The 455,397-nt window shown below is 62.1% G+C and carries 409 protein-coding genes and 17 pseudogenes (1 of these 426 cut by a window edge); 202 read left to right on the top strand and 224 right to left on the bottom strand.

What is annotated here, in order from left to right; genetic code table 11:
• The 6 genes from ACNJX8_RS14330 to ACNJX8_RS14305 form a co-directional block, all read right to left on the bottom strand.
• Window positions 1-1,443, bottom strand: partial view of a tripartite tricarboxylate transporter permease gene (locus ACNJX8_RS14330; protein WP_439361152.1) — the 5' portion only. 75 nt of this gene lie to the left of the window's left edge; 1,443 of the gene's 1,518 nt are visible here — the first part of the coding sequence; its start codon is at window positions 1,441-1,443; its stop codon lies off the left edge, out of view.
• Between the two features lie 11 nt (window positions 1,444-1,454).
• Window positions 1,455-1,997 carry a tripartite tricarboxylate transporter TctB family protein gene (locus ACNJX8_RS14325; protein WP_439361151.1) on the bottom strand — a complete coding sequence of 181 codons (543 nt, stop codon included), beginning with the start codon at window positions 1,995-1,997 and terminating at the stop codon, window positions 1,455-1,457.
• 180 nt (window positions 1,998-2,177) lie between these two features.
• Window positions 2,178-3,173, bottom strand: coding sequence for a Bug family tripartite tricarboxylate transporter substrate binding protein (locus ACNJX8_RS14320; RefSeq protein WP_128938881.1), 996 nt, complete (start codon window positions 3,171-3,173; stop codon window positions 2,178-2,180).
• A gap of 135 nt (window positions 3,174-3,308) precedes the next feature.
• Complete coding sequence (locus tag ACNJX8_RS14315; RefSeq protein ID WP_128945008.1) at window positions 3,309-4,103, bottom strand: enoyl-CoA hydratase/isomerase family protein; 795 nt, start codon at window positions 4,101-4,103, stop codon at window positions 3,309-3,311.
• Window positions 4,104-4,131: 28 nt separating this feature from the next.
• Window positions 4,132-5,331, bottom strand: a complete 1,200-nt coding sequence (locus ACNJX8_RS14310) for a pyridoxal-phosphate-dependent aminotransferase family protein (protein ID WP_439361150.1) — start codon at window positions 5,329-5,331, stop codon at window positions 4,132-4,134.
• 143 nt (window positions 5,332-5,474) lie between these two features.
• Window positions 5,475-6,677, bottom strand: a complete 1,203-nt coding sequence (locus ACNJX8_RS14305; RefSeq protein WP_439361149.1) for a pyridoxal-phosphate-dependent aminotransferase family protein — start codon at window positions 6,675-6,677, stop codon at window positions 5,475-5,477.
• A gap of 134 nt (window positions 6,678-6,811) precedes the next feature.
• Here ACNJX8_RS14305 and ACNJX8_RS14300 point away from each other — a divergent pair, with 134 nt between their 5' ends.
• The 6 genes from ACNJX8_RS14300 to ACNJX8_RS14275 all read left to right on the top strand — a co-directional run bounded on the left by ACNJX8_RS14300 (window position 6,812) and on the right by ACNJX8_RS14275 (window position 13,817).
• The gene (locus ACNJX8_RS14300; RefSeq protein ID WP_439361148.1) at window positions 6,812-7,549 is read left to right on the top strand and encodes a GntR family transcriptional regulator; all 738 of its coding nucleotides are present in this window, start codon (window positions 6,812-6,814) and stop codon (window positions 7,547-7,549) included.
• Between the two features lie 106 nt (window positions 7,550-7,655).
• Complete coding sequence (locus ACNJX8_RS14295) at window positions 7,656-10,631, top strand: FAD-binding and (Fe-S)-binding domain-containing protein (RefSeq protein WP_439361147.1); 2,976 nt, start codon at window positions 7,656-7,658, stop codon at window positions 10,629-10,631.
• Window positions 10,624-11,052: a GlcG/HbpS family heme-binding protein gene (locus ACNJX8_RS14290; RefSeq protein ID WP_439361146.1), complete on the top strand. Its 429-nt coding sequence runs from the start codon at window positions 10,624-10,626 to the stop codon at window positions 11,050-11,052. The genes ACNJX8_RS14295 and ACNJX8_RS14290 overlap by 8 nt, the downstream gene beginning before the upstream one ends.
• A gap of 519 nt (window positions 11,053-11,571) precedes the next feature.
• Window positions 11,572-12,426: a hypothetical protein gene (locus tag ACNJX8_RS14285; RefSeq protein ID WP_439361145.1), complete on the top strand. Its 855-nt coding sequence runs from the start codon at window positions 11,572-11,574 to the stop codon at window positions 12,424-12,426.
• A 366-nt stretch (window positions 12,427-12,792) separates the two neighbouring features.
• Complete coding sequence (locus ACNJX8_RS14280) at window positions 12,793-13,059, top strand: hypothetical protein (RefSeq protein ID WP_439361144.1); 267 nt, start codon at window positions 12,793-12,795, stop codon at window positions 13,057-13,059.
• Window positions 13,060-13,526: 467 nt separating this feature from the next.
• Complete coding sequence (locus tag ACNJX8_RS14275; RefSeq protein WP_439361143.1) at window positions 13,527-13,817, top strand: hypothetical protein; 291 nt, start codon at window positions 13,527-13,529, stop codon at window positions 13,815-13,817.
• Window positions 13,818-14,275: 458 nt separating this feature from the next.
• Here the strand turns inward: ACNJX8_RS14275 and ACNJX8_RS14270 are convergent, their stop codons facing one another.
• Complete coding sequence (locus ACNJX8_RS14270) at window positions 14,276-14,419, bottom strand: hypothetical protein (protein WP_176946188.1); 144 nt, start codon at window positions 14,417-14,419, stop codon at window positions 14,276-14,278.
• 1,540 nt (window positions 14,420-15,959) lie between these two features.
• Here ACNJX8_RS14270 and ACNJX8_RS14265 point away from each other — a divergent pair.
• Window positions 15,960-16,247, top strand: coding sequence for a hypothetical protein (locus ACNJX8_RS14265; RefSeq protein ID WP_439361142.1), 288 nt, complete (start codon window positions 15,960-15,962; stop codon window positions 16,245-16,247).
• 148 nt (window positions 16,248-16,395) lie between these two features.
• Here ACNJX8_RS14265 and ACNJX8_RS14260 read toward each other — a convergent pair whose 3' ends face one another.
• Entirely contained in the window at window positions 16,396-16,698 is a 303-nt protein-coding gene (locus ACNJX8_RS14260; protein WP_439361141.1) for a hypothetical protein, read from the bottom strand.
• 599 nt (window positions 16,699-17,297) lie between these two features.
• Between ACNJX8_RS14260 and ACNJX8_RS14255 the strand changes: the two genes are divergently transcribed.
• Complete coding sequence (locus ACNJX8_RS14255) at window positions 17,298-17,639, top strand: hypothetical protein (protein WP_439361140.1); 342 nt, start codon at window positions 17,298-17,300, stop codon at window positions 17,637-17,639.
• 192 nt (window positions 17,640-17,831) lie between these two features.
• Entirely contained in the window at window positions 17,832-18,026 is a 195-nt protein-coding gene (locus tag ACNJX8_RS14250; protein WP_439361139.1) for a hypothetical protein, read from the top strand.
• Window positions 18,027-19,246: 1,220 nt separating this feature from the next.
• Here ACNJX8_RS14250 and istB read toward each other — a convergent pair.
• A pseudogene (gene istB, locus ACNJX8_RS14245) lies at window positions 19,247-20,106 on the bottom strand (IS21-like element helper ATPase IstB).
• Complete coding sequence (gene istA, locus ACNJX8_RS14240) at window positions 20,106-21,413, bottom strand: IS21 family transposase (protein WP_439361138.1); 1,308 nt, start codon at window positions 21,411-21,413, stop codon at window positions 20,106-20,108. The pseudogene istB and the gene istA overlap by 1 nt, the downstream one beginning before the upstream one ends.
• 1,092 nt (window positions 21,414-22,505) lie before the next feature.
• Here istA and ACNJX8_RS14235 point away from each other — a divergent pair.
• Window positions 22,506-22,886 carry a VanZ family protein gene (locus tag ACNJX8_RS14235; RefSeq protein WP_439361137.1) on the top strand — a complete coding sequence of 127 codons (381 nt, stop codon included), beginning with the start codon at window positions 22,506-22,508 and terminating at the stop codon, window positions 22,884-22,886.
• 289 nt (window positions 22,887-23,175) lie between these two features.
• Here the strand turns inward: ACNJX8_RS14235 and ACNJX8_RS14230 are convergent.
• The 3 genes and pseudogenes from ACNJX8_RS14230 to ACNJX8_RS14220 all read right to left on the bottom strand — a co-directional run bounded on the left by ACNJX8_RS14230 (window position 23,176) and on the right by ACNJX8_RS14220 (window position 25,280).
• Window positions 23,176-23,414: pseudogene (locus ACNJX8_RS14230) on the bottom strand (hypothetical protein).
• A pseudogene (locus ACNJX8_RS14225) lies at window positions 23,411-23,536 on the bottom strand (transposase domain-containing protein); the annotation flags it as partial. The pseudogenes ACNJX8_RS14225 and ACNJX8_RS14230, both read right to left, overlap by 4 nt.
• 205 nt (window positions 23,537-23,741) lie before the next feature.
• The gene (locus ACNJX8_RS14220) at window positions 23,742-25,280 is read right to left on the bottom strand and encodes a porin (RefSeq protein WP_439361136.1); all 1,539 of its coding nucleotides are present in this window, start codon (window positions 25,278-25,280) and stop codon (window positions 23,742-23,744) included.
• Between the two features lie 473 nt (window positions 25,281-25,753).
• Here ACNJX8_RS14220 and ACNJX8_RS14215 point away from each other — a divergent pair, with 473 nt between their 5' ends.
• The 4 genes from ACNJX8_RS14215 (at window position 25,754) to ACNJX8_RS14200 (ending at window position 28,169) form a co-directional block, all read left to right on the top strand.
• Window positions 25,754-26,629, top strand: a complete 876-nt coding sequence (locus tag ACNJX8_RS14215) for a recombinase family protein (RefSeq protein ID WP_439361135.1) — start codon at window positions 25,754-25,756, stop codon at window positions 26,627-26,629.
• 341 nt (window positions 26,630-26,970) lie between these two features.
• On the top strand, window positions 26,971-27,141 hold the full coding sequence (locus ACNJX8_RS14210) for a hypothetical protein (protein WP_439361134.1): 171 nt from the start codon (window positions 26,971-26,973) through the stop codon (window positions 27,139-27,141).
• 221 nt (window positions 27,142-27,362) lie between these two features.
• Entirely contained in the window at window positions 27,363-27,626 is a 264-nt protein-coding gene (locus tag ACNJX8_RS14205; protein ID WP_439361133.1) for a hypothetical protein, read from the top strand.
• 315 nt (window positions 27,627-27,941) lie between these two features.
• Window positions 27,942-28,169, top strand: coding sequence for a hypothetical protein (locus ACNJX8_RS14200; RefSeq protein WP_439361132.1), 228 nt, complete (start codon window positions 27,942-27,944; stop codon window positions 28,167-28,169).
• Window positions 28,170-28,944: 775 nt separating this feature from the next.
• Here the strand turns inward: ACNJX8_RS14200 and ACNJX8_RS14195 are convergent.
• Together ACNJX8_RS14195 and nagA are read right to left on the bottom strand one after the other, a co-directional pair.
• Entirely contained in the window at window positions 28,945-30,147 is a 1,203-nt protein-coding gene (locus ACNJX8_RS14195; RefSeq protein WP_439361131.1) for an aspartate kinase, read from the bottom strand.
• 18 nt (window positions 30,148-30,165) lie between these two features.
• Window positions 30,166-31,323, bottom strand: coding sequence for an N-acetylglucosamine-6-phosphate deacetylase (nagA, locus tag ACNJX8_RS14190; protein ID WP_439361130.1), 1,158 nt, complete (start codon window positions 31,321-31,323; stop codon window positions 30,166-30,168).
• 117 nt (window positions 31,324-31,440) lie between these two features.
• Between nagA and ACNJX8_RS14185 the strand changes: the two genes are divergently transcribed.
• From ACNJX8_RS14185 to ACNJX8_RS14170, 4 genes are all read left to right on the top strand, one after another.
• Window positions 31,441-32,364 carry a BadF/BadG/BcrA/BcrD ATPase family protein gene (locus ACNJX8_RS14185; protein WP_439361129.1) on the top strand — a complete coding sequence of 308 codons (924 nt, stop codon included), beginning with the start codon at window positions 31,441-31,443 and terminating at the stop codon, window positions 32,362-32,364.
• Window positions 32,365-32,383: 19 nt separating this feature from the next.
• Window positions 32,384-33,325 carry an N-acetylmuramic acid 6-phosphate etherase gene (locus ACNJX8_RS14180; protein WP_439361128.1) on the top strand — a complete coding sequence of 314 codons (942 nt, stop codon included), beginning with the start codon at window positions 32,384-32,386 and terminating at the stop codon, window positions 33,323-33,325.
• 11 nt (window positions 33,326-33,336) lie between these two features.
• The gene (locus ACNJX8_RS14175) at window positions 33,337-34,335 is read left to right on the top strand and encodes an SIS domain-containing protein (protein WP_439361127.1); all 999 of its coding nucleotides are present in this window, start codon (window positions 33,337-33,339) and stop codon (window positions 34,333-34,335) included.
• A 94-nt stretch (window positions 34,336-34,429) separates the two neighbouring features.
• Window positions 34,430-34,711, top strand: coding sequence for a phasin family protein (locus ACNJX8_RS14170; protein ID WP_439361126.1), 282 nt, complete (start codon window positions 34,430-34,432; stop codon window positions 34,709-34,711).
• A gap of 1,882 nt (window positions 34,712-36,593) precedes the next feature.
• Here the strand turns inward: ACNJX8_RS14170 and ACNJX8_RS14165 are convergent.
• The 6 genes from ACNJX8_RS14165 to ACNJX8_RS14140 all read right to left on the bottom strand — a co-directional run bounded on the left by ACNJX8_RS14165 (window position 36,594) and on the right by ACNJX8_RS14140 (window position 41,557).
• Window positions 36,594-37,052: a DUF433 domain-containing protein gene (locus ACNJX8_RS14165; protein ID WP_439361125.1), complete on the bottom strand. Its 459-nt coding sequence runs from the start codon at window positions 37,050-37,052 to the stop codon at window positions 36,594-36,596.
• A 170-nt stretch (window positions 37,053-37,222) separates the two neighbouring features.
• Window positions 37,223-38,800 carry an AAA family ATPase gene (locus tag ACNJX8_RS14160; RefSeq protein WP_439361124.1) on the bottom strand — a complete coding sequence of 526 codons (1,578 nt, stop codon included), beginning with the start codon at window positions 38,798-38,800 and terminating at the stop codon, window positions 37,223-37,225.
• Window positions 38,797-39,402: a hypothetical protein gene (locus ACNJX8_RS14155; protein ID WP_439361123.1), complete on the bottom strand. Its 606-nt coding sequence runs from the start codon at window positions 39,400-39,402 to the stop codon at window positions 38,797-38,799. The genes ACNJX8_RS14160 and ACNJX8_RS14155 overlap by 4 nt, the downstream gene beginning before the upstream one ends.
• Before the next feature lie 96 nt (window positions 39,403-39,498).
• Entirely contained in the window at window positions 39,499-40,323 is an 825-nt protein-coding gene (locus ACNJX8_RS14150; protein ID WP_439361121.1) for a metallophosphoesterase, read from the bottom strand.
• Between the two features lies 1 nt (window position 40,324).
• On the bottom strand, window positions 40,325-40,516 hold the full coding sequence (locus ACNJX8_RS14145) for a hypothetical protein (RefSeq protein ID WP_439361119.1): 192 nt from the start codon (window positions 40,514-40,516) through the stop codon (window positions 40,325-40,327).
• A gap of 150 nt (window positions 40,517-40,666) precedes the next feature.
• Window positions 40,667-41,557: a hypothetical protein gene (locus ACNJX8_RS14140; protein WP_439361118.1), complete on the bottom strand. Its 891-nt coding sequence runs from the start codon at window positions 41,555-41,557 to the stop codon at window positions 40,667-40,669.
• A 208-nt stretch (window positions 41,558-41,765) separates the two neighbouring features.
• Between ACNJX8_RS14140 and ACNJX8_RS14135 the strand changes: the two genes are divergently transcribed.
• Window positions 41,766-41,966: a ribbon-helix-helix protein, CopG family gene (locus ACNJX8_RS14135; protein WP_028173141.1), complete on the top strand. Its 201-nt coding sequence runs from the start codon at window positions 41,766-41,768 to the stop codon at window positions 41,964-41,966.
• A gap of 180 nt (window positions 41,967-42,146) precedes the next feature.
• Here the strand turns inward: ACNJX8_RS14135 and ACNJX8_RS14130 are convergent, their stop codons facing one another.
• The 6 genes from ACNJX8_RS14130 to ACNJX8_RS14105 all read right to left on the bottom strand — a co-directional run bounded on the left by ACNJX8_RS14130 (window position 42,147) and on the right by ACNJX8_RS14105 (window position 50,436).
• The gene (locus tag ACNJX8_RS14130) at window positions 42,147-42,566 is read right to left on the bottom strand and encodes a hypothetical protein (protein WP_439361116.1); all 420 of its coding nucleotides are present in this window, start codon (window positions 42,564-42,566) and stop codon (window positions 42,147-42,149) included.
• Window positions 42,567-42,796: 230 nt separating this feature from the next.
• Window positions 42,797-43,729, bottom strand: coding sequence for a hypothetical protein (locus ACNJX8_RS14125; protein ID WP_439361114.1), 933 nt, complete (start codon window positions 43,727-43,729; stop codon window positions 42,797-42,799).
• Window positions 43,730-43,975: 246 nt separating this feature from the next.
• The gene (locus ACNJX8_RS14120) at window positions 43,976-44,137 is read right to left on the bottom strand and encodes a hypothetical protein (RefSeq protein WP_439361113.1); all 162 of its coding nucleotides are present in this window, start codon (window positions 44,135-44,137) and stop codon (window positions 43,976-43,978) included.
• Window positions 44,138-44,376: 239 nt separating this feature from the next.
• Complete coding sequence (locus tag ACNJX8_RS14115) at window positions 44,377-46,368, bottom strand: MobA/MobL family protein (RefSeq protein WP_439361111.1); 1,992 nt, start codon at window positions 46,366-46,368, stop codon at window positions 44,377-44,379.
• Window positions 46,369-47,433: 1,065 nt separating this feature from the next.
• Window positions 47,434-48,216 carry an enoyl-CoA hydratase/isomerase family protein gene (locus tag ACNJX8_RS14110; protein WP_439361109.1) on the bottom strand — a complete coding sequence of 261 codons (783 nt, stop codon included), beginning with the start codon at window positions 48,214-48,216 and terminating at the stop codon, window positions 47,434-47,436.
• 129 nt (window positions 48,217-48,345) lie between these two features.
• Window positions 48,346-50,436: a molybdopterin oxidoreductase family protein gene (locus ACNJX8_RS14105; RefSeq protein WP_439361107.1), complete on the bottom strand. Its 2,091-nt coding sequence runs from the start codon at window positions 50,434-50,436 to the stop codon at window positions 48,346-48,348.
• Window positions 50,437-50,670: 234 nt separating this feature from the next.
• Between ACNJX8_RS14105 and ACNJX8_RS14100 the strand changes: the two genes are divergently transcribed.
• From ACNJX8_RS14100 to ACNJX8_RS14085, 4 genes are read left to right on the top strand one after another with little or no spacing between them, the layout of a single operon-like run.
• Window positions 50,671-51,645 (top strand): Bug family tripartite tricarboxylate transporter substrate binding protein, encoded by a 975-nt coding sequence (locus ACNJX8_RS14100; RefSeq protein WP_249756816.1) that lies wholly within the window; start codon window positions 50,671-50,673, stop codon window positions 51,643-51,645.
• 15 nt (window positions 51,646-51,660) lie between these two features.
• Entirely contained in the window at window positions 51,661-52,131 is a 471-nt protein-coding gene (locus tag ACNJX8_RS14095; RefSeq protein WP_439361105.1) for a (2Fe-2S)-binding protein, read from the top strand.
• Entirely contained in the window at window positions 52,128-54,257 is a 2,130-nt protein-coding gene (locus ACNJX8_RS14090) for a molybdopterin cofactor-binding domain-containing protein (protein WP_439361103.1), read from the top strand. The genes ACNJX8_RS14095 and ACNJX8_RS14090 overlap by 4 nt, the downstream gene beginning before the upstream one ends.
• Window positions 54,254-54,952: a molybdate ABC transporter substrate-binding protein gene (locus tag ACNJX8_RS14085; protein WP_249756819.1), complete on the top strand. Its 699-nt coding sequence runs from the start codon at window positions 54,254-54,256 to the stop codon at window positions 54,950-54,952. Before ACNJX8_RS14090 ends, ACNJX8_RS14085 begins: the two co-directional genes overlap by 4 nt.
• A gap of 273 nt (window positions 54,953-55,225) precedes the next feature.
• Here the strand turns inward: ACNJX8_RS14085 and ACNJX8_RS14080 are convergent, their stop codons facing one another.
• The 4 genes from ACNJX8_RS14080 to ACNJX8_RS14065 all read right to left on the bottom strand — a co-directional run bounded on the left by ACNJX8_RS14080 (window position 55,226) and on the right by ACNJX8_RS14065 (window position 58,926).
• Window positions 55,226-56,032 (bottom strand): SDR family NAD(P)-dependent oxidoreductase, encoded by an 807-nt coding sequence (locus ACNJX8_RS14080; protein WP_439361101.1) that lies wholly within the window; start codon window positions 56,030-56,032, stop codon window positions 55,226-55,228.
• A gap of 22 nt (window positions 56,033-56,054) precedes the next feature.
• The gene (locus ACNJX8_RS14075; RefSeq protein ID WP_128932590.1) at window positions 56,055-57,347 is read right to left on the bottom strand and encodes a TRAP transporter large permease; all 1,293 of its coding nucleotides are present in this window, start codon (window positions 57,345-57,347) and stop codon (window positions 56,055-56,057) included.
• The gene (locus tag ACNJX8_RS14070; protein WP_128932589.1) at window positions 57,338-57,889 is read right to left on the bottom strand and encodes a TRAP transporter small permease; all 552 of its coding nucleotides are present in this window, start codon (window positions 57,887-57,889) and stop codon (window positions 57,338-57,340) included. The genes ACNJX8_RS14075 and ACNJX8_RS14070 overlap by 10 nt, the downstream gene beginning before the upstream one ends.
• Window positions 57,890-57,954: 65 nt before the next feature.
• Window positions 57,955-58,926, bottom strand: a complete 972-nt coding sequence (locus tag ACNJX8_RS14065) for a TRAP transporter substrate-binding protein (RefSeq protein ID WP_130215081.1) — start codon at window positions 58,924-58,926, stop codon at window positions 57,955-57,957.
• A 304-nt stretch (window positions 58,927-59,230) separates the two neighbouring features.
• Between ACNJX8_RS14065 and ACNJX8_RS14060 the strand changes: the two genes are divergently transcribed.
• Window positions 59,231-60,007 (top strand): cyclase family protein, encoded by a 777-nt coding sequence (locus tag ACNJX8_RS14060; RefSeq protein WP_439361099.1) that lies wholly within the window; start codon window positions 59,231-59,233, stop codon window positions 60,005-60,007.
• A 25-nt stretch (window positions 60,008-60,032) separates the two neighbouring features.
• Here ACNJX8_RS14060 and ACNJX8_RS14055 read toward each other — a convergent pair whose 3' ends face one another.
• From ACNJX8_RS14055 to ACNJX8_RS14045, 3 genes are all read right to left on the bottom strand, one after another.
• Window positions 60,033-60,761 carry a Crp/Fnr family transcriptional regulator gene (locus ACNJX8_RS14055; RefSeq protein WP_128932588.1) on the bottom strand — a complete coding sequence of 243 codons (729 nt, stop codon included), beginning with the start codon at window positions 60,759-60,761 and terminating at the stop codon, window positions 60,033-60,035.
• Window positions 60,762-61,038: 277 nt separating this feature from the next.
• Window positions 61,039-61,164: a hypothetical protein gene (locus ACNJX8_RS14050; RefSeq protein ID WP_439410338.1), complete on the bottom strand. Its 126-nt coding sequence runs from the start codon at window positions 61,162-61,164 to the stop codon at window positions 61,039-61,041.
• A 95-nt stretch (window positions 61,165-61,259) separates the two neighbouring features.
• Entirely contained in the window at window positions 61,260-61,973 is a 714-nt protein-coding gene (locus tag ACNJX8_RS14045; RefSeq protein WP_128945021.1) for a helix-turn-helix domain-containing protein, read from the bottom strand.
• 156 nt (window positions 61,974-62,129) lie between these two features.
• Between ACNJX8_RS14045 and ACNJX8_RS14040 the strand changes: the two genes are divergently transcribed.
• Window positions 62,130-62,447, top strand: coding sequence for a c-type cytochrome (locus ACNJX8_RS14040; RefSeq protein ID WP_128932586.1), 318 nt, complete (start codon window positions 62,130-62,132; stop codon window positions 62,445-62,447).
• Between the two features lie 6 nt (window positions 62,448-62,453).
• Here ACNJX8_RS14040 and ACNJX8_RS14035 read toward each other — a convergent pair whose 3' ends face one another.
• Genes ACNJX8_RS14035 through ACNJX8_RS14025 form a run of 3 tightly spaced genes read right to left on the bottom strand, consistent with a single transcriptional unit; the run spans window position 62,454 to window position 65,515 of the window.
• Window positions 62,454-63,605, bottom strand: a complete 1,152-nt coding sequence (locus ACNJX8_RS14035; protein ID WP_439361095.1) for an ABC-type transport auxiliary lipoprotein family protein — start codon at window positions 63,603-63,605, stop codon at window positions 62,454-62,456.
• A gap of 3 nt (window positions 63,606-63,608) precedes the next feature.
• Window positions 63,609-64,376: an ABC transporter ATP-binding protein gene (locus ACNJX8_RS14030; protein WP_439361093.1), complete on the bottom strand. Its 768-nt coding sequence runs from the start codon at window positions 64,374-64,376 to the stop codon at window positions 63,609-63,611.
• Window positions 64,377-64,378: 2 nt separating this feature from the next.
• Complete coding sequence (locus tag ACNJX8_RS14025) at window positions 64,379-65,515, bottom strand: ABC transporter permease (protein WP_439361091.1); 1,137 nt, start codon at window positions 65,513-65,515, stop codon at window positions 64,379-64,381.
• Window positions 65,516-65,691: 176 nt separating this feature from the next.
• Between ACNJX8_RS14025 and ACNJX8_RS14020 the strand changes: the two genes are divergently transcribed.
• Both ACNJX8_RS14020 and ACNJX8_RS14015 read left to right on the top strand, forming a co-directional pair.
• On the top strand, window positions 65,692-65,967 hold the full coding sequence (locus tag ACNJX8_RS14020) for a hypothetical protein (RefSeq protein ID WP_128932582.1): 276 nt from the start codon (window positions 65,692-65,694) through the stop codon (window positions 65,965-65,967).
• Window positions 65,968-66,453, top strand: a complete 486-nt coding sequence (locus tag ACNJX8_RS14015) for a phage holin family protein (protein WP_249756824.1) — start codon at window positions 65,968-65,970, stop codon at window positions 66,451-66,453.
• A gap of 9 nt (window positions 66,454-66,462) precedes the next feature.
• Here the strand turns inward: ACNJX8_RS14015 and ACNJX8_RS14010 are convergent, their stop codons facing one another.
• Both ACNJX8_RS14010 and ACNJX8_RS14005 read right to left on the bottom strand, forming a co-directional pair.
• The gene (locus ACNJX8_RS14010; protein ID WP_439361089.1) at window positions 66,463-69,156 is read right to left on the bottom strand and encodes a bifunctional acetate--CoA ligase family protein/GNAT family N-acetyltransferase; all 2,694 of its coding nucleotides are present in this window, start codon (window positions 69,154-69,156) and stop codon (window positions 66,463-66,465) included.
• A 63-nt stretch (window positions 69,157-69,219) separates the two neighbouring features.
• Window positions 69,220-70,059, bottom strand: coding sequence for a universal stress protein (locus ACNJX8_RS14005; protein ID WP_439361087.1), 840 nt, complete (start codon window positions 70,057-70,059; stop codon window positions 69,220-69,222).
• A 175-nt stretch (window positions 70,060-70,234) separates the two neighbouring features.
• Between ACNJX8_RS14005 and ACNJX8_RS14000 the strand changes: the two genes are divergently transcribed.
• The 3 genes from ACNJX8_RS14000 to ACNJX8_RS13990 are packed head-to-tail and all read left to right on the top strand — an operon-like array spanning window position 70,235 to window position 73,762.
• The gene (locus ACNJX8_RS14000; protein ID WP_439361086.1) at window positions 70,235-71,218 is read left to right on the top strand and encodes a zinc-dependent alcohol dehydrogenase family protein; all 984 of its coding nucleotides are present in this window, start codon (window positions 70,235-70,237) and stop codon (window positions 71,216-71,218) included.
• An 11-nt stretch (window positions 71,219-71,229) separates the two neighbouring features.
• The gene (locus ACNJX8_RS13995; RefSeq protein ID WP_439361084.1) at window positions 71,230-72,765 is read left to right on the top strand and encodes an AAA family ATPase; all 1,536 of its coding nucleotides are present in this window, start codon (window positions 71,230-71,232) and stop codon (window positions 72,763-72,765) included.
• Between the two features lie 25 nt (window positions 72,766-72,790).
• Window positions 72,791-73,762, top strand: coding sequence for a CHAD domain-containing protein (locus ACNJX8_RS13990; protein ID WP_439361082.1), 972 nt, complete (start codon window positions 72,791-72,793; stop codon window positions 73,760-73,762).
• On the opposite strand, the gene ACNJX8_RS13985 is transcribed toward ACNJX8_RS13990, so the two are convergent.
• On the bottom strand, window positions 73,759-75,606 hold the full coding sequence (locus tag ACNJX8_RS13985) for a PHA/PHB synthase family protein (protein WP_439361080.1): 1,848 nt from the start codon (window positions 75,604-75,606) through the stop codon (window positions 73,759-73,761). The genes ACNJX8_RS13990 and ACNJX8_RS13985 overlap by 4 nt on opposite strands.
• 205 nt (window positions 75,607-75,811) lie before the next feature.
• Between ACNJX8_RS13985 and ACNJX8_RS13980 the strand changes: the two genes are divergently transcribed.
• Window positions 75,812-76,540: a CBS domain-containing protein gene (locus ACNJX8_RS13980; protein WP_439361078.1), complete on the top strand. Its 729-nt coding sequence runs from the start codon at window positions 75,812-75,814 to the stop codon at window positions 76,538-76,540.
• A 26-nt stretch (window positions 76,541-76,566) separates the two neighbouring features.
• On the opposite strand, the gene ACNJX8_RS13975 is transcribed toward ACNJX8_RS13980, so the two are convergent.
• From ACNJX8_RS13975 to ACNJX8_RS13965, 3 genes are all read right to left on the bottom strand, one after another.
• The gene (locus tag ACNJX8_RS13975) at window positions 76,567-77,025 is read right to left on the bottom strand and encodes a RidA family protein (RefSeq protein ID WP_439361910.1); all 459 of its coding nucleotides are present in this window, start codon (window positions 77,023-77,025) and stop codon (window positions 76,567-76,569) included.
• Window positions 77,022-78,737: a benzoate-CoA ligase family protein gene (locus ACNJX8_RS13970; protein WP_439361076.1), complete on the bottom strand. Its 1,716-nt coding sequence runs from the start codon at window positions 78,735-78,737 to the stop codon at window positions 77,022-77,024. Before ACNJX8_RS13970 ends, ACNJX8_RS13975 begins: the two co-directional genes overlap by 4 nt.
• Window positions 78,738-78,885: 148 nt before the next feature.
• On the bottom strand, window positions 78,886-79,404 hold the full coding sequence (locus ACNJX8_RS13965) for a MarR family winged helix-turn-helix transcriptional regulator (protein ID WP_164934521.1): 519 nt from the start codon (window positions 79,402-79,404) through the stop codon (window positions 78,886-78,888).
• 250 nt (window positions 79,405-79,654) lie between these two features.
• On the opposite strand from ACNJX8_RS13965, the gene ACNJX8_RS13960 reads away from it, so the two are divergent.
• Both ACNJX8_RS13960 and ACNJX8_RS13955 read left to right on the top strand, forming a co-directional pair.
• Window positions 79,655-80,830, top strand: coding sequence for an ABC transporter substrate-binding protein (locus ACNJX8_RS13960; RefSeq protein ID WP_439361074.1), 1,176 nt, complete (start codon window positions 79,655-79,657; stop codon window positions 80,828-80,830).
• 30 nt (window positions 80,831-80,860) lie between these two features.
• The gene (locus ACNJX8_RS13955; RefSeq protein WP_128932572.1) at window positions 80,861-81,316 is read left to right on the top strand and encodes a cupin domain-containing protein; all 456 of its coding nucleotides are present in this window, start codon (window positions 80,861-80,863) and stop codon (window positions 81,314-81,316) included.
• A gap of 102 nt (window positions 81,317-81,418) precedes the next feature.
• Here ACNJX8_RS13955 and ACNJX8_RS13950 read toward each other — a convergent pair whose 3' ends face one another.
• The 4 genes from ACNJX8_RS13950 to ACNJX8_RS13935 all read right to left on the bottom strand — a co-directional run bounded on the left by ACNJX8_RS13950 (window position 81,419) and on the right by ACNJX8_RS13935 (window position 86,836).
• Window positions 81,419-82,690: a flavin-dependent oxidoreductase gene (locus ACNJX8_RS13950; protein ID WP_439361071.1), complete on the bottom strand. Its 1,272-nt coding sequence runs from the start codon at window positions 82,688-82,690 to the stop codon at window positions 81,419-81,421.
• A 51-nt stretch (window positions 82,691-82,741) separates the two neighbouring features.
• Entirely contained in the window at window positions 82,742-85,093 is a 2,352-nt protein-coding gene (locus ACNJX8_RS13945) for a bifunctional salicylyl-CoA 5-hydroxylase/oxidoreductase (protein ID WP_439361070.1), read from the bottom strand.
• Window positions 85,094-85,192: 99 nt separating this feature from the next.
• Window positions 85,193-86,029 (bottom strand): enoyl-CoA hydratase family protein, encoded by an 837-nt coding sequence (locus ACNJX8_RS13940; protein ID WP_128932569.1) that lies wholly within the window; start codon window positions 86,027-86,029, stop codon window positions 85,193-85,195.
• Window positions 86,030-86,074: 45 nt separating this feature from the next.
• Window positions 86,075-86,836, bottom strand: a complete 762-nt coding sequence (locus ACNJX8_RS13935; protein ID WP_128938915.1) for an SDR family NAD(P)-dependent oxidoreductase — start codon at window positions 86,834-86,836, stop codon at window positions 86,075-86,077.
• A 192-nt stretch (window positions 86,837-87,028) separates the two neighbouring features.
• On the opposite strand from ACNJX8_RS13935, the gene ACNJX8_RS13930 reads away from it, so the two are divergent.
• From ACNJX8_RS13930 to ACNJX8_RS13910, 5 genes are read left to right on the top strand one after another with little or no spacing between them, the layout of a single operon-like run.
• A complete protein-coding gene (locus ACNJX8_RS13930) occupies window positions 87,029-87,844 on the top strand; it encodes an alpha/beta fold hydrolase (RefSeq protein ID WP_439361067.1) in 816 nt (271 codons plus the stop codon).
• Between the two features lie 12 nt (window positions 87,845-87,856).
• Window positions 87,857-89,146 carry an acyl-CoA dehydrogenase family protein gene (locus tag ACNJX8_RS13925; protein WP_439361065.1) on the top strand — a complete coding sequence of 430 codons (1,290 nt, stop codon included), beginning with the start codon at window positions 87,857-87,859 and terminating at the stop codon, window positions 89,144-89,146.
• 2 nt (window positions 89,147-89,148) lie between these two features.
• Window positions 89,149-90,684, top strand: coding sequence for a class I adenylate-forming enzyme family protein (locus tag ACNJX8_RS13920; RefSeq protein WP_439361063.1), 1,536 nt, complete (start codon window positions 89,149-89,151; stop codon window positions 90,682-90,684).
• A complete protein-coding gene (locus tag ACNJX8_RS13915; protein WP_128938919.1) occupies window positions 90,681-91,769 on the top strand; it encodes an NAD/NADP-dependent octopine/nopaline dehydrogenase family protein in 1,089 nt (362 codons plus the stop codon). The genes ACNJX8_RS13920 and ACNJX8_RS13915 overlap by 4 nt, the downstream gene beginning before the upstream one ends.
• 3 nt (window positions 91,770-91,772) lie before the next feature.
• On the top strand, window positions 91,773-92,765 hold the full coding sequence (locus ACNJX8_RS13910) for a 3-hydroxybutyryl-CoA dehydrogenase (RefSeq protein ID WP_439361061.1): 993 nt from the start codon (window positions 91,773-91,775) through the stop codon (window positions 92,763-92,765).
• Here ACNJX8_RS13910 and ACNJX8_RS13905 read toward each other — a convergent pair.
• The 6 genes from ACNJX8_RS13905 to ACNJX8_RS13880 all read right to left on the bottom strand — a co-directional run bounded on the left by ACNJX8_RS13905 (window position 92,762) and on the right by ACNJX8_RS13880 (window position 99,111).
• A complete protein-coding gene (locus tag ACNJX8_RS13905; RefSeq protein WP_439361059.1) occupies window positions 92,762-93,808 on the bottom strand; it encodes a peptidase M29 in 1,047 nt (348 codons plus the stop codon). The genes ACNJX8_RS13910 and ACNJX8_RS13905 overlap by 4 nt on opposite strands.
• Window positions 93,809-93,844: 36 nt before the next feature.
• The gene (locus ACNJX8_RS13900; protein ID WP_439361057.1) at window positions 93,845-94,612 is read right to left on the bottom strand and encodes an ABC transporter permease; all 768 of its coding nucleotides are present in this window, start codon (window positions 94,610-94,612) and stop codon (window positions 93,845-93,847) included.
• The gene (locus ACNJX8_RS13895; protein ID WP_439361055.1) at window positions 94,609-95,394 is read right to left on the bottom strand and encodes an ABC transporter permease; all 786 of its coding nucleotides are present in this window, start codon (window positions 95,392-95,394) and stop codon (window positions 94,609-94,611) included. The genes ACNJX8_RS13900 and ACNJX8_RS13895 overlap by 4 nt, the downstream gene beginning before the upstream one ends.
• Window positions 95,391-96,236, bottom strand: coding sequence for an ABC transporter ATP-binding protein (locus tag ACNJX8_RS13890; protein WP_439361053.1), 846 nt, complete (start codon window positions 96,234-96,236; stop codon window positions 95,391-95,393). Before ACNJX8_RS13890 ends, ACNJX8_RS13895 begins: the two co-directional genes overlap by 4 nt.
• 123 nt (window positions 96,237-96,359) lie before the next feature.
• Window positions 96,360-98,054 carry a dihydroxy-acid dehydratase gene (ilvD, locus tag ACNJX8_RS13885; RefSeq protein WP_439361051.1) on the bottom strand — a complete coding sequence of 565 codons (1,695 nt, stop codon included), beginning with the start codon at window positions 98,052-98,054 and terminating at the stop codon, window positions 96,360-96,362.
• A gap of 73 nt (window positions 98,055-98,127) precedes the next feature.
• The gene (locus tag ACNJX8_RS13880; protein ID WP_128938925.1) at window positions 98,128-99,111 is read right to left on the bottom strand and encodes an ABC transporter substrate-binding protein; all 984 of its coding nucleotides are present in this window, start codon (window positions 99,109-99,111) and stop codon (window positions 98,128-98,130) included.
• 178 nt (window positions 99,112-99,289) lie between these two features.
• Between ACNJX8_RS13880 and ACNJX8_RS13875 the strand changes: the two genes are divergently transcribed.
• Window positions 99,290-100,207: an NAD(P)-dependent oxidoreductase gene (locus ACNJX8_RS13875; RefSeq protein WP_128932557.1), complete on the top strand. Its 918-nt coding sequence runs from the start codon at window positions 99,290-99,292 to the stop codon at window positions 100,205-100,207.
• Window positions 100,208-100,219: 12 nt separating this feature from the next.
• Here ACNJX8_RS13875 and ACNJX8_RS13870 read toward each other — a convergent pair whose 3' ends face one another.
• From ACNJX8_RS13870 to ACNJX8_RS13855, 4 genes are all read right to left on the bottom strand, one after another.
• Window positions 100,220-100,783, bottom strand: coding sequence for a flavin reductase family protein (locus ACNJX8_RS13870; RefSeq protein WP_128932556.1), 564 nt, complete (start codon window positions 100,781-100,783; stop codon window positions 100,220-100,222).
• A 9-nt stretch (window positions 100,784-100,792) separates the two neighbouring features.
• Window positions 100,793-102,022: an acyl-CoA dehydrogenase family protein gene (locus ACNJX8_RS13865; RefSeq protein ID WP_128932555.1), complete on the bottom strand. Its 1,230-nt coding sequence runs from the start codon at window positions 102,020-102,022 to the stop codon at window positions 100,793-100,795.
• 179 nt (window positions 102,023-102,201) lie between these two features.
• Window positions 102,202-103,473 carry a CaiB/BaiF CoA transferase family protein gene (locus ACNJX8_RS13860; RefSeq protein ID WP_439361048.1) on the bottom strand — a complete coding sequence of 424 codons (1,272 nt, stop codon included), beginning with the start codon at window positions 103,471-103,473 and terminating at the stop codon, window positions 102,202-102,204.
• 343 nt (window positions 103,474-103,816) lie between these two features.
• Window positions 103,817-104,116: a hypothetical protein gene (locus ACNJX8_RS13855; RefSeq protein ID WP_439361909.1), complete on the bottom strand. Its 300-nt coding sequence runs from the start codon at window positions 104,114-104,116 to the stop codon at window positions 103,817-103,819.
• 510 nt (window positions 104,117-104,626) lie between these two features.
• Here ACNJX8_RS13855 and ACNJX8_RS13850 point away from each other — a divergent pair.
• The 6 genes and pseudogenes from ACNJX8_RS13850 to ACNJX8_RS13825 all read left to right on the top strand — a co-directional run bounded on the left by ACNJX8_RS13850 (window position 104,627) and on the right by ACNJX8_RS13825 (window position 107,771).
• Window positions 104,627-104,827 (top strand): hypothetical protein, encoded by a 201-nt coding sequence (locus ACNJX8_RS13850; RefSeq protein WP_091889918.1) that lies wholly within the window; start codon window positions 104,627-104,629, stop codon window positions 104,825-104,827.
• Window positions 104,828-104,973: 146 nt separating this feature from the next.
• On the top strand, window positions 104,974-105,318 hold the full coding sequence (locus ACNJX8_RS13845; protein ID WP_091889916.1) for a response regulator: 345 nt from the start codon (window positions 104,974-104,976) through the stop codon (window positions 105,316-105,318).
• 230 nt (window positions 105,319-105,548) lie between these two features.
• Window positions 105,549-105,808, top strand: a pseudogene (locus tag ACNJX8_RS13840) (FAD-dependent monooxygenase); the annotation flags it as partial.
• Entirely contained in the window at window positions 105,693-106,541 is an 849-nt protein-coding gene (locus tag ACNJX8_RS13835) for an MFS transporter (protein ID WP_439361045.1), read from the top strand. The pseudogene ACNJX8_RS13840 and the gene ACNJX8_RS13835, both read left to right, overlap by 116 nt.
• 817 nt (window positions 106,542-107,358) lie before the next feature.
• The gene (locus ACNJX8_RS13830; RefSeq protein WP_128932551.1) at window positions 107,359-107,559 is read left to right on the top strand and encodes a hypothetical protein; all 201 of its coding nucleotides are present in this window, start codon (window positions 107,359-107,361) and stop codon (window positions 107,557-107,559) included.
• Window positions 107,556-107,771: a hypothetical protein gene (locus ACNJX8_RS13825; protein ID WP_128932550.1), complete on the top strand. Its 216-nt coding sequence runs from the start codon at window positions 107,556-107,558 to the stop codon at window positions 107,769-107,771. Before ACNJX8_RS13830 ends, ACNJX8_RS13825 begins: the two co-directional genes overlap by 4 nt.
• On the opposite strand, the gene ACNJX8_RS13820 is transcribed toward ACNJX8_RS13825, so the two are convergent.
• Window positions 107,765-108,034: a DUF6894 family protein gene (locus ACNJX8_RS13820; RefSeq protein WP_128938931.1), complete on the bottom strand. Its 270-nt coding sequence runs from the start codon at window positions 108,032-108,034 to the stop codon at window positions 107,765-107,767. The two genes, ACNJX8_RS13825 and ACNJX8_RS13820, sit on opposite strands and share 7 nt — an antisense overlap.
• Before the next feature lie 103 nt (window positions 108,035-108,137).
• Window positions 108,138-108,404: a hypothetical protein gene (locus ACNJX8_RS13815; protein WP_128945053.1), complete on the bottom strand. Its 267-nt coding sequence runs from the start codon at window positions 108,402-108,404 to the stop codon at window positions 108,138-108,140.
• Window positions 108,405-108,765: 361 nt separating this feature from the next.
• On the opposite strand from ACNJX8_RS13815, the pseudogene ACNJX8_RS13810 reads away from it, so the two are divergent.
• Both ACNJX8_RS13810 and ACNJX8_RS13805 read left to right on the top strand, forming a co-directional pair.
• Window positions 108,766-109,075, top strand: a pseudogene (locus ACNJX8_RS13810) (hypothetical protein).
• A 12-nt stretch (window positions 109,076-109,087) separates the two neighbouring features.
• Window positions 109,088-109,508, top strand: a pseudogene (locus ACNJX8_RS13805) (hypothetical protein); the annotation flags it as partial.
• A 79-nt stretch (window positions 109,509-109,587) separates the two neighbouring features.
• Here the strand turns inward: ACNJX8_RS13805 and ACNJX8_RS13800 are convergent.
• Entirely contained in the window at window positions 109,588-110,526 is a 939-nt protein-coding gene (locus ACNJX8_RS13800; RefSeq protein ID WP_439361042.1) for a metallophosphoesterase, read from the bottom strand.
• 102 nt (window positions 110,527-110,628) lie between these two features.
• On the opposite strand from ACNJX8_RS13800, the gene ACNJX8_RS13795 reads away from it, so the two are divergent.
• Entirely contained in the window at window positions 110,629-111,117 is a 489-nt protein-coding gene (locus ACNJX8_RS13795; protein ID WP_128945055.1) for a CDP-archaeol synthase, read from the top strand.
• A 7-nt stretch (window positions 111,118-111,124) separates the two neighbouring features.
• Here ACNJX8_RS13795 and ACNJX8_RS13790 read toward each other — a convergent pair whose 3' ends face one another.
• Complete coding sequence (locus tag ACNJX8_RS13790; protein WP_091897196.1) at window positions 111,125-112,063, bottom strand: metallophosphoesterase; 939 nt, start codon at window positions 112,061-112,063, stop codon at window positions 111,125-111,127.
• A 644-nt stretch (window positions 112,064-112,707) separates the two neighbouring features.
• On the opposite strand from ACNJX8_RS13790, the gene ACNJX8_RS13785 reads away from it, so the two are divergent.
• Together ACNJX8_RS13785 and ACNJX8_RS13780 are read left to right on the top strand one after the other, a co-directional pair.
• A complete protein-coding gene (locus tag ACNJX8_RS13785) occupies window positions 112,708-112,893 on the top strand; it encodes a hypothetical protein (protein WP_091897192.1) in 186 nt (61 codons plus the stop codon).
• 319 nt (window positions 112,894-113,212) lie between these two features.
• A complete protein-coding gene (locus ACNJX8_RS13780; protein WP_439361908.1) occupies window positions 113,213-114,466 on the top strand; it encodes an NRAMP family divalent metal transporter in 1,254 nt (417 codons plus the stop codon).
• A 50-nt stretch (window positions 114,467-114,516) separates the two neighbouring features.
• Here ACNJX8_RS13780 and ACNJX8_RS13775 read toward each other — a convergent pair whose 3' ends face one another.
• Together ACNJX8_RS13775 and rocF are read right to left on the bottom strand one after the other, a co-directional pair.
• On the bottom strand, window positions 114,517-114,801 hold the full coding sequence (locus ACNJX8_RS13775) for a hypothetical protein (protein WP_370989784.1): 285 nt from the start codon (window positions 114,799-114,801) through the stop codon (window positions 114,517-114,519).
• 128 nt (window positions 114,802-114,929) lie between these two features.
• Window positions 114,930-115,907 (bottom strand): arginase, encoded by a 978-nt coding sequence (rocF, locus tag ACNJX8_RS13770; RefSeq protein WP_439361039.1) that lies wholly within the window; start codon window positions 115,905-115,907, stop codon window positions 114,930-114,932.
• A 266-nt stretch (window positions 115,908-116,173) separates the two neighbouring features.
• On the opposite strand from rocF, the gene ACNJX8_RS13765 reads away from it, so the two are divergent.
• Window positions 116,174-116,434, top strand: a complete 261-nt coding sequence (locus ACNJX8_RS13765; RefSeq protein WP_128932542.1) for a hypothetical protein — start codon at window positions 116,174-116,176, stop codon at window positions 116,432-116,434.
• Between the two features lie 25 nt (window positions 116,435-116,459).
• On the opposite strand, the gene ACNJX8_RS13760 is transcribed toward ACNJX8_RS13765, so the two are convergent.
• Both ACNJX8_RS13760 and ACNJX8_RS13755 read right to left on the bottom strand, forming a co-directional pair.
• Window positions 116,460-119,201, bottom strand: a complete 2,742-nt coding sequence (locus ACNJX8_RS13760) for an EAL domain-containing protein (RefSeq protein WP_439361037.1) — start codon at window positions 119,199-119,201, stop codon at window positions 116,460-116,462.
• Window positions 119,202-119,260: 59 nt separating this feature from the next.
• On the bottom strand, window positions 119,261-120,445 hold the full coding sequence (locus ACNJX8_RS13755) for a FecR family protein (RefSeq protein ID WP_439361036.1): 1,185 nt from the start codon (window positions 120,443-120,445) through the stop codon (window positions 119,261-119,263).
• Window positions 120,446-120,575: 130 nt separating this feature from the next.
• Between ACNJX8_RS13755 and ACNJX8_RS13750 the strand changes: the two genes are divergently transcribed.
• From ACNJX8_RS13750 to ACNJX8_RS13740, 3 genes are all read left to right on the top strand, one after another.
• A complete protein-coding gene (locus ACNJX8_RS13750; RefSeq protein WP_439361034.1) occupies window positions 120,576-122,372 on the top strand; it encodes a ShlB/FhaC/HecB family hemolysin secretion/activation protein in 1,797 nt (598 codons plus the stop codon).
• A gap of 150 nt (window positions 122,373-122,522) precedes the next feature.
• Window positions 122,523-123,353, top strand: a complete 831-nt coding sequence (locus ACNJX8_RS13745) for an alpha/beta fold hydrolase (RefSeq protein ID WP_439361033.1) — start codon at window positions 122,523-122,525, stop codon at window positions 123,351-123,353.
• A gap of 292 nt (window positions 123,354-123,645) precedes the next feature.
• Window positions 123,646-123,969 (top strand): c-type cytochrome, encoded by a 324-nt coding sequence (locus ACNJX8_RS13740; RefSeq protein ID WP_128956909.1) that lies wholly within the window; start codon window positions 123,646-123,648, stop codon window positions 123,967-123,969.
• A 193-nt stretch (window positions 123,970-124,162) separates the two neighbouring features.
• Here ACNJX8_RS13740 and ACNJX8_RS13735 read toward each other — a convergent pair whose 3' ends face one another.
• Together ACNJX8_RS13735 and ACNJX8_RS13730 are read right to left on the bottom strand one after the other, a co-directional pair.
• The gene (locus tag ACNJX8_RS13735) at window positions 124,163-124,504 is read right to left on the bottom strand and encodes a phasin (protein ID WP_091897174.1); all 342 of its coding nucleotides are present in this window, start codon (window positions 124,502-124,504) and stop codon (window positions 124,163-124,165) included.
• Window positions 124,505-124,643: 139 nt separating this feature from the next.
• A complete protein-coding gene (locus tag ACNJX8_RS13730; protein WP_130216251.1) occupies window positions 124,644-124,829 on the bottom strand; it encodes a hypothetical protein in 186 nt (61 codons plus the stop codon).
• Window positions 124,830-125,550: 721 nt separating this feature from the next.
• On the opposite strand from ACNJX8_RS13730, the gene ACNJX8_RS13725 reads away from it, so the two are divergent.
• Window positions 125,551-125,907 carry a hypothetical protein gene (locus ACNJX8_RS13725; protein WP_439361030.1) on the top strand — a complete coding sequence of 119 codons (357 nt, stop codon included), beginning with the start codon at window positions 125,551-125,553 and terminating at the stop codon, window positions 125,905-125,907.
• 33 nt (window positions 125,908-125,940) lie between these two features.
• On the opposite strand, the gene ACNJX8_RS13720 is transcribed toward ACNJX8_RS13725, so the two are convergent.
• Window positions 125,941-126,516, bottom strand: a complete 576-nt coding sequence (locus ACNJX8_RS13720) for a hypothetical protein (RefSeq protein ID WP_439361907.1) — start codon at window positions 126,514-126,516, stop codon at window positions 125,941-125,943.
• A gap of 63 nt (window positions 126,517-126,579) precedes the next feature.
• Window positions 126,580-127,113 carry a GcrA family cell cycle regulator gene (locus ACNJX8_RS13715; protein WP_439361028.1) on the bottom strand — a complete coding sequence of 178 codons (534 nt, stop codon included), beginning with the start codon at window positions 127,111-127,113 and terminating at the stop codon, window positions 126,580-126,582.
• A 165-nt stretch (window positions 127,114-127,278) separates the two neighbouring features.
• Here ACNJX8_RS13715 and ACNJX8_RS13710 point away from each other — a divergent pair, with 165 nt between their 5' ends.
• Entirely contained in the window at window positions 127,279-127,887 is a 609-nt protein-coding gene (locus tag ACNJX8_RS13710; protein ID WP_128932533.1) for a S24 family peptidase, read from the top strand.
• 100 nt (window positions 127,888-127,987) lie between these two features.
• Window positions 127,988-128,263: a hypothetical protein gene (locus tag ACNJX8_RS13705; RefSeq protein WP_439361026.1), complete on the top strand. Its 276-nt coding sequence runs from the start codon at window positions 127,988-127,990 to the stop codon at window positions 128,261-128,263.
• 40 nt (window positions 128,264-128,303) lie between these two features.
• Here the strand turns inward: ACNJX8_RS13705 and ACNJX8_RS13700 are convergent, their stop codons facing one another.
• Window positions 128,304-129,278 carry a quinone oxidoreductase family protein gene (locus tag ACNJX8_RS13700; RefSeq protein WP_128956904.1) on the bottom strand — a complete coding sequence of 325 codons (975 nt, stop codon included), beginning with the start codon at window positions 129,276-129,278 and terminating at the stop codon, window positions 128,304-128,306.
• A 224-nt stretch (window positions 129,279-129,502) separates the two neighbouring features.
• Here ACNJX8_RS13700 and ACNJX8_RS13695 point away from each other — a divergent pair, with 224 nt between their 5' ends.
• The 3 genes from ACNJX8_RS13695 to ACNJX8_RS13685 all read left to right on the top strand — a co-directional run bounded on the left by ACNJX8_RS13695 (window position 129,503) and on the right by ACNJX8_RS13685 (window position 132,180).
• Complete coding sequence (locus tag ACNJX8_RS13695; protein WP_091897156.1) at window positions 129,503-129,703, top strand: hypothetical protein; 201 nt, start codon at window positions 129,503-129,505, stop codon at window positions 129,701-129,703.
• A gap of 147 nt (window positions 129,704-129,850) precedes the next feature.
• On the top strand, window positions 129,851-130,798 hold the full coding sequence (locus tag ACNJX8_RS13690; protein ID WP_439361024.1) for an AAA family ATPase: 948 nt from the start codon (window positions 129,851-129,853) through the stop codon (window positions 130,796-130,798).
• Between the two features lie 5 nt (window positions 130,799-130,803).
• On the top strand, window positions 130,804-132,180 hold the full coding sequence (locus tag ACNJX8_RS13685; protein ID WP_439361022.1) for a vWA domain-containing protein: 1,377 nt from the start codon (window positions 130,804-130,806) through the stop codon (window positions 132,178-132,180).
• 25 nt (window positions 132,181-132,205) lie between these two features.
• Here the strand turns inward: ACNJX8_RS13685 and ACNJX8_RS13680 are convergent, their stop codons facing one another.
• Window positions 132,206-132,388: a hypothetical protein gene (locus ACNJX8_RS13680; RefSeq protein WP_128932528.1), complete on the bottom strand. Its 183-nt coding sequence runs from the start codon at window positions 132,386-132,388 to the stop codon at window positions 132,206-132,208.
• A gap of 359 nt (window positions 132,389-132,747) precedes the next feature.
• Here ACNJX8_RS13680 and ACNJX8_RS13675 point away from each other — a divergent pair, with 359 nt between their 5' ends.
• Window positions 132,748-132,966 carry a hypothetical protein gene (locus tag ACNJX8_RS13675; protein ID WP_128938950.1) on the top strand — a complete coding sequence of 73 codons (219 nt, stop codon included), beginning with the start codon at window positions 132,748-132,750 and terminating at the stop codon, window positions 132,964-132,966.
• 117 nt (window positions 132,967-133,083) lie between these two features.
• Here ACNJX8_RS13675 and ACNJX8_RS13670 read toward each other — a convergent pair whose 3' ends face one another.
• Window positions 133,084-134,457: a hypothetical protein gene (locus tag ACNJX8_RS13670; protein WP_439361020.1), complete on the bottom strand. Its 1,374-nt coding sequence runs from the start codon at window positions 134,455-134,457 to the stop codon at window positions 133,084-133,086.
• A 73-nt stretch (window positions 134,458-134,530) separates the two neighbouring features.
• Complete coding sequence (locus ACNJX8_RS13665) at window positions 134,531-135,814, bottom strand: allantoate amidohydrolase (RefSeq protein ID WP_439361018.1); 1,284 nt, start codon at window positions 135,812-135,814, stop codon at window positions 134,531-134,533.
• Between the two features lie 407 nt (window positions 135,815-136,221).
• Between ACNJX8_RS13665 and ACNJX8_RS13660 the strand changes: the two genes are divergently transcribed.
• Genes ACNJX8_RS13660 through ACNJX8_RS13635 form a run of 6 tightly spaced genes read left to right on the top strand, consistent with a single transcriptional unit; the run spans window position 136,222 to window position 142,101 of the window.
• The gene (locus tag ACNJX8_RS13660) at window positions 136,222-137,343 is read left to right on the top strand and encodes a BMP family ABC transporter substrate-binding protein (RefSeq protein WP_439361017.1); all 1,122 of its coding nucleotides are present in this window, start codon (window positions 136,222-136,224) and stop codon (window positions 137,341-137,343) included.
• On the top strand, window positions 137,340-138,452 hold the full coding sequence (locus ACNJX8_RS13655; protein ID WP_439361015.1) for an ABC transporter permease: 1,113 nt from the start codon (window positions 137,340-137,342) through the stop codon (window positions 138,450-138,452). Before ACNJX8_RS13660 ends, ACNJX8_RS13655 begins: the two co-directional genes overlap by 4 nt.
• Window positions 138,452-139,378, top strand: coding sequence for an ABC transporter permease (locus tag ACNJX8_RS13650; RefSeq protein ID WP_439361013.1), 927 nt, complete (start codon window positions 138,452-138,454; stop codon window positions 139,376-139,378). The genes ACNJX8_RS13655 and ACNJX8_RS13650 overlap by 1 nt, the downstream gene beginning before the upstream one ends.
• Before the next feature lie 11 nt (window positions 139,379-139,389).
• Window positions 139,390-140,073 carry a biuret amidohydrolase gene (gene biuH, locus ACNJX8_RS13645; RefSeq protein ID WP_249756855.1) on the top strand — a complete coding sequence of 228 codons (684 nt, stop codon included), beginning with the start codon at window positions 139,390-139,392 and terminating at the stop codon, window positions 140,071-140,073.
• Window positions 140,070-141,602 (top strand): ABC transporter ATP-binding protein, encoded by a 1,533-nt coding sequence (locus ACNJX8_RS13640; RefSeq protein WP_439361011.1) that lies wholly within the window; start codon window positions 140,070-140,072, stop codon window positions 141,600-141,602. Before biuH ends, ACNJX8_RS13640 begins: the two co-directional genes overlap by 4 nt.
• A gap of 13 nt (window positions 141,603-141,615) precedes the next feature.
• Entirely contained in the window at window positions 141,616-142,101 is a 486-nt protein-coding gene (locus ACNJX8_RS13635; protein ID WP_439361009.1) for a nucleoside deaminase, read from the top strand.
• Between the two features lie 75 nt (window positions 142,102-142,176).
• Here the strand turns inward: ACNJX8_RS13635 and ACNJX8_RS13630 are convergent, their stop codons facing one another.
• The gene (locus ACNJX8_RS13630; protein ID WP_128930866.1) at window positions 142,177-143,130 is read right to left on the bottom strand and encodes an IS110 family transposase; all 954 of its coding nucleotides are present in this window, start codon (window positions 143,128-143,130) and stop codon (window positions 142,177-142,179) included.
• A 308-nt stretch (window positions 143,131-143,438) separates the two neighbouring features.
• Window positions 143,439-144,542, bottom strand: a complete 1,104-nt coding sequence (locus ACNJX8_RS13625; protein WP_128944312.1) for a hypothetical protein — start codon at window positions 144,540-144,542, stop codon at window positions 143,439-143,441.
• A gap of 559 nt (window positions 144,543-145,101) precedes the next feature.
• On the opposite strand from ACNJX8_RS13625, the gene ACNJX8_RS13620 reads away from it, so the two are divergent.
• From ACNJX8_RS13620 to ACNJX8_RS13605, 4 genes are all read left to right on the top strand, one after another.
• Window positions 145,102-146,670: an ABC transporter ATP-binding protein gene (locus tag ACNJX8_RS13620; protein WP_439361007.1), complete on the top strand. Its 1,569-nt coding sequence runs from the start codon at window positions 145,102-145,104 to the stop codon at window positions 146,668-146,670.
• Complete coding sequence (locus tag ACNJX8_RS13615) at window positions 146,654-147,745, top strand: ABC transporter permease (protein WP_439361005.1); 1,092 nt, start codon at window positions 146,654-146,656, stop codon at window positions 147,743-147,745. The genes ACNJX8_RS13620 and ACNJX8_RS13615 overlap by 17 nt, the downstream gene beginning before the upstream one ends.
• Window positions 147,732-148,649 carry an ABC transporter permease gene (locus tag ACNJX8_RS13610; protein ID WP_439361003.1) on the top strand — a complete coding sequence of 306 codons (918 nt, stop codon included), beginning with the start codon at window positions 147,732-147,734 and terminating at the stop codon, window positions 148,647-148,649. Before ACNJX8_RS13615 ends, ACNJX8_RS13610 begins: the two co-directional genes overlap by 14 nt.
• A gap of 77 nt (window positions 148,650-148,726) precedes the next feature.
• Window positions 148,727-149,803, top strand: coding sequence for a BMP family ABC transporter substrate-binding protein (locus ACNJX8_RS13605; RefSeq protein WP_164934525.1), 1,077 nt, complete (start codon window positions 148,727-148,729; stop codon window positions 149,801-149,803).
• A 94-nt stretch (window positions 149,804-149,897) separates the two neighbouring features.
• On the opposite strand, the gene ACNJX8_RS13600 is transcribed toward ACNJX8_RS13605, so the two are convergent.
• Window positions 149,898-151,247 (bottom strand): 8-oxoguanine deaminase, encoded by a 1,350-nt coding sequence (locus ACNJX8_RS13600; RefSeq protein WP_439361001.1) that lies wholly within the window; start codon window positions 151,245-151,247, stop codon window positions 149,898-149,900.
• Between the two features lie 153 nt (window positions 151,248-151,400).
• Between ACNJX8_RS13600 and ACNJX8_RS13595 the strand changes: the two genes are divergently transcribed.
• Both ACNJX8_RS13595 and ACNJX8_RS13590 read left to right on the top strand, forming a co-directional pair.
• The gene (locus ACNJX8_RS13595) at window positions 151,401-152,228 is read left to right on the top strand and encodes an FAD binding domain-containing protein (RefSeq protein WP_439360999.1); all 828 of its coding nucleotides are present in this window, start codon (window positions 151,401-151,403) and stop codon (window positions 152,226-152,228) included.
• Window positions 152,225-154,951, top strand: coding sequence for a molybdopterin-dependent oxidoreductase (locus ACNJX8_RS13590; protein ID WP_439360997.1), 2,727 nt, complete (start codon window positions 152,225-152,227; stop codon window positions 154,949-154,951). The genes ACNJX8_RS13595 and ACNJX8_RS13590 overlap by 4 nt, the downstream gene beginning before the upstream one ends.
• Here the strand turns inward: ACNJX8_RS13590 and uraD are convergent.
• The 5 genes from uraD to ACNJX8_RS13565 all read right to left on the bottom strand — a co-directional run bounded on the left by uraD (window position 154,948) and on the right by ACNJX8_RS13565 (window position 158,462).
• Complete coding sequence (gene uraD / locus ACNJX8_RS13585; protein ID WP_439360995.1) at window positions 154,948-155,835, bottom strand: 2-oxo-4-hydroxy-4-carboxy-5-ureidoimidazoline decarboxylase; 888 nt, start codon at window positions 155,833-155,835, stop codon at window positions 154,948-154,950. The two genes, ACNJX8_RS13590 and uraD, sit on opposite strands and share 4 nt — an antisense overlap.
• Before the next feature lie 7 nt (window positions 155,836-155,842).
• Complete coding sequence (gene puuE, locus ACNJX8_RS13580) at window positions 155,843-156,778, bottom strand: allantoinase PuuE (protein ID WP_439360993.1); 936 nt, start codon at window positions 156,776-156,778, stop codon at window positions 155,843-155,845.
• Window positions 156,779-157,192 carry a DUF3830 family protein gene (locus ACNJX8_RS13575; RefSeq protein ID WP_439360991.1) on the bottom strand — a complete coding sequence of 138 codons (414 nt, stop codon included), beginning with the start codon at window positions 157,190-157,192 and terminating at the stop codon, window positions 156,779-156,781.
• Between the two features lie 89 nt (window positions 157,193-157,281).
• Complete coding sequence (locus tag ACNJX8_RS13570; protein WP_439360989.1) at window positions 157,282-157,560, bottom strand: hypothetical protein; 279 nt, start codon at window positions 157,558-157,560, stop codon at window positions 157,282-157,284.
• 701 nt (window positions 157,561-158,261) lie between these two features.
• Complete coding sequence (locus ACNJX8_RS13565) at window positions 158,262-158,462, bottom strand: hypothetical protein (RefSeq protein WP_439360987.1); 201 nt, start codon at window positions 158,460-158,462, stop codon at window positions 158,262-158,264.
• Between the two features lie 436 nt (window positions 158,463-158,898).
• Here ACNJX8_RS13565 and ACNJX8_RS13560 point away from each other — a divergent pair, with 436 nt between their 5' ends.
• The 3 genes from ACNJX8_RS13560 (at window position 158,899) to ACNJX8_RS13550 (ending at window position 160,183) form a co-directional block, all read left to right on the top strand.
• On the top strand, window positions 158,899-159,102 hold the full coding sequence (locus tag ACNJX8_RS13560) for a hypothetical protein (RefSeq protein ID WP_439360985.1): 204 nt from the start codon (window positions 158,899-158,901) through the stop codon (window positions 159,100-159,102).
• 576 nt (window positions 159,103-159,678) lie between these two features.
• The gene (locus tag ACNJX8_RS13555) at window positions 159,679-159,852 is read left to right on the top strand and encodes a hypothetical protein (RefSeq protein WP_439360984.1); all 174 of its coding nucleotides are present in this window, start codon (window positions 159,679-159,681) and stop codon (window positions 159,850-159,852) included.
• 172 nt (window positions 159,853-160,024) lie between these two features.
• Complete coding sequence (locus tag ACNJX8_RS13550; protein ID WP_439360983.1) at window positions 160,025-160,183, top strand: hypothetical protein; 159 nt, start codon at window positions 160,025-160,027, stop codon at window positions 160,181-160,183.
• A 952-nt stretch (window positions 160,184-161,135) separates the two neighbouring features.
• Here the strand turns inward: ACNJX8_RS13550 and ACNJX8_RS13545 are convergent.
• Both ACNJX8_RS13545 and ACNJX8_RS13540 read right to left on the bottom strand, forming a co-directional pair.
• Window positions 161,136-163,061, bottom strand: coding sequence for a potassium transporter Kup (locus ACNJX8_RS13545; RefSeq protein WP_439360982.1), 1,926 nt, complete (start codon window positions 163,059-163,061; stop codon window positions 161,136-161,138).
• A gap of 69 nt (window positions 163,062-163,130) precedes the next feature.
• Window positions 163,131-163,613, bottom strand: a complete 483-nt coding sequence (locus tag ACNJX8_RS13540) for a hypothetical protein (protein WP_439360981.1) — start codon at window positions 163,611-163,613, stop codon at window positions 163,131-163,133.
• A 285-nt stretch (window positions 163,614-163,898) separates the two neighbouring features.
• Between ACNJX8_RS13540 and ACNJX8_RS13535 the strand changes: the two genes are divergently transcribed.
• The 4 genes from ACNJX8_RS13535 (at window position 163,899) to ACNJX8_RS13520 (ending at window position 166,717) form a co-directional block, all read left to right on the top strand.
• Window positions 163,899-164,588 carry a response regulator gene (locus tag ACNJX8_RS13535; protein ID WP_439360980.1) on the top strand — a complete coding sequence of 230 codons (690 nt, stop codon included), beginning with the start codon at window positions 163,899-163,901 and terminating at the stop codon, window positions 164,586-164,588.
• Between the two features lie 218 nt (window positions 164,589-164,806).
• Window positions 164,807-166,147, top strand: coding sequence for a Na+/H+ antiporter NhaA (gene nhaA / locus ACNJX8_RS13530; protein WP_439360979.1), 1,341 nt, complete (start codon window positions 164,807-164,809; stop codon window positions 166,145-166,147).
• An 83-nt stretch (window positions 166,148-166,230) separates the two neighbouring features.
• Entirely contained in the window at window positions 166,231-166,392 is a 162-nt protein-coding gene (locus tag ACNJX8_RS13525) for a hypothetical protein (protein ID WP_439360978.1), read from the top strand.
• A gap of 130 nt (window positions 166,393-166,522) precedes the next feature.
• Window positions 166,523-166,717: a hypothetical protein gene (locus tag ACNJX8_RS13520; protein WP_439360977.1), complete on the top strand. Its 195-nt coding sequence runs from the start codon at window positions 166,523-166,525 to the stop codon at window positions 166,715-166,717.
• A gap of 382 nt (window positions 166,718-167,099) precedes the next feature.
• Here ACNJX8_RS13520 and ACNJX8_RS13515 read toward each other — a convergent pair whose 3' ends face one another.
• From ACNJX8_RS13515 to ACNJX8_RS13475, 9 genes are all read right to left on the bottom strand, one after another.
• Window positions 167,100-167,543 (bottom strand): hypothetical protein, encoded by a 444-nt coding sequence (locus ACNJX8_RS13515; protein ID WP_439360976.1) that lies wholly within the window; start codon window positions 167,541-167,543, stop codon window positions 167,100-167,102.
• A 30-nt stretch (window positions 167,544-167,573) separates the two neighbouring features.
• Window positions 167,574-167,798 (bottom strand): hypothetical protein, encoded by a 225-nt coding sequence (locus tag ACNJX8_RS13510; RefSeq protein WP_439360975.1) that lies wholly within the window; start codon window positions 167,796-167,798, stop codon window positions 167,574-167,576.
• A 155-nt stretch (window positions 167,799-167,953) separates the two neighbouring features.
• Window positions 167,954-169,747 (bottom strand): ABC transporter ATP-binding protein, encoded by a 1,794-nt coding sequence (locus ACNJX8_RS13505; RefSeq protein WP_439360974.1) that lies wholly within the window; start codon window positions 169,745-169,747, stop codon window positions 167,954-167,956.
• 50 nt (window positions 169,748-169,797) lie between these two features.
• Window positions 169,798-170,793, bottom strand: a complete 996-nt coding sequence (locus ACNJX8_RS13500) for a glycosyltransferase family 2 protein (RefSeq protein ID WP_439360973.1) — start codon at window positions 170,791-170,793, stop codon at window positions 169,798-169,800.
• Window positions 170,790-173,720 carry a glycosyltransferase gene (locus tag ACNJX8_RS13495; protein WP_439360972.1) on the bottom strand — a complete coding sequence of 977 codons (2,931 nt, stop codon included), beginning with the start codon at window positions 173,718-173,720 and terminating at the stop codon, window positions 170,790-170,792. The genes ACNJX8_RS13500 and ACNJX8_RS13495 overlap by 4 nt, the downstream gene beginning before the upstream one ends.
• The gene (locus ACNJX8_RS13490; protein ID WP_439360971.1) at window positions 173,717-174,787 is read right to left on the bottom strand and encodes a glycosyltransferase family 2 protein; all 1,071 of its coding nucleotides are present in this window, start codon (window positions 174,785-174,787) and stop codon (window positions 173,717-173,719) included. The genes ACNJX8_RS13495 and ACNJX8_RS13490 overlap by 4 nt, the downstream gene beginning before the upstream one ends.
• An 86-nt stretch (window positions 174,788-174,873) precedes the next feature.
• Entirely contained in the window at window positions 174,874-175,872 is a 999-nt protein-coding gene (gene galE, locus ACNJX8_RS13485) for a UDP-glucose 4-epimerase GalE (protein WP_439360970.1), read from the bottom strand.
• Entirely contained in the window at window positions 175,869-176,936 is a 1,068-nt protein-coding gene (locus ACNJX8_RS13480; protein ID WP_439360969.1) for a UDP-glucuronic acid decarboxylase family protein, read from the bottom strand. The genes galE and ACNJX8_RS13480 overlap by 4 nt, the downstream gene beginning before the upstream one ends.
• A gap of 363 nt (window positions 176,937-177,299) precedes the next feature.
• A complete protein-coding gene (locus tag ACNJX8_RS13475) occupies window positions 177,300-177,446 on the bottom strand; it encodes a hypothetical protein (RefSeq protein WP_439362076.1) in 147 nt (48 codons plus the stop codon).
• 634 nt (window positions 177,447-178,080) lie between these two features.
• Here ACNJX8_RS13475 and ACNJX8_RS13470 point away from each other — a divergent pair.
• A pseudogene (locus ACNJX8_RS13470) lies at window positions 178,081-178,387 on the top strand (NYN domain-containing protein); the annotation flags it as partial.
• Between the two features lie 2,288 nt (window positions 178,388-180,675).
• Here the strand turns inward: ACNJX8_RS13470 and ACNJX8_RS13465 are convergent.
• On the bottom strand, window positions 180,676-181,083 hold the full coding sequence (locus ACNJX8_RS13465; RefSeq protein ID WP_439360968.1) for a hypothetical protein: 408 nt from the start codon (window positions 181,081-181,083) through the stop codon (window positions 180,676-180,678).
• 302 nt (window positions 181,084-181,385) lie between these two features.
• On the opposite strand from ACNJX8_RS13465, the pseudogene ACNJX8_RS13460 reads away from it, so the two are divergent.
• Window positions 181,386-181,635 (top strand): annotated as a pseudogene (locus ACNJX8_RS13460) (DUF2798 domain-containing protein).
• Between the two features lie 11 nt (window positions 181,636-181,646).
• Here the strand turns inward: ACNJX8_RS13460 and ACNJX8_RS13455 are convergent.
• The 3 genes and pseudogenes from ACNJX8_RS13455 to ACNJX8_RS13445 form a co-directional block, all read right to left on the bottom strand.
• On the bottom strand, window positions 181,647-183,434 hold the full coding sequence (locus ACNJX8_RS13455; RefSeq protein ID WP_128945340.1) for a chloride channel protein: 1,788 nt from the start codon (window positions 183,432-183,434) through the stop codon (window positions 181,647-181,649).
• A gap of 42 nt (window positions 183,435-183,476) precedes the next feature.
• Window positions 183,477-183,587: pseudogene (locus tag ACNJX8_RS13450) on the bottom strand (class II aldolase); the annotation flags it as partial.
• Between the two features lie 164 nt (window positions 183,588-183,751).
• Complete coding sequence (locus ACNJX8_RS13445) at window positions 183,752-184,381, bottom strand: MarC family protein (protein ID WP_439360967.1); 630 nt, start codon at window positions 184,379-184,381, stop codon at window positions 183,752-183,754.
• A gap of 86 nt (window positions 184,382-184,467) precedes the next feature.
• On the opposite strand from ACNJX8_RS13445, the gene ACNJX8_RS13440 reads away from it, so the two are divergent.
• The 4 genes from ACNJX8_RS13440 to lon all read left to right on the top strand — a co-directional run bounded on the left by ACNJX8_RS13440 (window position 184,468) and on the right by lon (window position 188,291).
• Window positions 184,468-184,674, top strand: a complete 207-nt coding sequence (locus ACNJX8_RS13440; RefSeq protein WP_439360966.1) for a hypothetical protein — start codon at window positions 184,468-184,470, stop codon at window positions 184,672-184,674.
• Window positions 184,675-184,786: 112 nt separating this feature from the next.
• Window positions 184,787-185,353: a YciE/YciF ferroxidase family protein gene (locus ACNJX8_RS13435; RefSeq protein WP_128932484.1), complete on the top strand. Its 567-nt coding sequence runs from the start codon at window positions 184,787-184,789 to the stop codon at window positions 185,351-185,353.
• A gap of 152 nt (window positions 185,354-185,505) precedes the next feature.
• Window positions 185,506-185,889, top strand: a complete 384-nt coding sequence (locus ACNJX8_RS13430; RefSeq protein WP_011088914.1) for an Hsp20/alpha crystallin family protein — start codon at window positions 185,506-185,508, stop codon at window positions 185,887-185,889.
• A gap of 8 nt (window positions 185,890-185,897) precedes the next feature.
• Entirely contained in the window at window positions 185,898-188,291 is a 2,394-nt protein-coding gene (gene lon / locus ACNJX8_RS13425; RefSeq protein ID WP_439360965.1) for an endopeptidase La, read from the top strand.
• 233 nt (window positions 188,292-188,524) lie between these two features.
• Here lon and ACNJX8_RS13420 read toward each other — a convergent pair whose 3' ends face one another.
• From ACNJX8_RS13420 to ACNJX8_RS13410, 3 genes and pseudogenes are all read right to left on the bottom strand, one after another.
• A complete protein-coding gene (locus tag ACNJX8_RS13420; protein WP_084805933.1) occupies window positions 188,525-188,827 on the bottom strand; it encodes an HU family DNA-binding protein in 303 nt (100 codons plus the stop codon).
• Between the two features lie 475 nt (window positions 188,828-189,302).
• Window positions 189,303-190,536: pseudogene (locus tag ACNJX8_RS13415) on the bottom strand (acetyl-CoA C-acetyltransferase).
• A 253-nt stretch (window positions 190,537-190,789) separates the two neighbouring features.
• Window positions 190,790-192,253 (bottom strand): GH1 family beta-glucosidase, encoded by a 1,464-nt coding sequence (locus ACNJX8_RS13410; RefSeq protein WP_439360964.1) that lies wholly within the window; start codon window positions 192,251-192,253, stop codon window positions 190,790-190,792.
• A 218-nt stretch (window positions 192,254-192,471) separates the two neighbouring features.
• Here ACNJX8_RS13410 and ACNJX8_RS13405 point away from each other — a divergent pair, with 218 nt between their 5' ends.
• Entirely contained in the window at window positions 192,472-193,941 is a 1,470-nt protein-coding gene (locus tag ACNJX8_RS13405) for a sulfatase-like hydrolase/transferase (protein WP_439360963.1), read from the top strand.
• 138 nt (window positions 193,942-194,079) lie between these two features.
• Here ACNJX8_RS13405 and ACNJX8_RS13400 read toward each other — a convergent pair whose 3' ends face one another.
• The 4 genes from ACNJX8_RS13400 to ACNJX8_RS13385 form a co-directional block, all read right to left on the bottom strand.
• Entirely contained in the window at window positions 194,080-194,487 is a 408-nt protein-coding gene (locus ACNJX8_RS13400; protein WP_439360962.1) for a hypothetical protein, read from the bottom strand.
• 62 nt (window positions 194,488-194,549) lie between these two features.
• On the bottom strand, window positions 194,550-194,717 hold the full coding sequence (locus tag ACNJX8_RS13395; protein ID WP_164939438.1) for a hypothetical protein: 168 nt from the start codon (window positions 194,715-194,717) through the stop codon (window positions 194,550-194,552).
• Window positions 194,718-194,885: 168 nt separating this feature from the next.
• Window positions 194,886-197,357, bottom strand: coding sequence for a TonB-dependent receptor (locus ACNJX8_RS13390; RefSeq protein ID WP_439360961.1), 2,472 nt, complete (start codon window positions 197,355-197,357; stop codon window positions 194,886-194,888).
• Between the two features lie 163 nt (window positions 197,358-197,520).
• Complete coding sequence (locus ACNJX8_RS13385; protein WP_439360960.1) at window positions 197,521-198,879, bottom strand: histidine kinase; 1,359 nt, start codon at window positions 198,877-198,879, stop codon at window positions 197,521-197,523.
• Window positions 198,880-199,073: 194 nt separating this feature from the next.
• On the opposite strand from ACNJX8_RS13385, the gene ACNJX8_RS13380 reads away from it, so the two are divergent.
• Window positions 199,074-199,694 carry a response regulator gene (locus ACNJX8_RS13380; RefSeq protein ID WP_128939281.1) on the top strand — a complete coding sequence of 207 codons (621 nt, stop codon included), beginning with the start codon at window positions 199,074-199,076 and terminating at the stop codon, window positions 199,692-199,694.
• Window positions 199,695-199,764: 70 nt separating this feature from the next.
• Window positions 199,765-200,610, top strand: coding sequence for an S-formylglutathione hydrolase (gene fghA, locus ACNJX8_RS13375; RefSeq protein WP_439360959.1), 846 nt, complete (start codon window positions 199,765-199,767; stop codon window positions 200,608-200,610).
• Between the two features lie 147 nt (window positions 200,611-200,757).
• On the opposite strand, the gene ACNJX8_RS13370 is transcribed toward fghA, so the two are convergent.
• Window positions 200,758-201,327, bottom strand: coding sequence for a DUF3280 domain-containing protein (locus tag ACNJX8_RS13370; protein WP_439360958.1), 570 nt, complete (start codon window positions 201,325-201,327; stop codon window positions 200,758-200,760).
• A 59-nt stretch (window positions 201,328-201,386) separates the two neighbouring features.
• Between ACNJX8_RS13370 and ACNJX8_RS13365 the strand changes: the two genes are divergently transcribed.
• From ACNJX8_RS13365 to ACNJX8_RS13340, 6 genes are all read left to right on the top strand, one after another.
• Window positions 201,387-202,568, top strand: a complete 1,182-nt coding sequence (locus tag ACNJX8_RS13365; protein WP_439360957.1) for an ABC transporter substrate-binding protein — start codon at window positions 201,387-201,389, stop codon at window positions 202,566-202,568.
• An 8-nt stretch (window positions 202,569-202,576) separates the two neighbouring features.
• Window positions 202,577-203,545, top strand: a complete 969-nt coding sequence (locus ACNJX8_RS13360; RefSeq protein ID WP_439360956.1) for a YVTN family beta-propeller repeat protein — start codon at window positions 202,577-202,579, stop codon at window positions 203,543-203,545.
• Complete coding sequence (locus tag ACNJX8_RS13355) at window positions 203,542-204,348, top strand: ABC transporter ATP-binding protein (protein WP_439360955.1); 807 nt, start codon at window positions 203,542-203,544, stop codon at window positions 204,346-204,348. Before ACNJX8_RS13360 ends, ACNJX8_RS13355 begins: the two co-directional genes overlap by 4 nt.
• Window positions 204,345-205,193: an ABC transporter permease gene (locus tag ACNJX8_RS13350; RefSeq protein ID WP_130211771.1), complete on the top strand. Its 849-nt coding sequence runs from the start codon at window positions 204,345-204,347 to the stop codon at window positions 205,191-205,193. The genes ACNJX8_RS13355 and ACNJX8_RS13350 overlap by 4 nt, the downstream gene beginning before the upstream one ends.
• Window positions 205,190-205,798, top strand: coding sequence for a hypothetical protein (locus tag ACNJX8_RS13345; protein ID WP_091898410.1), 609 nt, complete (start codon window positions 205,190-205,192; stop codon window positions 205,796-205,798). Before ACNJX8_RS13350 ends, ACNJX8_RS13345 begins: the two co-directional genes overlap by 4 nt.
• Window positions 205,799-205,947: 149 nt before the next feature.
• On the top strand, window positions 205,948-206,253 hold the full coding sequence (locus ACNJX8_RS13340) for a copper-binding protein (RefSeq protein ID WP_128939287.1): 306 nt from the start codon (window positions 205,948-205,950) through the stop codon (window positions 206,251-206,253).
• Between the two features lie 238 nt (window positions 206,254-206,491).
• Here the strand turns inward: ACNJX8_RS13340 and ACNJX8_RS13335 are convergent, their stop codons facing one another.
• Window positions 206,492-207,049: a PQQ-dependent catabolism-associated CXXCW motif protein gene (locus tag ACNJX8_RS13335; RefSeq protein ID WP_439360954.1), complete on the bottom strand. Its 558-nt coding sequence runs from the start codon at window positions 207,047-207,049 to the stop codon at window positions 206,492-206,494.
• A complete protein-coding gene (locus ACNJX8_RS13330) occupies window positions 207,046-207,930 on the bottom strand; it encodes a substrate-binding domain-containing protein (RefSeq protein ID WP_128932468.1) in 885 nt (294 codons plus the stop codon). Before ACNJX8_RS13330 ends, ACNJX8_RS13335 begins: the two co-directional genes overlap by 4 nt.
• 145 nt (window positions 207,931-208,075) lie before the next feature.
• Here ACNJX8_RS13330 and ACNJX8_RS13325 point away from each other — a divergent pair, with 145 nt between their 5' ends.
• Entirely contained in the window at window positions 208,076-208,984 is a 909-nt protein-coding gene (locus tag ACNJX8_RS13325) for a quinoprotein relay system zinc metallohydrolase 2 (protein WP_439360953.1), read from the top strand.
• 42 nt (window positions 208,985-209,026) lie between these two features.
• Complete coding sequence (locus tag ACNJX8_RS13320; protein ID WP_439360952.1) at window positions 209,027-209,845, top strand: quinoprotein dehydrogenase-associated SoxYZ-like carrier; 819 nt, start codon at window positions 209,027-209,029, stop codon at window positions 209,843-209,845.
• 180 nt (window positions 209,846-210,025) lie between these two features.
• Here ACNJX8_RS13320 and ACNJX8_RS13315 read toward each other — a convergent pair whose 3' ends face one another.
• Entirely contained in the window at window positions 210,026-210,385 is a 360-nt protein-coding gene (locus tag ACNJX8_RS13315; RefSeq protein WP_128932465.1) for a hypothetical protein, read from the bottom strand.
• A gap of 87 nt (window positions 210,386-210,472) precedes the next feature.
• Between ACNJX8_RS13315 and ACNJX8_RS13310 the strand changes: the two genes are divergently transcribed.
• The 5 genes from ACNJX8_RS13310 to ACNJX8_RS13290 are packed head-to-tail and all read left to right on the top strand — an operon-like array spanning window position 210,473 to window position 214,153.
• Window positions 210,473-211,471 (top strand): ABC transporter substrate-binding protein, encoded by a 999-nt coding sequence (locus ACNJX8_RS13310; protein ID WP_439360951.1) that lies wholly within the window; start codon window positions 210,473-210,475, stop codon window positions 211,469-211,471.
• 1 nt (window position 211,472) lies between these two features.
• Window positions 211,473-212,210, top strand: coding sequence for an ABC transporter permease (locus ACNJX8_RS13305; protein WP_439360950.1), 738 nt, complete (start codon window positions 211,473-211,475; stop codon window positions 212,208-212,210).
• Window positions 212,200-212,928 carry an ABC transporter ATP-binding protein gene (locus tag ACNJX8_RS13300; protein WP_091896425.1) on the top strand — a complete coding sequence of 243 codons (729 nt, stop codon included), beginning with the start codon at window positions 212,200-212,202 and terminating at the stop codon, window positions 212,926-212,928. The genes ACNJX8_RS13305 and ACNJX8_RS13300 overlap by 11 nt, the downstream gene beginning before the upstream one ends.
• A 47-nt stretch (window positions 212,929-212,975) precedes the next feature.
• Entirely contained in the window at window positions 212,976-213,779 is an 804-nt protein-coding gene (locus ACNJX8_RS13295; RefSeq protein WP_439360949.1) for a pentapeptide repeat-containing protein, read from the top strand.
• Window positions 213,780-213,805: 26 nt separating this feature from the next.
• On the top strand, window positions 213,806-214,153 hold the full coding sequence (locus ACNJX8_RS13290) for a hypothetical protein (RefSeq protein ID WP_128937283.1): 348 nt from the start codon (window positions 213,806-213,808) through the stop codon (window positions 214,151-214,153).
• A 9-nt stretch (window positions 214,154-214,162) separates the two neighbouring features.
• Here the strand turns inward: ACNJX8_RS13290 and ACNJX8_RS13285 are convergent, their stop codons facing one another.
• The 5 genes from ACNJX8_RS13285 to ACNJX8_RS13265 all read right to left on the bottom strand — a co-directional run bounded on the left by ACNJX8_RS13285 (window position 214,163) and on the right by ACNJX8_RS13265 (window position 216,784).
• Entirely contained in the window at window positions 214,163-214,372 is a 210-nt protein-coding gene (locus tag ACNJX8_RS13285; RefSeq protein ID WP_091896419.1) for a hypothetical protein, read from the bottom strand.
• Between the two features lie 119 nt (window positions 214,373-214,491).
• Window positions 214,492-215,331, bottom strand: coding sequence for a hypothetical protein (locus ACNJX8_RS13280; RefSeq protein ID WP_439360948.1), 840 nt, complete (start codon window positions 215,329-215,331; stop codon window positions 214,492-214,494).
• 277 nt (window positions 215,332-215,608) lie between these two features.
• Window positions 215,609-215,689: a pyrroloquinoline quinone precursor peptide PqqA gene (gene pqqA / locus ACNJX8_RS13275; RefSeq protein WP_008562446.1), complete on the bottom strand. Its 81-nt coding sequence runs from the start codon at window positions 215,687-215,689 to the stop codon at window positions 215,609-215,611.
• 228 nt (window positions 215,690-215,917) lie between these two features.
• The gene (locus ACNJX8_RS13270) at window positions 215,918-216,253 is read right to left on the bottom strand and encodes a hypothetical protein (protein WP_439360947.1); all 336 of its coding nucleotides are present in this window, start codon (window positions 216,251-216,253) and stop codon (window positions 215,918-215,920) included.
• 138 nt (window positions 216,254-216,391) lie between these two features.
• Window positions 216,392-216,784, bottom strand: a complete 393-nt coding sequence (locus tag ACNJX8_RS13265) for a calcium-binding protein (protein WP_439360946.1) — start codon at window positions 216,782-216,784, stop codon at window positions 216,392-216,394.
• Window positions 216,785-217,114: 330 nt separating this feature from the next.
• On the opposite strand from ACNJX8_RS13265, the gene ACNJX8_RS13260 reads away from it, so the two are divergent.
• From ACNJX8_RS13260 to ACNJX8_RS13250, 3 genes are read left to right on the top strand one after another with little or no spacing between them, the layout of a single operon-like run.
• Window positions 217,115-218,779 carry a methanol/ethanol family PQQ-dependent dehydrogenase gene (locus tag ACNJX8_RS13260; RefSeq protein WP_439360945.1) on the top strand — a complete coding sequence of 555 codons (1,665 nt, stop codon included), beginning with the start codon at window positions 217,115-217,117 and terminating at the stop codon, window positions 218,777-218,779.
• A gap of 11 nt (window positions 218,780-218,790) precedes the next feature.
• Window positions 218,791-219,147, top strand: a complete 357-nt coding sequence (locus tag ACNJX8_RS13255) for a c-type cytochrome (RefSeq protein ID WP_249761848.1) — start codon at window positions 218,791-218,793, stop codon at window positions 219,145-219,147.
• Window positions 219,144-220,073: an ABC transporter substrate-binding protein gene (locus tag ACNJX8_RS13250; RefSeq protein ID WP_439360944.1), complete on the top strand. Its 930-nt coding sequence runs from the start codon at window positions 219,144-219,146 to the stop codon at window positions 220,071-220,073. Before ACNJX8_RS13255 ends, ACNJX8_RS13250 begins: the two co-directional genes overlap by 4 nt.
• Before the next feature lie 261 nt (window positions 220,074-220,334).
• On the opposite strand, the gene ACNJX8_RS13245 is transcribed toward ACNJX8_RS13250, so the two are convergent.
• The gene (locus ACNJX8_RS13245) at window positions 220,335-221,303 is read right to left on the bottom strand and encodes a helix-turn-helix domain-containing protein (protein ID WP_091896399.1); all 969 of its coding nucleotides are present in this window, start codon (window positions 221,301-221,303) and stop codon (window positions 220,335-220,337) included.
• A gap of 514 nt (window positions 221,304-221,817) precedes the next feature.
• Between ACNJX8_RS13245 and xoxF5 the strand changes: the two genes are divergently transcribed.
• The 7 genes from xoxF5 to ACNJX8_RS13210 all read left to right on the top strand — a co-directional run bounded on the left by xoxF5 (window position 221,818) and on the right by ACNJX8_RS13210 (window position 229,702).
• A complete protein-coding gene (gene xoxF5 / locus ACNJX8_RS13240; RefSeq protein WP_128932457.1) occupies window positions 221,818-223,623 on the top strand; it encodes a lanthanide-dependent methanol dehydrogenase XoxF5 in 1,806 nt (601 codons plus the stop codon).
• Window positions 223,624-223,734: 111 nt separating this feature from the next.
• Complete coding sequence (locus ACNJX8_RS13235; protein ID WP_439361906.1) at window positions 223,735-224,226, top strand: c-type cytochrome, methanol metabolism-related; 492 nt, start codon at window positions 223,735-223,737, stop codon at window positions 224,224-224,226.
• 60 nt (window positions 224,227-224,286) lie between these two features.
• A complete protein-coding gene (locus ACNJX8_RS13230; protein ID WP_128945313.1) occupies window positions 224,287-225,396 on the top strand; it encodes an S-(hydroxymethyl)glutathione dehydrogenase/class III alcohol dehydrogenase in 1,110 nt (369 codons plus the stop codon).
• A gap of 32 nt (window positions 225,397-225,428) precedes the next feature.
• Window positions 225,429-225,992 (top strand): S-(hydroxymethyl)glutathione synthase, encoded by a 564-nt coding sequence (gene gfa, locus ACNJX8_RS13225; RefSeq protein ID WP_128939299.1) that lies wholly within the window; start codon window positions 225,429-225,431, stop codon window positions 225,990-225,992.
• Window positions 225,993-226,623: 631 nt separating this feature from the next.
• Window positions 226,624-227,076 carry a (2Fe-2S)-binding protein gene (locus ACNJX8_RS13220; protein WP_091896387.1) on the top strand — a complete coding sequence of 151 codons (453 nt, stop codon included), beginning with the start codon at window positions 226,624-226,626 and terminating at the stop codon, window positions 227,074-227,076.
• Between the two features lies 1 nt (window position 227,077).
• Window positions 227,078-229,390 (top strand): molybdopterin cofactor-binding domain-containing protein, encoded by a 2,313-nt coding sequence (locus ACNJX8_RS13215; protein ID WP_439360943.1) that lies wholly within the window; start codon window positions 227,078-227,080, stop codon window positions 229,388-229,390.
• A 54-nt stretch (window positions 229,391-229,444) separates the two neighbouring features.
• On the top strand, window positions 229,445-229,702 hold the full coding sequence (locus ACNJX8_RS13210; protein ID WP_439360942.1) for a hypothetical protein: 258 nt from the start codon (window positions 229,445-229,447) through the stop codon (window positions 229,700-229,702).
• Between the two features lie 227 nt (window positions 229,703-229,929).
• On the opposite strand, the gene ACNJX8_RS13205 is transcribed toward ACNJX8_RS13210, so the two are convergent.
• The 4 genes from ACNJX8_RS13205 to ACNJX8_RS13190 all read right to left on the bottom strand — a co-directional run bounded on the left by ACNJX8_RS13205 (window position 229,930) and on the right by ACNJX8_RS13190 (window position 234,141).
• The gene (locus ACNJX8_RS13205) at window positions 229,930-231,657 is read right to left on the bottom strand and encodes a methanol/ethanol family PQQ-dependent dehydrogenase (RefSeq protein WP_128939301.1); all 1,728 of its coding nucleotides are present in this window, start codon (window positions 231,655-231,657) and stop codon (window positions 229,930-229,932) included.
• 113 nt (window positions 231,658-231,770) lie between these two features.
• A complete protein-coding gene (locus ACNJX8_RS13200) occupies window positions 231,771-232,424 on the bottom strand; it encodes a ubiquinol-cytochrome c reductase iron-sulfur subunit (RefSeq protein WP_439360941.1) in 654 nt (217 codons plus the stop codon).
• Window positions 232,425-232,686: 262 nt separating this feature from the next.
• On the bottom strand, window positions 232,687-233,151 hold the full coding sequence (locus tag ACNJX8_RS13195; RefSeq protein WP_439360940.1) for a group III truncated hemoglobin: 465 nt from the start codon (window positions 233,149-233,151) through the stop codon (window positions 232,687-232,689).
• A 138-nt stretch (window positions 233,152-233,289) separates the two neighbouring features.
• Entirely contained in the window at window positions 233,290-234,141 is an 852-nt protein-coding gene (locus ACNJX8_RS13190) for a 3-hydroxybutyryl-CoA dehydrogenase (protein ID WP_439360939.1), read from the bottom strand.
• A 236-nt stretch (window positions 234,142-234,377) separates the two neighbouring features.
• On the opposite strand from ACNJX8_RS13190, the gene ACNJX8_RS13185 reads away from it, so the two are divergent.
• From ACNJX8_RS13185 to ACNJX8_RS13165, 5 genes are all read left to right on the top strand, one after another.
• Window positions 234,378-234,722 (top strand): ArsR/SmtB family transcription factor, encoded by a 345-nt coding sequence (locus ACNJX8_RS13185; RefSeq protein WP_439360938.1) that lies wholly within the window; start codon window positions 234,378-234,380, stop codon window positions 234,720-234,722.
• Between the two features lie 11 nt (window positions 234,723-234,733).
• The gene (locus tag ACNJX8_RS13180) at window positions 234,734-235,213 is read left to right on the top strand and encodes an ArsI/CadI family heavy metal resistance metalloenzyme (RefSeq protein WP_128932446.1); all 480 of its coding nucleotides are present in this window, start codon (window positions 234,734-234,736) and stop codon (window positions 235,211-235,213) included.
• 16 nt (window positions 235,214-235,229) lie between these two features.
• Entirely contained in the window at window positions 235,230-235,640 is a 411-nt protein-coding gene (gene arsC / locus ACNJX8_RS13175) for an arsenate reductase (glutaredoxin) (RefSeq protein ID WP_439360937.1), read from the top strand.
• Window positions 235,640-236,344, top strand: coding sequence for an aquaporin (locus ACNJX8_RS13170; protein ID WP_439360936.1), 705 nt, complete (start codon window positions 235,640-235,642; stop codon window positions 236,342-236,344). The genes arsC and ACNJX8_RS13170 overlap by 1 nt, the downstream gene beginning before the upstream one ends.
• 161 nt (window positions 236,345-236,505) lie before the next feature.
• Window positions 236,506-237,204 (top strand): ABC transporter permease, encoded by a 699-nt coding sequence (locus tag ACNJX8_RS13165; protein WP_439360935.1) that lies wholly within the window; start codon window positions 236,506-236,508, stop codon window positions 237,202-237,204.
• On the opposite strand, the gene ACNJX8_RS13160 is transcribed toward ACNJX8_RS13165, so the two are convergent.
• Window positions 237,178-237,987, bottom strand: a complete 810-nt coding sequence (locus ACNJX8_RS13160) for an extracellular solute-binding protein (RefSeq protein ID WP_439360934.1) — start codon at window positions 237,985-237,987, stop codon at window positions 237,178-237,180. The genes ACNJX8_RS13165 and ACNJX8_RS13160 overlap by 27 nt on opposite strands.
• A gap of 9 nt (window positions 237,988-237,996) precedes the next feature.
• Window positions 237,997-238,161, bottom strand: coding sequence for a hypothetical protein (locus ACNJX8_RS13155; protein WP_439360933.1), 165 nt, complete (start codon window positions 238,159-238,161; stop codon window positions 237,997-237,999).
• Between ACNJX8_RS13155 and ACNJX8_RS13150 the strand changes: the two genes are divergently transcribed.
• The 4 genes and pseudogenes from ACNJX8_RS13150 to ACNJX8_RS13135 all read left to right on the top strand — a co-directional run.
• Entirely contained in the window at window positions 238,148-238,441 is a 294-nt protein-coding gene (locus tag ACNJX8_RS13150; RefSeq protein WP_128932441.1) for a hypothetical protein, read from the top strand. The genes ACNJX8_RS13155 and ACNJX8_RS13150 overlap by 14 nt on opposite strands.
• 322 nt (window positions 238,442-238,763) lie before the next feature.
• Window positions 238,764-240,008, top strand: a complete 1,245-nt coding sequence (locus ACNJX8_RS13145) for a hypothetical protein (protein ID WP_439360932.1) — start codon at window positions 238,764-238,766, stop codon at window positions 240,006-240,008.
• A 63-nt stretch (window positions 240,009-240,071) separates the two neighbouring features.
• Window positions 240,072-240,287, top strand: a complete 216-nt coding sequence (locus ACNJX8_RS13140; RefSeq protein ID WP_439360931.1) for a TonB-dependent receptor plug domain-containing protein — start codon at window positions 240,072-240,074, stop codon at window positions 240,285-240,287.
• 156 nt (window positions 240,288-240,443) lie between these two features.
• A pseudogene (locus ACNJX8_RS13135) lies at window positions 240,444-240,821 on the top strand (EAL domain-containing protein); the annotation flags it as partial.
• 7 nt (window positions 240,822-240,828) lie between these two features.
• Here the strand turns inward: ACNJX8_RS13135 and hutU are convergent.
• The 3 genes from hutU to hutI are packed head-to-tail and all read right to left on the bottom strand — an operon-like array spanning window position 240,829 to window position 245,279.
• Window positions 240,829-242,499, bottom strand: a complete 1,671-nt coding sequence (gene hutU, locus ACNJX8_RS13130) for a urocanate hydratase (protein WP_439360930.1) — start codon at window positions 242,497-242,499, stop codon at window positions 240,829-240,831.
• A gap of 9 nt (window positions 242,500-242,508) precedes the next feature.
• Entirely contained in the window at window positions 242,509-244,068 is a 1,560-nt protein-coding gene (gene hutH / locus ACNJX8_RS13125) for a histidine ammonia-lyase (RefSeq protein WP_439360929.1), read from the bottom strand.
• Complete coding sequence (hutI, locus tag ACNJX8_RS13120) at window positions 244,065-245,279, bottom strand: imidazolonepropionase (RefSeq protein WP_439360928.1); 1,215 nt, start codon at window positions 245,277-245,279, stop codon at window positions 244,065-244,067. The genes hutH and hutI overlap by 4 nt, the downstream gene beginning before the upstream one ends.
• An 82-nt stretch (window positions 245,280-245,361) precedes the next feature.
• Here hutI and ACNJX8_RS13115 point away from each other — a divergent pair, with 82 nt between their 5' ends.
• The 7 genes from ACNJX8_RS13115 to ACNJX8_RS13085 all read left to right on the top strand — a co-directional run bounded on the left by ACNJX8_RS13115 (window position 245,362) and on the right by ACNJX8_RS13085 (window position 252,407).
• A complete protein-coding gene (locus tag ACNJX8_RS13115) occupies window positions 245,362-246,720 on the top strand; it encodes a formimidoylglutamate deiminase (protein WP_439360927.1) in 1,359 nt (452 codons plus the stop codon).
• Window positions 246,717-247,445 carry a histidine utilization repressor gene (gene hutC / locus ACNJX8_RS13110; protein ID WP_128932434.1) on the top strand — a complete coding sequence of 243 codons (729 nt, stop codon included), beginning with the start codon at window positions 246,717-246,719 and terminating at the stop codon, window positions 247,443-247,445. The genes ACNJX8_RS13115 and hutC overlap by 4 nt, the downstream gene beginning before the upstream one ends.
• A gap of 106 nt (window positions 247,446-247,551) precedes the next feature.
• A complete protein-coding gene (locus tag ACNJX8_RS13105; protein ID WP_439360926.1) occupies window positions 247,552-248,496 on the top strand; it encodes an ABC transporter substrate-binding protein in 945 nt (314 codons plus the stop codon).
• A 70-nt stretch (window positions 248,497-248,566) separates the two neighbouring features.
• Window positions 248,567-249,340 carry an ABC transporter permease gene (locus ACNJX8_RS13100; protein ID WP_439361905.1) on the top strand — a complete coding sequence of 258 codons (774 nt, stop codon included), beginning with the start codon at window positions 248,567-248,569 and terminating at the stop codon, window positions 249,338-249,340.
• A complete protein-coding gene (locus ACNJX8_RS13095) occupies window positions 249,337-250,122 on the top strand; it encodes an ABC transporter ATP-binding protein (RefSeq protein WP_164939435.1) in 786 nt (261 codons plus the stop codon). The genes ACNJX8_RS13100 and ACNJX8_RS13095 overlap by 4 nt, the downstream gene beginning before the upstream one ends.
• Complete coding sequence (locus tag ACNJX8_RS13090) at window positions 250,115-251,347, top strand: Zn-dependent hydrolase (RefSeq protein ID WP_439360925.1); 1,233 nt, start codon at window positions 250,115-250,117, stop codon at window positions 251,345-251,347. Before ACNJX8_RS13095 ends, ACNJX8_RS13090 begins: the two co-directional genes overlap by 8 nt.
• A gap of 133 nt (window positions 251,348-251,480) precedes the next feature.
• Window positions 251,481-252,407, top strand: a complete 927-nt coding sequence (locus tag ACNJX8_RS13085) for a catalase family peroxidase (protein WP_439360924.1) — start codon at window positions 251,481-251,483, stop codon at window positions 252,405-252,407.
• A gap of 27 nt (window positions 252,408-252,434) precedes the next feature.
• On the opposite strand, the gene ACNJX8_RS13080 is transcribed toward ACNJX8_RS13085, so the two are convergent.
• The gene (locus ACNJX8_RS13080; RefSeq protein WP_439360923.1) at window positions 252,435-253,367 is read right to left on the bottom strand and encodes a helix-turn-helix domain-containing protein; all 933 of its coding nucleotides are present in this window, start codon (window positions 253,365-253,367) and stop codon (window positions 252,435-252,437) included.
• Between the two features lie 190 nt (window positions 253,368-253,557).
• The gene (gene bamA, locus ACNJX8_RS13075) at window positions 253,558-256,071 is read right to left on the bottom strand and encodes an outer membrane protein assembly factor BamA (RefSeq protein ID WP_439360922.1); all 2,514 of its coding nucleotides are present in this window, start codon (window positions 256,069-256,071) and stop codon (window positions 253,558-253,560) included.
• Window positions 256,072-256,368: 297 nt separating this feature from the next.
• Here bamA and ACNJX8_RS13070 point away from each other — a divergent pair, with 297 nt between their 5' ends.
• Complete coding sequence (locus tag ACNJX8_RS13070) at window positions 256,369-256,737, top strand: hypothetical protein (protein WP_439360921.1); 369 nt, start codon at window positions 256,369-256,371, stop codon at window positions 256,735-256,737.
• 482 nt (window positions 256,738-257,219) lie between these two features.
• Here the strand turns inward: ACNJX8_RS13070 and ACNJX8_RS13065 are convergent, their stop codons facing one another.
• Window positions 257,220-258,389 carry an IS481 family transposase gene (locus tag ACNJX8_RS13065; protein ID WP_128936665.1) on the bottom strand — a complete coding sequence of 390 codons (1,170 nt, stop codon included), beginning with the start codon at window positions 258,387-258,389 and terminating at the stop codon, window positions 257,220-257,222.
• A gap of 1,060 nt (window positions 258,390-259,449) precedes the next feature.
• Here ACNJX8_RS13065 and ACNJX8_RS13060 point away from each other — a divergent pair.
• Window positions 259,450-260,610, top strand: coding sequence for an MFS transporter (locus tag ACNJX8_RS13060; RefSeq protein ID WP_439360920.1), 1,161 nt, complete (start codon window positions 259,450-259,452; stop codon window positions 260,608-260,610).
• Between the two features lie 6 nt (window positions 260,611-260,616).
• On the opposite strand, the gene ACNJX8_RS13055 is transcribed toward ACNJX8_RS13060, so the two are convergent.
• Window positions 260,617-261,606, bottom strand: coding sequence for a Bug family tripartite tricarboxylate transporter substrate binding protein (locus ACNJX8_RS13055; protein WP_439360919.1), 990 nt, complete (start codon window positions 261,604-261,606; stop codon window positions 260,617-260,619).
• Between the two features lie 292 nt (window positions 261,607-261,898).
• On the opposite strand from ACNJX8_RS13055, the gene ACNJX8_RS13050 reads away from it, so the two are divergent.
• Window positions 261,899-264,742: an ATP-binding protein gene (locus ACNJX8_RS13050; RefSeq protein ID WP_439360918.1), complete on the top strand. Its 2,844-nt coding sequence runs from the start codon at window positions 261,899-261,901 to the stop codon at window positions 264,740-264,742.
• 127 nt (window positions 264,743-264,869) lie between these two features.
• Here the strand turns inward: ACNJX8_RS13050 and msrA are convergent, their stop codons facing one another.
• From msrA to ACNJX8_RS13035, 3 genes are all read right to left on the bottom strand, one after another.
• Complete coding sequence (msrA, locus tag ACNJX8_RS13045; protein WP_091878174.1) at window positions 264,870-265,385, bottom strand: peptide-methionine (S)-S-oxide reductase MsrA; 516 nt, start codon at window positions 265,383-265,385, stop codon at window positions 264,870-264,872.
• A 181-nt stretch (window positions 265,386-265,566) separates the two neighbouring features.
• A complete protein-coding gene (locus ACNJX8_RS13040) occupies window positions 265,567-265,989 on the bottom strand; it encodes an OsmC family protein (RefSeq protein ID WP_128932423.1) in 423 nt (140 codons plus the stop codon).
• 168 nt (window positions 265,990-266,157) lie between these two features.
• Complete coding sequence (locus ACNJX8_RS13035) at window positions 266,158-266,847, bottom strand: VOC family protein (RefSeq protein ID WP_439360917.1); 690 nt, start codon at window positions 266,845-266,847, stop codon at window positions 266,158-266,160.
• 327 nt (window positions 266,848-267,174) lie between these two features.
• On the opposite strand from ACNJX8_RS13035, the gene ACNJX8_RS13030 reads away from it, so the two are divergent.
• The 3 genes from ACNJX8_RS13030 to ACNJX8_RS13020 all read left to right on the top strand — a co-directional run bounded on the left by ACNJX8_RS13030 (window position 267,175) and on the right by ACNJX8_RS13020 (window position 272,065).
• The gene (locus ACNJX8_RS13030; RefSeq protein WP_439360916.1) at window positions 267,175-270,015 is read left to right on the top strand and encodes an ATP-binding protein; all 2,841 of its coding nucleotides are present in this window, start codon (window positions 267,175-267,177) and stop codon (window positions 270,013-270,015) included.
• A gap of 118 nt (window positions 270,016-270,133) precedes the next feature.
• Window positions 270,134-270,841: a hypothetical protein gene (locus ACNJX8_RS13025; RefSeq protein ID WP_439360915.1), complete on the top strand. Its 708-nt coding sequence runs from the start codon at window positions 270,134-270,136 to the stop codon at window positions 270,839-270,841.
• A gap of 240 nt (window positions 270,842-271,081) precedes the next feature.
• Window positions 271,082-272,065, top strand: a complete 984-nt coding sequence (locus ACNJX8_RS13020) for a helix-turn-helix domain-containing protein (protein ID WP_439360914.1) — start codon at window positions 271,082-271,084, stop codon at window positions 272,063-272,065.
• A gap of 136 nt (window positions 272,066-272,201) precedes the next feature.
• On the opposite strand, the gene ACNJX8_RS13015 is transcribed toward ACNJX8_RS13020, so the two are convergent.
• Window positions 272,202-274,523, bottom strand: a complete 2,322-nt coding sequence (locus ACNJX8_RS13015; RefSeq protein WP_439360913.1) for a molybdopterin guanine dinucleotide-containing S/N-oxide reductase — start codon at window positions 274,521-274,523, stop codon at window positions 272,202-272,204.
• A gap of 241 nt (window positions 274,524-274,764) precedes the next feature.
• Between ACNJX8_RS13015 and ACNJX8_RS13010 the strand changes: the two genes are divergently transcribed.
• Window positions 274,765-275,115 (top strand): RidA family protein, encoded by a 351-nt coding sequence (locus tag ACNJX8_RS13010; protein WP_439360912.1) that lies wholly within the window; start codon window positions 274,765-274,767, stop codon window positions 275,113-275,115.
• A 346-nt stretch (window positions 275,116-275,461) separates the two neighbouring features.
• On the opposite strand, the gene acdA is transcribed toward ACNJX8_RS13010, so the two are convergent.
• From acdA to ACNJX8_RS12980, 6 genes are all read right to left on the bottom strand, one after another.
• Window positions 275,462-276,640: a 3-sulfinopropanoyl-CoA desulfinase gene (gene acdA, locus ACNJX8_RS13005; protein WP_439360911.1), complete on the bottom strand. Its 1,179-nt coding sequence runs from the start codon at window positions 276,638-276,640 to the stop codon at window positions 275,462-275,464.
• Window positions 276,641-276,656: 16 nt separating this feature from the next.
• Window positions 276,657-277,229 (bottom strand): peroxidase-related enzyme, encoded by a 573-nt coding sequence (locus ACNJX8_RS13000; protein ID WP_128939329.1) that lies wholly within the window; start codon window positions 277,227-277,229, stop codon window positions 276,657-276,659.
• A gap of 34 nt (window positions 277,230-277,263) precedes the next feature.
• Window positions 277,264-277,908: an acrylate utilization transcriptional regulator AcuR gene (gene acuR / locus ACNJX8_RS12995; RefSeq protein ID WP_439360910.1), complete on the bottom strand. Its 645-nt coding sequence runs from the start codon at window positions 277,906-277,908 to the stop codon at window positions 277,264-277,266.
• 115 nt (window positions 277,909-278,023) lie between these two features.
• Window positions 278,024-278,701 (bottom strand): cupin domain-containing protein, encoded by a 678-nt coding sequence (locus tag ACNJX8_RS12990; protein WP_439360909.1) that lies wholly within the window; start codon window positions 278,699-278,701, stop codon window positions 278,024-278,026.
• A gap of 89 nt (window positions 278,702-278,790) precedes the next feature.
• Window positions 278,791-280,017, bottom strand: coding sequence for an MFS transporter (locus ACNJX8_RS12985; protein WP_439360908.1), 1,227 nt, complete (start codon window positions 280,015-280,017; stop codon window positions 278,791-278,793).
• Window positions 280,018-281,337, bottom strand: coding sequence for a tetratricopeptide repeat protein (locus ACNJX8_RS12980; protein WP_439360907.1), 1,320 nt, complete (start codon window positions 281,335-281,337; stop codon window positions 280,018-280,020).
• A gap of 185 nt (window positions 281,338-281,522) precedes the next feature.
• Between ACNJX8_RS12980 and ACNJX8_RS12975 the strand changes: the two genes are divergently transcribed.
• A complete protein-coding gene (locus tag ACNJX8_RS12975; RefSeq protein ID WP_439360906.1) occupies window positions 281,523-282,293 on the top strand; it encodes an AraC family transcriptional regulator in 771 nt (256 codons plus the stop codon).
• 155 nt (window positions 282,294-282,448) lie between these two features.
• Window positions 282,449-283,450, top strand: a complete 1,002-nt coding sequence (locus ACNJX8_RS12970) for an alpha/beta fold hydrolase (RefSeq protein ID WP_439360905.1) — start codon at window positions 282,449-282,451, stop codon at window positions 283,448-283,450.
• A 115-nt stretch (window positions 283,451-283,565) separates the two neighbouring features.
• On the opposite strand, the gene ACNJX8_RS12965 is transcribed toward ACNJX8_RS12970, so the two are convergent.
• Window positions 283,566-284,252 (bottom strand): GntR family transcriptional regulator, encoded by a 687-nt coding sequence (locus ACNJX8_RS12965; RefSeq protein ID WP_128932409.1) that lies wholly within the window; start codon window positions 284,250-284,252, stop codon window positions 283,566-283,568.
• A 123-nt stretch (window positions 284,253-284,375) separates the two neighbouring features.
• Here ACNJX8_RS12965 and dctP point away from each other — a divergent pair, with 123 nt between their 5' ends.
• Genes dctP through ACNJX8_RS12940 form a run of 5 tightly spaced genes read left to right on the top strand, consistent with a single transcriptional unit; the run spans window position 284,376 to window position 290,257 of the window.
• Complete coding sequence (gene dctP / locus ACNJX8_RS12960; protein WP_439360904.1) at window positions 284,376-285,395, top strand: TRAP transporter substrate-binding protein DctP; 1,020 nt, start codon at window positions 284,376-284,378, stop codon at window positions 285,393-285,395.
• On the top strand, window positions 285,392-285,949 hold the full coding sequence (locus ACNJX8_RS12955) for a TRAP transporter small permease (RefSeq protein ID WP_439360903.1): 558 nt from the start codon (window positions 285,392-285,394) through the stop codon (window positions 285,947-285,949). Before dctP ends, ACNJX8_RS12955 begins: the two co-directional genes overlap by 4 nt.
• Window positions 285,946-287,301 carry a TRAP transporter large permease gene (locus ACNJX8_RS12950; RefSeq protein ID WP_249756934.1) on the top strand — a complete coding sequence of 452 codons (1,356 nt, stop codon included), beginning with the start codon at window positions 285,946-285,948 and terminating at the stop codon, window positions 287,299-287,301. Before ACNJX8_RS12955 ends, ACNJX8_RS12950 begins: the two co-directional genes overlap by 4 nt.
• A gap of 17 nt (window positions 287,302-287,318) precedes the next feature.
• Window positions 287,319-288,728 (top strand): malonyl-CoA decarboxylase, encoded by a 1,410-nt coding sequence (locus tag ACNJX8_RS12945; protein WP_439360902.1) that lies wholly within the window; start codon window positions 287,319-287,321, stop codon window positions 288,726-288,728.
• Window positions 288,725-290,257: a malonate--CoA ligase gene (locus tag ACNJX8_RS12940; protein WP_439360901.1), complete on the top strand. Its 1,533-nt coding sequence runs from the start codon at window positions 288,725-288,727 to the stop codon at window positions 290,255-290,257. The genes ACNJX8_RS12945 and ACNJX8_RS12940 overlap by 4 nt, the downstream gene beginning before the upstream one ends.
• Window positions 290,258-290,318: 61 nt before the next feature.
• Here ACNJX8_RS12940 and ACNJX8_RS12935 read toward each other — a convergent pair whose 3' ends face one another.
• Both ACNJX8_RS12935 and ACNJX8_RS12930 read right to left on the bottom strand, forming a co-directional pair.
• Complete coding sequence (locus ACNJX8_RS12935) at window positions 290,319-291,284, bottom strand: cation diffusion facilitator family transporter (protein ID WP_439361904.1); 966 nt, start codon at window positions 291,282-291,284, stop codon at window positions 290,319-290,321.
• Window positions 291,285-291,397: 113 nt separating this feature from the next.
• Window positions 291,398-292,180 carry an SDR family NAD(P)-dependent oxidoreductase gene (locus ACNJX8_RS12930; protein ID WP_128932403.1) on the bottom strand — a complete coding sequence of 261 codons (783 nt, stop codon included), beginning with the start codon at window positions 292,178-292,180 and terminating at the stop codon, window positions 291,398-291,400.
• 334 nt (window positions 292,181-292,514) lie between these two features.
• Here ACNJX8_RS12930 and ACNJX8_RS12925 point away from each other — a divergent pair, with 334 nt between their 5' ends.
• Entirely contained in the window at window positions 292,515-294,113 is a 1,599-nt protein-coding gene (locus tag ACNJX8_RS12925) for an alpha-amylase family glycosyl hydrolase (protein ID WP_439360900.1), read from the top strand.
• Between the two features lie 148 nt (window positions 294,114-294,261).
• Window positions 294,262-294,441 carry a CsbD family protein gene (locus ACNJX8_RS12920; protein ID WP_128932401.1) on the top strand — a complete coding sequence of 60 codons (180 nt, stop codon included), beginning with the start codon at window positions 294,262-294,264 and terminating at the stop codon, window positions 294,439-294,441.
• A gap of 136 nt (window positions 294,442-294,577) precedes the next feature.
• Here ACNJX8_RS12920 and ACNJX8_RS12915 read toward each other — a convergent pair whose 3' ends face one another.
• The 5 genes from ACNJX8_RS12915 to ACNJX8_RS12895 are packed head-to-tail and all read right to left on the bottom strand — an operon-like array spanning window position 294,578 to window position 299,895.
• Window positions 294,578-295,582 (bottom strand): NAD(P)H-dependent flavin oxidoreductase, encoded by a 1,005-nt coding sequence (locus ACNJX8_RS12915; protein ID WP_128932400.1) that lies wholly within the window; start codon window positions 295,580-295,582, stop codon window positions 294,578-294,580.
• A 22-nt stretch (window positions 295,583-295,604) separates the two neighbouring features.
• Complete coding sequence (locus tag ACNJX8_RS12910) at window positions 295,605-296,792, bottom strand: acetyl-CoA C-acyltransferase (protein WP_439360899.1); 1,188 nt, start codon at window positions 296,790-296,792, stop codon at window positions 295,605-295,607.
• A 15-nt stretch (window positions 296,793-296,807) separates the two neighbouring features.
• Entirely contained in the window at window positions 296,808-297,938 is a 1,131-nt protein-coding gene (locus tag ACNJX8_RS12905; RefSeq protein WP_439360898.1) for an acyl-CoA dehydrogenase family protein, read from the bottom strand.
• Window positions 297,939-297,961: 23 nt separating this feature from the next.
• Entirely contained in the window at window positions 297,962-299,143 is a 1,182-nt protein-coding gene (locus ACNJX8_RS12900; RefSeq protein ID WP_439360897.1) for an acyl-CoA dehydrogenase family protein, read from the bottom strand.
• A 14-nt stretch (window positions 299,144-299,157) separates the two neighbouring features.
• Window positions 299,158-299,895 carry an SDR family oxidoreductase gene (locus ACNJX8_RS12895; RefSeq protein ID WP_128932397.1) on the bottom strand — a complete coding sequence of 246 codons (738 nt, stop codon included), beginning with the start codon at window positions 299,893-299,895 and terminating at the stop codon, window positions 299,158-299,160.
• 357 nt (window positions 299,896-300,252) lie between these two features.
• On the opposite strand from ACNJX8_RS12895, the gene ACNJX8_RS12890 reads away from it, so the two are divergent.
• Window positions 300,253-300,996 carry an SDR family NAD(P)-dependent oxidoreductase gene (locus ACNJX8_RS12890; protein WP_439360896.1) on the top strand — a complete coding sequence of 248 codons (744 nt, stop codon included), beginning with the start codon at window positions 300,253-300,255 and terminating at the stop codon, window positions 300,994-300,996.
• The gene (locus tag ACNJX8_RS12885; protein ID WP_439361903.1) at window positions 300,996-301,673 is read left to right on the top strand and encodes a glutathione S-transferase family protein; all 678 of its coding nucleotides are present in this window, start codon (window positions 300,996-300,998) and stop codon (window positions 301,671-301,673) included. The genes ACNJX8_RS12890 and ACNJX8_RS12885 overlap by 1 nt, the downstream gene beginning before the upstream one ends.
• Window positions 301,674-301,703: 30 nt before the next feature.
• Here the strand turns inward: ACNJX8_RS12885 and ACNJX8_RS12880 are convergent, their stop codons facing one another.
• Complete coding sequence (locus ACNJX8_RS12880) at window positions 301,704-302,903, bottom strand: CaiB/BaiF CoA transferase family protein (protein ID WP_439360895.1); 1,200 nt, start codon at window positions 302,901-302,903, stop codon at window positions 301,704-301,706.
• Window positions 302,904-302,978: 75 nt separating this feature from the next.
• Window positions 302,979-303,611 carry a 2-hydroxychromene-2-carboxylate isomerase gene (locus tag ACNJX8_RS12875; RefSeq protein ID WP_249756945.1) on the bottom strand — a complete coding sequence of 211 codons (633 nt, stop codon included), beginning with the start codon at window positions 303,609-303,611 and terminating at the stop codon, window positions 302,979-302,981.
• A gap of 230 nt (window positions 303,612-303,841) precedes the next feature.
• Here ACNJX8_RS12875 and ACNJX8_RS12870 point away from each other — a divergent pair, with 230 nt between their 5' ends.
• Window positions 303,842-304,354: a winged helix-turn-helix transcriptional regulator gene (locus ACNJX8_RS12870; RefSeq protein ID WP_128939348.1), complete on the top strand. Its 513-nt coding sequence runs from the start codon at window positions 303,842-303,844 to the stop codon at window positions 304,352-304,354.
• Between the two features lie 107 nt (window positions 304,355-304,461).
• Here the strand turns inward: ACNJX8_RS12870 and ACNJX8_RS12865 are convergent, their stop codons facing one another.
• From ACNJX8_RS12865 to ACNJX8_RS12855, 3 genes and pseudogenes are all read right to left on the bottom strand, one after another.
• Entirely contained in the window at window positions 304,462-306,264 is a 1,803-nt protein-coding gene (locus ACNJX8_RS12865; protein ID WP_439360894.1) for an AMP-binding protein, read from the bottom strand.
• Window positions 306,265-306,391: 127 nt separating this feature from the next.
• Window positions 306,392-307,591, bottom strand: a complete 1,200-nt coding sequence (locus ACNJX8_RS12860) for an ABC transporter substrate-binding protein (RefSeq protein WP_439360893.1) — start codon at window positions 307,589-307,591, stop codon at window positions 306,392-306,394.
• A 502-nt stretch (window positions 307,592-308,093) separates the two neighbouring features.
• Window positions 308,094-308,436 (bottom strand): annotated as a pseudogene (locus ACNJX8_RS12855) (hypothetical protein).
• A gap of 291 nt (window positions 308,437-308,727) precedes the next feature.
• Between ACNJX8_RS12855 and ACNJX8_RS12850 the strand changes: the two are divergent.
• A complete protein-coding gene (locus tag ACNJX8_RS12850) occupies window positions 308,728-309,195 on the top strand; it encodes a MarR family winged helix-turn-helix transcriptional regulator (RefSeq protein ID WP_439360892.1) in 468 nt (155 codons plus the stop codon).
• A gap of 437 nt (window positions 309,196-309,632) precedes the next feature.
• Complete coding sequence (locus ACNJX8_RS12845; RefSeq protein WP_439360891.1) at window positions 309,633-310,418, top strand: Crp/Fnr family transcriptional regulator; 786 nt, start codon at window positions 309,633-309,635, stop codon at window positions 310,416-310,418.
• 290 nt (window positions 310,419-310,708) lie between these two features.
• Here ACNJX8_RS12845 and ACNJX8_RS12840 read toward each other — a convergent pair whose 3' ends face one another.
• Together ACNJX8_RS12840 and ACNJX8_RS12835 are read right to left on the bottom strand one after the other, a co-directional pair.
• Window positions 310,709-311,200, bottom strand: a complete 492-nt coding sequence (locus tag ACNJX8_RS12840) for a phasin family protein (RefSeq protein ID WP_439360890.1) — start codon at window positions 311,198-311,200, stop codon at window positions 310,709-310,711.
• Window positions 311,201-311,896: 696 nt separating this feature from the next.
• Window positions 311,897-312,220: pseudogene (locus ACNJX8_RS12835) on the bottom strand (hypothetical protein); the annotation flags it as partial.
• 255 nt (window positions 312,221-312,475) lie between these two features.
• On the opposite strand from ACNJX8_RS12835, the gene ACNJX8_RS12830 reads away from it, so the two are divergent.
• On the top strand, window positions 312,476-312,847 hold the full coding sequence (locus ACNJX8_RS12830) for a hypothetical protein (protein WP_439360889.1): 372 nt from the start codon (window positions 312,476-312,478) through the stop codon (window positions 312,845-312,847).
• 192 nt (window positions 312,848-313,039) lie between these two features.
• Here the strand turns inward: ACNJX8_RS12830 and ACNJX8_RS12825 are convergent, their stop codons facing one another.
• Window positions 313,040-313,738 carry a response regulator transcription factor gene (locus ACNJX8_RS12825; RefSeq protein WP_249756951.1) on the bottom strand — a complete coding sequence of 233 codons (699 nt, stop codon included), beginning with the start codon at window positions 313,736-313,738 and terminating at the stop codon, window positions 313,040-313,042.
• A 1,069-nt stretch (window positions 313,739-314,807) separates the two neighbouring features.
• On the opposite strand from ACNJX8_RS12825, the gene ACNJX8_RS12820 reads away from it, so the two are divergent.
• Window positions 314,808-315,149 (top strand): H-NS histone family protein, encoded by a 342-nt coding sequence (locus ACNJX8_RS12820; protein WP_439360887.1) that lies wholly within the window; start codon window positions 314,808-314,810, stop codon window positions 315,147-315,149.
• 274 nt (window positions 315,150-315,423) lie between these two features.
• Here the strand turns inward: ACNJX8_RS12820 and ACNJX8_RS12815 are convergent, their stop codons facing one another.
• From ACNJX8_RS12815 to ACNJX8_RS12805, 3 genes are all read right to left on the bottom strand, one after another.
• Complete coding sequence (locus ACNJX8_RS12815; RefSeq protein ID WP_439360886.1) at window positions 315,424-315,951, bottom strand: transglutaminase-like cysteine peptidase; 528 nt, start codon at window positions 315,949-315,951, stop codon at window positions 315,424-315,426.
• A gap of 731 nt (window positions 315,952-316,682) precedes the next feature.
• Window positions 316,683-317,054: a hypothetical protein gene (locus ACNJX8_RS12810; protein WP_439360885.1), complete on the bottom strand. Its 372-nt coding sequence runs from the start codon at window positions 317,052-317,054 to the stop codon at window positions 316,683-316,685.
• Window positions 317,055-317,205: 151 nt separating this feature from the next.
• Window positions 317,206-318,093, bottom strand: coding sequence for an efflux RND transporter periplasmic adaptor subunit (locus ACNJX8_RS12805; RefSeq protein WP_439360884.1), 888 nt, complete (start codon window positions 318,091-318,093; stop codon window positions 317,206-317,208).
• A gap of 315 nt (window positions 318,094-318,408) precedes the next feature.
• Here ACNJX8_RS12805 and ACNJX8_RS12800 point away from each other — a divergent pair, with 315 nt between their 5' ends.
• The 6 genes from ACNJX8_RS12800 (at window position 318,409) to ACNJX8_RS12775 (ending at window position 333,683) form a co-directional block, all read left to right on the top strand.
• Window positions 318,409-320,232, top strand: coding sequence for an efflux RND transporter periplasmic adaptor subunit (locus ACNJX8_RS12800; RefSeq protein ID WP_439360883.1), 1,824 nt, complete (start codon window positions 318,409-318,411; stop codon window positions 320,230-320,232).
• A 10-nt stretch (window positions 320,233-320,242) separates the two neighbouring features.
• Complete coding sequence (locus ACNJX8_RS12795) at window positions 320,243-322,396, top strand: peptidase M50 (RefSeq protein WP_439360882.1); 2,154 nt, start codon at window positions 320,243-320,245, stop codon at window positions 322,394-322,396.
• A gap of 10 nt (window positions 322,397-322,406) precedes the next feature.
• The gene (locus ACNJX8_RS12790; protein WP_439360881.1) at window positions 322,407-324,425 is read left to right on the top strand and encodes a DEAD/DEAH box helicase; all 2,019 of its coding nucleotides are present in this window, start codon (window positions 322,407-322,409) and stop codon (window positions 324,423-324,425) included.
• Window positions 324,426-324,576: 151 nt separating this feature from the next.
• Window positions 324,577-330,270 (top strand): LamG-like jellyroll fold domain-containing protein, encoded by a 5,694-nt coding sequence (locus ACNJX8_RS12785; RefSeq protein WP_439360880.1) that lies wholly within the window; start codon window positions 324,577-324,579, stop codon window positions 330,268-330,270.
• A gap of 305 nt (window positions 330,271-330,575) precedes the next feature.
• Window positions 330,576-331,430, top strand: coding sequence for a hypothetical protein (locus ACNJX8_RS12780; protein WP_439360879.1), 855 nt, complete (start codon window positions 330,576-330,578; stop codon window positions 331,428-331,430).
• Between the two features lie 1,173 nt (window positions 331,431-332,603).
• Window positions 332,604-333,683, top strand: a complete 1,080-nt coding sequence (locus ACNJX8_RS12775) for a nucleotidyltransferase family protein (protein WP_439360878.1) — start codon at window positions 332,604-332,606, stop codon at window positions 333,681-333,683.
• Between the two features lie 150 nt (window positions 333,684-333,833).
• On the opposite strand, the gene ACNJX8_RS12770 is transcribed toward ACNJX8_RS12775, so the two are convergent.
• The 3 genes from ACNJX8_RS12770 to ACNJX8_RS12760 form a co-directional block, all read right to left on the bottom strand.
• Window positions 333,834-335,147: an HlyD family type I secretion periplasmic adaptor subunit gene (locus ACNJX8_RS12770; protein ID WP_439360877.1), complete on the bottom strand. Its 1,314-nt coding sequence runs from the start codon at window positions 335,145-335,147 to the stop codon at window positions 333,834-333,836.
• Window positions 335,144-337,078: a type I secretion system permease/ATPase gene (locus tag ACNJX8_RS12765; RefSeq protein ID WP_439360876.1), complete on the bottom strand. Its 1,935-nt coding sequence runs from the start codon at window positions 337,076-337,078 to the stop codon at window positions 335,144-335,146. Before ACNJX8_RS12765 ends, ACNJX8_RS12770 begins: the two co-directional genes overlap by 4 nt.
• An 880-nt stretch (window positions 337,079-337,958) precedes the next feature.
• Window positions 337,959-340,895 (bottom strand): Ig-like domain-containing protein, encoded by a 2,937-nt coding sequence (locus tag ACNJX8_RS12760; protein ID WP_439360875.1) that lies wholly within the window; start codon window positions 340,893-340,895, stop codon window positions 337,959-337,961.
• A gap of 214 nt (window positions 340,896-341,109) precedes the next feature.
• On the opposite strand from ACNJX8_RS12760, the gene ACNJX8_RS12755 reads away from it, so the two are divergent.
• A complete protein-coding gene (locus ACNJX8_RS12755) occupies window positions 341,110-341,424 on the top strand; it encodes a hypothetical protein (RefSeq protein WP_439360874.1) in 315 nt (104 codons plus the stop codon).
• A 497-nt stretch (window positions 341,425-341,921) separates the two neighbouring features.
• Here ACNJX8_RS12755 and ACNJX8_RS12750 read toward each other — a convergent pair whose 3' ends face one another.
• Entirely contained in the window at window positions 341,922-343,412 is a 1,491-nt protein-coding gene (locus tag ACNJX8_RS12750; RefSeq protein WP_439360873.1) for a right-handed parallel beta-helix repeat-containing protein, read from the bottom strand.
• A 339-nt stretch (window positions 343,413-343,751) separates the two neighbouring features.
• Here ACNJX8_RS12750 and ACNJX8_RS12745 point away from each other — a divergent pair, with 339 nt between their 5' ends.
• The gene (locus ACNJX8_RS12745; RefSeq protein ID WP_439360872.1) at window positions 343,752-344,696 is read left to right on the top strand and encodes a glycosyltransferase; all 945 of its coding nucleotides are present in this window, start codon (window positions 343,752-343,754) and stop codon (window positions 344,694-344,696) included.
• A 95-nt stretch (window positions 344,697-344,791) separates the two neighbouring features.
• Complete coding sequence (locus ACNJX8_RS12740; protein WP_439360871.1) at window positions 344,792-345,949, top strand: glycosyltransferase family 4 protein; 1,158 nt, start codon at window positions 344,792-344,794, stop codon at window positions 345,947-345,949.
• A 90-nt stretch (window positions 345,950-346,039) separates the two neighbouring features.
• On the opposite strand, the gene ACNJX8_RS12735 is transcribed toward ACNJX8_RS12740, so the two are convergent.
• The 3 genes from ACNJX8_RS12735 to ACNJX8_RS12725 all read right to left on the bottom strand — a co-directional run bounded on the left by ACNJX8_RS12735 (window position 346,040) and on the right by ACNJX8_RS12725 (window position 348,396).
• Window positions 346,040-347,359 (bottom strand): O-antigen ligase family protein, encoded by a 1,320-nt coding sequence (locus ACNJX8_RS12735; protein WP_439360870.1) that lies wholly within the window; start codon window positions 347,357-347,359, stop codon window positions 346,040-346,042.
• 78 nt (window positions 347,360-347,437) lie between these two features.
• Window positions 347,438-347,929, bottom strand: coding sequence for a glycosyltransferase (locus ACNJX8_RS12730; protein ID WP_130212118.1), 492 nt, complete (start codon window positions 347,927-347,929; stop codon window positions 347,438-347,440).
• Entirely contained in the window at window positions 347,926-348,396 is a 471-nt protein-coding gene (locus tag ACNJX8_RS12725) for a UDP-N-acetylglucosamine--LPS N-acetylglucosamine transferase (protein ID WP_439361902.1), read from the bottom strand. Before ACNJX8_RS12725 ends, ACNJX8_RS12730 begins: the two co-directional genes overlap by 4 nt.
• A gap of 358 nt (window positions 348,397-348,754) precedes the next feature.
• Between ACNJX8_RS12725 and ACNJX8_RS12720 the strand changes: the two genes are divergently transcribed.
• Genes ACNJX8_RS12720 through asnB form a run of 3 tightly spaced genes read left to right on the top strand, consistent with a single transcriptional unit; the run spans window position 348,755 to window position 351,914 of the window.
• Window positions 348,755-349,276, top strand: a complete 522-nt coding sequence (locus tag ACNJX8_RS12720; protein ID WP_439360869.1) for an acyltransferase — start codon at window positions 348,755-348,757, stop codon at window positions 349,274-349,276.
• A gap of 24 nt (window positions 349,277-349,300) precedes the next feature.
• Window positions 349,301-349,954 (top strand): SGNH/GDSL hydrolase family protein, encoded by a 654-nt coding sequence (locus tag ACNJX8_RS12715; RefSeq protein ID WP_439360868.1) that lies wholly within the window; start codon window positions 349,301-349,303, stop codon window positions 349,952-349,954.
• A gap of 55 nt (window positions 349,955-350,009) precedes the next feature.
• Complete coding sequence (asnB, locus tag ACNJX8_RS12710) at window positions 350,010-351,914, top strand: asparagine synthase (glutamine-hydrolyzing) (protein ID WP_439360867.1); 1,905 nt, start codon at window positions 350,010-350,012, stop codon at window positions 351,912-351,914.
• A 56-nt stretch (window positions 351,915-351,970) separates the two neighbouring features.
• Here asnB and ACNJX8_RS12705 read toward each other — a convergent pair whose 3' ends face one another.
• From ACNJX8_RS12705 to ACNJX8_RS12675, 7 genes are all read right to left on the bottom strand, one after another.
• A complete protein-coding gene (locus ACNJX8_RS12705) occupies window positions 351,971-352,960 on the bottom strand; it encodes a glycosyltransferase family 2 protein (RefSeq protein ID WP_439360866.1) in 990 nt (329 codons plus the stop codon).
• A 36-nt stretch (window positions 352,961-352,996) separates the two neighbouring features.
• Window positions 352,997-354,205: a glycosyltransferase family 4 protein gene (locus ACNJX8_RS12700; RefSeq protein ID WP_439360865.1), complete on the bottom strand. Its 1,209-nt coding sequence runs from the start codon at window positions 354,203-354,205 to the stop codon at window positions 352,997-352,999.
• Window positions 354,206-354,595: 390 nt separating this feature from the next.
• Entirely contained in the window at window positions 354,596-355,609 is a 1,014-nt protein-coding gene (locus tag ACNJX8_RS12695) for a glycosyltransferase family 2 protein (protein ID WP_439360864.1), read from the bottom strand.
• Complete coding sequence (locus ACNJX8_RS12690) at window positions 355,572-356,732, bottom strand: hypothetical protein (protein ID WP_439360863.1); 1,161 nt, start codon at window positions 356,730-356,732, stop codon at window positions 355,572-355,574. Before ACNJX8_RS12690 ends, ACNJX8_RS12695 begins: the two co-directional genes overlap by 38 nt.
• A gap of 67 nt (window positions 356,733-356,799) precedes the next feature.
• The gene (locus tag ACNJX8_RS12685; RefSeq protein ID WP_439360862.1) at window positions 356,800-358,266 is read right to left on the bottom strand and encodes a lipopolysaccharide biosynthesis protein; all 1,467 of its coding nucleotides are present in this window, start codon (window positions 358,264-358,266) and stop codon (window positions 356,800-356,802) included.
• A 129-nt stretch (window positions 358,267-358,395) separates the two neighbouring features.
• A complete protein-coding gene (locus tag ACNJX8_RS12680) occupies window positions 358,396-359,052 on the bottom strand; it encodes a PIG-L deacetylase family protein (protein ID WP_439360861.1) in 657 nt (218 codons plus the stop codon).
• The gene (locus tag ACNJX8_RS12675) at window positions 359,049-359,846 is read right to left on the bottom strand and encodes a sugar phosphate nucleotidyltransferase (protein ID WP_439360860.1); all 798 of its coding nucleotides are present in this window, start codon (window positions 359,844-359,846) and stop codon (window positions 359,049-359,051) included. The genes ACNJX8_RS12680 and ACNJX8_RS12675 overlap by 4 nt, the downstream gene beginning before the upstream one ends.
• A gap of 232 nt (window positions 359,847-360,078) precedes the next feature.
• Between ACNJX8_RS12675 and rfbC (ACNJX8_RS12670) the strand changes: the two genes are divergently transcribed.
• Together rfbC (ACNJX8_RS12670) and ACNJX8_RS12665 are read left to right on the top strand one after the other, a co-directional pair.
• Window positions 360,079-360,657 carry a dTDP-4-dehydrorhamnose 3,5-epimerase gene (gene rfbC, locus ACNJX8_RS12670; protein WP_439360859.1) on the top strand — a complete coding sequence of 193 codons (579 nt, stop codon included), beginning with the start codon at window positions 360,079-360,081 and terminating at the stop codon, window positions 360,655-360,657.
• A 59-nt stretch (window positions 360,658-360,716) separates the two neighbouring features.
• Window positions 360,717-362,060 carry an NAD(P)H-dependent oxidoreductase gene (locus tag ACNJX8_RS12665; RefSeq protein WP_439360858.1) on the top strand — a complete coding sequence of 448 codons (1,344 nt, stop codon included), beginning with the start codon at window positions 360,717-360,719 and terminating at the stop codon, window positions 362,058-362,060.
• 118 nt (window positions 362,061-362,178) lie between these two features.
• On the opposite strand, the gene ACNJX8_RS12660 is transcribed toward ACNJX8_RS12665, so the two are convergent.
• The 8 genes from ACNJX8_RS12660 to rfbC (ACNJX8_RS12625) all read right to left on the bottom strand — a co-directional run bounded on the left by ACNJX8_RS12660 (window position 362,179) and on the right by rfbC (ACNJX8_RS12625) (window position 370,837).
• Window positions 362,179-363,279: an acyltransferase family protein gene (locus tag ACNJX8_RS12660; protein WP_439361901.1), complete on the bottom strand. Its 1,101-nt coding sequence runs from the start codon at window positions 363,277-363,279 to the stop codon at window positions 362,179-362,181.
• Window positions 363,280-363,757: 478 nt separating this feature from the next.
• Window positions 363,758-364,810 (bottom strand): NAD-dependent epimerase/dehydratase family protein, encoded by a 1,053-nt coding sequence (locus ACNJX8_RS12655; protein WP_439360857.1) that lies wholly within the window; start codon window positions 364,808-364,810, stop codon window positions 363,758-363,760.
• 181 nt (window positions 364,811-364,991) lie between these two features.
• Entirely contained in the window at window positions 364,992-365,990 is a 999-nt protein-coding gene (locus ACNJX8_RS12650) for an NAD-dependent epimerase/dehydratase family protein (protein ID WP_439360856.1), read from the bottom strand.
• A gap of 19 nt (window positions 365,991-366,009) precedes the next feature.
• On the bottom strand, window positions 366,010-367,173 hold the full coding sequence (locus ACNJX8_RS12645; RefSeq protein WP_439361900.1) for a DegT/DnrJ/EryC1/StrS family aminotransferase: 1,164 nt from the start codon (window positions 367,171-367,173) through the stop codon (window positions 366,010-366,012).
• Window positions 367,174-367,427: 254 nt separating this feature from the next.
• The gene (gene rfbA / locus ACNJX8_RS12640; protein WP_439360855.1) at window positions 367,428-368,303 is read right to left on the bottom strand and encodes a glucose-1-phosphate thymidylyltransferase RfbA; all 876 of its coding nucleotides are present in this window, start codon (window positions 368,301-368,303) and stop codon (window positions 367,428-367,430) included.
• Window positions 368,212-369,198, bottom strand: a complete 987-nt coding sequence (rfbD, locus tag ACNJX8_RS12635) for a dTDP-4-dehydrorhamnose reductase (RefSeq protein WP_439360854.1) — start codon at window positions 369,196-369,198, stop codon at window positions 368,212-368,214. Before rfbD ends, rfbA begins: the two co-directional genes overlap by 92 nt.
• Before the next feature lie 8 nt (window positions 369,199-369,206).
• A complete protein-coding gene (gene rfbB / locus ACNJX8_RS12630) occupies window positions 369,207-370,265 on the bottom strand; it encodes a dTDP-glucose 4,6-dehydratase (protein WP_439360853.1) in 1,059 nt (352 codons plus the stop codon).
• A gap of 14 nt (window positions 370,266-370,279) precedes the next feature.
• A complete protein-coding gene (gene rfbC / locus ACNJX8_RS12625; protein WP_439360852.1) occupies window positions 370,280-370,837 on the bottom strand; it encodes a dTDP-4-dehydrorhamnose 3,5-epimerase in 558 nt (185 codons plus the stop codon).
• Window positions 370,838-371,244: 407 nt separating this feature from the next.
• On the opposite strand from rfbC (ACNJX8_RS12625), the gene ACNJX8_RS12620 reads away from it, so the two are divergent.
• The 3 genes from ACNJX8_RS12620 (at window position 371,245) to ACNJX8_RS12610 (ending at window position 377,308) form a co-directional block, all read left to right on the top strand.
• Window positions 371,245-373,569, top strand: coding sequence for a polysaccharide biosynthesis tyrosine autokinase (locus tag ACNJX8_RS12620; protein ID WP_439360851.1), 2,325 nt, complete (start codon window positions 371,245-371,247; stop codon window positions 373,567-373,569).
• A gap of 117 nt (window positions 373,570-373,686) precedes the next feature.
• Window positions 373,687-375,669, top strand: a complete 1,983-nt coding sequence (locus ACNJX8_RS12615) for a hypothetical protein (RefSeq protein ID WP_439360850.1) — start codon at window positions 373,687-373,689, stop codon at window positions 375,667-375,669.
• 172 nt (window positions 375,670-375,841) lie between these two features.
• Window positions 375,842-377,308 carry an exopolysaccharide biosynthesis polyprenyl glycosylphosphotransferase gene (locus ACNJX8_RS12610; RefSeq protein ID WP_439360849.1) on the top strand — a complete coding sequence of 489 codons (1,467 nt, stop codon included), beginning with the start codon at window positions 375,842-375,844 and terminating at the stop codon, window positions 377,306-377,308.
• A 75-nt stretch (window positions 377,309-377,383) separates the two neighbouring features.
• On the opposite strand, the gene ACNJX8_RS12605 is transcribed toward ACNJX8_RS12610, so the two are convergent.
• The gene (locus ACNJX8_RS12605; RefSeq protein WP_091878358.1) at window positions 377,384-377,755 is read right to left on the bottom strand and encodes an H-NS histone family protein; all 372 of its coding nucleotides are present in this window, start codon (window positions 377,753-377,755) and stop codon (window positions 377,384-377,386) included.
• A 726-nt stretch (window positions 377,756-378,481) separates the two neighbouring features.
• Between ACNJX8_RS12605 and ACNJX8_RS12600 the strand changes: the two genes are divergently transcribed.
• Window positions 378,482-378,871 carry an H-NS histone family protein gene (locus ACNJX8_RS12600; RefSeq protein ID WP_439360848.1) on the top strand — a complete coding sequence of 130 codons (390 nt, stop codon included), beginning with the start codon at window positions 378,482-378,484 and terminating at the stop codon, window positions 378,869-378,871.
• A gap of 701 nt (window positions 378,872-379,572) precedes the next feature.
• On the opposite strand, the gene ACNJX8_RS12595 is transcribed toward ACNJX8_RS12600, so the two are convergent.
• The 3 genes from ACNJX8_RS12595 to ACNJX8_RS12585 form a co-directional block, all read right to left on the bottom strand.
• Window positions 379,573-380,004 (bottom strand): nucleotidyltransferase family protein, encoded by a 432-nt coding sequence (locus ACNJX8_RS12595; protein ID WP_439360847.1) that lies wholly within the window; start codon window positions 380,002-380,004, stop codon window positions 379,573-379,575.
• 91 nt (window positions 380,005-380,095) lie between these two features.
• Complete coding sequence (locus ACNJX8_RS12590; RefSeq protein ID WP_439360846.1) at window positions 380,096-381,211, bottom strand: serine/threonine protein kinase; 1,116 nt, start codon at window positions 381,209-381,211, stop codon at window positions 380,096-380,098.
• A gap of 203 nt (window positions 381,212-381,414) precedes the next feature.
• A complete protein-coding gene (locus ACNJX8_RS12585) occupies window positions 381,415-381,657 on the bottom strand; it encodes a hypothetical protein (RefSeq protein WP_091878366.1) in 243 nt (80 codons plus the stop codon).
• A gap of 711 nt (window positions 381,658-382,368) precedes the next feature.
• Here ACNJX8_RS12585 and ACNJX8_RS12580 point away from each other — a divergent pair.
• Both ACNJX8_RS12580 and ACNJX8_RS12575 read left to right on the top strand, forming a co-directional pair.
• Entirely contained in the window at window positions 382,369-382,590 is a 222-nt protein-coding gene (locus tag ACNJX8_RS12580; RefSeq protein WP_439360845.1) for a hypothetical protein, read from the top strand.
• An 886-nt stretch (window positions 382,591-383,476) separates the two neighbouring features.
• Complete coding sequence (locus ACNJX8_RS12575) at window positions 383,477-383,710, top strand: hypothetical protein (RefSeq protein ID WP_439360844.1); 234 nt, start codon at window positions 383,477-383,479, stop codon at window positions 383,708-383,710.
• A 1,927-nt stretch (window positions 383,711-385,637) separates the two neighbouring features.
• Here the strand turns inward: ACNJX8_RS12575 and ACNJX8_RS12570 are convergent.
• On the bottom strand, window positions 385,638-385,808 hold the full coding sequence (locus ACNJX8_RS12570; RefSeq protein WP_439360843.1) for a hypothetical protein: 171 nt from the start codon (window positions 385,806-385,808) through the stop codon (window positions 385,638-385,640).
• A 342-nt stretch (window positions 385,809-386,150) separates the two neighbouring features.
• Entirely contained in the window at window positions 386,151-387,488 is a 1,338-nt protein-coding gene (locus ACNJX8_RS12565) for an erythromycin esterase family protein (protein WP_439360842.1), read from the bottom strand.
• A 228-nt stretch (window positions 387,489-387,716) separates the two neighbouring features.
• On the opposite strand from ACNJX8_RS12565, the gene ACNJX8_RS12560 reads away from it, so the two are divergent.
• From ACNJX8_RS12560 to ACNJX8_RS12530, 7 genes and pseudogenes are all read left to right on the top strand, one after another.
• Window positions 387,717-389,114: a S1C family serine protease gene (locus ACNJX8_RS12560; protein ID WP_439360841.1), complete on the top strand. Its 1,398-nt coding sequence runs from the start codon at window positions 387,717-387,719 to the stop codon at window positions 389,112-389,114.
• A gap of 463 nt (window positions 389,115-389,577) precedes the next feature.
• Complete coding sequence (locus tag ACNJX8_RS12555; protein ID WP_439361898.1) at window positions 389,578-390,246, top strand: acetylxylan esterase; 669 nt, start codon at window positions 389,578-389,580, stop codon at window positions 390,244-390,246.
• A gap of 47 nt (window positions 390,247-390,293) precedes the next feature.
• A complete protein-coding gene (locus ACNJX8_RS12550; protein ID WP_439360840.1) occupies window positions 390,294-390,737 on the top strand; it encodes a CBS domain-containing protein in 444 nt (147 codons plus the stop codon).
• A 17-nt stretch (window positions 390,738-390,754) separates the two neighbouring features.
• Window positions 390,755-391,234 (top strand): YbhB/YbcL family Raf kinase inhibitor-like protein, encoded by a 480-nt coding sequence (locus ACNJX8_RS12545; RefSeq protein WP_439360839.1) that lies wholly within the window; start codon window positions 390,755-390,757, stop codon window positions 391,232-391,234.
• Window positions 391,235-391,702: 468 nt separating this feature from the next.
• Window positions 391,703-392,164, top strand: a pseudogene (locus ACNJX8_RS12540) (NuoB/complex I 20 kDa subunit family protein); the annotation flags it as partial.
• Window positions 392,165-392,872: 708 nt separating this feature from the next.
• Window positions 392,873-393,316 carry a DUF2267 domain-containing protein gene (locus ACNJX8_RS12535; RefSeq protein WP_128932338.1) on the top strand — a complete coding sequence of 148 codons (444 nt, stop codon included), beginning with the start codon at window positions 392,873-392,875 and terminating at the stop codon, window positions 393,314-393,316.
• 555 nt (window positions 393,317-393,871) lie between these two features.
• A complete protein-coding gene (locus tag ACNJX8_RS12530; protein ID WP_439360838.1) occupies window positions 393,872-394,033 on the top strand; it encodes a hypothetical protein in 162 nt (53 codons plus the stop codon).
• Window positions 394,034-394,202: 169 nt separating this feature from the next.
• Here the strand turns inward: ACNJX8_RS12530 and ACNJX8_RS12525 are convergent, their stop codons facing one another.
• Entirely contained in the window at window positions 394,203-395,381 is a 1,179-nt protein-coding gene (locus tag ACNJX8_RS12525; protein ID WP_439360837.1) for an MFS transporter, read from the bottom strand.
• 345 nt (window positions 395,382-395,726) lie between these two features.
• Window positions 395,727-396,161, bottom strand: coding sequence for a TetR/AcrR family transcriptional regulator (locus ACNJX8_RS12520; RefSeq protein WP_439360836.1), 435 nt, complete (start codon window positions 396,159-396,161; stop codon window positions 395,727-395,729).
• 310 nt (window positions 396,162-396,471) lie between these two features.
• Between ACNJX8_RS12520 and ACNJX8_RS12515 the strand changes: the two genes are divergently transcribed.
• From ACNJX8_RS12515 to ACNJX8_RS12505, 3 genes are read left to right on the top strand one after another with little or no spacing between them, the layout of a single operon-like run.
• Window positions 396,472-397,119, top strand: coding sequence for a CoA transferase subunit A (locus ACNJX8_RS12515; RefSeq protein WP_439360835.1), 648 nt, complete (start codon window positions 396,472-396,474; stop codon window positions 397,117-397,119).
• A 4-nt stretch (window positions 397,120-397,123) separates the two neighbouring features.
• Entirely contained in the window at window positions 397,124-397,774 is a 651-nt protein-coding gene (locus ACNJX8_RS12510; protein ID WP_439361897.1) for a 3-oxoacid CoA-transferase subunit B, read from the top strand.
• 12 nt (window positions 397,775-397,786) lie between these two features.
• A complete protein-coding gene (locus ACNJX8_RS12505) occupies window positions 397,787-398,245 on the top strand; it encodes a MaoC family dehydratase (protein WP_128932333.1) in 459 nt (152 codons plus the stop codon).
• A gap of 167 nt (window positions 398,246-398,412) precedes the next feature.
• Here the strand turns inward: ACNJX8_RS12505 and fabI are convergent, their stop codons facing one another.
• The 4 genes from fabI to ACNJX8_RS12485 are packed head-to-tail and all read right to left on the bottom strand — an operon-like array spanning window position 398,413 to window position 403,637.
• Window positions 398,413-399,201, bottom strand: a complete 789-nt coding sequence (gene fabI, locus ACNJX8_RS12500) for an enoyl-ACP reductase FabI (RefSeq protein ID WP_128932332.1) — start codon at window positions 399,199-399,201, stop codon at window positions 398,413-398,415.
• Window positions 399,198-400,412: an acetate/propionate family kinase gene (locus ACNJX8_RS12495; RefSeq protein ID WP_439361896.1), complete on the bottom strand. Its 1,215-nt coding sequence runs from the start codon at window positions 400,410-400,412 to the stop codon at window positions 399,198-399,200. The genes fabI and ACNJX8_RS12495 overlap by 4 nt, the downstream gene beginning before the upstream one ends.
• 5 nt (window positions 400,413-400,417) lie before the next feature.
• Window positions 400,418-401,380, bottom strand: a complete 963-nt coding sequence (locus tag ACNJX8_RS12490; protein ID WP_128945206.1) for a phosphate acetyltransferase — start codon at window positions 401,378-401,380, stop codon at window positions 400,418-400,420.
• Between the two features lie 28 nt (window positions 401,381-401,408).
• Window positions 401,409-403,637, bottom strand: coding sequence for a DUF3141 domain-containing protein (locus tag ACNJX8_RS12485; protein ID WP_439360834.1), 2,229 nt, complete (start codon window positions 403,635-403,637; stop codon window positions 401,409-401,411).
• A 161-nt stretch (window positions 403,638-403,798) separates the two neighbouring features.
• Here ACNJX8_RS12485 and ACNJX8_RS12480 point away from each other — a divergent pair, with 161 nt between their 5' ends.
• On the top strand, window positions 403,799-404,335 hold the full coding sequence (locus ACNJX8_RS12480; protein ID WP_128945204.1) for a GNAT family N-acetyltransferase: 537 nt from the start codon (window positions 403,799-403,801) through the stop codon (window positions 404,333-404,335).
• 3 nt (window positions 404,336-404,338) lie between these two features.
• On the opposite strand, the gene ACNJX8_RS12475 is transcribed toward ACNJX8_RS12480, so the two are convergent.
• From ACNJX8_RS12475 to ACNJX8_RS12435, 9 genes are all read right to left on the bottom strand, one after another.
• Window positions 404,339-404,797, bottom strand: coding sequence for a hypothetical protein (locus ACNJX8_RS12475; protein WP_128945203.1), 459 nt, complete (start codon window positions 404,795-404,797; stop codon window positions 404,339-404,341).
• Window positions 404,781-405,698: a DUF2950 domain-containing protein gene (locus tag ACNJX8_RS12470; RefSeq protein WP_439360833.1), complete on the bottom strand. Its 918-nt coding sequence runs from the start codon at window positions 405,696-405,698 to the stop codon at window positions 404,781-404,783. Before ACNJX8_RS12470 ends, ACNJX8_RS12475 begins: the two co-directional genes overlap by 17 nt.
• Window positions 405,695-407,368 carry a DUF3300 domain-containing protein gene (locus tag ACNJX8_RS12465; RefSeq protein ID WP_439360832.1) on the bottom strand — a complete coding sequence of 558 codons (1,674 nt, stop codon included), beginning with the start codon at window positions 407,366-407,368 and terminating at the stop codon, window positions 405,695-405,697. The genes ACNJX8_RS12470 and ACNJX8_RS12465 overlap by 4 nt, the downstream gene beginning before the upstream one ends.
• 188 nt (window positions 407,369-407,556) lie before the next feature.
• On the bottom strand, window positions 407,557-409,449 hold the full coding sequence (locus ACNJX8_RS12460; RefSeq protein ID WP_439360831.1) for an ATP-binding protein: 1,893 nt from the start codon (window positions 409,447-409,449) through the stop codon (window positions 407,557-407,559).
• Window positions 409,450-409,532: 83 nt separating this feature from the next.
• Window positions 409,533-409,811 (bottom strand): hypothetical protein, encoded by a 279-nt coding sequence (locus ACNJX8_RS12455; protein WP_439410337.1) that lies wholly within the window; start codon window positions 409,809-409,811, stop codon window positions 409,533-409,535.
• 2 nt (window positions 409,812-409,813) lie between these two features.
• Window positions 409,814-410,599, bottom strand: coding sequence for a DUF2092 domain-containing protein (locus tag ACNJX8_RS12450; RefSeq protein WP_439360830.1), 786 nt, complete (start codon window positions 410,597-410,599; stop codon window positions 409,814-409,816).
• Window positions 410,600-410,683: 84 nt separating this feature from the next.
• Window positions 410,684-411,082 carry a hypothetical protein gene (locus ACNJX8_RS12445; RefSeq protein ID WP_245473499.1) on the bottom strand — a complete coding sequence of 133 codons (399 nt, stop codon included), beginning with the start codon at window positions 411,080-411,082 and terminating at the stop codon, window positions 410,684-410,686.
• Between the two features lie 38 nt (window positions 411,083-411,120).
• Window positions 411,121-412,353, bottom strand: a complete 1,233-nt coding sequence (locus ACNJX8_RS12440; RefSeq protein ID WP_128956320.1) for an HlyD family secretion protein — start codon at window positions 412,351-412,353, stop codon at window positions 411,121-411,123.
• Window positions 412,346-412,792 (bottom strand): hypothetical protein, encoded by a 447-nt coding sequence (locus tag ACNJX8_RS12435; protein ID WP_245473500.1) that lies wholly within the window; start codon window positions 412,790-412,792, stop codon window positions 412,346-412,348. Before ACNJX8_RS12435 ends, ACNJX8_RS12440 begins: the two co-directional genes overlap by 8 nt.
• Before the next feature lie 141 nt (window positions 412,793-412,933).
• Here ACNJX8_RS12435 and ACNJX8_RS12430 point away from each other — a divergent pair, with 141 nt between their 5' ends.
• Both ACNJX8_RS12430 and ppk2 read left to right on the top strand, forming a co-directional pair.
• Complete coding sequence (locus ACNJX8_RS12430) at window positions 412,934-413,386, top strand: hypothetical protein (RefSeq protein WP_128956321.1); 453 nt, start codon at window positions 412,934-412,936, stop codon at window positions 413,384-413,386.
• A gap of 21 nt (window positions 413,387-413,407) precedes the next feature.
• The gene (gene ppk2, locus ACNJX8_RS12425; RefSeq protein ID WP_128932321.1) at window positions 413,408-414,208 is read left to right on the top strand and encodes a polyphosphate kinase 2; all 801 of its coding nucleotides are present in this window, start codon (window positions 413,408-413,410) and stop codon (window positions 414,206-414,208) included.
• A gap of 43 nt (window positions 414,209-414,251) precedes the next feature.
• On the opposite strand, the gene ACNJX8_RS12420 is transcribed toward ppk2, so the two are convergent.
• From ACNJX8_RS12420 to ACNJX8_RS12400, 5 genes are all read right to left on the bottom strand, one after another.
• The gene (locus ACNJX8_RS12420; protein ID WP_128932320.1) at window positions 414,252-414,686 is read right to left on the bottom strand and encodes a hypothetical protein; all 435 of its coding nucleotides are present in this window, start codon (window positions 414,684-414,686) and stop codon (window positions 414,252-414,254) included.
• Between the two features lie 23 nt (window positions 414,687-414,709).
• On the bottom strand, window positions 414,710-416,410 hold the full coding sequence (locus ACNJX8_RS12415; RefSeq protein ID WP_439360829.1) for an aspartate:alanine exchanger family transporter: 1,701 nt from the start codon (window positions 416,408-416,410) through the stop codon (window positions 414,710-414,712).
• A 17-nt stretch (window positions 416,411-416,427) separates the two neighbouring features.
• Window positions 416,428-419,181, bottom strand: coding sequence for a decarboxylase (locus tag ACNJX8_RS12410; protein WP_439360828.1), 2,754 nt, complete (start codon window positions 419,179-419,181; stop codon window positions 416,428-416,430).
• Between the two features lie 136 nt (window positions 419,182-419,317).
• Complete coding sequence (locus ACNJX8_RS12405) at window positions 419,318-421,021, bottom strand: SulP family inorganic anion transporter (RefSeq protein ID WP_439360827.1); 1,704 nt, start codon at window positions 421,019-421,021, stop codon at window positions 419,318-419,320.
• On the bottom strand, window positions 421,018-421,698 hold the full coding sequence (locus tag ACNJX8_RS12400) for a YoaK family protein (RefSeq protein ID WP_439360826.1): 681 nt from the start codon (window positions 421,696-421,698) through the stop codon (window positions 421,018-421,020). The genes ACNJX8_RS12405 and ACNJX8_RS12400 overlap by 4 nt, the downstream gene beginning before the upstream one ends.
• Before the next feature lie 136 nt (window positions 421,699-421,834).
• On the opposite strand from ACNJX8_RS12400, the gene ACNJX8_RS12395 reads away from it, so the two are divergent.
• Genes ACNJX8_RS12395 through ACNJX8_RS12385 form a run of 3 tightly spaced genes read left to right on the top strand, consistent with a single transcriptional unit; the run spans window position 421,835 to window position 425,027 of the window.
• Entirely contained in the window at window positions 421,835-423,523 is a 1,689-nt protein-coding gene (locus ACNJX8_RS12395; protein WP_439360825.1) for an aspartate:alanine exchanger family transporter, read from the top strand.
• Between the two features lie 20 nt (window positions 423,524-423,543).
• A complete protein-coding gene (locus ACNJX8_RS12390) occupies window positions 423,544-424,419 on the top strand; it encodes an alpha/beta hydrolase family protein (protein WP_439361895.1) in 876 nt (291 codons plus the stop codon).
• A 23-nt stretch (window positions 424,420-424,442) separates the two neighbouring features.
• Window positions 424,443-425,027 (top strand): invasion associated locus B family protein, encoded by a 585-nt coding sequence (locus tag ACNJX8_RS12385; protein WP_439360824.1) that lies wholly within the window; start codon window positions 424,443-424,445, stop codon window positions 425,025-425,027.
• A gap of 11 nt (window positions 425,028-425,038) precedes the next feature.
• On the opposite strand, the gene ACNJX8_RS12380 is transcribed toward ACNJX8_RS12385, so the two are convergent.
• Complete coding sequence (locus tag ACNJX8_RS12380) at window positions 425,039-425,476, bottom strand: response regulator transcription factor (protein WP_439360823.1); 438 nt, start codon at window positions 425,474-425,476, stop codon at window positions 425,039-425,041.
• A 99-nt stretch (window positions 425,477-425,575) separates the two neighbouring features.
• A complete protein-coding gene (locus tag ACNJX8_RS12375) occupies window positions 425,576-426,199 on the bottom strand; it encodes a response regulator transcription factor (protein WP_439360822.1) in 624 nt (207 codons plus the stop codon).
• A gap of 307 nt (window positions 426,200-426,506) precedes the next feature.
• Here ACNJX8_RS12375 and ACNJX8_RS12370 point away from each other — a divergent pair, with 307 nt between their 5' ends.
• The gene (locus ACNJX8_RS12370; RefSeq protein WP_091880224.1) at window positions 426,507-427,190 is read left to right on the top strand and encodes a helix-turn-helix domain-containing protein; all 684 of its coding nucleotides are present in this window, start codon (window positions 426,507-426,509) and stop codon (window positions 427,188-427,190) included.
• Between the two features lie 33 nt (window positions 427,191-427,223).
• On the opposite strand, the gene ACNJX8_RS12365 is transcribed toward ACNJX8_RS12370, so the two are convergent.
• From ACNJX8_RS12365 to ACNJX8_RS12305, 13 genes are all read right to left on the bottom strand, one after another.
• Window positions 427,224-427,703, bottom strand: coding sequence for a potassium channel family protein (locus ACNJX8_RS12365; protein WP_439360821.1), 480 nt, complete (start codon window positions 427,701-427,703; stop codon window positions 427,224-427,226).
• Window positions 427,704-427,811: 108 nt separating this feature from the next.
• A complete protein-coding gene (locus ACNJX8_RS12360; protein ID WP_439361894.1) occupies window positions 427,812-428,888 on the bottom strand; it encodes an AI-2E family transporter in 1,077 nt (358 codons plus the stop codon).
• A 232-nt stretch (window positions 428,889-429,120) separates the two neighbouring features.
• Complete coding sequence (aroQ, locus tag ACNJX8_RS12355) at window positions 429,121-429,570, bottom strand: type II 3-dehydroquinate dehydratase (protein ID WP_439360820.1); 450 nt, start codon at window positions 429,568-429,570, stop codon at window positions 429,121-429,123.
• Between the two features lie 13 nt (window positions 429,571-429,583).
• Window positions 429,584-430,330, bottom strand: coding sequence for an amino acid ABC transporter ATP-binding protein (locus tag ACNJX8_RS12350; RefSeq protein ID WP_439360819.1), 747 nt, complete (start codon window positions 430,328-430,330; stop codon window positions 429,584-429,586).
• 62 nt (window positions 430,331-430,392) lie between these two features.
• Window positions 430,393-431,220, bottom strand: coding sequence for a transporter substrate-binding domain-containing protein (locus ACNJX8_RS12345; RefSeq protein ID WP_439360818.1), 828 nt, complete (start codon window positions 431,218-431,220; stop codon window positions 430,393-430,395).
• A 52-nt stretch (window positions 431,221-431,272) separates the two neighbouring features.
• Window positions 431,273-431,929, bottom strand: coding sequence for an amino acid ABC transporter permease (locus ACNJX8_RS12340; protein WP_128932306.1), 657 nt, complete (start codon window positions 431,927-431,929; stop codon window positions 431,273-431,275).
• 10 nt (window positions 431,930-431,939) lie between these two features.
• Complete coding sequence (locus ACNJX8_RS12335) at window positions 431,940-432,608, bottom strand: amino acid ABC transporter permease (RefSeq protein WP_439360817.1); 669 nt, start codon at window positions 432,606-432,608, stop codon at window positions 431,940-431,942.
• A 51-nt stretch (window positions 432,609-432,659) separates the two neighbouring features.
• The gene (locus tag ACNJX8_RS12330; protein ID WP_439360816.1) at window positions 432,660-433,514 is read right to left on the bottom strand and encodes a shikimate dehydrogenase; all 855 of its coding nucleotides are present in this window, start codon (window positions 433,512-433,514) and stop codon (window positions 432,660-432,662) included.
• Between the two features lie 15 nt (window positions 433,515-433,529).
• Window positions 433,530-434,357, bottom strand: a complete 828-nt coding sequence (gene aroE / locus ACNJX8_RS12325) for a shikimate dehydrogenase (protein WP_439360815.1) — start codon at window positions 434,355-434,357, stop codon at window positions 433,530-433,532.
• 3 nt (window positions 434,358-434,360) lie between these two features.
• Window positions 434,361-435,587: a CaiB/BaiF CoA transferase family protein gene (locus ACNJX8_RS12320; protein ID WP_439360814.1), complete on the bottom strand. Its 1,227-nt coding sequence runs from the start codon at window positions 435,585-435,587 to the stop codon at window positions 434,361-434,363.
• Entirely contained in the window at window positions 435,584-436,054 is a 471-nt protein-coding gene (locus ACNJX8_RS12315; protein WP_439360813.1) for a MaoC family dehydratase, read from the bottom strand. Before ACNJX8_RS12315 ends, ACNJX8_RS12320 begins: the two co-directional genes overlap by 4 nt.
• Before the next feature lie 19 nt (window positions 436,055-436,073).
• Window positions 436,074-436,460 (bottom strand): VOC family protein, encoded by a 387-nt coding sequence (locus tag ACNJX8_RS12310; protein ID WP_128945180.1) that lies wholly within the window; start codon window positions 436,458-436,460, stop codon window positions 436,074-436,076.
• Window positions 436,461-436,464: 4 nt separating this feature from the next.
• Complete coding sequence (locus tag ACNJX8_RS12305) at window positions 436,465-437,409, bottom strand: ketopantoate reductase family protein (RefSeq protein ID WP_128945179.1); 945 nt, start codon at window positions 437,407-437,409, stop codon at window positions 436,465-436,467.
• 102 nt (window positions 437,410-437,511) lie between these two features.
• On the opposite strand from ACNJX8_RS12305, the gene ACNJX8_RS12300 reads away from it, so the two are divergent.
• The 7 genes from ACNJX8_RS12300 to ACNJX8_RS12270 all read left to right on the top strand — a co-directional run bounded on the left by ACNJX8_RS12300 (window position 437,512) and on the right by ACNJX8_RS12270 (window position 446,090).
• Window positions 437,512-438,492 carry a LysR family transcriptional regulator gene (locus ACNJX8_RS12300; protein WP_439360812.1) on the top strand — a complete coding sequence of 327 codons (981 nt, stop codon included), beginning with the start codon at window positions 437,512-437,514 and terminating at the stop codon, window positions 438,490-438,492.
• A 428-nt stretch (window positions 438,493-438,920) separates the two neighbouring features.
• A complete protein-coding gene (locus ACNJX8_RS12295) occupies window positions 438,921-440,891 on the top strand; it encodes an AMP-binding protein (RefSeq protein WP_439360811.1) in 1,971 nt (656 codons plus the stop codon).
• Window positions 440,888-441,673 carry an ABC transporter ATP-binding protein gene (locus ACNJX8_RS12290; protein ID WP_439360810.1) on the top strand — a complete coding sequence of 262 codons (786 nt, stop codon included), beginning with the start codon at window positions 440,888-440,890 and terminating at the stop codon, window positions 441,671-441,673. The genes ACNJX8_RS12295 and ACNJX8_RS12290 overlap by 4 nt, the downstream gene beginning before the upstream one ends.
• 9 nt (window positions 441,674-441,682) lie before the next feature.
• Window positions 441,683-442,612 carry a branched-chain amino acid ABC transporter permease gene (locus ACNJX8_RS12285; protein ID WP_091878473.1) on the top strand — a complete coding sequence of 310 codons (930 nt, stop codon included), beginning with the start codon at window positions 441,683-441,685 and terminating at the stop codon, window positions 442,610-442,612.
• A 14-nt stretch (window positions 442,613-442,626) separates the two neighbouring features.
• On the top strand, window positions 442,627-443,754 hold the full coding sequence (locus ACNJX8_RS12280) for a branched-chain amino acid ABC transporter permease (protein WP_439360809.1): 1,128 nt from the start codon (window positions 442,627-442,629) through the stop codon (window positions 443,752-443,754).
• A gap of 101 nt (window positions 443,755-443,855) precedes the next feature.
• Complete coding sequence (locus ACNJX8_RS12275) at window positions 443,856-445,175, top strand: ABC transporter substrate-binding protein (protein WP_439360808.1); 1,320 nt, start codon at window positions 443,856-443,858, stop codon at window positions 445,173-445,175.
• Between the two features lie 75 nt (window positions 445,176-445,250).
• The gene (locus ACNJX8_RS12270) at window positions 445,251-446,090 is read left to right on the top strand and encodes an ABC transporter ATP-binding protein (RefSeq protein ID WP_439360807.1); all 840 of its coding nucleotides are present in this window, start codon (window positions 445,251-445,253) and stop codon (window positions 446,088-446,090) included.
• Window positions 446,091-446,173: 83 nt separating this feature from the next.
• On the opposite strand, the gene modD is transcribed toward ACNJX8_RS12270, so the two are convergent.
• Complete coding sequence (gene modD, locus ACNJX8_RS12265; protein WP_439360806.1) at window positions 446,174-447,088, bottom strand: ModD protein; 915 nt, start codon at window positions 447,086-447,088, stop codon at window positions 446,174-446,176.
• Between the two features lie 231 nt (window positions 447,089-447,319).
• Between modD and modA the strand changes: the two genes are divergently transcribed.
• The 4 genes and pseudogenes from modA to ACNJX8_RS12245 all read left to right on the top strand — a co-directional run bounded on the left by modA (window position 447,320) and on the right by ACNJX8_RS12245 (window position 450,113).
• On the top strand, window positions 447,320-448,057 hold the full coding sequence (modA, locus tag ACNJX8_RS12260; RefSeq protein ID WP_439360805.1) for a molybdate ABC transporter substrate-binding protein: 738 nt from the start codon (window positions 447,320-447,322) through the stop codon (window positions 448,055-448,057).
• A gap of 5 nt (window positions 448,058-448,062) precedes the next feature.
• On the top strand, window positions 448,063-448,749 hold the full coding sequence (modB, locus tag ACNJX8_RS12255; protein ID WP_439360804.1) for a molybdate ABC transporter permease subunit: 687 nt from the start codon (window positions 448,063-448,065) through the stop codon (window positions 448,747-448,749).
• Window positions 448,746-449,444: pseudogene (gene modC / locus ACNJX8_RS12250) on the top strand (molybdenum ABC transporter ATP-binding protein); the annotation flags it as partial. The gene modB and the pseudogene modC, both read left to right, overlap by 4 nt.
• A gap of 51 nt (window positions 449,445-449,495) precedes the next feature.
• Window positions 449,496-450,113 (top strand): DUF2478 domain-containing protein, encoded by a 618-nt coding sequence (locus tag ACNJX8_RS12245; RefSeq protein WP_439361893.1) that lies wholly within the window; start codon window positions 449,496-449,498, stop codon window positions 450,111-450,113.
• Here ACNJX8_RS12245 and ACNJX8_RS12240 read toward each other — a convergent pair.
• The 3 genes and pseudogenes from ACNJX8_RS12240 to ACNJX8_RS12230 form a co-directional block, all read right to left on the bottom strand.
• Window positions 450,087-450,293 carry a TOBE domain-containing protein gene (locus ACNJX8_RS12240; protein ID WP_080136000.1) on the bottom strand — a complete coding sequence of 69 codons (207 nt, stop codon included), beginning with the start codon at window positions 450,291-450,293 and terminating at the stop codon, window positions 450,087-450,089. The genes ACNJX8_RS12245 and ACNJX8_RS12240 overlap by 27 nt on opposite strands.
• A gap of 3 nt (window positions 450,294-450,296) precedes the next feature.
• A complete protein-coding gene (locus ACNJX8_RS12235; protein ID WP_131870862.1) occupies window positions 450,297-450,593 on the bottom strand; it encodes a ferredoxin family protein in 297 nt (98 codons plus the stop codon).
• A gap of 38 nt (window positions 450,594-450,631) precedes the next feature.
• Window positions 450,632-451,234 (bottom strand): annotated as a pseudogene (locus tag ACNJX8_RS12230) (FAD-dependent oxidoreductase); the annotation flags it as partial.
• A gap of 67 nt (window positions 451,235-451,301) precedes the next feature.
• Here ACNJX8_RS12230 and ACNJX8_RS12225 point away from each other — a divergent pair.
• Window positions 451,302-452,283: pseudogene (locus tag ACNJX8_RS12225) on the top strand (trypsin-like peptidase domain-containing protein); the annotation flags it as partial.
• A 335-nt stretch (window positions 452,284-452,618) separates the two neighbouring features.
• The gene (locus tag ACNJX8_RS12220) at window positions 452,619-452,843 is read left to right on the top strand and encodes a response regulator (protein WP_439360803.1); all 225 of its coding nucleotides are present in this window, start codon (window positions 452,619-452,621) and stop codon (window positions 452,841-452,843) included.
• 324 nt (window positions 452,844-453,167) lie between these two features.
• On the opposite strand, the gene rpoH is transcribed toward ACNJX8_RS12220, so the two are convergent.
• Together rpoH and ACNJX8_RS12210 are read right to left on the bottom strand one after the other, a co-directional pair.
• Window positions 453,168-454,118, bottom strand: coding sequence for an RNA polymerase sigma factor RpoH (gene rpoH, locus ACNJX8_RS12215; RefSeq protein ID WP_439360802.1), 951 nt, complete (start codon window positions 454,116-454,118; stop codon window positions 453,168-453,170).
• 39 nt (window positions 454,119-454,157) lie between these two features.
• Complete coding sequence (locus tag ACNJX8_RS12210) at window positions 454,158-454,433, bottom strand: hypothetical protein (protein ID WP_439410336.1); 276 nt, start codon at window positions 454,431-454,433, stop codon at window positions 454,158-454,160.
• A 497-nt stretch (window positions 454,434-454,930) separates the two neighbouring features.
• Here ACNJX8_RS12210 and ACNJX8_RS12205 point away from each other — a divergent pair, with 497 nt between their 5' ends.
• On the top strand, window positions 454,931-455,383 hold the full coding sequence (locus tag ACNJX8_RS12205; protein ID WP_439360800.1) for an Hsp20 family protein: 453 nt from the start codon (window positions 454,931-454,933) through the stop codon (window positions 455,381-455,383).
• Window positions 455,384-455,397 lie beyond the last annotated feature (14 nt).

Below are 455,397 nucleotides of genomic sequence, written 5' to 3'. Positions count from 1 at the left end.
CAGCACGATCGCCAGCGTCGTGATCGAGCCGACCAGGCCGTTCGACCAGAACACCTTGAGGTCGCCAGCGGAGCCGATCATGGACAGGCGGAAGGCATCCTCGGCGCGGTTGCCGAGCACGAGCGCCAGCGTGAACGGCGCCAGGGGAATGCCGATCTTCTTGAAGACGTAGCCGACGATTCCGAAGCCGAGCATCAGCCAGATGTCGAACATCGCGTTCTGGATCGCATAGGCACCGATCGCGCAGGACACCACGATCATCGGCGCCACCGCCGCAAACGGCACGCGCAGGATCGAGGCGAAGATCGGCACCGTCGTCAGCACCAGCGCGAGACCGACGACGTTGCCGAGATACATCGAGGCGATCAGGCCCCAGACGAAATCCTTGTGCTCGACGAACAGCAGCGGCCCCGGATTGAGCCCCCATACCATCAGGCCGCCGAGAAGGATCGCCGCGGTGCCGGAGCCGGGAATGCCGAGCGCCAGCATCGGCAGCAGCGCCGAGGTGCCGGACGCATGCGCCGCCGTCTCGGGCGCGAACACGCCCTCGATGCGGCCCTTGCCGAAGCTCTCGGGCTCCTTGGCAAAGCGCTTGGCCAGATTGTAGCCCATGAAGGATGCCGCGATCGCGCCGCCCGGGGTGATGCCGAGCCAGCAGCCGATGAAGGACGAGCGTAGCAGCGTCACCCAATATTTCGGCAGGTCCTTCCAGACGCTGAGCACGACGCGCAGCGAGATGCTCGCCGCATGTCCGCGCAGCGCCAGGCGCTCCTCCATCGTCAGCAATATCTCGCTGATGCCGAACAGGCCGATCACCGCGACCAGGAAGTTGATACCGCGCAAAAGCTCGGCCGAGCCGAAGGTCATGCGCAACTGGCCTGACACCGTGTCCATGCCGATGCCGGCGAGCAGGAGCCCCAGCGACATCGAGATGACGGTCTTGTGCTTGGCCTCGCGGCCGAGGCCGACAAAGGAGCAGAAGGTCAATAGATACACCGCGAAGAACTCGGGCGGGCCGAATTTCAGGGCAAAGGACGAGATCATCGGCGCGAGGAAGGTGATCAGCATCACCGCGACCAGCGAGCCGATGAAGGAGGACGTGAACGCCGCGGTCAGCGCCTCCGCCGCCTTGCCTTGCTGCGCCATCGGATAGCCGTCGAACGTGGTCGCGACCGACCAGGCCTCGCCGGGTATGTTGAACAGGATCGAGGTGATCGCACCGCCGAACAGCGCGCCCCAATAGATGCAGGACAGCATCACGATCGCCGAGGTCGGGTCCATCGTGAAGGTGAGCGGCAACAGGATCGCAACGCCGTTGGGGCCGCCGAGCCCCGGCAGCACGCCGACGAAGATGCCGAGCACCAGCCCGACCATCATCAGCACGAGCGTCTTCCACGTCAGCAGGACCGCGAAGCCGTGAAGCAGGAGACCAAACGCTTCCATCGCGATCCGTCCTAGCGCCCGAGGGCCGCTTCGAGCGGCCCTTTCGGCATGATGACGTCAAAGGCGATGTCGAAGGTGACGAACATGATCGCCGTGAACACGAAAGCGGTGAGCAGCGACCTCCACAGCGCGATCTTGCCGACGAGGCGCATGAAGCCCGAGATCAGGAGGAAGCTTGCGACATAGAGGCCGAGGAACTGGGTCACCAGGCAGAACAGCAGCGTCGGCACGAACACCGCCATCACGCGGCGCGCTTGCGCCCGCGTGACGAAGGTCTCGCGCGCCGCGCGGTGCGCGAGGAGCGCCACGATCAGGCCGTAGAGGCTGCCGCCGCCGAGAATGACGCAGAGATAGAACGGGAAATAGCCGGGCTCTGGCCCCGTCGCATCCCAGGACGCACCGGTGCGCCAATTGTCGTAGCCGAACGTGACGGCAAGGGCCAGCAGCAGGAGGCAGACGACGATCTCGATCATGCCGGAAGACACGACGGAGGGAGAGTCGTCCTCGGGCGCGGTCGGATCGTCGACGACGATTTCAAGATCGGTTTGGGACATTACCTGTCAGGGACGGAGTGCGTTCAATTCCCCCTCTCCCCGCTTGCGGGGAGAGGGTCGGGGTGAGGGGAGTCTCCGCGAGGCCGGTGAGAGTTGGACTCCCGGAGAGTCCCTCTCACCCGGATCGCATCTTCGATGCAATCCGACCTCTCTCCGCAAGCGGGACGAGGTGACGAGCAGCTACTTCGCGACGAATCCGGCTTCCGTCATCAGCGACTTGTTGATGGCGTCGTCCTCCTCGAGGAATTGCACCATGTCCTTGCCGGTGAGGAAGATCGGCTTCAACGCCTGCTTCTCCATGTAGTCCTTGTACTCGGCGGTCTGTGTCACCTTCTGGAAGAGATCGACGTAGAACGCCTGCTGCTCCGGCGTGACTTTGCCGGGCAGGAACATCGCGCGCAGCATCAGGTACTGGACGTCGACGCCCTCCTCCTTGCAGGTCGGGATGTCGGCCCAGGACTGCGTCTCCGTCACCTTGCTGGTGTAGGCGATGCGTTCCTTGTCGAACACGCAGAGCGGACGGACCTGGCCCGCGCGCCAGACTTCGAGATTTTCGGATGGGTTGTTGACGTTGGCTTCGGTGTGGTTGCCGACCAGCTGGGTCGCGGCCTCGCCGCCGGACTTGTACGGCAGATAGGAGAATTTCGCGCCGGTCTTCTGCTCCAGGAAAACGGTCAGCACGTGATCCTCTCGTTTGGAGCCGGTGCCACCCATCTTGAACGGCGAGCTCGCCGCCTTCGCCGCCGCGACGAACTCCTTCACCGTCTTGGGCCCTGCGCTGTTGTCCCACAGCACGAACTGGTCGAGCGCGATCACCGAGACCGGGGTCAGCTCGCGCCAGTTGAACGGGATCTTCGCCGACAGCGGCAGCATGTAGATCAGCGAATAGGCGATCAGCACCTTGTTCGGATCGCCCTCGCTGGACTTCATGTACATCAGCGCTTCCGCACCCGATGCGCCGCCCTTGAGCGAGACGACCATCGGCTGCTTCATCAGATTGTTCTTCTGGATCGCGGCCTGCATCATCCGCGCCATCTGGTCGGAGGCGCCACCTGCGCCCGCCGCCACCACGATCTCGACGGGCTTTGCCGGTTCCCAGCCGGCGAAGGCCGGCGTGCTCAACAACAGCGCCGTCGCAGCGCCGACGGCTTTTACTGGAATTCGCACGAGTTTCATCCCCTGATGTTTTTTTGAGTTGTAGTGCGGAAAATTCTATCCGCGCATTGTGCGGACTAATACTGACGAGTTCAAGCAGACGGGCAATTCAGCGCATATGACTTTCGACTGACGAAGCCGAGAGCTCATGAGACTTTACCTGCCCTTCCAGTTCGGCGTGCGCTTGTTGAGGAAGGCGTCCATGCCCTCGCGGAAATCCTCGCTCATATAGGCCTTCAGGATCAGGTCCTCGCCCTCTTCGCGCGACAGCGTGCGGCGGATACGGCGCACCGCTTCCTTGGTCGCCTCCAGCGTCAGCGGCGCGTGGCTGGCGACGAGCTTTGCGGTCTCGTCGGCGCGGCGCTGCAACGTCTCGACGTCGGGTACGACCTCGTTGAGCAGGCCGAGCGCGAGCGCTTCCGGCGCCTCGACCAGGCGCGCCCTGAAGATCAGATCCTTGGTGCGGGCGGGACCAACCAGCGCGACGACCCGGCTGATATTCGACATCGACAGGCAGTTGCCGAGCGTGCGCGCGATCGGAAAGCCCATCCGCGTCGTCTCGGTGCCGATGCGGAGGTCGCAGCAAGCCGCGATGCCGGCGCCCCCGCCGGTGCAGGCGCCGGCGATGGCCGCGATCACCGGCACGCGGCACTGCTCGAGCGTGCCGAGCACGCGGTCGATGCGGGCTTCGTAGTCGAGCGCGTCCTGCGCGGACTTGAAGGCGCGGAACTGCGAGATGTCGGTGCCGGAGGCGAACGCCTTGTCGCCGGCGCCGGTCAGGATCAGCGCCTTGATCGAGCGATCGGCGTTGATCTCCTGGCAGATCTCCGCCATGCGGTCATACATGGCGAAGGTCATTGCGTTGCGCGCTTGCGGGCGATTGAAGGTGATCCGCGCGATGCCGTCCTGGACGGAGTACAGCAGGTCTTCGTTGGCAGTCGGTGCGTTCATCGCGCGCTCACTTCTTCTTAGAGTTAGTTCAAGCCACCTGGGCCTTCGCCATCGGCATCACATCGCGTCCCTTCAGGACGTCCATGGCCGCCAACACGCCGCCACTCCGGTGCGGGATCTTTGCAAGATCGAGGCCCATCTCGACGCCGGCGAGCGTGCCCATCAGCATCAGATCGTTGAAATGGCCGATATGGCCGATGCGGAACACCTTGCCCTTGACCTTGTTCAGGCCGGTGCCGAGCGACATGTCGAAGTTGTCCAGCACCACCTTGCGGAAGGCGTCGGCGTCGTGTCCATCAGGCACGCGCACGCCGGTCAGCGCCGGCGAATGCGCGGCCGGATCGGTGCACTGCGTCTCCAGGCCCCAGACCTTGACCGCGGCACGTGTCGCCGCGCTGTGGCGCTTGTGTCGGGACCAGACGTTCTCCAGCCCCTCCTCTTCCAGCATCTTGACCGCTTCGCGCAGGCCGTAGAGCAGGTTGGTCGCGGGCGTATAAGGGAAGGTGCCGAGCTTGTTGAAGCTGATGACTTCCTGCCAGTCCCAGTAGGAGCGCATGCCGGCATTGGCCTTGGCAACGCTGAGCGCCTTCTCCGAGACGGCGTTGAAGCCGAGACCCGGCGGCAGCATCAAGCCCTTCTGCGAGCCGGCGACCGAGACGTCGATGCCCCAGGCATCGTGCTCGTATTCCATCGAGCCGAGGCCGGAGATGGTGTCGACCATCAGCAGCGCCGGATGCTTGACGCGGTCGAGCAGCTTGCGCACGTCGAGCGGCGGCGTCACGCAGCCGGTCGAGGTCTCGTTGTGGACGACGCAGACCGCCTTGATCGCGTGCTGCTTGTCGGCGGCAAGGCGCTTCTCGATCTTGGCGAGGTCGGCGCCATGGCGCCAGTCGCTCGGGATGAAGTCGACGTCGAGCTTGAACTTGTCGGCGATGCCGCGCCAGAGCACGGCGAACTGGCCGGTCTCGCACATCAAAACCTTGTCGCCGGGTGCGAACACGTTGACCATCGCCGCTTCCCAGGCGCCGGTGCCGGACGAGGGGAAGATGATCACGGGCTGCTTGGTGCGGAACACCCGCTGCATCGAGGCGAGGACGGCAAAACCGAGCTCGGCGAACTCCGGACCGCGATGGTCCAGCGTCGGCATGTCCATCGCCCGCAGCACCCGGTCGGGCACATTGGTCGGTCCTGGAATCTGTAAGAAATGCCTTCCAGTATGCACGGTCATCGGCGTCCTTCCCGGTCTAGCCTTGGTTTGGTGGGCGCCGAATAGCACCATTTGACCGCCTTGTCCCCTCCTCCAAGAGGGCCCGTCCGTGCATAACGGGCCGGCCTGCCCTCGGCTGCCGTCCCCTTCCATCGCGCCCAACCTTACGTGCCGACGACCTTCAGATGCGGCGATGCATTGCCCGGCAGGCGCTGCTCCAACAGCTTCATCGCGACATCGACGCCGCCGGCGCGATGCGGTACGCCCGCGACCGACAGGCCCATCTCGACGCCGGTGAGCGCGCCGAGCAGCGTCAGCGCGTTGCATTCGCCGAGATGGCCGATGCGGAAGACCTTTCCGGCGACCTTCGACAGGCCCGAGCCGAGCGACATGTTGTAATTGTCGAGCACCACTTTCCGGAACTGGTCGGCGTCATGCCCCGGCGGCATCAGCACCGCCGTGAGCACCGGCGAGAACTCGGCCGGCTCCTGGCAGAGAATCTCGAGGCCCCAATGGTTGACCGCAGCGCGCGTCGCGGCAGCGAGCCGCTGATGCCTTGCAAAGACGTTGTCGAGGCCCTCTTCCAGCAGCATCGCGATCGCCTCGCGCAGGCCGTAGAGCAGATTGGTCGCCGGCGTATAGGGGAAGAAGCCTTTTGCGTTGGGCTTGAGCATCTCCTCCCAGTCGAAATAGGAGCGCGGCATCCGGTTGGTCTTCGATGCGGCGCGGGCCTTGTCCGAGATTGCGTTGAAGCCGAGTCCGGGCGGCAGCATGAACCCCTTCTGCGAGCAGCTGACGCTGACGTCGACCTTCCATTCGTCGTGGCGGTAATCGACCGAGCCGAGCGAGGAGATGGTATCGACCATCAAGAGCGCCGGATGCGAGGCGCGATCGATCGCGGCGCGGATCTCGGCGATGCGGCTGGTCGCACCGGTCGAGGTCTCGTTGTGCACGACCATGACGGCCTTGATCGCGTGCGCGGTGTCATCAGTGAGCCCGGCCCCGATCACGGCCGGATCGGCGCCGCGGCGCCAGTCGCCCGGAACGAAATCGACCTCGATGCCGAAGCGCCCGGCCATCTGCCGCCACAGCGTGGCGAAATGGCCGGTCTCGACCATCAGCACCTTGTCGCCCGGCGACAGCGTGTTGACGATCGCGGCCTCCCAGGCGCCGGTCCCCGACGAGGGGAAGATCGCGACGGGAGCTTTGGTCTGGAAAATCTTCTGGCTGCCTTCCAGCACGGTCCGGCCGAGATCGGCGAATTCCGCGCTGCGGTGGTCGATGACCGGCATGTCCATGGCGCGCAGAACGCGCTCGGGGACCGGGCTCGGGCCCGGAATCTGGAGGAAATGGCGTCCCTGATGCATAAAAACCTCCCTCTCGGTGGGATTCTGGCCGGCTCTTTCGGCTATTTTGCATTCATTTTTTGTCCTTTCAATCGAAATTTGGTATTCGATTGCGGCCGTCGACGCGATCGAATGAGCAAATTACTGTGCTGCAAATGAAATCCACGATTCCCGCCACCGGGGTTCCGATTGCCCCGCCCGCCACAAATGGCGGCGACCGGCAGGAGGTCTCGCTTCATGGCGAGATCCTGCTGCGGCTGCGCGACTACGTGGTCGAAGGTAACATTCCGGAAGGTGGGCGCGTTCCCGAACGGCAGCTCTGCGAAATGCTCGGCATTTCGCGAACGCCCCTGCGCGAAGCCTTGAAGGTGCTCGCCGCCGAGGGGCTGATCGAACTTCTGCCCAACCGCGGCGCGCGGGTGCGCCAGCTCAGCCAGCGCGACCTCGAGGAGCTGTTCGACGTGATGGCGGGACTGGAGAGTTTGGCCGGGCGCCTCGCCTGCGAAGCCATTACCGACGCGGAAATCACCGCGATCGAGCAGCTGCATTACGAGATGTACGGCCACTACCTGCATCGCGACATGCATGGTTATTTCCAGGCCAACCAGCGCATCCATGAAAGCATCGTCGCGGCCGCGCGCAACGAGACGCTGAAGACGGCTTACGCCAACTTCGCCGGCCGGATCCGCCGCGTCCGCTACTCCGCCAATTTCGCCCGCAAGCGGCAGCGCTGGGCGGAGGCCATGCGCGAGCACGAGGCCATTCTCGATGCGCTGCGCCGCCGGGCCGCGAGCGAACTCAGCGACATCTTGTTCCAGCACCTGCGCAACAAGCGGGCGGCTGCGATTGAGCACCTGACCGAGCCCCAAGAGGACGCGCCGGTCTCGTCCTGAGGGCGGAAGGCTTGCTCATTTTGAATTCACAATATAATCGAACGCGAAACATAGTGAATAACTCAGTAAGGCTGGACCACCTCGCTGGATCGGTCCGGGATCAGGGATGACAAACGCCTCTTCGCTCGAACGGCGGTTGCGCGCGGAAATGACCGGGGACGTCCTGTTCGACGGTTTTAGCCGCGGTCGCTACGCCACCGACGCCTCGTTCTATCAGATCGTGCCGGCCGGCGTGGTCGTGCCCAAGAGCATGAACGAGGCCTTGCTGTCGCTCGCCATCGCCCGCGACGAGGGGCTGAAGGTCACCCCGCGCGGCGGCGGCACCTCGCAATGCGGCCAGACCGTCAATGACGGGCTCGTGGTCGATCTCTCAAAACACCTGAACCGGATCCTGTCGCTCGACGTCTATGGCCGGACGTGCGTGGTCGAGCCCGGCATCGTGCTGGACGACCTCAACCGCCAGCTCAGGAAGCACGGCCTGTGGTTTCCGGTCGACGTCTCCACGGCCTCGCGCGCCACCATCGGCGGCATGGCCGGCAACAATTCCTGCGGCGGCCGTAGCTTGCGCTACGGCACCATGCGCGACAACACGCTGTCGATGGAGGCATCGCTCGCCGACGGCACGCTGAGCCGCTTCGGCGAGGTCTCCCGCGATCTCTCCGATGTTGAGGCCGGCGACAGCACCCGCGCCCTCTTCCGCGACATGCTCGATCTCGGCACGCGCGAGGCCGACGAGATCGCCGCGCGCTTTCCAAAAGTGCAGCGCCGCGTCGGCGGCTACAATCTCGATGCGCTGGTGCCGCGCAATGCGCCCAACAACATGGCGCATCTCCTGGTCGGCTCGGAAGGCACGCTCGCCTTCACCACCAAGGTCGAGCTGAAGCTGTGGCCAGTGATCCGCAACAAGGCGCTCGGCGTCTGCCATTTCGGCAGCTTCTATGAGGCGATGGACGCGGCGCAGCATCTGGTCAAGCTCAAGCCGATTGCCGTCGAGCTGGTCGACCGCACCATGATCGCGCTCGGCCGCGACATCGCGATGTTTCGCCCGATCATCTCCGCCGCGATCAAGGGCGATCCAGACGCCGTGCTGGTGGTCGAGTTCGCCGAAGAAGACCAGACCGACAATCTGGCGCGTCTGAAGCAGCTCAGCCAGCTCATGGGCGATCTCGGCTTCGGCTGGACCAACGACAAGCGCAAATGGGGCGGCGTGGTCGAGATCACTGAGCCGGCGCTTCAGAGCGGCATCGCCGATTTCCGCGCCGCCGGCCTCAACGTCATGATGTCGATGAAGCAGGAGGGCAAGCCCGTCTCCTTCGTCGAGGACTGCGCCGTGCCGCTGCCGCACCTCGCCAACTACACCGCGCGGCTAAATGAGGTGTTTGCCAAGCACGGCACCAGCGGCACCATGTATGCGCATGCATCCGAAGGCTGCCTGCACGTGCGGCCGGTGTTGAACCTCAAGCTGGAGAAGGACGTGAAGGCGATGCGCGCCATCGCCGAAGAGGCGTTTGCGCTGGTGCGCGAGTACAAGGGCTCGCACTCCGGCGAGCATGGCGACGGCCTGGTGCGCTCCGAATTCCACGAAACCATGTTCGGTGAACGCCTCGTCGCCGACTTCAAGGAAGTGAAGCAGCGCTTCGATCCCGACGGCGTTCTCAATCCCGGCAAGATCGTCGATCCGCCCAGGATGGACGACCGTTCGCTGTTCCGTTACCGGCCCGGCTATCGCGTCACCGAGCTGAAGACCAGGCTCGACTGGTCCGCTTATCCCGGCGCCGGCGGCGGCTTCCAGGGCGCAGTCGAGATGTGCAACAACAACGGCGCTTGCCGCAAGCTCGAGGGCGGCGTGATGTGCCCGTCCTACCGCGCGACGCGCAACGAGAAGGATGTCACGCGCGGCCGTGCCAACACGCTGCGGCTCGCGATCTCCGGCCAGCTCGGTCCTGACGCGCTCTCCTCCGACGAGATGATGGAGACGCTGAAACTCTGCGTCTCCTGCAAGGCATGCCGCCACGAGTGCCCGACCGGCGTCGACATGGCCAAGATGAAGATCGAAGTGCTGGCCGCGCGCGCAGAGTCCCATGGCCTCACCTTGTGCGACCGCCTGGTCGGCTATCTCCCGCGCTACGCCGGCCTTGCCTCGCGCTTCGCGCCGCTGGCGAATTTGCGCAACCGCAGCCCGCTGTTGCGAAAGCTGTTCGAGCGCATTGCCGGCATCAGCGCGCGCCGTGCCCTGCCCGCGTTCCGCAACGATGTCTTCGTGCCGCCGGCCGCAAGCGTGGGACCGGAGAGTGGCCGCGAGGTCGTTCTCTTCGCTGACACTTTCAACCGCATCTATGAGCGCGAAAATCTCGACGCCGCGCTGCGCGTGCTCGCGGCCGGCGGCTATCGCGTCCATCTGCCGAAGCCGTCGAGCGGCAGCCGCCCGCCCTGCTGCGGCCGCACCTTTCTCTCGGCCGGCCTCGTCGACGAGGCCAGGGCCGAGCTCGATCGTCTCGTGGCCACCTTCGCACCCTTCGCCGCGCGCGGCGTGCCGATCATAGGTCTCGAGCCGAGCTGCCTCTTGACGCTGCGCGACGAGCTCGCCTCGCTGCGCAAGGACAACGATGCCAAGGCGGTCGGTGCCCACGCGCTGACGTTCGAGGAATTCCTGGTGCGCGAGGCCGAGGCCGGCCGGCTGCAATTGTCGCTCGCTACCGTCGCCGGCAAAGCCATTGTGCACGGCCATTGCCATCAAAAATCCTTCGGCGCGTTCAAGCCGGTCGAGCAGGTGCTGCGCCTCGTCCCTGGCCTTGAGGTCGAGACCATCGAGTCGAGCTGCTGCGGCATGGCCGGCGCCTTCGGCTATGGCGCCGACACCTACGATGCCTCAATCGAGATGGCCGAGCTGTCGCTGCTGCCCGCCGTGCGGCGCGCGGACCAGACGACACTGGTCGTTGCCGATGGCACCTCCTGCCGGCACCAGATCCACGACGGCACCGAACGCGAGGCCCTTCACGTCGCGCGCGTGCTGGCGATGAGTCTCGATCGCGCCGAAACCAATTCCGCTTCTCCAGCTGCAAAGGAAACCAGCCATGGCTGACCTCACGCTCGATACCGCTCGCAAGATCCTCGACGCCGCCTTCGCGAAGGCCGGCGAGCTCAAGCTGAAGCCGCTGGTCGTCACCATCCTGGACACGCGCGGCGTGCTCAAGCTCGCAGCCGCGCAGGACGGCACCAGCCTGATGCGCGCCGAGATCGCGCACGGCAAGGCCTATGGCGCACTTGCGATGGGCATGGGCTCGCGCGCTCTATTCCAGCGCGCGCAGGAGCAGGCCTTTTTCATCGACGCCGTGAACACCATCGCCAAGGGCGCGCTGGTGCCGGTCCCCGGCGGCGTGCTGATCATGGATGGCACGACGCTGCTCGGCGCCGTCGGCGTCTCCGGTGACACCTCCGACAATGACGAGGCCTGCGCGGTCGGGGGCATCCAGGCTGCGGGATTAAAGGCCAATGCGGGGTAGGATTCGTCCGAGTTCGGAGGGAAGCGCCATGAGTTTCCGGACGATTTCACGCGCGGAAATCCAGCGCGCGTTGAGGTCAATGCCTCGCGTATCAGGCGTGGACGGACCAATTCAAGTGCAAGGGCCCGATGGCGCGATCGTCGAATTTCCGGCCGGCACCTCGCACGAGGAGATGACAACGGCGCTTCGAAAGCATTACGGAGTGCCTGCGCAATCACCATTGCCGCCGCTTCCGCCCGGCTACAAACTGGATCCGCCCGCTGCGGTCCCGCGACTACCGACGGCCTTCAAGTTGGACGTCCGGTGGCCGCGCCAGAATTGCCGCAGGCAGCCGCCGCGCCGGCGCAGCCGAAGCTCGTGCCGGTGGATCACGACCCGTTTGCACCGCCCGTCGCGCCGGCCATCCCCAGCTTGGGCGCGCAGAACGCCGCACGGGAAGGGCGTCTTTACGTCACCCCTGAAGCGCCGAAACCGATCGAGCGCCCTGTTTAGGTCCTGCCGAGCAGCGTCGGCGGCGCGGTGCGCGACTTCCAGGTCGGTGCCCAAGGCGTCGGCAAGGGGCTCACTGACATCGTCACCGGCCCGTTCGACCTTGTGGCCGGCGCCCAGAACGCCGCCGTCGGCGGCATCAACAAGCTGCTCGGCACGAACATCCCGATGGCCACGCCGGCGTCCAAGCTGGTTGAGAAGGCGGTCGACGCCACGGGCATCCCGGTCATCGACCCCGCCACGATGTCGCGCAGCGAGAAGCTCGCCTACGACGTCAACCGGTTCGGCACGCACGCCATCGGCACCGGCGCCATGCTGGCGCAGCGCGCGCCAAGCGTCGCAGCCGCGGCAAGCCGGTCTGAGACGGTCCCAGAGCGAGTCTTGGACCACATGGCGCGGCCATACACCGAAGCCCCCGCCCGTACTCTCGTTGGCGATACGATCGGTGGAGCGGGCGCCGGCGTCGCAGTCAATGCGTCGGACAACTACGTTCCTGACGACGCAAGCGTCTTCGGCCGGTACGTCGGACATGGCCTAAAGGACGCCGCGAATCTAATCGCTCCACTGGTCGGTGCTTCCGGCGCCAACACATTGCAGGCCGGCGTCGAAGGCCTCGCTGGCATGATCCGTAACCTCGCATCCAAGACATTTGCATCTGCGCCGGCGCCGATCCCGCTCAATCCGACCACTAAGGCACCATACAGCAACGCCGACGTAGACCGAGCCGCGGCGAGGTTTCAGTCAACTGCGACAGGCTCTCCACAAGCTTTGGCCCAAGACATCCGCGAAAACGCAGAGGCTCTCGCGGTCCCAGGCGAGGGCGGATCGGCGCTTCAGGCATCTGCGATGCCGACGTCCGGATTGCTCTCGCGCGATTCGGCCTAATTGCTGCCGAGCAGGGCGCTCGTCTCAAATCATCGCCGGCCTTCGTGAAGCGGGATCAGAACGTGATGGGACAAACGACCCGAATTTTGAAGCGGGCATACGCCCTGCACGATCTCGTGAAAATGATTCAAGAGCTCGAGGATCTGCGAGAGAAGGTCCGGCTCGCCGAGGCCGCCAGAGTGCTGCATTAACCGAAACGGTTTACCAGAGGGCCTACTTTGTGCTCGCCCTCCGCTTAGCTCAGTTGCAGCGTCGAACCGAATCTACTTTGATGAACGCGAACTCTGGAGGAGGCATGATGCGTGTTCGGCTGAGTGTTTATGCGACCGCCATCTTGATCTTAAGCAGTGCGGCCTCAGTTCTCCAGTGTTTGCATTGAGCGGCGTGCCAAAGGGGACGACAACCCTGCAATTTCACATGATTGATCTTCAGGTCCCCAGCTACAATCACGGTGGGGGAACGGTACCTTACAAAGGGCAGTCTACGATAGCTTGTGGCGCATTGAACAATTATTCGCCCCCAAGCCCGCCGAGCGGCAGCCATTCTTATCAAATTACTGCCACGGCATTTGGCGCCGCCAATTCGAATCTCGGCTCAGCGACCTTCACACGCGAATTTCCAGAGAAGAAGTGACTTGAACGCGAGGCCTGAGTTTGCAGCTGCTTCCTTGCGTCCCCCTCGGGTCGCGGAATGTCCCGAAATCGGTTTGGGGCCGTGCAGGAAGATGACGAGCACCCGAGCGACGCACCACTAGCCGGTTAATTATTCGGGCCGCATGGAACGCATCCTTCGTAAGAGGCGCCTGGCATCAGCGCATCCTTCAGCGGCAAGCCCCTGCGCAGATGCCTCATGACAAGATTGGGTTTCTCAAGACCTCGCCGCTCTGTCGCCTTGCGGCCTTTCCAAGCAACGCCCATTGCACCCTCCTCGAAGCGCAGAATTGCGCAACCGAAGGGTGCGCCTGAGTCGCGGCGGGTCAAAGACCCTAGGGTGGCAATCCACCGCTTGTTGCAGCGCTTTCCCTTGCGCGCCCTCCGGTTGCGTAATAAAAGCTCAAACTGGGGAACGCAAAAAGGTTCCGCGTAGCAGCTTTTCTGATCTTGCCGTCCTTCGCTCTGAACATCGCGACTGTCGTTTTGGTCGGCGGCTCTCTCATTGAGGCTCAAAAACAAACCGAGCAGCAGAGCGAATTTCTTAGTGGGGCAACTGCATTCACGATGTCTGCGGCAGAAGCGATGCGGCAGGAACAGACTGCGCTCATGACCTCTACCGCACGAGCAATGCGGCAGGAGCAGGCAGATGCAAACGCCGAGATAAGACAGAAAATAAGCGAGTATCTCAGCAAACTTGCAAATAGAACCGAGGCCGTGGCACTACCGCCGAATCGCTAGAACGGCCCGCATAGATCGGCCGTGCGAGCCTGCTTGACCCGTGTTGCGGCATGACGTGTGGAACCAGTTCACCGCTACGATCGTTTTCTAGCGTGATTGCTGCAGGAGGAACGGCCGTGAAGCGATGTTTCTTGGTGTTCGCCGCTGTGGTGGCCCTGAGCGCGGGCGAGATAACCACTGCGAACGCCCTCGACTTTGATATCGGTCCAGGCGGCGTTTACGTCGGACCACACCGGCATCGGGGCTACTACTACGACCGCGACCGCTATTACGGCTCCTATAACCGATACGGCGGCGACAGTTGCGAGATGTGGCAGCACGAATGTGCCCGTTCTTACGGGGGCGGGTACATGTATGAACGCTGCATGTCCCGGCCAGCAGCGGTCATGGCTTGCGGACGCTAGTATCAGGCGCTGGTCTGCAACGTCGCAGCACACTGCCGAGGCACTCCCGAATCGCTAGAACGGCGATCCGCTCGCGTGCATGGCGTTGTAGACGAGCGTCGCCAACGTCGCCTGTCCCGTGTCGCTGAAATGCGTGTTTTCCACCAGCCGGCCGGTCGCTCCAATGGAGTCCGCGTTGACACCGGCGAAGATGTGCATGTTGTCGACGACCGCCGCCTGCGCAATAGCTCGCCCATTCGTCCATCATGCGCCGGCGCTTCTTCCGCATGTCGCCGCGGCGATAGGCTGCCTCAACCTTGTCGGACACCGTGTGCGCCAGGGCCATTTCGGACATCTCGTTCGGGCAGCCGGTCTGCTCGGTGGACCAGTCCTTGAAGGTCGACCGGAAGCCGTGCAGCACGGCGTCTCTGTGGAGCTTGGAATCCGAGCGCGGCCGCCCCTGCTCGCCAACGGGCCCCGAAAGCGTCTCCAAACCCGCCTCGATGGCTGCGATGTCCTGGTCGACTGGGCGATCGACGAGCGGTCGTCGAAGCCCGTCCTTGAGTTCGAGCCTACCGCCAAGCCCCGTGCCGACCGCCCCTCCGGCCTCCGCCTTGCTGCGGCGCACCGAAAGCCTGCGCCGCGCTGGACACGTAGGTGCCTAGCGGTACCCAGCGGCCGACTTAGACCTTTTGACTGAGGACCGCGGATCTCCCGCGCGGAAACGGCGCTTGTCCTCGCGCGTGGGTTGCGCTTGCATAGCCCCTTTCGACGGGGGCATTTCAACATGCGCGTTTTGGTGATTGTGGCGGCCTGCGCCACGGTGGCTGGCTGCATGACAGCCGGCGAGACTGTTTCGTTCAAGGCGTCTAATCCGCAGCAACAAGCTCTCATGCGGGATGGGCAGCCTGCCCTTGTCTCTCGACAGAAAAGCTCTTTGTGCTCGTTCGACCGGCATCCCCGTCAGCTATCCGCGCCCCCGTCGCCATCATCTGCGAAAAGCTCCAGAGGACCGAAGACGAGCTTCGAAGGCGGCTCGGCCTCCCCATGAAGTGGTTTAAGACAAGCACCGCGTAGGAAGCTATACGGGCTAGTAGCGCCTACGCTCAGACCGTAGGTCGAGATATTTTATCACCGCGAACGTGGCGCACACCGCCAAGACGCAGATACAGCCCGTAATCAATAACCCCGCGCATACCTGATCAGTATTCTTACGGCATCAGGGAGGCAATTCACAATGATAACAGCGGAACGCTGAGTTGATCGAGGCTCAAGGAAGCCGAAAACGGCCACCTTCAACAGGTGGGCCAAGGGAGTAGAGACTGTGTGGCTATCCCTTTTCGCCAGCTTGAAGTTGCCGCACTGGCTGATGATCGCAGGGGCCCTCCTAGTAGCGATCGGCTGCATTGGCGTCCTCGTCAACGGAAGGAAGATAGAGGAAGTTGATCCCTCTCCCGACGAACGGATCAATCCTCCACACCAGCAGATGCCGCCTTTGCCGAGGCTTCTCAACTCCGAAAGAAAACGCCGTCAGCGCGACGATAGCGGGACGGTATAAAAGCCAAGCCCACCAGAGTGTCACCATTCTCGGGGGCGGCACTGCCGAGACGGTGAAGGCACATAGGCCGGGAGTTCTGTAAATCGAGGCCGAAGCGCAACACCAAGCTGGCGTCTTGCCGATCTGTCCCGGTTCCTATTGCGCTCGCCTTGCGGTTGCTTGAAGACTCAAGCACCTTAGCGGGGTGGGGAGGTCAAGACCTTGATTGAAAAGCACTGGTTTCGACTCACTGTCCTTCTGATGATCCCATCATTCGGGATGAACGCAGCTACGCTGGTTATAGTCGGAGGCTTCCTCGTCGATCTCAAGAAACGAGACGATCTGGATCCGCGCCGCTTTGATACTCAGATTTCCGACCTCATGATTTCGATAGCCAGGAAGATGCGGCAGGAACAGGCAGATTCAAATGCCGAGTTGAGACGTACGATAAGTGAATATCTCGAGAGACTTCCAAAGAAAATCGAGGCCGAGGCCCGGCCCATTCGTTAACCGCAGGTGTGCATGAGCGAGCGCGGAGAGGCCCGCCAGAGCGAACCCGGTGGGCGAGGATCCGAGTCGTGATTCGTTCGCCGTGATTTTGGACTAAAAAAGAGTCAGATCAGCGCGTTAGACCGCGATTCCACCGGCACTCGCCAGATCAGGCGTACCCATCGAGTTGCCAGCTCTGCGATCTCACCTGCTCAAGCAGCCCCTCCATGTCGCCGATGCCTGATTCGGCGGGATCATTTTCAAGGTCTCGCGCGCTGCCGGCGGCCCAATTGGATTGGTCGCCCGACCAATTGCGGCCATCTACGCCATAGCAGCTAGGGTGCCGCTCGACGCTACCAAGCGACGGCTCATAATCGCTGGTATCCGCTCCCTCGTCCTCGCAGTCTTCCTCGCCGCCGCCGCCCTCGCACTGGGCGCCTTCGTCCTCGCACGCATCCTCAAGTTCGGTCATCACCTAGGGGTCGGACGCGTCCAGGAAGGCGATAAGCCGCTCGATTTCGGCCGATGCCTCTTTCCTGAGTCTGGCGAAGCGCTAGAGCGACGTTTGCCGCTCCCGCTGTTGGATAGCCAGCCCGCTCAAAATCGCACGGGTGGAGTCCCTATTAAGTTCTCTGACGTTTTCCATGGTGGTGCTCACTGGTTTCCGGCTTTCGACAGCCGCGCCCCGTGTCGGACGGGGCAGCCGGGGGGTCGAAACCAGCCAGTGAGACTGGTCGGACGCTTTTAGGCTTTCGCCCTGGACAGCACAGTCCGCCCCCGGCCACTTGCCCTCGGAATCCGAATAGGCAATAAGGTTCAGGTCGGAGCCGCACCGCCAAGTGCGTCCGTTCCGATATCGGAATACCGATATCGAATTCAGCCGTCACCGCTCGACGCCAATCGAGTGGACATGCATGACCAAGCATGAAGCGGCTTATCACTGGTCCGGGTTTCGACACCCACGGACATGCTGAACCGATTTGCGTTAAAAATCCATCCCCCTTTTGGGAAGACTCCGACTCTCGCCCTGAGGTAGAAGGCCGTGGCTGGAGCCTAGAGGAGTGCAAAATCATGTCGAATATCGAAAGCAAATCAATTTCGAACCGGACGATCCTGATCGCTCTCCTGATATTCAATATGGTTGGAATTGGTCTCTCGGAGATCCAGCGTAGGCAGCTCGGCAATCAGAGCACGGAGGCTGTGCTCGAGCTGCAGGCAATCGAGCGTAAAAGGATCGCAGACGCGGCGGCGGATTGGGAACGAACCTACAAGCTTCTTGCTCAGATCAATCAGCGAGTGAACAACGTCGAAATCGCGCTCCAGTCTGGTCCACTCGCCGGTGAAGTCAGGGATATCTATGAGCGGCTCAAGGCTGTCCAAACCAAGGTGGAGGCGACGACAGTCGCAAAATAAGACCCTGCAATCCAATCGAATCATAAATCCGATCGAGATTTTCAAACCCATCACCGCCCGTGCGCGAAATTGCGCTGCGGAAGGGCGCGCCCGAGTCGAGGCGGGTCAAAGGATGAATGGTGTCAATCCACCGCTAGTCTCGCTTGCGCTCATCCTGCGGTTGCGGAGCCGTATTTGCCACAAGGAGGGCGCATGATGGCATTTGCAGCGTTTGGCGGCGAAAACGGGCGGCCGCTCCACATTAACCCCGCATTGGTGACGCATGTCATTGAGCTCAATGACCGGTTATGCACCGTCTTTTTAGGCGGGCAGCACGCGGTGAATATTCCTCTGCCGGTCCACGTGGTTGTCGCGGATCTGGAGAAGGCGGCTGAGGTTAGCCGCTAGCGAGTTTATGCATTTATAGCGAATTTCTACTATAATCGGCTAACTTTCCTATGGATCCCGTTAGAAACCCGTACGCTCCAGGCGCGGGGACCCCGCCACCTGAGCTTGCCGGCCGCTCCGAGCTTATCGATGAAGCGACGGTAGCCCTTCGACGCACGCAGGTGGGCCTTGTGAGTGCGAGCCGAAGATAGGTCTAACGGGAAGCTCTCTCGCGCGCAGCATTCAGGTCTGCTTTTATGCCTGAGATTGCTGCATCAACCGGCTGTCGACTTGGGGGCGGTTCATTGAGGTCTCGCGCCCACGGTGCCCCTGATCGAACTGTCGAACCGGAAGTGACCCGATCAGAGCTCACGCAAGCAGAGACAAGTAGGCCAGGAAGGCCGACCAATACCGCCCGCGTTATCGCCTGGATGCCCATACTCGCCTAACCGAGATGCCTCCGAATCGATCCTCCAGATCATCGCCATGAAACGATTTTCCCTGCGCCGCGAAGTCGGGCTGAAACAAAGGAGGCACAGCCTCCTCTCTTCCAGCGGATGTCCCAGAAGGGGAACTACCTTTATGATCAGCCCAACGTGGACTCGCAAAGCACGTAAGCTCGTTATTGTAAATTTGCTGATCGGCGCGGCCGCTCTATTTGGATTGGCGGCTCACGAGCCAGTCTCAAGTGCTGCCCTCGGTAGTGAATGGCGATGCAGCAGAGCAGCATTTGTCCTAACAACGTGTCATCACGTAGCTGACGAAGTTGCGACGCAAAAAATGGCCGCTCTCGATTTGCCGGCAAGCCATCTGCTCGTTGTCCAAGCCTAAATCCGAGACTGAGCGAACGCGGGACCGAAGCCCTGCGACCTCGGTTCATCCGGTCGAAACGCGACGAGGCGATAGAGGCCGCAGTCTGGGCTCCAGCGGGGCTCACTCCTCACCGCCTCAGCCGGCGGGCGTGCGCCGCCAGCCGCTACCGGTTGCGGGGCCGCTCGATAGACGCCTCCGGGGCCGACAAGTCCGAGGCATTATCCTGTCAGCGGAGGATCGTACTGACGGCGGGTCTCAGGTCGACTAGGACAACTTTATGCCAGTGTACTCACGTCCCTTCTCAGAGACAAAATTCCGAATAGCTCTGCGGCATGATGGAGTGCTGCGACGCTTCATTTCCTATCGGTGTCAAACGCCATCCGGAACTGCCCCCTTTGCGTCATGAAGAACTGCCCCCACCCTCGGGTTCATGATGTCGGTTGAAGGTTGGCTCCGCCGCTGACGGGACGGAGGGAGGCGGAGCCGACCGGAGGGCCGTCAGCGGCGGGCGGCTTGATGAGGCCGCTCTTTCGCTTGGCGCGGAGCCGGTAGCTGTCGCCGCGGATGGTCAGCACGTGGCTGTGGTGCAGTAGACGGTCGAGGATCGCGGTTGCGACCACCGGATCGGCGAACACGGTGCCCCATTCGGCAACGCTGCGGTTCGACGTGATCAGCATATAGCGCCGGTTTCGTAGCGGCGGCTGACCAGCTGGAAGAACAGATGCGCCGCGTCGGGCTCCAGCGGCAGGTAGCCGAGTTCGTCGACGATCAGCAGCTTTGGCTTCGCCAGCGCGAGCAGTTTTTCGTCCAGGCGCCGCTCGCCATGCGCCTTGGCGAGGCCGGCGACCAGTGTCGTCGCCGTGATGAACTGCACCGTGTAACCGGCCAGGATCGCCTCTCGCCCGAGCGCGATCGACAAGTGCGTCTTCCCGACGCCCGGCGGGCCGAGCAGCAGCACGTTCTCGCCGTTGGCAATCCAGCGTGACGCGGCCAGGTCGCGGATCTGCTTCGGATCGATCGACGGCTGCGCCTCGAAGTCGAAGCCCGCAAGCTCCTTCACGGCCGGGAAGTGTGCGAGTTTCAGCGCCATCTCGATGCGGCGATGATCCTTGCGCTCGATCTCGCGCTCGCACAGCAGGATCAGCGTCTCACGCGCCGACAGGTTGGCGCGCGCCGCTTCGTCGAGCAGGTTGTCGAGCTGGTCGCGGATGCCGGAGAGCTGCAATCGCGCCAGCATGGCCTCGAGCCGATCGATTGGTGCCTCGGTAGCCTTCTTTGTGCGCGCCATCAGAAGCTCCCTCCGATCGCTGCTTCGTATTCGGCAAGAGGACGCAATAGCGAGGGCGGTGGAGACGACCCCGGCACCGTTGCTGCCGCAATCTCCGATCGGCAGACCGCGCCATTGCGACCGGCAAAACCGTCGAGGTGGGTGGAATCGACGATCCGCAGCCGGCGACCTTGCGATTGCTTGTGGACCGCAACCTCGCGCATGCCGTGGCGGATGCGCACCTCGCCGGCCGCAACTGTCACCGCCACGCGCTCGCCAATCAGCCGCCACGGCACCGAGTAGCTGTTCGTGTCGATCTCGACGGCACAATCGTTGCCGACGACGCGGGCCAGTTCGCGCAACGATCCGAACGACGGCTGCCCGCCGAGCGGCTTCAACCGGTGTGCCTCGTCACGCGCAAAGCGAACCATCGGCGCCTCGCCGGTCGTGGCGTGGATCCGCACGTTCGCCACCTCACGCTCCCACGCGGCGAGGTGCGCCTCGAATGCCTCCCAGCTCGCGAAGGAATGCCCCGCGATCGCGTTCTTCTTCACGTAGCCGACACCATTCTCCGTCTTGCCCTTCGTGCGCGCCCGATACGGCGCGCAGGCGCGAGGACGGAAGCCCCAATGCTTCGCAAACGCGATCAGCTTGTCGTTAAACTGAACCGACCGGCTCACCGCGTCGTGGCGCACCACGAGCGCGCGTGGATTGTCCATCAGCACTTCCTCCGGCACGCCGCCGAAGGTCGTAAACGCGCTCTCGAGCCCCGCAAACCAGTGCTCCTGCTTCTCAGCCCGGAACGCACGCACATGCAGCCGTCGCGAATGCCCAAGCGTCGCCACGAACACGAACGCTTTGATCTTTACCCCGCCGATCTCGACCAGACGCTCGCCAAAATCGATCTGCAGCTGCCGGCCAGGGGGCGTCTCGAACCGCGTCGTCGCCAGCGCCTCGGCCTTCAGCGCCTGGCGATAGGGCTGCACGGCGCGTTGCAGCGTTCGCCGGCTGACCGCCACACTTCTTTCGGCCAACTCCTGGCGCACCACATCCGCGTTGCCGCGATGCCGAATGAGCCTCTCGCGCAGCCAACCCTCAAGGCCATCAAGCCGTTTCGGCCGCTCAGGCGATTTGAACCGCTTCACGCCGCCGGCCGCCACGTAGTCCTTTACCGTGTGATGGCTGCAGCCCAGCTCGCGCGCAATCCGCTTCAGACCCCACCCGCACGCCCTCAGGCGCAACATCTCCGCCACGTCATCCGGCGTCTTCATCACCTGCCCCCGTGGATCAATCCACGATGAGCCTTCCGTGATTCGTTCCTCTCTCATTCGCTCTCTCCTCGGCTATCCAAGGAGGGGGCAATTCCTCATGACGCCGAGGGGGCAGTTTTCCATGGCGCGCGACACTATCGGGTTGCGATACGCAGCGACGGATCGCTTTATCTCCTTTTCGACAGGAAGGCAAAACAGACGACTGGAGCTGGACCGCGGGGCCAGAGGGCAATTCGAACAAGACATTGTCGACAGAGCAAACCAGGGGTTTCCGCCTGAGCTACCATACAACAGGCATGCTAAACCCTCATGGGCTAGACGGAGAGCCGACCTACTTTGAACCGCTATTCGGGATAACGAAGCTCCACGCACTTGTCGCGCTTTCGATTCCGTCTGCCGATCGACTAGACATCTACGATTCCAAGGAGGCACCTCAGCGCATCATCGACGTGCCGAATTCCACGAGACTCGACTTTTGCCTTGCAGTGGCTCCTGCAAATTATGACGATCCAAATTTTACAATTCTGGCCGACAATTTTGGCGGCATGTTCTCTCTCAGCTGCAGCGCGAGAATATACAAGGACTGATCACCGCCATTGCTGAGCATTTTCTTTTTGTGCGGCCCGCTGTTGGACATCACGAAACACAGCAAATTCGAAAAGATGAGGCATTCATCAGGTTTCACCAGACCATTCACGGCCAACGAGACTTGATTATCTATGGTTCGAATGGAGAAGGCACCTACCTGATGATCTTCTCCGTACCCATGAGAAGCGCCCCTGTAGCAACGATCACTCCGCAGCTTCCCAATGGGACCGCGGAGATAATCGAAGCCACGAATGCTTGGCTCAAATATCGGATCAGACAGGGAAACAGGATCGTCAAAGAACCTACCATGATCGATGGGATCCTCAACGCCCGCATGTAAGCAAGGGAAGAGGTAAGGGAATGAATCATTCCACACTCAAGCTACGCCCCCAGCGCGGTCACCTGCTGCATAATCCGTTGGTTCCGCGCGATCAAGACTCTCAGTTGTTCGCCGATCGGCAGAAGTTGCTCGGCGACGAGCTACTAGATCAATTGACCCCAAATCATTAAGTGCTGAGTGAGATAAGCCCAATCAGCTGAGCGCCGCATTTAGGAGCCATCATGTTGCAAAAACTGTCTGCCGCGGTAGCCTGGGCTGCTCTTGCATTCATCACCTACGCTAGTCTTTCTCCAATCCGTGATAGGCCGCAACTGAACAACGTTGCTGATTTAGAGCATCTCGCCGCTTTTGCGGTTTTAGGCTTCGCATTCTGCCTCGCGTACCGTCATAGAATGACATTCGTATGCAGCATCGTGCTTGGTAGCGCAGTCGTGCTCGAGTTTTTGCAAACGCTGACGCCAGATCGTCACGGAAAATTACTGGACGCCTCCGAAAAGATCATTGGCGGCTTGATAGGGATATTCCTGGCCAGTTTAGCTTTGCGCGCAATGAAGCGTGCTGGATGCGCGCCTTCCATCCTTAACAGTCGGTCCGATCACTGAAGCCACGAAGCGGAGCCTAAAACTCCGGGACGGTGCAGGTCACAAGGGCGGCGGTGGTGCTCGACGGCGATGCCCACCGTACCACCTCGCCGGTGTCACGTTCCTTGGTACGGGAGAGGTCCAATGTTCGATCCCTTGTGCGCCCACCATCAAAACCCCTAAATGCCCTAAACATCCGAGATCAAAAATCCAGTGATCTCGGAACTCGGACGATTGCTCGACCACCTCCGGTGAGAATGATCAGATGCATCGCGAGCCATAACGTATCCATTCGGCGTAGGCCGCAGGGTTACCACTTGAGCAGTCCAGGGTTCTCTTTGTAGAACCTGATCAGCCCGATGAGGTTTTCGATTCCGAAGTCGGTGAACGCCTGGACGCAGTCTTCTCCGACTCCATAGACCCAGATGACGCCCTCCTCGATTTCCATTTCGTTGGCGAGTCCCACAGCCAATCTTCGTCTTCGCCGAGGTCCTTTGCGACCTTGGTGATGGTGGTGACGTGATGAACCTTGTTGACGTGCGTGGTCATGCCGCTCGAGCGGAGAACGCTGATACCGGCGTCCAATTCCAGGGCAGAAGCCCATCCAGCCGATGAGCTGGGTGGGCGGCGATGCGGGCAAGGATATCCGTGAGCCAGGCCTGCGGATCTGCTCTCATCTCAGGAGCCCGAGAGACCGATGCGCGGCCGATCCTAAGATCCTTCGCGACGTCCGAGGCGGCCATGCCTTGCGCACGCAACTCTGAACTTTCGGTTCCGACGCAGGCCTTACCCGCCGCCTTATATCGCTGCCCAAAAGAGCAAAACCCCCAGCGGTTTCCCGCCGGGGGCCTTGGAGGTCAGATAGTCAGACTGGAATTACCAGTTGCGCTGAGCGCGGAGCAGCAGCGTGAAGCTGTCCTGGTCCTTCAGCTCATAGACCGCCGTCGGCTTGGCAACGGTAGCAGCCGGTGTAACACCGATCACGCCGGCATACTTCTGATCCAGACGCGTCCAGTTGAAGTCGGCCGAGAACGTCAGGTTCTTCACCGGGGTCCAGCGAGTGATCACACCCACCTGGCCGATGTTGAAGTCAGGGTTACACGAGGTAACGCTTGCTACCGCGAGGAAGCCGGCGAAGCCGCCACCGCCGCAAAGGAAGTTCTTGGCAAGCGATCCGAACGATGCATGCGCGTAGGCACCATAGAGAGCGGTGTTCCAGTACGGATCCCAGTTATGGGTGTACGCACCACGGAAGCCCCAGGTCTTCACAGATTCCTGGCTGGAACCGGGGACGAACACCGTGTCGGGCGCATTGGCGAAGCCGATGCTCTGGTACGCGATGCCCGAACCGCCATACATGGAGTACGAGCTACCCGCGAGGTTCTGGAAGTTATAGCGGGTCGCGCCATCCGTGTAGACGCCCTGGATGTTGATCGTGTCACCCGCACCGGTCGGGATGTTCTTGATCGACAGAGCGAGCTGAACCGCCCAGCCCCACTTGTCGTCGGGGTGGCCAGTGGTCTCGTCCGCGCCATAGTAGGCAACGTGGTTGTCATGCGCAGCAACCGATGCCTGGAACAGACCCCAGGCCTGGTCGACACGGACCATAGCGACGAGGTTCGGCGAACGCGAACCGCCGATGGCGTTCGAGCCGTAGGAACCCCCAACGACGCCGGCAGCAGTGATGCCAAACAGGTTGAGGTTGCCGGCCTGATAGTAGGCCGTCGCGTCTTCCGCCGAGAACGCCGCCGTCACGCCCTGACCGAAGTCAGCGGTGTAGGTGAACTGGTTGACGCCAGTGACCGTGCCGCTGCCGCCGACGAGGCTGTCGATGTTGTTGCCGGGATAGTTGGTCCAGGGCGCGTCGAACTGCGACACGGCCTTACCCATCGTGAAGCCAGCGAACTGGATGAAGGCGTAGTACACGCCGAGCGAACCGCCCGAGGTGCCGCCGTCCGTCGGATTGATGGTGGTGTTCCCAGCCGTCGTGAAGGTAGCGGCGGTCGTGCCCGTGGCCGAGCCGGTGCCGACGTAGCCGGCGGTGGTCCAGGAGAACGTCGCATCGAAGAAGGTGCGGACGACGCCGTATTCGGTGGCGGTACGCGTGTCGATGTTGAGATCTTCACGAGCGCGCGCGGTGTAGTAGTTGCTCAGGCGGTTGTGCGCACCGGCTGGAGCGCCGTTCGCAATGCCGTAGACGCTGTTGGTGCCCAGCGCGACTTCGGCGCGCAGGTAGCCACCCAGCTTGATGCAGGTGTCAGTGCCGGGGATGTAGTAGAATCCTGCACCGTACAGGGAGCAGATCTTCACGTATTCGACCGCCTTGGCCTTCACGGGCAGATCGGCTGCCTGCGCTCCGCCCACGGCGATCAGACCCGCCGCTGAGCCGAGCAAAAGGCTCTTAACCAACTTCATGTTAAACCTCCAAGTTGCTCTTCAGGGAAGGTCACTGACCGGACGGCCAATTCCCCAACCCCCTCTAAATCACCGCTTTCGGCTCCTTCGCGTCTTCGGACACACCCGCATGAACGCGAGGGACTTAAGCGAATGACCTAAACGGGACGACCTTGGGATGCCCCCCTCCGTCGCTGAGCCACCATGATGGAAGCCACTTGCACACACAACAAAAGAACGCTCCGAAGCGGGCCTATGAAACGTGTTTTCCGATGGGTGTTGCACAAAAATCACGCGAGCTTGCAACCCTTGAAGACCGTATGCCGCTGAAGTTGCATGGAAAATTCTTCTTCACGGTCCCGTGACACCGCGAGCATGTGAAAACCGCAGCGCCGGCGGGCGCCCCCATTCTTCAAGTGTACGAGCATCGAAAAGCTCAGTTGAGTCGCTTAGAAGAAGAATCACGGAGAGTGTACGGGCAGGACCGGAAGCCAATGACTAGCGCCAGAAAGAAGATTTCGGCCGCCCCAAGCTGGTTAGGTCTGAGTGAGGACCGCCAAAGTTTCTTGTTCATTCCCGAGCGAGCAGAGGTCGTGAGACGGATATTCGAGCTGGCTATCGGGGGAATGGGAAGTTACGCAATCGCGAATTACCTCGATGAGAGAAAGATCCCGCCCTTTACCCAGTCAGACAGCTGGGATCACACGACGATCGACTACATGCTGCGGAACCGCGCGACGTATGGAGAATACCAGCCGAAGAGCTTTGCAGGTGGTCACACGAAGGGAATCCCTCAGGGCCCGCCGGTGAATGACTACTATCCAGCCGTCATTGACAAACAAACGTTCGAGCGCGCACAGACCGCGCGGCGACAAAATCTTGCAAGCCGCGGCCGCAAAGGAAGCGATCTTGCGAACATCTTCGCAGGTCTCACCACATGCGGCTATTGCGGCAATGAAGTTGTGCTCCACCGGGTTGCAAATCTTCAAGTCTTGGCATGCGAGAAAGTGCTTGATGGGAACGGTTGCAGTCGCACCGCTTGGACGTACCGAGACTTCGAAGTCACGGTCTTCGCATTCCTGACACACCCTGCTTTGCTCGAGCGACTGCAAGGTGAGCGAAGAAACAAGTTGCTCACGCTCGTGGACAAAGTCGCTGATCTATTAAATAAGCAGGAGCAGCATTACGCGACGCGAGTCGAGATCGCCCTCTTGCTAAAGCAGATTGTCACGCAACTCGTCCTTCACAGCGCTGGTGCGATCGAATCTCCGCGACTACCTTCTGCTCAGATTAGCAAGGACGTTAGGGGACGTTTTCTTGAGATCCGTCTTTGGGACGGGCGCCTCGACAAATATCGTTCGGTGCTTTGATGCTTTGACCTGGCCCGGCTGCCGCATGCCGTCAAGCCATAGCGCGTCGCCACCGCATCGAGATCAAGGTCCGCGATGACTACGAGCCCCTTATAGTTAGAGGTAAGAGCCAACGATCGCAATGCGCTAGACCAAGCAGCGGTCATTTGCTTCCAACGATCTCCGCGCAATTTCAACACGCTCCTCGCGCCCGCTTCAGTCGCCCCCCAGAGTCTGGGTGTGCTGGGGTGGCGCTTGCCCTTCCTATGTACCAAGGCATAGCGGCTTGCCTCCGAGCCATTCTGGCGAATCTATCTGCCATGGGCACCAGGTCGCGAGAGGTCATATGGGGCGGCCGTATCATGGGCGCGAAGATCCACGCTCAGGGAGCCCGCGAGCGTGCCAAGATCCGCAAGGCTGATCGGGCAGAAGCTGAGGCGCGGTCCGTCCGCATGGAAGGCTACGGCGACCCTGCCCAAACCAAACTTCACCCGCAATTGCTCAATGCCTTAATGGCGCACTTAGCTGGCTGAGGCCGAGTGCGTTCGGTGTAAGACGAGTGCTAGCTAGTCTACCGCTTGAGGCGATCCGAGAACCTCGGGAACGCCGCTCTGGAAGCTGGAAGCCTCCTTCAAGTACCGATCATGCCGCATCACCCGATACGCGCCGCCTGCTCGCATGATCAGGCTAACCGAGACAAGGCAGATCACGCCCTATAAGTGGCTCCATCCTAGCGAGGAGCCTTAGAGCGACCATGACCAAGTTTGCCGCTGAACGTCCTTACGCCGATCCCGAGATCGCAGCGCGGAAGCTTGTCCAGTTGGCGGCCAGTATCGAACCGGTTCAGGACGCCCGCATTCACATGGAAAAGATCAACCCCGCATTCCTCCATACGCTGAAGGCCAACGACAATGAGTTCGGGGCCGGCATCAGGTACGCGGTCGACCAGGGTTGGCTCAAACTGCACGAGAGCGAAACTTACGTCCGGCTGGCAGGAAAGGATTTGCTTCCGGAGTAGATCACATCGGCCCCAGCCTGGAGGTTTTTGCGGATCGAAAAACGAGCTGGGACCAGGCGGTCTGCCGTCTGGTCGGCAAACGCAGCTTCATCCCAAAAAATCATCCGGGGCTTGTTCGTTGGAGGCACATCCGGACCGGCCTTTCATTCCCGGAGAGCCATGTCCGGTCTGTAATCGAACGGAAGCTCGGCCATCCGGAGCACGTCCCGGAGATTTCAGCCCGCTCCACTCTCGTACGCACCAGCATGAAGTGCAGCTTTACACCTTCGATCTTCTTGCCATGGGCGGGATCGATCTGGGGTCCTTCCCCTCGACATGCGCAAGGCCAACCTAGAACAGCTATTGGCTCAGCGGACGGACGGTATCACCGCGGCGACATTCGAGCGCGGCGACATCGGGCGCGGCCTCTTTCGCGCCGTCTGCCGCATGGGTTTGGAGGGTCTCGTTTCCAAGCACCGCGATCGGCCGTACCGCGGCGGCCGGCAGAAACACTGGATCAAAGTAAAGGTCCTGACGCATCCGGCCGCGGGGCGCGAGCTCTGACGATGTGGATATCCCTGCAAGATGGCCCCGGCCGTGCTCGGGGTCCGACGCTATCCTGCGGTCGGCTGCAATTCCGTTACTTATGCAAATCGATCATCGCGGATTGACGAAGCTTAGACTTGCCGCGTCGTTTGCCGATGCTCGCTGTTGGTTGCCAGCGTCCCGCATCAGCATGGGAGGCGCTCGCCGAAGCTGGAGCCTCTTCCAAGCCACTTGACCAGGCTCGAATTGGGCTTGGTGTGCCTCGGCCGACGCCACGGCTGGATCGCGCGCTATCTTTGCGACAAGGGCAAATACGTCGTGCCAAAGTTCGGCCATCCGGCAAATCTTGGGCCGACAGAAAACGCCACCGTCGGGCCCGCAATGAAAATCCGTCAGAGCTTGAATAGTGCGACCGGAATATGTGTATTCAATGTGAGCCAGTAGATGAAGCGTGGCGTGGCTTGCCTTGCTTGCTTCGAGCGAGGCCGCAGAATTTATGGGCGCGAGGTCGGCATCGCGCGCCCCGGCAAAGGCGCTCCCGCACACGCGGTGGGTCGCTTTGACCAAATCGTTTGTCGGATACCACCGCTCACGCCTCGAACATGCCTCAGCGAAGCCGCGCAAGGCCTAGCGACAGTAACGTTCCGCCTCCTGAGCTCACGCAAGAGATTGCCGAGATCGTTGCAGGTTTCCGCGTGCGGCAGCAGAGCCGGCAGGCAGGTGTTGGTGTCATTCTGAACGTACTCTGCGTAGAATGTGCGCGTATTACATAGTTCCCGCATCTCGCCCGCCGCTATGTTTGCTGGACGAGAGAATGCAATGCCTTAACTGCGGCCTCTCGGTCCTCCACAGGGACAAACAGGATGACCGAATGCGGCGACAACACGTACTTGTCGGGGACAATCCCTTGATGTCCGAGAACCTGCAGTGCTCTGAACGGCAATTCTGATGAAACGCCGCCGAAGCAGGTGATACTCACCGAGCTTGAAGCCTCGCGTTGCTTGCGCAGGTCCTTGCTTTGCTCCAGCGTGCGCAACAGCGCATCGAGCCACACTGAATCACAGGCCACGGTCATACTGGTTTTTCCCATGGTGAAGCTCGAGGCGAGGAGTTGTGGCCAGGACAGACCGTTTTCCTTGAGATGCTGTGCCAATTTCTCGAACCCCTGATTGAGATCCTTGGAATCGATTTCCACGTGCTCAATGCGAGCCATCGAGTTGACGGCTAGAACCTTTCCATTCTCCATGCCTGCAACCTCTTTCGTCACTTGCGTGCCGAGTTCAACGCCACCCCACTGCTTGAGAATCAGAGGCACATCCTGACTTTGCGCCAGCTCCACGCTACGAAAATGCAGGATTTTTGCACCCCAGAAGCACATTTCAGAAAGGGATGCGAAGTTCACTCGCCGCAGCGGCTTTGCATCCGGCACGATTTGCGGATCGGCAGAACAAATTCCATCGACCTCTTTGATGATTTCACAGCGCTCCGCCTTCAGCGCCGCAGCCATTGCAACGGCAGTGGTGTCGCTGCCGCCTCGGCCGAGCGTGGTGATTTCCCTGGTCGCCGGGTTCACGCCCTGAAATCCTGCCAGCACCACAACGCGCCCCCGATCGAGTTCCTCACGCACGCGAATTGGGCGTACATCCAGAATGCGTGCCGAGGAATGAGAGTCGTCGGTCAACACACCGGCCTGGCTGCCGGTGAAGCTGATCGCGGGCACTCCGAGATCGGAAAGCGCCATGCTCACCAGGGACATGCTGATGCGCTCACCAGTCGTCAGCAGCATGTCGAGTTCACGGCGATTGGGACCAGGGCTCACCTGATAAGCCATCTGGATCAATTGGTCGGTGGTCGTGCCCATCGCGGAGACGATCGCCACGACACGATGACCACGGCCGTGCAGGTCGGCGAGACTGCGCGCAACCGCGCGAATCTTCGCCGGCGTTTCAAGACAGACACCGCCATATTTCTGCACGATGATGGGATGGTTGCGCATCTAACCTCGGTGAGAAACCTAGCTCGCCTCGCCCGAGCCGGCACCAGCTATCCATGTTCCGACGACTTCGAAGTTCGGATTAAAGGCGACAAAATCCGCGCGGTAGCCGGGCGCGATCCGTCCAAGCTCGGACTCAAGGCCTAGAAATGCCGCGGGCGTCCGGGAAGCCATAATGAGGGCGTCGACAAGGGGGATTCCGATCAGCGCAACGGCGTTACGCACCGCCTCGATCATGGTGAGATGAGCGCCCGCGAGTGTGCCATCGGGGCCAGTCAGGCGATTTTCGTGCAAAGCGACCTGCTTTTCTTGCAGCAAGAATTGCCGATCGTTCGTGCCCACCAATGGCATGGCGTCGGTGACTAGCATCAATCGATCGCGTCCCTTGCAGCGGGAGGCAACACGCAAACCGGCGCGGTCAACATGGATGCCGTCGCAGATAATCCCCGCAAAGAGCCGATCATCCGTTAGCGCGGCGCCCACCAAGCCTGGCTCCCGGGCGTTCAACTGCGACATGGCGTTGAACAGATGGGTCACCCCCGAGATACCGCGATCGACCGCCAGCCCGATTTCGGCTGCGGTGGCGTCGCTGTGGCCGGCCGCGATACGCAATCCGGCGCCCATCAATTCATCGATTATGGACGCGGGCACGCATTCCGGGGCCAAGGTCACAATGGAGCGGCCGCGGTGCCCGAAACTTTTGATCGCGGCGAGATCGCGCCGATCGGGCACGCGTATCTCGGCTTCCGGATGAATACCCTTGCGAGACCTGTTGAGGGCCGGCCCTTCCAGATGAAAACCGAGCACGCCGGGAATCGTCAGACAAGCCTCGGCGACTGCGGCCAACCGCTCGAGGACCTCGATGCGGTCGGTAATGAGGGTCGGCAAGCAGCCTGTGGTTCCTGCCTTCCGGTGCGCTGCGACGATGCGTCGAACGCCCGCCTCCGTTGGCTGATCGTTGAGAAGAACACCCCCTCCTCCATTCACCTGGATGTCGATGAATCCAGGCGCAAGGATCGCTTCTGCCGGAAGGTGGATTGAGGCGCGTCCGACCGCCTCGCCGAAGGTGATGCTTTCAATCCGCCCCTGCGTGATCCTGACCGACCCCGGCCCGCGCATCTCGGCACCATCAAAGATCTGCTGCGCGGCAAGAGAGACGGAAGACCCAGCGTGGCCCATCAGTATTGATCCAACAATAGCAGTCACGGGCTCGTGAGGTGAGTCCCGTCCCCTTCAGGATCTTATATGTACCAGGAGCCTCGGGGACCCGGAGCAGACCCCTTGCGTTAAATTTCCATGGGAACAAAAGGTACCACGTATCTCGGCATTGATGGCGGTGGAACCCGTTGCCGTGCCCGGATCGAGGACGAAAACGGCAGACTGCTCGGCGAAGCCAGCTCGGGATCTGCCACGACGCGGATTGGCGTCGAAAAGGCCTGGCGTTCCATCATTGAAGCGACCGAAGCGGCGGCCGCACAGTCCGGCCTGACGCAAGAAGATTTCGCGCGGATGCACGCCGGAATTGGCCTTGCCGGACTTGGCCGCCGGGACGCGGAAGCGGCGCTCAAGAACATCGCGCATCCCTTTGCGTCCGTCATCTTCATCAGCGACGGCCTCGCGGCCTGTCTCGGCGCCCACAGCGGCGCGGATGGGGCCATCGTGGTCGCCGGCACAGGCTCGGCGGGTGTCGGCCTGCTCGACGGCCGCGAAATCCGTCTCGCCGGCTACGGCTTTCCCGTCTCGGACGAAGGTAGCGGCGCCGACATAGGCTTGCAGGTTGTTCGACTGGCACTGCGGGCCGCGGATCGCCGCGGCGAGCTGACCCCATTGCTTTCAGAGGTGCTGGGCGCATTCGATCATGATCCTTATCAAGCGGTGGCCTGGTCTGAAGAAGCCAGGGCCCCGGACTACGCAACGTTCGCGCCGATCGTGATGCGGCACGCCAATCAGGGCGATCCGGTCGGCCGTCGCATCGTCGAACGCGCGGCTGATGCAATTGGCGATCTGCTCGATCTGTTCTTGGCGAGAGGAATTGACCGGCTCTCGCTGGTGGGCGGGCTCGCGGATCCCATTACGCCATGGCTGACCCCTGATCTGCGCGCTCGCCTGAGGCGTCCTGACGCCGACGCCGTGGCTGGCGCCTTGCTGGTGGCGCGAGGACGGCTTGACCTGCCCAAGAGAGAAACTGAGCATGAACAGGCTTCGAAGTTCCGCGTTTGATGGCGCTTGGATCAACAATATGGCTACGGAAGAAGTCGATCCCCGTTTTGCTGACCTTGATGCTTGGCCGCTGACGTCAGCGATGGAAGCGATGTGGGAGGGCCAGCTTGCGGCAGTCGCCGCGATCGGCCATGCCCTTCCCGCGATCACCGCGGCGACTGAAGCGGCCAAGGTGGCGCTGGGCGATCGCGGTCGCATCGTGTATGTCGGCGCCGGCACCTCAGGCCGCGTAGCGGTGCAGGACGGCGCCGAGCTGACGCCGACCTTCGCCTGGCCCCGCGAGCGCGTCCGCTTCATCGTCGCCGGCGGAGACAGCGCCTTCATCACCAGCATCGAGGGCGCTGAGGATGCTGTCGATGATGCGGTCACGCAGATTAATGCCGCGCGGCTCACGCCGCGCGACGTGGTGATTGCGGTAGCCGCCAGCGGGACAACGCCATTCACAGTCGCGGCACTGCAGCAGGCAGGCTCATTCGGTGCAGTGACGATCGGTGTCGCCAACAATCGCGGCACCGCACTGCTGGAGTCGGCAAAATTTCCGATCTTGATCGAGACCGGCCGCGAGCTGATCGCCGGTTCCACGCGGATGAAGGCCGGCACCGCACAGAAGGTCGTTCTTAACCTGATCTCCTCGGGAATCATGCTGCGCCTTGGCGGGGTGTATCGCGGCATGATGGTGAACATGCCGCCGACCAATGCCAAGCTGAAGCGGCGCGCGGAGGCCATGGTCGCACAAATCGCGCACTGCGATCCGTTGCGCGCCGCGCGATCGCTTGAGCAGGCCGAGGGAGACATCAAGACGGCTGCCCTTCTGGCGTTGGGTGTCGATAGGGTTGATGCTGAGACCGTTCTCAAAAACTGTGACGGCAACCTTCGGAGCGTATTTGCCGAGCTCGCCAGGAATCGTGACCAGCATCCCACCCGAGCGGCGCGTAATCGAGGCGGAGCGGTTGACCCGTGACGACATCCGCGATGGCAAGCGAAATCGGAGAAAGCGCGGATGTTGTTGCCAACATCGTTCGCAGTCGCCCCGCCGTGCGCGACATCACACAGCGAATTAGGATCGGCTCCGCCCCCCTGTGCGTCGTGTGCGGCCGGGGAAGCTCTGGGCATGCCGGGGTTTTCTTGAGATACCTTGTCGAGACGCGGCTTCGCCTTCCTGTTTCAGCCAGCGCTCCTTCGGTGATCACGGCATTTCGCACGCCTTTGATGCTGCGCCATGCGCTGTTCATCGTGATCTCGCAATCCGGGCGCAGCCCGGATCTCGTCGCAGCGACCAGGTCGGCGCGCGCCGCGGGCGCCCGCACCATCGCCATCATCAATGCGACGTCGTCGCCGGTGGCTGACGAAGCGGAGTTCGTCGTTCCGATCGAAGCCGGCCAGGAGCATTCCGTAGCTGCGACCAAGACCGTGATCGGCTCGATGGCTGCCAGTGCCGGACTCGTTGCCGAGCTGGCCGAAGATCAGGCGCTGCGGTCGGCTCTCGAGAGGCTACCCGAGCGCCTGCATCGCGCGCTGGCGCTCGACTGGTCTGAGATTGCCGCTGATCTCGCCAAGGCGTCAGCCGTGTTTGTGGCGGCGCGGGGCCTTGGCCTGGGCTCGGCGAAGGAGATCGCGCTCAAACTTTCGGAAATCCTGCGCCTGCCTTCGATTGGTCTAAGCGCCGCAGAGCTGCAGCATGGGCCGCGCGCCGCGCTATCGTCGCGCACGCCGGTTGTTATGATGCGCCTCATGGATGAAACGGCGGTCACGGTGGACGCGCTGGCAGCAGAAATGCGCAAGCAAAAGATCGCGCTGCATCTCTGCGGCGGACCATATGGGTCGCTGCCTTGGTTGGCGGAGGATGACTCCGCGACTGACCCGATCACCATGCTCGTTCCGGCATATCGGATGATCGAGCAGACGGCGCGCGTCTGCGGGTTTGACCCGGATCATCCCCCTCGCCTGAGCAAGATAACCGAGACGTTCTGACAGCTGACTGATTGCTGACTGGCGACCGAAAGCTTGGCCCCGGCAATGAAGCGCAGCGGGCAACGGAACGCCGGTCCGCAACGCCGAAGCAATCATGTACTCTACAACCGCAGTCGCCAAAGGAATGAATGGCGTGTCACGCGAGTACTTTGAATTCGTTCGACAGCAGATCGAGAGGACCATGGACCGCATGAATGAACCCTGGCGCTGTCGAACTCCTCACGATTTGGCGGCCGTGCAGACTGATCTGATGCGCGACACGATCAGTAGCGCCTCGGATGCCAGCCGCCGGATCGCGGACATGTCTCTGAAGATGGCTGACGATGTCGGAAACCATATAACCCAGAGTATCAAACGCATGCGGCAGGCTGCCTAGCGCGCTGGCATAACATGGCGTTGTGCGCGGCTGGGTCTCAGCCGCTCACATCTCCTACGTCTGTGCCTGCTGGACAAGTGAACGCAATACCTGCGGTTTCGCGGCTCTTCCCCGGGACAACCCGCATGCCCAGAGATGCTCGATGCCGACGAAGGAATTTTGGAGGCTATGGTTCAGATGAGCTCATCCAGCTTGGCCGCTTTCTACGAATCTTATTTCGGAAACCCCATACACAAAGGTCACCTGAGCCGGAGCCCCGGGCCAGGACGGCATACGCTTCTTGCTAAATTAACGCGAATGCGCGCGAACCGCTGTGCGCCTGCGAATTTGGAGCGTTGCTCAAACGATCGGTTGGAGACATCCGACGGGGATTTCAGAACTCCCATGAGCTACATCAATTCCGAGGTATTCGATAAGCGCCGAGACCTCTTCTAAGGTGGTATCTCCATCACTTTAGTAACGGGCCTGGACTTTCCTTCGGATACAACGATATCGGGTGGCGTCCACCAGACGTACCTGGCCGCCCGCGAAATCAACCGCAGCTTCCTCCTAGTAAAAACCGTGATCTCCTTGGGCGCCTTGCTATCAAAGCCCATACAGACTGGGCGCGCGCGTGAATGACGCGCTGGGCGGTACGCGGTGGCGCGCCGGCGAGCGGTTTCCTCCTCTCGATGTGATAGTCAGAGATCTCCTCAAGATTGGAAATGCCGGCATCCGCATTGGTGCGATCATGCGCCGCATGGGCCGAAATCCCCCGGGACGACGGTGACAATCAGCATTGCCCCCGCATTGGCTTCCGCCGACCGCCGTGGGAAACGTGGCTCGGAGATGCGACCGACGGCTGGAGATCGGCGGAAGGCGGGGCGGCGAGCTTTTTTCTCGGCGCCCGTTACGTGCTATGAAAAAGAACAGTTTCCCGGACAGTTTGGAACGCTTGTTGGACGTCTGATGTTCGCCGACATCGCCGCGTCGGAATTCCCTAAACAAGTGTTCCAGTCTCCCTCAACAAGTGTTCCATGAACCCTCCGGCCGCCCACCAAAGAGAGGTCGACTTTCCTTCCCCTGGGCCAGACTGCGCAATCCTCGAAAGCACCGCCGAGAACGATCCGCATGTCAGCTAGGCCGAGTTACCCTGAGACTTTCGGACGCGGATAGTCAAAGACTTTGACTTTGGCGGCTCCCCCCCGGTCTGCCAAACAACAGGAACAACTGTTAGGCGGACTAACATGGAGGAAACTACGAAAACCAACGTAGTTTCAGGTAGATGCCGAGAAGCGACGCAAAGCCAAGGAACAGATGTTGGCAATTGGAATGCTGCCGGGACGTGGACGCAACAGATGTTGGGCGGGACCGAAACAGATGTTAGACGACGTCGAACAGATGTTAGGCGTTTTGTGACGCTAGTTCGCTACGTATCTCGCAGGCACAATACCCTCATAATACTAGCATCACACGGTGCGATCGGAATTTCGCGAGTCAATCCAGGCACTTGCGAGGGCTCGACTTGTCCCTCAAAGGTCGTGCGAGACGCGCTGGGGATGGGTGCTTGCCGTATTCCACGGGAATCGATCACTCGGAGTTATCTGGTTTCGATGGCTCCCTTCAATAGAGTACCGATCCGGGCTCACGCGGTATACCGTCCGCCCTATAGATTAGAGCTACTCGGCGGGATTGAAGGACAGTAGGTGCGGATATACGGCGAGACACTTGATGCAACAGCCGCCAGGTCGTGTCGCCCCGAACGTCCATCTGCACCCGCAAGTGGATAACGCACTCCCGGTCCGGGTTGAACATCCTGACGTCGCCGTCGTGGAGCACGTGCAGCACGTGGTTGGGTGGCCCTCGATCGGGGATCGCAACCGTCATCGCTCCACCATCCTGCTCACTCTATCCACGGCGCATTGCGCTCCAGCAGACAGCCGGCCTGCCGCAGAGCGGTTTTGATCTCGTCCCGTGCCAGCGACGGGTACTTCGCACGCACGATCTCGTCGACCGATGTGTCGGCCAGCATGGTGAAGACCGGCCCCGGCGGCACGCGCGCACCCCGGAAGACCGGATCGCCGCTCATCACGCCGGGGTGCCGCACGATAACGGGCTCGTGCGCCGAGAGGTTGCCGGCGATGGTGTCGATGACGGCGATGCGGGCGAGGAACTCGAGGGTGGATTCGTCGGCCTTGCTCTGGCCGCCCCTGATCCGGCGCATCATTCCCGGCGAGACGAGATGAACCCCGCATCCAAGGATATCGGCCATCGCCGCCTTGGCGGCGAACATCTCGGCGGGATTTCCGCGAATGACGAGGAGCAATTCGCCATCGCAGATCTGGGCATCGAGCAATCTCATGACACTACCTCGCACATACTATTGTCCGGATGGTCGTCGGCTTGGCGACGCTGGCCGCGACGGCGCCATCTGGGAAGCCAATGCGGCGTCGCAGGCGCCGCCATGCTGGTACCCCGGGGTAGCCTTCCATGGGCCCGTTGACGAGGCCGATGTTTGCCGACTGGCCATACTCAATTCCTTGATGCCCGCAGATCGCGCTCACGCAGGATGGCCTCCACCATACGGCGCAGCCGCCGCACCGAGCCGCCGCGCCAGTATTGCGAGATCGCCGCGCGCTCCGCGCCGTCCAGCGGCGACATCCAGGCCGCATCGAGACCACGCTCCCGTGCGAGGTCGGCCAGCACAGCCGGAAGCAGCGCGTCGAGGTCGTCGGCAGACGGTATTGGGAACGTCACCACGCGAAACCTGTCGCGAATCGGCGAGGGCAGCGGCTCGATGCTGTTGGCCGTCGCAACGTAGGAGACCTGCGAGAGATCGAGGGTGGTCTGAAGTGCGGGATCGGGATATCGGGCGCTTGTCTCGGGCTCGAGAAAGCTCAACAAACAATCCCACAAACGGCCATAGTCGGACCGCGTGCCCGCCTTTTCCAATTCGTCGATCAGCACGAGCGGGTCTCCAATCTTGCCTCGCGCAATTGCGAGAAAGGGATGGCAGGGTTCGGCCGAATACCAGCGCCGGTCGGTCCCGCCGAACATCGCGCCATCGGCGCGCGCGGCGTCCTCCCGCCAAACGCTGACGCCGAGGGTCTCGCCGAGGCGCCGGGCGAACCGGCTCTTGCCGCCGCCGGGATCGCCGACCAATAGCAGCGGCCGCAGGCGGACCGTCGCACGGCCGACCAGATCGGCCAGCGCGAAGTCGATCACATTCATCGCATAGGGAAACTCGAACGTCAGCGCGTTGCGGACCCCGTGCAGCGGCGGCACCTCGATCAGCGGCAGGGGCGTGTTGATGGCGTGCTTGAGTGGTCCCAGGATATCTTTCAGCTTGGGGTTCTTTATCTCGCTCTCGTACAGACGCGCGACCATGACGTGACGCTCGGGAATGGCTTCCCCGTCGGTGGCCGGCGGCATCGGCCGGGCGGCCGTGTTCTCCTTCTCCTTTTCCCGCGCCTCGGCCTCCTGCTGTCTCCGGTGTCCTTCCTCCAGCTTCCTCCGGACCGCCGCCTTCGCGGCAGTGACACGGTGCTCCGCCATGCGGGCTCCAAGATAGGCCGCATTCGTCGCCGCCGACGCGCTTCTGGACAGCATGCTGGTGCAGGCCGGTAGCGCTGCCCAGCCGAAGGTGAACCGCTCAAGCTCGCAGCAGAGTTCCTGCTCCAGATGCCTGGCGCTCACATGAAGGGCGTGGACCAACGCCTTGCCGACCCTTTGGTGCTCCTCGAAATGGTCAGAACCGTGCGGCGTCGGCAGCGACAGCAGCCGGACGCAATCGGCCAGGCTCCGCAGGTTCGGCTCATCCTGAGCGACCGCACGATGATCGAGTTCGGCGGCGAGCGCCAGCCCGGCGTCAAGCGTGCGCGCGAACGCCCAGGCGACACTGTGCGGCAGCTGCGGGCACAGCTCATGGATCTCTGCAATCAACCGCTCCACGACGTGCTCGCTCCCATCGACGCTCAGTAGGGCATAGCGCAGGAGGCGCGGCAGGCCTTTCAACCGCTCGTCACAGTCGGCGGAATCCGCCGCCGCGCCTGTCGAGACGGCGTCTTCCACGACAGCCGGAAGATCGCCTGTCTCATCCTCAGAGCTCATGCGTGCTCCGCTTGCACGCAGAGCCGGACAAGCGTGGTCGGGCTCAGCGGCTGGGTGATGAGATCAAGACAGACGAGATTGGCGCAGGCGAGCGCCATCACCGCCACCGCGGCATCACCTTCTCCGTCCAAGGACTTCAGGAGCTGGCCGAGCGCCATCGGCCCCTCCTCGAGCAGGACTTGCTGGATGCGCAGGCGCAACCCGACCGGAACTGTCACGCCGCTATACGCCCAGACCAGGTTCGCGTTGGAACGGCGCGGCTCGCGGCCTAGCTCTTCGGCCGTCAGAACACGCGGCTCGAGCTCGAGCTCTTCCAGCGCGATTAGCACGAGGCCTCCCTCGTCGAGGTCGACGATGCGTCGCGCCGGCACGATGTCGAGGACATAACGACCATCCTCGTGCTGGAGGACGACGGCATCGAGCGCGACCTGCACGGAGGCAACCTGGGCGCTGGCGATGTAATCGATGGATCGCACCTGCGGATCGAGCGACGCCTGAATCAGTGCATTGCGGAGTGCCGGGTGTCGCACAGGGATCGCGGTCGTGGTCTTGGCCGAGATAAAGGAGTCGTTGGGGCTCTGGGCGTCTGTCGTGTCACACATACTTTTGCACCTTGTTTTACCGTCATGGAAAGGACGTAAGCACGTCCGCCTGCGTCCGGTGGTCTTCCGAATCCGTCATGGCATCTCGCTGCCCCTTCAGATCTCGATAGTCAGTTTTGGATCGAAGCTCCGGTTGTCCCAGGCGCGCTGCTGCGGCAGCCAGGGTCCGTAGCCTTTTGCGTTTGACACCACGCGCGTTGCGCCGATCACGGTGTCGTCGGACTCGTGGGTATGGCCGTAGATCCAGAGGTCAGCGGGCTTCAGCGCGCCGTATCCGTCATTGGCCGCCGGGCGCATGAGAGCGGTCAGGTCGCTGCGATAGGCGGCGCTGAGGATCTCGTCCGGCCTCGGGGGATCGGACGGCAGCGATGTAGCGCCGGGATGAGGGGCATGATGGGAGATCACGACAAGCCTGCCCGGACGGGGCCCGCGCATCTGCGATTCGAAGAATGCACGAGCCTGCTGGTGCCGGATCAGCGCGTGCGGCGGTCGGAACCGCCTGGCATAGCCACCGATCCGGATCTTCCGGAAATCGTTCATGCGCTCGCCCGCAAGAAACATGGCGCGATTCGCGTCGCCGAACAGATCGAAATCCGTCCACGTTGTTGCACCGGCGAAAATGACATTGCTGATCCGGACGCAGTCGTGCTGCAGCACATGAATGTTCGTGCCGGCAGCCGCCGCTCTCGCCTTCTCGACCGTCCGATCGATATCGGCGCCGTAGAATTCGTGATTGCCGGGCACGTAGATCACCGGCCGATCGGGGACGCGTTCGAGCAGCCACCTCACCCCCCGCTCCATGCGCGGGATCAGATCGCCGGCGACCACCAGGATGTCGAACCGCGGCCGCGCATCGGGAGCCGGCAGGTCCCAGCCGCGCGTTAGTTCCACATGCAGATCCGACACAACCCATAGACGCACGTCAGTCCTCATCATTGTCGGGGTCATCGAGAGGCTCGGCATCGAGCAGCGCCGCCACGAGCTCTTCCGGCAGCTCATCGATGCCAAGCGCGAACACGACGTCCGCCGCTCCGCAGAGCGGACATTCATGGCGGTGCGGCTCGTAATCGCACGCGCCCTCGCGCTCACAGGCCGCGCACCGGAATCGAGCCATCCTATCGCTCCATTCCGCGCGCAGGCGGGGTCCCCCCTCCGGGGGCAGGCGAAGCTAGGCCCCTGCGGCCGACGGATGTTCTCGCTCCGGCCATGGCCTGCCCTTCTGGCAATGCCCATGGTGTGTTCGGAAAGCAGCGTGTTGAAGGCGTCAGCATGCTGCAGCGACCGATCTCTCCAGGCCGCAGATGTCACAGGTCCAGCTCGCGCGCTGGAGTGCGAGGCTGATGGCTTCTTCGATCTTCGCGCGGCTCTCGCCCGAGACCTCGCCCTCCCACTTGATCCAGAGCAGGCCCAGTTTGGTGCCGATGCGGGCGAACTTGAAGGTCTCATTGTGCGCCAATGCGGCTTCAATTCTCCGGCAAAGCTGGTCGAGAACATCGTGCCACCCTGCCTCGCAGGATGGATAGCCGAACGACGCTTGAGGCTTGGACTGGATGATCGCGAACAGCTTCGGATGAGCCTGCATGAGATCGATGCGCCAATCCGCTGTGACAGCTGTCTCAGGCCTCCTCGTTTCTCGAACTGCCGGGTCCTCGTCAGCGAAACGGTCGGCCACCCGGTCGTAGCGCCGCGCCACAATCCGGTAGCCGTCCGCCATCGAGACACGGACAAGGTGGACGTTCTCCCGTCCAGACGGGGTAGGAATCAGCTCACCTTGGACGTGGGCGGCGCAACGGATCATGTAGACACTGCCGACAAAGCAAAGCTGCCCCTCCGCACCGCACGACTCGCAGGTGCAGGTGGAGCGTGCCTTGGCAAGGGCAATCGCCTCGTGCAGCCTGGCAGCGGTCTGCGGCGTCACGTCGCCGCGCCAGTAGACTCGCAGGGTGCCGGATTTCTTGTCGACCTGGATGATCCGGATCGTCTCGCCCTGCTGCAGCGCCGCTTGCATGCGCGCGCAGACGCGCTCCAGCAGATCGCGCCAGCCATCGGCGACGTCCGGCAAGGTCCGCACCGGCGGCGGATCGCTGGCCGGGTGAAATAAATCCGGATAGGCCAGCACGAGCTCGCCCCGCCAATCCCTCTCCTCACGCGCCATCACACTCCCTCGCCACAGTCATTGCGGGCAGGAACGAACCATAAACATTGGCCTATGTCAATGTTCATCTTTATCGCTATGAGAATAGGACATGTACATATCTAGCAAGTTACCTATGGCCATTTGGCTGAACGCGACCTACATTCGGCCCGGATTCAAGGATTCGCCTACCGGAGAATCCTTGCCCCTCATCACCCACGGAGAGCCCATGGCCGAGCAAGGAAAACCCGCAAAAGCAGGCAAGACGGCGGTCCCGCAGCCAAGACGCAACTTCTTCGCAACCCTCGACGCCGAGCTGATCAAATCGATCAAGCGCGTCGCTCTCGAGGACGACACCAGTGCCTCGGAGATTCTTGAGGAGGCTGCGAGAGACTGGCTCGAACGGCGGAAGAAGGCGCCAAAGCGCTAGCCCGAGGCGCCAAAGCGCTAGCCTGGTTGGGGGTCGACAGCCCCTTGCAACGACGTCGACCGCCCTGGGGGGCGTCCTGTGCGCAGGATACACCTGCGCCAGGCTCCGCATGCTTCCGCACGGTGGGTCCGACGGTCAGCATGTTGGTTTTGGGGATGGAAGACGGCAGAAAGCTCATGCTCAGCCTTCCCTGCCCGGGCGCAGGGCATCGAAGGCCCGCAGCGTCTTCAGCAAGGCTGTCTCGGCCGGGGTGAAGCCGCCGCACCGGGTCGAGCGGCCGAAGCGAAATGCGAACCAGGAGGCGCACAGCTGATCTGCTTTTTGGGCATCGTGCTCGGCGCGATCTATCACGTGAGCGAGCACGAGGGCGCACCTGGGCTCACCTGCGAGCGCGAGGGCAAGCAGCGCGGTCATCGCAATGTCGACCTTGATGCCGCCGAGCTTTCTGATCGGCATCAAGGAGCGCACCAGCGCGATGGCCGCTTCGGCATCCCCTTGCAGCGCCGGCTCGACCTCGGCGCCTTCGATCAGCCTTGCGACCTCCTCGAGCGCGGACCGGACCGCGAGGTACTCCGCCGCCCGAAAGGCGTCGGCCGGCATCGACCGCCACCACCTGAGGGGCGAGATCTCGACGAGCGCACGGACGATCGGCGATGAGGCATCAAGCATGCGACCGTCACGGCCCGCGCGCGGATGCGTCGCCGCCCGGACGGCTCGGTGCTCCTGATCGGCGCGCCGCCTTCACCATGATGGCCGGGAAGATGGGCCTCGCCGTCTTGCCGGGGCTGGTGCCCCGGCATCGTCGTGGAATTGGACATCTGGCCGCTCCCCTACTCCGCGCGCGCGATCGGCCCGGGAGTGCGCGGGCGCACCCACTTGGTGCCGGCCACGTGCGCTCCCGCGACGAACTTGGCCGCAACCGCGGCAGAAAAGAAGTGCCAGTCGACCTGGAAGCGCAGGCGATCCTTGATGCCGGCGATCGGCACCACGACACCCATGGCGAGGAGATCTGCGCGGAGCTTTTTGATGTTCTGCCTGAGGCTCGGGGTCTCGACGTTGCGCACCTCCGAGCCGGACCGGACCACGAACCCTTCGCGATCGTGGTGGCCGCGCGCCCAGATGCCGCAATAGTCGAATTCGAGCTCGCCTTCGGCTGGCGACGCCATCGGCAAGCCGATCTCGACGACCTCGTTCACATCCTGGTTGTCATCGGATTCGACTTCCGCGGGCAGCTCGCCCACAACCTTGGCGTTGAAGATCCGGCAACCGGCATCGAACAGCAAGCGACGGCCATCGGCCACCAGCCGCTCAATCGCTGCGGCCTGTTCGACCCGGCAAGGAAGGCCCCGCGGCTCAACGGTGTTGGCCAAGGTGACCGGACCCGCCTGTTTGGCGAGTTCGTTCAGACGGTGTGCGAGGCGGAGCCGCGCCGACCATGGCAGTGTATGCGGCTCCTGCGCGTGGAGCAGGTAGGCCTCCGCGCCACAGACTTTGGCGGGGTCCGTGGCGTGCTCGGCGACGCACCTGACCGCGCGGTTGCTCTCCCCGATATAGGCTTCGTTTCGCCCGACAATGACGTAGCACGCGGACCACAGATTACAGGTCGCCGCCAGGCTCCCGGCCATCGCCAGGGGAAAGGCGGTGACGGCGAGCCGGCCGGCCGGATCGTGGATCTGGCGATAGCCTTCGACGCCGCCGAACGGGCGATAGATCGTGTGGGTGCAGGGCTGCACCATCGGGATGGTCTCGTTGGGAAATTTCATGGATCGATCTCTCTGTCCTCTGGGAGATCGCGAGGTCGACTTCGGACCGGCTGACGCACCACGGGACGTCCTGCCAAACATCGCAGGGCGCAGGCGTCATCGCAGCTTGCGTGACATGATCCGCAGAGATCGCGGCCGCCAGGATTGGCGTCCCCGACCCGCGGGATTGCCAACGCAATGCAACGGACCGGCACCGATTCATGCGACGCCGTCGCGCCGCATGACGTCGGGCCTGGCGATCCGTGCCTAGCTGATGGTGATGGTAATGGCGAGGAGGGACATGCCGTCCGCCGTGGATCCGACACCGGGCACTAAAGCGCAACCGCCGGTCACATCGGACCGGACACAGTGCATCGGAAAGGACGGAAGAAGGATCGCCGAATCGGCGATATAGTGGCACTTAGCCATGGCTGACTCCTCAGTAGTCGGTTTTGGTCAGGCCGTCGTTGGTGTCGCAACCACCGGCGGCGGCCGCCTCGCAGGGATCCGCGAGGGTAAGCTCCAATATGCACTTGTTCTCGGAATATTCCAGCCGAGCAGAGCGCTCGTTCAATACGCATGGTTAACGACAGCCCCTTGAGACAGGCCGGTTTTCTGCATGCCGAGCATGAGCTGATGCACGAGCGCAAGACCGCAGTGTCGGAGCGTCAGGAACGCGGCGCTTGGTAGTCGGACTCCTCCGTCTCTTCCGCCTGATCGACGGCGGGAATTTCGGCAGGCCACTGCGGGATCGGCTGGGGACGCCTCGTCGGCTGCTGAAGCTTCGCGTTCCTAGGCGAAACGGCACCCTCACGCCGAAGCCCGAACGATTGCCGCGTCTTCCGACGCAGGAACTCGTCAAGCTCCTCGTGAATTTGCCGCTCCCGCCTGAAACCGACCTCGAGTGCAAGCGCATCGCGCGCCGACCTGCTTGGATCGGGTTTGACCTTCCAGGAATCGTCCTGCGGGAGCATTTCGAGGCCTTCGAAGGGTTCGGACGACGAACCGGCGGTTCGCCTCGCATCGGCACCAGCGGCCCCGCGTGGGCTGTCGTTGCCCGACGTCGCCATGGGCGCAACCGCTGAAGCCAGGCCGGCGACCTCGTTCGGCCGGAGCGGAGCGGTGCTCGGCGCCCTCAGGTCTGCGGGCGATCGAGGAGGGTTGGAGATCACGCCCACTCTGGGCGGCCGGCGAGCCTCACTGCGATCTCCAGACGTTCGAGCGGTCGCCTCGGAAGAGAAAGCAGCGGTTCGCCTCACATCATCCCAACCGGCGGCCACGCGCTTCTCATTGTCCGACGTTGCGATCGGCGCGATAACGGATGCCGGCTCGGCGACATTGCTCCACCCGGCCGGGGCGGTGTTCGGCACCACCAGGTTTGCCGGCGATTGAGGATCGCAGCCCGCATCCACCTGCAGAGCAGCATCGAGCGCCTCCGCCGCCCGCGCGGCAACCTTGTTCGCCTCAGAGTTCGCGAAGAACCCTGCAGCGATCCCGAGCGGATCGTGGTGCGCAATGTCGGCCTTCATCTCGCTGTAGGACGCCCGCGCAATGAGATCACGGGCTCCGGCCGAGGGAGCTCGATTGATCATGAACACGCCCTCGGCGGCGCCAGCGATCGCGATCAGATCGGCAAGGCGTGCACCTCCCTCGACCACCAGGCCCGGCCATTCGAGCCGGCGCGCAAACCGCGCGACGATTGCAGCATCTTCCGAGCTGCCGATGTCTGCGATCGTGAAGGCCCGACCGTCGAAGGCAACAGCCGTCCCGCTCAGCGCCAACGCCGGCGAGCCCGATGCCACCTCCAGCTCATAACCGGCCTTCTGCGCGGCATCCGCAAACCGCCTCAGGAGTTCGGCAGCCTCCTCATCATCGTCACGGTAATACGTGGCTGCGTTCGTTACCCTTACACTCGCAACCACCGGCCCCGGGGCATGCTTCGCCGCCATGCGATCTCCCTTCGGCTGGCGGCTCGCCTTCAGCTGCTCGATCGCCTCGACATGCCTACCTTCATTGTACATTCTCCACAGCACCCGCGTCAGCCGCAACTCCGGAGCGCCAGCTCCTCTCACATCATTGCGGCGCGGATCGACGTAGGCTTCTACGCCGAGGATCGCACAGCCCAACGTGAGCCTCGCCGCGACGAGGGCCCGTATGTACCTGCAGCCATCGCGCCGGAACAGCGCGTTCCAAGTTCGCACCTTCAGACCGAAACCGCCCTGCTTCAGCTCACGTTGCGAGAGCCAGGCGTGAGCGTGCGGATTGGGCTCACCGTCGCTCGCGTGCACGCACTCGACATCGAGCCGCACCGCCATCCCGAGCTCGACGAAGGGCAACAGCGCAAACGCCGCAAGCGGCAGCAGCAGCTCACGGGCGACCCCGCGCGGTAATGCAAAATCGAGAACTCTGCCTTCTTGTGCGTTCCGCCGCGTCTCCCCGGAAATGACGGCCTTGGAAAAATTCTTCCACTCCGCCAACTCCTCCGGTGCCCCCATCGGCAGCAGCACGCTTCCTCCGACGTGATAAGGGGCATAGCACCGGTAGTCGACGTGCCGGAAACGATCGTCTGCGGTCGAGCAAGTCTGGTAAGCGAACCGCGCCGCAGCGGTATCACCCTTGCTGGTCTGAATGACGCGGGTGTGGATAGAGCAATGCGACACGTTGATCTCGAAACGTATAATGGACGACGCGCCAACATCGCATCCGTCTCCTGCAAGTCGGAAATTGCACCCAATTCCCGCTGAGGGCCGCTCTATTCATCACTTGAGATCTGCTCCCGCCCTACGCGGGGGTCCGTGGAGCTGAGGCGACAGCTGGTTTTTGGGGCTCGTTCGCGCGCGCCCGCCAAGATCTAGCCAGAACCATCGCAAGACATTGAATCAACATAGCAAATTCCGATCGCACCGTATTATGCCCTCATAATACCCTCATAATACCCGCATAATGCCAGTGCGATCGGACGTTGAATGCCGAGGGAATCGCCGCCAGCGGAAAGCCAGCCGCGACTAACCGGTCTCAATTCGCGCGTCCGCACTCGAGGAGCTGACAGCTTCTGCCGGCGTGCACGGCCCACTTCGCATCGGCCGGTCGATGCATCGGGCGACTTCTCCCGTGTCTGGTCATCTTGTGCGGATGGCTGGTCGAGCTCCATCACCCTGCGGGCGAACTCATAGCATCAAACGCTGCTGCACTTTATCGGACCGCAAGCTGGTCGGAGGAGGATATGCTGGCTAAGTGCCCGACATGGTGTTGCGGAGGATCGAGACGAGCGGGCCGATCGAGGCGAGCACCGTCGACGCGCCTCGCACGAAGCCGCCATCGCTCAGCAGTGATCCAGATCGAATTCGCGCAACGCTCGCACTGAGCGGAATAATAGGAGTTGCTCCTCAAGCTTCTAAAAAGTCAGCATATTTTCGGATCCAATCGCGCAACACCCGAACCGAGAGAACGGCCCCGTCGAAACGACTTTCGGACGACAGAGCAGGTCGTTTGGAAGGTGCTTTCACTAATTCCCCTCCCAAAAAACTTCGCCGCAAAGGGCAGTAAATCGTGAAATGCTGCCCATCAGTTCGGAGCCCCCTGGAGCATCCGGACTGACCGGGCTTTCATTTAAAGTATATCCCAGCCGCGATCGGCGGCGACCGTTACTCCCAGTTCTGCACAACTCCACCATCGGAACGAAAGCTAAGCCATGGCCGGTGCGACAGCAGCCTGGGGTCCAGCACTTATTTTCCCGACCACAACGGCTTGCGCTTCTCGCTGAACGCTTTCAGGCCTTCCTTGGCGTCCTCGGTCATGGCCAGCAGCGCGATCTGGCTTTCGGTGTAGGCGATGCTCTGGTCGAATGACATCGAGGCGATGGCGCGCATGGCGTATTTGCCGCGGCGGATCGCGGTCGGCGATTTGTCGACGATGCGGCCGATCAACCAGTCGACCTTGGCATCTAACTCGGCGGCCGGCACCACGTAGTTGAGGAGGCCCGCGGCCTGCGCCGCCTTGGCGTCGAACGGTTCGCCCGTGAGCGCCCATTCGTTGACGAGCCGCGGCGGCGCGATGCGCTGCAGCAGGCTCAGCACCTGCATCGGGAACACGCCGACCTTCACCTCCGGCAGACCGAAGATGACGTGATCGGCAGCGACCGCCATATCTGTCATGCAGAGCAGGCCCATGCCGCCGGCCATGCAGACGCCGCCGATCCGCGCGATCGCCGGCTTGGTTGCGTTCTGCGACAAGCGCAGCAGATCGGCATAGTCGACATTGGGCTTGGAATGATCCATGGCGAACGCTGCGCCCGAATTCTGCAGGTCCGCGCCCGCGCAGAATGCCTTGTCGCCCGCACCTGTCAGCACGATGACACGGACATCCTTGTCCTCATGCGCGTCGCGATAGGCTTTGCTGATGCCGGCGATGACCTCACCGTTCAGTGCGTTGCGCTTTTCCGGACGGTTGATGGTGATCCAGCACGCCTGCCCGCGCTTCTCGGTGATGATTGCTGTGGTGTCGGTCATGGGACGCTCGCTCCGTCGCTTCGCGCCTCCATTTGCGGCAGCTCCGGCGCAAGGTGCAAGCACAAACTACGGCGCGGCGGCGCTTCAGCGGCTCGACGCAAATTTGCAGGCGAACAAGGCGGAGTGCCGTCAGGCCACGACCGCCCTCCTGATCCAGACCTTGTTGTCGTGGAATGCGGCGCCGCCGATCGGCGCGACGGTTTCGGCGCCCGTCAGCATGTTGATGCCGCGGCCGCCGATATGGTTCTTGTTGGGATGGACGGACTCCGCGATCAGGACGCCGCGCCGCACGCCCTCGAACAGCCTCGCCACCAACGTGGTCTCGCCGCGAGTATTGCCCATTGTCACTGCGTCGCCATCGGCAATGTCGAGCGCGGCGGCATCCAGGGGATGGATCATCACGCTCGCCTTGCCCTCGCGCGCCTGCGAGGACGGCGTTTCGTTGAAGGTGGTGTTGAGAAAGCTGCGCGACGGACTGGTCGCAAGCCGGAACGGATGGGCCTGGTCGGACTGCTCGATCACGGCCCAATGGTCCGGCAAGGACGGCATCTTGTCGACATCGCCCATCGTCACGCCGAACGGCGGATGTGCCCAATCGGCCCTGAAGTGGAATTTCCCGTCGGCATGGGCGAAGCCGTCGAGATAGTGCGAGGTGCGGAAATCCGGCTGCAGGTCGCGCCAGATATCAGCTTCAAGGCCGGCGATGTCGCCGTGATTGCTGAGCCTCAAGGTCGCATCGATCAATTCGCGGGGCGTCATCTCAAAACCCGGATGCTTGGCGCCAAGCCGCGGCGCTAGCGCCTGCAACACCTCGTGGTTGGAGCGGCATTCGCCGGGCGGGTCGATCAGCTTTGGCCCAACCGAGATGTGCTGGTGGCCACCGCCGTAGTAGAGATCGTCATGTTCCATGAACATGGTCGCCGGGAGCACGATGTCAGCCATCTCGGCGGTCTCGGTCATGAACTGCTCGTGCACCACGACGAACAGATCCTCGCGCGCAAAGCCCTTCCGGACCAACGCCTGCTCCGGCGCCACCGTCATCGGATTGGTGTTCTGGATCAGCATCGCCTTGACCGGGCCCCTACCCTGCAGGGCTTCGGCATCGCCGGTGAGGATGCGGCCGATCTGCGACTGGTCGAGCGCGCGCGTGGTCTTGTCGATCGCGTCGTGGCCTTCGATGATGGATTCGTTGAAATGCCACAGCGCGTAATTGTTGAAGAAGGCGCCGCCGCCTTCATATTGCCAGGCGCCGGTCACTGCGGGAATGCAATTTGCCGCGTGCATCTGCGTGGCACCATTGCGGCTGCGCGTAAAGCCGTAGCCGAAGCGGAAGAAGGTGCGCTTGGTCTCGCCAACCGCTTTCGCGAAGGCCTCGATCTCCGACACCGGCAGGCCACAAATGGCGGACGCCCATTGCGGTGTGCGCGTCTTCAGATGCTCCTCGAGTTCATCAGGGCAATCGGTGTATTTGTCCATATAGGCGCGGTCGGCATAGCCGCCGCGGAACAGGACATGCATCACGCCGCAGGCGAACGCGCCATCGGTGCCGGGCCGCAGGATGATCTTGATGTCAGCCTGCTTCATGGTCTCGTTGTCGTAGATGTCGACGGCAGCGATCTTCGCGCCGCGCTCCTTGCGCGCGCGCGAGGCGTGCGTCATCACGTTGACCTGGGTGTTGACAGGGTTTGTGCCCCAGATCACGACGAGGTCGGACAGCGCCATCTCGCGCGGATCGACGCCGGCGATCCTGCCGGTGCCGATCGCAAAGCCGATGCGCGCGACATTGGCGCAGATCGTCTGATAGAAGCGCGAATATTTCTTCACATGGGTGAGGCGGTTGAGGCCGTCGCGCATCACCAGGCCCATTGTGCCGGCGTAGTAATAGGGCCAGATCGATTCCGCGCCGAACTCGCGCTCGGCTTGATTGAAGCGATCGGCAATCTCGTCCAGCGCCTCGTCCCAGGAGATCCGCGCGAATTGCCCGGAGCCCTTCGGCCCAATGCGGCGCATCGGAAACGTCACCCGCTCGGGGTGATGGATGCGCTCGGCGTAACGGGCGACCTTGGCGCAGACGACGCCGGCCGTATAGGTCTGCTGCTTCGAACCGCGCACGCGGCCGATGCTGCGGCCTTCAATCACCTCGACATCGAGGGCGCAGGCCGAGGGGCAATCATGCGGACAGGTCGAATGGCGGATTTCGATTTTGGCGTGCTGGTTCATGGCCAATTTCGTAACACCAAAATACCTGTCAGCCGAGGGCATTTATCCGGCAATGCCCATGCGATTTGCTCAGATCACGTGCGCGGCCGGTTCCTGCCGCGACTGCGAAGAGCGGCGCAGCCACACCGATACCGTCCCGATATTCCCGGCACGATCGGCCTTGTCAGCCGTCGACAGTCCACATCCCCTGCCGCTACAGTGCCGGCCAACAAGAACGACGTCAGGGAGGTGGGCATGAAAGCCCGAAGATTTATGCTGGTGGTCGCCGTCGGCCTGCTCGGCGCCTTCTCCGCAGCCCCCTCCTTGGCACAGGATTATCCCACCCGCGCAGTCCGGATCGTGGTGCCCTTTGGCGCCGGCGGCCCTGCGGACGTCGCGGCCCGGCTGATCGGCAACGTGCTCCAGGAGAGCTTTGGCCAGCCCTTCGTGATCGAGAACCGCACCGGCGCGGGCGGCGTCATTGGCACGGTCGAAGCGGCGAAGTCGCCACCCGACGGCTACACGCTGCTGATGATGTCCAACACCCAGACCGCGAATGAATCGCTGCTGACACCCGACAAGCGCAAATACGAGCTGATGCGCGACCTCGCGCCGATCGCGCCGGTGAACTATTCCGATCTCGTCATCGTGGTGAACCCGCAAGTCGCAGCGAAGACGCTGCAAGAGTTCATCGCGCTCGCCAAGGCGCAGCCGGGCAAATTGAACTACGCCTCCTCCGGCCAGGGCACGCCCTATCACATGGCCGGCGAGCTGTTCAAAGCCATGGCCGGCGTCGAGATCGTCCACGTGCCCTATCGCAACAGCGGCGAGGCGCGCAGCGGCGTGATCGGTGGACAGGTGCAGATGATGATCGACGCGGTACCGGCAATGGCGCCGAACATCGGCGAGAACCAGGTGCGCGCGCTCGCCACCACCGGCAAGCAGCGCTCGGCCGTGCTGCCGAACGTGCCGACCGCGATCGAGGCCGGAGTGCCAGGCTATGAGGCGACGATCTGGCTAGGCCTGATGGCTCCCGCGGGTACGCCGAAGCCCGTCATCGACAAGCTCAATGCGGCCGTCAACGCAATGGTGAAGCGGCCCGACATCGTCAAGCTCTGGACAGAACAGGGCGCCGTGCCCATGTCGATGACGCCGGAACAGTTCGAAAAATTCCTGCGCGGCGACATCGAGAAATGGGCCGACGTCGTCAAGAAGTTCGACAAGTCGTGAGGCCTTAGCGCGAGAATGCCTGCCATTCAATTCCAGCTCAACGACGCAGCCACCGCTGTGGATGCCGATCCGGACCAGACGCTGCTCGACGTGCTGCGCAGCCGGCTCGGTGTCACCGGTACGCATTTCGGCTGCGGCGCCGGTGAGTGCGGCGCCTGTTACGTCATGGTCGACGGCCGCGCGATGTCTTCATGCGACATGCCGATGTGGTCGGTTGCGGGCAAGGACGTCGTCACGGTGGAGGGCCTTGGCACAACGGAGAAGCCCCACCCGCTGCAACGCGCCTTTATCTCCGAACAGGCGATGCAATGCGGCTATTGCGTCTCGGGGATCCTGATCAGTGCGGCAGCCCTGCTGAAGCGCAATCCGTCGCCGACGGAGGCCGACGTCAGAGCCGCGCTGGACCGCAATCTGTGCCGCTGCGGATCGCACAACCGCATGGTCCGCGCCGTGCTGCGGGCAGCATCGGAGATGGCGACGTCATGAATGTGCCGTCCCCTGCCCCGAAGCTACCGGTTAGCCTCGTAGCCAATCCAAGACTGTCGTCCTGGGTGCGGTTCACCGGCGAAGGCCGTGTGGCGATCTCGCCTGGCAAGGTCGAGATCGGCCAGGGCATCGTCACGGCGCTGGCGCAAATTGCAGCGGACGAGCTCGATGTCGATATCGTCAGGGTCGAGATGATCCGCGCCTCGACGGCGAGGAGCCCGAATGAAGGCGTCACCTCGGGCAGCCTGTCGATTCAGCAATCCGGCCGCGCGCTGCGCCAGGCCTGTGCCGAGGTGCGCCGGCGCTTTCTCACTGCTGCATCGGAGCGTCTCGGCGTCGATGCGGCGCTGCTCGGCATCGATGACGGCACGATCTCGGGTCCCGGCAATGTCAGGACCAGCTATTGGGAGCTGGCTGGCGAGGTTTCGCTTGATCACGACGCCACCGCGGGCGCGACAGCGAAGAGCGCTACGAAGCGCGCCCTCGCCGGACATTCGGTCCAGCGCGTCGACATTCCCGACAAGGTGTTCGCGCGGCCGCGCTTCATCCACGACTATGCGCTGCCGGGCCTTTTGCACGGACGCGTGCTGCGGCCGGACGTCTCGGGCGCAAAAATGATTGCACTCGACGAAACGGCTGCACGCGCTGTCCCTGGCCTCGTCGCGATCGTCCGCGACGGCGGTTTTGCCGGCGTCGTTGCCGATGGCGTGGCCGCGGCGGAAGCCGCGGTGAAAGCCCTGGGCAAGAGCGCGACATGGTCGGCCGGCGATCCGCTGCCCGATGAAGACCATCTCGCGGGCTTTCTGAAGAACCAGCCGGTCGAGACCACCGTCATCGACACCAGGACGGCAGCGACAAACAAGCCGATCCAAACCCTGCGCCGGCAATACACCCGCCCCTACATCGCACACGGCTCGATCGCGCCATCCTGCGCCATGGCGCAATGGGAGGGCGATCGCGTCCATGTCTGGACCCACAGCCAGGGTGTCTATTTGCTGCGTGCGGATCTCGCGATCGTGCTGAAGCTGCCGGCCGAGAATATCGTCGTCGAGCACATGGAGGGCGCGGGCTGTTACGGGCACAATGCGGCCGACGACGTCGCGCTCGATGCCGTGCTGCTGGCAAAGGCGGCCGGTGGCCGTCCGGTGCGGGTGCAATGGTCGCGCCACGACGAGATGACCCACGCACCATTCGGCGCGGCCATGGCCATCGAGATCGAGGCCGATCTCGATGGCGACAACGAGATCACCGGCTGGCGCCACGCGATCTGGAGCAATGGCCACGCGGCGCGGCCGGGGCGCGCGGCACAGCCGGCGCTGCTTGCCGCGACCGAGATCGCAAACCCCTACCCGCGCATGATCTCGTCCAACCCGCCGGCCGCGAATGGCGGCGGCGCTGATCGCAACGCCGTTCCACTCTATGACCTCCCGGCCCGGACGATCACGAGCCACCGGCTGCTAACGATGCCGGTGCGGACCTCAGCGCTGCGGACCCTCGGCGCGCAAGGCAACGTGTTCGCCATCGAGTCCCTGCTCGACGAGATCGCCGCCCTGCGCGGCGAGGACCCGATCGCATTCCGCTTGCGTCATCTGCGCGACGAGCGCGCCAAGGACGTCATCCGCGCCGCAGCGCGACGTGCCGCGTGGAAGCCGCAGAAGCGAACCGGCATCGGTCACGGCGTCGGATTTGCGCGCTACAAGAACATGGGAGCCTATTGCGCCGCGATTGCCGAGATCGAAGGCACCGACGACATCCGCGTGAAGCGGCTGACGCTTGCTGTCGATGTCGGCGAGGCCATCAATCCCGACGGTGTCATCAACCAGATCGAAGGCGGCGCGATCCAGGCGACGAGCTGGGTGCTGAAGGAGCGTGTCCGCTTCGATCGGACGCGCATCAATTCGACCTCCTGGACCGACTATCCGATCCTGAGGTTCAGCGAGGTGCCGGCGGTGGATGTCGAGATCATCCAGCGGCCGGAGATCGAGCCGGTCGGCGCCGGTGAGGCCGCGCACGGCCCGGTAACGGCAGCGATCGCCAATGCGGTTTACGATTGCCTCGGCGTGCGCGTGCGCGACCTGCCGATCACGCGCGACAGGATCATTGCAGCGGCGGAGCTTGCATCGTGACGACACTGAACATTTTGAGCGGTGGCGCAGCGCAGGGGCTGGTGCGCGGCCTTACCGACGCCTTCAAGGCGCAGACCGGCCTCAGTATCGACGGCGAGTTCGGCGCGGTCGGGTTCATGGCCGACAAGCTGCGAGCGGGAACGCCGGCCGATCTCGTGATCCTGACGCAAGCGCTTCTTGCAAAGCTTGCCGAGGAGAAGCTTGTCACCGCCTCCTCGATCGCCGATGTCGGCCGCGTCGAGACCGCGCTGGCGGTTCGGAGCCGCGATCCCAAGGTGACGGTGAAGAGCGAGGCCGATTTGCGCGAGGTCTTGCGCAGCGCCGATGCGATCTACGTTCCGGACACCAAGGCCTCGACCGCGGGACAGCACGTCGCCAAAGTGCTGGATCAGCTCGGCATCGCCTATGAGGTCGCCTCACGCCTCAAGATCTTTCCGAACGGCGCAACCGCGATGCGGGAGCTTGCGGCATCCACCGCGCAAAGACCGATCGGCTGCACGCAGGCGACCGAAATCATCGCGACCGACGGCATCGCGCTGTCAGGGTCGCTGCCGCCCGGCTGCGAACTCGTGACGATGTACACGGCCGGCGTGACCGCGCGGGCCGCACATCCAAGAGAGGCGGCCGCGTTGATCGCGCTGCTGACCAGCGCAGACCGGAAGGAGCTGCGCCAACGCGCAGGCTTCACCGGCTAAACGGGATGAGATGAGGCTCGATAGCTGCGATGGCGGAGGTAGGCTCCCTCTCCCGCTTGCGGGAGAGGGTTGGGGAGAGGGTGCTTCCGCAATGGACAATCCACTCGAGGAGAGAACCCTCACCCGGCGCTTCGCCGTAGCCGAGGCTTTGCCTCGGCGTCCCTTGAAAGGACGGCCACCGATGGTGGCCTATGCCTCTCCCGCAAGCGGGAGAGGTGAACGAGCCCGCGGCAACCGATCCACCTAAAGGCCATTCGGCTCCAGAAGCCGCCCCTATTTGTGCAGCTGGGTGAGGCCGGTCGGCGGGCCATCGACGGCAGTCCAGCCGCCATCGACGAACAGCGTGCTGCCGCTGACATAGCTCGCGGCGTCCGAAGCGAGATAGGCGACAGCGGTGGCGACCTCGTCGGCGCTGCTCCAGCGATTGAACACGGTGTGCCCGGCGTAGAGATTGTAGATATCGGGGCGCTGCTTGAACGGGCCGGTCAGCGCCGTCTCGGCGATGCTCGGCGCGATCGCATTGACGCGCACGCCGGCGTGGCCCACCTCGGAGGCAAAGCCCTTCACCAAAAGGCTGATCGCCGCCTTGGTCGAGCCGTAGACGCCGAGGCCCGGCTCGATGGTGACCGCGCGCACCGAGGAGCAGACGATGATGCTGCCGCCCTTCTGCTCGACCATGATGCGGCCAAAAGCCTGGAAGAACCAGACCGTGCCCTTGACGTTAAGGTTCAGGACGCGATCGAGATCCTCCTCGGTGTAGTCGAGGATGGTCTTGCGGATGTTGAGCCCGGGCGTCGTCACAGCGATGTCGAGCCGCGGAAACTTCTGCATCACGGTTTTGGCCAGCGCGTTGACGTCCGCAGCGCTTGCGGCGTCGCAGCTAGCCGCTTCCGCCCAGCCACCCTTGTCGCGAATGCCGGCGGCGGTCGCTTCCGCGGCGTCGAGCGCGCGATCGGCGCAGACGATGCGGGCACCGAGCCCGGCCAGCGCCTCGGCCGACGACTTGCCGATGCCGGATGCGGCGCCGAGGACGACTGCGGTCTTGCCGGTGAGATCGAAGAGCTTGCGATAGTCCGTCACTGATGGCTTCTCCCTGGTGCTACTAGCCCTTGTAGCCCATCAGCAGGCGCGGCAGCCACAGCGAGAATGCAGGGACGTAGGTCACGAACATCAGTGCTGCGATCAGCGCGGCATAGAACGGCAGGATGGTGCGCATCACGGCGCCGACCGAGATGCCGCCGATGGCGCAGCCCACGAATTGCGTCGTTCCGACCGGCGGCGTGTTCAGCCCTAGGGCGCAATTGATCAGCATCAGCATGCCGAACTGCACTGGATCCATGCCCGCCTTCATCGCGATCGGCAGGAAGATCGGGGTGCAGATCAGGATGGTCGCGGCCATGTCCATGAACGTGCCGAGCACGAACAGGATGACGTTGATGAGCAGGAAGATCATCCAGGGCTGCGTGGAGACCTTGCTCATCATCTCGCCGGCAAGATCGGCCACCTCGTAAAGCCCCATCAGGTACTGGAACATGGTGGAGACGCCGATCAGCAGCAGAACCACGCCCGTCGTCTTCACCGCCTTGGAGGCGGCGCGCAGGAAATTGCCCCAGGTCATGGTGCGGTAGATGAAGAAGGTCAGCAGGATCGTGTAGGTGACCGCGACGGCTGCGGATTCGGTTGCCGTGAAGACGCCGGACAGGATGCCGGCCAGGATGATGCCGACGATCAGAAGGCCGGGCAGCGCGGCCGCAAGCGAGCGGAAGACCTCGGCCCAGCCCGGAAACTTGCCCGCCGGATAGCCGCGCTTCACCGCGACCGCGTAAGCCGCGACCAGCATGCAGACCATCAGCACCAGTGCCGGTAAGAGGCCGGCGGCGATCAGCGCGCCGATCGAGACCTTGCCGCCGGCGGCCAGGGCATAGATGATCATGTTGTGGCTGGTCGGCATCAAGGCTCCGACCAGCGAGGCATGGGTGGTGACGTTGACGGCGTAGTCGGTGTCGAAACCCTCTTTCTTCATCATCGGGATCATCACCGCGCCCATCGCCGATACGTCGGCGACGGGCGAGCCGGAGACGCCGCCGAACAGGGTGCAGGCGACCACGTTCGACATGCCGAGCCCGCCGCGGATGTGCCCGACGAGATTCTTGGCGAGCTGTACGATCTTGTCGGCGACGCCGCCATGCAGCATCAGCTCACCACTGAAGACGAAGAACGGGATGGCGAGGAACGAGAAGATGTTCATCCCCGACATCATCTGCTGGAAGATGACGGCGACCGGCAAGCCTTCATAAAGGATGGTGCAGATCGCCGAGAGGCCGATCGCGAACGCGACCGGGACGCCGAGGATCAGGAAGCCGAAGAAGGTGGCGCCGAGGATGATCAGTTCCATGAGGGGACGACCTCTTCGCCGCGCAAGAGAGCAATGATGTGCTCGATTGAAAAAGAGATGATCAGGATGCCGGAGGCGATCAGCGGCACGTAGCGGATCACCTCAGGCAGACCGAGATTGGGGATCTTCACCGTTCCGACCGACGCCCCGAGGATCCAGCCATTGTAGGCCATCGCAATGCCGAACACGGCCACCAGGACGTGGATCACGAGCTCGATCTTCTCCCGCATGTGATCCGGAAGCATCACCAAGAGACTGTCCATGCCGATATGTCCGGCATCGCGCACGCCGACGGCGGCGCCGATCAAGGTGACATACAGGATCAGAACCAGCGCAAGGTTCTCCGTCCAGGTCGGGCTGGAATTGAGCACGTAACGTCCGAACACCTGGTAGAACACGATGACGACGATGACGAGGAGGCCGGCCACGGACAGATACATGCCCGCGCGCGCGACGGGAGCATTGATCCGCGACAGCAATCCGGTGGACGGGCGACCAGTGACCGCCTCGTGCTCGTGGCTTGCGACGTGTGGGTCTGTCATCCCGCGCCTCCCTCGCGAGGGTCCGGTGCCGCAACTGGGCGACTCCGGACCCGACACTCCTTTGTTTACTTCGTGTCCTGGATGCGCTTGACGAGGCTCTGGAGCTTCTCGTCACCGGCGAACTTCGTGTACACCGGCTTCATCGCGTCGACGAACTCCGCCTTGTTGGCGATGGTCACGACCTGAACGCCGGCGGCCTCGACGGTCTTGCGGGCGGCCTGCTCGCGCTCATCCCAGAGCTTGCGCATGACGGGCACCGATTCCTTGGCCGCCTTGCGGATCATGGCCTGATCCTCCTTGCTCAGCGTGTCCCAGACCTTCTTCGACATCACGAGAACTTCCGGCGCCAGCGAGTGCTCGGTGACGTTGTAGAACTTGGCGGCCTCGAAATGGCGCGAGGACTCGTAGGACGGCCAGTTGTTCTCGGCAGCGTCCACGAGGCCGGTCTTGAGCGCGGTATAGACCTCGCCATAGGGCATCGGCGTCGGGTTGGCCCCGAGGCTCTGGATCATGCCGACCCACAGGTCGGATTGCTGGACGCGGATCTTCAGGCCCTTGAGGTCTGCGAGTGACTTGACCGGTGCCTTGACGGTGTAGATGGACCGGGCGCCGCTGTCGTAATAGGCAAGGCCGACCAATCCCGCGGGCTCCATCGCCGCCAGGATCTCATCGCCGATGGGACCGTCGAGGACGGTGCGCATGTGCTGCGTATCCCGGAAGACGAAAGGCAGGCACAACGCGATGGTTTCCGGCACGAAGTTGTTCAGCGGCGATGCGTTGATCCGCATCATGTCGAGCGCGCCGATCTTGAGCTGCTCGATGGTGTCCTTCTCGGATCCCAGGGCTCCGTTGGGAAACACCTTCACGCCGAGCTTGCCGCCGCTCGCCGCCGCGAGCTGCTTGCCCATGAACTTGACGGCCTCGACGGTCGGATAATCGGCGGGGTGGACGTCGGCGGAGCGGAAATCGCGCGCTGTCGCCAGGGGCGCTGAGACCGCCAGTGCAACGGCTGTGATGATACCGGTGAGTGTCTTCATCTGGGCTTTCCTCCTGGTCGACTGGGTTGATTATGTCGTTGTCGGGCCGGCTGCAGGCCGCCTTGGGTCGCCCCACTTCCGGTGTGAAGTCAAGCGCCAATGTCGTCCCTAGGGCGGGCGGCATTCTGAGTCCAAGCCAAATCCAGCATTGATCAATGCAAGAGTTGCATCGATCAATTTCCGGCGCAATTCGCATTAGGGTGGGGTACGGCGGCTGGCTCGACGTCGCCGGCACGTGACTTGACGCCACCTACGAAGCCCCCTCAACATGTTCGAAACAGCGGACCATCTCGAGGGAATGCCCATGCCGCGGAAGCTGATCGATATCTCAGTGCCGCTCCGAAACGACGTGACGGCCGATCCGCCCGGCAACCATCCGACGATCCAATATATCGATCACCAGCAGGGCCTGCCGCGCATGCTGCAGTTCTTCGACGGCCTCAAGGCTCAGGATCTGCCGGACGGCCAGGGCTGGGCCGTCGAACAGGTCTCGCTGTCGACCCACAACGGGACGCATCTCGATGCGCCCTGGCACTTCCATCCGACCATGAACCGCGGCGAACGGTCATGGACGATCGACGAGGTGCCGCTGGAATGGTGCTTTCAACCCGGCGTGAAGCTCGACTTCCGGCATCTGCCCGACGGCTACGTGGCGAGCGCCGACGATGTCGAGAAGGAGCTGAAACGGATCGGACACACGCTGTCGCCGCTGGAGATCGTCGTCGTCAACACCAGCGCCGGCGCGAAATTCGGCCAAGCCGACTACGTCAATTCCGGCTGCGGCATGGGCTATGAAGCCACCATGTACCTGCTCGAACGCGGCGTCCGCCTGACCGGTACCGATGGCTGGAGCTGGGACGCGCCGTTTGTCTACACCGCGAAGAGATACGCCGAAACAAGGGATGCCAGCCTGATCTGGGAAGGCCACAAGGCAGGACGGCACATCGGCTATTGCCATCTCGAGAAGCTGCACAATCTCGATCAATTGCCCTCGAGCGGGTTCACGATCTCATGCTTTCCGGTCAAGATCGAACGCGCCTCCGCGGGCTGGACCCGCGCGGTCGCCATCGTCGATGGCTAGATGCTCAATGATGTAGAGCCCGCTCTCAATCACCGGAGAGGCCGCTCTCGGCGAGTTCGCGCAGTGCATCGGTATCCAGCACGACGATGGCGCCGTGCTCGAGACGAACCCAGTTGCGGCCGGCCCAGGCGCGCAATTGCTTGTTGATGCTCTCGCGCGTCATCCCCACCATCTCGCTGATCTCCTGCTGGGTGATGGCGAGCGTGCCGCTGCCGGAGTCGAGCTTGCGCTCCTCGGTAAGACCGAGCAGCGCGCTGGCGAGCCGGCCCGGCAGGTTCTGGAGGATCACCTGCTCGACCTGCTGGCTGGTCCAGCGCAGGCGCGCGCAGAGCAGCTCGATGAATTTCATCGCCAGCGCCGGCTGGCTCTTCACGAATGGCAGGAAGTCCCGGCGATCGATGATGTAGAGCTCGCAATTGGTGTTCGCGGTGGCATCGGCCGACCTGGGGGCGCCGTCGAGCACCGCGATCTCGCCAAAAATTTCTCCGGGACCGATCAGATTGAGAATGGCATTCCGCCCATCCGGCGACGAAGAGGAGATCTTCACCGTCCCAGTGACCACCGCGAATAGATTGTTACCGGGATCGCCCTTGGCGGCGATCGTCGCGCCACGCTTCACGGTGGTGTGCTTGGCATAGCGGCAGAGTTGATCGAGCGCCTCCGGCTCCAGATCCGCGAAGATCGGGTGCTTGCGCAGTACCGATAGTTTGTTGCCCGCTGACTGTCGGGGGTCGCCGGTCTTGTCCTGAGGCACGCCACTGGGCTCCTAAGACTGCGAGGCATTGGGTTCCTGCCTAGTCAACGTTATCAGGCTTTTCAACCGGAAAGCACGGGCGCTGTTTTAGGCAAATGCCGCGAAAACGCCGTGGTTAGGCGGAAGGCAACATCCGAAGGATGTGCCACTACATTTGGAACGATGCAGAGTTGCAGATTGCGCAAGTCGTGATTGCGTTGAGGCGCTGCCGCACGGCCAGAGCGCTGCACGAGCGTCGGCGGTCGGCGCGTCAGATCGGACGACGATCTCAGGAGCTTCAGCGCTTGGAATCCGGGTCGAGCCGGCCTGCACTGGTCTGCCGGTCCGCCCAAGCCAAGGCTGCGGCCAAAGCGACGAAGATCGCGACGACGACGACAGTCACCAGCAACGCGTCAGCGGGCATCATGCTTCTCCCGGATTGTCTGAGGCATTATTTTGCGGCGGATGGCCGGCGTCATTGATCGGGATCAAAAATCCGCGAGCGTTGCGGACAGAATGTCAGGCCGCGGCCAGGGCCTCGACGCGCGCGGGGTCGCGCAGGCTGATACCGCCATGAAGGATCTCGATTGCGCCGTGACGCTCCAGCTTGGTGAAGGTGCGGCTGACGGTTTCGATGGTCAGGCCGAGATAGTCGGCGATGTCCTGCCGGCTCATCGGAAGCGGAACGGTGTCCAACGATCCCCCGAGCGCCAACAGACGCTGGCGCCAGCCGAGCAGAAACGTTGCGACCCTCTCGTCCGCCGAGCGCCGGCCGAGCAGGACCATGTGGTCGCGCGCTTGGCTCAGCTCGCGAATGGCCAGCTCGTTGATCCGCCTGAGCAGCTGCGGCCGGCTCTCGATGAAACGGCCGAAAGGTGCTTTGGCGAACTGGCACACGGTCACAGCGCCGATCGCATCGGCCGAAAAATTGTGGCGGCCGGAAAGGTTCATCCCCAGGAAATCGCCCGGCAGGGCAAAGCCCACGATCTGCCGCCGACCGTCGGGCAGCAGCTTGTACAGCCGCATGACGCCTTCGAGCACGTTGTAGAACGAGGTCGTGATGTCCTCTTCGGAAAACACGGTCTCGCCTGAGCCAAAATGGACACGGCGCCCCAGATGCTCGAATTCGCTGAGCTCGGCTGCATCCAGCGACGAGCAAACCGCCGATGCGCGTACGGCACAATCGCTGCAGAAATGCCCGTTCGGCTCAATCGTGACCACGGAAGGCTTCATCCACCGCTCCAAGCGTCGGCCCCGCTCTGCCCCCAGGCCGAGTTGCCACGCACCTGCATTTTACTGCGCTGTGACAAAGCCGATTGACTCAGATCAATTTTGGCCGGGGTCCCCGCCTTATTCTGTCCTTCCAGAGTTCGACGGGGATCACTTTCCATGCTGCAAAGCGCGCTGCGTCACGGCCTGATTGGGCTGCTCCTGATCACGCCTGCGCTAGCCGCAACGACTGCCGAGCAGCGCGGCAAGGCCTTTGCACGGGCAAATTGCGCTCGCTGCCATGCGATCGACCGTGTCTCCGAGAGTCCGCTCAAGAGCGCGCCAGCGCTGCGCACCCTGCATCGGCGTTATCCGATCGAGACCCTTGGTGAGGCACTGGCCGAAGGCATCTACACCGGCCATGCCGACATGCCCGCCTTCGAGCTCAATCCGGACCAGATCCACGACCTCCTGTCCTACCTGAAGACCCTGGAATAGCAGGCATCACACCGCCTGCACGGTCCAGCCGATCAGCTCCTTTGCGATCCGGGCAAAGGCGGCATCGAACGCTGCGACTGAAGCGGCCGGCTCGACCTTGTCGAGCTTCTCGCTGGTCTCGACGAGGCGCGAGGCAATCACCTTGCCGTTCTTGTCGACGATCCGCGCCGACAGTCCGATCTCGGCCCTCGCCTCACCGTCCGTCGCGATCCGAAAGCGCCTGATGTCGATCAGGAGCTGGTAGTCCGCCTGACCGAGATCGGTCGTGCGTAGCGGCGCGTGGGCAATGTCGTAATTCTCGAAACTGTCGATCAGGCGCGCCTGCACCAGTTTTGGAATGCTGTCGGCCCAGAGGAAATCGGCAAAGCCCGGATTGTCCCCGACCGGCGAGAACAGCATGCGCTGGGTCTGGAGCATCGCGACCGCGGTCGGCTCGGGAATGGCCAGTGACGCAGACAGCGTCTTGCCGGCCGGCCCCAGATTCTTCGGCGTGCGCAGGTCATAGGTGACCTTCTGCGCGGGCGCTCCGCCACCGGTCATCTTCTCGAGGCCCGCCAGAATGCCGTCGATCTTGCCGGTGTTGCGCGCGAGCCCGTCGGAGAACGTCTTCAAATTGGCGATGGTGTCCTTTAGCGGGCCGGAATTGTCCTCCAGCACGGTGTCGACCTTCCGCAGCGCATCGCGCGCCGCCTGCGTCATGCTCTGGCCTGCGCCGGCCTCGGCGATCAAGGTCAGCGGCTCGCCGGACTTGGCGTCGGACTTGGCATCGGACATAGGGCCCGACTTGGCGCCCGACCTGGCGACGAGCATGCCGCCCTCCAGCGTCACCACCGGCACGCCGGTCAAGCCCTGGAAATCGAGTCCGACCTTGGTGTCGGCACGCACTGGCGTTGCCGCGGCCACCGAGATCGTCGCATTGACGAAGCGCGGGTTATCCGGCGCGAGCCCGAGCTCGGTCACCTCACCGACGCGGATGCCGTTGAACAGCACGCCGGCGCCGACCAGCAGGCCGGGCACCGGTCCCTGGAATTGCACGTGGTAGTTCGTGCGCGGCCCGATGCCGCCGGTGTTGTTCAGCCAATAGACGAAGCCGAACACCGCAACGATCGCAGCCAGCACGAAGGTGCCGATCAGCACGTAAGGAGCGCGGGTTTCCATGTGTCATCTCATTTCGTGTTGCAGCATCTGCGAGCGCTTGCCGTGGAAATAGGCCCGCACCCAGGGATGCTCGGATTGCAGCAGTTCGCGCATCGGGCCGATCGCCACGATCCTGCCGTCGGCCAGGGCGGCCACGCGGTCGCAGACCGTGGTCAGGCTCGCAAGGTCGTGGGTGACCATGAACACAGTGAGGCCCAGGGTCTTTTGCAGCGTCTTGATCAGCGCGTCGAAATCGCCGGCGGCGATCGGGTCGAGGCCGGAGGTCGGCTCGTCCAGGAACAGGATCGGCGGATCGAGCGCGAGCGCGCGCGCCAGCGCCACGCGCTTGGTCATGCCGCCCGACAGCTCCGCCGGAAATTTGTCCGCATCCTGCGCCCGCAGCCCGACCATCTCGAGCTTGGCAATCGCGATCTCGTCCATCAGCTCCTGCGACAGGGCGAGATTTTCCCGCAGCGGAAACTCGACGTTTTGTCTCACCGTCAGCGATGAGAACAGCGCGCCTTGCTGAAAAAGGATGCCCCAAGTCGTGGCCGTACCTTGAGCGCCGCCGCCGACTGGCTGTCCCATGACTTCGATGCTGCCGCTTCGGCGCGGGATGAGGCCGATGATAGTGCGCATCAGCACCGACTTGCCGCCGCCGGACGCCCCGACCAGCCCGAGTATCTCACCGCGGCGGACGTCGAGCGACAGATGGTCGAGCACGGTCTGGCGGCCGAAGCCGACCACGAGGTCGCGGACGCGGATCGCGAACTCCTGCTGTGAGTCCTCCATCGTCACATTCCAATCGAAGCGAAGAAGATCGCGAACAGGCCGTCGAGCACGATCACCAGGAAGATCGACTTCACCACCGATGTCGTGGTCTGCCGTCCCAGCGATTCGGCGCTGCCTTTCACGCGCAATCCTTCGCTACAGGCGACGATCCCGATCACCAGCGCCATGAACGGCGCCTTCAGGATCCCCACCTCGAAATGAGTGATGGAAATGGCGTCATGCAGCCGTGCGATATAGATCGCCGGTCCCATGTCGCCGTAGAACTGTGCGACCAGCCCGCCGCCATAGAGCGCGGCAATCGATCCGACGAAGGCGAGGATCGGCAGCGCGATGACGAGCGCCGCAACGCGCGGCAGGATCAGGACGTCGACGGGGTCGAGCCCCATGGTCGAGAGCGCGTCGATCTCCTCGCGCATCTTCATCGAGCCGAGCTCGGCGGTATAGGCGCTTCCCGACCGTCCGGCGACCATGATGGCCACGATCAGCACGCCGAGCTCGCGCAGCACCAGGATGCCGACCATGTCGACGGTGTAGGACTCCGCGCCGAACCTGCGGAAATGGAAGAATCCCTGCTGGGCGATGATGGCGCCGATCAGGAAGGTGATCAGCACGATGATGGGAATCGCCTGCCATCCGATGCGGTAAAGCTGATAGACCAGCGAGGTCAGCCGCAGCGATCGTGGCCGGCGCAGCACGCCGATCACGGCCATGAATAGCGCGCCGAGCATTTGCAGAAAGATCGTGACGTCTTCCCGCGCAGCAATCGTGGCCTTGCCGAGATCGCCGAGCCTGAGCAGGAGGGGATTTGACGTGGCTATGGGTGTCGGCGCGTCGCGGTTGACCTGGCGCACCTCGTCCATCAGCCCACTGAATTGATCGGCGACACCGACGAATTCAGCCGATCTGCCGGATGATGCAGCCCGGCGCGACAGCTTCTCCAGGACCCAGGCGCCGAGCGTGTCGAGCGCGCTGACGCCCGACATGTCCAGGGTCACGGCTCTGGATCGATCGACGTCCGCCCCGACCGACCGGGACAGCGATTCGAGCATCACCACATTCGCTGCGGTCCACGGCCCTTCCGGGCGCAATTTCAGCACATCGCCGGATGGCGTCGCCAGCAACAGCGGTTCGGGGTTCACGCTTCCACCTCATCGGGACGATTGGCGCCCATTCAGCCGGGATTTCTAGGCCAGCATGTGGCGGCCGGGTTGACCTGTCTCAAGACCAGGGCAACACCGCACCTCCTTGACGCATATCAAGTACGGTTGCGCCCGAGGATCCTAGATTCGCTGGCGATCAATGGGGGTATCAAGCCATGTTCGACAGCGACAAGATGAGCGACGAACTGCGAGCGCTGAAGGTTGACGTCACGCGCCTTTTGAGCACCGCCGGCGAGGAGATCTACGACAGTTCGAAAGATCGGGCCGAGGCGCTGGCCGATCAGATCAGGGCTGCGCTCACCGAGCTTGGCGAGACCGTCGACGAAGAGCAGGAGCAGCTTCAGGGCCTCATTGCGGAGCGGCCGATCACATCGCTCGCCTCCGTCTTCGCGCTCGGCGTGATGGTCGGCTTCATGCTGAGGAGGCACTAGGTGAATACCGAGAATGTCGTCAAACATCTGCGCGTGCTGTGGCGCACCGATCGGATCATCGCGGACATCAGGCTGCGCCATCTGTTGATGGGGCTTGGCCTTCGCGCCTTCGCGGCGCTGATCGCGGCCTTCGGACTCCTGATGCTGGAGCTCTCGGCCTATTTCGCGCTGGTGCAGATCTGGAGTGCGGTTGCCGCCGCCGCCATCCTCGGCGCCGTCAACTTCGCCATCGCGGCCGCTCTGTTCATGGTCGCCGGCCGCGCTCCGTCAGGGCGTGACATCGAACTTGCGAACGAAATTCATGACGCATCCATCGAAGCCCTTCAGCTCGAGGCGCGCGCGCTCCAGGTCCAGGTGTCAGGCGCCGTGCATCATCCGCTCAGCACCGTCGTGCCGGTGCTGGTGCCGCTAATTGCGATCATCGTCAAGAATTTGCGAACGACGGCCAGGAAATCCACCGCAACGTCGGCTGAAGCGCACTCTTAAAGCACGCGCTCAGAGCTTCAGCCTGACGTCGCAGATATCAGGCTCGGCGGGATCCGGCTTGACCTCGAAGCCGAGCTGCCGGCACATCTCGAGCATCACTATGTTCTCCTGGAGCACGTCGCCCGATATGGTCTTCAACCCTTCCGACTTCGCGTAGTCGATGATCAGCTGCATCAGGGCCCATCCGAGTCCCCTGCCCTTGAGATCGGACCGCAGCAGAATGGCATATTCGCCGCTCTCGTAGATCGAATCCGAATGGAGCCGGACGACGCCGACCATCTCGCCGGTCTCCTGGTCGAATGCGATGAAGGCCATCGCGCGTGCATAATCGAGCTGGGTCAGGCGCGCGATGAACTCGTGGGTGAACTCCTTCATCGGCGCGAAGAAGCGCAGGCGGAGGTCTTGCGGCGTGACGTGACGAAGGAATTCGTGGATGGTCGGCTCGTCCTCGGGGCGCATGGGCCGCACGAAGATCCGCCAGTCGTCCTTGAGCTTGAGGCGGCGCTCCCATTGTGACGGATAGGCCCGAACGGCGAAATTGGCCGGGCCGGAGCCGGCGAACTTTCGCTGCGGCGGCCCCACGGCGACGCGGGCATCGACCGCGGTCACGCCGATTTCGTCCGCGAGCAGCGGGTTGATGTCGAATTCGCGGATTTCAGGAATGTCAGCGGCCATCTGCGCCAGCTTGACCAGCACCATAGCGACGGCATCCGGCTTCACTGCCGGCACGTCCCGGTAGGCGCGAAGCAGCCGTGACACGCGCGTGCGGTCGATCAGGTCGCGGGCGAGCTGCAGGTCGAGCGGCGGCAGCGCAAGCGCCTTGTCATTGATGATCTCCACGGCCGTCCCGCCCCGGCCGAACACGACGACGGTGCCGAAGGTGGGATCATCGGCAAGACCGAGGATCAGCTCGCGCGCCTTCGCCTTGACCACCATCGCTTGCACGATGACACCGCCGATGCGGGCTTCGGGTCGCAGCTTCCTCGCCCGGTCGAGAATATCGGTGGCCGCCGCGCGCACCGCATCCGGCGTGGTCAGATTGAGGACGACGCCGCCGACATCTGATTTGTGGACGATGTCACGCGACATGATCTTCAGCACGACGGTGGCGCCTTTCGCGAACATGTCGTTCGCATAGGCCACCGCCTGCTCGACATCGGTTGCGGCATAGGTCGGCACCATCGCAATGTCGTAGGCTTCGAGCAGGTGCTTGATCTCGACGGGCTCGAGCCATTGACGGCCGTCTGCGATCGCGGCAGTGACGATCTGCCTCGCCGCCTTGGCGTCCGGCACGAACGTATCGGGCATCGCCGGCGGAACCTGGCTCAGCTCCTCCACCACTTCGCGGTGCCGGACCAGATGCATGAAGCCGCGCACGGCATCATCCTCGGTCGGGTAGTTCGGAATGCCCGCGCCGGAGAGCGTCTGAATGATGTTCTGGTCGGCTCCGACCCAGGCGGCAAGGACGGGCTTTGCCCAGCGGCGGTGCTGCTCGCGATATTTGCCGACGAGCTCCGTCACGGTCGTGGCGATGTCGGCCGCCGAGGCGATCGCCGTCTGCACGTTGAGGACAAGCACGGCGTCATTGTCGGGATCGGCGAGCAGCACCTCCAGCGCTGCTGCGTAGCGCGAGGCGTCGGCGTCACCTACGATGTCGACGGGATTTGCACCGGACCAGGTCGGCGGCAGCACGTCATCGAGTTTCTTACGCGCGTCCGCCGAGATCGATGCCGGAATACCGCCAAGCTCGACCAATCGATCGATGGCAAGGACGCCGATGCCACCGCCATTGGTCAGGATGGCGAGCCGCTTTCCCGCCGGCGATTCGACGCGGCCGAGCGTCTCGGCGCAATCGAACAGCTCGCGCAGATCGGAGACCCGGAGCACGCCCGCGCGGCGGAACGCGGCGTCATAGACGGCGTCGGCGCCGGCAAGCGCCCCGGTATGCGTGGCCGCGGCCTTCGCCCCCTGCGCCATCCGGCCCGACTTCACCACGACGACCGGCTTCACGCGCGCGGCGGCGCGCGCCGCCGACATGAACTTGCGAGCGTCCTTGATCGCCTCGATATAGAGCAGGATGGCGCGGGTCTTGTGATCCAACGCGAAATAGTCGAGCAGGTCGGCAAGGTCGACGTCGGTCTGATCGCCGATCGAGACGATGCCTGAGAAGCCGACGCCGCGCTGCGCCGCCCAATCGACCATGCCGGCCGCGATCGCGCCCGATTGCGAGATCAGCGCGAGATTGCCCGCGCCTGGCATATGCGCGGCGAAGCTGGCATTGAGGCTCACTGCGGGCATCATGATGCCGAGACAGTTCGGGCCGATCAGCCGCATGCCGTATTTGCGGGCCGCGGCGATTGCAGCCTCGTGCAGGGATCCCGGTCCGTGGCCGAGCCCGGCCGTGACGATCAGCGCGCCCGCCGAGCCGCGCCGTCCGGCCTGGTCGATGATGCCGGGAACTTCCCGCGCCGGCGCGGTGATGACCACGAGTTCTGGGACGAAGTCCAACCTGTCCAGACTCTTCACCGCGGCGATGCCGCCGATCTCGCTATGGCGCAGATTGACCAGCCCAAACTGCCCCTTGAATTCAGCGCTGCGGATGTTCTCCAGGACGGCGCGTCCCACCGAGACCGGGCGGGCACTCGCGCCGACCAGCGCGACCGAACGCGGTGACAGCAGATTCTTCAGGCGGTAGGTGGACATGAAAGCAAATGCGCCCGGTCGCTGGCGGTTCCGAGGATGGAAATCAGGCTGAAAACTGCGTGCCTAGTGCGAGATCATAACCCAGCACGGTGGCTGGCCAATGACGGTCTTTGTCACACCGCCCCAAACGATCTCGTTGAGGCGCGAATGATGATAAGCGCCCATCACGATCGTATCGATGGCATGGGAATTCGCCCAGCTTCCGAGCACTTTGCCGATCGAACTGCCCCCGCATTTCGCCGTTTCGAACGAGGCGTGAACACCGTGTTCCCAGAGGTGGTCGACGAGAGCCGTTCCGGATTGCACGATCGCGTCGGTCTTCTCGTCCGCCACAGTCACCACGCGGACCGAGGCGGCCGCCTGAAGGACTGGCAGCGCATCGCCGACCGCACGCGCCGCACGCGCGGAGTGATCCCACGCGATCATGACGTTCTCGAACTCCGGTCGCAGCTCATCGACATGCTGTTCCGGGCAGAGCAGGAGCGGCCGCCCAGATTCGAACAGGAACGTCTCGATGATGTGTTCCGTTCGGCTGTCGTGCGGCTTCACCGGGAGCAACGTAAGATCGCTGAAGCGCCCATGTTCGGCCAGGATCGAGGCGATCTGGTCTGCGGGCACCTTGGCCGATCGGCCGTGGGCGCGAATGTCGGCGCGGGACGATGCATCTGTGAAGGCATTCAGGAGCAGTTGCATATCGCCGGTCCCAAGCGACCCTGTTTCCTCGGCCGCAGCGGGATCGTCCGGCAGCAGCACTTTCGGCCGCACGAAAACATCTTCCTGGAGCGCAAGTGCGGTGATCCTGGCGCCGAGGTCCGCGGCGACAGCCACGCATTTCTCGATCGCGGCCAGAAGCGGCCGGCGCGGCTGGCCGACAAGCGGCAGAAAGACGTCCTTGATGGCCATCGGGATTCTCCTTGGCCGTCAGCATAGCCCGGCCTTCATCGGGACGCTTGATCCTCGTCAAGCCCGGGGAACTCCGTCCTGTCGGTTGGCGACGGCCCGTTGACCAACATCAAGGACTGGCCGCTCGGCCATTCTATGAATAAGTCAGTCCGAGCGGTTCGCCCGGGAGAGGTTCATGCGTGCAATGGTGTTGCCAGCCTCACGAGCGCAGCTCCGGATGGAGGAGCGGCCCGATCCTATCCCCGGCGAAGGCCAGATCCGGGTGAAGGTCAGCGCCTGCGGCGTATGCCGCACCGATCTTCACGTCGTCGATGCCGAGCTGCCCGATATTCGCTATCCGATCGTGCCTGGTCACGAGATCGTCGGCCGGGTCGATCTCGTGGGTCCGAATGTTGCAACGCATGCACCCGGCGATCGGGTTGGCATTCCCTGGCTTGGTTTTACCTGCGGCAAGTGTCGGTTCTGCCGGGACGGCATGGAAAACCTGTGTGAGGCGCCCCTCTTCACCGGCTACACGCGCGACGGCGGCTACGCAACGCACACGATCGCTGACGCGCGCTACGCGTTTCCACTCGGCGAAAACGGCAATGACGTGGAGATTGCTCCTCTGCTGTGCGCAGGGCTGATCGGCTGGCGCTCGCTGGTAATGGCCGGCTCCGCCAGCAAGCTCGGCCTCTATGGTTTTGGCGCGGCCGGCCACATCATCGCGCAAGTTGCGGTCTGGCAGGGACGATCCGTCTATGCATTCACGCGGCGTGGCGATGCCGCTGCGCAAGGCCTTGCACGTCGTATCGGCGCCGTCTGGGCAGGGGCCTCTGACGAAACGCCGGACGAGCCGCTCGACGCCGCCATCATCTACGCGCCAGCTGGCGAACTCGTCCCGGCCGCGCTGCGCGCCGTACGCAAGGGCGGCCGCGTCGTGTGCGCCGGAATCCACATGTCGGACATTCCAAGCTTTCCATATGAGCTGCTCTGGGAGGAACGGCAGCTGGTCTCGGTAGCCAATCTGACCCGGCAGGATGGCCTCGATTTTCTCAGGATCGTCCCGCAAGCTGGCATACGCACCGAGACCACAGCATTTCCGCTCGATCAGGCCAACGAAGTTCTGAGCATGCTGCGGAATGGCCAGATTCTCGGCGCGGCCGTGCTGACGCCCTGACGGTGACGCAGATGCCAAAGTCGATCAGAGATGAGACGGAGGCCCAGAACCGGATATTCCAGTTCCTGACTGGACGTCCTGGCGTGAGACGGATCGATACCCACGCGGCTTCGGTGTTTCTCGACGGCGACCGCGCGCTGAAGATCAAGCGGGCTGTGCAGTTTCCGTTCCTCGACTATTCGACGCTCGATAAGCGCAAGGCGGCCTGCGAGGAGGAGATCAGGATCAACCGGCCGCTGGCGCCGCAGATCTATCATCGCGTCGTGGCGATCACGGAGGAGCCGGATGGGTCGGTGAAGATCGACGGGCCCGGCCGGCCGATCGAGTATGCGGTCGACATGTCGCGCTTCGACGAAAGCCAGACGCTGGATCATCTGGCCAAGGCCGGCCCGCTCGATGAGAATCTGGCTTCGGCTGCCGCCGACGCGATCGTGGCTTCGCATGCGGCGGCGGGCCGCTCCGACGGCAGGGCGTGGATTTCCTCCATCCCCGGCCTGATCGATGGCAACTGCAATGGCCTGGGAAAAGGCAATCATTTCGACGCTGAAGAAATCGCGCTGCTCGGCAGAGCCTCGCATGCGATGTTTCTGCGCCTCCGCACCTTGCTCGAAGAGCGCGGCCAGCAGGGTTTTGTGCGGCGCTGCCACGGCGACCTGCATCTTGCGAACATCGCTTTGATCGGCGGGCGGCCAATCCTGTTCGACGCCATCGAGTTCGATGCCCAGATGGCAACTGTCGACGTGCTCTACGATCTCGCATTCACATTAATGGACTTATTGCACCACGATCAACCGCTCGCGGCCAACATCGTCCTGAACCGATATCTTGCTGCGACGCCAGCCGACAATCTCGACGCGCTCTCGGTGCTGCCGCTGTTCATGTCGATCCGGGCGGCGATCCGCGCTCAGGTGGCGCTGGCACGGCTAAAGCCGCCGCGTTCTGATGATGCCGGCATCCTTGACGACGCACGGCGCTATTTCGGCCTCGCCCGGATGCTGATCCATCCTCCCGCTCCGCGTCTGATTGCGGTCGGGGGACTGTCCGGCACCGGCAAGACGGTTTTGGCGCGCGCGCTCGCACCGGTCGTCGCGCCACAGCCGGGGGCGATCGTGCTGCGCAGCGACATCGTCCGCAAGCAAATATTCGGGATCAAGGACACGCAGCGGCTGCCGCCATTCGCATACACGCCAGAGGTCACGGCCCGCGTTTACGGGACATTGGCTCGTTACGCCCGGCGCGTGCTGGCGCAAGGCCATTCGGCGATCATCGACGGTGTATTCGCCGCCGAGGGCGAACGAGACGCGATCGCCGCACTGGCGCGCGAGCGCAACGTCCCGCTGAACGGCCTGTTCCTCGTCGCCGATCTCGCGACCCGGCAGGCGCGAATCGGAAGCCGCCGGGGAGATGCATCCGACGCCACGCAAGAGGTTGCCGCGCAGCAGGAGCGCTATAATATCGGTCATGTCGGTTGGGCGACCATTGATGCATCCGGGACACAGGAGCAGACGCTCCAGAGCTGCCGGGACGCAATCGCTGAGGGCAAATAAGGCAATCTGATTGACGCGGGCAAGGATGGCGCGACCCAGCACGACCTCGACGGCCGCCCGCGCAATGCCGGCAGCGCGGCGCAATGCCCTGCCCGGCCGCCTCAGCCCCGGCATGGCCTGCGACACGGCGTTCCGGATCATCGCGCGCCGTCATCTCGATGCCGTCCTCGCCCAGCACGACGGCACCTGCCGCGGCGATCCCGACGCCCTGCACCAGATCCGGATCGCGCTGACGCATCTGCGCACCGCCATCCGCTTCTTCGCGCCGATGGTCGACGACGCGCTGCGGCCGAATGTCTGGGCCGAGCTGAAATGGCTCAACAGCCAGCTCGGCATGGTGCGGGACCTCGACGTGGCGATCGAGCGGGTTGTCGCCGAAAGTGGCAACGAGCTCGCCGTGATCGCCGAACTCCAGCACTGGGACGAGAAGCGCGCCGAGAGCCACCGCCTGCTGGCACGCGCGCTGCAATCCGCCCGCTACCGCCGCCTGGTCGAGCAGACCTCGGCTTGGATCGAGAGCGGCCCCTGGTCGACCCGGCGCAGCAAGGAAGCCATCAGATTGCGTCGCTGCTCGCTCGCCGACCACGCGACAGCGCGATTGACCGAGTGGGAGACGACACTGCTCAAGAAGGCCCGGAAGCTGAGCAAGCTCGACGTCGAGAAACGGCACAAGCTGCGGCTGCTCAATAAGCGGATGACCTATTCGGTCGAATCGCTGACGGATCTGTTCGCCGACGGATCAGCGACGAAGCAGAAGTCCATCCTCAAGCAATTGCGCAAGGCGCAAAGATCTCTCGGGCAATTGAACGACGATGCGCGAGGGCAAACGCTGGCGGCGTCGTTGCACGGTGTCGGCTTCCAGGCCGGCACTCGCTTCCTCGACCGCAAACGGGAAAAGAAGCTGTTGCGAACCGCCGCGGCGGCTTACCGCAAACTGGACAAGGCCAAGCCCTTCCGCTCCTCGGACCTCGCGCCAAATGCAGAGCCTGAGGACTAGGTGCGGACGTAGTCTCCCGGCGCTTCGGGCAGGCCTGAAGGGGCATCGCCAAGCCCGATCTGCGGCGGATCACAGGGCCCCCCGGAGCGCGCCGCCAGCCATCCGGCCCATTCCGGCCACCAGGAGCCCTCAACTCGCGGAGCCAGCTTCAGCCACTCATCTGCACCGACATAGGGCGCGTCCGCAGCCTTGGTCATGACCTGATAGCTGTGCCCAGGGTCATCAGGCGGAGCGACGACACCGGCATTGTGGCCGCCGCTGGTCAACAGGAACGTCACGTCGGCATCGACCTGATAGTGAATCTTGTAGACCGACCGCCACGGCGCCACGTGATCGGCCAGCGTGCCGACCACGAACATCGGCGCATGGATGTCCGAGAGCGAGATGCTCCTGCCTTCGACGCGATAGCGGCCTTCGGCCAGCTCATTCTTGAGAAACAGTTGGCGCAAATACTCCGAGTGCATGCGATAAGGCAGCCGGGTCGCATCGGCATTCCAAGCCATCAGGTCGCTTGGCGGACTGCTTTCGCCCATCAGATAGTCATGCGAGAGCCGCGACCAGATTAACTCGTTGGAGCGCAGCAGCTGGAACGCACCGGCCATCTGCGTCGTATCGAGATAACCACGCTGCCACATTATGTCTTCGAGGAAGGCGACCTGGCTCTCGTTGATGAAGAGCGTCAGCTCGCCGGCCTCGGTGAAATCGGTCTGGGCGGCAAGGAGCGTGATTGTGCCGAGCCGCCTGTCGCCGTCGCGCGCCATTGCGGCAGCGGCAATGGACAGCAACGTTCCGCCCAGACAATAGCCCAGCGCATGGGTCTTCCGACCCGGCATGATCCGGCCGATCGTGTCCAGCGCGGCCATGACGCCCAGCCTGCGATAGTCATCGAAGGCGACATCGCGGTCGTTGGCATCCGGATTGCGCCAGGAGATCGCGAATACAGTGAAGCCTTGAGCGGTCAGATACTTGACCAGCGAATTCTGCGGCGACAGATCGAGGATGTAGTATTTCATGATCCAGGCCGGCACGATCAGGATCGGCTCGGGCCGCACTTGCGCAGTCGTCGGATAGTACTGGATCAGCTCGATCAGCTCGTTGCGATAGACGACCTTGCCAGGCGAAGCCGCCACTGTCTTGCCGACGACAAATTGCGGGTCGCCCGCCGGTTTCGATATCGAAAGCAGACGCATCAGATCGCTGCACCAGTTCTGCCAGCCGAAGACGAAATTTTCCCCGCCGCTCTGGAATGCCTTCTCCAGCACCTGCGGATTGGTCGCCGCGAAATTCGACGGCGCCAGCATGTCGAGCATCTGACGAACCGAGAACTCGACGATGGCCTCATTTGCATGCGACACGCCGCGCACGCCGATGGTGGCATCGTGCCACCAGCGCTCTGCGAGCAGAAACGCCTGCGCTAGCAGATTGAACGGCGGGACCTCCCATTGTGGTTGCCTGAAGCGACGATCGCGTCCCTGCGGCTGAATGACGGACCAGGGCTTTTGCGACGTCGCATGCACGACAGCTTCCAGCAGCCGGCCGGTGTCGCGAAGAACGTTGCTGGAAATCTCCATCTGGCGCTGCGGGGCTGCGGCGAGATGCGAGCTCCAATCGAGCCAGGCGAGCGACAAGGCCGTCGGCGAAATCCCGCCCGTGAACCGTGCCAGCATGGCATGAAACGCGCGGTCGAGAGGATACGGGGGTGATGCAGGCGGGAGATCTGCGGCGACCGGCTTGCCTGCGGGTTTTTCGGGGCCTGCCGCGGCGGCTCGAGGGTCGGCAACGGGATTGACGAGAGCATGCGCCACCGGCTCGTCGGCCCGTGGAAGTATCTGGACGACGTTCATGGCTGAATGTTCCCTGCGGGCTTCTGGTCTCGAGGCAGGATATGGCGATGCTTCGGATGCGCGTTGAGCTGCATCAAATCCGGCCCAGATCACAATCGCTGAACCAGGACCAAGCGGCCTCGTCCGCTTGACCTGGGTCAAACCGCATCTCGACGTCCCCGCTAGGTTTTGCGCATCGACATTCGACGAGCCAGCGGAGTTCTTCATGCGCGCCCACCAGATCATGACCCGGTCGGTCATTTCGGTTACTCCTGACACCAGCATCGTCGAGGCGGTGAACATCATGCTGAAGCGGCATGTCAGCGGTCTCACGGTCGTCGACGATACCGGCAAGCTGGTCGGCGTCGTCTCGGAAGGAGATTTCATCCGCCGCAGCGAAATTGGCACCGGACGCAAGCGGGGGCGCTGGCTGAGGTTCATCCTCGGTGCCGGCAAATCGGCCAGCGACTTCGTCCACGAGCATGGCCGCAAGGTCTCGGAGGTGATGACAGCCTCGGTCGTGACCATCACCGAGGACACCGCGCTCGCGGAGATCGTCGATCTCATGGAACGGAACAACGTGAAGCGGCTGCCGGTGGTGCGCGGCGACAAGGTGGTCGGAATCGTGTCCCGCGCCAATTTGATACAGGCGGTGGCGGGGCTCGCTCGCGAAGTGCCAGATCCGACGGCGGACGACGATCACATTCGCAGCCGCATCATCGACACCATGGAGAAGAACGACTGGTGCCCGTTCGGGCTGAACGTCATCGTCCGTGACGGCATCGTTCACCTCAGTGGCGTCATCACCGAAGAACGCGCACGGCAGGCGGCCATCGTCGCGGCGGAGAACGTCGAAGGCGTGAAGACGGTGCACGACCATCTTTGCTGGGTCGACACCATGTCGGGCGTCTATCTGAACTCGCCCGAGGACGACGAGCTCGCCAAGGCGAGCTGATCAAGCCGAGCTGATCGCGGCAAAGCTCAGCGAGGAATGACGGCGGTGGCCTCGATTTCGACGCGCGCCGCCTTCTCGACGAGCCGGACCACCTGGACCAGCGCCATCGCAGGATAGTGCGCTCCGAAGACGTCGCGGTAGACCCTGCCCAGCTCCTTCAGATTGGCCAGGTACTCGTCCATGTCGACGACATACCAGGTCAGACGCACGAGGTGTTCGGGCCGGGCGCCCGCTTCGGCCAGGATTTCGGCGATGTTGCTCAGGGTCTGGCGCACCTGCGCGACGAAGCCGTCCGCGAGACGCTCTTCGGCATCCCAGCCGATCACTCCGCCGGTGACGACGATCCGCCCATCGGCAGCCATGCCGTTGGCATACCCCTTCGGCATTGGCCAGCCGGACGGCTGGAGGATTTGCGCGCGGGAGCGGGTTTCGTGCTCGGCTGCAGTCGGCAGCACCGCGAGCTGCGGGCCTTTTGGCGTCGTCACGGACAATTCTCTATCCTTCTCTCATTCCGCAGCGACGCCTGAGGAGTCGCTGCAGCCTGCGCCAGCTGACGCAGGGCAAAACGCTTCAACTTGCCAGTCTCGGTCTTCGGCAATTGCGTCACGAATTCGATCGCGCGCGGATATTTGTACGGCGCGATCTCGCGTTTGACATGTTCCTGCAACTCGGCCACGAGCTGCGCGTCGGGCGTCACACCGGGCGCGGCGACGACATAGGCCTTCACGATCATGCCGCGTGCCTCGTCCGGCGCACCGACGACCCCGCATTCGACGACGGACGGATGCGTGAGCAGCGCTGCCTCGACATCCGTGCCTGCGATATTGTAGCCGGCCGAGACGATCATGTCGTCGGAGCGCGACTGGTACCAGAAATAGCCGTCGCTATCCATCAGATAGGTGTCACCGGTGATGTTCCAGCCGTTCTGGACGTATTTCCGTTGCCGCTCGTCGGCGAGATAACGGCAGCCGGTCGGCCCACGTACCGCCAGTCGGCCCATCGTGCCCGGCGGCACGTCGTTGCCGGCATCGTCGACGATCTTGGCCTCATAGCCCGGCACCGGCTTGCCGGTCGCGCCGGGGCGAATCTCCTCCTCGGTCGCGCTGATGAAGATGTGCAGCAGTTCGGTCGAACCGATGCCATCCATCAGCTTGATGCCGGTGGCCTTCAGCCATGCCTCGAATGTCGGCTTGGGCAGCGTCTCGCCCGCGGAGACGCATTTGCGAAGCGAGGAGATGTCACGGCCCGCGAGCTTGCCGAGCATGGCCCGGTATGCGGTTGGTGCGGTGAAGCAGACCGTGGTCTTGTACTGCTCGATCGCATTCAGAATGTCGTCCGGCGTCGTCTTCTCCAGCACCACGAAGGAGGCGCCAATATGCATCGGAAACAACACACCGCCGAAGCCGAAGGTGAAGGCGAGCGGTGCCGAGCCGATGAAGCGATCCTTCTGCTCGGCGCGCAAGATATTGCGCGCGTAGCCGTCGCAGACCGCCAGCATGTCCCGGTGGAAATGCATGGTGCCCTTGGGATCGCCTGTCGTGCCCGACGTGAAGGCGATCAGGCAGACGTCGTCGGACGCGGTATCGACAGCCCTGAACTCCGGGCTCGCATCCGCGATCAGCGCTTCGAGCGAATCGGGGGCGCCATTGCCCCAATAGACCACGTGCTTGAAGGCGGGTGCCGCGGCTTTCGCCTTCTCCATCTCCTCGGAGAGCTTTCCGTCACACAGCGCGAGCGTGATCTCCGCCTTCTGGATCGGATAGGACAGCTCCTTGGCACGCAGCAGCGGCATGGTCGCCACGACGATGCCGCCGGCCTTGATGACTGCGAGATAGGTCGCGACCATCATCGGATTGTTGGCCGAGCGCAGCAGCACGCGCCCGCCGGTCACAAGACCCAGCTTGCCGACCAGCACATTGGCGATGCGGTTCACCAGGGCTTGCAGCTCGCGATAGGTGTAGCTGACCGCAGGACTGATGACGCAAGGCGCATCGCCGTGGCCTTGCTCGACCCAGCGATCGAGGAAATAGCTGACGCAGTTCAATCGCGTTGGGTAGCGCAGCTCCGGCCGCGTGAAGATGAATTCGGGCCAGAGCTCGCGCGGCGGCAGATGTTGCCGCGCGAACGTATCGACATGGGCCGTCGCAGTATTGCCGTCACACGAGCCCGACCCTTGAACCTTGGCGGCGTTGGCCATCGCACGCTCCTTTCAGCATGGATTGCACCCGGCAGCACGATCTGGAAAACATTTTAGGCTTAAAACAATTTGGCGCAATAGCGGATTTTGGGCATTCCTTGCTTTTTCCTGCGGCAAATGGGGTCGGCGGCCCGCCCCGCCCGCCTGCTTACGGCCGGCGGCGCGCGGCCGATTTCTGCGCCGACGCCTTGGTCCTGGCCAGGAGCCGCATCAATTCGCGCACATCCTTCGGCGTCAGATCGGCGAAGAGGTCGGCAATCCAGGTTTCGTGTTCCGCAGCCATCCTGCGAAACTCGGCACGCCCGAGCTTTGTGAGGCGGATCACCTGGACGCGGCGGTCGGTCTCCGAGGTGCGCCGGTCGAGATGACCGGATTCCACCAGCCGCTCGACGAGGCCGGTGACGTTGCCGTTCGACACCATCATGCGCTTGGAGACATCGGATAGCGTCATGCCGTCCGGCGCCTTGTCGAGCTGCGCCATCAGGTCAAACCGGGGCAAAGTGACGTCGAACCGCTGCCGCAGCCGGCCGCGGACTTCCCCTTCGATGAGGGTCGTGCAGGTCAACAGCCGCAGCCACAGCCGAAGCTCTTCGGCATGATCCTCCGGCGTTTCGACGGCCTTGGTCTCGGAATCGAGCATGTTGATGCAGTCACTCACGGCCGGCATTGGCGCCGGCACGGATTTCCTAACGTTTTGAGCTTCAATTAAATCGGGGCCGGCTGCAAGTCCAAAGCTGCAACAATCGACCGCACGTCAATTTCTTTAGGCTTCAAATAATTGGCGCGCAGCTTGCATGCGCCGCTGCCCACAGGATGCGACGCCTCGAGCTCGGCTTGCCGCGGCGGCCATCATCGGCATAAGCTTGGATTGGAGTACGCGGCTTGCAGCGCAAGCCGATCGTCACGAGGGACAGATCATGAAGACGCAAATGACCTTGGCCGCAGCCGCTATGCTGCTCGGCACCGCGATGAGCCCTGCCCTCGCCCAGGAGAAAATCAAGCTGGGTGTGGTCGTGACCCTGTCGGGGCCAGCCGCCGCGCTGGGCCAGCAAGTCCGCGACGGCTTTGCGCTCGCAGTGAAGGATCTCGGCGGCAAAATGGGCGGCCGCGATGTCGAGGTGATCGTCGCAGATGACGAATTGAAGCCGGATGCGGCGGTGACGAAGGTCAAGGGCTTGCTCGAGCGCGACAAGGTCGACTTCGTGGTCGGCCCGATCTTCTCCAACATCCTCCAGGCGATCCACCGGCCCATCACAGAATCGAAAACCTTCCTGATCAGCCCCAATGCCGGCCCGTCGACGTTTGCCGGCAAGGACTGCAACCCGTTCTTCTATGTGACCTCCTACCAGAACGATCAGGTGCACGAGATCCTCGGCAAGGTCGCGCAGGATCGCGGCTATAAGCGCATGTATCTGATGGTCCCGAATTATCAAGCCGGCAAGGATTCGGTGGCGGGCTTCAAGCTCGACTACAAGGGCGAGATCGTCGAGGAATCCTACATGCCGCTGAACACGCTTGACTTCCAGCCGGAGCTTTCCAAGATCTCGTCGCAGAAGCCCGATGCGCTGTTCACGTTCATGCCGGGCGGCCTCGGCGTCAATCTCGTCAAGCAATACCGGCAGGCAGGACTGGCCGACAGCATTCCGGTGCTTTCGGCGTTCACGGTGGATGAATCGACCTTGCCGGCGCAGCAGGACGCGGCCGTCGGCATGTTCGGCGGCGCGAACTGGGCGCCCAATCTGGATAATCCGCAGAACAAGAAGTTCGTTGCCGCCTATGAGGCCGCCTATAACAGCGTGCCCGGCACCTACGCCTTCCAGGCCTATGACGCCGCGATGCTGATCGACAGCGCGGTCACGGCGGTCAAGGGCGATCTCTCCAACAAGGACGCCGTCGCCGCCGCTTTGAAGAAAGCCGACTTCACCTCGCTGCGCGGCGCCTTCAAGTTCAACACCAACGGCTATCCGATCCAGAATTTCTACCTGACCAAGGTCGCCAAGCGTCCGGACGGCAAGTTCCAGACCGAGATCGTGCAGAAGGTCTTCGAGAATTACGGCGACCGCTATGCCAAGGACTGCAAGGCGGCGAACTAAGGCCGTGTATCGCGTTACGGGAGGACCGCAATGAAGAGCGAAATCACCGGCATCACCCGGGCCAATGAGGGCATCCAGGGCATCTCCTGGAACATCCTCGGCCAGACCTATGTGCCGAAAAGCTACGCCGAGAACAGTTTCTCCTGGCATGCGACACTGCCGCCGGGCACGTTCGTGCCGCCGCATATTCACCCTGACCAGGATGAGTATCTCTACATGCTGGAAGGCAAGCTCGATTTCATGCTCGGCAATTCCGAGGCGCAGGCGACCGCGGGCGACCTGATCCGCCTCGGCATGGGCGTGCCGCACGGCATCTTCAATAAGTCGGAGCAGACCGCAAAGGTGCTGTTCTGGGTTTCGCCGAGCCGCAAGCTGTTCGACCTGTTCTGGGGCCTTCACAACATGAAGGAGCAGAAGCCCGAGGACGTGGTGGCGATGGCCGCCGAGTTCAACATCCACTTCCTGCCGCCGCCGCCCGGCAGCTAGCTAAAGTGGGATGAAGTTAGGCTCGTTCGGTGGCTGGGGCTCCACCTCTCCCAGCGGGGAAAAGGTGATCTGAGTTCCGGGCTAGCGCCGATTCCCCCAATCTCATCCCGCTCTACCGCCGATTTCAGCGCGCACCGCCGCAAGTCCCGGCACTGCGGCAAAGCCTGCCTTGGTGGCATAGCCGCGCACGATGGCTTCGCGCTGGGAATAGCTCAGGACGTTGTCGACATTGTCGAAGCCATCAGGCGCGAGCTGCTCGACGGCGTCGATGACGCCTTCGGGGCCACCGCGCCGGTTGGAGCGGACGATCTCGGCCGTCATCGGCAGACGCTTCTTCTCGTATTCGAGCAGCGCCTGACGCGGGTGCTCGGCGCGCACCAGCACGTCGGCAAGGCAGCGCGCATCGAGGATCGCCTGCGAGGCGCCATTGGAGCCGACCGGATACATCGGATGCGCGGCATCGCCGAGCAGCGTGACGCGCCCGGACGACCAATAGGGCAAGGGATCGCGGTCGCAGGTCGGATATTCGTAGAATTCGGGCGTCGCCGAGATCAGGCTCTTCACGTCGATATAGGGCACCGAGAAGCGCGCGACATGCGGCATCAGCTCCTCGCGGCGGCCCGGCCGCGACCAATCTTCTTTCCGCGGTGGAGGTGCATTGCCTTCGCCCACTTTGACCAGCACCGCCCAATTGGTCAGACGGCTCGCCGGACTCGATCCTTCCGCGATCGGATAGATCACCACCTTGGCGTTGAGACCGCCGGCCACGATCATCGATTTGCCGGTGAGGAATAGCGGCCAATCGCGGGCGCCGCGCCACAGCATCAGGCCATTCCAGCACGGCGGCCCCTCGTTCGGGAACAGTGTCTCGCGGACGCGCGAATGGATGCCGTCGGCGCCGATCAGGATATCGCCGCGCGCGGTGTGGACATGCGCGCCGACGCGATCGAAGAAATAGGCCGTGACGCCGCCCTCGTCCTGCGTGAACGCACCCAGCCGGCAGCCGGTGTGAATCGCTTGCTGCCCGAGCCGTTCCTCGACGGCGCGATGGATGACGCCCTGAAGGCGCCCACGATGGATCGAGAATTGCGGCACGTCGTGGCCGGCGTCGATGCCGCGAGCTTCGCGCCAGACCTCCTGGCCGTGGCGATTGAGGTAATAGAGCTGATCAGTGCGGATCGCGACCTCGTCGAGCTTCTGCAACAGGCCAAGCCCGGCCAACTCGCGCATGGCATGCGGCAGCGTGTTGATCCCGACGCCGAGCTCGCGAATGGTGTCGGCCTGCTCGAAGATCTCACAATCCAGGCCGCGCGAGCGCAACATCAATGCCGTGGTGAGACCACCGATACCGCCACCGACGATAATCGCCTTCATCGCCCTTACTCCACTCGAAACACAGGCAATGGGTTAAGGTCGCACGGGCGGTCACTCCGCCGCAAGCGGCTTTGTCGCCTCCGCCTTCAGCTCGGCCCGGGTCTTGGGCTTAGCCTTAATTCTCAGCTCCTCGAAGTCCTGCCGGTCGCGGACGCTGTTGCGGAAAATCTGATCCTTTCCGGGCAGATATTGCGGCGGGCAGAAAGCGTCGTTTGCCCCATACCAAGCCGCCGCCTTCATGGTGAAGAACGGGTCGACAAGATGCGGACGGCCGAGCGCGACGAGATCCGCCCGGCCGGCGGCCAAGATGGTGTTGGCCTGGTCCGCCGTCGTGATGTTGCCGACGCACATGGTGGCCACCCGCGCCTCGTTGCGGACCTGGTCGGAGAACGGCGTCTGGAACATGCGGCCGTACACCGGCTGCGCATCGCGCACGGTCTGCCCGGTCGAGACGTCGACGAGATCGACACCCGCCTCGGCAAAGGCGCGCGCGACGGCGACGGCGTCATCGCCGGTGATGCCGCCCTCCGCCCAATCAGTCGCAGAGATACGCACCGACATCGGCTTGTGCGACGGCCACACCGCCCGCAATGCCTCGAAGATCTCGAGCGGAAACCGCAGCCGGTCTTCGAGCGAGCCGCCATAATCGTCGGTGCGGGTGTTGGTGAGCGGCGAGATGAAGCTCGCGAGCAGATAGCCGTGGGCGCAGTGCAATTCGAGCATGTCGAAGCCGCAGCGCTCGCCGCGCTCGGCCGCCGCGACGAAAGCGTCCCTCACCGCGTTCATGCCGGCGCGATCGAGCTCGCGCGGCACCTGGCTATCGGGGAAATAGGGCAGCGGCGATGCCGAGAAGACCTCCCAACCGCCCTGCTCCAGCGGCCGGTCCATGCCGTCCCACATCAATTTGGTCGCGCCCTTGCGGCCGGCGTGGCCCAGTTGCAGGCAGATTTTCGCGGCCGAATTGCCGTGGACGAAATCCACGATGCGTCGCCACGCGGCTTCCTGCTCGTCGGTCCAGAGACCGGCGCAGCCGGGCGTGATCCGGGCATCGCGGCTGACGCAGGCCATCTCGGTGAAGATCAGCCCGGCGCCGCCGATCGCACGCGAGCCGTAATGCACCAGGTGGAAGTCTGTCGGCACACCCTCCCGCGCCGAATACATGCACATCGGCGACATCACCGCGCGATTGGCCAGCTCCATCTCGCGCAAGCGGAACGGCTGGAACAGCGGCACCATCGGCCGGTCGGTGTCGACATCGAAGCCGCTGCTGCGCACCTGCTTGGCGAACGACTTGTCGACCTCGGCCACGAAATCCGGCGCGCGGAGCTTGAGATTGTCGTAGGTGATCGCCTTCGAGCGCGTCATCACGCCGAAGGCGAACTGCACGGGGTCAAAATCCCAGAAGCGGTCGACATGCTCGAACCAGACCAGCGAGACGTCGGCGGCATGCTGCGTCTTCTCGACCTCCTCGCGGCGGCCGTTCTCATAGACCTTCAGTGCCGCCGCGATGCTGGGCGCCTTCTCCATCGCTTCGGCCAGCGCGATGGCGTCCTCCATCGCAAGCTTGGTGCCCGAGCCGATCGAGAAATGCGCGCTCGCCTTGGCATCGCCAAGCAGGACCATGTTGTCCTTGACCCAGCGCTTGCTGCGGATCATGGGGAAGTTGCGCCACATCGAGCGGTTGGTCAGCAGCTTGTGCCCATCGAGGAACCAGCCGAAGATGTCCGCCATCCGCGCGGCGGACTGAGCCTCGTCCAGCCCCGTCAGCCCCGCCCGCGCGAACGTCTCGGGATCGGTCTCGAAGATCCAGGTCGAATGCCCGGCCTCATACTGATAGGCATGGGCGATGAAGGGCCCCCACTCGGTTTCCTGGAAGATGAAAGTGAAGGCATCGAGCGGCCTCGTTGAGCCCATCCAGGCGAACTTGTTGGAGCGGACGTCGACCTCGGGCTGGAAATGATCGATATATTTCTCGCGGAAGCGGCTGTTGATACCGTCCGCAAGCAGGACGAGGTCGGCGTCGGCGAAGCGGGATTCGTCGTCGATATCCACTTCGAAATGCAGGGAGACGCCCAGCTCGCGTGCCCGCTCCTGAAGGATCAGCAGCAGCTTCTGCCGTGAGCAGCCGCAAAAGCCGTTGCCGCCGACCCGGTGCACCGTGCCGCGGAAATGCACGGCAATGTCGTCCCAATAGGCGAATTCCTGAGTGATGCGGCGGTAGCTCGGAAGATCGTGCCTCTCGAAATTGTCCAGCGTGGCGTCCGAGAACACCACGCCGAAGCCGAACGTGTCATCGGCCCGATTGCGCTCATAGACGGTGACTTCGGCGCCGGGACGCTGCTTCTTGAGCAGGATCGCAGCGTAGAGACCCGCAGGTCCGCCACCGATGATCGCGACTTTCATGGGAGCCTCGCCAATTCACCTGGTCACGAAAACTATTTTAAGCCTAAAATAATTTTGCGCAAGTCCCCCGTTGCTGGTCTGCCCCTAAAGGTGATCGTCCTAGTCGCCCCTGAAAACCGGCTTGACCTTGTTGGCGAACGCCTCGAAGGCGCGCTCGAAATCCGCCGTCGTCATGCACAGCGCCTGGGCAACGGCCTCGGCCTCGATCGCCTCCTCTACCGACATCGCCCATTCCATCGCCAGCATCCGCTTGGTCATGGTGTTGGCGAAGGTCGGTCCTTCCGCGACTTGCTTGGCCAGCAATTGCGCTTGGGGCAGCACCTGCTCGGGCGTGACGAGGCGGCTGAAGAAGCCCCAGCGCTCGCCCTCCTCCGCGGTCATGAACCGGCCGGTGTAGAGCAGTTCGGAGGCGCGTGACTGACCGATGATCCGCGGCAGGATCGCACAGGCGCCCATGTCGCAGCCGGCAAGGCCAACCTTGTTGAACAGGAACGCCACCTTTGTGCCACTCGCCGCGAGGCGCATATCCGACGCCATGGCGATGATCGCCCCGGCGCCGGCGCAAATGCCCTCGACCGCAGCCACGATCGGCTGCGGGCAGGCCCGCATCGCCTTGACAAGGTCTCCGGTCATGCGTGTGAAGGCGGTCAGCCCCTTGGTATCCATCTTCACGAGCGGGCCGATGATCTCGAACACGTCGCCGCCAGACGAGAAATTGCCGCCGGCGCCGGTGACGACGATGGATTTGACCGCATCATCGAACGCGCAGGCGCGGAAGAAATCAGTCAGTTCCCGGTAGCTTTCGAAGGTGAGCGGATTCTTTCGGTCGGGGCGATTGAGCGTAACCGTCGCGACACCGTCGACCACGGCCAGCAGGAAGTGCTGCGGCGAGTAATCTGCAAGCGGTATGGTGACGGGATTGGCTGGTCTGCTCATGCTATCTCCTTAGCTTCCTTGTTCCGCGCCTGCGCCACACACACGCTAGATTTCACCACCGGCAACCGCGATCGCCTGTCCGGTGATCGCGCCAGCGCCCTCACCGCACAGCCACAGCACGGCATCGGCCACCTCTTGAGGCGTGATCAGTCTTCCTTGCGGATTATGTTTCGCGAGTTCGGCGATCGCCTGCTCGCGGGTTCGGCCGGTCTTCGTCATGATGTTTTCGATGCTGCCGGCGACCAGATCGGTGTCGGTGAAGCCGGGACACACTGCATTCACCGTCACATTGCTTCCGGCCATCTCGAGAGCGAGCGAACGCACGAGGCCGACCACGGCGTGCTTGGCCGCAGCGTAGGCGCTGACATAGGCATAGCCCTTGAGCCCGGCCGTGGACGCAACTGCGACAATGCGGCCATAGGGACGGTCTTTCATGCCCGGCAACACAGCGCGGATGGCATGGACCACGCCCATGAAATTGACATCCATCATGCGGCCGAAGAGGGCGCTGTCCGATTTCGCGAATGGCGCCGATTCAGCGCTGCCTGCGTTGGCAATCAGGATGTCGATCGGCTTGCGCGCACTCGCCTCAAGGACGGCCGCCTTCAACGACGCTTCATCAGCGACGTCGGCAACGGCCGCGAAATGCGCGGCGCCTGCGTTGACGGCCTCTGCAAGAGGCGCTGCATTCCGACCGAGCACCGTCACGGTCGCGCCAGCACCGACAAGCGAAGCCGCGATGGCGCGGCCGATGCCGCGACCACCACCGGTCACCAGCGCGTGCGGCGAATGCGGCAATCCGGACATGCGCTTGCTCCTGAGATCCTGATCGTTCCTTCGATATATTTTAACCTTCAAATTTTTGCAACGAAAGCGCCGATCGACAGCAGGAACGGCCGCATGGGCGACCGGCCCGAAAATTGCTTTAAGTATAAAATTATCCCTTCCCATCGCCCGCGAGCCTGTTAGCATCACAGAGCCAAGCAAAAGGATTGTCGCGTGTCGCAGCCTGCGCCAATGATAACAAAGGACGGACGCTTCGCCTACGAAGCCGCGGGCGATCCGGGCGCGACACCTTTGATTTTCCTGCACGGCATTGGCGGCGCGGCGCGAGCCTGGCCGCACCAGCTTGCCACATTCGGCAACCGCTTCCGCGCGATCGCATGGGATATGCCGGGTTATGGCGGATCGGCGCCGCTGGCCAGTGTCAGCATTGCTGCCTTGGCCGATGCGCTCCAGCAATTCATCGAGCAGCTCGGCGCAAGCAGGCCCATTCTGGTCGGCCATTCGATCGGCGGCATGATCGTCCAGAAATGGCTGGTGCAGTCGCCGAAACTGGCGCGCGCAGTCGTCCTGGCGCAGACCAGTCCGGCCTTCGGCAAGGCCGACGGCGATTGGCAGAGATCCTTCATCGCGGCGCGGCTCGGGCCGCTCGACCGCGGGGAGACAATGACGTCGCTGGCGCCTTCGCTGGTGAAGGAGCTGGTCGGCGACGATCCTGATCCAAAGGGGATGGAGCTCGCCCGCGAATGCATGGCAGGCGTGCCCGAGGCCAGCTATCGCGCCATGATGCTGGCTCTCATCGGCTTCGATCAGCGCAGCACGCTCGGGGATATTTCCGTCCCGACGCTGCTGCTGTCCGGCTCCAAGGACAACAACGCGCCCGCACCGATGATGGCGAAGACGGCGACGTTTATTCCGGGCGCCGAATATGTCGAGCTCGCTGGCGTGGGCCATCTCGCCAATCTCGAACGCCCCGATGTCTTCAACGAAGCGCTCGGCCGGTTCCTGAACTCTCTCGCGACCAAAGCGTAAGGTGACTGCGCCATGACCATGCAAGTCGGTAAGAATATCGGCGCAAGCGACAAGGCCGTGCTCGATGCGCCGATCTTCGATCCCGTCGCATACCGCCTGGGTGACGAGCAGGCCGGCATCATTGCGCGCGCCCGCGAGATCGGCCAGAGCGTGTTCGCCGGCCGCGCCGCGACCTACGATCGCGAGGCGACCTTCCCGACCGAGAATTATCGCGATCTGCACCGCACCGGCCTGCTCGGCATTGCCATCCCCAAGAAGCACGGCGGCCTCGGCGCGAACTACCAGACCTATGCCTTGGCGGCGGCCGAGATCGGCCGCTATTGCGGCGCGACGGCGCTGACCTGGAACATGCATGTGTGCTCGACGCTGTGGTCGGGCCCGCTGGCCGATGATCTCGACATGGACGCGGACACCCGCGCCGCGCACGAACGACGGCGCGCGGTGCACTACAGGCGCATCGTCGAGGACGGCGCGATCTACTCGCAGCCCTTCTCCGAAGGCGGCGCGGCGGCTGCGGGCGGTGTCGCTTTCGGCACGGAAGCAAGACCGGTCGAGGGCGGCTGGATCGTCAACGGCAAGAAGATCTTTGCATCGCTCTCCGGTCATGCCGACTATTACGGCGTGCTCTGCACCGAGATCGAGGAAGGCGGCAAGGCATCGCGCCGCAATACACTTTATCTGGCCATCCCCGCCAAATCGGAAGGCGTCTCGGTCGTCGGCGACTGGGATCCACTCGGCATGCGCGGCACCGTCTCGCGGACGCTGCTGTTCAAGGACGTGTTCGTGCCGGAGGATTCCGCGCTGATGCCGCGCGGCGTCTATTTCCAGGCCGCGATGCGCTGGCCGCACATGTTCCTGACGCTGTCGCCGACCTATATGGGCCTCGCGCAAGCCGCTTACGATTTCACCGTGCGTTATTTGCGCGGCGAGGTGCCGGGCATGCCGCCGGTCAAGCGCCGGATGTACCCGACCAAGCAGATCGCGGTCGCGCAGATGCAAATCAAGCTCGAGCAGATCAAGGCGATCTGGTTCCAGGCTGTGACCGAAGCCCGCGCCAATCCGAGCAAGGAACAGGTTCTGCGCGCCTACGCCGCACAATATTCGGTAATGGAGGGCGCCAATGAGCTCGCCGCGCTCGCGATCCGCACCTGCGGCGGTCAGGCCATGCTGCGGTCGCTGCCGCTGGAGCGGATCTATCGCGACAGCCGCTGCGGCTCGCTGATGCTGCCCTGGACCGCCGAGCTCTGCCTCGACCGGATCGGACGCGAGGCGCTGTACGAGGCCGGCGAGACGGACGACTGACGGTGGACCTCTGTAGCCTGATCGACCGCAACGCGGCGTTCGCGCCAGACAAGACGGCCATTGCCTTCGAAGGCGAACGGCTGAGCTATGCCGCATTCGCCGCACGCATCGAACGGACCGCAACCGCCTTGAAGCAAGAACTCGGCGTCGGTCGCGGCGATCGGATCGCGATCCTGAGCCTGAACCGGCCGGACTACCTCGTTCTGCTCTACGCTTGTGCGCGACTCGGGGCGATGCTGGTGCCGCTGAACTGGCGACTGGCGGTCGCCGAGCAGCTGTTCATTCTGAGTGATGCCGGCGCCAAGGTCCTGGTGCTCGAGCAGGCATTTGAGGGAGTGCTTGCCGAGCTTGGGCGGACTGCGCCGGGGACATCTGTCGTCGGCCTCGACTTCACGCCGCCTGGCGGCACGACGTTCGAAGGTCTGCTGGCCCGCAGCCAGGGCAGCGGCCGCAACCCGCACACCGATCTCTCCTGCCCGCTCCTCATCGTCTACACGTCAGGAACGACAGGACGGCCGAAGGGCGCGGTGCTGCGGCAAGAGGCGCTGTTCTGGAACGGCGTCATGAGCCAGCACATGCACAACATGACGTCGGACGATCATGTGCTGACCGTGTTGCCGCTCTTCCATGTCGGCGGCCTCAATATCCAGACCACGCCCGCGCTGCAGTTGGGCGCAACCGTCACGATCCACGCCCGCTTCATACCGGATACGGCGCTCGCGGCGATCGAACGCGAGCGGCCGACGCTGACCGTGATGGTGCCGGCGATCATCCAGGCCGTGAGCGAGCATCCCGCCTGGGCGACGGCTGATCTCTCGTCACTCAAGGCCGTCGCCACGGGCTCGACCATCGTGCCGCCGCACCTGATCGACCGCTTCGTCGCGCGCGGCGTTCCCGTGCTTCAGGTCTATGGCTCGACGGAAACCTGCCCCATCGCAATCTACACCCGCCTCGGCGGCGATCTGTCGCGTGTGGGATCGACTGGACTCGCCGGCTTGTGTTGTGAGGCAAAAGTGGTCGATCAGGCCGGTGCCGAGGTGCCGGCTGGCACACCGGGCGAAATCGCGGTGCGTGGCGCCAACGTGTTTTTCGAATATTGGGGCAATGCGGACGCCACGCGCGATGCACTGCAGGACGGCTGGTATCGCACCGGAGATATCGGCCTGTGCGACGCGGACGGCTATTTCTGGGTGCGCGACCGCAAGAAGAACCTGATCATTTCCGGGGGCGAGAATGTCTACCCAGCGGAAGTCGAGCGCGTCCTGCTCGAACATCCCGACGTCAGCGAATGCGCCGTGATCGGCCGGCCGGACCCGCGCTGGGGCGAAGTCCCCATCGCTTATGTGATCCGGCGATCCGGCTCGCATCTCGAAGCGGAGGAGCTCAGAACGCACATCCAGGCGCAGCTCGCGCGATTCAAAGTTCCACGCGATATCGTCTTCGTCACCGACTTGCCTCGCACGGCGCTGGGCAAGGTGCAGCATTTCCTGCTGAAGCAGTTCGATGCGCAATCGCGCGCGCAAGGAGAAACATCTTGAAGATTGCGGTTCTGGGTGGGGGAAACGGCTCTTTCGCGGCCGCGGGCGATTTTGCGCTGTCGGGGCATGAGGTCCGGCTCTGGCGTCGCGATGCGGATCAGGTCGCAGCGCATCGCGCTGCCGGCTCGCGCATCCTGGTCAAGGACCATAACGGCCGCCACGAAGTGAAGCTCGCGCTGATCACGGCCGACATCGCCGAATCCGTCAACGGCGTCGAGTTGATCCTCTGCCCCGCGCCGGCCTTCGCACAGCCGGGCATTGCCGGTCTGCTCGCCCCGCATCTGCGGGACGGCCAGGTCGTTTTTCTACCGCCGGCGACATTCGGCTCGATGATCTTCGCCCAAGCGGCCCGAGATGCGGGCAACCATGCCAAGGCCAGCTTTGCCGAGACCGGAACCTTGCCCTGGCTGACCCGCAAGCATGGACCGTTCGAGGTCGCGATCACCATCCGCGCCAAGCGACTGCCGGTCGGCGTGTTCCCGCTCGATCAGGCCGCGCATGCGCTCGAAGTCATTGGACGCGCTTTCCCGGGTGCGATCGAACCGTGCGGAGATGCGCTGTCCGGCGCGCTGATGAATGCAGGGCCCATCATCCATCCGCCGTTGATCGTGATGAACGCCGGCCCGATCGAACATTTCGAGCGCTGGGACATTCACAAGGAAGGCACGCAAGCCGCGATCCGCCGGGTCACCGACGCGCTCGACGCGGAACGCATCGCGGTGCGCGAGGCGCTCGGTTACGGCGCGCCGCATTTCCCGCTCGCTCATCACTACGCGAAGGAAGGCGAGATCTGGATGTATGGCCGTGGCTCGCACGACCGACTGACCGATTCCGGCGACTGGCGCGAACGGATCGTGCTGACCGAGCACCGCTACATGCGCGAGGATCTGCGGCTCGGACTGTCTTTGCTGGTCTCCGTCGCCGGCCTGGCTGGCGTGGCCACACCGCTGGCCAAAGCGTTCCTGGCGATCGGCGGCGCGGTCTGTGGCGAGGATTTTGCGCGAGGGGGCCGAACGCTCGAGACGCTGGGCCTCGGCGATCTCAGAAAAGCTGAATTGCAGACGCTGCTTCGCAATGGATTCTGATCGATGACCAATCGCGTCAACATTGCCTGTCTGGGGGCCGGCCGCATGGGACGCGGTATCGCCGTCGCATTCGCCTATGCGGGGCACAGGGTCACGATGATCGACATCAAGGCGCGCTCCGCGGACGATTTCGCCAAGCTGGAGACGGACGCGCTCGGCGAGGTCAGGAAGACCTTTGCCAGCCTGTCGAAGCTGGGACTACTGACCGAGGCGGACGTCGATCCGCTCATCGCGCGGGTCTCGGTGGCGGCCGCCGGCGAAAGCGGTGCAGCGCTGTCCGAGGCCGCTATGGTCTTCGAGGGCGTTCCTGAGGTCGTCGAGCTCAAGCGGGAGGTGCTGGCGGCCGCCTCAAGGCAAGTCGGCCCGGACACGATCATTGCATCGACGACGTCGACCATCCTCGTCGACGATCTCTCCGTCGCGATCGTGAACCCTCGCCGCTTCCTCAACGCGCATTGGCTCAACCCGGCCTATCTGATCCCGCTGGTCGAGGTTTCGCCTGGCAAGGCCACCGATCCCGCCATCATCGACGAGGTCAAAGCGCGGCTTGAGGGCATTGGCAAAGTACCGGTGGTCTGTGCGGCTACGCCCGGCTTCATCGTCCCGCGCATCCAGGCGCTGGCGATGAACGAGGCTGCTCGTATGGTCGAGGAGGGTGTTGCCAGCGCGGAAGAAATCGACAAGGCGATCCGCTACGGCTTCGGCTTCCGCTACGCCGTGCTCGGCCTGCTCGAATTCATCGACTGGGGCGGCGGCGACATCCTTTACTACGCGAGCCGCTATCTCGAGGGCGCACTCGGCAGCGACCGCTATCGGGCGCCAGAGGTGATTTCGCGCAACATGAGCGAGGGACGAATCGGCCTGCGGACGGGCGCCGGCTTCCTCGACTATTCCGGCCTCGATGTCGATGCCTATCGAGTGGAGCGACTCAAGGCTATGGTCGACCTGCTCCGCCACTTTGGCCTGGCGCGGCCGCCGGTGGTCGATCGCGGCTAGCCGAACACGTCCTGGAGCACACCTTCGCGGACGACGGCAATGCCATCGAGTTCGATGGTGGTTCCCATCATTGGCAGATCGAAATGACCCGCCGTGTAGCGGCCTGCGAACTCGTTCGCACCGGTCGAGAACAGGAAATTGCCGGACACAGCGCGAAGCTCCGTGCCGTTGGTATCGCGCTGGTCGTACATCGAGAGCGCCTCGTACCGCGCGCCGGGGTTCATGCCAAAACCGACATGCGAGACCGCATAGGCTTCCCGATCGCCCCAGGCGGCGAGATAGCTGCGCATCATCGCGGCATCCGTACCTTCGCCTTCCAGCTCGATGACATAATCGTCCTTCAGCGTCATCTTCACCGGCGACGTCAGATAACGCTTGAAGGTCAGGTTGATGTCGCCCGGCGCCATCACCAACGTACCGTTGATGGTCCCGCTCTTGGGAAAGCTGACGACGATTCCGCCGGGCCAATGTGCCAGAGTACCGGGTTTGTCGGTCCAGCCCCACACGCCAACCGTGGAGGCTCCGACCATGTCGATGTCGAGCGCCGTTCCCGCCTTCGAGGTGACGCGCATCCGCTTAGTTCCCCGCAGCATTTTTGCCGCGGCACGAACACGCTTCTCGAGCGCGGGATCTGGCACCATCCGCTCCAGCGCCTCGGGATGCTCGTTCGAAATCACCAGAATGCGCGCGCCGGCTTTGAGAATTTCCGGTGTCTCCACTGCGTGCATCAGGCCCTCGATGGTGCAATCCACCACGAACCCGGCCTGCTGAAGCGCGCTGATCACCGGCCCCAGCCGCTGGATCGCCTCGCTCGCCCCGGTCGAGCGAACCGGAACGACATTCCGGTTACGCGGTGTCGGCATCACCACATGAAACGGCCGCGCTCCCATCCGCAGCAGCGCGAGCTCCGCCAGATGCACGTTCAACGCGCGCGACTGGGTTTCCGAGAGGATTGCCGCGGTATCGCCGGCCTTGACGGCGCATCGCTCAAAGATCTCGCAAAATGCGTCGATCCATTTTGCCTCGATGCGATCAGCCAGCATGGTTCACTCCCTGTCTTCAGAATTCTTATTTGTCTGTTACGCTTCGGGGAAGCCCCGGAGCAGATACGATCGGACGGCCCCCAGCAAGCCGTTCAGGATCAAACCCAGCAGCGAGATCGTGATCAAGGGGACGAACATGTCCACGGCCTGAAAGGTTCGGGCCGCCGTCACGAGCGCATGACCCAGTCCATCCGTCGAGGTGATCATCTCGGCCAGAAACACCACGATGCAGGAGATGACAAGACCGATCCGGCAACCGGTCAGGATCGACGGCATCGCCGCCGGCAGCACGACCTTGAGGAGGATTTCATAGCGCGGCGTTCCCGCCGCCATGGCCGACCAGATCAGCTTCTGCTCCACGGTCGACGCGCCGTAGTAGGTGGACAACAGAATTGGGAAGAGAGCATCGGCAGCCACCAATGTGATCTTCGACCCGTGGCCGAAGCCGAGCAGCAGCAGCAATGCTGGATAGAGGGCGACCTTGGGCAACGGCGCCAATACGCGTACGATCGGCCGAACCACGGCGTTGATCGCGGGATTGGCGGCGGCAGCGATGCCGATACTGACACCCAGCACGACCGCAATCGCGAACCCGGCAAACAGCCGGACCAGGGTGGCCGCGATCTCCTGCTGAAACGTCCACGTCACGAGTTGCTGGAACAACCGGCTGAAGACGTAGCCTGGAGGCGGCAGCAAAATCGCGGGTGCGAAGCCGAATGACACCAAGCCTTGCCACAACGCGACAACCAGCACGATCGGGGCAATGCCAAGAACGACGTTTGGGGCGAGAAGGCGCGACATCATGAGAAGCTCAGCGGCATGTCGAACTGAGGCTCGGACCAGCGCACAAGGCGGGCACGAACCCTTTCGAAAATCGCGTCGAGGCAGATTCCCATTGCCCCCACGATGATGATCATCGCAAAGACGGTGTCATATTGGCCCATGTCGAGTGCGTTGAACAGGATGTTCCCGGCGCCGGACTGACGGGCGATCATCTCGCTTGTGACCATCGTGATCAGCGCCAGCACCAATCCGGTGCGGCAGCCGGTCAGAATTTCCGGCAGTGCCGCGGGCAACACGATGCGCACCAGGCGTTGCGCCGGAGAAAGCCCCATCGCGGCGCCTGACCACAGCATCTTCTCTTCCACAGCCTTTGCGCCTTCGAAGCTGTGATAAATCACTGGCAGGCTGACGCCGAGGAAGATCACCAACGTCTTCGTGATGTCGCCAACGCCCAGCCACAGCATGATGATCGGCATCAACGCCGCCTTCGGCACCGGATAGATCACCATCAGAAGCGGATTGAAGAAGGCTGCGACTGCGCGGCTACGTCCCATTAGGAGACCAAGTGGAATCGAAACAAGCACGGCCGCGCCAAACCCGATCGCCATGCGGCGGAGCGAGGCCAGAATGTTGATCAGTGATTCCTTATCGCCAAGAATATCCGGGATCGCACGGATCGCTTCGATCGCCGTTGGAAAGCTGTCATTCTTCAGCGCGAGTGACGCGACCTGCCACACCGCCAGCAATCCGATACAGGCGAGCACCGGGGCAGCGCGCTTGACTATGGTAGCTGACGACATCATGCGGGCGCGCCGGCTGCGTCGCTCTCATCGAACATGCGCTCGATATCGACGACGTACTTCTGGTACCGTGGATCGAGCAACAGCTCGTTGCGACGGCGCGGCCGCGGCAGATCAATGTCGATGACCTGCCGGATGCGGCCGGGCGATTTCGACATCATCACGACCTTGTCGGAGAGGAAGACAGCCTCGTCGACCGAGTGGGTGACGAACAACACCGTCTTGCGATCACGCTCCCAGATGTTCAAGAGATCGTTCTGCAAGCGGGTCCGGGTATGCGCGTCGAGCGCACCGAACGGCTCGTCCATCAACAGGACTTCGGGATGGTAGGCGAGCGTTCGCGCCAGCGCGACGCGCTGCTTCATGCCGCCCGACAGCTCCTTGGGATAGAAGTTCTCGTAGCCCTTGAGGCCGACCATTTCGATCAAGGCCCGGCTCTGCGCTTCAGCCTCGGCGGCGCGCACGCCCTGCTGGCGCGGGCCGTAGATCACGTTGCCGAGCACGGTCTTCCAGGGGAATAATGCGAATTCCTGGAATACTGGTCCGCGATCCGGTCCCGGCCCCCTGATGGCCTGCCCCTTCATCTTTGCCGCGCCGCTGGTCGGGCTGACAAAGCCCCCGACGATGTAAAGCAGTGTCGACTTGCCACAACCGGAGGGACCGAGGATTGAGACAAATGCGCCCTCGTCAATCGTGAGCGAGATGTTCGATAACGCCACATGATCCTTGCGCGCCGAGGTTTGAAAAACCTGCGAGACGCGGTCGATCTGAATGATCGCAGAAGCCCGGTTTTGTGACATCACCGGATTCACCCATTCACTCGATCTCGAAGGCACTGCCGTCATCCCGTCGCTCGCCTCACTTGCGCCTAAACATTACTCGACGAACCTGCCGAACGTTCAGCTTCAGCGGCACGAGCTTAGCAAGAAACCTGCCAGACAGAGGTCGTTTTCGCACCCGACGGTGCGTCATTCGAACCAGGGCCATTCCGCCGGCCCTTCATGCGTGACAGCTCCACCGGGTGCCTGGCCAACCAATCGCGCATATTTCGCCAGCGCGCCGGCACGATGACGCGGCGGCCGAGGCTTCCAATCACGCCGGCGTGCCGCAAGTTCCTGCTCATCGACCAGCAAATCCATCCGCCGGTTTGCGGCATCAATCCGGATCCTGTCGCCGTCACGAACAAGCGCCACTGGACCGCCAACAAACGCCTCAGGAGAGACGTAGCCGATGCACACGCCGCGGGTCGCGCCAGAAAACCGTCCGTCGGTGACGAGGGCTACTTTCTCGCCCATGCCTTGCCCGTAGATCAGTGCGGTGACCCCAAGCATCTCGCGCATGCCGGGGCCGCCGACTGGCCCTTCATTGCGGATCACCAGCACCTCGCCCGCCTTGTAGCTGCGGTCACGAACCGCTTTGACGCAAGCCTCCTCGTCTTCAAAAACGCGCGCGACTCCCTCGAAGAACAGGCTCTTCAATCCCGCAACCTTGATCACTGCGCCGTCGGGACAAAGATTGCCTTTCAGCACCGCCACGCCGCCATCGGGCATGATCGGCGCGCGGGCCGCGTAAACGACCTCACCATCGGGCGCGTTAGCCGCACCATATTCTTCGGCAAGCGTGCGGCCCGTGATGGTGATGCAGCTGCCATCGATATGCCCGCTCTGGATCAATTCGCGGATCACCACGGCGGCGCCGCCGATATCGTAGACATCCTTCGCCGTGTATTTGCCACCGGGCCGCAGATTTCCGATCAGCGGGGTCCTGGCAAAAACCTCTCCGACGTCATCGATGGTGAACGCGATACCCGTCTCGTTCGCGATCGCCGGCAGATGCAGAGCGGCATTGGTCGAGCCGCCCGTCGCAGCGACAATCGCGGCGCCATTCTCCAGGGACTTTCGCGTCACGATGTCGCGCGGCAGCGGCCCGCCGCGTTCCAGCATCTCCATGATCAACCGGCCGGCTCGTCGCGAGATCTGCGCGCGTTCGGCGTAGACACCGGGCACCATCGAGACATTGGGGATGGTGAGGCCCATCGCCTCCGACACCATCCCCATGGTATTCGCAGTGAACTGGCCGGCGCACGCACCGATCGTCGGCAGGCAGGCGCGCTCGATCCGCTCGAGCGTGGCGCCGTCGATCTCGCCGGTCATGAAGCTGCCGACGGCCTCATAGGAGTCGAGCACCGTCAGGGTCCGCCCGTCCACGCGGCCGGGCAGCGAGCTGCCGCCGTAGATGAAAATGGATGGCACGTTGCAGCGAACCATGCCCATCATCACGCCGGGAAGCGTCTTGTCGCACCCGCCATATCCGATCAGGGCATCGTAAGCCAGACCATGGACGACCGCTTCGATGGAGTCGGCGATCAGCTCGCGCGAAAACAGGGAGAACTTCATCCCCTCATGATTCATGCTGATGCCGTCGGAAACCGACACGGTCGAGAACTCCCGCGGCGTGCCACCGGCCTCCTCGATTCCGGTCTTGGCCGCGGCGACCTGAAAGTCGTGGGTCATATTGCAGGGCGTCTGCTCGCCCTTCATGCTGACGACGCCGACCATCGGCTTGGCGATCGCGGCGTCGTCGAGACCCATTGCGCGCATGAACGCACGATGCGGGGCTCGATCGAGACCGTCTGTGGTGACCCGTGATCGCAACTTCTTCATACTTGCATCTTCTTCATGCTGCGTTCCGGATGATCCGGGACGCCACGATCCCCTCCTCGGACAATTCGCTCGCTTATTGCAGCGGAGCGACGATGGTCGGATGCTTGAACTGTGAGACATCCAGTTTTGGCAGCATTCCTGTCTCTGCATAGATGTCCAGCATCTTCTGGATCGCGGGGAAATTCGGCGCCGCACCTGGATCGCGACCGAAATCATTGTCCTTGAGCAGATAGGTCTCGAGCACTGGAACGGGCGCTTTCAGCACCTCGGACACGACCTTCAGGGTCTCTTCGCGGTTTGCCAGCACCTTCTTCATGCCCGACGTGATGTCGCGGACATAGGCCTTGACCAGTTCCGGGTTCTTGTCGACGAAATCGGCACGGCAGGCTTCCAGGATGTGCACGATGTTCGGCATCGCCTGCGACAGCGAGAACAGTTTTCGGGTGCCACCCTTTGCCTCTGCGCGCGCGGCAAACGGCTGGTTCATGTTGACCGCATCGACGCGGCCCTGCCGGAGCGCGTCTTCGGAGACGGCAAAGCCGACCTCGACCAGCTTGATATCCTTGGCCGGATCGACGCCATTCTGCTTCAGGAGCAGGTTGAATGGCCCCTGCGTGCCGCCGCCGATCACGGAAATGCCGACCGTCTTGCCCTTGAGATCGGCGATCGTCTTGATCGGCGAGTTATCCATGACAGCCCAATAGACGGAGAAGCCGCCGGGCTTCTCGAAGACGTGCTGCGCCACGATATAGGCCTTGAGATTGCCGCCGACCACGCCATTGGCGAGCGACAGCGGCGCCTGTGTCGCGCAATCCAGCGCCCCAGCTGCAAGTGCCTGCGTCATCGGCGCGGTGCCCTGAAACTGGGTCCATTCGATGTTGTAGGCCTTGCCGAGGTTGGGAAACTCAGCCGGGCGGCGCATCATCCAGTACTTGGATTCTTCGGCCGGGATCGTCCAGCCGACGCGGATGGTCTGCTGCGCCCGCAACGGGCCTGAGCCCACGATCACGGCCGCAACCGCGCTCAATGCCAGGATCCACCTCGAAACGGTTCGCATCTTGCCCACTCCGCTGCTCCGGCGCCGATGGGCGCCACCCAACCCGACCGGTCCAAATGTTTCATGGTTCAAACAATCAGGCAAGCCATGCATGCTCACCGGTGCAACCGGGCGATGCGCTATGTAAAGGTAAGGCGGCGATGCTGCGGCGTTGCGCTGCGACAGAAGGAGGCAACCTATGGCTGATGCGAGCAGGACAAACCCGCAAGAGGTCGAAAGGCTCGGCTATATCGGCCTTGGGCTCATGGGCGCACCGATGACCCGGCGTCTGCTCAGGGCTGGCCATCAAGTCACCATCTGGAACCGATCGCAGGACAAGATGGCTCCGCTCGTCGAGGCCGGCGCAAGCCGCGCAGCCACATCCCGCGACGTGATGGCGAGCTCGGACATCGTCTTCATGTGCGTGACAGATGCCGCCGCCGTCGAAGAGGTGATCTTCGGGCACGAAGGTCTTTCATCGGCCCCCGGCGCCGGCAAACTTGTCGTCGACTTCTCGTCGATTCATCCTGACGCCGCACGAAGCCTTGCAACGCGACTGAAAGACGCGAACGGTACCGGCTGGATCGATGCGCCAGTGTCCGGGGGCACGAAGGGCGCTGAGGAAGGCACCCTTGCGATCATGGCTGGCGGAGAAGCGGCCGATATCGAGAGGGTGCGGCCCTATGCGCTGGCCATGGCGCGCAGGTTCACTCACATGGGCCCGATCGGCGCCGGCCAGACCACGAAGCTATGCAATCAGGTGATCGTCGGATGCGCGATGGCCGTCCTCGCCGAAGCAACGCGCCTTGCCGTGAACGCCGGAATTGACGCGAACCGATTGCCCGAGGCGCTCGCCGGCGGCTTCGCGGATTCCATCCCACTCCAGCTTTTCGTGCCGCGGATGGTTCAGGGAATTCACACCCCGCCGCTCGGGCACATCGCCACAATGCTCAAGGATCTCGATACGGTCGCCGATGTCGCACAGGCGACGTCGACGCCGGTGCCGATGGCCTCGCTTGCGGGGCAACTTTTCAGGCTGGCCAAGTCAGCGCGAGGCGCGGAAGCGGACGCGCTGGAGATCTACAAGCTTTCAGCGTCTGAGCGTCAAGCTATCTAGGATGGCAGTGCGTTACGGCGCCTTGTTGCGCTCATCGTCGGCCAGAAAGCGACCAAACGTCCCGTGCGCGAAGAGCAGCGGCTCCTTCACATTGTAGGTATAAGCCTCGACTGCGCCGAGAAAGATCACGTGGTCGCCGCCATAGTAGCGATTGACGGAGCGGCACTGGAAATTGGCGACGCTGTCTGCCAGCACCGGCGCACCGCCAAGCCCCGGCGCCCAATCGACGCCGGTGAACTTGTCGTCGGACGGTTTTGCGAATTTGTTCGCGAGTGCCTGTTGCGAAACGCCAAGCACGTTGACCGTGAAATGACTAGCGTTCTGGAATACGGTCAGACTGGAGGAATAGACAACGAGGCTCCACAGAACTAGCGGAGGATTCAGCGAGACCGAGGCGAACGAATTGCAGGTTAGGCCATAGGGCTTCCCGTCAGCAGCCGCGGCCGTGATGATCGTCACGCCCGTTGCGTAGGTGCCGAGCGCGTTGCGGAAATCGCGAGGATCGATCGACGAGCTGTCGCTCGCGAATTCGTTGGCTGGATCGGGAACGGCCGGCTGCTTCGGCAGATCATTCATCGGCCGGCCTCACAGCGTGAGATTCTCGGACGGCAGGCCCAGCGCCACGCGTCCATAATTGGTCCCGGCCGCGTCGAAATTGAACGCGAGATGCGAGTTGATCGCGTGCGCATCGCGGAACTGCCGCTGCAGCACCCCGGTCGTGAACAGGCCGCGCGCTCCACTCGCGGCAAACAGCATGGAAACCGCCTCGGTGCACAGATTCACCGAAAAGGCTCCATCACGCCGATATCTGGTTTTGGTCGCCATATCAGGAATACGACCGCACCGAGCGTTCTCCATAGCATCCAGGCAGGCCGAGCGCATGATCAGGCGTGCCGCGTCGATCTTCGCCGAGGCCTCCGCGATCTTGATTTGCGTGCTTTGAAAGTCGCTCAGCTTGGCACGGTTGTAGGTCGAGATGCGATGACGCGCGACCTCGGCATAATCGTCGAGGCACGCCTGCGCGTTTCCCAGCGCGACGCCGGAGAGGACGTAAGGAAACAGTGAGAACACAGGGAGCGCATACAGCGGATTCGGATTGACCTTGCTTCCCGGCGTTGGGCCCCCGGCGAGATCGCCGACGGCGACCGTCATGTAATCAGGCACAAAGGCGTCCCTGACCTCCACGTCGCAAGATCCCGTCCCACGCAATCCCGCGACATTCCAAGTATCGAGGACATTATAGTCGCCTTTCGGCAGCAAAAAGATTCGATACGCGATGCCGTCGGCTTCGTCGTCGGAGTAAACAACGCTTGCAAGCATATTCCATTCGCAGGAGGCGACGCCCGAGGAGAACGGCCAGCTACCATGCAGCCGATATCCACCCGCGACCCTCGTGGCGCGTCCGGCCGGAAAAATGAATGAGGACGCAATTAACACGTCTGGATCGCCGTCCCAGACCAGATCCTGCGCCTTCTGCTCGAACATGCCGAGCATCCAATGATGGCTCGCCAAATTGGCTAGGTTCCAAGCCACCGAGGCATCCGCCGATCCGAGCAGCTCGGCGCAGTCGATCAGGGCGACATAGTCAAGCTCCGCGCCGCCAATCCGTCTCGGTTGGAGCATCCGGAACAGGCCGGCGTCGTGAAGATCCTTTTCAGTCTCCGGCGGAAGATGCCGTAGCTCCTCCGTCCGCGCCGCCCGCTCTCGCAGCCTTGGGAGGAGCGCCCGGGCCTTCGCGATCATTGCCGCATAGGCGCGTTCACCGGCTTCCAGTCCAGCGGGCTCGCTCATGCTCGGCTCTCGACCAGGCGCCATTCGTATCCCTCGCTTTCACACAGTTATGCGGCGGGACCTTCGCCAAATCAAGTCGAGGCCGCACTCGCAGTGCGCTCGCGCGGTACCTCGGCCGGACGAAAAAGCAGGATCGCTCGCGCGAGCATCGCAAAGCGGCGATCCGCGGGCATCGCCATACCTGCCCGGAGGCGGCCAACGGCCTAGCTCAAATCGGTCGAAGGCTTGGCCGATCCAAAGGCACCCTTTTCGGCGAACTCCGCGATGCGACGTTCGTCGTAGCCGAGCGTATCGTGCAAGACTTGTTTCGTATGTTCACCCAGCAGCGGAGCAGCCACGGGATCAATGGCCCCAGTCAGGCTCATCGCAATTGGCGGCTCGATGTTGGGGACCCATTCTGCTGTACGATGCGGAATCCGGCTCAAGCGATGGCGCTCGCGCGCTTCCGGCGCATTGAACCCCTCCTCCACCGTCCGGAGATAGCCGACCGGGATATTGGCCAGCTTCATCTTTGCCATCCAGTTCTCGAGGGTATCGCTTGCAAAGACCTCGGCGATAGCTGCCCGCAGGAGCTCCCTGTTCTCGGAGCGCGCTTTCCGCGTCGCAAATTGCGGATCGATAATCAGATCGGGCCGGTTGAGCACCTCGACCACGAGCCGGCGATAGAGCCGGTCGTTGGCGCAAGCCATGTAGAGCGGCCCATCGGAAGCTTCGTAGACGCCCACGGTGGGAGATCCGCTCGGCGAATTGCCAAACCGGCCAGGGTTCTCGCCGTTGATCAGATAGGCCATGCCGTAGAAACCGGTCATCCCCATCGCAATGTCGAACAGAGCGACCTCGACATGCTGCCCGCGACCGAGCCGGTCCCGCGCCAGTAATGCCAGCAGGATGGCGTTGCAGGCAGACATTCCCGTGGCCATATCTACGATCGGCGGACCGGTACGGACCGCCGGGCCGTCGGCAAACCCGTTGAGCGACATGAAGCCACTTTCCGCCTGCGTGATGGGATCGAAGCCTGGACGCGCAGCGAACGGTCCGGTGCGCCCATAGGCGGAGATCGAGCAATAGACCAGCCGTGGATTTAGCGAAGCGACAGATTCATAATCGAGGCCGAATTTCTTCATGACCCCGCTGGAAAAATTTTCGACGACAACGTCTGCCTTGCGGATCAAGTCGAGCGCGATCTCGCGAGCCTCCGGCACGGTAAGGTCGAGCACGATGCCGCGCTTGTTGCGGTTCAGGCTGAGATAGGCGGCACTCTCTCCACCGATTTCGGCGTGCTCATAGGCTCGTGTGTCGTCGCCGCCGTCAGGGTTTTCAATCTTGATGACTTGCGCGCCGAAATCAGCAAGCGTCTGTGTGCAGGCCGGCCCAGCGACGACACGCGTAAAATCGACGACCAGCAGACCATCGAGTGCAGTTGGCCCTCCCCTCGCCCGCGACGCACGTTCCGGCAACTGAGGCTTGGTAGGCATTGATAGCGCTCCTTTACATCGGCTTATCGCCGCCGAATTTCCTGCAAGACGAACTTAAAGCCCGGCGCCACCGACTTCGCAAGTGTTTCACCTGTATCGCCTGAAAACGCAACAAAGCCCAGCAGCCATCGGGCTGCTGGGCCTCTCAACATCCGCGCATGTAGTAGGCTGCGCCACATCTCTTACGGGCCATTCGATGTTGCAGGCCGCGTTCCGCATCACGGGAAACGCCGCTCACCGCTCATCTCAGCCACTTTTGCCAGTAAAGCGTATGCGACCGGGCCCAAGGCACCTCGGGCTCAACCTCGATCCGTCGTACGGCGACGTCGTCGCCGAGGAATCCTCACTTACCCAGCACGACCTGGACGCCTAAGAAGACGGCCCCCATCAAGCCGGTGGCGATGACCGTGATGACAGCCTTCAACGTATACCGCTGCGCCTGGTCCACGCTTTTCCGCCATCGCCGCAGGTGTTGGAAGTCTGCCCTGAGCTCTTTCCGATCGTCATCCTCGATTCCAAAAGAAGCCAGCGACGACGCCACTGCCTTCGATACGATCGCATCGATGCTTTCTTGCTGGAGTCTGTGCTGCTCAGCCAGCGTCTCGGCTACAATGGCCTTGATTTCCTCGTCCACCATCTTCACCGCTTGATGATCCTTGCAGCGTTCTCGAAGCCGCGTTTGACGAAGCAGGGGACCACGAGATTGGCCGTGATTCCTGCCAGAGCATCCGTGGATGCCAAAGCCGAGGACCTTGTCCCAGACCAGGAGTTTTGCGAGATGTAGTGCCGCGCGATAGACCATCAGCTTGTCCGGCTTTTACGAGTGCCCGATCTCGGCTCCTGGAGATCGCAGCGGCGTGAGCAAGGAGCGCAGCGCCGCGCGGGCCAGCACGTTCGCGCGTCCAAGGCCGGCTAGGGTACGGACGGGCGGCACGCTGATCGGCGCTTCCTGAACACATGCCAAGCGAGCGCGTCGCCATAATGTGTGGGCCACCATCCGATTCTGGATCGAGAACTAAAAACCCACGGCGGATAATTTCCACGCGGGTGAACCAAATTGGTCTCAAGATGTCATCCTACCGGTGTGTTTTGCCTGACGTTTCAAACGAACAAATTCACGTAGCGTGCGTTTGGCGATCAGGAGGACCGGTTGATGACAGTTAAGATGACGCTACAAAAGACATCGCGAAATCTGCCGGGACCCAAGCCACGCATCGACACGGCGCGCGACACGCAAGAGTCGATTATTGAAGACGCTGGCGAGACAGAGGACAGCGGTCGCGACCTCGTGCACGGCGACGGCGGAACCATCGACCTCCCCACGAAATCCAGCGATTTGTCGAAGGACGATTAGGGGCACCGGCGGCGCGCGTTCGGATGATGCCATGCGGCCGAGGTTTTGCCCGTCGTGTCAAACGTCTGAAAATGCGACCAGAGCTTGCTAGGAACCTACCTGACGAGAGGCGCGTTTAGTCCTTCGTTGGAAGGAACTTTCGTTCGATGAGTCACACTGTCCTGGTTGTTGACGACGACCCCGCCGTCCTCGACGTGATCGTCGGCATGCTGGAGGATCTTGGCTGCCAGGTGATCAGTGCCCAAAACGGTCCGAATGCGCTCGATCAGCTCAACGAGAACCAGGACATCTCCATCCTGATCACGGACATCAATATGCCGGACATGGATGGCCATGAACTGGCCGAGTTGGCCAAACGGGTCCGCCCCGAGTTGAAGGTGCTTCAGCTGTCCGGTCGCGAACCCCGGCGCGGTGGCCTTCCGATGATCAGGAAGCCGTTCTCGTTTGAGGAACTCGCCGACATCATGCAGCGAACCGCCGGCATTTTCTGACGATTATGTCCAAAAGAAAACCCGCAGCGGATTGCTCCGGCGCGGGCTGAACCAAACTCTTTCGATGATGCCATTCTGCCAGTGTTTTGCCCGACGTGTCAAACACCGTCGAGGGCAAGACGACGAAACCCCTCCTCTCAGCTAGATATGTGGTGCGCGAGGGGCTTGCTTCAAGTCCCCGTCCCTGCCGTAGAACTCGTGGCCCAGCCGACACATCGAGGGGTCACGCCATGCCTGTATTGCTTCCCAGTCCCGTTCACACCGGCATGTGCATCGCGCCGGCGCGTGGACCGCCGCCATGACCGATCATGCCGTGGTGATCGCCGGCGCTGGCCCAACTGGTCCGATGCTGGCTGCGGAGCTCGCGCTCGCCAATGTCGACGTCGTTGTGGTCGAGCGGCGCGCGAACCAGGAGCTGGTCGAGACGCGCGCCGGCGGATTGCACGCCCGCACCCTCGAGATCCTCGATCAGCGCGGCGTCGCCGATCGCCGCCGCTGGCGCCACAGCATTGCTGCCCCAGGCTGGTCAAGCCGCATTGCAAAGCGCGCCATTCTTTCCTGTGTCAGAGCTGCAAGGTCTACTCAGGATCTCGCGGTTTCGAATCGCTCTTGTCGTCTCAGCTTTGGTCTATGGCAGCCATGCTGTGCACAATGCGTTTGCTGTGATCAGGTGGAGACAAGCCGACATTAGCACTTCCGCGATTAGCTTCCTTTGGTCCGAGGCGGTACTTGCTGAAGTGTTGGTGTTCATGCTCGCCGGTCCAGAACTCCTCGATCGGCTTGGGGTGCGTAGTGCGGCCGTTTTGGCGGCGATGGCGGGAGCCATTCGCTGGTCTGTAGCCGGCGTAACCACCTCGGTGTTGCTGCTCTCAATAATACAGCCGTTACACGGGTTGACATTCGCTTTGCTTCACCTCGCTTGCATGCGGATGATGAGAACCTTGGTCGCACCAAGTGTTGCCGCAACTGCACAAGCTCTTTATGCATTTGGCTCGGGCGTGGTCACGGCTGCACTCACCTTCGCGTCTGGTGCACTCTACGTCTCGTGGGCCGGGGGCCGCGTTCTTTCCCATGGCAGCCCTCTGCGCCGCAGCGCTCCCATTCGCCTGGTTTGGCTTCGCCAACGGGAGAGATTGATCCGTCGGTCGTGCGAGCGCAGACAGGACTTACGAATGCCGCCTACTTCCCCTGGCTGCTCCCCGCTTCTCGCGGATCGCCGGTGAAATGCATGCGGCGTCCGGTCCGTTACAGCTGCGTCTTCACGACCTCGTCGACGTCCGGCACCGCCGCTGCCGGGAACGAGCGGCAAGATGTCGCGTTGCATCGCCGTGCGCGGATCGACGCCCGATCCCTTGTTGGCGCGCGCCGATGCCGCCCTCCTCGAAGCCGAACGGCTTCGGCTCGCCTTCATAAGGGAGCGCGCGCTCGCCCAGGCCTTTTGCGCGTATGCCTGGCAAATCCGCGCGCTGCAAACCGGCCTGCTGCCGACAGTCGCGATCGCGCCGACGGTCAGCGCTCGTCCTCCGGCGAAGAGCTGGGCTCGCGGGGGAAGGGCTCATGTGTCCTACGGCCCAGAAACGTGTCCGGCACCGGCTGCTTCAGGATCTCGCACGATCGCGCGACGAGGTCGCGAATGTATGCACTCTGCCTCGCGATAGCGGCAGCCTCGTCGTGAATGCGGCGCGTATGATTGTCATTATCTGGCACGGCCGTGCTCCCTTGCTTTGCAGGCGGGAGCGCGCTCGGTCTCTCAGCCACCGACGCCTACGGACAGAGCCTTGGCCGGTGATGGCGGTCAACGACCTGAGGCTGCCTTTGTTCAAAACTGGACATTACAAATTGCCTGCACTCAAGATGAGTAAATGGCACAAACCACTGAACTTGCACTCGAAAATTAGCTCGCGCAGCATATCAAAAGATACAGACTCTCCGCAGCTGCAGGCGTAGGGTTAACCTATCACCGCAAGGCTCGTGGCATTTATCGGTGATGAGAACGCCTGATTGCGCTCCCGCCCTACTTCGAAACAAGGGAGATGCGCCATGCGAACGCGGCGACGCTTCAAACAAAGCAAGACACTTTCCGAACGGCTCGCAGACGAGGCCGCGCGCTGTCGCGAGGAAGCCCGCGCGCTGGCGCCGGGGCGCCGCCGCGAACTGCTGCTGCGCAAGGCGCGGCAGGACGAGACCGCCATGCAGATCGATGCCTGGCTGCATTCGCCCGGCCTGAGGACCCCGACATGACCGATCACTGCCATCAATATCGCGCTTACCTCGTCGGCGATGACGGCGTCTTCCGCTCCGCCGAGGCGTTCGAGGCGGCGTCCGACGCCTCCGCCCTCACATTCGCACGGCAGTTCACCCGCCACGGCAAGGTCGAAGTCTGGCAACTCGGCCGCAAGATCGCCGTGCTGGAGCCCGATCAGCCGCTGCCGACCGCGCACACGCGTCAATGATCGCGCGCGTGCGATCGCGTCGTGTAACTCTCGATGGCGAACGAGAACGTCACCTGCATCACAGGACCGTCGGAGTCGCGAACGTCGATCGCCATCGTCTGCCTGTTGCCTGTCAGGGGCGCGGAGAGCACGGCATCGCGCGCCATGTCGGCCAGCGACCTGGCGGCTTCGGCCTGAACGGCGCGAGTGTTGGCCAGTTCCAGCCCTTCCTCGTCGAGCGCTAGACCCTTCTCGTCGCGAAGGTCGAAATAGTATCGGGGCATCTTCGCAATCCTTTGCCTTGATAGACCCGGGGCGGGCAAAGGTTGCTCGGCGGAACGAAGAAAATCGATTGAATCGACGGGTGGTTCCGGGCGCGAGGGCCCGTCAACCCTCGGCGCCCACGCGCTCCTCCGCCAGCTTGCGTGCAATGTAGGCGTCCACCGTCTCCGCGAACGAGCGCTGCACGCCGACCGCGGCCCCGTGCTGGTCGCGTGCGTCGCGCTGAAGCTCGCACAGGCCGCGTCCGCGCGCGCCAGCCGGCGTGATGGCAAGATACTGATCGATGGCATTCTCGGCGAGCGGGATCGCCTGGGGGTCTCCCCTCGCGATCAAAAGACGCAGGAGGCTCTGGCAGTCGGCCAAACCCGACATGGGTTTCGCGCCTCACCCGCGCGAGGATTTCGGCTTCGGCTTCCTGACCGGCTGAGTGTGGGTGCCGAACAGCGCCAAAAGCAACGCGACTTCTTCCTTCGAACCGATTTGGATCATGATTTTCTCCTTTTCGATCCGTTGGTCGAGGCCCGCGGCTGAGGAGTTCAGGACAATCGGGTTTCAGGACTGTTTCAGCGGTGTTTCGTGAGCGGGCTTCACATCGTCTCCCGCCTGCTTGTGTGCACAATGGGGCGCTGATCCCCGCGAAACGGTGCTGCGGCACTTCGCATCGTCGAACCGACCAACCAATCCGAATCTGACTTGTTTGTCGCCGGCGCATTCACTCGCAGGAGACAAAAACATGTCACGTCTAACTCTGCTGGCGGCAACCTTGTTGCTGCTCGCATCTGCGCCTGCGCGCGCCCAGTCGCAGCCCCTGGCAAAGCGGGCCGGGAAACAAGCCGTCAACAGCTCCGATCAGAACGCCGGTCGCGGGCCGCAACAGCCTCGCTGACGGACAGGCGAAGTCGCGGATCGAGGGCGCGGGATATTCCAATGTTTCCGGCCTGCAGAAGGACAATGAAGGCGTCTGGCGTGGGAAGGCCGACAAGGCCGGCACCAAGACCGATGTCAGCGTTGACTTCCAAGGCAACGTGAACCCCGCGAAATAAGGAGCAAACAGCATGACGATCACCGTCTCTGGTCTCTACGACAATTATTCCGATGCCGAGCGGGCCGTCATCCGGCTCGAGAGCGCCGGCGTGCCGCACTCCGATATCAGCATCGTCGCGAACAATTCCGACAATTGGTGCGGCTCGTCGCGCGGCAAGGTCGACCGTGACCGCGACGGCCTCGACGATCGCGCTGAAGGCGCCGGCACAGGTGCCGGTGTCGGCGCCGGCCTCGGCGGTGCGGCAGGCCTTCTCGCCGGCCTCGGCCTGCTCGCCATTCCCAGTCTCGGACCGGTCGTGGCTGCGGGATGGCTCGCCTCCACGGCTGCCGGCGCGGCCGCGGGCGGCATCGTCGGCGCGCTCCCCCAACGGCGTCTCCAGGGAAGACGCCTCGCGCTACGCGGAGGGCGTTCGCCGCGGCGGCACGCTCGTGATTTCGCTTCGGCGAGCTACTTCTCTCCCCGACTCTTGTTTTTAGGCTCATGTACGTGATGAACCGTCTTAGGTGAGCGTCAGGTGCGACGTAAATGGTGCAAGGTTATTTCCGGCGGGCAATTGAGGCGCACGGGAACGACGCTCGAGCCCGCACCAACGGAAGTATAGCCGGTCATATCGCCGTATTGCCAAGGCCCCGCCCCCATCCGTCTTGGCAGCACCGCCTCGAGCTTGATTGGAATGGATCCGGGGAGACAAATCTGACCGCCGTGGGTGTGTCCGCTCAGCATGAGATCAAAATTGGCATGGGCAGCCTGGCGATAAACCTCCGGTGTGTGAGACAACAAGATCGAGAATTGACCGCGGGGTATCGAGAGAGCGGCTTTTTCGATGTTATCCACTCTGTAGAAATGTGCATCGTCGATTCCCGCCAGATAGATCCGTTGGTCCCTACGAACGATTGTTTCGCATTCATTGAGCAGCACGCGAATGCCCATGGCTTCGAGCCCCGGAACCATCTGAATCGTATCGTGGTTGCCGAGCACCGCGTAGATTGGCTGTTTCAGATGATTTCCCAATCGCGCGACACCATCCAGCGCGGGCTGGAAGGGCCCAAAAGTCCGACCCCGATAATCGCCAGTCAGGACACACACATTGTACTGCATGCTGCTAACGAGCTCGATGAGTCTGTTCATGGCAACTTCATTCATATCCACGTGAAGGTCGCTAATGTGGAGAATGGTGAAGCCCTCAAAGAGGGGCGGTAATTTCTCGAACCTCAAGTCATTCCGCCTGACAAGAATGCGTTCTGCATTCTGGCGTGCACGCCAATAAAGTCCCGTTGCCCGCAGAACATTTCGAATGATCCACTCGGCCCAGGATGAGTTTTCGAGGTGAAAGAATGTGAGGCCCTGGCCAAACACCTGAGCTTCATGATCTCGCTCAATTCCCAATCGCTGGCGGGCGTGGAGCGGCCCGAGGCGGATCTCGAGTTTGCGCAGAATCTCGTCGTCCACCAGCTAGCCCCCTTGATCGGCCTTCAGGTAGATATAGCGTATTCCGATGAGGCCAGAATCAGCCCGACCCTGGCGGATGCAACTATAAGCTAAGCTGAAGAAATGCAACTTGTGCATATTCTGCAATTGTTGGTTTTAATGACGTTGGCGAACGGCACACCGATCGTTGCGAAGAAGATTTTTGGCTCGCGTTTTTCCTTTCCGCTGGATGCCGGCACCACATTTTTTGATGGCCGGCCGTTGTTTGGGCCATCGAAGACCATCCGCGGTATCTTGATTTCATTCCTCGTCACGACAGCAAGCGCTCCTCTTATCGGTCTGGATCTGACGATTGGTGCAATCGTAGCGGTTGCGGCTATGGCGGGCGATTTGTTCTCCAGCTTCGTGAAGCGCCGCCTAAACTCTCCGCCCAGCAGCCAGGCACTCGGGCTCGACCAGATTCCCGAATCCGTATTTCCGATGCTGGCATGCCGCGGCGCACTTTCATTGACGATCGCAGACGTCGCGCTTGGCGTCGGGATCTTTTTTATTGGCGCGGTAATTCTGTCTCGTTTTCTATTCCGGGTCCACCTGCGCGACGAACCATATTAGCCCGCCGTTAGCCCGAACGGAGGCAGTGCAGGGTGATTTCTGGTGGACAGTTGAGGCGAACAGGAACGACGCTCGATCCAGCACCGACAGAGGTGTAGCCGGCCATGTCATGATACCGCCAAGCTCCTGCCCCCATCTGTCGAGGCAATACTGCATCAAGTATGATCGGAATAGATCCTGGCAGACAGATCTGCCCGCCGTGCGTATGCCCGCTCAGCAACAAGTTAAAACCGGCATGAGCCGCCGGATGATAGACCTCCGGTGTGTGTGACAGTAAGATGGAGAACTCGCCAAACGGTATCTGCAACGCAGCCTTTTCGATATCGTCGGCCTTGAAGCAATGAGCGTCATCGATTCCGGCTAGGTAGATTTGCTGATCGCCGCGCACGATCACCTCGCTCTCGTTAAGCAGTATATGTATTCCCATGGCTTCCAGCCCCGGAACCATTTGGATGGTATCGTGGTCGCCTAGAACCCCATAAACGGGCTCCTTTAGATGAGCTCGCACTCGTGCAACGCCGTTCAAGGTAGCCTCAAACGGTCCAAGATTCTTCCCCCGATAGTCCCCGGTTAGGACACATAGATCGTAGCGCATGTCACCGACGAGTTCGATAAGGCGCTGCATGGCAGCTTCATTCATATCCACGTGCATGTCGCTGAGGTGGAGTATGGTGAAGCCGTCGAAAAGCTGTGGCAGCTCCTTGAACACAACATCATTCCGTTTGACGAGAATACTTTCTGTATTTCGGCGTCCGCGCCAGTAGAGACCAGTCAGCTTGAGTGCATTTCGGACGACAGAGTGGACCGGATACCAGTTCTCTATGTGAAAGGAGAGAAGGCCGTGGCCGAAGATCTGCGCCTCATGAACCGTCTCGATAGCCAATCGCTGTCTCGCATGGAGCGGTCCGAGGCGCCCCTCCAATTTGTGTAGGATATCTTCGTCCATGGAACGAATTCCTCCGCATCGGCTCAACCTTCCAAGGGAGCACCAGGGCTTGCCAACTCTTCAGGATATTCCTTTCGGCTGGCTGCTTGGCAGCACAAAATCCAGGAAGATCTTCCGGCTTTTTCTTATAAACCTGCTGAACGTGGCTCGCCGCACCTGCGTCCCAGGCCGGTGGCTTTTTGTATTTAATTCCTGAATTTTGCGCGGGTTTGCCTTGGCTGCATCCCATGGTAGGCATCTATCAAAGCGCACCGCCACCGCCACCGCCCAAAACCTTCGAAAGATAGCCAAGCTGATCCCGATGCCCACCCCGAGCCTCGCATAGGTCGGTAGAGCAGTTCGGCGACGTTGCGACGGAGCTACTACAACGAAATACTGCCGGCCTTTTTCAACAGAATCGGTCAAATTCGGCAAAACTCAAGGTGAGCATCGTAGGTCTGGTTTCGGGCGGATAGCGTCCCAACGCCGGCGCGAATGAGTCAATGCCCTAAGCCGCGTCGGGACAAATTGGCACCCCCGTCAAACTTTATCTAAATCCAGCACATCGGATTTGGCGGAATGAAAGCTCTTCGCGCCATGCTGGGACATGTCGCTTTGCTCCCGTTGCGAAGGACGCAATCGGGACAGATTCGGAGAGACCACCGATGTATTACGTCGCCGCTGCATTGCTGGGGCTGTCGGGACTGTTCTACTCCGCGGGCCGTCACGAGCTCGGCCAGTTCGGCGCAGACGTGTGCCGCTATGGCAGCGCGTTCTGCGACAATCCGGTGCTCGTCTTCGCGGGCGCAGCGCTGGCCGCGGCCTGGGGCATGTTCGTCAGCATCAAATAGCACCCGGCCACGACTTGGCTTCCGGACCTGCGAGCAGGCCAAGCGAACACAAGAAATCGCACCGCAACAGAAAGCCCGCGGCCGGGGCGGCGCGGGCATCGGCTATTTCTGCGATGATGGCACTCTATACCTGTTTTGCCCGACGGGTCAAAGAGAAATTCGCATTATCAGAATCAAATCCTCATGGGCCCCGCTGCGGGAACTTTCCGGCTACAATCTGGCTTAATCGTTGACTTCGAAATTACGGAAGGCTCCCCTGTCGACCCGATCAAAACACCGCCCCGCCAAGCATGGCAGCGCCGACGCCTCGACCAAGTCCGTGCCGGTCCTGCTGAAAAGGCTGGGGCCGGGTCTGATCACCGGGGCGGCCGACGACGATCCGTCGGGCATCGCCACCTATTCGCAGGCCGGCGCGCAATTCGGCTACGGGCTGCTGTGGACGGTGTTTCTGACCACGCCGTTCATGATCGCGATTCAACTCGTCAGCGCCCGGATCGGCCGGGTCACCGGCAAGGGGCTCGCCGCCAACGTCATGCAGCTGGCGCCGCGTTGGGCGGTGCTCGCGCTCGTGTCCATGCTCGTCGTCGCCAACACGTTCAACATCGCGGCCGATATCGCCGCGATGGCGGAGGCGCTGGCGCTCGTGATCGGCGGGCTCCAGCACGAACACGCGCTGATCTTCGCGGCCGGCTCGACCCTGCTCGAGGTCTTCCTGCCCTATCGCCGCTATTCGCCGGTGCTGAAATTCCTCACGCTGGCGCTGTTTGCCTATGTCGCCACCGCCTTCACCGTGCAGATCCCGTGGAGCACGGCGCTGCTCGCCGCGGTGTGGCCCAAGGCGAATGTCAGCGCCGACTATTTTCTGATGGTCGTCGCCGTGCTCGGCACCACCATCAGCCCTTATTTATTCTTCTGGCAGGCCTCGCAGGAGGTCGAGGAGATGAACCAGGGCAAGCACGACAGGCCACTGCGCGATCTGCCGAGCGGCGGCGATCCCGTGCTCGCGCGCATCCGGGCCGACACCATCTCCGGCATGCTGCTGTCCAACGGCATCGCCTTCTTCATCATCCTGACCACCGCAGCGGTGCTGAATGCCAACGGCGTGACCAAGATCCATTCGGCGACGGAGGCCGCCGAAGCGCTGCGGCCGCTCGCCGGCGACTTCACCTTCGCGCTGTTCGCGCTCGGCATCATCGGCACGGGCCTCTTGGCGATCCCGGTGCTGGCGGGCTCGGCGGCTTACGGCGTCGCCGAGATCTTCGGCTGGCGCGCCACGCTGGAGGCGAAGCCCGAGAAGGCGGTCGGCTTCTATACGATCATCGCGGCCGCAACCATCATCGGTTTCGGCCTCGGCTTCACCGGGATCGACTCGATACACATGCTGGTGTGGAGCGCGGTGCTCAACGGCATCGTCGCCGTCCCGATCATGGCGATGATGATGCTGATCGTCTCGAGCAGTACGATCATGGGCCGCTTCAAGGCCCGCTCATGGCTGATCGCGCTGGGCTGGCTCGGCACCGCACTGATGGCTCTGGCCGTCCTCGCCCTGCTCGGCTCGTCCGTGATCGGCTGATGAGAGGGACGAAGGAGAACCGGAAGAGCGCGAGATCAACGTCGATAAGGCTACGGTGTCACGGGATTGACGGTCGACGACGTCTTCGGCCCCGGCCGTGCCGGCTCGACCGGCGACTTCGGTTCGGTCGGAAGCACGGCAGCGCCCGCAGCGCGCGCAGCTTCCCCGGTGGTCGCGTACATCGCGATATGGGCCGGCTGGGTCTTGGCGCGGCTCCAAGGGCCGTGGTCGACGATCAGCATCGCTGCAATCGTCACGCCCGCCACGATCAGCGCGATCACTCCGGGATGACGAAGCGCCGTAGAGATGGAATCCGCGAAACGATCAGCCGTCATCACCAAAAGGGTCCGCAATTATCCTATCGCAGGTTAATTCAATTGCGTCCCCCCTAGTTCCCGCCCTGGCTCCGGGAAGTTCCCGGCCAAGGCGGGGAACATACGCTCCTTTTCGGTTCAAACCGGTTTCACTCGCCCGGCGCGATGGCATTGCTCGGCGTCGGCCGGTCGGTGATCTGCTGACCGAACAGGCTACCAATCAGTTCGACCGCGGTACGCGCGGTCCGGCCGCGCTCGTCGAGGAACGGATTGAGCTCGACAATGTCCACCGACCCCACCAGCCCTGAATCGTGCAGCAGCTCCATGATCAGATGCGCCTCGCGATAGGTCGCGCCACCGGGCACCGTGGTGCCTACTCCCGGAGCCACGCACGGGTCGAGAAAATCGACGTCGAAGCTGACATGCAGCACGCCATCGCTCGCCTTCACGCGCTCGATGACGCGCCGGATCAGCACGGCGACGCCGAACTCGTCGATCTGGCGCATGTCGATGACCCTGATCCGGCGCGCGCGCATCAACTCCTTTTCGAGCTTGTCAACCGAACGCGCGCCGAACAGATTGAGCCTATCGGGGTCGATCGAGGCGCGCGGATCATCGCCCAATAATCCATCGAGGCCAGGCTCCCCGCACAGGAACGCGGCCGACATGCCGTGCATATTGGCCGTGATCGTCGTTTCCGGCGTGTTGTAATCGGTATGGGCATCGAGCCAGAGCACGAACAGTTCGCGGCCGCGCTCCTTCCAATGACGCGCCATCGCATTGACCGACCCCATGGACAGCGTGTGGTCGCCGCCGAGGAAGATCGGCAGTGCGCCGGTTTTCGCGATCTCATAGCCTCTGTGACTCAGCACGCGCGTCCAGCGCTGGATCTCGCGGTAGTGATTGGCTTTCTCGGGCGGCTTGTCGGCGAGGTCCCGGACCTCGGCCACGGAAAGATCGCCGTAGTCGACGACCTCAAAATCGAGGCTCTCGAGCAGTGTCGCAAGGCCCGCGGTGCGGAGCGCAGCAGGGCCCATCAAGGTACCGCGCTGCGAAGCTCCCATGTCGATGGGAGCGCCGAGCAAGGCGATCCGCCGGGTTCGATCCGTCACGGTCCGATCGGTCACGGCAATCTCCTGACGTCAGCAAGGATACCGTCAGCCTAACAGAGATTCGCACCCGTCGTTTCCCGGGGAGGTCCGCTGTGGGCATATCATCCCGGAACAAAATCCCGCGCGCCGAATTGCCTATCCAAGGCCGGCACCCGCCGTAAACGTAAACCACGGCGCCTGTCGCGGATAGCCAAAGGTCGTCAGACCCGCTGTTCAAAACGAGCGCTCGCGCGGATAGCCAAAGGTGCCGGCCTCCATCATCGGGTCTGGAGATCGCGCGCTTGAGCACCGAGATACCGCAATCCAATCCCCAACCTGGCGTGGCCGAACGCGCCGTCGATGCAGCGACGGATGTATCCCGCACGATCGGAGAAGTCGCCGGAGGCCTGCATGCAGCGGTCGACCGTCTTACCTCTGCGATCGAGGAAGCGCGAAAGCCGGGCCGGCCGCTCTCGACGGTTGCGGCGATTACGCGCGAAGCGCCGCTCACCAGCCTGTTCGTTGCTTTCCTGTTCGGCGTCGCGGTGGCGCGCCGGCGCTGACGACCTTACCGGATACGCACCCCCTCTAGGCGGCGCTGACGATGGCGCGCTCGATCGTGAGGAATTGCCGTTCGAACGCCTCGGAAGGCATAGGGCGGCCGAAGAAGTAGCCCTGCCCTTCCGCGCATCCCATGCTGATCAGGAAGTCGGCCGTGGCGCGGTTCTCGATGCCCTCAGCTACGACCGTGAGCCCAAGCTGCCTGCTGAGACCGATGGTGGAGCCGACGATCGCGGCATCGTCGGAATCGGTGAGCAGGTCGAGCACGAACGATCTATCGATCTTGAGCCCATCGAGCGGAAATTTCTTCAAATAGCTCAGGCTCGCATAGCCGGTGCCGAAATCGTCGAACAGGACGCGGACACCGAGCTCCTGAATCCGCTTGAACATGTCGAGGACGCGGGCCTCGTCGTGTAACAGGATGTCCTCGGTGACCTCGAGCTCGAGCAGCGAGGGTGTCAGCCCCGTCGCATCGAGCAATTCGGCAACCGAATGCGCGAGGTCACCGGAATCAAGCTGGGACGGCGACAGGTTGATCGCCACGCGGACCTCGTTGCCGGATATTTCCCAGGCGCGCGCCTGACGACAGGCGGTCTCCATCACCCAGTTCGCGATCCGCTCGGACAGGGCCGACGTGTTGACCACCGGCATGAACTCCGCAGGCGAGACGTAGCCGCGCACGGGGTGCCGCCAACGGATGAGCGCTTCGGCTCCAACCAGGCTGCCGTCGACCAGACGAACCTGGGGCTGGTAGAACAGCTCGAACTCGCCGCGATCCGCGGCAAGCGCCAATTCGCTCTCGAGCGTCAGCCGGTTCTCCAGCTCCTGCCTGATCGCACTCTCGAAGATCACGTGGCTGCCGCGCCGCGTCAGCTTCGCCTTCGTAAGTGCGAGGTGGCCGTTACCGAGGAGATCATCGGCGTTGCGCCCGCCGTCGGGATGGACGGCCACGCCGATGCTGATTCTGACCCGGTGCTGCCTTGCGCCCGTTGCGAGCGGCGTTTCGAACGCGCGCGCGATTCGCTCGGCGAATTCGGCAATCGGCTCGCTCGCGTCCGCGCAATCCAGCGCGATGGCATATTCGTCGCCACTGAGGCGCGCGACGATCGCCCCGGCGCCGGCATCGGCCGTCAGGCGCTCGGCGACCGCCCGCAGCACGCGGTCGCCCGCGGCATGCCCGAACATGTCGTTGACTTGCTGGAAGCCGTCGAGCCCGAGCACGAGCAGTGCGACATTGGAAGACCGATGCTCTGCCTCGGTGATCAGACTGGCGAGCGACGCATGTAGCATGTTGCGGTTGGCAAGCCCTGTCAGCGCATCATGTTCGGCGAGATACCTGACGCGCTCGGCCTCGCGCTTGCGCACCGAGATGTCGCGCAGGATCGCTCCATACTGGAAGCCGTCCGTTCCCTGCCAGCCGGAGAAGCTCGCCTCGACCGGGAATGTCTCGCCGTTCTTGCGTCGCCCTTCGAACTCTACGACGACGGCGCCACCGGGAACCAGGAGCGACTGGCGCGCGGCATCGTGCATGGACGGCCTTGCGTCACCGTCCGCCGGTACGGCACACAGCGTTTCGAATGGGCGACCGATCATCTCGGCCGGCATGTAGCCAAAAATCGCGCTGGCGCCGGGATTCCAAACCGTAATCCGATGATCCTCATCGGTGCAGACGAGACCATCGCCCAGCGACATCGCGATGCGATGGAAGCGGCTCTCGGCGATGCGACCCAGGAGACTGCGGAAATCGATCTCGTCCAGCGCGATCGCCGTTAGATAAGCGATGATCGCGATGTGGAACAGCGACGTATCGATGACGAAGGGCCATCTCGCCTGCACGAGGGTCGCGACCAGTTCGATGGCAGCGCCGGCTGCGATCAGGATTGCGACGCGAAGTCCCGGTGCGACGCGGCGCCACGAAGTGATCATCAAGAGGCAGATCAGGCCGAGGCCGAGCATCATGCCGGCATCTGAGGTCCAGCGCAGCATCCGGTTCTGGAGGATCGATTCTGCCGCGAGCGCCTGAAGGACGGGTCCAGAGACGATGCGGCCATTCGGAACGCTGAACCGGTCGCCCAGTTCGAGCGCCGTCGCACCAACAATGATCTTCTTGCCTCTCACCTTATCCAGGGTCGCGGCATCGCCGCGCAGCACGTCGACATAGGAGACACTTGGGATGGAAGCCGCCCGAATACTAAAATCGATCAGGAAGGGCGGCCGCCGATTGGCGTCCTGCCCAGCCAGCACGACGGCCATCGACGGCATCAAGGCGTCACCGAGCTTCTCGCCGAATGGATAACGGCGCACGAGCCCGTCGGATTCGACCGCGACATTGACGACGGCCGGCCAAGACTGGTTGCTGAACGGCTTCAGGGGATGATTGATGTGAGCCGCACCGCCATTCGGCGCCGGCTGCTTGAAGGATGGCAGGACCGTCGAGCCGCCGACGTCCCGAAGCGCCTTGACGAAAGCCTTGTCAGAGGCCGGATCCGACGGCGTGCTGAAATCGACGTCGAAGGCCACATCCTGCACGCCGGCAGCTTCAAGCCTATGCAGAAGCTCCGCGTGCAGCCGGCGAGGCCAGGGCCACACCCCGATCTGGTCGATCGAGGGCGCGTCGATGGCCACGACGACGACATTGCCGCTGGCAGCACGCGATTGCCAAGCGAACCGCAGGTCGGTGAGCGCATTGCGGAGCGCGCCATGCCACCCCGTGGACAGCACGACCGCAAGCGCGATCACAACCAGAATATGCGGCCGATAGCGTTTCACCCAATCCTCCCCCGCGCCCGCTTCAACCGGCGAGCCCCCTCATCCCCTAGGAAATCGCCTTAGTGTCTGTTGTAGCCGTGGCCGTTGCTGCCGTTACCGCCGCCACGCCCATCGCCGTTGTTGCCCCTGCCGTTACCGGTGGCGCCATTGTTGCCGTTGCCATTATTGTTGCTGCCATTACCGGAATTGCCGTTGCCACCGGAGTTTCCGTCATTAACTGCCGCTGCGGCTATCGCTGCGCTTGCGGCCGACGAGGCACTGCTGCCAGCCGTTACGGCACCGCTAGTCGTTGCCGCGGTTTGGGATGCTTGCGTGCTGGCCTTGCCATCGCTCCAGACCGTCTCGGTACTTGTGCTGGCATTCGCGCTGCGCACCTGTCCGGGGGCAACGGCGCTATGGGCAAGCCCGCGCGTGACCTTTTGGAAATTCAGTTTGACCTCACCGAGCGAGTTCGAGATGCGCACGACGCCGGCCTTGGGGGCGTGCCCGCCAGTCGCCTGATGCGACCGCATCGGCGAACCGACCATCTTGATCCCCTTGTCGATCGGACCGAGCGCATGGATCGCATGACCATTCGCGGCATTGTGCGGTGCGGACAGTCCCGATTTCGGCACGGGAATGCGCTCGATGGTGGAGGCGCGGGGCTTACCCTGCTCGATCGGATTGAACGCCCCCGCACCGCTCAGGCCGAGACCAGGCTTGCCATGTTCGAAGACGGTGGCCACTTGCCCCGGCATGACCTGCGCGATCTGTCCCGTCTTGAAGTCGGAAACTTCAACTTGGCCGCGGAGCACGCTGACCTTGGTGCTGCCCGCCCCCACCGTGACGCTGAACTGCGTTCCCTTGACGACGGCGGCGAGGTAAGGCGTCTCGACCTCGAAATGCTTGACGTTGCGCTTCTCGACCTCGAGCAGGATCGAACCCGCCTGCTGGATGATGGTGGTCGAGAGTCCCTCCTTCTTCTCGGCAGGCAAGCCGACGACCGAGTTGGGAGAGATCAGGATCGTTTCCTCGCCGCGGACGAGTAGCACGCGGCCGTTGCGGCCGGTGCGAATGGTGTCGCCAGGCTTGAGCGCTTCCTCCTGATTCAGCGACACCTGCTGCGCGCCGTTGGTGGCGACCCAGACCTCGCCGGTGGCCTTGCTGACCGACCAGACGCCATTCTCCGCGCCGGATGCACCGGATGGCGTTCCAAGGATCAGCGCTGCCAGCAAGGCGCGCCACACTCCAACTCCACCGAACATGACAATCCTCAGTCCGCGTTACAGCCAGACGTGAGGCCTATCCGAAATCACTCAAGAGAAAATTAGCGCGAAGTGGCGAGCCACGAAGCCGCATTAACCAATCATTGACCATGAAAAACTATGGAAAATCATGCAGCTAACGAACCCTTACCGCCTTATTGGCAAATCCCCGTCAAACTACGGAGACACGTTCGCTGCGCGTATTGAGAAGCGACACTTCCTTACGACATCGGTACTGCTGGCAACGATTTTTACGGGAATTCCGCAGTCCTTCGCGCAGCAGGCGAACCAGCCAGGCTTTAATCCACGCCAGCCCGAGAAGTACTTTGAAAACCAAACCGAGCGGGAAACGCTGAACCGCCCCCCGGTCAGACTACCGATGGTCGGCCAGCCCAACACCGGCGGTGATACCAAGCCGCAATTCGTGCTGCGCGGAATCGACGTCGTCGGCGCCCACGCCGTCTCCCGCGACCGCATCGCTACAGCCTATCAATCCCATCTTGGAAAGAAGGTCTCGCAGGCGGATCTCGCCGCGATCGCCGGCGCGATCAGCGATCTCTATCGCGAAGCCGGATTCCACTTGAGCCGCGCGATCGTGCCACCGCAGGATATCGCCGACGGCCGCGTCCGGATCCAGGTGATCGAAGGCGCCATCGTGCAGGCCGAGCTGAAAGGCGACGGCGCCGAACAGTTCGGCGTAAGGTCGATGCTCGGGCCGGTTCTGGCCGAGCAGCCATCGCGCCTGGCAACGCTCGAACGCCAGCTGTTCCTCATCAACGGCAGGCCGGGCGTCCGGATCACCGACACCGCGCTGGAAGAGATTGGCGGAGCGACCGGCCGCTTCCGCCTGATCGTCTATTTGAAGACCTGGCACGTCTTCTCGTCGTTCGGCATGGACAATCTCGGATCTTCCTCGGTCGGTCCGTGGCAGACCTACGCGACCGGCGCGTTCAACTCCTATCTCACGCCCGGCGACACGCTCGCGGTCAATCTGTCGACCATTGCCAATGATCCGCGCGAGCTCGGTTTCGCGCGGATGTCCTATGACGCACCGGTCCGTGTCGATGGCGTGCGCCTTGGCGCTTCGATCCTGTACAGCGCAGTCCGGCCTGGCGATGCTCGTCGTCTCGACAGCGACATCACCACCACCGAGGCGTTCGAGCTGCGTGCCGGCGTCGTCCCATTGCAGTCGCTGTCCTCCTCGCTGACCCTGACTGCAGCGACGACCTTCAGCAATGTATCCGAGCACGACCTCTATGGCCCCTGGTACAACGACCACATCAGGACGGCGAGCCTGACTGCCGACTACAGGCTCCAGGATCGCTTCGGCGGCGCCAATTTCGCTACGCTGAGCTACCGGCAGGGCCTCGACATCTTCGGCGCTTCGCATTTGGACGACGATCTGTTGTCGCGCGTCGGCGCGTCATCGAACTTCTCGGTGCTGAACCTCTGGTTCACACGCTATCAGACGCTCAACGACGCCTGGTCACTCAAGCTCTCGGCAGCGAGCCAGACGGCATCGCGGCCATTGTTCACCTCGCAGCAATTCTATCTCGGCGGCGCGGCATTCGGCCGGGGCTATGGCGCGGCCGAGATCAGTGGCGACAACGGTCTTGCCGGCTCGCTCGAACTGCGCTTCGACCAAAAGCTCAATTTTCGCTACTGGACCGGCTATCAATTCTACGCCTTCGGCGACGCTGGCGCGGTCTGGAACGACGGTTACCGCCTGAGCGACGGCCTCGCGCTGACCTCGGCCGGGGCGGGCGTGCGGTTCTTCCTGCCAGACGATCTCCAGGCCGATCTCGGCGTAGCCGTTCCCTTGAGCTACAGGGCGCCGGACAACGAGCGCCGCAGCCCGCGCTTCCTGCTCACACTGTCGAGCGCGCTCCGGCTCTGCCCTGAACGAGGCAAGGCCGGCTGTCTCTAGCCCTTGCGCTTCGCCCCACAGACCTGCATGCGGCGCTTTTGCGGCTTGCTCACAGACTTGCCTAAATTTAATCCCGTAACTTGCTCACGATCGCTCGATCCGCGAGTTCCCAATGACCATGTTCAGCCAAAGGTGGTTTGAGACGAAGCCATGAAGAGGGTGTTTGCAATCCTGGCGTTTCTCTGCGTCCTCGCCGTCGGCCAGTATTTCATCGTCAGCCGGTTCGCGATCCACCACGAGACTTTGAGCATGTTCGACGCCTCGCGCCAGCGGCCGATCTCGGTCGACATTGCGGTGCGGCGTGACTATGAGACCAAGGCCAATCTCGGCCTCTGGAAGCTCCCGCTCGCCATCATCAGCAACGGCAACACCGTCAGGGCGACCGAATATTCCTTCCTGGCCAACGTGCTCGCCGCACGCGGCTATCTGGTTGCCAGCATCCAGCAAGATCTTCCGAGCGATCCACCGCTGATGACCCATGCTGGCCAGCAATATGTCGGCCGGCGTGAAGTCTACATTCGCTGCGAGGCCAATATTCTGTTCGTGCTGGGCGAGTTGAAGAGGCGGCGGGAGAACGCCGACTACGACCACATCACCCTCGTCGGCCATTCCAACGGGGGCGATGTCTCGATGTATGTCGCCCATCAGCACCCGGAGCTGGTATCGAAGGTGATCACGCTCGACAATCTGCGGGTGCCCTTCGTGCTCAGCGATAATATGAAGATCCTGTCGTTCCGCTCGAAGGATCCGCATTTCGTGACCGATCCGGGTGTGCTGCCGACGCCGGAAGAGGCCAGGGCGCGCGGCATCGACATCGTCCATACTGGCGCACAGCACACCGAGATGAGCGATCGCGGTCCCGACGCGGTCAAGGAGAAGATCCAGGCGACGCTCGACCGCTTCCTGCGTGACAGCGCCAGCAGCGCGCTCGCGCCGGCCGATACGAAGAGCCCGATGATTATGAACCCTGGCGACTATTAGCTGGAAACCCTTTGCGGCAGATCAAGGCAGCTCCGAGCCGGCCACGATAGGAAGAGCCTCGCCATCTCGGAGAGGCACGTGTCGCACTATACCGAAAGTCTTGATACGAAGAGCTTTGATACGAAGAGCCTTGGGTTGCCCGCGGCAAGGACGCCGGCGTTCGTACGGCACTTTTATCGTTCGACCCGCAGGCTGCTGCGGTCGATCATCGCCCGCATCGATCTCTCGCAATTTCCGGGATCGTGTTGCGGGTGAGCGCGTCGGCCGCAAGCGAATGCATGAAGGTTGCCCGATGCACCGATGTTTGAGACGAATTTGCCTGTTGCTTGCCAGCGCCACCGCGGGCTTCGGCATGTCGCCTGCTCTCGCCGCCGATGCCGAGCACGGCGCCGATCTCGCCAAGCGCTGGTGCGCGAGTTGCCACGTGGTGGCGAGCGGCCAGACGCAGGCTAGCGCCGACGTCCCCTCCTTCGCATCCGTTGCGCGCCGGCCGGACTTCAGTCCGGAGCGGCTCGCTTTCTTCCTGCTCGACCCGCACCCGAAGATGCCGAACTTTCCCTTGAGCCGGACCGAAGCTGGCGACATCGCGGCCTATATCGGATCGCTGCGCCAATAGAGCCCCCCGGTCAATCGCGAGCCTAAAAACTGCAAATCCCTGCCGGAAGACCGACAGGGATCAGCAGAAAGGATGATGGACGGCGAATGGGGATCCATTCGGTGGCCCATCATGGACCTGCACCAGGATCAGAATGCGCATCTCGCTGCCGCGCAAGATCAATTTGTGGGCATGCCGCACGGCACCGACAGAATCAGGACTTGTCCTTGCCCGGTTGCATGAAACTGCCGGTCATCTGGCGCATGTGGTCCCCGGCGCTGGTGAATTGACTGCGCAGGAAATCGGACTGAATTCGCATTGCTTCCTGAAGGTCTGTGGCGTGAACGAGCTTGCGCGCGTGCTCGAACGCCGACTTCATGTTCTGTTCGGTGAAAGCGAGCGCCTGCTTCGACACGTCCGTCCCCGCGCCCGGGACGGACGACATCGATTTGGTGGCGGCTTCGAAAAACATGCCGAATGCTTTTTCCGCCTGGTCAATCGTCTTTTCGGCCAAGTCGCGCAGTTCGGCCGGAACTTCGAGTTTCGGTTCGATCATGGTCGCATTCCTCCCTTTTTCTGACTGAATACCACACTTGCCGGATCGCCTTCCAGCGGCCAGCCCCCGAGCAAAGGTTGCCCGGTGGGCCGGATCTGGGAGGAAACGAGGGACGAGGTGTTGGCCGGCGCGGCCAGACTCAGGACAGGGGGTGTTCGGGAAGAGTTTCTTCGGTGGCGAGGTCTTCGACGAGCTTGATGACCTCGAAACGCTGCCGAGCCTCGAGCTTCAGGAACGCACGGAGCAAGCGTAGGCTTTCGACGGTGCCGCTCGCAGGCGCGCCAAGCTTGAGGTGCAGTTCAGCCGCGAAATTGAGGTTTTTCATCCCTCACCTATGACAAGCATCAGCCTTCAGTTCTTGCGTCGAAGTCGCACTCGAGGAGCGACGCCGCAACCCAATACAATGGCGACAATCAGCTCTCGGCCGGCGGGTCCCGGCAGACTAGCAGGCCGAACTTCCTTAGCCGAACGGATGGGGCCCAACCGAGCAGGTTGCAATTATGCCAAGAAACAACCGATCCGGCAAGCCCAACGGCCGGCGTAGCGATGCTTCGTCCGCATCGCGCCACGGCAATTCCGGATAACAGGAATATCGACCGCCGTCACCCACCTGCGTCAAGAAGCGGCATCAATCACGCATACAGCCGAGATCGCTGTCAATCGGCACTGCGTTTCGCCTTGTTTCCGATGTGAACAGACATTTGCGGAGACGAACTGGCGCCTCGGCAGCATATACACGTAATTGTTGAGTAGCGTCCCAGCGGTTGTATCGACAGCGACATGAACGCTCGTCTTCAATCCTCCGATTGGGGCGCCGGTGAAGTCGACCAACGCGGCAAGCGCCTTGGGATCGGCCGCCCTCCTCATCGGAATGCGTCCCGCTGGCACTTTTCCCTGCGAGCCTCATCGGTCCCGATATGTTTTCCGCGTGTGAACCGTTGTTTAGGAGCGAACGACAAAGCGGTTGCGGAACGGCCACGCGGACGACGGCGCCATGGCTGATAGACTCATGATTTGGGCGCGTGTCACCACCAAAGGACGACGGCATGCTTTCTCGCTGCGATCTGATCAATGGCGCCGCGGTCGCGCTTCTTACCCTCTCGATACAAGGCGCATGGGCGCAGGAGACCAGGATGAACCTGTTCAAGATCGTCACCATCAAGGACGAAATCATCGTCGGATTGTCGGCGGAGGAGCTTCAGGCGCTCGGCGGAAATGATGCGAGCGCGCTTGCGCATGCGCTGGCGCAAAAAGGCGATCTCACCGTCTGGCAGTACAACGTGCACCGCGGCCCGAACGGCGAATTGCAGCAGGCGCCGACCGCCAAGATCGGGCTCTTGGCCAACGCCTCTCTCCGTGTCGAGCCGTATTCCACGCCTTACCAGATCGTACCGCATCCGTAAGCAGCAGACGGCATGCCCGCGGGCGTGCCGTCGTCATTTGCGCTGCTCTGCCCGTGGTGTCCCCGCTTCCATCGCAAAACCGTAGATCAGCGCCAGCCGGTCCAGGCATTCACGAAAACGCCGCGCAAAATAGTCGTTCCAGCGTTGTGTACGAACGGCGCGCCGCTGCCCGATCTGATCCATGGTCAAGCCCAGCACGAGCACGTCGTGCACCAGTGCTGCGCCGTCGGTGCCGAGTTCGCGTTCGACTCGGTTCAGCCGCAACACCGCCTGGCGCTGGCTTTCGGTGACCGGCTCGCGCGCGCGCGCGCCATCGACATATTCGCGGGTCGGATCCATCGCCTGAGGTCCCCGCTCCGCTCTCTCCCAATCGCTCTGGAAGGCGCGCCCGCCGCGATATTGTGCTTCGTCGATTTGATGGTGCGCGTGAAGCCGGCCGAGCGGGTCACTGCGGACGGACCGGACGGCCACGATCTTCTCGCCGGGATCGAGCGCCAGCGGATTGTCGACCTCGACCTCCGCCACCTCGGCATTGAACGGCACGTCGCGGGACCGCCGGTCGTAGATTCCAGCCAATTTGTAAGATTTATTGCGTCGGGCACGTGCCACTCGGATAACTCCTTGCAAAGTTGGCGATTGCAAAATCGATAGTCGAACGGGGTGGCCGCCTCCTCAGCCGGCCGAGACCAGCCGCAACACAACGGGACCGACGACACGGGCGGACGCAGCCCCGGATAGCCGCGTCAGACCTGCATGCGGCGCGCAATAGCTGGAGCCGGGCTGACGCGGATGGCCGCAGAACGTGATCTCCTCCCCGTCCTTGTCGCCGCCATAGGGATAGCGACAGTCGCCTCGCGCGAGTTCGAGCAGCGGGATCAGGCGTGGCTGGACGCCGACACAGCGCAACTTCACGCGCGCTGCGGGTTTCATCGCGGATTTTGGCGGCAGGTTCAGGCTCGGTAATGCCGGACGGCACGGCGAAGGCAGACGGGCCTTGCCCGGCAAAGAGGGCACGATCGGCGGGCTTGTCATCCGCGCCAATGCGACGAGTCCCAGCCGCTTGGCGCGGCCAGCCACCGCGTTGCGCGTGTAAGCCATTCCAAACCTTGCGTTAATCTCCATTGCGATTGCTGCGTAAGACATTCCTTTGAGAAAATAGTCGCGAAGCGCGTCGGAGTGCTCCGACGGCCAATGGCCCGGTTCCATGCTGTTGTCCTGTGATGCGCCTGCTTCGATCGTAGATCGGGTGGCGGAAGGCACATTCCGGTATTCCGAATCGAAAGTCAAGCGATAATTCTGATATTCATAATTGCATCAATTCCGAATTTCGGATTATAAGAGGCAAGACGGAGCGCAATCGAGGGAATCACCATGTTGGACGTTGCAATGATCGAGCGGGGCCTGGAAAAGACGGGCAAGAGCAAGGGCGGCCTGGCGGCGGCCATGGGCGTGCGGCCTGGCGCGGTCTCGGAGATTCTCGGCGGCGAGCGCCTGGTGAAGGCCTCGGAAATCATTCCGATCATGGAATATCTCGAGCTAAACCTCGCGCCGATCATGGGCCGCGTCGGAGCCGGCGCCGTGATCGAGCCCGATTATGAACAGGTTCCGCCGGAGGGGCTCGGCGACATCACACTGCCTTTCCCGATCATGGAAGAGACGGTCGCCTTCGAGATCGTAGGCGACTCCATGCTGCCCAAGTACGAGAACGGCGACGTGATCGTGGTCTACAAGGACCAGCGCCATCCGCTGTCGAGCTTCTACGGCGAAGAGGCCGTGGTACGGCTCAAGACCGGCGAGCGCTATTTGAAGACCATCGAGCGCGGGAAAAGCCCGTCCGTCGTCAATCTCACCAGCTTCAACGCCAAGCCGATCGTCGGCGTGAAGCTCGACTGGGTCGGAGAGATCTGCCTTTCCATGCCCAAGGGACAGCTCGAGCGGCTGCGGGCCAAGTCGGCCCGCCCCCGCAAGAAGGGCAAATAGGACCTGATTTACGATTTTTGGAAGTCGCCCTTGACTAACTTCTGATTTTCGGAAATACTCTGCCGCACCTCCCGACTCAGGAGGGCGGCAGGTTCATTCCATGCAATACTTCGTCGTGATGATCGACTATGGGCGGCGCGGCCGCGAGGCGGTCGTCGATCCCGAAATCACAAGGCGCGAGGTCATCTCGCGCATCATTTCGGGCGAATACCAGAACGTCTCGTTCATCCACGAAATCGCGGAGAATTCGGTCGAGGACGTGACCGAGGCCATCCTGGCCGAGGCTGCGCTGCCCCAGATCCCGCCTGAAGATATCGACCTCCAGGCAAAGCGCCTCGATCACGCCCGCGACCTGCGCAAGCACGAGCGGGCGTGACGGAAGCCGGCAGCCTCTGCCCCACCGTCTCGGGTGAATATCACACCATGAGCACGGTCGATCCCGTGGTCTTGCGCGCCGCGAGATCGGCATGCGCCTTGGCGGCGTCCTTCAGTGGATAGGTTTGGTGCACCTCGATCTTGACTGCGCCGGACTTGACGACGTCGAACAGATCGCCTGCCATCGCGACCAGGCTTTCACGCTTGGCGGCATAAGTGAACAGCGTCGGCCGCGTGACGTAGAGCGAGCCCTTCTGGGCCAACAGGCCGAGATTGAGCGGCTCCACCGCGCCGGAGGACTGGCCGAACAGCGCGACGACGCCGAGCGGCGCGAGGCAGTCCAGCGATTTCAGGAACGTGTCCTTGCCGACGGAATCATAGACGACCGGCACCTTCTTGCCGCCGGTGATTTCGTCGACACGCTTCACGAAATCCTCGCGCGTGTAGATGATGACATGGTCGCAGCCATGCGCCTTGGCAAGCTTTGCCTTCTCGTCGTTGCTGACGGTGCCGATCACGGTCGCGCCGAGATGCTTGGCCCACTGGCTCAGGATCAGACCGACGCCGCCGGCTGCGGCGTGGAGCAGGATGGTGTCGCCGGCCTTCACCCGATAGGTCTGCCGGATCAGATACTGCGTCGTCAGTCCCTTTAGCATCATCGCCGCCGCGGTCCTGTCATCGACGCCGTCAGGCAGCTTCAACAAGCGGTCGGCGGGAATCAGCCGGGCCTCGGAATAGGCGCCGAGCGGTGAGGCGCCATAGGCGACACGATCGCCCGGCTTCAGATCGGTGACCCCTGGGCCGACCTCCTCGACAACGCCGGCCGCCTCGCTGCCGAGCCCGCTCGGCAGTTGCGCCGGATACAGGCCGGAGCGGTTGTAGATATCGACGAAATTGAGACCGACGGCGGTGTGGCGGATGCGCGCCTCGCCCGGTCCGGGCTTGCCGACGCTGACCTCCTCCCAGACCAGGACTTCCGGGCCGCCGGTCTTGTGAAAGCGAATGGCATGCGTCATGGGCGTTACTCCCTTATCGTTGCAGTGAAGTTCAGAGCACCTGATCGTCCCGTGAAATAGGCATTTGGTCCGGCCGTTACAGTACAGACACGTAACAAGAATGTCACAACGGGCAACAAACGCCCGCCGTTCCGTCTCTGTTCGGAAGAGTTGATGACGGGCCTGGGGCGAGTGGCAGTAGCCTTCACGCGGGGTTTGGTAGTCGCCTGCGAAGGAGAGCCGAGATGCCAGCTTATGTTCAGCATCATCAGGATGTCGAAATCGCGCCAGTGAATTGCCCCACCTGCATGGGGTTCCTGCCGATGTATGTGCGCGAGGTCGAACCGCATTGGAGTCTTGCCAAGATCGACTTTGTCTATGAATGCGCCGATTGCGGCGCCGAGGTCAGACAAACCATCCGCAAGCCGGAGCAGCTGCGGCACTGATCGCGGGGCCCGAGCACCGATCAACTATTTGCGTTAAGCGGAAAAAACGCCGTTCGCGCGGGTCTGATGTCTCCCAAACGAGGCTTGTTCTTTGCCCGGAACGCAGGCAGAACAAGCCTCAAGCAAGACCTTTGGGAGCGCCCTTTCGTGGCTGATCAGAAGGCCTCGACCTCGATCGAGGCAGTGCAGAGCGGCCTCGCCGCGCAAGGCTATATCGCGAGCCGGCAGATCGCGACCGCCGTTTATCTGTCGCAACAGATCGAGAAGCCGATCCTGGTCGAAGGCCCCGCGGGCGTCGGCAAGACCGAGCTTGCCAAGGCGATTGCCGCCTGGCGCGGCATGAAGATGATCCGCCTGCAATGCTATGAAGGCCTCGACGAGGCCAAGGCGCTCTACGAGTGGAAATATGCCAAGCAGCTTCTCTATACCCAGATCCTGAAGGACAAGCTCGGCGAAGTCCTGGGCGGTGCGCAGACGCTGCATGCCGCGCTCGACCAGCTGCACGATTTCGGCGACGTGTTCTTCTCCAAGGAATTCGTCGAGCCGCGCCCTCTGCTCCAGGCGCTGGAGCAGCCGGGCGGCTGCGTGCTCCTGATCGACGAGATCGACAAGTCGGACGCGGAGTTCGAATCGCTGCTGCTGGAGATCCTGTCCGACTTCCAGGTCACCATCCCCGAGCTCGGCACCGTCTCCGCGATCACGCCGCCGACCGTGATCCTCACCTCCAACAGCGAGCGCGATCTTGGCGATGCCCTGAAGCGGCGCTGCCTGCATCTGCACATCGGCTTCCCCGAGCAGCGGCTGGAGGAGCGCATCGTCGAGAGCCGCGTGCCCGGCATCTCGCAGACGCTGCGCCGGCAGATGGTCGGCTTCATCCACGAGATCCGCTCATTGGATCTGAAAAAGCTGCCTTCGGTCAGCGAGAGCATCGACTGGGCACGCGTGCTGGTGCTGCTCCAGGCTTCGGAGCTCGACACCGAGATCGTCAAGGACACGCTCAACGTGCTCCTGAAATACGAAGCCGACATCGAGGCAGCAGTGCCGCAAGTTACGACCTTCATTGCCAAGGCGGCACGGTCCAACGTCTTCGGTTGACGCCGATGCGCGAGAACCTCCATCGTTTCTTTCGGGCGGCGCGCGGCGCCGGCGTTCATGTCTCGCCCGCCGAAAGCATCGATGCGATGCGCGCGGTCAAGCAGGTCGGTTTCTCCGACCGCGCCATCTTGCGCGACGCCCTGCTGCTAACGCTCGCCAAGTCGCAGGACGAAAAACTCGCACTCGGCGACTGTTTCGACCTCTTCTTCAGCCAGCCGGAACCGCGGCAGGATCAGCCCGAGGCCGGCAGCGACGACGCTTCGCAGGACTCAGATCAGTCGTCCGCATCGGACGCGGCCGGCGAAGCCGGTGAAGGTCAGCCTCCCAAGGAACTCGGCCCTCTTGCGCAGATGCTGCTATCGCAGGATCGCAATGCGATCGCAGCGGCGATCGCCAGTGCCTCCGGTGCTGCCTCGCTGTCCGACATCCGCTATTCCACCCAGCGCGGCATCTTCTCCAGCCGCATCCTCGACGCCATGGGCCTCCAGCGCCTGCGAGACGATCTGGACCAACTGACCGCGACCAACCCGTCCCTGGCCGAGCGTCTGCGCGCCGCGCTCGATGCCCTGCGCGAAGCGGTGCGCGACGCGGTCTCGCAGGGGCTCGCGCTCTACGCCCGCGAGGAGGCCGAAAACCTTCGCAACGAGATTCTGCGCAACGCGCCGCTCGCGCGCATCGAGCGGCGGCAGGTCGCCGAGATGCGCGCTCTCATCCGCCAGATCGCCCGCCGGCTGCGCGAGCGCTACTCGAAGCCGCGCAAGCGCCAGCGCCGCGGCCATCTCGACGTTCGCCGCACGCTCCGCCGCAACGCAGCCTGGGGCGGCGTACCGTTCCTCACCGCATGGAAGCGCAAGCATCGTGACCGACCCAAGATCGTGGCGCTCTGCGACGTCTCCGGCTCGGTCGCTCAGGTCTCCGACTTCTTCCTGCTGCTGATCCACTCGCTGCACGAGGTGGTCGATGACGTCCGCTCGTTTGCCTTCTCCTCGCATCTGATCGAGGTCAGCGAGATCCTGGAGAACAACTCGCCGGAAGAGGCGATGGCCGAGATCATGTCCAAGGTCGGCTTCGGCTCGTCCGACTATGGCTCCTCGCTGGTCGATTTCGAGAAAGAGTTCATGAGCACGCTGACGCCGCAGACCACGGTGATCGTGCTCGGCGATGCCCGCAGCAACAATCTCGACCCGCGCGCCGACATTCTGCGCCGCATCTCTGAACGGTCGAAGCGACTGGTCTGGCTCAATCCGGAAGGACGGCTCGCCTGGGGCTTTGGCGATTCCGAGATGCCGCGCTATGCGACCTTTTGCGGCGTCGTACGCCAATGCGCCACCGCGCAGCAACTAGAGCGCGCGGTATCCGATATCGTGGCCAGTTATCAATAAGCGGCGATCGCACCCGCCTCTATCGTCAGGCGGCGGTGAGTTCGGCGTGAGCGAGATTGCACTCGCGAAAGTGATGCGCGATTTCGTCGACAGCGCGCTGCTTCCACTCTTCCGCCTGCGCGAGCCAGAAAACGCGGCGCTCGAAATCGAGCGCAGCGCGCTCTCGGCACAGCGATTCCTGACGGCGAATTTCGACCAGCCTATTCATGCACTCCACTCCCTGCCTGTGAAGCCATTCACCGCGAACGAGGCTAACAGAGTCCCGAACGCTCCGTCTCATTGTTTCTGTGTTTCTGTGCATATTGCGGCGCGAAATGGGACAGCAGCACTTCCCGTGCAGCGCGGCAATTCGCAGCGCAATATCAAGCAGACATCATCAATAAGTGATCGAGGTCCGGAACGATATTCGCGGCGGAGCGATCTTAACTCTTGTGGCGCAACGAAGTGCGGCAATTTGTGAAGAGACGTTCTAAACAACACACCGAATTCCCGACTCATTGTCGTCGCATGGTTTTCATGCAGCGTCGCTAACAGAGGCGCGCGAACGGTACTATCGCTTGAGGCAACATGAGCAACGACGTCGACTTCGATCTTTCACCGGACCAATGGGAAGCGCTACGCACACTTCGCAATCCGGCATCGAACGGCCTCTCGAAGGCCTACCTTCTCGAAAGTCTCGTCAAGCTCGGCCTCGTTGTCGTCAATGATGGCTTGCCTGAGATGACGCCCACCGGACGCAAGGTGCTGGTGCGCGGATCATGCCGGCTGCTGGATCTCGTGGCTTAATGCGAACGATGGGCCGCACTCGCCCGATCATCAAGTCTTGCCTAAATCGGATTAGATGACCCTGGCAGCAAAACTGCTCGAGGGTGGCCCCCGCCGACTGGTTAACCGACTTGCGGATCAGTCATCCCACCGGAGGAGCGATGTTCCATATGCCCTCCTCCAGACAGAGAGGAAGCGGGGAAACCAGGAATGAGCCACGGCGCCCTTATAGGCCCAGGTGCGATATTTCAGACCCTGCTCCGAGATCAGTTCCTGATAGCCGCCATGGACCTCGGTTGCAGCCCGAATGTCATTCAATATTCCCTGGGCGCAGGCCCGGTAGGTGCCGCTCCCCGAGAATTCGTCGAAGTCCAGCATGCGATCCGCAAACTCGACGTTGAACGTCGGCCAGGATGAGCGTCCCTGGTAGGCGGGAGCCGCGATCTTGTGGATCATCTTGGTCCGCGGATTATCCGCCGACACCAGGAAGTGGAACGTGCTGGGGATGCGGAAGCGCGGCTCCGCAATGATCAAATCCGCCGTGGCCGCGAACAGGGCGCGCTCGCTTTCCTCGTTCAGGTCCCAGAAGCCGCGATGCACGCTGACGAAATCCAGCGCAACCGAGGACGCTGGCGTAGCCGCCGGGCCGTCCAGGGAATGTCTGATGTAGCCGTCGTTGCCGAACAGCCGGAGCAGGTCTCTCTTGTGCTGCGCAAGGTCGCGCCCGAGCAACCGTTTCAGCTCGTTCTCGTCGACGATTCCGAGCTGCACGCCCCACACGAACGTCGTGTAGACGCAGGCATTGGTCACGAAGCGCCGGCGTTCCGCACGCGTGTCGGTTGCCGCAGAGCGCGGGGCGCGGGCATCGCACAGCAAATATCTGGTGCCGTCAGCCTCGAACGGCTCCAGCTCGCTTGCGAGCTGCAGGATCGCCCCCTTCAGGTCGGCGCCATATTCGGCCAGCAGTAGGCGGCCGGCATGCGCGCATTGCGACATTGCCAGAAAGGACGACGCCCTGTCTTCGGCGGACATCATCTGCTGGAGACCGGCAAGGATACCGAGCAGCGTATCCGAAGGACGCGAGAAATAGTTCACGCCGAGATACCGACCGCGTCCCGCCGGCACGATGGTCGTGGTGACGACGCCAGCGCGAACCGCCTCAAGCAGCAGACGCACGCTCTTTTCGAGCAGACGGGCCCGTCGCACTGCGTCCTGCGAATCCATGATGGTTTCAGGATCGAGAACGTCGGGATAGAACCAGGCGAAATCGCGCGGATAGTACGCGGAAGCGTGCGGCGCCCCCGTGACGAGGAATGCCTCGGTCACCGAAAAGGCGCTGTCCATCGCGTGCCGGTAAAGGTCCGCAATGGCAGTGAACGGATGATGCGATTGCCGCAGGAATCGATCGCCGAGAAAATTCACCGCCTGAAGCGCGTTGGCAACGAAGGTCGCCGTCAGCCCCTGATAGAACCGGCTTTCGCGATGGCGCGGAAAAGAAATGTCGCTGTTCATCTGTCTCGTCGAATTGTGCCTCGTGGTCCCGGCGGAAGGCCGTCACTATTTTAGGCGTGTCTGATTCGTGTCTCTATCCCGTGACTTGCGGGCTCAACTCACCTTCCCGCGGCCTGAAATTCTCGATCACCCGCAGCAGCACCCGCGCGCCGGTGTCGGCATCGGCGAGCTCGACATGCTCATCAGGATGATGGCTGATCCCGCCGCGGCAGCGGACGAAGATCATGCCGACATCGGCAATGTCGATCATCGCCATGCCGTCGTGCCCTGCCCCGCTCGGCAGCTCGAACACGGAAAAACCTTCCGCTCCGATCGCCTGAGCGATCTGCTCCTTGAGCCAGGGCGCACAGGGGGCAGTGCGGTTCTCGTGCGTGAGGTCGAGCTGAAGCACCAATTGCCGGCGCTTGGCGATCGCCTCGACCTGGCGGACGATGTCGGCGACTGCACGCTTGCGATGCATGTCGGTTGGCGCGCGCACGTCGATGGTGAAGGACACCTCGCCCGGGATGACGTTGGTCGCGCCGGGCCATGCCTGGATGTATCCGACGGTGCCGACCAGCCCGCCCTCGTCGGTCCGGCAAAACTGCTCGATCGCGCCGATGCATTCGGCGGCGCCGGCAAGTGCGTCGCGCCGAAGCGCCATCGGCACCGTGCCGGCATGCCCCGCCATGCCGGTCAGCCGCGGGGCAAGCCGTGTCGCGCCCGCAATCGCGGTGACAATGCCGACAGGCAGGTTCTGTGCTTCGAGCACCGGCCCCTGCTCGATGTGCAGCTCGAGATAGGCAAGCAGCTCGCCTCGCGGCCGCGCAGCCGCGCCGATATGATCGGGATCGAGGCCGAATCTGATGAGCGCATCGCGCATCGACACGCCGTCACGGTCGCGCGTGTTCAGGACGCTCTCGTCGAATGTGCCGGCCACCGCACGGCTACCGAGGAGCGTCGAGGCGAAACGTACTCCCTCTTCATCGGCAAAGCCGACGACCTCGATCGCGAACGGCAGGCGCTTGCCGCGGCGATTGAGGTCTGCGACGCAGGCTATCGCGGTGATCACGCCGAGCGGCCCGTCCCATTTGCCGGCATCTCGCACCGTGTCGTAGTGCGAGCCGAGCATCAGACAGGGCGCACCCGGGCGCTCGCCTTCGTAGCGGCCACAGACATTGCCGATCGCATCGAGATGCGCGCTCATGCCGGCCTCGCGCATCCAACCCAAGATGAGGTCCGCAGCCTCGCGCAGCTCCTTGCTGAGATAGATGCGGGTGAGCTTGCCAACCTCTTCCGATATCGCGGCGAGCTCGTTGATGCGGCGCACGATCTCTTTGCCGAGCGATGTCGTTTGAACGGCGTTCCCAGCAACCATCTCGGCGGGCTTTCCATCTCTCGCGGACCGCTGCTGCGGCGGTCCTGATGACGATCGAGACAAGTTCGGCGCCAGCGAAAATCACGGATCCGGCGCCGTCCAATCCGCACGTGGTTAGCATGAATGCGAGTGGCCGGCCGACCGTCCCGCTCCGTCATACACACGCGCGAACCGGTTAAAGCTGCTTAACTCCATTGCATACAATTGGGAGTTACTGCCCATAAATTAATCTGTCGATCCCCTGACCAGGATTCGGGCAGCGCGCAAGCTCCATTATTTTCAATAGCTTACACTCAAATGAAAGCTCCGCAGCCTGTGGCACGAAGCTTGCGACACTTGTTCCAAGCTCCGCCAGACCGGCGGTAGCCGCGAGATTGAGGCGGGGCATCCGCCAAGGGGAGCAAGCAATGGATTTTGGCAGGATTTCACGACGGCATTTGTTGCAAGGCAGCGCGGCCCTGACCCTCGGTGCCGCGGCTGGCGTCCGCCCGGCCTTCGCAGCCGAGACGACCATCGGCTTCATCTATGTCGGCTCGCGTGACGACTACGGCTATAACCAAGCGCATGCGCAGGGCGCAGCGGCGCTGAAGAAGATTCCCGGCCTCAAGGTCGTCGAGGAAGAGAAGGTGCCGGAGACCGACGCGGTCGAGAAGACGATCGAGTCCATGATCAATCTCGACGGCGCCAGCCTGCTCTTCCCGACATCGTTCGGCTACTACAATTACTACAATCCGCACATGGTCAAGATGGCCAACAAGTACCCGAAGCTGCGCTTCGAGCATTGCGGTGGCTTGTGGAGCGACAAGGATCCGAAGAACGCCGGCAGCTATTTCGGCTATATCGACGAAGCTCAATACATCTCAGGCATCGTCGCCGGCTACACCTCCAAGAGCGGCAAGCTCGGCTTCGTTGCGGCCAAGCCCATCCCGCAGGTGCTGCGCAACATCAACGCTTTCACGCTCGGGGCCAGGCTCGCCAATCCGAAGGCGACCACGCAGGTCATCTTCACCGGTGACTGGTCGATGCCGGTCAAGGAAGCCGAAGCCACCAACAGCCTGATCGACCAGGGCGTTGACGTGCTCACCTGCCACGTCGACGGCCCCAAGACCATGGTCGAGAACGCGGCGCGCCGCGGCGCCTTCGTCTGCGGCTATCACACCAACCAGTCGCCGCTCGCGCCGAAGGCGTATCTCACCGGCGCGGAGTGGAATTGGGAAGCGCTCTATCCGAAGTTCGTGAAGATGATCGCCGCCGGCGAGAGCATCCCGAACTTCTATCGCGGCGGCCTCAAGGAGGAGATCGTCAAGACCTCGCCCTATGGCGAAGCGGTTTCGGCAGAGGCCCGCAAGCACGCAGACGACGTCAAGGCCAAATTCCTCTCGGCTGACGGCTACGCCATCTTCAAGGGCGGACTGGTCGACAACAAGGGCAAGACGGTGATCGCGGCCGGCACCGATCGCGGTCAGAAGGATCCCGAGCTGGAGAAGATGGACTATCTCGTCGAAGGCGTGATCGGAGCGACTTCGTGACGACGGAAGCGGCGGATTCTGTCGAGGCGGTCGGGACAATAGCCCCGGCCGCCGATTACGGCTTTCTCCAACGGCACGGCGGCACGATCGAATATGTCCTGATCCCGGGCGCGGCGCTCGTCGGCGCGCTCGTGGTGTTCGGCATCTTCGTCGCGATGTTCGGCAAGAATCCGCTCGACCTTTATTTCTACATGTACTACGGCGCGTTCGGCACCTGGTTCTCCTGGCAAAACACCCTGACGCGCGCGGCGCCGCTGATCCTCACCGCACTATGCACCGCGTTGCCCGCGCAACTCGGCATGGTCATCATCGGCGGCGAAGGCGCGCTCCTGATCGGCGCACTCTCGGCAACCAGCGCCGCATTGGCGCTTCAAGGCATGCCGCCGCTCGCCGTACAAATTACCATGGTCATCGCCGGCGTGATCGGCGGAGGCTTGTGGGTCATGCTGCCGGGCGGCTTGCGACAGTATCGCGGCGTCAACGAGACCATATCGAGCCTGCTGCTCGTCTACATAGCGCTTGCAATCCTCAACCATCTCGTCGAAGGCGCGATGCGCGATCCCGCGAGCCTCAACAAGCCCTCGACGCGCGAGATCGGCGCCGCCAACATGATCGGCACCATTCCGGGCACCGACGTGCATTGGGGCCTCTTGTTCGGTCTGATCGCCGCCATCGCCGCCTACGTCCTGATCTATCACACCGTGTTCGGCTTCGCCGCGCGGGTTGCCGGCGGCAACATCCGCGCCGCGAAAATCGTCGGCCTCGGCGTCAACAAGCTGATCCTGACCATCTGCTTTCTCGCCGGCGGCGCCGCGGGCCTTGCCGGCATGGTCGAGGTCGCCGCCGTGCAGGGACGCACCAATGCCAATCTTGCTGCCGGCTACGGCTTCACCGGCATTCTCGTTGCCTTCCTCGCGCGGCAAAATCCGCTCGCCATCATTCCCGTCGCGATCCTGCTCGGCGGCATCAGCGCCAGCGGCGGCCTGCTGCAACGGCGCCTCGGATTGCCCGATGCATCCGTGCTGGTGCTCCAGGGCATCATCTTCGTCTTCGTGCTGGCCAGCGATGCGCTCTACGGCCGCATCGGATTCCTGAAAGGCAAGTCCTGATGGCAGACGGATCGATCGGACTCTGGACCGTCCCGCTCGCCGTGCTCGGCGGCGCCATTCGCGTTTCCACGCCGTTCCTGTTCGTGAGCCTGGGGGAATGCATCACCGAGCGCTCCGGCCGCATCAATCTCGGCCTCGAAGGCACGCTGGTGATGGGCGCGATGAGCGCCTATGGCATCTCCTACCTTTCAGGCTCTCCTTGGCTGGGCGTGTTCGCAGCTGGCATCACCGGCGCACTGCTGGGCGCGCTGCACGCTGGCATCTGTTCGCTGCCGCGCGTCAACGACGTCGCCGTCGGCATTGCGTTGATGCTGTTCGGTACCGGCCTTGCCTTCTATCTCGGCAAGCCGCTGATCGAGCCCACTGCGCCGCGGCTGCCGGCGATTGATTTCGGCTGGTGGAGCGACGTCCCGCAGGTCCGCGCCGCGCTGCGCGTCAACGTGCTCTTCCTGATCGGCGTTGCACTCGCACCGATCCTGTACTGGGCCTTCCGCACCACGCGCTGGGGCTTGCTCATCCGAACCGCTGGCGAGAGCTCGGATGCCGCGCGCGCGATGGGCCACTCGGTGCTGCTGATCCGCCTGCGCGCCACCATGGTCGGCGGCTTCCTCGCCGGCATCGGCGGCTCGTTCCTGTCGCTGTTCTATCCCGGCAGCTGGAATGAAGGATTGTCCTCGGGCCAGGGCATCACGGCGGTGGCGCTCGTGATCTTCGCGCGCTGGGATCCCCTGCTCTGCCTATGGGCCTCGCTCGCCTTCGGCGGCGCCGCGGCGCTGGGGCCGGCGCTGCAATCGGTTGGCGTCACCTCCGGGTATCACCTTTTCAATGCCGCGCCATACATCCTGACGCTGGGGATCATGATTATCACCTGCTCGCCCAAACGCACGCTGACCGGAGCCCCGGCGGAATTGTCGATCACACGCTAGAGAGCAAGATCATGCCCGAGCGCCACATCAAGTCCGAGCCCTATGCCTGGCCCTATAACGGCGACCTCCGCCCCGAAAACACCGCGCTCATCATCATCGACATGCAGACCGACTTCTGCGGCATCGGCGGCTATGTCGACAAGATGGGCTACGACCTCTCGCTGACACGGGCACCGATCGAGCCGATCAGGAAGCTGCTCGCAATGATGCGAAGCCAAGGCTTCCATATCATCCATACCCGTGAAGGCCACCGCCCCGATCTCTCCGATCTTCCCGCCAACAAGCGCTGGCGCTCGCGCCAGATCGGCGCCGGCATCGGCGATCCCGGCCCCTGCGGCCGCATCCTGGTGCGCGGCGAGCCCGGCTGGGACATCATCCCGGAGCTGGCGCCGCTGCCGGGCGAGCCGATCATCGACAAGCCGGGCAAGGGCTCGTTCTGCGCCACCGACCTGGAGCTGATCCTGCGGGTGCGCGGCATCGAGAACATCGTGCTCACGGGCATCACCACCGACGTCTGCGTTCACACCACCATGCGCGAGGCCAACGACCGTGGGTTCGAATGCGTACTGCTGCACGATTGCTGTGGCGCGACCGACAAGAGCAACCACGACCACGCGCTGAAGATGATCAAGATGCAGGGCGGCGTGTTCGGCGCGGTCTCGACGTCGGACGCCTTCATCGGAGCGATTTCGTGATCATCGGTGAAACGCCACCGCCCTCCGGCGCCTTCGGCGTCGATGCCGTCGCCATGACCATGCGCTTCGGCGATTTCCTGGCGCTGGACAATGTCGAGCTGAAGGTGCGGCCGGGCTCGTTCCACGCGCTGCTCGGCGAGAACGGCGCCGGCAAATCGACCCTCGTCAAATGCATCATGGGCTATTACCACGCCACCGAGGGCGACATCCTCGTCGGCGGGCGCGAGCAGGCGATCGGCAATCCGAAGGACGCCCATGCGCTCGGGCTCGGCATGGTCTACCAGCATTTTACGCTGGTGCCGGCGATGACGGTCGCGGAAAACCTCGTGCTGGCCCGCGACGATGTGCCGGCGGTGGTGAACTGGCCGAAGGAGATGAAGGAGCTCGAGGCGTTTCTGAGCCGCATGCCCTTCAAGGTGCCGCTCGGCGCCAAAGTCTCGGACATCTCTGCCGGCGAACGCCAAAAGTGCGAGATCCTCAAGCAGCTCTACCTGAAGCGTCGCTTCCTGATCCTGGACGAGCCGACCTCGGTGCTGACGCCGGCGGAAGCCGACGAGGTGCTCGGCATGCTCCGCGGCCTGGTCGTCAGGGGTGAGCTGACGATCCTGATGATCACGCACAAGTTCCGCGAGGTCATGGCGTTCGCCGACGACGTCACGATCCTGCGCCGCGGCAAGCTGGCGGGTCATGGCAAGGTGGCTGAGCTCACGCCGGACGCGATGGCTCGCACCATGATCGGCGCCGAGGAGTTGACGGTGCAGCCGCCGCGCACCGGTAAGGCTGGCCAAGCCAGGCTCGAGCTGCAAAAGCTCCGTGCGCTCGACGATGCCGGCGCAGTCGCCGTGCATGACGTTTCGCTCACTGTCCGGGCCGGCGAGATCGTCGGCATCGCCGGTGTCTCCGGCAACGGCCAGCGCCAGCTGGTCGAGGTGCTGGCCGGCCAGCGCGAGGCCGAAAGCGGCGAGATCCGTGTTGCCGGCGATCCCTACCGCGCCAGCCGCGAGGAGATGCGGCGCCACAAGATGTCGCTCCTGCCCGAGGAGCCATTGAAGAACGCCTGCGTCGGCGGCATGAGCGTCGCCGACAACATCGCCTTCCGCGAATTCGACCGTGCGCCCTTCGCCCGTGGCGGCTGGTGGCTCAATCGCGGCGCCTTTCGAGACGATGCCAGGACGAAGATCGCGCAATACAAGATCAAGACCCGCACGCCGGATACGCCGATCTCGGCACTGTCCGGCGGCAACGTGCAACGCGCCGTGCTCGCCCGCGAACTTGCCGGCGACGTCGAGGTGCTGATCGCGGCCAATCCCTGTTTCGGCCTCGACTTCGCAGCGGTGGCGCAGATCCACGCCGAGATCATGGCCGCCCGCAACCGCGGCGCCGCCGTGCTGCTCGTCAGCGAGGATCTCGACGAATTGCTCGAACTGTCCGATCGGCTGGTGGTGATGTTCCACGGCGAATTCGTGTATGAAGCACGGACCAGCGAGGCCGACCTCACCGTGGTGGGCCGGCACATGGCGGGGCACTGACCAGGGAGCAGCGATGAGCGGCGCATCCGAGCGGGACGAGTACTTCCTGCGTCTGTCCTTCGCGATCGCCCGCCGCTCCCTGACCCATGGCAATCACCCTTTCGGCTGCATCGTCGTCGATGCGGATAGCAACGTGCTGATCGAGACCGAGAACGGCTACATGCCGGATCACGACGGCACCGCGCATGCCGAGCGCCTCGCGGCCACGCAGGCCTGCCGCACGCTCAGTCGCGAAGTGCTGGCGACGGCGACGCTCTATTCCTCCGCCGAGCCCTGCGCGATGTGCGCCGGCGCGATCTACTGGGCCGGCATCGGCCGCGTGGTTTACGGTCTCAGCGAGCACCGCCTGCGCGGCGTTACCGGCAACCATCCGGAGAATCCAACGCTCGACCTGCCCTGCCGCGAGGTCTTTGCCAGCGGGCAGCGGCCGACCGAGGTGATCGGGCCGTTGCTGGAGGATGAGGCCGAGGCGCTGCACGAGGGCGCGTGGACGAAGTAGCAGCACATCCAAAAGGAGATGACGCCGCGGAGGTTTGACGCGGCGCCATCGTCACCTGCAGTACCGTAGCAACCATTAAACGCCGAGGAGTTTTTCAGTCCACGGCGTTCCGCGTTGCACGACGGTGTTGGCATAGATGAGCAGCTTGCGCGCGCATGCGATGAGAGCGGCATTGTGAGCCTTTCCGGCCGCAGTCAGGCGGGCATAGAGGGCCATGACGGCCTTATTCCAGCGGAAGGCCGCAGGCAGGGCTGCCGCAAACAGAGAGCGACGCAGGCGAGCGCGGCCGCCGGCGATACGGCGTTGGCCCTTGTACTGCCCGCTATCGTTGTCGAAGGGAGCCAGCCCGGCAAGGGCTGCGACTTCCTCCCGGCTGACACGGCCGAGTTCAGGCATGCGGACCAGGAGGGCCAGTGCCGTGCGCTCACCGATCCCGGGAATGCTCATCACGAGGTCAAGGCGGACAGCGAGATCGTGGTGAGCGCGTAGTTGCTTGGCGATGTGACGGATTTGGGAGAGCCGCCTTGCCTTCAACCGGGCAATGTCATCCAGCACGATGCGGCGTAGCCCAGGCTTATCGAGATGCTCGAGCCGGGTCTTGAAGCGCTTGATGTCGTCCTCGATCTGCTCGAGGAAGGTGAGCTGCTCGGCGAGCTCCGCCAAGCGCGGATCCGGCGCACTCCTCACCTCTTCGAGCGATGCCGCGCAGGCCGCAATCAGCGCGGCATCCAGCGTATCGTTCTTGGCGCGACGCAATCGGGAGCGGCCGAACGCCTTGACCTGGATCGGCTGCAGCACCAGCACGATGACGCCGGCCGCACGCAAATGCTCCACTACCCCACGCTCGTAACCGCCGGTCGCTTCGATCCCGACTCGCTTGACGCCAGCTTTGGTCAGCAGTTGCACCAGCTTCCGCCAACCGGGAAGGTCGTTGGCGACCTCCCAACCCTCGTCTCGACCATGAACTACAATGTCGAGCTTCGCCTTGGACGTATCGATTCCCGCTGTCGTCGTGCTAGTCTGTGCCATCTTCGTCGACCCTGCCTTGTGAAGCGAACCTGATTGTTCCGGCAACCATCCGGGTCCGATGAAGGTGCTGGCGCGATCCTGCTACGGGGCAGCCACAAACTGCTCAGGGTGGGCGCGATCCGATCGCCAGCGGCCTGCCGCGGGTTGCAGCCGCGGCAGGCCATTCCTCACGGAACACGCCGACAATATCTGATTGCGCTATTACAAGGGTGGGCAAAGGCGCGCATGCGCCGTGCCCACCATCGGAGTGCTACAGAAGCAGAAGCGGTGGGCACGCTTCGCTTTGCCCACCCTGCGACTACCGAGCGTTAGAACTTCACGGTGATACCGGAATAGAGCGAGGACTCGGTGCAGGAGCCGGTGCTGACCGTCCGGCCACCGACGGCCGTGGTACAGCCGACGGCAAGGTTGTGATCGAGGCCGAACTTGTTCTGCCAGTAGCGGTAGGCCACCCAGACGTCCACGAAGTGGGAGTACTTGTCACCCCAGGCCGCCTTCGAGGCGTCGAAGGTCAGACGGATGGGTTCCGAGTTCAACTCGACCGCCGTGTTGTAGACGCCATTCGCCGGGCTGTAGGGAAGCGGCTCGGTGTCGGTGCCCTTCTTGCCGTACCAGCCAGCGCGGCCGCTGATCGAGAAGTACTGCATGTTCGGCGGCAGGAAGCCGAGGTCCATGTAGTAATTGACTTCGACAGCCCAGGTTGGCTTGAACGACGTGTTGCCGTCCGCGAGACACGTCACTCCGGGAACGCCCGGACCGAACAGCCCGCACTGGCTGAAGGAATTGTGGTTGGCGAACTCCCAATAGACCAGCGGCGCGACGTTGATGTAGCCCTTGTAGGGCAGGTCGAACGCGAACTGCAGGCCGCCGACGACGTCGCGCTTGGCGGCGCCGAAATACCTGTTCTCGGTATTGGCATCCATGCCGACTTCAAACGAGATGTTGTGCAGCGGCCCCGCGGTGAAAGCCTTGGTGTTGAAGAGCTCGTTCCAGCCGAAGGTCGAGCGGAACAGGCCGTAGATTTCGGTCGCTCCGGCGCAGGATGCCGGCGCGCCGAAGATCGTGCCCGCGTTGGTGCAGGGTCCCGCCGGGTCATTGTGATCCGACTTGAACATGGAGATGGTGAAGAAGTTCGTGCCGTATGCCCAGAGGTCGAAATGGGTAAACGAATAGACCTGCTTGGTGGTCTTGCTGTTGATCGATCCATCCGGCCGGAATGACCACGCGCCCGGCTGCGAGGCGTTGAAGATGTACGAGAACGTGACGCGGTTATCGATGACCAGGAAGAACGGAAGGTCCGGCGCCTTCTTGACCGCCTTGACCGGCAGATCCGCCGCTTGAGCCAGGCCACCGGTGGCCAGCGTAGCAAGTGACAGCGCCGCTGCTGCCATTGCCGTGTAACGAAACGACATCCTGAATACCCCCAAGTTTGGACACGTAAAAATGAACGTCCCCTGGGTGCGACACTTGCGCCGATCTTCCGGAGTGAGAAGCCTCAACTTTTCACACGGCGTGCCGCTTGTTGCGGCAGCATGTGACGAGTCATCGAGGAGATTGCAGAGTGCCCGCACGTAGTGAGCACGAGAGGCAAGGGATCGCTATTGCCGAACATTCCCGATTGTTTTTATTCGGATTTTCTGATCGCGCCCCGATGCGAGGCCGAGTTGGAGCAGCCGTCGCGACCGCTGCGCTGCAAGCGCTGGACGGACCGACGCATCATTGCTCAACATGGCATCAAGCCTGCACAGCGGGTTCCGATTTGGTTTGAACCGTCACAAATTTGCAACAGGCGCGGCTCGAAGCGCGATAGCTTCCGCTGTCCATGTTTGCGCTCGAAAGCGCGGAACGACTCAACCGGCACCGCTGCACCTGCCGCAGCATTGAGCAAGGGATGACGCTTTTTCACATCTTACGCGGCGGCTCAAACTAGCCCACAATTGAGGCACTTCATCCATGCCAGCGCATCACCGAATGTTAGATCAGACGCCTAACGGCCTGCATTCCGGCGAGCCCCCTCTGCTTCAGGCGATCGGGCTCACCAAGCGCTATGGTGATTTCCTCGCCAACGATGCCATCGACATCGAGATCCAGCCGAGGGAAATCCACGCGCTGCTCGGCGAGAACGGCGCCGGCAAGTCAACGCTGGTCAAGGCGATCTACGGATTGATCCAGCCCAGCGCCGGCGAGATTCGCTGGCAGGGCGAACGACTAGTGCTGTCCGGTCCCTCGGACGCGCGCAGGTGCGGCATCGGCATGGTGTTCCAGCATTTCTCGCTGTTCGACAATCTCACCGTCGCCGAGAACGTCGCGCTCGGCCTCGACGGGAAGGAATCGTTCAAGGACATGTCGGCACGGCTGGAGCGGGTCTCGAAGACCTACGGACTGCCGCTCGATCCCCGACGCGAGGTCTGGCAATTGTCGGTCGGCGAGCGCCAACGCATCGAGATCGTCCGCGCGCTGATGCAGGATCCGAAATTCCTGATCCTGGACGAACCCACCGCAGTGCTGACGCCTCAGGAAGCCGACCAGCTTTTCATCGTGCTGGAGCGGCTCAAGGCCGAAGGCCGCGCCATCCTCTACATAAGCCACAAGCTCGAGGAAGTGAAGCGGCTCTGCGACACCGCAACGATCCTGCGCGGCGGCAGGAAGGTCGAAACCTGCAATCCCCGGCGCGAGACCGCCGCCTCGCTCGCGCGCATGATGGTCGGGGCTGAGATCAAGGAAGTGAAGGCCGCATCCGGCCGCAAGACCACCGTGCCGCGTCTCGTCGTCAACGATCTCTCGCTCTCTCCAAGCGAAGCGCATGGCGTACGTCTCGAGCACATTTCGTTCGAGCTGAAGGGCGGCGAGATCTTGGGCATCGCCGGCGTCGCCGGCAACGGCCAGGACGAGCTGTTCGCCGCACTCTCCGGCGAGCGCCTGTCGAAGGACCCCGGCACCGTCGTGATCGAGGGCATCGCCGCCGGCCACCTCTCGATCACGCAGCGGCGCAAGCTCGGCGCCGCCTTCGTGCCCGAGGAGCGTCTCGGCCACGGCACCGCGCCGCGCATGAAGCTGTCGGAGAACGCGCTGCTCACCGGGCATGCCGCCAGCGGCATGGTCCGCCACGGCTTCATCGACACCGCGGCAACGCTGAAGACGGTCGACCGCGCGACCGAAACGTTTGACGTCCGCAAGGCCAGACGCGATCCGGAAGCAGCATCCCTCTCCGGCGGCAATCTGCAGAAATTCATCGTCGGCCGCGAGATCCTGCGCAACCCGGCGGTGCTGGTGGTCAGCCAGCCGACCTGGGGCGTCGACGCCGGCGCAGCCGCCGTGATCCGCCAGGCGCTGCTTGATCTCGCAGCCGCTGGCGCCGCCGTGCTCGTGACCAGCCAGGATCTCGACGAGCTCACGGAGATCGCCGACCGCATCGCCGTGATGTTTCACGGCCGGCTGTCGGCTCCGCTCGCCGCCAGCGAAGCGAGCCGCGAAAAGCTCGGCCTTCTCATGGGCGGCAGCAGCCTGGAGAAGGAGGTCACGCATGCAGTTGGTGCTTGAGAAGCGCGCCGAAAGCTCCAACACGATCGCGCTGATCTCGCCACTGATCGCGATCGGCCTCACGATCGTGACCATGGTCATTCTGTTCGCGATCCTCGGCAAGAATCCGCTGCTCGCTTTGCATGCCTATTTCATCGCGCCCCTCACCGACGGCTATTCGCTCCAGGAGATCGCGGTGAAGGCCACGCCGCTGGTGATGATCGCGATCGGGCTGTCGCTCTGCTATCTCGCCAATGCCTGGAACATCGGCGCCGAGGGACAATTCCTGATCGGCGCCGTCGCCGGAAGCTGGATTGCGGTGAAGACGCAGGGCACCGATGCCGGCGGCTGGGTGCTGCCGGCCATGCTCGTGCTCGCCGCGGCCGCAGGCGCGCTCTATGCACTCGTCCCCGCGATCTGCAAGGTGAAGTTCGGCGCCAGTGAAATCCTGACCAGCCTGATGCTGGTCTATGTCGCCGACCTCTTCCTCGACTATCTGGTGCGCGGCCCCTGGCGCGATCCGCACGGCTTCAACTTCCCAACCACAGCGGAGTTCGATCCGGTGGCAACGGTGCCGCTGCTGATCGAGGGCGGCCGGCTGCACCTCGGCTCGATCATCTCCCTGCTCGTGGTCGCTGCAGCCGCGATCCTGCTCGGGCGCACCATCAAGGGCTTTGAGATCCGCGTCGTCGGTGCAGCCCCCCGTGCCGCGCGGTTCGGTGGCTTCAATGCCGACCAGCTAATCATCCTGACCTTCGCCGTCTCCGGTGCGCTGGCGGGCCTCGCCGGCATCATCGAGGTCGCCGGTCCAGTTGGGCATCTCCAGCCCGGCATCTCGCCTGGTTACGGCTTTACCGCGATCATTGTGGCCTTCCTTGGCCGACTGAACCCGCTTGGAATATTAATTGCAGGCCTTTTCCTCGCACTGACCTTTATCGGCGGCGAGCAGGCACAGATCGCGATGAAGATCCCGTTGGACGTCACCAAGGTCTTTCAGGGCATTTTGTTGTTCTACGTGCTCGCCTGCGATTCCCTCATCCTCTACCGCTTCAAGCTGACCTTCCCGAACCGACAGGTGACCCGTGGAGCTGGTTGAGGCCATCATTCTCGCGGTACTCGCCGCATCGACGCCGCTACTGATCGCGGCGACCGGCGAGCTCGTGACCGAGCGTTCCGGCGTGCTCAATCTTGGCGTCGAAGGCATGATGATCGTCGGCGCGGCCTGCGGCTTTGCCGGCGCCTGGCTGACCGGCTCGATCTTCATTGGTGCGCTGTTCGGCATCGTCGCGGGCACGCTGATGTCACTGGTCTTCGCGCTGATGACGCTCGGGCTCGCCGTCAACCAAGTCGCAACGGGTCTCGCGCTGACCATTCTCGGCATCGGGCTCTCCGGCCTGATCGGGGCCGGCTTCGTCGGCGAGCGCATTACGCCAGCGGTGCACCTCACCATTTCCGGCCTCACGGATGTCCCCCTGATCGGCCGGGTGCTGTTCGGCGAGGACGCCTTTGTCTATTTTTCGGTCGCGCTCATCGTTGGCGTCTGGTGGTTCCTGTACCGCACGCGCGCGGGATTGATCCTGCGCGCCTGCGGCGACAATCACGTTTCCGCGCATGCACTCGGCTATCCCGTGCTGCGCATCCGCACCTTCGCCGTGATGTTCGGCGGCGCCTGCGCAGGGCTTGCGGGCGCTTATCTGCCGCTCGCCTATACGCCGTTCTTCATTCCCGGCATGACCGCAGGCCGCGGCTGGATCGCGCTGGCGCTGGTCGTGTTCTCGTCCTGGCGGCCGGGCCGGCTCGTCATTGGCGCTTACCTCTTCGGCGCGGTGACGATCCTGCAACTGCATGCGCAGGGCTGGGGCGTCGGCATCCCCTCGCAGTTCATGTCGGCGCTGCCGTACCTCGCAACCGTCATCGTCCTGGTCCTGCTCTCCCGCGCGCGCACTGGCGGCTCGACCGCGCCGGCCGCGCTCGGCACCGTGTTCGTGCCTGACCGCTGAGTTTCGTTTCCGCAGCGTGCGCGATGGGGCGCGCGCGTTGCGGATCGTGGCTTTCCCCTGATGTTTGGAGATTGATGATGAGGAAATCACTTCTTGCGCTGGCTGCCGGGCTTTTGCTTGCCGGGAGCGTCGGTGCAGCCTCCGCCGCCGACAAGCTCAAGGTCGGCTTCATCTATCTGGGTCCGATCGGAGATCTCGGCTGGACCTATCAGCACGATCTCGCGCGGCAGGCGCTGGTGAAGGAATTGGGCGACAAGATCGAGACCACCTATCTCGAGAACGTGCCCGAAGGTCCCGACGCCGAACGCTCCATCGAGCAGCTCGTCCGTGCCGGCAACAAGCTGATCTTCACGACCTCCTTCGGCTACATGGATCCGACGCTGAAGGTCGCCAAGAAGTATCCGAACGTGCATTTCGAACACGCGACCGGCTACAAGCGCAACCCGAACATGTCGACCTATTCGGCCAAATGGTATCAGGGCCGCTACATTCAAGGCCTGATCGCGGCCAAGATGTCGAAGTCGGGCGTGCTCGGCTATATCGGCTCGTTCCCGATTCCGGAGGTCGTCTCCGGCATCAACGCGACGATGCTGGCGGCGCAGACCATCAACCCCAACATCAAGGTCAAGATCATCTGGGCCAATACCTGGTTCGACCCGGGCAAGGAGGCCGACGCCGCCAAGGCGCTGATCGACCAGGGAGCCGACGTGATCATGCAGCACACGGATTCGCCGGCGGCGATGCAGATCGCCAGCGAACGCGGCAAGCTCGCCTTCGGCCAGGACTCAGAGATGATCAAGTTCGGACCCAAGACCCAGCTGACCTCGATCCTTGACACCTGGGGCCCCTACTACATCGAGCGCGTCAAGGCCGAGCTCGCCGGCACCTGGAAGTCGGAGGACACCTGGGGCGGCCTCGACAGCCACATGTTCGCGATGGCGCCCTATACCAACATGCCTGACGACGTGAAGAAAATGGCCGAGGATGCCCAGGCCGCGATCACAGCAGGCAAGCTGCATCCGTTCAAATGCCCGATCGTTGGGCAGGACGGCAAGCCGGTCGAGTGCAAGGGCGGCGATCATCTCGACGACGGCCAGATCCTCGGCATGAATTTCTACGTGAAGGGCATCGACGACAAGCTTCCGGGCAAGTAGCACGCTTCTTGCTTTGACCAGATCACCTGCTCCTCCCGGAGGAGGTTCGGAGGGGGTGGCCAGAAGCACCCGGCACTTGTGGCTGCCCCCTCTTTTATCCCAGCTGCATGCTCCGCGCCGCCGAACTGTGGCGGCGGATGAGGTCCGCGACATCGAGGCCCGGGATCGTGCCGTCGACCACGGCCCATTTTCCTGCCACCATGACGCGGTCGGCCCGATGCGCGCCGCACAGCACCAGCGCAGCCAGCGGATCGCCATGGCCGGAGAAGCGCAGCTCGTCGAGCTTGAATAGCGCGAGATCGGCGGCCTTGCCGACGGCGATCTCGCCGAGCTCGGGCCGACCGACGCACGCCGCCGAGCCTCTGGTGACCCAGCGCAGAGCGTCCTTGTGGCTGACCTTCGTCACGCCGTAGCGGGCTCGTTGCAGCAGGAAGGCGGCACGCACTTCTTGCATCAGGTTCGAGCCGTCGTTGGAGGCCGAGCCGTCGACCCCAATGCCGATGCCGACGCCGGCCTCCTCCATCTCGCACACCGGGCAACAGCCGGAGGCCAGCAGCTGGTTGCTGCACGCGCAATGGCTGATGGTCGTCCTGGCCTTGCCGAGCCGCTTCATCTCCTCGGCGTTGAAGAAGATTCCGTGAGCGAGCCAGGTCCGCGCATTGAGCCAACCACATTGTTCGAGATAGTCGAGCGGGCGGCAGCCATACATCTGCTCGCAAAACTTGTTCTCGTCCTCGGTCTCGGCGAGATGGGTGTGCAGGCGCACGTCGAGCTTTTCGGCGAGTTCGGCGGTGGCGCGCATCAGCGAGGTCGTCACGGAGAAGGGCGAGCACGGCGCCAGCGCAATCTGCACCATCGCATCTGCGCCGCGCTGGTGATGCTTGGCGACCACGCGCGCGCTGTCGGCGAGGATAGTGTCCTCGTCCTGCACGACGCTGTCGGGCGGCAGGCCGCCGTCGCGTTGCGACAGGTTCATCGAGCCGCGCGTCAGCAGCACGCGCATACCGAACCGCTTTGCCACTGCCACTTCGATATCCACGGCGTCCTCGAGTCCTGCCGGGAAGACGTAGTGATGATCGGTCGTCGTCGTGCAGCCTGACAGCAGCAGCTCGGACATCGCCACGGTGACGCCGAGTTCCAGCGCCTCCGACGTCAGCTTCGCCCACACCGGATAGAGCGCCTGGAGCCAGGGAAACAGCTCGCGATCCATCGCCGCCGGCAGGGCCCGCGTCAGCGTCTGGTAGAAGTGATGATGGGTGTTGATCAGACCAGGCAGCACGACGTCGTCGCCCGCGTCGAACACCACGACATCGGCCGTCGCAGGCGCGCCGCCGGCCGGCACCAGCTCGACGATCCGGCCATCCTTCACGACGACCCCGCGCTCGGCCCCGTCGGCGAGGATGGCCAGGGGATCCCTGATCCAGATCGGACTTTCGTCGGTCATGGTCCTGCTTCTCCTCAGATCCGCTTACGGCAGGCCTGCAAGGCGGAGGCCGGTCCGATCACGTTCTTGGCTGCGACTTGTTGTTGCGACTTGGCTCCGGTCTTGCAAGACTTTCTCTTGTCCGATTCACCCGGCGGAAGCGTTGGCGCAGCCATGGATTTGAATACCATCACAGCAGTCGCCCATCCGCAAACACGCGCGCAGCTTCCTGCCTGGACGACAGGTGATGCTTGGCTCGCGGGCGGCACCTGGCTGTTCTCGGAGCCGCAAGCGCATCTGCGGCGGCTGATCGATCTCACCGACCTGAAATGGCCGGCGCTGACGGTCACCGAGAGCCATCTCAGCATCGCCGCCACCTGCACCATCGCAGAGCTCGACGGTCTCGCCTGCCCGCCCGACTGGCTCGCGGCACCGCTGATCGGCCAGTGCTGTCGGGCCTTCCTTGCTTCGTTCAAGATCTGGAAGACGGCAACGGTCGGCGGCAATCTCTGCATGTCGCTGCCGGCGGGACCAATGATCTCGCTCACCTCGGCGCTCGACGGCGTCTGCACCATCTGGAAGGCCGGCGGCGGTGAACAGAGGATCTCCGTCGCCGACTTCGTCACCGGCAACCAGCGCAACCGCCTGACGCCAGGCGACCTGATCCGGCAGATCGATATCCCGATTGCCGCATTGAGGCGCCGCACCGCCTTTCGCCAGATCTCGCTGGCGCCTGTCGGCCGCTCGGCGGCGCTGCTCATCGGTAGTCTCGATCCGGACGGCACGCTGACGTTAACGGTTACCGCATCGACGGTGCGGCCGATCCAGCTGACCTTTCGCAAGGCCCCGGACGCGAGCGCGCTCCGCGATGTGATCGCGCAGCAGATCACGGACGACCTGTACCATACCGACATCCATGGCAAGCCACTCTGGCGCAAGCACATGACGCTGCGGCTCGCCGAGGAGATCCGCGGCGAGCTCCTGGGCGGAGCGCCATCATGAGCTTCGAGATCAACGGCAAGGCATTTTCGCAAGAGCCGCGCGCCGGCCAGTGCTTGCGCACTTTCCTGCGCGAGCTCGGCCATTTCGGCGTGAAGAAGGGTTGCGATGCCGGCGATTGCGGCGCCTGCACCGTGCTGCTGGATGGCGAGCCGGTCCATAGCTGCCTGATCCCGGCGTTCCGCGCCGAGGGGCGCAGCGTCACCACGATCGAAGGTCTCGGTGGGGACCACGGCGCCCATCCGATGCAGCAGGCCTTCCTCGATGCGCAAGGCTTTCAATGCGGCTTCTGCACCGCCGGCATGATCCTGACCTGCGCCTCGCTGAACCAGGCGCAGCGCACCGATCTCGGCACGGCAATGAAGGGCAATATCTGCCGCTGCACCGGTTATCGTTCGATCGAGGACGCGATTCTCGGCAACACCAATGTCGAGGCGAGCGTCGAGGCTGGCGCCGCATTCGGCCGCAGCCTGCCCGCCCCCGCAGGTCCCGACATCGTGCGCGGCAGGGCGCGTTACACCTTCGATACCGCCATCGACGGACTGCTGCACATCAAGCTGCTCCGTTCGCCGCACGCTCACGCCAGGATCGTGGCGATCGACAAATCGGAAGCCCTTCACGTCGCCGGCGTCCACGCCGTGCTGACGCATGAGGATGCGTCGCCGGTCCTGATGTCGACCGCGCGGCATGAGAAGGAGTGGATGGATCCCGAGGACACCCGCATCCTCGATGACGTCGTCCGCTTCATCGGCCAGAAGGTTGCCGCCGTCGTCGCCGAAAGCGAGGCTGCCGCTGAGGAGGCGTGCCGCCGGCTGAAGGTCAGCTACGAAATCCTGCCCGCGCTGATCGATCCGGAGCAGGCGATGGCCCCGGGCGCGCCCGTTATTCATCCTGATCGCACCATCGCGAACCGGGTCACTGATGCTCAGCGCAACCTCGTCGCGGAGACGCATGGCGAATTCGGCGACGTCGCGGCTGCGCTCGCCACCTCTGCCGTCACCTACGAGGGCACCTTCCACAGTCACCGTGTGCAGCATGCCGCCCTGGAGACCCATGGCGGCCTCGCCTGGCTCGATGAGGCCGGCGTGCTCAATGTCCGCACCTCGACGCAGGTCCCGTTCCTGACCAGGCGCGCGTTGTCCGATATCTTCAAGCTTCCTATGGACAAGGTCCGCGTGTTCTGCGAGCGCGTCGGCGGCGGCTTTGGTGGTAAACAGGAGATGTTCGTCGAGGACATTCTGGTGCTTGCCGCGCTCAAGACGGGGCGGCCGGTGAAGCTGGAGCTGACCCGCGAGGAGCAGTTCATCGCGACCTCGACGCGCCACCCAATGCGGGTCCACATCAAGACCGGCGCGGATGCCGACGGCAAGCTCACAGCGCTCCAGCTCGACGTGCTCTCCAACACCGGCGCCTACGGCAATCACGCTGGGCCCGTGATGTTCCACGCGCTGGCTGAGTCCATCAGCGTCTATAATTGCCCGAACAAGCGGGTCGACGGCGCCGCCGTCTACACCAACACGGTGCCGGCGGGGGCGTTTCGCGGCTATGGCCTGCCGCAGGCGCTGATCGCGGTGGAGGCCGCGATCGACGAGCTGGCGAAGCAGCTCGGCATCAGCCCCTACGAGATGCGCCGGCGCAACATCGTCAGGCTAGGCGATCCCATGCTGTCGCCGCCACCGTCCGAATTTCACGACGTCGACTATGGCTCCTACGGGCTCGACCAGTGCCTCGACCTTGTCGAGCGCGCGATGCAGGCCGATGGCCCGCAGCCCGAGCTGCCGCCGGAATGGCTGATCGGCGACGGCATCGCGCTGACCATGATCGACACGGCGCCGCCGGCGGGCCACCTCGCCGACGCCATGATCGTGCTGCGCGATGACGGCGGGTTCGATCTCACCGTCGGCACCGCCGAGTTCGGCAACGGCACCAGCACCGTGCACCGGCAGATCGCGGCGACGACGCTGGCGACCACCGTCGATAGGATCCACCTGCGCCAGTCCGACACCGCCCATGGCGGCCACGACACCGGCGCCTATGGCAGCGCGGGCATGTTCGTCGCAGGCAAGGCGACGCACGCGGCTGCCCTTCAGCTCGCGACCGAGCTGAAGCTGGCGGCCGCGGACGCCTGGCTGTGCGATGCCGCGAGCTGCGCGCTCAAGGACGAGGCCGTCGTCAGCGGCGTGCGCCGCATGTCCTTTGTGGAGCTGGCAAGGCTCGCGTGCGACCGCGGGCAGCCATTCGCAGGCACTGGCAATTCCACCGGCACGCCGCGCTCGGTCGGCTTCAACGTGCAGGGCTTTCGCGTCGCCGTGAACAAGGGCACCGGCGAGCTCAGGATTCTCAGGAGCGTGCAGGCGGCGGACGCCGGCGTCGTCGCCAATCCCATGCAATGCCGCGGGCAGGTCGAAGGCGGCGTCGCGCAGGCACTCGGCGCCGCGCTCTACGAGGAGATGGTGATCGACGCAGACGGCCGGGTCACCAACCCGAAGTTCCGCGACTACCACCTGCCCTCCTTCGCCGACGTGCCCCGCACCGAGGTGTTCTTCGCCGAGACGTCCGACACGATCGGACCGCTGGGCGCGAAGTCGATGAGCGAGAGTCCGTACAATCCGGTCGCAGCCGCGCTCGGCAACGCCATTGCCGATGCCACCGGCATCCGCTTCACCGCGCCGCCTTTCAAGCCGGACCGGTTGTTTCCGGCGCTGCTCGACAAGTTCGGTGATTAACTGCCGCGATAGGTCGAATAGCTCCATGGCGTGACCAGGAGCGGCACGTGATAGTGCCCCTCCGGCTCGCTGATCGCGAAACGCAGCGGGATCTCGTCGAGGAACGGCGGGTCGGATAACGGCACGTTACGCTCGGCGTAATATCTGGCAACGCTGAACCTGAGCTCGTAGCGGCCGATCGGCAAGGGGCGACCGCCGATCAGCGGTGGATCGGTGCGGCCGTCCGCGTTGGTGACAGTGCGCGCAATGACGCGGCTCTCGCCGAGGCGCGCGAGCTCGACCAGCTCAACCGGGATGCCCTGCGCAGGCTTGCCCGTGTGATTGTCGAGCACATGCGTCGACAGCCGGCCGTGCACCTTCAGCTTGTCGTCGGCAATGATGAGTTGATCGAGCCGCAGCGCGGAGATGCGGCCGATCTCCTCGATCGCGCGCCTTATCTCGGTCTTGACGATGTTGAGCAGCCGCGTCTCGAAGTCACGCAGGATGGAATCCCTGGTGTGACGGCGCACGCAGACGATATAGGGGAAGCCGAATTTGTCGCGATAGGCGGTGTTGACGCGCTCGAACGCGGCGTATTCGGCGTCCGACAGCCGGTCGAGGCCGGCGCTGTTCTGCTCGTCGGTCGACTCTGCCGTCAGCCCTGCCGCACGCTGGGTCTTGTTGGCGAGATCGGGATGCGCTCGGATTAATGTCAGCTGCACGTCCGGTTCGGCGCTCTGGATCGCCGCCATCAGCGCAGCATGCAACTGGTTGATGCCGTTGAACGGCCGTTTCCCGGCGAGCTGCTCGGCGATCCACGGTGAATATTCGACGACGTTGGCGAGCGCCGCGACGAAATCGGTTTTGCTTGCAGCGTTGAGATCGGCCAGCGAGATCTGCGACATCGCTCTCTCACCCGATCTCGAATGCATCGGCCGCAAGGTGCGCGTGCTTGTCGTGCCAGTGCTGTGCGATTTGCAATCGCGTCGGCACCCAGACGCGCTCGTGCTTGCCGATGTAATCCAGGAAGCGCATCAGCCCCGCGGCGCGGCCGGGCCGGCCGGCGAGGCGACAGTGCAGCCCCACCGACATCATCTTCGGCGCGGTCTGCCCTTCCGCATAGAGCACGTCGAAGGCGTCCTTCAGATAGGTGAAGAACTGCTCGCCTTCGGCGAACCCCTGCGGGTTGATGAAGCGCATGTCGTTGGCGTCTAACGTATAGGGAATGATGAGCTGCTTGCCGCCTGCGCCCTTCACCCAATAGGGCAGATCGTCCGCATAGGAATCGCAGAGATAGAGGAAGCCGCCCTCCTCCATCAACAGACGGTTGGTGTTGATCGAGGAGCGTCCGGTATACCAGCCGAGCGGCCGCGATCCGGTCGCCGCGGTATGGACGCGGATCGCTTCCGCGATCTCGGCGCGCTCCTGCGCCTCGGTCATGTCCTTGTGCTCGATCCATTTCAGGCTGTGGCTGGCGATATCCCAGCCCGCCTCCTTCATCGCCGCGACGATCTCGGGGTTGCGCTTCAGCGCGGTCGCGACACCGAACACGGTGGTCGGCCAGTTGCGCTCGCCGAACATCCGCCACAACCGCCAGAAGCCGGCGCGCGAGCCATATTCGAACATCGATTCGACATTGGCATGGCGCTGGCCCGGCCACGGCTGCGCGCCGAGCACATCGGACAGGAAGGCTTCCGAGGCGCGGTCGCCGTGCAAAATGTTGTTCTCGCCACCTTCCTCGAAATTGACGACGAACTGCACCGCGACCCGCGCATTGCCGGGCCACTCGGGATGCGGCGGGTTGCGGCCGTAGCCGCGAAGATCGCGCGGGTAACTTGTGTCACTCACTCAGACTTCCTCGAAGCGGATCGGCAGGGCGCCCTTCCACAACACGCTCTTGCCCAGCGCCGCCAGATTCTCCAGGCCCGAGGTCAGCGTGATGAAATGGTTGCCGGCGAGCTGGCCCATCTTGCTCGCGAAGTGCACGCCGCCATAGGCGAGCAGGATCTCGGTCTCGCTGATGCCGCCAGGATAGAGGATGATCTGGCCGGGCGCGGGATAGCTCGTATGGTTCTCGTAGCCGACGCCGAAATCGAGGTCGCCGAGCGGCATCCACACCCCCTCGCCGCTCCAGCGCACATGGATGATGTGGCTTTCGAACGGCAGCGCCTTGCGGAATGCGGCGACGGTCTTGGGTGCCAGCTGCTCCTCGAAGCGAGCATCGAAGGTGAAATCGCCGGCGCGGATAACGAGTTTGCTCATCTCATCTCTCTGGGTCGGGGGCGATGGGCCCCACGGTGGATTCCTCGGCAAAGAGCATTCCATCGGGCTTCGCGCAAGGGGCGCGGCCCTCACCTGCGGTCGTAGGACCAGCCGAAAATGCCGCTCCGCCGGACCTCCGGCTCCGGCTCCGCGGTCGCCGTCGGAGGCACCTCCTTCAGTTCTGCCTGCGCCGGCGGGGACGGCGCCGGCAGGGTCTGGCATTTCATGGAGTAGACCAGCTTGCCGTCCGCGGTACGCCCGATCGGGGCACAGGGGTCGGGATGCGCCGCCGTGGTCTTCGGCGTCATCTTCACTTGCGCCGCCGCCGGCGAGGCGATCAACAGCAGGACCAGCAGATATCTCGACATCATTGTCGCCTGGAAACTCAATTGGCCCCATTGAACCGGATTGCAGCGGTCAAGTCCATCGGCGCCGCGGGCGCGATTGCCGAATATTTAGCCGGCATGCGCCTAACACTCTGGGCGGAGGCCAAGACGAATTCGGGGAGCGCAACTGCTTCAACGCCGTCATTGCGAGCGTAGCGAAGCAATCCAGAGTCTTTCCGCGGCAAGATTCTGGATTGCTTCGTCGCAAGGGCTCCTCGCAATGACGGAGCAAGGGTCGCCGTCGTCGTCCTCCAATTCGCTGTCATTCCCCGCGAAGGCGGGGAATCCAGTACGCCGTGGCCTCTCGGCTCAATCACGACTGTCTCTGGAATACTGGATCGCCCGGTCGAGCCGGGCGATGATGGTGACCCAAATGGCCCGTCTGAGGCCTGTCCGCTAACCAGATCCCATGCGCGCTGATATCCATGATGGCCCGGAGCACTGCGCTCCAAGCCGAGGCCGGATACATTGATGCAAGACCGCATCTACCGGATCGTCGAAATCTTCTTGCACCGCACGGCCGGACCATACATGTGGTCAAAGGCCGCCCTCGGCAGCTCCATGACGCTATTCCGCTTAGCCGCCGGTAGCAGACAGTACGAACCCAAGAGCGGAAGTCAGCCACGGGCAACTAGGCGACATAGGAATTGCTAGACGAGGTGAGGCCGCCAACTGAGGCGGCATTAATTCATCTTGCGGCGGGCCTCATCTTGGTCTTGAACGGAGCGGATTTGCTCCGCGCCTTGCGCCAGCGCCTCATAATTCGCGGCTACCCTGTGCAGCGCTCTTTTGGCTTCTGAGCTCTCGCAGTTGTCCGCCTTGGCGCGAAACTCTTCCGCTCGCATCCGCCAGTATTTAGGTGGGTGCATCCGTTCAATTCCCATGAGCATACCTTCCGCCGGACCTTACAGATCAAGCTGCCTGATTGTATGAGCAGCTATCTCCTGGGGATTGCGAGTGCCGTCGCGGCCGATCTCGATGATCTTGCGAGCCACGATTTCGCAAATCGGATCGTTGCGATCGACCAGATGCAGCTCCTTGAGGGCTAAATTGAACGCGTGCCTAAGTGTTTCGGAGTGTTCCGATCTTATGGCGCGCCTTTCGAGTAAGCGGTCTAGCGGCATCGCTCGCCTCGGGTTGATCATTTCAAAGCCTGCGCTCTATGCCCATGCGAGATCAAGAAAACAGTTGTTAGTTCAATCCGTTGTTGGGGGCTTCGGCGATTTTGGCAATTTGCCCGTTAAACTATGTTAGTGCGATTAATTAGCCAAAATAGTAATCGACTTATTTGAAGACTTTTGCGCATTAGGAGTGATGCGGATGGGTGAACTCAGCAGAGCCGAACGCCTCCAAATAATGCTGTCGCAAACGGAACTCCGCGCCGTAGATACGTGGCGTTTCAAGAAGCGGATGCCGAGCAGAGCGTCGGCACTACGGGAATTGCTCAAGCGGGGCCTTGCTGCCGAAGGATTTTTGGAAGCCGATGAAGGGCAGAAGTCCAAGGATTTCTCCGTTGTCGATTGAGCGCGATTTAGTGCGACGGACTATCAGACGCAAAGACTGCTCAGGGTCAAAATGCGAAGAAACCAGGCTGCGCACTTCAAGGCCGTTACGGCCCACTGAACCGATCTCATGAGCGTGCAGCCACATCGCTAACGGAGCCGCGCTGGCGCTCGTATCAGTCCAAGCTTCTATGAGCAGCTTGGCGGTCCCGGTTGCGGGCTATCCCATTGATAAACAGATCGACGGGCAAGCTGATCAGCGAGGTCGGGCAAAGATCGACTTCCGGGACCTAAGCGGCCGCGTTTGCTCTCCGCCCCAGTAAACGGGATACGGGCCGTTTACCGGCGTTTACGCACACCGACAGCACACAGGCGGCCATCCTAGCGAACCAAAGCCGAAAAACATCCGGGGGAAATATCCTCAAGGCAGGCGGTCGCGCGTCCCTGCTCGGTTCCCTCGCACCGGGAGGACCCGATGGAGTTAGGCACCAAACCTTCGCCCGCGAGTTACCTGGCATCACCGGCCGAGGCTCTGCCCGTAGGCGTCGGTGGCTGAGAGACCGATTGCGCTCCCGCCTGCACAACAAGGGAGCGCGCCATGCCGGAAAACGGCAAAATCACTCGCACTCGAAATTTGACCTCCGAAATCGCGGATGCGAACGCTTCTATGCGCGAGACCGTGCAAAGATCACGCGAAATCCTCAAAGAGCCGCCGCCAGATACCTTCTTGGGACGTAAAACGCACGAACCGTTCCCCATCGAGAAGGAGTAAGGCCGATGGCGATGTGGGGCGGCGGCCTAACTCGCTTGGCGATCCCAAGGTTAGCAACCTTCGCCCGCGCGGACGCGTTGCTCAACATCACCGGTCAAGGCTGACTTTCCGCAGGCGTCCGGTGGCTGAACGAGCGACCGCGCTCCCGCCTGCTTACGAGGGAGCAATTGCCATGCTGAGACGACTTCGTTTCAAGAACACTACTTTGGAAGAAGAAATGCTCGTGGAGGAAGCGCAGCGACTGCGGGAAGAGGTCCAAGGCATTTCGCCCGGCTTTGTGAGAGCGCGATTCATCGTCAAGCTCGACGAGCTAAGTCCGCTTCTCACGTGAGAGAATGGCTGGCCTCGCCGGGTCTACAGCCTTCGAAGTAAGAACTAGGCCTCCCCAAGTTGGCGGTCTTCTCATTCCATCTGATCGAGATCGCCTTTTCCTCTGAATAGCTTGTCGGCTCGGTGTTCTTCCGGATTTGAAAGTCGCGACTTTCACGAGTTCAAATTTTGCTGCGTGGGTTTGAACCTCGCGATGCCCTGGTCACCATGCCAAAGTTCGATCGGTTCGCGATCAGCCAATTGCTTTGCTCTCTTTCGTCGTCGTCGGTGTTTTTTTGGTTCTGACAATTATCGTCTTGATTGCCGTTGGCGCTTGGGAGGCAGCGGATAAAGACTGCTTTCAAGCCGCTCGGGAGGCAACAATGAACACGCCCGAATGCTATAGTACCGTAATGGTCGCTTGCGGCTCGTCCCTGACCATTGTCGTTTTGATGGCTCTCGGGGTTTGGTAGGCGCACAGGCGCGGCGCGTGCATGTGGCAAATCATAACCCGGCTACGCTGGCTGCTCTCGGGCGCGTCGATGCCCGACAGGCAAATGCGGGAGTCACGAATTTCAAGTGTATCCTTAGTCCCGCAGAGGCGCCGAGACGATCCGCTGGCATGGAAGGCACTTGTAGACCCGCACAGCCTGCCGATCCCCGATTGCGCGCAAAGCTCCGACCGGCACCATTTCGCGGGTGCAATTCTCGCAGGCGAGAGGTGGCAGGACGTTGCTGTCGGCTCGGTTCATAGCGACTAAGCGCATAACCCGAAGCCAGGACCGGCGAACACTTGGGAAAAATACGGATGCAGAAGCCGCCGTTGTCGCTTCGGCTGTTGAAGGGAAACCAGAGGCCGGGCCCAGCTGGCCTCAAGCGTCGCTTTTGACCCATCTGAGACATTGCACCCTTCGAACTATCCGCGCGTTCGGCCTCGGAAAGTTCCGCACGGCACGGTGCACCTATGATGCGATTTAGATCGCCACCTGGGCGCCGATCTCCACAACGCGCTCGGTCGGTATCCGGAAATAGTTGGTTGCGTCGCTGGCTCCCGATGCGAGAGCAATGAACAGTCGATCTTGCCAGCGCGGCATGTCCGACCTGGAGGCGATCCTAAGCGAGCGTCGCGACAGATAGAACGACGTCGACATGATCTCGAACTGCCATCCCGCCTTGCGCGCGATGGCAAGTGCCTGGGGGATATTGGGTACATCCATGAATCCGAACCGCAGCACGACTCGGAGAAATCTGTTCCCAAGAGGCTCAATGCGAACGCGCTCCTCCGGCGAAACATGCGGTCTCTGGTCATATTCGACCGTCAACACGACATTCCGGTCGTGCAGCACCTTGTTGTGCTTGAGATTGTGCATAAGCGCAGTTGGTGCATGCTTCGGATCGCCGGTGAGAAAGACAGCGGTACCTGGCGCACGAGGCGGCGGCGAGCGTTCCAGCATCTTCACCAGCGTGGCCAACGGAGTTTGCAGCTTCGCGGTCTTTGCCGCCAGAACCGCCGTACCGCGACGCCAAGTGTACATGACCGTCACCATCGCGGTCCCGAGCATCAAGGGCATCCAGCCGCCTTCCATGACCTTCAGCAGGTTGGCGCCAAGGAAGGTGAGATCCAACACCAGGAAGGGTGCAACCAGTGCCGCGGCCGCCACGGACGACCAGTTCCATACCTTCCAGATCACGATAAAGGCGAGCATCGCCGTCACGACCATGGTGCCGGTGACGGCGATGCCGTAAGCGGAGGCCAGGGCGTTCGACGAGCGAAACATGAAGACCAGCACCAGAACGCCGACCAGCAGGAATCCGTTGACGCGCGGCATGTAGATCTGACCGACGAGGGCCTCGGACGTGTGTCTGATCTCCAAGCGCGGCAGCAGGCCCAATTGAATGGCCTGTTGGGTCACGGAATAGGCGCCAGTAATGACTGCCTGACTCGCGATGACGGTCGCAGCGGTGGCGAGCACCACCATCGGTATCAGGACCCATTGGGGATAAAGCAGAAAAAACGGATTCTCGATCGCGGCCGGGTTGGCCAGGATCAGGGCTCCCTGGCCGAAATAGTTGATCGTCAGTGCCGGCAGGGCCACAAACAGCCATGCAGTCCGGATCGGCCCGCGACCGAAATGGCCGAGATCGGCATAGAGCGCCTCTGAGCCTGTTACCACCAGGAACACGGCGCCCAACGTCAGCAGCCCGACGATGCCGTGCTCGAGCAGGAAGCGCACGCCATGAAGCGGATTGAACGCGAGCAGCACCGACGGATTCTGTGCGATGTGCCAGAGTCCCGCCAGCGTGAGCGCGATGAACCACACCAGCGTGATCGGGCCGAAGAAGGCGGCAACCCGCGCCGTTCCGCGGGACTGCACCGAAAACAGCCCGAGCAGAATCGCGGCCGTCATCGGGACCACATACGGTTCAAACGCCGGCGTGATGATCTTGATGCCCTCGATAGCCGATAGCACCGAGAGCGAGGGGGTGATGATCGCGTCGCCATAGAACAGGCCGCCGCTGATGATGCCTAACAGGACGATCCCCGGTGCTCGCCGGCCCATGGCCCTGTTGGCGAGCGCCATTAAGGCGAGCGTCCCGCCCTCACCATTGTTGTCGGCACGCAGCAGAATGACGACGTACTTCAAAGTGACAACTAAGAGCAGCGCCCAGACGATGAGCGAGAGGATTCCGAGCACCGCCTCGAAGTTCGCCGGATTTCCAGGGCCGACCGCCGCCAGCACGGATTCCTTTACCGCATAAAGCGGACTCGTTCCGATATCGCCATAGACGACGCCGATGGCGCCGAGAGTCAGCCCCCAGAAGCTGGCATGCCGCTGACCATCGACAGCTTGCGCGTCTTGACTCCCGGCTCCCGTTTGATCGGCCGCTTTTGTCGACATGTTTTTTCACGTCCCTCTGTTCTCAATGGTCCGGGATCGGCCGAACCAATGCACGGGCGTGCATCCGATTCACCGGAAGTTATCGCAGCAGAATGGATCTGCCGCGATGGGACGGACGTGCGGCACGGACGGCAAGCTAACACGTTGAGCTGCAGCAAGAAGCCGCTTCGCCTCGATCAAGGAGAGCAGGATCGCGACCGCCCCCGATTCATGCCGCTCTTCGGCCGGCTCATCGAACTCGATCGGAACATCGGGATGACGAGACAGCGAACAGACCCACTCGCCGCCGTCATAAACCAATCGGCGAAGGCGCCACATCGGCAGCTCCAACTCGATCAGGGCGAGCGCTGCGTCCGTCCAAGCCTCGGCGAGAATCAGGCGATCGAAAGCCGCGGCCTTGCCGGCTCTAACCAGATTCGGGACGCGCGTGCAGGTATCCGCAATAACCTTGGCGATCAGGTCGGGCGTGAGTTTCCGTGCGCCGCGAAGTTCATCGGCCATCCGCTCAAAACACCGGGTGTCACCGCTTTCGGTTGGCAACGCACGCTCCATCGTCGATGGCCGAATGCGACCGCGCCTGTAAGATGGGCGCAAGTGACATAGAGAAGCGAGAGTTGTCGGAGGGGCAGAATATAGGATTCCTATAGGAATGGCCGCCGTCGATATAAAGGAACTTAAGACCACTTCACGGGAGGGGGCCAAGTGATCGCTTGGGCGGGCACCAGCCAATGCGCGGCTTCGGGCACGATTTCGACAGTAAATCGTAGCGACCGCATGGGAGCATAGTTTACAATCCGTCTGCCGAACTCAGCAGTGCGCGAAGGCGCGGGTAGTTGCATGAGCACCGGGGCTCTCAAGGTTCTGATCGTCGATGACGAGCCACTAATCCGACACCTACTCAGAATGGGTTTGGTCACGCAGGGCTATGAGGTCCTTGATGCTCCAGATGGAAAGACCGCCCTCCAACTGCTCTCGCACAATCCTGACATGATCATACTCGATCTCGGGTTGCCCGACACGGAAGGCCTCGATCTACTTTGTATGCTCCGCGCACAAGACGAGCATGTCGCAATAATCGTACTGTCAAGTCGCGATGACGAAACCCGCAACGTCGGGGCGTTGGATTGCGGCGCCGATGACTACGTTACGGAGCCTTTTGAGATGAATGAACTGCTCGCGCGGATGCGCGCAGTTCTTCGCTACCGACTACAAGTCCATAGTGATTGTCCATTGTTCCGGGTCGGCGATCTCTCGATTGATCCCGTCCGCCGCATAGTGAGGGTGCATGATCGCGAGGTTAAGCTTTCTCCGAAGGAGTATGACCTCCTGCGACTGCTGGTGCAGCACGCCGGCAAGGTGCTGACGCAAAAGTTTCTGATCGAAAAGCTTTGGGATCAGAACACGGATGCACAGCTCCTTCGGGTCTATGTTCGCCAGCTCAGACAGAAAATCGAAAACGAACCGGACCGGCCTGAATACATCCTGACCGAAACCGGCATCGGCTATCGTTTCCGTGGGCCCGATTGAAGGGCAGTTCATTGATTTCACAATTAAATTAAGTGAGGCCGAGAGCGACTGCGACGCATCTCGGGGCGCTCAGGCCGCACCTCCGAATCACGAACTCCGCCGCCTCTGTGGAGGTTGAATTGTCGCCATCGCGATGTATAACAGCATCCGGGTGCTCGCTGCATTGGCAGCGACAGGTCAAGCGATGGTCGGGCCGCCACGCGGACAGTGCGCGCCCCATGTACGATAGCCCGTCATTCGACGACCTTCCAAAAGTCCAGCGGCTCGCGGAACAGGCCCTCAGCACCTTTCATCGATTTCTGCATGTCGAGGCGGTAAGCGGCGCCGTGCTTCTCGTTGCAGCCGCCGCCGCACTGATCTGGGCCAACTCTCCAGCCGCTCCTAGCTATCGCGCCTTTTGGAACGTTCCGCTGGCAATCGGAATCGGGGAGCACGTCTTTTCCCGGTCGCTACATTTCTGGGTCAACGACGCGCTGATGACAGTCTTCTTCCTCGTCGTGGGCATGGAGATTCGGCGGGAAGTTCATGAAGGCGCATTGAGCCGACTCGACCAGGCCGTTCTGCCGCTGGTTGCTGCGGCTGGCGGCGTCGTTGTTCCGGCGCTCATCTATTTGAGCCTCAACAACGATCCAACTCGGGGGCACGGCTGGGCCGTGCCGACCGCGACAGACATCGCCTTTGCCGTGGGAGTGCTCGCGCTGCTCGGACGAAAGACCCCGGTCAATGTGCGAGTCTTTCTGCTCGCTCTGGCGATCATCGACGACATCATTGCGGTCCTGATCATCGCTGTATTCTACACCGAAAGTCTGCAACTTGGTGGCTTCATCGTCGCGGCGATTGGCGTACTTGCGGTCTTGGGATTTCAGCGTATTGGGATCGGTGCTGCGCTGCCTTATGTTGTGCCCGGTTCTTTGGTTTGGATCGGATTCTTTGTAGCCGGAGTCCATCCAACGCTTGCTGGTGTGGTTCTCGGGCTGATGACTCCGGCGCGCGCCATACCGATGCGGGAGCCTCCACTGGAGGTAGCGTCGCGGGTTCTCAGGCAATTGAGGACCAGCGATGTGATGAGAGCAAGCGATCCGCATTTGTTACAGCAGCCGCTGCGGGACCTTCGCGTCGCCCACCGCGAAATTTTGCCGCCCGTCTCGCGGGTGCAGATGACACTGCATCCTTGGGTAGCTTACGGAGTGATGCCGATCTTCGCGCTGGCGAACGCCGGCGTCAGCCTAGCGGGCGCTGATCTCTCTGGTGGGAGCCATCTGGTGATGATGGGCACTGCACTTGCCTTGGTCGCTGGAAAGCCGCTTGGCGTCGTCGGCGCGACTTGGGTCGCGGTACGACTAGGCAGGTGTCGCCTTGCTCCTGGAGTTTCGTGGGGTGGCGTCTGCCTGGTCGGGCTGCTGGCTGGCATCGGCTTTACCATGTCGATCTTCATCTCGATGCTCGCCTTCTCCGATGAGGGATTACTGAGAGCGGCGAAACTGGGGGTGCTCTTTGGGTCGCTTGTCGCCGCCACACTCGGCCTTGGCTGGGGCATCACTTACGTTCGACGTCAATGAAAGCGACTCTAATGTCATTCAAAGCTCCGCACGTATCGTTCCTATCATTCGCCGTTGAGGTTCGACCCTCCGGGATTACCCAAGTGATGATCGTCGAAACTGGCTTGCACCTGAATCCGAAGCATCCCTCGTACACTAAATCCGCCGTGGAAACTCTTATTTCGGCCGCGCAAGAATATGTTAGCGCCAACATAGAGGGTTCTGCCGCCATTCGGCTTGTCTCGACCCAAAGCGGCGAAATCTGACTGTCTGTTCTCGTTGTTTGACCGCAGCCGACGTCGGCCGGTAGTCGTCGAGGCAAATCGATAACCGCCCGCAGGCTCGTTGCCATTTCCTGTTCAAGTTCTCTGCTTTAGCAAAGAGGAGGAGCCGATCATGAATAGTCTCTGGACGGGAATTACGATGCTCACGATTGGAGCAATCCTCATCATTGTCGGTCGGCCGAATAGGGAGGGCGAGCATCCTTGGTTCTTGCGCTTCGAAGCAGCCCTCGTTCTCTATCCGCCCATCGTTCTGACTTTTCTTGCGCTCGGAGCTGTGGCTCTGATTTCGGGCTTGCTGAGCAAGTAGTTTTTCCCTCCGGACACAGCGCGTGCTACGTTTTTCATCCCGCCGTACATACAAAAGTACAGGGCGCAATGATTAGGAATCGTAACGAAGCCACGCAGACAATCCAACCCGCAGGGCCGGTTGCGCAGGAGCCGTGACTTCGGCTTGTCCCCCCAAGCCGAACAAGGCTGAGGATGTTGGCTATCGACGGGAGACTGGACGCGGGGCCGCGCTTGCCTCGACGGAGCTTTTGAGCCAAAGCGAGACGCTTGAAAGTGCCATCGCAGTAATGACCAACAGTAGTTCGCGTTTTTTCATCGTAAGACTCGGGGTGTCAGGTGGAAAATCTACGGAGCTGCGAGCGGGACAACAATCTAGATCTGCGCGATCTTCGCTATTTCATTCATTCTCGCAACGAGTTCCTCTGTGTCATTTCCCTTTCCCGGAGTGGCCCAACGATCTGTCCGGTCGAGTACATGACGACAGAGATCAGTGCACTCGTGAAGTAAACGATCGCCGCGAGAACCATATCGATCACCGTTCTGCTAGAGGCCAGCATCACGAAGCATACGACAAGCGCAACGATACTAACGACGATCGTAAATGCGTCACCTGAACGCGCAGCGTAAATGAATGGCGCGATGGCAGTGAGGAATAGACACACAGCGATGGCGATTCCAGCTATCACCGATCCGCCTGTGGCCATTGATGGAGCGACCTGCTTCACGATGGCTTCGATGTCAGGCTTCGGAATGTCTCCCGTGTAGACGAGATAGCAATATCCGCCGACAAGTAGAACGATCAGAGCAAACGAAGCGAACTTCACGGCGAAGCGGACGTATTCCATCAAGGCCCCCGGGTAAAGCGCCGATTTTCGTCAGACCCCAGCCGGTCCTTGCGCAATGTCGATCACATGCCGATCAGCGCCAACAGTAATGACAACGGTGTAAGTCTTCGGTCCTCCGCCATCGCTGGCGACTGGCGGCGCCAGATGCAATTGCCCGCCGTACCATTCACCGGGCATGAGCGTGTTGTCCTTGATGACCGACTGCTCAAGGATCGCCATATTGCGCTGCCCAGCTTCAACCGTGGAAGCGATCATCGCCTCATTCTGCGCGCTCGCATTGTCTTTGCGACCGGCTACGGTCCCGAGGTGTTGCCGATCTTCGTGCCGTGCGGTAGTTAGAAAAACCCGTCACGAGCCCGTGATCGCAGCGGCTGGCGACAGCGTTTTGACCAGGCTCGCCTCAGGCGCGGCTAGATATTGGAAGCGGGACTTGATGCCGGTTCCGAAGATTTCGAAGGATTCCTCGAAAGCATACCGTTTGCATTCGCCAGAACCTTCGATGGAGGGCCTTCCGCACAAACCCGGCCATTTTCGATAGAAACCACGTGGTCTGCATCGAGCACGGACTCGATGCGATGCGTAATGAGCAATAAGGTTCGGCCCTTCAACTGCAGCTGAATCGCACGTCGAACGTTTTCCTCCAGGGTTCGATCGAGCGCGCTCATCGCTTCGTCGAGGATGAGAAACTTTGGATTGCGCACAATCGCACGTGCAAGACCAAGTCGCTGACGCTGACCGCCCGAGAAGCGCAGGCCATGCTGCCCTATCCAGGTGTCGTATTTATCCGGTAAGGCCTCGACGACCTCCGAAATGCCCGCGACCCGCAGCGCCTGCCGAACCTCTTCCTCGGAGGCGTCGTTCTTGGCCATCCGAACGTTCTCGATCACCGTGCCTTCGACTAGGTCGACATCCTGGCCCGCAATCGCGAGCATGCCGAGCCAATCGGTTCGACGAACGTCTTCGATGGATCGCCCATCAACCCGTATGATACCCGCGTTGGCCGAATAGAGTAGCAACAATAGATTTACGATCGTGGTCTTGCCCGCTCCACTGGCTCCAATGAGCGCAGTGGTCTTCCCCGCGGGAATGTCAAACGAAGCATCCAAAAGAGCGGGCTCCGTGCCGGCATCATAGCGGAACGTCACGTTGCGAAATGAAATGCCGTTCTCCAGTTTAGCCACGGCCACGTGCCCGGCCTTCGGGTACTCCTTGTCATCTGTCGACAGCATGTGTCTGATGGACCGCAGCTGCGGCTCGATCTGCGCCATATACAGCAGGTTCCCTTCCAGATCTCGCATATGCGGCTGCAATCGATAGAGCAATGCGACCGCGGTCAAGCTTGTCGCGAAGCCAATTCCCCACATATCAGCGAACGCGATGACGAGAAACAGCACGACAAGATACCCCACCTCCGTCAGGGGCGAGACCAGGGCGGACAGACGCGCAAGGCGCAGCGCGACCTGTCGGGCCTGCGTCGAAGCCTGCTCGAAGCGCTTCTGGTGAATCTCCTCCTGGCCATACGCGCGGATCGTGCGCATACCCTGGATTGTCATCAGCATATGCTCACCCAGCTTTTGATGAACCAGCTTGACGCCGGCACCCAACTGCTGCATCGGCAACGAAAGATGGCGCAATCCCGCCGATATGATCATCGAGGCCGCGACGGCGACGACCGTTACCTTGATCGAGAGCGCCAACAGAAATGACGCGAAGAGAAAAACCGAACACGAACTCACGATAATGCGGGTAAGACTGGCGTATGCCCCGGAGATCACCCATGTCTCGGTTCCCAACACCTCCATGAGATATGCTTCGTCATGGCGTTGGCAGAACGAATACGAAGTTGACAGATACTGCAGATGAACGCGGTTGCGCGCGACTTCATTGATCTTCTCTCCAACACGCGTACTGATCAATGTGTTGATGAAGGAAAGAGCACCGCGAGCAATGATGAGAAGGAGCAGCACGACAGCAGTTTCGGTCGAGCTGTGAAACCAGTTCGCCGCATATCGGAGCGCTTCGCCCAGGAGGCCACTGGTCGACGTTGCTAGCTCCACCTGCCCCATGGCGAAATAGAAGAACAGGAGCACAAGGGTAATCCCGACCGTCTCCGCCAATGATGTAGCAAAGCCAAGGACAATCAGCGCGGGCGTCACCCAACCGGGCAGCGGAGCAAGCTTGAGCAGCTTGAACAGTTCGACCAATGCAGCGCGGCGAGCAGCTCTCGGTCTTTGTATGTTGTTCGCGCGCTCTGTCATAGCGATTGACTTGGATCGCCGATGGCAAACAACGAAGCCGGGGGTCGAACCACCCTGCGACGCTGATGACGCCATTTCCACCGGATTTCCGAGACGGTATCCCGCGGCACATCGTGCACGGCGACCCTGAGCGCGAGCAAGGGGTTCCGTCTGAAAAGGTGCCCAAAGATTGAAGCGAAGTACCACAACTGACCGCCCGTCAGAGCTCTGCGAAGCAGCCAACGCGCATAGTTTCTGAAGCCCAGGTCGAGGAGAGCCCTGCGCTCAGGGTGCCGCGTCATGATCTCATCCGCGACGAGCATCCATGACCGGAACATCCGCGTCTTGTTGCTTGACATGTTGTTCGGGAGGTAACGATAGCCGATCTGGTACTCCGGCACGACCGCGAAGTGGTACGCCTCCGCGACACGGCAATAGAACAGCAGATCCTCGCAGCCTTCTGCCCCCGATGTCCTGAGTCCGCTCTCGAAACCTTTTGCAGCTATGAGGGCTTCCCGGCGGACCAGCGCCGAGCTGCCGTTGCCAATGAAATTACCCTGACAGAGATAGTCCAGCACCTCGCCCGCATGAAAGACGGGATCGGACCTGGCAGTTACGCGACTATCGGCATCGATCCAGTCATACCAGCTGTAGACAAGACCAGTCCGCTCTCCTGCATCAAGCAAGGCTTGAAGCTGTTGCTCAATCTTGCAGGGCGTCCAGAGATCATCGGCATCAATGAACGCGACGAAGTCCGCGCGCGCCACCTGCCAGCCCGCATTCCGGGCGGCCGCCACCCCCGCGTTATGCTGTTCTATGATGGTTATTCGAGAATCCTCGGCCAAATGTCGTTGGACGACCGCAATCGTATTGTCGGTGGAGCCGTCGTCCACGACTATGATTTCCAGCTCCCGATGCGACTGAGATCTGACGCTGCGAAGCGTCTCGTCGATCGTTGCATCGGCGTTGTAGGCCGGAATAACCACACTGACGAGGAGCGCACCGGTGCTCATTGATACTGCTCCAAGCAGCGCGCGAATGTGTCCAGCGTAAAATCGCCCCTGACCTCAATTCGCGGCAGGTCTAACAAATTGTCTCTGAGGGTGGCGGCCCGGCTGACCGTGTTGAACAGGGTCTTGTAGCCGCATTCGGCTGCGAGAATTCCAAGCCGCTGATCGGTAGAGCCAAACGGCGCGGCAAGCGACGTTATGGGTCGCCCAAGCCATCGCTCCAATTGCGCACGAGATCGCGTCAGTTCCTCGGCGAGATTCCAGGTCGCAAGTTCCTCGCTGCGCGGGTGGCTCGCCAAATGGCTACCAAAGGATACGCCCTCGGCGGCAAGCCCGGCAATCCTGACCGCATCGAGCAGCGGAGCGGGCTCTCCGAACGGAGCATCCCACTCCGCCCGCTTTCCCACCAAGTCGGTCGCAACGAACACCTCTGCTGAGAAATCGTTTGCCTGCAGGATCGGCCATGCATGCTCGGCAAAATCCTCGTACCCATCGTCGAAGGTGATCAGCACCGGCCTGCCGACGAACGGATGATTGCTTGCCACGAACCAGGCGAGCTGATCCGAATTGATCGCGTGGTAGCCATTTCGGCGCAGCCACAGCATCTGTTGCCCGAACGCATTCGGAGACAAGCGGTACCGCGCCAGTTCGCCTGGTCCTCCTGCCGCAATTCGGTGGTACATCAGGACCGGAACGTGCGCGCGTCTTTCGGATTGCGCGACGTCAAACCTGCGCGCCACGGCCCCACCCCACACGATGCATCGCGCAACGTCGATCTCAATCGGCGCGTCGATAGCCGCGCATGTCACCTGTGTGTCAGGGGACGCTTCACCCGGAAGTAACCGCCTGAACCGATCGATACGGTACAGCTCTGTCTCGATCGATGTCTCCAGGGCGAGTCCGGGTACGCCCTGGAGAATTCGCGTGATCGTCTCCGCCCCATACGGACTCTCCCAGTCGAGCCCCGTTCGCGACATGTTGTCCTTCAACACAAAGGCATGGGCCGCCACAAGGTGACCGCCAGGACGCAGCGCCTGCACCAGCCGCTTCGCGACCGACTCTAGTTCGGCCTCATCATTAAGGTAGTAAAGGACCTCGGAGCAGACGATCAGATCGATGTCCTGCGGGAGCGGATCGGCGGACAAATCCAGTTGAGAGAATTCGATATTCTGATGCCCATTGCATCGGACTCGAGCACGATCGAGCGCCTTGGTCGAAATATCGGCGGCCCTGAGGCGCTTGACCCTGGGTGCCAATTGCCGCGTGAAATGTCCCTCCGCACACGCAAGCTCAAGCGCGTGATCCACTGGTTGGTCCGGAAGGAGCTCGAGCTGCCGTTTATACTTTTCCTGTTCATACGGCGAACCATAGTTCCAGGGATCCTCCTGCTCGAAGAAACCCTCCCAAAATTGCTTGCGTGCGGTGTCTCGAGGCTTTTCGGCACATCGCTTACGTCTGCCGGAATCGGGGATACCTGAAATGGCCAGCGGCCGCGCCTCACGCGAGGCCCGCGTGGCCAACTCGCGCAGGCGCCCCCGATGAGTATCTCGGCCGTCTCGCATGAAAGATCGAACCCGTTCGGTCCGCTTGTGGAGTGCGATTTTCGCCCGAACCAGCCTTCCGATCTGGTCTTTGACCTGCAAATGAACGAGGCCATGGGCGGCCAGGGCAATCCAGAAGCGGCTGTCGACAGTGCCGAGGGCACCAATATCGAGCAGCGTCAGGATGCGAGGCCCGTCACAGAGATAGACGTACAATCGATCAACAGTCCCGATCGGCCTAATGGTGCCGATACGGCGAAGGTCAACGCGCGTGCCGAACGTCAACGTGAGGACCCTGGGCGCCGAAAGGTCGTCATAGTCGAGCACTTTCCGCTCAAAGCGGTATTGGCACTTTCGCCCTGCCGCCGGGTCGTTCCATGCGCGACCGATCGCTGAAATGAGGTTGGTTACGCCCTCCCCGTATTGCGGCCACCGTTCCGCCAGCTTGGCGGGCACCGTTCTTGCCCCGACCGTCACGGCATCGAGCAGAACAGCGGCAATGAAGTCCGCCGTTGTCTCGGTCTTTGGAATGTCGCTGAGCGTTTCCAGCGATGGATCGCTGGCGTTCCCCCGGCCGCATTCAAATCCGGCACACCAGAGCGCGAAATACGCATACGCCGTCGCGGCGCTGCCATATGCAGTTGATGCTCCAGACCGATGTGCAGGTGCCGGCTCGCTGACGCGCTTATCGCTGGAAAATCCGCGCGCAATGACCACCCGCGCATCGGCCAGCATCCGTTTGACGTCTTGTGTCAGTGAACGGTCGCTTGTTCGATAATAGCTCAATTTCTCATCGACATGGATCCACCTGCCGCCGCAGCGAGCGATCCGTTGCCATAGGTCCCAATCTTCGCACGTGCGGAGACTGGTCTCAAAGCCACCGACCTTTGCGAGCGCGCCCTTTAGGACGAGCACGCCATGGATGAACGTGGCACACGTGCGGGCGAACCGTTCAAATGCGTTGTCCTGGATGGCCGGATCGCGGCGAACGGGAGTTTCGCTGCCGTCAGGCATAACCCGGCAACAGTTGCAATAGGCGGCCACCGCCGCGGGATCGCGATCCAGCGCAGCATTCATCCGCGCAAGGAAGGATCGATCAATCCAATCGTCACTGTCCAGGAACAGTATTCGTTCGCCGCGCGCGCTTGCAATTCCCTTGTTGCGGGCACCGGACGCGCCTGCTCCGCCGGACTGCAGAATCCGAAAGCGGGAATCCCGCGCCACATATTCAGCAACGATCGCGGCCGTGGCATCGATCGAACCGTCATCCACGACAAGCGCCTCCCAGTCGGCGGCGCTCTGCGCGAGCACGCTGTCAAGCGTTTCAGCAATGGTCCCTGCAGCATCGCGGGCGGCGATCACGACGGACGTACGCGGATGGGCTGTCATCTGCGAAACCTTCGACGATGATAGAACAGCAATCCGGCGAGATACCCCGTCATCTCCTCTTTGAGGAAGCGGTCGCCAATGCTCCTTCCTTCTATTGCTTTCCGGAGCAACCGATAGAGATACCAACGCGGCTTGTGATAGTAGGCCAGACGCCGGTTCGCTGAGATTCCGGTTCTTTCATACTGCACCAAAAGTGCGGCCGCATGACCGCGCATGTAGTGATAGATCTGGCTGGCCAGTCCATCCATTGTCCTGCGGTGAAAGTGGAATGCGACTGACGCCGGATTGTAACGACACGTGTAGCCGCCCGCGAGCAATCGATACCAATACTCCGAGTCGCCCGAGCAGCCGGCCTGACCGACGTCCAGGCGCTCATCAAAGAGCCCGACGGCCTGAAACACCTCGCGCCGGAACGCCATGCTCGCTCCGGCGCCGATGTCCCACGCGGGAAGGACCTGGCCGCGATGAGATCGGAAGGCTGCGCTGTCGTAATCCTGTTCGCGATAGCCCTTGCCAAATCCCCAATACGTCTCGAAGTGCCGTTGCGCCTCAGTCGCGAGCTCGGCGGGAAGCACAAGCCCAGTCACCGCACCGATTTCGGGAGAATCAAACGCACATGTCAGTTGCTCCAGCCAGCGCGGGTGAAGCAGCACATCGTCGTCCGTATAGGCGACAATTTCTCCGGTCGCCTGGAGCGCGCCGGCATTGCGTGCAATATCCAGACCGGGTCGCTCCTCGCGAATATAGGTTGCTGCCGCGGCCAACGCGACATCCCGTGTCCGCCGATCGCGCGATGCATTGTCCACCACAATGATTTCTCGGGGAGGATGGGTCTGCCGCGGCAACGACGACAAGCATTTTTTCAGCTCCTCTGGACGGTCGCGCGTGCAGATCACCACGCTCGCCGAGAGCCTCTCTTTCCTCGGGGTTCGCAGTTTGGCGTCGACCGCTGACAGAAAGGCGTCGTTGATATGATCGATCCTGGCGTCCGTTATCTGGCCCTCATGCATCAGCACATGGCCGACCGGCTGGTCGGCGCGCCAGAACACCGTCATGCCATCGCTCAACGTCGTTTCCGCAACATCGGACGCCGACCTCACGGAGACGTGCGTCACGCCTCTTCCCAATCCAATTCCTGCGAATGGGGTATCGATCATCGTCGTGCGAAATATGCCGGCGGATTGCTATCGCTCCACCTGAGTGCAGTCTCGATAATGAAATCGATTTCTGATTGCCGCGGGCTCCAACCGAGCTCCCGCTTGGCTTTGGCAAAGGAGGCGACGAGCGTGGGCGGGTCCCCTGAGCGGCGTGGGCCGCGGCGGACGACCGGGTCGTTTCCGGAGACACGCTTCACGGCCTCCACTAGTTCGAGCACACTCGTGCCAACCCCCGTACCGAGATTGAAAACATGAGTACCGCCTCGAGCCACCAGCATGTCACCTGCGAGAAGGTGCGCCTGCGCCAGGTCGTTAACGTGGATATAGTCCCTGATTGCACTGCCATCCGGCGTCGGAAAGTCCGTTCCCAGAATAGTGAAAGGCCGATCGGGTCGGCGCACCGCTTCGATCGCCAGCGGAATGGCATGCGTCTCCGGTTCATGGCGCTCACCGATCTCGCCGTCAGGATCACAGCCCGCCGCGTTGAAATAGCGCAGCGAAACCGACGACATCTCGTACGCGCGACCAAAGTCCTCCAGCATGCGCTCAATGATCATTTTGGACCATCCATAGGGATTAATCGGCGCCTGCGGATGTGTTTCGTCTATCGGGGTGTGCTTGGGAACTCCGTAACTGGCACACGTGCTGGAAAAGAGCACGCGCGAACAGCCGGCCGCTCGCATTGCCTCCAGGAGGGCAAGCGTTCCTCTCGTGTTATTATCGTAATAGATGGCGGGATCAGCCACGGATTCGCCGACATAAGCCAGCGCCGCAAAGTGCGCGACGAGGTCTGGCTTATAGGTGTCCAGCACTGCGCGCACGCCGGCTGAATTGCGAATATCGCACTCGACCAACGGTCCCCAGCGCACCGCATCGCGCCAGCCCCGAGAAAGATTGTCGAGCGTCACGACGTTCCAACCCGCCGTCGCAAACGCCTTGCAGCAATGCGAGCCGACGTAGCCGGCACCGCCGGTGACCAGAACGGTCTTGTTCATCTCGCCGCACCCGCACCGCGCGCAATCATCAACGTCTCGAAAAACGCAATGGTCTTGTCCAGGCCATCTCGCAAAGGAACAGTTGGAGCCCATCTCAACGTATCTCGTGCCATCTTGATGTTAGGCTGGCGCTGCCTTGGGTCATCGATCGGAAGCGGCTTGAAGTTGATCTCGGATCTGGACCCTGTGAGTTCGATTACCAGCGCGGCCAGCTCCACCATCGTGATCTCGGCAGGGTTTCCGATATTCATCGGACCGACAACGCCGTCGCTCGTATTCATAAGCCTGACGAGACCGTCAATCATGTCGTCAACGTAGCAAAATGAGCGCGTCTGCTTGCCATCGCCGTAAATCGTAATCGGCTGATTGGTGAGCGCCTGCACAATGAAGTTCGAAACGACGCGTCCGTCGTAGGGCCGCATTCGCGGACCATAGGTGTTGAAAATGCGAGCAACTTTTATCGAAAGGTTATGTTGGCGCCGATAGTCGAAAAACAGTGTTTCAGCGCAACGCTTCCCCTCGTCGTAGCACGAGCGCGGCCCGATTGGATTAACCCTGCCCCAATAGGTCTCATCCTGTGGATGAGTCTCGGGATCGCCGTAGACTTCCGAGGTCGATGCCTGGAGAATCTTTGCCCGTATTCTCTTCGCCAGTCCAAGCATGTTGATCGAGCCGTGCACGCTCGTCTTGGTCGTTTGAACGGGATCGTGCTGATAGTAAATCGGACTGGCAGGGCACGCCAGATTGAATATCTCATCGACTTCCACATAGAGGGGAAACGTAATGTCGTGCCGGATGATTTCGAGCTGAGGTGAACCCAACAGCGCACCTAGGTTTTCTTTCACGCCAGTGTAGAAATTATCGACACACAGAACTTCGCTCCCCGCGCCAATCAGCTGTTCGCATAAGTGCGAACCCAGGAAGCCAGCGCCGCCCGTTACCAGAATCCGCTTCCTTCGCGCAAACAATGATTTACCTCCTAACGCAATACACGGTCTCCACAAATGCGGTTTCAGATACTCCCACACTTGTTTGACTTCCAACCAACGATCTATCGTCGGCATGAAACTCTGCTGTCTGTAATAATGTAAGTTATTCCGATGCTCGGCTGTCGTTACTTTCGAACGACGGCAGCCATCTCTAAGACCGCCGTAATATTAACCTTGTTGCCGACGATGGCCGTTTTGTGTCGAATGAGCGCCGCCTTGGCCTGCATCGGCGACATGACTAGTCACGCTTCAAGAATTTGAACAGTGGCGCACCAGCACAACAGACGTTGATCTTATAGCGGATTGAAGCGATAGGTTGAAACGAGGTGCAACATGGATCTGCGCCACGCACGGTCGGACGGCCGATTCCAACATCGACGGTGACGATCACGGTAAATACGATGAACGACGCGCCGGTTGCGGCTGACAACAGTTTTACTACTGCAGAGGATACTCGTTCGCCAGCGGCAACGTGTTGGCCAACGACAGCGGCGTTGAAATCAGCTTGTTGAGGGCTGCGATGGTTTCCGGACCTTCACGGGCAGGAAGCTTCATGCTGAATGCCGATGCTTCGTTCAGCAGCACGCCAGTAAACCTCAACGGCACCGAGTCGTCGCCTGCAAAGCTAACGACGGGGTGGCAGATTCCGGCATTGCGACTGTCTCGATCGATACCGCCGCGGTCGATGGACGTGGCACAGGCAGAGATCGGCGACAGCCTTTCTTGCTACTTACGTCGTTCGGATTAAAAGGGCGGCAATCAGGCAGACATGCCGGTCGAGCAACCCACAGCATTCCAGCTTGTTGTCAACCTCCGTCTGCCAAAGCGCTGCGCGTAACAATTCCGGAGCCGAGGTCGTGAACAGGTACCGCCTGCATGACCGGCTGCGTCTTCTCAGGCGGGTTTCGAAGGGAGTCCATCGTACATGGAATCGTCTTTGCTTGGCAGCGCAGGGGTCAAGTATTCATGAGAAATGTTTGTAAGCTCAAACAAACAAAGGTAGCTTCTCACCGTCGGAGTTCGGATTCCTGGAAGACCCAAAGCACGAGTGAGCGGCTAGGGCTTCAACGCCGCCCCAACCTCAACTTTAAGATCGGTAAACCAGACGCGTGTAGGGAGGCGCACCTCTCCATGTCGGGACCATTCGACCCGGGTCAGATTGTCCTCCACGGCAAGCAAGATCGCGCTCTTCATCAGTGGCGCCAATCTGTATGCCATCATCGAGCTCGCGGTCGGACAGATCGATGAGATGATCCTGTTCTCCGGCGACGGCGATTTTCGACCTATGGTTGCTGCGGTGCAGCGGCGCGGCGTCCGCGTCGCGGTGGTCTCGACCATCGCCACCAACCGCCGTTGGTCGCCGATGAACTGCGCCGTCAGCCAGACGTGTTTATCGATCTAGCGGAGCTGCAGGCGAAGGTCGGTCGCGATCCGTCCGAGCGTCGATTGCACGCGAACGCGGCGAGGCGCGTGGGCAGCAGCGCCAGACCCTACCGCGCGGCGATGATGATGAATGCGATCGCTGAATGTCGCGTCAGCGTCTTGGAGGCTCCAGCTGTCTGGCCGGCTCCCGCACCCCGAGAAGGAACGCGGGGCCGCCTGATGTCCGGTTCGCGAACTTGCTCGATATGAGCGTCGCCATCGTGGAGACGCAGCTTACTCAAGATCGACCCGAGCGATTGCAAGCTATGTCCATGCCAACTCTCATCTGGAAACAGGCCCGGACCTGAAAATTCACCTCCACTCCCTTCGGTCAGCACCGCTGCTCGGCGCCCGCGAAAGGGGGGCTTCCAAAATCTTCGAGGCGACGGGCGTGCGCACGCCGATCTCGCACCGCGAAACGCTCTCGCAGACCTCATCGAGGACCGCATGCAAAAGCGCCGTGTTCGGCGCGTCGAACAAGAGGTACCCCTACTTCGGAGCCGGAGGCTTGGGCATCGCCGACAACAACGAATCTTGAGCTTGCCACCCTCAGTCACGTAGGTCGCCGTCCAGACGCCTCCTGTTTCGAGGGGCGCACCAATTTGATTCTTGCCCGTGAGACGGTAGCCGGATGTCGGTGACAGCACGAATAGATGGGATGCAAGCGTTCACATCTACCGCGTCGAGATCAATCCGCGAGGTGTCGCAACTATCCAGCGGTTGCCCCAACGCACGACAGAATCAACTCGTCCGATGCCGGGGACCACGTCGCCCCGTGCTGCCATTCGAATTCCATCGGGCCCTTCGAGCACCGCCGTTCCGCCGCGAACATCAAGGACTGCCCAACCCACAATAGTCGTTGGTCTTGTCTCGGGGACCGACAAGAGCGGCCCCGCAGGCTCGAGTGAGCCGGTCACAGACATGTCCGCCTCGACAACCGAAGAAGCTGGGTTCGATGCTTCCGCCGATTGCGCCCCACTCGACGCTTTGGCCAGAGGCTTCGGAGCAAGGTTCGCGCTGACTGTGGAGGGCTGACCTAAACCGGGCGGCGTTCGCGAGCCTGATGCTGATACTATCTTTCGGACGCTTTCGGCCTTACCACCTGACTTTGTGTCCGGCATACGGCGCGAAGCTGTTTCTATGTGAGCAATTGGATTGAGAACCGAGATAGTTGCGGGACCATACCAAGCCCCAGCCCATCCCAATCCAAAGCCTCCAGCCAATGCGACTGCGACGAGCCAAATGGTGCGTTTTGGATGGCCGCTTGGCGCCAATAGCGCCAGGACCTCATCTCGATTGGAGGTCGAGAAATTTGATTGGTCGAGAGTGACGAGCCACTTCGCGACCTCGCCACCGCCCTGATCCGCGACCTTCTTGATCATTTCCAAGGTATTGGCATGGTGCAATTGCATGCTCGGGTCCCTTGTGGTCCCCAATGATCATGCCGGGAACTAAACCAACCCTTAACGGCCGATGCACCTCAGCACGAATAAGACAGCAGTAGATCGCGCAAGAAACCAAAGGCGTGATCTCTGCTGGTCGCCCGGGAGCTCGACCACATGACGGCGGGACTGCCTTTTGCAACCGCGAGCTGCTGGACCGGACTTGCATTCGGGCCCGGATCTCACGTCAGAAGCACAATGAATCCATCGCCCCGCCAGATTTGAGCCGCATGGCCGCCTATGTCGGTGCGAAGGGTCATGCCGGGCGGGGCGCAACATCGGGAGTCTTCGATGTCCGGTTTGCGATTTTGCTTTGCTGGTTAGGTTTTTGTTGGAACTCTTTCGTCGGCGCCTGCATCCTCCAATCCTCTTGCGGATATCTTCAATACTGCTGCGCCCCAACCTGCGGTACCTCCGCCGCACGCGGAATGCTTGGGACGTCCCGGCAACTCGCCCCCGCAACTTCTCCGGCCTCGATGGCATCCTGGTCGCTCCTCGCGGCGACGTTACAGCGACTTACGCCGCTTTCCACAGCCCCGAAAAACTGCTTGCAGAAAGGACCACACGGTTTTGCCGTACGCACGGCTCGATGGCGCCACAGGGTTCGACGGCGTTGTGCACGTTGCCATCGAAATGCTGGGGCGACGAACCTGACAGCGCCGTCCGTCCGCACGAAACTTTAGGACTCACGGAGAGCAATCCGCTTGCCCTTAGCCTCGCGCCCGACGCTGCCGCGTCCACCGCAAGCCCGACTCTACGATCATCACGATATATGATCGCCCCTCAACGGTGAGCCGGGATGGGCGATACATACGACGAATCCGAATTTCGGTAAAGCTGAATATTTTTGCGAGCTGGAATTGACTAAGGGGCGACACAGCAAAAAGGGGCGGTGCAAAAGCACCACCCCTTTTTGGGCGAAAATGACCGCTTAAGACGAAAACGACCGCTTAATATGGCTGATAATAGTAGCGCGGGCCGCCGTAATAAGGACCGCCGCCGTAATAGCCGGGGCCGCCGTAGTAAGGACCTGGGCCATAATAATAGCGGTTCTCATAGTACTCGCGGCGCTGGCTCTCGGCGATCGCGCCTCCGATCAGACCGGCCGCCATGCCCATGAAGGCGAGACCTGCGGCGTTTGGCCCGCGTCGATAGTAATGGCGGCGACGGGCAGCGCTGAAATCAGTGACGTCAGAGGAGCCCTGCCCTGCCGCGACACCCTTTGCGGACACCGTCTTGGCCGTTGCTGAGGATGCCGCTGCCGAGGGCGATACGGGGGCTGCGACCATTGCGAGGCTTGCGAACGCGGCCAGGACCATGTTGCGGCGGGCTGCGGAAATCATCGGCCCTTCACTCATTTTGACCTTCCTCTATTCTCGCCTCTGTTCTCGCCAAAGCGACATAAGCAACGACACGTAACTCGCAAACCACTGAAATGGTTTCGTGATCGCGGCGATCTGCCAAGCCTTGAACGATTGTAAACCGAACGATCAGATCGAGCTTGAACCATCCAACCTGAGCGGATAATGAACGGCCGCGCCGTTTTTCGGTCGCCGTAAGCGTGTCACGTGAACCAACGCATCAACCGACGCCGTCGGAATCGATGCCATTTTCGAAGGTTCACCGTGATCGACGCGTCCTTTTCCTCGAAAGAAATCAGATGATTGCGGTTCGTAAACTGCCGGCGCGCTATGCGCCGATCGTGATGCCATTCGTGCTGTCGATCCTCATGACGGCGGTGGTGTCGGTCATTTCGACGCTGCGAAGCCTCGGCGCAACGCCGGCGTTCCTGGCCCGGCGCCTGGGGGCTGTCATGGCTCGTCGCTTTCCCGACGCTGCTCATGGTGCTACCGCTGGTCCGCCGGATCGTGGCCTGCCTCGTCGCCGCCCCACCTCAACCAGGCCAATAGCCGGAGCGCCCCTACGACAGCGCCCCCAGCACGCCGCGCGTCGCCTTGTCGATCTCCTCGACATAGCGGCGGCGCGCGAAGTTCTCGGTGAGGAAGCCGACCACCTTGCGGCTGTCGGTGGAATCGACCACCGCCAGCATCTCGGCTTCGGCCTCGTCGAACACCGCCATCGCCGACTTCACGTTCATTTCCGGGATCAGCACGATGTCGATCAGGCGGGCGAGCTCGATCACCTGGATTTCGTCGGCGATGGTGTCGAGATCGCTGGAGAACAGGTCGGGCAGCAGGACGAGGCCGACATATTCGTCCGCATTATTGACGATGACGATACCGGGCCGCGACCCCAGCGCGAATTCGCGGCGCACGGCCGCGATCGTCGTGGTCGACGGTACCTTGCCGACGTCCGAGCGCATCAGCCGCTCGACGGTGAGATTGCGCAGCCAGCCGACGTCGTTGGCGCTGCGGATGGTCTCGCCGCGCAGGTGCAGGCGCCAGGTCGAGAAGGAGTGGCCGAACATGAAGCGGACGCAGATCGAGGTGACGATGCAACCGGCCAGCACCACGGCGGTGACGTCGACATTGCGCGTCATCTCGAGCACGAGGAACGACATGGTCAAGGGGCCGCCGACGATGGCGACGCCGAGCGTCGCCATGCCGGTCAGCATCGCGACCAGCGGATCGATCACGAAGTTCGGGCTGATCAAGAGCAGCAGCGCGGCAAAGAACTTTCCGATCAGGCTGCCGACGAACAGCGAGGCGAAGAACAGGCCGCCACGGAAGCCCGAGGCGAGCGAGACCAGGCAGGCCGTCACCTTCAGGGCGATGATCAGCGCGATCAAGCCGATCGTCATGTCGTGAAAGAGATCGAGCACCATGGCGCCGTGGCCGGCGGCCAGCACCTGCGGCGTGACAATCGCGAAGCCGCCGACGATGAGACCGCCGATCACCGGACGCAGCCAGACCGGCATCCAGGCGAACAGGCGCTCGAACGTCGGCGAGGAGCGCATCACGGCGATGCCGACGCCGCTGGTGACGAGGGCGAGCCCGATCAGGGCCAGGTACTGCTCGACACCGACGGCGCTGACCTTCGGTATCTCCAGCGAGTACGGCGCGCCGCCCAGCCATTGCGCGGTGAGAGCGCCGGCGAGCGAGGCCGCCAGGATCGGGGCGGCACTGCCGACCGAATAGACGCCGACGATCAGCTCGCAGGCGTAGAAGGCGCCGGTGATCGGCGCGCCGAACGCCGCCGCGATCGCGGCGGCAGCGCCGCAGCCGACCATCAGGCGCATATCGTTGCGGCGGAGATTGAAGAACTTGCCGAGCAGCGCGGCGATACCCGAGCCGATCTGGGTATAGCCGGCTTCGAGGCCGACCGAAGCGCCGCAGCCGTTGGAGATCAAGGTCTGGCTCGACACCACCAGGCTGTCGCGCATCGAGAGATTGCCGCCGCGCAGCGCGTTGGCCTCGATCGGGTCGACCGCGTTCGAGATCTTCATGCGCCGCCGCGACCATTCCATGATGCCGAGCGAAAGCCCGCCGAGCGCCGGCGCAATCAGCGCCGCCCAGGGACTGACGCTCGCATTGGACGAGAGGCGAACATCGATGGGGATGCCGTAGATCACGACGTGCGCGATCTGGGCGATCTCGGCCATCAGCGTCACGATCGCGCCCGCCAGCGTGCCGATCACGAGCGCAAGCGGGATCAGGTAGAACTCGTTGCTGCGCAGCAGGGCACGCAGCCGAACCATGGTGCGGTTCGTTCTCTTGCTATCGATCAGATGTCTGATTCGAACGAACACCTTCTGCCCGCCCTACCCTTCCGACAGGCCGTAGCCGGCCATGCGGACGCTGATATTGCCAGAGGTGCCCTGGTAGATGCCGAGCGCATTCATGCGGCGGCAGGCGTCGATGATGGCCTGTCTCTTGTCGAGCTCGTCCGCTGTCATCGACATCTCTCTTCTTCTCGGCTTCTTGGCGATGAACGTCAGAGGGGAAGTACGGCAAAGCAATGTCGCAGTGCAAGCGAAAGCGACCTGATCGGGCGCCATCTTGCCGACGGATCCGCGGCTTCTCGAAATGAACCGTAAAATCAATAAATTAGCAAATGGTCGCACTTCTACGACAGGCTCGCCCGAACGGCTGCAATGCCGTTGATGACGAACTGCACCGAATAGGCGGCGAGCAGCATGCCCAGCACGCGCGAGAGCACGGCATTTCCGGTGCGCCCGAGAGTGCGGGCGATCAGGCTCGCGGAGACGAAGCACAGCATGCAGAGCAGGCAGACTGAGAGCACCACGGCGATGATGATCACGAGCCTCGCCCCATAACCGGCATCGCCCGCCAGCAGCAGCAGCGTGGTCGCGATCGCGCCTGGGCCGGCCATCATGGGAATGGCGAGCGGAAACACCGCGACATCTGAGGCATGCTCGGATGTCGCCTTGTCGGCCTCCCGGGCCTCGCGATGCGGACGGTCACCGAAGATCATCTGGTACGAGACACCGAATAGCAGCAGCCCGCCGGCAATCTGGAAGGCGGGAATGCCGATCCCGAGCTGGCGGAGCAGGCCGTTTCCGACCAGCGCGATCACGACCAGGATCGAGGCAGCGATCAGCGGCGCCCGCAACGCGACCGTTCGCTTGATCTTGTCGGGCATGCCGGCGGTGGCGGCCAGAAAGGCCGGCGCAAGGCCGACGGGATCGACCACCAGCAGCAGCGTCACGAAGGCCGACAGGGCGAAATCGATCATGTCTCGGGGGGCTCCGCGGAAGGAACGATGGCAGGCGGACTGACTTAGCCCGGCAGAACCATTTTGGAAATCACTGGAGACGATCAATGAGCGACAGTGGAATCGGAATGCTGCTCGGCCATCTCTCGGCCAACCTGCTCTGGCTCTGGTTCATTGGAGCCTTCCTGCTCGGTGCGGTCCTCGTCTACGGCGTGATGAAGGCCGGACGCCTGCGGCGCAGCGAACGCGCGCAGCTCGACCGTAACACCAATGCCCGGCAACGGCAGGAGGACCCCTACAAGCATCCAACCTGAGAGATCGCCGTGAGCGCCGGTTGCAGTTTGGAACTTTCGTTTTTCGAAGGGCTTTGATCGCCTGAGGATTGAGGGAGGCGACGCCTTCGATGTGACCTCAAGAGGAGGACGTATGGCTAAACGAGCGAAGAAACGCACAACCAAGAAGACCGCCGCGCGCCGACCGCGTCAGGCGCCGAAGATGCTCAGCGACCTGTTCCTGGAGACGCTGAAGGACATCTATTTCGCGGAGAACAAGATCATCAAGACGCTGCCGAAGATGGCCAAGGCTGCGCATTCGAAGGATCTTGCGGCGGCCTTCAACAAGCATCTGCGCGAGACCCAGGGCCAGGTCAAACGTCTCGACCAGGTCTTCAAGATGCTGGGCAAGCCCGCACGTGGCAAGACTTGCGAGGCCATCAACGGCATTACCGACGAGGGCGCCGAGATCATGAAGGAATTCAAGAACGCGCCTGCCCTCGACGCCGGTCTGCTCGCGGCGGCGCAAGCCGTGGAGCACTACGAAATCTCCCGCTACGGCACGCTGCGGACCTGGGCCGAGGAGCTCGGCATGCAGGATGCGGCGAGGCTGCTCCAGGAGACGTTGGACGAGGAAGAGGCGACCGACCACACGCTGACCGAGCTAGCGACGTCCGTGATCAACCTCGAAGCGGAAGACGAGTACCGCGCGGCGGCCTAAGCCGCACGCGCGCAAGGAAAGACGCCGCGGTCCGGGCCGCGGCGTTTGCCTGTTCGGGATCACACGATGGCGCATGGCACGCCCGCGTCGTCGGGCTGGATTTCCGCGGAACCCGCCCCATATGCAGCCTTTCCCACCGCCGAGTCTGCATCATGCAACCCAAAAATCCCCTCGACTGGATGCTGTCCGAAGCCCTGGACTCGCTGACCCGCGCCGAACGGCTGCGCCAGCAGTTCGGCCGCCAGGAAGCCTGCTGGGAGCCGCCGATCGACGTGCTCGAAACCGAGCATGAGCTCCTGATCCTGGTCGCGCTTCCCGGCGTCAATCCGGACAATGTCGAGACGGTGATCCATGACGGCGCGCTCGTCATCTCCGGCCAGCGCACCCTTCCGCCGGAGCTTCGCAACGCCCGCATCCACCGGCTCGAGCTACCGCAGGGCCGCTTCGAGCGGCGCATCGCGCTCCCCCTTGGCCGCTACGCCATCAGCCGCTTCGTGATGGACGGCTGCGTTGCGCTGCGCCTCGCCAAATCCTGAGGTCGATCATGGCCACCGAACAGATGAATAACGCCCAGACCAATTCCCAAAACAATTCCGACGTGAAGGTCCCCGAAGACGCGCTGATCGTGATCCCCGTGCGCGAGATGGTGCTGTTCCCCGGCGCGATCGCGCCGATTTCGATCGGCCGGGCAAAGTCCATCGCCGCCGCACAGCAGGCGCTGCGCGAGCAGCGGCCGGTCGGCATCGTGCTGCAACGCAGCCCCGAGATCGAGGAGCCCGGTCCGGACGACCTCTACCGGGTCGCGACCATCGCCAATATCGTGCGCTACATCACCGCGCCCGACGGCACTCACCACATCGTCTGCCAGGGCGTGCAGCGCGCGCGCATCCTCGACTTCCTGCCCGGTACGCCTTTCCCGGCTGCCCGCATCCAGCAGATCCCCGAGCCGACCACGACCTCGCCCGAGATCGAGGCGCGCGCGCTGAACCTGCAGCGCCTGGCCATCGAGGCGATCGAGCTGCTGCCGCAGGCCCCGCCCGAGCTGGCAGCGATGTTCCAGGGCACCAGCGCGCCCGGCGCGCTGGCGGACCTGGCGACCTCGTTCATGGACATCAAGCCGCAGGACAAGCAGGAGGTGCTGGAGACCATCGACCTCGCCTTGCGCGTCGAGAAGGTGTCGAAGCACCTGGCCGAACGGCTGGAGGTGCTGCGCATCAGCAACGAAATCGGCCAGAAGACCCGCGCCAGTTTCGACGAGCGGCAGCGCGAGGCGATCCTGCGCGAGCAGATGGCGACGATCCAGCGCCAGCTCGGCGAAGGCGACGGCAAGGCGGCCGAGGTCGCCGAGCTGACGGCTGCCATCGCCAAGGCCAACATGCCGCCCGAGGCGGATGCGCACGCCAAGAAGGAGCTGCGCCGCTACGAGCGCATGCCGGAGGCCGCCGGCGAAGCCGGCATGGTCCGCACCTATCTCGACTGGCTGATCGAGCTGCCCTGGGCGCTGCCCGCGGAGAAGCCGATCGACATCAAGGAGGCGCGCCGCATCCTCGATGCCGACCATTTCGGCCTGGAGAAGATCAAGAGCCGGATCATCGAATATCTGGCGGTGCGCAAGCTCGCCCCGCAGGGCAAGGCGCCGATCCTATGCTTCGTCGGCCCTCCCGGCGTTGGCAAGACCTCGCTCGGCCAATCCATCGCACGCGCGATGGATCGTCCCTTCGTACGCGTCAGCCTCGGCGGCGTGCATGACGAGGCGGAGATCCGCGGCCACCGGCGCACCTATATCGGCGCGCTGCCCGGCAACATCATCCAGGGCATCAAGAAGGCGGGCGCCCGCAACTGCGTGATGATGCTGGACGAGATCGACAAGATGGGCCGCGGTGTGCAGGGCGATCCTTCCGCCGCGATGCTGGAGGTGCTCGACCCCGAGCAGAACGGGACCTTCCGGGACAATTACCTGGGCGTGCCCTTCGACCTGTCGCGCGTGGTATTCATTGCGACCGCCAACATGCTGGACCAGATCCCGGGTCCGCTGCTCGACCGCATGGAGCTGATCAGCCTCGCCGGCTACACCGAGGAGGAGAAGCTGGAGATCGCACGACGCTACCTGGTGCGGCGCCAGCTGGAGGCCAACGGCCTCTCGGCCGAACAGGCCGAGATCGAGCCGGAGGCCCTGAAGCTGATCGTCAAGGGCTACACCCGCGAGGCCGGCGTGCGTAACCTCGAGCGCGAGATCGGCAAGGTGTTCCGGCATGCCGCGGTGCAGGTCGCCGAGGGCACGACCGCAAAGGTCGTGGTGGGCCCGAAAGACATCGCCATCGTGCTCGGCCAGCCGCGCTTCGAGGGCGAGATCGCGCTGCGCACCAGCGTTCCCGGCGTCGCCACCGGTCTCGCCTGGACGCCGGTCGGCGGCGACATCCTGTTCATCGAGGCGACGCGCGTCCCCGGCAAGGGCGGGCTGATCCTGACCGGTCAGCTCGGCGACGTCATGCGCGAGAGCGTGCAAGCTGCGCTGACGCTGGTGAAGAGCCGAGCCACCCAGCTCGGCATCGATCCGCAGCTGTTCGAGAAGAGCGACATCCACGTTCACGTTCCCGCGGGAGCGACCCCGAAGGACGGGCCGAGCGCGGGCGTTGCGATGTTCACGGCGCTGACGTCGCTACTCACCAATCGCACGGTGCGCAGCGACACCGCGATGACCGGCGAGATCTCGCTGCGCGGCCTGGTGCTGCCGGTCGGCGGCATCAAGGAGAAGGTGGTGGCTGCGGCCGCTGCCGGATTGAAGCGGGTGATGCTGCCGGCGCGCAACAAGCGGGATTACGACGACATCCCGAAGAGCGCGCGGGACAACCTCGAATTCATCTGGCTGGAACGCGTGGACGAAGCCATCGCCGCGGCGCTCGAGCCGGCTGATGCCAAGGTCGAGGCGGCGGAGTGAATGCGATGAGCGGATTGCTGGAAAGAGCGAAGCGATCACGGAAAACGCAGCGGCTGCGCCAGCTGCTCGATCGCGCCATCGATCGGGTTCGCGATGCGCTGGCGGCGCCAGGACCGCGGCTTCAGCCGGTCCCGGTCCGGGTGAAGTGCCGCAAGGGTTAAGCCCTCCGTCTCGAGCCCTCGCGGCAGCCCCAAATAAAAGGCCCCCTCCTACCCGAGGGGGCCTTTGCGTTGTCAGGCCACGGCGTCCTTGGCAGCCTTGACCGGGCGGGCGCGGACGATCTTCCGGGCCGGCTTGGCCTTGAACATCATCTCTTCACCCGTGAACGGGTTGGTGCCCTTGCGCGCCTTGGTGGCGGGCTTCTTGATGACCACGAACTTGGCGAAGCCCGGCACCAGGAACAGGCCGTTCTTCTTGAGCTCCTTGTGACCGACGTCGGTCAGCGTCTCCATGACGCTCTTGACGTCACGCTTGGAAAGCTCGGTGGCGGTCGCAATCTTTTCGATCAGCTGCGATTTGGACATTTGGGTTGGCATCGTGTCTCCTCTGATTCGTTGCCGGTTGCATATTAGACCAAGCGGCGAAGGCCTATAGCCTTCTGCACAGTTTTATCGCGATTTTACGGGCTTTTTTGGCCCTCCGTGACAAAAAACCCTGCATTTTAGCTGCTTCCGGAGCGAAAGGAGCCTCAGGCAGCGGTTTTTGCCTTGTTTCAAAGGCCCGCAAGCCACCTTGCTAAAGCTGATTCGATGCTTTCGACAAGCGACGACCGGCCTCTTTGGCGGAGGCCGGTCGCGATTCACCCTGAAAAATAAGGGCTAGATTGTTGTGTTGCCGCCATCGCAGTTGCTCTCCCTCTCCCCATTCTTACGGGGAGCGGGTTGGGGTGAGGGGCTGCTTCCGCGCTCAAGGTGATAGTCGGACGCACGGAGAGCCCCCCTCGCCCGGATTGCATCTGACGATGCAATCCGACCTCTCCCCGCAAGCGGGGAGAGGTGAGAGAGTGTGAAGCTAGATGCGCTCGATGATGACCGCCGGCGCCATGCCGCCGGCCGCGCACATGGTGACGAGACCGCGCTTGAGGTCGCGCCGTTCGAGCTCGTCGAGCACGGTGCCGATCAGGATCGCGCCGGTCGCGCCGATGGGATGGCCGAGCGCGATCGAGCCGCCATTGACGTTGACCTTGGCGCGGTCGAGCTCGAGATCACGGATGTATTTTTCCGCAACCACAGCAAAGGCCTCGTTGATCTCGAACAGGTCGATGTCGTCGACGGTCAGCCCCGCCTTCGCCAGCACCTTGCGCGTCGCCGGTACCGGCGCGTTCAGCATCAGGGTCGGCGAGTCCCCCATGTTGGCCATCGCCACCACGCGGGCGCGCGGCTTGAGGCCATGCGCCTTGGCGTAAGCCGGCGATGCCAGCAGGATCGCGGCGGCGCCGTCGACGACGCCGGACGAGTTGCCGGCGTGGTGCACGAAGTCGATCTTCAGGTCCGGATATTTTTGCAGGATCAGGCCGCGATAGGTCGTGCCCTTGTCATCGAGCGCATAGTCGGCGATGGCGGGGAACGCCGGCTTCAGGTTGCTGAGGCCCTCCATCGTGGTCTGCGGGCGCGGATATTCTTCATGGTCGAGCGCAAGGCTGCCGTCCTCGCGGTGGACGGGGACGAGGCTCTTCTTGAAGTGACCATTTGCCATCGCATGCGCGGCACGTTTCTGGCTTTCGAGGCCGAGCGCGTCGACATCCTGCCGCGTGATGCCTTCCAGCGTCGCGATCGCGTCCGCACAGACGCCCTGATGCGACTGCGGGTGCCGCGCGCGCAGGCGCAGATTGCCGCTATCCATCATCATCGGACCGCCGCCACGGCGTCCCTCCATCGACATCATCTCGCAGCCGCCGGCGATGACGAGGTCTTCCGCGCCCGCCATGATCGAGCTTGCGGCCATGCTGACGCTGGTGATGCCGGAGCCGCAGAAGCGGTCGAGCGTCACGGCACTCGCGCGCACGTCATAGCCGGCATCGAGCGCCGACATCCGGCCGAGATCGCCGCTTTGCGTTGCGACCTGCGCGCTGCAGCCCCAGACGATGTCGTCGACATCGGCGGTGTCGATGCCGGTGCGGTCGGCGAGCGCGCGCAGCACGGTTGCGCCGAGCTGCTGCGGATGAATCCCCGAGAGCGCTCCCTTGCCGGCCTTGCCGAATGCCGCGTGGGGTGCGGCAGGCATCGATGATCAGCGCGTCAACCATTGGCGTTGTCCTCTTGTTGATGGGTGTTGAGAGGCGTTGTGAATCAGGGGGACAGGTGAGTCAATGCGTGGTGGCTCGTCCAGCCTCTCCCCGCGTGCGGGGAGAGGCTGGATTTTACGCGCAGCGGAAAATCCAGGTGAGGGGGAGCTTCAGCAAGGACGGTGGCAGATGGACTCGCGGAGAGTCCCCCTCACCCGGAATTGGCTGTCGCAAATTCCGGGCCTCTCCCCGCAGGCGGGCAGAGGCGAAGAGATCACACCCCCGCCGCGTTGGTCGCGATCACGTTGCGATAGAAGCTGGCGCTGAGCTTTGGGGTGCGGACCTGGGTGTCGAAATTGACGTGGTAGAGGCCGAAGCGCTTGTTCAGCCCGTACACCCATTCGAAATTATCCATCAGGCTCCAGAGGAAGTAGCCGCGCACCGGCACGCCCTCACTGGTGGCACGCTGGAGTTGGGCGAGATAGTTGCGCAGATACATAATGCGGTCGGTGTCGTAGATCTTGCCGTCGGGCCTCACGACGTCGTCGCCGGAGGTGCCGTTCTCGCTGATATAGATCGCGTCCGTCTTCCAGATCTTGGCAGCCAGCTTTGGCACCCAATAGATCGTCTCGGGTCCGACGCGCAGCCAGTCCGAATTCATGTGCGGGAACGATTTCGGGATCGGCAGCGGCATGAAGCCGGCACCCTGGTCGGAAGCCACCACGTAGTTCTGCGGCGCGTAGATGTTGAGGCCGAGGAAATCAACCGGCGAGGAGATGATCTTCAGCTCCGCATCGGTGTATTTCGGCGCGTTGGGCCCGGCGAACTTCAGGAAGGCGTCGGTATACTGCCCGGTCATGATGACGTTGAGATAGCCGCCATTCATCTCGCGTAGCGCGATCTCAGCGGCGCGGACGTTCTCCGGCGTGTCGATCGCGGGCGCGCAGGCATCGATGTTCTCGGCCGGTCCCACCCTGGTGCCGTGGCGGCCATGGGCGCGCACGGCCTGCACCGCGAGCCCGTGCGCGAGCGCGCTGTTGTGCCTGATCTGGTTGAGCTCGGCCTGCGGCAGCGTCAGGCCCGGCGCGTCGATGCCAATGCCGTAACCGAAATAAACGAAGCGGCCGCTCTCGTTCAGCGTGAACACGTTCTTGACCCGATCGGTCAGATGCGCGGCGACATAGGCCGCGTAGTCGCCGAAGATCTTGCAGGTCTCGGTCGAGCGCCAGCCGCCGAAGCGATCCTGGAGCGATTGCGGCAGGTCCCAATGATAGAGCGTCAGCCACGGCTCGATGCCGTTCCTGAGGAGCTCGTCGACGAGCCGGTTGTAGAAGTCGAGCCCTTTCGGGTTCGGCTTGCCATCGCCATCCGGAAACACCCGCGGCCAGGCGACCGAAAAGCGGTAGGCCTTGCAGCCGAGCTCCTTGATGAGCGCGATATCCTCCTTGTAGCGGCGATAATGCTCATTGGCGCGGTCGCCGGTAGTGCCGTCCTCGATCTTGCCGGGGATGCGCACGAACTTGTCCCAGATCGAAGCCCCTCGCCCATCCTCGTTGACCGCGCCCTCGACCTGATAAGACGAGGTCGCCGTGCCCCAGACAAAACCCGCCGGAAAGCCGGTGCCGGCGCGCGGCGGCGGTGCCGGGTTGACCTCGACGGCCCCAACGGGATTTGCCATTCCGGCTGCGGACAGCCCCGCGATTTTCGCGAATTGGCGACGCGAGACCTTGTCCGACATTGATGCTGCCTCCTGGGATGGTTTGGGCGAGACGCCCGAGCTTCGTCGCGGACGCTCAGGCATTATGTCCGGCTTCGACGTCCTGGAAAGTCGGCAAGCCGGGGCCGCCTCCCCATAGTTAACTCATTCAACGCCTTTTCCGCAGCGCAATTAATCTAAGCTTCAGGTCTCGCCTATAGGCTGCACTCAGAAAAAACAGTCCCTTTTTGGTTGCGAGAATGCCTCCGTCGTCAATTCCCGGCAATCCGCGGCGGGCCGCGCAAGGTCGTGAAAAGTGGTCCACGTTCCTTGACACGCTCAATTCGCCCAACGTGCGGCTCCTCGCGGGCGGGCTGCTGATACCAAACCTAATCTCGCTCGCAACGATGGCTTCATTGGTCGATATCGGCTTGCCGCCGCGGACCATCGCCATCGCTCTCTATGCCAGCATTGCCATCCTGGCGCGGCGTATTCCCTTCATGCTCACGGTCGCGCTGTTTCTTGCCGTGCTCACCTTCGACATTGTGCAAACGTTGTCTCTCATGTTCGGCATCGGGCTGAGTGACCTAATGGCAGCTGTCGACCACGCGAGGCGCATCAATTTCTTCGCCTCACCGCTTTATTTCGCTTTGATCGTCACACTCGTCATGACCACGGGCCTAAGCCTGGCATGCTTAAGGCCGCGCGCCATGCTTATAAATGCGAACATACCGGTTCTCTTCTTCTTGGCACAGGCGTTCGGCGTGATGGACTATGTCAGCAACGCGTCGCCACACTACCATTTCGGCTCCACGATGGGACGCAACGAGCCGATCCAATCCGCTGCGGAGGTGTCGGGTTTTAGGCAGGCAGCAGGGGCCGACGGAAACAACGTCGTCCTGGTGATCGTCGAGAGCTTGGGCTACCTGAAGGACCAGAACGCCCGAACGCGCATAGCAGAACCCCTGTATGATCAAAGTCTGACCAGGGACTACACCATCACCTCCGGAAAAACGGTCTATTTCGGTTCGACGACATCGGGCGAGATGCGGGAACTATGTAATACGCGCACATTCTACACAGAGTACGTTCAGCACGACACCAACACCTGCCTGCCGGATCTGCTGGCCGCTCGAGGGTATAGCAACATCGCCGTCCACGGCTTCGCTGGAGGTATGTTCGAGCGTGAGCAGTGGTATCCGACAATCGGCTTCGACCAGGAACTCTTCCGCGACGAGCTGGTCAGAACGACCAACCGCGTATGCGGCAGTGCCTTCGCCGGCGCGTGCGATGCGGATCTTGCGCCCGTGATTTCCGCGGCCTCCCGCGAAGCGGGAAAGCAAGGCAAGCCACGCTTCATCTATTGGCTCACATTGAATACCCATATTCCGGTCGCGCCTGGTCAAGCTCTGACGGATTTTCATTGCGAGACCGACGGCGGCGTCTTCGGTCGACCCAAGGTTTGCAGGATGGCCGAACTTTGGCACGACGTATTTGCCGTCGTCGCAAAGATAGCTCGCGACCCAGCCGTGGCGCCGGCCGACATCCTGGTGGTCGGCGACCATGCCCCGCCGTTCTGGTCGAGACATGACCGCGCCCAATTCGAGCCCGGTCAAGTGGCTTGGTACAGGCTCCAGCCCCGGCGAGCGTCTCCTCTGCCGATGCGGGACGCCCGCAACCAACAGCGAGCATCGACAGACGACGCGGATAGCAGTCGAAGTGCGCAATGACCGAGCAGTGGTATTGCGCATGTCTGTCGCTCTCGTCCTCGAAGATCTGTATAGTGGCTTCACGCCCTCAAGGCTGTCCCTCTGCCGTTTGCCGCTATCAACCCGGGTATCGGAGGCCAGCGCGATGCCTCTCCTCGCTCAGCGCGAGCGCTTCGGCAATTTCGGCAGCTTGTCGGGATTGAACGCCGGCATCTGCTCGGTTCGTTCAGGTGCCGGTGGCTGCTTTTCGGTCAGGATGAGCGTGCCCTGGAGGATCATTCCCGGGACTTGTACGGCGGTCGCCGTGTAGGTCGCGATCCTGCCGGGGCAGTTTCCTTCGATGGTCAGCGTCAGCTCATCATCGTTGCCGAACACCGTTGCGCGTCCATCGGTATGACGCTTCGTCGATACCGTGGCGGTGAAGCGATCTCCATCGACCTGACAGGAGCCATGATACGTCATCAGGCTGTCGCGGCCCCAGATCTGTCCGTCTGCGACATGGACGATGCCGGTACCCTGGTCGAGCGGCGTCTTGTACCAAGCCGCGTAGGTGCCGTCCTTCAGCATGGGAGCCGTCTCCCCTGGTATTCCTAAGGCGGATAGTCCGCATCATTAGCGCTAAGAAAGCGTTAATCGCGCGGCCCGTGCCAATCCGGTCTGTCCTTGCGCAGCTCGGCTTCAAGCTCCTCGATGATGCTGTGAAGCAGACACGCGGCGAGCGGATCTGTCACCTCCCGCTCCAGGCGCCTGTAACGCGCGATCTGGAATTCCTGCTCTTTCAACTGGTGCTCTGTCATCAGACGGGCCCTCCGACGAACCGACGCAGAGACGGCCGGGGAGTTTCGTTAAAATTTTCGGATCATTTTCTATGGTTTCTGATCGGTTAAAGGTCTTTCCTTCCCTCCTGTTGTGGGAGAGGGAACGGAGCGCGCCCGACGAAATATCCGTAGCGCAATTCGTCACACTCAAAACGTCACCCGCATGCCCGCATAGAACGCCCTTGGCCGTGCCGGGCTGAGCGAGCGCGGGTCGGTGAACTCTGCGCCGCCATTGGTGAAGTTGGGCAAGGCTTCGCGGTCGAAGAACTGGCCGTAGGTCGCGTAACGCTTATCGAAGACGTTGTCGACGCGGCCGTAGAGCTGGACGTTCTTCGTGACCTGATAGGAGGTGTGGAGATTGAACACCGTGTAGGACGGTAGCTTCGCGAACTGGTTCGACTCGTCGCCGACCAGATACTGGCTGGAGACGAACAGCGCGTTGCCGCCAACCTTCCAGACGTCGGTCACGGCGTAGTCGACGCCGATCTTGACGCGATGGCGCGGGATTGCGGGGATCTGGTTGCCGGGCGAGACCTGGATGGTCTCGGTGACGGGATCCCTGAACGGGCTCTCCGAGCCGAGTTCCAGCGGATCAAGGAAGCGCGCGTCGAGGAAGGCGTAGCTCGCCTGAAACTGGAGCGTGGGAGACTTGATGTTGACTTCGGCTTCGAACCCCTGCCGGCGCGTCCGGCCGACATTGGAAAAATAGCCGAAGCCGGTGCGCCCGACGGCGGGTACCGCAACAATGTCGTCATAGTTGGTGGCGCGGAAGCCGCCGATCTTCCAGCCGAGCGTGCCGATGTTCAGCTCCTTGGTGCCGCGCAGGCCCGCTTCTACTGTCTTGGACACGACCTGCTTCAGCGGCGGGTCGGAGACGAGAAACGCCGCAAGCAGGCAGGGACGGGCTGGATCGGCACAACCGAGCTCGAGCGGCGTCGGCACGCGGTTGGCCTCGGAATAGCCGGCATAGGCGGTCAACTCGGGCGTGATCTTGTAGGTGCCGCCAACCACCGGATTGAACCGGGTGAAAGTGTGGTCGCCGTTGAGGTCGGTCCCGAGCTGATCTTCCAGCGTGATGCGCGCCACGTTGAAACGGCCGCCGCCGGTGATGGCGAAGGCGTCCGTGACGTTGAACGTATCCATCGCGTAGATGCCGTTATACTGGTTGACGGTCCGCAGCGAGACCGGACCGGCAACCGGGTCCGGCGTGCCGGTCGCTCCCAAGAAGACGCCGCTGCCGCTGACGACGTAGTTTTCTCCGATCGAGCCGATCTCGGCGGTCGCAGTATAGCGCGTGACACTGGCGTCATAGGTTGCGCCCATCACGAAGCGGTTGTCGTGGCCGAACAGTTGATCGGTGTTGGTGGCCTGTCCCGACACGCCGAGGGTGGTCGACCTTATCGTGCTCCGGTCGATCTCGCCAAGGATGGTTCCCGAGGCAAAGGGATTGGCGAGCTGAAGACCGTTCGTGCCGTTCGCCGGCGTCGTATCGTCGCCGAAGCACAGCAGCCCTGCAATGGCACATTCCTGCACATCGGTCGGATTGCCATCGACGAGCTTCTGCTCGTAGCGGCGCACATGGGCGGTGCCTTCGAGCGTCCAGGTCGGCGTCGCATCGACCTTGCCGGTGAGGTTGAGATAGCCGACGCGATTGCTCGTGGTCTGCGGTGTGGTGTAGGTCGCGCCCCAATATTTGTCGAGCAGCTCGGCCGGAACGGTGGCGCTGGCGCCGAAATCGTTCTTGGCGACGCCCATGTTGGCGTGGAATTCACTGTCGCCGGCCTTGTAGCCGACATCGCCGTAGAAGCGCCGCACGTCCGATCGGGAGAAATTGCGGAAACCGTTGTCGTGCAGGCCTTCGAGCGCGGCATAGACGCCAAAATTCTTGTCGACCTGCTTGCCCCATTGTGCTGAGCCCTGGATGCGACCGAACGAGCCGCCCATGACATCGAGCTCCGCACCCTGATAGGTGAAACCGTCCTTCATTTGCAGGTTGATGGCGCCGCCCAGCGCGTTGAGGCCGAAGGCGGGATTGTTGGTCACCAGCGTCACCGACCTGATCGCGGCGGTTGGGATCAGGTCCCAATTGACGGCGTCGGAGAAGGCTTCGTTGATGCGGACGCCGTTTTGGTACACGGCGAAGCCTTGCGGCGTGCCGGTCACGGGCGATGCGACGAAACCGCGGAATTCGACATCGGGCTGAAATGGATTGCCGGTGACTTCGCTGATATTGACGCCGGCGATGTTGTCGCGCAGCGCATCGGTGACGTTGAGCGAACCGGTGCGCCTGATCTGGCTGGCATCGACGGCATTGATCGCCGACGGGACCTTGTCGACATCGAGACCCCGGCCGGTGCCCGGCGCGGTCGGATAGACGTAAATGCGTGTCCTGGGGCTCGCGGACGACGGCGCCCCGACGCGCGCGACCGGTCGCGACGGCGCAGTGCGCTTCGCCGTCGATGGCGGTGGTGCGGTCACCTCGACCGGCGGCAGGTTCTGAACGTTGGTCTCATCGTCCTGCGCCGCCCCGGCAGGGCCTGCAAAGACCAAACCCGATATCAGCCCCGTCGACACCGAGGCCATCAACAAACGACGCTTGAACGAAAGACCCTTGCCCATCCCCGCCTTCCCATCCGTGACCACCGGCTGTTTTGATTTTCGCCGTTTGGTCGAGACAAGTGTAATCAGCGGCAGTGGGTGCGCCAGCCACAAAAGGTCGGGAGAAATCCGCACCCGTTTTCCCGACCAAATCGGGAATTCTTCCCGATGATCTCGGGCGTGATCAGGCCGCCGCCGTCGGAATCAACGCCTCGACGGTCAAACCGCTCTCGCCGGAGACGACATTGAGCGTGCCGCCCAGCGCCAGGATCCGCTCGCGCATGCCGACAAGGCCGAAACCGAGCTTCTGACCCGGCTCCATGCCGCGGCCATTGTCGCTGACCCTCACCCGGGCGCAGACGCGGCCATCGCGCGTCGCCAGCACCGCCGGTTCAATGATGACGTTGACCGAGGTCGCGCCGGCATGGCGGAACACGTTGGTGAGCGCCTCCTGCACGATGCGGTAGATGGTGAGGTCGGCGGTCTCGCCGGTCGCGTCCAGCGCGGGCGAAATCGAGGTCTCGATCGTGACCTCGGGATGCGACTCCCGCCATAGCCGCGACAGCGATTCGAGCGCCTGGCGCAGGCCAAGCTCGGCGAGGCCGACGGGCCGCAGTCGCTCCAGCACGCGGCGGGTGAACTGCTGGAGCGCATTGATCTGCTCCAGCAAGGCGCTGCCGTGCTTGCGGACGGCCTCCGCACTCGGCGCACGTCCGTCCGCCAGCTTCGCCAGCGCGCTGGCATGGGCGCGCAGCGAGAACAGATACGGCCCGAACTCGTCATGCAGCTCGCGCGCGATCTCCTTGCGCTCGACGTCCTGGAGCGACACCGCACGCTCGGCAAGGCGCCGCTTGTCCTCGACCGCCTCGCCGAGCGCTGCTGCGAGATGATTGAGCTTGCCGCAGATCGCGGCGAGCTCGGGCGCGCCGCCCGGCGTGACCCGCGCGTCATAATGCCCGCCCTCGATCTCGGCCATCGTCTCGGCCAACGACTGGAGCGGCACCAGCGCCCGGCCGACCACATTCATCATCACCAGGAACAGCACGACCGCGATGACCGAGCCGACCTCGAGCTGGGTCACGATGCTGTCCCAGATTTCGGCCATTTCGTCGTTCGGATGCGAGGTGATCACGAGCGAGCCGGGCTTGCCATGGATCGAGACGGGCACGCTAACCGCGTTCTGCTCGGGATGAACCAGGCTGACGAACCAGGCCGGCGGCCCGCGCGTGTCGGCGTCGACATCAGGCCGGGGCGGCGTCAGCGGATTTCCGCCGGCATCCCGTAGCGCGATGCTGACATGGCGCAGACGGCTGAGATCGCGCGCAATCTGGTTCAATCTCGCATCCGGATCGGGCGCCTCGTTGAGATCGGCAACGATCATCTCGATGAACTCGCGCGCGAGCCGGATCACGCTCTGGTCCTCGGCCTGCACGCGCGGCCCCGCCTCCGCAACCTGGCGGCCGATATTGACGGCGAGCCCGAGTGCCAGCAGCAGCGCCAGCAACAGGTTGATGCGCCCGCGCAAAGATAGGTTTTGCCACATTGGTATCGCTCGTGCCCCGCGAAGGTTTTGCCCGCGCCTGTCCGATGACGTTGACAGAGGCGAAGCGGCGGATATCTAATCGGAAGCGTACAGCAATCCCGGCCGGGTTGCATGAGGCGACATAAGACGCGCGCGTCTTGCCTAGTCGGCTTCATGCGGCGCAGAACAGGCCGCGGCTGTCGCGGGGAACGCCTATGCGCATTCTGATCGTCGACGATCATCCCATCGTCGCCTCCGGCTGCCGTGCCGTGCTGGCCGACGAGGGCGAGATCGAGATCTTGGAGGCCGCCGACGCCGAAGACGGCGAGTGCGTCTTCATCGTCGAGCGCCCCGACCTCTGCATCATCGACATCAACCTACCGACCGTCTCCGGCTTCGAGCTCGCGCGCCGCATCCTCGAGCGCGCGCCCGAGGCCCGCATCATCATGTTCAGCATGAACGACGATCCGGCCTTCGCCGCGCGCGCGATCGAATGCGGCGCCAAGGGCTACGTCTCCAAGACCGGCGACCCCGACGATCTCGTCGAGGCGATCCGCGCTGTCGGAAGCGGCGGCACCTATCTGCCGAGCGCGATCGCGCGCAGCATTGCCTTTGCGGGACCGACGCTGGCGCAAAGCCCGCTGTCGAAGCTGAACGCGCGCGAGATGGAGATCCTGCGGCTGCTCAGCGCCGGAAAAAGCCTGTCCGAGATCGCCTGGCTGGTGCAATCGTCCTACAAGACGGTGGCCAACACCTCCTCGATCATGCGACAGAAGCTCGGGGTGAAGACCTCGGTCGAGCTGGTGCGGCTGGCGATCGACAGCGGCGTTGCCTGACATCGCCACAAATTTCGGTCACACAAGCGTTGCAATCTTGATGTGGTGAGATGCCACGGAGCTTTTGGGCATGACGATTCAGACTGTCTCGACGAACAAATCCTATGGCGGCGTGCAGGGCGTATACCGCCATGCGAGCCAGGCGACCGGAACCGACATGGTGTTCTCGGTCTATGTCCCCCCGCATGCGGACGGCGCCAAGCTGCCCGTGGTCTGGTACCTCTCCGGGCTCACCTGCACGCATGCCAACGTCACCGAGAAGGGCGAATTCCGCAAAGCCTGCGCCGAACTCGGCCTGATCTTCGTCGCGCCCGACACCTCACCGCGCGGGCCCGACGTGCCTGGTGATGCCAACAACGCCTATGATTTCGGCCTCGGCGCCGGCTTCTACGTCGACGCGACGCAAGAGCCGTTTGCACGCAACTATCGCATGTGGAGCTACGTCACCGACGAGCTGCCGAAGCTGGTGGCGGAGAATTTTCCGGTCGACGCCAAGCGACAATCGGTGATGGGCCATTCGATGGGCGGCCACGGCGCGCTGACGGTGGCGCTGCGCAATCCGCACCGCTACCGCGCGGCAAGCGCCTTCGCTCCGATCGTGGCGCCCTCGCTCGTCCCCTGGGGCATCAAGGCGCTGACCGGTTATCTCGGGCCTAACAAGGACACCTGGCGCAGCCACGACACGGTGGCGCTGATCGAGGACGGCGCGAAATTCTCCGGCTTCCTGGTCGACGTCGGTGAGGCCGATAATTTCCTGAAAGAGCAGCTCAAGCCGGAGTTGCTCGAAGCCGCTTGCACCAAGGCGAGCATCCCGCTGACGCTGCGGCGCCAGGCGGGCTACGACCACAGCTACTATTTCATCTCGACCTTCATGAGCGATCACCTGCACTGGCATGCGGAGAGATTGAAGGGGTGAGCTTTCTCCTCTCCCTCTCTCCGTTCTTACGGGGAGAGGGTTGGGGTGAGGGGCCGCCTCCGCGAAAACGGTAACAGTTGGAGCCGCGGAGACTCCCCCTCACCCGGAATTCCGGCCTCTCCCCGCAAGCGGGGAGAGGCGAAGACCTCATGCCCGCCCGTAATTCGGGGCCAGCAAGCGGTTGCGGATCAGATAGCTCATCGTTCGCGTCCAGGATTCATCGCTGTTGCCGCGCATGTCGGCGCTGGCGACCGTGATCATGGTGCCGGTCTTCACGTCGCGCAGATAGATGTTCAGGTTGATGATCAGGTTCGAGACCTTCTGCACGAGCCCGGTGATCTCCAGCTCGGCGCCGAGCTGCCCGGCCAGCTTGAGGTCGCAGCCGCCGCAAGCCTGTAAGTTCGCGTGACGGGCGGCATCCCTGATTGGGGCGATGTCGAGCACCTGGAACCTGCCTGAATCAGCCAGCTCCTTGCGCAGCTGCTCGCTGATGCGCTCCAGGCGCGCCAGCTCGGGCCTTGAGCCGTAGAACTCGCCAGGCAGGCTGGTGTCGATCAGCTCGAAATCGAACACCGCCAGTTTCGGCGGGTCGGCGAGCGCGACCGATCCGGTCAATAGCAAAGCGGCGAGACATATCAGCGCTCGCACGATCGTGATTCCAGCCCCCATACGCGCGAGGACGAAATGCGGGGTTGCATGCCCTGACAAATTGGTCATGCTTTAGCAGAGACAATTCTCCAACGGCGGTCAAGCCGGAGAGATCGTCCGGAGGAAACATGATCCGATGGTTGGTCGGCCTGATCGGCTTGGGTGTAGCCGCGACGAGCGCGCTCGCGGCGGATCCTGTTACGATCGGCGTCGGCTATCTCGGCGTCGCCGGCACCAGATCGACGCTGTCGCTGGTCGAGCAGCCCGCGGAGAATGACGGCTTCGCCGGCGCCCGTCTCGCCATCGAAGACAACAACACCACCGGAAAATTCCTGGGCCAGCGCTTTACGCTGGAGGAGCGCCGCATCAAGGAAGGTGAGGATCCGGTCCAGGCCGCGACCGCGCTCGCCGAGAAGAACGGATTCGTCATCGCCGACCTGCCAGCCGATGCGCTGCTGAAAGTCTCGGATGCGCTGCGGGAGCGCGGCACGCTGCTGTTCAACGTCGGCGCAATCGACGAGCGGCTGCGCGAGGCCGATTGCCGCGCCAATGTCATCCACACCGCGCCGACGCGCGCGATGCTGGCGGATGCGCTCGGGCAATATCTGGTGTGGAAGCAGTGGAAACGCTGGCTGCTCGTGGTCGGCTCGCATGACGAGGACAAGCTGTTCGCCGATGCGCTCCGGCGCACCGCGACGCGGTTCGGCGCCAAGATCGTGCAGGAGCGCACCTTCGAGGACAAAGGCGGCGCGCGCCGGACTGACTCCGGCGTGACGCTGATCCAGCGCCAGATGCCGGTGTTCACGCAGCAGGCCCCGGCGTACGACGTGCTCGTTGTCGCCGACGAGAGCGAGGTGTTCGGCGCGTATCTGCCCTATCGCACCTGGGATCCCCGTCCCGTCGCGGGCTCGGCCGGCCTCGTGCCGCGCAGCTGGGATGCCGCGCAGGACCAGTGGGGCGCGATCCAGATGCAGAACCGCTTCGTCAAGCTGAATTCGCGGCGCATGACCGCGCTCGACATGCAGGCCTGGACCGCGGTGCGCATGATTGGGGAAGCCACCTCGCGCACCAATTCCGGCGATATCAAGAAAGTCACCGACTTCATCAAGGGCCCGGATTTCTCGGTCGCCGCCTTCAAGGGGACGCGGCTCACCTTACGCGACTGGAATCTCCAATTGCGCCAGCCGATCCTGCTGGTCGACGGCCGCATGGTGGTAACGGTGTCGCCACAGGAGGGATTCCTGCACCAGGTCTCCGAGCTCGACACGCTTGGCTATGACCGCCCGGAGAGCAAATGCAAGTTGAAATGAGAACGCAGATGTTGCGCATGTGGCGTGTGGGGCTCTTGTCCGGACTGGCGCTGGCGGCAGCGCCCGCGCATGCGTTCATAGCCTATGTCTCGAACGAGAAGAGCAACACGGTGTCGGTAATCGATACCGACAGCTGGACTGTGACCAAGACCATCAAGGTCGGCCAGCGCCCGCGCGGCATCGATTTCACCCGCGACGGTAAGTTCGTGATGGTCGCGGTCGGCGACGACGACACCATCCAGGTGATCGACGCCAAGACGCAAACCGTGGTGGACAGCCTGCCCTCCGGCCCCGACCCTGAATTGTTCGCCCAGGATGCCGCCGGAAAGGTCCTCTACGTCGCCAACGAGAACGACAACACGGTGACCGTGATCGACCTCGAGAAGCGCGCCCGGCTCAGCGACATCCAGGTCGGCGTCGAGCCCGAGGGCATGACCATCAGCCCCGACGGCAAGACGCTGATCAACACGTCCGAGACGACCAACATGGCGCATTTCATCGACACATCCTCGCGCCAGATCGTTGCCAACGTGCTGGTCGATGCGCGGCCGCGCTTTGCCGAGTTCAAGCATGACAGTTCGGAACTGTGGGTGTCCTCGGAGATCGGCGGCACCGTCTCGATCATCGATCCCGGGAAGCACGAGGTGATCGGCAAGGTCACCTTCGAGATTCCCGGCCTGCGGAAAGAGGCGATCCAGCCGGTCGGTATCGGCATGACCAAGGACGACAAGACCGCCTTCATCGCGCTCGGCCCCGCCAACCGCATCGCCGTGGTCGACGTCGCGACGCGCAAGGTGACGAAATATCTGCTGGTCGGGCAGCGGGTCTGGCACATGGCGTTCACGCCGGATGAAAAATACCTGCTCACCACCAACGGCGTGTCGAACGATGTGTCCGTCATCGACGTCGCCGCGCAAAAAGTGATCAAGACCATTCAAGTGGGCGAACTGCCCTGGGGCGTCGCGATCGCGCCATGACCAGCCCTGCCCCCATCGCCGAACCGCGCGAGACCTCGAGGCCGGAAGCGGCCGCGGTGCCGGCGCTGTCGATCGACGGCGTCAGCCATTCTTACGGGCCGCGACGGGCGCTGACCGACGTCTCCTTCAACGTGCAGCCGGCGAGCTTCACCGCGCTGCTCGGCCTCAACGGCGCCGGCAAGAGCACGCTGTTCTCGCTGATCACGCGCCTGTTCGGCATCCAGGCCGGGCGCATCGGCATCTTCGGTCACGACATCAGCAAGAGCCCCGGCGAGGCGCTGCGGCTGCTCGGTGTCGTGTTCCAGCCGCGCACGCTCGATCTCGACCTCTCGCTGACGCAGAACCTGCTCTATCACGCCGCGCTACACGGCATCAGCCGGCGTGAGGCGGCCGCACGTAGCGCCGAGCTGCTCGGGCGCATCGGGCTCGAAGAGCGCGCCGGCAGCAAGGTGCGCGATCTCTCGGGCGGGCAGATGCGGCGACTGGAGATCGCACGGGCGCTATTGCACCGGCCGCGGCTGCTGTTGCTGGACGAGCCGACCGTCGGCCTCGACGTCAAGGCGCGCGCCGACATCATCGGCCATGTCCGCCAGCTCGTGACCGAGCAAGGCATCGGCGTGCTCTGGGCCACGCACCTGTTCGACGAGATCATGCCCGGCGACGATCTCGTCGTGCTGCACCAGGGCAAGGTGCTGGCGCAGGGCCCGATGAGCCGCGTCGTCACGGAAGCCGGCGCGCAGGACGTCAACACCGCCTTCATGCGCCTGACCGGCGCGCAAACCATGCCGGGAGGCGGCGCATGAGCAGCATCACCACCCGCGAAGCGCCGCGCGGCTTCTCGTTCGCCGAGTACATGACTTGCCTCACCGGCATCGTCTGGCGCGAGGGCCTGCGCTTCCTGCATCAGCGCGAGCGCTTCGTCTCGGCTTTGGTGCGGCCCCTGGTGTGGCTGTTCATCTTCGCCGCCGGCTTCCGCCAGGTGCTCGGCATTTCCATCATCCCGCCCTACGAGACCTACATCCTCTACGAGGTCTATATCGCGCCCGGCTTGATGGCGATGATCCAGCTCTTCAACGGCATGCAGTCCTCGCTCTCAATGGTCTATGACCGCGAGATGGGCAATATGCGCACGCTGCTGGTCAGCCCGCTGCCACGCGGGTTCCTGCTGTTCTGCAAGCTGCTCGCGGGCACCGCGGTGTCGCTGCTCCAGGTCTATGCGTTCCTCTTGATCGCCTGGTTCTGGGACATCACCCCGCCTCCATCGGGTTATCTCACCGTGCTGCCGGCGTTGATCCTGTCCGGGCTGATGCTGGGCTCGCTCGGCATGCTGATCTCCTCCGGCATCAAGCAGCTGGAAAACTTCGCCGGCGTCATGAATTTTGTCATTTTCCCGATGTTCTTCGCCTCCTCCGCGCTTTATCCGCTCTGGCGGGTCCAGGAGGGCAGCCCTTATCTGTATTACCTCTGCGAGGCCAATCCGTTCACTCATGCGGTCGAGCTGATACGATTTGCGCTGTACGGACAGATCAACTGGGTCTCGCTGGCGGTGGTCGCGATCTGCACAATCGTCTTCATGATCGGTGCGATTTTCGCCTATGATCCGTCGCGCGGGCTGGCGCGACGCGGGCCTGCGGGAGGCGAAGGATGAAGGTTCTGATCCTGGCTGCCATGGCAATTGCGCTGTCGAGCACGGCCGCGCGCGCGGCCGATTCGCGCTATCCGGACTGGCCCTGCACCCAGGCCAAGGTGCCGGAGATTTCGCTGGCGGCTGTCTGGGCCGGCCCGCCGCTCGACGACGTCCAGAACAAATGGAAGGACGATGCCAAGATCAGCGCGCTGGTCGCAAAGCTGTCGGCGCGCAAGACGCCGCTCGACGAGGCCGAGAAGTCGGTGAGGGAGTTTCTGGCCGCCTCCGCGTCCGACAAGACGGCGAATGCCAAGCTGCTGTTCGCCGGCCTGTTCGACACGCTCAATGCCCAGCGCTCCCAGGTCATGAACGGGCTCGAACGCGTCAGCCGCAAGCAGCGCGAGGCCGCCGACAAGATCCGTGAGGAGACGCTGGCGCTCCAGGCGCTCCAGGGCGCAACGCCGCGCGACGATGCCAAGGTCGAGGCGCTCAGCAACGAACTGATCTGGAAGACCCGCATTTTCGAGGATCGTCACAAAGTGGTGCGATTCGTCTGCGAGGTTCCGACCACGATCGACCAGCGCCTGTTCGCGCTCGGGCGCGTGATCCAGCAGGAAATGGAATAGCGTCAGGCTCGCTGACGGCTCACCAAAGTTCCCGTGATATCAGCGCGATCGTTAACCTTTCGCCGCGCTATCTGGCGGAACCAAATCGCTCCAGGATGTCTTGTCGAAGTCAATCCAAGACATCCAATCCAGGACATCGGGAGGCCTCGATGGGAACAACAAGATTCATCTTCGCGGGCGCTGCGGTCATCACCATGCTCGCATCCAGCGCTTTTGCCGACGACATGACCGGAATGGTCACGCGGATCGATCGGCTCAATGGCACGATCTCGATCCAGCAGACGCAGAAAGGCACGGTCGGCGCCAGCTCAGGCAACGCCGGCGCGCTCCAGGAGTACAAGGCGAAGGACGCCGCAATGCTGGACGCCGTCCATGCCGGCGACAGGGTGAGTTATGCAGCCACCGAGACGAACGGCACCGGCACGCTGACGAAGTTGGAGAAGCAGAAGCCGTAGCACTGGTCCAGATCGTCATTGCGAGCGAAGCGAAGCAATCCAGAGTTCCTCCGCGGAATGATTCTGGATTGCTTCGCTGAGCCTGTCATCGGGCCGCGCTTCGCGCGGACCCGTTGGCTCGCAATGACGAAGGGGGAGCGCTGTGTCTATTGCTGACAGCGTGATCGCGGAGGCTCCCCCCACTCCAACCCGACCCTCTCCCCGCAAGCGGGGCGAGAGAGCGCACCTCGGCCAATCGTTACTGCTCCGGGCGCGGCTCGGGCTGCGCTTCCTCGGTCGGGAGTTTTGCGCTCTCCCAGCCGTCGGTGCCGTCAGGGTACCAGGCGATGTTGGAATAGCCGTACGCCAGCGCGCGCTTGGCGGCGTTCCAGGACATCCAGCAATCGGCAAGGCAATAGATCACGAGCAGCACAGCCTTGTCGCCGTGCGATGCAAGCGCAAGGCCGCGTTGCAGATAATCGTCCATGGCGGGCGGCAACGCGCCGTAGCCGGTGTCCGGCAGCCACAGGCTGCCCGGAATATTCTTGCGCGGCGCATCGCGCCACACGGTGCCGGCGGGAAGGTTCTTCGGTTTCGGCGGCCGCGGCATCACGTCGACGAAGGCGCCGCTCCTCGCGCGCCAGATCGCCTCGGCCTCCGCCGTCGTCAGCACGCGCGCGCCGGCGAGCGTTGCCGGCACCGGCGCGCGGTAATTGTCGGTGCGATATCCCTCGGGCTCGAACGGCTCCTGCTGCTGCGCCAATGCCGGCCCTGCCAGAACAGCGGCGAGCAGCGCAACGGCAAGATGCCGCTTCATGGCGTCTTCTTGACCGTCTCCGCGCCGAGCGGCCGGTCGCTCTCGTCGAGCAGCGGGACGCCGAAGTCGAGCAGGATCTTGTTGATCTCGCCCTGGTTCTCCTGGATCAGCTTGTTCAGCTGCCGCTTCCAGTTCTGGTCGGCGGGGCGCACGCCCATGCCGATGCGATAGACCAGCTTCGGCCCGGTGGTTTCCTTCACCAGTGGCGTAACGTGGAGCGAAGAGCCGGCCTTCTTCGCATAGTAGCCAGCCATCGGGCCCCACAGCACGCCGGCGTCGATCTTGCCGGCGGCGAGGTCGTCGATCATGGCCTGCGCCGAACTGTCGAAGCGGGTGTCGATCATCAGCGGATAGGGCTTTGCATCGCCCATCAGACCGGCGATCGCCATGTTGGTCGCCGGCGGCGTGCCGGCGACGATGCCGACATGCTTGCCCTTCAGGCGCGTGTCCTCCAGCGTATCGACGTCCTCGAGCCCGCTGCCGGCCTTGGCGACCAGCGCATAGGTCGTGCGGTAATAGGGATTGGTGCCCTGCACGAGGTCGTCGCCCTGGGGGAAGCCCATGATGACGTCGCAGCGATGCGCACCCAGCGTCATGCGCACGAAGCCGGTGGCCTGCGGGAAGAACACGTAGTCGAGCTTCTTCTGGAGCTTGTCCGCCAAGAACTCGGCGAGCTTGTTCTCGAACCCCTCGCCTTTCTCGTTGGAGAACGGCAGATTGCGCGGGTCGGCGCAGACGCGCAGCACCTTCGGGTCCACCAATTCGAAGGAGAGGTCGCCGGTGTCGTTGGTCTGCGCGATCGCAGCATCGCCGAACACGCAGGATGCCATCAGGACCCACAGTGAAAACAACCAGCGACGATGTCGTCCGGCCTCCGTCATCGCGCTTCCTCCTCGTTTTGTTTGAATGTTATCCATGCAACGCATGACGCGCCAAGTTTTGCCAACTTGGTGTTGGCTTGCTTTGCTGCAGCGCAATGCAGCAAACCCTCTGAACTGAGGCGGAAAAGTGTCTTACGTCGCTTCAATGATCGCAGCCTTGTCCCTGCTGGGGATCGTCACGCTAGCACGCGCCGAGGCATCCGAATTGCCTGTGAGCGAAGTCGCGCCGGGAATCTTCGTACACTCCGGGACCATCGCCCTGATGACCCGCGCGAACGAGGGCGACATCGCCAATGTCGGCTTCATCGTGGGCGATGATGCGGTGGCTGTGATCGATACCGGCGGAAGCTACCGCGAAGGCGAGGCGCTGCTGGCCGCCGTGCGGGCGAAGACGCCCAAGCCGATCCGCTACGTCATCAACACCCACGGTCATCCCGATCATGTTTTCGGCAATGCCGCGTTCGCCGCCGGAACCACCACCTTCGTCGGCCATAGCAAGCTTCCGCAGGCGCTCGCGGCGCGTGGGCCTTTCTATCTCGACAATTTCCGCCGCATCATGGGCAGTGAGCTGATTGATCCCGTGAAGATCATTGCTCCTACCCTGCTCGTTTCGGACACGACGACCCTCGATCTCGGGTCGCGCCGACTGATCTTGCGCGCCTGGCCGGCCGGGCACAGCGACGCAGATTTGACCGTGTTCGATGAGACGAGCAAAACCCTGTTCGCGGGCGATCTCGTCTTTCTCCGCCACATTCCGGTCATGGACGGCAGCATCCGCGGCTGGCTCGCCACGTTGAAGGGATTGGAGGCCATTCCGGCGCTGCGCGTCGTTCCCGGTCACGGTCCCGTGAGCGACTGGCCTGCCGCACTGACCGATGAGCGACGTTACCTGTCGACGCTGCTGTCCGACGTCCGCGCTCTGATCAAGAAGGGCGAGCTGATCCGAACCGCCGCCGACAAGGCCGCCGCGTCGGAAAGGCCGCGCTGGGAGTTGTTCGAGGAGTACAATGCCCGCAACGCAACCGCAGCATTCTCGGAAATTGAATGGGAGTAGCGGGCACGCTACGATAGGCAAAACGCCCGCAGGACCGTAACCATGATGGCATGCACTCGCCGCCTGACCTTGACCGCCGTACTGCTCGGCATCGCCTTCGTCGTGCCGGCGCAGGCGGAAGAGGCCTATGATCCCTGGCCGGGCCTGGTGCAGGACATCTTCAATAGCCGTCCGATGAACGACGGCAGCAATGTGATCGGCATCGAGATGCCCTATCGCGCCGAGGACGCCGCCATCGTGCCGGTGACGTTGCGCAGCAAGCTATCGCCCGGCGATGCGCGCCGCATCCGTTCGATCACGCTGGTGATCGACCGCAACCCGGCGCCGATGGCCGCGAAGTTCGAACTCGGGCCGGATGCCAATGTCACGGAGATCTCGACGCGCGTGCGCGTCAACAACTACACCGACGTGCATGCGGTGGCCGAGCTCAGCGACGGCCAGCTCTATGTCTCGAAGGTCTATGTAAAGGCCTCCGGCGGCTGCTCGGCGCCGGCGGGCAAGAACATCGAGGAAGCCAGGAACCGGCTCGGCCAGATGCGCTACCGGCAATTCGCACGCGAGGATGCGCCGGCGAGCCGCGTGCGCGAGGCGCAGATCATGATCGGCCATCCCAACAATTCCGGCCTGCAGATGGATCAGGTCACGCAGCTCTATATCCCGGCCTTCTTCATCAACCAGCTCAAGCTGACGCAGGACGACAGCCCCGTGCTGTCGATGGAAGGCGGTATCTCGATCTCGGAAGATCCCAATCTGCGCTTCACCTATGTCTCCAACGGCGCCAAGCGCTTTCGCGCCGAGGCAAAGGACACCGATGGGCACGTGTTCCGCAATGAGTGGGACGTGGAGAAGCCGGGGACGTGAAGATTTCTTACCCTCTTCCCCTGTGGGAGAGGGTGCCTGGCGAAGCGAGGCGGGTGAGGGGTCTCTCTCCGCGAACGCAACTCTCAACGTCTGAGCAAGAGGAGAGATACCCCTCATCCGGCGCTTCGCGCCACCTTCTCCCACAAGGGGAGAAGGATGACACCGTCTGTGCCGCGATAGCTAAAAACACCTCACCTCGGCTTCCGCCTGCGCGCGCCTCAAATCATTCACCGCCGAGTTCGCCTGCTCCGAGGTGCGGAACTGGACGCCGAGATTACCGCGCACCTGGGACATGCTGAGCGCGGTCTCCGCGGTGACGTAGCGCGCATAGGGCACGATCGAGGCGACCACGTCGATCGAGCAGGAACATTGCTCGATCGTAGACCGCGCCTCGCCATTGGCCTTCATGCAGCCATAGACGTACTCGGCGCGCGCCGACGTCGGATAATCATTGGCATCCTCGGCCTGCGCCGCGCATGTGGTCGCCGCCAATACCGCCATTGCGGCGACAATCGGTCGTAGCCGTCCCGCCAGTTTCATGCGCATCCTCCCGATGGTTGCGACCAAAGCTATGCTATGCGTATTGTCCTGAAAAGCACTCCGTCAGAGGAAACGGCTCACAAGGTGATGAGAGCACTCGGTGCGATAAAGGTACTTGGTCGAACATTGGCGCTCGCGGTGGCGCTGGCGTTGATGCTAGCCGCACCCGGCCGCGCCGCGGAGACCATCCGCCTTGCGGTGCAGAAAACCGGAACATTCTCCTGGGAGCTGGCGGCGATCCGCGCGAACGGTCTGGACAAGCAGGCCGATTTGTCGCTGGAGGTCAGTGAGCTCGCGAGCACGGAAGCCGGCAAGATCGCGATGCGCGCAGGCAGCGCCGACATCATCCTGTCGGACTGGCTGTGGGTATCGCGCGAGCGCGCGCTCGGCGCCAAGCTCACCTTCTATCCCTATTCCAGCGCGCTCGGCGCGGTGATGGTGCCGGCGGCTTCGCCAATCAAGACGCTCGCGGACCTCAGGGGACGCAAGCTCGCCGTCGCCGGCGGAGCGATCGACAAGAGCTGGCTGATGCTCCAGGCCCGGATGAAGCAGGACGGCATCGACCTGAAGTCTGCGGCGACCATCGTCTATGGCGCCCCGCCCCTGATCGCCGCCAAGGCGCTCGACGGTGAAATGGATGCGAGCCTCAACTTCTGGAATTTCTGCGCGCAGCTCGAGGCCAAGGGCTTTCGCCGCCTCGCCGGCATCGAGGACATCCTGCCAAAACTCGGTGCCAAGGGCGCGGTCGCCGCGGTCGGATATGTCTTCGATGAGAACTGGGCGGCAAGCCATCGTGACGCCGTGGCGCGCTTCATCGCTATGACCCGGAAGGCCAAAGAGCTGCTGGTGACCTCGGACGCGGCCTGGGACAAGATCGCACCGCTTACCGGCACCACCGATCCGGCCATGCTCAAGACCTATCGCGACCGCTATCGTGAAGGCATCCCGCGGCGGAGCATCGCCGACGAGGAGGCGGATGCGCGCGTGCTCTACCGCGTGCTCGCCGAGATCGGTGGCCGCGACCTTGTCGGGCCAGCGGCCGAGCTCGATCCCGGCACCTTCTATCACGCGGTCCCCGGAGACTGAGGTGCTGCGTCTTCTCTCGTTTGTCCTGTTTCTCGCAATCTGGTGGATCGCCGCGCTGTTCGCCGGCGGCGAAAAGCTGCCCTCCCCGCCCGCCGTGCTCCAGGTCATGATCGCGGAGGCCGCGAGCGGCGCGTTGTTCCTGCATCTCGGCGCCACGCTGGCGCGCGTCACCCTCGCCTTCGTGCTGGCGATGTCGCTCGGCAGCGCCATCGGCTATCTGATGGGACGGGTGAAGCTTGCCGACCGGCTCGGCGATCCCTGGCTGATCCTGCTGCTCAATTTACCCGCCTTGGTCGTGATCGTGCTGGCCTATATCTGGGCTGGCCTCACCGAGGCCGCCGCGATCGCGGCAATCGCCATCAACAAGCTGCCGACCGCCATCGTCACCTTGCGCGAGGGCGCGCGCGCGCTCGACCGCTCGCTCGACGAGATGGCGAGCGTATTCGCGATGCCACGCTGGCGTGCCTTCCGCCACGTCGTGCTGCCGCAGCTTGCGCCCTATATCGCAGCCTCTGCGCGCTCCGGATTGTCGCTGGTATGGAAGATCGTGCTGGTCGCCGAGCTGTTGGGCCGTCCGAACGGCGTCGGCTTCGAGATCGGTGTCGCCTTCCAGCTGTTCGACACGCCGCGGCTGCTCGCCTATTCGCTGACCTTCGCAGCAGTCGTGCTCGTCATCGAAACCTTGCTGGTGCAGCCGTTCGAAGCCCGCGCAACACGGTGGCGCCCCCGTGCGGCTTGAGGTCGAGATCACAGGCAAGACGTTCAAAAGTGCCGCCGGCGGAACGCACGAGGTGCTGGCGCCGGTCAAGTTCACGCTTGAATCCGGCGAGGTCGGTGTGCTGATCGGCCCCTCCGGCTGCGGCAAGAGCACGATGCTGCGCATCATCCTGGGGCTCGATCATGAGTTTCAGGGGCGGATCGCGCGGCCACCGCAGGCGCGGATCGGCATGGTATTCCAGGAGCCGCGGCTGCTGCCGTGGCGTTCGGTCGAGCAGAATGTGCGGCTCGCTGCACCCGATGTCACCGATGCCAGGCTGTCGGAGCTGTTCAAAATCCTGGAGCTGGAGGCACATCGCAGCCATTTCCCCGGCGAATTGTCGCTGGGGCTTGCCCGGCGCGTCGCGCTGGCCCGCGCCTTCGCCGTCGAGCCGGATATTTTGGTGCTTGACGAACCGCTGGCATCGCTCGATGACGCTCTCGCTGGACGCCTGCGGGATGAGATTGCGACGCTCGTCGCGAGCCGCCCAGTGATGACGCTTTTGGTGACACACAGCCTGGACGATGCAGTGCACCTGGGCGATCGGCTGTTCTTCCTGTCGCCCCGGCCAACGCGGATCGTGGCAGAGGTACCTATCGACATCCCGCGCGACACTCGCGGCGAAGCCGAGATTGCGGCGATCAAGGCCGGCCTCGCCCAACGAACTCAAGGCGACCGCGCCGAGCGAGATATCTCATAGCCGGTCGCTTGGCGGATGTGCTAGATAGGCTGGCAGCGGAGTTGATGATGACGCGGACGGTCGCCCTCTCAACGCTTGCAATGCTTGGTCTTGCACTCGTCACGATGACGGCGGGCGCGCAGGACATGATGCGTGACGTCGACCTCACCTCCCCCGCGATGGTCTCGGCCGAAATGACCAGGCCAGAGGTTGAAGCCGTGCTGGCCAAAGCGAGCGCCGCGCAGCCTGCCGATTTCACCGGCAAACGCCTGTCGGGCCTCGATCTCTCGGGGCTGGACCTGTCCAACGCGGTTCTCCGCGCTGCGCGGCTCAACAAGACAATACTCCGAGACGCCAAGCTCGACCGTGCAATCCTCGATCAGGCATGGCTGCTGGATGCGGATCTTACCGGCGCAAGCCTGAAGGGCGCCAATCTGTTCGCGTCGCAAATGGCCCGCGCGCGTCTCGACGGCGCGAACCTGTCGGGAGCACGCATCGCTGCCGATCTCACCGGCGCAAGCATGGTCGGCGCCTCGATCGCGGACGCGAAGCTTGGCGCCGACATGCGCAACCAGTCGATGGGGCTGATGCGCGCGGTGCTCAGATCCGCCAACCTGGAACGGCTGAACGCGCGCAACGCCGATTTGTCGCGCGTCGACCTCCAATTCGCGGCCCTCAGGGGCGCCGACCTGAGCGGCGCATCACTGAAAAACGCCGAACTCGGCGGAGCCGATCTGACTGATGCCATCGTCATCGACGCCGATTTCGACGGCGCCGATCTCGTGTCGGCGAAGCTGATCGCACCGAACGGCCTTGACCGCGCTAAAAATTTCGACAAGGCAAAGAACCGCGAGCGCCTGATCAGGGAATGACGGCCCGCCTTTGGGAGGACTGGCTGATGCGTTGGGTTCTAGCTTTGATCGCGTTGTTGACGCTTGCCGGCGAAGCCGCCGCGCAGGCCAAGGGCAAGGGCATCCGGCTCTGGAATCTGACGACTGAGACGATCTCCGGCTTCCAGCTCGCTCCCGCCGGCAGGACCGACTGGGGTCCGAACCAATGCTTGAACGACAAGGACAAGGAGGTCGACCACGACGAGCGGCTGCGCATCACCGGCGTCGAGCCGGGCCATTACGACGCCAGGGTGAGCTATCCCAATGGCCGGCAGTGCATCGTCCGCGGCATCGAGATCAGGGCCGACGCGGTGTTCTCAATCGCCGATAAGGATTTGAAGGATTGCACCAAGTAGCGCCGCCGCTCACGCCTTGTCATGCGTGTGCGGATATTCGCAGCGCCACCGCACCGCCTGCCACTTCGGATGTTCGCCGACCCATTGCGCGATATAGGGCGGCGCGGCCATCGCGCATTGCCGCGGCGACCCGGAATAGTTGAACACCAGATGCTGCTCCTCGCAGGTCGCAGGCGAGAGCACCGCACACACAGTCACCACCAGGTCAATCGGGTTCATGCCGGGGTCCTGTCGCAAGAGGCGATGGAGATTAGCACGAAAGGATACGTTCCAAGGAGCGGGAAGTTTCAAACCGGGGCTGAAATTGGAGTGTTTTCCTTACCTTGCGCACTTGCGCCCTAAAAGTTGACCCCGAACACAACCCTCGCCTGGTGGCGCTCGAAATTGACGAGGTCGAGATTGGCGGATGACCCGGCCGGACGTCCCCAGGCCTGCATGCTCCAGCTCAAGGTCAGGCGCGAGCGCTCGGAGAGCTGGAAGTAAGCGGTGGGGCCGACGAATAGGGCCTGGCCCGAAAACTCGCCGAGGCCGATGCCTTCGTATTGCCGGAAGTAGCGCATCTCCCCGCCGAGGAGCACATTGGGCCGCACGCGCACCATGCCGGCGAACGCCGCCCCGATCGTCGAGCTCTTCTGGGAGAGTCCCGCCACCTCGAAGCGCGCCCATTCCGGCTGGTAGATCAGATTGAGCGCAGCGATGGCGAAGTTTGGCACGAGCTCGCGGTCGAAGGCGAGCGTGAAATCGGTGCCGTACATCCGTCCCTTCGCGCCGCTGGTCTCGTCGATCCGGTCGCCATGGAGCTCGGCAGCGACAGTCAGGCCGAACGGCGCGTGCTCGCGATCGAGCAGGCGATAGCGCAGGTCGAGCGAGGCGCCCTGGAAGTTGAACTGGCGGCGATCGTCGATGTCGGGGACGCCGGTGATGTCGTGCAGGCTGGCGATCCCGCCGACCTCGATGCGGAAGTTCGGCAGCGGCACCACCTCGATCTCGACCTCCTGCGCGAGCGCGCGATAGGTCCTACCGCCCTTACCGAATCGCCCCGTCGTCTCGCTCTGGAATTCGCGCTCGCCGACAGTGCCGACATCGGTGCCGATCATGAAGCCGAAGATGTGCTCGGTATCGAAGCCCTCCTCGGCGCACGCATAAGCCGGTGCCAGCACGCCCACGCACGCAATCATCAGCCAAAATTTGCGAGCTTCGCCGCGCATCCCGTGCCCTGAAGACGCCCTCCGCTTTAATGCGGCAGCAGCGCTGACCTGGCGTCATCGTAACACACCGCCGCGGAGCATGGTCGAGATTTTGATGCGGAGAGCAGTGAAGCGCTGCCCGTGTGTGGCTTTGCATCAATGGCAAAGCGCGTCAACCAAAACGCGTGACACACAACGGCGGACGAGGATCCGACACTGCCACGGCTTCGACGGCGTTTGCCATCGAAGCCGCGGCAGGTCGTTAGTCTTACTTGCGCGAAGCGCAGGCGTACATGTTGATTTCCATGCCGACCGGCACTTCCACGATCTTCGGAGCTTTCCAAGCCATTCGGGGTCTCCCAAGGTATTGAGCGCGACATCGCGCGGGGCAAAACCTAGGGCTCGGTCCCCTATAGTTCAAGCGCCGATTCGAATGCCGAACGCGTCTGTGTCGATTCTTCGCGGCCGCATTTCTCTCTCGGGCAAAGCCAGTTCCCTCTTGGTCAAGCACGGACCTGGAGGACATCACCTTGCGCAACACACCGTGCCTCGAATCGGCACGACCAGCGCCGCGTCGTCAGCAGTCCTTGTCGGCCATTGCCGGGTTCGGCTTGGCACCTTCGGCCTGCTGAGCCGCCGTCGGTTCACTCTGCATCTGCCGCTGCGCATCCTCGGATGAAGCCGGCGTTTCGCCACTCGCACGATTCATCGTGCTGGTCGGCGGATGCTGACTGGTGTCGCTCGCCGAACTCGATGGATGGGATTGCGCCGAGCCCACGGTGACCGGGCCAGACCCGGCATCCTTGTCAGTGGCTGTACTGCCGGTTTTGCAGGGGCCTGCGACGGCGACACCGGCGCTCAACGTCAGGATCGCGCAGGCAGCGAGAACGGATCGTTTGGTGTTCATCTGCATGATCTCCTCTCCTCCCCGCGCGCAGCCCCAACGCCAGGCAGGCCATTTCGAGGAGAACAGGCCCGGCAGCCCGATGTTCCGAGTGTCGGAGCGGAATTAATCGCAATGCCGTGCCACGTCCGTTCCAGGGGTACGCGCTCAGCGCAGCAGCCGCAGCAGCGCGCGGCCGGCCCGCGCGTTCAGCTCTTTTGCATCGAGCGTGCCGTCCTTGTCAGGATTGGCCGCGTTGAAGCGCTGCTCCACTACCGACAGGTATTCGTCGAGCGTAAGCGTCCCGTCACGATCGGGATCGGCGGCGGCGAGCTCTTTCGCCGACAACCGCCCGCGCAACTCGCGTGCATCGAGCGTGCCGTCGTGATCGCGGTCGAGCTTGGCGAACAATGCGCTGGCCGCCTTCTTCACCTCGGCGAGATCGAGCGTGCCGTCATTATCTGTATCGAACATCTTGACCGCGTTGCCGGATGCCGCGAGAGCCGGACCGGACAGCAATGCAATCGTGAGCGCAAACGCAATTGAGCGACGTGACCTCATCGAAACCTCCTGAGAACTCGATTCGAGCGGATCCGACATAAATCCCACGAATGTGCCCTGCTTCAAATCGGAAACTGCAACCTGCGCGCGCTACAACTCGCGGAACTCCGCCGCGCCAAGCTGGCCGCTTCCGTCGGACCGCTTCGCGTCGCGGAATTTCTCCAGCGTCTGCGCACAAGTGAGAACGGGTTGTCAGGTTTCCGTCAGGTGACTGGCCTCTGACGTTCAACAGGTTGGCGTCGCACTCGCGACTTTCGTATTGACGCGTTTTGCATTCGGGCGGAGTGTTGTTCCTGCAGCGTCAAAAGACGCGCATATTGGGAGGAACGGATGAAACGCTTTGCGATGGCCGCGAGCCTCGTCATGCTTGCATCGACTTGTGCAAGCGCGCAGACCACCGAGCAACTGGTCAAGGGCGCGACCGATACATCGAACGTTCTCAATTACGGGATGGGCTACAATCTCCAGCGTTTCTCGCCGCTGAACCAGATCAACAAGGACACCGTCAAGAACCTCGTCCCGGTCTGGAACTACTCGTTCAACGACGATCGCAGCGAGGAATCGCAGCCGCTGGTGTACCAGGGCGTGATCTACGTGACCTCGCACAATGCGACCATGGCGGTGGACGCCAAGACCGGCAAGCAGATCTGGAAAACCAAGGTCGAGTATCCCGCCGAGACGCCGCGCATCGTCTGCTGCGGCATCATCAATCGCGGCGCCGCGCTCTACGACGGCAAGGTGTTCCGCACCACGCTGGACGCCAACGTGATCGCGCTGGACGCCAAGACCGGCAAGGAGCTTTGGCGGCAGAAGGCCGCCGACATCAAGGAAGGCTATTCGATGACGGTGGCCCCGCTGGTCGCCGACGGCGTCGTTATCACCGGAATCTCCGGCGCCGAATTCGGCACCCGGGGCTTCATCGACGGCTGGGATCCGGCGACGGGCAAGCACCTCTGGCGCACCCACTCGATCCCCTCACCGGACGAGCCCGGCGGCGACACCTGGAAGGGCGATACCTGGAAGCTCGGCGGCGGCTCGACCTGGATCACCGGGTCCTACGATCCCGAGCTGAATACGGTCTACTGGGGCATCGGCAATCCCGGCCCGTTCAACTCAGCGGTGCGCCCCGGCGACAATCTCTACACCTGCTCCGTGCTGGCGATGGATCCCAAGACCGGCAAGATCAAGTGGCACTACCAGTTCTCGCCGAACAATCCGTTCGATTATGACAGCGTGGCCGAGATGGTGCTCGCCGACATGAACGTCGAGGGCAAGCCGACCAAGGTGCTGATGGACGCCAACCGCAACGGCTTCTTCTACGTGCTCGATCGCACCAACGGCAAGCTGCTCGCGGCCAACCCGTACGTGAAGGTCAACTGGGCGACCGGCATCGACATGAAGACCGGACGCCCGATCGAGACCGACGTTTCGAAGGACGCGCGCGAGGGCAAGAAGGTGACCGTCTATCCGTCGATCCTCGGCGGCAAGAACTGGGAGCCGATGTCGTTCAATCCGCAGACCGGCCTGGCCTATGCCAACACGCTCGCCTTCGGCGGCAGGTACAAGACCGAGCCCGTGACCTTCAAGCAGGGTGAATGGTATCTCGGCATGGACCTGACCGACCTCTGGGAGTACGGAGACGGCCCGCGCGGCCATCTCAAGGCGATCGATCCCTTGACCGGCAAGGCGAAGTGGGAGGCCCCCGCCGACATCCCGCGCTTCTCCGGCGTGCTGTCGACCGCAGGCGGCGTCGTGTTCACGGGCGCGCTGACCGGCGAGTTCGAGGCCTTCGATGCCGACAGCGGCAAGAAGCTCTGGCAGTTCCAGACCGGCTCCGGCATCGAGGGACAGCCGGTCACCTGGCAGCAGGATGGCGTGCAGTATGTCGCCGTGACGAGCGGCTATGGCGGCGTCTACTCGCTGTTCTCCGGCGACGAGCGGCTGGCCAAGGTGCCGCCCGGCGGCTCGCTGTGGGTCTTTGCAGTCAAGCAGTGACCACAGGCACGATGCTGAAGGAGATATCTCACAAGACGGCGGCGATCTTCGCCGCCGTCGCGGTGCTGACGGTCGCGTTTGTGGCGACCGTTCGTGCCGCGGACGACGCAACCGGCAATCCTCTGCAGGCACAGATCGATCACGGCAAATCGACCTATGCCGAAAAGTGCTCGCACTGCCACGGCCCCAACCTGATGAACTCCGGCACCATCACGCCGGACCTGCGCGCGATCCCGGACGACAAGACGCGCTTCGTCACCACGGTGAAGAACGGCAAGAACAACAAGATGCCGCCCTGGGGCGACATCCTCAACGACGACCAGATCGGGGACCTCTGGGCCTTCATCTCCAGCCGGAGGAAGCCTTGAGGCGTTGGCTCGCCGCGTGGAGCGTTGCGGCGATCCTCGCGGCGGCGCCTACGGTTGCGCACGCGGCGGATGACCCGCTGAGGATCTGTCTTGATGAAGGCCGGCCGCCGCTCTCGGTGCATCAAAAGGGCAAGCCGGATGCGGGCTTCGACGTGCTGCTGGCGCAGGCGGTCGCCGAGCGCCTGCGACGGCCGCTGACGATCCAGTGGTTCGAGAGCAAGCTCGATGAGGATTCCAGCCCACAGCTCGAGGCCAATGCGCTGCTCTCGGACGGACGCTGCGCGCTGGTCGGCGGCTACGCGCTGACGCTGGATTCGCTCGTCAAGCCCGGCATGAAAACGGCGCGCCTGCCGGATTTCGCCGGCGCCACGCGCGAGGACCGGCGGCGCCGCGTCGCGCTCGGCGTGCTCGCGCCGAGCCAGCCTTACGTCTATTCGCCGATGACGGTGGTGCTCGGGCCGAAGGCGAAGGGCCGCAAGATCGGCGACATCGGCGATCTCGCCGGCCTTCGCCTCGTCATCGAAAGCGGCTCGCTCGGCGATGCCATCCTGATGACCTTCGACAAGGGCCGCCTGATCGACAACATCACCCATCTCGTGCCCGGCCGCGACGACCTCCTCGGCGCGCTCCAACGCGGCGACCATGACGCGACGCTGATCGATCTTGCGCGCTTCGATGCCCATCGCGCCGCGCACCCCGATACGGCGATCACCGCGTCCGCCTACTATTATCCGATCGGTGCCAATCGCGGCTATGTCGGGCTTGCCAGCGATCCCGCGCTGATCGAGGCCGTCAACGCGGCGCTTGGCCAGCTTGCCGCCGAAGGCAAGATCGCCGAATTCGGCAAGCAGGCCGGCCTCACCTATCTGCCGCCGCGCGAGCCTGCGATCCTCGGCGATGTCTGGATGAAGATCATTCAGCGGTGAGAGTTCGTCGCGAAGAGCGATGGCACGCGGGCGTATCCATCAACTCCGCCGTCATTCCCCGCCACCGGGTCTCGCCTTCGGCGAGCCCGATGACAGGCTCCGGCGGGGAATCCAGTACGCTCGCACAACATTGTCGGCGACCGGCCGCAGCGCGACGAGCCTAAAGCGAAATGGGATTAGGACGAGTCGTCGTCGCGCTTGAGGTTATTGTTTGAGCATGATCTTTTCGGAAAACCGCTGCACACTTTTCCGGATCATGCTCTAATGCTCGTTCGAGCTCGCGGTGCCCTGCTGCGCCTTGTGGATCGAGGACGGCACCACGCCGAAATATTTCCGGAACACGCGGCTGAAATGCGATGAGCTGGAGAAGCCCCAGGAGAACGCGACGTCGGTGATGGTCTTGCCGGCGTGGGCCTCGAGCTCCTGGCGGCAGTTCTGCAGGCGCGCCTGCCAGATGTAGTCGCTCACCGTCGTGCCGCGCTCCGAGAACAGCATGTGCAGATAGCGTTTGGAGCAGCCGAGCTCGGTCGAGATCTGATCGATGCACAGATCCGGATCGCGCAGATGCTCGCGGATGAAGAACTGCGCGCGCACATACATCGCTTCCGGTCCGACACGGTCGAACATCGTGTCGGCCTCGCGCAGCGGCAGCAGCAAGAGGTCGATCAGCGAATCGGCCACGCCGACCGCGCTGTTCGCCGACAGCTTCGCCGCCTCGTCGAAGGTGGCGTGGACGAAATCATGGGCGATCCGCCCCGTCCCGGTCTTCGCCGACAACTTGCACGCCGGCATCCGCTGCGAGGGAAAGCCGCGGTCGCGCAGCAGCGCCTTCGGCACGATCACCACGTCGTGGCGGGTGAAGGCGGGGCTGATGATCGAATGCGGGCAGGAGACGTCATAGGCGATGATGTCGCCAGGGTTGAGTTCGATGTGGCGGCCCTCTTGTTCGAAATAGGACACGCCGTAGGTCTGGAAGTGAATCTTGATGTACGGATGTTCGTTGGCCTTGGCGCGCGCCATCGTGTGCGCGATGCGGTGCTGGCTGACCTCGATCTGGCAGAGCTTCAGGCGCGAAACGGTGGTGTAGTCGATGCGACCTTCGAGCGAGGAGGCCTCCAGCGGATCGACGTCGAAATAGCCGCACAGGCTCGTCAGCCCATCGATCCAGCTCTGGATCTGCCGCTTCGGCGTCAGCCCGGTCGTCGAGAGCGTGTGAATTGTGTCGGACATTGATCCAGCCACTGGTTTGATCCGGAGATTCGACGCGAATCGCGACCAGCGCTGCTGGAGCCCTCAGCCGTGATTGCGTGACGTTTACCTCAAACTTAGGCGATCTTTTGGAACTTGCGCCTCCGTTCCATTGCCACCTTTGAAACTTAATCCTCCGCCTTAGTTGCAGCGCCGTCAAGGGGAACATAGGCGCGGACCGCCGCGCAAGCCGGCGCGGAAACCGCTGAATTCGCTACTGCAAAATCAAAATCTTCGCGCCCGTGCGCTGTCGAGCAAACCGGCTTCTCTCTTGGGCAAGTTTCCCGTTGACGAAGTCGTTAGGGATTGCGGCAGGAACAACAAGAACGGGCCGCTCCTGCACACACGGACCCGTGGCTCTCATCAGGAGGAGGAAACAGCACAGCATCGTTTCTGGTCTCGATCGTGACCGCCCTGCACGAGCAGACGCCGGACGAGAAGCCCGGTGATTAAGCAATGCTTCGGAAACAATAAACGACCAACGGAGGAATTAACTATGCGCAAGGTGCTACTGGCGACCTATCTTGGCTCCGCGGCGGCTCTCGCCGTCGGCAGCGCCTCAGCCAATGACGAGCTGATCAAGATGTCGCAGAACCCGAAAGACTGGGTAATGCCGGCGGGCGATTACGCCAATACCCGCTATTCCAAGCTGAACCAGATCAATGCACAGAACGTCGGCAAGCTCCAGGTCGCCTGGACCTTCTCGACCGGCGTGCTGCGTGGTCACGAAGGCGGCCCGCTCATCATCGGCAACGTGATGTACGTCCACACGCCGTTCCCGAACAAGGTCTACGCTCTTGACCTTTCCAACGAGAACAAGATCATCTGGAAGTACGAGCCGAAGCAGGATCCGAACGTCATCCCGGTGATGTGCTGCGACACGGTCAACCGCGGCCTGTCTTACGGCGACGGCAAGATCATCCTGCATCAGGCCGACACCAACCTCGTCGCGCTCGACGCCAAGACCGGCCAGGTGGCCTGGTCGGCGACCAACGGCAATCCTGCGAAGGGCGAGACCGGTACGTCGGCCGCGCTGGTCGTCAAGGACAAGGTCCTGGTCGGCATCTCCGGCGGTGAATTCGGCGTGCAGTGCCACGTCACCGCTTACGATCTCAAGAGCGGCAAGCAGGTCTGGCGCGCCTATTCCGAAGGTCCGGATGATCAGATCAAGCTCGATCCGGCCAAGACGACGTCGCTCGGCAAGCCGGTCGGACCTGACTCCAGCTTGAAGACCTGGCAGGGCGATCAGTGGAAGATCGGCGGCGGCTGCACCTGGGGCTGGATCTCCTACGATCCCGCTCTGAACATGGTCTATTACGGGTCGGGCAATCCCTCGACCTGGAATCCGAAGCAACGTCCCGGTGATAACAAATGGTCGATGACCATTTTCGCGCGCGACGCGGACACCGGCATGGCCAAGTGGGTCTACCAGATGACGCCCCATGACGAGTGGGACTATGACGGCGTCAACGAGATGATCCTCACGGATCAGCAGATCAATGGGCAGCCTCGCAAGCTCCTGACCCATTTCGACCGCAACGGTCTCGCCTACACCCTGGACCGTGAGAACGGCGAACTGCTGGTTGCCGAAAAGTACGATCCGAAGGTGAACTGGACCTCCGGCGTCGACATGAACAAGAGCTCTCCGACCTATGGCCGCCCGAAGGTGCTCGACGCAGCTTCGACCGACAAGGCGGGAGAGGACGTCAACGTGAAGGGCATCTGCCCGGCCGCGCTCGGCACCAAGGACGAGCAGCCGGCAGCCTACTCGCCGGACACGCAGCTGTTCTACGTTCCGACCAACCACGTCTGCATGGACTACGAACCGTTCAAGGTGAGCTACACCGCGGGCCAGCCCTATGTGGGTGCGACGCTCTCGATGTATCCGCCGCAGGGTGAAAGCCACATGGGCAACTTCATCGCCTGGGACGGCAAGACCGGCAAGATCGTCTGGTCGAACAAGGAGCAGTTCTCGGTCTGGTCGGGTGCGCTCGCAACCGCCGGCGGCGTGGTGTTCTACGGCACGCTCGAAGGCTACCTGAAGGCAGTCGATGCCAAGTCTGGCAAGGAGCTCTACAAGTTCAAGACTCCCTCCGGCATCATCGGCAACGTCACCACCTATGAGAACAATGGCAAGCAGTACGTTGCCGTGCTCTCCGGCGTGGGTGGCTGGGCCGGCATCGGTCTGGCAGCAGGTCTGACCGATCCGACCGCCGGTCTCGGCGCCGTCGGTGGCTACGCGGCCCTCAGCAACTACACGGCGCTCGGCGGTACGCTGACCGTGTTCTCGCTGCCGAACTAGGCCCCGCTCAGCATCGCTCCGGCGCGTGGATCAACTCCACGCGCCGGCTCGTCTCCACCGAACGCCTTCGAGGAAAATCTCTTGCGTAAAATCTGCTCTGCCATTGCTGTGATAATCTTCGTTGCGTCCGGAGGAGTTGCGGTCGCGGACAGTCCGGGAGACCCGACCGCGGTGAAGAAGGAAGACGACGGGAAGTGGCTCGATAAGGAAGGAAACCCGACCTACAAGATTTCGGCCGACGGCACCGTGGACTGGTTCACCTATTCCGGATACCGCCGCTATCACTCAGACTGCCATGTGTGCCATGGCCCCGACGGCATGGGATCGACCTACGCACCGGCGCTGAAGGATTCCGTCAAATCGATGAGCTATGGCGACTTTATCGGCGTGATCGCCTCCGGTCGCAAGAACATCTCGACCGCGCAGGAGAACGTCATGCCGGCCTTCGGCGACAACCCGAACGTCGCCTGCTACATGGACGATCTCTACGTCTATCTGCGCGCCCGCTCCACCGACGCGTGGGGCCGGCAGCGTCCCTCCAAGAAGGAGGAGAAGACAGAAGCCTACACCAAGGCGGAAGACGCCTGCATGGGCAAGAAATGAACGTTGCCAGGATCGCCGCGACGACGTCCTGGCGTCCTACGAAGATTTGAGGAGTTTACGATGAAGACACGTGCAGCCGTTGCTTTCGAAGCCAAGAAGCCGCTCGAGATCGTCGAGGTCGACCTGGAAGGACCGAAGGCCGGCGAAGTCCTGGTCGAGATCAAGGCCACGGGCATCTGCCATACCGACGCCTATACGCTCGACGGTTTCGACAGCGAAGGAATCTTCCCGTCGATCCTGGGCCATGAGGGCGCCGGCATCATCCGCGAGATCGGTCCCGGCGTGACCTCGGTGAAACCGGGCGACCACGTCATTCCGCTCTACACGCCGGAATGCCGGCAGTGCAAAAGCTGCCTCAGCCAGAAGACCAACCTCTGCACCGCGATCCGCGCGACGCAGGGCAAAGGCGTGATGCCCGACGGCACCAGCCGCTTCTCCTACAAGGGCAAGCCGATCTACCATTACATGGGCTGCTCGACCTTCTCGAACTTCACCGTGCTGCCGGAGATCGCTGTCGCCAAGATCCGCGAGGACGCGCCGTTCGACAAGAGCTGCTACATCGGCTGCGGCGTGACCACCGGCGTCGGCGCCGTCGTCAACACTGCGAAGGTCGAGCCGGGCTCCAACGTTGTCGTGTTCGGCCTCGGCGGTATCGGCCTCAACGTGATCCAGGGCGCCAAGATGGCCGGCGCCGACAAGATCGTCGGTGTCGACATCAACGATTCCAAGGAAGATTGGGGCCGCCGCTTCGGCATGACCCACTTCGTCAACCCGAAGAAGGTCACCGGCGACGTCGTCCAGCACCTCGTCGGCCTCACCGACGGTGGCGCCGATTACACCTTCGACTGCACCGGCAACACCACGGTGATGCGCCAGGCACTGGAAGCCTGCCATCGCGGCTGGGGCACCTCGATCATCATCGGCGTCGCCGAAGCCGGCAAGGAAATCGCCACACGGCCGTTCCAGCTCGTTACGGGACGCAATTGGCGCGGCACGGCATTCGGCGGCGCGCGCGGCCGCACCGACGTGCCAAAGATCGTCGACTGGTACATGAACGGAAAGATCCAGATCGATCCGATGATCACCCACACGCTCAAGCTCGAAGAGATCAACAAAGGTTTTGACCTCATGCACGAGGGCAAATCCATCCGTTCCGTCGTCGTGTTCTAGGTCACAGCCATCACACCCAGGAGGATCGACCCATGACTGTTGCACTCCATCCATCGATCGACAATGGCATCAAACAAGGCAGCGGCAACTTCGCCGGCGGCACGCTGGTCTGCAAATGCAAGGACCATCCGGTGAAGGTCGGCATCAAGGGCGACGTCGCGCACAACCACGCCTGCGGCTGCACCAAGTGCTGGAAGCCGCCGGGCGCGACCTTCTCGGTCGTCGCCGTGGTGCCGCGCCAGAACGTCACCGTGCTCGAGAACGGCGACAAGCTCCAGATCGTCGATCCCTCCGCGGTGATCCAGCGCTATGCCTGCAAGGCCTGCGGCACGCACATGTACGGCCGCATCGAGAACAAGGGCCATCCGTTCTACGGGCTCGACTTCATCCATCCCGAGTTGTTCCAGGAGCAGGGCTCGCAGGCGCCGCAATTCGCTGCCTTCGTCTCCTCTGTGATCGAATCGGGCGTGAAGCCGGAGCAAATGGCGGGCATCCGTGCGCGACTGAAGGAGATCGGGCTGGAGCCCTATGACTGCCTGTCGCCGGCGCTGATGGACGCGATCGCGACCCACGTGGCGAAATCCAAGGCCGCCTAAGAAGGCCGCCCGAGCGAGGGCCGCCGAGCCCTCTCAAGCCCTATCGGTTCGCTGGTGCCGACCAGCGCCAGCGAACCGGATCGGTCCCATACGGGACCATCGCGGCGATGCCGCGCTTCTGCACCACGCGTATGTGAGGGCCATCAGCTCCTCAGTCCTGGTCTCTGAATGACTGCGCAGGGCCGCAGGCTTCTTGCTTGAAGTTCGCGGTGCTTGCGTTCTCCCTCCCTCGACTGAGGCATCCTGCTTCGTCCGTGCAGTCTTTCCTGGCGGACGAAGCTTTTTTTGGTTGCGCCCGTCTCATAAGTAGCGCGGCATCAAGCCGCGCCCTGCTTTTGACAAACCATCGATGCAATCTCTCCGGGTGAGAACACTCGGCTGTGAACGCCGGTCCGACGCGATCTCTGCTACGGTCGCGCCGTCACGATGCCGCGCGAAATGCAAACAATTAAGAACAAAACGGGAGGTATCGAGCACATCCGGACATTGCGATTTGTATTCCTGCCGCCCGCCGGGATCTGCCCGCGCAGGATAATGCGGCCGGAATGCGGCGACACGACGCAACCGGCATCCGCCCGGTCGGCGTCGTTAGTTTTGAATTGAACAGGCTTATGAAGAGCGAGGGACGATCATGATCAAGGTGAAGATCAACGGCCAGGAACAGAGCTGGGACGGCGACCCGGATCTCCCGCTACTCTGGTTCCTGCGTGACGAGGCCGGACTGACCGGCACCAAATTCGGCTGCGGCCAGGCCCTGTGCGGCGCCTGCACCGTCATCGTCGACAAGCAGGCCGTCCGCGCTTGCATCACGTCCGTGAACGACGTTGCCGGACGCGAGGTCACGACGATCGAGGGACTGCACCCCACCGGCGATCACCCGGTGCAGAAGGCCTGGCGCGAGCTCAACGTGCCTCAATGCGGCTTCTGCCAAGCCGGCCAGATCATGCAGGGCGCAGCACTCTTGATGGATAACCCAAAGCCCTCGCACGACCAGATCCGCGAGGCGATGTCCGGCAACATCTGCCGCTGCGGCTGCTACCAGCGCATCGAGAACGCCGTCCATCTCGCATCGACTGGAGTGTGACATGAATTTCATCGACAATCCCCGCAAGCTTCGCGGCTTCGAAAAGCACATCAGGGTCGAGAAAGTCTCGCGCCGGAGCATCCTGAAGGGGCTCGGCGTCACCGGCGGCTTCGTGCTTGCAGCACCCGTGATGTCGCGCCAGGCATTCGCCTATGAAACAGGCGCGGGAAAGATGCCGCACGGCGTCGTGGTCGATCCGCGGGTGTTCGTTTCCGTCGCGCCGGATGGCATCGTCACCATCGTTGGACACCGTTCGGAAATGGGCACCGGCGTGCGCACCAGCCTGCCGCTGATCGTGGCCGAGGAGATGGAGGCCGACTGGTCCAGAGTCAAGGTGCAGCAGGCCCATGGCGACGAGGTCAAGTTTGGCAACCAGGACACCGACGGCTCGCGCAGCACGCGGCACTATCTGATGCCGATGCGCCAGATCGGCGCCTCCGCCCGCACCATGCTCGAGCAGGCCGCGGCCAAGCGCTGGGGCGTGCCGGCGACCGAGGTCAAGGCCGTCAATCACGAGATCGTCCACAGCGCCAGCGGACGCAAGCTCGGCTTCGGCGAGCTCGCCGCCGATGCCGCCAAGGAATCGGTGCCTGCTATCGAAGGCCTCAAGCTGAAGAACCCCAAGGACTTCCGCTATCTCACCAAGGGCCAGATCGGCATCGTCGATCTCCACGACATCACCACCGGCAAGGCGCGCTACGGCGCCGACGTGCGACTGCCCGGCATGAAATATGCCGTGATCGCCCGTCCGCCGGTGACCGGCGGCAAGCTGGTCAAGTTCGAACCGGACGACGCACTGAAGATTCCTGGCGTCGAGAAGGTGATGCAGGTGCGCGGCTGGCCATGGCCGTCGAAATTCCAGCCGCTCGGTGGCGTCGCCGTCATCGCGCGCAACACCGGTGCGGCGATCAAGGGCCGCGACGCGCTCAAGCTCGTGTGGGACGACGGCCCCAACGGCAAGTACGACTCCGTCGCCTACCGCAAGGAGCTCGAGGAGGCCTCGCGCAAGCCCGGCCTCGTCCTGCGTCAGGAGGGCGATGCGGACGCCGCCTTGAAGAGCGCCGACAAGGTCATTGTCGGCGAGTACTACATCCCCCATCTCGCCCATGTCAGCATGGAGCCGCCGGTGGCGGTCGCCGACGTCAAGGGCGACAAGGCGGAGATTTGGGCGCCGGTGCAGAGCCCCGGCGGCACCCGCGAGGACGTCGCCAAGACGCTCGGCATTCCTGAAGGCAACGTCACCGTCAACGTCACACTGCTCGGCGGCGGGTTCGGACGCAAATCGAAATGCGACTTCGCGCTCGAAGCGGCGCTGCTCTCCAAGGAGCTCGGCGCGCCGGTCAAGGTGCAGTGGACGCGCGAGGACGACATCCATAACGGCTTCCTGCACACCGTCTCGGTCGAACGGATCGAGGCGGGCCTCGACAAGAGCGGCAAGGTGATCGCCTGGCGCCACCGCAGCGTGGCGCCCAGCATCGCCTCGACGTTTGCCGCCGGCACCGTGCACCAGGCGCCGTTCGAGATCGGCATGGGACTCGTCGACATGCCGTTCGAGATCGCCAACATCTCCTGCGAAAATCCGGAGGCGGCCGCACATACCCGCATCGGCTGGTTCCGGTCGGTCTCGAACATCCCGCGTGCCTTCGCGGTGCAATCGATGGTCGGTGAGATCGCGCAGGCGACCGGCCGCGACCAGAAGGAGACCCTGCTCGCGCTGATCGGCAGCCCGCGGATCGTCAAGCCCGCAGTGAAGGATCTGTGGAACTATGGCGAGCCCCAGGACAGCTACCCGATCGACACCGCGCGCCTGCGCAAGCTGGTCGAGCTGGTCGCCGAGAAGGGCGAATGGGGCCGTCAGGTCCCGAAGGGCCACGGCCTCGGCATCGCCGTGCACCGCAGCTTCGTCAGCTACATCGCGACCATCGTCGAGGTCGCGGTCGACGATAAGGGCAAGCTGACCGTGCCAAGGGTCGACACGGCGATCGACTGCGGCACCTTTGTCAACCCCGAGCGCATTGCCTCGCAGATCGAGGGCGCGGCGATCATGGGGCTCAGCATCGCCAAATATGGCGAGATCACCTTCAAGGACGGCAAGGTGCAGCAGAAGAATTTTGACGACTTCCAGGTCGTCAGGATCGATGAATCTCCTGTGGTGACCAACGTCTACATCGTGCCGCCCGGACCTGACACGCCGCCGAGCGGCGTCGGCGAGCCCGGCGTTCCGCCGTTCGCGCCGGCGCTGATCAATGCGATCTTCGCGGCGACGGGAAAGCGTATTCGCTCGCTTCCGATCGGCAAGCAATTGGAAGCGTGAGCCGGAACACAAGCGGCCTCGGGCCGTTTGCATCGATCTGACAGGAGCGGATCGATGACCAACATCTCAAAGGCGCTCGCAGTCTCGCTGTCGGGCGCCTTTCTTTTGACGACCGCCGGTGCGTTCGCCCAGAGCAACACCGCCCCGCCAACCACGGCGACGCGCCCCACCGCGCCGGACCAGAACTCCCTGCCCAACGCAAACGCCCCGCCCGCTTCGACCAGCCAGACCACCGGGCAACGCAACCCTGATCCGAAGGTTCGGGAGATGAACCAGAAGCAAAAGGATAAGGTCGAGCGCCAGGGCAAGTAGCGCTCCGAGTTTGGTGCACTGATGTTGCCACGCCGTCATGGCCGGGCTGGTCCCGCCATCCACGAACTTTGTCTCAACACGAAGAACGTGGATGCCCGGGACAAGCCCGGGCATGACGAGATCACGCAGCAAGGGCGTCATCACTTTAGCAAAAATGCGGCGGACGTTGCCGTCCGCCGCATTCGCCACCCCCCCGGCTGCTCCGCTTCTTCGATCCGCCCGCGGAGCTATTTCTTCAGCGCGAACACCCAGATGACGCCGCCCTGCGGGACGTTGGCTTCGATGCCAATGTTGTTGGTCGCAAGTGCATCCTGGATGCGCTGTGCGTCCACACCCCATCCCGACTGGATCGCGATGTACTGCGTGCCGTCGATCTCATAGGACACCGGCATGCCCATGATGCCGGAGTTGGTCTTCTGCTCCCACAACAATTCGCCGGTCTTGGCGTTGAAGGCGCGGAAGTTGCGGTCGTTTGTGCCGCCGACGAAGACGAGATCGCCTGCGGTCGCCGTCACCGATCCGAACAGCTGCGACTTCGGGAAGTTGTGCTGCCAGACCTTCTTGCCCGTCGCGGGATCCCAGGCCTGCAGCTCGCCGAAATGATCCGCGCCGGGCTTCGCCTTGAGGCCGATATCTTCCGGCTTGGTGCCGAGCCAGAGTTCGCCGGGCTTCAGCGCGACTTTCTCGCCGGTGAACCCACCGCAGAAATTCTCGTTGGCGGGCACGTAGACGAGGCCGGTCCTCTGGCTGTAGGCCGCCGACGGCCAATCCTTGCCGCCCCAGAGCGAGGGACAGAACTCCACGCGCTTGCCGATCACCGGCTTGTGCGCGGGATCGACGATCGGCTTGCCGCTCTCCGGTTCGATGCCCTTCCAGACGTCCGTGGAGACGAACGGCCAGCCGGCGACATAGTTGATCTTGGTCGGCGTGCGCTCGAGCACCCAGAAGATGGCGTCGCGTCCCGGATGGACGAGACTCTTGATGTTGCGGCCGTCACGCTGCAGGTCGATCAGCATCGGCGCATCGACCTCATCCCAGTCCCAGGAATCGTTCTGGTGGTACTGATGATGGGTCTTGATCTTGCCGGTGTTGGGATCGAGCGCGAGCACCGAGGAGGTGTAGAGATTGTCGCCGGGATGGGTTTCGCCGGGCCATGGCGCGGCGTTGCCGACACCCCAGTAGATCGTCTTGGTCTCCTTGTCGTAATTGCCGGTCATCCAGGCCGAGCCGCCGCCGTTCTTCCAGTCCTCGCCGTGCCAGGTGTCGTGACCGGGCTCGCCTTCACCGGGGATGGTGAAGGTCCGCCACAGCTCCTTGCCGTCCTTGGCATCATAGGCGGCGACGTAGCCGCGCACGCCGAATTCGCCGCCGGAGCCGCCGACAATGACCTTGCCGTCGACGATCAGCGGCATCAGGGTCATGTACTGGCCCTTCTTGTAGTCCTGCACCTTGGTGTCCCACACCACCTTGCCGGTCTTGGCGTCGAGCGCGACGACGTGGTCGTCGGTGGTGGCGAGATAGAGCTTGTCCTCCCACAGGCCGACGCCGCGGCTGGTCGGATGCAGCTGGAACAGATCGTCGGGGAGCTGCCGCTTGTAGCGCCAGTATTCGTCGCCGGTCTTCGCGTTCAGCGCGATCACCTGCCCCATCGGGGTCGCCACGAACATTACGCCGTTGTTGACGATCGGCGGCGCCTCGTGGCCTTCGACGACGCCCGTAGCGAAGGTCCAAGCCGGCGTGAGGTTTTTCACGTTCGAGGCGTTGATCTGGTCGAGCGGACTGTAGCCTTGCCCGTCATACGTGCGTCGGTAGAGCATCCAGTTGCCGGGTTCCGGATTTTCCAGCCGTTGCGTGGTGACCGGAGAATAATTCTCGATCGGGCCTGATATGGCGGCAGTCGAGGCAAGACACGTGAAGGCGACGAAGCCGGACAGTAACCATTGCTTCCTGGACATGGACGTTCCCCTTTTCATCCGTTTGAATTCTTGTTGTGAATTCTTGTCGTTCGTCCCGTCCGCCCATCGGCGGATGCGGCCTCTCGTGACGCGGGCACGGCCCGCACCGTCCGTCATCCTGGCTGCGCGCCACCTACCTTTCCGATGAAATTGCCGGCGACGCTGAGCGAACCGTCAGCGAGTGCCAGCGGCAGCGCCGCAAGCCGTCGCGGCGCCGGCCCGAACACGACCTGCGCGCCCGCGCGGGGATCGTATTCGGAATTGTGGCACATGCACTTGAACACCTCCTTGTCGCCGACATCGCTCTTCACCCAGGCGGTGACGGGACAGCCCGCGTGCGAGCAGATCGCCGAATATGCGATGATGCCGTCGACGGCGCGCGCGCGGGTCTTCTCGTCGAGCTCGGCGGGATCGAGCTTGATGATCAGGATCTCGTTGAGACGCGAGGCGCTGCGCACCACAGACGTGTTGGGATCCTTCGGCCAGGCATGGACCGGCGGTCCGCCGGCCGGCACATCGGCCGCAGTGATGAGTTTCCCCTCCTTGTCGCCTTCGGAGAAGACCAGCACGTCACCCTTTTGCGGCCGTTCGTCGGAGCCGGGCGGATCTTCACCCGCGCGCGCCGGCGGCGAACAGCCGAGGCAAGCGGTGCTCGCAAGCGCGCCGAGCAGCAGCGTTCGCCGCGTCTGCTCGATGCCCGCGTCGACTTCGGGGTCCGTGGAATTCTCGGGGGATGCAGAATTGGTAGTGAACGATGAGCGTGACATGCACGCTAGCAGGCGCTGGAACTCTGCCGAAAACAAGGCGAAGAGTTGGCGCCGCAGTGCATCAATATGGCTTTGCTCGCTTTGATTGAGCGAGAGTGAACGCATTCAAGCGCGTTTTCGCAATTTCAACGTCATGCCGCGCGATTGGCATGATGATTTTGCAGATCAGGCCGATGCTGTTGGAATTGGTGCACCGCGATCTCAGTCGCAACGCAAAAGCGAAGCAAAGGAGCTGCGTATTTTGCAGGCAGGCCGCTCGTCGTCAGGACCGGAGCACATGACGCGGAGACGCGATACGGCCCGCGACTGTCGCCGACGCCATTTCGAAACTGTCGGCGATGCGCCGTGCCTTGTCGATGAAGAGCGCGGCCGCCGCCGGCGGGCAGACCTCGCGCGCAGTCTGCTCGAACAGGTCGAGCCAGCGATCGAAATGATCACCAACCAGGCTCAGCGGCAGATGCGCCCGCATCGGAGAGCCATGATAGCGGCCACTCATCAGGACGACCGACGACCAAAAATCCTTGAGCTCGGCGAGATGCTCATCCCAGTTCTGGACGATCGCAAAGACCGGACCGAGCCGTGCGTCCTCGCGCACGCGTCCGTAGAAGCGGGTGACGAGTTCCCCGATCATTTCCTCGGTGATCCCGGTGCGCTCGATCGCATCCTGGGTCAGCAGGTTCCGCCGCGCCGCCGCCGCCTCGCGTTCGGCTTTCAGTCGATCCGACATGTCCTTCGTTATCCGTTCCGATGTTCCCGCGAGCCGCCCCATTCGACATTGTCGGGCCAATTGCGCGCGGCTTCTTTGTCGCAGCGCAAATTGCGGGATCTGGCGGCGGACGCTGAGTGCCGCCGCCAGATGCCTTCATCAGGCGCTATAGATGTAGAAGCCCTGCCCGGTCTTGCGGCCGAGATGGCCGGCATCGACCATTTCCTTGAGCAAGGGGGCCGGGCGGTATTTGGGGTCGTTGAAGCCTTTGTAAAAGACCTCCATCACCGAAAGCATGGTGTCGAGGCCGACGAGATCGGCCAGCGCCAGGGGCCCGATCGGATGGTTGCAGCCGAGCTTCATGCCGGCGTCGATCTCTTCCGCTGTCGCAATGCCTTCCTGGAGCGCGAAGATCGCTTCGTTGATCATCGGACAGAGGATGCGGTTGACGGCGAAGCCCGGGCTGTTCTTGGCCGTGATCGCCACCTTGCCGACGCGCTCGGCGAAATCCAGCGCCTTGGCGTGGGTGTCGTTGGAGGTCTGCAGGCCGCGGATGAGTTCGAGCAGCGCCATCACCGGCACGGGGTTGAAGAAGTGCATGCCGATGAACCGGTCGGGACGATCGGTCGCCGCGGCGAGCTTGGTGATCGAGATCGAGGAGGTGTTGGTCGCGACCAGCGTGCGCGGCGACAGCGTCGCGCAAAGATCCTTCAGGATCTTGACTTTGAGCTCCTCGTTCTCGGTCGCCGCCTCGATGACGAGGTCGCAATCCGACAGCTTCGACCGGTCGGTTGTGCCGGTGATGCGCTTGAGCGTCGCCTCACGATCGGCAGCCGACATCTTGTCCTTCTTGACCAGCCGATCGAGGCTGCCGCCGACGGTCGAAAGTCCGCGGTTCACTGCAGCATCGGAAATATCGACCATCACGACCGAAAGCCCCGCCGCCGCGCAGACCTGCGCGATGCCGTTCCCCATGGTCCCTGCCCCGATGATGCCAACGGTTTGGATCATTGCGTCACATCCTTCATTCTTGGGGGCTAGGACGGCCCAGCCCCGTTGTTCCTGCACCAGGGTCTAGCACCCCCAGCGGGCGGGTGCGACCTGATCGTGCCCCTTCCATAAAGCATCCGAGGCGGGAATAAAGCGCCAAGCGCTGAACGGCGGCGACCGACCGTCAAATCGAGATTGGGCTAGACCCAGCACAATCCCGATTGACAGCCGCGCGTTATTTCCATAATCGTTGAAATATGGAAACGAACCATGCCGTCGCGGCGCTCGCCGCGCTTGCACAGGACAACCGTCTCGAGGTCTTCCGCCTGCTGGTGCAGGTCGGCCCCAACGGCATGACTGCCGGCGCGGTCGCCGAAACGCTGGATCTCGCCCCCAACACGCTGACCTTCCATTTCGACCGGCTGCGGACGGCCGGACTCGTGACCGTCCGGCGCGAGGGACGCTCGATGATCTATGCGGCGCGGTTCGAGACCATGAACGCGCTCGTCGGTTTCCTGACCGAGAACTGCTGCGGCGGCGTGTCGTGCGCTCCGGCCTCGCCTTCGAAACCCGCGCGAAAGCGCAGCAAAGTGCCAGCCTGAAAGGACCGACCATGAAGCGCCTGCACGTTCACGTGTCCGTCGAGGATCTCTCCCACTCGATCGGGTTCTACTCGGCCTTGTTCGCCAGCGAGCCCTCGGTCGTGAAATCCGACTATGCCAAATGGATGCTGGAAGACCCTCGCGTGAATTTTGCGATCTCGACGCGTGGCCGCGCGGCCGGCCTTGACCATCTCGGCATCCAGGTCGAGACCGGCGAGGAACTCCAGGAAGTCTACGCGCGACTGCGCCAGGCCGGCGGCAACGTGGTCGAGCAAGGGCAGACCACCTGCTGCTATGCCAAGTCGGAAAAATCCTGGATAGACGATCCGGCCGGCATCGCCTGGGAAACCTTCTACACCACGGGCGAGAGCACCGATTACGGCGACGGCAGCGGCGAGAACCGGGCGCGGGTCGCTCACGCAAAGCAGGAGCAGCAATCGGCCTGCTGCGCGCCGCAGGCAGCACCCACGCCGTCGCAGGCGTGCTGCTGAGCACGAGGACTCCACCATGGATGCGATCATCTATCACAATCCCGATTGCGGCACCTCGCGCAACACGCTGGCGATGATCCGGAACGCCGGCATCGAGCCGCACGTGATCGAATATCTAAAGACGCCGCCATCGCGGGCGCTGTTGCAGCAGCTCATCGCGCGCATGGGAATTTCGGTGCGCGACGCCGTTCGCGAGAAGGCGGCGCCCTATGCGGAGCTCGGGCTCGACAACGCGACACTGACCGACGATCAGCTGCTCGACGCCATGATGGCGCATCCAATCCTGATCAACAGGCCGATCGTGGTGACGCCAAACGGCGTCAGGCTCTGCCGTCCCTCCGAACGGGTGCTCGATCTGCTGCCGGCGCAACAGGGCGAATTCGTCAAGGAAGACGGCGAGCGCGTCTGGCTCGATAGCGGCGCCTGATGCCGGGCCTGGGACAGCGTGCCTTCGCCGAATCGCTTGGGACGGCGTTCCTGCTCGCCGCCGTCGTCGGCTCGGGGATCATGGCGCAAAAGCTCGCCGGCGGAAACGTCGCGCTGGCACTGCTGTGCAATACGATTGCCACGGGCGCAATCCTCGTCGTGCTGATCCTGTTGCTCGCTCCGATCTCGGGAGCGCATTTCAATCCAGCGGTGACGCTGGCCCTGGCTTTGCGCGGCGAAACGTCATGGACGGACGCCGCGATCTATCTTGTCGCTCAGTTAGCCGGTGGCATCGCCGGGGTTGAGATCGCACATCTGATGTTCGAGCTTCCAATCCTCCAGCGTTCGCTCACGGAACGCGCCGGCGCCGGACAATGGCTGGCCGAGGCCGTGGCGACCTTTGGCCTGCTGTCGACGATCCTTGGCGTCCGGTATCGGACACCCGCCGCGGTTCCTTACGCCGTCGGCCTCTATATTACTTCGGCTTATTGGTTCACGTCATCCACGTCGTTCGCCAATCCTGCGGTCACCATCGCCCGCGCGCTGTCTGATACGTTCGCGGGTATCGCCCCGCGGGACGTGCCAGGCTTCATCGCCGCTCAATTCGTCGGGGCAGTTCTTGCCGTTGTGCTGGCGCGCTGGCTTTGGAGCCGAGCCTCTGTAAAGGCGAACGCCGCCCAGATCGCGTCGGGAAAGCCTGCATAACGCAGCACTTGACGGTTATTTTCCGCTAAATCGCCTGTCCAAATCGTCTCGCCCGAGTATTCTTTCGATGTCAAAAAGACTCGCAGAGACCAACCCGTGATGCGATTGCGCGACATCGACGATCCCGAGGCATCCTGCCCGACGCGGAAGCGCCCGGCCGGATGAACGATTTCGCACGATCCACCGGTGCCGCCTTCACGCTGATCGGCGAAGCCGACGCCGAACTGCTCGGCATCGTCGCCTTGTCGGTGCGGGTCAGCCTGACCGCGAGCATCGTCGCGCTGCTGATCGGTGCACCATTCGGGGCCCTGCTTGCGATCACGCGCTTCCGCGGACGGCAAATCATCATCATCCTGACCAATGCCTTGCTCGGCCTGCCGCCGGTCGTGGTCGGGCTCGCGCTCTACCTCCTGCTGTCGCGGTCCGGTCCGCTCGGGGCGGGAGGACTATTGTTCACACCGACGGCCATGGTGATCGCGCAGACGCTGCTCGCGACGCCGATCGTGGTGGCGCTGGTGCACCGTCCGGCCAGCCTGCTGTGGGCGGAGTATGGCGATCTGGCGCGGATCGACGGACTGTCCACCCTGCGCAGCATGGCACTGCTGTTCGCGCTGGGACGGACCTCGCTGTTGACGGCCTTTCTCGCGGCTTTCGGCCGCGCCATCGCGGAAGTCGGCGCCATCATCATCGTCGGCGGCAACATCCGCGGCTTTACGCGCACGATGACAACCGCGATCGCGCTGGAGACCAGCAAGGGCGACCTGCCGCTGGCGCTGGGGCTCGGGCTGATCCTGCTCGCGCTCAGCGTCGCGGTGTCGACCATTGCGTTCCTGCTAGTGGGACGCGTTGGGGAAAAATAGCTGCTCGCCGCCCACCTTGTAGCCTGCGATCGCATCCTGCCCCTTCGATGAGATGAGCCAGTCGATGAAAGCCTGTCCGTCCTTCGCCTTGACGTTCGGATGCTTTGCCGGATTCACCAGCATGACGCCATACTGGTTGAACAGCCGCTTGTCGCCCTCGGTCAGGATGGCAAGTTCGCCCCTGTTCTTGAACGAGAGCCAGGTGCCGCGGTCCGACAGAAGATAGGCATTCGACGACGAGGCCATATTCAGCGCCGGTCCCATGCCCTGGCCGATCTCCCGATACCAGCCGTCCTTGCCCGCTGCGATATCGACACCCGCTTCCTTCCACAATCGCAGCTCGGCCGCGTGGGTGCCGGATTTGTCGCCGCGCGAGATGAACGGCGCTTTCGCAGCCGCAATCTTGCGCAGCGCATCAGTGACCTCCTTGCCGCCGGCGATTTTCGCGGGATCGCTCTTGGGACCGACGATGACGAAGTCGTTGTACATGACGTCGAAGCGCTTGACGCCCTGGCCTTCGGACATGAACTTGTCCTCGGCAGCCCTATCATGAACGAACACCACGTCGGCATCGCCGCGCCGCCCGATGTCAAGCGCCTGGCCGGTGCCGACGGCAACGACCTTCACCTCGATGCCCTCGGTCTTCGAGAACAGCGGCAGCAGATAACCGAAGAGCCCCGACTGTTCCGTCGACGTCGTCGAGGCCACGGTGATGGTGCGATCCTGCGCGAACGCGAGGGTGGACCAGAGCAGAAGCGCTCCGATGGCAGCAATCCTTCTCATACGTCCTCCCTAAACGAATGATGAGGGGCCTGAATAGCCGCTGGCGATGAAAACGGGAACCCCGACTTCGGCCGCAAAGAGTTGAAGCGGTGGTGATAGATCGGCAGGAACGTCGTTGGTGGAGGCGGATTGTCCGGGATGCAAAGTCAAGGAGAATCCAATGAAGAAGATCATTCTGGCATCCGCGTGCATCATGGCCCTGGCGACCGGTAGCGCCTTCGCGCAGACACAACCTGCTCCAGGCGCATCCAGTCAGGGCGAGGTTGGTCCCTCATCGCGGGGGCCCGCGACCAAAGGCATGACGACGGGCCGCGCATCGAACATGCAGAACGAGGCCAGCGACAGCAAGGGCGCACAGTCGCCATCCGCAGGTGGCACCAATACGAATAACATGGGCAACCAGGCCGGCGGCGGCGCGGGTTCTGGCGGCGGTGCCGGCTCCGGCGGGAAATAGCGCGAGAGATGACGTTGCAGCTGCGCGCAGCTTGAAGATTTCTGGGGGCTCGCTGCCAAGCGCGAGCCCCCGCTCATGTCGATCGCTAACCACCGCTATTCGCACGTTTGGCGTCCGCTTCGGAATTTGCTCTTGTTAGCTGGGCTGGCGCCAGACGATCGCGCCAACGCGCACAATGGTACGCGGATGTTCTGCAATTGGTCCCACCTAGATTGACATCGGTGTGACGGCCGGGGCAGTTTTTCACATTGCTGACGAATCAGCGATTGCCTCACGCCGAGTACCTCTTGGACAACTCCCAGTGCTTTCGAGACTGATATCGTTGCTGCGCCGCATCCCTGCGGTGAAATGGGCGTTCACCCGGCTCCGGCCCCTGCCGCACAGCGGCAGTGTCGACGTCGCACCGAGTGCCGCAAGCGACTCACCCGCCGTCACCTCCGACATTGCAGAAGCAGCTCCGTCTCTCGACACCGGTCTCAGCACCGCTCCGCGCTGCAGCGATGCCCAGATCGCGGTCGCGACTCCGGTCGCAGGGAATGATACTGTCATCGCGGAAAGCCCATCTGCGGCGCCAATCGATGTCGACGCCGGCGACCACCCGACCCTGGAGATGCCGGTAGACGTCGAACCGGTCGTCGTCGAAAAGGTTGCGCTCTCGTCGGCCGAGAGCGAGCCGGTTGATGTTCCTGAAGTCATCAGCAACGATCCGCCGGCAGAACTCTCGGCGAACCCTGAACCCGCCGTCGTGGAAGAGACAGCGGTCGCAACCGCCGCCGTCGAGGTCGAGCCGGTCGATATTCCTGCGCCCCTCATCAGCAGCAATCCAACTTGCGAACTCCAGGCCAACGTCGGACCCATCGCGGAGGAGGCGCCGGTCGCGGCCGCCGACGTCGCGATTGCCTCGGTTGACGCACCCGTTCTCATCGTCCACGATGACACCTCCACCGACCTCCCAGGGGATGTTGAGCTGGCCGTCGCAGACGACTCGCGTGTCGCGCTTGCCGAGAGCGAAGTCTCGGCGGAGGATATTGCCGAGAGCGGCATCGACAGGGCTCCGTCTCCCAGTGTCGTCGTAGAGATCGAGCCCGGCTTCGCTGGCGATTCCGCGCTTGTCGCAACGATCGTCGCAGCGGACGCTTCCACCAACACACCGAGCGTCGTCACCGATGTCGCGCCGGAGCCGATCCTCGAGTCTCCCGCTGCGAAGACACCCAGCACGCGGAAGCCTCGGCCAAAGGTCGCAGAGCCTACCGACCGCGCCGCGCTGATCCGGCAGCGCTGGGCCGAGACCGGGATCAGGATGTGGAATCCGCGCCTGCACGGCACCGGCGACGCCACGCTCAACATCCAGGGCAGTGTCGGACTGCTGCCGCCGGCGCCCGGCGAGACGATGCCGCGCTACGACAAGCTGGAATTCAGGATGCTCGGCGGGCAGATCGTCTGCGAGGGCGTCATCGTCGAGGCGCCCGCGCATGCGAGCCAGCGCAGTTTCACCCGGCTCGCCGAGCCTGGGAAACACGACCGCGCCCGCGAGCCGGTGCGGGAGCGCCAGGCCGCCCTCGCCTGATCCTTTCTTCTGCGGCCACCGGTGCGATGTGCTAGGTTGATGTCCCGACATGGGAGATCGCATATGCGCGCAAGGTCATTGTCTCTGATCCTGATCGCCGCCTTCTGCATCTCGCAGCCCGCTCTGGCCGCGGACAAACGGCCACGTCATGCGGCTGCTCCTGCCACCGATCCGGCCGCGCCCTACAAGGCCGATCGGCTCTCTTCCTCACGCGGCGAGACAATCCTCAACACGCCCGGCCAGACCACCGTGCTGACGCGGCAGGTCCTCGACGCATGAACGCGACGAGCCTCCGGGACGCCATGCGCTCGACCGCCGGCGTGACGATCGGGCGCTAGGCGTCTCGCACCGCTTTCGGCCGACCCGCGTTGTTCCCACGCGGCACATCGATATTTCCAGGCACGAAGCAGTTGCCCGCAACGCCAGCCACGATGTAACTTGCGCATCCTGAAGGCGATGGGCTGCGGCATTTCGCTGGATGATTTCGGCACCGGCTATTCCTCACTGAGCCACGTGCACCGGCTGCCGCTCGACAAGATCAAGGTCGACCGCAGCTTCGTCGCCGACATCAACGACAATCCCGTGAGCTACAAGATCATCAAGTCGCTCACGGGCCTGTGCGACGACATGGAGATCGCCTGTGTTGCCGAGGGCGTCGAGACTCGTGCTCAGCTCGACACCCTGCGCCGCCTGGGGTGTGACTTCATCCAGGGCTATTATTTCGCAAAGCCCATGCCGGCCGACGCGATCGGCGACTATCTCGCCAAGGAACAGCTGCGCCTCGACGGCGCCGACGCCAAGGTCGTGGCCTGAGGCGCGGCTACTTCGCTAAGCTCGGCAGATCGAGACCCTTGTCACGGGCGCAGTCGATCGCAATGTCATAACCCGCGTCGGCATGGCGCATCACGCCGCTGGCGGGATCGTTCCAGAGCACGCGTTCGATGCGTTTTGCGGCTTCCGGCGTGCCATCGGCGACGATCACCATGCCGGCGTGCTGCGAATAGCCGATGCCGACGCCACCGCCATGGTGTAGCGAGACCCAGGTCGCACCGCTGGCGCAATTGAGCAGCGCGTTGAGCAAGGGCCAGTCGGATACCGCGTCCGATCCGTCCTTCATCGCCTCGGTCTCGCGGTTGGGGCTTGCCACCGAGCCGCTGTCGAGATGATCGCGGCCGATGACGATCGGCGCTTTCAATTCGCCGCGCGCCACCATCTCGTTGAAGGCAAGGCCCAGGCGATGGCGATCACCAAGGCCGACCCAGCAGATCCGCGCCGGCAGGCCCTGGAACTTGATGCGCGCCTTGGCCATGTCGAGCCAATTGTGCAGATGCTTGTCGTCAGGCATCAGCTCCTTGACCTTGGCGTCGGTCTTGAAGATGTCCTCGGGATCGCCCGAGAGCGCGGCCCAGCGGAACGGCCCGACGCCGCGGCAGAACAGCGGACGAATATAGGCCGGAACGAAGCCCGGGAAATCGAAGGCGTTCTTCAGGCCCATATCCTGCGCCATCTGGCGGATGTTGTTGCCGTAGTCGAGCGTCGGAATGCCCTGCGCGTGGAAATCCAGCATGGCCTTCACGTGCTCGACCATCGACGTCTTCGAGGCACGCTCGACCGACTTCGGGTCGGATGCGCGCTTGGCTTCCCATTCGGCCAGCGTCCAGCCCTTGGGCAGATAACCGTTGATCGGATCGTGCGCGCTGGTCTGGTCGGTGACGACGTCGGGCTTCACGCCGCGGCGCACCAGCTCCGGGAAGATCTCGGCGGCATTGCCGAGCAGGCCGACCGAGACCGCCTTCTTCGTCTTCGCGGCCTCTTCCATGATGGCGAGCGCTTCGTCGAGGGTTGCGGCCTGCCGATCGAGATAGCCGGTGCGTAAGCGCATCTCGATGCGGCTCGGCTGGCATTCGACCGCGAGCATCGAAGCACCGGCCATGGTCGCAGCCAGCGGCTGCGCGCCGCCCATGCCGCCGAGGCCGGCGGTGAGAATCCATTTGCCGGCGAGGCTGCCGCCATAATGGCGACGACCGACCTCGACGAAGGTTTCGTAGGTGCCCTGCACGATGCCCTGGCTGCCGATATAGATCCAGGAGCCTGCAGTCATCTGGCCGTACATCATCAGGCCTTTCCGATCGAGCTCGTTGAAATGATCGAGCGTCGCCCAGTGCGGCACGATGTTGGAGTTCGCGATCAAGACACGCGGCGCGTCGGCATGGGTGCGGAAGACACCGACCGGTTTTCCGGATTGGATCAGCAAGGTCTGGTCGTTTTCGAGCTTGCGTAAGGCCGCCGTGATCCGGTCGAAGCTCTCCCAGTCGCGCGCGGCGCGGCCGATGCCGCCATAGACGACGAGCTCGCTCGGCCGCTCCGCCACATCGGGATCGAGATTGTTCATCAGCATGCGCAAGGGCGCTTCCGTCAGCCAGCTCTTGGCGCTGATCTCGCTGCCGCGGGGCGCGCGGATGGTACGGTCATTGTCCAGTCGGCGGTTCATGCGGACCTCTTAGTCAAGTCTCGGAAACGGATCGGATGGAAGTGCGGTGATCGCGATCGCCGGCAGCGCGTCGGCCTCGATCAGTTCAGCTGCCTTGGCGAGATCGCCGGCCATGTAGCGGTCGGCACCGAGTGCTGGCACTTGCTCACGAAGCGCGGCAATGACGGCAACGAGCGGCGCGCTGGTCGCATGCGGCGCGCGCAGTGTGATGCCTTGGGCGGCGACCAGAAGCTCGATGCCGAGTATGGCAGCAAGATTGTCGGCCATGTCGGACAGGCGTCGCGCGGCATGCGCGGCCATCGAGACGTGATCTTCCTGGTTCGCACTGGTCGGGGTCGAATCGATCGAGCAGGCGAGCGCGCGCTGCTTGTTCTCGGCATAGAGCGCGGCCGCCGTGACCTCGGCGATCATGAAGCCGGAATTGATGCCGGGGTCGGGCGTCAGGAACGGCGGCAAGCCGAAATTGAGCGCGGGGTCGACCAGCGTCGCGATGCGCCGCTCGCTGATCGCGCCGATCTCCGATAGCGCCAGCGCAATCGCGTCGGCGGCAAAGGCCACCGGCTCGGCGTGGAAATTGCCGCCGGAGACGATCTCGCCCGTCTCGACCAGCACCAGCGGATTGTCGGTGACGGCGTTGGCCTCGATGATCAGCGTGCGCGCTGCCTGCGTGATCAGGTCGAGCGCCGCGCCCGTGACCTGCGGCTGGCAACGCAGGCAATAGGGGTCCTGCACGCGCTCGTCGCCTTCGAGATGCGACAGGCGGATGTCGCTGCCGTCGAGCAGCGCCGTCAATGTCGCCGCCGCGGCGATCTGCCCGGCATGACCGCGTAGCGCCTGGATTTCAGGGCGGAACGGCGCTGTCGAGGCCATCGCGGCATCCACCGACAATGCGCCGGTCACGAGCGCTGCGCGGGCCAGGCGAAACGCACGCAGCACGCCGGAGATCGCGTAGGCCGTCGACAATTGCGTGCCGTTGATCAGCGCGAGGCCCTCTTTGGGGCCAAGCGTCAGCGGCGCGAGACCGGCGGCCTTTAGTGCCTCGGCGCCAGATACGGTTTTCCCGTCAATGATGGCCTGCCCCTCGCCGATCATCACTGCCGTCATATGCGCGAGCGGTGCAAGATCGCCGGAGGCGCCCACGGAGCCCTGCTGCGGCACCAGCGGATAGACACCCCGCGCCAGCATTGCCTGCAGTTGCTCGATTACCTCGCAGCGCACGCCAGAGGCGCCGCGCCCGAGCGAGACGATCTTCAGCGCCATCATCAGCCGCACGATCGGTTCCGGTGTCGCCGGGCCGACGCCGCAGCAGTGCGAGACAATCAGGTTGCGCTGGAGCAGCGCAGTCTGGTCCGGCGGAATGCGCTTCGACGCAAGCTTCCCGAAGCCGGTGTTGATGCCATAGACTGGGACATCCGCGCGCGCGGCTCTTGCGACGATCTCCGCCGCGGCTTCGACGCGGGGCCAGAATGAGGGATCGAGCACGACGGGCGCACCATCGAGCACGCAGGCGAGATCATCGAGACTGACCGTCCCCGGTCTGACGACGATCGCTGTGTCCTGCTCCGTCACTGCCCCCTCCATATCCGCTCGTGCAGCGGATTGAAGCCGATGCGGTAGACCAACTCGGCCGGCCGCTCGATGTCCCAGATCGCGAGGTCGCACCATTTGCCGGCCTCTAACGTGCCGGTCTCATCCAGCACATCAAGCGCCCGCGCCCCCTCGCGCGTCACGCCGGCAAGGCATTCGGCCACCGTCATCCGGAACAGGGTCGCCCCCATGTTCACCGTGAGCAGCAGCGAGGTCAGCGGCGAGCTGCCGGGATTGCAGTCGGTCGCCAGCGCCATGTGCACGCCAAGCCTGCGAAACGTCTCGACCGGCGGCTTTTGCGTCTCTCGGATGAAGTAGAAGGCGCCGGGCAGCAGCACCGCCACCGTTCCGGCCTTCGCCATCGCGACGGCGCCGGCTTCGTCGGTGTGCTCGAGATGATCGGCCGAGAGCGCCGAGAATTTCGCGGCAAGCGCGGCACCGCCGAGATTCGAGAGCTGGTCGGCATGAAGCTTGACTGGAAGTCCAAGCCCCCTCGCCGTCTCGAACACCCGCGCGGTCTGCTCGGCGGAGAACGCGATTCCCTCCATGAAGGCATCGACGGCGTCGGCAAGGCCTGCCTTAGCGACCGCGGGCAGCATCTCCTTGCACACGAGATCGATGTAACGATCCTTGTTGCCCTCCGCCTCCGGCGGCAGTGCATGCGCGCCGAGGAAGGAGGTGCGGATCGCAACCGGCCGATGGCCACTGAGGCTGCGCGCGGCGGCAAGCTGACGCATCTCGGTTTCGGCATCGAGGCCGTAGCCGGACTTGATCTCGACCGTGGTTGCGCCCTCCGCGATCAACGCATCGAGCCGCGGCAGCGCGCCTGCGACGAGCTCGGTCTCGCTCGCCTTCCGCGTCGCAGCCACCGTCGAGACGATGCCGCCGCCGGCGCGCGCGATCTCCTCGTAGCTCGCTCCCTTCAGGCGCAGCTCGAACTCGTGCGCGCGGTTGCCCCCATAGACCAGATGGGTATGGCAATCGACGAGGCCGGGCGTGATCCAGCGTCCCTCGCAATCGATCCTCTCGGGCGCATCAGCATCCGACGGAAAATCGGTCTGCGCATCCGCATAGACGATACGGCCGCCGCGCGCGGCGATTACGCCCCGCTCGATCTCGCCAAGGTCAGGACGGTCAGCCCGCATCGTGGCGAGCCGGGCATTGTGCCAGATCCGGTCGAAGTGCTCTGCCATGCAACGGCCCCTTCGTGGGATGCTTGACTTATATGTCTAGACATATAATCGTGGGGCGGTTCTGTCCAGCCGGCGTGTAATCATGACCCGACTGCATTTCGCCTCCGCGCTCCTGCCCTCGGGCTGGGCCAATGACGTGCAGGTGGTCATCACCGCCGGCGCGATCGCGGCGGTGACGCCGAATGTGGCGCCGGCCGCCGGCGACGAGCGCCACGCAATCGCGCTTCCGGGATTGGCGAGCCTGCACAGCCACGCGTTCCAGCGCGGCATGGCGGGCCTCGCCGAGTTGCGCGGCGGCAGCACCGATACCTTCTGGACCTGGCGCGAGACGATGTATCGCTTCGCGCTGGCGATGACGCCGGATGACGTTACAGCCGTCGCGACGCTGCTCTATGTCGAGATGTTGGAGCAGGGTTTTACCCGCGTCGGCGAATTCCACTATCTTCATTATGATCGCGACGGCTCGCCCTACGCTGATCTCGGCGAGATGGCCGCGCGCATCGCACAGGCTGCCGAAGCGTCAGGCATTGGCCTGACACTGCTGCCAAGTTTTTATGCGCATGGCTCCTTCGGCGGCGCAGCGCCGCATGCCGGCCAGCGCCGCTTCATCTGCTCGGTCGATCAGTTCGCCGCTCTGATGGCCGCATCACGCAAGGCCATCGCAACATTGCCGGGCGCCAATATCGGCATCGCGCCGCACAGCTTGCGCGCGGTGACGCCGGACGAACTCGCCGCGATCATTCCGCTGGCCGATGGCGGGCCGGTGCACATTCATGCCGCCGAACAGGTGAAGGAAGTCGAGGATTGCCTGGCATGGTCGAGCCGGCGGCCGGTGCAATGGCTGCTGGAGCACGCGCCCATCGATCAACGCTGGTGCCTCATCCACGCCACCCATACGACGGATGAGGAAGTCACCGCATTCGCCAAGACCGGCGCGGTCGCGGGTCTCTGCCCCATCACGGAAGCGAGCCTCGGCGACGGCATCTTTCCGGCGCGCGAATTTCTCGCCGCCGGCGGCGCGTTCGGCGTGGGCACCGATTCCAACGTGCTGATCGGCGTCGCCGACGAGTTGCGCCAGCTCGAATACGGTCAGCGTCTGAAGCATCGTCAGCGTAACGTGCTCTCCAGCGGTGCGGGGCGCTCGACCGGACGCACGCTGTTCGATCATGCGCTTGCAGGCGGCGCGCAAGCGCTGGCGCAGCCGACAGTCGGCCTCGCGCCGGGTGCGCGCGCTGATATCGTCACGCTCGACACGGCACATCCGTCGCTGGCGGGGCGCGCACGCGACGCCATCATCGACGGCTGGATCTTCGCGGCCGGCGGCGGCGCGATCGATTGCGTTTGGGCCGGCGGCGCCAAGGTCGTCGAGAATGGCCGGCACAAGCTGCGCCAAGCCGCACGCGAGCGCTTCAACGCCTCCATCCGGAGGCTCGTCGCATGAGCCTCGCGACCGGTGCGACCGACAAGCCGACGCTCTATAAGCGAATCCGCGCCGATATCGAAAAGCGCATTTTGACCGGCGAATGGCCGCCCGGACATCGCATCCCCTTCGAGCACGAGCTGGTCGCGCGTTACGGCTGCTCGCGCATGACGGTGAACAAGGCGCTGTCGGAGCTGGCGCAAGCCGACCTGATCGAGCGGCGGCGGCGCGCCGGCTCCTTCGTGCGCCGGCCGCAGCACCAGTCCGCCGTGCTCAAGATCGCCGACATCCGCGCCGAAATCATCGCGCTCGGCCGCGCTTACGGCTACGAGCTGATCGGCCGCAAGCTGCGCACGGCGACCGCCGCCGACCGCGACCGCCTGGGCGTCAAGAAGGCCGGCAAGGTGGTCGCGATCGCCTGCCGGCACAGCGCCGACAACGTGCCCTTCGCCGTCGAGGACAGGCTGATCGATCTGTCGTCCGTGCCGAATGCTGCGACCGCGGATTTCTCGCGCGAGCCGCCCGGCTCGTGGCTGCTCCATCATGTGCCATGGACGGAGGCCGAGCATACCATCAGCGCTATCGTTGCGGATGATCGCGCGGCGAAGGCGCTCGACATCGCAATCGGCGCGCCCTGCCTCGTGATCGACCGCTATACCTGGCGCAGCGCGCGCACGATCACCGCGGTGCGCCTGCTCTATCCCGGTGACTCTCACCGCCTTGTCGCCCGATTCAAGGGAGGCTGAGAGAACAATGTCGGCACAGTTCGTGCAATGCTTCGGGCAACGGTCCAAATGGACCGACAAGGATCAACAGGACGTCAATCCATCGATCGGCAAGAGGACGACAATCATGCGTAGTTCGAAAGTATTTGTGACAATCATTGCCCTCGCGACCGCCACTCCGGTGCTCGCCGACGACGTCAAGGTCGGCATCGGCATCTCCGGATGGACCGGCTTCGCGCCGCTGACGCTGGCGAAGGAGGCCGGCATCTTCAAGAAGAACGGCCTCGACGTCACCATCAAGAAGATCCCGCAGAAGGACCGTCACCTCGCGATCGCCTCCGGCGACGTCCAGTGCGCGGCAACCACCGTCGAGACATGGATCTCATGGAACGCCAACGGCGTTGCGACCAAGCAGATCTTCCAGCTCGACAAGAGCTACGGCGCCGACGGCATGGCCGTGCGCAACGACCTGGCTTCGATCAAGGATCTGAAGGGCAAGACCGTCGCCGCCTCCGCGCCCGGCACCTCGCCCTATTTCGCGCTGGCCTGGATGCTCAAGAAGAACGGTCTGTCGGTGAAGGACGTCACCGTCGTCAACCTCGAGCCGGCTGCGGCTGCGCAGGCCTTCGTCTCCGGCCAGAACGATGCCGCGATGACGTATGAACCGTATCTTTCGACGGTTCGTGCCGCGCCCGACAAGGGCAAGATCATCGCAACCACGCTCGACTACCCGATGGTCATGGACACATTCGGCTGCACGCCGAAGTTCCTCACCGAGAACCCGAAGGCCGCCAAGGCACTTGCCGACAGCTATTTCGCGGCGCTCGACATGATCGCCAAGGATCAGGCCAAGGCCTACGAGATCATGGGCGCCGACGTGAAGCAGTCCGGCGAGCAGTTCGGCAACTCGGCGAAATATCTGCGTTGGCAGGACAAGGCGGCGAACCAGAAGTTCTTCGCCGGCGATTTCCTGACCTTCAACAAGGAGGCCGCCGAGCTCCTACTCGAGATCGGCATCATCAAGACCGCGCCGAAGGTCGAAGACCTCTTCGACGCGAGCTACATCAAGTAACTTCTGCAAGTGGCCGGTTCCGCCAAGAGGCGGAGCCGGCACATGATCGACTATTCGGATAGACAGTTTGATGCGTCCCCTGGATCCCGTGACATCGAAGCAACGCATGGCGTACGGCCTTGCATTCTTCATGCTGTTCGTTGCCCTCTGGTCCTGGGCGACGCTCGGCGGCCATGTGTCGAAGACATTCCTCGCAAACCCGCTGACCATGCTGCAGGAAGGTTACGACCTGCTGACGAAGCAGGGCTTCGTCTACGACATCGGCCTGACGATCTGGCGCGTCGTCGGCGGCTTTGCCCTCGCGGCAATCATCGCTGTGCCGCTCGGCGTGCTGATGGGTGCATACAAGCCGGTCGAAGCTTTCCTCGAACCGTTCGTCTCCTTCGCGCGCTATCTGCCTGCGTCCGCCTTTATTCCGCTCCTGATCCTCTGGGCCGGCATCGGCGAATTGCAGAAACTGCTCGTCATCTTCATCGGATCGGTGTTCCAGGTCATCCTGATGGTTGCCGTGAACGTCGGCGCGACCCGGCGTGATCTGGTGGAGGCGGCCTATACACTCGGAGCCAGCGACCGCGGCATCATCCGCCGCGTGCTGCTGCCCTCCTCCGCGCCGGAGATCGCAGAAATTTTGCGGCTGGTGCTCGGCTGGGCCTGGACCTATGTCATCGTCGCCGAGCTGATCGGCTCGTCCTCGGGCATCGGCCACATGATCACCGACAGCCAGGCGCTGCTCAACACCGGCCAGATCATCTTCGGCATCATCGTGATCGGACTGATCGGCCTCCTGTCGGACTTCATGTTCAAGGCGTTCAACGCCTGGCTGTTTCCGTGGAGGCTCGCATGACGATCCTCAAGATCGAGCAGGTCTCGCGCACCTTTCCCGCGCGCCATGGCAATGCGCCGACCAGGGCGCTGGAGCCGACCGATCTCGTCATCGGCAACAACGACTTCGTCACCATCCTCGGCCCGTCCGGCTGCGGCAAGTCCACGCTGCTCCGTATCGTCGCCGGCCTCGATCGCCCCACCAGCGGACGTGTCACGCTCGATGGGCGCGAAGTGACCGGCCCGGGCGCCGATCGCGGCATGGTGTTCCAGTCCTACACCCTGTTTCCCTGGCTGACCGTACGCGAGAACATCGCCTTCGGCCTGCGCGAGCGCGGCGTGTCGCAAGACGAGCGGAACAGGATCGCCGATGCTTTCATCCGCCAGGTCGGACTGTCCGGCTTCGAGAACCACTGGCCCAAGCAGCTCTCCGGCGGCATGCAGCAGCGCACGGCGATCGCCCGCGCGCTCGCCAACGATCCGAAAATCCTGCTGCTCGACGAGCCCTTCGGCGCGCTGGACAACCAGACCCGCGCCTTGATGCAGGAGATGCTGCTCGGGATCTGGGAGCGCGACCAGAAGACCGTGCTGTTCGTGACCCACGACATCGAGGAGGCGATCTTCCTCGGCAGCCGCGTCATCGTCATGAGCGCGCGCCCCGGCCGCATCAAGGCCGAGATCCATGTGGACCTGCCGCATCCGCGTTCCTACAAGATCAAGACCACGCCGGAATTCGTCCAGCTCAAGGAGCGGCTGGTCGAGGAGATCCGCACCGAGGCGCTGAAAGTTGCCGAACATGCCTGACACCCCGCCCCGCGCCGACGGGAAGCGCGTCCTCGCCGACCTCAACGCGCTGCGCGCCATCGGCGCCTACAAGACCGGCGTGCACAAGCCGACCTTCTCCGAGCCGCACAAGCAATCGCTGGACTGGTTGGTGCGGAAGCTGCCCGACGCCGGCCTCTCCGCCACGATCGACGGCATTGGCAATGTCTTCGGTACCAGCGCAAAGCCGGGACCGAAGCTGCTGGCGGGATCGCATCTGGAAAGCCAGAATTACGCCGGCTGGCTCGACGGTCCGCTCGGCGTCGTCTATGCGCTCGAAGCCGCGCGCGTCCTCAATGCCGATCCCTCGTTCAAGGGCGCGGTCGAGGTCGCCGCTTGGTGCGACGAGGAAGGACATTTCGGGCACTTTCTCGGCTCGCGCTCCTATGTCGGCCAAGTGACCGAGGCCGACATCGATGCTGCCCGCGACCGCACCAGCGGCCGCACCATGCGCGATGCACTCGCCGAGATGGGGCTCTCGGGGCGCCCGCGCATCACCGTCCCGCCAAGCCGGCACGTCGGGTATCTGGAGGCGCATATCGAACAGGGCGACACGCTTGAAAGCGGCCGCCTCGCGATCGGCGTCGTGACCTCGATCGTTGGCATCTGGCAATACCGGATCAATTTCGTCGGCGAGCAGAACCACGCCGGCACCACCCGCATGGCCGTGCGAAAGGATGCCGGCCTGGCGCTGGCCAAATTCTGTGTCGCGATCGACGAACGTTTTCCCGATGCCTGCGGACCGCGCACGGTATGGACCACCGGTCGCATCACGCTCGATCCCGGCGCACCGAGCATCATTCCGGGTGGAGCAGAAATGCTGTTCCAGATCCGCGACGACGACCCGGCGGTCATCGCGCGGCTCGAGCAGTTGCTGCGGACCATGGCCGACGAGGTCAACGCGAAGGGGCCCTGCAGCGTCGCCGTGGAGAAACTGCGCACCGGGGCGCCGGCCATGATGAATGCCGGCTTCCAGGATGCCATCGAAGCGGCGAGCAAGGCCCTGGCTGGCGGTCGATCCGTCCGCATGCCCAGCGGCGCCGGCCACGATGCGCAGATGCTGGCAACGATCATGCCCGCGGCGATGCTGTTCGTGCCGTCGATCGGCGGCATCAGCCATCACTGGACCGAGAACACCGCCGATGCCGACATCGCCACCGGCGCGCAGGTGTTTGTCGACGCCTGCCGCCGCATCCTCGGCGGCTGAGCATACGGGCCGTCGCTGGCCGATCGATCGGGCATCGATCGTGGCGGGATCGGGCAAATCGTGCCCGCTTCGGGAAAGACTCATGACCCGAAGCGTGCCTAGAAGCGGGGCTCGCACACGCGAGAGGTCCGCCTTGTCAGAGAGCCCGAACGGCGTCGCAACACCCGCCTCCATCGTCGATGCCCTGAAGGCGGTCGCCGGCAATCCGCCGAAAGTGCGTGCGAGCTTCGCGAAGGGCCGGTGTGTTCGCGGCACCTACACCCCGTCGGACCGGGCGGGGGACGTCACGAGATCGCGGAGCTTCACGAGGCCATCGCGCGTGCTGGCACGCTTCTCGGTGGGCGGCGGCAATCCTGACGTGGCTGATACCAACAACCGCGTGCTGCGCGGCTTCAGCTTCAGACTCGGCGACGAGGATCATCGATCCGACATCCTCACGGAAAGCGCTCCCGTGCATTTTGCAAGGACGCCCGAGCAGATGCTGGCCTTCCTCGAGGTGCGCAGCCCCGGACCGGACGGCAGGCCGGATGAGGCGAAGGTCGCGGCTTTCTCGGCGGCCAACCCCGAAACGCTCAATCAGGCGAACTATGTCGCCGCCCGCCGGCTGGCCGGGAGTTTTGCCGGCACGACCTATTGGGGTGTGCACGCCTTTCCGGCGACCAGCGCGCGAGGCGAGACGCGCTTCATCAAGTTCAAGGTCGCCCCGGTCGGCGACGACATGACGCTGACCGAGCAGGAAGCCGAGACGAAGCCGGCCGACTTCCTGCACGACGACCTGAACACGCGGATCGCCACCGGCGATGTCCGCTTCAACGTGATGGCGCTGCTCGACCGTCCCGGCGACCCCGTCATGGACGTGACCATACGATGGCCGGACGAGGACAGCCGCGAAGAAGTGCGCCTGGGTACGATCGTGATCACGGGGTTCGAACCGAACCAGGCTTGCGACGCCTCCATCTTCAATCCGGCCAATCTCGCCGATGGCATCGGGCACCCGCCGGATGAGATCTTTGCGGCGCGGCGCACCGCCTACGCCATTTCACTGGCGAAACGCCGTTGAGGGCACTGGCGCCCCAGATCAGCGGGGTCACGTCCCGGCGCGCGAGGCGCCGAGCGCCTCGCGGCGCCACACGGCCGGGCTGACGCCGACAATCGATGAAAACACGCGCGTGAAGTGACTCTGGTTGGCGAACCCGGCGGAGATCGCGATCTCCGTCAGCGGCAGGTCGCGAACGGTCATCAACTGCTTGGCGGCCTTCACCCGCTGATGAAGCAGCCATTGGTGCGGCGGCAGGCCGACGGAGATTCGAAATGCGCGGGAGAAATGGCTGACCGAGAGGTCGAGCTCGGTCGCGATCTTCTGTAGCGAGAGCTTGCCGCCGAGGTCGGATTCCAGCCTCTCGCAGGCACGTTTCGCCTGCCACGGAGCGAGCCCGCCGCGGGTGGGTCCGGCCGTACGCCGGAGCCCGCCATAAGTCTGGGCGACATGGGCAGTCAGCCCAAGCATCATGTGGTCGATGAAAAGCTGGTTGGCCTCATCCGGCCTGCGCAGGCCTTGCTGCAGCGACGCGCCGATGTGGCGGATGATTCCGTCGTCATGGCCAACGCCGATCTGACAGTCGAGTTCGTCGATCCGCGACCCATTGCACTGCTCGGAGATGCTATCGAGTGCCGATCGCGGAATGTAGAAAAACAACGAGTGGAACGGCTTGTCGATCACATAGCGCGGATCGCGCTTGAGATCGTAGAGATAGGTCGTACCGGCGTGGACGTCCGCCTTCATGATACACTTGCCGCGCTCCCAGAGCTCGCAATCCGGGTAGTCGTGAAGCTTCAGGCTGACGAGAAAGGCGTCTTCGGCGGTCAGCGAACCGGACAGGCCGGGCACCGGGTGATCATTCCGGGTTTCGGTGACCGCGAGCTCGGCGCTGCGCAGCGAGCGCGTGATCAGGGCCGGCGGCGCCTGCTTCAGACGCAGGAACTGCCCGAGCCTCTGTCCATAGGCGCCTGCCTGCGTCATCGGATTAGCCTTTCTGTGGAGGTCCGAGTGCAGGCCACAGTGTCCTGCAATTCCGGGCGCGCATTATCCAACATCCGGAGGCGACTGTCCACGTGCGCACGAGGCGCGTTTCACACGTTTTCACAAACGCACGATCAAATGGCGAACGTGCGTCACGCGACACGAGAATCGCGGTGCCGGCGCCGCATCGCTAGAACGACGTGCCGCCGCCGAACCTGAACTCCTGGACGACGTCGTATTTGCCCCTGGTGATCGGCACGGCATAGTCGAAGCGCAGCGGCCCGAACGGCGAGGCCCAGATCAGGCCGACGCCAACCGACGATCGCAACACATTGCCGTCATCATATTGCAGCCCGCATGTCGGACAGGCCGCCGTGTTGACTTCGCCGGTGGCCGTCCATGACGTCGGCCCCTGATAGCCCCAGAGCGAGCCGGCATCGGCGTAGATCGCGCCCTTCAGGCCAACCTCCTTGGGCAGGAACCAGAACGGCATCTGCAACTCCATCGACGCGCCCCAGTATTTCGTGCCGCCGAGCGCATCGCCGCTCGCGCCCAGGCTCCAGTAAGTGATGTCGCGCGGACCGATGCCGTTCGAAGCGAATCCGCGTACAAGGTTCGGTCCCATCTGGAAATGGTCAAGCATGCGCAGATCCTGCTCGCCGATCTTGTTGAGGATGCCGCCCTGAAGGTGGATCACGCTGACGATCTCGGACACGAGTGGCGTGTAATACTTCGTGTCAATCGCTGTCTTCAGGTAAGTCACATCGCCGCCCACCCCGGCGAAATCCTGCCGGAAGTCGACGAGCAACCCGTCGGTGGGGTTCTTGGTGTTGTCGAGCGTATTGTAGTTCAAGGTGTAGCCGAGCGCCGACGTCCAGGTCGCGCCGTTCGCCAGCTCTTTCCGGACCGGCAAGCTCGATTCGCCGTCGCCGTAGCAGCCGTATCCATAAACGCCGGAGTCCGTGGAATTGGTCGGGTCGACGCCGCCCAGAACGTTTTTGATGTAGGCCGGCGTCGGGTTGAAGGCCAGTGACGTGTTCGATGCGTTGTTGTTACAATTATTGTACGCGCTGGAGAGCGTAATGCTCTGCTGATAGAGCGAGTAGCGGAGCTGGAGTGAGAGGTCCTCGCGCAACGCAAAGCCCAGGCGCGGAGAGAAGCCCAGCGTCGTCACGCCATAGCTCGTATAGCTGTTCGACAATTGCTGGCGCCAATAAGTGTCGAATCCGAGCGCCAGCCTGTAGTCGAGCAGGTAAGGCTCGACGAAGGACAGAGATATACCACGCGAGTACTGGCCATAGCTGACGGACGCCTTGGCGTAGAGTCCCTTGCCGAGCAGGTTACGCTCGGAGACCGAAACCTCGGCCAGTGCGCCATCCGTCGTGGAGTAACCGCCCGAGATCGAGAAATCGCCGGTCGATTTCTCTTCCATGTCGACGATCAGGATCACACGGTCGCTGGGGGAGCCGGGCTCGGTGACGATCTTGACGCTCTTGAAGTAGTCCAGGTTCTTCAGTCGCCGCTCGGCGCGGTCGACCAACGCGCGGTTGTAGGCGTCTCCCTCGGAGAGGTCGAATTCGCGGCGGATTACGTAGTCGCGCGTGCGAGTATTGCCGCGCAAATTGATGCGCTCGATATAGATGCGCGGTCCCTCGTCGACGTTGAACACGACCGAGACCGTATGCGCCTCGAAATTGCGGTCGCCGCCGGGGCGGACCACGGCGAAGGCATAACCGCGGCGAGAGGCCTCGATCTGCATCTCCTCGGTCGACTTCTCGACCGATTCGACGTTGTAGAGCGAGCCGACATTGACGCGCGAATAGGTGCGCAGCGAGCCCGCATCGAAATTGGGAATGCTGGAGCGGAAATTCACCGCTCCGACCCGATATTGCTGTCCTTCCTCGATCTTGAAGGTGACGAGAAAGCCCTTCTTCCCCGGATCGTATTCGGTGAGCGCGGCCACGACCTGGACGTCGGCGAAACCATTCTTGAGATAGAAGCGACGGATCAGGTCGCGGTCGGCTTCGACGCGATCGGGGTCGTAGACGTCGTTGCTGCCGAGGAAGCTGAGCAGATTGCTCTCATGCGTCTTGATGACATCGCGCAGGCGTGAGGCCGAGAAGGTGCTATTGCCGATGAACTCGACCGATTTGACCGAAGTCTTGACGCCCTCCTCGACCGTGAAGATCAAGTCGACGCGATTGTTCGGCTGCTCGATGATTTCAGGCGTGACGCGCACGTCGTAACGGCCAGACCGGCGATATATCTCGGCGATTCGCAGCGTGTCAGATTGCACCAGCGACCGCGAGAAGGTGCCGCGCGGCTTGGACTGGATCTCGGCCGAGAGTTGCTCGTCCTTGATCTTCTTGTTGCCCTCGAAGGCGACACGACCGATCACGGCGTTTTCGACCACCGACACCACGATGCGGCCCCCGGCCCGGCTGATCTTCACGTCCTGAAACAGGCCGGTCCCGATCAGCGCCTTGAGGCCCTCGTCGACCGCCGATTGATCGAAACGCCCCCCGGGCCCCGGCCTGAAGTAGGAGCGGACCGTCTCGGCCTCTACGCGACGGTTGCCTTCGACGACGATCGTCTCCACCACTTGCGCGGCCGCCGGCCGCGGCAACAGCGCAAGCGGCAGTGAGCTTGCAATCGACACGCCACTCGCCGCCGCAACGACCAGCCAGGCCCGCAAAAACGACATTCCACACCTCAACAGTACCTCGCCTGCTCTGAAACGAGACGGCTGTGGCCGCGGTGTGGCTTTGAGATTGCTGTAGTGTTTCCGGTCGTTGAATTTGATTGGTTGATCGGTGGCGTGAATGTGGAGGCCACGACAAGCGCGCGGGCTGTCAATGGCAACCGACCGGCGTCGAAGCTGCCGCGCAGGCGGCTTGCCCTTGCTCACGTTCAGCAACATCGCGCAACGCCCGGATTCTTTACAGGCCCTTAAGCCGGTGCGAGAGGCGGCGACATCAGGAACTTGCAGGGGTGTTTGCCGATGAACGCGATTGCCATGACCAGAGCGGTGCTGGTCGCCGTCCTCGCTTCGACCTTCACCGCACATGCCGCCGCCACCGGCAAGCGCGACCAATCGCGAACGGCACAAAATGTCGTTTATGAGTATGGCCCGCACGGTCCCAATCGTTCCTATCAGTCCGGTCCGCATACGCGGCTCTATGTCAGCAAGCGGTCCTGGCTGGATGGCGGGACCGAGGTGCTCCCCGGCGAGCGCAAGTTCAGCGACTATGCCTTGCCGCCGGGCGCCTCGTTCGCACGCGAGAACAACAACCGGCCGCTCGACCGCCAGCCGCTGAGTCCTGATTCGGATTTGGGTGGATTTGCGCAGAGAATACCGATTTCGTGGTGATGGGACACTCTCGTGTCCGTCCGGGGAACGAGCGCGCAGTGGGGCGCTCGCTTCTCAACATCGTCATTGCGAGCGCAGCGACTTGTCCGCCGAAGCCTTGGCGTAGGCGGAAGCAATCCAAAATCTCTCCGCGGAAAGACTCTGGATTGCTTCGTCGCAAGGGCTCCTCGCAATGACGGAGCAAGGGGCACCGCCGTCGTCCTCCAACTCACGCCGGTCGAGCCGGGCGATGACAGCGAGTGTGTGGTTAGCGCTCGCCCCAATCTCGTCATTGCGAGCGCAGCGAGGTAATCCAGCCCCCCTCCGCGGCAAGATTCTGGATTGCTTCGTCGCAAGAGCTCCTCGCAATGACGGAGCAAGGGGCGCCGCCGTCGTCCTCCAACTGCCACTGTCATTCCCCGCGAAGGCGGGGAATCCAGTACGCCGCGGCCTCTCGGTTCAATCACTGCCGTCTCTGGATACTGGATCGCCCGGTCAAGTGTTCAGCCCGGGGACATGACCGACGGGTGTTCGGGGACATAGCCGACACTTTCTCCGCTCGCCAAGTCGATGATAGCGATTTGGTGGGCGGCAAAGAAGATCCCGTATTGCGCATCGTTTGCCGAGGGGCGGATGGCGAGGCGCTCGCCACGGAAGGCCTGTGGCACTTTCCACAGACGTCCCTTGAAGCTGACATAGGCCTTGGTCGTGGAGACGCGGCGCACGATCTCATGGCTGTCGTATTCGACCTGTGGCAATCGATCGGGCATTGGTCGCTGGCTGGGCCGATATCGACTGGCCGGGACCTGTTGTCCGAGCGCCTCGTGTGGCCGTTCGAAGTTGTAGACTTCCCGCCAGGCGTCGAAGGCACGCTGCGTCTCTGCGAGATCGCGGAACTGTCGCAGTGCGAACACCTCAGCCGCGAGGGTGCGGTGGAATCGTTCATTCTTGCCGCGGCTTTGCGGGTGATATGGGCGGCTGCGGATGACGGCGACGCCAAGCTTGAGCAGCCACACCGAGAACCGTGTCCATCGCTCGCCGGAAGGATCACCCCAGGGCGAACCATTGTCGACGAAGAAGGCCTCCGGGAGCCCGTAGTGGCGAAAGGTCTTCTCCAGGCGGCTGCGCACGGTATCTGTGCGTTGATCGGCACAGGCCTGCAGACACAGATCATAGCGGGAGTGGTCATCCACCACCGTCAGAGGATGGCACTGGGTATCATTGCCGAGCCGAACCCAGCCTTTGAAGTCCATCTGCCACAACAGATTGGGGGCCGGCATCTCGAAACGCTGGCTTGCCATCGGGCCGCCGATCGGAGGCTTGATGCGGCCAGACCGACGCAAGATCTGATGAACTGTTGAGACTGCTGGCGAACGCAAACCATTGCGCTCCAGGCAGTGAGCTATCTTGCGAGCTCCCCATGCCGGATGGGCATCGCGCACCGCGAGAATACGTGCCTCGAGCTCGCAATCGGTCTGTCCCGGGCTCGCATGCGGTCGGCGCGAGCGGTCGTTGACATTCTGATCCGCTTGCCATCGTGCAAGCCACTTGTAGCCCGTGTCGGGATGGATATTGAACCGCCGGCAGAGCTCCCGCCGGTTCGCTCCCTCCTGCATCGCAAGCCGCACGAACTCCCGCCGCTGATCCATCACCGACACCTCTCGCCAGGGCATGGACTTGGCCTCCTTTACCGCCAAATCCCTGCACTATGATGTGTCGGCTATGTCCCCGAACACCCGTCGGTCATGTCCCCGGGCTGAACACTTGACCGGGCGATGACAGCGCGTGGTTGGTCGCAGACACGCCTTCGCATTCTCGCGGCGCGTTTCGCCCGAGCTTTGCTTGATCTCTCCACCCTCCAAAGCCAAGAGGGCGCAGGGAAGGCCGGGTGCCGGCTGGCACCCACGGTCCGCTGTGCGAAGGCACACGCAGAAAAACTGCACAGCGGCATACAGGTGAAGCCGAACACACGGCCTTCCCTGCGCAGTGATCGGACGGCTTATGCCGCGCTCTCCCGGGAGCCGAGTTCGTTCTGGCCTCCCTCACCCCAGCGAAAGTCGCCGGCACCGCGCCGGTTGACACGAATGCCGCATCCGCCAGGGCTTGACCGTAGCAACGACGGCCAGGACCACACGGTTTTGCCGTACGCACGGTTCGCTATTCGCCGCAGTCTTTCCAACCCTGTCGACGGGGCCGGAAACTTGCTGGCGAGACGAACCTGACAGCGCCGTTCGTCCGCACGAAGCCTCGGGCTCACGGAGAGCAATCCGCCCTGCCCGCACACCTCGCACACGACGCTGCCGCGTCCACCGCAAGCCCGACTCACGATCATCACGACACATGATCGCCCCTCAAGGGGTAAGCCGGGTTGGGCCAACACATACGCCAATTCCGAATTTCGGTAAAGTGGAATATTTTTGCAAGCGCGGCTTGACACCGATGCGTGTCGGAATGGCGCGCGGTGTTTTGCCCGACGGGCAGTCTCGCCCGGCGCCGAGATGTCGGGCAACATCTGTTCATATCCAGCAACCGCCTGTCGAGCGCCAGCCGCGGCCTGGTCTCGCTTCGCCCGGCCCGTCCGCGAGCCATCAGAACCTCTTCCACGGAACGATGGCGTCCGCTTACAGCTTTCGAGCGCTGCCTGCGACAATTCGGGCAAGCCTCGGACATAAAGGCGCGGCAATTCTGGGGCCTCTGGAGCATCCCACCCTTGCCTGCTTCCCCGGAGTTCCCATGCATTCTGCCGACCGGCCGGCGACGCGCCTTGCGACTCGGCTCGCCTTCCTCGTCGCGGGCTTCGGCATCGCGTGCTGGGCGCCGCTGGTGCCGTTCGCGAAGACGCGCCTCGGCGTCGACGACGGCATCCTCGGATTGCTCCTGCTTAGCCTCGGCATCGGCTCGGTCCTCGCCATGCTTCTGACCGGCGTCCTGAGTGCGCGCTACGGCAGCAGGCCGATCATCATTGCGGGCGGGCTCGGTCTTGCCCTGGTCCTGCCGCTGCTCGCGATCGCGAGCTCGCCCGCAGCGCTGGCGCTGGCGCTCTTTGCGTTCGGCGCCGCGCTCGGCTCGATCGACGTCGCCATGAACATCCATGCGGTGGAGGTGGAGCGCGCCGCGAAGCGCCCGCTGATGTCGGGCTTCCACGCTTTGTTCAGCATCGGCGGCTTCGCCGGGTCCGCGCTGATGACGGCACTGCTCTCGCTGCAACTCGGCGCGCTCACTTGCACGCTGATCTGCTCTATCCTGATGCTGATCGCGATGTTTGTAACCTGGCCGCGCCTGCTCCGTTCGGCGCAGGTTCAGGAGGGTCCGCTGTTCGTGCTGCCGCACGGATCGGTGCTCCTGCTCGCGCTGCTCGGCGCCATCACCTTCCTCGTCGAAGGTGCGATGCTCGATTGGGGAGCGCTGCTCGTCATCGGCGCGGGCCTCGTCTCGGAGGCGCAAGGCGGCGCCGGCTATATCGTGTTCTCGATCGCGATGACGGTGGGGCGGCTCGGCGGCGACGCCGTCGTCGCGCGCATCGGCGACCGCACGACGCTGTTGTGGGGAAGCCTCATTGCCATCGCGGGCTTCGTGGTTCTGCTCACGGCTCCGATCGCGGCGGTGGCCATAGCCGGTTTCCTGCTCATCGGCCTCGGCGCATCGAATCTGGTGCCGGTGCTGTTCCGCCGGGCGGCCAAGCAGACCGCCATGCCCACGGGCCTCGCCGTCGCGGCGATCACGACCGCCGGCTATGCCGGCATCCTCATCGGTCCCGCCGGCGTCGGCTTCGTTGCTCGCGTCAGTGGGCTGCCAACGGCGTTCTGGCTGCTGGCCGCGCTGATGGGTCTCGTCACGCTATCGGCAGGCGTCGTCACGAAGGAGCAACGCCGGACATCGCGCGTCAGCGCGTGAGCGGCCTCACAACTGATTGAGCCCGATCGATTTGATCACGGGCGCCAGGCTTGCCGTTGTCGCCTCGACGATGCGCTGGAATTTTTCGGGGCTTGAATCGGCGTCCGGCTCCATGCCTTGCGCGCGATAATTCGCGAGCAGCGTCGCATCGGCCATGGCCAACCGCGTAGCCTGGGCGATCCGATCGATGATCGCATCATCGGTACGCTTGGGCGCGAACAGCCCGAACCAGCCCTCATATCTGAGATCCGGCATGCCGGATTGGACCGCCGTCGGGATATCAGGCGCGCCGCTCAGCCGCCTTTCGGTGGTGACCGCAAGCAGCCGGATCTTGCCGGCCTGGCTCAGCTGCTGCAACTGGACCGACATGACGGCAATGACGAGCGAGATCTGGCCGCTGACGAGATCATTGGTCGCCTGCGCGATGCCCCGATAGGGCACGTGGACGATATCGAGCGCGCCGGCCTGCTGCTTGAAGGATTCGCCGACCAAATGATTTCCCGTCGCGACGCCCGGCGTCCCGTAGGACAGCTTTCCCGGATTGTCCTTCGCATAGGCGATCAACTCGCGCAGATTGGCCGCGGGCAATGAAGGATGGACCGCGAAAACCAGCGCGCTGTTGATCAGGCGGTAGATGGCGCGGAAATCGCCGACGGAATAGCCGGGATTTGCCGAGGTCAAGGGAATGATGACCTGCGTGCTGCCGTTTCCGAGCAGCAGCGAATAGCCATCGGGCTCCTCGCGCGCGACCGCGGCAGTCCCGATCGCGCCGCCTGCGCCGCCGATATAGTCGACGAAGGCCGGCCCGAGCAGCGTTGACATCTTGTCGACCCATGGGCGCCCGATCTGGTCACCCGATCCGCCAGCCCCGTAGGGGATCACCAGTCGAATGGGACGGGACGGATAGTCGGCGGCTTGTCCGCTGCGTGGGATGGTCGCCAGCGCCGCTGCGCCTGATAGCGCAGAGACGAACCGTCGCCGCGAGAAGGAAGGCATGTTCGAATTCCGGAAGCGGTAGTTACTGTCGAGGCGGGACCGGCTCCCCGTCATCCCATCGCAGCAATCGGCGACCGCCGTCAATGCTCCGGTCCGATCGAGCGGCAGCATCACCGCCGTGGCATGCTGGTCTAACCCATTCCTTTTCAAGAATTATTTCAATCAGCCGAGGCCGACCCAAGCCATCTGCGCAGGTCTGCCAGCCATGCGGCTTTCGGCCAGTTTACTCGGCGCCTCGTTCTGCTAGACCAGAACGAAATACCTTTTGACTCCCGCGAGGGGGCAATGGCGCGTGCCAGCACATAGTAACCAAGATTCAGCCATTTCATTTGGGCCATTTCGGCTGTTTCCCAAGTCCCGGCTCTTGGAGAAGGAGGGCGCGCCGCTTCACGTCGGCGGCCGCGCGCTCGACATTCTGATCTTCCTGGCCGAGCGTCCCGGTGAAGTCATCGACAAGCGCGAGCTGGTCAAGCGCATCTGGGCCGACGTCAATGTCGACGAAGGCAGCCTGCGCTTTCATGTCGCAGCACTGCGCAAGGTGCTCGGCGATACCGGCAAGTCGGCCCGTTATGTCGTCAATGTACCCGGCCGCGGCTATTGCTTCGTCGCCTCGTTCGCGCAAGCGCCGCCGCAGGTCGCCCCACCCTCCGCCGAAACCGCGCTTCCTCGCTCCCTGCCCGCTCAGCTTGCGAAGATGATCGGACGAGAGGAAGTCATCGAGAAGATCTCCAATGGACTTTCGCTCCATCGCTTCATGACCGTGGTCGGCCCGGGCGGCATCGGCAAGACCGCCGTCGCCGTCACCGTCGGGCATCGCCGATCCCAGGATTTCGGTGGGCGCGTCTTCTTTGTCGACTTCAGTCCGTTGCGGGACGCCAGCCACATCGCGACCACCATTGCTTCGGCGCTCGGCCTGACCATCAGCTCGGAGGATCCGACGCCGGCCCTGCTGACATTTCTGAAGACCGGCCCGGCCCTGCTGATCTTCGACAGTTGCGAGCACGTGCTGGATGCGCTGGCGCCGCTGGTCGAGCACATCGTTCGCGAAGCACCGCAGCTTCGCGTTCTCGCGACCAGCCGCGAGTCGTTCCGCAGCGAAGGCGAGCGGATATTCAGGCTCTTCCCGCTGGATTGTCCGCCGGAGCGCGAGGACCTTGATGTCGCCGATGTCCTTGCCTACCCTGCCGCTCAACTCTTCGTCGAGCGCATCGCGCAGAGCTCGGGTCCGTTCCAGCTCAGCGCCGAAGAGGCCCCGCTCGTCGCCAGCATCTGCCGGCGCCTCGACGGCATTGCGCTGGCGATCGAGCTCGCGGCAGGCCGCGTCAATGCCTATGGCATCGCCGGCACCGCATCCCTGCTCGACAGCCGCTTCTCGCTGCAATGGCGGGGACGCCGCACCGCCGTGCCGCGACACCAGACCCTCGCCGCCGCGCTCGACTGGAGCTACGATCTGCTGCCCGCGGCGGAGAGCGCCACCTTGCGACGGCTGTCCATCTTCGCCGGGCCGTTTGCACCGGAGGCGGCTGCCGCGGTCGCGGCCGGCGACGGCCTCAGCGAAGCGGAGACGCTGGAGGCGATCGACAGCCTGGTCACCAAATCGCTGATCTCGCCGTCCGGTTCGCGAACGCTGCGCTATCGCCTGCTCGACACCACGCGCACCTATGCGCTCGCGAAGCTGCACGAGCTCGGCGAAAACAGGCAGTTCGCGCGGCGCCATGCGGAGCATTTTCGCGATTTCTTCGAGCGCGCCGAGGCCGACACGACAACGCCGCTGCCCGAATGGCTGAACATCTACGGCGCAGAGCTGGACAATGTGCGCACGGCGCTGGACTGGGCCTTCGCGCCCGACGGCGACGCTGCACTGGGAATCGCCCTGACCGCAGTTGCGGTCTCACTGTGGGTGCGCCTTTCCTTGTTCGCCGAATGCCGCGAGCGCACCAGAACGGCCCTCGCCGCGCTCGGCGACGCCGGCGACAACGACCGTGTCCGCATGCAGCTGCTGTCGGCGCTCGGCTGGTCGCTGATGTATGGCGAAGGCCGCGCGCGCGAGGCGCGCCCGATCCTGGAGACGACCCTCGAGCTGTCGGACAGGCTCGATGACAAGGATTTCCGGCTGCGCGCGCTCTGGGGTTTGTGCATCGACCAGTTCAACAACGGGCAGTTCGGCAAGGCCCGCGCGCTTGCCGAGCGCTTTGCCGACGCGGCAGCGAACTCACCCGACAAGACCGATGTCATGCTGGGCGACCGGCTGATGGCCGTCGCGCTGCACTATCTCGGCGACCAGGACGAGGCGCGCGTGCGCATCGATCGGGTCAACATGTCGCTGCATGTGCTGGCGGAGAAGCCGAAAATCTTCCCGCTCGACCTCAGGATATCGACGCAATATTTCCGCGCCCGCATCCTGTGGCTGCAAGGCCTGGCCGATCAGGCCCAGGCACTCGCCGCCAGGAACATCGAGGAAGGCCGCGCCAACGGTCACGCCCTGACCTTCTGCAGCGTGCTGGGACAAGCCGCCTGCCCGATCACCTTCTGGGCCGGCGATTTTGACGCCGCGGAGCGCCACGGCACCGAGTTGCTCGAGCACACCGAGCGCCATGCGATCCGGCTGTGGGGCTTGTGGGCAAAGGCCTTCAACGCAGCGGTCATTGCCAAGCGAGGCGACGTCGCGACGGGCCTGCCGCTGCTGCGCGAAGAGCTCAATCGCGCCGGCGATGCGCGCTTCCTGCCGCGATTTCTTCCCTTGCTCGGCGAACTCGCGGCGGCCTTCCTGGAGACCGACCAGATCGACCGCGGCCTCGACGTGATCGATGACGTCCTGACCCGTTGCAACGACCGGCAGGAGCTCTGGTATCTGCCAGAACTGACCCGCATCAAGGCAGAATTGATGCTCAGGAGCGCGCGTCACTCGGCGGATGCCGAAGCACGCTTGCGCGGGGCCATGGATATGGCCGTTGCGCAAGGCGCTCGCTTCTGGGCGCTGCGCTGCGCGATCAGTCTCGCGCGATTCATGTTCAGGGCTGGCCGAAGCGCAGAAGCACTGGCGGTTCTCGACCCCGTCTGCGGGAGGTTCGCCGAGGGCGCAGACATCGCCGATATGCGCACTGCCCGCGATCTGATCGCGCAATTGCGCGCCTGACCGCGCGCGCTGACGCCGCGACGGCCTGGAGCACGATCAGTTCTGATTGAATCAGAACCGAAGCTCTAGATTCTTGTTTGACGCGTTTTCTTCACGCGAACCGGTATCCACTTCGCTCGAAAACGCTCTAGCCTCCGGCAGCAGCCGCACGCTGCGGCAGCTTCCAGCCCGGCCGGATGAAGTGGCAGGTGTAGCCGTCCGGATAGCGTTCGAGATAATCCTGATGCTCGGGCTCGGCTTCCCAGAACTCGCCGGCCGGCGCGATCTCGGTCACCACCTTGCCGGGCCACAGGCCCGACGCCTCGACGTCCGCGATCGTGTCCTCGGCAATCCGCTTCTGCGCCTCGCTGGTATAGAAGATCGCCGAGCGATAGCTCGTGCCCCGATCATTGCCTTGGCGATTGAGCGTGGTGGGATCGTGGATCTGGAAGAAGAACTCCAGCATGGTCCGGAAGCTGGTCTTTGCGGGATCGAACATGATCTCGATCGCTTCGGCGTGGCCCTCGTGATTGCGGTAAGTGGCATTCTTCACCTGACCGCCGGTGTAGCCGACGCGTGTGGAGACCACGCCGGGCTGCTTGCGGATCAGATCCTGCATGCCCCAGAAGCAGCCTCCGGCCAAAACTGCGCGCTCTGTCGTCATCTGTCCGCTCCCAATTGATCGCTCTGTCCGTTCTGCGCCTGTCGTATCATATGCTTTCGGCGGCCTGGCCGAAAGACAAGCATTGCCTGTATGTGTCCACCCGGTTCTCTCGTGGGCCCAAAGCTTCGACCGCTTCAGTTTCCCGACCAGAACCGGATGGACACGAGTTGAAAGCTCGCCGCTAGCCCAGCTTGGCGTCGAGCGTGATCGCGGCGTTGAGCACCTTGGACACCGGACAGTTCTTCTCGGCCTCGCCGGCGAGGCGCGCGAAACCTGCTTCATCTAGGTTCGGCACCTTCGCGCGCAAGGTGAGCGCTGACTTGCTGATCTTGAAGCCTTTGCCTTCGGGTTCGAGCGTGACGGCTGCCTCGGTCGAGAGCTCCTCCGGCGTGAAGCCTGCCATTTGAAGGCCGAAGGCCAACGCCATCGTAAAACAGCCGGCATGGGCCGCCGCGATCAACTCCTCGGGATTGGTCCCCTTCTCGTTCTCGAAGCGGGTCTTGAACGAATAGGGCGTCTCAGCGAGCACACCGGATTCGCTTGAGAGATGGCCCGTGCCATCACGACCAGTGCCCTTCCATACTGCTTTTGCCTTGCGGATCATCCTGGTTCTCCTTGTTTGTTTGTGGATCGTTCAGCCCGGTCCCGGCGCCCCGCGCCGGTGGAAGACGGCGGTGGCCTCGTGCCTGCCGCCTCTCCAACCGGTCACGCGGCGCCGAGGTTCCGTTCGATTTGTCCGATGATTGGCGCAAGATGGAAGATTGCCTTCAACTCAGGACGGCAGCGGTAGACCGGCTTGCTCGCGCACGATGTAATCGGCGTACCAATCCGCCCAATTCTCGTCGTGTCCGCCGATCCGCGTCTCGTGCTCACCATGCGCGACCGATGCACGGCGCAACGCCGCCGCCAGATCGCGCTGCGAGGCGAACGTCGTGCCGTCTGCCGTGATGCGACCGGGCAATCGTGTCGTGACTTCCTGAAACAGCCAGCCATTGCCGTCGGGATCACTGAATGAGGCAAACGAGCTGTAGCTGCCGCGCTCCGGGTCAGCACCGCTGACCCGGACGCTGCCAAACAGATACGGCTCGTCCGGACCGGCGTGAACATCGCCGGCACCGTGGAAGGGTTCGCTGACCGCGATGCCGCGGTCGAGCAGATCTTGTCGTGCAGCCTCCAGATCGGAGACGATCAGATACAGGCCGCGCACCGAACCGGGCGCTGCGGCGGTAACGTTCCTGCCGAAAATCACCGAACAAGCCGAGCCCGGCGGCGTGAACTGGATCACGCGCCACTCGCTGCTCGACGCGAAGTCGGCGTCCAGTCGCCAGCCGAGGCGCGCGTAGAACGCCTTGGCGCGGTCGACATCGGAGACGGGGATGACGACGACTTCGAGCTTCAGGTCAAGGTTACGCGATGTCGAAGGCTTAGTCGCGACGTCACGGTCGATTTCGATAGTGGCCATGATAACCTCCCCGTTGGAGTAGGATTTAATCCGAAGGCCATACTGAATGCATCGCTCGGGTTTTGCCCGTTAGACGTTGCAAGATTCTGTTATGATCGGCGGCATCGCAATCTGGCGGCGGACACTGCGACCTCGACGGTCAAGCATGCTGACGAATTGTCGCAGTCATCGTCGTAAATCGCTCGCCTTTAAGCAAAATTTGTGACGGCTATTGCCCGTGCATTCGGTGATCGCCACGCGATTTCGCCATTTTCGGCCAGTTTACTGGACGTCTCGTTCTGATAGATCAACGTGCAGACATCAGCCTTTTTCAGCGGACCGTTGCTCGTGCCGGACACTAACGACCAGGATTCGGCCATTGCTTTCGGGCCGTTCCGGCTGTTTCCCAAGTCGCGGCTGATTGAGAAGGATGGCGCGCCGCTTCACCTCGGTGGCCGCGCGCTCGACATCCTCATCTTTCTCGCCGAGCGCGCCGGCGAGGTCGTGGACAAACGGGAGCTGATGCGGCGCGTCTGGGCCGACGTGAATGTCGACGAAGGCAGCCTGCGCTTCCACATCACGAATCTGCGCAAAGCCTTGGGCGATGCCGGCGAAGGCTCCCGCTACGTCGTCAACGTCCCCGGACGTGGCTATTGCTTCGCGGCCCCGCTGCTCCGGACAGCACCATTCGAGGACCGCACCAGCCTGCCTGCCGCTTCGCCCCACGCGCTTCCCTCGCCGCTTGCGAGGATGATCGGGCGCGACGATGCGGTCGAGAAGATCTCCGCAGAGCTGGCTCAGCACCGCTTCGTCACCATCGTCGGCCCCGGCGGGATCGGCAAGACCTCGGTTGCGCTCGCCGTCGCGCACCGCGAGCTCTGGGCCTTCGACGGTCGGGTGAGCTTCGTCGATTTCGGTGCGCTGACGGATGCCCGCCTCGTGCCCGGAACGATCGCGGCCGCACTCGGCCTGACCGTCAACTCCGACGATCCCATGCCGGGCCTGCTGACGTTCCTGCGCAGCCAGCGGATGCTGCTGGTGTTCGACAGTTGCGAGCATCTCCTCGATGAGCTCGCCCCTCTGGCCGAACGCATCGTCCAGGAGGCGCCAGAGCTGCACATTCTCGCCACCAGCCGCGAATCCTTTCGCACCGAAGGCGAGCGCGTCCACCGGCTGTTTCCACTGGATTGCCCGCCGCAGCGCGACGGCCTCAGCATCGCCGACATCCTTGCCTATCCCGCAAGCCAACTCTTCGTGGAACGCATTGCCGAGAGCCTGAGCGAGTTCGAGCTCAGCGAGGAGGATGCCCCGCTCGTCGCCGAGATCTGCCGGCGTCTCGACGGCATTGCGCTTGCGATCGAGCTCGCCGCCGGACGTGTGAACGCCTATGGCATTGCCGGGACCGCCTCGCTGCTGGACAGCCGCTTCTCGCTGTTGTGGCGAGGACGACGCACTGCGATTCCGCGACACCAGACCCTGAGCGCGGCACTCGCCTGGAGTTACGATCTGCTGCCGCCGGCCGAAAGCGCGACACTGCGCGGATTGTCGGTGTTCGTCGGCCCGTTCACGCTGGAAGCCGCAATTGCTGTCGCGTCCAGCCAGGGCATCAGCGAGTCCGAAGCTGTCGAGACGATCTCGAACCTGCTCTCCAAATCGCTGATTGCAACGTCGCCCGCGGAGCGGCGGCTGCGCTATCGCCTGCTCGACACGACACGCGCCTTCGTCGCGGACAAGCTCGTCGAGAACGGAGAAGCGGCCCGCGCTGCGCGCGCCCATGCCGAATATTTCCGCGATGTCCTGCGCGACATTGCTGTCAAATCAGCGGGCATGCAGAGCGCCGGCGGCTTCCTTCCTTATGCCGACTACCTGCCCAATGTCAGGGCCGCGCTGACCTGGAGCTTTTCGGATGGCGGCGACCGGACAATCGGCGTGGATCTGGCGGCCTCGGCAGCCCAGTTCTTCCTCGAGCTGACATTGCTGACGGAATGCTACCGTTGGACCCGGCAGGCGCTGGCCTCGCTCACGGATTCGATCGACAGCCGCCAGGAGATGACGTTGCAGGCCGCGCTCGGCGTCTCCGTGATGTTCACGCAGGGCAATACGGAAGCGGTCCGGGCGGCGTTCACGCGCAGTCTCCAGCTTGCAGGGGAGCTGGAGGATTTGCACTGGCAGCTCTGGCTGCTGCGCGGATTGCACATCTATCTCACCAGGGTTGGAGATTTTCACGGCGCGCTCGGCACGGGCGAACAGGGCGAAAGCGTTGCGCGCAGGCTGAACGATCCCGCCGCCGCGCTGAACGTGGAATGGATGCTGGGCGTTGCGCATCATCTGATCGGCAATCAGGACAAGGCCGTGCAGTTTTGCCAGAGCGCGATGATGCATAATCCCGGCTCGCAGCGGCTGAACATCGGGCATCTCGGTTATGACGACCGCATCGTGGCGCTGGTGGCACTGGCGCGCGGGCTTTGGCTCACCGGCCGGCCCGATCGTGCAATTGAGGCGGCCAGGTACACCGTTCGCGAGGCCGAGCTGCTGGAGCAGCCGCTGACCCTCGGTATTTCCTTGATCTGGACGATCTACGTGTTCCTCTGGGTCGGGGATTGGGCCAATGCCGAAATCCTGATCGAGCGGCTGATCGAACATTCCGCGCGTCACTTCCTCGGCCCCTATCATGCGGTCGGCATCGGCCAGAAAGGCGAGCTGCTGCTGCGCCGCGGCGACGTCGCCGCCGGCATGGAGCATCTTCGGCGCAGCCAGGCCACGCTGTACGCCACGCGGCACCGGATCATGACGACGGTGTTTGCGACCGCGCTCGCGGAGGGGCTGCTGGCCCAGAACCAGCCCGACGAGGCCCTGCGGACCATCGATGAGGCCATCGCGGAAATCCCCGATCATGGCGAGTCCTTCGACATGCCGGAGATGCTCAGGGTCAAGGGCGACATCCTCGTACGGTCTGGCAACATTGCGGAGGCCGAGAGCGTCTTGCGCAGATCGCTCGATCTGTCGCGGCGCCAATGCGCGGTCGGCTGGGAACTCCGCGGCGCGATCAGCCTTGTCCGCATCTGGGAGCGCACCGGCAAGGCCGCCGACGCGCGCGACCTGCTCACCCCACTCGTCGCGCAGTATCAGGAGGGCCTCCAGACCCGCGATCTGGTTGCCGCAAGAGGCCTCCTTGCCGCCCTGAATTGAGAGCATCTTCAACGAGATACCGCCATCCCGCGCGCTCGCAAGTCCTAACAACTTCTAACACGCCAAGCCGCACACGCCCCGCCATGGTGGAGGCACTTCACGGTGGATATAGCGGGACATGGCGCTTCTTGACGACGTAATCGATGCCAATGGCGGTATGGCCCGTTGGAACAGCTTGAAGGGGTTCACGCTCCACCTCTCCGTCGGCGGGACGCTGTTCTCCAGCGCTGGACACGCCCGGGAATTCAAGGACGTGACCGCAGAAGGCTCGACCCGGACCCAATCGATCCGCTTCACCGGCATCACGGGAGGCGAACATTCCGGGTCGTTTCAACCGGACGCGATCACAATCGAGAGCCTGGATGGTGAGGTCCTGCGGACCTGGCGCAACCCGAGCTTCGCGTCTGCCGAGGCTGGCTCTCCTGCGCTCGCGGACGAACTGCACCTCGTCTTCTTCTGCGGCGTCGCGATCTGGAATTATCTGACGACTCCATTCCTGCTCGCCGACCCCGATGTCGTGGTGGAAGAGCTGACGCCGTGGCGCGAGAACACCCAGACCTGGCGGCGGCTGCGGGCGCAATTCCCCTCGCGCCTGGTCACGCTCGCTTCCGAGCAGATGTTCTATTTCGACGAGAGCGCTCTGCAACGGCGGACGGATCACGATCTCTTCGGGATGAAGGTCGCACATTCCTCCTGGGCCCATGACAGTTTCGGCGGCATCGTGGTGCCGACGCTTCGACGGGCGCAGACGCTGCAGTCCGACGGAACCGTGATCGCCAAGCCTGTGCTGATGGACGTCGAGATCTTCGACGCCGTCTTCGAGTAGCGGCGCATGCGCGCGCAAACGACGTCACGTGCTCGAACCTGCGCCGACGACGTCAACCGATGCGACGAATTGGGACGTTCATAGAGCCTCCTGCGGCGAGCTGTCACAGCGCTCGCACTCACACAACAACTAACAACTCCTAATCACCACTAACGGGCGTCCTGGCGCGCACGCGCGTACTCTCGGACCATAGCGAACTTGCGCATCGCAAGCCGCCGATGAGACGAGAGAGAACGAACGATGTTCACCGACATGCAGGCACACGCCTGGGCCGATCTTCGAGCCGTCAACCGGAAGCGCGAGGCTCCGCAGACGACACAGGCATTCGCCCGGGAAAGCCGATGGCGTCAGATCGACCGCGGCGCGGAGACGTCCAGCGAGGACATCACGATCTCGCGATGGGAAGACTCCCGTGGCGCTTCGTCGCACGAAACTACGACGCCCGAGGATCGCTATTTCGTCGGCATTGCCCTGAAGACCACGCGCGCAAGACTGAGCCGGGACCGTCAGATCGTTTTCGACGGCACCATGCCCGCAGGCACGCTCTATGTCACCGCACCGTCGAAGCCTCTCCGCGCGCAGTTCCAGTCGCCATGCGCTTTCCTGCACTTTCATATCTCCACGGATCATTTTCCAGCGCAATTCCCCGCGACCCAAGGACTGAATGACCTCGTCCTGTTGCGCGACCCGCTCGCTGCAGAGCTTGCCAAGGCGCTGATCGAACGTGGTCACGCCGCGGACCACCAGTTCATGCGCTGCCTCGGCCAGACTCTTGCGATGCATCTCGCCCGGTTGGAGCCGCCGCGCGTCAGGGTCAATGCCTTGCCGAAATGGCGGCTGCGGCGGATCGAACAATACATCGCCGATCATTTCGACCGCTGCATCAGCCTGGCCGAGCTCGCCCATGTCGCCGGCTTGTCCAGAATGCACTTTGCGGCCCAATTCCGCGCCGCGACCGGTTACCGCCCCCGCGAATATCTTCTCAATCACCGGATCGAACGTGCGAAGGCGCTGCTCACGACCACCGAGCGGCCCTTGGCGGAGATCGCGCTTGCCGTCGGCTTCAGCACGCAGGCGCATTTTTCCACCGTCTTCAAGCGCATCAGCGGCCAGTCTCCGGCACGCTGGCGCCTCGCCAGCAAGGGTGAGCGAGCTGAGGCAGAAGCGCCTCCGCAGCGGCGTGCTGCTCGGGAGAGGGACTGGATCGCCAGCGTGGCCGCGTAGCGACGCGCACGCGGTCTCTACTTCATCATTGCGAGATGCCGTAGCCCGGATGGAGCGAAAGCGTAATCCGGGAAGGTGCCGATGAAGAGAGCGGTCCCGGATTGCGCTACGCTCCATCCGGGCTACGATAAAAGCCCTACACCGGATCGAACGCCCGGATCGGGGGCAGATTGCCCGTGAACTTCTCCACCTCGACCGTCGTCAACTGCCCCGTGCAGCCCTGCGCCAGGGATGAGGTGCCGACGTCGCGGGTGAGCACGTTCGGATTGCCGTGAACGCAGAGCGGCGCGTCGTCCTCGGGATCCATCGGGTCATACCAGGCTCCGGTCGGAAGCTGCACGACGCCGGGCGCGATGCCGTCGGTGACGTGGACGGCGGCAAGGCAGGCGCCGCGGTCGTTGAACAGGCGGATGATGTCGCCATCCTTGATGCTGCGTGCGGCCGCATCGCGCGGGTTCATGCGCGCGACCTCGCGGCCGCGATGTTTTGCGGCAAGCGAATGGCCACCGAAATCGAGCTGACTGTGCAGGCGCGTCACCGGCTGGTTGGCGACGAGGAAGCACGGTGCTCCAGGCCTCGGCATATCGGACTTGTCGAGCCAGACCGGATGGCCCGGACAATCCGCATCGCCATGGCCCGCGATCTTCGCCGAGAAAATCTCGATGCGGCCGCTCGGCGTCGGCAGGGCGTGACCTGCGGGATCCTCACGGAAGCGGCGCAGCCGGCCGCCGTCATCGGGCTGCTGCGGCACGACCAGGCTGCCACGCTGCCAGAATTCGTCGAAGCTGGGCGCCTCCACGCCACGCTTGGCGAGCGAGGCGCGGGTGGGCTCATACAGATGTTCGAGCCACTCCCGAGAGGTGCGGCCTTCCGTGAAGGGTTCGCGCGCGCCGAGACGTTCGGCGAGATCGGCGAAGATATCATAGTCGTCGCGCGCGAGCCCAAACGGCTCGGCGATCCGGTGCATCGCGACCATCAAGGGGTCGTTGGTGGAATAGCCGATGTCCTCGCGCTCCAGCGTCATCGTTGCGGGCAGCACGATGTCGGCGTGCCGGGCCGTCGCGGTCCAGCCGAGCTCGTGCACGACCAGCGTGTCGACTTTCGCGAACGCCTTGCGCAGGCGGTTGATGTCCTGGTGATGATGGAAGGGATTGCCGCCGGCCCAGTAGACGAGGCGAATGTCCGGATAGGTGCGTGTCTCGCCATTGTAGCGATAGGTGCTTCCAGGGTTGAGCAGCATGTCGGCGATGCGCGCCACCGGAATGAAATCGGCAACGCCGTTGCGGCCCTGCCCCAGCGTCGGACCCGGCACGTCGTTGACGCGGCGGCCGTAATAGCCGATCGCACCCAGCGAATAAGCATAGCCTCCACCGGAAAGACCGACCTGGCCGAGCGCTGCCGCCAATACCAGGCCCATCCACACCGGCTGCTCACCATGCTCGGCGCGCTGGAGCGAATGCGAGACGGTGATCAGCGCCCTTTTCCCGGCGAGCCGGCGCGCCAGCGCGCGGATCGTGTCCGCGTCGACGCCTGAGATCGCGGCGGCCCATCCGGCATGCTTTGCTTGCCCATCGCTCTCGCCGGTGAGATAGCGCAGGAAGACGGGCCAGCCTTCCGTGTAGCGATCGAGGAAGGCCTGGTCGTGCAGACCTTCGCTCACCAGCGTGTGGACGATGCCGAGCATCAGCGCGGTGTCGGTGCCGGGCACGCAGCTCATCCATTCGGCGCCAGCTTCGACCGGCAGATCGTCGCGCAGCGGGCTGACCAGGACGAACTCGCAGCCGCGCCGGCGCGCCGCCGCCATGGCACCGCGCTCGACATGCTTGCTGATAGAGCCGCCGGCGACCATGGAGTTCTTCAGCGCCATGCCACCGAACGCCAGCACGATCTCGGTATCCGCCGCGATCTGCTCCCAGGTGACGTTGCGCTTGGTGATGTCCTCGTATCCGCAGAGGATCTGGGGCAGCAACACCGAGGACGCGCCGGAGGAGTAGGTGTTGACCGAACGCACATAGCCGCCCATCGCGATGTTGAGGAAGCGATGCACCTGGCTCTGGGCGTGATGAAATCGGCCCGCGCTCGACCAGCCATAGGAACCGCCGAACACAGCGCCGGGGCCGCGCGTGTCGCGGATGCGCGCCAGTTCGTCCCCGAGCAGATAGAGCGCCTTCTCCCAGCTCACGGAGACGAATTCGTCGCGGCCGCGGCGATGGTCCGGGCCGGGACCGCGCTCGAGCCAGCCGCGGCGGATCGTCGGCTGGGCGATGCGCGCCTGGTGGCGCAGCGCGCCGGGGAAATTGTCGATGATGCCGTTCGGATCGGGATCCCCCGCATAGGCCCTGACCTCGAGTGCGGCCGCGCCTTGGCGCGCCGAGAACACGCCCCAATGCGACGTGTGCGGCTTGAAGCCGTCGGACAGGTCGAGGCCGGGGTCGGGAAAGCCAATCGTATCGTCCATCGCCTGATCCTTGTTCCAGTACGTGGTGGCAGTATACCGATCCACACTGTGATGTCATCGAGATCAGAGCTGACGTCTACGCTGGGCTCCCGTGCACTCTGTTGCACCCGACGCCGCCGAATAGCGAGGTCAAGACTCACGCCGATGTCGACGGTGCCGCTCGGTACGTCACAGGGCCTCGTATTGGTGGTACAGATGTGCGATACGCCTCCCCTTCCTCACCAGCAACATCGGTCTCATCATGATCAAGCGCATCTTGCCTTACGAAGGTCTGCTCCACGAAGTGGTCGAGCATAATGGCGTGCTTTACATCGGCGGAATTGTCCCTGAAGACACGAGCCTCGACATGTCGGGCCAGGCAAACGACGTCCTCCGGCAGCTGGCGCAGCTGCTGAAGACCCTCGGATCCGATTTGGCCAACGTCTTGCAGGTGACCATCTACATGACGGATCTCAAGGAGAAGGCCGCGTTCAACGCCGCCTGGAAGGCGCACTTTGCAGAAGCTCATCTGCCGGCGCGCGCCGCAATCGGCGTGGCCGATCTCGGTCCGGGCGTCAAGCTCGAGATGACCGCCATCGCTGCGCGACACTAGTGGCGCCACGGCATCCTTGTACCGGTCTTAACTTTTTGCGCCGACATCAATGTTAACGAGCGACTTTCATTGCGCGAAGGGAATGCCCTGATACGCTCTGCGCATATCAACCGCAGCGTGTTCAAGATGATCAGATACTCATCCTACGGCACGACGAATTCTTCAAAGCAATCGCCGACGCTCGATACTGACGATCCGCTTCGTGCCGCATATTGCGAACTGTTAGAGCTGCGTCGGCGCGTCAGGGCCGCTGAAGCGGCCATGATGACGCGAGCTAGTGATCGCAGCCGCAAGCCGACCGCGAGCCGAGCCCAGAACTGGCTGAAGCAGTCTGGATGACCCCCGCTCAATGACGGGTCTGCGGCAGCTTCCAGCCCAGAACCTTGCTCGCGACGAGCGTGCGCAGCACCTGCGCCGTGCCGCCGCCGATCGTGAACATGCGGACGTCGCGCGCCATGCGCTCGAGCGGGAAGTCGCGCGAATAGCCGCGGGCCCCAAACATCTGAAGTGCATCGTTGACGATCTTGATCGCCGCCTCGGACGCGAAGATCTTCGCCTGCGCCGCGAGGGTCGGATCGGGAAATGCGCTGCCGCCCGGGCCTCGCGACGCGGCGGCCGCATGCAGCATCAAGCGCGATGCGGTGAGCTGCGTCTGCATGTCGGCGAGCATCCATTGCAGCCCCTGGAATTCGCCGATCGGGCGCCCGAACTGCTCGCGCGTCTTGACCCATTCGATGGCGTGCTCCAGCGCACCCGCAGCGATTCCCATCGCGACAGTGCCTGCGCCGACACGCTGACTGTTGTAGGCATTGATGAGGTCGGCAAAGCCGCGCTTGAAGCCCGACGGAGGCAGCAGCACCATGTCCGGCGTGATCTCCAGATCCTCGAACACGAGCTCGCCCTCGGGCATGCCGCACAGTCCCATCGTCGTTTCGCGCTTGCCGATACGCAGCCCTTCGGCCTCGCCGCGCACTGCCAGGAAGCCGCCGACGCCGAGCTCCTCACCGCTCTCATCGAAGACCCGCGCGAAGATCAGGTGCAGGCGCGACACGCCGGCGCCGGTGATCCAATGCTTGCTGCCGTTGAGCACGTAGCGATTGCCGCGCTTGTCGGCCCGGGTCTTCATGCCGCTCGCGTCGCTACCCGCCTCGGGCTCGGTAATGCAGATGGCCGGCTTATCGCCCGCCAGGACGAGATCGGCAGCGCGCCTGCGCTGTGCATCGGTGCCGTAGGCCATGACGGTGGAGATCGCGCCCATATTGGCCTCGACGACGATACGCGCCGAGACCGTGCACGCGCGCGCCATCTCCTCGATCACCAGCACCGTGTCGAGGAAGCTCTGGCCCTGCCCGCCATATTCCTTTGGGATGGTCATGCCCATGAAGCGCTCGGCTTTCAGTGCCTCGACAACGTCGAAGGGATATTCGCGCGATTGATCGATCTCGGCGCCGCGCTTGCGCAGCAGCCCATTCGAGAAGGCGGCGGCTCTTTCCTTCAAAGCCAATTGCCCGGATGACAGCTCCATGGCGTCGCTCCTTCTCTCAGCGGCCCATGGTATAGAATTCGGCATTCGGACGCATGCTCGTCACGTTCGCGAGCCGGTTCGACAGGCCGAAAAAGGCCGAGATCGCCGCGATGTCCCAGATGTCCTCTTCGGTGAATCCGTGCGCCGTCAGCGTGGCGAAGTCGCTTTCAGACGTCTTGTGCGCCTCGGTCGAGACCCGAACGGCGAAATCCAGCATCGCCTTCTGACGATCGGTGATGTCGGCCTTGCGGTAGTTGACGGCGACCTGATCGGCAATCAGCGGGTCCTTGGCGCGAATCCGCAAGATCGCGCCATGCGCCACTACGCAATACTGGCACTGATTGAGGTTGCTGGTCGCAACGACGATCATCTCGCGCTCGGCCTTGGTCAGATTGCCGGGCTTGTCCATCAGCGCGTCGTGATAGGCAAAGAATGCACGAAACTCCTCCGGCCGGTGCGCGAGCACGAGAAAGACATTCGGAATGAAGCCGGACTTCTCCTGCACAGCCAGGATGCGGCTACGGATATCGTCCGGCATATCGGCGAGATCGGGAACAGGGAAGCGACTGACGGCGCGTGTTTCGGTCATGAGCTTGGCTCCTCGTTGAAGATTGGCATGACAATCATCGCCCCTCACCTTTCGCCCGGATCATCGCAAGAAAGCGTTCGGCGAAGACGTCGAGCGCATCCGGGCGCCGTTCGAGCTTGGCGCGCAACACCGCGCCCTCCCAGCCCATCCAGAAGAACTGCGCGAGATCCTCGCAGTCGAGCTCGCTGGACATCTCGCCCGCCTCTTGCGCCGACCGCAGGCAGCGGGACGTCCGCGCTTCCCAATCTCGGAACACAGCAGCGAGGCGCTTCCGGAACGGCTCGGGCAGAACACCCATCTCCTGTCCGAGATTGCCGACGAGGCAGCCGCGCCGGTAGCGATGTCTCGCCATGCCCGAGCGAGCATCCGCGATGAAATCACGCAGACGGTCGAGCGGAGCACGCTCGGTGTCGTCGAACCATCGGTCCAGCTTGCGCGCGAAATAGTCGGCATAGGCGTCGATCAGTGCGAGACCGAAGGACTCCTTGCTGTCGAAGTAATGGTAGAATGAACCTTTTGGTACCTCCGCGGCGTCCAGGATCTCCTCGACGCCCACGGCACTGAAGCCCTTCTCGGTCAGGATCGCAACGCCGGTGCGCAGCAGCCGTGCGCGCGGCGCGTCTGGCCGTGTCTGGTCCTTGGGCGGACGGCCACGGCGACGCGGTTCGGCTGACGGCAAAATCGCTCTCATGGCGATTTATTAGACCGATCGTCTTGCAAAATCAATCCCGCGTCGTCATCGAGGCCCGGCGTCTGTCGATGAGCCCTCAACGACGTGCGGGTCGCCCCGCATTTCACGGCATTTGGCAGACGTCCGGATGCAGCAAGGGAGCGTCCTTCAGCCAGACGTTCGCGCCGTCCGCACCGCAGACGGCGCGCAGAGGCTGTCCGGCGGGCAAGCGGACCCAGCCTTGCGGGAGCAGCGTCTGATCACCAATCGACAGGCTCCCGGCGAGAACGAGCATTTCGAGCCCGCGTGCATTCTCGACCGTGACGGAACTGCCAGGCATCCAGCTCTCGAAACGCACGTTCTCAAATCCATCGTCGAACAGTTCGAGCGCGCTCGCCGCCCCCGATCGCGGCTCGCGCTGACGACCTTCCGCGGGCCGTCGTACGATCTGGTCGCGATCGCCATCCCGGAACTGCCAAAGGCGCACGAAGATCGTGCAGCCAGCCTCCGATGCGGGAACGTGCGAGGTCCCGGGCGGATTGCGGAAGTAGCTGCCCGCGGGGTAATCGCCATGCTCGTCCTGAAAGACGCCATCGAGAACGACGATCTCTTCGCCGCCGCCATGCGTATGGCGCGGAAACGCGCTGTGCGGCGCGTATCGCACGATCGAGGTGGCGCGCGCGACCTCGTCGCCGATGCGGAACAGCATGCGCCGGTCGACACCGGCCGCCGGGCTTTGGATCCACGGCAGCTGCCCGGCCTGAACGATCACCGGAACTGTCAGGTTGTCATTGATGCGCATGGCTCTTCTCCCTCATGGTCAACACCATTATGAAATTAGCCTGGCCGGACCGCATCCGTGCGACGGCCTCCGCGGCGCGCTCCAGCATATCACGACGCCGCATCGCCGCGGCGCGCTCGTGGTGATGCCAGCGCCAGCGCGGCGACGGCCAGGAACAGAGGCGGAAACGAGACCCACAGGACCGTATTCCAACCGTAGGCGGAGAGCAGCCCACCCGACAGGAACGAGCCGAAGGTCATCGTGCCGAACACGATGAAGTCGTTCAGCGACTGCACGCGCGCCTTCTCCTCCGGGCGATGACACTCCAGGACCATCGCGGAAGCTCCGACGAAGCCAAAATTCCAGCCGACGCCGAGCAGGATCAGCGTCGCCCAGAAGTGCCCGACCTGAATACCGAACAGACCGATGGCCGAAGAGGCGGCGGTGAGCAGCAGCCCGGTCGCCACCACTCTCGAAGCGCCGAACCGGGTGATCAACCTGCCGGTCCAGAAGCTCGGTCCATACATGGCGATCACATGCCATTGCAGACCAAGATTGGCAGCCTCCTGCGACAGATTGCAGAACTTCATCGCGAGCGGTGCCGCCGTCATCAGGAAGTTCATCAGCAGATAAGAGACGACTCCGCAGACCACCGCCGCAATGAAACGCGGCTGGCGCGCGATCACGGAAAGAGGACGGCCTCTGCCCCTGTCGGCCGCGATCGGCATCGGCAGACGGACCCCGGCGAGAACCGATAAGGAGATCGCAGCGACCGCGCCTTGTGCCAGATAGGTGGCCGCGAAGAGATGGGGCGGCCACAGACCCATCGTATACGTGACGAGTTGCGGCCCGATCACGCCGGCAAAGACACCGCCTGCCATCACCGCCGACAGCGCGCGCGGCCGCCGCTCCGGCGCCGCGCAATCGGCGGCCGCGAAGCGAAAGGACAGCACCACCGCGGCGTAGACACCGCCGAGAAACGTCGCCGCACAGAACAGGCCGAATGAGGCGTATAGAATCGCGAGCGATCCGATCAGGCCGGAGAGGACACCGCAGCCGGTGCCGATCATGAAGGTCGCGCGTCGCCCGTAACGTTGCGCGATCGCTCCGGCGGGCAAGGTGCAGGCGGCCATCCCGACCACGAAGATCGAGATCGGAAGAGTTGCCAGCGCCTTGGTGGGCGCCAGCATGTCACCGATCACTGCGCCGGTGGCGTAGGCGATCGTCGAATTCGCGCCGGCCAATGCCTGCGCGACGGCGAGCCTTGCGACATTGCTGCGCTCAAAACGGAACGCGGGCGGAGCCTCCACCCGCCCTTGCACGGCAACTTCTGACATTCAGACCTCGATTTGGCCGCGCCAGCGCGCATCGCGCTGCGACGGACGGCGGTGGAGGCGGCGATCGAGCAGATCGCGTGCCTTGGCGGAATCGCCGCTTCGCATGAAAGCGAGCAACAACATGTCTTCGATGATTTCCCTCTGGGCGCCGCTGCCGCCGACCCGCGCGACGTCTGCGGCCACCGGCTCGAGAATCCGCATGCATTCGGCGTAGTCGGTGTTCGCGAACGCGAGCGCGGCCCGGCCGATGGCTGGCACGACGGGACCAGCCGGCAGCACGCCGTCCGCGACACGTTGCGCATTCGCCTTGATGCGGTCGACGGCAGCGGCGTGTTTTCCGGTCGCGGCGGCCAACAAGGCCGTGTGCAGTTCGACGAATGCGAGACCGGGAGTCGGATAGCGGGATCCGGCGTAGCTCTCGACCTCCTCCCACATGCCGGACGGCACCTCGTGGCCATACGCCTGAAGTCTCCACAACAAGGAGACCGTGTCGCTCAAGACATTGATCGGCAGACCGAGCGAGGCCGAAGGTCGAACGAATTTGCAATAGATCGCCAGGGCGTGTTGCGGATCGTCGCGCTCCAGTGCCGAGAGCGCCGCGTGCCAGGCCAGATGACCGTGAAGCATCCCTGCCCGATCATACTCAGGCAACCAGCCTTCGAGCAGCGTTTCGGCTTCGTCCTTGGCGCCCTGCTCGAACATCGCATGCGCGACCGCATGCGCGGCGTTCGCGTTGGCGCGGCGCCGTTCGAGACCACGTTGCGCGAGGTCGCGACCTCTCGAGACCGATCCGTTCTCGGCATGTGACCAGCCGCGATAGGTCAGGAACCACCAGTCGTCCGCGTCGTAGCGACCCGCCACGCGTTCGCAGAGATCCACGCGCGCCTGGTCGTGACCGATCATCCCCGAGAACGCGAACAGGCCGAACGCGCCGAGCGGCAGAGAGAGGATCAGGACGTCGCGCGGCCACGCGTCCAGATGCGCGAGCGCGCTCTCCAACGCCTTGGCGGACTGGCCGGTCACCGCGAGCGCGAGGACCGCAACATGACTGATCTCACGCGGCGAGCCGTTTCGCGCGACAATCTCCTGCGCAGTCGCGATCCTTGCGCGCGCTTCCGCGGGCTCGGCCTTGATCGCGTGCAGACGTGCGAGGGCGGCGTGCGCCAGCGCGAAATGTGGATCGAGTTCCGCGGCCTGCCGCAGCGTGTCATCCGCGCCCGGCCACGCCGACAGAAGCAGATCGATGCCGATCCGATATTGACCGGCCGCTTGCGGTGAATCTGTCGAAATCGGCAGGCCCCGGCTGTCGCACTCGGCCATGCTCCGTTCCTGATACGAGGGACGAGACGGGTCCGGCCAACAAAGTCGGTGGTGTGGCCGGCCTTGAACCGGAGCGCTAGCAGAGCGAAAAGCGGCTGTCTTTCGACGTTTTGCCAATTTATATAGAATATCGGCCAATCGGAAACGACATGACCTGGACCCCACTATCGGCTCCGCCGGATGCCTTGCCGCCGCGCCCCATCACCATGCGCGCCCAGTCGATCCCGGCGCGGCACGAATTCCCGGAGCACGCGCACGACTGGCACCAAGTGGTCTACGCCATCGACGGCGTGCTGATGGTGACCGCGGAGAATCGTTCCTTCGTCATCTCGCCCGAACAGGCCGTCTGGCTGCCGCGCGGCGTTCGCCATCGGGTGGGCTCCCTTCTCGGCGCCGAGTTTCGCAGCCTGTGGATTGCCGTCGACGCCGGGAGCAATCTGCCATCGGCTCCGACAGTGCTCGCCGTCTCTCCCCTGCTGAAGGCGTTGATCGTGGAGGCAGCAGCCATCGAAGGAAGCCAGGATACCGACGGCTACCCCGATCGTGTCGCGACACTCATTCTCGATCAGCTCGGCAGGGCCCGCGCGCTGACGGCGGGATTGCCGTGGCCGCGCGGCGAACGCCTGCTGCGCCTTTGCGAAGCGCTCTACGTCGATCCAGCCGATTCCCGAAGTTCGGATGATTGGGCCAAGGCGCTCGGCATGTCGTCACGTACGCTGACGCGCCAGTTCGAAGCGGAAATGGGTTCGAGCCTGCGATCATGGCGGCGACGGGTGCGGCTGCTGCGCGCCATCGAGCTGTTGAGCAGCGGCACGGGAGTCACGGAGACCGCGCTGCAACTGGGCTACGGATCCGCATCCGCGTTCGTCTACGCATTCCGGACAGAAATGGGATCCAGTCCGCACGCCTACATGCGAAGAGCGACTGGCGAGCGGCGTGCCGCCGACATTCGCTGATAAGGATCTGAAGCGGAGAGTTCCGGCGAAGCAGTTTCCTCGGAACCATCGAAGCCGAGCTCGGTTGGGGGCAGATTGGGTTGGGGCCCTCCGCAACAACAACAAGTCGCGGTGCTCAGGGATATCCTCGTCTCTCAACAAGATGGACCCGCTCAATGAGACGCTTGCTCAGATTCCTGCCTGTGCTGGGAGCAACATTCATTCTGATGGTCACCGGCGCACTGGCACAGGAGACTCCATCCCCTCTTGCCTCGCGCACTGGCCTGCCGGCCAACTTCGAACGAATCTTCACGCACGGCTTTGCCGAAGCCAATGGAGTTCGACTGCACTATGTCATCGGCGGTCCGGCCCATGGCGACCTGATCGTTCTGCTGCACGGCTGGCCGCAGACCTGGTACACGTGGCGGAATGTCATGCCTGCGCTCGCGGGCGCGGGGTACCGTGTCGTTGCGGTGGACTATCGCGGCGCTGGCGAGTCGGAGAAGCCGCAGGGCGGCTACGACAAGGCGACGATGGCTGCCGACATTCGCGCACTGGTCCGCGAACTGGGCGGAAGCCATGTCAACCTCGTCGGACGCGACATCGGCGTGATGGTCGCCTATGCCTATGCCGCGCAATGGCCGGATGAGGTCGTCAAGCTCGCGATGCTAGACGTTCCCGTGCCGGCCACGCGGATCTGGGATGAAGCCAAGCACAAGCCGGACCCCGAGCTCTGGCATTTCGGCCTGCATCAGCAGCGCGATATCGCTGAGCTCCTCGTGAGCGGTCACGAGCAAGCCTACATCTCGGATTTCTACAAGAAGAGGCTCGCAGCGCCTGTTGCGGACGAAGACATCGCGGTCTATGCGCGTGCCTATGCGGCTCCCGGAGGCCTTCGCGCGGGGTTTGAGCTCTATCGGGCTTTTCCCGAGGATGAACGGCGCTTCAAGCAATTCATGCAGAAGAAGCTCCCGATGCCCGTCCTCGCCTTGGCCGGCGAGAAGAGCAACGGCTGGGCCGAAACGGACATGGCGAAGGAGCTCGCCACGAATGTGCGTGGAGATGTTGCACCACGCACCGGGCATTGGTTGCCGGATGAGAATCCGACCTATGTCTCTCAACATCTCCTGGCATTCTTCGCTGGCGGCACGACCGGCAGCACGGCGCGGACACCCTGAATAGAGTGACGAATGGCTACGGCGAGAGGCAACGCTAAAGCGCGATGAGATTGGGATGAATCGTCATCGCGCTTTAGGTTATTGTTTTAGCATGATCTTTTCGGAAAACCAGCCTCTACCTCGACGTTCCGCTCTTGCTTCCGGTCGCGTCGGATCGTCGATCCGCGGCAAGGCCAAGCACCATGTCCGAGAACCGCTCACCCTGGACCAGAACATGATCGTGAAGTCGCGTTGCCGCGAGTTGCTCATCGCCGGCGCGGATCGCTTCGAGAATCCCGGCGTGCTCCTGGAGCGATTGCAGCAGGCGGTTGCGCGCACGTAGCTGGATACGGCGATAGGCGCTCAGCCGCTTGTGCAGAGCAAAGGCTTGATCAGCGAGAAAACTGTTGCGGCTCGCGCGGTAGATCGCTTCGTGAAAATTGCGGTTGTCGGCGTAGTACTGCTCGCTGTCGCCTTCGCGCGCGGCTATCTCGCACGCGCGATGAGCAGTCTCCATTGCCGCATCGTTCTCCGGGGTCAGCCGACGTGCCGCCAGGCGTCCGCAGGCGCTTTCGATCTCCGCCATCGTTTCGAACATCTCGAACAGCCTGGTCGGTGACGGGACGCTGACGATCGCGCCGCGGCGCGGGCGGACATCGATGAAGCCCTCGGCGCCGAGCTGGAGCAGCGCCTCCCGGATAGGGGTGCGCGACACCCCGAATCGCTCCGCCAGCGAGGCCTCGTCCAGGCGATCACCCGGCAGGAATTCTCCTGCAATCACAGCGTCTTCGATCGACTGCTTAAGTCTGAAGGCCTGGCTCATTGCATACACCTGATCCCACAATTCCATACCATATACTTGACAAAACGAACAGCATGCAGTTCATATGAGAATTGTATGCAATATTACGAATAAAAAATGCAATTCAGCGACGGGAGGTATGGAATGAGGATTTCAAGACGCCAAGCCCTGGCCTTGGGAATCGCAGCCCCGGCGCTGCTCCCGTTCGGGGAAGCGCGCGCGGCCACGACCCTGAAGATCTCGCACCAATTTCCGGGTGGCACGGCGACCGAGGGCGATTTTCGCGACCGGCTCTGCTGGCGTTTCGCGGCCCTGATCCAGGAGCGCAGCAAGGGCGCGATGACCGCCGAGATCTATCCGGGCTCGTCGCTGATGAAGACCAACGCGCAGGTCTCGGCGATGCGCAAAGGCGCGCTCGACATGAGCCTCATTCCGATCTCCTACGCCGGCGGCGATCTTCCCGAACTGAACATCGGCCTGATGCCGAGCCTCGTCACCGGTTACGACGAAGGCCTCGGCTGGAAGAACAAGCCGATCGGCCAGGAGTTCAGCAAGTTTCTCGCCGCCAAGGGCCTCGTCATCATCACCTGGATCTGGCAGGCCGGCGGCGTCGCCAGCCGTGCGCGACCGCTGGTCGAGGTCGCGGATGCCAAGGGCATGAAGATCCGCGGCGGCTCGCGCGAGATGGATCTCGTGCTCCAGGCCGCCGGCGCCTCGGTGCTGTCGCTCCCTTCCAATGAACTCTATGCGGCAATGCAGACCGGCGCCTGCGATGCCGCCCTCACCTCCTCCACCAGCCTGACCTCGTTCCGACTGGAAGAGCTCGCCAAGCATCTGACGACCGGCCGCGCCAAGAGCTACTGGTTCATGCTCGAGCCGCTCGTGATGTCGAAGGCGGTGTTCGATCGGCTTTCGAGCGAGGAGCGCGACATCATCGTCTCGGTCGGCGCCGAGCTGGAAGCGTTCGGCCGCACCGCGGCGATGGAAGACGACGTCCGCGTGGCCAAGGTCTACCAGGCCGCCGGCGCGACCGTGCATGATCTCGACGACAAGACGGTTCAGGCGTGGCGGGAGCTTGCGCGCGACACCGCCTGGAAGGATTACGCCAACAAGAACGAGAACTGCGCCCGCCTGATCAAGCTCGCCATGGAGGCCGGATCATGAGCGCGCACGGCGTCGATCTCGGCCACTCCGTCGTCATGACGGCAGCGCGACCCGGCTCCACGGTGGGACGGATGAATCGCGCGATGACCCTGCTCAACAGGACGATCGTCGTCCTCTGCTCGATCGCACTCATCGTCGCGAGCACGATCCTGAGCTACAGCGTGGCCGCGCGCTATTTCTTCAACGCGGCGACCTATTGGCAGGACGAGGCCGCGGTGTTCCTGCTGGTCGGCGCCACGTTCCTGTCGACCGCGTTCGTACAAGCCGGACGCGGCCACATCGGCATCGAGGCTCTCACCGGCTATCTGTCGAAGCGCGGCAATGCGATCCGCATGCTCGTGGTCGACACCGTGAGCCTGCTGTTCTGCTGCTTCTTCGCCTGGAAATCCTGGACGCTATTCCACGAGGCATGGGTCGACGGACAGGTGTCCGGATCGACCTGGGCCCCGCCGCTGTGGATTCCCTACAGCATGATGTCACTCGGGATGACGCTGATGACGGTGCAGATCGCGCTTCAGCTCGCCTCGCGCGTCGACGGATGGAGGAGCAAATGAGCACGTTTGCCGTCGGACTGATGTATGGCGGGGCCACGCTCGCCGTGATGGCCTCGGGCATGCCGATCGCGCTGGCGCTCGGTGCCGTCGCCGTCATCTTCATGTATTTCTTCATGCCCGCCGCATCGCTCGATACGGTGACGCAGAACGTCTACGAGGAGATGGCTTCGATCACGCTGCTGGCGATCCCACTCTTCATCCTGAAGGGCGCCGCGATCGGCAAGTCGAAGGCGGGACAGGATCTTTACAGCGCGTTGCACGTCTGGATGGGCCGCATCCCCGGCGGGCTCGGCATCGCCAATGTCTTTGCCTGCGCGCTATTCGCTGCGATGGCCGGATCATCTCCGGCGACGTGCTCGGCCATCGGTTCGGCCGGCATTCCCGAAATGCGCAAGCGCGGCTATTCCGGCGGCTTTGCTGCGGGCGTCATCGCAGCCGGCGGCACGCTGGGCATCCTGCTGCCGCCCTCGATCACCATGATCCTGTACGCGGTCGCGGCGGAGCAGTCGCTCGGTCGTCTCTTCCTCGCCGGCATCGGCCCGGGCCTTCTCCTGGTGCTGCTGTTTGCGACGTATGCGGTGTTGAGATTCAAGTCCGAATACGCCGCGGCAGAGCGCGCTTATGCCGCGGACCCTGCGCAGCATCCGATCCTTTCGAATGAGCGCTTCACCATGGCGATGCGGTTCGGTGCGCTGCCGCGCGTGCTCCCGTTCGTCGTGCTGCTCAGCGGCGTCATGATCGCACTCTATGGCGGCTATGCGACGCCGTCGGAAACCGCAGGCCTCGGCGGCATCCTGGCGCTGGTCCTGATCGCCTCGATCTATGGCGTGTGGCGCCCGCGGGATCTCGGCCCGATCCTGGAATCGACGCTGAAGGAATCGACCATGCTGATGCTGATCATCGGCATGTCGCTGCTCTACTCCTACGTGATGAGCTATCTCCACATCAGTCAGGCGGCGGCGCAGGCGATCGTCGCGATGCAGCTGTCGCGCTGGGTGCTATTGGCAGCGATCCTGGTGCTGGTGGTCGTACTCGGCTTCTTCCTGCCACCGGTTTCGATCATCCTGATGACTGCGCCGATCATCCTGCCGCCGCTCAAGGACGCAGGCTTCGACCTGATCTGGTTCGGCGTGGTGATGACGATCGTGATGGAGATGGGCCTCATTCATCCGCCGGTTGGACTCAACATCTTCGTCATCAGGAACATCGCGCCGGACATCCCGTTGCGGGACGTGATCTGGGGGACGCTGCCCTTCGTGCTCCTGATGGCGTTCGCGGTCGTCCTGCTTTGCCTGGCGCCCTCGATCTCCACCTGGCTGCCCAACCTGGTGATGGGCGCCCCGTCGCGTTAACCGAGGAGGCATGAACGATGCTGAACGACACGAGATCCGGACGCATCACGGCGCCCGAGTTCCTGCAAGGGCTCATCGATACCTTGACGCAACGTGGTCGCGCGGTTCTGGGCATCAAGCCGGATCGTGAGCCAGGCGAGGATCGCGATCTCGCCCTTCTGGGTGAAGCGCTGCTCTCCAGGCGCGGCGAAGCCTCCGGCGTTGCGATCGCGCAATCGCTGCTTGCGGCTTTCGAGCAGGCCGGCGAGCCGCAGCGGCTGAAATTCCTCGCCTCGCTCGCCGACCGGTTCGGGCCCGACCGTCGCGCGATCGAGCTCGCGATCGCGGCCTACCAACGCAAGGAGGGCGCCGACGGCAGCAAGCTCGAGGCGCTCCATGCCGCCGCCGAGCCGCGCCGGCAGGAGTTGATCCGGCGCCTCAATCTGGCGCCCGGCGGGACTTCGTCGCTGGTTCGCATGCGGGAGGTGCTGCTCTCGCTGCTGCGCGAGCATCCCGAGCTCCAGCCGGTCGACGACGATTTCGCCCATCTGTTCTCGTCCTGGTTCAACAGGGGCTTCCTCGTGCTGCGGCCGATCGATTGGACGACGTCCGCCAACATCCTCGAGAAGATCATCAAGTATGAGGCCGTCCATGCCATCCAGGACTGGGAGGACTTACGCAACCGGCTCCAGCCGCCGGATCGCCGCTGCTACGCGTTCTTTCATCCGCAGCTCGTCGACGAGCCGCTGATCTTCGTCGAGATCGCGCTCACCAAGGAGATTCCCGGCGCGATCGGCCCATTGCTCGACAAATCGCGCCAGGCGATTGCCGCGCGTGAGGCGACAACTGCCGTGTTCTACTCGATCTCGAATACGCAGAAGGGCCTGGCCGGCGTCTCGTTCGGCAATTTCCTGATCAAGCAGGTGGTGCAGGACCTCGCCCGCGAGCTGCCGAACCTGAAAACCTTCGTCACGCTGTCGCCCGCTCCCGGCTTTGCCGGCTGGGTGCGACGCGAGCTCAAGACAGAGGCCTCCGGCGCGATCGATGAGGAGACGCGACGCGCGCTGGCCGCGCTCGATGACGGCGGCAACATCGCGCAGGCGAAAGAGGCCATCACCGCGCTTGCGGCCTACTACTTCCTGAAGGCGAAGCTGCCGTCAGGCAAGCCGGTCGATCCGGTCGCCCGCTTCCATCTCGGCAACGGCGCGCGCCTGGAGCGGCTGAATTTCCTGGGGGATGCTTCGGCCAAGGGCATGAAGCAGTCCTACGGGCTGATGGTGAACTATCTTTACGCGCTCGAGCACATCGAGGCGAACCACGAAGCGTTTGCGGAAGCCGGCACGGTGGTGGCGTCCGACAAGGTGAAGAAGGCGCTCCGCGCGAAATTGTCATCGCGCGACCTCGTTCCGAGTCCCCAATCCAACTCTCAACGGAAGATCTCGTCATGACCTGGAACCTGTACGACCGCCTGCTTGCCTCTGCGGAGTCCGATCAGTCCATTTGCATTGAGAAGGAGGACGGCGCGACGTTGAGCTACGCCGAACTCGCCGCCCTTAGCGGCAGATTTGCGAACTTCCTCGCCAGGATTGGCATCGGCCCGGACCACCGTGTCGCTGCCAAGGTCGAGAAATCCGTCGAGGCCATCGCCCTCTATCTCGCAACGCTCCGCTCCGGTGCCGTCTATCTGCCGCTGAACACCGCCTATACACCGGCCGAAACCGAGTACTTTGTCCGCGACGCGCAGCCGACATTGATCGTGTGCGATCCGAAGGAAGAAGCCGACCTGCGCACCATTGCTGCCAAAGCAGGCGGCCGGGTCGAGACGCTCGATCACCACGGCAGGGGCTCGCTCGCCGATGCCGCGGCGGACTTCCCGATTGCATTCGACACCGTGGCCAGGGGGAATGACGACCTCGCCGCCATTCTCTACACCTCCGGCACGACCGGCCGCTCGAAGGGCGCTATGCTGACGCACGGCAATTTGGCCTCGAACGCCCTGACGCTGGTTGAAGAGTGGCGCTATTCCAGCAAGGACGTGCTGATCCACGCGCTGCCGATCTACCACGTTCACGGGCTCTTCGTGGCCTGCAACGTCACGTTCGCCGCGCGCGGGCGCATCCTGTTCATGCAAAAATTCGACACCGAGCGCATTCTGGCGACGATGGCGCGCAGCACCGTGCTGATGGGCGTGCCGACCTTCTATGTACGCCTGCTCGAGAGCCCGAACCTGAACGAGCGCACGACCGCCAACATGAGGCTGTTCGTCGCCGGCTCGGCGCCGCTCCTTGCCGAGACTCACCGCGCCTGGCAGGCGAGGACCGGACACGCGATCCTGGAGCGCTACGGCATGACGGAGACCGGAATGATCGCCTCCAATCCCTACGACGGCCAGCGCATTCCGGGCTCCGTGGGTCGCCCCCTGCCCGCGGTCGAAGTTCGGATCGCCGATCCCGAAAGCGGTGTGGCGCTGCCCGCGGACGAAGTCGGCATGATCGAAGTGAAGGGGCCGAACGTGTTTGCGGGCTACTGGAACATGCCGGACAAGACCGCCGCCGAATTCCGCAGCGACGGCTTCTTCATCACCGGCGACCTCGGCAAGCTCGATGCAAATGGCTATCTGCACATCGTCGGCCGCGGCAAGGATCTCATCATCACCGGCGGCTTCAACGTCTATCCGAAGGAGATCGAGACGGAGATCGACGCCATCCCGGGGGTCTCCGAAAGTGCCGTCGTCGGCGTGCCGCATGTCGATTTCGGCGAGGGCGTCACGGCTGCCGTCGTCCGGTCGCCGGGCTCGTCCGTGGACGAACGCACCATTCTCGCAGCGCTGTCCGGACGGCTGGCGAAATTCAAGCAGCCTAAGGGCATCATCTTCGTCGAGACGCTTCCGCGCAACACCATGGGCAAGGTACAGAAAAACCTATTGCGGGAGCGCTTTGCAGAGCTCTATTCGGCCAAGGCCGGCCAGGGGAGTTGATACGGAAGGCTTGAACGGTCCGCTCCGCAGAGGGAGCGCACCGGGGCGAGCGCCTCTCGGGTCATTGATGGCTCTGGGAGCTTCCACCCCTGCGTTTCGCCCGAACGGCGTGAAAGCGCGCGTTCGTCTGCGGCTTGATGAACAGGGCTGCGACGCTCGGATGATGCTTGCGGATTTCTCTTTCGAGCGAGATCACGCATTGCTCGATATCGTCGGCGCGCTTCTCGTCGGTGAACTCGACGCTGAGGGCGGCGACAATCTCGTCCGGGGATAGTTGGACCGTCAGGAGCCCATTGGCCTGCAGCACCCCCGGCGAGCGCCGGGCGATCTCGAGGATCGACCGCGCAAGCTCAGGGTGCGCGGGCTCACCGATCAGCAGACTCTTGCTCTCGCGGGCGAGCCCGACGGACGTGATCCCCAGCAGAATCCCTATCAGGATCGAGCCGACGCCGTCCCACACCGGTTGCTCCAGCCACACCGCCGCCGCCGTGGCCGCTGCCGCAATGACAATGCCGACCAGCGCCGCACTGTCCTCGAGCAGCACCATGAATGCAGGCGGATCCTTGCTGCGGACAAAGGCCCGATAGTAGCCGAACCGCGCCGCGTCGAAACGGAAACGTCGCAGGGCGACCAGCCACGAGGCGCCCTCGAACAGGAACGACAGCCCGAGCACGACGAAGCTGACGATGGGATCCTCGATCCGCTCAGGCGCGGCAACATGCACGACCCCCTGATAGAGCGAGACGCCCGAACCGAGCGCAAAGATCACCAGGGCGACGATGAAGCTCCAGAAATACAGCTCGCGGCCGTAGCCGAGTGGATGGGATTCGTCCGCTGGGCGGCTGGCACGACGGTAGCCATAGAGCAGCAGCATCTCGTTGGAGGTGTCGACCACCGAGTGTACGGCCTCGCTCGTCATCGCCGAGCTTCCCGTCCAGATGGCGGCGCCGATCTTGGTGACCGCGACGAGCACGTTGCCGGCAAGTGCGGCATAGACCGTGGTCTTCGATGATGATGCAGCGGCCATGTTTACCAAGACCAGTCCTCCTCTGCGGTCGGCGGGCCGTTACGCACAGAAGGTCAGCGCCATCACAGCAGACACCGTCTACGGCGTGCCGCGAGAGTTGGTGCACTCTCGCGCTACGATTTCGCCGTGCCGGGCTCGGCCAGCTTCCGATGCTGCTTGGCCAGCATCTCGTTCGGCGTGATGGTGGCGACCGTCGCCTGGATCTTGTTCTTCAGCCCGGTGACGATGTCGGCCTCACCGCGCAGCATTGCATCGAAGCCGGCCTTGGCGACCTCGTAGGCGCCATCCTTCTGCTCGGTGCCAACCTTCGTGTCCATCATGTCGGCGCGGCGGAAGAATTCGGTGTCAGTGGCGCCAGGCATCAGGCAAGTGACGGTGACGCCGCTATCGCGCAGCTCTTCGCGCAGAGCGAAGGAGAACGAGTCGAGAAAAGCTTTGGAGGCGTTGTACACCGCCTCGAAGCTGCCGGGCATGAAGCCGGCGATCGAGCCCGTGATGAGAATGCGCCCGGAGTTGCGTCGCAGCATCGCATTGCCGGCGCGATGGATCAGGTAGAGCGTGCCGGTGATGTTGGTATCGATGACGTGCCTGATGCGCTGGAAGTCTTGGTCGAGGAAGGCCCTGCCAAGGCCTATGCCGGCATTGGCCAGCAGCGCGTCGATCGGACGGTCGGCGACCGCGGCGCAGAGCTTGTCGACGCCCTCAATGGTGGCGAGATCGGTCTCGACCGGCTCCACGCTGCCGCCGAACCTACGGAGGTCGACGGCCACCCCCTCGATCGCGGCCTCGTCCGCGGCGATGACAAGATTGAAACCTGCTTGGGCGCAGCACCTGGCAAGTTCCAGGCCGATACCGGTTGAGGCGCCGGTGACGACGGCGAATTGATTGGCGGCCATAGGGCGTATCCTCGCGGGTTGGGATGATGATGCCCAATCGCTCGACCGGCCAGCTGTTCCTATTCCCGCACGGGTCCGGTGCAGTGCGAAGAATTTGCGCGTTGCATAGCAACCATCGTTCATGCCTGAACTTAGATGCCACATGATTGATGGCGGAGGACCGAGATCAAGGCGCTGGTTTGGCATGGCAAGGCGGACATCCGGTGCGACACCGTCACCGACCCGGAAATCCAGGACCCGCGCGACGCCATCATCAAGCTCACGAGCTGCGCCATCGCTGTCCGTTTCCAGAGCTTTATCGAGAGGCCACCTGCAACGAGGTGAAATCGAGGCAATGACCAAATCCCGTGACGAACGCGCGTGGTGGCAATCCGCGGTCATCTATGAAATCGCGCCGATCTCGTTCCAGGATTCCAATGGCGACGGCAAAGGCGACCTCGCCGGCTTGATGTCGCGGCTAGACTATCTGAAATGGCTCGGCATCGATGCGGTGTGGCTCACGCCGATCTACCGCAGTCCCTTTCGCGATCTCGGCTATGATATCTCCGATTATTGTTCAATCGACCCGGGCTTCGGCACGCTCGACGAATTCGATCGCCTCGTCAGCGCCCTGCACGCGGAAGGGATCCGGCTCATTCTCGACCTCGTCCCCAATCACACTGCCGACGACCACGCCTGGTTCGTCGAGAGCAGCAGTTCGCGCCACAGCGCAAAGTCCGATTGGTACATCTGGGCCGATCCGGCCGAGAATGGCGGACCGCCGAACAACTGGCTGAGTCGTTTCGGCGGCAGCGCCTGGGAGTGGTGTGACGCGCGGCGGCAATATTACTACCACTCCTTCCTGGTCGAGCAGCCTGACCTGAACTGGCGCAATCCGGACGTAAGGGCTGCGATCGCCGACGTCATGCACTTCTGGCTCGACCGCGGCGTCGACGGCTTTCGCGTCGATGCCAGCGCCGTGCTGATCAAGGACGATCTGTTGCGCGACAATCCACCAAACCCGCAAGCCAAGGACAAGCCGCCGCCGCAACGCCATACGTCCGTGTTTACCGACGACCGTCCGGAGACGATGTCGTGCATCGAATTCATCCGTGAGGTGATCGATGGCTATCCGGACCGGCTATTGTGCGGCGAAGTTCAGGGCAAGACCGACCGGATCGGGCACTTCTACGGCAACGATCGACCGCGCCTGCACCTGCCGCTGAATTTCGCGCTGCTGGACTCGCAATGGGACGCGCTGTCGTTACAGGCGACCATCGATGCCTATCTCAACGCCATTCCCAAGGACGCTTGGCCGGTATGGGTGATCGGCGGGCACGACAAGCAACGGATCGCGAGCAAGATCGGTGCGGCGCAGATGCGCGTGCTCGCGATGCTGTTGATGACTCTGCGGGGAACGCCGTTTTTCTTCATGGGCGACGAGATCGGCCGTAAACGTGTCCCCATTCCAGCCGATCGCATACGCGATCCCTTCGAGAAGCTCGTGCCGGGATATGAACTTTGCCGCGATCCCGAGCGCGCGCCGATGCGCTGGGATGACAGCGAGAGCGGTGGATTCACCACAGGCAGCCCATGGCTACCGCTGGGGCCGGGCGATGCGCCCAACGTGGCGCAGCAGAGACGGGACGAACATTCCATCCTGGCGTTGTTTCGCGCGCTGATCGCGCTGCGGCGCGAGCATGCCTGTCTTCGCGAAGGCAGCCACGCGCCGCTGCGATCGCAAAACGACGTCCTCGTCTTCAAGCGCGTGACAAATACAGGCGAAGTGCTGGTCGCCCTCAACATCGCCGCCGAGCCGCGGAGATGGCACTGGCACGGCCGTGGCCGACTGCTGATGTCAACACATCTGGACCGGCCGCGCGAGCCATTGCCGGACGCATCGATCCTGCTTCGGGGCAACGAAGGCGTGATCATCGAGCTCGCGCGGCGATGATCGGAGGAACCATCGGCGCGCCAAGGAGTCTGACCCACGCCTCCGGCAACTGCCCCCTGCTGTCGGACGCACTTTGGACGAAACCGCAGGCCCCGGCGCTTATTCCCCCGTTTGGCGCCGGGGCAGCGGCGTGAGCTTGGAGGCTACCATGGGCAAGGTGAAAGGTCTTAAGCGGCGGATCGCCGGCAAGGCGAAACAGGCCGTCGGCGAGATCGTCGGGGATCAGGAACTCCACGAGGACGGCAAGGCCGAGGCGGAGCGCGGCCGCGAGGAACAGGGCCAGCCGAGCGAACTCAATCCGCTGAAGAAGCTCCATCAGCTGACGTGAACGCGCCGTCGCAGCCGGCGCTTTAGCAATCAGATGAAGCAGATGACCGGCGTTCTCCTGGGTCTTGCAACCGCTTTGGAGGGATGCATTTCGCGCTTGGCAAGCCCTACGAGGTGCCAATCCGCTCGCCGTCGCTTCATGCGACCTTCAGGGCAGCGGTGCTGTCGGCATCCAGGAATCCCGTAAGCCTGCCCCTGATCAGTCGCTCGGCGTCCGCCATGATGCGGTCGACCAGTTCCTTCACGGTCGGAATGTCGCGGATGAGTCCGACGACCATGCCGCAGCTCCAAGCGCCCGCGTCCATATCGCCGTCGATCATCACCTTCGGATAGACGCCCGCCACCTGGTCATGGATGTCGTCGATCTTGAGGCTTTTACCTTTCTCTCGCTCGATCTCGAGCAAATCTTCGACGCCCTTGTTGTTGAGGACCCGCTCGGTGTTGCGGAGCGCGCGCATGACGAGCCGGGTATCGAGCTCCGAGGCCTGGACCAGCGCATTCTTGACGTTCTCATGCACCGGAGCCTCCTTGGTGGCGATGAAGCGGGTGCCCATGTTCATGCCGGCGGCCCCCATCGCCAGCGCTGCAACCAGGCTGCGCGCATCTGCCATGCCGCCGGAAGCAACAAACGGGATCTTCAGTTCCTCGGCCGCACGCGGCAACAGGATCATGTTTGGCATGTCATCCTCGCCCGGATGGCCGCCGCATTCAAAACCGTCGACGCTGACTGCATCGCAGCCGATCTGCTCGGCCTTCAGCGAATGACGGACGGAGGTGCATTTGTGGATCACCTTGATGCCGCCTGCCTTCAGGGCCGGCATGTATTGTTCGGGGCTGCGCCCGGCTGTTTCGACGATCTTGACGCCACCCTCTCTGATCGCTGCGATGTACTCCGGATAGGGCGGCGCGCTGAAGGTGGGCAGAAAGGTCAGGTTCACCCCGATTGGCTTATCCGTCATGTCGCGGCAGCGCGCTATCTCCTTGGCCAGCAGTTCCGGCGTCCGTTGCGTCAGGCCCGTGATGATCCCCAGGCCGCCGGCATTCGATACCGCGGCGGCGAGTTCGGCGAACCCCACATAGTGCATGCCGCCCTGGATGATCGGATGCTCGATGCCGAACAGTTCAGTGATCGCTGTCTTCACGAATGACCTCCCGCGTTTCCGCTCAGTGGATGATTTCAAACAGTCCCGCCGCGCCCATGCCACCACCGATGCACATGGTCACCACACCGTATTTCGCCTTGCGCCGCCGCCCCTCGATCAGGAGGTGACCGGTGAGCCGCGCCCCTGTCATGCCGTAGGGATGGCCGATCGCAATCGAGCCGCCATTGACGTTGAGCTTGTCAGGGTCAATGCCGAGCTTGTCGCGGCAATAGATCACCTGGACCGCGTAGGCCTCGTTCAGCTCCCAGAGATCGATGTCGTCGATCTTCAGGCCATGGCGCTTGAGCAGCCGCGGGATCGCGGCGACCGGACCAACGCCCATCTCGTCGGGTTCGACGCCGACAGCGACGAAGCCGCGGAAGATGCCGAGCGGCTTGAGGCCCTTCCTGGCTGCAATCTTATCGCTCATGATCACACAGGCCGAAGCACCGTCGGAAAGCTGGCTGGCGTTGCCCGCGCTGATCGTCTTGCCCTCGAACACCGGCTTGATCCTGGCCAGGCCCTCGGCGGTCGTTTCCGGGCGCGGGCCTTCGTCCTTTGCCAGCGTCACCTGCTCGTAGGTGACCTCCTTCGTGTCCTTGTTGACGAGCGCCATTCTGGTCGTGAATGGCACGATCTCGTCGTTGAAGCGGCCGGCCTGCATGGCAGCGCCGACGCGGCGTTGGCATTCGAGACTGTATTCGTCCTGCTTGTCGCGACCGATCTTGTAGCGTTCGGCGACGACCTCGGCGGTCTCGAGCATCGACATGTACATTTCAGGCTTCATCGCCATCAATTCATCGTCGACGGCATGAAACCGGTTCATGTGGTCGTTCTGCACGAGGCTGATCGACTCGATGCCCCCGCCGATCGCGACCTCGACCCCATCCGATATCACCGAGCGCGCGGCAACGGCGATGGCCTGCAGGCCGGAGGCACATTGGCGGTCGATGGTGGTGCCAGCCACGGTGACCGGCAGGCCAGCGCGGATCGCGCCCTTGCGCGCGACGTTCATCACCATAGTGCCTTGCTGCATCGCGCAGCCCATCACCACGTCTTCCACCTCGCCCGGCTCGATGCCTGCGCGCTTCACGGCTTCGCCCATCACGTGCCCGGCCATGGTCGGGCCGTCCGAGTTGTTGAGCGCGCCGCGATAGGCCTTGCCGACGGCCGTCCTCGCGGTGGAAACGATGACTGCTTCAGTCGTCATGCTGGCCTCTTCTCTTTACGCGGCCGCGTCCAGCTGCGCGTAGCGCAGCAGGTGGAACGCGGGATCTCCGAACTGGATGTTGATGGAGGAGATTCGCTTGAAATAGTGTCCGACGTTGAGCTCGTCGGTCATTCCCATGCCGCCATGAAGCTGCACCGCCTGGTCGGCGACGAACTTGCCGGCATAACCAATCTTCGACTTGGCGCCCGAGGCGAGCCGCGGAAGTCCCGCACCGCCCGTCGAGAGGCTGAGGTTGAGATGCTGCATCAGGGAGAGCGCCTCCTGATGCGCGATGAACATTTCGACCATCCGATGTTGCAGCACCTGGAAGGAGCCAATGGTGGCGCCGAACTGCTTGCGGGTCTTGGAATATTCCAGTGTGGCGGAATTCAGCTCGCCGATGGCGCCGACGGCCTCCGCGCAGAGGGCGCCGATGGCACGCTCGCGGCAAGCCTCCAGCGCGGCGACGCCCTCGCCTTCCCTGCCCAGCAATTGCGCGTGGACCTCACGCAGGTCGACCTCGGCGGCCCGGCGCCCGTCGATCGTCTTGAAGCTCCGAAGATCGACGCCGACGGCGCGGCGATCGACCACGAACAGGCTGACGCCGCCGCCGTCGCGATCGTCGCCAGAGGTCCGTGCCGAGACGATCAGATGATCCGCCCAGGGCGCGGCGATCACCATGGTCTTCTGACCGCTCAGAACGTAGTCGCTCCCCTCACGCCGCGCCCTGGTCGCGACGTTAGCGAAATCGAACCGGGATGCCTTCTCCGTCCAGGCCAGCGCCCAGATCTTGCTGCCGTCGATGATGCCGGGAATGAAGCTCTGCTTCTGCTCGGACGTGCCCGCCTGCTCGATCAGGCCCCCGGCCAGCACGACCGTCTCGACGAAAGGCTCGACGACGAGGTGCCGGCCGAACTCCTGCATGATGATCATGGTCGACAGCGCGCCGCCGCCGAGACCGCCAGCGTCCTCGGAGAACGGCGCAGCGAGCAGGCCGAGCTCCGCGAAGGCCTCCCACTGCTTCCGGCTGAAGCCCTGCTCGCTCGCCACGATCTTTCGGCGCGTGTCGAAATCGTATTGATCGCGCAGCAGACGCTGGACGCTGGATCGCAGCATGTCCTGCTCTTCCGTGAACTGGATGTCCATCCGATCCTCCCGATGCGCCGCGCCTAAAGGCCGAGCACTGCTTTGGCGATGATGTTGCGCTGGATCTCGTTCGATCCGCCGTAGATGCTGAGCTTGCGCGCGTTCAGGTATTTCTCCGACGCGGTATGTCCGTAGTCGGGGCCCGGCATGAAATGGTTGGCGCGGGCCGGATGCTCGCGGATCGCAAGGCCGTAATTGCCCATCGCGCGGTGAGTAAGTTCGGTGATGTTCTGGAAGATCTCGGTGCCGCGGATCTTGAACAGCGACGCCGCCGGCCCCGGGTCGATGCCGCGCGCCATCTGGGCGACGACGCGCAGTTCGGTCGCCTCCAGAGCCAGCACATCGAGCTCAATGCGGGCAATGTCCCGCAGAAACTCGAGATGTGCCGGATCGTCCGCCGGTATCTCGGCCTTCACGATCTGCTTCAGCTTCCCGATGTAACGGGTCGACCGGCCGATGCCCGCCATGCTGGTCCGCTCGTTGCCGAGCAGGAACTTGGCATAAGTCCAGCCCTTGTTCTCCTCGCCGACAAGGTTCTCCACGGGCACGCGGACGTTCTCGAGGAAGACGTCGTTGACTTCATGGCTGCCGTCGATCGTGATGATCGGCCGCACGGTGACGCCGGGCGACCTCATGTCGATCAGCAGGAAGGAGATGCCGGATTGCGGCTTCGCGCTCGGATCCGTCCGCACCAGGCAGAAAATCCAGTCGGCGTGCTGCGCCAGCGTGGTCCAGGTCTTGTGCCCGTTGACGATGTAGTGGTCACCCTCGCGCACCGCCTTCGTTCTGACGGTCGCGAGGTCCGAGCCGGAGCCCGGCTCCGAATAGCCTTGGCACCACCAATCTTCGCCGGATAGGATCCGCGGCAGAAACTTCTTCTTCTGCGCCTCGTTGCCGAACGTGTAGATCACCGGCCCGACCATGGTCACGCTGAACGCGAGCGGCGGCAGCGTTCCGGCCCGAGAGGTTTCCTGCTCAAAAATGAAGCGTTGCGTGATCGACCAGCCCGGACCGCCGTACTCCTTGGGCCAGAGCGGCGCGATCCAGCCCTTCTTGTAGAGAATTCGATGCCAGAGCAGCGATTGCTCCTTGGTCAAATCGGTCTCGGGATTTGGAACGCGCATTTCCTGCGGATAGTTTTCCGCAATGAATGTACGAACCTCATCACGAAAGGCAGCATCCTCGCTGGAAAAATTGAGCTCCATCGCAACAGTCTCCGCTACCACTTCTCACCGAAGGGGCGGATCTCGAGCTCGAAGGTCCAGGCGCTGCGCGGCTGCTGATACAGCAGCCAATAGGATTCCGCGACGGACGACGGCGGCATCAACAGATCAGGATTATCGAGGGCGTTCGGACCGAGCGCCTCGATCCGTCGTTGGCGCACCCATTCGGTGTCGACCCCAGAGTCGATGATGAGATGCGCCACGTGAATGTTCTTCGGCCCCAGCTCGCGCGCCGCGGCCTGGGCAACGGCCCGCAGACCGAACTTGGCACTGGCGAAGGCTGCATAGCCAATTCCGCCGCGCAGGCTCGCAGTTGCACCGGTGAAGAAGATGTTGCCTTTGCCGCGAGGCAGCATCAGCCGCGCCGCTTCGCGGCCAGCGAGAAAGCCGGAATAGCAGGCCATCTCCCAGACCTTGCGGAAGACGCGCTCGGTCGTTTCCAGAATCGGGAAATTGACGTTGGCACCGATGTTGAAAATGCAGACCTCGAGCGGCGCGTGCTTGTCGGCGTCTCCCAGGAAGGAGATGATCTCCTCCTCCTTGCGCGCATCGAGCGAACGCGCGTGAATCTCGCCGCCGGCCGCCTCGATCTCCTTGACGAGCGGCTCGAGCTTGGCGCCGTTCCGGCGCCCGGCAAACACCGTGAAGCCCTCCGAGGCAAACTTCTTTGCGATCTCGCCGCCGATATAGTCGCCGGCACCGATCACGGCCACGGTTGCGTTCCTCTTTTGCAAGGGTCGTCTCCCGGTTAAATTAGACCTGTTGAAGCTGTTCTGCCGTGCCGGAGCGTCCAGCCCACTGCGCTGTTTGCGCACCGTGATCACCCGGTCGCCCGCGATATCGGCCGTGCCTGAAAAATCCCGCCACTGCCAACCTCCCGAAACGACGAGCCCGGCTTGGCCGAGGCCTATTCGAATTGGAGTTAACGTTCTTTTTTAGAACTAGTCAATCGCTAAATCGCCGTCTGGCAACTTATCGGCAGAGTGGCAGAGTAGCTGTCGCTTTGCACGGCCTTGCAGAACGTCGTTTACAACGCTGCGGCGAACGGCTAGCTATAAGTATCAAATAAGAACTTATAGAGAGAAGTGATCATGGTGGAAGGTCCGGGCGTGGCAATCCTGGTGGGCGCGGGCGATGCGATCGGGGCCGCCGTCGCCCGGCGCTTTGCCAAAGGCGGATACACGGTTTGCATCTGCCGGCGCGACGCAACCAAATCCCAGGGGCTCGTGGACGAGCTGACGGCTGCCGGCTGTCGTATCCACGCCTTCAGTGTCGATGCGCGGCAAGAGGCCGAGGTGCAGAAGCTCTTTTCCGACGTTGAACGCGATATCGGACCGATCGAGGTCTGCCTTTTCAATGCCGGATCGAACGTCAACAAGCCGCTCGTGGACACCACGGAGAAGCTCTTCTTCAAGGCCTGGGAGCTGGCCTGCTACGCCGGATTCCTCGTGGGCCGCGAAGCCGCGCGCGTCATGCTGCCGCGCGGTCGCGGCACCATTTTCTTTACCGGGGCGACCGCCAGCCTTCGCGGCGGCCAGGGCTTTGCCGCGTTTTCATCGGCAAAATTCGGCCTGCGCGCGGTGGCCCAGGCCATGGCGCGCGAGCTTGGGCCGAAGAATATCCATGTCGTCCATCTCATCATCGATGCCGGCGTCGATAGCGAAGCCATCCACCAGCGCATGAAAGCGGCAAAGGGGATCGAGGCAAGCGCGATCCCGCCGGACAGCCTGACGAAGACCTCCTCTATCGCAGAAGCCTATTGGTTCACGCATCAGCAGAGCCGCGACGGCTGGACCCATGAACTCGATCTTCGTCCGTCGATGGAGAAGTGGTGATGAACGCGACACCCGACCTCACGCTGTGGGGCGCCGGCACAAGCCGCACCATTCGTGCACACTGGGCAATGCACGAACTTGGCCTATCCTATAAGGTCAAGCCGATCGGACCACGGACGGGCGAAACCAAAACCGCTGAATACACCAGGCTCAATCCCCGCCAGAAGATCCCGCTGTTGCAGGACGGCGACTTCTGCATCGGCGAGAGCGCCGCGATCGTTGCCTATTTGTCGCGCATGTATTCCACGCCGGAACGCTCGCTGATTCCGGAGGCCACCCGCGACCATGCCGCGTGGCTCGAATGGTGCTTCTTTGTCGTGGCCGAGCTCGATTCCACCAGCCTTTACGTGATGCGCCGCCACCGGGCGGATGCGCTGGGACACATCTATGGCGTCGCACCTGAAGTCGTCGCTCAAGCCGCGGAGTACTTTCGCAGCCAGTTGCGCCACGTTGAAGTCGCCTTGGCTGACGGCCGGCCGTTTCTCATGGGCGGACGCTTCAGCAGCGCAGATATCCTGCTCACGACGTGCCTCGACTGGGCCATCGCTTACGGCGTCGGCATTTGCGAGAATGCGATGCCCTACCTCGAACGTATCCAGCGACGGGAGGCCTATCAGCGAGCGGTCGCAGCGAACGTTGCGGCAGCCCCCATCGCGGCGGTGCCGGCAAAGCTCTAAGCGATCGCTGGCAGCGCTAACGCTTCTGCCTTACACGGCCACGCGCAGGGCGCGCTCGGCGATCATCTTGTCGATGGCGCCGTCGTCGTATCCGAGATCGCGCAGCACCTCGCGCGAATGCTCGCCGACCCGGGGGGCCGGCCCGCCGATCGCGGCCTGGTTGATCTCGAAGCGGGCTGCCGGCTTCGGCTGCCGGACACGGCCGACCTTCGGCTGATCGAGTTCGGCGATGATGCCGCGCGCCACCACCTGTTCATTGTGAATGATCTCACTCCGGCGCAGGATTGGCGCGCAGGGCACGTCCGCGGCGTCGAGACGCTCCAGCCACTCGGCTGTCGTATGCTGGCTGATGTATTCCGCCATCTTGTTGATCCGCGCTGTGGCATTGACCGAGCGCGCCGCCGGGGTCGCGAACCGAGGATCCTTGACAAGCTCGGGATCGCCGGAGGCGCGGCAAAAGCCCTGCCATTCGGAGTCGGAGATGGTGCCGGCGGTGATGTAGCCGTCGCTGGTCTTGAACACCAGGTCCGGCCGATCATTCGGATCGACAGTGGCGGCCTCGGCGCCGACCACCGTGTACTGCATCATGCCTTCAGGCCAGAGGTAGGAGATCATCGCATCCAGCATTGCCACCTGGATGTGGTCGCCCTGCCCCGTCTTCTCACGCGCATAAAGCGCCGCCGCCACCGCCTGAGCGGTGAACACCGCGGTGGTCTTGTCACATACGATGGTGCGGATCATCTGCGGACGGTTCGTGACCGGCTGCGACTGGATATCGGCGAAGCCGGACAATCCCTGAACGATCGGATCATAGACGCGCTTCTTTACATACGGGCCGGTTTCGCCGACCCCGCTGATGGAGACGTAGATCAGGCGCGGATGGCGCTGGCGCAATTCGTCGACGCCGAGGCCGAGACGTTCCATGGTGCCTGGCCGAAAATTCTGCACCAGGACATCGGCCTGCGCGACCAGCCGGGTGAGCACCTCGCGCCCCAACACACTTTTGACGTCGATCGACAGCGAGCGCTTGCCGCGGTTTGAAGAGATGAATAGCGCGGAGAACTCGCCCTCCTTGTCGATAGTGGCGCGGCTGCGGCGGGTAATGTCGCCGCCGATCGGCTCGATCTTCAGCACGTCGGCGCCCTGATCCGCCAGAAACATGGTCGCGAACGGGCCCGACACCACGCCGGTCAAATCGAGCACTCGAACGCCATGAAGTGGGCCGGGCATGGGCATTCTCCCTGAATTTACGTTTGCTTTGGGTCCGAGAGCGGCTTCGCCACTCAGCCCGGACAGTCGGCGTCGTCAGGCCGTCTTGGGAACAGGTTGCCTGGTCTGCTCGACGATCGATTCCTCGACGTCACGGATCTGATCCTTGCCGAAGAACATTTCCTTTCCGACGAAAAAGGTCGGAGAGCCGAATGCTCCCCGGTTGACGGCGTCGTTGGTCAGATCAATCAGCCTCTTCTTGACGTCATCCTGCTGCGCACGCGCCAACAGCCGATCGACATCGATACCCGAGGAGACAAACGCGCGACGGAAGATTTCGAGGTCGTCCATTTTCTTCGGCTCTTCCCACATATGATGATAGGCGGCGCGGAAATAGGGCTCGAACATGCCCTCGAACTGGGCGGCGACAGCACCGCGCATCAGCATCAGCGTGTTGACCGGAAAGAAGGGATTTTGGCGAAATTTCGTGATGTTGTGACGTCGGATAAACCGCTGGGTCTCCAGCGCCTGATATTCCGGCTTGTTCTTGATGCCGCGAAGCGAATCGAACGGCGACATGTTGCCGGTCGCCTTGTAGATGCCGCCAAGCAGAACCGGGATGTACGCGAATTTCACGCCGGTCCGCTGCTCAATGCCGGGGATGGCCACTTCCGCCAGGTAAGCGTTCGGGCTACCGAAATCGAACTGGAATTCAACCTTCAGGGTCATCTCGGCTTCTCCGGGAGAGCGAATGGCGGTCACTGGCGCTCCGATCGCCAGCGCGACTTTCGGCAACCATACAGTTCTAAAATAGAACTGTCAAATGCACCTACAATCCGCTGATTCGGCCTACCAGGAGGGGTATTGTTTGGAATCAAGTACCTATCTAGAATGCAAGAATTCGTGCCGGCCTCCGTGACGATTGGAGACAGCCTATGCTGGACGATTGGAGTGGGTGAATGAAGTGGAAAGAACTCGAGGAAGAGCCATGTTCGATGGCCCGAACCATCGGCGTGATCGGCGATCGCTGGACTCTTCTGATCCTGCGTGAATGCTTCCTGCGCACGCGCCGCTTCGAGGGATTTCAGTCGGCGCTCGGAATCACACGACACTTGCTCGCCGAACGGCTGAAAAAGCTGGTTCGGCAGGGCATCCTGCGCCGTATTCCCTACCAGGAATCCCCGAAGCGCCACGAATATATCCTGACCCAGAAGGGGCTCGACCTCTATCCGATCATGATGGCGATCGTGCATTGGGGCGATACCCACATGGTCGACGAGCGCGGCCGACCGTTGCTGCACCAGCACCGCAAGTGCGGAAAGGACTTCGATCCGGTCATGGTGTGCTCTGAATGCGGCGAGCCGCTGTCAGCCAAGGAGGTTCATACTCACCCTGGACCAGGTGCCCGCGGCACCCCGGCGACGGCGGCGCCGGAGATCCGGAAGACAAAGACGCGCTCACGCGCCGCTTGAGATGGCTGCCCAGGGAATGCTGCTCGAGGGACCGCGGATCGGATAGCAACACGAGGAAGCGCATGCGGGCGCCGTCAGGCCGACACGCGATGTCGCTCAACTCGCCCTTACACTCGGACCACATCGCGGCCCGGTTCGTTGGTGTAGAGACGCTCAACCTGTTCGGAGCGAACTTTCAGCACTGCGCGTTGGTTGACGTAGGCCTTGTCCGTGATCTCTCCGGCAGCCATTGATGGCGGATCCTTCAGCAGAGAGAAGGAACAAACTCTTTCGCTGCTTCCGACGGTCTCGTTATATTCCTGAAAACGATCTCTAAGAAATTGAATCACAAAGGGATCGCAGGTCAGATCTGCGGCTGGACTCTTTGAAACTCGCGCTGCCTCGGTCGGGTTCAACCAGCAGAGCAGCGCGCACGCCTCGCGATTTTCGCCCGCAACGACGATGTCGAGCAAGACGCCGCGCGTCGCGGCCAGGATTGCCGCGCGCATGCCTCCGATCGAGACCCAGGTGCCATTCGCAAGCTTGAAGTTCTCGGAAATTCTTCCCGTAAAGCGCAGCCCAAGCTCCGGCTTCCCTGGATCCAGAAACGAGACAGTGTCGCCGATGCGGTAGAATCCTTCCTCATCGAAGGCCCTTTCCGTCAAATCCGGCCTTTCGAGATAGCCGGGCGTGACGTTAGGGCCCTTGACCCTGGCCTCGTAGGTATCGGAGACCGGGATGAGCTTGAGCTGCAGCCCCGGCGCGGGAAGACCGATCTCCCCGGGCTGATCCGTTGCCCAATGCGTCGAGCTGATTGTCGGCGCCGTTTCGGTCGTGCCATAGCCCGACATGACAGGAATTCGTCGGCCGGTGGCCGCGAATGTCAATCGATAGAGTTTTTCCAGAGTGCCCTGTGAAATTGCGGCGCCGGCATAACTCAATCGGTCCATCCGCTTGAACACGGTGGCGCCAAGGTCGAGGTCGTTGTCGATCGCATCACATAAGAGGTTATAGCCGGCAGGCACGTTGAACATGGCGGTTGGTGAAATCTCCCTGAGATTGGCGACCGTCTTGTGAAAGAGCTCCGGCAGCGGCCGGCCATCATCGATATAGAGCGTCCCGCCATTCTTCAGGATGCCATGAAGGATGACATTGCTACCCATCGTATGGTGCCAGGGCAGCCATTCGACCTGCACCGGCACGGCCGGAGGTGACACGAGCAGGCTGCCCATTTGCAGGGAGCTTGCCATCATGCGATGGGTGTTGAGCACCCCTTTGGGGAAGCCGGTCGAACCGGACGTGAAGAGAATCTTTGCGACGGCGTCGCAAGGCACCTCACGTGATGCGCGCTCGAATCCCTCGCTCCCGGTTCGAGCCGCCAGAGCCTGAAAAGGCACCGTATCCGGCGCGCCATCGACGCTGATCCAGGTCGCGGCCGCCAATTCGGGAATGACGCGGCCGGCGGAAAAGTCGCGTCCGCTTTGAACGAACACGAAGCTCGGGCGCAGCACTTCCGCGATGTCCTTGAGACGTGCGAGGCCCCCCGGCATCAGCGTGTAGTTTGGCGATATCGGCGCCAGAACGACCCCGATCGACATCGCCGCAAACGAGATTACGGCGTTCTCGATGGAGTTTCCGGAAAGGACCGCAAGCTTGTCGGCAGGCTTAGCGCCCATATCGATCAAGCTTTGGCCGACCGCCTGAACCTGCGACCATGCCTCACCATAGGTGATCTCGTCCCACCCTCCCTTCGCATTGCGTTGCGCAAGGAAAACCCGATCCGGAACGGCATTGGCCCAGCGCGGCAGACAATCGGTGATGCGCCAGTCGCACGGCGTCCATTCAAGTGGCGAGCTCAAGATAAGCGTGCCGTCGGTTCGACGCTCGATGGAAACCTCGCGTGGTGCAAACGTCAGTGCCGTCGTCGACATCGAAATGATCTCCCGAATTGCTGAAAGGGCGACCGCAGGCGATGCAGTCTCTTGCCCAGCGGCCTGCCGGCGCAGAGCAAGCTCGGACGCAACTGATGTCGCGTCCGTCACTCTGGCTGGGGCGAAATCATTCGGACCTGGCGTCCAACACCTCGCCGAACCCTTCCCAGGTCGATCCGGTCCATCGCTGCAAACGCATCTGCGTCCAGATCATGTTCTCGGATTCGCTGGTGTTCACCTTGATTCCGGGCAGCGCGGTCGGGACGACGAAATCCCTGAGGTTCTTGGCCTGCGCCAGAATGTTCTTGCGGGACAGGTCATTGCCGCATTGCTTCAGGATCTGCTCGAGCAGGATGCCTTGCTGATAGCCGGTCAGGTAGCTGCCGTTGGTGATATCGACGCCGGACAAGTACTTGTCGAGAAACACCCGATAGGCCCGCATGGCGGGATCGTCTTTCCATGTCGGATCCACGACGTCCTTGTTGATCGTCCCGACGATCACACCGACTGATTTGTCGAGGCCAGCCGGCGCGAGCGTGCCTCCGACCGAACCGGACGGAAAGTTGATGATCACGGTCGCTTTCCAGCCGATCACAGAAGCTTGCCGGATCGCCTGCGCTGCGAATTTCGGCGTTCCCGCGATCATCAGGGCGTCGGCACCGGAGCTTTTCAGGGTTGTGATCTGCGAATCGACGGTTGGCTCCGTGACCTCATAGGACGCGCTGACGACCTTTCGGTCGTAGTCCTTGCCGAGAAAGCTCTTGAAGGCATTGACGTAATCTTTGCCGAGATCGTCGTTCTGATAGAGGATCGCGTATTTGGCGTTCGGCAGTGTCCTGGTCAGATATTTGGCGTAGATTTTTCCTTCGGTGTCGTAGCTGACAAGGCCTGTCGTGGTCAGCGGATGATTGGCGACGTCGGTGAACTTGGACGAGCCGCTGATGATTGCGATGCTGGGCACCGCTTTCGCCCTCAGGTATTTTGCTGTGGCTGAAAGGCCGGGCGTGCCGAGCTGGCCGAACATGAACGCCACTTCATCGCTCTCGACGAGCTTGCGGACGTGCTCCACCGCTTTCGGAGGACTGTAGGCGTCATCATAGGCGATGTAGTTGATCTTGCGGCCATTGATGCCGCCTCGGTCATTCACCGATTGAATGTAGGCGATGAGGCCCTTGCCCACGAGACCGATCGATGACGCAGGTCCGCTGAACGGAAACACCCCGCCAATCTTGATCTCGGTCGCGGTAACTCCCGGCTCATCGGCTGCGAACGCTGGGCTGCTCAAAAGCAAAGCCAGAGCCGCAAGACTCTTCCATTGCGCCAACATGACCCGTCCTCCCTGATGCGCACCCATCCGGGCACGTCATTGTGTTTTGCGGCATCACCCGACCGCCCGCCGGCACTGGCAAGCGAATTGCGCGCCGCGCCGTCCAAGCGTGGTTGGCCAGCGCGGCGGGCCCTGCGGCCGTTCAGCTCGGGCCGTCTTGCCGCAAAATCTACAGTTCTTTTTTTGAACTCGTCAAGCGGTTTTGATGATCATCGCTTTGGGGCGGAGCGCGCATGCTGCGTTCGGTGAGATGTGCCAATCTCCGCGCAAAATAGACTAGCTACTCCCTGTAAGCGAAGCGCCTTCAATCGGAATGCCGCGCGGGGAAGCCGAGCGCCCCGTCGCCTTGATCGTCAGTTCTATTATTGTACTTATTTGGGCGCGCTTGCGATCTTGCCGCGCGACTCTATCGGGCCCCTCGCGTCTGACAACGCCAGGTATCGCGGGGCGCAGTCATGGGAGAGCGAACAATCACGCTCCTGCTGAAGCCAGCTCTCCCATGTCAGATCATCGTGCCCCGCATGAAGCAGCGGACCCGCGGATGACCGTCGATATAGTATTTCCAGACCATGGTCCGCCCAGTCTTGTTTGGCCGTGTGACCACGGCGCCGTCCGGCACCATCACCCATTCGCCATCGATGCGCACACGGTAGTGGCCGTGGTCGGATTCCCAATCGATATCGGCGACAAAATATCCATCAGCGTCCGAGCAACATGATCCGAAATCGCTGGACAGGCTCTCGAACCATTCACTTCAGCGGTGAATTGGCGTAGCGGCCATCGTCACGCGCCGGCGCAGACGTCGCCTGCATGATGAGGGCCAGTGACCACACGATGCGCTTCATGGCGGGTAGCCCTGGTTTCTAGCCGTGTACACATCGACCTATCGCAAGACGACGTCGTAAATGACCAACGGTTCCTGCGCCACCCGTGATCAAGACTGGAGATTCCATGTCTTCCTCCTCCGGCCGCGCCCGGCGCGCCGAGCGAACGCGCTGAGAGTCCGATCGTCAAAATAGGGGCATATCAACCTGCAGGAAGCGTCAGCGCGCAACGCTCTCTCGCGCGCTGCGGTCCTGCAACTAGCGACAACAAATAGGAGCCGTGTGATATGTTGGACGCTGAGAGGGGTATTGATGCCGAGAGCAGCAGCAAAAGCATCCAATCTGGTCGATGACCCGGCGCGCTGTAACTGCAATCAAGTCCGCCGCGCAGCCAGACGTCTCTGCCGGTACTATGACCTCGCGCTAACCTCAAGCGGGCTCAAATCGACGCAATACAGTTTGTTGGGTTATCTCGTAACGTCAGGGCCGATGACCATGGCCCAGCTCGCCAGGCTGATGTCCATGGATCGTGCGACCACGGGGCATAACCTGAGGCCACTCGTGCGTGACGGCTTCGTCGAGATTTCAGTCGGCAAGAATGACCGACGGGAGCGTATCGTTACGATCACAAGGCAGGGTCACAAGACGCATGGGCGAGCTCTGGCTGCATGGCGGCGCGCGCAGACAGCCTTTGAAGAGGCCATGGGCGAACAGGAAGCCGCCGATCTGCGCGATTTGATGAAGCGGATCGTTGACCTCCCTCTCCCTCGCGCTGAGTAGATCATACGATTCAATTCGGCGCTCTCGTCATTGCACCAATGTTGGTCCGGGTCACAACATTCTTGAGGGAATTAGTTCGACCCCGAATAATCTCAGAGCGCGCTTGCAGTCCGCACCTTGCGCGTCACTGATCGCGGCCGACGTACTTGTTCGGAGAGTGGTCGCTGGCACAACCCTCTTTCGGCTCCCGCGTAGGCTTGGTGAGCACAAGGTTGATGCGATCAATGCCGCGGTGGCCCTGCCGGACGCCACTGGAGCCGCGACAGGATCTCGGCCGCAGGGGGCGGCTGTCCGGCCAGCGCATGCATGCCCATCCATCACTGGAACCATATCTGAGGTGGCCGGTTGGCTTGCTGTTGAGCTGTCACTCTGCAGAGCAGCTCGGCACGACCGGCACGAGTCCCAGCGCCGGTTATCCGTCGGGGGTGAATCCCGTGATGGACCACGCGACCAGAGTTGGTAATCGTTTGTTAGCAGCGTTGCCGCCGGCGGATTTTGCTTTGCTTGCACCTCATTTGCGGAAAGTCGCGCTCGAGCGCGACGCCGTACTGGTCCGATCAGGCGACCGGATCGAACACCTTCACTTCCCCTGCGGCGGCGCGATCGCCTTTATCGTGGACTTGCCGAACGGGCAGACGGCCGCCACGGGGGTGATCGGTCATGAGGGTGCCGTCGGTCTGACGTCGGCGCTTGGCGCATCCCGCTCACCCGTGACGGCGGTCGTCCGCGTCCCAGGGTCAGTGCTGCAGATTCCGGCGGCGCAATTTATGCCGGCTCTGCGTCGCAGCCCTGCGATCACATCCATGGTGCAGATTTTCGCGAGATCGCTGTTGACGCAATTCCAGCACGTCGCGGCTTGCAATGCCCTCCACTCCGTCGAGGCCCGGATGGCGCGCTGGCTGCTTCACATTCACGACCGAGCGGATGGCGGCAATCTCCTCCCTTTGACGCAAGAGACCATGTCGGAGTTACTGGGGGTCCGCCGCACCACCGTCACGCACGTCGTGAGCGCGTTGCGCGCGTCAAGAGCGTTGAAATCGAACCGGCGCGGTCAGCTCGAGATTGATCGGCCGCGGCTCGAAGCCGTGGCTTGCGAGTGCTACAAGGTGATGAGCCGCAGGATCGATCGGATCGTTTCGCAGGGCGCAGCCGAGGTTCTTCACGCCACACCGGCGCGAGCCTGCCAGCCGACCGGTAACCGACTATCCAAGGCAGGCTCATAGACCCAGGCCTCCCTCGCGAACCACTCGTGTGTGGCCGCGCAGATCCGGCAATAGGTGCGCGAGAAGAATACTGCGCTGCAACGGAATCTTTCGCGATCGGTCTCGATCCCCGTCGAAATGGCGCTCCCCGTTTCCGGGCACTTAATCATTACGATACCCATCTTGATTTCCTGCAATCTATTGCCGGCTCTGAGCACGCTCGCCCGCCATCGGCTGGATCGCGCCTCTCCTTGTCGGGGAGAGGCTTGTCCAGCCGATCCGCGCGGCCTGTAGCCTCGATTCAGACGGTCTTATGCGACGGTCCTTTGCAATACCCGGTTGAAGCCAGTCTTGATGGGCTCGGTCGTATCGATCGCGACTTTCTGCGCGAGCGCCCAAAGCTCCCGGTTCTGTACGGAAGCGGCTTCGAAAGCCTCGCGGCTTTGGGCGGTCGAAAGATGTACGATATCCAGCAGCGATCTGGTCTCAGCGAGCCGGGAAAAAAATTCCAGGGTGGCACTGGTATTGTTTTTGGAGATCTCGATCACCCTGGCGCCGTAGTCGATGGTTCCCTTGACGTTCATAGAACAGGCTTCACGGAGAACGTCGCTGATCTCCTCGGAAGTGGATTTCATGCTCTCAATATTTTTCCTGGCCTGCGCGGCGCCCTGCTCGGCAAAGCCGCGGAAGAGTTCCTGAAAATTTAAAAGCGGCAACTCGAACCTTAGCTTGGCTCCGTTCGCGTTCTCAGTCACCGGATCGGCATGCGCTTCGACTTTCACATTGGCATCATTCACGAGCATTCATCCTTTCAAGCGAAACTAGGTGATGGATTGAAGACCCCCAACGGCTCCCGGCACGTGCTGCGCCGGAAGACCAGTGCCCTGTTCTCGGCGTGGTGGGGATGCGGCTGCGGATGAACCGCTCCCCCACCGAGGCCAACTATGATCGATTAAGGTCGAACCATCCGTTCGCTTTCGGACACTCGTTGCAAGAATTCGACGGATTGCGATCAGGCGGCGCAGGGATGAAATTTAAATCTGCCAGGTTGCAACGACCGCCTGCTTGCCTTCTGAGCTCGCTCGCTTTCCCAGGTCAGCCCGGTTGCGCAGGTTGCGCTGACGGCGCTCTGCCCGATCTACCCGGCCTCTGAGACTCTCAAGTTCTGCGAGTTCGGAGGCAAGCGCTTCGAGACGCTGGCGAAGAACGGCAGCAGGGTCGTCCGCTTGAGCGCGGATAGGCATGGCAGGTCTCCTGCTCGATAGACCAAGCTGCATGCACTAATGCTCAGGTCCCGTTGCAGTCGAAACTCGAGTGGCGGGTCGCTCGCAATCGGGATTGCGTCTCCGCGCCTCGTCATCTTCATCTGCACAATCGACGCCGCCAGCTGCGATCGGGCTTTCGGAACTCCCACCGGTCGCGAACGGCCCTTTACCAGCGGCTCCCCCTCCACCGGATCCGCCACCGCCGGAGGTCCCTCCGGCACTTGATGACGCACCACGGCGACCGCCAGATGCTCCGCCACCTCCGGGTGCCCCACCACCACCGCCACCGCCTGATGCTCCACCTCCACCACCTCCAGGTGACCCGCTACCAGAAGCTCTCGACCCTGCTCCGGACGGACGATCGTCGTCGAAGAATGACCGGCCCCCGTCGTCATCTCGGGTTACACCGGTCTTTCCGCCCGAACGTGCGATCGCGGTCGAGGTCAGGGAGGTCGACAGAAGCAGCGTCATGACGGGGGGTGTTACGGCAGCGAATCTTCCGCAGGTTTTGAGGAATGCCCGCCGATCATCGTCTTCAGTGCAGTCACGGGACACAATGCGCTCTCCTCGAGTTAAATATTTATTTCCTCCTATTATATATTAAATATGAATTCAACCAAGACTTTTGTTTGAAAATGGGCAACTGTTAAGCGTGGGTCGAGCCGGCAGCTCTCGCCATTTTCCGCAGCCTCTTGAACTTGCGGCTCTCCGCGGCGGCGGCCGTCGAATTTCGGGCTTGCAAATTGAGGATTTAATGTATTTATTTCTAATTTGTATTAATCGAGCGACCACCAAGACACCGCAGGATTTGCCATGCCACTGCAGTTTCATCGATCCCTTGAGCGCATGGAGATATGGAGCGCGAGCTGCGATGGCTTCTCGTTCGTGATCAGCTTCGAAAGCCCCACGGGTCCGGGCTTTCACGGACGTTCCGGCTACCTGGCGAGTTGGCGACCGCTCTACCAGAACAATGGCGCGATCAAGATCAGCGGCTCACCCTTCCGAACGCTGGCCGAGGCCGAGGGGGCCTGCCGCAACATGGCTGAGCATCTTGGCTGCGACAACCGACCTCCCCCACTTAACGTAATGAACGACGCATCTCGGACAGGATGCCCGAAAACAATCGACGATTGTTCGCAGGTCTCTGAGGGAGCCGCCGGCTTCGGCATCAAACTCCCTCTTTAGTGCTGCTGGGGCCGGCAGGCCGCGGGTAAAATCGTCCTGTCCTGCTTGCGTGCACCGGCCCCGTTGCACCCCCGCGACAGCAAAGGCCTACACCGATGGTGCAGCGAGGTTAACGGCAACAATATCCAATCAAGTGCGATTTGCAGCTAACGCGAACGTTCCGGAAGGACACCGTTGCACTTGGCGTCCTCGTCATCTCGAACCACCGGATCCGGCTGGAGCAGCGGAGGGGGCGAACTCACGCGGAGCTGCATGCTGCTCGTTTTGCGAAATCGCCAATGCCGCGAGAACTGTACGATTGCTGATATCCAGCTTCTGGAAGATGTGGTGAAGGTGGACCTTGATCGTACCGTCGGCAATGTTCAGGCGGCGCCCAATCTCCTTGTTCGACAACCCCTCCGATACGAGCCTCATGATCTGCCGCTCCCGGTCGGTCAGTTGTGTCAGGGACTTCTCCTCACCTGCGCGAGGCGCCTCACTGATCTCCCCCCCAGGGCCCGTCGACCCCGACGCAAGTCCTTGGTTCTGTGCAACTTTCCGCAGAGTCGCGACCAGCATCTCCGGCTTGGCATACTTCGTGAGAACGACGCACGCGCCGTCCGCGGCCAGCCTTTGCAACTCGCGATCGCCGGCCTTACCGGCGAAGAAAATGACCCGGGCTCCTCGTCCAGCGGTGTTTGCCAGAGCAAGAAGATCCGGTCGGCTGACGTCGGGCATTGCGTTATCGACCAGCACAATGTCCGGCACGAGGAGTCGGATCGCCTCGATGCAGCTCGCAGCATCGTCGCAGGAGGCCACGATCGCAAAATCGTGCTGCGTCGCAAGGACGCTGCTGATGCCCTGCAAAACGATCGGGTGCCGATCCGCGATGACGACTCTGATGCGGCGCATGCTTCCCTTGCCTATCGCTAACAACTTCGCATGCAGCCGTTTAATCCACCATTCCCTCTATAGAGACGCGCAGGAGGCATAACCAATCCGTTCTGCCAAAACGTCGCAGTGCCAACTTCGCCAGCCACGTATCGGCAACGCTTGATGGCCGCATCAACGTAACTCGCTTAGAGAATGCGTGCAGTACCGTAAGAATGCGGGTCTCCTCAAGGAAATCCGAAACCGCATATTCATCGACTAAACCGCGATTTCTACTGCAATTATGGGTTGTAATTACATGAAAATCCTCCCACAGAATGTATTGATGCAGTAATTTGGCCGCTTCGTCAGTGTTGGTTAACATCATCTAACTCGTCACCGGCCACTTATTACGAACGATATATAGGGACATTCAGGATTCAAATCTAACATTCAACAAAGTTTCACCGGAGCGAGGCAATCTGAAAAGACTCGGCTCCTCAGGGAGCCCAGAAAGAGGAGGCACAAAAAAGTAATACTATTCATTAAGATAATGCGAGGACTGGTCATCAAGCGCGACAACGGCTGGAATCATTCCGATCTCAGTCGTGTGCCAGCCGCGAGGCTCAAATGAGGGGCACGAATTTATTTCCAACCATTGATCAGGGATCTCGAACGATAACTGTACTGCTTCAGTAGTAGCACCGATGAAAACCTTGTCAGCAAAGTTGGGGCGGCTTTTCGTCAACCCACAACTTCCAATCTGCAGTCACGGGCTCATCGCTGGTCATGAGTAGGTGGTCACATGTATTCTTCGGCTATTTTGCGTCAAACGCATGAGGCGCTAATCGTTCAATTCACCGAATTGCAGAATTTACGTAGTCGCGTGTTGATGGCCGAGCAGCGCTTGCTTGGTCCAATGCGAAGGGTCCGTCGGCGGAGAGCGGCCGAGAGGCGGCCGGTCGGTCGGAGGCACGGACCCGGCCGGTAGCGTCAAGAAGAACCGCGTTGCACACTGGGCTGCGCGCGAGCCGATCGTGCTTGCCCGACCCGGGTTCGACCTGATAAGTCCCCCTCCTATTTCAAATCGGAAGTAGTGGGGACGGCTTCCATGGAGAAGGACGACTGGGCATCCGCGACCACGGCCGAGCTGTGGCGGCTTTACGATGAGGTGACGACTGTTCTTAGTCGGAGAATGATCGCGGAAAAAGCCAAGCTCGAAGAACGGCTTCGCAGGATTGAGGGAACTGCCGGGGCCCCGAACGCGGAGCGTGTGCGCCGTCCCTACCCCCCAGTGCTGCCAAAGTACCGGAACCCGAAGGACCCATCCGAAACCTGGTCCGGTCGCGGTAAGCAGCCTCGATGGCTGAAAGCGCAGCTTCGAGCCGGCAAGAAGCTGACCGATCTACTCATCAACCGCCCATCCGGACAAAGCCGCCGCCGGACCGGCTGAGCACCACGGCCGTATCCCAACTCCGCGCGCCGCGACGATGCCCTTTTGCCGCGGTCCGCTTCCTCCGCGATTGGGGCCGTCCTTGCCGCCAGGCCGCGGCGGCGACCCATTGACCGCAATGCCAAACTGCACCGGACCGGCAACGACGGCCATGGTGGGCCGACTCGCGGATCTCGCCGCTGCCGGTCCACTGATGAGCAGTAAGCCCGATCCACGGGAGCGCGGCACCAAGGGAAAGGAAATGGCGATCCGCATCGCGCTCGCCCGGTAACGATTACGCCCCTTTCCCGTCGATCGTCGCCCACAGCTGATGACTGCTCGGCATTTGTACGCGAAGCCAACGATAGGGGACTCGCGACCAGAGCTTGATCTCTGGGGCGAGATTGTCGAGCACGAGATCGCCGCTCCGGGTGCGGACGAGCAGCACCAAATGATGTTCTCCGGAGCTGACGATGACCTCGCTCAGCAGCAAGGCCCGCGCCGGCCAGCCACGCCGAAGCAGTTCGTGACGTTTGCTTACAGCGTAGTCGTTGCAGTCCCCGCGATCGGGATTGACGCTCCACGCCTCCCCCGCCAAGCCGAGGTCGTTGGGCAGCGGCACAATGGCCAGATTGACCGCGCGGTTGACCTCCAAGAGATCCGCCCACCGCTCCTCGGTCAGCCGGACCGGTCCGCCCCGGAAGCCTCGCCGCGAGCGGCATTCGGCCTCATAGCGCAGGCAGAACATCGTGTACGTCAAAGGCGGGAGCGTGGGCCGTCCGAGTTCGATGCGCCCTAGTGGTGCTTGAGAAGTCATGGGCATCGTCAGGCGTCCTGCGCCCGCCCATGGAGTACCTCCGGCCATCATGGCGACCGCTACAACCAAGACGGAGCCGGAGACTCGATACACCTGCCGATCCCCTTGCGAACACCACTGAGGCTCGGATCCAGCCGCAGCGAGGCCACGGCCAGAACCGCGCGATTAATTGCCCTATTTAAATGTATTAAATTTTATCTAATTATCAACCAAAATAACGACGAGATTAAATAATCCAGCTTCGGACGAAAAAAGCTGGGCCTGCCAGTGGACAAACAGGTTCAAATGCACGTCGGCTGCTTCTTTCCGAGAGCGCTGCTGCCCTTCGGTTATGCCGTCTGTCAGCGACGGTGGCGTTCGTGTCGCGAGCGTCGCGCTGTTATCGCACGGACGGCGCCGAAGGGGCTCCTCCGGCTGGGCTCCAACTTCGTCCCCTCATAGTTCAGGCACACTCGTAGCGGTGACTTTGCGCGCCAAGCGAATGGTCGCGATGAGCAGACATATTTTTTGCAACAAGCAAACGCCGCACTCGGTCCGCGGTTATGCGCCGGATTTTGTGTGCAGGGCGGGGACGCGAAATCGCCAGCACCATTGCTTCTCGCGCAGGACACCACCTGACAGAGCCTGCGATGGATCCTTGGAATCGGGGGTCGATCCGAACGGGACGTTCAAGTCCAGCTATGCCGAATGTTGGTCGCGTTGTTCGTCAAGCTAGCCGATTTGAACCCACTGACCGATCATGACGGCTGCACCTTTTCAATCGCCTCCGGCAATCTACCGGCGGTCTCTTGATCAGCGGGTAGTGCGCTCGCGACAGCCGCAGGGCGTGCGCGACTGATCTCCCAAGGCCACAAATCGACTGGCTCGCCCGTTCCCGAAATAGAAATTTTTGCGCGTAGGGCGGGGGCGAGCCGCTCCAGAATGAGGTGCCGCTCCAAACGAATCTCGCGTTCGAGGGCGTCCGAATAGATCGGGAGCGCGTGGATTGTCTCGCGAGGGATTCTGCACGACACGTGCCCAATTGGGGTCGCTGCCCCGACCACGATGGCCTTGCCATCCCACTCGACCTCGCCGACGAACTCGATGTCTCCGATATAACTCAGCGTCATATTAAATTCCAGATTTAATAATTCCCGCCATCGATTTACACTATTAAATAAAACAATTAATACAAGCGAAATTTTTCTTCAGAGACTAAATGAACCGCACTTCGGCACCACAGAATCAACCGATTCAGGCTCTCGCGATGATCGACCCACTCTATTTTTGAAAGGATGATGGCGCGTCACCAGCCATCACGGCCGGATTGTCACCCTCCAACACGAATTCGACTTTGCAGCGAACTCCCCCAGGCAGCGCCAAACGCGGGTTCGGCAAGGCCAGACGCACCCCGAACGTTCCGCTGGCAGCGTCGAGGACGCGGTCGACAACGGTGACAGAGGCAATATAGACGCCCCCGATGGGCAGCTCCGGTCGCACCTTGGCTCTGCTGTCGGCACGGATTTGACCAAAATATGCGGTGGGCACGAATACTTCGACCCTCAGCGGATCAATCTGTGCGAGGGTGAGGACTGGGCTCTGGTCATTTCGATATTCCCCCGGAACGAGAAGCCGCTCGACCACCACGCCGTCGATCGGGCTACGCAGCGCGCGTTGATTCAGAACCTCTTCGGCGTGCGCGACTTCCAAGCGAGCAAGCTCCTTGTTGAGTTGCGCCTCCTTGAGCTGCTGTTCGGCAACCTGCACCTCCGCTTCGGCTTCCTGGAGTGAAGCGAGTGGGCTGACGGACCTTGTATGAAGCTCTTGCAGACGCTCGTGTTTTTGACGTAGGAACTGCGCGCGGGCTTCGGCTGACCTCACGGGGGCATCATTGGTCGCGCGGGCCCGTGCGAGCGCCAGCGTTGCGGCCTCGACTCCATCTTCGATCTTGCCAATGATTTGGCCCTGCCGAACGATGTCGCCGCGATCAACATCGAGGCGCGCGATCATGCCGACTGCCGGGCTCGCCAGCTTGACGGTTTGTTGCGGCTCGATCACGCAATTGAATTCTCGGTCCCCCGCCGAGATTTCTGGGGTCTCTGCCCTTGCACCGGAACTGGCAAGCAAGATCCCCGCCGGCAGGGACAAGCACAACAGGCCGTAGTTCATCCGCTGAGCTCTGCGGACAATTCCCTCAATTGAACGCATCATGCGAGTTCCCACCGAATTCCGCTTCCGCCTTCAGGCTTATTGCATATAATATTAATTGGAATTAATAAACTTAAAATGGTATAAATGGAAAAATAATATAACCAATGGATTGGCGCAAGATGGCGGCCCCCCTCCGACAGCACCACCAAGTCATTGGTCGGTGCTTTTTCTGGACAGCACATGTCTGAGCCCGACTTGACAGCAGGCGGGGGTCCCGCCCCACAATTGCGGAGGGTCCCCGCAGACACGGCGACGTCGCCGCACTGGCAAGGATTGCTGAACGCAGGAAACGAAGCGACATTTGTTTCGGCCTGGTTGGCGCTGCAATGCAGCCGTATTGCCGGCGTGTTAGCGGGCCTGTTGCTCATGCGGCGGGTTGATTCCACTGCGCCGTCATTATCAGTAACGTGGCCGCCTCGGGATGTGGACACCAGCGATCTCAAACGCCTGGCCGAAACCGCCTACGCAGAGCGCCGCTTGGTCGTTGCTCCCGGTCGCGTCGGTCCTGATTCCAGGCCGGCGCAACCTGTGGCCCTGATAGTCGCCCTGCCGCTGGGCACTGCGAACGAGCCGATTGCGGCTGTGGCCATCGCATTGACGACGACGGCCGCCAAGCCCCTAGTCACCCCGGCCGTCGTCGCTGAGCAATTGCGCTGGGGCGCGGGCTGGCTCGAGGCATTGCCCTGGGCCAGGCACACTAAGGATCTCTCGTCTGACGTAACGCGAGCCGCATCGTGCCTCGACCTCCTCGTCACAGTGAACGCGCAGCCGCGGTTGAGCGGTATGGCAATCGCGGTGGTCAATGAGCTGGCAACCCGACTGCGGTGCGAGCGCGCATCGCTGGGCATTATCGGTCGGAATGGCACAATCCGCCTGCGCGCGGTTTCGTTCTCGGCCAGCTTCAAACGCGAGAGCCGCCTCGTCAATGCGATCGAGAACGCAATGGAAGAGGCGATCGAGCAGCGTGGCTGCGTCGCTTATCCGCCATTGCCGAGGATGGGACGTGTCGTGACCATCGCCCATCGGGCACTGACGGAGGAAGCAAAAGCGTCCGGCTCGTCGACGATGTCAGCTGTACTGGTCGGCCCCCATGGAGAACCGACCGGCGCTCTCACCTTCGAACGTCACCGCGCCGAGCCCTTTACGGACGACGCGCTGAAGTTGGTGGAAGGGATCGCGGCGCTGCTGGGACCTCAGATTGGATTGCAGCTGCGGGCGAACCGGCTCTTGGGCGGACGTGTGGTTGACGGTATCGGTGACGGATGCGCGGCACTGTTCGGCGCACGGCGGCCGACCCTCAAGCTCTGCGTCGGCGGTGTCATGGTGCTTGCGCTGACCCTGGTCTTTGCGAAAGGCGAGCACCGCGTCACCGCGAAATCGGTGCTTGAGGCCGAAGTGCAGCGCGCAGCTGTGGCTCCGTTCGACGGATTTGTTCGAGCGGCCCCGGCACGGGCTGGCGACACGGTGCGGCAGGGCGACCTTCTCGCCCAGCTTGAGGACCGGGATTTCGTGCTCGATCGGTTGAAGTGGCGAGCCGAACTCGACAAGCTGCTTCAGCGCGATCGCGAGGCGCTCGCCAAGCACAATCGCAACGGCCTCGTGGTGCTGGAACCGCAGATCCGGCAGGCGGAGGCGCAGTTGGCACTCGCCGAAGAGAAGCTCGCCCGCACCCGGATCCTCGCTCCATTCGACGGTGTCGTCGTCTCCGGCGACCTGAGCCAGATGCTCGGCTCCCCCGTGGAGAAGGGAAAGACGCTGTTCGAGGTGGCGCCACTCAATTCCTATCGCTTGATCGTTCAGGTCGACGAACGTGACGTTCGCTTCGTGGCGGTCGGGCAAAGCGGCACCGTCGCGCTCGCAGGCAGGCCCGGCGAACCGGTGCCAATGACCCTGAGCAAGATCACGCCGGTTACGCTCGCCGAGGAAGGACGCAATGCTTTTCGGATCGAGGCCCGCCTCTCGGAAGCGGGCCTTGCATTGCGTCCCGGGATGGAAGGCGTTGCAAAGATCAATTCCGGACGACGCTCGCTTGCGTGGATCTGGATGCATCCTGTCATCGATTGGCTGCGCCTCGCCGCGTGGAAGTACCTGCCGTGAGAGGGGCGATATGACCACAGCCCCGTTTCTAAGCTCTTCCTGGTATCGCGTCGCGCAACGCAGGCCGAAGCTTCGCGACCACACCTCCGTCTACCGACATCGGTATCGGGGCTGCATTTGGTACGTCGTGCAGGATCACGCGACCGGCCGCATGCACCGCTTGTCGCCTGCCGGCTACATGATCGTGGCCGCGATGGACGGCGTGCGAACGGTTGACCAGATCTGGCATGAGGTCGGATCCGCTCTTGCAGAGGAGGCGCCGAGCCAGACCGACGCCATCCAATTGTTGGCCGAACTCAGCGCTTTCGACCTGTTACAAACCGAAGTGACTCCGGATGCAAGCGCGCTGGTCGCGCGTGCGGCGAAAGCCAAACGATCCAGGTGGCTCGGCAACGTGCTCTACCCCCTGGCCCTGCGGATTCCGCTTTGGCATCCGATCAGGTTTTTCGAGCGTACGCGGCCGCTTGCCGAATGGTTATTCGGTTTGCCGGGTGCCGTGCTGTGGCTACTGGTGGTGTTGCCGGCGCCTCTACTCGCGGCACAACACTGGCAGGAACTAACAGCCGACGCCTCCGACCGAATCTTAGCCGCCGACAACCTTCTGTCGCTCGCGCTGGTGTATCTCCTGCTCAAGACGTTGCATGAATTTGGACATGGATTTGCGGTCACGGCGTTCGGGGGAACAGTACCCGAATTCGGAATCATGATCCTAGTGTTCGCCCCGTTGCCCTATGTCGACGCTTCTGCCGCATCGGCATTCCGCAGCAAGTGGAGGCGCGCTCTTGTCGGCGCGGCCGGAATGATTGTCGAAGTGTTCTTCGCTGCGCTCGCGCTCTACGTATGGCTTACCGTAGAGGCTGGACTTGTCCGCGCGCTCGCATTCGACGCGCTGGCCGTGGCCGGTGTCTCGACCCTGGTATACAACGGCAATCCACTCCTGCGATATGACGGCTACTACATTCTCGCGGATCTGCTGGAAATCCCGAACCTGGCGCTGCGTGCTACCCGGTACTGGACCTACCTTGTCAATCGCTACGCGTTTCGCGCGGATGGATCGAAGGATTTCGTAGCCACGACTGGCGAACGAATCTGGTTCGTTCTTTACGCACCGGCTGCTTTCCTTTACCGCCAGGTCGTGATGCTCGCGATCGCCGTGTTCGTCGCCTCGCAGTATCTCGCCCTCGGCGTCTCGATCGCGGTCTGGAGCCTGCTGACAGGTGTTGCGCTTCCGATCGGCAAGGCACTGTGGTTCGTGCTCGCGAGCCCGAGCCTTCACCGCAATCGCGCCCGCGTCGTGACGGCGACCTTCGGCACGATCCTGACCACCGGGTTGATGCTTTTCCTAATTCCGATCCCTTCTTACACCACGACGGAAGGCGTCGTCTGGTTGCCGGAGAATGCAATCGTGCGCGCGAGAACCGACGGCTTCGCGCGCGCACTTCTGGTCCAACCAGGCATGAACGTCACAGCCGGAGAAGCGCTGGTCGAAAGCGAGGAATCAACACTCCAGGCCGAACTCTCAATTCTCCGCGCACGCGTCGCCGAACTCGAGACGAGGCTTGCCACCGAGCGCTTTACCGACCGCGCGAGCGCGGAGATCACCACAATGGAATTGGGGCAGGCACGCGCCGAGCTCGCGACCGCGACCGATCGCGCCGCGCGCCTCATCGTGCACAGCCGCAGCGATGGCACCTTTGCCGTTATGAAACCACAGGATCTGCCTGGACGCTTCCTGCGCGAAGGGCAACAGATCGGCTACGTACTTACTCCCGGTTCACGCATCGTTCGCGCACCAATCCGTCAGGACGACATCGACCTCGTTCGCCATCGGCTGCAGAGCGCCGAAGTTAAACTCGCAGAGCGCCCTGACGAGACGTTGCCCGTTGAGTCCATTCGCGAAATACCGGCAGGCCGTGACGTCCTCCCCAGCAGGGCTTTGGGCGGCGCCGGCGGCGGCGCTTTCTCCGTCGATCCTGGCGATCCCGAAGGCGTAAAGACGCTGCAACGCGTCTTCCAAATTGATCTTGTGCTGCCCGAAAATGCACCGGCAGCCACCGCGTTCGGCGGTCACGCTTACATCCGCTTCAACTTCAACTGGGAGCCGCCGGGCCAGCAGATCTGGCGCCGTCTACGACAATTATTGCTGTCTCAGCTGCAGGTCTGAGGGCATCCGTATGCTCAAGCGCAAACGAAGCTTCGCCAGTTTGACCTCGGTGGCGGTGGACGCACCCTATGCAGAGCAAGCCGCTCGCCGAGAGATTGCACTCGATGCTACCCTGCTCGACGCTTGGGGCCGGGTCTTGCCCTTCCTGCAGCCGGTCCTCGCGCGCGACCGCCTCGGCCGCTTTGTCCGGTTGGTCGGTGATCTGGAACCGCAGTTCGCTGTCCTGACGAACCGACGTTTGCGCGAAACCGCGGAGGAGCTGCGCGCATCATTGCTGTCAACTCCCCCCTACTCGCATCAAATGGCGCGTTCGTTCGCGCTTGTGCGCGAGGCGGCGCGTCGTCACATCGGGATGCGTCTCTTTCCGGTACAATTGCTCGGCGGCGCCGCCATGATGGGAGGCGCGGTCGCCGAAATGGAAACCGGTGAAGGCAAGACTTTGACGGCGCTGCTGCCGGCGATCACCGCCGCACTCATGGGACGTCCGGTTCATATCATCACGGTCAACGATTATCTCGCGCGCCGCGACGCCGATCAGCTCGCACCTATCTACAATGCGCTCGATCTTACGGTCGGGCTCGTCGCGCACGGGCAGTCGCGGCAAGAGCGGCAAAGAGCCTACGCAAGTGACGTCACCTATTGTACCAACAAGGAGCTTGTGTTCGACTATCTCCGCGATCGGCTCGCGCTCGGCTCCCGCCGTGCCCGTTCTCGGCTTTCTCTCGACACAATATTCAACAGCAGACTTGCTAGCCACCATCTATCACCGCTCTTGCGCGGTCTGCATTTCGCGATCGTGGACGAAGCTGACAGCATCCTGATCGATGAGGCCCGCGTGCCATTGATCCTCTCCGGAACGCAAGAAGGGCCCGAGAACGCCGGGGGCCTATACGAGACCGCACTTGATCTCGCTCGACGCCTGGTGCCCGGCGACGACTTTCATGTGCGCGCAAACGAGAAGTCGGTGCGGCTGACCACCCGCGGCGAGAGCCGGATCGCTCAGCTCGCTGCGGGCCTACCAGGGCTATGGGCAATCCGGCGCGCGCGCGAAGAACTCGCGCAGCATGGGCTTGCCGCCCTTCATCTCTACCGACGCGACGTTCAGTATATCGTCGCCGATGGCAAGGTGCAGATCGTCGACGAGTATACCGGGCGCATCATGCCGGACCGTTCGTGGGAAGGCGGCATTCACCAGCTCATCGAAGCCAAAGAACATTGCACCATCACGGAGCGACGCACGACCCTTGCGCAAATAACCTATCAGCGCTTCTTCCGCCGCTACATGCATCTTTGCGGCATGTCCGGGACGGCGGTCGAGCCGGCAGGGGAACTGTACGGCACCTATGGCCTCCGCGTCGTACGCATCCCAACAAACCGGCCATTGCGACGAACGAATGCCGGCACACGCTTGTTTCCGACGGCCAACCTCAAATGGGACGCCGTGGTCGATTCAGTTCACGACATCGTTCGCAAAGGTCGCGCCGTGCTCGTCGGGACCCGCTCGGTTGAAGCATCTGAACAAATTTCGCAGTTGCTTGGCAGATCGGGACTCGAGGCCGTGGTTCTTAACGCGCGACAGGACCACGCAGAAGCCGAGATCATTGCGGGCGCGGGTCAACCGGGCCGCATTACCGTCGCTACCAACATGGCCGGCCGCGGCACCGACATACAACTTCATCCTGCGGTCCGGAGCCGAGGCGGCTTGCATGTCATCCTGACCGAATATCACGAGTCCCGCCGCATCGACCGCCAACTCTTTGGGCGCGCCGGCCGCCAGGGTGATCCCGGTACCTACGAAACGATCGTCGCGCTCGATGATGAGCTCTTCAGACGCTTCATGAACCCGAAGCTTCTTCGGTTGCTAGGCAAGCGATCGAAACGGACACACCCAATTCAAGGAGCATTAGGACGCGCATTACGCAGCTATGGCCAACACGCGGCCGAGCGCCTTCACGGGCGAGCCAGACGGGCCGCCCTCGCTGAAGATCTTCGTGTCAATAGAATTCTCAGCTTCGCCGGGAACGAATGACGGTTCCTTACTCACCAAATATTATTATATCTCTATATAAAAAGTTTTATAAATATATGGCGAGGCGGGCGCATTATGGTACTATTTAACTTGCATTAAATATCAATTATTTATCCAGCGCGATTTCGGGTTGTGGCATTCGGAGACAACGATGTCGGGTTCCTGGGGCATTTTCGGCCATCTGGCGCGACGGATTGTTCACGGCAGCGCGAGGAGCGATCGCAAGACGATCGTCGATGGCAAACGCGATGCTAGCCATTCGCCGCTGATCTTCGAGACGCTCGAACCGCGCCTGCTGCTTGCCGCAGACCCGCTCGGCATCACGGCCGGCTACGCCTTCAACGAGGCCTCGGGCACCACGACGGCAGATGCGTCGGGTCACGGTATCGTCGGCACGCTCACGAACGGTCCGACTTTCACAACCGGACGATACGGCAATGCGGTCGCACTCGATGGCGTGAATGACTTCGTCAATCTCGGCAATCCGACTGCGCTGCAATTCACGGGCAGCATGACGGTCGGTGCGTGGGTTTACGTCAGTGCGTTCCCCTCCGATGATGCTGCGGTCGTGTCCAAGCGCAGCTCGAGCGAGTCCGGATATCAGCTCGATATCACCGCCGATACCGGTCCCCGCACCATCGGATTCAAGCTCACCAACAGTGCCGGCCAGCCGATGTTCCGCTATGGCGCGACGCCGCTGCAACTCAACACGTGGTACCACATCGCCGGCGTCTACGACGCTGCGAACCAGACCATCGACGTGTACCTCAATGGCACGCTCGACAACGGTCAGTTGGTCGGCACCGTCACGAATTCCCAGCAGAATTCGACAGCCAATGTGAACATCGGCCGCCGGGCCGGCAGCATCGGTTACGAATTCCCCGGCCGTATCGATGACGTGCGCATCGCCGACCACGCGCTCACTCAGGCGCAGATCCAGTCCGACATGGCAACGCCTCTCGCCGGAACGGCGGACACGACGCCTCCAACCGTGTCCCTCACGCCTCCGGCCCCGATCGTATCCGGAACGGTGAGTCTTGCAGCGAGCGCGTCGGACAATGTTGGCGTTATCGGCGTCAAGTTCCTGCTGGACGGCAACACCCTGATCGGTACGGAGGATACCACCTCGCCGTACGGTGTCTCATGGACCACGACCACGGCATCGAACGGCTCTCATGCGCTGACGGCGCAGGCACGCGATGCTGCCAATAACATAACTACTTCGACGCCGGTCAACGTCACGGTCGACAATCAAGCGCCCACCGGTACGGTGACGATCAACGGCGGTGCCGCGGCGACCAACAGTACCTCGGTCACGCTTACGCTCACTGCGACCGATGCCGTCACTTCCGTCAAGCAGATGCGCTTCTCCAATAGCGGGAGTTCGTATTCGGCGGCGGAAGCCTTCGCCCCGACCAAGGCCTGGACGTTGTCAAATGCAACGGGCACCAAGACGGTCTATGTCCAGTTCATGGACGCCGCGGGCAACTGGTCGGCGGCGGCGACCGATACCATCGTGCTTGACACGACCGCACCAACGATCTCCGGGCAGACAGCAACGAACATTACCGGCAGCACCGCACGAGTCACGTGGACGACCAATGAGGCCGCGACTTCGCGGGTCGAGTATGGGCTGACGACCAGTTACGGATCGTCGACGACGCTTGATGCGACCCTGGTGACGGCACACAGCGTTGCGCTAACCGGTCTTGCTCCCAACACCACTTACAATTACCGCGTCCGCTCGATCGACGCCGCCGGGAACGAAAGGATCGGCTCAAACGCCACCTTCACGACGACCGCCACCCAGGACACCACGCCGCCATCGACTCCTACGGGCCTGGTGGCGACCGCGGCTTCAACAACGCAGATCAATCTTTCGTGGAACGCCTCGACCGACAACGTTGCGGTCACCGGCTATCAGGTCTTCCGCAATGGTGCGCAAGTCGGCACCCCGACGACGACCACGTTCAGCGATACCGGCCTGTCGCCGGGCACATCCTACACTTATACCGTGCGGGCGAAGGACGCGGCGGCAAACCTCTCTGGACAATCCGCACCGGCCAGCGCCACAACGCTGACGCCCGACACGACATTACCCACGGCCACGATCACAGGGCCGACGGGATCTGCGACCGTTTCAGGGACGATCACGATCAGTGCCAATGCGTCCGACAATGCTGGGGTGGCTGGCGTGACCTTCCTGGTGGACAATATCGCGGTCGGCGGGGGCGAAGACCTGACATCACCCTACAGCGTCAGCTGGGACACGACGACGGTCGCGAATGGCGTCCACACGATCACGGCGCGCGCACGGGATACCTCCGGAAACACCGGCGATTCGCTGCCCGTCAGCATCACGGTGTCAAACACTCAAACACCGGGTCTGGTTGCTGCCTATTCCTTCGATGAAGGATCCGGAACGACTGCGGGCGATTCCTCAGGGCAGTCGAACCTAGCGACACTCAACAACGGCGTTGCCTGGGTGGCCGGCAAGCATGGCCAGGCCGCGAGCTTTGACGGAGTGAATGACTACATTTCTATTCCAAACTCTGCTTCAACCAACATCTCCGGTAGTGCCCTTACATTGTCGATGTGGATCAATCCCCAACCGCTCGCGAGCGGCGATTCCGTCGTTATCGGGAAGTTCTGGAATACGACTATGTCGTCGCCCTACTACCAGTATGGGCTGGAACTGCACGGCGGCAATCAGACCGATTTCTATATTGGAACATCCAGTGGCGCGCGCGTCGCCGCCTCAGGAACCACTTTGCCATTCAACCAGTGGTCCTACCTCGCCATCACTTTCGATGGTGCGCAGGTCAAGACCTATGTCAACGGAACCCTCGTCAACACGCAGGCGCTGTCAGCAACTATCACGGCGCGCGGCAATCCCATGCGCATCGGAGCGGATGCGTCGACCGCGCAATTCTACAAGGGAGCGCTCGACGATCTGCGCATCTACAACCGCGTGCTGACGTCGGCGCAAGTGCAATCGGACATGACGACGCCGGTCGGCAACCCGACGGCCGGATCACCGCAGGTCTTGATAGATTCCCCAATCAATGGGGCGCAAGTTAGCGGCATTGTCAATGTGACCGCAGATGCAACCGACGATACCGGCATCGCCAATGTGCAGTTCTATATCGACAACGTGGCAACCGGCTTCCCCGATACGACCGATCCTTACGCGCTTGCATGGGACACGCGTACGGCAAGTAACGGCGCGCACACTATCACGGCGATGGCGACCGACATAGACGGCCATACGACACTGTCAGCACCGATAACCGTTAATGTCGCGAACAGCAGCTTCTTCCAGAACGAAATCCTGGCGACGGGATTCAATCTGCCGACCGCGATCAAATTCCTTCCCGACGGCCGCATGCTCGTGGTGGAACTTGCGGGTACAATCAAGATATTGCCGCCGCCCTATACCACGCCCGATCCAACGCCTTTCCTGCAACTCACCAACATCGGCTCGGCGGGCGTACAGCAAGGCATCTATGACATTGCACTCGATCCCAACTTCAACACCAATCACTACTATTACATCTTCTATACGCTGGGGACGCCGAACGTGGATCGCTTCTCGCGCTTCACGGCGAACGCGACGCTGACGGGTACCGTGCCTGGTAGCGAGTTCGTCATCTATCAGGATACGGAAATTGCCAATGCCGAACACCACGGCGGGGCGATTAACTTCAGCAACGACGGCAAGATCCTGCTCACGACCGGGGAGCATTTCCAGGCTGGCGAAGCGCAGGACCTCACGAAGCCGCGCGGCAAGATCCTGCGATACAACATGGACGGCACCGTTCCCACCGACAACCCGTTCTACGACGGCAACGGACCGAACTACGATGCAGTATGGGCGCTTGGTCTGCGCAATCCCTTCCGCGCCTACTACGACGCGCCCACCGGGCGGCTGATCATCGGCGATGTCGGCGGGAACGTCTACTCAACGGCAATTGAAGAAATCGACATCGGAGCGAAGGGTGCCAATTACGGCTGGCCAAACGTGGAAGCGCCGGACGGAAATCCTGCCTACACGGCACCTGCTTACTATTATCCGCATAATGGCCGCGACGCGGCAGTCGTCGCCGGGTTTGTCTATCACGGCACGCAATTCCCAAGCAGCTATCAGGGCAGCTTCTTTTTCGCGGATTACACTCAGAACTGGATCAAGCGCATGACGTTTGACGCCAACGGAAACGTCACCGGCGTCTTCAACTTCGAGCCACCCGACGGCTCGGTAGATGGCCCCTACGGCGACATTGTCTACTTGACCGAAGGCCCCGATGGCGCGCTTTACTATGTCGACCTCGGCTATTCCGATATCAGCGGCACATTCGGCGTAAGCAAAATCCGCCGCATCGAGTTCATTGAATCGGATCTGCCACCTGTAGCGATGGCTTCCGCATCACCAACGAAAGGACCCAGCCCGCTCACCGTCAACTTCTCCAGCAGCGGTTCATCTGATCCGGAAGGAAAGCCTCTCACCTATTCGTGGAACTTCGGTGACGGCGTGACTTCGACCGCGGCCAACCCGTCGCACACATATACGGTCGCTGGCCCGTATCAGGCCCGGCTGACGGTCTCCGACGGAGTCAATTCCACGCTATCGACCCCGATCGCAATCAGCGTCGGCAATAGTCCCGTTGTCAGCCTCCTTGCGCCAACCGATGGCGCGACCTTCAGGGCGGGCGACGTGATCACATTCAGCGGCACCGCGACCGATGCCGAAGATGGTACACTCCCCGCAAGTGCTTATACCTGGAATATCGACTTCCTCCATGAAGGCCATGTTCATCCCGGGACTCCCATCACCGGCGTGACGAGCGGCACGTTCACGATTCCGACCAGCGGTCACGACTTCAGCGGATACACGCGGTATCGAATAACGCTGACCGTAACCGATTCCAGCGGGCTGCAATCGAGCCAATCGGTCACCATCTTCCCCGACAAGGTCAATCTAAACTTCGCCACGGCTCCGAGCGGACTCACGCTGTATCTGGATGGCATCGCACACGCGACACCTTTCACTTACGATACGCTCATCGGCTTCAATCACGAAATCGAAGCCCGCAACACGACGGTCGGAACGACCACCTACAACTTCGCCTCGTGGTCGGATGGCGGCACTCAGGACCACATTATCGTCGTTCCCGTTGGCGGTGCCACCTACACTGCCACGTACAATGCAGTCACGGCGCCGGCACCATTGGCATTCGTCCAGGCGAATTCCGCCACCCCGCAAACCAACCAGACCCAGGTATCGGTCTCCTACACGAACGCGCAGACGACAGGGAATACGAACATCCTCGTGATCGGATGGAATAACACCACGTCGAACATCACGTCCGTCACGGACTCGGCCGGCAATGTCTATCAGCTCGCCGTTCCGACAGCGCGAGGCACCGGCATCAGCCAGGCCATCTACTACGCCCCGAACATCAAGCAAGCCGCCGCCGGCGCAAACACCGTGACAGTGGCCTTCGACACTGCGGCTCAATACGTGGACATTCGCGCTTTGGAGTACAGCGGTCTCGCTCTCATCAATCCCTTTGATGTCGGCACCTCGGCGTCGGGCACCAACAGTTCAGCCAGCACCGGGGCCGTTACAACCTCCACCGCCCATGAGCTCATTATTGGTGCCGGAACGACTACGGGTGGGTTTACTGCGGCAGGCAGCGGCTTTACCACGCGTGTCATTACAACGCCCGACCTTGATATTGCCGAGGACCGGTTCGTAACCGCGACGGGTAGCTACAGTGCGACCGCATCTCTCCAGGGCTCTGCGGCATGGGTGATGCAGGTCGCGACCTTCAAAGCGCTGGCCTAAAATGAACGCGGACCTAAGCAACGGAGCCGAGAATGGTTCATGTGGCGGCGGCATCGCGGCTGAACCATCGGCGCCAGGTCGTGTCAAAGGGACCTCCAACGCATGTCTTCGGCCAATCGACGCAACGAGATCCGGGTCGACGACGGCGACCGGCATCCGGCTCGTGCTACTGCACTCACCCTCCCCAGCGACAGAACCGACGAGCCGGCTGCCCAAGCGGAGATATCTTGGAACGTTCTCGATTATGCTCCTGCTGAAGTTCGAACTTCTCACCGCTAAGTTTAATTGACACGAGGCCCTATATTGTGACCGCTCTGGATGGACCGATTGTTCGTAGCTCCGCGTCGCAATTATCGAAGGAGCTAACGCGCGGTGAATTCTTTGCGGGACTATTCGCGCTGGCTTGCGCCAGTGGCCTCGCATCCCGCGTCATTCAATCGATCCACAGGTTTGGATTGATGGATGCGCTTCTCGGCACCTTCGAGATCAGTGTAATAGTCTGGATATCGTGTGCCGCCGGCGTCTCGCTCGTTCTTAAAGATCGAACGATTGGGATTCGATCTTCAGAGCTCGTCCTGGGAGCGACCGTTGTGCTGCTCGCCGTTCTACCAATAGCCCCCGTCAGCTGGCTGGCGGTAACTGCGCTCAGCCTGTACATCATCAACACAGCCGATGTCTCATCGTCGCGGCGTGGCGCTCTCATATTGCTGGCTACCGCCGTACCCATGTTTTGGAGCCGCCTGCTCTTTCAGTTTTTTGCCGAACCGATATTGCGGATCGATGCATCGCTCGTTGGCTGGATATTACGGACGCATCGGAGCGGGGACATCGTCGAATTTGCCGATGCTTCCGGCGTTCTGGTCATTCTGCCGGCGTGTTCTTCGCTCGCAAACGTGTCGCTTGCAATTCTGTGCTGGGTTACCCTGAGCCAGTTAGTCAGCCACAAGAAATCTGCTTACGATCTATGCTGGTCTCTGATGGCCTGTTTTTCAGTCATCGCGGTAAATGTCACCCGTATAAGCTTTATGGGATTGAGCCAATGGCACTACTCTAAGTTCCATAGTCCCTGGGGCGACGCGGTCGCGAACACCACCATTCTGGGCCTGATGATCGGCTTCTGCATGCTGGGGGTGAGGCGTGAGCTCTTCCCGCGCATTTAGGTTGTGCATCGCGGCCACGCTTTTCTTGGCCATTGGATGGAAGATTGCCATACCATTCGAGAATCCAAACTATTTAAAGGAGGATCTTGTCAGATTCCTCGAACGAAATCGCTTCGACGTCGTGGTGACCGATGAAATTGCGACTGACACACCGATCATCCGAGCTACGCGAGCGTCATGCCAACTGCAGGTCGCAAAGCTTACTCCCGATGGATCAAACCGAAATCTCATTCGACATTTTGCAACAGGCATGGATCGCTCCTTCGTCGTGCTTCGCGGCGAAGTGTACGCGGCACAACCAATAGCTTGGACCGTGCTGCACTATCTATGGTCCAGACTTCTTCGCGAGCTTGGATTGATTAGGCAGATCACTCCCGTTCTCGACGTGGCGGAAAGCTCGTCCTGCAATGCGGAGCTGCTTCCATGGGCCGAACTCCAAGATCGTCCGCCTGCACGTCAAAATTTCCGATAATCGCGGCAACCGCGGGCTCAGATGCCTGGTTCTAGAAAAGCGCGCGGCGTCGTCTGGTCGCAGGCAATTTTCACTTTTATACCTAAGATTGATATTGACAGACTATTTAATTGGTGGTTTTTAATTTAATCAAATGGCGCCATTTAATCTAGCCGGATTACAACAGCAGTCGAAAGGAATAAAATATGACGTTACCTGGATGGGTCCTTGCGATTTTTCTTGCAATGGCCGCAGCGGTGCCGGCCGGCGTCTATTTCACGGCTACTCTGTTCTTTCCTCCCGACCAATCGTACACTTACGTCGGTCAAGGGACAGCTCAGGGTGCACCGGGGCCCCTCGCGGGCGCAGGGATATCCTTCGCCGCAGTCGCCTATGGCGCCTACTGGATGCTCAAGCGTCGTCGGCGCAAACCGGACTAGACGCCGCGTGATCGTCTCCGCACGGCGCTCGCCCACCATCAAACAATTCAGCTCGCGGTCCATGCGCGAGCTGTGCCGCAAATAATCAAAGTAATTCGCTAGTCTTGTCCTCTGGGATGGTTTCCACTGCCGTATTTCCGTTGGGGCGCGACACTGAGGCCAATCGCAAAATATCAAGCAAGGTTTTTTCTGTGCTGATGAGAACGATCTCCGCCGCCAAGTCCTTCCCGCTAACTTATTCGGACGAGCTAGAAGTCCGGCGCGTGCTGGTGGATCTCCGCCATGGCCAGTCATAGCACTGCGCTGCTCAGCCTCTGTGAGTGTCTACGTGGCGCGATACCGCAGCGTCCAGACTGGCTGTGTCTCATCGGATTAGCTAACGAAACGCTGACGACTCCCGCGCTGATCGATTTCGTCGATCGATTCGATCAAAGTTTGCCGGAAGACGTTCGTTCCTATGTGCGCGATATTTATCAGCGCAATCAGATCCGCAACGATCGCCTGACTGCTCAAATCGCGGAAGCAGTTGCCGCACTCAATGAGTGTGGGGTGACGCCCACGTTGCTGAAAGGAGCGGCAACGCTCGCGACGGCCCCGCGTAGACGGCGCGGGACCAAGATTATGGCCGACCTTGACCTTATGGTTGAGCCGGATCAGGTCCGGACGGCGATCGAGGCGCTGTCCGACATCGGCTATGCCATCGACTCTCAAACTCCCGTCGACAGTGAGGAATGGAGAACGGACCTCAAACGGTCGCAGGACGTTGGAATGATCGACCTCCACCGAAGCTTGCCTGGCCCAGCGTACTTCTACAGCTCCTCGGGTCACGTGTTAGACCACTGTCAACTGACCTCAATTGGTCCAGGCTCCGCCTATGTGCCGACACCAACTTACCAAGCGCTTTTGTTGACTATCCATGATCAATTTCAGGACTACGACTATTGGGTCGGCGGAATTGACTTGAGGCATCTCGTTGATTTGCGAAGCTTGACTGATTCTCGGGACGGCATTCATTGGGACCTATTGGCTTCTTTGGCGCCGAGCAGGCTGGCGAGAAATGCGCTCGAAAGTCAGCTCGTCGCGTTGGCCGAGTTGCTGGGCGTGGACGTCCCTTTGTCCATGTGCAGCCGGTTCATTCCCCGTCTGCAGTTCAAGCGACGGCTGGTCCAAGCTCGCTTCCCGATCGCCCGTTGGCCGCTCCTGGCAGCGACTGTTCTCGACTATCGGAATTACCGTCGGGGAGTAGGTGCGGAATACCGTAGAGCGAGTCGATCTGGCAACGCGACTTGGACCCTGCCCCGCCCAGAAACCCTTTGGCATATCCTGGAAATGACCGCCAATCATCGCATCGGGAAAATCTAGCAGGACCGGCGTGAGGACGCGCGGGCGCGGAACAGCGTTGCGCACTCGTTGGTGAGGCGATTCCCGCACAAGAAATGCTATCGAACCGTCTCACCATTGACGAGGAAGCGTTGTTGCCGATGAGTTTCCTCCCGACGATACTGAAGGGTGTTACCGCTCCTTGAATGCACGCTCCGCCTGATCGTGCAGCGGCTTGAGCAGGTAGGACAGCGCGGTCCGACCGGCCGTCTTGATGAAGACCTCCACCGGCATGCCGGGCAGCAGCTTGGCCGATCCGAGTTTCGCCAGCTCTTCGGGCTTCAGCAGGACGCGCCCCGTGTAGTAACTCGTGCCGGCACGCTGATCCTGCGTAATGTCTGCCGAGACCATGCTGACCTCCCCGTCGATTTCGGGTGTGGTCTTCTGGTTGAACGCCGCGAAGCGCATCGTCGCGGTCTGCCCCACATAGACCTGGTCGATATCGCGCGGTGCGATCTTGACCTCGATTGCAAGCGAATCCGCGTCAGGTACGATCAGCATGATTTGCTCGCCGGGAGAGATCACCCCCCCGACCGTGTGGACGCTGAGCTCGTGGACGCGGCCGGACTGCGGTGCCCTGATATCGACCCGATTCAATTGATCGACCGCCGCAGTCTTGCGCTCGCCCAGCTCGGACAGTTTCGAGCGCGTTTCGATCAGGTCCTTACCGACCTCCGTTCGCAGGTCCTGGTCGATCTGAATGATCTGGAGTCCGATTTCGGAGATCTTGCCCTTTGACTGAGCGATCATGCCAGCCAGCTGACTGCGCTCACCTTCGAGGCGGGCAGCGTCGCGCTCCAGGGAATTGAGCCGCGTGATCGGCACCAGATTTTTCTGCCAAAGGCTGCGCACGCCTTCCAGCTCCTGGCGAATAAAATCGACTTCCTTCTGCTTGGCCTCGGTCTGCCCCGTATAGCCCTTGATCTCGTTTTCCAGCTGCGCGCTTTTCTCCAGCAGCTGCGCCTTTTGGCCGCTCCTCGCCTGGCGACGTAGGTCAAACAGCTTCCGCTCAGCGGTGACTACTCGGCTCGCCTCGGAGTTGTTCTCCTTGGCCCGGTCGAGCAACAGCTTGGGAAACTTAAGCTCCTCGGCGCTATCGCGCTCGGCCTCGAGACGAGCCTGCCGCGCGAGCAGCTCATCGATGCTGTTCGTAACAATGGTCGCATTTGCGAGCGTCTGAGTCTCGTCGAGGCGGATCAAAACGTCGCCTGCATTGACCCGGTCGCCCTGCCGCACGCGCAACTCTCCCACGATCCCGCCGGTGGCGTGCTGGACCTTCTTCACGCTCGAATCCACTACGACCACGCCTTGGGCGATCACCGCGCCCGACAATTGGGTCGTTGTCGCCCAGCCGCCGACCCCAAAGGTCACCAGAGCGAACATGATCATTCCGACGATCATGTAACGCTGGATGGATTGCAGCGCCGGCACTACCTGACCACTCATCGGCCTCCTCCTTGAGCTTCCGCGACGACCTTAAGAGGCACCGGATTTCGCAACACTTTCCTAAGAACCTCCTCTCTCTTGCCGAAGGACTGAACCCTGCCTTCCCCGAGGCACAAGACATGGTCCACACCTTCAAGCGCCTTCGGACGATGCGCGACGACGACGACAATCCCACCGCGGCGGCGCACGTTCAGGATCGCCTCGGTCAGCGCCTCCTCGCCCTCCGCGTCGAGATTGGAGGAGGGCTCATCGAGCACGACCAGGAAGGGTTTGCCGTAGAAGGCGCGTGCGAGACCGATGCGCTGCCGCTGCCCAGCGGACAGGGCCAGTCCCCCTTCGCCGATTTTCGTGCTGTAGCCGTCCGGAAGCGAAAGGATCAGATCGTGCGCGCCCGCGGCATGCGCGGCCTCCAGAACAACGGCGGCCGTCGCCTGCGGATCGAACCGTGCAATGTTCATCGCAATGCTGCCGTCGAACAATTCGACGTCCTGAGGCAGATAACCGATGTGCTTGCCCAGGGCGTCCGAAGACCAGTGATCGAGCGCGGCGTTGTCGAGCCGGATCCTGCCTCGCATGCTCGGCCATACACCCACCAGCGCACGTGCCAGCGTTGATTTGCCGGATCCGCTCGGCCCAATGATTCCAACGGCCTGTCCGCTCCGCAGTTGGAACGACACTTCGCTGATGGTGGGCCTCTCCGAGTTCGGCGCGCCGATATAGAGATGCTCGACGGTGAGAGTCTCAGCAGGAGGAGGCAATGCCAACCGCTCCTCCTCGCAGGGCAGAAGCTTCAGCAGACGATCGAGCCGTTGCCCCGATTGCCGCGCGGCGACGAATCCTTTCCAATTCGCAATGGCCATTTCGACGGGCGCCAGTGCCCGCGCGGTGAGGATCGATCCGGCAATGATGATGCCGGCCGTCGATTCCTGGTTGATGACGAGGACGGCGCCAACGGCAAGAACCAGCGATTGCAGGATCGCTCGAAAAAGCTTGGACACACCACCAAGTCCGTTCGCGACATCGCTGGCCCGCTCATGGGCCGCAAGATACTTCGCGTTCACATCCTGCCAACGCAAGGCCGCCTGTTGCCGCATGCCCATGGCCTGCAGAACTTCGGCGTTTCGCCGCCCCTCGAGCGCCAGTGCGGTTCGCGAAACGGCGAGGCGCGAGGTCGCCTTTGCCGGGCCTCGCGTGCGTGTTTCCGTGAGCATCGTAATCCCGACCAGCACCAGCGCGCCGGCCAGCGCAGTGACGCCAATCCAGAAGTGAAAGAGGAAGCAGACGCCGAGATAGATCGGCATCCAGGGCAGATCGAACAGCGCCGTCGGCCCTCCGCTCGACAGGAAGCTGCGGACCTGATCAAGGTCCCGTACCGGCTGCAAGCCGTCGCCATCGGCTCTGGTCCTCAAGGGTAGGCGAACAAGCGCGTCGAATATGCGAACGCCGAGCCTTTCATCGAAATACCGGCCGACCCGGGCGCTGATCCTGCTCCTGACGAGGTCGAGCCCGCCCTGAAACAGGTAAAGCACCGTGGCCAGAACCATCAAGGCGATCAGCGTCGGTATGCTGCGCCCGGGCAGCACCCGATCGTAGACCTGCAGCATGAAAAACGAGCCGGTGAGCATGAGGAGATTGCTCATCCCGCTGAAGGCCGCGAGAGCCCAGAATATCCGGCGGCAGGACCGCAGGAAAGCCGACAGCTCCGACTGCGACTCATCATAGTCGCTAGCCGGCCGCGGGAGACCGGAGAACAGTCGTCGCCGCAAGATTTCGACGAGGCGCTTCGCCCAGGCGATCGGCCCTTGCGTCCGCAGTTCGGCATCTTCCGCCCACTGTCGTGCGACGGCCCCAATTCTCGTCAAACGCGAAAGTTGGATCCGATAACGGCTGGCTGGCAGGGGGATTACCCCCCACCGTTCAAAGTTTGTCATGACTCCCGCCCTTGAAAACGTGCCTTATGTGACGATCCCCAAGAAGATCACCAAGGCAGACCTGAGTTTGATTTCCCTGTCGTCGAACTACTGTTACGCGAAGTAGAAGTCAGCTCGATTTTGCGCACCGAGCCTGGGCAACTTGAGCGTGTCGCCTGCCGGTACCAGCGTGACGTGATGGCCATCCCGCCATTTAATCTGCTCTCCCAGTTTCTTCGACACGTACTCCACTACGAAGTCGTTCGCAGAGCGCGATGTCGTGGCGATCTGTATCCACCACTTCGTGGTTAATCAGCTTGGCCTCACGTGCCGGTCGCCATGGGCTTTTTTGGGACCAGATGGGGGCCGGGCTGAGGTTTTTTTAACCAGCGCGTCAACTCACAGCACTGAAATAATCGCGTGATTCTTCTTATTAAAACCGTCGCGAATTTCTCTGATGTCATGCCAGACAGCGAGACTCAACACGCTTGTATTGCGGCACGGCCCCAGCCCACAGAAATCGTTTGCTTAAACGCCCGGCGAGCCCACCTGAGTACGAGGCTGACTCCTTACACCATATTTAATTCTATTTATTTCCACGTACCTGCGATCTTTCTTAATGCGATGGGAGTCGAGCAAGACCGGAGCGAAGAAAGTGTAGCGACACGAGGCGCTCGGTTGCTTGTCGCGACCGGTCCGAGAATGACCATTGCACGAAGCGGCACCGGCTAAAGTCGCGCGTATCAATCCTGTCCGGGGGCTGCATCCTGCGAACGCCGCGAAGCCGCTCAGGCGCAGATCAATAGAGGTAGCCAGAATAAAAAGAAGGCGGGGGACCATCCCCCGCCTTCCATGATCTGCACCGCAGATTGGTCGCTACACCCTGTCGCTGAACGCGTGACTACGCGAAATGGAAGTCATGGCTGTTCAACTTGTCGAGCTGCGTGTTCTTCAGCGTGAGCGTGTCGCTCCCCGTCGCGATGACGACGTCGTGACCCGACTGGGCCGCGTGGGAGAGAACGCTCGCAAAGCTGTCGAACACGCCCTTGCTGAACTCGATCGTGTCGTGGGCAGGTCCGCGGGCAGCGAAGTCCTTGATGACGTCGTGGCCGAAGTTCGACGCAAACTCGAAGCTATCCGCCCCCCGTTTGCCGACCATGATGTCATTGCCCGTGGTGCCGGTCAGCGTATTGCTGCGGCCCGTGCCGATGATCGCCTCGCCCGAGCTGGTCCCGACCACGTGGCCGGTCGTATCGACCTGCTCCGCGGTAAAGGCGTGGGTCTTGCCCGACAGATCGGAGGTGTGGAAGCTCCACTTGCCGTTGTCGCCCGCCGTGACCGAACCGACCGAGGTCGTGCCGTCAAACAGCTTGATCTGGCTGTTGGGATCGGCAGTGCCCTTGATCGTCGCGGTATGATCCCAGTGCGGACGCACGTTGGTGACTTCCACCGTCGAGGTGCCGTTGCCGCCGTGCGAGCCAATTGGCGGATCGATCGGCTGCGACAACGCGCTGGTGTTGCCGGCTGCGTCGGTGGCCGAGGCGACGAACGTGTGAGATCCGGTTTTGAGGCCAGAGGTCGTCACGCTGAAATGTCCATCGGCGCCTGTCGCCCCCGTGCCAAGCAGGGTCGTCCCCTCGTAGACCTTGATCGTGCTGCCCGCCTCAGCCGTTCCGGTCACCGTCGCACGATGATGACTGGTCACATCGCTGAGCAGAACCGGAGCATCGGGGGCAGCAGCATCCACCGTGACATCCAGCACAGTCGATGCCTTGCTGGTGACGCCAGAGACGGTGTCCGTCGCAGTGAGGCTATGCTTGCCATCGGGCAACGCGACAGTCGTGTAGTGCCAGGCTCCATTGGCGTCCGCTGTAGCGGTGCCGAGTTGGGTCGTGCCGTCGAACACTTTGACCGTGCTGTTGGCAGCCGCAGTCCCCGCCAAGGTCAGGGTCTTGTCGTTGGTGATGTGATCACCGGCGACACCGCTATCCGTCGAGAAAGAGGCGATTTTCGGCGCGGCCGGCGCTGTGGAGGTGCCCGACGTGCCCGAGCCGGAGGTGCCTGTACCCGAGGTGCCAGTACCGGACGTACCAGTACCCGAGGTACCTGAACCGGACGTGCCTGTACCCGAGGTGCCTGAACCGGACGTGCCCGTACCCGAGGTACCCGAACCGGACGTGCCCGAGCCGGTGGAGCCCGACGATCCAGAACCAATGACCGGATCCACGACCGTCGACGCAGCACTGACGTTGCCCGCAACGTCAGTGGCCTTCGCCGTCAGCGCATGTGAACCGGCCGACAACGCAGACGTCGTGACGCTCCAAGCGCCGCTCGAGTTGGTTGTCGCCGTCCCGACCTGCGTCGTTCCGTCATACACCTTGATCGCGCTGTTCGCTTCGGCAGTCCCCGTCACCACCACCTGATTGGCAGAGTTGACGGTGTCGCTCGCGATCGTCGGCGCAGCTGGTGCCTTCGTGTCGACGGTGACAGCCACCGCAGCCGAGGCCGCGCTGGTCTGGCCCGACGAGTTGGTCGCGGTCGCAGTGAGCGTATGCTTGGCGTCGGTCAGGACCTTCGTAATGTAATCCCAGCTGCCGGTCGAAGTCGCAGTCGTCGAACCGATCTGGGTCGAACCGTCGTAGATTTTCACCGTGCTGCCGGCAGCGGCGGATCCCTTCAGCTCGACGGTGTTGTCGTTCGTCACGCCATCACCGGCGACGCCACTGTCGGTGGAGTATGAGGCAATAGTGGGCGCTGCCGGAGCCGTAGTGGGCGTCGGTGCAGCCGGGGCGCTCGTTGTCGGTGTCGATGTGCCCGTTGGAGGTGTCCCACTCTGATCAAAGTAGGCTCCGGCGGTCATATTGACGTTGTTCGACTGTGTGACCGTCCCATTGTATGGGCCGCCGCTGGAACCGTTGTAGTTGCCGACGTACTCCCAGCCGCCGCCGCCGCCATTGGCGCTGCCGATATTGGTCGTATCGAAGTAGTTGTTCTGAATGGTCGCAGTTCCAATCAGTCGCGATGTATCAAGAATGATGCCGTAATTGACGTAGGCATCGTTCTTGGCAATGAACGTGTTGTTGTTGAACGATTCATGCTGCACGCCGCCGGCGTCAGAACCGCTATTCGCCGAAAAGGCGCTTATGCCCTGTGTGCGGCCGTCCGAGATAGGGGCCGTCTGCACGAACGTGTTGAAATTCACTTCGAAGTCGGCGGTGTTCTTGCCAGGGAGATTATAGGTCTGGATCCAGTCTCCATGCGCTCCCTGCTCGTAGCCCAACCCGGCATCCTTGATCACGTTGTACTGGACGATCCAAGTCTCGCCGCCGACATCGGAGCTCATGACGAGGTTCTGGCCCCAGGCATTTTGGATCATGTTGTATTGGATCGTGGTGGTGCCCGCACCGTCCGCAGCAATCAACATCTGCGAGCTCGAGCCCGCGCCATCAATCAGGTTATTCTGGATGGTTACATTGCTGGCGTTCTGGCTGACGTAGATTGGCGTGTTGCCATTGCTACCGACGACAAACTTGCTGTTCTCGATCGTGATGTTCGATCCGCCATTGACGGATACACCCCAGCCGCCGTCGAGCGAGAAGTCATAGCCACTGAGCGTGACGTTGCTTCCACTGACATTGATGATGTGATTGGCCTGGTCGACCGACACACCAGCCATGGAAATGGTCGAAGGGTTGCTCAGGGTCGTCCCACTTGAATATCCGACAGCGTAGTCGACGCCCGCCACACTCCAGGTCGGTCGGGCTGCGTAGCCGTCCAATAGCGTTGGCAGTTGCGGTGTATTGGTCGGCGCAGTGGCCAGACCGTCGTTCAGAGCCATCAGGCTTTTCTCCAGTTTAGCTGTTTCGAGACAGTTTGTTCTTCACGCACGCGCTCAACGTCATATGCAGGATCCACCCCAAACGCGAAATCACGTGCCGCACGAAGGCTTGCTTCGATGGTCGATCACCGGGGACTTTTTTAGGACAACATCGGGGCTCCGCTAAGGTAATTTAAGCTGCGCATCGCCAAAGTTGCCACTGCGATTGCCACAAATGCTGATCGTGTCCACAGGATTAAATAACCAAAGCGATAATCAAAGAAGCGCGCCAGCTCCTTTTTTCAAAGGCGCGCTCAACGATTATTATTACTTGCTGGATAATACTGCGATTCCACTTCATGCCCTTAATCGCACGAGTCTGAACCAATTACCTGAGCGGATTATTATCGAATTGCACCAACGGCTGTGGCCGCCGCGTTTGGAGAACGAACGTCAACGTGGCGCATCCGAAAATCGGCCGCGATGCATCAACATCGAACCCGCATTATCGAATTGGTCAGCGTCGCCATTTGCGCGCGGTTCGTGCTAGTCGCGGCATCGTCTCGATCCGGCGGAAATCGTCTCGCCGATTCGGCGCGGCGGGACGGATCACTATTCTGCGGTGCGCTGCCAATCACTCGATTGGCGACCGCGATTCCGCAATGCATGCATTCGTTCGCATGGTGGCCGACGAAGAGGTCCGGTGCAGCCCGCCGAACCGTGGGGACGATCGAGGTCGTGGAGCCCAGAATTCACCCTCGATCCACGATTGGGGCTGCATTGATCCAGCTGGCCATGACGCTGGCGCGCCCCCCTTCCAGCATTCAACGGATGCGCGCGTCCTTCGCGCGCCACGTACGTAAGTCACGAACACCGATACTGGTTTCCTCGACCGGTGAAGGCGATTGGATCGCGCGCCCGCCGGCCTTCGTTATGTCGGAAAAATACAACGCCGTTCGGATAGATCCGATCCTATGCAGCGCTCGCGCGCTCCTGCCTCTCGCAGGAAAGCTGCACACACATTGCGCCTGGCTCAGCGCGATGGGTCTAGGGACGGATTTGATCGGTGCCCGACGAGGAAATCTGTGGGCCAGTCTGAGGAATCCCAGCGAGCGCTAAGTCAACCACCTGGCCAACGCTATTCTTCACGGTTGCGCCATTGAGGTTGATCGCCGTCGCCAACAATGGTGCGTTCTGGCCGGAGGCAACCGCGTAGCTAAAGATCAGACCGCTGGCACCGGATCCGCCTGTATAGGTCGCGACGCCGCCATCGCTGAGGGTGAGGGTCGGAGCTTTATCTGAGACCGTCACCTTGACTGGCGCACTGAACTCGAGCGTCAGATTAACTGTGCTACCGGTGCCGGCGCTCCCGCCCGATCGAGAGGCAACCACTTCTCTGATCGAGGTACCGCGCTGGTTGAAGTATGATCCCGTCGTCATATTGACGTTGTTCGACTGAGTAACCACCCCACGGTATGGACCGCCGTTGGCACCGTTGTAGTTGCCGACATACTGCCAACCGCCGCCGCCGCCATTGGCGCTACCGATATTTGTCGTATCGAAGCTATTGTTTCGAATGGTGGCAGATCCAATCAGTCGCGTGGTGTCCAGGATGATGCCATAGTTGACGTAGGCACCGTTCCTGGCAATGAACGTGTTGTTGTTGAACGACTCGGTCTGCACTCCGCCCGCATCAGAACCGTTGTTCGCTGAGAAGGCGCTTATGCCCTGTGTGCGACCGGCAGAGATGGGCGCCGTCTGCACGAACGTGTTGAAATTCACTTCAAGGTCGGCAGTATTCTTGCCCGGGAGATTATAGGTCTGGATCCAGTCTCCATGCGCTCCCTGGCTGAAGCCTAATCCGGCATCCTTGATCACGTTATACTGGACGATCCAAGTCTCGCCGCCGACATCCGAACTCATGACGACGTTTTGGCCCCACGCATTTTGGATCATGTTATATTGGATGATAGTGGTGCCCGTACCATTCACGCCAACCAAGATCTGCGCCGAGGAGCCCGCGCCATCAATCAGGTTATTCCTGATGGTTACATTGCTGGCGTTCTGGCTAACGTAAATTGGCGTCTTGCCATTACGACCGACCACAAACTTGCTGTTCTCGATCGTGACGTTCGATCCGCCATTGACGGATACTCCCCAGCCGCCATCAAGCGAGAAGTCATAGCCACTGAGCGTGACATTGCTTCCGGTGATATTAATGATGTGATTGACCTGGTCGACCGACACATCAGCCATGGAAATGGTCGACGGGTTGCTGAGGGTCGTTCCACTTGCATATCCGACAGCGTAGTCGACGCCCGCCACACTCCAGGTCGGTCGGGCCGCGTAGCCATCCAATAACGTTGGCAATTGCGGCGTGTTGGCAGGTGCGTTGGCCGCCCCATCGCTAGGACTTACGACCGCACCGCGGGGCGGTTTCGCGAGACGCGGCGCTTTCGCAACTTCCGCGAGACTCAACGAGACGAGCGACATCCAAATCACGGCAATCGCAATGAAGCGACGGCTATATTCCGGCATGGTGATACCCCTACGCAGGGGGCGGCTGATGGACGCTGGCGCGTGGCACCCGCAGCCCCCGACAGGCCACCCGCACTGCAGTTTCGACATCGAATTCCTGAGCATCGCAATGTGGGACGGGCGCCGGCATGGCGGAAGATACATGCTCGAACATGCCGTCCGGCACGCTCCCATTGCGCATTTCATATATATCAATATAATTCTATTTAATGCAAAGACGCAAAATTATATAATTAATATCCACTAATCGGTCCGGTGAAGCCGGGTCGGTAAGATCTCCACGAACTCCGGCTTTAATCGCCCGATCTCGGTTCAACTATTAGCAGACATTCGCCACAAATGACCCCAACACATCCGCCCAAACCTTCGATTTCAGTCATTGTGCCGCACCTGGATCAACCGGAGGGCCTTGCCGCATGCCTTGCCTCCCTACAGGCGCAGACTTTGGATCGCGCGCTCTTCGAGGTCATCGTCGTCGACAACGGCTCAGCCTGTAGGCCTGAAGCAGTCGTTGCCCGGTATCGGGGTGTTCGCCTGTTGTACGAATTGGAGCCCGGACCTGGTCCGGCTCGAAACCTCGGTGTAAGACACGCCGCCGGCAAGATTTATTGCTTTATCGATGCCGATTGCCGAGCTCACCCAGAGTGGCTTTCTGCAGCCCTAAACGCCCTGAATGCTCTCCCGCCGAACAGTATTCTAGGCGGAGACGTGCAGATTTGGCGTAAAGATCCCCAAAGATGGGGGGCGGTAGAAGCATTCGAAAGCATCTTCGGATATCGTCAAAAATTGCACGTGGAGTATTACGGCTTTTCCGGCAGCGGCAATCTCGCTGTACGCGCCGAGGATTTCCACAGAGTGGGTCCGTTTGGGGGCATTGCCGTAGCCGAAGACAAGGATTGGGGAGCCCGGGCGCGCGCTTGCGGCTTCGCGTTTAAGTACATTCCGCAAATGATCGTGTTTCATCCGGCACGCCCGTCGCTTGGTCAGTTGTGCATTCAATGGGACCGCCTGATTCAACACACACTTTCTGCAGCTCGCGGGAGAAGGCATTGGAAACTTCTTTGGGTCGCCCGTGCGGCTGCAGTTTTCGGCTCGCCCATCGTTGACATAGCTCAGGTTCTAAGATCCGACCGAATTGATGGGCTTCCAGCTCGGCTTGGGGCTTCGGGAATACTTATTGTTATCCGCTCTTATCGAGCATGGAGGATGCTCACTCTTCTGCGATCGACCAACCGGGGAATTGTCTGGAATCGCAGCACCCCGGTAGGCGCCGGTAAGGAATAGGGTTGTGGGATGCTCATGATCTCTGTCCACCTTCCCTTGGGCGTGTCTCCAGGACATTTCCGTCGACGCATTTCTAGCTTAGACGTGGAGAACTTATGCGCGTGACGTTCGTGCTGCCCCATGCGGGCCTTTCCGGCGGCATTCGGGTGCTTTCGATCTACGCTGAACGGCTGCACCGGCGCGGACATGAGGTAACGGTCATCTCACAACCGCGAGCAAAGAGATCCCTCTTAGGGAAGATGAAGTCGCTTGCGCGCGGCACTGGATGGCCGACGGAACCGGGGCGCGAACCTTCCTTTTTTGACGATTGTGCGGTGCCACACCGCGTGCTCGAGTCAGCGAGGCCGGTCGTGGATGATGATGTGCCGGATGCTGACGTGGTATTGGCCACGTACTGGAAAACCGCGCCATGGGTGACGGCACTGTCGCCCCGGAAAGGGGCAAAAGCAATTCTGCTGCAGGGATACGAAACTTCGCCGGGCCATTGGGAGCGGGCGATCGATGCGGCTTGGCGACTACCCTTGCATAAGATCGCGGTATCGAAATGGTTGGTGGATCTCGCGCGGGATCGGTTTGACGATTTGAACGTGCACCTAATTCCCAATAGCGTTGATACTGGACAATTCCATGCATCGCCACGGGGTAAGCGCGACAGGCCTACAGTAGGGATGCTTTATTCGACTCTACACCTGCGAGGAGTCGATGTGAGCCTGGCTGCGCTCGAGAAAGTCAAAAGACAGATGGGCGATCTGCGCGTGGTGGCGTTCGGAGCGGAGCCGGTTTCGGCACGACTCCCTTTGCCGGCCTGGGCGGAGTTTCATTATCTCCCGGCCCAGAGTGAGCTTCGGCTGCTCTATGGCCAATGCGATGTGTGGCTGTGCGGCAGCCGGCGCGAAGGATTTCACCTTCCGATGCTCGAGGCCATGGCATGCAGATGTCCGGTGGTTTCGACACACATGGGTGGAGCGCCGGACATTGTGGAGGACGGCATCAACGGTTTTCTGGTCGAGGTCGAAAACCCGACGAAGCTTGCTGAGCGGTTAGGAGAGGTATTGAGGCTAACTGACGCGAAATGGCGAGGCATGTCGGACGCCGCATTCAGGACGGCCAACCGCTACACTTGGGACGACGCAACTGATCTGTTGGAGGCCGCCTTCTTTGACATGACCGGCGATACTGCGCGTCCCTGCCAAACACCCCGGTTAGCGAGCGGGAAGATGGCCAAGTGGCCGCGGGCGCTGGACGCGATTTAAGCAGATTTTGACCGACGCCTTGAACGAGACGCGCTTCACGTCGCTGGCAGCCGCGAGTCGCGAGCTCCTTTCACGGCGCTGAACAAGCGCTCAAGTCAGGTGCAGCTGTCGGCCCATTGGAAAACTGAAGCCCCGGGCGCGAACTGCGAGTTCTGCTCGCCATATTTCTCTCGACTGGTACTCGGCCAAGGAGGCCCTGATTCCGACGCACAGATTCAAGAATAGCCATGTTGCATCCCAAAAATGAACCGTCAGCCCAATTAGGGCGGTTGCTACGATAGCCAAGGTGAGCCCCGTTTGCGGATGGCCCGTGCCGATGGCGGGTGCGCCTTTCAGCAGTGGCGAGAACATCGTCATCAGCAACAGGATCACTGCCGGCAGACCGTACCGGAGTGCCTCAAGCAGCCAAAGAGAATCCACGCTCTTGAGGTAGATCAGCGCATCTCCTGGCTCGCCGAGAGACACGACACCGTGCCCGACAAAGGGAGATTGATCAATCAAGGGCAGCGCAAAGTTCCAGGTACCCAGCCGAAAAAATCCTGTTTGGGAATCCAGCGTAAAGTGCGTCAAGATCCATGCGATCGGATGATTGGAAATCAGGAATATGCCTCCCAAGAAGAGGGCAATCACGGTGATCAGAACCTTCCATCTCCAAACGTACCCCTTCATGATGCGGTCGTAACAAGATACGGCCGTGACTATCGCCAAGCCAAACATAGGTCCTGATGACAGCGACAAGGCACATCCGAAATAGCAGAGGCTGACATACACGAAGCGACTGATGCCCCGCTCCGCATAGAGAAAAATCGCGGCGGCAGCGACACAGAATGTTCCATAGTGTTCTGCTCCCTCAAATACCGAGGATGCGCGCACCCATCCGAAACGCCCGGCCACGAAGTTTGGTACGCCGAAGCTATCCAGTGTCACGTAGCGACCGAGCAGGACGTCAAATACCGCAAGCACAATGATCGTGACCGTGATCGGTCTGAGCGCCCGGACGAACGTTTCAAAATTCGACGGGCCGAAAACGAAGGCGCGACCGACCATGTAGGCACCGATGAATTCGAGCGCTTCCGCGCCGACATAGGGCCTGAATCCATTGTTAAAGGCTGTCGATGCAACCATCCAGATCGCGGCAGCAATTGCAAAATAATCTGATGCAATTCTGTTTCGGCCACGCGAGAACAACATTACAAGCGCAGGAATCAAGAGCAGGATTACGGCGACACGGCCCGGCGTAACATTGATGTCTCCAAGCGAAATCAGGATTGGCGGAAAAAGGACTCCAATCAACGCGAACCATATAATGAAAGCATGCTGTCGTTCAGCGTCATCGAGAGTCCCCCTCGATATACTCCGACCGTAGATGCCACTGAGGTTAGCCGGGCGGGCGGCCACGCCTATTGCCATGAACTATGCCCCCTGGCGCAAAGATGAACCATCAACGATTTCGTAGTTGCACTTCACGGATCTCGGCCCACCTCGTCCTCACGGGTGAGGCTGTTCCGTTCCGATAAATGTCCGGATCGTGTCGATGAGGTGCGGTGATGCCTGTGCGCCAAGCCGCTCAGCCGCGCCAACGATTCCGAGACGATCCAAACTATCAACCAACTCTCTCTCGTTGAGAGCGACCATGATCCGACCTTGCTCAGCGAAGCGCTTTGCGGTTGCGACCTGATGGTCATTCCGGTGCTCACCTAAATCTGCGCGGCGAGGCATGACCAGGATCTTCTTTCCCAATTCGAGAGCCGTGATGATCGAGCCCATCCCGGCATGTCCCACCACAAGGCTCGCCGCTTCTACGCGTCTCCTGAACTCAGTAGGATCAATAAACGGTTCGGCATGAATATGTTCAGCGTGATAGCTTGATGGACCGGTCTGGGCGAAGACATCCGCCCTTCCACGCAAGCCAGCCCATTGGTCGACCGTCCGGACCAAACGGTCAAATTGTCCCTGGGTCCCTACCGTCACAAAGATCATAGCACCGAGCCTTCGTAATGTGGGCCTTCCGGTCGCGCCAAATGGGGCCACTGAGTCAGCCAGAGGTCGGCCGAATGGCCGATTCTAAATCCGGACATTGAAAGATGCTCGACATTGGCGATGCTATCGAGCCAGATGGTTCGCGCGCCCATCATTCGTCCGAGCCGAAGCGCCAAGTATCCTGGCGCAGCCCCCGTAGACACAACGATATCGGGCCTCTCATGCCAAATGATGCTGGTGAGGCTTTTCGCAGTCTTTAGAAGTTTGAACTTGGTCCAGCGGTTCGCATCGTTGACCACGTAGAATTTGTGACCGGGCACTTGCGCACGATAGGACTCGTGGACGGTGACGAAAATAACCTCGCAACCTTCGAAGGCATCTCTGATGCGCAACAGCTGCACCCAGTGTCCTCCGCCCGAGGCGACCGCCAACAGCTTCGGTCGACAGCCGCGCCCCGGGGCGTGCATTCGGCGGTGTTGCAATATCAAGCTCTGAAGCATGAACAGGCTCCCTCGATCCGCGAATTCGGAATTTCTGGGCGCACCTAAAAATCTACTGCGGCCTTAATTCAAATAATGTATATTAAATCGCCGCGCCGGGTCAAATTAAATATTTAATTATTTAACTGTGGCCGAATGCTAGAAAGGCAGAGATAGTGTCATCGGTGAATTTGCTTGGGCTCTTGCCAGCCCGAGCTGCACTTCAGACAGGGAGCCGTTCCAATTAGGACGACGCGACGGATCGGTTGAAGGCTGCTCTTTGCGACGTGACCCGCGATGCTTCGCGTCCCAGCTGAGCAGCCCGTTTGTCCGCTTAGGAGGAACTATGCATCTGGCAATTCAAGCCCCTAGAAAGAAGCGCGCCTTGGTGCTCGCTGGCGCATTGGGCATGCGGGAAAGACTGGTTGGCTTGCGCCTATGGTTCCTGCGCAAGATCGTCAAGATGGATATCCACCCGACCGTCAAGATATCCCTGCGGGCCAACTTGGACCTGACGAATCCGAGTGGCGTACACATCGATGCTGGGACCTATGTCGCCTTCCATGCCGTTGTCCTCACACACGACATGTCCCGCTTGGTCATGACTGACACCTATATCGGCAAGAACTGCTTTATTGGCGCTTATTCGATCGTTCTGCCGGGCGTTCGAATCGGAGACGAGTGTGTCGTCGGTAGCGGCTCGGTGGTAACCACCGATGTCCCTTCGCACTCCGTTGTCGCAGGAAATCCAGCAAGAATAATTCATTCTGGAATTCGGACGGGCAAATGGGGCATTCGCGAAGACATTTTCACAAGGGCCAAGGCTGCGGAGACAGCGGCTCAGACTGAACTGGCGCCGGTCCGCTAGCCAATGAGGTTCTCGCAGCTCGTTATGACATTTCTTGCATGCTGCCTCGCTACCGATTGCGGCGGCTTGGCTGCGGCTAGCGCCGAACAGAAGCCCATGAGGGTGGCGGCACTCGGAACCAGTCTCACTCACAGTGGCGGCTGGCTCACCCCGCTTGAAAGGCATTTGGCCAGATGTCTCCAGCGGTCGATCAACCTTCTTGATTTTGGTCGCGACGGCGCAACGTCTGAATGGGGAGTTGCGATTCTGGATGAAGTCATTCTTGCGCAGCCGGACATCGTCTTAATCGAGTTTGCTGTAAACGATGCAGCGCTGTTCAAAGGGATGTCACTCAAACAAAGTCGAGAAAACGTCAGAAACATTGTGCGGACCATCAGAGCCGCCCAGCCTCACGTGAAGATTTTTCTCATGACAATGAACCCCTCTTCTGGCCTGCGCGGCAGCATTCGACCCCGGCTAAACGCCTACTACGATGACTACAAGCTCCTCGCCGATGAATTGGGCACAGGATACATAGACAATTTTAGTGCATGGAACACTCTCACGAAGCAAGAGCTCAGAGAGCGCATTCCAGACGGTTTGCATCCGATACCAGAATCGGCTTGTCGCATTTTGGTGCCCGCCATTGCAGGCGCGATTGGCGGTACAGAATGTGTTGCGACGACGATGAACGAGTAGCGGCGGATCGGACAATCTTAACTTCGTGCCTAGACTCGCAGAATAGGGTACACTGATGTGTGGAATTTTCGGATGGGTGTTGGCCGGATCTCGACGACAGGATTACAACACGCTCGTATCGATAACGGATTTGATGGCACATCGTGGCCCTGATGGCTCCGGATATTGGCTTGGCGACAGCGCCAACATGCGGCATCAAGTAGGACTTGGCCATCGGCGCCTCTCGATCATTGACATACAGGGCGGCACTCAGCCGATGTGGAGCGCCGATCAGAAGATCGTCATCGTCTTCAATGGCGAGATCTACAATTTCATCGAGCTCCGCAAGGAGCTTGCTGAACTTGGCCATCAATTTCGGACGTCCTCTGATACAGAAGTGATCATTGAGGCGTATCGGGCGTGGGGTCCGGGGGCGGTTGCTCGTTTCCGCGGTATGTTCGCGTTCTTGCTTTGGGACATGAATGAGCAACGCTTGCTTGTCGGCCGGGACCAGTTCGGAAAAAAGCCCCTCTTCATTTCTGAGATGCCTGGCGCTTGGATCTTCAGCTCCGAGATCGAGCCGATTATGCAATTTCCCGGAATCGATCGAAGTTTGGATCACGATGCCTTCCAGGACTACCTCCTGAATCGCTATGTTCCCGGCCCATCCACTTTGTTTCAAGCCGTGACGAAGCTGTCGGCTGGTTGTTACGCGCTCTGGCAAGATGGACGATTCTCGATAACCCGCTATTACGTCCCGCCATTTGCAACGACGATTCCCGACGTCACGGATTTCGACGACGCGATCGAAATGTTCAGAGAGACGCTCGATGAATCCGTGCGAATTCGAATGCGCAGCGATGCACCCTTTGGCGCGTTCCTGTCAGGCGGCTTGGACTCATCGGCCATCGTCAGCATAATGGCTCGCCAGACCTCCGACAAGGTGCGCACTTTTTCCGTTGGCTTCCGTGAGTCACAATACTCCGAGCTCGGCTTCGCACGGATGATCGCTCAGCGCTTCGATACTGATCATCATGAAGTCGTGGTTGAACCAGACATGTTCATGGAACAATGGCCTACGGCCGTGGTGCGGAGAGGCGCACCTGTCTCTGAACCTGCAGACATCCCCATCCTTATCTTGTCGAAGCTGGCCTCTCGTACGGTGAAGATGGTGCTGACAGGTGAGGGCTCCGACGAGCTCATGGGCGGCTACCCAAAACATCGCGCTGAGCGTTGGATCGAATTGTATCACCGCATCATGCCGTCAACCCTGCATGATAGTGTGATAGGACCCGCGGTGCGAGCCCTGCCATACACGATGCGAAGAGCGAAGATCGTTGGGATGGCTGCCGGCGAGCGAGATCTGGCCAACCGAATGAGAGTGTGGTTTGGCGGCGTCACGGCCGAAGATCGAAATGCCCTGCTTGGCCAGCTGATATCGCCGGAGCCGCGCGAGCCGTATCCATTCTCCATAAGAACCGGGTCCCCTGTCCGCCGTACGCTCTTTTTTGATCAGACGTCCTGGCTACCGGACAATCTGCTGGAGCGCGGAGATCGGATGATGATGGCGGGATCCATCGAAGGCCGAATGCCGTATATGGACACCAAGCTGGCGGCGCTGGTCTCACGCTTTCCCGACAGCTTCCTTGTTGGCAACATCAAGGGCAAGCTCATCTTGCGAGCCGCCATGGATAAGACGATACCCAAAGACATCCTTCTTCGTAAGAAGGTTGGTTTCCGTATACCGGTCGACGAGTGGTTCCGCGGCCCCTATCGGGACTTCCTCCGCGACATGCTGACAAGCAATGCCTCGCAAATCAGTCGCATCTGTAACAGCGCGGTCATAAGTGAGCTCATGAATACTCACCTTGAGGGGCGCGCAAACAACGAGAAAGTACTTTGGTCTTTGGTAAACCTGGAGCTGTTCCTGCGAACCTTCAAGCCAACGGGCATTAGAGATATTCGGACCAAGGCCGCTTGATCGCGCCTCTGGTCAGCGAGCCCACTGCGAACATCCAGGATTTGCCACGAAGCCGTTCAGCCCCCGTGCCTTGCGGTCTCGGAATTTGCCGCGCAAGCAGCGGTTACCGCTCCCTCTGTCCAGCCACTCGCCCAGCGCCAGCGGTTTCCCCACACCCTGTACCACTCACTCGCATTCTGACGATAGTTCGCCTTCCGGAAGATGGCAGCCGCCCCAGCATATGCCAGCCATCGTGTTAAGGGCATCAGCAGATACAACTTTCTCCCGATCATTCGGGAAAGGAAGGACCAATGTCGGTCCATCAGCGTCACGCGACCGGCCAGCATTTGAATTCGAAACTCACTCTTCTGAGGGTATGAAGCGCCCCCGTAATGCACGATTGTCGCTGTCGGTGTTATCCTTGGGCGCGCCCCAAGTTTCCGTGCTCTCAGGCACAAATCCGCCTCCTCCGCATACATGAAGAATACCGGATCGAACCCGTCAAGCGTTTGCCAAAGAGCTCGATCAATCAGGAAGAAGCAGCCTGAGACTATGTCGACCGGCCGCACTGAATCCCGTTTCCAACGCGGATAGGATTCCGGATTGAAGAACATGCTACTCTTAATTGTGTTCAATCCCACAGCCCAGCAGAAGACGCTCCATACAGACGCATCCTTCCAGCATGATGCCGGATTTAGGGATCCGTCGGCAAAGACGGTGCGCCCTCCCCAAATGCGAGCTTCCGGAGCGTTGACGGCAAATTCGTTCAGACGATCGATGGCGTGGTCCAGCACCACTGTATCGGGATTGATGAGCAATAGCCGGCGCCCCGTTGCGCTCTTCGCTGCGATATTGTTGGCTTTCCCAAAACCGACATTCTGTATGGAAGTGATGACTTTGACCGTCGGAAATTGCGCTCGGATCGCTTCAGAGGAGCCGTCTGTGGACGCGCTGTCCAACACGATCAACTCATATTGCACACGAGTCGTCTGTTCCAATATGGATTTGATACATTCAATAGTCATCTCACGTGTATTGTGCGTTACAACAATGATACTAAGGTCCATCTGGGAGCTCCGGCAGAGATACAACGTCTTCTCAGATCAAGGCGACATAACAGCACGGTGCTGTTGTGCAGCCGCGCGCGTCAGCACTTCGGCATAGCGCTCGAGCCAGTGCTGGGGAGAGAACTGCTGCCAGGCTTCGATTTGCAACTCCTCACGCCTGCTCTTCCAGTGGTCGCGACCCGCCACAATCTTGCGCATCGCTTCGACCAGCGCCGTGTGGTTGACCTGTGGACGAAACCGCTCGTGCCCCATGCTGTGCCAATCCATGGTCTCTGGGTCACCCAGGGGATTGCCGACGACGAACCCGTAACGGCCATCTTCTCCCATCTGTTCGCGAGCTCCGGCCACCTCGCTGATAACCACCGGTAATCCCGCGCAAAGCGCCTCCATCGCTGCTAGTGGAAATCCGGCCTCGAAGTAGGCATCGAGCACGAAGGCGTCCGCCGCCGCCAGCAGTGTAGACACGTCAGGGCACGGTCCGTGCAAATGGATCTGACCCGCGCAAGGCAATCCATCGCGCAGCCTCCTGATCTGTTCAAAATACATTCGGTCGGCTACATCTCCCGCGAGGAGGAGATGCACGTTGGGGAACGCGCGTGCCACGTCGACGAATGCAGTGACAAGGCCGAAAGTGTTCTTCTGAAGGGCGTATCTCGCCGTCGAGACAAAGAGGAATTCGTCGCGCAAGCCGAGCCATTCCCGAGATATGGCTCTATGCCGGTGACCAATGTGGCGATCGTCAACGCCATTGGGGATCGTGACGACGCGATCTGGCGGGTATTGAGGGTTAGCCCTCAGATACTGCCGCCGGAGCTGCTCACTGACGGCGACAAATCCACTGATTTGCTGGCCCCGTAGCCGCTCCTTCGGCCAGCTGTCTTCGTCAAAGAAACTGTGCGCACCGTGCAGGGTCTCGATGGTCGGGATTCCGGCATGGGCTGCAGCGGACACGAACCAGCCAGGCGGGGAGTGCATGCTGATGACGTCTGGACAGTTAATCTCGAGCCATTGCGAAACGTCACGCTGGGAAAGGTCGACAATTTCGAGGCCGTCCACGCGAAGCGAAGCTGCCGGTCGTTTCTCCGAGCGGGCCACACCGGTGTGCACGACTATTGTATCAAGACCGTGTGCTGGTAGTCCTCTCGCCAGGAACAACGCGACAATTTCCGATCCTCCGAGTTCGAGTGTCCCCACTACAACCACACACCGTGGCCGAGGACGGCCGGGAAGCGGATGATCGCACATCGCACGAAAATTCTCAGACGGCGATATGGGGGCCTCACAGGGTACTCGATCGCTCTCCTCGCGCTTGCACGGCGGCGGCGCGTGCGGCCACTCGTCCGTTCTACCGGACACCCTTGGCGCGATCGTCCCCGCGAGCTTGTCGCGCAGGAGTCGACGAACAGGCTTCGGGAAAAGCCATCTCGAACGCTGGCCCCAGAGATAGGTCTTGAGCGCGAGCTCTCGGATTCGCTCCGACACTGCTCTCATCCTGAACCCGCCTCCCTCGCTCTGTCCCGAATTTTCTGACGCCGCTGCCCGACGTCGATATCCTTTAGATGCTGCTCGCGTGCGGCTTGTCGAAGTGAGGCTTGGTGACGAATGGGCATTGCAGTCCGATATCTCAACGACACGTTATGATGACACGCTTCGCGCGCCTGATCTGGGTCGAATAATCCCACGAAGCCCGTAGTACAGCGTTGGCGAAGCGCGACGAAGGTACTCGCGGAGGACGATGTAGAAGAATATCAGGTCTCTGCGACCGCTCATCAAGAACGTCCGCACAGTTCGCCAGCGAAACGCATCCTGGTCCAGGTTCAGCTGATTAAGGAGCTCAAAGGTCGTCATTTCTCTCACGCCTCGAAGAATTCGTTTCCGGCATGAGGGCGAGACGGCCGCAAGCGCCCGCACCGTCTCGTGATCCTGGCGGAGGTGTCTCATGTACGCTCGTCCTGACTGTATAATCTCCCGAGACGTCGAGCGACTGCCACAACTCTCTGGGTGCTTCCGGCAATAAAACGTGGCCTCGCGACCAAACCCCACGCGACCCGTGATAGCGCACTGAAGGAACAGAAGATTATCAATGTTGCGGCCATTGCCGCGGAGCCGTTGATAGCCGCCAAAGCGCCGAATGACGTCTGTTCGCATCAAGACTGTTGTGGGATTGGAGAGAATTTGAGGATCTCTAGACTCTAGCCAATCGCAGACGAAGGTCGGACCGTCGTAGATTTCCCAATCGGGCTTCGCAAACTCCCTAACCGTCGCCCCTACTTCGTTGATCAAAACGTTCGACGGCACTACCGCGTTCACGTCGGGGTGACGCGTTGCAACTCTGACGAGATCCGAAACGAAGCCGGTGTTAATGCGGTCATCGTCATTCAGAAGAACAAAATACTCGCCGCGTGCTGCGCGGACACACTGCGTAAAGTGTTCGTGGGCGGGCACCGTGGTCTCGTTGCGTCGGAGGCGGACCCGGGGGTCCGCATTAACGAGCTCCTGCGTCACCACGGAAGTTTCGTCGTTCGAGCCGTTGTCGGACACCAGTATATCGATATTGGCGTAGTCTTGCGCCAGCACACTCGCCAGAATCTCTGGAAGGTACTTTGGCCGATTAAGCGTTGTGACGGCGAGCGTGACCAGCGGCTTCATTCGCAACGATCCTCTCTGTCCCATCGCGTTCAGAAGAACTACCAATTGCTCGGCTGCTACTTAACACGGGGTGATGGCTCGCTATTTCGGGAATACGCTCAAGCCAAGCCTCGCGGCACCAAGCATAGATGCTTCTCGGACAAAACATTCGACAATCGCTATAGCGCGATTGACACCAGACGTTCTCGAGAATCACCGCAGGTGTCTTTAGCGATTTCATGGCCCCAGTCTTTTCGTCGATAAACCGGGTCACCCTGGTCTTTACGCGATATTTTCCTCCGCAGAAGGGCACAAGCTCGGCGTCGAAGGATAGCCCGCGATTGGTGTTTGAGGAGCTCACCAAGGTCGCGCGTATCTCTTCATACGACTTCATTCTGACGAGGTCGCCGGGCTGCAGATTGAGGTCGCTGCATGGAGCCATTTGGCCAACCGGGAGAGTTCCAACTCGTTTTGGGAAGGGGATGCCGCCCCAGAGCCCCTGGAACCAATCATAAAATACGCGTGCTGGCCGACCCAGCTTCCGCTTTTTAGCCAACAGGATGTGCCAGAAAAAGAGATAGATGACGCCGCGCGTCATGCGCCCCAATGACGTGTTGCCCGACGTGTAATCCTCGACATACTGGCGGACGTCCCACCACGCGAGCGGCTGCGTAAAACGGGGCAATTGGGTCGCCTGACAAGTATATCTTGGCTGTCCTTCTACATCTGCGCCGCGCGTTCCCTTCCAAACTTCCTGTTCAGAGCAAGCCGCTTCCGCGGCGCGTTCCGGCAATGGGCGCGCTTCGACATGCTCCGAGGTGCTCGGTATGCTGGCCGATTCGCCGACGGGCTTCAGCCACGCCTCCTTCCAGAACAAAAGGCAGGCTGCCTGGCAGCCTCCATACGCCTTGCCATCACAACGCGTGTCGAGATGAACTGAGCTGGAAATGCGCCGGCCTGCGACCGGGTTCACTGTGTCGCAGGCTTTGTGCGCGCGCTTATAGACTCTGAGACGCTGGCCACAATATTCGAACATCTGCGGCATGAACGGCATTTCATCTAGCCGGCCATTTTTGTCCAGAGTTCGCAATATTTCTTCCCTGCTGCGAACCTCTACCCAATCACCTGCCCGCAATGTGGTCATATGGCTGATCCCTCGACGTCGACGTTCCAATCTTTGAAGTATCACTTCCGCAACATCACGATAGACCCTAAGGGCTTCCTTCAAGCGAGGTGGGCCTTCTCATCGCCGCAAGTAGCTCAACGTAAAACGCTCTCTGTCCCATAACCAGCAAGAGCATCGAGTAATATACACCGACCATGATACAACCGCTGAATAGGAGTCTAAAAAACGGATATCCCTGCTTCGCAAAGTAAAGCTGAGCAAGCAGCGCCGCGCCTCCTGCCACAATGCCCGAGACAAGCGGACGTCCTGTCGTTGAAAGCAGATCCCATGGCGATATCGTCGTGCCGTGGAGGCACCACACAATGTGAGGCATCAGCCACAAAGTCATGACGGCGGAATAAGCGAACGCAACCCCGCTGGGACCATAAGGCAATCCAACGAGATAGCCGGTAATGACAAGCGGCGCCAGAACCAGCGCAGTCGCCAGACTTCGTCCCTGACGTCCAGTGGAAAAAAGCAGCCACCCAAGCGGATTGATCATCCCGTATACGAGAAGGGTCGGGCTCAGCAGTCGGAAAACGATCGCAGCTTCTTCCCACTTCGCTCCGAGGACAACAAGAACAATGTCATCGCTGAATAGAGCACAGAAAATGGTAATGGGAATAGTAAACGAGGCCATCAGAGAATAGCCTTTCAGAAAGTAGCTTCTCCAACGAACAGGATCCTGCTGAAGACGCGACAATGCGGAGAACGCCAATCCTCCGATCGCGGCGTTAAAGTTCTCATTTGGGATGGAAATCAGCTGGTACGCTCTCCCATATATGCCGAGAGCATCTGCACCCCAAAAGCGACCAAGAAGCACCTTCTCGAAATTGTAGCCGACATAAACAACCAAACCATTCAAGGTCATGGTCCCGCCAAAGCGCAGCATGGTGCCTGTGCCCACGCCCTGGCGAGGCCGCCCGGGAACCCACGCAGCCGTCAACCACAGGCACACGGTGCCGATCGCCGTAGACACAAGTGTCATGCCGACCAGCGACCAATAGCTAAAGCCCGCAAAGGCCATTGCGATCCCAACCACGATGCCTGCCGCTTGCGACAACGTTTCAATGGTCGTCAACGCCACGTATCGCAGCTCGCGCTGAAGGAGCGCGTAGTGCTGCACGCCGGCTGCGTTCAAGAGGAATACTGACGCTAGCGCGATGGTCACCCAGAAGAGCCGGGGCTCGTGGTAGAATGCAACGAGTACTGGCGCGGACAGCATGCATAAAAGCGCCAGCAATATGCCTATGCCTATGTTGATCCAGAATAAGGTCGACACCTGTGCGTCGGTGACGGTTTCCTTCTGAACGGTGGCTGACGAAAGGCCTGCAGACGCGAACAATCCATACACACCCGTGACTGCCGTAACCATCGCCAGCAAACCAAAGTCATCTGGATTAAGCAGGCGGGCCAGAATTGCTATCGAGGCGAGGCGAAGAGGAAAACTTGCGGCCTGACCAAGGAGCCGCGCAAGGCCGCCGCGAACCGTTCGCGCTTTCAAGTCGTTCACAGCAACAACCCAACTATATAGCGATAGAGCTGTCTTCTCGCGTCTCTATCCAATTTCACAACGTGCCACCCTTCACTCTCATCAAGACACATACGAGGCTGCACCAGGATCAAACCGCCCAGAGGCGCGTTACAGCTCGAGAGCCAACTTGCGGGCGACAAATGCCTCCGCGTAGCGTTCCGGAGCACGGCACTCCATGCCCCGGAGACGCGCCAAGCCGCGGAACGTCTCTTCGTCGAACCATTGCTTGGATCGTTGGCTTCCGAAATGCGCCTTCAGTAGATCGATCTTGCGCTGCAGGGTCCTCGCCGAGACCGGCACATAGACATTGGGATTGCCCAGATCTCCATCCCATTTCGGGATCTCGTATTCGAGGATGCTGTGATCGCGAAACGTATTCCATGTCAGCCGACACACTTCGCGATGATCTTGGTGAAGGTCGTCCCTCCGATGCGTCAGGATCAGATCGGGATTAACCCGACTCTTCAGTTCCTCGAACCAGGACTTGATCCGCTCGCCCTGCTCCGGAAAAAATCCATCGCGAAACGGCATCGTTTCAATCACCGCACTGGCTGCTTGAACCAGGAAGTTCTTCGCAGATTCGCGCGCCTCCCGCTCCCTTTCACCGGGCGCACTCAGCACGCACCAGTGCACATCGACATGCGCACCGCGGCTCAACAAGCCGAGTATCGTCGCACCGGCACCTATTTCGATGTCATCCGAGTGCGCACCGAGACAGAGGATCGAGAGACGCTCTCCGGGCGCGGCAAGTTGAAATGCCTTCATGAAGCCGCCTGCGTCCGCACTTCCGAGATAATCTTCCAGGGCATTTCGCCCCGCTCAATCATCTCCTCAAGAACCTGCCGGTCCCGCAGAGTATCCATCGCGCGCCAGAACCCCTCGTACTTGTAGGCCATGAGCTTTCCGGCCTCGATCAGGCGATTGAACGGTTCGAGCACAAGCTCCTCGCCCTCACGGATGTAGTCGAAGATCTCCTTCCGGAAGATGAAGTAGCCCCCGTTGATCCAGATCTCGGACTGCTGACTGGAGCGGAAACGCTTGACGGTGTCTCCACCGTTGAATTCAGCGAGGTGAAAATTGAACGGAGGATGCACGGCAACGAAACATCCGACCATTCCACTGTTCTTGAACCGCTCTACTATTTCGGGCAACGGCGCGTCGGTCAGGCCATCGCTGTAGTTTGCGAGAAAGACCTCCTCGTTCTCAACGAGGGAGCGCACCGCCATCAAGCGCTGACCGATGTTTCGCCAAATGCCGGTGTCAACCAGCGAAACCTGCCAATCCGGCGGCTGCTCGCCGATGACCTCAACCTTCCTGCCGAAGTTGGAAACAACGCAATCGCTGTGAGCCCAGCGATCCGAGTTGAGGAAATACTCCTTGATCACATTGGCCTTGTAGCCCAGGCACAGTATGAAATCACGATGACCATACTGACTATAGTATTGCATAACATGCCACAGCATCGGGTGCTGGCCGACGGGTACCATCGGCTTCGGAATGCTTTCAGAATATTCTCGGATGCGGGTCCCGAGCCCCCCACAGAACAGCACAACTTTCATGGCCAGCGCTTCCCATGTTTCTGCCGACCGTTTCGGTCGCTACAGATCGTCAAGAGCGGATCCTACAAATTTAAATACATAACTCTCGATAATTGAATAGCCGCATTTTATATGGCGACACCAATTAATCAATATTTTTTGAAAACTATTTTGAAATTTCGCTCTTAAGCATTATCATCATTGGAATTTAGGCACATTTTAATACCGATCGGGTAATTATGGAGGAAGTGGAGTGATTATAACCGAAACCAAGCTTAAAGGAGCCTGTATTATCGATATTGAACGTCGCGAGGATTCGCGCGGCTTTTTTGCGAGAGCCTTTTGCCAGAACGAGTTTAGGACCCTCGGGCTCAATCCGGTCATCGCGCAGGCGAATATCGCGTCAAATATCCGGCGGGGAACCCTGCGCGGCATGCACTTTCAGTTTCCGCCGGCGTCGGAGACGAAACTCGTTCGTTGCACGCGTGGCGCCATCCTCGACATCATCGTCGACCTGCGTCCCGAAAGCCCGACTTATCTGCAACATGTCGCTGTCGAACTGAACGAGAGCAACCAGCGGGCGCTCTACGTGCCGGAACGTTTTGCTCACGGTTATCAGACTCTCGTCGACAACACCGATACCAGTTACCAGGTGGGCGAGTTCTATACCCCCGAGGCGGAGAGCGGGCTGATGTATAACGATCCCCGGCTTGGACTGACGTGGCCGCTTCCCGTTTCCGCGATCTCGGAGAAGGATCAGAAATTTCGCTTACTCAGCGAGGTCGAATCCGAACTGAAAGGGCGGATGGAACTCGCCGGCGTCGAAGGTTGATGCCGACGGCGCGCTGCTCGCAGCCCCTGACTGCCCCCTCCCAACTGAAAGCATCCAAGATGATACTCGTCGACCACGCACTGCAAGCTCGTCACGCAGCAGGAAAGCCAATCCGTGTCGGCCTTCTCGGCGCGGGCTTCATGGCTCAGGGACTTACGAATCAAATAAATAACAGTGTTCCCGGAATGCGGGTCGTTGCCATATACAGCCGAAAGCCCCAGCGCGGGCGTGACGTGTTCGGCTATTCCGGCCAGACCGACGTCGTTGTCGTGGACAGCCAAGGGCGGCTCGACAAAGCCATTGCCGCCGGCGTTCCGGCGGTTACCGAGGACGCATTCCTGCTCGCCAAATCGGATCTGGTTGACGTGATCGTCGACGTGACCGGATCGGTTGAGCTCGGCGCCCAAGTCGCGCTGGAAGCCTTCAAGCACCAGAAAACCGTCGTCCTCATGAACGCGGAGATTGATGCAACTATCGGGCCGATCTTGCAGGTCTATGCAAAGAAGTACGGCGGCGCCCTGTCCGCATGCGATGGCGACGAACCGGGCGTGCAAATGAACCTGGTTCGATGGGTAAAGGGGCTTGGCTTGATCCCGCGCGTTGTCGGTAACATCAAGGGACTTCAGGACCCGTATCGCAACCCCACCACGCAGAAGGGATTTGCCGAACAATGGGGACAGAATCCAGCGATGGTCACCAGCTTCGCCGACGGATCCAAGATCAGCTTCGAGCAAACGATCGTGGCCAATGCTACCGGCTTCAAGGTAAGATCACGCGGCATGTCGCGCGGGCTGGAGTATCGCGGCGACGTCATGAAGATCGGCTCGCTCTACGACATCGACGAGGTCCGCGCCCTCGGCGGAATCATCGACTATCTCGTCGGCACACCGCTGACCAAGGTCTACGTGCTCGCCGAGCACACCGATCCAAAACAGCAGAAGTATTTGAGCTTGTACAAAATGGGCGAAGGCCCCCTGTATTCGTTCTTCACCCCATATCATCTCGTCCATTTCGAAGTGCCGAACTCGATAGCCCGTGCGTTCCTCCTCAAAGATTTGGTCGCCCCTCCGATCGCCGGTCCGGTTGTCGAGGTCTGTGCTGTCGCCAAGCGCGATTTGAAGGCGGGCGAGGTCCTCGATGACTATGGAATGTACATGACCTATGGCGAAGCCGTGAACTCCGAGGAAATGAGCCAAATGCAGTACCTTCCCGAAGGTCTCGTCGAGGGTTGCAAGTTGCGGCACGCAGTCAAAAAGGATGCAGTCCTGACCTATGCGGATGTCGATCTACCGCCGGGTCGCCTGGCCGACAAGCTGCGGGCAGAACAATACAAGCACTTCAATGGACACACTTGGCTTGAGCAACGGATCGCCCGGCATGCCTCGTTCGCTCTCACGGCGTGAAGGGCTGGATGATGACCGCGTTTGCCGCGCCATGGCGCAGGCTTGCGTCCGCATCGCGAGGAGGCCGCTCGCCCGCCCTACTCGTTGATCCTGAGCGACAGGATCTTCGCATGAATGTTCATCGAGAAGCCACACCCGACGCAATCGGCGGCTGCATCCAAGCCGCGGCGCGTCGTCCCATCTTGATCCCCGACAGTTCAATGTATCGATACGTGAGTTCTGAAACGATTATCGTGGCGGGTATGCTCAGGCATGAAAGCAGCAACATCTCAGGAGGAGCCCCGGAGTAGCTGAAGACGAGCCAAACGATTGCTGAGATGACGGGGTAGTGACAGAGAAAGATCGAGTAAGAGCGCGAACCAAAATATTGCGCCACGGGATTTGTCAATGCGCAGGAGTATATGTTCCCAGCAAGCCCCCGCCGTTCTTGGCACTTCTGTGGAAGACCAAAAAATACAATAAACCAGATCAGGAACGGTCGCAGTTCACCGCCCAACGGAAAAAGGATGACCGCCAGAGCCGCGGCAGGAACGAGCCAATTATGACCTTGCACATACGGGTAGGTCAATCGGCTCACAATTCCCACCACGAAGTAGCTAGTTGCGAGCGGCAGCGCTCCGGGCTGAACAGTGCCGACGAGACTCTTGAACCACAATTCACAAACCGCAACTGCAATGGCGAACAACAGGATGAACAGTTCATTTCGGATGATGCAGATTATCAGCGGCGCAACAACATAGAACTGCCATTCCAGCGAAATGCTCCAGGCCGGCATGTTGAATGCGTACTCCGAATACGGCAACGCTGCATTGGGAATGGCACCGTGTAGCATCGTGAGATGCGCGAAGAGATGTGACCAGAAGTGCTTATGATTGCTTGCGGCGACACCATTCACAACTTTTGCGAACTCGGAATCGTTAAAACCAGGAGCGGCTAGTGAAATGGCAAGCAGATCGTTGGTGAAGAAACCAAAAAAGCAGGTGGCCACAAACAACGGAAACAGTCGGGCAAAACGCTGGATGAGATAGACTGGATATGGCTCCGCCTTTTCGACAACAATGTGCGTGATCACGAAGCCGCTGACGACAAGGAAGATCAGAACGGCAGATAAGCCCAGCGATCTGACATGCGATCCCAGTGCTCCCATATTGAAGCCCGAACAATATGCGAGGTGCGCCAAGACCACGGTCCACGCCAGCCAGCCTCGCAGTCCCTCGATCGCTCGAATTTTTTTCAGCGCGGCGCCCTTTCCCTATTTCGGTGGAATCGAAAAGGATGGCACTTGTCGCTATGAATGTTATTTTCATTTGTCGGTATTTTGACGCAGGGTCATTAACAAATCTAAATTTCTCGGCTTTGGCTCAAAATAAGGTGACAATTATCGCGGCACCTCCCAACGCCAGAGCGCTGCTCGGCTTATAGTCCTAGTGAAGCTTGGCTGGCCGCTACGCGAGAGCTTCCGCTATTTGGCGATTTTCAAGCGAATGCGACTTAGCAATGCCTTACCCGCGACATTGTCGGCAAATTGGCCGATGACGCCCTCTGCACGACGATCGCCAAAGCGTCGTGCAGAGCCGAAGCAACGCCCCGAATCTAGCCGGTCAGCGCGGGCCTGCGCCAACCACGGGGCGCAACAGCAGTATACCCGCGCGCTAGCTTCCTGCTCACCCAGCTTTCGTCTACGGTGAGCTGAGCATTCAAGACACCGCTGCGAGCTGCAGTCTCGTGCGGCGCAAGTCGCTACTAAGAATTCTCTCCGCCAGCAGCTTCCGAATATGGCCGATGCGTTGATATTGCGGCCCCTCGAACTCCTCCAAAGTCAACTTTGACGAACGATAGACCCTGTAGAGCTGTTCGGCGCCCATCCGAGCATCCCAGCGCGGCTGGAACCCTGGCAACTTGCGGCGGATCTTTTCGAAGCTCACTCGGTAGGACCGCTCATCTGGACTCGCATCCTCCGCAAACTCCACCGTAGAATTCGGCACCACACTCGCGACGATCTCGGCTAGATCCCGAATTCGATAATTGTGAGCAGTCTGACCGACATTGAATGCCTCATTGAAAACGGATTCGGCAGGCGCCTCCAATGCGGCTATGAAGGCTCGAGAAATATCCTCGATGTGGACGATCGGCCGCCAGGGCGAGCCATCCGATTTCAGGTGAATTCTTCCTGTCGTAAACGCCCATGCAACAAGATTATTCAGGACAATATCGAAGCGCAGTCGCGGTGAGACTCCGTACGCTGTCGCTGGCCTCAGATACACCGGACAAAACCCGTCGCCGGCCAACGCCGAAATATCACGTTCGGAGGCTACCTTGGATTCTCCGTAGGCCGTTACCGGATTGAGCGCGGCGGTCTCATCGATCATTTCCTCGCCGGCTTTTCCATAGTTGCTGCAGGATGAGGCGAACACGAAACGACGTACGCCGGCATATTTCGCAATCTCGGCCATGCGAACGCTTGCGCGATGATTGATCTGGTCAGTCAGTTCAGGCCTCAGATTACCGAGCGGATCGTTGGAGAGCGCGGCTAGATGCAGCACGGCGTCGAAGCCAACGAGATCTGCAACCTCCGCGTCTCTGACGTCCTTCCAAATCGTCGGGACCTCGAGAATGCTACCGCCGGCAGCGTATGTACACCGGGAGTAGATGTCGCTGTCCATTCCAGCCACCTCGTGGCCGGCGCCGACCAGCATTGGCGTCAAGACCGTGCCGATGTAGCCAAGATGACCTGTTACAAGAACTCGCATTGCCATTCTCCATCGCACTCAATTTTATGAATGAAATCCTGCCCGGCTTCGGTGTTTCGGCTTGCGCCCGGTCAAGCGCCGGCCCTCCTATCGGGAAGACCGCCTCGAGCACGCAAAGTGCAGTGCCAGGATGGCTGCGCGCACGGCTTCTTCGCGGGATGTTGTGGCACAGCAAGGGGACTCATGAAACCAGAGCCTGCCGTTGCCGCGCGGTCGCAAGTCCACGTTCGGAGCGCCACCACTTCACAAACTCGGTCAGTCCGAGTTCGAGCGGCACCGTGGCTTGGAAGCCTAGCAGACGTTCCATTTTTCCTGTCGACGCCACGCGGCGCGGTACAGGATTGATCGAGTGCTCGGGCGCGATTTGCGGGAGCACACCGTCATGGCCCATAACGGAAGCCAAGGCCGAAGCGAGCTGCACCAGGCTTGTTTCGATGCCGCTCCCCACGTTGAACACCTCGTCGCTGACCTTTGCCCTCGCCGCAAGGATGGTTGCGCGTGCTGCGTCACGGACATGCACTAAGTCCAAGGTCTGCTGGTCGTGCCCAACTATCACCGGCGGCGTTCCAGCCTCCACCTCCTCCATCCAGCGGATCAACATCTCGGCGTATCGACTGTTCACGTCCATTCGGCTGCCATACACGTCAAAATATCTCAAAGCGATATAGTCGAGACCATGCATATCGTTATAAGCGCGGAGCAGGCCTTCATTGCAGACCTTCGCTGTTCCACCGACGGTACGGTTTCCATACGGGTTCTGATGCTCCGTCGTCGGAAATTCCTCCGCCGCGCCGTACACCGAAGCGGAAGACGCGGCGATGAACTTCTCGACGTCATACCTGACGCAAAGTTCAAGCAGCTCGAAGGTACCGTTCACCATGACCTCCATGGCAAGACGCGGTTCGGCCATGCAATGGGCGCTGCATGGTGCAGCGTGGTGAAAGATAATGTTGGCTCCTTTTACAAGCGCTTCCACCAACTTGGTGTCGCGCAAATCGCCGCGGACCAATCGCACGGGTCCTCGATTAAGCGACTTCCTAAGATTCTCCGGTCGGCCGGTCGTCATATTGTCGAGCGCGACGATCTCGACGCAACCTTCGTCGCACAACAAATCTACGATATGCGAACCGATGAATCCGGCGCCTCCGGTAACGAGAACGCGTTTGCCCTTGAGATCCATCCTGACCGCTCTCCTGGTTCTAGGCTAATCGGCCATATCGAGGCATTTTGTCCTGAAATGCCCAGTTGCTTTGGAATATTCGCGTCTCTCGTGTCGCGACCTTTCTCACTTCGGCGGCAACAATGCCCGGTTGCTCCGGCAGCAGCTCGGGATAAATGGGAAGCGATAGAAACTCACGCGCAAGCCTCTCACTTACAGGCAGATCGCCGACGCGATATCCAAGTTCTAGGTAGCTCGGTTGTAAATGGACCGGAACGGGGTAATGAATGCCAACGCCGATCCCCGCGCGGCCCAGCATGGCAAGAGCCTGATCGCGATGCAGAAGCCTAAGGGCGTAGATATGATAGACATGCCGGCTGTGGCTGGGTGGCCGCGGACGGGTAAGTGCCAAACTGGACAATTCCCGATCGTACTGTGCTGCGATCGATCGACGTGCCTCGGTCCAGGCTTCGATGTGCTCGATCTTTACGTTTAGTACTGCTGCCTGAACTTCGTCTATTCGATCTTCGCATCTTGCGAAAACATGACTGCGGTCCTCCTGCGTTCGATCGAGGAGCAAGGACACGCGTCGCGCAAGTTTCGGCTGATCGGTAACAACTGCTCCGGCCTCGCCATGGGCCCCGAGATTCTTGTCGGGATAGAAGCTGAAGCAGCCAAAATCTCCGATCGAGCCGGCACGCCTGCTCTTGTACACAGCACCATGCGCCTGCGCAGCGTCCTCGATTACAAAGAGACCATGGCGGCGGGCAATCGACATGATTGGATCCATGTCCGCCATGAGCCCATGCAGATGGGCCGGCAGGATCGCCCTCGTCTTGTTCGTAATCGCAGCCTCGATCAGAGCAGGGTTCATCGTCCAGGTAACTGGATCAACGTCCACAAAGACAGGTGTTGCACCGCAGCTGATAATGGCGGCCGTCGCCGCAACGAAATTCATCGAGACCGTGATCACCTCATTGCCCGGCCCCACTCCAGCAGCCAGCAATGCGAGACGGAGCGCTAATGCGCCACTGTTAACGGCGCTGCAGCAAGCGACGTTGCAGTAATCCGCGAAGCGCTTCTCGAAAGCGCGCGCTTCACGTCTCCATGTAGACCGTTCGTCGCGAATGGCACGCGCGATCGCAGCGTCGATGTGCGATCCAACCGTCCGAGTTTGTGCTTTCAAGTCCAAGAAGGGTATCAAATCGGCTACCATGCTCGTCATCGAATAACCCAAACCAATTTAATCTCATTATTCAATTTAAATCAAATCATAAGTGGAAAAAATATAATCGCAATTAACGAGACGCTGACCTGCATGTTTTTTGAGCTGCGCCGCACGAGCCGGATTAAATGGCCCGAAAGCTGACCATTGGAAGTTGTCCTATCGGGTCCATATGGGCAGCGCAAAGTTTGCCGATCCCAATCTGCGGACGGCTCCGACACGATCGATTGGTTTTATCGAAGGAAATGCGAGACTTCGTTCAGATACTTGCCGTAGCCGCTTTTCTCCAAAGGCCTTGCCAGCGTGGCGACTTGATCGCGATCGATGAAACCCTGCCTCAGGGCGATTTCTTCCAGACAGGCAACCTTCATCCCCTGTCGCTTTTCGAGCGTCTGCACGAACATCGCCGCATCGATCAGCGATTCCACCGTGCCTGTATCGAGCCAGGCGAAACCGCGCCCCATCCGCTCAACATGGAGCGCTCTAGCCGAAAGATAGCGCATCTGCAGATCCGTGATCTCGAGTTCGCCGCGCGACGACGGCTCGACGCGTCGTGCGTAGCGTACGACGTTGTTGTCGAAGAAATAGAGACCCGTGATCGCCCAGTTCGAGCTCGGCTGCTTGGGCTTTTCCTCAATTCGTAGCGGACGGTCCGCCTCGTCAAATGTAACGACGCCATACCTCTCCGGATCCCGCACGTGGTAGGCGAAAACGGTAGCACCTTCCTCACGCTCGGCAGCCCTTGCGAGCAAGTCGCTCAGGCCGTCGCCGAAGAAGATGTTATCTCCAAGCACCATCGCAACGCGATCGCTGCCGATGAAGTCGGCGCCAACAATGAACGCATCCGCAAGACCGGCGGGTCGCGGCTGCTCCGCGTAACTGAGTCGAATTCCCCATTGACTGCCGTCCCCTAGCAAGCGCTCGAACTGACACCGATCTGAAGGCGTGGTTATGATGAGAATCTCGCGCACGCCTGCCAGCATCAGCGTCGACAATGGATAGTAGATCATCGGCTTGTCATAGATCGGCAGTAGCTGCTTGCTGACCGCTCTCGTGATTGGATACAGTCGAGTTCCGCTGCCGCCAGCCAGCACAATTCCTTTCAGCATCGATTCCACCTTCCGCGAGTTGGTCGAGACAGGTTTCGAGAGAACAAGGCCATAACGGCAATCGAATGCCTAAGACGCGCTCGGCCTTGGATGAATCGAGGCGCGAATTCCGTGGTCTTCGCGCGGCGGTCCGGTACTGTTCGCTCGTAATCGCCTCAAGCTGCGGCACTCGGATTCCGCGATGAGCGAGCAAGGCGAAAATCGCTTGAGCAAACCCATGCCAAGTCGTCTCACCTTGTCCGGCAAGATGAAAGATGCCGGCCATGGTTCTACGATCGTGGGTTAGCAGCCGTCCCGAGAGCTGAAGGATCGCCGACGCAAGGTCGAGCGCGGATGTTGGATTTCCGAATTGATCCTGAACGACTCTGACGCTCGGTTGCGCTTCACAGAGCCGCAGCATCGTCCGAACAAAGTTGTTGCCATGGGGACTATATAGCCATGAAGTGCGAATTACCGTTGCCAGGGGGTGAGCGGCTAGAACGGCCGTTTCGCCAGCCAGTTTCGACGCGCCGTACACATTCAATGGCGCAGGAACATCGCTTTCCTCGTAAGCATCCAGCTTTGTGCCGTCAAAGACATAGTCGGTTGAGATGTGGATGAACGGTATATTCATTTGCCATGCGAGATCGGCCAACGCGGCCGCTGCATCGCGATTAACGCTGAATGCCCTTGCTATCTCCGATTCTGCTAAGTCCACCGCCGTGTAAGCGGCAGCATTGATGATTAGGGATGGTGCGAGCGGATCGATCGCTCGGCGGAGTTCCCCATGGGCCTCCAGATTGAATTCGCTGCGTCCAAGGGCGATCACGGGCATGCTGTGCAGCGCCGCGAGGTCACGAAGACACGTTGCCAACTGACCGTTGCGACCAGCAATCAAAATAGGCCTTTCCGTCATCTGCAGCCTCAATGTTGTGTAGCGAAGAGACCCAGACGCGAGCCGTCATAGACCCCGCTGCGGGCATGCTCCCACCACGCGCGACTCTTGAGATACCATGCGACGGTTTCGGCCAGCCCCTGCTCGAACGTCCTTGTGGGCTGCCAGCCGAGCTCTCGGTGAGCTTTCGATGCGTCGATCGCGTAGCGGACATCGTGTCCGGGACGATCCGGCACGAAAGTAATCATCGATCGTCTCGTTGCGGGACCGGGATAAAGTCTGTCGACGACGTCGCAGATCTGGGTGACCACGTCGAGGTTGGAACGTTCGCTATCGCCGCCGAAATTGTACTTCTCGCCGGGCTTGCCTTCCAACAGAAGCGCGATCAAACCTGCCGCATGATCTTCAACATGCAGCCAGTCGCGGACGTTTCGGCCGTTGCCATACACCGGCAGCGGCTTGCGTTCGATCGCATTGAGAATCGTCAAAGGGATGAGTTTTTCTGGAAATTGAAACGGCCCATAATTGTTCGAGCAGTTTGACACAATGACCGGTAGGCCATAGGTCTTGAACCACGCAAGCGCGAGATGATCCGAGGCTGCCTTGCTCGCCGAATATGGCGAGCTCGGCCGGTAAGGCGTTTCCTCCCGGAAGTAATCAGCGGGTCCGAGTGAACCGTAAACCTCGTCTGTCGAGACGTGAACGAAACGAAACCGCTTTCGTCGTGGTACCGAGAGACCCTCATAATATTTTCTGGCTGCTTCCAACAACGTGTAGGTGCCCACGATATTCGTGGCAATGAAAGCCGCCGAGCCGGTGATCGAGCGATCGACGTGACTCTCGGCCGCGAGGTGAATGATCGCATCAGGCTGGTAGCTGCTGAACACGAAATCCATGGCCTCGCGGTCGCAGATATCCTGCTGTTCGAACAAATACGACTGCAGCCCCTGGATGGGCGCTAACGAGGTTAAGTTGGCCGCATAAGTCAGCTTATCGACATTGATCACTACGGCGCCCCTCTGCAGCACCAAGCTACGGCACACCGCAGAGCCGATAAATCCCGCTCCCCCAGTCACCAAAACGCGCATCTGACCGCTCTCCGTCACTCGAAAACGGCCGTAAGCTGGTCCAGCTTGGGCAGGGATCTGTCCTTTGGCGACACTTGGGCGTCGGCTGTTGTCACCGGCCACTCGATCGCCAGTGCCGGATCGGCCCAATAGAGCCCTCCGTCATGGCTCGGAGCGTAGACTTGGTCGACCTTGTAGAACACGACGGTCTCAGGTTGCAGCGTGCAGAAACCGTGCGCAAAGCCTTTCGGGACAAGCAGTTGCTCCCCCGTTTGGCTATCCAGCTTGACAGCTACATGCTTTCCGAAGGTCGCCGACGAACGGCGAAGATCGACCACGACATCGAGAATCGCGCCGCTTAGCACTCGTATGAGCTTGGCCTGGGCGAACGGCGGTCGCTGGAAGTGCAAGCCCCGGACTGTCCCGACTTTATCTGAGCTGGATTGATTGTCCTGAACGAAATCGACGAGAATCCCTCGCTCTGCGAACGCCGATCGTCGGAACGTCTCACAGAAGTAACCCCGGGCGTCGGATACTCGATCCGTTTGAATCATCTTAATATCCGGGATCCCTAATGACCGTACTTCCAGCATAGAAACGTCCTCCGGTACGTGGTGCTCGGTCCTGCCAGAAGGCCTCGAGCCGGACTCGCAGCGCCTCGCCATGCCAGCAAAAGCGCGGCCCATTCAAGCGTTCGACCGTCGTTGAATAATGGGCGAGATCCGACAAGCTTTCACCTTCACCATGGGTCCCGCCGAGCTATCCTTTAACCACCAGAATTCACATCTCATTTAATTTCAATCGCCGGCTACCGCCCTGGGACGCCCGCGGCGGTCAAATCGCAAGGAATTGCCTCCCGCAACAATGGTCCAATTAATACTCGAATAACATTTAATTTGGCAATCATATTTTTTTGCGGTATATTCAATTAATAAATCATATACCAACGCTCGCATGCGGGCGGCCAATTCGACATGCTCCCGATCCAGACAGGTACCCGATGCTCCAGAGCAATCTTCTACAGACCGACAGAACGCGCTTGCCTCTGGGTGAGCAGACCCAGTCGAGCCCAATCAACGGCGGGGGAATCGGCGATCTCGTCAAGTTCGCGGTCGGCTTTGTAAGACGTCGATATCTTATGATCGTCGTCAGCGCGGCTCTCGCATTCGCTGCCGCGATGCTCTACCTGCGGTTCGCTCCTCCCACCTATACAGCGCAAGTACAAATCCTACTGTCCAATCCTCGAGCGCAATTCGTTCAGCAACAGTCGCTCGTTCCGGAGCCCGTCGTCGACGCGGCCCAGATCGAAACGCAACTACAGATGATAAGGTCGCGCGGAATTGCAGCGGCGGTCATAACGCAGCTGGAACTCGCCAACGATCCGGACTTTACCGGTTCACGGTGGTCCTTTAGCTCGCTACTGCATCGCATTCGAAACCCCGGCCAGCAGCCGGCGCGCGCTTCGAAGGCTGATACGCCCAACGAAGGCGCGATCGACGCGTTGTTGGATAGGCTCTCCGCGTACAGGATCGGATTTAGCAAGATCATCGAGATCAGCTACAGTTCGAGCAACGCGGAACGCGCGGCGGAGATCGCTAACGCCGTGGCTAATGCGTACATTAACGACCAGATGAATGCGAAATTCGAGGCCACGCGAACGGCTGCCAGTTGGTTGCAGGAACGCCTCCATAACCTCAATGAGCAAGCACTGACGGCCGAACGCGCCGTGAGCGCATATAAGTCTCAGAACAACATCGTCTCGACTGGCGGAAAATCGATTGACGAACAGCCCGTCAACGATCTCAACGCCCGATTGGTAGCCGCCCGAACCCAGACCTCCGATGCACAGGTCAAGTTCAACCGCTTCGAAGCGGCCCTGCGCGCCAATGCAGCTGGCTCATCCTCCATCAGCGCCCCTGACGCGGCGAGCGCCGATGTCCTCCAGAGTTCGATTATCAATACGCTTCGGCAGCAATATCTCGAGTTGTCACGTCGCGAGGCCGATTGGTCAGCTCGGTTCGGCCGCGACCATTTGGCGGTTGTCAACCTGCGGACTCGGATACGTGACATTCGCACATCGATCCTCGAAGAGGTCAAGAGGCTCGCCGAAACCAGCAAAAACGAATTGGAAGCCGCTCAGCAGCGCCAGCAGGAACTCGAGAAACAACTTGCTCGAGCCGTCTCGCAATCGCGCCTGACCAACTCCGCAGAACTAACGATTCGGGAGCTGGAGAGCCGAGCGAAGAGTCTACGCGCCATGCATGAGGCGTTTCTGCAGCACTCCATGGGGGCGACTCAGCAGGAGACATTTCCGATTTCGGAAACACGGGTGATCTTTCCCGCCTCCCCGCCAGAGCGCAAAAGCAAGCCGAAGGCAAAGTTGGTGCTGGGCTTCGGCCTAGCCGCCGGACTCGCACTCGGGATCGGCTTGGCTCTTCTGAGAGATATTGTGGACAGAGTTTTTCGTACCTCTTCACAGATAGAGGCCGCACTGGAGCTACCGTGCTTATCGCTGGTCCCCTTGCTGTCATCTCCGAAAGCGCAGAAGTCGACCGTCCGATCCCAGCAAGTGGATGAAGATCTGCGATCACGCACGATGTCAAACCTGCCGACGCTCCACCGAGCCGTCATCGGCATGCCCCTCTCCCGCTTCACGGAAGCCATCCGTTCGATCAAGCTTGCTATAGACCACACCCCCGCGAAGGCCTCCAACCAGGTGATCGGAATCACGTCGGCTCTGCCAAATGAGGGCAAGACGACAATTGCAGCCTCTCTGGCTCACCTCATCGCACATAGCGGCAAGCGGGCCATTGTAGTCGATTGCGACCTTAGAAACCCCTCACTTTCTGCTGCTATGGCTCCAAATGCCTCTTTCGGCTTACTCGAGGTCGTAAACGGCAAGCGCTCCCTCGAAGAAGCACTCTGGCACGATCCCAGAACCAATCTCGCATTCTTGCCCGCCGTCCGCCGTGGGCCCCTGCTTCACACGAGCGAGATCCTTTCTGCCGAAAACATAAGCAAGCTATTCGATCGTTTGCGGCAGACCTATGACTACGTCATTGTGGACTTCCCTCCGCTCTCGCCTCTGGTGGATGTGCGCGTCACCGCACCGTTGATCGACTGCTACGTTCTCGTTGTCGAATGGGGACGGACGAAAATCGATGTGGTTCAGCATGCCCTGCATACTGCGCCGACCATCTGCGATTCCTTGATCGGCGTGGTCCTTAACAAGACTGATATAAGGGCAATGGCACGGTACGACGCTAACCGAAGTGATTATTACGATGACAGCCACTACGTTAGATATGGCTTGTCAGACTCTTAGGATGATTTTCTCTGACATACGTCGGACCTAACGATGGAGACAGCGCCTTCTGCAACACGCTCTCCGATTTAAGCGGGTCAGAGTCAGAGATGGTGTAAAATGATTGTCCAGTCTACAATGCTCGCTGTGCCTGCGGCCATTGCTGCGGCCGAGAACCTGAGAGCTTCAGGTGTGCTATCGGGCATTCTTGCGGCAGCTATACTGGCCGTCGGACTCTTCTCCACCTCATCGACCCTCGCCTGCTTCGCGAAGCTTCTGCGGCCCCTGTTCATTCTGGCTCTCGCCGCACCCGTGCTTTGGATCGTCTTGCAGTTGATTCCGATCCCGCTCCGCGGCCTCGGAAATCAGATCTGGGCGACAGCGTCGGCAGCCCTAGACCAACCTCTCGCAGAGAGGTTCTCGGTCGATGTACGCGAGACGATACTGGCGCTTTCACATTACAACCTTGTCATCGCTGCGGCCCTCGTCACCGCACTCGTTACTCTGGACAAACATCGGGCGGCGCAGGTCCTCTATGTCCTCGTATCGATCACCGCCGTCAGCGGCATATTTTCGATATGGAGAAACAACAACCTGAGTGGCTCCTGGCCCGCCGAACAAGTTTGGATCGGCTCGACCGCGGCGGCCCTTGGTGTCCTTCTCTCCACTGCAATGGCTATCCGTGCGGTCGATCAGTTGCGGCGACCTAGACGGTCCCCTCGCTCGCCGACCGGACCGCTCGCCATTCTTAGCTGCGCAATTCTATCATTGATCGTCTCCGTTGCAGCGATCGCGCTTTGTAGCGGTTCGACCGCGCTGATTGCCGTTCTGCTTGGAGTGACAACCATCCTCACTGTCGTCGCTATTCGCAAATGGTTCTTTGGCCTGTGGGGCAGTGCCGGCGTTCTCGCGGCCGCCACCATGTTGTTCGTCGCCGCCTTCACTTTCGTTCCGATCAATCGAAATGCCGACCTGACGATTGCCTTGTCGACACAAACTCAGGCCGCAACCGAGCGGATGCTACAGGACACTCACCCGATCGGAACCGGCGCAGGCACGTTTGTTGCGCTTCTGCCGATTTATGGCGACGTAGGCATGCTCGCAATGCGCGAACGGCCGACCGCTGCCGCCGCGGTCGCGGTCGAGATGGGACGTACGTTCCTCTGCGGCCTGTTGATAGTCGCCGTCATCAGCGCCTGCATCTTGTTCGGGCGCGCGCTGTCTCGCAATCACGCTTACTTATACCCGGCGGTCGGCGCAGGCGCTTCCGTATCGTTGACAATACTGGCGTTTGCCGAAAATAGTCTTTTCGATTTATGGGCATCACTGTTGGTGGCGGCAGTTTACGGCCTGGCTTTTGCTCAGAGCCTGTCCGGTACAGCCCGCGACGTGGAGTCCATCGAGTTGCGGCAGCTCACGCAGGAAGCCAGCGACCGAACCAAGGCAGCACGACGAATTCCTTCAACCACCTTCGCTTCCCCATGGCCTCTAACACGCGTTGCTCTGACAGTGATCGGATTGCTGTTAGCTGCGCAAGCAGCTTGGATGGTCTCACAAAGCTGGCCTTTTGGTGATCGCCTCGCAGTTACAGCGGTTGCCGGTTCGAACGAAGCCTGGGCCTCAGCGCTCCAATCCACGCGCGAGAATGCCGCAGCGATCTCAGGATTCACTGCAGCTATGCGCATTAAGTCTGACAAGTCTACGGACCCGCAGAACACCGGGCGGTCCGCGGACTTAAATGCTTTTTCCGCGGTGCTGGAATACTCACCCCTTCGAGGCGACGTTTGGCTCATGCTTGCGGCGCTCTCAAAGCAGCACGCGGCGGCCTATGACACGGCAAGCTTACTTAAGATGTCCTACTATACTGCTCCAAACGCGCTGGATCTTATTCCACTACGGCTTTCCGTCGCTCTCGGCACTGATGCTGCGATCAAGGAGCCTGAGCTTCGAGATCTTATCCGACGCGACCTTAAAGTTGCCATGACCGGCCGGGCCGCACTCCGGCCAGCCATTGCCACCGCATACCAGTCGGCATCAGCAGACGGCAGGGCCTTTGCCGAGAGCTCGATTTCGGAGCTCGATCCAGGTTACGTTCAGAAGTTGCGCTCGCGAGGCCCATAGCCGTTTTTCAGCAGGATGCCCCGATCGCACCCAGATCGGCCCTGACTAATATCGCGACGCGTTTAACGGACCCGATTAAATTTATCGAATCCGCGACGAATTCAGGTTGATTAATATATTTAAATTTATAGTATATTAATTATTAACCGCCTGCGTTCCTTGTTGGTTAGCCATGAATTTTATCAACCGGCATATCGGCGACCATGAGAGCGACCTAACTCTCGTCAGCTCACAATCGTCCATTACTGATGAAGGCAAATGGCCCGTCCGGTACGACTCGGTCGAACTTGTAACGATCTGCGCCGATATAGCGACCATTCTCTTCGCCGGCTTCCTGTCCGCGCTTCTTTCACCCGCCAGCCCGGCACCAGCTGGCCTAGCCCAGACATGCGCCTACGCGGCAGCAGCATCAGTATCTTTTGTCTACATTCTGAAAGGCAGGGGACTGTATCGGCCGACCGAACTCCTCGTACTCCGAAGCCAAGTTCGCGCCATTTGCCTCACGTGGATCTTGTTGCATGTCCTGGTCGCCGCTGTGGAGATGCTCGATGACAATCCACAGTTCTTCCGAGGTACCGGCCTCCTGTTTGCGGCACTCGGCCTGGCATCTTTGATTACGCAACGGTGCGTTGCCAGGATACTACTGATAAGATGCTTCAGTGGCAGGAGGTTCGCTCGGACGAATCTCGTCCTGATCACCGATCAGCCGCCCTCGGCTTATGCTGGCCTGTCGGAGACTCTCGCGGTCCTCGGCTATCGCGTTAAGGGCCGCTTTGGTTTGCCCGCGATGGGCTCGGACCCTGGTTCCAGAAAACGGCTCAGCTCCCGCGTGATCGAACATATTCGTAATTCCGAGGTCGATAAAATCGTGCTGGAGGCCAATCCCGAACGATGGGCCGACCTTCGTGCCTTCATCTCCGACCTGAGGGTGCTACCTTTCCCTATCGTGTTCGTCCCGGTTGGCGCTGCATCCGAACTGCTTCGACATCCGACGAGGAGCTTGGGAAGTACCGCTTGCGTAGAGATCCAGCCCGGCCCCCTCACTGCAATCGAGCGCGCCAGCAAGCGAATAGTTGATATTATCGGTGCGGGACTTGCTTTGACAGTCTTTGCACCATTGCTCGCGATAGCTGCGGTCGCGATCAGACTAGATTCTCCCGGTCCCATCCTCTTCAAGCAACAAAGATGCGGCTTCAATGGCCGAGTATTTTCGATCCGAAAGTTTCGGACGATGCATGTGCTCGAGAATGGACCAGTCGTCGTTCAGGCAACGCCTTTTGACCCGCGCATCACCAGGGTCGGCAGATGGCTACGCCGAACGAGCTTCGACGAGCTGCCGCAGTTGTTGAATGTCCTCGACGGCAGCATGTCTCTGGTAGGCCCACGCCCCCATGCCGTGGCCCACGACGGACAGTTCGACAAGCTCGTCCGGAAATACGCCTTCCGGCGCCGCGTGAGACCCGGATTGACCGGATGGGCTCAAATCCATGGCTGCCGTGGACCAACGCCTACAGCGACCATGGTTGAGAGACGTGTGGAGTATGATCTCTGGTACATCGACAATTGGAGTCTTCGGCTTGATCTCGAGATCCTGCTTCGGACTCCTCTTGAGGTTTTGCGGGGTCGCAATGCCTGTTGAGTTGCATTGCTCTTGGCGGCCGCCCGGCAAATCCCTTTTCAGCCGCGCGAGAGCGGATGATGCGATCGGATCAAATCACGCCCGTTGCCGGACCCTCGAATTTGTTTCGCCCAAACGGAACTCCTCGATTTTGCGGCCCGACTTTATAGCTGCAACCAGCCATCGTGGCCGCTTTCCCCGACCCGACCAGGTTTCGGACGTCTGAGGATTGCGGTATTTCGGGAGCACTCGCGGATATTTGCGTCTGGGCTTTCCGGTAGGCGAAATTTCGGGTCCCGTCGAGGAATTGGCAAAAGTGCCCATACCGCCCCCGAGCACCGCCAGCCGTTTCTCTAGTTCCTGCTTTTCAGCCTTAATCCGGGCTGATAAAATTCCGCTGATTTCCTCATGAAGCGACCAAAGATCGTCGAGGGACATTGCTTCTAGTTCAAGCTTCTTAGTCGTCATGCGAGCATCCTGTAGTTGCGCCCATTTGATACCGCCCCGGTTGATTAATCAAGTCCGAGTGTCAGCTTTCCATAAAAAATGTATGGAACCGAACCGAAATTCGCGTTCCACTTAACTAAGTAATCGGCGCTAATCAAGGCAGAAAAATAAGCTATCCGCAGAATTTAATGCGGGGAATCGACTTCGTGTCGTCATACGTGGAGCGCGCCCCAGGCAAGCGGCGTTTCCAAAAATGAAGGAATGAATTAGACGGGTCGCAACGCTAATCTGCCACGCCGCACTCTCGGCGAATGTGCGCGGCGGGCGAGGCGGCCGTTCCCCCTTCTGGGGAAACTTTTTATGATGCGCCCTTCCGTCAGCTGCAACTGGAAGCGAATGGCCTCGATGTCGCTGAGCGCGCGCCGGCGAAGCTCAATTTGCTCCTTCAGAGCCCGGACGTCCGTCAATGCAGCCGAGGGGACGATAAACCGGCTGATCGAACTCTCGAGACGTCTGAGAGGGTAATCGACAATATCCATTTTGCTCTTGTGCCTACCGCCACTTTTTGCTCACTCGTCGAGCCAATTAATAAAATAATCCTCGCAATAATTATTAAATAATATACTATTTATTTATTGTTGCGTCAATTGAAGCGCTGACTTTGGTCCATCGTTTCATTCGCCGCTCGAACAACGATACTCGAAGGGTGAGGATGATGGATCAGGGGTCAGGCAAACGGTGACGAGAATGCTGCATCGGCAAGATCTCGAAGCCATGGATTTTGAGGAACTTTGGCTCCTCCACGAGGAGCTAACGAAGATACTTGCCGAAAAGATCACGGCCGAGAAGCGGGAACTCGAAAAACGCCTTGCGCAGCTCAACCAGCCGGAGCAGTTGGCCGCAGCTGAAAGCGGTGCTGGCGAAACGGGAACGGGCCAGCCGCCGCGCCGCAAATACCCGAAGGTCGTGCCGAAATACTTCAATCCACTCCAGCCGACGGAGACTTGGTCGGGACGCGGTAAACAGCCTCGCTGGCTGGTTGCGGCGCTCCAATCAGGTCACACGCTCGAAGAGTTCAGAATTCGCGAGAGCGACGAATCGTCTGATCGGAATGCTGGTGGTCGAGGACATTCCTAGCTCCGCGCAACTGCACAGACTTAGGCTGCCTGAAACGTTTCGGCCCCTGCGGATTCCGGAAGCCATATGCCGACCTGGTTAGGTTCCGGACCGCAGCTGATGGAAAACCGTTCCGTGCATGAAACCTGCCGCCAATCCCTCGAAAGCGCTCGTCTGACCGTCGCTGGCTTTAGACCTTTCCCACACGAACCGCGGTGGCCGTCCTCAACAAAAACTGTAAGGTGGCCGCTCTTGGCATGGACCACAATCCAGGCCGGTGCAGCTGGTTTGCGGATAGCGGGTGACCGCCTCCCTCCGGTAATTTCTGAGGTCCAGGAACGTCATTGCGAGGAAGGGCACACGTGTGGCCGGGAAGCGATTGTCGCATGAACTGCAGACGAGGAATCAGTCGAGAGCGCATCGAGTACGGGACTTCGACCCCGAGCAGCACAGCGAGAGCGAGCAACTGGGTTTCGACCGCGTTCTTCATCAATTCGCCTGAAACATGAGAAGCAAGCTCCTTCCAGTCCAGGCCCTCGACGGAATTGTTCAGGTCGCGCAACTCAACAAGATGCCGCAGATCGAGGTCGCCAAGCCAATAACCTTAGTCTTGGAACTGATCATGAATGATCAACATGAGCGCTCGGTAGGTTGGGGTTGGGATATATACGCTTGCCCGACCCAGCAGCGCAGGGACACAATGATTTAGCGCATGTCCGGAGCTATGGTAGAGGTACGCTGGGCCGGGAGCGGCCCCCCTGCAGATCGATAGTTCCGACATCGCGCGACCGGTTCAGGTCGACGTGCCATCTCTCGCCTTCGGGAGGAGCCTGGTGACGTATTCCATAGCCAATCGCGCCTAGCGCGGCGACTGCACGTTCAGTTTCGTCCGGCATGACCATAATATCCAGATCGCACATCAGCCGAACGCCTCGTCGCTCCTTGGGCGTGGTAGCCAGTGTCGCTGCCCCCTCGAGCAACACCGGCGTAACTCCCTGGCCGTTCATCGCAACGACTGCTTCTTCCAATTGACCTGCCAACCGATCGTTGCGCAGCGAATTTCGCCGATGGATCTGGCGGATATAGGTGCAGACGTCTTCCGGCAACTCCGGTTCGAATTGGTCAACGAAGTCGATAAGCGCCGGCGTCGTCAACGTCTGATTTGCGAGCCCGATTACGGACGTCCAATCTACATCGACGGGCGGCATGCCTCGCAAGCAATTGCAAAGGCTCGTCAGTGCCGCACTATGCCTTGCCATTGCACAAGTCCATCAGCAGCCCCCGAGCCTCCGCCGACTCGGAATAGGTAAGTTGGAACGATCGCGCGCCCGCAACAATACGCTTCAAAGCGAAAAAGCCGGCCTGTGACAGTCTCCCGTCCGCGGCAAATGCACCGTCAATGAGCCGCTTCATCGAACCAAGCTGATCCAACGGGGTCAGCTCGACGGGGCCGCTTGCAACCCGGTTCAGAAAGACGATCCAGCTTGCGGAAAGGCATCCGTTGTGCGCATCCGGTATTGGCAAATACCGCACCTGAGCGCCATCGGGCCGGCAATGCGTCGCGTCGTTCCAATCGCCATATAGTCGCGACAGCACCTCCCACGACCCCTCCTTGAGGGTGAGGGCAAATGGGATTCCACAGATCGTTCCGTCAGCCCCGATCAGCGCAACATCATCACCGGCATACTGAAATCCAGCGTTCACCAGCCGCAGTGTAAGAGTCGATTTTCCGGCTCCCGGTTGGCCGCACAGCAGCAAGCCCATACCGCGCTTCGCGAGAGAAGCGGCGTGGAGCGCGAAAACCCAACGATCGCTTCGGATAAGTCGCGCGGTGATGTGAGCTTTGATTGTTGGTGCCAGGGCACCGGCCTCACACCTGTGGACCCTGGCCTCATTCCCACGGAAGAATACCTGATCGTCCAGCGCCATTGCCTCGATCACGATATCGTCTTCGCCGCCGCCGTCGTCCAGAGCGCAAAATAGCGAAATCAACTGCTGCAGGAGGTCCCAGTTTGCGGCCCGGACACTGATCCTGCGCCGCCCCAGATCCGCTGAGAAGGTACAATTGGCCGGCATTCGCCAGTCGATGTCGAGCAACGCTCGATCGATCCAGATGTTCATGGCCTGCCGCGTGAACTGGCGCGCTGCGTGCTCATCAATGCCTAGCCGGCCGAGTTCCCGATGGACGTCTTCCAAAGAAGCGCCCTGTGCCAACTTACACCAAATGAATGCCCCCACCTGGTCCAGCTCATAGAGCTTTTGACTTGTCTCGCTGAAAAGCACTGATCGACCGTCCAGCAGCGCGAAGACTGCACCCACGGCCGGTCTCAATGCGATCTCTACCGATGATTTTTCCAGCACGGCTCCAACCAATATGAACGATATCTGTCTCGCCGTGGTCTCGACGCGGCGGCGCCAACTTCCTGAGATGCATTATTCACCGCGATCAAACGAACTGTTGTTGCCCGGAAACTTCAGCCAGACCCCTACGCGATGCAAATCCTCATCCGGCGCGGGTGCACGTCCCCGGCTGCGCTTTGTTTCAAAAGACTATGTGACCCCAATCATGCCGCCAGCTGACTGCCCTCGCCCGCCGCAGGTGGAGGAATATTCAACACTTGTTCTTCGAGAAAGCTCGTCCGTGCGATCAGCCGGTGAGCTTCCAGCAAATACCGGTAAACTTCTCGAGCAGCGCTCCGCTCTCTTAGAACGCGCTCCTTTTCGCCGATGCTCGCTAATTCCTCGCGCATTTGGGCCAATTGTTGCGCAGCCGAGGCGGAATCGTGCTTATGAATTGATTCCCACATCGTCACCTCCGACCGAAAAAATCTGAAGAAATCAGCTTACGCCATTGGCGGCAATTAACAACGCAATTTATATCTTTACCATATAATAAAATTTGTTTCAGCTTCGAACCGGACGCGACCCTTCAAAGACAAAGAAGCACATTGCATCGAAGTGATAGAGGGAAACGGAAGCCGTCGAGCAAGCGGGCTCGGCGCTGTTGAGCCTGACGCCCTCAATGCCTTGCTTCCCGCGTGAACGACGACACAAAATAAATCTGAACAAGAGTCGCAAATCAGACCGACAGCGCCGAATTCAGTTTGCACATTAAAATCCGACAACGAATATTTGCCTGGTAGACGAGCGTGGGAGCGAAGCCAGTGATCGAGTTAGCCGATTGGCCCATCACGGACGACATGATCATTTTCGTCGCAAGACACAATTCCGCATCCGCTCAGCTAGGCCAGTTTTCAACGGCGCCCAAGGAGTTCTCGGGCGCGGCCGCATAATCGATACTCACGCGCTGCCGAGCCAAATTCCGGCAGCATCCAGGGAATCGCTAAAGCAGCGATCCGGCCGGTTGGAGAAGCACCGTCACGAGCACGCCGCCCTTTGCTCGAACAAATGACCCCCAGTGCGCGATGCCCCCCAAGTAACCCGCACTGATGACGACGCACTCCAGCCGGCCGGTCCTCTTCGCTTCAACAATGAATAAATTTCCAAGGGAGGCTCACATGGGTATGGTCATGGTCAAATGCCCGCAAACTGGTCGTGTGATTCCAACTGGTATCAAGTCCGACCGTGAGACCTTCCTGCGGAGCGTTGTGTTTTATGGCAATACTCATTGCCCGGACTGTCGTGCCAATCACAACTGGTTCGCTCGCGAGGCCTGGGTCGAGGAGCCGGCCGTCCGGCCCGTGGAAATGTTCGGTGCCGCGCGTTGTGCCGACGCGTAGCGTATTTCGACACGGACGCAGAGCCGAACTAAGTGGCATCCCGCCAATTCGGGCGGACGGTCTCATCTCGCACCACGCTTGCTGAATTCAGCCGGAGCGGCGTTGCCGCCGGCATGCACCGGCTCAACTGGGAGCCGGGCTTCACGAGATTCTTGACCATCGAGCGCTCAGTCCTCACCCGCGTCATGTCGCATGCATTCATCAATGCTCTTATATTGTAGAAGGTTCTTGAAGAGACGTTCGAAATATTTCGACGCATTGTCATAAAGCGAACTGACGATCTGACGATCCCTCGGCTAGGCGTCACGCTGGCACGTCATCCAAAGCTCAAGGTTCCCGTCGCTGATCCAGCAAAGACGTGTTTGGGGGTACTGTAGTGAGTAGTGGGGTTTGCAGCCGCTTGGCCGTTCTGCGACACACGGCCATCGCACTCGCTAGCATGCTTGCTCAATTGGAGAGGCTTCGAGAGAAAGTACGAAGGGCGGAAGCGCGAAGCTCCGGAGAAAGACGGAGATCGGGCTCGGCGTCGCGGATGCGACGGCCCCGGTCTGGGACGAGTTAACGCACGCGGCTCCAATCCTAGCGAGGGCTTCCAAGTGGCTTTGCTCGACCGAGCCACGCGAGCGCCGGCGACGCACCGCCACTGATCATGTGCTCCACCTGAGTTGGACTTATCCTCTCTGATGTCTGCCTAGCTCGTTCTATTAAGGCGTCGCTTCAACTGAGTCCGGCAGTTGCGCACTCGAGAGGCGATTCGAAAGCAAAGCGTAAGTTGCTTGCCTCCGAATCGTATCGCCTTGAAAGTTAAAATTGATTATTCGGCATAATAATAATTGCTCCTACGCAAAACGGAAAATAAGGTGGGGAAAACTAATGGGAGGTGTGGATGGAGACCGTACGCCGCTTGCGCGCGATGGCGTTGCTGTGCCGACAGACTTCTGCGCATTATCCTGATCGAAGCTGGAAGCTTCTCGCCGAGGCTGAGTTCTGGGAGCACTTGGCTAATGACACCCTTCGTCAGCATGTCGAACAATGCACGGCCGGCTCCTCGCTCCCGCCAATCGGAGATAATCCGAATACCAAGATCGAGCGCGCCCATCACTGCGTAGTGCTCCGCTGATCTCTACGTTGCCGGCATCTTCCCGCTTTGCTGCTTTCGACACCCGGCTCCGCCGGCTCTTGAGCGCTGCAAATGCTCAAAGAGTCGCTCGAGCATGAGAGAGCCCTGGCCCGACGAGCGGCAGTTGCCGTGTTATCTGCTAGGCTAACGGCTAGCGGCGCAATTGTGTGCGGCGGCAGCGAGCCAAGCCTGTTGGCTGTCGCCGTCAAGGCTTTTGGCGGAGCACCTGCCTTTGATCGTCCTATAAAATGTGAACGAAGGTGAGCCAGGCCGCAACTGCGAGACAAACTGCAAGGCCGGTATAAGGCAGAGCTAGCCTCATCGGAATCTCCATCGAAAAGAGGTCAGTGAGAATTGACGCTCGTTGCGACGCTCGTATCCATGACGAGCCTGAGGTTGTTCCTTTTTGTGGGCCGGCCGTTCTGCTGCCTGCTTCTCACTTCGGCCTCTGCCAGGTTGACAAGCCTGCGTAGCCGCTGGATCTCCAGCATTATATCTTTCAGCTTTTGGCCTTCCGAAGAAACACGCTGGAGACGCGCGCTATAAGCATCCATTGGCCCCTCACAATATATAATAACAACATGACCTTACCAATTAATATCGCCATATTAGCCTCATTTTGTGGTTGTGGAAATAACCTATTTCTCACTGCGCGGACAGCAGATCTTTGTCAAAAATGTCCCTGAACGTGCCCCTGGGACGGCCGCGGAACAGATGGTTTTGGATCGAAGGCTCGCGGGTGCTCCCATCGCCAGCCTCGCGATACCTTCGCAGATAACGGGTTGGTGAACGAAATCATTTACCGCCTCCCTCAAAGCAGTCCGGAAACCGTACGGGTCTAGCTTCCTCTCTGCTGCCGAGGGAGTTTCAAAATGATCATGCTCAAAGCAATTGCAGTTGTTCTTGGCGCCGAGTTGCTCGTGTCGATGTATTCGGGTGACCTCGGCGCCGATGTAGTTCTCGCGATCGTCGCTTGTCTTCTATAAAGCGAGGCTCTCAATCACAGTCGCGATCGTGAGCGCCTTTGGCCAGTGTCCGGATGGGGAAAACGGCGGATGGGTCAGATCGTCTGTATTTTCCGAATCGCGCCTCTGTGCTCGTTCTCGCTGTTAGTTTCAGATCTTGCGGGTACACACGCGTGAGCCATTTCCTCTCCATGCTTCTGCTTGCCCTCGCACTGACCCTGACCTTGTGCTTCGGGGTGGCAGCCTGGCGCCTGTCGGCCGGCAAAGACGTCGATATCGCCACAACGATCCGGCATCAGGAGTACGGCTGGAGAACTAGGCCCGACAACTGAAGGTCGTTGCGTTCGCCCTCAGTAGGCCACCGCTGAGCGAACTTGAAACTTGGATTGTTTCCGTGCTCGCACGTCTATGGGCGCTACGGAATTCCCGGCCTGAGACGATCGCCGCAAATATGAAAGCCAGCACGCATGCGGCGGCCAACGACCAAAGGGCAATTGCGATCTGCTTCTGCATGGCCAGCGGCAATCGAGGAGATAGCCTCGCCTCTTTTCCAGTTAGGTTCAAAGTCTGGGCGATAAAGCCCGGTGACGCTCAGTGTTCACCAGCTTCTAAAGAATCTTGTCTTCGCAACTTGTCCAGCGCCTGGGGCACGCTCAATCTAATACTTCTCAGGCGAGTACTCGGAGAAACGGCTCCTGCATCCTGGGGCTTAAGCGGGATGCTGGAGTCGTCTCTTCCGAGGTCCTTGTGCGTCCGTCCGGCACAATTGGCTTATGATAACCAAAATTAAATGTTTATTCTATATTAATTTTGGCTTTATTGCACATTTAATTGTTTAATTTTTGCCGCCCCCATTCGGATTCGGCGATTTTCATGTCGACCACGCTACGGTGCGAAACTTCCGACGAGCGCGGCGCCGTTGTCCAGCGCCGATCTAAGCCGATCTTGCAGCCTTCGGCAGATCAATGCTCTGACTGACGGCCGATCAGGGATTTCGTGTGGAGCAGTCCCAAACGCTTTTCAAGTTCGTCCTTCTTGGCAATGAGCCTCGCGGCAAGAATAGCTTCGACGACGCTGTGGAGGTCCCACAGTTCATCAATGGACATGTCCTTGAACTGCTCCAGATTCATCATTTTCCCGAATCATGTTCCACATAAGCTGGGCCTATGCCGTGCGAGGTGGCAACTAACCGCGAGTTGGCGCGGAGTGGATATCTGTGAATTCCGCCTCTTACGGTGCCAACTCAGGCTTTGGCTGCTGGGAGGGGAATGACGACGGCTGACATGGAAAAGTCGCGCGGCAGATGCGCCAGAAGGTCGACGCCGAGTCGGAGTTGTTCACGCTGGACCACCACCATCGGATGGGCGCCGCGAAGGCGTAGATCTGGTCCTTGCTGTCGGCCGCGACGGAGGCGACGCCGGTGAGCTGCCGGCCGTCCGGCAGCTTCGCCCAATTGACACGATGGAGATATCCGCTCACAGACCGAAGGGATAAGTATCCGCGGCGGCTCCCGATACCGGGGCCTCTAGCGGCGTCACAGCGTGCGTCTCTTCGAACCAGACCATGGCATCGAACTGGTCCGGCAGTGCTGCCTCAAAATAGTGACTGAACAGCTCGGTCTCCGGCCGGTAGACCACGCCGATGGCTCGTTCCAGGCGCGGTCCGGTCAGTGCTTCCCGCAGGCCGCGTCGGGTGCCCGGTCGGAGGTCAGTCAGGGAGCGCGCAACGCCGGTGTGCCGAAACAGATACTCGTAGGAATCCTCACGCGCCGGCCGCACTGATTTGATCTCCATCGCCCCGCCCCAGTCGCTGGCAGCGGCAACGGTCCCGCGATCGGTTCCGAAACCGATCAGGGCCGCGTCTTCGCCATGAGCGTTGCGCACGAGCTCTCCAATGTTGAACTCGCCCGCCCAGCCCATGGCGGTGGCCGACGCATTACCGACATGGGAGTTGTGCGCCCACACCACCGCCTTGGCGCCGCACCCACGCCGCTGCATCACATATTGCAGCGTGTCGAACATGTGCCGATCACGCAAATTCCAGGACTCCGTCGAGCCACGGTACATGATGCGATAGTAACGCTCCGCCGCGCGTACGATGCGTGCATTCTGCGTCGCATTGAAGAATGCCTCCCCTTCCCCTGCACCATCGGCAAGCCGCTTCTCCAGGAGCTCGCGCAACTGCTCGGCAACGGCATTCTCGCAATCGTCGCGACCGGCGAGAACGGCGGCCCCGTAGGCGGCCGGATCGGACTGCCAGGGAGTGAGACAGCCGTAGCGTTGCCGCGCCGCGCGGGCGCGTTCAGGATCGACCTTCTCAAGATAATCGATCACAGCGGCGATGGACCGACCGAGACTGTAAACGTCGAGCCCGCGGAACTCGACCCGCTTGTCCGGTGCACTCGCTTGATTATGCACATGCAGATAATTGGCGAATTCGCGCACCTCGACGTTGCGCCACATCCAGGTCGGAAAGCGCTGGAATGGGAGTTCGGCATCGGGCGCGGCGGGTAACTGACGGACGTGACGGTCGATCGCGGCTGCGTCGGGCCAGTCGGCCTCGACCGCCACGACGTTGAAGCCGTGCCGCTCGATCAAGTGCCGCGTGATGGTCGCGCGCGCTTGATAAAATTCCGACGTGCCGTGGGTGGATTCGCCCAGCAACACGATCTTGGAGTCGGCGAAGCGCGCGAAGAAGGCGCCGAATTCATCTCGCTCCGGCGGGGGCAAGTGCTCGCCGGCATCGCGCAGCCGGGAGATGAGTTCGCGATTGAACTCATGGCGAACTCGCTCGGCTTCGCGTGAGAGGGCCATGGGAATTCCCTCCATTGGGTGGCTGGTCACCTCGTCGATGTGGATGCCTACCGCAGGCGAAGACGACGGCGAGCCGCTCGGTCCAGCGAAACTCGGGCCGCGATGGACTGTTCCCAACGGTCCAGGGAAACCTTTGCGCCGACCTTTTGTTGGGAATACGACGGTCCGCGTGGTCATGTCGGAAGGGGCTGGCTTTTGCTTGAAGACGCCCAAGCTGCAGCGCAGATCATGACCAAGCTTCTTGCGACGTTCTGCCGTCCTCGATCGCGACAAGCCGCTGGCAGGGCCGTGGCCCTCGACATTTGGACGTTCGCCCGCGCCAGCATCCTGGTGGCAAGCTTCGAAGCGCGGCCGGCGAAACAGGTGCCACACACAATGGGAACACGAATGAAAATCGAAATAGCGTTTCGAGCACTGACCTTGCGTTACCATCGAGCATCGGCCAATTGCGGCGCAGCCGTGGCGGCGCTAGCGACAATCAGCGCGGCCGTTGCCCAGCAGATCTCCACCCACCAAGGCTCCAATCCCGCAGTCAGCTCTGAGGGCGCGATTCACTTAATTCGAGATGCCGCACCGCCCAATGGACCAAATAGCCTTGCCGACGTCGCTGAGAGAGTTCAACCCGCTGTTATCGGCGTCATCTCTCGATCTGCCGGATCCAAGGAACTGATGCCGTTCGACGATGTACCCGACGAGGACGCTCCCGAAGACCAACCCGGCAAGGGATCTCCTGGACCGAATGGCCTGGACCCGAGAAATGGCTCGAATGCGCGCCAATCGATCGCGATGGGATCAGGATTTTTCATCTCACCGGACGGTTACGCCGTGACCAACAGCCACGTCGTGAGAGACAACGACACCGCTGCGATCCTCACGAGCGACAAGAAGACCTACCCAGCAAAGGTGGTAGGACGGGATTCGCTCAGCGACCTTGCCTTGATCAAGGTCGACGGACGAACGGACTTTGGCTACGTGAATATGGCGGAACAATCGCCACGCGTCGGCGACTGGGTACTCACCGTTGGCAATCCATTCGGCCTTGGAGGTACGGTCACGGCGGGGATTGTCTCGGCTCGCGAACGCGAAATCGAAAATGGTCCGAGCGAGGGTTTCATTCAGATCGATGCACCGATCAACAGCGGAGATTCCGGCGGACCAAGCCTTAACACCAACGGCGAGGTCATCGGTGTGAACAGCATGATCTTTTCGCTGTCCGGTGGATGGTCCGGGGTTGCCTTCGCGATCCCTGCCGACACCGTCCGATCAGTGATCCCCCAATTGAGGGAAAAGGGCACCGTAACGCGGGGGTCGATGGGTGCCGAAGTCCAATCAGTGACTCCCGAGATTGCCGATAGTCTCGGTGCCGACAACCTTCATGGTGCGATCATCGCCAACGTTCAACAGAATGGTCCCGCGGCGAAGGCCGGTTTGCGAAGCGGCGACGTCGTTACGTCCGTGGACGGACAGTCGATCAAGAGCGCCACTGAATTGACGAAGAAAGTTCACGCAATGGCGCCCGGCTCTACAATTCAGCTCGCGATGGTTCGCGGCGGGAACCACAGCTCATTGAACGTGACCTTGGGTCAGCTCCCGCATGAGCCTCAGCAGTCCCAGTCGGGCAAGTGAAGTAGTCCAACATCGTGTCTTCGGAGGCGAAAGACTTACCTCGTTGGCAGATCATGCGACGAGGAACCGGCTGCGGCAGTCGAGGTTCACTACGAATGTCGCGTCGAGCATCATAGCCACTCAGCGTATTCCAAACGGAACGAGCTTACGCGCATGAAATCGGCGGCCCATCCGAGGGGTTTACCCAATGAGCATGAGGCGCAAAGAACTAACATTTTCCTCCAACGGCGATACATGCGCATCCTGGCTATACCCGGCCGCCGTTGACGAGGGTGCAAGGCCAATCATCGTGATGGCTCACGGACTGACCGGTACACGCCGAGACAGTCTCGGCGCGTTCGCGGACCGGTTCGCGGCCGCAGGTATTGCGGCGCTCGTCTTTGATTACCGCGGCTTTGGCGACAGCACGGGTGAGCCGGACCTATACGAACCTTCTCGTCAATTGGACGACTAGCGTGCTGCCATCGCATTTGCCCGTTCTCTGCCCGGTGTCGATCCCGAACGCGTGGCGACGCTCGGCTCCTCATCCGGCGGGGGTCACGCGCTTGCCGCGGCAGCGGTGGATCGCAAGATAGCCGCGGCCATCAGTCAGGTCCCGATGCTCGACAGAGAAACCCAAGCCTACGTCAGGCCTCAGCACGTCCTCGAGGAGATAAAGGCAGCGGCGGCCGAAGAGCGCTATTTGCCTGCCGTTGGTCAGCCCAATGAGGCGGCGCCGATTTACGCGCCGGGAGCCGAGGTCGGCTGGCATCGTGTCGTTGCAATCGGCGACGAATCCCGATGGCGGTACCGCGTCTCGGCGGCGTGGCTGCTGGGTCCACCATATAGGCCGATCCAACACAGCGCCTCGCTTCATTGCCCCTGGCTGGTTTGCGTCGCCGCAGACAATCAGGTTGCCAAGCCGGGGCCTGCAATCGAGGCGGCGCGCGGGGCCCCGAAAGGTGAGCTCCGCATTTATCCGGGCATCGATCATTTCGATATTTACGATGGGCCGCCTCACGCGGCGGTGGTCGCTGACGAGGTCGAATTTCTTCAACGCCACCTTCTGGGCCGGAACCTGAGCGGAAAGACCTACGCCGGTGCGGGGTTTTCGCGGATCGGTCTACCGGAACGGCAGAAACCTTTGCCTTGACCTGTCGTTGGGCAGAAGACGGCAATCCCTTGTTCAGGAGAACGCCTATGCAAGTCCAGCAGATCATGCAGCGAAACGTAGCAATCGCAGATCCCAACGTGACGGTTCGAGACATCGCACGCCGGATGCGCGCCGACAACATTGGTTCATTGCCGGTCGGCGAGCATGATCGTCTGATCGGGATGGTGACGGACCGTGACATCGTCATGCGCGGCGTCGCAACCGATCGTGCGCCCGCGAATATCGCAGTGCGCGAGGTCATGTCGGAGGGAATCAGCTACTGCTTCGAAGATGATGACGCCCAAGCTGCCGCGCAAATCATGGCAAAGCACCAGGTGAGGCGGCTTCCTGTCCTCAATCGCGACAAGCGGCTGGTCGGAGTGGTCGCACCTGCCGATCTCGGCCGCTGCGAAATTGGCGCCGCACGGGATGCTCTGCAAGGTATCTCGGAGGCGACCGACCAGGAACGTCGCCAGATGCACAGCAACTAGCAAATCAGGAGGCCGCAATGGCATTCAGTTTGACGAGCCCTGCGTTCCGCGATGGCGAGCGCATACCGGCCAGATATACTGCGGATGGCGAGAACTTCTCCCCGCCGCTGCAATGGTCAGATCCACCGCCGGGCACCAAGAGCTTCGCACTCGTCGTCGAAGATCCGGATGCACCGTCGGGTACTTTCCGCCATTGGGGGCTCTATAACATCATGGGCGAGCGTACCGTCCTGCCGGAAGGTATTGGCGGCGGTAGGGCGAAAACGGAGGACATCGGCAAAAACATCGGCAAGGGTGTCAACGATTTCGGCGAGCCAAACTATCAAGGACCTGCGCCGCCCAGAGGTCATGGGACGCATCACTATCATTTCAAGCTTGCGGCGCTTGACGTTGAAGCGCTCTCGCAAGCACCCAAGCTCGCGGTCGGCGATATCTGGAAGGCGGCCCAGACGCACCTGCTCGGACAGGCCGAGCTCGTCGGCACCTACAGCCGCTGAGCCTTGGCCAGTCTCACGCCAATGCAGGAACATTAAAAATAGCCGCCGTCCGGAACGTCCACGGAAGTCATCGGTTGGTAACCTAGTGAGCGATCGATGGAATGGCGAGGCCAGAGCGACAGCTACGGATAGACCAAACCAAAGATTCGTTCACAAGCCCCGTCAGGTTACTTCGGTAACCGGCGGGGTCTTTTTTGATCGGCGGCTCCCGGACGAAATGCAGCGACCAAAGCGACGTTCCGATCAGGCCGCAAGAGCGGCGGAGTTGACTTCGCTCTTCGCAAGCGCATTCGCCAGACTGTTCCTCCGGCTGAGCTGCCAAAAACATTTGAGCTCGAAGTCGACGAAGACGGAGGAGAATTAGGAACACCGAGACGGAGCAGCGCTTGCAGCATCGGGCAGGGCTTGCGAGGCGATATCGCCATGAACTATCTCGAAAACGTTCCCTTCGACAATGTCCAGGACCATCTCGGTGACCGTGGCTACTTCGTGGCTCCGCTCGACGACCTCATCACATGGGCGCGATCGGGTTCTCTGATGTGGATGACATTTGGGCTTGCGTGCTGTGCGATCGAGCAGATGCAGGTGTCGATGCCGCGGTACGACATTGAACGATTTGGTGCCGCTCCGCGCGCATCGCCAAGGCAGTCTGACGTCATGATCGTCTCGGGCACCCTCTGCAACAAAATGGCGCCAGCCCTGCGCAAAGTCTATGACCAGATGCCGGAGCCGCGCTACGTCATCTCAATGGGATCGTGCGCCAACGGGGGCGGCTACTATCACTATTCGTACTCGGTCGTGCGCGGCTGCGACCGTATCGTGCCCGTTGACATCTATGTGCCCGGCTGCCCTCCGACGGCTGAAGCCCTGCTCTACGGACTCGTGCTCCTTCAGAAGAAGATTCGGCGAACCGGAACGATCGAGCGATGACTCGACGAGTTTTGGACCGAACCGGATGAGTCCGGCACGCCACTTCAGCAGGCGCGTCCGCACATGAAAATATTCCTTGCAGCCTCCATCTAGCCCCACGCCGGAAGGATAGCTCGCGAGATGCGTTCGAGGCACAGCACAACCAAATGTGAATCGCTGAATGTCTGTTCCCTTGCGAACCATCCTGGAGTGGTGGTGTTGGCGGAGAAGATCCCGAAAGGCGGAGCCAAATCATGAAGCATGCCACACGGATTTATCGCCTCGACCATTCGAAGCGCGGGGATGCCGAACAGCTCGCTCGCATGCACGAAATGGCCAGGTAAGCCGCCGAGGTGCTGCGTCGACCCATCCCGGACACATTTCTGGGCCGCCGAACGTTCGAACCATTCCCGAAGGAAGAGAAACGCGCTTGACGCGTGGAAACACTCTGGCGTCGTGCATCGCCTCAGGAGCTCGCTGACCCATTTTGGAGCCACCGACCAGCCCGAATTGCAGGATCGAGATCAGGTGGTAGTCAAGATTGGTTTGACGGACAGCCGGTCGCAATGATCGTCCATTGCTCCACGGGCAGCTTGACGCCGGGTTGGCATGGCCCCTCAGAACGTTGCGAAGAGCCGCAGGCTTCACATCTTCGACTCTGGCTGAGCCTTTTTGGAACGTATCCGCGGACGCTCCATTGCCTTCGCAAACCAGCGATGGAGTGATCCCATGAGCGCCACAGGTCTCGATGTATTCGACAGAACGATCCACCTGACGAACGTCTGGCTGGATGAGATCATGACGACACTGCCGCGCGACAGACAATTGGCGTGGCACGCCTTGGGGGCGGTACTACGGACCGTGCGTGATCGCGTTCCGCTCAACCTCGCCGTTCACCTTGGGGCGCAACTACCGCTTTTGGTGCGCGGCAGCTATTTCGAACAATGGCGTCCGAGCGACACGCCACAGACCTGGAGGTCGGTGGATGAATTTATTGCGCTCGTATCGGCACAGATGAAGTCGGTGAAACCGGTCGATACCGTCGAAGCGGCGCGTGCAGTGTTCCGCGTGCTAAGTCACCATGTCGATCCCAATCAGATAGAGAAGGTGCGACACTCGCTGCCCGAGGAGATCCGATCATTGTGGCCGACGCAAAGGTCGTCAGCAGCCTGAACGAGGAAACTCCCGCCACCTCCCCTGCGCTCCACTCGATTGCGGAGAGCAGCATGTGCGTCGCATCGTAGGAATTGAGTGCGTAGTTGCCGATCGGCCCATAGTGTTGCTGATAGCGATCGGCGACGCTTTGCGAACCGTGAATTCGTCCGATCTCGGACGTCGCGGTCAGCACCAGGACGCCCTCTCCACCAGCACACGCATCGCCGGCCGGTACCAGGAAAAACTTCGCTCTAGCACCAATCGGTTTCGATTTGCCTGCAGAGAGAGGCGGGTCCTGCTGAATACGACGGTCGCGGTTTTCTGAGGCGTTGGCTGGCCAGCACGATCGAGATACGCACTCCGACGTGAACATCAGCCGGCTTCTGTGCGCTTCGGTTCCAGGTCAATGGGTGTTGGCCGCGCTCATCGTTGAAACAGCGAAGCTGGTCTCGACAGGATCGGGACCCTGCATGGCAAGCCATCGCCTGACCGACCAACCAAAGTACGCTGAACCACACTGCTCCAAAGAGGCGTCCAGCCTAACCGCCGTTCCAACCGAAGGCCGCGATCAGCATGCATGCCTATCGCCAACGCGGGCACGATGCCCAGGGCGCTCCTGAGCACCAAGGGGTGGAGCGTCGTCTGGCGGAGCCGCCCGCGATCGGCGTGCCGACCATCATGCTTCAGGGGGCCGAGGACCGGGACAATCTTCCGATCTCCGAGAACAAAGAGTAATATTTCACCAGCCGTTATGAGCGGCACTTGCTTCCTGGTGTCGGTCACTTCGTCCCTAGCGAAGCACCGAAGGCGTTCGTGGATGCGATCCAGATCATCGTCTACGGAAGCAGCACCGCCTAGGAGACACCATCCTCGATAACGGAGCACGAGCCCTTTCGAAGAAGCATCAGCTTGGGCGCCACTGCCGTTCCGCCACTATAAACACCGGTACAGAGGCGAGCTGCATCGCGATCGAGAACGTGATCAATCCGGCTCGCGAGTTTTCGTACAGCAGGCCGGTCGCGATACTGCCGAGGAGCCACCCAACGCCGTAGCCCGCATAGTACAGCCCGAACGCGAAGTTTCGCTTTCCTTCGGGAAGCACCTCGGCAACGATCGCCTTGAGCAGCGTGTCCTGAATCGCATAGCCGGAGCCCCAGAGCAGCATGCCGAACAGCACCAGCCAGAAGCCACCCAAAAACACGAAGGGCGAGAACGCGGCCGAGATGCACACCGCGACGATCACGATGGGAAGCCCGATGCGATCGTAGATCTTTCCGAAAGCCAAGTTCGCAAGAACGCCGAATGCCGTCGAGATCGCAAGCATCACGGGAATCCACTGCTCGGAGGCAATCCTCGCCTTGGATAGATGGTAGGATATCAGCTCGAAGCTCATCAACCCGGACGCAAACAGCGCGCCGGCCAGCATGTACAGCCAATAGGCCTTGGAGAAGTCCTTAGCCGGTGCCGTGCGGCCCTGTTCCAGATGCGACGGTGTCGGGAAGTTCACCCGGGCGACCACCAGCGCGATGAGCGCCGCCGCGGCCGAGATCGTCAGGAAGGCGTAACCCGTCCTGAAATCCCCCTTCAGCAGGAGCACCAGCGCAACGATGAGCGGCCCCAAGGTCGCGCCGATCTCGTCGAGCGCGGTGTTCAGCGCGTAGACCCAGCCTTTGCCGAGCTCACCCGTCGTGTAGGAGAGCATGGCTTCGATCGTCGGCTTCCGCAGCGCCCGCCCTATCCGCTCGGCGAGAACGAGAGCGGCGGCCAACTGCCAGCTCCCGGCGAGGGCCATTGCCGGCACCGCGAAGAGGTTGATCACGTAGCCGACGAAGGTGATCAGCCAATAGCGGCCGGTGCGGTCCGCTGCGTAGCCGGCGGGCAGACGCAAGGCATAGCCGAGAAACTCACCCAGCCCCGCCGTGACGCTGACGACGGCCGCACTCGCGCCCAGCGTCGCCATGAAGGGCCCGTTAATGCTGGCGCCGCCTTCGTAGGTGATATCTCCGAACAGGTTGACAATACCCGTCGTCATCACGAAGAGAAACGCGGGCGAGCTGCCACCAGCCTTTCGGGACTGCGCCATCCGCTACTCTCCGCCCGATCTCGGCACCTAGCGGGCCAAAACGAAGAAGAATGCCGCCAGCACCAGGGCACCGATAAGCCCGGCCAAGAAGATCGCTCTTCTCGCCGGCGTGCGAAGAATGATCTCTCCGCCCCTTGCCTTCTCTGCCGGATAGGGTTCCTTGGGCGGAGGGGGCGGCTCTGCTGGGCCTTCACGAACCATACCAAAACAACGCCCAGGCGAGACTTTGTTCCAGAACGGCACCCTCAATCTACGACCGTCGACGGGTCAGGATGAACTCTTGGATCAGAAACGTTTATTCCGGGGGAAGAGCGTCCCATCTCTCGCGGCCGGCGCGTGAATGCATCACGCCGGAATACGGCAGGCTGCTTGGTCAGACTTGCCGAGCGCCTTCAGGATAAAGCGAATCTGGCCGCGCATGTCTGCCTCCGTGTCTCCGCGCTGATGAACACAGTGCCCGGTCAGTATCGGATGGAAGAATGGCATGAACGCCAACCTGACCGCTCGTGCGGCTTCCGCGACATCTTCAACCTGGAATTCGCCGGATTCGATGCCCTCGCGTATGATCGCCTCCACGATCGCTACCATCCGCTCAATATGCGCTTTGGCGATCGCCCAGTTCTCCCGCGTGGCAGTAGCAATCAGGTCATGCATGTACCTTTCCTTGACCAGCGTCATCTTGGTTTGGCCGTGAATGGCGGTCAGGAGTTGGTCGAGTTTCTCCGTGGCCGGCTCGTTCGTGCGGGCGATCGCAAAGGCAATTTCGGCGATCTCGTTCACAAGCCGGCCGCAGATGGATTCGTTGATCGCATTCCTGGAGGGAAAGAAACACACAATTTCGCTACTTATCGGCTGGCGGAGCGGGTGCGGACCTGGCGCTGCATCGAAATGCGGTGAGCGCGGCCCTCGAACAGCGTCACGCCGGCGTTCGCAAGCTCTGGCACGAAATACTCGGAAGCATCGGCATCCACGCACCCCGAATCGAATGATTGGAAGCCTTGATGCAGATCAAGGGAGAGCAATCGTCGAGCTCCAACATCAGCGCATTGCCGCCCTTCCGCCCATCGTCGGCCGACCGGGAGTTTCAATCATGAAGGCCGTTTCCGTCGAAGAAGCCGTTGCGATGATTCCGGCGGGCGCCAGCGTCATGGTTGGCGGATTTATGGGCGTCGGCACTCCGGAGCGGCTGCTCGACGAAGTCGTTCGCCAGAGGAAGGCAGGCCTGACTTTGATCTCGAACGACGCGGCGACGCCCGGCAAGGGCGTCGGCAAGCTGTTCGATCAGGCCCTGGTGTCGAAGTTGACGGCAACGCATATCGGCCTCAATCCGAAGGCGCAGCAGCAGATGCTCGCCAATCAGATCGCCGTCGATCTCGTGCCGCAAGGTACGTTCGTCGAGCGCATCCGCGCCGGCGGATGCGGTCTCGGCGGCGTGCTGACGCCGACCGGCGTTGGAACGCTGGTGGCCGAAGGCAAGCGTCAGATCGAAGTCGACGGCAAGCCATTCCTGCTGGAGACGGCGCTGCGGGCGCAATTCGCACTGGTGCACGCCTTCCTCGCCGATTACCTCGGCAACCTCGCCTATGCGCTCACCTCGCGCAATTTCAACCCGGTCATGGCGATGGCGGCCGACACCGTCATCGTGACGGCCGAGCATATCGTCCCGGTCGGCGTGATTGCGCCTGACCACGTCGTCACCCCCGCGCCGCTCGTCGATTATCTCATCACCAACGGGTGACATCATGGATCCACAGATCATCATCGCCCGGCGCGTCGCTAAGGAACTGAAGAGCGGCAATCTCGTCAATCTCGGCATCGGCATCCCGACCCTGGTGGCCAACTACGTGCCGTCCGATCTGAAGGTCTTCTTCCAGTCCGAGAACGGGCTGATCGGCACCGGGCCGATCCCCGAGCAGGGCATGGCGCATCCGACACTCACGGATGCCGGCGGGCGGCCGATCAGCGCGCTGCCGGGCGCTTCCACCTTCGACAGCGCCATGTCGTTCGGACTGATCCGTGGTGGCCACGTCGATGTCACGGTGCTCGGCGGCCTTCAGGTCGATGCACACGGCCATCTGGCCAATTGGATGATCCCTGGCAAGATGGTGCCGGGCATGGGCGGCGCAATGGACCTCGTCAGCGGTGCCAAACGCGTGATCGTCGCCATGCAGCACGCGGCGAAGGGCAAGTCGAAGATCGTGGCAAAATGCTCCTTGCCGCTGACCTCGGCGCGTCCTGTGAATTTGGTTGTGACCGACATGGCCGTGATTGGTTTCCCCGATGGCAAGGCCACGTTGCTCGAAACCGCGCCCGGCATGAGCGTCGGCGAGGTCTTGGCGCTAACGGAGGCCGAGCTCGCCATCCCCGACAGTGCTCCGGAAATGAGACTCTGAGCAGGTTAACCCATGCGAATATTCAGCGACTTCGATGAGATCAAATCTGCCGTCGGCTCCGAGATCGGTGCCAGCGACTGGATCGAGATCACGCAGGACCGCATCAACCAATTCGCCGAGGCGACCTGCGACGAGCAATGGATCCATGTCGACCAGGAGCGCGCGAAGCAAGAGATGCCCGGCGGCAAGACCATCGCCCACGGCCTACTGTCACTGGCACTGGCCCCACTCTTCATCCGCTCGGTCATCGGCCTGAAGGGCCTGCGCAACACGCTCAACTACGGCGCCGACCGGATCAGGTATCTTGCGCCGGTGCCGGCGGGCTCGAAACTGCGCGGCCGCGTCACGATTGCCGAAGCCGAGGACGTGCCGCCGGACGGGCTGCGCGTCAACTATCACCTCGTGATCGAGATCGAGCACGGCAAGAAGCCCGCTTGCGTCGCCGAGTTGATCGCGTTGCACTATCGCTGAATCAAAAAAGTCGAAAAACAACCCCATGCACAGTAGCCATGAGGTTGACGGCATTACGATTTCTTATTTTACGAAATAGGTTGACCCGTCGGGCAACACAGTGGCAATATGCCATCGTCAGCCCATGGCCCAGACTGCCAGCCCGGCTTGGCAACGCGGCGGCGCGATCAATCGATGATGTGATAGCCGCCATCGATATAGAGCACACCACCGGTGATCAGCTTGGCGCCGTCGAGCGCCAGGAACGCTGTGGCATTGCCGACATCATCGATGCTGACGAGGCTGCGCGAGGGAGCTTTCGACTGCGCTTTGTCCATCAGCTCGTCGAATTCGGGAATGCCCGATGCTGCGCGCGTGGCGAGCGGTCCCGGCGAGATCGCGTGGACCCGGATGCCTTTCGGGCCTAATTCGGCGGCAGCGTAACGGACGGAGGCCTCGAGGGCTGCCTTCGCGACGCCCATGATGTTGTAGTTCTCCACCACCATCTGACTGCCGTAATAGGTCATGGTGAACATCGTGCCGCCGTTCTTCATCAAGGGTTCGGCAAGATGTGCCATTCGCAGGAATGACCAGCAGGAGACGTCCATGGTCTTCAGGAAGCCGTCACGGCCGACATCGACGACGCGGCCGTGCAGCGCCTCCTTCGGCGAGAATGCGATGGAATGAAGCAGGAAATCGAGCTGCCCCCACTCCGATTTGATCCGCTCGAACACCGCTTCAATCTGGCCTTCAACCATGACGTCGAGCGGCAGGAAGATCGGCGCCGCCAGTGCCTGCGCCAGCGGCTCGACGTGCTTCTTGGCGCGGTCGTTCAGGTAAGTGACCGCGAGATCGGCGCCGAGTGCGCGAAACGCCCTGGCGCAGCCCCAGGCGATCGACTGGTCGTTGGCGATGCCGACGACGAGACCTTTCTTCCCCTTCAGGGCGACTTTGCTGTCCGGATATACTGGAATCATGACACCCTCTCATGTCTGGGGTTGGGCGATTGGCCGTTCATCAGCAGCGACAACGTATGCTGCGCGATCATCAGCTCCTCGTCAGTCGGGATGACGTAGACCGGGAGACGACTGTTCTTCGTCGATATCAGCCGTGCGTGGCGGGCATTCGCGGTTGCATCAAGCGCGGCGCCGAGCCAGCCGAGGTGTGCCGCAACGCGGGCCCGAATGCCGCTCGAGTTCTCCCCGATGCCGGCGGTAAAGACGAACGCGTCAACACCTTGCAGCGCAGCGGCGAGCATCCCGGCGTTGAGGCCAATGCGATAGACGAAATAATCGACTGCCAGCTTTGCTTGCGGATCGGTGCTTGCCTCCAGTTCGCGCATGTCGTTGCTGACGCCGGACAGACCTTTCAATCCGCAATCGCGATAGAGGAAATCCTGCACTTTCGAGGCAGTCATGCCCTTCTCGGACATTAGATACAGCACGACGCCCGGATCGAGCTGGCCGGGGCGCGTGCCCATCGGCAGCCCGTCAAGCGCGGTGAATCCCATGGTGCTCTCGACGCTTTGTCCGCCCATCATGGCGCACATCGATGCGCCGCTGCCGAGATGGGCGACGATCACGCGCCGTTCTGCGATCTCCGGTGCAGTCTGGGGTAGCGTTCTGGATATGTATTCATAGGAAAGCCCGTGGAAGCCATAACGCCGCACGCCTTCGGCATGGAGCTGGTGCGGAATGGCGTAATGATCGGCCAGCGGGCCGTGCGTGCGGTGAAACGCGGTATCGAAGCAGGCGACCTGCGGCACGGTCGGGAAATTGGCCAGGATCGAGCGGATCGGCGCCAGATTGTGTGGCTGGTGCAGCGGCGCCAGGGCGACGAAGCGCTCCAGCCGCGCCACCACGCCATGATCGACCAGAACCGGCCGATCATAGTCCGGTCCACCGTGCACCACGCGATGCCCGACCGCCATGGGATGGATACGAACTTCGTTCTGCAGCCATTCGCCCGCCACGTTCATCGCCGCCGGAACGTCCGGAATGGCCTCGATCGGATAGGCCCGGTCGGCCATGGGATCGCTGCCCGCACCGCTCGCCCGCAGGCGCGGGCGGCTGCCGATGCCGTCCACCTGCCCCTTGATCAACCGGCGAAGCGTGCCTTCCCCCTCGATCACGAAGACCTGGAACTTGACGCTCGACGAGCCGGCGTTGACGACGAGGATGCTGTCCATGGCGGTCACGCCGCAATCGTCGGCGCCTTCTGGCGCCGGGCGTGAGCATAAAGTGCCGCGACCGCGCAGGACGCCATCCGTGCCCGCGGACTGTCCGCACGCGAGGTCAGGACGACTGGCACGCGCGCGCCGAGCACAATGCCGGCGCCGTCGGCCTTGGCGAAATAGGCGAGATTCTTAGCGAGCATATTGCCCGATTCAAGGTCAGGCACGACCAGGATCTGCGCCCGACCGGCGACCTCGGATTTGATGCCCTTGATCCGCGCGGACTCCAGGTCGATCGCATTGTCGAACGCCAGCGGTCCGTCGAGCACGCCGCCGGTGATCTGTCCGCGGTCCGCCATCTTGCAGAGCGCCGCAGCCTCGATCGTGGATGGAATTTTCGATGTGACCGTTTCGACCGCAGAGAGGATGGCGACCCGCGGCGACTGGCCGAAGCCGGCCTGGTTGTAGAGGTCGATCGCATTCTGGATGATGTCCCGCTTGGCATCCAGATCGGGAAAGATGTTGATGGCGGCGTCAGTGACAAAGATAGTCTCGGTGTAGGCCGGCACGTCCATGACGAAAACGTGGCTTATACGTCGATCCGTCCGCAAACCTCCGGCCTTCGCGGTGACGGCCCGCATTAACTCGTCGGTGTGCAGGCTGCCCTTCATCAGCAGTTCGCCGCGGGCGGAATGGATCAATTCGACGCCCTTCGCCGCGGCATCGTCGCTGTGAGCGGCATCGACGATCTCAAAGCCGGAAATGTCCAGTGCGAACCTGGCGGCCGTATCCCTGATCTTCCGTTCCGGCCCGACCAACAGGGGCCGGATGATGCCGGCCGCCGCGCTGTCGACGGCGCCCCGCAACGATGTCTCGTCGCAGGGATGCACGACGACGGTCGGCGCCGGCGGGATCGCCTTGGCCGCGGCGATCAGGCGATCATACTTGCTGGGAGAGTGCGTGGCCGTCGCATCTAGTGACATGATGTCGCTCCGATCTTTGCAACTCGCGCTACGAGGCCTTCGCTTTCGGATCGAAAGGGGCAACGTTCGACGCCTTTTCGGCATCTTCCATTGTGTCGATGCCAAACAAGCCGGCGACCTGCCGCAGGCGGATTGCGCGCTCGCCCGTGATATCCTCGCTGGCCGAAAGCACCTGCTCGATCGCCTCGAAAGCCCCGCGGCGACGATTCATGTCGTCAGGCAGCAGCTTCGGAATAGCGCCGAGCGCCCCGTCACGGTCGAGCAGCAGCATGAAGAACTGCTCCCGCACCAGCATTTTGAATTCGGCAAGGCTCATGCGTGCGCCACCATGTTTGCGGCGAATCTGGCGCAGAGCCTCGATACTTCGTTCGTCGACCATCCCCCGCGCCGAGCCGACATAGAGCAAGGCGCGCAGCGCCGCTTCACGAAGGCCGCCCTCGCCGATCCGCGACTTCAGATCGTCGATGCGCTTTTCGAGCATGGCGCGATGCTCGACGGACATTTCACGCTGCCGGGATGGCACGGAAGTGGGATCAATTCCGACCGCGGCCTGCAGCGCCGGCGACCCATAGACGCTGAGGAAGATCGCTTCGCTGAGCGCCTCCTGTGAATCGCGCCAGCTGTCTAGGGCATGCACGATCTGCTTCGACATCTGCTCCTGGAACGCCAGGAATGGATTGTCCTTCGCGACCGGCTTGCGCTCCTCGACGGCCTTCTCGGCCAACGATTTCACTATCGCCATATAGGGATTCCGGCTGCTGAAGAGCTCGTATTGCAGCCGCAGCGGGTGCATGTTGTGGGCCCATTCGGCCATCTGGGGCGTCACCATGGCCTTGATCCATGGCTGAAGAAATTTCCGGTAGGCCGCCAGATTGATCTCCGAGACGCGTTTGGCCGTGGCAAAGCGCCGCTCGTCCTCGGGAGAATTACTGCCCATGGCACGGATATCATCGAGGGTCCGCGCCTCGCAGCGCATTACCCACTGTCCGACCACCAGATCCGAACTCGCGGTGTCCTCGCCTTTCGCCTCGAAGGTGGCTTCATAAAGCCCAGGTGGAAGAACGTCGATCAGGTCGATGTTGCTGGAAAACTCCGCATGTTCCTTCTTGGCAACGCCACCGGAGACGAAAATACCGAGATGACCGATGCTCTTGTGCACGGTGTAGACGATGGTCTGCCCATAGGCCCTGATCTCGTCGACGTCGGCGTAGCAATCCAAGATCCAATGCAGCGCCTGTTGCGGTGGCGTGATGTTGTCGCCCTCCGAGCAGAACACCACGATCGGCGACCTGATGTTGCGGAGATCGACCTTGCGGCCGTCGGACAATTCGATGTTGCCTGCCGCAAGATTGTTGCCGACGAACAGCTCGTCGACGATGAACTGGATCTCCTCGGCGTTCAGATTGACGTGGCCGCCCCACCAACGCTCGAATTCGAGATAACGATCTGCCTCGGTGTCGACCTTCGAATAGACGTTGTACTGCTTGGTCCACAGCGTGTTTGACGGGTTCTGGCTCTCAAAATTCTGCACCAGCCAGGCGCCGTCGAATTTGCCGGCGCCGAGATCGCTGGTGAGCGCCGTGAGCCAACTCCCGCCCAAGAGGCCTCCGGAGTAGCGCATTGGATATTTTCCGCGCACGCCGGCCCAATAGCTGAGCGGCGCGCCGGCGATGATCAGCGGCCCGAACAGTTCAGGACGCAGCGAGGCCAGGATCATGACGGCCCATCCGGCCTGGCAATTGCCGATCACACAGGGCTTGCCGTCGGCATCCGGGTGAAGGTTTATGACCTTTTCGATGAATATGGCTTCTGCACGCGCGATACGCTCAATGGTCTGACCGGGCATCGGATCCGGCAGAAATCCGATGAAATAGCAGGGATGGCCTGCTTTCATTGCCACGCCGATCTCGCTGTCCGCCTTGAAGCCGCCGATGCCGGGGCCGTGGCCCGCGCGCGGATCGACCACAATGAAAGGCCGACGGTTCATGTCGATCTCGACATTGTCCGGCGGAACGATGCGCACCAGCGCGTAATTGACCGGCTCGACGAGTTTGCGGCCGTCCATGATCAGTTCGGCCGCATATTGGAGAACATGCGGCGCGGTTTGCGCGAGGTGTTCCCTGTACTGATCACCGCGCCGGCGCATGATATCCAGGAATAGGACACTGCGTTGTCCCGCATCGACCAAGTATTCGATCGCCGAGGCGAACAGCCCCGACATTGGACCGCCCGGAATTTGCACCTTGTCTATTGACATGTTTCGACCTCTTTGTCGGGTTCGACAATTGACGGCGCCGGGCAAGGACGAACGTTGATCTAGGTCAAGATGATCTGCACGCTCGAAGGACTCTTATCCTGCAATCGAGTTCATGAGACGCGGCTCACTTGACGAGCTGATTTCGCCCGGACGATATCGGCATGTCACAAATCGCAAGTTACAGCGCGCAAGCCGTACTGAAGGACGGAACTCCGGTCCAGATCCGCGCGCTTCGAGCGAGCGACGAGGCGGATATGCTCGCTGCCATCGAGCGCACTGGGCCGAGCTCGCTCCAGAGCCGGTTCTTCGTCATGAAGCGATACTTCTCGGAGAAGGAACGCGCCTTCTTCATGGACGTGGATTTCAGCAATCACGTTGCGCTGGCCGCCCTCGTCGAAGAACAGGGTCGTCTCACCATCATCGGCGGCGGGCGATATGTCGTCACAGATCCCGGACGGGCCGAGATGGCCTTCGTCGTGGTGGATGCCTGGCAAGGCCGCGGGATCGGCTCTCTGCTGCTGCGGCACCTCATCGACATCGCGCAAGAGCATGGGATGCAAGAGCTTACGGCCGAGGTTCTGTCCGACAACGCGCCCATGCGCAGCGTGTTCGCGAAGTCAGGCTTCAAGCCTGCGAGAAGCGATGATCCGAGGACAGTACGCCTGACTCTCACTCTTGGGTCCGCACGCCCGGCTTGAGCTTCATCTCAAGGCGATCGTGATCTGACTGATATTGGCCGCTAGCTCGAGTCCCGCCTTCGGGCCTTGCAGCACCATCGTCACGCCCTTTTCGTTGCGGAGGTGAACGCCGCTGACGCCGCCGACCAGCGCAAAACCGCCACCGACGGAGCTATAGGTGCCGGCGAAGTCACTGATCTCGCGGATGCCTGAGGCCCAGCCGTCGAGACGGCCGACCGTGGCGCCGACCGTGACGCCGAAACTCAGGCCGCTGATCTTGAACGGATAGGTCTTACCGCGGTAGGTCAGCACGCCGTTGCCGGCGCCACCGCCGACCAGGAGGCCCGCCTTGACGATCTTGACTCTGACATGACCGGCCGCTTGCGCGAAGGACGGCGTCGCCGGCATGGTTAGCCCGACTGCCAGCAGCAGGAGCGCGATCAGGCGAAATGCGCGCCGGCGCCATTCACGGTTTTTGGGCATCGACCTTCTTCCAGGTCTCGTCGGGATCGAACAGCGCGGTCCGCTCGGCAATGAAGGCCGTGCGCTTGCCGAGATCCTTCTGGTAAACGGTGCCGGCATGGTTGACCAGAAAGGTCATCACGCCCGAATTGCCGTACTCCGCAGGCCAGGCGATCAAGGCGAAGCCGCCGATCATCTTGCCCTTGACGACGTAGTTGAGCGCGCCGCCGGGTGCATCCCGCCCCTGTCCCTTGAGGATGCGAAAGTAATAGCCGTGATAGGGCTCGGGTCCGACATCGCCCGCGCGATACCCCTCCTTCGAGGCTTCGGCCGCCAGCGCGCCGAGCGGGCTCGGGTCGCTGTCGTCGCGCCAGAACAGGCCGTCCTTCTTGCCGGGCGAGGAGACGATGCGCTGCGCATAGACGCCGGCGCCCTCGCCGCGGTCCTTGTCGGCATATTCGTTCTGCGCGTCGACAAAGGCGAGCGCGGTCTGGATTGCGTCGAGCTCGTTGCGGCCGATGCGACGGCGCAGCACCTCGATCCGTCCCTCGTCGGTGTCGAACTCCCAGCCGGTCCTGGTGTTGACCAGCGGAATCGGGAACGGGAAATCGTCCGGCCCTAGCATCAGGGTCGCAGTCTTGTTGCCCTCGGCCTTGATGCCGTGCTTGGCGTCATACATCGACGAGAAGCGCTGGCGGATGTCATTGTCGGCGATCTCGTCGCCGGAGGCGACGATGTCTTCGGCAGCGCGCCCAAGCACCTTCAGAATGTCGCTTGGTCCGCTCTTGACCGCGGCCGCAAGCGCAGCCGCCGCGTCCTCCGGCGTCTTATAGGATTGCTGTGCCTGTGACGCAGAGCCAAGCAGAGCCAGCGCCATGATGCCCGGCAGCACCGCGCGGCGGAAGGATTTCAGGCCCGTCATGGCGTCACCTCCACGGGAATCTTCGCGCCGCCGGCGAGCCATTCAGCATAGCTGCGGAATGTCAGCCCGAGTTTTTCGTAATGGACACGTAGATATCCATCGCTGCCACGGGTCACAGCGGCAGGCATCACCTGCTCGACCTCCTGCGCCATCACGCCGACATAAGCCTTGTCGCTGCCGATGTAGCTGAAGCGATAGTAGCCGAGGCCGTTTGAGAGCTGACCGAGCAGGACAACGTCGTGCTTCAGCGCGATATCGGAGCGCCGGCCGCCGCCACCGCCGCGGAAGCCGCCTCCTCCGCCTCCACCACGGAAACCGCCTCCACCATGCATGGCCATTCCGCCACCACCGCCCCGCCCAGCAAAGCCACCGCCGCCGCCACCGCGCGGCATGCTTGCCATACTCGAACGCCCGCGCGCCGATGCCGCGGCCGCCGATCGGGCCGACGAAACGTTCATTGCCCCGCCGCGGTTGCCACCACCGCCACGGTTGGCGGCAGCACCGCCGCCGGCACGGTTCGCAGCCTTGGCGCGATCGCCGCTGCCCTTGTTTGCGCCCTTGGCCCGGTCGCCGCCGCCCTTGGCATGATCCGCGGCCCCAGCGCGATCGCCACCGCCGGGCCGATCGCCGCGGTTGCCCGCACGGTCACCTGCGCGATCACCCGGACCGCCACGATCACCGGCACGGTCGCCCGCCCGATCTCCCGCACCTTGATTCGGTCGCAGCACCTGATTGCCGTCACGACCGCGGAAATCCATCCGGTCCGACGCGCCAGCCTTCAAATTGTTGTTGCCGAAGCGCTGCTGAACATTGGTGTTGTTGTAGCGAACGCCCTGGCGATGCGCCGGATTGTGCTGCCAGCCGTTGCCGATGTTGGTGGTGCGATGGTTGACATAGACGTTGCGATTGCCCCAGTTGCAGCCGCCGCCCCAGTAATTGCCCCAGCGTCCGATCGCCCAAGCGGTGCCGAAGGCGATTCCGGCGGCAACCATGCCGGCGCCGATATAGGACGGATAGCCCCAATAGTACGGCGGATACTCCGCATAGGGCCAGGTGCCGTAGACCGTCGCCGGATCGTAATACGGCACGTACATCGCCGAAGGATCGGCCTGCTGGATCACGACAACCTGCTTGCCTTCCTGGGCCTGGACACTGACCTTCTGCTGCTTGGTCGTGACCAGCTTCTTGTTGTCATAGGCCTTGGTGCGCAGGCGCTGAATCGCGTCCATCACATCGGGTTGCTGGGCGAGAAAGGCGTCGCCGAGTTTCTTCGTCCAGTCGAGCTGGTCGCTCATCATGGTCAACACGTCGGCGGTACTGGTCAGCGCCTTGACGCTGTCGTCCCAGCCCTGCTTGTCCACCTCCGTCTTGAGCGCATCACCCCTGAGCTGCTTGCGCTCCTTGAGCCAGCGATCGGCTTGCACCACCTCCAGCGGATAAGTTGAGGCCGCCAGCACATTGGCCAGGAGCTCGTCGGGATAGAGCGCGATCGGCGCAACCAAGGCTTCAAGCTGCTCGGGCTTCAAGAGCTCGGCAGTCGCCGCAGGCGGGCTCGCTGGTTGCGCCTGCGGATTTGGGGCTGCAGGTATAGTTGTGGTCTGCGCCGTTGCAGCGACCGCAGTCGCCATTAGGAGCGCAAGCGCCATCAGGGTCGTGCCGCAGCGAAACATCACATCCTCCCTCAGACTTCCAACGTGGGAAGATCAAGCCGGAGCGCAGGCGTTTGTTGATCGAGATCAACGAAACGAGTTCGTCGCGGCTGCTGCAGCGCGAGGACGCACGATCATGCACCCCAGATTTTAAGCCAGGACGACTTTCCCCCACCGATCCAAAGGCATGATCATCAAAATACCGCCTGTCAGCGGGTGATCGGAAGCCGGATCGTGAACAGGGCTCCGCCGGCGCGCTGGTTCGCCGCGACAATTGCGCCGTGGTGGGCCTCGATGATGGTTCGGGCGATCGCGAGTCCCATGCCCATGCCTTGCGGCTTGGTCGTGAAGAATGGATCGAAGACGTTTGCGAGATCGGAGGCGGCTATTCCGGGTCCCGTATCGGTGATCCTGATCTCGGCTTGATTGCCGGCACGGAGGGTTGAAACGCTGACCTCGCGCTTTCCGGTGTCCGCATCGGAGATCGCATCCATCGCGTTGATGATCAGGTTGAGAACAACCTGCTGAAGCTGGACCGGATCTCCCTTGACGTGCAGATCGGCAAGCAGAGGCATATAGATCAGCGTAATCCGGCGTCCGTCGGCGACGGCCTTCACAAGGCCGATCGCTTCGCGGACCGTATCGTTGAGCTCGATGTCCTTGACCTCAAACGGCGTCTTTCTCAGAACGCTGCGCAGCCTGCGGATCACCTCGCTTGCACGTTGATCGTCACGCCTGATGTCGGCAAGAATCTGACGAATCTCGTTGATGTCCGGCGAAGTGGCCTTGAGCATGAGCTCCGCCGTCTCGGCATTAGTCAGGATAGAGCCGAGCGGCTGGTTCAATTCATGGGCAATCGAGGTCGTGAGCTCGCCGACAGTCGAATAGCGATTGACGTGGGCCAGCTCGGTAAGCCGCTGGCGCGATTCCACTTCGGCGACGCGGCGGCGGCGACGCTCATGCAGCAACCCGCTGATGAGACCTGCCTGTACCAGGAATACCGCCGCGATCATCAACATCTGCCAACGATAGCGCACCCAGATGTTCGGCTCGCGAAACAGGATCTCGCTGCCGGGAGGCAAACGACTCTCGCTGATGCCCCAGCGCTGCAATTCCCGCCAATCATATCTCGGCGCAGCGAAGCCGATCGGCTCATAATGGATGCTCGCTGGTTTCGCGCCGCCGAGAACGCCGAGCGCGGCGGTGACGGTCCTCGAACTCGTGTCCGCAATCAAATGCATCGGCCCACCGACCGTGCTGTTACCGAAGAACGGCTCCTGGTAGGAGAAGATCGGAGCATTCGCGACTGCGTGCAGGCTGCGCAAGGCGATGTCGCTCTCGTGGACGACCCCAGCCGCATCGACCGACATCAGGCCCCAAAACAGCACAGTGTGCGGCGGGAGTTTTGATGCGCGTTTCAGTATTTCCTCGAATGATAAATCCGAATACCAGACGAGCTCTACCCGCTCGCCGAAAGATTTCAGCTCCCGCTTCACCTCCTCTAGCCAAAACTTCTCGAGCGGCGAGGCACCGATGACGACCGCAACCGACCTGGTGTCCGGCAGAACCTGAAGGATGTTGTCGAATGCCGCCACGAAATCGTTCCGGATCGCCACGACGACATCGTTGTCGCCGAGATCGGCGCGATTGATCAGTCGATGCTCGACTGCCGAGAGAATCAACGGCGTATGGGGGAACAGTCTGTCGCGGTATTTCTGCGCAAACCGGGCGGCAGGCGCGCCGATGCTCAACACGATGTCGGGCATCGCCCCCTGGTACAGCGAGTGCAGATACTCGACGAAAGGCGCCTCGGGACCAGGATTGTTGAAGCGCGCGGTGAGCAGCGCGTGCTCCTGGATATCGAGCGGCCAGGGCGATTGCCGCTCCAGTTCGGCCTTGATGTCACGCGCATACTCACTCCACGGCCGAAACTCGCGGCCGAAGGAATGCAACACCAGCACGCGCTTGAGCTCGCCGCGCAGACTTCGCTCGACGGCCTCGGCGCGTTTGGGCGACAGGCACACGGCGACGAGCAGGCCGAGACAGAGTAACGCGGCCACGAGCCGCGGCCTTACCCCGTTAATGGTCGCGCCCCCGCTCATGCTACACCCTCGCAGCTTCCGGCAGCTGCTTTCCAGGCAATTTTAGCGGGGATTGCACCGCACGGACAGCCCCGAGGCGGGCCTCAGCACCGTGTGACGACCCGCCCATAAGCGTCCACGACCTGCGCGCAGGAGGGCGCATAATAGGCCCCGGCGGCTCCCGCCGCGGCGCCAACTGCAACCGCCCGGCGCGTCGTTCGACGCGCGACGCCGGCATAGCTCATGGGCGTGAGGGGGCGTCCCACCCTCGCCTGCGCCTCCGAAAGGAAGCCGCTCTCGTCGATACGCGGCGCACCGTTCCAGGACAGTCCGGCGGCAAAGGCGACCATTGCGGCCGCGCCGATCAAGGCTTTCCGCAGCATGATCATTTCTTGGCTCCTGTCGGTGTGCCCGGAGGAAGTTCGTCGAAATCCGCCATCGCGACCGAGTTGATGTCGACCTTGGTGGCGCCGGCTGGCGCCTTGAATACAAACGTATCCTCGGCAAAGGCGTCGGTCTTCCAGTCTCTGGTCCGCAGCGTGTATTGCGGTGCGCCCGTGACCGTCTTGCTGGTGATCACGTATTTGCGCGGCGCCGGCTTTGCACCCGTTTCGATCCAGATCTGCCAGTCCGTGTCGGGCGTGCGAAATGCGAGATGCTCGCATTCGACGCCGTCGATCACGCCCTGCCCGACATGCTTGCCGTCGGCGGCCGTGGCCATCAGCTCTTCGAATGCGTTGGTGAGCAGCAAATCGGTACCGGGCATGCCGAGTCCGGAATGGGTCTGCATCTCAGTGATCATCTGATCCACCGTGCCTGCCATCTCGGCCTGCATATAGGATTTGGCGTCGTTGCCGTAGAGCGAGACGGTCTTGCCGTCATAGACCAGCTCGACATCGGCATAGCCGCCGGTGCGCCTGACGCGCAGCTTGTCGGGCCGGCCCAGCTTGAACTGGCCGGAGCTTGCGAACTGGATCTTCTGGAGCTCGGGGGTGATGATCTCGATATCGCTATCGAATGAAGCGGACAGTGTCGTCTGGCTGCCGAGATAGTCCGTCATCGACTTGAGGATCTTGGCCGGGTCATCCGCACGTGCCGGCGAGGTCGCAGCAAGCAGCAACGCTGCGCCGGTAGCGAACAATGTCCTTCTAAAGCTTGTTGTTGGTCTCATTGCGAGTCCTCCTAGAATGAGGGACATTGAGATGCGCCGGCCGCCGGTTTGTTTGACATGAGTCAAGGCCGGCACAACTTGTCGCTAAGGCGCCGGGCAACGGTGATAGCGAATCTCCATGTCCTCCATGCCCGGGAACAGCCGGATGAGGCTGTTTGCATCCAGCTCTTTCAGGCTGAATTGAACGCTGGAGAGCATCATGTCGGTCGCGCAGGCCGCAACCAGGTTGACGGTCGGACCGTCGTCCTTCCGCGCCTTGATCCGGCAGCGGGCGAACTTGCCGATGATCTGTTCGCCATCGACAATGAAGCCGCCGCCATAAACATCGGACATGTCGGTGAAGCCGAGCTGCATCCCCTTGCGCGCGAACACCTTGGGGCAATTGTCGGAATCGGTCACCCATGCACCGTTGAGGTCGAGAGCAACGGCACGGCCACCCATGACAAGCAGCGGGACCAGCAGCGCCGTGCCGAGCGCGACCACCTTCCGTGAACACATATCGTCATTCCTTCCTGGGCCGTTCAATGACCGCTCAGCACAAGTGTCTGGATCGGCAGCAACAGCGCCTGGATACGCAGCAGCAGCGCGTGTACGAGGCCGACGCCGTCCACGACGTGCAGCGCGATCTTCCGGCTGGTCGGAGTGTCCTTGGCCGAGATTTCCTCGTGATTGCTGGTGTAGGCATTGACGATGCAGCTGCTGCCGGGTGTGACCCCATCCAGGCCGCCTTTGTAAAGCGGCTCCAGAAACACCAGGATGGTGCCGGGACGGACGGCGTTCTGTGGATCGATCAGCTGTTCGCCGGATCGGAACTGTCCGGCAGCAATGTAGTCCTGCACCGTCGTGATCACCATCGGGATGATCACCCATGGCTTCGAGATGCAGGTTGCTTCCGCCACCATGCCTTCCTTCATCACCTGCGCCTCGATCTGGCCGAAACCGGCCTGAAGCGCCTTGCGGCCAGCACCTTCGGGAACGAGAACGCCGGCGGGGCGCATCAGCTGATTGACGACGTCGCCGGGGCGAACCAGGAACTGCTCGACTCGCCCATCGACGCCGGCGCGCACGAGGGTCTTGTCGAGATCGACCTGGGCCTGGTCGAGCGCGGCCTCCGCACTGGCCTTCTGTGCCGGCAGCAGGGTGGTGACCTGCAAGGATGCCGATTGCTTCGCGGCCGTCGCGGCATCGATGCCGGACTGGCGCTGGTCAACCAGCACCTGGAGCTTGTCGATATCACGCTGCGGGACGATGCCGGGATTGCGACGCTGGAGTTCGCTCTTGACCTCGAGCTCGTCCTTGGCCTGCTGATAACTAGCCTTCGCCTCTCCGATCTGCGCCTCGGCCTTGACCACATCGGCCTGCGCCGTCTGCATGGCCGCGTCGACCTCAGCGACCTTTCGCTTCGCCGTCTCATAGGCGGCCTGCTGCTTCGAGGCGTCCAGCGTGAACAGCACATCGCCCTTCTTCACCGGCGCAGTGAAGCCGACCTTGACCTCCGCCACGCGACCCGAACCTTCGGGCAGGATCGGCACGGTGCGGAAATAGAGCGTCGCCGACGACGTGGACGGATGGAAATAGAAGATCATCGTGATCAGCGACACCGTCAGCATCAGGCAGGCGGTGATGCCCCAGCGCAGCTCGTACCAGACCGAGAAGAAGGTGATCTCCTTGCCAAAACGCTTGCCCTGGGCGTAGCGACGGTAGAGGTAGTCCGGCAGGATCGTGACGAGCGAGCAGATCAGCAGCTCAAGCATGGCTCGGCTCCTTCTCCTTGGCGGGCCCCGGCTTTCCTGCTGGAGGCGGCGTAGCCGCAGCGTCTGTCGGGATTTCCTCGCCATTGCCGGCCGGCGTCGCCTCTGCAATCTTCTCGACCGACCCGGCAATGCTACGCAGCGGTGTGCCGAAATCGGGAAGATCGATCAACGCCAGCAGGAGCCCCGCAATCCAGAAGATATGCATATGCGTAAACAGCGAGATCAGGCCGAGCACTGCAACGAACTCGAATTGCAATTTTTGCGATTTGTGCGCCATCCGCTCCGGCAGGCTGTGCAGCTTCCAATAGAGCGTGCCGACCCAGAGCACCGTCCCGATCAGAAATATGCCCATCACCACCATCAGCGTATCGGTCCCGCTGCCCGGCGCGAGATAGAATGGCAGATGGTGCGGGGCAATCGGATGAAGCTGGTCGCTCAAACGTCTCTCCCGGTCAAATGCGCATGTGTGCCACTGTGCTCAGACAGGCTTTCGGTTTGCTTGATTTGAATCAAGGGAACGCCCTCCGCCGGACTTAGCGTTCCCCGGATGCTGATTGGATAACCATCAGGAGCCGCAGCCATGCCCGGCCTCGACGATCTCATCCCCAACGCCGCCCAGATTCGAAAGGAAGCCGCCCTCAAGGAGGCTGAGAAGGCCGACGAATATGTCCGCCTCGCAGCCGCTGCCGAGGCCGAGAAGCGCGCGCTGATCGAGCGCTTGCGCAAGCCCTCCGGCAAGACCGAGGAGGAGAAGATCAAGCTCGCCTCGACCATCATCCAGCGTGCGGTGCGAAATGGCCTGACGGAGGTGCTGGTCTATCGTTTCCCCAACTCCCTCTGCACCGACAAGGGACGCGCTATCAACCAGATGGAGAAGGGCTGGGAGAACACCCTGACCGGCATCCCCAAAGAGATCTTCCAGCTCTGGACCGATTATCTGAAACCGCGCGGCTATCGCATCTCCTATCAGATCATCGAGTTCCCTGGCGGTGTGCCCGGCGACATCGGCGTGACCATCTCCTGGGACGATTGACGAGCAACAGGAAGGATCGGCATGGCCAAGGACGTATCTGCGGAGCGGATGAAGCGTAAGGACTACGAGAAGGAGCTTGAAAAGCTCCAGGTCGAGCTGTGCCACCTCCAGGATTATGTGCGGGAGAACAAGCTGCGGGTCATCGTACTGTTCGAAGGCCGGGACGCCGCCGGCAAGGGCGGGACGATCAAGGCGATCACCGAGAAGGTCAGCCCGCGCGTGTTCCGCGTCGTTGCCCTGCCGGCGCCGTCCGACCGCGAGAAGACGCAACTCTTCTTCCAGCGCTACATGGAGAGATTTCCGGCCGGCGGCGAGATCGTGATCTTCGACCGAAGCTGGTACAATCGCGCGGGCGTGGAATACGTCATGGGCTTCTGCACCCCCGCCGAGCACGAGCGCTTCCTCACGCTGTGCCCGCAGATGGAGAAATATGTCATCGATGGCGGCATCATCCTGATCAAGATCTGGCTCGAAGTGGGCATGGACGAGCAGGAACGCCGCTTCCATGCGCGCATCGACGACCCCGTGCGGCAATGGAAGCTGAGCCCGATGGATCTGGAGTCCTACCGGCGCTGGTACGACTATTCGCGAGCTCGCGATCTGATGCTCAAGCAGACCAGCACGAAGGAAGCGCCGTGGTACATCATCCGCTCCGATGACAAGCGAAAGGCACGGCTGAACTGCATCGCGCATCTCCTCGGCGCGATCCCCTACAAGCGCATCAATAAGGACAAGATCAAGCTGCCGAAGCGCTCCGAGAAGGGACGCTACAACGACCAGGCCAGCCTAAAGGGAATGAATTTCGTCGCCGAGCGATATTGAAACGCGAACGGGCTGCGGTGGCGCAGCCCGTCGCCTGTTCGGATCACTTCAAGCGGATTGTGACGCCGCCGACGGCCGCCGATACTTCCGCGCCGACCCGCGGGCCGCTGAGCTGGAGGATCACGCCATTGCTGTTCTGCAACTGAACGGCACCGGCGCCTGCGGCGACTGCCCCACCCGCTCCCCCCACGGCATAAGAGCCTTCGATGGATGCCGGCCCCTTCAGATTGAGGGCTCGGCCGACGAACTTCGTGGTCGACGCTCCGACCGTCAAGCCGACGCTCATGCCGGACACGGTGAAGGGATATTTCTTGCCCCGGTATAGCAGGACACCTTCGCCGCCCCCGACGCCGACGATAAATCCGCCCTTGGTGAACACGACGGCAACCTGGCCCGTGTCTGCACGCGACGGCGTGCTAAATCCGGTAGCGGCTGCGATCGATGCAATCAGGACGGCGCCGATAGTAACTTTCCTCATGACGTTTCTTTCCTCTCTTGTAGTCATTGCGCCAGGATCATCGCGAAGTAGCCGAAGATGGTGAGGAGGATGCCCGAGACGGCATAGCCGACCGGGAATCCGATCCAGGGCACGGAACTCTGGATCTCGACTGCGGCCTCGCGGCACGGGCCCGAATGCGACCGCGCGCCGGCAACGCCGCCCATCAACACGGCCGGATTGATCTTGAAGACGTGGAAGCCGATCGCCCAGACGATGAACGGCGGGATCGTGCAGGCAATGAAGCCGACGATGAAGATCTTCAGGGCGACCGCACCGGTGAGCTGTGCCAAGAGGCCCGCGCCGGCATTGACGCCGACGATGGCGACGAAGACGACGAGGCCGAGATCCTCGAGCACGTTGCGCGCCGCATTCGGCGTGTTGCCGAAGAAGCGCAGACGCGACACGATCGAGGACACGATCACGCCTGACAGAAGCAGGCCACCTGCGTTGCCAAGCCCGACCTTGGCCCCGAACGCGGGGAATTCGATCATGCCGATCAGGAAGCCGAGGATCATGCCGACAGACAGAGTCAGCAGGTCTGTCGACGTGTTGGCGCGCGCGATTCGGCCCCACATCTCGCCGAGCTCGTTGACCGCGGACTTCAAGCCGACCACGGAGACGATATCCATTCGCTCCAGCTTGGTCTTGAGACCCGCCGGGATCTGCACGCCGCCGCGCTCGACCTTGGTCACCTGCAACTGGCCGGCGATCGCCGTGTCGCGGAAGGATTCGAAGGTGCGCCCCACCATCTCCTTGTTGGTGACGAGGATATCCGCCTGGTCCATGGGAACGCCGAGCGTCTTGGCGTCTGCGACCTCCGGACCAATCAGACCCATCTTCTCGGTGAGATGCTCGGTCGCGCCACCGAGCGCGACGATGTCGCCCTTTTGTAGGACAAGGTCGGCATCGGCGCCTTGCGGCTCGCCGTTACGTCCCACATTGACGATCCGGTACTCCGGATTGACCGAGCGGAATTTTGCGATGCTCACCCCGACCGTCGCTGGATTCTCCAGCCGGTAGGCTCGCAGGCCGAACTGCCGATAGCCGGTCAGGCCCCCGCCTTCGAGATCCTTGACGCCGAACTCCTGCTCATACCGCCTCGCGGCAGCCTTGGCGTCGACGCCCCACCAGCGCGGCAGATATTTGCAGATCAGGATGATGCCAACGGTGCCCCAGATGTAAGTGATGCCGTAGGACAGCGCGATCATGCCGGACGCTTCCTCGGGCTTCATGCCCTCGGGCAGCTTGACGACACCTGAGGTCACCGCCTGCTCGGCCGAACCGATCGCCGCCGACATGGTCTGCGACCCCGCCAGCATGCCGCCGGCCGCGCCGGGCGGCAACGCGAAGAGCTTCGCACCAAGCACGACCAGGGTCAGGCCCAGAATGCTGGACACGACCGCGAGGAACAGGAACTTGACGCCATCTCCCCTCAGGCTGTTGATGAAGGACGGACCGACGCGCAAGCCCACGCCGTACATGAAGAGGTAATAGAACAGGCTCTTGGCGAAATTGTTCAGCTCGAGCTTCACGCCATAACTGGAGGCCCAGACCGAGATGCCTGCGCCCACCACAATGGCACCGGCGACCATGCCGAGGCCATAACCCTTGATGCTGGCCCGGCCGATATAGACGGCGAGACCGACGACGAAGAACAGCAGCAGATACGGATACTGCTGCAAAAACTGGAAAAAGCCCTGCATGTTCGTCCCCTCCAAGCCTATGAGGCAGCCTTGAGCTTGGGCGATGCGGCCGGCTTCGGCCGGCCGAGTTTCGCCAGAGCTTCTGTGCGCACGAGCTTCAGCCCTTCCTTGGCGTCGTAGCCATGGATCTCCTTCACATCGAGCTTGCGCATGAAGTCGATGGTCTCCTGGGTGATGACCTGGCCCGGCACCATGATTGGGAAGCCCGGCGGATAGGGGATCACGAAGTTCGCCGAGACGAGTTCGGGGCCGGCCTTCAGCCGCCGGTCGATCTCGGGATCGTTGAGGCGGATGTGCTCGCAACCCGCTACGTCATAGGCCGCGTAGAAGCCGGAGCGGATGTCGCCTTCGTTGGTCTTGGCGCCGGCATCGCCGCGGAAGCTCGGGTGGAAATGCGAGAAATTCGGCAAGTCCGGCACGTCAGTCATCAGGCTCTTGACCCGCGCCTCGAACGTCTTGCGCGCATTGGCGCCGCCTTGCGCCAGCCCGCGATCGACTTCGCCCGCGATCTCAGCGAGCACGCGCACGAGATGTGCGACGTCGCTGCGGGTGTTGTTGATGTTGGATTGGACCAGGACCGAGTTGCGCGAGGTCTTGTTGACCTGGATGTTGTACTCGTTGGCGAGGATGCCCTTGAACTGGGTGCCGTCATAGCCGGCCATGCCGCACACCAGCGTCATGCGGGTCGGGTCGAGGCAGAACTCGTCGTCGTCGAGGCTCTTCAGCGCAGTGACCCAGTTCACGCCTGGCGCGAGATAGTCAGTAAAACCGCTCTGACGGTATTGCGCGGGCACCATGACATCGGCGCCGAGAATGCGGAAATATTTCGAGATCAGCGGATTGTTGTTGACCGCCTGGCGTACCGCGAGCGCGATCTCCATCGCATTGGCGACGAGCCCATAACCTTCAAGCTCCATCTGCCGCCGCGAGATATCGAGGCTGGCGATGAGCTGCTGGTTCGGGCTGGTGGAGGCGTGGGTGAACACGGCCTCCTTGAATTGCTGCTCGACCGTGTGGAATTCGATGTCCTTGACCGAGAGCATGGAGCCCTGCCGGATCGCCGACATCGACTTGTGGGTCGAGTTAGTCTGGTAGACGCGCAGGCGGATCTGCCGGGGGTCGGGGATAAGCCGAGTCTTGAGCAGAACCTCTTCGGACGGATTCTTGCCGAGCTCGGCTTGCTGCTTTTCATAGGCAGCGACCGACTTCGGATCGCGCATCCACGCCTCGATCTCGTTGGCGGCGCCCATGGCGGTGCGCCGGCGCAGGAACGGCGAGAAGCGCGCAAAGCCGAACCAGGCCTCGTCCCATAGGAAGATCAGGTCCGGCTTGATGGCGAGACATTCCTCCATCACCCGGCGGGTGTTGTAGATGTGGCCATCGAAGGTGCAATTGGTGAGATCGATCATCTTGACGCGGTCCAGCCGGCCGTCAGCCTTGGCGCTCAAAAGCGCCTGCTTGATCGTCTTTAGCGGAACCGCGCCATACATCGAATATTCCGTCATCGGGAAGGCTTCGACATAGAGCGGCTGAGCGCCGGCCAGCACCATGCCGTAATGGTGCGACTTGTGGCAGTTGCGGTCGACGATCGCGATGTCGCCGGGCGCGAGCAGCGCCTGCACCGCCATCTTGTTGGAGGTCGAGGTGCCGTTGGTGACGAAGAAGACGCGGTCGGCGCCGAGCGCACGAGCGGCCTTCTCCTGCGCCTTCTTGATGTTGCCGGTCGGCTCGAGCATGCTGTCGAGGCCGCCCGTGGTGGCGCTGCTCTCGGCCAAAAACAGGTTCGGGCCGTAGAACTCGCCCATGTCGCGGATCCAGTCGGATTTGAAGATCGACTTGCCGCGGGCGATCGGCAGCGCGTGGAACGTCCCGATCGGGCGCTGCGCGTACTTCTTGAGATTGTCGAAGAATGGAGTGTCGTAGCGATCCTGGATGCCTTCGAGGATCGACAGATGCAGCTCCAAAAGCTCTTCCACGGAATAGAAGATGCGGCGGACGACGTCGGCCTCAGGATTGCCGGCGAGCTCCTCGACGTCGCGGTTCGAGATCATGTAGAGATCGAGCTCGGGTCGGACGCGCTTGATGATCTGGGCGAGCCGCAGCGCGGAGGCGTCGGCCTCGTCATTGAGACCGGCCGCGGCCGTGATCGAGCGGAGCACGGGGGCATCGTGCCGCGAGCGCAGGGCGAAGCCTTCGTTGATGATGACGGCGCCAATGTTGGGATTGAGCATCGTCGCGCAGAAGGCATCCTCCAGGCTCCCGACGATGACCGGCTCATAGATGAAGCCATCGACGGGACGCCGCAGCTTGCGCCATTCGGCGGCGAGCGCCGGCCATTGGCTGGGTGACACGCCGGTGACGATCAGGGTCTCGAAATAGGGCCTGCGTGCGGTGTGCGCGCCGAAGCTCGGCGGCACCAGTTCGGGCGCATCGCCAGTGCCGTCGTCCTTCACGCTCCAGTCGCCGGCATGCTGGCGGAAGGATCGCGTCGCCAGTGCCTGGCTGATCCGGCTCGCAAGCGCCAACGAGGTTGCCCCGTCGCCCGCAGCCGCGGCCTCCCGCAGCGCCGCCATCAATTGCAGACCGGGATAGCCGTGAAACTCCTCCGTGACCGATAGCTCGGCCAGCGCCGCGTCGTAGACCGCGCGATTGCCGACCCGGGCCCAGGTCTTGGCGGCCTCGACCAGATCACGCCAGTCGTCCGCCCGCGCTCCGGGGCCGGAAAAGAACTGGTCGATGCGCTTGTGCGCGGCCTTGGGCTCTTTGGACATCTGTCTCTCCCGATCCTTGAGGGCGAAGGTGATGCGGGATCGTGAGTGCGGCGCCGGTCGCTCCATTGATCCAAGTCAACGGTCGGTTGCATTGTGACAGCCAATGCCATGCCGTTCGCAACGCAATAGGAAGGCGTCAGGCCGTTCGTGGCGCGGTGCTCGCCTGATCATCGCTCAGCAGGCTATCGAGCGACCGCAGCCACTGGCCGCTGTCGGTCTTGGCCGCGAGTCCTTCGGCGCGCAGGAGGTCGCGGAGCTGCGCATGAGCGCCGACAATGCAGAAGGTCACCCTGCGTGATGCAAGTTCGTCATGGAGATCGTGAAGCATGCGCGCGCCTGCCAGATCGATATAGGGCGACGCCGACAGGTCGCAGGCCACCAGCCGGACGCCCGGCGACCCCCGGAGGGCGATCAGGACGGTTTCCAGAATCGTCTCGGCATTGATGTAGAGCAGCGACGCTTCGGGCCGGAAGGCGATTATTCCAACCAGCGGCTCGACGCCCTCATGCCTCGCACTGTCCGAATACCGGCCGCTGCCGGGCAAGCGTCCGAGGAATGCGACGTTTGGCCGCGAGGCCCGCGCCAGCAGCAGGAAGATCGACGCGACCGATGCCAGCAGAATGCCCTGGAGGATGCCGAGCAGCAGCACGGAGATCAGGGCAATCGCCGCGGCGTAGAAATCGATCCGACTGACCCGCCACATTCGTAGCAGTGCACGAACATCGACCAGCCTGTAGACGGCGGCGAAGACGATCGCCGCAAGCACCGCCTTGGGGAGATTGGTCAGCAGCCCCGTGAAGAACAACAGGCATAGCCCGAGCGCCACCGAGCAGATCACCAGCGCCAACGGTGTCCGCGCGCCGGCACTGTCGTTGACGGCCGATTGCGACAGGCCGCCGGCGACGGGATAGCCATGGCCTAAGGCAGCGGCGAGGTTCGCCGCGCCCAATCCCAGGAACTCCTGACGGACATCGAGCGGATAGCCGTGCTTGGCAGCAAAGCTGCGGGCTGCCGATACGCCTTCGATATAGGCCAGCAGCACGCAACCTGCCGCCAGCGGAAACAGATCGTCGAACTCCAGCAGGCCGAATGTCGGGATTCCGAGCGCCGGCAGCCCTTCCGGTATCTTCCCGGTGACGGGCACACCGAGGGCCGGGAGGCCCAGAAGGGTTGCCAGAATGATCGCAAGCGCAACGATGGTGATGCCGACGGGCTTGCCCGGCAAAAGCCGCTCGCCAAGCAGGAGCAACAAGAGCGCGACGGCGCCGATGGCGAGCACAAGCGGATCGATGCCGCCGAGCTGACCGCCCAGCTTGATGGCGCGATCGAAGAAATTGTGGCCGCCACCGGCAACACCGAGCAGGCTCGGCAATTGGCTCATGATGATGGTGAGCCCGGCACCGGCCTTGAAGCCGACCAGAATGCTGTCGCTGACGAGGCGGACCAAAACACTGAGCTTGAACAGCCAGGCGATGAAGCACAGCACGGCCACCGCAAAAGCTGCAAGGCTCGCGATCTGGGCATAACGCAGTGCATCGCCGCCGGCCAGCGCGCCGACGGTGGCGGCTATCATCAGGGAGATCGCCGAGGTCGGGCCGATCGCAAGCTGCCGCGATGACCCCAGCAACGCGTAGCCGATGCCGCCGAGCATGTAGCCGTAGACGCCGACCTGCGGCGGCAAGCCGGCGAGCGCGGCATAGGCGAGCGAGACCGGGATGGCGTAAGCGGCGAGCGTGATGCCGGCGATCGCGTCGGATGGCAGCCATTCGCGCTTGTAAGCGCCAAGCCAGCCGGCCGGCGGAAAGAACCGGGTCCAGGCCAGTTGGAGGCTAGTATTCATCGCAAGACCTCGCGATGCGGCGCTTCGCAACGCAACAGGACAATCAGCAACGCCACCACGGGAATGCCGAGCGCGAGGTTGGGAATGGTCTTGGTGGCGTAGGCACCGACTGCGGCGCCTAACCCGAACACAGCACATAATGCGAAGAAGATGCCCGACCGGCGCAGCGCCCCGACTGGCGCCCCCCTGCATGCGGCAGCAAAGATGGTCTCGATCCCCTGGCGCATGTTGCCGGTGATCATCACGGTGCTGCAGGCCGTGCCCTCGACCCTTGTGAAAGCCGCGGCCTGCATTGCCGCCACGACCGAGATTCCGAGTGTGCCTGCGAGATCCGGCAAGCGGTTATGCAGGATTCCGATCGCAACCAGAAGCAGTATCTCTACCAGCGTGCTGATGGCGCTGGCTCGTTCGCCGGCGATGCGGCGCAACCATGCAGCTATCACAACTCCCACCGAAAAGGCCAAAATCGGCGGCACGAAGTGAAAGGCCTTCGCCCAATCGCCGGCGGTCGCATAGACCCAAAGAAGAATCACATTGGCTGTCTGGGCATTCGCCATCACGCCGTGAATGATCCAGGTATAGGCATCGATATAGCCGCCGGCGAAGGCGAGCAGCAGGACGATCTCGACCGTTTCATCGCGGCGGATCGCGCCGGCGGCGACGTACAGGGTGCTCATGTCGGCAATACGGGCTGTCGCAAACATTTCATGAGGTCATAGGCATCGCCTCGTCTTTGCCGAGGCTTGATCTGGATCAAGCAATGTCCCCCGCACCGCCAACCAAATCGCACCAAAGCGCCGGGGGAATGCGACCATGGAAACCGTCAGGTGGATCATCACCACCGCACCGGAGATATTCCTGCTGCTGGCGATTGCGGTGGGCACCATCCTCGGCCGCATCAAGGTTCGTGGTTTCTCGATCGGCACCACCGCTTGCATCTTGATCGTCGCCGTCTTGATCGGACAGCTCGGCAGCTTCACGTTCCCACCGATCCTGCGGGCGATCCTGTTCAGCCTCTTCGTCTTCACGATCGGCTACCGGTCGGGACCGGAATTCTTTGCCTCGCTGAGTGTGCGGACGCTAGCGCAGGTCGTGCTGGCGCTGGTGATCGGCGCGACGGGCCTCATGCTCGTGCTCATGTTCGCTCATGCGTTCAAGCTCGACACCGGAACGGCCGCAGGCCTCACCGCGGGCGCGCTGACGCAATCCTCGGTGATCGGCACGGCATCGGGCGCACTGGCGCAGCTCGGCCTCTCCGCCGATGTGTTGAAGCAGCAGGAGGCCAACATCGCGGCTGGCTACGCCGTAACCTACGTGCTCGGCTACATCCTGACGCTGCTGTTCGTTCCCTTCGTCGCGCCGCGGCTGATGCGGATCGATTTGAAGGCGGAAGCGAAAAAGCTCGAGGCTGAGCTTGCCGGCGGTGCGCCAGCGAAGACGGACAATCTGTCCTATCGCAAATTCCAGGCCCGCGCCTATCGCATCTCGGCCGCGGCGGGCCGCACGGTCGAAGCCATCGAGGCGGAGATCGGCAGCCGCACCGTCGTGGAGCGGATCGTGCGCCGCGGCGCCGATATTGCGCCGCACCGCAATACCGCTCTCGAGAACGGCGACGACATCGTCCTGACCGGCCCGACTGCGGCCATCGTCGCGGCAAAGCCCGTCATCGGCGAGGAAATCGATGCGGACGAGCTCTTGCGCAGCCTGCCAGGCAACGTGATCGACGTGCTCGTGGAGAACCGCAGGCTGCACGGCCGCTCGATCAAGGAGGTGGCCGATATCGTCGGCGACAGCGCACGCGGCGTTTTCCTGCGCGCCCTCACGAGGATGGGGCGTGAAGTGCCGCTCGGGCCCGAAACGCGCGTCTATCTCGGCGATCTCATGACGCTGGTCGGCAGCACCGGCAATATCGCACGGGCGACGGCTCAGGTCGGTCACGCGCTGAACGCGAGCGACCGGACCGATATCGCTTTCCTTGCCGCCGGCATCGCCGTCGGTCTCTTGGCCGGGCTTGCCAGCTTCAAGATCGGCGCGGTCGCGCTGACGCTTGGTGGCGGCGGCGGCGCGCTGATCGCTGGTCTCGTCTGCGGCTGGCTGCGCTCGCGCAAGCCGACCATGGGCGCGCTACCGCCGGCGGCGCAGCAGACTTTGAGCGACATCGGCCTTGGCGGCTTCATCGCGGCGGTCGGGCTCGGCAACGGTCTTGCCGCCTGGTCTGCGATCCAGGCCCATGGCCTGCTGCTGGTCGGCATGGGCATCGTCGTCACGCTGATCCCGATGACGGTCGGAACGCTCGTTGCCTATTACCTGCTGCGCATGAACCCGGTCGTGACCTGCGGCGCGCTGGCCGGCGCCATGACGGTCGATGCCGCCGTCACCGGTGCCTGCGACGTCGCCGAGAGTCAGACGCCGGTGCTCGGCGTCGCCGTGCCCTACGCGGTCGGCAATGTCGTGCTGACGGTGCTCGGTCCGATCGTGGTCGCCGCGACGTTTTCGGGATGAGGGAGGTCGCGATGCATCGCATGCCTGCATTGCTCCAGGCTCTTGCGACCACCCTCCTCGTCCTTCTCGTCGTCGCATCGCCCGTGCGCGCCGAGGACGAGGTCCGCATCCAGGAAGAAGTCTGGGCACTCCCGCTGCCGCTGCCGATGTTCGCCTATCTGGTGCGCCCGGTCGGCGACGGCCCCTTCCCGCTGGTGATCATGAACCATGGCGTCTCGCTCAGCCCGACCGATCGCAGCTTCTTTCCTTTGGTGGAATTCCGTGATGCCGCCAAATGGTTCGCCAAGCGCGGCTATCTGGTGGTGGCGCCGGTCGGCACCGGCTATGGCGCAGCCGCCATCGACATTCCCGAGCGCGCACTGTTTGGCCCGTTCTTCTCGAAGGTCGGTAAGTGCACCAATCCCAATTTCCACGATGCGGGCCTAGCGGTCGCGCAGGTCGATCTCTGGATCATCGACTATTTGGCCGCCGAGAAGCGGATCATCCCGAAGGACGTGATCGTGGTCGGTCAATCCGCCGGCGGCTGGGCTTCGATCGCCTTGTCGAGCGTGAACCCGCCGCAGGTGAAGGCGATCATCACCTTCGCCGCAGGCCGCGGCGGCCGGGTCGGCGGCAAGCCCAACAACAATTGCGCGCCCGACAAGCTGGTCGAGGCCACCGCGGATTTCGGCCGCACCTCGCGCGTGCCGATGCTGTGGATCTACATCGAGAACGACACGTTCTTCGGACCCGATCTGTCCAAGCGCATGCATGCCGCCTTCACCGCCGCCGGCGGTCGGGCCGAATATCATCTGATGCCGCCGTTCGGCAATGAAGGGCATTTCTTCATCGGCTCGCCAGAAGCGATCCCACTCTGGTCACCCCTGGTTACGAAGTTCCTCGATGCGCAGAAATGAGCTCATATCCCGGAGACGCGACGATGCCCCGCCCTCTTGATTGTCTCTCCGGCCTTTTGATGGTTGCAGCCGTCGGAGCCGCCACAGGCTCAGGCGTCGCCGCGCCGAAGGCCGCGCAAGCCGACAAGCCCGCCGAGGTCGCAACGCGCGGCCAGCGCGAAGCAAAGGACATCAGCTATGGCGCCTGGCAGAAACTCTGCTTCAAGGCCGGCGGTGCGCCGATGCTGTGCCGGACTTCGATAACAGGCAAATTCCCGACCGGTCAGACGGCCGTGCGCATCGACCTGATCGAGCGCGAGGACGCTTCCACAGCCCGGCTGCAGTTGTTCGTGCCTGTCGGCATGTACCTGCAACAAGCCCCCAAATTGACGGTCGACCACGGCACTCCCTTCCGCGTGCCCTATACCTGGTGTGTCACCAACCTCTGCATCGCAGCCGACGTGGCGTCGCCAAAGTCCCTCAAGGAGATGGCATCAGGCAAGGCGCTGACGCTCGAGCTCGTCGATTCGAACCTCCTGGCCCTCACGACCTCGGTTCCGCTGGCTCAGTTCGCGTCCGTGCGCAACGGTGCGCCGGCGAAGACGCTGGAGCAATATGTCGAGGAGTGAGCGCTCGCGGCCTATGCGGCAGCGGCGCGCATCACCGACTCGATTAGCGATTCTGCGGAAAATGGCTTTGTCAGATAAGCGAAGCAGCCCGACGCGATAGCCGCGGTACGGTTCGCGGGGCAATCATTACCGGTTACATAGATCACCGGCACGATGACGCCGTTCTCAGCCAGTCTGCGACGCACGTCGATGCCTGACTTTGCGCCAAGATTGATGTCGAGGATGATGCAAATCGCGGTGCAGAACTTGCCATGATCGAGCAAGGCACCCGCGGTGTCGAACAGCGTAGTGTCGAACCCGTGTCGGCGCAGAAGTCTGTCCATGCTGGCACGCATGGACGGATCGTCATCGACGACGAAAACGGACTCGCGTAGGGGCAAGGCGATTGCCTTTCCGGGAAACGGCGGTGGGATACTGGATACAATTGCGCCGCGTTTACGAGCGGACATTGCACTATTGCATACGGCTCGCCGTGCACTGTCAACACGCCTCAGCATTGTCCTTTGGGGCATCACAGCGGGGAGAACCGTACCGCTGCGACGATGCGGCTAATGGTCGTTCGAATCGAGTATTCCGAGCCGCTCTGCGATCGAAACGAGTTCCGCCAGCGAATGAACCTGCATCTTCCCCATCACCTGGTGACGGTGCGCTTTCACTGTGCGTTCGGCGGTTCCGAGTTCATGCGCGATCTGCTTGTTGATTCGGCCGCGCACAATGAGATCAAACACCTGTCGCTCGCGCTGCGTCAGCGTGGCCAGATGACCACGAAAAGCATCAAGCCTGCTGCGCTGGGTGCGCGCCGTTTGCTGACTGGCCAACGCGCGCTCGATCGCATCGAGCAACTGCTCGGAGGATATCGGTTTGGTCAGGAAGTCTTCCGCACCCGCCTTGATCGCGCGCACGGTGGTTGGCGTGTCGGCATGGCCGGTCAGGAAGATAATGGGCAGCACGGAACCGGACGCGATCAACCGGGCCTGCAGGTCGGGACCGCTCAGCCCCGGGATCCGTACGTCGAGCAGGATACACCCCACCTGCTCGTCATCGGGCGCCGAATCCAGCAGTTCCAGCGCTGAGGCATAGGTCGCGACCTCATATCCCGCGAGCTTCAGCCTGCGCTCGATCGCGGTCCGAAAGGACTCGTCGTCGTCAACAACGTGAACGAGGCCTGGCACTTTCTTACCTCTCGCTCAATTTAATGAGGACGGCTCGACGTCCCTCTTATTCTTCAAAGTCACATCTTCGCGTTTGGAAGTCGGAATATCCGCTTCGCAATATGTCGCATCTCCACCGCGGCAAACTTCTCATCCTGCGCAGCAATCGCCAGTGCTGTCCTTTGGTACAATGAACCTTGGGACAATGGATTGAACTACCACCTTGGTCGAAAATCAACTGCGGCGGGAGTGGGGTAGCGCGGCGCATTTCCGGCTGAGAATATTTCATCCGATTGACCAATCCGGCGACAAGCTGAGGAGTTGGCCCATGTTCGTTCGCATCACAACGGATTCGACCCTGCGTCCCAATACCCTCCGCGACCTTGGCATGACAAATCATTCAAATGCGCTGGTCAATTTAAGCGAGTTCTCCTACCGAAAGGGATCTGAGATCTATGGCGAGAAAGAGCCGGCCGAGTATGTTTACCAGGTCAAGTCCGGAGCGGTACGAAGTTATAAGCTGCTGTCGGATGGCCGCAGGCAGATCGGCGCATTTCACCTCGTTGGCGACATCTTCGGGCTCGAGAATGGCAGCGAGCACCGGTTCACGACGGAAGCGATCATCGACACCACGGTACGCCTGATCAGACGGCAAAGCCTTGAAACCGTGGCCGAGAGCGATGTCATGGTGACCAGAAACCTGCTCAGCATGACGACAGATAACCTCCAGCATGCGGAAGACCACATGCTGCTTCTCGGCCGCAAGACCTCCCTGGAGCGGGTCGCGGCGTTCCTGCTTGAAATGGACAAGCGCCTGACGGCCGCCGGCGTCATGGCACTTCCGATGTCGCGGCGCGATATCGCCGACTATCTCGGCCTGACGCTGGAGACTGTTTCGCGCGCTCTGTCGCGACTCCATGAGCTTGGCGTTCTCGGCTTCGTCGGCAACACTCAGCGTCAGATCGTGCTGCTCGACCGGCACCAGCTCGCCAGTCTCGATCTGCAGCCCTGAACCGGCGGAGTGCTGGTCCACAATCCACGACCATCAAGATGGGTCCACGCGACTGCGTTGGGTCCGTGGTAAACTTGTGCCGGTCGCTTCCGTCAGCCCGAGATGTTCGAGTGTCTTGCGCAGGACTTCGAACAGAATGGCGGCGGACCAGCCGAACAGAAGAACACCATTCATGGCGGTCAACGGGCCGATCAGCCGCCAGTCGCGCACCGGCGTGATGTCGCCGTAGCCCAGCGTGGTGTAGTTGACGAAAGCAAAGTAGAGCAAGTCCGTGTCGGCGGCAGCGGCCTGGACGACATTGTAGGTCGCGGCCCACATCAGGATTTCGAGCATGTGGGCGATTTTCAACACGACGGCGGCCGCGATCATGACGCCCATGAGATGCAACCTCGGCCGATTGGTATGACGCAGGCCCGCACTGCGGGCGATGGCGACCGCGACCACCGTCACCAGCGCGTGGAGCCCGATATTGATCACACTGACCAGGATGCCGACAAGGAATTGTAGCATCATAGCGTCGAACCCGACCTCAATTCGGCAGACCCAATGCGTTATGATCGACGACGAGAATCGTATCTATGGTGACCATGCTCGCGCCTATCGACGAAGGGGACGATTGATCTAGGTCAACGGCGCGTCGACGGCTTCCGTTGCGGCAACGGCAGCCTGGTCCACCGGAATCGGCGTAGCCCGGTCGATCCCGATCCATGCAGCCGCCAATTCCCAAGCAACCGACAGGATGATCGGCCCGATGAACAGGCCGATGATCCCATGCGCGAGCGTACCACCGATGACCCCGATCAGGATCACGAGCGTCGGCGTCGTCAGGCCTCGCCCCATGAGAAGCGGCTTCAGGACGTTATCAAGAAGACCGACGGCAACGAGATAGACCGTCAAGAGCAGGGCTACGGTCACGTCCTTGTCCATCCATATCCAAACAACCACGGGAAGAAGCACGATAGCCGCGCCGATCTGAACGATCGATAGCAAGAGCACGATGATTGCGAGCAGCCCTGCGCTTGGGAGGCCAGCGAGCTTGAAACCGATGCCCGCCAGCAGGGCCTGCACGATGGCGACACCGATGACACCCTGTGAGACCGCGCGTATGGTGGCCCCGGCGAGCTCCAGGAAGTGCTCGCTCTGGTCGGGCACGATGCGCAACAGGAAGCCCCGGAGCGCGGCAACAAGCTGCGCCCCGTACGGAAGCAGGAAACCGGCAACGACCACCGACAGCAGGAATTGGAGCATTCCGATGCCGGCGTCGCCCGCAAACGACAACATCGTCCCGGCGAGCGGTTTCAAATACGGCGCCACCTCGCGCAACGCAGCACGGATATTCGTGTAGGCCTCATCCCAGAACGCGTAGAGCTGCGGACCGATCAAGGGCCAATCCCTGATCTGCTCTGGCGCCGCCTGAAGCACGAGATCCCCGCTGCCGATCTGGCCCGCAAGGTCCCGGAGCCCTTCAACCGCACTCAGGCCCAGCCAGGCGGCGGGACCGATGACGATGCCTAGCGTGACGAGGGTGAGAACGGCCGAGGCGATCCGGGGACGATCGCCGAGGCGTTGGGCGAGCCAGGCAAAAACCGGGTAGAACGCCACCGCCAGCACCGCGCTCCAAGTCAGGATCGGCACGAACGGTCGGATGATCAGAAATGTCCATAGGATCAGCAGGCCGAGCAGCGCCAGCCGGATCACAAGCTGGACAACATCGTCGGTGGACAGAAGTTGGCGAAGTGTCTTCAAGGCTTTGTGCCGGATCTCAGAGGCCAGACAGCTTATAGCTTGAAGACCGCGGGGGCCGGAGACTTGATCCAGATCAAGCGAGCGGTTCCGACCACTACGCCCTCCGCCGACGCCGGCGCAGACTACCAAACATCCGCAGCGATCGGCGTGAGACGTTGGCGCATCACGACGGACTCATAAGATGCTATCCCTTCTTCTCATCAAGCAGCTTGGCCACACGACGCAAGCCGAGCAGATAACCCTGGGTCCCGAAGCCTGCGATGACTCCATCAGCTCGTTTGGAGACAAACGAGTGGTGGCGGAATTCCTCGCGTTTGTGCACGTTGGAAATGTGCACCTCGATCACTGTCCCCTCGAACGTGTTTAGAGCATCCAGGATGGCGACCGACGTATGGGTGAAAGCCGCAGGATTCATCACGATACCGGCAGCCGTCTCGCGCGCCTCGTGGATCCACTCGATCAGCTCGTATTCCCTGTTGGATTGATGAAAGCGAATCTCCAGGCCGAGCTCCTTGGCTAGCGCTCGACAATCCCGTTCCACATCCGCGAGCGTCTCGTGGCCATAGATGTGGGGCTGGCGCTTGCCGAGCAAATTGAGATTTGGCCCGTTGAGGACGTAGACAAGATGACTCATGGAAGTACTCCGTTCAGTGATGGGCGAGGATCTCACCAAGGAACTGCCTGGTGCGGGTATGCTGTGGATTGCGGAAGAAAGCGCCGGGCTCGCCTGCTTCGATGATCTGGCCTTCAGCCATGAAGATGACCCGGTCGGCAACCTGGCGGGCAAAGCCCATCTCGTGGGTGACGCAAATCATGGTCATGCCGTCGTTGGCGAGGCCGATCATCGTATCGAGCACCTCCTTGACCATTTCGGGATCGAGAGCCGAGGTCGGCTCGTCAAACAGCATCACCTTGGGCTGCATGCAGAGCGCACGCGCAATCGCGACGCGCTGTTGCTGACCGCCCGAGAGCTGAGCCGGATACTTCTCAGCCTGGTCACCGATGCGCACGCGCTCGAGGTATTTTCGCGCGGTCGCTTCCGCCTCGGTCTTGCCGATGCGGCGCGCGCGAATGGGCGCGAGCATGCAGTTCTGCAAGACCGTCATATGCGGAAAAAGGTTGAAGCTCTGAAAGACCATGCCGACGTCCTGACGTACGACATCGATTGCCTTGATGCTGTCGTCAAGCCGATGACCGTTCACTACGATACTGCCCTGCTGGATCGCCTCGAGGCGGTTGATGCAGCGGATCAGCGTCGACTTGCCTGAGCCGGACGGACCGCAGAGCACGATCTTCTCGCCCTTGCGCACGGTGAGATCGACGTTGCGGAGAGCTTGGTACCCGCCGTACCACTTCTGCACGCCCTTCATTTCGATCAGGATCTGGTCCTGCATGGATTCGGCCTCCAACATCGACAGCGGCCAACGCGCGCAGCGCGTCGGCCGCTTAACGGTATTTACTGGGCTGTGAACGGAACGCCGGGGACCGAGTCAGGGAAGGTCGGCACGGGCGCCTTCATCCATTTGGCGTAGAAGCCGGCCAACTTGCCGTTCGACTTGATCTGGTCGATGAACTTGTTGGCGGTCTCGTTCCACTCTTTGTCTCCCAGGCGGGTGCAGGCTCCGTTGTACAGCGCGGTGAAGTGAAGCTTGGGCTCGAACCCAAGTTCCGGCTTTGCGGCGTTCAGACGCTGCGGGTAGAAGCTGTTTGCGCCGACGGCCTGCACCTGACCCGAGAGCAGCGCCTGGATCGTGGCCGCATCATCATCAAATCTGCGGATTTCGGTGCCCGCTGGAGCACTATTGGTGACCTGGGTGTCCTGCGTGGAGGACCTCGGAACGCCTATAACGTACTTGCCCATATCGGCATTGCTGCTGATCGGCGTTGCCTGGGCAGCGACAAGCGTGATCTCATTGGCGACATAAGGCTTGGAATACTGCACCGCCTTTGCACGCTCGGGCAGCATCGCCATGGTTGCGAACAGAATATCTACGCGGCCTGTGGTCAGCGCCGGAATACGATTGGCCACCGCCAGCGGGACGAACTCGGCCTTCACGCCAAGATATTCAGCGAAGGCGCGCCCCATATCGGCATCGATGCCATCCTGCTTTCCTGAGCTATCGACATAGCCCCAAGGAGGATTGTCGCCCTGGATGCCGATGACGACGATGCCCTTCTTCTTCACGTCTTCCAGAGTGCCCGCATGCGCTTTACCTGCGACGGCGACGGTCCCCAGTATCAGCAGCGCGGCGCCGAGCTGGCGACGATTGATCGAAAATAGCATCTGATGTTTCCTCCTCGTGATGGCTCTGTTTGATTGGGCAAGTGCGCCGTTCCTACCTTTGACTGGCCAGGGCGAGCCTGGCCTCCATCCGGCTGCCCCACCATGAGAGTGGCCAGCAGAGGATGAAATACATCGCGCCGACCACGCCGAAGACGAGCAACGGCTGGAAGGTCTGGTTCGATACGATTTGACCGGCGCGGGCGAGTTCGATGAAGCCGACGATGGCGGCGAGCGAAGTGCCTTTGATGAGCTGCACGAGATAGCCGATGGTCGCCGGCAGCGAGATACGGATCGCCTGCGGCAGCACGATGTCGCGCATGCGGGACGAATAATGCAGTCCAAGCGCCATTGCCGCCTCGGTCTGGCCGCGCGGCACGGCCTGTATCGCTCCGCGCCAAATCTCACCAAGGAAGGCGGAGGCATTCACGGTGAAGCCGATCGCCACCGCGACGAAGGCGTCGAGCTTCAGCCCGGTTAGCGCCAATCCGTAATACACGACGAAAAGCTGCAGCAGCAGCGGAGTGCCCTGGAATATCCCGATGTAAATGCGGATGACCCATTCCACGCCCTTATGACCACAGGTGCGCAGCAATGCGACAGCCAGCCCCGCCGTGCAGCCGCCCGCAAACGCGACCAGCGTCAACAGCATCGTCCATTGCAGCCCACGCATCAGGAAACCGAACTCAGGGAGGCCAAAATGCGGTGCCATGATCTCCCCCTCAGCGTGTCGGATATGAGAAGAAGCGGTGAGAGATGACCGCGAAGCCCAGCATCAACAGCCAGGAGATCGCGAGGTAGAGGAAAGTGACGAAGAAGTAGACCTCGAAGCTGCGGAATGTGTCGCTTTCGATGCGCTGCGCAACCGACGTCAATTCGTAAGCCGATACGGCCGAACAGATCGACGAGGTCAGCGTCAGCATGATGAACTGACCCGTGAGCGAGGGGTAGATCGCGCGAAGCGCTGGCTTGAGCACAACGAACCGGAATACCTGCCCTTTGTGCAGTCCGAGCGCGTAGCCGGCTTCTACCTGTCCCTTATGAATGGACTGCACCCCGCCGCGGATGATCTCGATGGCGTAGGCGCCGCCATTGACACCGAGTGCGATGACGGCGGTAGCTGTCGGATTGAGCTTCAATCCGACGAGCGGCAGGGCGAAGAACAGAAAGAAGATCTGCACCAGGAAAGGCGTATTGCGCACGGTCTCGACGAAGCCGATCACGAGAGCACGCAACCACGCCGCCTTCGAATCGCGTGCCGCGACGCCGGCGACACCGATCACCATTGCGAGCGTCATGCCGGCAAGCGCCAGGCCCAACGTACCCACGCACCCCCACAGCAGCGCGGGCATCGCATGCCAAACCACCGAGAAATCGAGCGTGTAGCCCATCTTGCGTTTCCTCTCGGGCGTTGTACGTGCCGCTCGCCCATCGGCCGGGTGTCACCCTCCCCGGGATGCAAAAGTGGCGAAGAAGACGTCTGGATCAGGTGAGATGCCCGTGAACAGGCGGAATGCCTCGGTGCCCTGGAAAATCGCCATGCCACCACCATCGACGGTGCGGCAGCCGAGGGCACGCGCCGCGCGCAGCAGTGCGGTTTCGAGCGGGAAGTAGACGATCTCGGCGACCCACAGATCGGGACGCAGCAGGGCCGTCGGCAGCGGCGTGCCCGGATACTTGTCCATGCCGATCGGCGTCGCGTTGACAATTCCGTCTGCAGCAGCGACGGCCGCCGCGACATCATGACCGGCCCTCAAGTGCCCCTCTACAAATCGGGGGGACAAGCTATCCACCAAACTCTGCGCCTTGGCCACGTCGACGTCGATGATGGTTAGTTCCCGCACGCCCAGCTTCATGAGCGCGAAAGCGACCGCCGAGCCTGCGCCGCCCGCGCCGAATTGGACGACGCGACCGAGCGATGCACCTTGCATGTTGCGGCGAAAGTTCTCGGCGAAGCCGAACCAGTCCGTGTTGTGGCCGGTCATTCGGCCATTCCTGATGACCACGGTGTTCACGGCGCCAAGCGCCTCTGCGTCAGGCGAAAGCTCATCCAGGAGTGGAAGGATCGCCTGCTTGCAGGGATGGGTCACGTTCAACCCGTCAAAGCCCATCCGCCTTGCGGCCGTGAGCAACTCCGGCAACGCCTCCACACCGAGCTTCAACTCTGTCAGATCGATCTTCTTGTAGATATAGCGGATGCCAGCGGCGTCTGCGGCCGCTTCGTGCATAGGCGGGGTGCGGGACGCAGCGATGCCACTGCCGATCAGGCCGACGAGAAAGCTGGACTTCGGATGCATGCTCGGCATCGCCCGTCAGCTCAATGGGACGGTCAGTTCGACGATGACCCGAGCCGTGCTCGGTCGAACGCCGCGCCACCAGGAAAAAGCTTCGGCCGCCTGCTCGACCAGCATGCCGACGCCGTCGGCCAGCTTGGCTACGCCTTCGGCGCGGGCCGCTTGCAGAAAGGGCGTCAGCCCTTTGCCATAGGCGAGTTCGTACGCCAGCGCCGCACCGCGGAAGACATTGCCTGGAAGCGGCGGCATTTCACCCCGCAGGCTGGCCGACGTCGCGTTGACGACGACGTCATAGCCCTCGGCAAGATCGGCCAGTTCAGCATAGCCGCTGACGATCAGCGGACCACAGCCGGCAAACTCTTCGGCCAATGCGACCGCTTTCGACAGCGTTCGGTTGACCAGAACCAGCTCGGACGGCTCCTGGCGCAGGAACGGCAGCAGCGCGCCACGCGCTGCTCCTCCAGCGCCGAGCATTAGGACGCGCCGGCCGGCCATTTTGACGCCGAGATTGACGGTGATGTCACGCACCAGGCCGATCCCGTCGAAATTCTCGGCAATGATCCGATCGCCGTCGAATTTCAGGCAGTTTGCGGCGCCTGCTCGTTTGGCGCTCTCTGAAAGCTCATTTGCGTAGGCGAATGCATCGAGCTTGAACGGGGCAGTGATGTTCAGCCCCTTGGCGCCCTCCGTCCGGAATTGATCAACCCGCTCGCTGAAGCCATCGATTGGTCCCTCGATCGCCTCATAGACAAGGTCCTGTCCCGTCATTTCGGCGAAAGTGCCATGGATGAGGGGTGATTTGCTGAAGCCGATCGGATTGCCAATCACCGCATAACGATCGCTCATGACTTACTCCTGCACTGCAGTTTCGTTGTAGAGAACACCGTCTCGCACCATCGCGTCGATGGTTTGGGCCGACAGTCCCAGCGACTCTGCAATGCGGCGATTGTCCTGGCCGAGCAGTGGTGCCGGAGTGCGCACCGTGATGTCGCAGCTGGAGAAGCGGAAGGGCAGGTTCGGCAACGTCACCCTGCCGAGAACAGGATGCTCCTGCTCGACCAGCATGCCACGCGCGTGAATCTGCGGATCCCTCACGACCTCTTCGATGGTCTGCACAGGAGCGGACGGCACACCTGCTTGCTCGAGTGCGGCAAGACAGGCATCCCGAGACGGCTGCGACAGCGTCCAGTTGCGCACAATTTCCATCGCCTCGGCATAGTGGGCGTTCCGCGCGGCAGGCGTGGTGAAGCGTTCATCGGATGACAACCTGCTTCCTCCGATCAGCGCCGCCAATCGTCGCCACGCATCATCGACTTGCGCAGCGATGACAAGATTGCCGTCCTTGGCCGGAAAGACCCCGTAAACGGTCGAGTCCGGCTGTCCGCTACCGGTCTGCTTCGGCAGGTCGGTACCGCCGGAGAGGAAGTAACGCTGAACCGCATAGTCGTGCATCGAGACCATGCAGTCGTACAGCGCCAGATCGATATGCTGGCCGCGGCCGGACGACGCGCGGCCGACCAGCGCTGCATTGATGGCAGCCACACCGTGAATGCCGGTATACATGTCGGCCAGTGGCATCCGCAGCAGCGGCGGCGCTTCACCGGGGGAGCCCAGTTGCGCCAGAGCGCCCGACATCGCCTCTGCGATCAGGCCGAAGCCCGGACGGTCGGCATAGGGACCGGTGTGGCCATAGGCGGAGACCGAGCAGTAGATCAGTCCGGGATTCCGCGTCGACAGCGCCTTGTAACCGAGCCCGAGGCGCTCGAGTGCGCCGGGGCGGTAGTTCTCGATGAAGACGTCGGCTGTGTCCACCAGCTTCATCATCATGTCGAGACCACGCGTGTCGCGCAGATCGATACACAATCCCTGCTTCCCCATGTTCTGCTGCAGGAAGTAGCCGGATTGTCCGTCCTTGAAATACCCATGGGCTCGGCCCGCATCGCCTTGCCTAGGACGCTCCACCTTTATGACTTCCGCGCCCATCGCGGCGAGGCAACGGCCCATGAACGGGCCGGCCAGGAAATGGCTGTAGTCGATGACGCGAATGCCTTTGAGCGGCAGATCTTGTGCCGTCATGCCTGCTCTCCTGCGGCGTTGGTCTTCGGGCGCATCGGAATCATCAGTCGATGCTCACCGAGCTGCACCACGTCGCCGCGCTGATTGATCAGCTCTGACGGCAGCACCACGATGCCCCATCCATCACGCTTCGTGGCGCGCATTGAACCGACGCGGAACTTCACGTGCACGGTGTCACCGAGCTTGATCGGTAGCTTGAAATCCCACGTCCAGCCCAGCGACATTCCCGGGAGGAAACGGTAGTCGGCACGGGTCTTCAAACCGTCGGCCAGCGACAGACCGAACAGCCCGTGCGCGACGCGCGTGCCGAATGGCGTGGTTTTGGCGTATTCCTCGTCGACATGGACCGGCGTGAAATCACCCGTCAGTTCGGCATAGGCATTCACCATCGCTTCGGTGACCGTCACCGAGGGGGTGATGCATTCGTCACCGACTCTGGCATCGTCCCAGTAGCGCTCACCGGTCATGTCGCGTCTTCCTCTAACTCTAGGCACGGGGATTGATCGCCAGGGCGGCTTCCACGGCGCCTGCACTGGCTTGCAAGATTTCGACGTTGAGCCCGCCCGGTAGCTCGAGCCAGTTCGGCCCGGCAGGCAACGCCTTGGCGCCCCACGCGGCCGCACGGGCGAGCACACCTTCGTAATCGTCGACCATGATGCCGAGATGGGCGAGACGCCCCTCTGGTCCCACGAAGTTCGGATCTTCGATGAGTTGCACGCTTCCGAGCACCCACACCTGACGTGGGCGCGCGCCATCGGCGGGTTGCTCGTCGCGAATGGCAAGACCAAGCACCTCACGAAAGAAGTCGACGTGACGATCAACGTCAGGCACACGGATGGCGACGTGTTCGACATAGGCACGGGGCGGCGACATCGTCTCAGGACCTTCCAGGATAGTCGCTGCGGGCGTATTCGATGCCCTTGACTAACGCGACGAGGGTGGAATTTACGGGAGTTGGGACGTTGAGCCTGGAACCCCAACGCACGACGGAGCCGTGGATGTAGTCGACCTCGGTCAGGTTGCCGGACTGCAAACTCTGCAACATCGACGTCTTGAACTCGGGCGGTAGACCAGCGGATGCCATCGTCCAAGCGCGTCGCGGATCGGTGATCGAGATCTTCACGCCGGCCGCCTGCGCGACCGCGATGCCCTCTGAGATCGCGGCCAGCGCGCAATCTTCCAGGATCGGCAGCGAATAGAGACCGCCATACGTCAGCCCGGTAACGGCGGTAATTCCTCCTCCGGCGACATTGATGAACAACTTGTCCCACATCGTGCCCAAGATGTTGTCGCTGAGCAGCGTGAGAATGCCGGCACGATTGAATGTCTCGGAAATTCGCTGAGCGCGTTCCGTCAGGCGTCCATCGAGCTCGCCGATGATGGTTTCCTTGCCGATGACCCCGGAGCGGACATGACCGGGGCCGAGCAGCACGCCGCCTACGTAGGTTTTGCCTGCCACGACCCGGTCACGACCGACTTCCTCAGAAAGGATGTCCTCATGACCAAGACCGTTTTGAAGCGACATCACGACCGTCTGCGGTCCGATGATCGGCGCTGCCGCCCGGATCGCATCCCGCGTGTGATAGGACTTGACAAGGACGATGACGAGGTCCGCCACGATGCCGACCTGGGTCGCGGAGGTACAGGCAGAGACCTTCACAACGGTCTCGGCGTCACCTTCGAGCATCCGGAGACCACTGGCATTGATCGCGTCGACATGAGCCTGAAACGGATCGATCAACCAAACCTCGGCACCGCCGCGTGCCAGCGTGCCGCCGATGGTCGAGCCCAGGGCTCCTGCTCCGATAAAGCAGATCCTCATCCGAACGCTTCTCCCTCGCCCATTTTGGCGTTGGAAGCGTGGTAGCAGGCTGCCCGGTATTTGGATATGCTATGATCCTTATATCCATTATTGCAGAATGCAATGAAGCACCGGGACCTCTCCGAGACGAACCTGCTGGAGCCGCGCCTGCTCCGGCTCTTCGATGCATTGTTCACCACGGGTAGCGTGACCAAGGCAGCCGAGAAGCTCGGTCAAAGCCAGCCGACCATTTCGATCTGGCTGGCGCGCCTGCGAAAGGAACTGGACGATCCGCTCTTTATCCGGTCGGCGGAGGGAATGCTGCCGACCCCACGCGCCGAGGCCCTCATCGGCACGGCCAGACAGGCGTTGGAGATGCTGCGTCGTCTGGCGGAGCTTCGCCCCGAGTTTGATCCGGCGACTGCAAAGCGCCGCTTCGTCATCTGCATGACGGATGCGAGCCACATCACGCTGCTTCCGGCCATCCTCGCCCACGTTCGCCGCGTTGCTCCGGGCATCCGCATCGAGGCGGCGCAGATCGGCGGCGATACCCCACGAATGCTGCAGTCTGGCGAAGCCGATCTGGCGCTCGGCTACATCTCGGACCTCGACGCTGGGCACTTCCAACAGGCACTCTTTCCGCAGGATTGGGTCTGCTTGGCGAACGCAAAACATGCCCGGATCCGCGACCGCATCACCGCAAAGGATTTCAGGCGTGAGGCGCACGTCCTCATTCGCTCCGGCACCGGACATCAGTTGCTCGCGGCCGCGCTACAGGAGCAGCGGATAGTCCTTGACGTTGCGCTTGAGCTGCCGGGCTTTTTGGGGTTACCCGCAATCGTCGGAACGACTGACCTGATCGCCACCCTTCCAAGGCACATCGGCGAAACGTTGGCTCACTATTACGGACTGCGCGTGCTCGACTGCCCGCTGGAGATCGTCGGCTTTACGGTGAAGCAATATTGGCACGCCCGCTTCCATCACGACCCGGCAAGCCAATGGCTGCGTGACGTGTGCGGTGAGCTCTTTCAACAGCAGGAAGTGCGGGGTCTACATCGTTCCGGCCGGCCAAAGAAACGAAGGCCACGCGATTTGCCGTCGTAGTCGACCGTTTAAACGTTCGGTTTGCGCAAAAAAGGCTGCCGATGTCATGTATCCGGCCCTCGAAGCCTCGGTTGGTCAGGGCGGCAAGGCAGCCCTCCACCGCCTTTGCAGCCGACCAATGCGCTACGCAGAATAGGATTTTCCCCTGTCGGAATGGAGCGCAGCTTCAATATCGCAACGCAACATAAATCTGGACGCTCGAGTTTAGCCGTCAACGCCGCAATCGGTTATTGGCAGGCGGCCCCCTCAATGACCCACCGCCCGGACGGTCACGACAATCTCGGCCCGGCAAAACCGGGACTTGTAGGACTTTCGAACCGTTGTAATGTTGGAACGTGCGGCATTCGCATGGCTGCTTCCCATAAAGGGCGCGGCGTCACCATAAGCAGGCGCGAACCAACGCGTCGGTTTTTGGGATCGAGAGCGACATGGCCGATGGCGGATCGTTTGATACGTTCCCCAAGTTGCTTCTGCGAAATGCGACGCAGTTCGGCACGCGTCCGGCGTTTCGACACAAGGATCTTGGCATTTGGCAGACGTGGACGTGGGCCCAGGTTGCTGCGATCGTCCGGGCTTACGCCGCGGGCTTGCATCGACTTGGACTGCAGCCAGGAGACAAGATCGCGGTAGTGGGTTCCAACCGACCGAAGCTCTACTGGACCATGATGGCAGCGCAGGCGCTGCAAGCGATTCCGGTTCCGGTTTACTCGGACGCAGTGGCTGAAGAGCTTGCCTTTGTTCTCGCGCACGCTGAGGCGAGCTTTGTTGCAGCACAGGATCAGGAGCAAGTGGACAAGGTCTTGTCCGTATGCGAGCGAGTGCCGCATCTTCAAAAGATTCTCTATGACGAGTCGCGCGGCCTTGATGGCTACGCGGACAGCCGGCTGATCGCAATCCACGATGTCATCGAGGACGGTCGCGCAGCGCTTACGGCGGATCCGGCGCTCTGTGGACAGATCGATGAATTCGTCCGGCAGGGTGATGGTTCTGACATCGCGGTCATCCTCTACACCTCGGGAACGACCGGCGCGTCGAAGGGCGTCATGCTGTCGACGCGAGGCTGCATTGACGCCGCGTCGGACACCACCAGGTTCGACGGACTGGCCGACCACGACGTGGTGTTCGCATATCTGCCGCTGGCCTGGGTGGGCGATCATTACCTCAACTATGTGCAAGGCCTTGTCGCTGGCTTCTGCATGGCATGTCCCGAGAGTAGTGAAACGATCGAGCAGGATCGGCGCGAGATCGGACCGACCTTCTATTTCGCGCCGCCGCGTGGTTTCGAGGCCATGCTGACGCGCCTGATGATCCGCATGGAGGACGCTGCGCCTGTCAAGCGTCGAATGTTCAACTACTTTCTCGACGTGGCGCGCCGGTATGGCGAGAGGGTGTTGACCGGAAAACAGGTGCCGCTGCGGGGCCGGTTGCTCTATGCACTCGGGCGCTTGCTGGTCTACGAACCTCTCAAGAATGTTCTCGGCCTGTCCCGGGTGCGTGTCGCGTACACTGCAGGCGAAGCCATCGGTCCGGACTTGTTCGCGTTCTACCGCTCGATCGGACTAAATCTGAAGCAGCTCTACGGCCAGACCGAAGCCTTCCTGTACGTGACGTGCCAGCCTGATGGCGAGATCTACCCCGATACGGTTGGTCCGGCGGCCCCGAACGTCGACATCCGCATTGCGCAATCGGGCGAAGTGCAATTTCGCTCGCCCGGCATGTTCGTCGGATATTTCAAGGATCAAGCAAAGACCGCGGAAACCATGACATTCGACGGTTACGTCAAGACCGGCGATGCGGGCTTTTTCGACGAGAAGACCGGACATCTAAAGATCATCGATCGGGCGAAGGACGTCGGCTGGCTGGCTGACGGCACGATGGTTGCGCCGAAGTACCTTGAGAACAAACTGAAGTTTTTTCCCAATATCAAGGAAGCGATCACTTTCGGCGACTCGAGAGAGTTTGTTTGCGCCATGATCAACATCGACCCGGTCGCTGTCGCGAATTGGGCGGAGCGCAACAATATCGCCTATGGCTCCTATCAGGAGCTTGCCGGGCATCCGCTGGTCTATGACATGGTAGCGAAAGACGTTGCCGCGGTGAACCACTCTCTCGTCAAGGAAAGGGTGCTGGCGGGCGCTCAAATTCGTCGCTTTCTCATTTTGCACAAGGAACTCGACGCAGATGACGGCGAATTGACCCGCACGCAGAAGGTGCGTCGCCGGTTCATTGCCGAGCGCTATGCGCCACTGGTCACCGCACTCTACGACGGCTCGCATGAGGCCGACATTTCCACTGAAGTCACCTTTGAGGATGGCCGCAAGGGCACTATCGCGGCTCGTGTCAAGATCCGCGACATGCAGGCCACGGGTTCGGCGGAATCTTTGGGGAAGGCAGCATGAGAGCGCCGGACACGAACGAGATCCTGCTTCAAGTCGAGGGCGTAGCCCTGGCCTTCGGCGGCGTCAGGGCGCTGAGGGACGTTTCGTTCAACGTGAGAAAAGGCGAAATTCGGGCCATCATCGGCCCCAACGGCGCCGGCAAGACCTCGATGCTCAACGTCATCAACGGTTTCTATCACCCTGATCGTGGCGCCATCACCTTCAAGGGGCGCACCCGGGCCAGGATGCAGCCTTTCGAGGCCGCCCGCGGCGGCATCGCGCGCACCTTCCAGAACGTCGCCCTGTTCAAGGGAATGAGCGCGCTCGACAACATCATGGCTGGCCGCACGCTGAAGGTGCGCCGGGGCCTCTTATGGCAGATGCTGCGTTACGGCCCTGCTCTGGCAGAGGAAGTCGAGCATCGGCACCGGGTCGAGGAGATTATCGACTTCCTGGAGATCGAATCGATCCGCAAGGTGCCTGTCGGGCGCTTGCCATACGGCTTGCAGAAGCGCGTCGAGCTTGGTCGCGCTCTCGCCATGGAGCCCGACCTTCTTCTCCTCGACGAGCCCATGGCAGGGATGAATCTCGAGGAGAAGGAGGACATGTCGCGGTTCATTATCGATGTGAACAGCCATTACGGCACAACGATCGTGCTGATCGAGCACGACATGGCTGTGGTCATGGATCTATCGGATCGCGTGGCGGTGCTCGATCATGGCGTAAAGATCGCCGACGGCACCCCGGACGAGATGAGGGAGAACCAGGCCGTCATCGACGCCTATCTTGGCGTCGCACACTGAGGTGCGTTCGTGATCGCATTGGGTCAGTTTCTCGAGGTCCTGATCGGCGGATTGATGTCCGGCGTGCTCTATTCGCTGGTAGCCCTCGGCTTCGTGCTGATTTTCAAGGCATCCGGCGTTTTTAATTTTGCTCAGGGTGCAATGGTATTGCTCGCGGGATTGGCGCTGGTTCGCTCGCTCGATCTCCTCGTGGCCAACGGCTTCCCGCTTTGGGTTGCGATCGTTCTCGGCATCGGCTTTGCCGCCGTGATCATGGCGACAACGGCTTGGCTGATCGAGCGGTTCGTGATCGGACCCCTCATCAACCAGGACGCCCTCACGCTGTTCATGTCCACCATCGGCGTGACATTCGTTCTCGAGGGCGCGGCGGAAATGATCTTCGGATCGGATGTTTATCCGTTGCGGCTATTCCCGACGGACGCCTGGTTCGTGTTTGAGGGCCTCTTCCCGGGTGGAATTCTGATCAACAAGCTGGACGTCTGGGGTGCGTTGATCGCAGGCATCCTGGTCGCCGGCCTCGCGATCTTCTTTCAGCGTACCAAGACCGGTCGCGCACTCAGGGCTGTGGCCGATGACCATTTGGCCGCGCACTCGGTTGGGATTCCAATCAGTTGGATCTGGTTCGTGGTCTGGCTCGTTGCCGGTCTCGTTGCGCTGGTTGCAGCGACCGTGTGGGGCACCAAGCTTGGTGTGCAATTTTCCATCACCTTTCTCGCGCTGAAGGCTCTGCCGGTCCTGATCATCGGGGGCCTCACCTCCATTCCGGGAGCCATCGCCGGCGGGCTCATTGTCGGGGCGGGTGAGAAACTTGCAGAGGTGTACCTCGGGCCATCTATCGGCGGCGGTATCGAATATTGGTTTGGCTATGTGCTGGCGTTAACAGTGTTGCTTGTGCGGCCGCAGGGCCTGTTCGGCGAGCGGATCATCGAGCGTATCTGAGACAGGAGCTAGCTTTGCTTTATCGTGAGGTCGGCCAATTCAAGACAACCTACGCAGAGGATATGGCGATCTTCCCGATCCGTCAGGACCGCATTGCGGTCGCGATCTTGCTCGGCATCGCTTTCATTGGGGTGCCGGTGCTGGCCAGCTTCCATATCTGGCCGTTTGGTAGCGAGTATCTGCTGTGGGCGATTCTGCTGCCCTTCCTGATCCTCGCACTCGCTGCCATCGGCACAAACATTCTCGTCGGCTATTGCGGCCAAATCTCGCTCGGCAGCGGTGCGTTCATGGCCATTGGCGCCTATTCCGCCTACAAGCTGGCGACAGGCGTTCATGTCCCGCTCACCTCGCATGGCTTCGCGATTTCGATCCCGCCTTTGCCCGTATTGGTATCCATTCTGCTTGGCGGGTTCATGGCGGCGGGTGTCGGAATCCTGTTCGGGATTCCCAGTCTGCGGATCAAGGGCCTCTATCTTGCGGTTGCAACGCTCGCGGCGCAGTTCTTCTTCGACTGGGTATTCCTGCGGGTGCCGTGGTTCACCAACTACGCCCCGTCAGGGTCGGTCAATGCGCCGGAACTGAATTTCTTCGGTGTGGTCGTTCGCACGCCGATCGAACGCTATCTGCTGTGCCTGATCTTCGTCACGGTGATCGCGGTCTTGGCGAAGAATCTCGTCCGCGGCAACCTTGGCCGGCAATGGATGGCAATTCGCGATATGGATATCGCTGCCGAGCTGATCGGCATCCGGCCACTCTATGCAAAGCTCACCGCCTTCGCGGTCTCTTCATTTATCATCGGCGTGGCGGGCGCACTTTGGGCGTTCGTCTACCTTGGCTCATGGGAGCCGCTCGCGTTCTCGATCGACCGTTCGCTCGAGCTCTTGTTCATGGTGATAATTGGTGGGCTAGGATCCATCATGGGCCCGTTCGTCGGGGCGGCGTTTATCCTCATTGTGCCGATCATGCTGAACGTCCTTCCAACCCAGCTCGGCGTGCCGCTGTCGACGGAAACGATCACTCACCTGCAGTTCATTATCTTTGGGTCGTTGATCTGCTATCTTCTCATCAAAGAACCCCATGGGTTCGCCCGGCTGATATCAATCGGCAAGGAGAAGCTCAGACTTTGGCCGTTTCCCTATTGAAGTTGCGATCGCGCCTCGAGCGGATGGCGGCTGTTGACAAAGGAGGAAGGAAACAATCCCCCGAACGGAAAAAGAGGGGCTCAAAGGAGGAGAATATCAACATGGCAAGTATTGCACGCAATGTACTGATCCTGGCGGCCGCGTTGTCGGGCGCGGTTGCACCGGCCGCAGCGCAAGACGAGCAGTTCATCCCAATTCTGTCCTACCGGACCGGACCGTACGCTGTGAACGGAGCGCCCTACGCAAACGGCGTTGTGGACTATTATAACCTGATCAATGAGCGTGACGGCGGTATCAACGGCGTCAAGATTCTGACCGAAGAATGCGAGACGAGTTACGCGACCGACAAGGGCGTTGAGTGCTACGAGCGCCTCAAGGGCAAGGGACCGACCGGCGCGGCCTTCATCAACCCGCTATCGACCGGGATCACCTTTGCCCTCACCGAGAAGACCGCGACCGACAAAATCCCGATCATCACTATGGGGTACGGCCGTGCCGATTCCAAGAACGGCGCGGTGTTCGCCTACAACTTCCCATTGCTCGGCACTTACTGGTCGGCGGCGGATATCGCGATCCAGCATGTTGCCAAGGAACTCGGTGGCTTCGACAAGCTGAAAGGCAGGAAGATTTCGCTGCTGTATCACGACAGCCCCTATGGCAAGGAGCCGATTCCGATGCTGCAGGTGCTGGCGCAGAAGTACGGCTTTGCGTTCACCTCGATCCCGGTCACGCACCCCGGTGTCGAGCAGAAGTCGCAATGGCTGGCGATCCGCCAGAATCGACCGGACTATGTCCTGGTCTGGGGCTGGGGCGTCATGAACAGCACGGCAATTAAGGAAGCGGCGGCCGTTGCGTATCCGCGCGAGAAGATGATCGGTGTTTGGTGGTCGGGCGCAGAGCCCGACGTGACGCCGGCAGGCGATCAGGCCACAGGTTACAAATCACTGATGCTTCAGCATGGTGCTGGCAGGTTTCCCGTCCATGCTGACATAGAGAAATACGTCTACGCGAAAGGCAAAGGTTCAACGGAATCTGGCAAGGTCGGCGAAGTTCTCTACAACCGTGGCATGGTCAACGCCATGCTCGGCGTGGAGGCGATCCGGAAGGCGCAGGAAAAGTTCGGCAAGAAACCGCTGACGGGCGAGCAGGTCCGTTGGGGGCTGGAGAACCTCATCCTCACCGATGCACGCATCAAGGAACTCGGATTTGAGGGGATGTTGAAGCCGGTCAGCATTTCCTGCTCCGATCACGAGGGTGCGCGCTACGGGCGCGTTCAGCAGTGGGATGGCAAGGCCTGGAAAGTAATCTCCGACTGGTACACGGCAGACGAATCGCTCATCGAACCGCTCGTCGCCGATGTGTCCGCGAAGTATGCCGCGGAGAAGAAGATCCAGCCGCGCGACTGCGCGAAAGAAACTTGAACCAGTCTGGCTGATCCGGGAGGCAGGTTTGCCTGCTCCCGGATCCCCGAAGGTGCAACTGTTTGGAGGTCTGCCGTGTCAACCCCCAAGGTCGCTCCGGCGACGGAAGCGGCAGCTCTGGTTCTGTCGGTCAACAATATCGAGGTTGTCTACGATCACGTCATCCTCGTGCTAAAAGGCGTATCGCTGGAGGTCCCGCGGGGCGCCATTGTCGCGCTTCTCGGTGCCAATGGTGCCGGTAAGACCACGACCCTGAAGGCGATCTCGAATCTGCTGCATGCAGAGCGCGGCGAAGTCACCAAGGGGTCGATTCTGTTCGACGGCGTCGAGGTGAAGTCCCTGTCGCCGAGCGATCTGGTGCAGCGCGGTTGCATCCAGGTGATGGAGGGGCGACGTGCCTTCCCTCACCTCACGATAGAAGAGAATCTTCTGACTGGCGCCTTCACGCGCAGGGACGGCAAGTCGGCGATCACGCAGGACCTTGAGCGGGTCTATGCCTATTTCCCCCGCCTCAGAGAGCGACGTGATTCCACCGCCGGTTATACGTCAGGCGGTGAACAGCAGATGTGCGTGATCGGGCGCGCGCTGATGTCGTGCCCGAAGATGATCCTGCTCGACGAACCTTCGATGGGCCTTGCGCCGCAGATCGTGGAGGAGATCTTCGAGATCGTGAAGGATCTCAACGTCAAGGAAGGTGTTTCCTTTCTTCTCGCCGAGCAGAACACCAATATGGCGCTCAAATACGCGAGCCACGGCTATATCCTCGAAAATGGCCGCGTGGTGATGGACGGCGAGGCACGGGCGCTCGCAGCAAATGAGGACGTCAAGGAATTCTACCTTGGCGTTGCCGGTGATAGGCGAAAATCATTCCGCGACGTGAAGCACTACAAGCGTCGCAAGCGCTGGCTCGGATGACGCAGAGCGATCGGCTCCGCTCGTCGGGAATGTATGCAACCCAGCGTCCGGGCTTGCACTGCTGCTGTGAGTAGTCTGAACATTTATCTTAACGGCGATCCCAGCCCAGAGCCGTTGACGCTGCACGCCTTGCGTCTGCTTTCATCGGCTGCCGCGATCCGCACCTGCACATCCTTCGGCTTTGCCAGATAGGGGGACGACGTGACAAGGACATCGGCTCCGGTAGCGGCATAGGCCGCGGCATTTGCTGCATTGACTCCACCTGCGGCAGCAATGATCGGACGGGCCCGCGTATAGGCTACGGATGCCATGCGCTTGACCAATGCGGCGACATCAGCCGGTGAGAATTTCTCGGTCTGAATCACGTCGAAACCTGCCACCGCCGCGGCAAGTGCGGCGTCGGCGGTCTTCACCTCGATCACGAGCTTCTTCTCCGGCGCCGCCCGGCGCAATCGCTCAACCGCCTGAAACAGCGGCAGCTCGCCGAGAAAGGCGCGGTGCTCGGGAAATACCAGCACCGTCTCCGAAAGGCCGAGCCGGTGCATCACGGCGCCGCCCGCCTTCACGGCTGCCACTGCAAAGCGCTTGGTCCCGGGTACATTCTTGCGCGTGCAGGCCACCGGGATCTGCGGTGCGACCGCTCTCGCCGCATCGACGATGGCGCGGGTCTCGCTGGCAACGCCGGACCAGATCTCGATCAGAGTCTGCGCCACCTTCCAGCTCCGCAACAGCGCGGCGGCCGGGCCTCGCGCTTGTAGGATTTGTGCGCCCTCTTGAAGCGCCGCACCGGATGCGGCAAAGAGCTCCACCTCGCATCCCGCAAGCGCGATGAGCGCCGCCGCATCCTCGGCGAGCGCCAACACCATTGGTGAGCGCGCCGCAAACTGCATGACGCCGATGGCCGCACCGATTCCGAGCGCATCCGTCGTGAGGTCGCCGTAAGGCACGTCGTCCTCCAGCAGGCGCTCGAGCTCGGCGCGGGATGCCACCGTTGCCATGTCGTGTCCCTTCGTTGATGTCGGCTTGCCGACGGGCTGTGTCGGAAACTCGACAAGAGCGATCGGTCCCGCCGCCGCAAGACCAGGAAATCACCCGATTTGACGTCATTCCTGCAAGGCGCGCACCAGACTGCGCCTTCACATCCGGCACGCCAATTGCTGAGACGATTGCGGCCGGCGCCTCGCAGCAATCGGGTTGCTTGGAAGCAATTGCCGCTGCTGGAGTTCGTCATGAAACTACTTCGCCCGATCGCCGTCATCGCGAGCCTGCTGCTCGGATGCGCACCAACGCAGGCTGCACAGACCAATGTTGCCGTGGCCGCCAACTTCACCGATGCCGCCAAGGAGATCGCCGCCCTCTTCAAGCATAAGACGCTGAGCTTCGGGGCGAGCGGGCAATTCTACACGCAAATCACGCAGGGCGCGCCATTCCAGGTCTTCCTGTCGGCCGACGATTCACGGCCGAAGAAACTCGTCGAGGACGGCCTTGCGGCTGCCGAGAACCGCTTCACCTATGCGATCGGCAAGCTCGTGCTCTGGAGCAAGTCACCTGGAATCGTGACGGGCGAGGAGACGTTGAAGGCCGCGTCCTTCGCAAAACTCTCGATCTGCAACCCGGCTGCCGCGCCCTACGGTCTCGCCGCTGTGGAAACCATGAAGTCGCTGAAGCTCTACGATGCGCTGAAGCCGAAGCTGGTGGAAGGCGCAACCATCACCCAGGCTTACCAGTTCGTCGAGACCGGGAACGCCGAGGTCGGCTTCGTCGCGCTGTCGCAACTCACCGGCAGCGAGGCCGGTTCGCGCTGGGTGGTGCCGCAGGCACTCTATAATCCGATCCGCCAGGACGCGGTGCTGCTGAAGAGCGGCGCCGGAAACGAGGCCGCCGGTGCGTTCATCGCCTTCCTCAGGGGCCCCGAGGCTCGCTCCATCATCGAGAAATACGGTTACGTGCTGGACGGGCAGAGCTGACGCGCATGGAGATCTGGTCGGAGGAGATCCGCCAATCGGTCCTGCTGACGATCGAGCTCGCCGCGATCTCGACCGTGATCCTGCTGGTGCTGGCGACGCCGCTCGCCTGGTGGCTGGCGCACGCCAAGGGGTGGTGGACCGAGATCATCGCGAGCGTAATCGCGCTGCCGCTGGTGCTGCCGCCGACCGTGCTCGGCTTCTATCTCCTGGTGCTGCTCGGCCCGGACGGACCGGGCGGATGGATCGCGCATTTGTGGGGCGGGCGCACGCTCGCCTTCACCTTCGAGGGCTTGGTCATCGGCTCGGTGGCGTATTCGATGCCCTTCGTGGTGCAGCCGATCCGCAACGCCTTCACTGCCGTGGGCGAGCGGCCGCTCGAGGTCGCCGCCACCCTGCGCGCCTCGCCCTTGCGCACGTTCTGGACCGTCGCGGTGCCACTGGCGCGGCCAGGATTCCTGACCGGCGCTGTGCTCGGCTTCGCGCACACCGTCGGCGAATTCGGCCTCGTGCTGATGATCGGCGGCAACATTCCCGGGCGCACCAAGGTGCTGTCCGTCGCGATCTTCGACTATGTCGAGACCTCACGCTGGCGCGAGGCGAGCATGCTCGCGGGCGTCATGGTGATCTTCGCCTTCGCGGTGATCCTGACCATGACGCTGGTCGACAAGCGCGCTGCGAGGGCTGCGGCATGAGAATGGCCGAACCCGGCCGGATCAACGCGGCCTTTCGCGGCAGGCTCGGTAATTTCATACTCGATGCCGAGCTCAGCCTGCCCGCCAGCGGTGTCACCGCGATCTTCGGACCGTCCGGCTGCGGCAAGACCACGGTGGCGCGCTGCATCGCTGGCCTGCAGCGCATGCCCGACGGTTTTTGCGCTGTGGACGGAGAGGTCTGGCAGGACGGTTCGTCGTTTCGGCCCGTGCACCAGCGGCCAATCGGCTACGTGTTCCAGGAAGCGAGCCTGTTTCCGCATCTGTCGGTGCGCGGCAATCTCCTGTTCGGCGCGCCGAAGGCCGCGGGCGCGCAGATCGTATTCGACGAGGTCGTGGAGCTGCTCGGCGTGGCCGCGCTGCTCCACCGCTCGCCGCACCGACTTTCCGGCGGAGAGCGGCAGCGCGTCGCGATCGGCCGCGCGCTGCTGTCGCAGCCAAAGCTCCTGCTGATGGACGAGCCCCTGGCCGCGCTCGACCGCACCACCAGGAACGAGATCTTGCCGTTCCTCGAGCGTGTGCACGAACGGCTGTCGCTGCCGGTATTCTATATCAGCCATGACATGAGCGAGATTGAGCGCTTTGCCGATCATCTGGTGCTGATGGAGCAAGGCCGCGTCGTTGGCTCCGGCCCGCTGCATACCCTCCATCCGATACCGCTGGCCGGGAGCCGCGATCGGCATGGCGATTGCTCGCCACGACGGAAGAGCGTAGGAAAACGGACGAGGATGACTTCCACGCCGATCGACTTCCACGACATCGACCCGAACCGCGTCGCCGCAATACTTTACCGCTCGCAGGACGACGTCGATACCTTGCTCGCCGACTTCGCCGAGACGCTGGCGCGATCGGGCGAACGGATCGGTGGCGTCGTCCAGCGCAACCTCAAGGACGGCGCCGGCTGCCAGGTCGGCATGCAGGCGATCGACCTCATGACCGGCCACGAGATTTCGATCTGCCAGCCGCTCGGCTCGGGCGCAATGGCCTGCAAGCTCGACGCCGCGGGACTGGCCGAGGCGGCAGTTGCGGTCACCCGCGCGATCGCGGCGGACGTCGACCTCGTCGTGATCAACAAATTCTCCAAGCAGGAGGCCGCCGGCGAAGGTCTGCGCGACGAGCTCGCCGACGCCATCGCCGCCGGTATCCCCGTGCTCACGGCCGTGCCCGAAAAATGCCTCGACGCCTGGAACGATTTTACCGGCGGTATCGGCACCAGCCTCTTGTGTGAACGAGGTGCGATCGAGGGCTGGTGGCAGGACCTGTCATCGCGCATCAAGCGGGCTCGGGCGGCGCGGCTGCCCGCCGATGCGCCCGCGGCGCTACTTGCCGATCATCACGTCGGATGACTTGATCACGGCCGAGACGGCATCGCCCACCTTCAGGGCGAGATCGTCCACGGCCTCGTTGGTGATCGCGGAAAATACGACCAGGCCCGGGGCGAGCTCGATCTTCACATGGGCCGTCGTCGTTCCCTTCGTGACGGCGACGATCCGTCCCGGGAGAATGTTGCGGGCGCTGAGCTTCATGGGTCAGCCGAACTTGAACAGCACGCCGTAACCACCGCGCGGATAGCTCCACTCGATGTCGCCGCTCTCCTCGCAGATCACGCGGCAGGTGCCGCACTCGATGCAGCCGTCGACGGTGATCTCGACCTGGCCCTTGTCGTTGAGCTCGTAGCAGCGCGCGGGACAAGCCTTCAGCATCGTCAGCAGTTCAGGCGATGGTGTGGTGTGGGGCCGCACCTTGATGTGGGCGCGCCCGGCATCGACCAGATAACGGTTGTAGAACAGCTTGTCCTCGACACGTACGGATGGCTCGATCGACATGGTTTGGGTCTCCATCGCTAGTGTTGCGTTTCCTTGTCTCACCGCCAGGCGCGCGCGAGGCGGAAGGCGTCGCCGAACAGCCCGCTCCAGGAGCGCGCCTTGATGAACGATTTGAACGTCGTCTTCTCCTTCTCGACCTTTGGCGTACCGTCGACGCGCAGGAAATTCTGCATCGCCCTGGAGACGAGCTCCGGATAGGTCAGGAAGAAGTTCTGCGACTGGGTGTGCATCAGCGCAGGCATGTCCTTGTACTTCTTCAGGTCCTTGATGACGAAGGACTGGTCCAACATGGTCTTGTAGAGTGACAGGTTCTCCGCCGTCATCGGATCCTCGCGCGACTTGACCTGGAAGATCGCCTCCGCCGCGATCCGGCCCGATGTCATCGCAAGATTCGAGCCCTCGCGATGGATGGCGTTGTTGAGCTGGGCGGCGTCGCCGACCACGACCCAGCCTTCGCCGTAGAGCTGCGGGATCGCCTTGAAGCCGCCCTCGGGGATGAGGTGCGCGGCATATTCCTTCACCTCGGAGCCCTCGATCAGCGGGGCGACCGAGGGGTGCCGCTTGAAGCGATCGAGCAAGCCATACGGCGTCTCGCCGGTGCGCTGGAAGTCTGCGACGAGGCAGCCGATGCCGAGCGAGATGCCTGCTTGAGGGGGATGGGATGAACTTCACGATCACACCGGCGGCGCAGAAATTCATGCGCATGATGCCGGTCGTGTGCCAACCTTGGCGCCGCTAGTAAAAGAGGTGACGCCCGCGGTGGTCAACGTCTCGGTGCAAGGGAAAATCCGTGAGAACAATCCGCTCTATCATGATCCCTTCTTTCGTGAGTTCTTCGACGTTCCGAAGCAGTTCGAGAAGGAAATCAACGCAACCGGTTTCGGGGTGATCGTAGATGCGCAGAAGGGTTACGTCCTCACCGCAAACCACGTGGTCGCGCAAGCCTCGCTAGTACAGATCAAGACAAAGGACGGAAGGAAGTTTGCTGCGAAGCTGGTGGGGCGCGACGCCCCCACAGATGTGGCACTCCTGCACATCAAGGATCCGATCAATCTTAAGGCGATCAAGCTTGGCGACAGCGATGCGCTCGAGGTCGGCGACTTTGTGATTGCCGTCGGCAATCCCTTCGGTATTGGCCAGACCGTCACGTCAGGACTTGTGAGTGCGTTGGGTCGAACGGGCCTCGTCAAGCAAGGCTATGAGGATTTCATTCAGACCGACGCGGCTATCAATCCTGGCAATTCGGGTGGAGGCTTGATCAACCTGAAAGGCGAGTTGATCGGCATCAATACAGCGATCATATCGCCGGGGGGCGGCAATATCGGGATCGGCTTTGCTGTGCCCATCAACATGGCCAAGAAAGTCATGGATCAGCTGATTGCAACCGGCCACGTCGGGCGGGGCCGTATCGGCGTGGCCCTTGAGGATCTCGATGCCTCACTCCGGTCACCTCGAGGGCGCCAGAATCAAGGAGGTCAGCGCTGGCTCTCCCGCCGAGCGAGCGGGCCTCCGCAAAGGCGACATCATCCTGAAAGCCAACAACGTCCCGATCCGGAGCGCGACTCAGATGCGCAACTTGATCGGGCTCACGCCAGTTGGCCAACAGGTGCATCTGATCGTCGAGCGCGACCACGCGCGCGAAAGCGTGAGGGTTGAGGTTGTTCCGCTCGCGGAGAAAAAGCCTAGCTGAGAGCAGCCGACCTCACGTGCGTGCACTTCGGAGGCCCTCGAAGTCTCGGAACGCAAAATTCTGGCACTCGCATCCCTAGGCTGGCAGGTAGGCTCAAGGCAGTTTCTGGGACCACACCTATGAATGTTTTCACCGGAAGCGCGTTTGAGCTTCGGAGACGCCAAAGTCCCGAAGGGGGATGTCTTCTGTCATCCTGGCGGTTGAAGACGAGGCGCTGTTGCAGACCATTGTTCATGACGCGCTGGAGGAGGGAGGATTCGACGTCGTCATTTCTGCCTCTGCCGATTAAGCTCTTAACTTTATTCCACTCCAGAGTCGCAAAGTACTCGGCCCTGGTGAGTGATGTTAACCTCAAAGTCGCCAAGAATGGCTGGGACCTGGCGCGCCAAGTTAGAGAGATCGATCCAGCTTTTCCTGTCGTCTACATTACGGGAGCTGCAGCCGATGAATGGGGCTCTCAGGGCGTGCCCAACAGCATCCTCTTGGAAAAGCCTTTTGCACCCGCGCAACTGGTCACAGCTGTTTCCCAGCTCCTCAACAGCGGTGGTACGACAACGTAGCTGACCTTGTGTGTAGCCATTTGCGCCGGGCTCCTGTTGGCACAATCGCCTAGACCTAGTCCAACCGGTGCTTCCATGGCGGCGTGCTTTAGCAGCTCCCCAACACGCGCGTTTGTTTGGTCTGACGCCGAGAAGGATGAGACGCCAGTGTATGCGGTTCAGTTCGATCTTTGCGGCGACGACGAGCGGGTCGGGAAAGCGGGAGCGCCTGTCCGCGTTCTTGTGGCGAAGACTGCGATGCCGTCTCCTCGCTGGGCAATGAGTGCTACGCAGCAATGAACGGCAGTGCCGCCGCCACGCTCCCGATGTTAGCGAGCATGACCCTCAGGACGGTCTCTGTGAGCATGGTGAAGATCTCCGATCGCCAATGTCGACTATTTTCGCTGACAATGCGGCGGGACGGGAAGAGCTCGCAACCCGTGCGCGCACTGCGTCCCTCAGCCGCTGAAAGGCACGTTGCTCGACCTGCCGGATCCGCTCGCGCGAGACGCGGAACTGCCGCGCCAGCTCGTCCAGCGTCTTCGGCTGGTCCGCGAGCATCCGCGCTTCCAGGATTGCCCGCTCGCGCGCCGACAGCGCCTCAAGTGCCTCCGAGAGAGCGGCCTCTCGTCGCCCGTAATCATCCGCGTCGATCAGCAGGCGTTCGGGATCAGGTGAAGAATCGACCAGCCGGTCTTGCCATTCCTCTGTGGTCTCCTCATCGCTGATGGGAACATTGAGCGAGATATCGCCGCGTAGCCGCCGATCCATTTCGATCACCTCCGGCGGAGTAACCTTCAGCTGCTCCGCGACATAGTTCACCTGATCGGCGCGCAGGTCCGTTTCCTCGAATGCGGATATTCTGCTCCTGAGCCTGCGAAGATTGAAGAACAGTTTCTTTTGGGCGGCTGTCGTACCCACCTTCACAAGGGACCATGACCTCAAGACATACTCCTGGACGGAGGCCTTGATCCACCACATGGCATAGGTCGCCAGCCGAAAGCCCCTCTCCGGCTCAAAACGTTTGACGGCCTGCATCAAGCCAAGATTCGCTTCCGACACCAGATCGGCAATCGGCAGCCCATAACGGCGATACTTCATCGCGATCTTGGCTGCCAGCCGAAGGTGACTCGTCACAAGACGGTATGCGGCCTCGCGGTCGCCGTGCTCACGCCAGCGCCTCGCGTAGGTGACCTCTTCGGACACTGTAAGAAGCGGAAACTTCTGAATCTCGACGAGGTAGCGAGAGACTCCACCTTGTGAAGTCACGAATGGGAGTGTCGCGATAGTCGCCATGACGATCGCTCCCTTCTTCCGAAGTTTACACGCGCAAGCTTATCGCGAGCTGATCGACGTCTTGGCGGCGACCTTGCTCACCAGGGATCTAAGCTTGCTGCGCCACTGCGGAAGACGCTTCTTCAGATAGGCCCCAGCGCTGTCGATAAGGCGGGCAAAGCGCCGCCTGGAAAAAAGACGGCCCGACCGCCTCTCGAGCGCAGTGAGGAGATGATTGAAGGCCCAGCTAAACTGCCGGAAAAAGGTGGAGATGCGTCTCATATCCAAATCCTCCAAGAGCAAGATGGGTACGAGGGATGCCGTCGCTGCGTCCATGGACCCCTTCAGGCGTCGGATCGCAGGTGAGGCGCTGCGGAAAACTACAATATGGGAAAATTGTTCCAGTGCTTAGCAAGGCTTCAAGATCGAAGCAGACCGCACAACGGAGCCGCCGCCGCGAGGGCTTTGCGGCACCCGGGGATCGCGGACGAACACCACCTCCGCCTTCTGGTCGAACGGCCCCACCAGATCGCGCTTCGCAGCTGTCATGGCAACCAAGGTCAGTGCCCGGACTGCGGATCCCGATGCTCGATCGTCTGTCGCAACGAGAGGTCGCGTCGATTAGGTTTCAGGCCGATGCCCGAGGTCGAGCGCGGCGATTTCGCTATCGATCAAGAAACCCCTTGAAAGACAGGACCTCACTTCTAACTGGATGGCTGCAGGCGCGGCGCGCCGCCCTGTACCGGGCGCCTTTTCAGGGCCCGGCCACCTGGGGCGCCGGACACGGTGTCCGCAGCGCTCGTAACCATGTTGCTCGAAGGGAGGATGTGGCTATGACCACCTTTGATGTTGCTCCGCTTTGGCGATCGACAGTTGGATTCGATCACCTCCTCAACCTCATCGAGAATTCCGTCCGATGGACGAACGGCGACAATTATCCGCCCTACAACATCGAACGGGCCGGTGAGGACCACTATCAAATCTTGCTGGCGCTGGCTGGCTTCACGCCCGAAGAGGTCAGCATCACCGCAGAGCAGAACGTGCTGACGGTTGAAGGCCGAAAAACCGAAAAGGGCGCGCATCAGTACCTCTATCAGGGGATCTCTGCACGTCCGTTCCGGCACGTCTTCAACCTCGCGGACTACGTGCAGGTGAAGGGCGCCTCGTTCGAGAACGGCATGCTCAAGATCGACCTTGTGCGTGAAGCGGAGGCGATGAAACCACGCCAGATTGCCATCAACACTGGTAGCGACAGCCAACAGCTTGAGCACAGGCAGGCGGCCTGAAGGTCTGCTGCCGA

The sequence above is a fragment of the Bradyrhizobium sp. SPXBL-04 genome (assembly GCF_051853035.1).
GTDB classification, from domain to species: Bacteria; Pseudomonadota; Alphaproteobacteria; order Rhizobiales; family Xanthobacteraceae; genus Bradyrhizobium; species Bradyrhizobium zhanjiangense.
The sequence above is the reverse complement of the archived record's forward strand: the minus strand, read 5'-3'. Positions and strand labels throughout refer to the sequence as shown.

What these genes read in the sequence shown, in the direction of transcription:
- ACNJX8_RS14325 (WP_439361151.1), bottom strand. Translation starts at nt 1,997, where the DNA reads ATGTCCCAAACCGATCTTGAAATCGTCGTCGACGATCCGACCGCGCCC.
- ACNJX8_RS14320 (WP_128938881.1), bottom strand. Translation starts at nt 3,173, where the DNA reads ATGAAACTCGTGCGAATTCCAGTAAAAGCCGTCGGCGCTGCGACGGCG.
- ACNJX8_RS14315 (WP_128945008.1), bottom strand. Translation starts at nt 4,103, where the DNA reads ATGAACGCACCGACTGCCAACGAAGACCTGCTGTACTCCGTCCAGGAC.
- ACNJX8_RS14310 (WP_439361150.1), bottom strand. Translation starts at nt 5,331, where the DNA reads ATGACCGTGCATACTGGAAGGCATTTCTTACAGATTCCAGGACCGACC.
- ACNJX8_RS14305 (WP_439361149.1), bottom strand. Translation starts at nt 6,677, where the DNA reads ATGCATCAGGGACGCCATTTCCTCCAGATTCCGGGCCCGAGCCCGGTC.
- ACNJX8_RS14300 (WP_439361148.1), top strand. Translation starts at nt 6,812, where the DNA reads ATGAAATCCACGATTCCCGCCACCGGGGTTCCGATTGCCCCGCCCGCC.
- ACNJX8_RS14295 (WP_439361147.1), top strand. Translation starts at nt 7,656, where the DNA reads ATGACAAACGCCTCTTCGCTCGAACGGCGGTTGCGCGCGGAAATGACC.
- ACNJX8_RS14290 (WP_439361146.1), top strand. Translation starts at nt 10,624, where the DNA reads ATGGCTGACCTCACGCTCGATACCGCTCGCAAGATCCTCGACGCCGCC.
- ACNJX8_RS14270 (WP_176946188.1), bottom strand. Translation starts at nt 14,419, where the DNA reads ATGCACATCTTCGCCGGTGTCAACGCGGACTCCATTGGAGCGACCGGC.
- ACNJX8_RS14260 (WP_439361141.1), bottom strand. Translation starts at nt 16,698, where the DNA reads ATGACCGAACTTGAGGATGCGTGCGAGGACGAAGGCGCCCAGTGCGAG.
- ACNJX8_RS14255 (WP_439361140.1), top strand. Translation starts at nt 17,298, where the DNA reads ATGTCGAATATCGAAAGCAAATCAATTTCGAACCGGACGATCCTGATC.
- ACNJX8_RS14250 (WP_439361139.1), top strand. Translation starts at nt 17,832, where the DNA reads ATGATGGCATTTGCAGCGTTTGGCGGCGAAAACGGGCGGCCGCTCCAC.
- istA (WP_439361138.1), bottom strand. Translation starts at nt 21,413, where the DNA reads ATGAGAGAGGAACGAATCACGGAAGGCTCATCGTGGATTGATCCACGG.
- ACNJX8_RS14235 (WP_439361137.1), top strand. Translation starts at nt 22,506, where the DNA reads ATGTTGCAAAAACTGTCTGCCGCGGTAGCCTGGGCTGCTCTTGCATTC.
- ACNJX8_RS14220 (WP_439361136.1), bottom strand. Translation starts at nt 25,280, where the DNA reads ATGAAGTTGGTTAAGAGCCTTTTGCTCGGCTCAGCGGCGGGTCTGATC.
- ACNJX8_RS14215 (WP_439361135.1), top strand. Translation starts at nt 25,754, where the DNA reads ATGACTAGCGCCAGAAAGAAGATTTCGGCCGCCCCAAGCTGGTTAGGT.
- ACNJX8_RS14210 (WP_439361134.1), top strand. Translation starts at nt 26,971, where the DNA reads ATGGGCGCGAAGATCCACGCTCAGGGAGCCCGCGAGCGTGCCAAGATC.
- ACNJX8_RS14205 (WP_439361133.1), top strand. Translation starts at nt 27,363, where the DNA reads ATGACCAAGTTTGCCGCTGAACGTCCTTACGCCGATCCCGAGATCGCA.
- ACNJX8_RS14200 (WP_439361132.1), top strand. Translation starts at nt 27,942, where the DNA reads ATGCGCAAGGCCAACCTAGAACAGCTATTGGCTCAGCGGACGGACGGT.
- ACNJX8_RS14195 (WP_439361131.1), bottom strand. Translation starts at nt 30,147, where the DNA reads ATGCGCAACCATCCCATCATCGTGCAGAAATATGGCGGTGTCTGTCTT.
- nagA (WP_439361130.1), bottom strand. Translation starts at nt 31,323, where the DNA reads ATGGGCCACGCTGGGTCTTCCGTCTCTCTTGCCGCGCAGCAGATCTTT.
- ACNJX8_RS14185 (WP_439361129.1), top strand. Translation starts at nt 31,441, where the DNA reads ATGGGAACAAAAGGTACCACGTATCTCGGCATTGATGGCGGTGGAACC.
- ACNJX8_RS14180 (WP_439361128.1), top strand. Translation starts at nt 32,384, where the DNA reads ATGGCTACGGAAGAAGTCGATCCCCGTTTTGCTGACCTTGATGCTTGG.
- ACNJX8_RS14175 (WP_439361127.1), top strand. Translation starts at nt 33,337, where the DNA reads ATGGCAAGCGAAATCGGAGAAAGCGCGGATGTTGTTGCCAACATCGTT.
- ACNJX8_RS14170 (WP_439361126.1), top strand. Translation starts at nt 34,430, where the DNA reads ATGTACTCTACAACCGCAGTCGCCAAAGGAATGAATGGCGTGTCACGC.
- ACNJX8_RS14165 (WP_439361125.1), bottom strand. Translation starts at nt 37,052, where the DNA reads ATGAGATTGCTCGATGCCCAGATCTGCGATGGCGAATTGCTCCTCGTC.
- ACNJX8_RS14160 (WP_439361124.1), bottom strand. Translation starts at nt 38,800, where the DNA reads ATGAGCTCTGAGGATGAGACAGGCGATCTTCCGGCTGTCGTGGAAGAC.
- ACNJX8_RS14155 (WP_439361123.1), bottom strand. Translation starts at nt 39,402, where the DNA reads ATGTGTGACACGACAGACGCCCAGAGCCCCAACGACTCCTTTATCTCG.
- ACNJX8_RS14145 (WP_439361119.1), bottom strand. Translation starts at nt 40,516, where the DNA reads ATGGCTCGATTCCGGTGCGCGGCCTGTGAGCGCGAGGGCGCGTGCGAT.
- ACNJX8_RS14140 (WP_439361118.1), bottom strand. Translation starts at nt 41,557, where the DNA reads ATGGCGCGTGAGGAGAGGGATTGGCGGGGCGAGCTCGTGCTGGCCTAT.
- ACNJX8_RS14135 (WP_028173141.1), top strand. Translation starts at nt 41,766, where the DNA reads ATGGCCGAGCAAGGAAAACCCGCAAAAGCAGGCAAGACGGCGGTCCCG.
- ACNJX8_RS14130 (WP_439361116.1), bottom strand. Translation starts at nt 42,566, where the DNA reads ATGCCGGCCGACGCCTTTCGGGCGGCGGAGTACCTCGCGGTCCGGTCC.
- ACNJX8_RS14125 (WP_439361114.1), bottom strand. Translation starts at nt 43,729, where the DNA reads ATGAAATTTCCCAACGAGACCATCCCGATGGTGCAGCCCTGCACCCAC.
- ACNJX8_RS14120 (WP_439361113.1), bottom strand. Translation starts at nt 44,137, where the DNA reads ATGGCTAAGTGCCACTATATCGCCGATTCGGCGATCCTTCTTCCGTCC.
- ACNJX8_RS14110 (WP_439361109.1), bottom strand. Translation starts at nt 48,216, where the DNA reads ATGACCGACACCACAGCAATCATCACCGAGAAGCGCGGGCAGGCGTGC.
- ACNJX8_RS14105 (WP_439361107.1), bottom strand. Translation starts at nt 50,436, where the DNA reads ATGAACCAGCACGCCAAAATCGAAATCCGCCATTCGACCTGTCCGCAT.
- ACNJX8_RS14100 (WP_249756816.1), top strand. Translation starts at nt 50,671, where the DNA reads ATGAAAGCCCGAAGATTTATGCTGGTGGTCGCCGTCGGCCTGCTCGGC.
- ACNJX8_RS14095 (WP_439361105.1), top strand. Translation starts at nt 51,661, where the DNA reads ATGCCTGCCATTCAATTCCAGCTCAACGACGCAGCCACCGCTGTGGAT.
- ACNJX8_RS14090 (WP_439361103.1), top strand. Translation starts at nt 52,128, where the DNA reads ATGAATGTGCCGTCCCCTGCCCCGAAGCTACCGGTTAGCCTCGTAGCC.
- ACNJX8_RS14075 (WP_128932590.1), bottom strand. Translation starts at nt 57,347, where the DNA reads ATGGAACTGATCATCCTCGGCGCCACCTTCTTCGGCTTCCTGATCCTC.
- ACNJX8_RS14070 (WP_128932589.1), bottom strand. Translation starts at nt 57,889, where the DNA reads ATGACAGACCCACACGTCGCAAGCCACGAGCACGAGGCGGTCACTGGT.
- ACNJX8_RS14065 (WP_130215081.1), bottom strand. Translation starts at nt 58,926, where the DNA reads ATGAAGACACTCACCGGTATCATCACAGCCGTTGCACTGGCGGTCTCA.
- ACNJX8_RS14060 (WP_439361099.1), top strand. Translation starts at nt 59,231, where the DNA reads ATGCCGCGGAAGCTGATCGATATCTCAGTGCCGCTCCGAAACGACGTG.
- ACNJX8_RS14050 (WP_439410338.1), bottom strand. Translation starts at nt 61,164, where the DNA reads ATGCCCGCTGACGCGTTGCTGGTGACTGTCGTCGTCGTCGCGATCTTC.
- ACNJX8_RS14045 (WP_128945021.1), bottom strand. Translation starts at nt 61,973, where the DNA reads ATGAAGCCTTCCGTGGTCACGATTGAGCCGAACGGGCATTTCTGCAGC.
- ACNJX8_RS14040 (WP_128932586.1), top strand. Translation starts at nt 62,130, where the DNA reads ATGCTGCAAAGCGCGCTGCGTCACGGCCTGATTGGGCTGCTCCTGATC.
- ACNJX8_RS14035 (WP_439361095.1), bottom strand. Translation starts at nt 63,605, where the DNA reads ATGGAAACCCGCGCTCCTTACGTGCTGATCGGCACCTTCGTGCTGGCT.
- ACNJX8_RS14030 (WP_439361093.1), bottom strand. Translation starts at nt 64,376, where the DNA reads ATGGAGGACTCACAGCAGGAGTTCGCGATCCGCGTCCGCGACCTCGTG.
- ACNJX8_RS14020 (WP_128932582.1), top strand. Translation starts at nt 65,692, where the DNA reads ATGTTCGACAGCGACAAGATGAGCGACGAACTGCGAGCGCTGAAGGTT.
- ACNJX8_RS14010 (WP_439361089.1), bottom strand. Translation starts at nt 69,156, where the DNA reads ATGTCCACCTACCGCCTGAAGAATCTGCTGTCACCGCGTTCGGTCGCG.
- ACNJX8_RS14005 (WP_439361087.1), bottom strand. Translation starts at nt 70,059, where the DNA reads ATGGCCATCAAGGACGTCTTTCTGCCGCTTGTCGGCCAGCCGCGCCGG.
- ACNJX8_RS14000 (WP_439361086.1), top strand. Translation starts at nt 70,235, where the DNA reads ATGCGTGCAATGGTGTTGCCAGCCTCACGAGCGCAGCTCCGGATGGAG.
- ACNJX8_RS13995 (WP_439361084.1), top strand. Translation starts at nt 71,230, where the DNA reads ATGCCAAAGTCGATCAGAGATGAGACGGAGGCCCAGAACCGGATATTC.
- ACNJX8_RS13990 (WP_439361082.1), top strand. Translation starts at nt 72,791, where the DNA reads ATGGCGCGACCCAGCACGACCTCGACGGCCGCCCGCGCAATGCCGGCA.
- ACNJX8_RS13985 (WP_439361080.1), bottom strand. Translation starts at nt 75,606, where the DNA reads ATGAACGTCGTCCAGATACTTCCACGGGCCGACGAGCCGGTGGCGCAT.
- ACNJX8_RS13980 (WP_439361078.1), top strand. Translation starts at nt 75,812, where the DNA reads ATGCGCGCCCACCAGATCATGACCCGGTCGGTCATTTCGGTTACTCCT.
- ACNJX8_RS13970 (WP_439361076.1), bottom strand. Translation starts at nt 78,737, where the DNA reads ATGGCCAACGCCGCCAAGGTTCAAGGGTCGGGCTCGTGTGACGGCAAT.
- ACNJX8_RS13965 (WP_164934521.1), bottom strand. Translation starts at nt 79,404, where the DNA reads ATGCCGGCCGTGAGTGACTGCATCAACATGCTCGATTCCGAGACCAAG.
- ACNJX8_RS13960 (WP_439361074.1), top strand. Translation starts at nt 79,655, where the DNA reads ATGAAGACGCAAATGACCTTGGCCGCAGCCGCTATGCTGCTCGGCACC.
- ACNJX8_RS13955 (WP_128932572.1), top strand. Translation starts at nt 80,861, where the DNA reads ATGAAGAGCGAAATCACCGGCATCACCCGGGCCAATGAGGGCATCCAG.
- ACNJX8_RS13950 (WP_439361071.1), bottom strand. Translation starts at nt 82,690, where the DNA reads ATGAAGGCGATTATCGTCGGTGGCGGTATCGGTGGTCTCACCACGGCA.
- ACNJX8_RS13945 (WP_439361070.1), bottom strand. Translation starts at nt 85,093, where the DNA reads ATGAAAGTCGCGATCATCGGTGGCGGACCTGCGGGTCTCTACGCTGCG.
- ACNJX8_RS13940 (WP_128932569.1), bottom strand. Translation starts at nt 86,029, where the DNA reads ATGAGCAGACCAGCCAATCCCGTCACCATACCGCTTGCAGATTACTCG.
- ACNJX8_RS13935 (WP_128938915.1), bottom strand. Translation starts at nt 86,836, where the DNA reads ATGTCCGGATTGCCGCATTCGCCGCACGCGCTGGTGACCGGTGGTGGT.
- ACNJX8_RS13925 (WP_439361065.1), top strand. Translation starts at nt 87,857, where the DNA reads ATGACCATGCAAGTCGGTAAGAATATCGGCGCAAGCGACAAGGCCGTG.
- ACNJX8_RS13910 (WP_439361061.1), top strand. Translation starts at nt 91,773, where the DNA reads ATGACCAATCGCGTCAACATTGCCTGTCTGGGGGCCGGCCGCATGGGA.
- ACNJX8_RS13905 (WP_439361059.1), bottom strand. Translation starts at nt 93,808, where the DNA reads ATGCTGGCTGATCGCATCGAGGCAAAATGGATCGACGCATTTTGCGAG.
- ACNJX8_RS13900 (WP_439361057.1), bottom strand. Translation starts at nt 94,612, where the DNA reads ATGATGTCGCGCCTTCTCGCCCCAAACGTCGTTCTTGGCATTGCCCCG.
- ACNJX8_RS13895 (WP_439361055.1), bottom strand. Translation starts at nt 95,394, where the DNA reads ATGATGTCGTCAGCTACCATAGTCAAGCGCGCTGCCCCGGTGCTCGCC.
- ACNJX8_RS13890 (WP_439361053.1), bottom strand. Translation starts at nt 96,236, where the DNA reads ATGACGGCAGTGCCTTCGAGATCGAGTGAATGGGTGAATCCGGTGATG.
- ilvD (WP_439361051.1), bottom strand. Translation starts at nt 98,054, where the DNA reads ATGAAGAAGTTGCGATCACGGGTCACCACAGACGGTCTCGATCGAGCC.
- ACNJX8_RS13880 (WP_128938925.1), bottom strand. Translation starts at nt 99,111, where the DNA reads ATGCGAACCGTTTCGAGGTGGATCCTGGCATTGAGCGCGGTTGCGGCC.
- ACNJX8_RS13875 (WP_128932557.1), top strand. Translation starts at nt 99,290, where the DNA reads ATGGCTGATGCGAGCAGGACAAACCCGCAAGAGGTCGAAAGGCTCGGC.
- ACNJX8_RS13870 (WP_128932556.1), bottom strand. Translation starts at nt 100,783, where the DNA reads ATGAATGATCTGCCGAAGCAGCCGGCCGTTCCCGATCCAGCCAACGAA.
- ACNJX8_RS13865 (WP_128932555.1), bottom strand. Translation starts at nt 102,022, where the DNA reads ATGGCGCCTGGTCGAGAGCCGAGCATGAGCGAGCCCGCTGGACTGGAA.
- ACNJX8_RS13860 (WP_439361048.1), bottom strand. Translation starts at nt 103,473, where the DNA reads ATGCCTACCAAGCCTCAGTTGCCGGAACGTGCGTCGCGGGCGAGGGGA.
- ACNJX8_RS13850 (WP_091889918.1), top strand. Translation starts at nt 104,627, where the DNA reads ATGACAGTTAAGATGACGCTACAAAAGACATCGCGAAATCTGCCGGGA.
- ACNJX8_RS13845 (WP_091889916.1), top strand. Translation starts at nt 104,974, where the DNA reads ATGAGTCACACTGTCCTGGTTGTTGACGACGACCCCGCCGTCCTCGAC.
- ACNJX8_RS13835 (WP_439361045.1), top strand. Translation starts at nt 105,693, where the DNA reads ATGTCGACGTCGTTGTGGTCGAGCGGCGCGCGAACCAGGAGCTGGTCG.
- ACNJX8_RS13830 (WP_128932551.1), top strand. Translation starts at nt 107,359, where the DNA reads ATGCGAACGCGGCGACGCTTCAAACAAAGCAAGACACTTTCCGAACGG.
- ACNJX8_RS13825 (WP_128932550.1), top strand. Translation starts at nt 107,556, where the DNA reads ATGACCGATCACTGCCATCAATATCGCGCTTACCTCGTCGGCGATGAC.
- ACNJX8_RS13820 (WP_128938931.1), bottom strand. Translation starts at nt 108,034, where the DNA reads ATGCCCCGATACTATTTCGACCTTCGCGACGAGAAGGGTCTAGCGCTC.
- ACNJX8_RS13815 (WP_128945053.1), bottom strand. Translation starts at nt 108,404, where the DNA reads ATGTCGGGTTTGGCCGACTGCCAGAGCCTCCTGCGTCTTTTGATCGCG.
- ACNJX8_RS13795 (WP_128945055.1), top strand. Translation starts at nt 110,629, where the DNA reads ATGCAACTTGTGCATATTCTGCAATTGTTGGTTTTAATGACGTTGGCG.
- ACNJX8_RS13790 (WP_091897196.1), bottom strand. Translation starts at nt 112,063, where the DNA reads ATGGACGAAGATATCCTACACAAATTGGAGGGGCGCCTCGGACCGCTC.
- ACNJX8_RS13785 (WP_091897192.1), top strand. Translation starts at nt 112,708, where the DNA reads ATGTATTACGTCGCCGCTGCATTGCTGGGGCTGTCGGGACTGTTCTAC.
- ACNJX8_RS13775 (WP_370989784.1), bottom strand. Translation starts at nt 114,801, where the DNA reads ATGACGGCTGATCGTTTCGCGGATTCCATCTCTACGGCGCTTCGTCAT.
- ACNJX8_RS13755 (WP_439361036.1), bottom strand. Translation starts at nt 120,445, where the DNA reads ATGTTCGGTGGAGTTGGAGTGTGGCGCGCCTTGCTGGCAGCGCTGATC.
- ACNJX8_RS13750 (WP_439361034.1), top strand. Translation starts at nt 120,576, where the DNA reads ATGCAGCTAACGAACCCTTACCGCCTTATTGGCAAATCCCCGTCAAAC.
- ACNJX8_RS13745 (WP_439361033.1), top strand. Translation starts at nt 122,523, where the DNA reads ATGAAGAGGGTGTTTGCAATCCTGGCGTTTCTCTGCGTCCTCGCCGTC.
- ACNJX8_RS13740 (WP_128956909.1), top strand. Translation starts at nt 123,646, where the DNA reads ATGCACCGATGTTTGAGACGAATTTGCCTGTTGCTTGCCAGCGCCACC.
- ACNJX8_RS13735 (WP_091897174.1), bottom strand. Translation starts at nt 124,504, where the DNA reads ATGATCGAACCGAAACTCGAAGTTCCGGCCGAACTGCGCGACTTGGCC.
- ACNJX8_RS13730 (WP_130216251.1), bottom strand. Translation starts at nt 124,829, where the DNA reads ATGAAAAACCTCAATTTCGCGGCTGAACTGCACCTCAAGCTTGGCGCG.
- ACNJX8_RS13725 (WP_439361030.1), top strand. Translation starts at nt 125,551, where the DNA reads ATGCTTTCTCGCTGCGATCTGATCAATGGCGCCGCGGTCGCGCTTCTT.
- ACNJX8_RS13715 (WP_439361028.1), bottom strand. Translation starts at nt 127,113, where the DNA reads ATGGAACCGGGCCATTGGCCGTCGGAGCACTCCGACGCGCTTCGCGAC.
- ACNJX8_RS13710 (WP_128932533.1), top strand. Translation starts at nt 127,279, where the DNA reads ATGTTGGACGTTGCAATGATCGAGCGGGGCCTGGAAAAGACGGGCAAG.
- ACNJX8_RS13705 (WP_439361026.1), top strand. Translation starts at nt 127,988, where the DNA reads ATGCAATACTTCGTCGTGATGATCGACTATGGGCGGCGCGGCCGCGAG.
- ACNJX8_RS13700 (WP_128956904.1), bottom strand. Translation starts at nt 129,278, where the DNA reads ATGACGCATGCCATTCGCTTTCACAAGACCGGCGGCCCGGAAGTCCTG.
- ACNJX8_RS13695 (WP_091897156.1), top strand. Translation starts at nt 129,503, where the DNA reads ATGCCAGCTTATGTTCAGCATCATCAGGATGTCGAAATCGCGCCAGTG.
- ACNJX8_RS13685 (WP_439361022.1), top strand. Translation starts at nt 130,804, where the DNA reads ATGCGCGAGAACCTCCATCGTTTCTTTCGGGCGGCGCGCGGCGCCGGC.
- ACNJX8_RS13680 (WP_128932528.1), bottom strand. Translation starts at nt 132,388, where the DNA reads ATGAATAGGCTGGTCGAAATTCGCCGTCAGGAATCGCTGTGCCGAGAG.
- ACNJX8_RS13675 (WP_128938950.1), top strand. Translation starts at nt 132,748, where the DNA reads ATGAGCAACGACGTCGACTTCGATCTTTCACCGGACCAATGGGAAGCG.
- ACNJX8_RS13670 (WP_439361020.1), bottom strand. Translation starts at nt 134,457, where the DNA reads ATGAACAGCGACATTTCTTTTCCGCGCCATCGCGAAAGCCGGTTCTAT.
- ACNJX8_RS13665 (WP_439361018.1), bottom strand. Translation starts at nt 135,814, where the DNA reads ATGGTTGCTGGGAACGCCGTTCAAACGACATCGCTCGGCAAAGAGATC.
- ACNJX8_RS13660 (WP_439361017.1), top strand. Translation starts at nt 136,222, where the DNA reads ATGGATTTTGGCAGGATTTCACGACGGCATTTGTTGCAAGGCAGCGCG.
- ACNJX8_RS13650 (WP_439361013.1), top strand. Translation starts at nt 138,452, where the DNA reads ATGGCAGACGGATCGATCGGACTCTGGACCGTCCCGCTCGCCGTGCTC.
- biuH (WP_249756855.1), top strand. Translation starts at nt 139,390, where the DNA reads ATGCCCGAGCGCCACATCAAGTCCGAGCCCTATGCCTGGCCCTATAAC.
- ACNJX8_RS13635 (WP_439361009.1), top strand. Translation starts at nt 141,616, where the DNA reads ATGAGCGGCGCATCCGAGCGGGACGAGTACTTCCTGCGTCTGTCCTTC.
- ACNJX8_RS13630 (WP_128930866.1), bottom strand. Translation starts at nt 143,130, where the DNA reads ATGGCACAGACTAGCACGACGACAGCGGGAATCGATACGTCCAAGGCG.
- ACNJX8_RS13625 (WP_128944312.1), bottom strand. Translation starts at nt 144,542, where the DNA reads ATGTCGTTTCGTTACACGGCAATGGCAGCAGCGGCGCTGTCACTTGCT.
- ACNJX8_RS13620 (WP_439361007.1), top strand. Translation starts at nt 145,102, where the DNA reads ATGTTAGATCAGACGCCTAACGGCCTGCATTCCGGCGAGCCCCCTCTG.
- ACNJX8_RS13615 (WP_439361005.1), top strand. Translation starts at nt 146,654, where the DNA reads ATGCAGTTGGTGCTTGAGAAGCGCGCCGAAAGCTCCAACACGATCGCG.
- ACNJX8_RS13605 (WP_164934525.1), top strand. Translation starts at nt 148,727, where the DNA reads ATGAGGAAATCACTTCTTGCGCTGGCTGCCGGGCTTTTGCTTGCCGGG.
- ACNJX8_RS13600 (WP_439361001.1), bottom strand. Translation starts at nt 151,247, where the DNA reads ATGACCGACGAAAGTCCGATCTGGATCAGGGATCCCCTGGCCATCCTC.
- ACNJX8_RS13595 (WP_439360999.1), top strand. Translation starts at nt 151,401, where the DNA reads ATGGATTTGAATACCATCACAGCAGTCGCCCATCCGCAAACACGCGCG.
- ACNJX8_RS13590 (WP_439360997.1), top strand. Translation starts at nt 152,225, where the DNA reads ATGAGCTTCGAGATCAACGGCAAGGCATTTTCGCAAGAGCCGCGCGCC.
- uraD (WP_439360995.1), bottom strand. Translation starts at nt 155,835, where the DNA reads ATGTCGCAGATCTCGCTGGCCGATCTCAACGCTGCAAGCAAAACCGAT.
- ACNJX8_RS13575 (WP_439360991.1), bottom strand. Translation starts at nt 157,192, where the DNA reads ATGAGCAAACTCGTTATCCGCGCCGGCGATTTCACCTTCGATGCTCGC.
- ACNJX8_RS13570 (WP_439360989.1), bottom strand. Translation starts at nt 157,560, where the DNA reads ATGTCGAGATATCTGCTGGTCCTGCTGTTGATCGCCTCGCCGGCGGCG.
- ACNJX8_RS13565 (WP_439360987.1), bottom strand. Translation starts at nt 158,462, where the DNA reads ATGGGAATTGAACGGATGCACCCACCTAAATACTGGCGGATGCGAGCG.
- ACNJX8_RS13560 (WP_439360985.1), top strand. Translation starts at nt 158,899, where the DNA reads ATGGGTGAACTCAGCAGAGCCGAACGCCTCCAAATAATGCTGTCGCAA.
- ACNJX8_RS13555 (WP_439360984.1), top strand. Translation starts at nt 159,679, where the DNA reads ATGCCGGAAAACGGCAAAATCACTCGCACTCGAAATTTGACCTCCGAA.
- ACNJX8_RS13550 (WP_439360983.1), top strand. Translation starts at nt 160,025, where the DNA reads ATGCTGAGACGACTTCGTTTCAAGAACACTACTTTGGAAGAAGAAATG.
- ACNJX8_RS13545 (WP_439360982.1), bottom strand. Translation starts at nt 163,061, where the DNA reads ATGTCGACAAAAGCGGCCGATCAAACGGGAGCCGGGAGTCAAGACGCG.
- ACNJX8_RS13540 (WP_439360981.1), bottom strand. Translation starts at nt 163,613, where the DNA reads ATGGAGCGTGCGTTGCCAACCGAAAGCGGTGACACCCGGTGTTTTGAG.
- ACNJX8_RS13535 (WP_439360980.1), top strand. Translation starts at nt 163,899, where the DNA reads ATGAGCACCGGGGCTCTCAAGGTTCTGATCGTCGATGACGAGCCACTA.
- nhaA (WP_439360979.1), top strand. Translation starts at nt 164,807, where the DNA reads ATGTACGATAGCCCGTCATTCGACGACCTTCCAAAAGTCCAGCGGCTC.
- ACNJX8_RS13520 (WP_439360977.1), top strand. Translation starts at nt 166,523, where the DNA reads ATGAATAGTCTCTGGACGGGAATTACGATGCTCACGATTGGAGCAATC.
- ACNJX8_RS13515 (WP_439360976.1), bottom strand. Translation starts at nt 167,543, where the DNA reads ATGGAATACGTCCGCTTCGCCGTGAAGTTCGCTTCGTTTGCTCTGATC.
- ACNJX8_RS13510 (WP_439360975.1), bottom strand. Translation starts at nt 167,798, where the DNA reads ATGATCGCTTCCACGGTTGAAGCTGGGCAGCGCAATATGGCGATCCTT.
- ACNJX8_RS13500 (WP_439360973.1), bottom strand. Translation starts at nt 170,793, where the DNA reads ATGAGCACCGGTGCGCTCCTCGTCAGTGTGGTTATTCCGGCCTACAAC.
- ACNJX8_RS13495 (WP_439360972.1), bottom strand. Translation starts at nt 173,720, where the DNA reads ATGACAGCCCATCCGCGTACGTCCGTCGTGATCGCCGCCCGCGATGCT.
- galE (WP_439360970.1), bottom strand. Translation starts at nt 175,872, where the DNA reads ATGAACAAGACCGTTCTGGTCACCGGCGGTGCCGGCTACGTCGGCTCG.
- ACNJX8_RS13480 (WP_439360969.1), bottom strand. Translation starts at nt 176,936, where the DNA reads ATGCCGACGATAGATCGTTGGTTGGAAGTCAAACAAGTGTGGGAGTAT.
- ACNJX8_RS13465 (WP_439360968.1), bottom strand. Translation starts at nt 181,083, where the DNA reads ATGAGTGAAGGGCCGATGATTTCCGCAGCCCGCCGCAACATGGTCCTG.
- ACNJX8_RS13445 (WP_439360967.1), bottom strand. Translation starts at nt 184,381, where the DNA reads ATGATCGATTTCGCCCTGTCGGCCTTCGTGACGCTGCTGCTGGTGGTC.
- ACNJX8_RS13440 (WP_439360966.1), top strand. Translation starts at nt 184,468, where the DNA reads ATGAGCGACAGTGGAATCGGAATGCTGCTCGGCCATCTCTCGGCCAAC.
- ACNJX8_RS13435 (WP_128932484.1), top strand. Translation starts at nt 184,787, where the DNA reads ATGGCTAAACGAGCGAAGAAACGCACAACCAAGAAGACCGCCGCGCGC.
- ACNJX8_RS13430 (WP_011088914.1), top strand. Translation starts at nt 185,506, where the DNA reads ATGCAACCCAAAAATCCCCTCGACTGGATGCTGTCCGAAGCCCTGGAC.
- lon (WP_439360965.1), top strand. Translation starts at nt 185,898, where the DNA reads ATGGCCACCGAACAGATGAATAACGCCCAGACCAATTCCCAAAACAAT.
- ACNJX8_RS13420 (WP_084805933.1), bottom strand. Translation starts at nt 188,827, where the DNA reads ATGCCAACCCAAATGTCCAAATCGCAGCTGATCGAAAAGATTGCGACC.
- ACNJX8_RS13410 (WP_439360964.1), bottom strand. Translation starts at nt 192,253, where the DNA reads ATGTCGGACAAGGTCTCGCGTCGCCAATTCGCGAAAATCGCGGGGCTG.
- ACNJX8_RS13405 (WP_439360963.1), top strand. Translation starts at nt 192,472, where the DNA reads ATGCCTCCGTCGTCAATTCCCGGCAATCCGCGGCGGGCCGCGCAAGGT.
- ACNJX8_RS13400 (WP_439360962.1), bottom strand. Translation starts at nt 194,487, where the DNA reads ATGCTGAAGGACGGCACCTACGCGGCTTGGTACAAGACGCCGCTCGAC.
- ACNJX8_RS13395 (WP_164939438.1), bottom strand. Translation starts at nt 194,717, where the DNA reads ATGACAGAGCACCAGTTGAAAGAGCAGGAATTCCAGATCGCGCGTTAC.
- ACNJX8_RS13390 (WP_439360961.1), bottom strand. Translation starts at nt 197,357, where the DNA reads ATGGGCAAGGGTCTTTCGTTCAAGCGTCGTTTGTTGATGGCCTCGGTG.
- ACNJX8_RS13385 (WP_439360960.1), bottom strand. Translation starts at nt 198,879, where the DNA reads ATGTGGCAAAACCTATCTTTGCGCGGGCGCATCAACCTGTTGCTGGCG.
- ACNJX8_RS13380 (WP_128939281.1), top strand. Translation starts at nt 199,074, where the DNA reads ATGCGCATTCTGATCGTCGACGATCATCCCATCGTCGCCTCCGGCTGC.
- fghA (WP_439360959.1), top strand. Translation starts at nt 199,765, where the DNA reads ATGACGATTCAGACTGTCTCGACGAACAAATCCTATGGCGGCGTGCAG.
- ACNJX8_RS13370 (WP_439360958.1), bottom strand. Translation starts at nt 201,327, where the DNA reads ATGACCAATTTGTCAGGGCATGCAACCCCGCATTTCGTCCTCGCGCGT.
- ACNJX8_RS13365 (WP_439360957.1), top strand. Translation starts at nt 201,387, where the DNA reads ATGATCCGATGGTTGGTCGGCCTGATCGGCTTGGGTGTAGCCGCGACG.
- ACNJX8_RS13360 (WP_439360956.1), top strand. Translation starts at nt 202,577, where the DNA reads ATGTTGCGCATGTGGCGTGTGGGGCTCTTGTCCGGACTGGCGCTGGCG.
- ACNJX8_RS13355 (WP_439360955.1), top strand. Translation starts at nt 203,542, where the DNA reads ATGACCAGCCCTGCCCCCATCGCCGAACCGCGCGAGACCTCGAGGCCG.
- ACNJX8_RS13350 (WP_130211771.1), top strand. Translation starts at nt 204,345, where the DNA reads ATGAGCAGCATCACCACCCGCGAAGCGCCGCGCGGCTTCTCGTTCGCC.
- ACNJX8_RS13345 (WP_091898410.1), top strand. Translation starts at nt 205,190, where the DNA reads ATGAAGGTTCTGATCCTGGCTGCCATGGCAATTGCGCTGTCGAGCACG.
- ACNJX8_RS13340 (WP_128939287.1), top strand. Translation starts at nt 205,948, where the DNA reads ATGGGAACAACAAGATTCATCTTCGCGGGCGCTGCGGTCATCACCATG.
- ACNJX8_RS13335 (WP_439360954.1), bottom strand. Translation starts at nt 207,049, where the DNA reads ATGAAGCGGCATCTTGCCGTTGCGCTGCTCGCCGCTGTTCTGGCAGGG.
- ACNJX8_RS13330 (WP_128932468.1), bottom strand. Translation starts at nt 207,930, where the DNA reads ATGACGGAGGCCGGACGACATCGTCGCTGGTTGTTTTCACTGTGGGTC.
- ACNJX8_RS13325 (WP_439360953.1), top strand. Translation starts at nt 208,076, where the DNA reads ATGATCGCAGCCTTGTCCCTGCTGGGGATCGTCACGCTAGCACGCGCC.
- ACNJX8_RS13320 (WP_439360952.1), top strand. Translation starts at nt 209,027, where the DNA reads ATGATGGCATGCACTCGCCGCCTGACCTTGACCGCCGTACTGCTCGGC.
- ACNJX8_RS13315 (WP_128932465.1), bottom strand. Translation starts at nt 210,385, where the DNA reads ATGAAACTGGCGGGACGGCTACGACCGATTGTCGCCGCAATGGCGGTA.
- ACNJX8_RS13310 (WP_439360951.1), top strand. Translation starts at nt 210,473, where the DNA reads ATGAGAGCACTCGGTGCGATAAAGGTACTTGGTCGAACATTGGCGCTC.
- ACNJX8_RS13295 (WP_439360949.1), top strand. Translation starts at nt 212,976, where the DNA reads ATGACGCGGACGGTCGCCCTCTCAACGCTTGCAATGCTTGGTCTTGCA.
- ACNJX8_RS13290 (WP_128937283.1), top strand. Translation starts at nt 213,806, where the DNA reads ATGCGTTGGGTTCTAGCTTTGATCGCGTTGTTGACGCTTGCCGGCGAA.
- ACNJX8_RS13285 (WP_091896419.1), bottom strand. Translation starts at nt 214,372, where the DNA reads ATGAACCCGATTGACCTGGTGGTGACTGTGTGTGCGGTGCTCTCGCCT.
- ACNJX8_RS13280 (WP_439360948.1), bottom strand. Translation starts at nt 215,331, where the DNA reads ATGATTGCGTGCGTGGGCGTGCTGGCACCGGCTTATGCGTGCGCCGAG.
- pqqA (WP_008562446.1), bottom strand. Translation starts at nt 215,689, where the DNA reads ATGGCTTGGAAAGCTCCGAAGATCGTGGAAGTGCCGGTCGGCATGGAA.
- ACNJX8_RS13270 (WP_439360947.1), bottom strand. Translation starts at nt 216,253, where the DNA reads ATGCAGATGAACACCAAACGATCCGTTCTCGCTGCCTGCGCGATCCTG.
- ACNJX8_RS13265 (WP_439360946.1), bottom strand. Translation starts at nt 216,784, where the DNA reads ATGAGGTCACGTCGCTCAATTGCGTTTGCGCTCACGATTGCATTGCTG.
- ACNJX8_RS13260 (WP_439360945.1), top strand. Translation starts at nt 217,115, where the DNA reads ATGAAACGCTTTGCGATGGCCGCGAGCCTCGTCATGCTTGCATCGACT.
- ACNJX8_RS13255 (WP_249761848.1), top strand. Translation starts at nt 218,791, where the DNA reads ATGCTGAAGGAGATATCTCACAAGACGGCGGCGATCTTCGCCGCCGTC.
- ACNJX8_RS13245 (WP_091896399.1), bottom strand. Translation starts at nt 221,303, where the DNA reads ATGTCCGACACAATTCACACGCTCTCGACGACCGGGCTGACGCCGAAG.
- xoxF5 (WP_128932457.1), top strand. Translation starts at nt 221,818, where the DNA reads ATGCGCAAGGTGCTACTGGCGACCTATCTTGGCTCCGCGGCGGCTCTC.
- ACNJX8_RS13230 (WP_128945313.1), top strand. Translation starts at nt 224,287, where the DNA reads ATGAAGACACGTGCAGCCGTTGCTTTCGAAGCCAAGAAGCCGCTCGAG.
- gfa (WP_128939299.1), top strand. Translation starts at nt 225,429, where the DNA reads ATGACTGTTGCACTCCATCCATCGATCGACAATGGCATCAAACAAGGC.
- ACNJX8_RS13220 (WP_091896387.1), top strand. Translation starts at nt 226,624, where the DNA reads ATGATCAAGGTGAAGATCAACGGCCAGGAACAGAGCTGGGACGGCGAC.
- ACNJX8_RS13215 (WP_439360943.1), top strand. Translation starts at nt 227,078, where the DNA reads ATGAATTTCATCGACAATCCCCGCAAGCTTCGCGGCTTCGAAAAGCAC.
- ACNJX8_RS13210 (WP_439360942.1), top strand. Translation starts at nt 229,445, where the DNA reads ATGACCAACATCTCAAAGGCGCTCGCAGTCTCGCTGTCGGGCGCCTTT.
- ACNJX8_RS13205 (WP_128939301.1), bottom strand. Translation starts at nt 231,657, where the DNA reads ATGTCCAGGAAGCAATGGTTACTGTCCGGCTTCGTCGCCTTCACGTGT.
- ACNJX8_RS13200 (WP_439360941.1), bottom strand. Translation starts at nt 232,424, where the DNA reads ATGTCACGCTCATCGTTCACTACCAATTCTGCATCCCCCGAGAATTCC.
- ACNJX8_RS13195 (WP_439360940.1), bottom strand. Translation starts at nt 233,151, where the DNA reads ATGTCGGATCGACTGAAAGCCGAACGCGAGGCGGCGGCGGCGCGGCGG.
- ACNJX8_RS13190 (WP_439360939.1), bottom strand. Translation starts at nt 234,141, where the DNA reads ATGATCCAAACCGTTGGCATCATCGGGGCAGGGACCATGGGGAACGGC.
- ACNJX8_RS13185 (WP_439360938.1), top strand. Translation starts at nt 234,378, where the DNA reads ATGGAAACGAACCATGCCGTCGCGGCGCTCGCCGCGCTTGCACAGGAC.
- ACNJX8_RS13180 (WP_128932446.1), top strand. Translation starts at nt 234,734, where the DNA reads ATGAAGCGCCTGCACGTTCACGTGTCCGTCGAGGATCTCTCCCACTCG.
- arsC (WP_439360937.1), top strand. Translation starts at nt 235,230, where the DNA reads ATGGATGCGATCATCTATCACAATCCCGATTGCGGCACCTCGCGCAAC.
- ACNJX8_RS13170 (WP_439360936.1), top strand. Translation starts at nt 235,640, where the DNA reads ATGCCGGGCCTGGGACAGCGTGCCTTCGCCGAATCGCTTGGGACGGCG.
- ACNJX8_RS13165 (WP_439360935.1), top strand. Translation starts at nt 236,506, where the DNA reads ATGAACGATTTCGCACGATCCACCGGTGCCGCCTTCACGCTGATCGGC.
- ACNJX8_RS13160 (WP_439360934.1), bottom strand. Translation starts at nt 237,987, where the DNA reads ATGAGAAGGATTGCTGCCATCGGAGCGCTTCTGCTCTGGTCCACCCTC.
- ACNJX8_RS13150 (WP_128932441.1), top strand. Translation starts at nt 238,148, where the DNA reads ATGAAGAAGATCATTCTGGCATCCGCGTGCATCATGGCCCTGGCGACC.
- ACNJX8_RS13155 (WP_439360933.1), bottom strand. Translation starts at nt 238,161, where the DNA reads ATGATCTTCTTCATTGGATTCTCCTTGACTTTGCATCCCGGACAATCC.
- ACNJX8_RS13140 (WP_439360931.1), top strand. Translation starts at nt 240,072, where the DNA reads ATGCGCGCAAGGTCATTGTCTCTGATCCTGATCGCCGCCTTCTGCATC.
- hutU (WP_439360930.1), bottom strand. Translation starts at nt 242,499, where the DNA reads ATGAACCGCCGACTGGACAATGACCGTACCATCCGCGCGCCCCGCGGC.
- hutI (WP_439360928.1), bottom strand. Translation starts at nt 245,279, where the DNA reads ATGGCAGAGCACTTCGACCGGATCTGGCACAATGCCCGGCTCGCCACG.
- ACNJX8_RS13115 (WP_439360927.1), top strand. Translation starts at nt 245,362, where the DNA reads ATGACCCGACTGCATTTCGCCTCCGCGCTCCTGCCCTCGGGCTGGGCC.
- hutC (WP_128932434.1), top strand. Translation starts at nt 246,717, where the DNA reads ATGAGCCTCGCGACCGGTGCGACCGACAAGCCGACGCTCTATAAGCGA.
- ACNJX8_RS13105 (WP_439360926.1), top strand. Translation starts at nt 247,552, where the DNA reads ATGCGTAGTTCGAAAGTATTTGTGACAATCATTGCCCTCGCGACCGCC.
- ACNJX8_RS13100 (WP_439361905.1), top strand. Translation starts at nt 248,567, where the DNA reads ATGCGTCCCCTGGATCCCGTGACATCGAAGCAACGCATGGCGTACGGC.
- ACNJX8_RS13095 (WP_164939435.1), top strand. Translation starts at nt 249,337, where the DNA reads ATGACGATCCTCAAGATCGAGCAGGTCTCGCGCACCTTTCCCGCGCGC.
- ACNJX8_RS13090 (WP_439360925.1), top strand. Translation starts at nt 250,115, where the DNA reads ATGCCTGACACCCCGCCCCGCGCCGACGGGAAGCGCGTCCTCGCCGAC.
- ACNJX8_RS13080 (WP_439360923.1), bottom strand. Translation starts at nt 253,367, where the DNA reads ATGACGCAGGCAGGCGCCTATGGACAGAGGCTCGGGCAGTTCCTGCGT.
- bamA (WP_439360922.1), bottom strand. Translation starts at nt 256,071, where the DNA reads ATGTCGTTTTTGCGGGCCTGGCTGGTCGTTGCGGCGGCGAGTGGCGTG.
- ACNJX8_RS13070 (WP_439360921.1), top strand. Translation starts at nt 256,369, where the DNA reads ATGAACGCGATTGCCATGACCAGAGCGGTGCTGGTCGCCGTCCTCGCT.
- ACNJX8_RS13065 (WP_128936665.1), bottom strand. Translation starts at nt 258,389, where the DNA reads ATGCCCTGGCGAGAGGTGTCGGTGATGGATCAGCGGCGGGAGTTCGTG.
- ACNJX8_RS13060 (WP_439360920.1), top strand. Translation starts at nt 259,450, where the DNA reads ATGCATTCTGCCGACCGGCCGGCGACGCGCCTTGCGACTCGGCTCGCC.
- ACNJX8_RS13055 (WP_439360919.1), bottom strand. Translation starts at nt 261,606, where the DNA reads ATGCCTTCCTTCTCGCGGCGACGGTTCGTCTCTGCGCTATCAGGCGCA.
- msrA (WP_091878174.1), bottom strand. Translation starts at nt 265,385, where the DNA reads ATGACGACAGAGCGCGCAGTTTTGGCCGGAGGCTGCTTCTGGGGCATG.
- ACNJX8_RS13040 (WP_128932423.1), bottom strand. Translation starts at nt 265,989, where the DNA reads ATGATCCGCAAGGCAAAAGCAGTATGGAAGGGCACTGGTCGTGATGGC.
- ACNJX8_RS13035 (WP_439360917.1), bottom strand. Translation starts at nt 266,847, where the DNA reads ATGGCCACTATCGAAATCGACCGTGACGTCGCGACTAAGCCTTCGACA.
- ACNJX8_RS13025 (WP_439360915.1), top strand. Translation starts at nt 270,134, where the DNA reads ATGGCGCTTCTTGACGACGTAATCGATGCCAATGGCGGTATGGCCCGT.
- ACNJX8_RS13020 (WP_439360914.1), top strand. Translation starts at nt 271,082, where the DNA reads ATGTTCACCGACATGCAGGCACACGCCTGGGCCGATCTTCGAGCCGTC.
- ACNJX8_RS13015 (WP_439360913.1), bottom strand. Translation starts at nt 274,523, where the DNA reads ATGGACGATACGATTGGCTTTCCCGACCCCGGCCTCGACCTGTCCGAC.
- ACNJX8_RS13010 (WP_439360912.1), top strand. Translation starts at nt 274,765, where the DNA reads ATGATCAAGCGCATCTTGCCTTACGAAGGTCTGCTCCACGAAGTGGTC.
- acdA (WP_439360911.1), bottom strand. Translation starts at nt 276,640, where the DNA reads ATGGAGCTGTCATCCGGGCAATTGGCTTTGAAGGAAAGAGCCGCCGCC.
- ACNJX8_RS13000 (WP_128939329.1), bottom strand. Translation starts at nt 277,229, where the DNA reads ATGACCGAAACACGCGCCGTCAGTCGCTTCCCTGTTCCCGATCTCGCC.
- ACNJX8_RS12990 (WP_439360909.1), bottom strand. Translation starts at nt 278,701, where the DNA reads ATGCGCATCAATGACAACCTGACAGTTCCGGTGATCGTTCAGGCCGGG.
- ACNJX8_RS12985 (WP_439360908.1), bottom strand. Translation starts at nt 280,017, where the DNA reads ATGTCAGAAGTTGCCGTGCAAGGGCGGGTGGAGGCTCCGCCCGCGTTC.
- ACNJX8_RS12980 (WP_439360907.1), bottom strand. Translation starts at nt 281,337, where the DNA reads ATGGCCGAGTGCGACAGCCGGGGCCTGCCGATTTCGACAGATTCACCG.
- ACNJX8_RS12970 (WP_439360905.1), top strand. Translation starts at nt 282,449, where the DNA reads ATGAGACGCTTGCTCAGATTCCTGCCTGTGCTGGGAGCAACATTCATT.
- ACNJX8_RS12965 (WP_128932409.1), bottom strand. Translation starts at nt 284,252, where the DNA reads ATGAGCCAGGCCTTCAGACTTAAGCAGTCGATCGAAGACGCTGTGATT.
- dctP (WP_439360904.1), top strand. Translation starts at nt 284,376, where the DNA reads ATGAGGATTTCAAGACGCCAAGCCCTGGCCTTGGGAATCGCAGCCCCG.
- ACNJX8_RS12955 (WP_439360903.1), top strand. Translation starts at nt 285,392, where the DNA reads ATGAGCGCGCACGGCGTCGATCTCGGCCACTCCGTCGTCATGACGGCA.
- ACNJX8_RS12950 (WP_249756934.1), top strand. Translation starts at nt 285,946, where the DNA reads ATGAGCACGTTTGCCGTCGGACTGATGTATGGCGGGGCCACGCTCGCC.
- ACNJX8_RS12945 (WP_439360902.1), top strand. Translation starts at nt 287,319, where the DNA reads ATGCTGAACGACACGAGATCCGGACGCATCACGGCGCCCGAGTTCCTG.
- ACNJX8_RS12940 (WP_439360901.1), top strand. Translation starts at nt 288,725, where the DNA reads ATGACCTGGAACCTGTACGACCGCCTGCTTGCCTCTGCGGAGTCCGAT.
- ACNJX8_RS12935 (WP_439361904.1), bottom strand. Translation starts at nt 291,284, where the DNA reads ATGGCCGCTGCATCATCATCGAAGACCACGGTCTATGCCGCACTTGCC.
- ACNJX8_RS12930 (WP_128932403.1), bottom strand. Translation starts at nt 292,180, where the DNA reads ATGGCCGCCAATCAATTCGCCGTCGTCACCGGCGCCTCAACCGGTATC.
- ACNJX8_RS12925 (WP_439360900.1), top strand. Translation starts at nt 292,515, where the DNA reads ATGACCAAATCCCGTGACGAACGCGCGTGGTGGCAATCCGCGGTCATC.
- ACNJX8_RS12920 (WP_128932401.1), top strand. Translation starts at nt 294,262, where the DNA reads ATGGGCAAGGTGAAAGGTCTTAAGCGGCGGATCGCCGGCAAGGCGAAA.
- ACNJX8_RS12910 (WP_439360899.1), bottom strand. Translation starts at nt 296,792, where the DNA reads ATGACGACTGAAGCAGTCATCGTTTCCACCGCGAGGACGGCCGTCGGC.
- ACNJX8_RS12905 (WP_439360898.1), bottom strand. Translation starts at nt 297,938, where the DNA reads ATGGACATCCAGTTCACGGAAGAGCAGGACATGCTGCGATCCAGCGTC.
- ACNJX8_RS12900 (WP_439360897.1), bottom strand. Translation starts at nt 299,143, where the DNA reads ATGGAGCTCAATTTTTCCAGCGAGGATGCTGCCTTTCGTGATGAGGTT.
- ACNJX8_RS12890 (WP_439360896.1), top strand. Translation starts at nt 300,253, where the DNA reads ATGGTGGAAGGTCCGGGCGTGGCAATCCTGGTGGGCGCGGGCGATGCG.
- ACNJX8_RS12885 (WP_439361903.1), top strand. Translation starts at nt 300,996, where the DNA reads ATGAACGCGACACCCGACCTCACGCTGTGGGGCGCCGGCACAAGCCGC.
- ACNJX8_RS12880 (WP_439360895.1), bottom strand. Translation starts at nt 302,903, where the DNA reads ATGCCCGGCCCACTTCATGGCGTTCGAGTGCTCGATTTGACCGGCGTG.
- ACNJX8_RS12875 (WP_249756945.1), bottom strand. Translation starts at nt 303,611, where the DNA reads ATGACCCTGAAGGTTGAATTCCAGTTCGATTTCGGTAGCCCGAACGCT.
- ACNJX8_RS12870 (WP_128939348.1), top strand. Translation starts at nt 303,842, where the DNA reads ATGAAGTGGAAAGAACTCGAGGAAGAGCCATGTTCGATGGCCCGAACC.
- ACNJX8_RS12865 (WP_439360894.1), bottom strand. Translation starts at nt 306,264, where the DNA reads ATGTCGACGACGGCACTGACGTTTGCACCACGCGAGGTTTCCATCGAG.
- ACNJX8_RS12860 (WP_439360893.1), bottom strand. Translation starts at nt 307,591, where the DNA reads ATGTTGGCGCAATGGAAGAGTCTTGCGGCTCTGGCTTTGCTTTTGAGC.
- ACNJX8_RS12850 (WP_439360892.1), top strand. Translation starts at nt 308,728, where the DNA reads ATGCCGAGAGCAGCAGCAAAAGCATCCAATCTGGTCGATGACCCGGCG.
- ACNJX8_RS12845 (WP_439360891.1), top strand. Translation starts at nt 309,633, where the DNA reads ATGGACCACGCGACCAGAGTTGGTAATCGTTTGTTAGCAGCGTTGCCG.
- ACNJX8_RS12840 (WP_439360890.1), bottom strand. Translation starts at nt 311,200, where the DNA reads ATGCTCGTGAATGATGCCAATGTGAAAGTCGAAGCGCATGCCGATCCG.
- ACNJX8_RS12830 (WP_439360889.1), top strand. Translation starts at nt 312,476, where the DNA reads ATGCCACTGCAGTTTCATCGATCCCTTGAGCGCATGGAGATATGGAGC.
- ACNJX8_RS12825 (WP_249756951.1), bottom strand. Translation starts at nt 313,738, where the DNA reads ATGCGCCGCATCAGAGTCGTCATCGCGGATCGGCACCCGATCGTTTTG.
- ACNJX8_RS12820 (WP_439360887.1), top strand. Translation starts at nt 314,808, where the DNA reads ATGGAGAAGGACGACTGGGCATCCGCGACCACGGCCGAGCTGTGGCGG.
- ACNJX8_RS12815 (WP_439360886.1), bottom strand. Translation starts at nt 315,951, where the DNA reads ATGCCCATGACTTCTCAAGCACCACTAGGGCGCATCGAACTCGGACGG.
- ACNJX8_RS12810 (WP_439360885.1), bottom strand. Translation starts at nt 317,054, where the DNA reads ATGACGCTGAGTTATATCGGAGACATCGAGTTCGTCGGCGAGGTCGAG.
- ACNJX8_RS12805 (WP_439360884.1), bottom strand. Translation starts at nt 318,093, where the DNA reads ATGAACTACGGCCTGTTGTGCTTGTCCCTGCCGGCGGGGATCTTGCTT.
- ACNJX8_RS12795 (WP_439360882.1), top strand. Translation starts at nt 320,243, where the DNA reads ATGACCACAGCCCCGTTTCTAAGCTCTTCCTGGTATCGCGTCGCGCAA.
- ACNJX8_RS12790 (WP_439360881.1), top strand. Translation starts at nt 322,407, where the DNA reads ATGCTCAAGCGCAAACGAAGCTTCGCCAGTTTGACCTCGGTGGCGGTG.
- ACNJX8_RS12785 (WP_439360880.1), top strand. Translation starts at nt 324,577, where the DNA reads ATGTCGGGTTCCTGGGGCATTTTCGGCCATCTGGCGCGACGGATTGTT.
- ACNJX8_RS12775 (WP_439360878.1), top strand. Translation starts at nt 332,604, where the DNA reads ATGGCCAGTCATAGCACTGCGCTGCTCAGCCTCTGTGAGTGTCTACGT.
- ACNJX8_RS12770 (WP_439360877.1), bottom strand. Translation starts at nt 335,147, where the DNA reads ATGAGTGGTCAGGTAGTGCCGGCGCTGCAATCCATCCAGCGTTACATG.
- ACNJX8_RS12765 (WP_439360876.1), bottom strand. Translation starts at nt 337,078, where the DNA reads ATGACAAACTTTGAACGGTGGGGGGTAATCCCCCTGCCAGCCAGCCGT.
- ACNJX8_RS12760 (WP_439360875.1), bottom strand. Translation starts at nt 340,895, where the DNA reads ATGGCTCTGAACGACGGTCTGGCCACTGCGCCGACCAATACACCGCAA.
- ACNJX8_RS12755 (WP_439360874.1), top strand. Translation starts at nt 341,110, where the DNA reads ATGCTGATCGTGTCCACAGGATTAAATAACCAAAGCGATAATCAAAGA.
- ACNJX8_RS12750 (WP_439360873.1), bottom strand. Translation starts at nt 343,412, where the DNA reads ATGCCGGAATATAGCCGTCGCTTCATTGCGATTGCCGTGATTTGGATG.
- ACNJX8_RS12745 (WP_439360872.1), top strand. Translation starts at nt 343,752, where the DNA reads ATGACCCCAACACATCCGCCCAAACCTTCGATTTCAGTCATTGTGCCG.
- ACNJX8_RS12740 (WP_439360871.1), top strand. Translation starts at nt 344,792, where the DNA reads ATGCGCGTGACGTTCGTGCTGCCCCATGCGGGCCTTTCCGGCGGCATT.
- ACNJX8_RS12735 (WP_439360870.1), bottom strand. Translation starts at nt 347,359, where the DNA reads ATGGCAATAGGCGTGGCCGCCCGCCCGGCTAACCTCAGTGGCATCTAC.
- ACNJX8_RS12730 (WP_130212118.1), bottom strand. Translation starts at nt 347,929, where the DNA reads ATGATCTTTGTGACGGTAGGGACCCAGGGACAATTTGACCGTTTGGTC.
- ACNJX8_RS12725 (WP_439361902.1), bottom strand. Translation starts at nt 348,396, where the DNA reads ATGCACGCCCCGGGGCGCGGCTGTCGACCGAAGCTGTTGGCGGTCGCC.
- ACNJX8_RS12720 (WP_439360869.1), top strand. Translation starts at nt 348,755, where the DNA reads ATGCATCTGGCAATTCAAGCCCCTAGAAAGAAGCGCGCCTTGGTGCTC.
- ACNJX8_RS12715 (WP_439360868.1), top strand. Translation starts at nt 349,301, where the DNA reads ATGACATTTCTTGCATGCTGCCTCGCTACCGATTGCGGCGGCTTGGCT.
- asnB (WP_439360867.1), top strand. Translation starts at nt 350,010, where the DNA reads ATGTGTGGAATTTTCGGATGGGTGTTGGCCGGATCTCGACGACAGGAT.
- ACNJX8_RS12705 (WP_439360866.1), bottom strand. Translation starts at nt 352,960, where the DNA reads ATGGACCTTAGTATCATTGTTGTAACGCACAATACACGTGAGATGACT.
- ACNJX8_RS12700 (WP_439360865.1), bottom strand. Translation starts at nt 354,205, where the DNA reads ATGTGCGATCATCCGCTTCCCGGCCGTCCTCGGCCACGGTGTGTGGTT.
- ACNJX8_RS12695 (WP_439360864.1), bottom strand. Translation starts at nt 355,609, where the DNA reads ATGAAGCCGCTGGTCACGCTCGCCGTCACAACGCTTAATCGGCCAAAG.
- ACNJX8_RS12690 (WP_439360863.1), bottom strand. Translation starts at nt 356,732, where the DNA reads ATGACCACATTGCGGGCAGGTGATTGGGTAGAGGTTCGCAGCAGGGAA.
- ACNJX8_RS12680 (WP_439360861.1), bottom strand. Translation starts at nt 359,052, where the DNA reads ATGAAGGCATTTCAACTTGCCGCGCCCGGAGAGCGTCTCTCGATCCTC.
- ACNJX8_RS12675 (WP_439360860.1), bottom strand. Translation starts at nt 359,846, where the DNA reads ATGAAAGTTGTGCTGTTCTGTGGGGGGCTCGGGACCCGCATCCGAGAA.
- ACNJX8_RS12665 (WP_439360858.1), top strand. Translation starts at nt 360,717, where the DNA reads ATGATACTCGTCGACCACGCACTGCAAGCTCGTCACGCAGCAGGAAAG.
- ACNJX8_RS12655 (WP_439360857.1), bottom strand. Translation starts at nt 364,810, where the DNA reads ATGCGAGTTCTTGTAACAGGTCATCTTGGCTACATCGGCACGGTCTTG.
- ACNJX8_RS12650 (WP_439360856.1), bottom strand. Translation starts at nt 365,990, where the DNA reads ATGGATCTCAAGGGCAAACGCGTTCTCGTTACCGGAGGCGCCGGATTC.
- rfbA (WP_439360855.1), bottom strand. Translation starts at nt 368,303, where the DNA reads ATGCTGAAAGGAATTGTGCTGGCTGGCGGCAGCGGAACTCGACTGTAT.
- rfbD (WP_439360854.1), bottom strand. Translation starts at nt 369,198, where the DNA reads ATGACGGAAAGGCCTATTTTGATTGCTGGTCGCAACGGTCAGTTGGCA.
- rfbB (WP_439360853.1), bottom strand. Translation starts at nt 370,265, where the DNA reads ATGCGCGTTTTGGTGACTGGGGGAGCGGGATTTATCGGCTCTGCGGTG.
- rfbC (WP_439360852.1), bottom strand. Translation starts at nt 370,837, where the DNA reads ATGCTGGAAGTACGGTCATTAGGGATCCCGGATATTAAGATGATTCAA.
- ACNJX8_RS12620 (WP_439360851.1), top strand. Translation starts at nt 371,245, where the DNA reads ATGCTCCAGAGCAATCTTCTACAGACCGACAGAACGCGCTTGCCTCTG.
- ACNJX8_RS12615 (WP_439360850.1), top strand. Translation starts at nt 373,687, where the DNA reads ATGCTCGCTGTGCCTGCGGCCATTGCTGCGGCCGAGAACCTGAGAGCT.
- ACNJX8_RS12610 (WP_439360849.1), top strand. Translation starts at nt 375,842, where the DNA reads ATGAATTTTATCAACCGGCATATCGGCGACCATGAGAGCGACCTAACT.
- ACNJX8_RS12605 (WP_091878358.1), bottom strand. Translation starts at nt 377,755, where the DNA reads ATGACGACTAAGAAGCTTGAACTAGAAGCAATGTCCCTCGACGATCTT.
- ACNJX8_RS12600 (WP_439360848.1), top strand. Translation starts at nt 378,482, where the DNA reads ATGCTGCATCGGCAAGATCTCGAAGCCATGGATTTTGAGGAACTTTGG.
- ACNJX8_RS12585 (WP_091878366.1), bottom strand. Translation starts at nt 381,657, where the DNA reads ATGTGGGAATCAATTCATAAGCACGATTCCGCCTCGGCTGCGCAACAA.
- ACNJX8_RS12580 (WP_439360845.1), top strand. Translation starts at nt 382,369, where the DNA reads ATGGGTATGGTCATGGTCAAATGCCCGCAAACTGGTCGTGTGATTCCA.
- ACNJX8_RS12575 (WP_439360844.1), top strand. Translation starts at nt 383,477, where the DNA reads ATGGAGACCGTACGCCGCTTGCGCGCGATGGCGTTGCTGTGCCGACAG.
- ACNJX8_RS12570 (WP_439360843.1), bottom strand. Translation starts at nt 385,808, where the DNA reads ATGATGAATCTGGAGCAGTTCAAGGACATGTCCATTGATGAACTGTGG.
- ACNJX8_RS12565 (WP_439360842.1), bottom strand. Translation starts at nt 387,488, where the DNA reads ATGGCCCTCTCACGCGAAGCCGAGCGAGTTCGCCATGAGTTCAATCGC.
- ACNJX8_RS12560 (WP_439360841.1), top strand. Translation starts at nt 387,717, where the DNA reads ATGACCAAGCTTCTTGCGACGTTCTGCCGTCCTCGATCGCGACAAGCC.
- ACNJX8_RS12550 (WP_439360840.1), top strand. Translation starts at nt 390,294, where the DNA reads ATGCAAGTCCAGCAGATCATGCAGCGAAACGTAGCAATCGCAGATCCC.
- ACNJX8_RS12545 (WP_439360839.1), top strand. Translation starts at nt 390,755, where the DNA reads ATGGCATTCAGTTTGACGAGCCCTGCGTTCCGCGATGGCGAGCGCATA.
- ACNJX8_RS12535 (WP_128932338.1), top strand. Translation starts at nt 392,873, where the DNA reads ATGAGCGCCACAGGTCTCGATGTATTCGACAGAACGATCCACCTGACG.
- ACNJX8_RS12530 (WP_439360838.1), top strand. Translation starts at nt 393,872, where the DNA reads ATGCATGCCTATCGCCAACGCGGGCACGATGCCCAGGGCGCTCCTGAG.
- ACNJX8_RS12525 (WP_439360837.1), bottom strand. Translation starts at nt 395,381, where the DNA reads ATGGCGCAGTCCCGAAAGGCTGGTGGCAGCTCGCCCGCGTTTCTCTTC.
- ACNJX8_RS12515 (WP_439360835.1), top strand. Translation starts at nt 396,472, where the DNA reads ATGAAGGCCGTTTCCGTCGAAGAAGCCGTTGCGATGATTCCGGCGGGC.
- ACNJX8_RS12510 (WP_439361897.1), top strand. Translation starts at nt 397,124, where the DNA reads ATGGATCCACAGATCATCATCGCCCGGCGCGTCGCTAAGGAACTGAAG.
- ACNJX8_RS12505 (WP_128932333.1), top strand. Translation starts at nt 397,787, where the DNA reads ATGCGAATATTCAGCGACTTCGATGAGATCAAATCTGCCGTCGGCTCC.
- fabI (WP_128932332.1), bottom strand. Translation starts at nt 399,201, where the DNA reads ATGATTCCAGTATATCCGGACAGCAAAGTCGCCCTGAAGGGGAAGAAA.
- ACNJX8_RS12495 (WP_439361896.1), bottom strand. Translation starts at nt 400,412, where the DNA reads ATGGACAGCATCCTCGTCGTCAACGCCGGCTCGTCGAGCGTCAAGTTC.
- ACNJX8_RS12490 (WP_128945206.1), bottom strand. Translation starts at nt 401,380, where the DNA reads ATGTCACTAGATGCGACGGCCACGCACTCTCCCAGCAAGTATGATCGC.
- ACNJX8_RS12485 (WP_439360834.1), bottom strand. Translation starts at nt 403,637, where the DNA reads ATGTCAATAGACAAGGTGCAAATTCCGGGCGGTCCAATGTCGGGGCTG.
- ACNJX8_RS12480 (WP_128945204.1), top strand. Translation starts at nt 403,799, where the DNA reads ATGTCACAAATCGCAAGTTACAGCGCGCAAGCCGTACTGAAGGACGGA.
- ACNJX8_RS12475 (WP_128945203.1), bottom strand. Translation starts at nt 404,797, where the DNA reads ATGCCCAAAAACCGTGAATGGCGCCGGCGCGCATTTCGCCTGATCGCG.
- ACNJX8_RS12470 (WP_439360833.1), bottom strand. Translation starts at nt 405,698, where the DNA reads ATGACGGGCCTGAAATCCTTCCGCCGCGCGGTGCTGCCGGGCATCATG.
- ACNJX8_RS12465 (WP_439360832.1), bottom strand. Translation starts at nt 407,368, where the DNA reads ATGTTTCGCTGCGGCACGACCCTGATGGCGCTTGCGCTCCTAATGGCG.
- ACNJX8_RS12460 (WP_439360831.1), bottom strand. Translation starts at nt 409,449, where the DNA reads ATGAGCGGGGGCGCGACCATTAACGGGGTAAGGCCGCGGCTCGTGGCC.
- ACNJX8_RS12455 (WP_439410337.1), bottom strand. Translation starts at nt 409,811, where the DNA reads ATGCTGCGGAAAGCCTTGATCGGCGCGGCCGCAATGGTCGCCTTTGCC.
- ACNJX8_RS12450 (WP_439360830.1), bottom strand. Translation starts at nt 410,599, where the DNA reads ATGAGACCAACAACAAGCTTTAGAAGGACATTGTTCGCTACCGGCGCA.
- ACNJX8_RS12440 (WP_128956320.1), bottom strand. Translation starts at nt 412,353, where the DNA reads ATGCTTGAGCTGCTGATCTGCTCGCTCGTCACGATCCTGCCGGACTAC.
- ACNJX8_RS12430 (WP_128956321.1), top strand. Translation starts at nt 412,934, where the DNA reads ATGCCCGGCCTCGACGATCTCATCCCCAACGCCGCCCAGATTCGAAAG.
- ppk2 (WP_128932321.1), top strand. Translation starts at nt 413,408, where the DNA reads ATGGCCAAGGACGTATCTGCGGAGCGGATGAAGCGTAAGGACTACGAG.
- ACNJX8_RS12420 (WP_128932320.1), bottom strand. Translation starts at nt 414,686, where the DNA reads ATGAGGAAAGTTACTATCGGCGCCGTCCTGATTGCATCGATCGCAGCC.
- ACNJX8_RS12415 (WP_439360829.1), bottom strand. Translation starts at nt 416,410, where the DNA reads ATGCAGGGCTTTTTCCAGTTTTTGCAGCAGTATCCGTATCTGCTGCTG.
- ACNJX8_RS12410 (WP_439360828.1), bottom strand. Translation starts at nt 419,181, where the DNA reads ATGTCCAAAGAGCCCAAGGCCGCGCACAAGCGCATCGACCAGTTCTTT.
- ACNJX8_RS12405 (WP_439360827.1), bottom strand. Translation starts at nt 421,021, where the DNA reads ATGAATACTAGCCTCCAACTGGCCTGGACCCGGTTCTTTCCGCCGGCC.
- ACNJX8_RS12400 (WP_439360826.1), bottom strand. Translation starts at nt 421,698, where the DNA reads ATGAGCACCCTGTACGTCGCCGCCGGCGCGATCCGCCGCGATGAAACG.
- ACNJX8_RS12395 (WP_439360825.1), top strand. Translation starts at nt 421,835, where the DNA reads ATGGAAACCGTCAGGTGGATCATCACCACCGCACCGGAGATATTCCTG.
- ACNJX8_RS12390 (WP_439361895.1), top strand. Translation starts at nt 423,544, where the DNA reads ATGCCTGCATTGCTCCAGGCTCTTGCGACCACCCTCCTCGTCCTTCTC.
- ACNJX8_RS12385 (WP_439360824.1), top strand. Translation starts at nt 424,443, where the DNA reads ATGCCCCGCCCTCTTGATTGTCTCTCCGGCCTTTTGATGGTTGCAGCC.
- ACNJX8_RS12380 (WP_439360823.1), bottom strand. Translation starts at nt 425,476, where the DNA reads ATGTCCGCTCGTAAACGCGGCGCAATTGTATCCAGTATCCCACCGCCG.
- ACNJX8_RS12370 (WP_091880224.1), top strand. Translation starts at nt 426,507, where the DNA reads ATGTTCGTTCGCATCACAACGGATTCGACCCTGCGTCCCAATACCCTC.
- ACNJX8_RS12365 (WP_439360821.1), bottom strand. Translation starts at nt 427,703, where the DNA reads ATGATGCTACAATTCCTTGTCGGCATCCTGGTCAGTGTGATCAATATC.
- aroQ (WP_439360820.1), bottom strand. Translation starts at nt 429,570, where the DNA reads ATGAGTCATCTTGTCTACGTCCTCAACGGGCCAAATCTCAATTTGCTC.
- ACNJX8_RS12350 (WP_439360819.1), bottom strand. Translation starts at nt 430,330, where the DNA reads ATGCAGGACCAGATCCTGATCGAAATGAAGGGCGTGCAGAAGTGGTAC.
- ACNJX8_RS12345 (WP_439360818.1), bottom strand. Translation starts at nt 431,220, where the DNA reads ATGCTATTTTCGATCAATCGTCGCCAGCTCGGCGCCGCGCTGCTGATA.
- ACNJX8_RS12340 (WP_128932306.1), bottom strand. Translation starts at nt 431,929, where the DNA reads ATGGCACCGCATTTTGGCCTCCCTGAGTTCGGTTTCCTGATGCGTGGG.
- ACNJX8_RS12335 (WP_439360817.1), bottom strand. Translation starts at nt 432,608, where the DNA reads ATGGGCTACACGCTCGATTTCTCGGTGGTTTGGCATGCGATGCCCGCG.
- ACNJX8_RS12330 (WP_439360816.1), bottom strand. Translation starts at nt 433,514, where the DNA reads ATGCATCCGAAGTCCAGCTTTCTCGTCGGCCTGATCGGCAGTGGCATC.
- aroE (WP_439360815.1), bottom strand. Translation starts at nt 434,357, where the DNA reads ATGAGCGATCGTTATGCGGTGATTGGCAATCCGATCGGCTTCAGCAAA.
- ACNJX8_RS12320 (WP_439360814.1), bottom strand. Translation starts at nt 435,587, where the DNA reads ATGACGGCACAAGATCTGCCGCTCAAAGGCATTCGCGTCATCGACTAC.
- ACNJX8_RS12315 (WP_439360813.1), bottom strand. Translation starts at nt 436,054, where the DNA reads ATGACCGGTGAGCGCTACTGGGACGATGCCAGAGTCGGTGACGAATGC.
- ACNJX8_RS12310 (WP_128945180.1), bottom strand. Translation starts at nt 436,460, where the DNA reads ATGTCGCCGCCCCGTGCCTATGTCGAACACGTCGCCATCCGTGTGCCT.
- ACNJX8_RS12305 (WP_128945179.1), bottom strand. Translation starts at nt 437,409, where the DNA reads ATGAGGATCTGCTTTATCGGAGCAGGAGCCCTGGGCTCGACCATCGGC.
- ACNJX8_RS12300 (WP_439360812.1), top strand. Translation starts at nt 437,512, where the DNA reads ATGAAGCACCGGGACCTCTCCGAGACGAACCTGCTGGAGCCGCGCCTG.
- ACNJX8_RS12295 (WP_439360811.1), top strand. Translation starts at nt 438,921, where the DNA reads ATGGCCGATGGCGGATCGTTTGATACGTTCCCCAAGTTGCTTCTGCGA.
- ACNJX8_RS12290 (WP_439360810.1), top strand. Translation starts at nt 440,888, where the DNA reads ATGAGAGCGCCGGACACGAACGAGATCCTGCTTCAAGTCGAGGGCGTA.
- ACNJX8_RS12275 (WP_439360808.1), top strand. Translation starts at nt 443,856, where the DNA reads ATGGCAAGTATTGCACGCAATGTACTGATCCTGGCGGCCGCGTTGTCG.
- modD (WP_439360806.1), bottom strand. Translation starts at nt 447,088, where the DNA reads ATGGCAACGGTGGCATCCCGCGCCGAGCTCGAGCGCCTGCTGGAGGAC.
- modA (WP_439360805.1), top strand. Translation starts at nt 447,320, where the DNA reads ATGAAACTACTTCGCCCGATCGCCGTCATCGCGAGCCTGCTGCTCGGA.
- modB (WP_439360804.1), top strand. Translation starts at nt 448,063, where the DNA reads ATGGAGATCTGGTCGGAGGAGATCCGCCAATCGGTCCTGCTGACGATC.
- ACNJX8_RS12245 (WP_439361893.1), top strand. Translation starts at nt 449,496, where the DNA reads ATGACTTCCACGCCGATCGACTTCCACGACATCGACCCGAACCGCGTC.
- ACNJX8_RS12240 (WP_080136000.1), bottom strand. Translation starts at nt 450,293, where the DNA reads ATGAAGCTCAGCGCCCGCAACATTCTCCCGGGACGGATCGTCGCCGTC.
- ACNJX8_RS12235 (WP_131870862.1), bottom strand. Translation starts at nt 450,593, where the DNA reads ATGTCGATCGAGCCATCCGTACGTGTCGAGGACAAGCTGTTCTACAAC.
- rpoH (WP_439360802.1), bottom strand. Translation starts at nt 454,118, where the DNA reads ATGGCGACTATCGCGACACTCCCATTCGTGACTTCACAAGGTGGAGTC.
- ACNJX8_RS12210 (WP_439410336.1), bottom strand. Translation starts at nt 454,433, where the DNA reads ATGGACGCAGCGACGGCATCCCTCGTACCCATCTTGCTCTTGGAGGAT.
- ACNJX8_RS12205 (WP_439360800.1), top strand. Translation starts at nt 454,931, where the DNA reads ATGACCACCTTTGATGTTGCTCCGCTTTGGCGATCGACAGTTGGATTC.